Below are 455,997 nucleotides of genomic sequence, written 5' to 3' on the forward strand. Positions count from 1 at the left end.
AAGATCATGCTGCATGTCCATCATCACGGGATCGGCGAGTGCGGTGTGTTCACCTACGAGATTGCCGAGACCAAGGTGACGCAGGTGATGGATTTCGCCCGCAAGCACCAGCATCCGCTGCAATGCGTGATGGAAAAGAAGTAACCGCGCGTTCGAATCCAGAGTTCTTTAGATTTATTCTGTTCGTGCGGTGTGTGACGTCAGCGCATGCTGCGGCATGATCCGGCGGATCTCAGTGCCGGCGTCAATCCTGCCCAAATGGGTAGTTCTGCCCAAATCGGAACGGGTTTTGCATCGAGTATGGCGTGGGCGCGCAATGCCCATTTGAGTCGCGGAACCGGTCTTTTGCCGCGGTCTTGTATAACTATATGTGACAAAGGTTGTTGTTGCCTGACCGGGCGATGGCGATCATGATGGTGGGGGCCATAGAGGACGCGAATGCCGACTTTTTCCCAAAGCCTTGAACAATCCCTGCATCGTGCGCTGGCGATCGCCAATGAGCGTCATCACCAATACGCGACGCTCGAGCATCTCCTGCTTTCATTGATCGATGATTCCGACGCGGCCGCCGTCATGCGTGCCTGCAGCGTTGATCTCGACAAGCTGCGCACGAGTCTCGTTAATTATCTTGAAACCGAATTCGAGAATCTGGTGACGGATGGCGCCGACGACGCCAAGCCGACGGCCGGATTCCAGCGTGTGATCCAGCGCGCGGTGATCCACGTGCAGTCCTCCGGTCGCGAAGAGGTGACCGGCGCGAACGTGTTGATTGCGATCTTCGCCGAGCGCGAGAGCCATGCTGCGTACTTCCTGCAGGAGCAGGACATGACGCGCTATGACGCCGTCAACTACATCAGCCACGGCATCGCCAAGCGGCCGGGCGTCTCGGAGGCGCGGCCTGTGCGCGGCGTCGACGAGGAAACCGAGACCAAGGGCAACGAGGACTCCAAGAAGAAAGGCGAGGCGCTCGAGACCTATTGCGTCAACCTCAACAAGAAGGCACGTGACGGCAAGATAGACCCGGTGATCGGACGCAATTCCGAGATCAACCGTGCGATCCAGGTGTTGTGCCGCCGGCAGAAGAACAATCCGCTGTTCGTGGGCGAGGCCGGCGTCGGCAAGACCGCGATCGCGGAGGGCCTCGCCAAGCGCATCGTCGACAGCGAAGTGCCGGAAGTTCTGGCGGCTGCGACCGTATTCTCGCTCGACATGGGCACGCTGCTCGCGGGCACGCGGTATCGCGGTGACTTCGAGGAGCGCCTGAAGCAGGTGCTGAAGGAGCTCGAGGCGCATCCCAACGCCATTTTGTTCATCGACGAGATCCACACCGTGATCGGTGCGGGTGCGACGTCGGGCGGCGCGATGGATGCTTCGAACCTGCTCAAGCCTGCGCTCGCCTCGGGCACGATCCGCTGCATGGGCTCGACCACCTACAAGGAATACCGTCAGCACTTCGAGAAGGACCGCGCGCTGGTGCGGCGCTTCCAGAAGATCGACATCAACGAGCCGACGGTCGAGGATGCCATCGCGATCCTCAAGGGTCTCAAGCCGTATTTCGAAGACTACCACCGGCTGAAATACACCAATGAGGCGATCGAGGCTGCGGTGCAGCTGTCCTCGCGCTACATCCACGACCGCAAGCTGCCCGACAAGGCGATCGACGTGATCGACGAGTCCGGCGCGGCGCAGATGCTGGTCGCCGAGAACAAGCGCAAGAAGACGATCGGCATCAAGGAGATCGAGACCACGATCGCCTCGATGGCGCGGATCCCGCCGAAGAGCGTGTCGAAGGACGATGCAGAGGTGCTCAAGCATCTCGAGCAGACCTTGAAGCGCACCGTGTTCGGCCAGGACAAGGCGATCGAGTCGCTCGCGGCGTCGATCAAGCTGGCGCGAGCCGGCCTGCGCGAGCCGGAGAAGCCGATCGGCTGCTACCTGTTCTCCGGTCCGACCGGCGTCGGCAAGACCGAAGTTGCAAAACAGCTCGCGGCGTCGCTGGGCGTCGAGCTGCTGCGCTTCGACATGTCGGAATACATGGAGCGGCACACCGTGTCGCGTCTGATCGGTGCGCCTCCCGGCTATGTCGGGTTCGACCAGGGCGGCCTGCTCACCGACGGCGTCGACCAGCACCCGCATTGCGTGGTGCTGCTGGACGAAATCGAGAAGGCTCATCCCGACCTCTACAACGTGCTGCTCCAGATCATGGACCACGGCCGGCTCACCGACCACAACGGCAAGCAGGTCAACTTCCGCAACGTGATCCTGATCATGACCACGAATGCGGGCGCTTCGGATCTCGCCAAGCAGGCGTTCGGCTTCACGCGCTCCAAGCGGGAAGGGGACGACCACGAGGCCATCAACCGGCAGTTCGCGCCGGAATTCCGCAATCGTCTCGATGCCATCGTCTCGTTCGGCCATCTCAGCGTCGAGGTGATCGGCACCGTGGTGGAGAAGTTCGTGCTTCAACTCGAGGCGCAGCTCGGCGATCGCGACGTCACCATCGAGCTGTCCGAGCCCGCCAAGGCCTGGCTGGTCCAGCATGGCTATGACGAGCAGATGGGTGCACGGCCGATGGCCCGTGTCATCCAGGAGCACATCAAGAAGCCGCTGGCCGACGAGGTGCTGTTCGGCAAGCTCAAGGGGGGTGGCCACGTCCGCGTCGTCCTGGTCAAGGACGAGGCCGACGAGACCAAGGAAAAGATCGGTTTCGAGTTTGTCGAGGGTCCGGTCACCCCGAAGCAGGAAAAGCTGCCCGCCCGCAAGCGTCCGCCGGGCAAGCCCAACAAGCCGGGCGGCCCCGGCGGCTCCAAGGGGCCGACCTCGAAGGGCCCGCTGGTCAAGGCTTGATCGGCGCATCATGAATCGAAAAGGCCGGCTGAGAAGCCGGCCTTTTTGTTTGGGTCGCCGTCTGTGATGGGCGGTGTTAATCGCCGCGCAGGCGCTGATCGTCCTGCACACGGACATGTTCGGCGCCGCGTGCGCCGGCCGGCGATAGCCGCAACATGCTCAGCACGGCGCCGCAGAGCGCAAATCCGACGCCGGCGAGGAGGGCGATTCGAGTCCCGTCGACGGGATAGCGGCCGAGGCATAGCGCAACGAGCGCCGCGCCAGTGGTCTGGCCGAGCAGGCGCGCGGTGCCCAGCATGCCGCTGGCCCCGCCAGCGCGCTCGCGCGGCGCGGCTGCGATCATGGTGCGGTTGTTGGGCGTCTGGAACAAGCCAAAGCCGGCGCCCGCCAGCGCCATCCGCCAGACCACATCGAGCGGTGTCGGGCTTTCCGGAAGGAAAGCGAGTGTGCCAAGGCCACAGGCAAACAGCGTCAGCCCGATGCCGCCGAGCAGACCGGCCGGATAAAGCTCGACCAGGCGACCGGCGAGGGGAGCCGCGCACGCCACCGCGATCGGCCATGGGGTTATCAACAGACCCATATGCACGGCCGAATAGCCGAAGCGGCTCTGCAGGTAGAAGGGGATCGCGACGAAGGCCAGCATCTGCCCGCAGAACGAGGCGATCGAGGTCGCAATCGACAGTCCGAATACCGGAATGCGCAACAGGTCGACCGGCAGCAGCGGCGACTTCATATGCGTCTCGCGATAGATGAGCAACGCGCCGGCAATGATCGCGATGGCAAATTGGACGAGGCAGGTGATCGTCGCCTCGCCGTGGCCGACGCTGTCGATCGCGGCGATGCCGACGCCGAAGGTGATCGCCGAGAGTCCCGCGCTCTGCCAGTCGAAGGAATGGCTCGCCGGGGTCGTATGCGGCAGGCTGCGCAGGCCGAGCACCAGCGTGACCACGCCGAGCGGCACATTGATGGCGAACAGCCAGGGCCAGCTGCCGACCGCGAGGATGCCCGCGGCGAGCGTCGGCCCGACCGCCGCGGAGAAGGCGACGACGAGCGCATTAAGCCCGATGCCGCGGCCGAGCAGGCTGCGCGGATAGGTGAAGCGGACCAGCGCCGAGTTGACACTCATGATACCGGCCGCGCCGAACCCCTGGAAGATGCGGGCGATCGTGAGCAGCGGCAGCGTATGCGCCAACGCGCAGAAGGCGGATGCGAGCGTGAACAGTACGAGCCCGACCAGATAGACGCGGCGATAGCCGATGATCTCGCCGAGCGATGCCAGCGGCAACAGCGAGATCGTGATCGCAAGCTGATAGCCGTTGACAATCCAGATCGAGAAAGCCGGGCTCGCGTTCAGGTCGGTCGCGATCGTCGGCAGCGCGACATTGGCGATGGCGCTGTCGACGACGGCCATGATGATGCCGAGCGCAATCGTCAGCACCGCCTGGTTGCGCTGGGGTTGCGGCAGGCCGTCGGCATGTTCGATCGGGACAGACGACATGGGGGATGCGTGCTTGATTCGAGCCGTGAGTGTCCCCTCGATTAGGAAATTGCGCTGTCCATCGCAACCCGGCAGGACACGGACGGTTCCTGTGCCGGGAGCAGGCCTGGCGGCGCTGGGAGCATGGATCGGCACGCCATTCGCGCCCTCACCAGCGCGACGTCGCCTTGCCAAAGATGTAGAGCGCAACGAGCCCAATCGTCACGGCCGTGGAGAAGATCAGGATGCGGCGATCCCAGTCGATCCGCGTCCGCTCAGTGCGGTCGAGATTGAGGGCCGTGAACAAGGCTTTCATGGCAAATCGGCGCATCGGGCTGCCTCGCAAGGCGGCACGATGCCACGATCAACATGGACCGGATTGATGCAGCTCAAATCAAGCCGGCCCTTGCCGCGGAGCCGATTACACCGGCGGCGGATTGCGGTCGGAGAACGTCCCGCGCTGGTGCCAGTATGGATAGGGCAACGTTACCTTGCTCGCGGCATCGAGCTTTGCGATCTGGTCCCTGGTCAGCGACCAGCCGACCGCGCCGAGATTCTCGCGCAGCTGCGTTTCGTTGCGCGCGCCGATGATCAGCGTTGATACGGTCGGGCGCTGCAGCAGCCAGTTCAGCGCGATCTGCGAGACGCTCTTGCCGGTCTCCTTGGCGACCTCGTCGATCGCCTCGACGACGCGATAGACGTGCTCGTCTGGTACGGGTGGCCCGAAATCGGCGGTCTGAGGCAGACGGCTCACTTCAGGTTTCGGCTGGCCGCGGCGGATCTTTCCAGTGAGGCGACCCCATCCGAGTGGTGACCAGACGACGGCACCCAACCCCTGATCGAGGCCGAGCGGCATCAGCTCCCACTCATAGTCGCGCCCGACCAGCGAATAGTAGGTCTGGTTGGCGACGTAGCGCGGGAAGCCGTGCTTGTCGGCAACGGACAGCGACTTCATCAGGTGCCAGCCCGAGAAATTCGAGACGCCGACATAGCGGATCTTGCCGGCGCGCACGAGCACATCGAGGGTTGCAAGCACCTCTTCCGGTGGCGTCATCGCGTCGAAGCCATGGAGCTGAAACAGGTCGATATAATCGGTGCCGAGCCGGTAGAGCGAAGCGTCGATGGCCGCGAGCAGATGCTGCCGCGACGAGCCGATATCGTTGGGTCCGTCACCGAAGCGGAACGTCGCCTTGGTCGAGACCAGCACCTTGTCGCGCCGCCCTTTGATGGCTTCGCCGAGCACGCGCTCGGATTCTCCGAGCGAATAGACGTCGGCGGTGTCGAACATCGACACGCCCGCCTCCAGGCAGATGTCCAGAAGGCGCCGTGCTTCCGTCGCGTCGGTCGTGCCCCAGGCCGCGAGGCGGCCGACGCCGCCGAACGTGCCGGTGCCGAGGCTCAAAGCGGGCACCATGAGGCCGGACCGGCCCAAGCGTCGGTATTCCATCGAACTGCTCCTCACGGCCGCTGTTTGATCGGCGCGGCCTTGGAAGCGAATGGTAGTGCAGGCAGGCGTGTCGGGCCACCACATGCACACATGGCGGCTCTGCTTCAGGGAGCTACGAACTCGTTACGCTGTTGTGATCAGCGGGTCCGCGTCGCGCAAGCAGGGTCTCAGCGTGCCAGATCGTCGAGGAGCCTGAGCACTTCGACAGAGGCTTCTTCAACCATGGAAATCTCCCTGAGAGCGCCGGAGAGATCGCCGTCCGCGAACAGCTTGGCGGCGCGCTTGCCGTGTTCGTGAACCTCCGCATGCGGCCTTTCGAGCAGCCCAAAGGACCGGTGATTGCGCATCGCGAGGGAGCCTTCGCCGTAGTACCATTTGCCGAGCCGGCAGGAATGATGATCGGCGAGCTCGTCAACCTTCAACGTCGCTCGCCCGACTGCCATATCGGCGAGCCGCTTCTTCCAGATGACGTGATCCGCCTTGGCTAATCGCGGAATCTTGTTGTCGAACGACAGGCTGGCAAGATCCTGGAGTTGCCGGCCGGCGATACCCTGGCCGACGTCGAGCTGCGAGGATATGCTCTTGATCTGCTCGACATTGGATTGGGTCATTCGCGCGATCGCGGAAATACCTTCGGCGACCTCGCGAGATGCACCGGTCTGCTGATTGAGGATATTGGCGATCTCATGCATTCCGTGAGTGAGTGTGGTCGTCTGGCTTTCCACGCGCGACATCTCCTCGCCCAGCTGTGCGACGACGTTCTTGCTCTCGACGGCCGCAGACCTGCAGTCCGACATCGCGGCCACGATCAGCTCGACCTCGTTTCTCAATCGCTGGATCCGGTCACGAATGTCTTCGGTTGCCTTGCCGGTCTGCTGCGAAAGTGCCTTGACCTCTGAAGCGACAACGGCAAAGCCGCGCCCGGCTTCGCCGGCGCGCGCTGCTTCGATCGTCGCATTCAGCGCCAGGAGATTGGTCTGCTTTGCGATCGCGTCGATCGACGAGACGATGGCGCCAATTTCCTCGGAGGCGGCGCTGAGTGCCACGATCTTGTCGGAGGCTTCGTTGGCCGTCGCTTCGACACGCTCCATTGCCTTGGACGCCTGCCGGACGGTCGTCATGCCCTGGTCGGCGCTCGATTTCATTCTGTTTGCACTGCCGGCCGCATCTTCTGCGTTGATCCTGATCTGGCCAACCGAGGCGACCATCTCCTCGCTTGCTGCTGCGAGCGCCTGGGTCCTCTGGTCGACGTCTCGACAAGCCGTGAGCATCCGGGCCGCGGAAATCGCGGTTTCATTGCTTTGAACATTGAGGTCCACGATGCCATCGAGCCTCGTTGAAGCATTGTCAGCCAGCTTGGCTGCGAGCTTAGAGACGGCATTGGAGAGACGGTCGCTGCCCCGGTGGCCGGGCGCGAGGAAGTTGCCCTCAATCAAGGCCTCGATCCAAGCGGCCAGTGCCTCATCGCGATCCGCTGTGGTCGACAGTCGTTCTGGCGCCGCGAGATCATCGTCAGCGAATTGTGTCGGACGCTTGCGGCTGATCACAGCGAGAATGGACATGTGTCGATCCGAGACGGCTTTGGTGGACGGGTATTATTTCTACGCCGCCGCTGCTGAAGATCCCGTGAATTTGCCTATCGGAATTCCGCAGCGAGCCTCTCAGTGCCGCAGCTGGCTCTGCCTGAAGTCGCGCGGCGACATCCCGAAATGCTCGCGGAAGACGCGGCCGAAATGCGAGAGATCGTTGAAGCCCCAGGCAAAGGCGATCTCGCTGATGTGGCGATGGGCGAGCAGGGGCGAGGCGAGGTCGCGCCGGCATTGGGCCAGACGTTCGGCAAGCACATGGCGCTGGAACGAGGTGCTATCGTCGGCGAGGAGGTCGTTGACGTAGCGCGGCGAGATGCCAAGCCCAGCGGCTGTCTCGGCCAGCGAGAGATCGGGATCGGCGAGGTGCGCGCGGATATGGGCCTTGAGCCTGTAGAGCAACGCGGAGCGATGCGTCGAGGACGGCAGCGATGTCCCGCCAAGCCGTTCGCTCAGCGCCATCGCCAGCAAGTCGACCGCCTGCTCGGAGAGTGCGGCCGCGCTGCCCGGCGCGAGCCGATCCGCGCTTTGGCAAAGGCGGAAGATGAAATCATAGGCGAGCCGCTCGAGCGGTGCGTCGGCTCCGAACGTGATCGCGGTGAGCGTCTCGGTGCCGCCGAGCCGCCGTTGCAACATCTCGCGTGGCACCTTGAAGATGGTCTGGGAGAATGTGTCCTTGAACTTCAGCTCATAGGGACGCGTGGTGTCGTAGAGCGCGAACTCGCCGGGATGGATTACGGTGTCGCGCCCGTCCTGCACCACACCGCCATCGCCGCGATTGCCCAGTGCAACGAGGACGTAGTCTTGATCCGAACGCGCGATGCGCGAGGGCGTGCGGAAGACGTGTTGGCGCTCGGAGCAGACCTCGGAGCAGACGGCTTTGCCGAGCGGGGCCTGGGTGACCGAGCCGTGAAAAGCGCTGCCGAGGTCGGACTTGCAGTCGAGCCCGACGAACACGTCGCAGACGATGTCCTGCCAGAGGGCGAGCCGCCGGTAGCCGGGGCTGCCGTCCGTCGTGAACTGGATTGTCATCGTCAGGCCTCCCTTTCACGTCCAGCAAACCGCATGGTGGCGCAAATCCAACCTCACTGCAGGCAAGTTCCGTACCGGGGCGCGATCCCTACCAGTATCCTTGCCAGTCGAGTTTTTGTTCCGCCGTGGTCGAGCGCGCGGCCGCCCAGCTTGGCCCAATAGACTGCATCGGACGTGGATTTGGATCAACCTGCAAGGGAGGTGGCAATGGGCATTGAACATCCGAGATACAAGGTCGCGGTGGTGCAAGCGGCCCCCGCCTGGCTCGACCTCGACGCCTCGATCGACAAGTCGGTCGCGCTGATCAGGGAGGCCGCCGAGAAGGGCGCCAAGCTGATCGCGTTTCCGGAGGCGTTCATCCCCGGTTATCCCTGGCATATCTGGATGGACTCGCCGGCCTGGGCGATCGGGCGCGGCTTCGTGCAGCGCTACTTCGACAATTCGCTGTCCTATGACAGCTCGCAGGCGGAGCGACTGCGCGACGCCGTGCACAAGGCGAAGCTGACCGCGGTGATCGGTCTGTCCGAGCGCGACGGCGGCAGCCTTTACCTCGCGCAGTGGCTGATCGGACCCGATGGGGAAACCATCGCAAAACGCCGCAAATTGCGGCCGACCCATGCCGAGCGGACCGTCTATGGCGAAGGCGATGGCAGCGATCTCGCGGTCCATGCGCGCTCCGACATTGGCCGCATCGGCGCGCTGTGCTGCTGGGAGCATCTCCAGCCGCTGTCGAAATACGCCATGTACGCCCAGAACGAGCAGGTGCATGTCGCGGCCTGGCCGAGCTTCTCGCTGTACGATCCCTTCGCGCCGGCGCTCGGTGCCGAGGTCAACAACGCCGCCTCGCGCGTCTATGCTGTGGAGGGCTCGTGCTTCGTGCTCGCGCCTTGCGCAACGGTGTCGCAGGCCATGATCGACGAGCTCTGCGACCGGCCGGACAAGAATGCGCTGCTGCATGTCGGTGGCGGTTTTGCCGCGATCTACGGCCCCGACGGCAGCCAGATCGGCGACAAGCTCGCGCCGGACCAGGAGGGGCTGCTGATCGCCGAGATCGATCTCGGCGCCATCGGCGTCGCCAAGAACGCCGCCGATCCTGCCGGGCATTATTCGCGGCCCGACGTCACGCGGCTGCTGCTCAACAAGAAGCCCTACAAACGCGTCGAACAATTCGCGCTGCCGGTCGACACCGTCGAGCCCGCAGACATTGCCGCGGCGGCGAACTGATCACCGAGATCGAGGGGAGGGTACGATCATGGAATCAGCAATTCCCGCGCATCTCGAAACCCAGCGCACGCGCCACAAGCGCGTGCCCGATGATTATCAGCCGCCATACCCGTCCTTCGTGGCGCGCTACAGGCCTGGTGTGAGCCGCGTGGTCATGGCTTATTTCGGCGTGCAGCATCGTGGCGCGGCAGCGGCGGCTGCGGCAGCGCTCGCCGAAATCGCCAGCCTGTTTGCCGGCGAAGGTGGCCCCACGCATTGGGACCGCGCGCACTATGTCGATCGGGCCGGTCATATCAACATCGTCACGGTAGCCTATTGGGACGACTTCGCACGCTTTGACGCCTGGTTTGCGCCGGCCCGTGACGTGTGGACCGGAAGGCCGCGCGACGGCATCGGCACCTTCATCGAGGTGCTGCGCCCTGCGGTGGCGCGGCACGAGACGTTGTTCTCCTCGCTCGGCAGGCCCGAAGGTATCGCCGCGATTGCCGACGGCATGAGCGGCGAGGTGCAGGAGCACGCTTATTGGGGCGGCATGCGCGATCGCATTCCGCTGTCGCAGAGCGACCCGATGTCGCCGGGAGGCAGTCCCGAGCTGATCCGTGACGGTGCCCGGCTCCGGGTGAAGGCGCAGGACAATCTCTGCCTGATCCGCTCCGGGCAGGACTGGAGCGATACCGAGGCGTCGGAGCGAAAGCTCTATCTCGACGACGTCGAACCGGTGCTGCGCGAGGGCATGGATTTCCTGCGCGACGATGGGCTTGCGATCGGTTGCTATGCCAACCGCTACATGCAAGTGCTCTCGGCTGACGGCAAGGCGAGTGAAAAATCCTATGGCCAGAGCTGGTGGAAAAGTCTTGCTGCACTGGAGCGTTGGGCAGAATCGCACCCGACCCACGTCAAGATTTTCGGTGCGGCGATGAAATATCTCTCGACGCTGGGGCCGTCAGCGAAGCTGCGGCTCTATCACGAGGTCACTGTTGCGGCCGCCGATGAGCAGTTCTTCGAATATCTGAACTGCCATCCGAAGACAGGAATGCTTGCGGCGGTCGAGACTGTGGCCGCTTAGACGACGCAGTGGCCGAGCAGTTCCGGGTGTGCGGCGCAGATGTGATGCGCGCCGGCATCCCGGAGCTCGGCTTCGCTGCCGTAGCCGTAGAGCACGCCGATCGCCGTCATGCCGTTGGTTCGGGCGCCGACCACGTCATGACTGCGGTCGCCGATCATGATGGCGCTGCCCGCATCGACCTTGGTCTCGTCGAGCGCGTAGCGAAGCAGATCGCGCTTGTCGACACGGGTGCCGTCGAGCTCCGAGCCGAACACGCGCTCGAAATACGGCTTCAGGCCGAAGTGCTCGACGATGCGGGTGGCGTAGACGGCAGGCTTGCTGGTCGCGACGAACATGCGCGCGCCGGTCTCAGCGACCGCCGCCAGTGTGTCGTGGATACCCGGATAGGGTGAGTTCTCGAACAGCCCGACCTCGGAAAACCGTTCGCGGTAGAGCAGGAGCGCCTGGTCGGCCAGCGCCTCGGTTCCGGTCAACGCCTTCAGGCTCGCATGCAGAGGCGGCCCGATGCACCAGGTCAATTCATCCTGGCTCGGGACCGCCATACCGATCTTTTTTAGGGCATACTGGATCGAACCGGTGATCCCCGGCTTTGGATCAGTCAGCGTACCGTCGAGATCAAAATAGATTGTCTGCATTCTGGCCGGGCTCAGCGTTGCTAGTACCTGCCGTTGCTAGTTGCCTTGGGGGCCAAGTTCAAGGGCCGATATCGGGAGCGACATGGCGTTCGTCGGGGCTCAGAAGCTGATCTGGTGGGTGCTCGCGGCGGCGTTCGTTTGCACGCCGGTGCTTGCCGAGGACGTCCCGGTCCCTCCCACGCAGCTCGGCCCCGAGGCGCCGGCAAAACCGGCAGCGGGCGAGTCTGTGCGCGAGAGCGACACGCGGGAGTCGATCTGCCTGATCGTAGAGGCGGCCGCGCGTGATGCCAACCTGCCACTGGAATTCTTCGCCCGCGTGATCTGGCAGGAGAGCCGCTTCCAGGCCGATGCCGTGGGACCCGTGACCCGCAGCGGCGAGCAGGCGCAGGGGATCGCGCAGTTCATGCCGGGGACAGCGAGCGAGCGCGGGCTTCTCAATCCCTTCAATCCGGTCCAGGCGCTGCCAAAATCCGCCGAGTTCTTGAACGACCTGCGCAACCAGTTCGGCAATCTCGGCCTTGCCGCGGCTGCCTACAATGCCGGGCCGCGGCGGGTGCAGGAATGGCTCGCCGGCACCGGCGGCATGCCGGAGCAGACACGCAACTATGTCTACGCCATCACCGGCGCGAGCGTTGATGCATGGGCCAAGGCCGGCGGCACCGGCAAGGGACCGCCGAGCTCGCCGCCGACGAGCTGCCGCGACCTGATGGCGCTGCTCAAGCGCGCGCCGAACCCGTTCGTCGCAGAGCTCGAGCAGCATGTCGAGCTCGCCGCTGCGAAGATCTGGGGTGTTCAGCTCGCCGCCGGCTTCGACCGCAACAAGGCGCTGGCGATGTATTCCCGGGCCGTCACGCGGCTCAGCGCCGTCATCGGCGATCGCGATCCGAGCCTGCTCTCGTCCGTGGTTCGCAGCCGCGGCTCGCACGCCTTCTACCAGGTGCGCATCGGCGCCGACACGCGAAGTGAGGCGGACGATCTCTGCAACCGTATCCGCAGGGCGGGCGGGGCGTGCTTCGTGCTGAAGAACCGCGCGTGAGCGGGTAGGCGGTGCGCCTCTCTCCTCTCGTCATTCCGGGGCGCGCCCCTTTGGGCGCGGCCCGGAATCCATTTCCCCGCAGTCTCTGCCGCCTGATGGATTTCGGGCCCGCCGCTTACGCGACGCCCCGAAATGGCGGCCGCGGGTGTCGGCGCCGTGCATGCCAGCCCCGCCGCCGGCTTCCTTGACGCGGCCGCCTGCATTGCCCGTTATGCAGACACGATTCCTCTCCCGCCGGCCGGCTTCCTGTGGCGCTTCCTCCGCTCGATTCCCCGCAATGGCAAAGCCCGTGGCGCGCCTTCGCCTGGGGTGTGCGCTCGATCACGCAGACGATCCTCACGCTCGTCCTGTTTGCGACCTATCTTGGCATCGGCGCGTTGGCCCATGACACCCATTTCAGCCTGCTCTGGGCGCTCTGCTCGACGCTGTTCGTCTGGGCAGGGCCCGCGCAGATCATCCTGATCACCACGCTCGGCTCGGGTGCCACCATCATCCAGTCGGCGATTGCGGTCACCGTCAGTGCGATCAGGCTGTTTCCGATGGTGGTCTCCGTGCTGCCGCTGATGCGTACGCCGACGACCAGGCGGCGCGAGCTGTTCTTTGCAGCCCATCTCACGGCGGTCACGCTGTGGGTCGAATGCCATCGCTTCCTGCCGCTGGTGCCGCGCGAACGACGCATCGCCTTCGTCAACGGACTTGGCTTCGGCCTGGTCTCGGTGTGTCTGACCGCCAACACGGTCGGCTATTTCCTCGCGGCCAATTTGACCCAGACGTTAGGGGCAGCGATCCTGCTGCTGACGCCGCTGTCGTTCCTGTTCTCGACCGCGCGCAACTGCCGCGAGGTTGCCGACGTGGTCGCGTTGACGCTCGGAATTTTGCTCTATCCGCTGGCCGCAAAGATGAATTCCGGTCTCGACATCCTTGTCAGCGGCGTGACAGCCGGCACGATCGCCTATGGCGTGCATTGGTGGCGGGCGGTGCGCGCATGAGTGCCGCGCAGCTCATTGGAGACTGGCAAGCGCTGGTCGTGCTGTTCGTCGCCGGGGTCGTGCCCAACCAGATCTGGCGCATGCTCGGCTTATGGTTCGGCGGCGGCATCGACGAGGGCTCTGAACTGCTGGTCTGGGTGAGGGCAGTCGCGACCGCGATCCTCGCCGGAGTCATCGCCCAGATCGTAGTCCAGCCGCCCGGCGCGCTCGCCAGCGTGCCGGATGCTCTACGCTATGGCGCGGTGGCCGCCGGCCTCGTCGTGTTCCTGCTGACCCGCCGTTCGATCTTCGCGGGCGTTGTCGCCGGCGAAGTCTTCATGCTGGCCGGCAAGTGGTGGTTGGGCTAAAACCGCCTCCGAACAGCCAAGGAACAGGAAATATGGTTCGCGAAAACGAACTCCGCGAGGGCGAGGTCGCCATCGAGCTGCCGTCCACGAAAGATGCTGGCCTCGTCTTCATCGGCCGCATCCGCACACCCTGGACCTCGCGGCTGGAGACGCCGCGGCAGGGCCGCCAGGACGGCCCGATCTGCCGCCTCGAAATCTTCGAGCCGTTCGTGCCGGCGATCAAGGGCGTCGATTTCTACAACAATCTCGAAGTGCTCTACTGGCTCGACCAGTCGCGCCGCGACATCGTGCTGCAAAGCCCGAAGAACAACGACAAGACCCGCGGCACGTTTTCGCTGCGCTCGCCGGTAAGGCCCAACCCGATCGGCACCTCGATCGTCAAGCTCGTCGGCATCGAGGGAAATGCGATTTTGGTTCGCGGGCTCGACTGCATCGACAATACGCCGCTGATCGATATCAAGCCGGATCGCTGCGAGTTCACGCCGCTGGCCGCGCCACAGGCTGGGGATTTCCAGACGGAGTGACGATCAGCTCTTCAACGCCGCGATCAGCTTGGCCGCGTTCTCTTCCAGCACCTTGACGTCTTCCTTGCGGCTCGCGGGCGGCAGCATGGCCACGCCGTCCTGGCGCGGCATCACGTGCATATGGAGATGGAACACCACCTGGCCGCCGGCGGGTTCGTTGAACTGTTGCACGGTGATGCCGTCGGCGTTGAACGCTTTCATCGCGGCCGCGGCGATCTTGTGCGCGCCGCGGGCGACGTGGGCGTAGTCGTCCGCCTTGATGTCGAGGATGTTGCGGGCGGGGGCCTTCGGGATCACGAGCGTGTGGCCCGTGACTCGCGGCATGATGTCGAGAAAGGCGAAGACATGCTCGTCCTCATAGACCTTGTGGCAGGAGAACTCGCCGCGCAGGATCTTTGCGAAGATGTTGTTGGGATCGTAGGCGGTCATGGCGGCGGCTCCCGGGAATTTTGAGCTCAATTTTGCGCTTACTGTCACCAGCCGCGCGGGCGCGTCAAGGCGCCTCGTCGATGCCTTTGCGGAAAGGGCCGAGCTCGGCCAGCTCGCGTCCGGCCTCCGCGACATAGGCGCGCTCGCGCTCGAGGTAATCGTCGATGGCGCGGCGCAGGCCCGGATCAGCGATGAAGTGGGCGGAATGGGTCGTTCGCGGCAGGTAGCCGCGCGCGATTTTGTGCTCGCCCTGCGCGCCGGCCTCGACATGCGTGAGGCCGTGTTTGATCGCGAAATCGATCGCCTGGTAGTAGCAGACCTCGAAATGCAGGAAGGGGTGATGCTCGACCGCGCCCCAATTGCGGCCGAACAGCGTATCCGAGCCGATGAAGTTGATCGCGCCGGCGATCCATCGGTCGTTGCGGCGGGCCATCACCAGCAGCACGTCCTGGCTCATGGTCTCGCCGATCAGCGAGAAGAACTCGCGCGTCAGGTAGGGCCGGCCCCATTTGCGCGAGCCGGTCTCCATGTAGAACGCGAAGAACGCATCCCAGGCGTCCTCGGTGAGGTCCTTGCCGGTGAGCCAATGGATCGTGATGCCTGCGGCAAGCGCATCGCGCCGCTCGCGCTTGATGGATTTGCGGTGGCGTGAGTTCAGTGTCGCCAGGAAATCGTCGAAGGTGGCAAAGCCCTCGTTGCGCCAGTGGAACTGCTGGTCGGTGCGCTGGAGGAAGCCATGCCGGGCGAGCAGCTTCCACTCGGTCTCGCGCGCGAAGGTGACGTGCACCGAGGACGCCTTGCTGACGCCGCACAGCGCCACCAGCCCGCTCGCCAGCGCCTCGGTGATGCGCTCGCGATCGACGCCGTCGCGCACCAGCAGCCGCGGCCCGGTGGCCGGTGTGAAGGGAACGGAGACCTGAAGCTTGGGGTAATAGCGGCCGCCGGCGCGCTCATAGGCGTCCGCCCAGCCGCGGTCGAAGACGTATTCGCCCTGGCTATGTGATTTCAGGTAGCAAGGCACGACCCCGGCGACGCGGCCGTCAATCTTGGCCACGAGGTGCCGTGGTCCCCAGCCGGTGCGGATCGTGGCCGAACCGGATGTCTCGACGGCGGAAAGAAAGGCGTGCGAGACGAACGGGTTGTAGGCGGGCTTTAACAGGCCGAGCGAATCGCCTGGAAGGCCGGATGAGGTTCCCATGCCGTGCCCGTTGCAGGCCTTTTCATTAAGAGCCTTGTCATTAAGAGCCTTGCCAGGATTGGCGCAGGCGTCCCAATCCTCCGGCGAGACTTCGCCAATGGACGGGACGGCCTCCAGGGTGATTTCGAATGATGTCATTGCGCCCAAGATCGTGCATTGCAGCAGCGACTTCAAGGGTCGGGAACATCAAGCCTACGGCACGAACCCCTCAAAGATCATCTGATCGGCATATTGCGCGACCCGTGTCCGCTGCTCGGGTGTGCGGGTGGTCCAGCCGAGCAGGGCACAGCCGAACACGTTGCGGGCGATCCAGGGGGCGGGCGCCGGCAGATGGTCGACCTTGAAAGCGACGAAATGCGGCTGGGTCTGGAAGCCATGGCGCAGGTACAGCATGCTGTCGCGTTGTTCCTGGGTCAGGTAGGCCCAGTATTCGTCCTCATAGCTCCGCTGCGCGACGATGCCGCGCGGGCGGGAGGGCAGCAGCTCGCGCAGCGCCAGCACCTGATCGGGGTCGAAGGACATGCCGACAGCATGGCCTTGATAGGACGCCAGCACCTCGGCCATCCGCTTCACCAGCTTGCGGTCGCCGTCGAAATGGCTCTTCACCTCGATCACCAGCGGCACGCGGCCGGCGACCATGGCGCAGAGATCGCCGAGCGACATCATCCGCTCAGGCGTGTCCTTGAACGTGATGGCCTTCAGCTCGGCCGCGGTCTTCGCGACCACGGGGCCGGTGGCGTCGGTGAGGCGGCCGAGCGCATGGTCGTGATGCACCATGGCCTCGCCGTCCGCCGAGAGCTGAATGTCGACCTCGATCGCAAAATTGCCTGAGATCGCGGCCTGCACCGCGCCCGGCATGTTCTCGACGATGCCACGAGAGATGTCATGCAGGCCGCGATGGGCGACCGGCCGCGCTGTCAGCCAATCCGGAGCACGCACGATGCCGACCTCAGGCGACCTCGAACACGCCTTCGACCTCGACCGCCGCATCCGCGGGCAGCGATGCGACGCCGACGGTGGTGCGGGCGTGGCGCCCCTTGTCGCCGAATGCGGCGACCATCAGATCGGAGGCGCCGTTCAGCACCTTCGGCCCATCCAGGAAGTCCGGCGCCGAGTTGATGAAGCCGCCGAGGCGCACCACGCGCACGACCTTGTCGAGATCGCCGAGTGCGGCCTTGACCTGTGCGAGCAGATTGACGGCACAGCCGCGCGCGGCCGCAGCGCCGTCCTCGATCGAGACGCCGGCGCCCAGCTTGCCTTTGGCGATCAGCTTGCCGGCAGGATCGAAGCAGACCTGACCGGAGACGAACAGCAAATTGCCGGTCCGTACGAACGGAACATAATTGGCTACGGGAGACGGGGCCTCGTGCAGCTTGATGCCCTGTTCCGCCAGTTTCTGCTCGACCGTGCCTGCCATATCTCGACCTCGATGCCTGAAAACTCGTCCGTCCCGGTGCGTTTGGGAACATCCGGGCTTGCCCCTGTTTCGCCCATCGGGCGGCCACATGCAAGCAAGCGGATTTGTCAGCGGCAGGCCGTGGGCGGACTGCATTTTCCCGAGGTAGGTCAGACGGTTCGACGGAGAGGCGCAACTTTACGTGAAACCGCCGCAGTTGCGACGCAATGGATCGGTCATTAAAGTGTCGAATCTGCGCATCCCCCAGGGAACAGACATGGTGCACCTTTTCCGGACTTCACTCGGTGCGATGGCGCTTGCGGCGGCCGCTCTCGGCGCCAGTGGTGGCGCGCATGCCGCGAATGGTCCGTTCCTCCCGCACCAGGCGCTCTATGATCTGAGCCTGGTCAAATCGCGCTCCAATTCGATCAACAGCGCGCGCGGCCGCATCCTCTACAATTTCGCCGGCAGTAGCTGCGAGGGCTACACGTCGGAATTCCGCCAGGTCTCCGAGCTCGACAGCGGCGAGGGCAAGATCACGCTCAGCGACCTCCGCTCCAACTCCTGGGAGGACGCCGCGGGCAAAAGCTACCGCTTCAAGATCGAGACGCGGATGAACGAGGCCGAGGCTGGCCTCGTCGACGGCTCGGCGGAACGCGACGGCGACCACATCAACGTCAAGCTGAAATTGCCGGCGCCGAAGAGCTTCACCCTGGACGGCAAGATCGTGTTCCCGACCGAGCAGATCCAGCGCATCATCGCCGCTGCCAAGGAGGGCAAATCGCTGCTCGAGCTCTCCGTCTACGACGGCTCCGATGACGGCCAGAAGGTGTACAACACGCTGACCGTAATCGGTCAGCCGATCCCCGCCGACCACACCGCATCGCCCGATCCGTCGACCTCTGACGAGCACATGAAATCGCTGACGCGCTGGCCGGTGACCGTCAGCTATTTCGACCGCGACGTGCAGCAGAAGGAAGGCGAGCAGACGCCCGTCTATGCGATGTCGTTCGAGCTCTACGAGAACGGCGTCTCCCGTCAGCTCGTGCTCGACTACAACGATTTTGTGATCTCCGGCGCGATGGGCAAGTTCGACGTCAAGGACAGCAAGCCCTGTAATTGAAGACGCCCTGCGATTGAGCGGCGACACTAGCCCTCAACGCCATCTCCGGTTACGCTCCCGTCCAACCATAAACGTCGGGAGCAAGCCCATGCCCAAGCTCGATCATCTCCGCCCCAGCGGCCTGCATCACAATCCCGCTTATTCCCACGTCGTCACCGCCTCCGGGGCGCGCACGATCTACATCTCCGGCCAGGTGTCGACCGATGAGGAGGGGCGGATCGTCGGCGAGGGCGATATCGCGGCGCAGACCACGCAGGTGATGCAGAATCTCGGCCATGCCTTGAAGGCCGCCGGCGCCACCTACGCCAACATCGTCAAGATCACGACCTTCGTCGTCGGCTACAAGCCGGAGCTGCGCCCGATCATCGGCAAGGCCCGCTCGGCCTTCTTCGAAGGCATGGAGCCGCCGGCCTCGACACTCGTCGGAGTTTCCGCGCTGGCCGCGCCGGAATGGCTGATCGAGATCGAGGCGATCGCGGTCGCGGATTGAAATGTGCAAAACAACCCCATGCACAGTAGACGCGCGTTCGAAAGGGTGGATGTAGTTTCGTATTTTGCGAATTTCGGTTGACCCGTCGGGCAAAACAGTGGTACTATGCCATCATAGCCATCCCTTCGCGGCGGCGTATCTGCATGGGTAGGCCTTTCGCCGTCCGAAGCGTGATCCGCTGGATCGGCCAGACCTCGGCGTCCGCAGACAGGCGCATGTCGAAGTTCCGGATCAGGACGGCGAGGATGATGGTGGCTTCCTGCAGCGCAAAGGAAGAACCGATGCATGTCCGCGGGCCGATACCGAACGGCAGATAGGTGAACCGCGCAATGGTGGACCGCGCATCCGGCAGGAAGCGCGAGGGGCGAAAACATCGGGCCGGTCCCATAAGGCCCTGTGCCGGTGGAGCACGTAGGGTGCGATCACGATCAGCGAGCGCCGGCCGACTTCGACGTCGCCCAGCAGGTCGTCCTCGAGGGCAGAACGGCTCAGCGCCGCGATCGGCGGGTACAGACGAAGCACCTCCTCGTCGACCGCTCTCGCTACGACCAGCCGATCGGCCAGGCCAACTGCTGCTTCGACATTCGGAACGACGACCATCTCTGTCTGATGAAGAGGGACTGCAGCTGGCCTATAGCTGGCTCGGTCCTCAGCGTCAGAATGTCGGCTGTCTGGCTAGAGGCGGACCAAAGGTCGTACTGCATCGTAAGCCCGCTTTTGACCAGTTGCGGACATTGGGGGCTGCTGTCATTCTCCTCGAATGGTAGGAGGCTGGGAAAAGGCTCGACGGATGGATTTGCGGCGTTCCGCAGGCACGCGCGCCGACCCGCGTCCGCCTAAAGCGATGCGCGGACCAGATTACCTCATTGCTCATGCCTGCTTCGAGTGTCGGAAGTCATGGAAGGTGCGGGCGGACACTGGGGCAGCTTGCCCGCAGTGCGGCTCTTGTTTGCATGAGATGGGCCGCTCGTTCAAAGCTCCGAAGCGTTCCGACGTCGAGCAATGGCAAAAGGTGCGAGCCCTCTGGTCAGCGGGTTTTCGCTTCTGGAGCTACCGGAGCCATCCCGACGCTGAACCATTCCCGGAACGATTGCGGGACGTTGATGATTTCATACGCCGCAATCCAAAGCACCCGATGCGCATCGCGCGCTAATGTCCCCTATTGGCCCGTTGCTGACCCTGGCTCTGAGAGCCGTAATGTCTGCTTCCGGTAGGTGAGCCGACCAAGGCGAAGCAATCTGTCAAGGGCAGCTTGTGACCCATATGAGACATCGGACCGTGGCCGCTTGCTTTCTCCAACGGGGAAAATGTAGGTTCGGGGTTGGAAGGGCAGTTCCTTTCCGCTCGTGCCCCACCCAATTCCCGAGATGCTCAACCAAAGACTCAACGCTCACTATTCGGTTCTCGCATTGCTAAGTCGCGCGGGCTTCTGCGGCGGCCTCGCGGTGATGTTTTGGTTCGTTGCCGCGTACATGAGGGGCCAAATCTGGTTCACCGTGGTCAACTACATTTTGGCTACTACGATGGCGGGCGCAGCGTTTACGTTGGCCTACCTCTTGCTGACGGCGAAGGACGAAGTCGTCGTCTCGATTGACGCAACGGGTTTCAAGCACACGCGGCTGACGCCCACGGCCATACCGTGGAATGTGATCCAATCGGTGACATCGTACATTCCCTACAAATCGTGGAACAAAACCGGAGTTTTGCTTGTGATGAATCCGGCGTTCCAGCAAAAGCTCTCTATCCGCCCGGCGGAGAGGCTGCTCGCTTGGACGACTGGTTACAGTATTTCGGGATCAGTTATTCGTCTGGACGCAAGCATTCTGGACACCGACAGTGACGAAATTTCTCGCGTTGCGAACTCTTACATATCGGACCGATCCTAAGCCAAGAGCCCTAACGTGGACACCTCGTCCTCAGCCCCGTTTTGGAATGAGAATCAGGAGAACCCAGCCAAAGATGCAAGTCCCTGCAAGTGAGCCGATTAACACACGAAACTGCATAAACTTGGGTTAGGAGTGTGGGAAGAACGCAAGCGACAATGCACGCAATGCGTATAAGCCGATCAACGTAGCGGCCGTTAATATCAGCATCTCAAACCCGCGCAGACCTGCGAGGTAGGCTCGGGGATTGATGGCCCAGTAGCGGTGGCCGGATTCGCGCACCCGCTTCCAGATGCGGTCATTCGACCAAGCCGCGACGGCCGCGGCTGCAACCATTACAGCAATCAAAAAGCCGTTCCAGATCATCACAGCGCCCTGATGCATTAGTGGCAATTATCTCCACTTGCATCACCAGCCACTTCTGGTTCAAGGCGGCCCGCATTGATCAATATCTGAACCGGCTCTGTTAGGCTATGAGCATTTTGCTATGTCCGGTTTTGGCCCGTCAGCGACCTCGGCAGACGTCCGCTCTGCCGCCGTTGTTAGGGGCCGAGCAGACATCGGTGGCCGGCTGTTAGTGGTACAGCCGCGGCCTAATTCGGCCCGCTCATGTCGTGTAATAAAGCCATCGCTTCGTCGGCCCGGTCCACGGGCACGAAGACATGGTCGTGATGGAAGGCCGACACGGCGTTGACGCTGATGCCGGCTTCGGCGAGACGCGCGGTGATGGCTGCCAGGAATCCGACGGCGTCAAGTGCGGAGTGGACTGTCAAGGTGATCAGGCGCGCGGCGAATGCATGGTTTAGTCCTGCCGCTTTGGCCTCTTCGCGCGGGATGACGAGCGTCGTTCCTTCCTGCTCGCGGAATGTCAGGAGGGGATTGAGGGCTCCGGGAACAGGCGCGCCTGGCGCGATCGTGCAGAAGACGAAGATGCCCGGCTGCAGCTGTGGCTTCGTGTTTTTCAGCAGCGCCGTGAGGTCGCGTTTGGCTGGCATGGTGCTTCCACAATGTCGTCCTGGCGAAAGCCAGGACCCATTACCCCAGGGAGAAGTTGCGGCGTTGAGCTGTCAACCAACTGTCTTCGCCAAACGACGGCCGGTGGTAATGGGTCCTGGCTTTCGCCAGGACGACATCGAGGGTTTGGTCGATGGCTTCGCGCAACAGGCAGACCGCCATCACTCTTGCGCCTTCTCCGGCCCGTCATATGCAATACCGCGGATCACGGCCGCATCGCCGAACTTCTTGCGCAGACTGTCAACCGCGCGTTCGGCGTGGGCGGCGCGGCGGTCGAGCATGTCGGTATCGTCGGCGGGGGAGCCGTCGCGGAGCGCGCTGACGCCGGCGCCCATCAGGCGGAAGGCGGTGCCGTCGATCTCCTTCGCCAGCATCTCGCGGCAGATCGAGAAGATCTTGGCGGCAAGCTGCGTCGGGGCGGCAATCGACTGAGAGCGCGTGCGCTGACGAAAATCGGCGGTCTTGAGCTTCAGTGTGACGGTCGAGCCGGCCAGCTCGCTGCTCTTGAGCCGCGACGACGTCTTCTCGCACAGCCGCCACAGGATCTTCTCCAGCGAGGCGAAATCGCGGATGTCGGTCTCGAACGTCGTCTCGCTGGAAATCGTCTTGGCGCCGCGATCCGCCTCGACGCGGCGATCGTCGATGCCGCGTGCGAGCCGCCATAGCCGGCGCCCCTCGCTCGGAAATTGCCGCATCAACTCGATCTCGTCGGCCTTTTGCAGGTCGGCGATGATGCGGAAGCCGCGCTGCATGAGACGTTCTTGCGTTGCGGGGCCAACGCCGAAGATGAAGCCGACCGGCTTTTCCGCCAGCATTGTACGCGCTTCCTCCTGATCGAGCGCGGCAAAGCCGCGCGGCTTGTCGAGGTCGGATGCGATCTTGGCCAAAAACTTGTTGCAGGAGAGGCCGACCGAGACTGATATGCCGACGTCGCGCTCGACCTCACGGGCAAAGCGCGCCAGCACTTTTGCGGGCATCATGCCGTGCACGCGCTCGGTGCCGGAGAGATCGAGAAAGGCCTCGTCGATCGACAGCGGCTCGACCAGCGGCGTCAGCGCCTGCATGGCCTGGCGCACCTCGCGTCCGACCCGAACATACTTCGCCATGTCAGGCGGAATCACGGTCGCATGGGGACAGGCTTCCAACGCCTTGAACATCGGCATGGCCGAGCGGACGCCATAGGTGCGCGCGATGTAGCAGGCGGCCGAGACCACGCCGCGTTTTCCCCCGCCGATGATGACGGGCTTGTCGGCGATGTCAGGATTGTCGCGCTTCTCGACCGTCGCATAGAAGGCGTCACAATCGACATGGGCGATGGTGAGCCCTGCGAGCGCGCGGTGACGGACCAGGCGAGGGGAGCCGCAGGCGGAACAGCGACGCACGCCAAAATCCAGATCGGCCAGACAATCCCGGCAGAAGCAGCGGGGCCCGGCCGCATCAGGGGCGGTCACGGCACGTCGCGCTCCCAGGTCCGGTCGCCGAGCGCATCGCCCAGCACCTGCCGCGCTGCGGCAACATTGGTCGGATGCAGTTCCGAAGCCTTGGCAAAGGCCTTCACGGTGTCGTCATCGCGCAGCACGAAATCGAGCACGCTGAGCAGGAAATTCGGATCCGAGGCGGCGTTCCGCAGGGTCTCCGGACCGACCCCTGTCTCGGCCAGAAACAGGCCCAGCCTTTCGGGCTCGCCGGCGACGAAGGACAGCGCCTGAATCGCAACGATTTCAGCGACTTCGCGGGGGTTGTGAACAGGCTTTTTCACGGGCCCGGTTTGCCTTTCCGTTAACTTTCGGTGTCTACTTTGGACTATGCCCGAGTCTGCGGACTGAGTCTCGGGCCTGAGTCTCGCTGGCCCAGACAAGCAACTGGAAACCACATCGCAGAAAGTGGCCCCTCAGGTTTAACGAAACTCAAGCGAATCTGAGGCTAGTTTGAATCCAGTTTTCGAAGCGCCGGAAAGCGGCGCCTGAGGCGTCACATGCATCGGTCTTGCGACCAAACAGGAGGGCGGGATGGCTAAGACCGTCCTGATCGTGGAAGACAACGAGCTCAACATGAAGCTCTTCCGCGACCTGTTGGAGGCGCACGGCTACCAGACATCAGGCACCAGCAACGGCTACGAGGCACTCGACCTCGTGCGCAAGATGCGGCCCGACCTCGTGCTGATGGATATCCAATTGCCGCAGGTCTCCGGCCTCGAGGTGACGCGCTGGATCAAGGACGATCCGGAGCTGCGCGCCATTCCCGTCGTCGCGGTCACGGCTTTCGCGATGAAGGGCGACGAAGAGCGCATCCGCGAGGGCGGTTGCGAGGCCTATTTGTCCAAGCCGATCTCGGTCGGCAAATTCATTGAGACGGTCCGGCGTTTTATCGGATAGGAAGTGAGTTCACAGTGTCCGCGCGTATCCTTGTCGTCGATGACGTTCCCGCCAACGTCAAGCTGCTGGAGGCCCGTCTCTCGGCCGAATATTTCGACGTGATGACCGCCTCGAACGGCACCGAGGCGCTGGCGCTGGCGCGGCGCGCCGAATGCGACATCATCCTGCTCGACGTGATGATGCCCGACATGGACGGCTTCGAGGTCTGCCGCCGCCTCAAGACCGATCCGGCCACGCACCACATTCCCGTGGTGATGGTTACCGCGCTCGACAGCCCCGCCGACCGCAATCGCGGCCTTGAAGCGGGCGCCGACGACTTTCTCACAAAGCCGGTCTCCGACGTCGTGCTGATCGCGCGCGTGCGCTCGCTGACGCGGCTGAAGATGATGACCGACGAGCTGCGCATGCGCGCCATCACCTCGCTCGAGATCGGCATGCAGGCGCCCGAGCGCAGCGCCGTGGCCGACACCGGCAAGGGCGGCCGCATCCTCCTGGTCGACGACCGCGAGTCCTCCTATGAACGGCTGGCGACGATCCTTGCCGCCGAGCACACCGTCGACGTCGAGCCCAATCCGACCGAAGCGCTGTTCCATGCGGCCGAGGGCAATTACGACCTGCTGATCGTCTCGCTCGACCTGAACAATTTCGACGGCCTCAGGCTCTGCAGCCAGGCCCGTTCGCTGGAGCGCACCCGCCACGTGCCGATCCTGGCGATCGCGGAAGCTGAGAATTCCACGCGCCTGCTTCGTGGCCTCGAGATCGGCGTCAACGATTATCTGCTGCGCCCGATCGACAAGACCGAGCTCTTGGCGCGCGCCCGCACGCAAATCCGCCGCCGCCGCTACACCGATCATTTGCGCGACAATGTGCAGAATTCGATCGAGATGGCGATCACGGACGCGCTCACCGGCCTGCACAATCGCCGCTACATGGAGAGCCATCTGGCAACGCTCGCCGAGCAGGCCTCCACGCGCGGCAAGCCGCTGGCGCTGATGATTCTTGACATCGACTATTTCAAGTCGATCAACGACAATTTCGGCCATGACGGCGGCGACGACGTGCTGCGCGAATTCGCGGTCCGCGTGCGCAAGTCGATCCGCGGCATTGATCTCGCCTGCCGCTACGGCGGCGAGGAGTTCGTCATCGTGATGCCGGAAACCGATCTGCACGTCGCCGGCATGGTCGCCGAGCGCCTGCGCCGCTCGATTGCCGGCGAGCCCTTCGCGGTCCACAAGGGCACCAAGCGCGTCGAGGTGACGATCTCGATCGGGCTGACCACGCTGGAGCAGAAGGGCGAGGCGGTCGCCGACGTCCTCAAGCGCGCCGACACGGCGCTCTACCGCGCCAAGCACGACGGGCGCAATCGGGTGGTGTCGCAGGCGGCGTGATCGTTGTGTGCGGTCGCTAGCGCCGCAAACTCCGCTGTCATTCCCCGCGAAGGCGGGGAATCCAGTACGCCGCGGCTTCTCGGTTCAATCACAACTGCCTCTGGAATACTGGATCACCCGCTTTCGCGGGTGATGACACCGAGAGGCGCGGCGACAGTTATGATTGTGGCGTGCGCTTGCCTTTCGCAAGCGCAGGCTTCACCGCCTCACCCCCCATATCCACGCCCGCATTCCGCAGCAGCACCTTCGCGGCTTCCTTCGCCGCACGGGCCATCGCGGGGTCATCGCGCACCAGATCCTGCGCGATCGAGCCATCGACCAGCAGCACGAGCTGCGTTGCGAGTGCATCGGCATCCGCAACACCGAGCTCGGTCAGGCGCTCGCGAAACCAGAGGCGGCGGCTTTCCTTGAAGGCGATGGCGATCTTCTTGACGGCGCGGTCGGTGGGGCCGAGCTCGGCGACCGCATTCACGAATGGGCAGCCGCGAAAATCCTTGGCCGCAAAGCGCCGCTCCAGCGAATCGAAGGTGCCGAGAATCTGCTCGGCCGGCGGCTTGTCGGAGGGACGGGCGTGCACGAAGCGGCGTTCCAGATAGGCCGCGATCAGCGCATCCTTGGACGGGAAGTGGTTGTAGAGCGTGCGCTTGGAGATGCCGATCTCGGCTGCGATGGTGTCGACGCCGATGGCGCGAATGCCTTGCAGATAGAACAGCTTGTCGGCGGTCTCGAGGATCCGTTCCTTCATGTCGGATTTTTCGGCGGACGGCATAACACAGACCTGTGTAACAAGCGCCTTGACAGCGCCGGCCTCTTATAGACTAGTTACACAGGTCTGTGTAACCGAAATCAGCTGACATTGCAGATGCCGGCGCGCACCGCGCCCATGAGGGAGAACAAGAATGCCCCTGTTGCAGGTCCTGCGTCCGACATTGCCGATCCTGATCGGCGCCTCGATCATGCTGACGCTGAGCATGGGGCTGCGGCAGTCGCTCGGCATCTTCATGCAGCCGCTGACCCACGACATCCACCTCTCGGTGTCGGATTTCACGCTGGCGCTCGCCGTGCAGAACCTCGCCTGGGGCTTCCTGCAGCCGCTCGCAGGCGCCATGACGGTGCGCTTCGGCTTCCGTCCGATCATGATCGCAGGTGCGCTGATGTACATCGTCGGCCTCATCCTGATGGCAACCGCGAACGGGCTCGTCAGCATCATGATCGGCGCCGGCGTGTTGATCGGCACCTCGCTGGCCTGCACGGCTGCGGCAATCGCGATGTCGGTCGCGGCGCGCGCGGTGCCCGCAACGGTGCGCTCGACCGTGCTCGGCATCGTCTCGGGCGCCGGCTCGCTCGGCGCTCTGCTGTCGGCGCCGCTCGGGCAGATGCTCAACGAGGGCTTCGGCTGGCGCATCGGCCTTGCCGGATTCGTCGTCATGTCGGTGCTGATGATCCCCGCCGCGTGGTATGCAGGGCGCGTCGACGCCATTCCGCTGCCGAAGCCGGCCGCCGACGACATCGGCGATGCCACGGCCGCGTCCGTCGCGAAGTCAGCGTTCGGCAATGCCTCTTTCGTCGTGATGACCTGCGCCTATCTCGTCTGCGGCATGCAGCTGGTGTTTCTCACGACGCATCTGCCGTCTTATCCTGCGATCTGCGGCCTCGATCCGATGCTCAGTGCGAAGACGCTCGGCATGATCGGCGGCTTCAATGTGCTGGGCTCGCTGTTCTTCGGCTGGGCCGGCCAGCGCTGGAACAAGCTCGCGCTGCTGGGCGCGATCTACATCCTGCGTTCGCTCGCGCTCGCCTGGTATTTCATGCTGCCGGCGACGCCGTTCTCGACGCTGCTGTTCGGCGCCATCATGGGCTTCCTGTGGATGGGCGTCGGCCCGCTGGTCGCCGGCGCCGTCGCCGAGATGTTTGGCCTGCGCTGGCAGGCCATGATCCAGGGCCTCGCCTTCATGAGCCACCAGATCGGCAGCTTCCTCGGCGCCTACGGAGGAGGGCTGATCTACGACGCACTTGGCTCGTACACTATGGCCTGGCGCATCGGCGTCGCACTTGGTCTCGCCGGTGGTGTCATCCAGGTTGCGTTCGCGCTGATCAGGCCGTCGCAGCCGCCGGCACCGGTGCTGCGGACGGCGTAGGCGAGGGCTCGACCAGCCTTGACCGCCGTGCCGAGAGCTGTCCCTCGAGCGCGACACGAACTTCGTCCACGACGCTCGCCCAGTCGCCGCGCGTGGTTTGCCGGAACAACCGCATCGATCGGTACCACGGGCTGTCATCGCGCTCGAGCAGCCAGCGCCAATCGGGGTTGAAGGGCACCAGCGTCCAGATCGGCGCTCGAAGCGCGCCGGCGAGGTGGGCGACGCTGGTGTCGACTGAGATCACCAGATCGAGACAGGAGATCAGTGCTGCCGTTTCGCTGAAGTCGGTTAGATGTTGCGTCAGATCGACGATGTCATGGTGATCGGCAAGGAAGGCGCGGTCCTGATCCCGGACGCCTTTTTGCAAGGAGACGAACTGGACGTCGCAATCCAGCAGCGGCGCGAGTGTGCGCAGGGGCATCGACCGGTTGTGGTCGTTCTTGTGATCGGGGTTGCCCGCCCAGACCAGACCGACACGGAAGCGATCGCGGGGACCAAGCCGGTCTTGCCACGTTTTGACGCGCGTTGCCGGCGGCGCGGGAATATAGCCTTGCGCGAGCGGGATCGTATCGAGCCGCGTTGCGAAGGCCAGCGGTAGCGTCCCGAGAGGGCAGTGCAGGTCGAAGGCCGGCGTCGAGGAGCGGCCGATATACTGTTCGACGCCTTCGATGCCGCCTAGAAGCTGTTGGATCGGCGGCTCGACCTCCAGGATGACTCTGGCTCCGAGCGCGGCGACCATCGGCACATAGCGGGCGAACTGGATCGCGTCGCCCAATCCCTCATCGGAGTGCAACAAAATGGTCTTGCCTTCGAGCGGCCGGTCGCCGCGCCACAGCGGTTGTGAAAAGCCGCGATCGACAAGGCCGACTGACGGCAATCGCCACCGCGCTTCGCGTGCGGCCCAGCCGCGCTCGAAATCGCCGGTGAGGAGCTGAAGCGTCGCCAGATAGAACAGCGTCTGCGCATCATCAGGGGCGGCCGCGAGCGATCTGTGCAGGGCCGCGAACGCCTCATCCAGCATTTGCAGATGCAGCAGTACCACCGCCTTGTTGTTGAGCACGGCATGGAAATCCGGGCGAAGGGCCAGCGCCCGGTCGAAGCAGGCAAAGGCCTGCTCCAGCCGGCCAAAGCGCCAATGCAAGAGGCCGAGATTGTTGTGCGTCTCCGCAAGGCTCGGATCGAGCGCGATGGATCTTTCGTAATCGGCCTCTGCTTCGTCGAAGCGGTTGAGCGCGGAGAGACAAACGGCGCGCATCTGGTGCAGGGCCGCGGAGGCTCGGTTCAGCCTCTCGGCGATGTCAAAGCATTCCACCGCTTCCGCATGCCGGCCGAGCTCGAGCAGCAACATGCCGCAATTATGCGCGGCTTCCCAGTAATGCGGATTGAGCTTCAGCGCTTGCTGCAGGTGCCGTGCGGCTTCGTCCATGCGCCCGAGTTGCCAGAGCAGATCGCCGATGTGATTCCAGAGGCCGGCGTCATCAGGCTTGAGACTCAAGGCCCGGCTGTAATGCTGCCATGCGTCCTCGAGCCGGTCCTGCCGCTCGAGCACCGTGGCGAGACTGAGGAGATACTCAGCCTTCGGTGCCTGCTGGACGGCGCGTCCGATCCATTCCACGGCAGCGTCAGGCTGCTGGGCGTGAAAGCACAGCACGCCGAGGAGGTGGAGCGCATCAGAATGTTGCTCGTCGAGCGTCAGAGCCCGCTGGCAGCACAGCTCGGCCTCGGCGATGCGCCCCGATCGAAGATGCGCAAAGCCGGCCTGGCAGAGTGCGGCCGGCGAGGTTCTTCCGGATTGTCTGGCCGCGGTGGCCCGGCGCTCTCTGCGATTCATGGATGGTTGGAGCGGAGGAGTATCCACCCCGCCATGGACGGCAGCGAGGCTTCTCCTTCTAACCACGCCAGGATTTCGTGAGGCTGGCGGCTCGCGGCCATCACGCAGCTCTCGTGCCCCGGACGCAGCGCAGCGTCACTTCCACGGTGCGCTACTGAGCCGGGGCCCATGTATCAACGGGGCGCCGTGTCGCTTGCTGGGCCCCGGCTCTGCGCAGCAGCGCAAGGGCGCTGCAGCGCGTCCGGGACACGCGAGTGCCCCAAACGAAAACGGGGCCCGCAAGGGCCCCGCAAAACTGTTCGCTATCGCCGATCTTACTTGATCTTGGCTTCCTTGAACTCGACGTGCTTGCGCGCGACCGGATCGTACTTCTTCTTGACCAGCTTGTCGGTCATGGTGCGCGAATTCTTCTTGGCGACGTAGTAGAAGCCGGTGTCGGCCGAGGACACGAGCTTGACCTTGATGGTGACCGCTTTGGCCATGTTCTGAACCTCAGAAAATCAGGGGAATCTGGAGCCGGCCAAACGGCCCGCGTTGGCCGGCAACCTAGCCAGAAACCGGGGGAAGTCAAGGATTTAGGGCCGCAAAACCACTCAAATCGGGCCCATTACGCCTCGAAGAAGCGGTTTTTCGGCCGCGGCAGGCCCAGATTCTCCCTCAAAGTGGGCCCTTCATACTCTTTGCGGAAAATCCCGCGCTTCTGCAGCTCCGGGACGACCTTGTCGACGAAATCGTCGAGGCCGGCGGGGAGGAACGGGAACATGATGTTGAATCCGTCCGAGCCGCGGCCGACCAGCCATTCCTCCATCTGGTCGGCGATGGTTTTGGCGGTGCCGACGAAGGACAGCCCGCCATAGCCACCGACGCGCTGGGCGAGCTGGCGCACGGTGAGCTTGTCGCGCCTGGCGAGGTCGACCATGCGCTGGCGGCCGCTCTTGCTGGCGTTGGTCTCGGGGATATCAGGCAACTGTCCGTCCGGATCGAAGCCGGAGGCATCGGTGCCGAGGACGACGGAGAGCGAAGCGATGGCGCTGTCATAGTGCACCCGGCTGTCGAGCAAAGCGCGCTTCTCCCTGGCCTCATCGACGCTGTCGCCGACCACGACGAAGGCGCCGGGGAGGATCTTGAGGTGTTCGGGGTCGCGGCCGATCTTCTCCATGCGGCCCTTGATGTCGGCATAGAGCTTCTGCCCGTCGGCGAGGCTGCCGCCGCCGGTGAAGACGGCTTCCGCGGTCTCGGCCGCGAGCTGCTTGCCGTCCTCGGAGGCGCCGGCCTGCACGATCACAGGCCAGCCCTGCACGGGGCGGGCGATGTTGAGGGGGCCGCGCACCTTCAGGTATTTGCCCTGGTGGTCGAGCACATGCATCTTCGCGGGATCGAAGAACAGGCCACTCTCGACGTCGCGCACGAAGGCATCATCGGCGAAGGAATCCCACAGGCCCGTGACGACGTCGTAGAACTCGCGGGCGCGCTTGTAGCGCTCAGCGTGCTCCATGTGATCGTCGAGGCCGAAATTCAGCGCCGCGTCCGGGTTCGAGGTGGTGACGATGTTCCAGCCCGCGCGTCCCCCGCTGAGATGGTCGAGCGAGGCGAAGCGTCGCGCGACGTGATAGGGCTCGTCGAACGTGGTCGAGCCCGTCGCGATCAGGCCGATGCGCTCGGTGACGGCTGATAACGCCGACAGCAGCGTGAACGGCTCGAACGAGGTCACGGTGTGGCTGCGCTTGAGCGCGTTGACCGGCATGTTCAAGACGGCGAGGTGATCGGCCATGAAGAAGGCGTCGAACTTGCCGGCCTCGAGCTTCTGGATCAGCTGCTTGATATGGCCAAAATTGAAATTGGCGTCGGGCCAGGCCCCGGGATAGCGCCAGGCGCCGGTGTGGATGCTGATCGGGCGCATGAACGCGCCAAGCTTGAGTTGCCGTTGTGCCATCGCGCCCTGGTCCGTTCTTGATGTCGTTGGCAGAGACATAGGCAGCCTGCGGAACTCCGCCATCGGGATGGCTGAGAAGAATTTATTGTTTTTCGGTGTTCGCACAGCACTTTTCTGTCATTCCGGGGCGCGCCCTCTTGGCGCGAGCCCGGAATCCATACTCATGATCGTGGTTATGGATTCCGGGCTCGCCGCTTTGCGGCGCCCCGGAATGACGAGAGGGGACTGCCATCGAACCATCCCGTCGCTCGCGCGACCAAGCCAAGACCCCGAGAGGAGACTTCAATGGCGAGCGCAATGACCATAGACGGTGGCATCGTCCGGATCGACCGGCCGATGCCCTGGTTCGGCCGGCTGTTGTCGCTGCCGCTGCTCGCGGCGAGCTTCTACCTGCTCTGGAACGTCGCGCTTGGCCTGCGCCAGGATTTCTCCGGCTTCGGCCGGATCGCCGACGATCTGGTGCCGGTGCTGGTGTTTTCGGGTCTTGGACTGCTCATCGGCATCCCCGGCCTGATCCTGCTGACCTTCCGCACCTTCGTCGTGCTCAACGAGGCGCTGCGCCAGATCGTGATCACCAGGCAGTTCGGGCCGCTGACCTTTCGCAAGTCCCGCGATCTCGCCGATTATCACTTCATCAGCATCACCGACGACTATGATCCCGCGCTGACGACCTACGCCGTCAATCTGTGCGGCAGCAAGGGCACGGAAGCGATTTCGCTGATGAGCTTCACCAAACGCGGGGACGCCGACCAGCTAGCCCGGGAGCTCGGCCGTGCACTGAATTTGCCGGCGCGCGACTATGTCGGCACCGAGCCCGACGCGGATTAGCTCGGCCCGTCATTCCGGGGCGCGCCCCTTAGCGCGAGCCCGGAATCCATCGGGCCGCGGAGGTGGTCGTTGAATGGATTGCGGGTTCGCGCTGCGCGCGCCCCGGAATGACAGGTCAGCTCAAAATATCTTTCTGCATCTTGCCGCCATAGAAATGGAAGAACGGCACCGGCGCGTCGTGACGCAGGGGACCGGTGGCAAGGCGCGTGTCGAGCTCGTTCAGCACATTCCGCGTCATGGGATGCAGATCCGCGAGCGGCTTTGAACCGAGCTCGACCCAGACCAGCTCGACCAGCTCCGCGTCGGCATGGATCACGCCCTCGATGCGATGGGTGATCGCGGAGGCATCGGCCGTGAAGAAGCGCGTGTCGAACCTTTTGACGCGGCCGGGCGGGGTGATTGCGCGCGCGATCAGGAACAGGCTGGAGGGATCGGGCAGGAGGCCCGCATCCGCGAACGGCTTCCAGGGGCCTTCGAGTTTCGCTTTACCTTCGCTCTTGCGCCCCAAGCAGAGGCCTGTCTCCTCGCAGGCTTCGCGGATCGCGGCGATCGCGAGCGATTTGGCGCGCGAGGCCGGCGTCTTCGGGCTGCCCTTGGCGAGATTGGCTTCAAGCTCGGCGGTGATGGGGGCAGCACACGGCACGCGGTGATCGTCCTTGTCGACGCGGCCGCCGGGGAAGACGAATTTGCCGGGCATGAACACGACCTTGTCGTGACGCTTGCCGACCAGCACTTTTGGAATGCCGACGCTGCGATCTACCAGGATCAGGGTCGCCGCATCCCGTGGGCGGAAATAGGGATGGTGGTCGGCTTCCTTTTCCTCGTGGACTTTGGCCTTCTCGGCCGTCTGCGCCGTGTCGCTCATATCCTCACCCGGACTGTTCTTGCTTATTGTGCTTACACAGGCGGAATACCATCCGGCGGGTTCTCGTCAAACCCGTGCATGCGCAGAGCCCATTGCAAGCCGACCACAGCTCCCTTCACCGGCTGCAGCAGTCCGAGCGAGGCGAAGAAGGTGAAGGGCAGATAGGCCACGAAGGTGAGCCAGACCGGCGTCGTGTAATTGGTCTCGATCCACAAAATGCTCGGCACCGTGACATGGCCGACGATGACGATGACGAGATAGGCGGGCAGATCGTCGGCGCGGTGCGGCGTGAAGTCGAGGCCGCACGACGAGCAGGCGTCCGCGGTCTTCAGGAAGGCGCGGAACAGCTTCCCCTGGCCGCAGCGTGGGCAGCGGCCGCGAAAGCCGCGCTTCATCGCCGCCCAGAGGTCGCGCTTCTCGACGAGGCCGGTCTCGCGCGTCCAGATTTTCGGCGCCGTGCTCATGGTCACCATGCCCCGCCCTTCTTGCCTTTGCTCTTGCCCTTGTTCTTTCCCTTGCCCTTCGCTTTGCCTGATTTTGGCTTCGACGACTTGCGTTTTTTATCCGGGCTGCGGCCGGGATGGGCCTTGAACGAGGGGCGGCGCTGCGGATTGGGGCGCCTGCGATCGCGCGGGCTGGTCTCGCTCGCGGATGACAGCAGCTCGAAGCGCAGCGCGCCTGCGACGGGGGCAGCTTCGATCAGGCGGACGTCGACGATATCTCCGAGCTGGTACATGGTGCCGCTGCGCGTGCCGATCAGCGCGTGACGGCTCTCGTCATAGTTGAAATATTCCGCGCCGAGGGATCGGATCGGGATCAATCCGTCCGCACCGGTGTCGCTCAGCTTGACGAACAGGCCGGCGCGGGTGACGCCGGAGACACGGCCCTGGAAGGTCGCGCCGATGCGGTCGGCGAGGTGATGGGCGATGAGACGATCGACGGTCTCGCGCTCCGCCTTCATCGCACGCCGCTCGGTCAGCGAAATATGCGCGGCGACCTCGCTTAAGGTTTCCGGCGTCTCGCTGTCGGGCAGGGCGCCTTCGCCCAGGCCCAGCGCACGGACCAGCGCGCGGTGCACGACGAGGTCGGCATAGCGGCGGATCGGCGAGGTGAAATGCGCGTAGCGGCGCAAATTCAGGCCGAAGTGCCCATAGTTTTCCGACGAATATTCCGCCTGCGCCTGGGCGCGCAGCACCACCTCGCTCACCAGCGGGTAATAGTCATGGCCTTCGAGCTGGGCCAGCACGCGGTTGAACAGCGTCGGGCGCAACGCGCCTGATTTGGTGAAGGGAACGTCGAGTGTCTCCAGGAATTCCGAGAGCGCATGCACCTTCTCCAGCGTCGGCTCGTCATGCACGCGGTAGATCAGCGGGAGCGATTTCTTCTCCAGCATTTCCGCCGCCGCGACATTGGCGAGGATCATGAACTCCTCGATCAGCTTGTGCGCATCGAGGCGCTCAGGCACGACGACGCGGTCGACCGTGCCGTCGCTCTTCAAGAGGATCTTGCGCTCGGGCAGATCGAGATTGAGCGGATCGCGCTCGTCGCGCGCGCGCTTGACGCAGGCGTAGGCGGCATAGAGCGGCCTGAGGGTCGGATCGAGCAGGGGGCCGGTGGTGTCGTCAGGCCGTCCGTCGATCGCGGCTTGCGCTTGCGCGTAGCTCAGCTTTGCGGCCGAGCGCATCAGGATGCGATGAAAGCTGTGCGACTTCTTGCGGCCATCGGGGGCAATGATCATCCGCACCGCCAGCGCGCCGCGCGGCTCCCCCGGCACCAGCGAGCAGAGATTGTTGGAGATGCGCTCGGGCAGCATCGGCACGACGCGGTCGGGAAAATAGACCGAGTTGCCGCGGTCGAGCGCGTCTCGATCCAGCGCGGTGCCCGGCCGCACGTAGAAGCTCACATCGGCAATGGCGACGTCGACGATGAAGCCGCCCTTGTTGTTCGGATCGGGATCTGCCTGCGCATGCACCGCGTCGTCATGATCCTTGGCGTCGGGCGGATCGATGGTGACGAGCGGGACGTCGCGCCAGTCTTCGCGTCCCTTCAGGTTCGCAGGTTCGGCGGCTTCAGCCTCGCGCTCCGCGGCGGAGGAGAAGTTTAGCGGGATGTCGTGGGCGTAGATCGCGATCAGGCTGATCGCCTTCTCCGACTTGACCGAGCCCAGCTTCTCTTTCACGCGGCCTGAGGCGAGCCCAAAGCTGCGGGTGCGAACGATGTCGACACTGACGAGGTCGCCATCCTGCGCGCCGCGCGTGTCGGCGGCCGCGATGTTCAGCTCGCGATCGGCGGACTTCTTGTCGACAGGGACCAGCCGTCCGCCGCCTTCGGGGAGCGCGCGGAAGACGCCGAGGATGCGGCTCTTGGCCTTGTCGAAGACCTTGATGATGCGGCCGCGATAGGCCGGGCCTTCGTCTTCGCCGGTGGGCTCGATGCGCAGCAGCGCGCGGTCGCCGACGCCTGCGGCGGTGCCGGGCTTGGGCCGGCGCGGCATCTCGATGAGGATTTTTGGCGGTTCGCCGCTCTCGACCTCGTCCCATTCGCTGGGGGAGGCGATCAACTCGCCGTCAGCGTCGCGACCCGTGATGTCGGCGACCAGCGTCGGCGGAAGGGCATCCGGCTCGGACACCGTGTGGCGTTTTTTCTTGATGGTGCCGTCGTCGGCAAGCTCGCGCAAAATGCGCTTGAGCTCGATGCGATCGGCGTTCTTCAGGCCGAACTCGCGCGCGATGTCGCGGGTTCCGACCTTTCCGGGATGTGCCTTGATGAAGGCGACGATGGCTTGCCTGTCGGGAAAGCCATGGTCATTCTTGCGTTTCACTTAACCTCTAATTGGTGCCGGCACTCTTCTTGGCCGGAGCTTTGGCGGCGGATGCCTTTGTCGGCGACGTCTTGACTGCTGAAGTCTTGGCCGTCGACGCCACGCCTGCGCGCGCCTTGCTGGTGGATTCAGTTTTCGGTTTGGCCGCTTTCTTCGCGGCCGGTTTCTTCTTCGGCGCGGCGTCGTCGCCCTCTGCGGCCTTTTTGGCCTTGGCTGGCTTCGCTGCCTTCTTCGCCGTCTTGGTGCCCGACTTGGCCTTGCCACCGCCCTTGGCGGCGCGCTCGTCGATCAGTGCGATCGCCTGTGCCAGCGTCACCGTGTCCTTTTCGAACTCGGCCGGAATGGTCGCGTTGACGCCGCCTGCGGTGACATAGGCACCGTAGCGGCCGCTCTTCACCGTGACGGTGCCGAGCGAGGGGTGATCGCCCAGCGCCTTGCCGGGATCGGCCCCAAAGCGGCGGCTTGGGCCCTTCGCAACCTTCTCGGCGATCAGCGTGACGGCGCGATTGAGACCGATGTCGAAGACCTCGTCGCCGGCTTCCAGGCTGGCATAGGTCTTCTCATGCTTCACGAACGGCCCGAAGCGGCCGAGGCCCGCCGTGATCGGCTGGCCGGTCTCGGGATGCTTGCCGATCTCGCGCGGCAGCGACAACAGCTTGAGCGCGAGCTCGAGCTCGACATCGCCGGGCGAGGTCCCCTTCGGGATGCCTGCGCGCTTCGGCTTCTCGCCTTCCTCGTAATCCTTCTGCTCGCCGAGCTGGATGTAGGGGCCGAAGCGGCCGGCCTTGACCCAGACATCGCGACCGGTCTCCGGATCCTGGCCGAGCGAACGGTCGGCGGTGGTCTCACCGTCGGCGGCGAGCTGACGGGTGTAGCGGCATTCCGGATAGTTAGAGCAGCCGACGAAGGCGCCGAACTTGCCGGCCTTGAGATTGAGCCGGCCGTTGCCGCAACTCGGACACTGCCTGATGTCGCCGCCATCCGCGCGCGGCGGATAGATGTGCTGGCCCAGCATGTCATCGAGCACGTCGAGCACCTGGGCGACGCGCAGATCCTTGATCTCGTCGACGGCGCCGATGAAGCCGGTCCAAAAGTCCTTCAGAACCTGCTGCCAGGAGATCTCGTTGTTGGAGATGCGGTCGAGCTGCTCCTCCAGATTGGCCGTGAAATCGTACTCGACGTAGCGGTTGAAGAAGCTCTCGAGGAACGCGACCACGACGCGGCCCTTGTCCTCGCCATGCAGGCGCTTCTTCTCCAGCTTGACGTAGCCGCGGTCCTTCAGCACCTGGAGGATCGAGGCATAGGTCGAGGGCCGGCCGATGCCGAGCTCTTCCATGCGCTTGACCAGCGAGGCCTCGGAGAAGCGCGGCGGCGGTTCGGTGAAATGCTGGGTGACCGACAGCGACTGCCGCTTCATCGCCTCGCCCTGGCTCATCGCGGGCAGGCGGCGGGAGTCTTCGTCCTCTTCGTCGTCGCGGCCCTCCTGGTAAAGCGCGAGGAAACCGTCGAACTTGACGACCTGGCCGGTGGCGCGCAGCTCCAGCGTTCGTGCACCGGCCTTTGCCGTGATGTCGACGGTAGTGCGCTCGAGCTCGGCCGATTCCATCTGGCTGGCGATGGTGCGCTTCCAGATCAGCTCATAGAGCCGCGCCTGATCGGCATCGAGCCGGCGGCTCATGCTGTCGGGACGGCGGGAGAGGTCGGTCGGGCGGATCGCTTCGTGCGCTTCCTGGGCGTTCTTGGCCTTGGCCTGGTACTGGCGCGGGGCATCAGGCACATAGGCGTTGCCGTAATCCTCGCCGATCACCTTGCGCGCCTGTGTGACCGCGGAGGGATCGATCTGCACGCCGTCGGTCCGCATATAGGTAATGAGTCCGGTGGTCTCGCCGCCGATGTCGATGCCTTCATAAAGACGCTGGGCGATGCGCATGGTGTGCGCCGGCGCAAAGCCGTATTTGCGGCTGGCTTCCTGCTGCAAGGTCGAGGTGGTGAACGGCGCCTGCGGATTGCGGCGCGCCGGCTTGGCGTCGACCGCGGTCACCGCGTAGGTGGCGAGCTCCAGCGCCTTCTTGAAGTCCTCGGCTTCTGCGCCGGTGCCGATGTCGAGGCGCTGGATTTTCTTGCCGTCGGCGCCGACGAGGCGCGCCTCGAAGGCATCGCCGCGCGGCGTCAACAGCGTCGCGATCAGCGACCAATATTCACGCGGCACGAACTTCTCGATCTCCAGCTCGCGGTCGCAGACGAGGCGCAGCGCCACCGACTGCACGCGGCCGGCCGAGCGGGCGCCCGGCAGCTTGCGCCACAGCACGGGGGAGAGCGTGAAGCCGACCAGATAGTCCAGCGCGCGGCGGGCCATATAGGCGTCGACCAGCGCGCCGTCGATCTGGCGCGGGTTCTTCATCGCGTCGGTGACGGCCTGCTTGGTGATGGCGTTGAACACCACGCGCTCGATCTTCTGATCCTTCAGCGCGCGCTTCTCTTTCATCACCTCGAGCACGTGCCAGGAGATGGCTTCGCCCTCGCGATCAGGGTCGGTCGCCAGAATCAGGCGGTCGGCGCCCTTCAGGGACTTGGCGATATCGTTGAGCCGGCCGGCCGCCTTGGGGTCGACCTCCCAGATCATCTTGAAATTGGCGTCGGGATCGACGGAGCCGTTCTTCGCCGGGAGGTCGCGGACATGGCCGAATGAGGCCAGAACCTCATAGGACGAGCCCAAATACTTGTTGATCGTCTTGGCTTTCGCCGGCGACTCCACAATGACGATATTCATGTAGTTCCAGTAACTTACGGGGAAATATTGGGCCGATTTCCTCTAGATTCGGGTCGGCCGTTTCGTCCCGAACATGGGTGGTGAGGCCCCCGCTGTCAAATCGAAGGGTGTTGAAAGCCCTCGAATTGGGAAAAGTTTCATATCGAGAAAGTTGCAAATTACCACCTTGGAGTTGCGGTTGCTATCGGCGTAATGTCCCCGCGGGGCATGGATTCGGGTGGGGCTGGTGGCAAAACCAGGACGGAAGCGGGCACGCGCCGCGTCGGGCGCACAAGCACGTTCGCGCAGCGAGGAACCGGGCGAGGGCGGCGCTGACGAGGCGGCTGCCTTCATCGCCGAGCAGGTGGCCAGCTTGCGCAAGCTCGCCGAGCGCCACAAGCTGGACGTGCTGCATTATCTCCTGGGCATGACCAAGCTCGAGGCCGACGAGCACTTGCGGCTGCGGAGCAAGCGCAAGCTGTCGTAAGGGGGCTGTCGCTCCGCAACGGCCGTCATTCCCCGCGAAGGCGGGGAATCCAGTACGCCGCGGCGCATCGAGGCATCAGGACCGCTTCTGGAATACTGGATCGCCCGCTTTCGCTGGCAATGACATCGAGTGCTTGGTTACCGCTTTGCCATAGAGCGGCTGGCGCAACGTCATCCCATTGCCGACCGCCGCCTCGTTGCCGGCCGCAGCTTTACCATTGTATCGGGCTGACTGAGCAGCCGGCCATCCTCGGCGCGCAGTTCGAGCTTGCGCACCGGGCGGCCTTTGGCGCGATCGACCAGGATTGTCGTGATCTCCTCCGGATGATCATCGAATTCCTCGCTCCATTGCCGGAGTGCGACCAGGATCGGGAAGAGGCCGCGTCCCTTCGGCGTCAGCAGATATTCCTGGTAAGCGCTGCCGTCGGAGGCGGGGGCTGTTTCCAGGATGCCGTGGTCGATCATCGAGCGCAGCCGCGCCGACAAGATGTTCTTGGCCATGCCGAGCTTGCTCTGAAACTCGCCGAAGCGGCGCACGCCGAACAGCGCCTCGCGGATGATCAGCAGCGACCACCAGTCGCCAATCGCCTCCAGCGATCGTGCGATCGGGCAGGCATCACCCTCAAAACTCGTTCGTTTCACCATCGTGCTGGTCCTATCGCATTCGCCCGATTTCGGCGTCGATCACGCGGATGTGTGGTTGCATCATAAAACCATGTGCCCTAGATGGCAACATGGTTTTATGATGCAACCATTGGAGACGAACATGAGGCTTCGAGGCAAGACGGCACTGATCACCGGCGGCAATAGCGGCATTGGACTGGCAACGGCGAAGCTGTTCGTGGCCGAGGGCGCGAAGGTGATCGTCACCGGGCGCAACAAGGAGACGCTGGAAGCTGCAGCAAGGGAGCTCGGTCGGAACGCGATCGCGCTCGCTGCCGATACGACCGACATCGCCGCGACCGAAGCTGCGATCAGGAAGGGCAGCGAGACATTCGGCAAGCTCGACATTTTGTTTGCCAATGCCGGCATCCCCGGCGGCACGCCGCTGGGATCTGCGACGCTCGAGGTCTTCGAGAAGGTGATCAGCACCAATCTCACCGGCGTGTTCTTCACGGTGCAATCGGCGCTGCCTTATATCAACGACAATGCCTCGATCATTCTCAACGGCTCGGTGATTTCAGTGCTCGGCAATCCCGGCTATTCGGCTTACGGCGCGGCGAAGGCCGGCGTACGGGCGATGGCGCGGATCATGGCCTCGGAACTGTCGCCGCGCGGCATTCGCGTGAATGTCGTTGCGCCCGGCGCGATTCGCACGCCGATCTGGGGCGCCGCGGTTGCAACGCCTGAAGCGGAGAAGGCGTTCGAGAAGCGTATCGGACTAGCGACGCCATTGGGGCGCATTGGTGAACCCGATCACATTTCCAAGACGGTGCTGTTCCTCGCCTCCGACGATGCCGCTCATATTCAGGGCCAGGAGATCTTCGTCGATGGCGGTGCAGTTGCGTCGCCCGCCGGCGCGCCGGTCTATCGGGGCTGATCAAATCAGTTTCAATTTGAATCGGCCGGCGCCGCAAGACTGGTTGCGCCGGCCGGTTCCCGCGTCTTGCGAGATGTATTTTCTAAAGCTTGCGTGACGCGTTGAACCTTCGTATGCGCTGCCGAGACTTTTCTACGGGCAGGGGGTCACAAGACTCATTTGAGGGAGCCCGTTATGCCGAAAGCAGCACATATTTATTCTCCGATTTCAGCACCGCGTATTTACACCGAACGGTCCGCAGTTCCCGTCAAGGAGCGCTCCGACATGTCGGAGTTCATCGGGGTTGCGATTTTCTCCGGCGTCGGCCTGCTCGTGTCGCTCGTTGCCGTGATCCTGGGCGTGCAGGGCGCCTGGTTTTAGCTTTGCCGGTCTTTCAGCCGCCGCCGGGTCCGGCAGCGGCTGTCGTCGGGGCAGCCTTACGCCGCACGCAAGGAGCTGGCCGCCTGGAGCGCGCCGACCAGCGCTTTCTCGCGATGGTCAGGACCAACCTGGATTCCGTCAGCGACGATGAATTCAGGGGCCGTGATGCCCATGAACGCGAACACGCCGCGTAGATAGCTCTCGAGATGTTCGAGCGCGGCGGCTGGGGTGCCCGGGCCGTAATAGCCTCCGCGGGAAATCGCGAAGATCACACGCTTGCCGCCGGCAAGACCCTCCGGACCGCTCGCGCCATATTTGAACGTCTTTCCCGCCACCATCACGCGGTCGATCCAGGCCTTGAGCTGGCTTGGAATCGTAAAATTGTACATGGGCGCGCCAATCACCACGACGTCGGCCGCGAGGAACTCATCCAGCACGGCGGCGCTCGCCGCGAGATCGGCACTGAGCTCCGCCGGTGCGGGGGCGCCCTGGGCGGCCGCGAGATGCGATCCGGAGAGATGCGCGAGCGGGGTCTGGGTCAGGTCGCGATAGACGAGATCGAGCGTGGGTGTTGCCTGCCGGAGCCGGTCGACGATGGCGGCAGACACCTGCCTGGAGACGGAGTGGGGGCCGAGAACGCTGGAGTCGATATGGAGGAGTTTCATTGGGGTCACCCATGGTATAGATTTGTAACCCGCGCTACATGAGTGACTGCCGAAAACCCCGCAAGAACGCACTTTTTTGAGCCATGGGCACATCTTTGGAACCGACACACAGCCGTTTGCCTGCCTTGCCGCGACGGCACGATCCCGATCACGCCGACTGCCGTAACGTCGCCTCGATCCTCGCGCGCGTCGGCGACAAATGGAGTGTGTTCGTCATCATGATGCTCAGCGACGGACCGAAGCGCTTCAATGAGCTCAAGCGCATGATCAACGGCATCTCGCAGCGGATGCTGACCCTGACGCTGCGCGGCCTCGAGCGCGACGGTCTCGTCACGCGCACGATCTTCCCGACCATTCCGCCGCGCGTCGATTACGAGCTGACCGATCTCGGCCGCGGGCTGCAGGCGCCGGTGAAGGCGCTGGGTGAGTGGGCGATTACGCATCAGGACCAGATCGCGGCGGCAAGGTCGCGGTTTGACGAGCGGAACGGTGGTTAGCAAATTACTTTGGTGAGATGCGAGCCAGGTGCTCCGAACACCTCTCCCGAAGGGAGAGGTCGGGTCGCATCGTAAGATGCGATCCGGGTGAGGGGTTCCGGTCTCACGGGACGCCGCGGCCCCTCACCCGGATTGCTGCGCAATCCGACCTCTCCCCGCTGGGGAGAGGTGACCGGGCCAGCCGAACGAGCCAACCTAGTTAGAGCAACGACACCAGTCCGCCGCCGTGCCGCTCGAGCCGGCCGGCGAGCTCGAGCTCCAGCAGCACAGTGCGTACGATCGCCGGCGAAGCGCCGGACATCCGCACCAGATCGTCGATCGAGATGGGGGCGGGGCCGAGCAGGCCGGTGATCTGATCGCGGTCGTCGCCTTGCGGGTCGCTCTCGAACGGTTCGCTGTCGGGCTCGCTCGCAGGACGCATCAGCGGCCGCTCCATGATCGGCTGAACCGCGTTGATGATATCGGCGGCTTCCGTGACCAGCGTCGCGCCCTGCTTGATCAGATCGTTGGTGCCGGCAGCGCGCGGATCGAGCGGCGAGCCGGGGACTGCGAACACCTCGCGGCCCTGTTCGGCTGCCATGCGCGCGGTGATCAGCGAGCCCGAGCGGTGCGCGGCTTCCACCACGACCACGCCGAGCGATGCGCCCGAGATCAGCCGGTTGCGGCGGGGAAAGTCGCGGGCACGCGGCTCGTGGCCGAGCGGCATTTCGGAGATCGCCGCGCCCTGTTGATCGAGGACCGCGCCGAGCAGATCGCCATGCTCGGGCGGATAGATGCAATCATGGCCGCCGGCGAGTACCGCGATGGTGCCGCTCGCGACGCTGGCGCGGTGCGCGGCCTGGTCGACGCCGCGGGCAAGGCCGGAGATGATGATGAAGCCGGCTTCGCCAAGCTCGCGCGCGAGCTGGCCGGCGAATTTCAGGCCGGCGCCGGAGGCATTGCGCGAGCCGACGATCGCGATCATCGGACGCATCAGTGCTGCGACGTCGCCGCGCACCGCCAGCAACGGCGGGGCATCGTCGAGCGTCGCGAGCCGCGCCGGATAGCCGTCCTCGCCGGGCGCGCGCCAGGCGATGCCGAACTTGCGGCTCGCGACGAGCTCGGCCCTCGCTTCATCGACGCTGCAGATGCGGCCGGATCGCTGTGCGCCGCCGCGTCGCGCCAGATCCGGCAGCCGCTCCAGCGCGGCACGCGCCGTGCCGAAATGTTCGACCAGTGACCGGAAGGTGCGCGGCCCGACATTGTCGGAGCGGATCAGCCGCAAACGGTCGATCCGCTCTTGCTCGGTCAGCTCGGTGCTCGGATTGATGGCGTCCACGGCGTCTCCTTGTGGGCGCAGCATGGAGCAACCTGAGGGCGTGGGCAACAGCGGCGTGCGCTTGCGCAGCCTCGCCCCGATGCTAAAAGCGATACCAATAAGAAAGGTGTTGCCATGATTTCACTTGCCGATCTCCAGCGCCGCATCGAAGCGGGCGAGCTTTCGCCCGATGCCGCGATCGCGCAGTCGCATGCCGCGATCGAGGCCAAAGACAAGGATGTTCGTGCCTTCGTCCGGCACGACACAGCGGCGAAGGCGCAGGTCTCCGGACCGCTGCGCGGTATCGCGGTCGGCATCAAGGACATCATCGACACTGCCAATATGCCGACGGAGATGGGCTCGGAGATCTATCGCGGCTGGCAGCCGCGCGCCGATGCGCCCGTGGTGATGATGTTGAAGCGGGCCGGCGCCACCATCGTCGGCAAGACCACGACCACGGCGTTCGCCTCGCGCGATCCGACGCCGACGCTCAATCCGCACAATCCCGGCCATACGCCTGGGGGGTCGTCCTCGGGCTCGGCGGCTGCCGTGGGCGCCGGCATGATTCCGCTGGCGCTGGGCACCCAGACCGGCGGCTCGGTGATCCGGCCTGCCGCCTATTGCGGCGCTGCCGCGATCAAGCCGTCGTTTCGCATGCTGCCGACGGTTGGCGTGAAATGCTATTCGTGGGCGCTCGATACGGTCGGCCTGTTCGGATCGCGCGCGGAAGATCTGGCGCGCGGACTTTTGGGGATGACCGGCCGCAGCGAATTCTCAGGCATTGCGCCGGCGAAGTCGCCGCGTATCGGCGTGGTCAGGCAAGAGTTTGCCGAGGCCGTCGAGCCGGCCGCGGAAGAGGGCTTGCGGACCGCGATCAAGGCGGCCGAGAAGGCCGGGGCCAGCGTGCAAATCATCGATCTGCCCGTGGCGGTCAAGGAAGCCTGGCGCATCCATCCCATCATCCAGGACTTTGAGGCGCATCGCGCGCTCGCCTGGGAGTTCGACCAGCATCATGACGAGATCGCGCCGCTGCTGCGCGCCAGCCTCGATGAGACGGTCAGGCTGACGCCGAAAGAATATGACGATGCGCGCCGCGTCGCCCGCCGCGGCCGTCGCGAGCTTGGCGAAGTGTTCGAAGGTTTGGACGTGCTGCTCACATATTCCGCGCCGGGCACCGCACCGGCCAAGGAGCTCGCCTCGACCGGCTCGCCCCGCTATAACAGGCTGTGGACGCTAATGGGCAATCCTTGCGTCAACGTGCCGGTGATGAAGGTCGGCGGCCTGCCTATCGGCGTGCAGGTGATCGCACGGTTCGGCAACGATCCCGGCGCGCTTGCCGCGGCGTGGTTCCTGGAGAATGCGCTGGCGAATTCAGGCTAGCGCGGGTTCGGCTACGGACAATGCGCGTTGGACGTCAGCGCCCGTCGCGCCTTGCCTGAGCCAGCGCTCGGCAGCCTCACGGCCGCTTCGGTGCAGCAGGCGGATGAAGCCGCGGCCGAGATCGGTCGACGAGCGTTGCGCCAAGCCCTCGATCGAATCTTCGGCGGCGATCCTGGAGAGCCGCAGCGCGGGCGCTACGTGCGGCTGCGCCCATTCGATCGCAGCGATCTCGGCCTTGAGTGCGGCATTGGCCGCGATCTGGTCGAGGCGGCGGTCGATCGCGGCGAGCGTGATGGGCACGTAAGCATCGCGCGTCGGCGTGACCTGGATGAGAAGCAAATCGGCTGATGTCGATTGTTGCGCCAGCTTGATCAGCGGCGGATTGCCGCCGAAGCCGCCATCCCAATAGGCCTCGCCGTCGATCTCGACGGCGCAGTGGACGAGGGGCGGGCAGGTCGAGGCGAGCGCGACATCGGCGGTGATGACCTGGTTGCCAAAAATCTGCTGCTGGCCGTCGCGGATCCGCGTCGCCGCGATCAGCAGCTTCGGGCATTTCGGATCGCGCAAGGCGGTAAAATCGATGTCACGCGAGAGCGCCTGGCGCAGCGGGTCGAGATCGAACGGATCGAACTGGCCGGAGCGCAGCGTCGGGCCGAAGGCGACCGAGCTTCCCGCCGGCGAGAAGCCGCCGACCAGCATCAGCGAGCGGAACGAGGCTTCGTGCATCAGCCGGGTCCAGAACCGGTTCAGCCTCCTGCGAGCGCCTTCGCGGCCGCCCTCGACAAGGCCGCAGCCGAGGAGCAGCGCGTTGATGGCGCCGGCGCTGGCGCCGCTGATGGTGTCGAAGTCGATGGATGGCTCTTCCAGGAGCCGCTCCAGCACGCCCCAAGTGAAGGCGGCAAAGCTGCCGCCGCCCTGCAAGGCGAGCGAGAGTGTCGGCGGTGGCCATCGTTCGGCGCGCGCTCGCACGGATGCGACGGGCGGGGGCGCTGGTGCGACCTCGACCATCACCGGGGCTTGCACGCCGGGAGCAGGTCGCTGTGGCGGAACGGAAAGAGGCTCTCGGGCCGCAGGCAGCGAGGGCGCATCCGACCAGATGTTGGTCAGCGAGAGCAGGCGGCTTGCCGCAGTGCCCTGCGCGCTACCGTCATCATGCGTGCCGTCAATCTTCCCGCTCATTCTGAGCAACCGCGTAACGCCATGTCCACTGTCAGGATGACAGGCATGGAACCCGACCGCCACTAGCTCCCACGAGTCGGGTGAAAGTTGCGAACAGGATTTGGCATATAATGCGGAAGAGGCGCGGCGGTATCCGTACTTTTTCCGGTCTCGGAGTCGAAAGCGCGACTTAAGCCTTCTCGCCGATGCGGCCTTCTTTTCCCGATTGCAGCCGCTTGATGTTCTCGCGATGCATGTAGAACAGCAGCAGCGTCAGCACGACGGACAGTGAGGCCAGGGCAAGGTGTCCGAACCACCACAGGAACAGCGGCGTGATGAAGGCTGCCACCAGCGCCGAGAGCGAGGAGTAACGGGTGGTGAAGGCGGTGGCGAGCCAGATTACGCAGAACACCAGCGCTGCCGGCCAGAACAGGCCGAGCAGGATGCCGATATAGACGGCGACGCCCTTGCCGCCTTTGAATTTGAGCCAGACCGGAAAGAGGTGGCCGAGGAAGGCGCCGAGACCCGCCAGCATCGCGGCGTTGGGGCCGGCGAGATAGCCTGAAATCACCACCGCCGCTGTGCCCTTGAGCGCGTCGAGCAGCAGGGTTGCTGCGGCAAGGCCCTTGCGGCCGGTGCGCAGCACATTGGTGGCGCCGATATTGCCGGAGCCGATCGAGCGCAGATCCTGCGTTCCGGCGAGCCGGGTCAGGATCAGCCCGAACGGGACAGAACCGAAGAGGTAGCCGATGATGAAGGCCACCGGCAGCAATGCATCAAGCCCCATGGCTGTCTCTCCATGGCTGACAGCGCCCGTTAGACATGCTCGTAAACCGTTCGACCGCCGACGATGGTCCTGATGGCGCGGCCTGTAAAGCGCGCCTCGTCGAACGGGGTGTTCTTGCAGGGTGATTTGAGGTCGGCGGGATCGACCACCCAGGGGACATCGAGGTCGATCACCACGACATCGGCCGGGCTGCCCACGCGCAGGGTTCCGCCGGGCAAGCCAAGCAGTTCGGCCGGCCGGGTGGACATCGCCCGGATCAGCGTCTTGAGGTCGAGCTCGTCATTGTGAACCAGCCGCAGCCCCGCCGGCAGCATGGTCTCGAGCCCGATGGCGCCGGGAGCGGCTTCCGCGAAGGGCAGGCGCTTGACCTCGACGTCCTGCGGGTTGTGGTCGGACATGATGACGTCGACGAGGCCGGAGGCGACCGCCTCAACCAGCGCGCGGCGATCGTCCTCGGTGCGCAGCGGCGGCGACAGCTTCAGGAACGAGCGGTAGGGGCCGATGTCGTTCTCGTTCAGCGCAAGATGATTGATCGAGACCGAGGCGCTGACGGCAAGGCCCGCCTCGCGCGCACGCTTCATGATCTCGAGCGAGTCGATGCAGGACAGCGAGGCCGCGTGGTAGCGGCCGCCGGTCAGTGCGACGAGGCGCATGTCGCGCTCGAGCATCACGGCCTCGGCGGCCTTCGGGATGCCCATCAGGCCGAGGCGCGAGGCGAACTCGCCCTCGTTCATCACGCCTTCGCCGACGAGGTCAGGGTCCTCGGTGTGATGCACGATCAGCGCGTCGAAATCGCGGGCGTAGGTCAGCGCACGGCGCATCACCTGCGAATTGGTGACGCTGCGATCGCCATCGCTGAAAGCGACGGCGCCGGCGGCCTTGAGCAGGCCGAACTCGGTCATCTCCTCGCCGCGCATGCCCTTGGTGAGCGCCGCCATCGGCTGGATGTTGACGATCGCGGTATCGCGCGCGCGGCGCATCACGAAATCGACGGTCGCCGAATTGTCGATGACGGGAGACGTATCAGGCTGGCAGATGATGGTGGTGATGCCGCCGGTCGCGGCCGCCTGGCTGGCGCTCGCAAAGGTCTCGCGATGGCTGAAGCCGGGCTCGCCGACAAAGGCGCGCATGTCGATCAGGCCGGGCGCCACGATCTTGCCGGAGCAATTGACGACGTCGGTGCCCTCGGGGACGCCGGCAGCGCCGATGCCGCGGCGGATCTCGCGGATGATGCCGTCGGCAATCAGGACGTCGCCGGGGCCATCGAAATCCCTCGAGGGATCGACGACGCGGGCGTTGGCGAGCAGGATCGGGCGGCGGTCGGTCAGCATGGCGGCCATCACGCGTTCGGCAGGTTACGGGCGAGCGCTTCCAGCACCGCCATGCGCACGGCAACCCCCATCTCCACCTGTTCGCGGATCAGGGACTGCGCGCCGTCGGCCACGGCCGTGTCGATCTCGACGCCGCGGTTCATGGGGCCGGGATGCATCACGAGCGCATCGGGCTTGGCGTAGCCGAGCTTCTTCTGGTCGAGCCCGAAATAGTGGAAGTACTCCGAGGTCGACGGCACGAAGGAGCCGTTCATGCGCTCGCGCTGCAGCCGCAGCATCATCACAATATCCGCGCCGTTGAGTCCCTCGCGCATGTCGCGCGCAACCTCGACGCCCATCCGCTCGATGCCTGTGGGCAGCAGCGTGGAGGGACCGACGACGCGGACGCGGGCGCCCATGGTGTTGAGCAGGATGATGTTGGAGCGGGCGACACGCGAATGCAGCACGTCGCCGCAGATCGCGACCACGAGGCCCTCGATCCGGCCCTTGTTGCGGCGGATGGTGAGCGCGTCGAGCAGCGCCTGGGTCGGATGCTCATGCGCGCCGTCGCCGGCATTGATCACGGAACCGTCGACCTTGCGCGCCAGCAGTTCCACCGCGCCGGAGGCGTGATGGCGCACCACCAGGATGTCAGGGTGCATGGCGTTGAGTGTCATCGCGGTGTCGACCAGCGTCTCGCCCTTCTTGATGGACGAGGAGGACACCGACATGTTCATGACGTCGGCACCGAGGCGCTTGCCCGCGAGTTCGAACGAGGATTGCGTTCGGGTGGACGCCTCGAAGAAGAGGTTCACCTGCGTCCGTCCACGCAGGACGGTGCGCTTCTTGTCAACCTGGCGGTTGAGCTCGACATATTCTTCGGACAGGTCGAGGAGGCCGGTAATGTCGGCCGCGGAAAGGCCCTCGATGCCCAGCAAATGCCGGTGGCCGAGGACGAAGGTCGATTTCGATGTCATTAAAGCGAGAGCTATAGGCGCGGATGGCTGATGGAGCAAGGGCCAATGCCGGGGCGGGGAGTTATCCCCTGATCTGTCGGCTTTCTCGCCGTAAAAAGGGCGTGGGCGGCCGAGACAAGCCTGGGTGTGACGATGCAGGGGCATTCTGTGAAATCAATTCGAATTGCAATTGTACTGATAGGGACCTTTTCCGCCGCCCACGCCCAGTCACTCCCCGGCGGCTTCGTTTATCTGCGCGATATCGATCCCAGCATCATCCAGGACATCCGCTACGCCACGTCGAACAATTTCCTCGGCCGTCCGCTCGCCGGCTACGGCGCCGGCGAATGCGTGGTGAAGCGGGAAGTGGGCTTGCGGCTGAAAGCGGTCCAGCAGGAGCTGGCGGCGCAGAACCTGTCGCTGAAAATGTTCGACTGCTACCGGCCGGCGCGCGCCTCGCTCGACATGGTGAGATGGTCGCAGAACGGCCATGAGAGCGCGGCAGATCGACGCTATAATCCGAGGATCGCCAAGACCGAGCTGTTTCGCCTCGGCTATATCGCCAGCCGCTCGCAGCATTCCACGGGCGCGGCGCTCGACCTCACGCTGGTCGATCTCAAGGCCGACAATTCCGCCAGGATCGATCCCGCAAAATCCTACGCTGATTGCACGGCGCCGGTCGCGGCGCGGCTGCCGGAGGGCAGCGTGGACATGGGCACCGGCTACGATTGCACCGATGAGAAAGGGCATACCGCAGCACCGTCGATCACGGCAGAGCAGCGCGCCTGGCGCAAGCGGCTGGTGGCGGCGATGGCGAGGCAAGGCTTTGTGAACTATTCGAAGGAGTGGTGGCATTTTTCCCTGCCGGGGGCGGGCGGGGCGGCCTATGATTTCCCGATCCAGCCGCGGCGGAACTGATTCCGGCCCGAGATGACGTCATGACCCAGCCGAGTTTTGCGACCCACGAGGTCTTCAACCAGTCGCCGCCGTTCGAGGACGTGAATCTGTTCACGGTCGACCAGCCGCTGGTCGAGGCCGTGAAGGCCAATGGCGGCGCGGCGGCGGAGCGGGAACTGTCGGAGTTCGGCAGGCATTGGGGCTCTGCGGCGATGGCCGATCGCGGCCGCGTCGCGAACGAGAACACGCCAAAACTCCGCTCCTTCGATGCCAAGGGCAATCGCCGCGACCAGGTCGAGTTTCATCCTGGATATCACGAGCTGATGGCGCACAGCGTGCATGCCGGCGTGCACAATTCGACGTGGACTGCGGATGGGAAGCCAGCGGGCGATGCGGCTGAAGTCATTCGCGCCGCAAAATTTTACATGGCCTCGCAGGTCGAGACCGGCCATCTCTGCCCGATCACGATGACGCGCGCCTCGGTCGCCGCGCTGGCGATGCAGCCGGATCTGCTCGGCAAGGTGATGCCGGTGCTGTCGACCAGGAGCTACGATCCCAGCTTCGCGCCGTGGTGGGACAAGCGCGGCATGACGCTCGGCATGGGCATGACCGAGAAGCAGGGCGGCACCGACGTGCGCGCCAACATGACGCGCGCGGTGCGCGACGGGAATGCCTATCGAATCACCGGCCATAAATGGTTCATGTCGGCGCCGATGTGCGATGCGTTCCTGGTGCTGGCGCAGGCGGATGGAGGGCTGACCTGTTTCTTCATGCCGCGCTTCGCGCCGGATGGATCGGTCAACGCGATGCAGTTCCAGCGGCTGAAGGACAAGCTCGGCAATCGTTCGAACGCGTCCTCCGAGGTCGAGTTCGTCGGCGCCTATGCCGAACGCGTCGGCGAGGAGGGCAAAGGCATCCGCACCATCATCCAGATGGTGCAGCTGACGCGGCAGGATTGCGCGATCGCCTCCAGCGGCCTGATGCGCTCGGGCCTCGCGCATGCGCTACATCACGCCCGTCACCGCAGCGTGTTCCAGAAGCATCTCGCCGATCAGCCCTTGATGCAGGCCGTGCTCTCCGACATGGCGCTGCATGTGGAGGCGAGCACCGCGCTGGTGACGCGGCTCTGCCGCGCCTTCGATCGCACGCCTGATGATGCGGCGGAGGCCGCCTATATGCGGCTGCTGACGCCCGCGATCAAATATTGGACCTGCAAGAGCGCGCCGCCATTCCTTTACGAGGCGATGGAGTGCCTCGGCGGCAACGGCTATGTCGAGGACGGCATTCTGGCACGCCACTACCGGGAGGCGCCGGTCAACGCGATCTGGGAAGGCTCCGGCAATGTGATGTGCCTCGACGTGCTCCGCGCACTCTCGCGCGAGGGAGAGGCGGCGACGGCGGTGCTGCAAGCTCTCGCGGCCGAGACGAAAGGCCTTCCCGGGGCAAGCGAGGCCGTCGCTTTCATCGGCAAGGCCTTCCACCGCGCCGACGGCGAGCGCGTTGCGCGGCTCGCAGTCGAGAAGCTGGCGCTGCTGGCCGCGGCCGCAGCGCTCAACTGCGTGTCGCCTCACAACGCTGAACTGTTCGCCGCCACCCGCCTCGCCACCAATCACGCCAGCATGTATGGCGCTGTCGAGCTCGATAGCGGCGACGCACGCGCGCTGCTCGCGCGGGCGCTGCCGTGAGTCGTCCAACCGAAAGTTTCCTGATGGACTCCCTCAATCCCGACCATCCGCCGCTGACCGAGACGCCGGCGCTGCCGCGCGTCTGGAAGTTCTGGGGCACAGCGTTGTGGGGCTTTTTGCTCCTTGTCGCGATGTTCGTCGGACAGATCGGCGCGGTCGTGTTGCTCGTGGTGGGTCGCGGTCTGTCTCTCAACCTCGCATCGATGCAGCTCGTCGGCGCTGAGCCTCAGGCGCTCGCCCTGTCGGTCATCATGGGGCTGCCCGCGACGCTTCTCGTGGCGTGGATCGCCATTCGCATCAGGAAGGCCTCCTTCGTCGATTATCTCGCGCTGCATTGGCCGTCATGGCGGCAAATCCTGCTTGGCGCGATTGGTCTCATCCTGATCGTGCTCGCCTGGGAAGTTGTCTCGCGCTCGCTGGGCCGTGAGGCGACGCCGGGGTTCATGACCGATCTCCTCAAATCGGGCCGCGACAAGGGCGGCGCGTTGCTGCTCCTGCTGGCGTTCAGCCTGGCGGCGCCGATGTCGGAAGAGGTGCTCGCGCGCGGCTTCCTCTACCGCGGCTGGTCGGAGACGTTTCTGCGCGTGCCCGGCGCCATCGTGCTGTCGTCGCTGGTATGGACGGCGGTGCACATCCAGTACGATCTCTACTTCCTCGCCGAGGTTTTCTCGATCGGTCTGTGGTTCGGCTACATGCGCTATCGCGCGGGCTCGCTGTGGCTCACCATCGTGCTGCATGGGCTGAACAACATGACCGCGGTGGTGCTGACCACGTGGCTGGGGGGCTGAGGCGGGGCGCAGAACCTTCGAGGACGTCGCGATTGCCCACTCGATCTTGCTCCAGTATGTTGGGTAGCACCGGAGCCTTCCTTCTCTGCGAAGTTGTCGCGAAAGCCCTGCATGTCCGACCTCGAAAATGCCGATCCTTCCGCGGCAGGTTCAACCCGGCCGCCCCGGACATGGGATTTCATGGAGACATTGTTCGTCGCGCTGCTTGCTGACGGCGCGTTCGTGCTAACCGGCGGGATCGCACTGAGCTTGTTGCTCATTGCGTATGGTGGAACGAAGAGCCTGACGTCGGCCGAGTTTCAAGCAACGTGGTGGCAGGGCCGCTGGCAGGCTTCCGGAATCATGATGGGAACGCCGGCTGCGATCGCGGTACTGTGGCTGGCGGTGCGGATGGCGGGGAGAGACTTCGCCGATTATCTGGCGCTCAACTGGCCACGTCGCGATGAGGTGGTCGTTGGCTTCGGCGTCATGATTATCCTCATGACAATCGAATCCTTTGTCACGATTAAGCTTGGCATAACGACGCCTCAAACCAATTCCGACGTTGTCGTTGGAGGGGCCGCGGGGTTGCTCAGCCTGGCGATCGGGTATTCTGTTGCAGCGCCGGTGATGGAGGAGTTCGTTTTCCGAGGCTTTATGTTTCGAGGCTGGTCTCTGTCGTTTCTCGGGCCCTACGGCGCCATCGCCTTGACAGCAGCGCTATGGGCGTTCAACCACACGCAATATGGCTGGTACGACCGCTCCTGGCTTTTTGTCACAGGGCTCGTGCTTGGCTATTTTCGCTTGCGGACCAATTCGACTTGGCTGCCCGTCATGCTCCATTCGGGCATGAATATGGCGATCATCTTCCTCGGTGGTCCTTACATTTAGGGTCCGGTCGCCACCAGCGCGATCGCGACCGGCATCGTGATCGCTGCCAGGATCGTCTGCAGCGTGATGATCTGCGCCAAGAGCGGCGCATCGCCTCCCATCTGGCGGGCCAGTACATAGGCGCTCGGCGAGGTCGGCACTGCCGCGCAGATCGCGACGATCGCGAGGTTGGTGCCTGACAGTCCGAACCAGATTGCGAGCGCCAGCGCGAGCACCGGCATCAGGGCCAGCTTGAACGCCACGCCGATCGACGCGCCCAGGCTCGGGCGGAGCAGGCCCTTGAGCTGAAGGCCGGCGCCGGTGACGAGCAGGCCAATGGCGAGCGAGGAGCGGCCGAGCGCGTCAGCGACCTCGTGCCAGATTTTTGGCAGCGGCAGATGGACGACATTGATGACCATGCCGATGACGCAGGCCCAGATCAGGGGATTGCGGATCACGGTCAGGGCGATCGCGCGCGCGGATTGCTTCTCGGGCGATGCATAATGCGCGAGTACGGCAACGCTGAACACGTTCACAAGCGGGATGATCGCGACCATCGCGACGGAGGCCAGCGCCAGGCCGACGTCGCCGTAAAGATTGGCGGAGACGGACAGCGCCACGTAGGTCTGCCAGCGCGTCGCGCCCTGGAAGATCGAGGTGAAGGCGGGGCCGTCGATGTCGAGCCGCGCCAGGGCCGGGCGCAGCGCGAGGCACAGCAGCGACATCGCGAGCGCGGCCAGCAGCAGCGCGCCGCCAACGCCGGCGACTGGCACTCTTGAAAGATCCGCCTTCACCAGCGTCTGGATCAGGAGCATCGGGAACAGCACGTAATAGGTCAGCCGTTCCAGCCCGTGCCATTGCGTGTCGAGCCGCATCAGGCTGTGCCGGAGCACGACGCCGAGCACGATGAGAATGAAGACCGGCAGCAGCGCCGCGATCACGACGGCCATGGATCAACCATTCCCCGACGCCGTACGAAGATTGGCGAGCCGGTCGAGCGCGCCCTGCAGGATGAAAATCGCGGCATGCTCGTCGATCACTTCGGCGCGCTTGGCGCGGCTGACGTCCATGCCGATCAGCTCGCGCTCGACGGCTGCCGTCGACAGGCGCTCGTCCCAGAGGCCGATCGGGAGCGTGGTCAAATTGGCGAGATTGCGGGCGAAGGCACGGGTTGACTGGGCGCGCGGGCCTTCGCTGCCGTCCATGTTGATGGGCAGTCCAAGCACGAAGCCGACGACCTTGCGCTCGGTGGCGATGGCGAGCAGCCGTGCGGCGTCCTGCTTGAACTGCTTGCGCTGGATGGTCTCGACGCCGGTCGCCAACCGGCGGTCCGGATTGGACACGGCAACGCCAATGGTCTTGGTGCCGAGGTCAAGGCCGATCAACCCGCCGCGTTCGGGCCAGTGGGTTGCAGCATCGACGAGGGGCAGGATAAGAGCCGGCATGGGACTAGCGCATATCATGCGTCGCGCCGCGGAGTGAACCCAGAACGTGGATGCCCTGACACTATTCGGCTTGTTTGCCGTGACAGCAATGCTGGTCACTTACGCCCTCGAAGACCGCAGCCATTGGTTCGTGCTGCTGTTCGCCGCCGCGTGCGCGCTCGGCTCGGCCTACGGCTTCCTGCAAGGGGCCTGGCCGTTCGGCCTCGTCGAGGCGATCTGGGCCATGGTGGCGCTGCGGCGGTGGTCGATCAGGCCGCGATGATGTCGTCAGCTCCAGTCAGGCATGACAGGAAGCCCCGAAGCGCGCTCGATTGATGGCCAGCGCGGCGCCGGATGAACAGCGTCGCGACGCGCCCGTGTGCCGGGCTCAGCGGGTGCATGGTCACGTTGCCGGTCATCGCGCTGCGCTCGACCACGGCGCGCGGCAGCAGCGTGACGCCCATGTCGGCGGCGACGCAGCCGATCATTCCGTCAAGCGTGCCGAGCTCGAAGCGCGCCGCCGAGGGCCAGCCGAACTCGACAAAGATCTGCTCGAGGCGCTGGCGGTAGGTGCACCCGGTGCGGAACACCAGCGCGGTCGGACCCGACTCGGGCGTGCCGGCGCGAAGCTCGGCAAGCGAGCCCCAGCGCCGCGCGCTGACCAGAACCAGCTCTTCGCGGAATGCGCTTGTCACGGTGAGGTCGTCGTGGGCGATCGGCCCGGCGACGAACGCGCCATCAAGCGCACCTTCGAGGATACCGGCGACGAGATCGGCGGTTGTTGACGTGCGCAAAGAGAGGCGCACCGCCGGGAAGCGGCGGTGGAAGTCGGCGAGCAACGGCGGAAGCCGCACCGCAGCCGTCGTTTCCATCGAGCCGATCGACAGAGGTCCCTTCGCCTCGCCGTCGTCGCGTGCCGCGAGCAGGGCTTCGCGCGACAGCGCGGCCATCCGCTGCGCGTAGGGGAGCAGGCGCTTGCCGGCACCGGTCAATGCCATGCCGCGGCTGTGGCGCTCGAACAATGGCGTCCCGATCTCGGCCTCCAAGGCCTTGATGCGCTGGGTGACATTGGATTGCACCGTGTTGAGCTCTTCGGCGGCACGGGTGATGCCGCCGGTGCGGGCGACCGCGGCAAAGGTCTGGATGTCGCTCAGTTCCATGGCGTCGTTTCGCTTTTGTGATGGCAGCGTTCGCAACAATTCATTTTTCGAGAATGCTAGATGGGCCTAATCTGTCTGTCCAGAGCGGGAGAGCCCATGCCGATCGCCACACCGCTGACGGAGCTTCTCGGGATCAGGCATCCGATCCTGTCGGCGCCGATGGATACGATCGCGGGCAGCAGGCTGACGCGCGCCGTCAGCGCGGCCGGAGGCTTCGGCATTCTGGGTGGCGGCTATGGTGACCGCGCCCGACTTCAGGTCGAGGCCGCGGAGCTGAAGGGATTTGCGCCGTTCGGGATCGGCTTCATCACCTGGAGCCTGGCAAAGCAGCCCGAACTTCTCGACATCGCGCTCGAAGCGCAGCCGCAGGCGGTCATGCTGTCGTTTGGCGATCCCGCGCCGTTCGCGCCGCGCATCAAGGCAAGCGCCGCGCGATTGATCTGCCAGGTGCAGAGTGAGGACATGGCGAAACAGGCGCTCGATGCCGGCGCGGAGATTTTGATCGCGCAGGGGACGGAGGCGGGCGGCCACGGCGCTTCGCGCACCACGGTCGATATCGTGCCCGCGATCGTCGATCTCGCGGCCGGGCGCGTGCCTGTCGTCGCGGCCGGCGGGATCGCCGATGGCCGCGGCCTCGCCGCGATGATGATGCTCGGTGCATCCGGCGTGCTGATCGGTACACGCTTCTATGCGAGTGTCGAGGCCAACGGCGCGGACGCGGCCAAGGAGCGCATTCGCACGGCCGATCCAAACGACACCGTGCGCGGCGTCATCGTCGACTGGTCGCGGAACCTGTTCTGGCCGGCGCCGTTCACCGCGCGAACCCTGGTCAACGACCACATCAGGCGCTGGACCGGTCGCGAAATCGAGCTGATGCAGCGCGCCAGTGAAATTGCCAGGGACTATGCCGCGGCAAAAATGGCGGGCGATTTCGAAATTGCGGCTGTCTTCGCGGGAGAGGCGGTCGGCCTCATCCATGATATTCCACCTGCGGCCGAGATCGTCGAGCGGATTGCGTCCGAGGCCGAGCAGTTGTTGGCCGGCCGGCGCAACTCGCTTTCTTCTTTCCCTTCTCCCCTTGCGGGAGAAGGTGGCGCGTAGCGCCGGATGAGGGGTTCTGTCCGCGGAGAATGAATCTAAATTCGAGAGGTCTGCATCCGCGGAAGCAACCCCTCACTGTCTCGCCGCTATCGCGGCGATCCACCCTCTCCCACAAGGGGAGAGGGTAAGAGCGAGAGAGACCAACCATGTGGCCTGACCGTCGACTGATCGATCTGTTCAAGACCGAATTCCCGATCGTGCTGGCGCCGATGGCCGGCGTGATGGATGCGGAGCTGGTGATCGCCGTGGCCGAGGGCGGTGGACTTGGATCATTGCCGAGTGCCATGCTTTCGCCGGAGAAGGCGCGCGAGCAGGTCAACATCATTCGCCAGCGCGTGAAGGCGCCGGTGAACATGAACTTCTTCTGCCACACGCCGATCGAGCTCACCGCGGAGGCAGATGCGCGCTGGAAGCAGCGGCTCGCCGGCTATTACACCGAGCATGGTCTCGATCCGGCGGCGCCCATCAATGCGGCCAATCGGGCGCCCTTCGATGCGGCCTTCTGCGAGGTCGTCGAGGAGCTGAAGCCCGAGGTCGTCAGCTTTCATTTCGGCTTGCCGGAGCCAGAGCTGCTCAAGCGCGTCAAGGCGGCGGGCTGTCTCGTCATCTCGTCCGCGACGACGGTGAAGGAAGCGGTCTGGCTCGAACAGCGCGGTGTCGATGCCGTCATCGCGCAGGGTGCCGAAGCGGGCGGCCACCGCGCCATGTTCCTGACCGAGAAGATCGCCGAGCAGCCCGGCACCTTTGCGCTGGTGCCGCAGGTCGTCGATGCCGTGAAGGTGCCGGTCATCGCGGCCGGCGGCATCGCGGACGGGCGCGGCATCGCCGCCGCCTTCGCACTCGGTGCCTCCGGCGTGCAGATCGGCAGCGCCTATCTGCGCTGCCCGGAGTCCAAGGTCAGCGCGGGCGGCCGCAAGGCACTCGCTGAGGCGCGGGACGATTCCACCGTGATCACCAATGTGATGACCGGGCGCCCGGCGCGCGGTGTCCAGAACCGCCTGATGCGCGAGGCCGGGCCGATCTCGCCGGACGCGCCGCCGTTTCCCCATGCGGCGACCGCGCTCGGGCCGCTCAAGACGGCTGCCGAGAAGCAGGGCAGGGTGGATTTCACCAACCTGTGGGCCGGACAGGCCGTGGCCCTGGGGCGCGAGGTCCCCGCGGCCCAATTGACCCGTGATCTTGCCAAATCGGCGTTGGCCCGCATGAAAGCGCTGGCCGGCTAGCTTAGGCTATTGTTTGCACATGGTCTTTTCGGAAAACCGCGTCACACTTTTCCGGACCATGCGCTAGCGCCGGTTGCGGCGCAAAACCGGCCTCTGCTATACGGCACATGGGTTTTGCCGTGAGAGGCCTTATATAATGTCCGTCGACGCCGCTACCGTCCGCCGTATCGCGCATCTGGCGCGCATTGCGGTTGCTGAGGATGAGGTTCCGCCTCTGCAAGGCGAGCTCAACGCCATGCTCGCCTTTGTCGAGCAGCTCTCGGAGGTCAATGTCGAGGGCGTGGAGCCCATGACCTCGGTGACGCCGATGCAGATGAAGAAGCGGCAGGACGTGGTCAATGACGGCGGGATCGCCGACGATATCGTTGCCAACGCGCCTGCGACCGAAGGTCACTTCTTCCTGGTGCCGAAGGTCGTCGAGTAATCGGCATAGCGTTTTCGAGCGAAGTGGCTGCCGGTTCGCATCAAGAAAACGCGTCAAACTAAAGAGTCTTGGGACCAAGTCCGATGTGCATGCTTTGCGACGATGAGAAGGCCTATCAGGCCTACATGAACTACCTCGACAAGATGGAGCGGCAGGGCAAGGCTGCCGATCCCAATGTCGCGGTCAATGCCGTGCTCGACGAGCTCCAGGCCGCCGCGAATGCGGCCGAAAAAAAAGACGACCCGGCCAACGACAAGACCCTGTCTCCGTTCTTCTGCAGCCCGATCAATAAATGACCGATTTGACATCGCTGACGCTCGCCGAGGCCCGCAAGGGTCTCGCCGACAAGACTTTCACGTCGCTGGAGCTGACCGAGGCGCATCTTTCCGCGATCGAGAGAGCGCGCCTGCTCAACGCCTATGTTCTGGAGACGCCGGATCAGGCGCGCGCGATGGCACGCGAGGCGGATGCCAAGCTCGCCAAGGGTGAGGCCGGCCCGCTCGCCGGCATCCCGCTCGGCATCAAGGATCTGTTCGCGACCAAGGGCGTGCGCACCACGGCCTGTTCGAAGATCCTCGGCAATTTCGTGCCGACCTATGAGTCCACCGTGACCTCGCAGCTCTGGCGCGACGGCGCGGTGATGCTCGGCAAGCTCAACAATGACGAGTTCGCGATGGGCTCGGCCAACGAGACCTCGTGCTTCGGTCCCGTCGGCAATCCCTGGCGGCGTGAGGGCAGCAACACCACGCTGGTGCCGGGCGGCTCGTCCGGCGGCTCGGCCTCCGCTGTTGCCGCGCTGCTGTGCATGGGCGCGACCGCGACCGACACCGGCGGCTCGATCCGTCAGCCAGCGGCGTTCACCGCCACAGTCGGCATCAAGCCGACCTATGGCCGCTGCTCGCGTTGGGGCATCGTCGCCTTCGCCTCCTCGCTCGACCAGGCAGGACCCATCGCCCGCACGACGCGCGATGCCGCGATGCTGCTGCGCTCGATGGCCGGTCACGACCCGAAGGACACCACCTCGGTCGACATTGCCGTGCCCGATTACGAGGCGGCGATCGGCAAGTCCGTGAAGGGCATGAAGATCGGCATTCCCAAGGAATACCGCCTCGACGGCATGCCGGCCGAGATCGAGAAACTGTGGAGCGAGGGCGCGGCGTGGCTGAAAGCCGCCGGTGCCGAGCTGGTCGAGGTGTCGCTGCCGCACACGAAGTATGCGCTGCCGGCTTATTACATCGTGGCGCCGGCGGAGGCGTCCTCGAACCTCGCTCGCTATGACGGCGTCCGCTACGGTCTGCGCGAGCAGGCCAAGACCATCACCGAGCTCTACGAGAACACCCGCGCCAGCGGCTTCGGCGCCGAGGTGCGTCGCCGCGTCATGATCGGCACCTATGTGCTCTCGGCCGGCTATTACGACGCCTACTACCTGCGCGCCCAGAAGGTGCGCACGCTGATCAAGAAGGATTTCGAGGATTGCTTCGAGAGGGGCGTCAACGCGATCCTGACCCCGGCGACGCCGTCGGCCGCGTTCGGCATCGGCGAGAAGGGCGGGGCTGACCCGGTCGAGATGTATCTCAACGACATCTTCACGGTGACGGTGAACATGGCGGGCCTGCCTGGTATCGCCGTGCCATCAGGCAAGGACAGCCAAGGCCTGCCGCTCGGCCTGCAATTGATCGGCCGTCCGTTCGAGGAAGAAGCGCTGTTCTCGCTCGGCGAGGTGATCGAGCAGGCGGCCGGCCGCTTCACGCCCGCGAGGTGGTGGTGAATGTCTCAGGCTTCATCGCGAGCCTCGACGGCGCGGCACCCGCGCCGGAGCTGAACGCGCCGCTCAGAGGTCTCTGGTGGGCTGCGAAGGGCGACTGGGACCAGGCGCACAAGATCGTCCAGGACGACGAGGGGCGCGACGCCGCCTGGGTGCACGCTTATCTGCACCGCGTCGAAGGCGACCTCGGCAATGCCGGCTACTGGTATCGCAGGGCCGGCCAGGTGGCGGCAAAGGATTCATTGGAAGCGGAGTGGCAGCGGATCTCTGCCGCGCTGCTCGGGAGCACAACATGAGCACGGCCACGCACAAGCTTCTCAAGGGCGCCACCGGTGACTGGGAGGTGGTCATCGGCATGGAGATCCATGCCCAGGTGACGTCGAACTCGAAACTGTTCTCGGGCGCCTCGACCGCGTTCGGTGGTGAGCCGAACACGCAAGTGTCGCTTGTCGACGCGGCGATGCCGGGCATGCTGCCTGTCATCAACGAGGAATGCGTCAGGCAGGCTGTCCGGACCGGGCTTGGGCTCAACGCGAAGATCAATCTGCGCTCGGTGTTCGACCGCAAGAACTATTTCTATCCCGATCTGCCGCAGGGCTATCAGATCAGCCAGTACAAATCGCCGATCGTGGGCGAGGGCGAGGTGCTGCTCGAACTCGAGGGCGGCAGGACCGCCACCGTCGGCATCGAACGGCTGCATCTGGAGCAGGACCCGGCAAAGATGCTGCACGACAAGTTGCCGTCGCAGTCCTTGATCGATCTCAATCGCTGCGGCGTCGCGCTGATGGAAATTGTCTCCAAGCCCGATATCCGCGATGCCGAGCAGGCCAAGGCTTATGTGACCAAGCTGCGCTCGATCCTGCGCTATCTCGGCACCTGCGATGGCGACATGGAGAAGGGGTCTCTGCGCGCCGACGTCAACGTCTCCGTGCGCAAGCCGGGCGGGCCGCTCGGCACCCGCTGCGAAATCAAGAACCTGAACTCGATCAACTTCATCGGCCAGGCAATCGAGTACGAGGCGCGGCGCCAGATCGAGATCATCGAGGATGGCGGCAAGATCGGCCAGGAGACGCGCCTGTTCGACGCCAACAAGGGCGAGACGCGCTCGCTGCGCTCCAAGGAGGAGGCACACGACTATCGCTACTTCCCCGATCCGGATCTGCTGCCGCTGGAGTTCAGTCAGGCTTTCGTCGACGAGTTGAAGGCAAAGTTGCCGGAACTGCCGGACCAGAAAAAAGCGCGCTTTGTCGCGGACTTCGGCCTGTCGGCCTATGACGCGAGCGTGCTGGTCGCCGAGCGCGAGAGCGCAGTGTTCTACGAGACGGTGCTCGACAAGCTCGCCAACCGCGCCCGCGACGGCAAGATGGCAGCGAACTGGGTGATCAACGAGCTGTTCGGCCGTCTCAACAAGGAAGGCCGGGATATTACGGGCTCTCCGGTCTCTGCCGAGCAGCTCGCCGCCATCATCGACCTGATCGGCGAGGGCACGATCTCAGGCAAGATCGCCAAGGATCTGTTCGAGATCGTCTGGCAGGAAGGTGGCGACCCCCGCGCGCTGGTCGAAAGCCGCGGCATGAAGCAGGTGACGGATCTTTCGGCGATCGAAAAGGTTGTCGACGACATCATCGCGGCCAATCCTGACAAGGCCGCGCAGGTGAAGGACAAGCCGCAGTCGCTCGGCTGGTTCGTCGGCCAGGTGATGAAGTCGTCAGGCGGCAAGGCCAACCCGCAGGCGGTCAACGAGCTGCTGAAGTCCAAGCTCGGCGTCTAGCCTCACGCGTTCGGACGAGGTGACGACACGCTTCGTCACCTCGCATCCGGTTCGCGATGCGACGCACACACACCTCGTCGACAGCAAACATCATCCCATCGCGCGCGATGCGGCGAGGCGAATCGCAGTCCTCGCGATTCGCTCAAAACGGCGACTTGCACACGCTCTGACGAGCGCTTCCGCCGTTAAGCATGAAAATAATTTCGTTGCCAAAGTTCGCGACTCAGAGTCCGCGACTCCGCCTTGCGAAGCGATCGCGCGCATTGCCGCGTGCTTCGCCGCGTCGATCGCGCGCGATGTGTGCGCGCGGAATCATACTTGCTTCATAGTGTTTTCGTGCAATCGCAGCGCTTGCGGACGTCGCTGTTGCGCGACGCATTTGCAATCGCGAGCGTGTGTCTCTGCTGACAGGCAAATCAAGCGCGGCTGGCGCACGCGCGCTGCGTCGTCAACACTTCCTTAAGTGAGAAGATGTTTTTTTCGTCGTGTTGGTGTATTCGGAATGAGTGTGCACTCGATCCCCGAATGCATGCAGCGATTAAAGCCATCTCACACATCGGAGGGCAACATGGCCAAGAAAGCGAAGAAGGCGAAGAAGGCGAAGAGCGCAGTGAAGAAGACTGCGAAGAAGACCCGCAAGGTCGCGAAGAAGAAGAAGTAACTTCGACTTCTGAAGTTGCCGGCTCCTGAGAGCCGGCACGTCATCAGCGCCTCCTAGAGGTTCTGGTCGACGATAGAGGGTGTCGGCGAGACATCAGGTCAACGGTCGGATCGTTCGACTTTACGGTCCGGCAGAAGAAACGAGCTTTCTTCGTTCGGTGCGGGTCTCCTTCAAAAGGGCTCCGCAATTCCACAAGCGGCCTTCGGGCTCATTTGGAATCTGGTCCTGACGTGTTCGCCGACGCCCTCGTTCCCTGAGGCCGGGGTATTGCCGGCAATCCCTTTCCCGACATCGTTGATCTGACCGCCGCGCCGTCGCCTTGCGCGGCATGCCGAGGTTTGGCCCGCCGGCATGATGGCCCGTGCGCGCGCCGGCCGCAGCGTGAGGCAAGCTGGCGGCCTTTTCCCGCGCGCCGTCTCCCACAAGATGTAACCACAGCGCTGATGTCACCGTGCGCGATGGTTATCGATGTCCTGAAATCGCAGGGTAAACCTTTCCTGACGAATCCCAGAAGTGCCTGCAAATCAGGGACTTCTTGCAGTTCCCGCGCGCCAGCAGCGGGCCCGCGTTTACGTCTGCTTCATCGCGATGCTTAAACTGCCATTCAAATTTGCCCGCCATCATCGCCTCCAACAAGCCGGCAAACGGCTTTGGCAAGAAGACTTGGGGATGAGTTGAGCAGCGCACGATCCCAGAAGGGATTTTGCAGATCAGAGTTGGACGGGGGCCGCGCTCGGGGGATTCGAGGCGGCACAAGAAAAAAAGGGGATGCGTTATGTTTCAGGGTACTTTCGATCTCGATACGGCGACGCCGATCGATGCAAGCGCGCTGTCGGACGTTCTGTTCGAGCGCGGGATCTACTGGGCGAGCGGTCGCTCGGGCCTGGTCGACCTCGTTGCCGCGCACAAATGGTTCAACCTCGCCGCCCTGAAGGGCCGCAAGGACGCCGTGGCGCTGCGCCAGGAAGTGGCCGGCCAGATGTCGGACGCCGAGATCTCGGCTGCGCAGCGCGACGCAAGGGCCTGGGTGTCCGCCCACTGAGCCATCTCCGTCCTAGGGAACGGGGACGGCGCCGTCGACCTTGTGTCTGACGGCGAAGCGGAGCGAGACAGCCTGTTCGCGCTCTATCAGCGGACCGCTGGCCCGAGAGGCGCAAGACGCCCGCCGCTGGCTTTCAGCGGTACTATCGGGTCGCGGGTCATTTGAATTGGGTGGCGGAGAGAGAGGGATTCGAACCCTCGATACAGCTTGAGACCGTATGACGCTTTAGCAAAGCGTTGCCTTCAGCCACTCGGCCACCTCTCCGGTGCGAGCCTTATGCATCTAATTGCTTGGGCTGGTCAATTTCGAACCGCGTGTTTGTGGGCGAATTTTCCCAGCGATTTTTGCAGCCGACCCATCCGGCGCGCTGCCGCGGCCGTTCCTGCTCCCAGGGGCGCTTCGCCGAGGGCTGACGCCGGTTCAGAAAGCCAAATCAAAACAATACGATAAGAAGGTCTCGCCGGCTGCCTGTGCCATTTGTGCAACACCGAGCGAAATCGGCGCCGGTGCGGCGCAAATTTCTCCCACAAACGGGATCTGAAGAGGGCGCTACTCCACGCTGCCGGCGCCGCGGCGCAGATCGGCCTCGATCTGCAGGCGCGAGCCGCCGCCGAAGCGGGCACGGTAGACCTGAAGATTCTCCATGATCCGCTGCACGTAGTTGCGTGTCTCGGAGAACGGGATCAGCTCGACCCAGTCGACCGCGTCGACCTTGGGGTCACGCGGGTCGCCATAGCGGTCGATCCACTTCTTCACGCTGCCGCGACCGGCATTGTAGGCCGCAAAGGTCATGATGTAGGAGCCGCGGTAATCCTCCAGCAGGCCGCCGAGCTCGGCTGCGCCGAGCGTGGCGTTGTAGGAGGAATCATTCTTCAGCCGCGACAGATCATAGGTCGCGCCGTGCCGCTTGCAGACGTAGCGCGCGGCATCTGGGGTGACCTGCATCAGGCCATAGGCCTGCGCCGGTGACACGACGGCCGGGTTGAACGCGCTTTCCTGCCGCGCAATGGCGTAAACGATGCTGCGCTCGACCTCGGGACCGATCTGGCTGAACTGCGGAATGCCGTTGACGGGGTAGGCGTAGAAGTCGAACGGCAGCCCGCGATTGAGCGCAGCCTTGCCGACCAGCAACATGCCCCGCGCATCGCCATAGCGCTGGGTCAGCTCGCCGAGGCCCGTCAATGCTTCGGGATCGCCGTTCTCGCCCATGTCGGCGAGCATCGGCACCGCCAGATCGCGCTCGTCGAGCTCGTAGAGCAATTGCGCGGCGCGCACGATCTCGAGCCGCTCGGCGCCGCGGCCGCGCGGCTGGCTGTTCAGCGCGATCTGCGGCAGACCGAGCTTTGCGCGCGCGAGCTGGCCGTAATAGCTGGTGGACTGCTCGGCGGCGCGAGCGTAGGCGTTGCGTGCCTCCTGCTGGCGGCCGGCGGCTTCCGCCGCGCGGCCCTGCCAGTAGCCGGCACGTGCCAGCGTGGTCGGATTGACGCTGCCGACGCCGATGCGGGCAAAATGCTGGGCGGCCGCGGCGGGATCGTTGAGGAAGCGGAGCGCGATCCAGCCGGCGGTGAACTCCTGCTCGGTCTTGTAGATGTCGCGCGAGGGCAGCGCCGCGTCGCGTGCGATCAGATAGGCCGTGCGGAAGTCCTCGGTGTCGATCATCTTGCGGGCCAGCAGGCGCCGCTCGATCCACCATTCGTCGACATTGTACAGCCGGTTCGGATCCTTCGGCGCCGACAGCATCAACTGGGCCGCTTCGGGAAACTTTTCCTCGCGGCGCAGCAGCTGGATCTTGCTGAAAATGAAGCCGGGATCGCCGTGCAGCTCGCGCGGCACTTCTTCGAGCAGCGCCCGCGTGTTCGGCGCCTTCTTGAACGAGGCGATGCGGGCCTTGGCGAGCGCCACATAGCCGGCGCCGAGGCGCTTCGCCGCGCGCAGCGCCGCCTCGTGCTCGCTGCCATAGAGCAGCGCGTCCATGCGGGCCTTCTGGTCCCCCGGTGTGAGCAACGCGCCGAACTGGTCGAGAGCGTTGTTCTCGGTCTCCTCCGACATCGGATCGCTGCGCCAGGCCTCGCGGACCAGCCGCTCGGCATTGGCACGGTCGCCGCGCGCCAGCATCGCCTTGGCGAGCGCGAAGCGGCCCTTGGCCGAAACAGGGGATTCGTTCTCGAACCACGACCACGCAACCGAGTCGTCGCGTCGGTCGTCCCACATCGCAGCTTCAAGGCGGCGGCGCAGGAAGGTCTGCGACGGCCAGCTCGGATTGGCGGAGAGGAAGGCGCGGTAGCGCTCTACGCTCGCGCCATTGTCTTCGCTGCGCAGGATGATCCATTCCGCGAGTTTTCGCGCCACCGGATCGGAAATCGAATCTGCGTAGCTGGTGGCATCGCCCGGCTTGCGCTTGCGCACGAGCTCGATCACGTTCTCCAGCGTGTCCTTGTCGGCTTGCGACGTCGACGAGGTCGCGGCGACGGCGGCCGGCGTGACCGGCTTGCGCGGCGCGGCGTGCTGGCGGGTCGCCGGCGCGAGCACCGGCGTTGCGACAGGTCTGGCGGGGGCGGGAGCATGAGCGGTGGGTCTCACGGTGGCCGTCACCGCTGGCGCGGCCTGGGGCGCCGGCGCGCTAGCGGCCGGTCGTGATCTTGGCGTCGCTGTTGCGGCTGCGGGTTTCGACTTCCCTTTCGCAGCGTCCTTGCCCGCAGGTTTCTTCGCCGCGTCCTTGCTCGTGGCCGGAGCTGCCCCCTTGCTTGCACCCTTCGCGGTGTCTTTGGCGGCGTTCTTGCCAGCGCCCTTGCCAGCACCCTTGCCAGCAACCTTGGGGGTCTCCTTGGCCGCCCCCTTCGCCAAATCCTTCGCGGGCTGCTTGGCCGCTGGCTTTGCGGTTCCCTTTGCCGCCTGCTTGGCGGGCTCCTTCGCGCCGTCCTCGGTCGTTTCGTTGGACTTATCATTAGACTTGGCGAAGGCAGCGCAGCCGATCGACAGGCCGGCCACCAGGCACAGCGCCAGGCCGGCAGTTCGCCATGCGGTACGGGATAAGGAGATCACGGCGGTTCGTCGCCCCGAATCAGTCAAATGGCTCAAGACCCATCTCTACAAGGTTTGGCTGTATTTGATTGAATATGCGGACAAAATACCAACAGCCGCTTACCGCCGCCGGGTTTGCACCATCACAGCGGCAAAATCGCGGCTTAAACGGTGCGTCACCGGGAGGCAGCCCTTTTACCGGCGGATGAGACCCGATATGAAAGGGGCTTGCTCGAAAAACTTGCCGCGTACGGAGGAAGTCCATGGCAGCCAAGACGAAATTCCGGGGGTCGTTTACCGCCTTGGTCACGCCGTTCAAACACGGCTCGCTGGACGAGGCGGCGTTCCGCTCGCTGGTGAACTGGCAGATTTCGGAAGGCACCAACGGCCTGGTTCCGGTCGGCACCACAGGCGAGAGCCCGACGCTCAGCCATGACGAGCACAAGAAAGTCGTCGAATGGTGCATCGAGGAGGCCAAGGGCCGCGTGCCCGTGATCGCCGGCGCCGGCTCGAACTCGACCAAGGAAGCCATCGAGCTCGCCCAGCACGCCGAGAAGGCGGGCGCCAATGCCGTGCTGGTGGTGACGCCGTACTACAACAAGCCGACCCAGGAAGGCATGTACCAGCACTTCAAGGCAATCAACGACGCGATCGGAATTCCGATCATCATCTACAACATCCCGCCGCGCTCGGTGATCGACATGTCGGTCGACACCATGACCCGGCTGTGGGAGCTGAAGAACATCGCCGGCGTCAAGGACGCCACCGCCAGCATGGTGCGCGTGTCGCAGCAGCGCGCCGCGATGGGCGAGGACTTCAATCAGCTCTCCGGCGAGGACGCCACCATCATCGGCTACATGGCGCATGGCGGTCATGGCTGCATTTCGGTGACCTCGAACGTTGCGCCGCGCTTGTGCGCCGAGTTCCACGCGGCCTGGCAGAAGGGCGACACCAAGGCGGCGCTTGCGATCCACGACAAGCTGATGCCGCTGCACAACAACCTGTTCATCGAGAGCAATCCGGCGCCCATCAAGTATGCGATGTCGCTGCTCGGCAAGTTCGATGAGACACTGCGCCTGCCGATGGTGCCGGTCTCCGAGCCGACCCGCGTTGCCGTGCGCAGCGCGATGGTGCACGCTGGGCTGATCAATTGATTTAGCCAGCAGGGGAGCCGTCTATGAGCGTCGACGAGAAGGGCAGGAAGATGCTCACGGAGTTCCGTGAGTTCGCCATGAAGGGCAACGTCGTCGACCTCGCCGTCGGCGTCATCATCGGCGCGGCCTTCGGCGCCATCGTCACCTCGCTGGTCGGCGACATCATCATGCCGATCATCGGCGCCGCGACCGGCGGCCTCGACTTTTCGAACTACTACGTCCCCTTGTCGAAAGCGGTGACCGCCACCAACTTAGCGGATGCGAAAAAGCAAGGCGCCGTGCTTGCTTACGGCAACTTCCTGACGCTGACGATCAACTTCATCATCATCGCCTTCGTGCTGTTCCTGGTGATCCGCGCCATGAACACGCTGAAGCGCAAGGAAGAGACCAAACCGGCGGAGCCGCCGAAGCCGTCGGCGGAGGTCGTTCTGCTCACCGAGATCCGCGATCTCCTCAAGAAGTGACGCGCGCGCTTCATCCAATCTGTTAGCGTCGCTGCCTATCTCGACCAGGTTTGTCTGTTATGGCCGATAAGAACGAACGTCCAATCAAGGTCATGGCGGAAAATCGCAAGGCCCGCTTCAACTATGCGATCGAGGATACGATCGAGGCGGGCATTGCGCTGACCGGCACCGAGGTGAAGTCGATCCGCAACGGCAAGAGCACGATCGCGGAGTCCTACGCCGATTCCAAGGACGGCGAGATCTGGCTGATCAACGCCACCATTCCCGAATACCTCCAGGGCAACCGCTTCAACCATGAGCCCAAGCGGCCGCGAAAGCTGTTGCTGCATCGCCGGCAGATCAACAAGCTGATGGGCGCGGTCGATCGCGAGGGCATGACGCTGATCCCGCTCAAGCTCTATTTCAACGAACGCGGTCGGGCCAAGCTGCAGCTCGCGGTTGCGAAGGGCAAGAAGTTGCACGACAAGCGCGAGAGCGAGAAGAAGCGCGACTGGAGCCGCGAGAAGGGCCGCCTGCTGCGGGCGAGGGGATAGCGCGATGAATCAGAAAAACCTGCTCGAGGTCGATTGGAGCCAGATTCCCGCACCCGCCGATGACGGCGGCGCCGCGCACCTGAAGGGCATAACGCTGCCTGCGATCAGCCTGCTTGCGACCGACGATACGTCAGTGAAGCTGTCGGCGCTGTCCGGGCGCACCGTGGTCTTTGCCTATCCGCGCACCGGCGAACCCGGCAAGATCGCGCTGGTCGACGACTGGGACATGATCCCGGGGGCTCGCGGGTGCACGCCGCAGACATGTGCGTTTCGCGACCTGTTCGCCGAGCTGAAGGCCGCCGGCGCCGCGCATGTGTTTGGTCTCTCGACCCAGAGCAATGCCTACCAGACCGAGATGGCGTCGCGGCTGCATTTGCCGTTCCCGGTGCTCTCGGACGAGAAGCTGGAGCTCACGCGCGCCCTCAATCTGCCCATCATGGAGGTCGCGGGACTCACGCTGATCAAGCGCCTTGCGCTGGTCATTGACGATGCGAAGATCTCGCACGTGTTCTACCCGGTGTTCCCGCCGGATAGGAACGCTGGCGACGTGCTGGACTGGCTGAAGGCCAACCCCGTCAAAGCCTAATCGAGATCGGCCTTCACCTTCGCAAACACGCTACGAAACATGTCCGGCGTCAGCACACCGGTGTTCGTGTTGTAGCGGGAGCAGTGATAACTGTCGTAGAGCTTGAACGGCCCGGCTTGGTGCACGGCGCCGTGGCCGAAGGGTGCTTGCGAGGCCTTCAGCTTCAGCGGCTTGAGCACGCTGTCGTGCGCAATCCGTCCAAGCGCGATGATCGCGCGCAGCTTCGGCATCGTTTCGAGATTCGCGATGAGGAACTGTCGGCAGGTGTTGATCTCCGCCGGCAGCGGCTTGTTCTGGGGCGGAACGCAATGCACCGCATTCGCGATCCGGCAGTCGACCAGCTTCAGGCCGTCATCGGGGCGCGCCTGGTAGCTGCCCTTGGCGAAACCATATTCCAGCAGCGTGGCATAGAGCAGGTCGCCGGCATAGTCGCCGGTGAAGGGCCGGCCAGTGCGGTTGGCGCCTTGCATCCCCGGCGCGAGACCGACGATCAGGAGACGGGACGTTATGTCTCCGAAAGGCGGGACCGGTGCATTGTGCCACAATGGCTCGCGCGCGCGGTTCGCCTCGCGAAAGGCGACCAGGCGCAGGCAGAGCGGACAGTCACGGTCAGGGACGAGGGTGGGGGCCTTAGGGCTTGACCGGGCCGCCTCACTCCTCGAAGTCGTCATCGCCCCTCGGCGCCATCGTGGTTGCGCGCTGGAGGAATTGCGGGGCGTGATGGCGTCCCTCACCACGCTCGCCGCGATCACGCGGGGCGGGGCGCTCGGACGGGTCGCGGCCAAGCTTGGACTGCAACTCGACGAGGTCGGTGAAGACGTCGGCCTGGCGGCGGAGCTCATCGGCGATCATCGGCGGCTGGCTGGCGATGGTGGAGACCACCGTGACCCTGACGCCGCGGCGCTGCACGGCCTCGACCAGCGACCGGAAGTCGCCGTCACCGGAGAACAGCACCATCTGGTCGATGTGCTCGGCGAGCTCCATGGCGTCAACCGCGAGCTCGATGTCCATGTTGCCCTTGACCTTGCGGCGGCCCGAGGCGTCGATGAACTCCTTGGTCGCCTTGGTGACGACCGTGTAGCCGTTGTAATCGAGCCAGTCGATCAGCGGACGGATCGACGAATACTCCTGATCTTCGATGATCGCTGTGTAGTAGAACGCCCGCAGCAGCGTCCCGCGGCTCTGAAATTCCTTCAGAAGGCGCTTATAGTCGATATCGAAGCCGAGAGTTTTCGCTGTCGCGTAAAGATTGGCCCCGTCGATGAAGAGCGCGATCTTGTTGGTAGGGGAAGGTGACATTCAGTTTGCTCGCGTAGTGTGTTCGTGATTGATCGTTTTATTGTTGGCGCGGCGGCAGCATGCCGCGCAGTTCAAACTGCTGCCGAAACCCGTCGAAACCGCAAATCCGGAGAAGTCGGGGCAATCAAGGTATAGTTATGGCGGCCCTGCTTACCCCCGGTGCCGCCCTCAATGGCAACCCGGGAAACCACCCATCCCAGCCCCAATGTGGGGGTAGCAGAGCCGTTTGGCGAGGCCAAATCACAAATTGGCCTTGCGAAAACGGCCCGGTCCCTATAACTAGCCCCGATCATCCACATATTTCGTCCCACCCACAACGGAGCGACAGTCTATGGCTCGCGTCACCGTAGAAGATTGTATCGACAAGGTCGACAACCGGTTTGACCTCGTCCTGCTGGCCGCCCACCGTGCCCGCATGATTTCGTCCGGTTCACAACTAACGGTTGACCGCGATAACGACAAGAACCCTGTTGTATCTTTGCGCGAAATTGCCGACCAGACCATTTCGCCGGAGGATCTCCGCGAGGAGCTGGTCCACTCCCTCCAGAAGTTCGTCGAGGTCGACGAGCCCGAGCCGGACACGGTTCCGCTGATCGGCTCCGCCGGCGCCAGCGTCGATGCGGACGATACCGAAGTTGCGGTGGAGCGCATGACCGAAGAGGAGCTCCTGAAGGGTCTCGAAGGCCTCGCTCCGCCGGAAGAGCAGCCCGAGGAGGACGAGTAATCGTCTTGCTCGCGAACGTCGACTTCTTGTGATCTTATCAAAGGCCCGAACCCGCGTTCGGGCCTTTGCTTTTGTTGGCGTTTTCGTGGTTACCATAGCGTTGCCGGTTTGCACCGCGCCTGTCAGTGAATTGATCGGCCGCGTCAGCGATCGGAGCTTAAGATGTATACAACGGGCCGTTTCCTGGTCCGTTTGAAGGCAGGACGGAATGGTGTATCGACGCCGCAGACCCACGCAGATGCAGGCCGCAACCGAATCGGTTGCCGTGGCCCCGACTGCACCGGTGGCACGGCCGGCGAAGCCGCGCGCGCGGATGATGCGCCAGTACGACCTCGTCGAGCGAGTCCGGTCCTACAATCCGAACACCAACGAAGACCTGCTGAACCGTGCCTATGTCTACGCCATGAAGGCGCATGGGTCGCAGACCCGCGCCTCCGGCGATCCGTATTTCTCACACCCGCTCGAAGTGGCGGCGATTCTCACCGATTTGAAGCTCGACGACGCCACCATCGTCGCCGCGCTACTGCACGACACGATCGAGGACACGGAGGCGACGCGGGCCGAGATCGACCAGATCTTCGGTCCCGAGATCGGCGCGCTGGTCGAGGGTCTGACCAAGCTGAAGCGGCTCGAGCTGGTCTCGCGCGAGGCCAAACAGGCCGAGAACCTGCGCAAGCTGCTGCTGGCGATCGCCGACGACGTCCGTGTGCTGCTGGTCAAGCTCGCCGATCGCCTGCACAACATGCGCACGCTCGACTTCGTGCCGACGGAATCGCGCCGGCGCATTGCCGAGGAGACGCTCGACATCTACGCGCCGCTGGCCGGGCGCATGGGCATGCAGGAGATGCGTGAGGAGCTGGAGGATCTGTCCTTCCGCACCCTCGATCCCGAAGCCTATTCGGTGGTGATGCAGCGGCTCGATGCGCTGGCCGAGCGCAACCGCAACCTGATCGGCGAGATCGAGGATCAGCTCTCCAACAATCTGCGTCACCGCGGCCTGGGGGCGCGGGTCTACGGCCGCCGCAAGAAGCCGTTTTCGATCTGGACCAAGATGGAGCGCAAGTCGGTGGGCTTCGAGCAGCTGTCCGACATCTTCGGCTTCCGCGTCGTCGTCAACGACATCGAGGCCTGCTATCGTGCGCTCGGCATCGTCCACACCACCTGGCCGGTCGTGCCGGGGCGGTTCAAGGACTACATCTCGACGCCGAAGCAGAACGATTATCGTTCGATTCACACGACGGTCATCGGCCCCGGCAACCAGCGCGTCGAGCTGCAAATCCGCACCGAGGCGATGGACCAGATCGCCGAGCGCGGCATCGCCGCGCATGTCTTCTACAAAGAGGGCGTGGGCTCGCCGACCGAATTCCTCAAGCGCGAGTCCAACGCATTCGCCTGGCTGCGCCATACCATCGGCATTCTCTCGGAGAGCGCCAATCCTGAAGAATTCCTCGAGCACACCAAGCTCGAGCTGTTCCACGACCAGGTGTTCTGCTTCACTCCGAAAGGCAAACTGATTGCGCTGCCGCGCCATGCCAATGTGATCGACTTCGCCTATGCCGTGCATACCGACGTCGGCAACAGCGCTGTGGGGTGCAAGATCAACGGTAAGTTCGCGCCGCTGTCCTCGGAGCTGCAGAACGGCGACGAGGTCGAGGTGCTGACCTCGGAAGCGCAGTCGGCGCCGCCCTCGGCCTGGGAAACGCTCGCGGTGACCGGCAAGGCGCGTGCCGCGATCCGCCGCGCCACGCGCACCGCTGTCCGCGATCAATATGTCGGCCTCGGCCGGCGCATCGTCGAGCGCCTGTTCGAGCGCGCCAAGATCGAATACGCCGACGACAAGCTCAAGGGCGCGCTGCCGCGGCTGGCGCGCACCTCGATCGAGGACGTCATGGCGGCGGTGGGGCGCGGCGAAATCAAGGCCTCCCACGTCGCCCGCGCGATGTATCCCGATTACAAGGAGGAGCGCGTCGCGCGCTACGGGGTCAAGAAGGGGCAGGGGCTCGCGACCAAGCTCAAGGAGAAGTCGCCCGAGCCGTCGCGCAGCCCGGTTGCGATTCCCATCGGCGGCAACAATTCAGCCCTGCCGGTGAAGTTCGCACCGAACGGCGGTGCCGTGCCCGGCGACCGCATCGTCGGCATCGTCACGCCGGGCGAGGGGATCACGATCTATCCGATCCAGTCGCCGGCGCTGAAGGATTTCGAGGAGGAGCCGGAGCGCTGGCTCGACGTCCGCTGGGACATCGAGGACTCCGCGCCGCAGCGCTTCCCCGCGCGCATCAAGGTCGAGAACGTCAACGAGCCCGGCGCGCTGGCGCAGATCGCCACCGTGATCGCCGAGCACGACGGCAACATCGACAATATCAGCATGCAACGCCGCTCGCCCGACTTCACGGAGACGACGATCGATCTCGAAGTCTACGATCTCAAGCATTTGAGCGCGATCCTGGCCCAGCTGCGCGCCAAGGCGGTCGTCGCCAAAGTCGAACGTGTTAATGGATAGGCGTGTTTCGACATCGCCTGTCGCTCTGATCTTGCGAGTCCCGAAATGCCTGCATCTCCGCTCCGCCTCGGCGTCAATATCGACCATGTCGCGACCGTCCGTAACGCCCGTGGCGGCCGCCATCCCGATCCGGTCCGCGCCGCGCTGCTGGCGATCGAGGCCGGCGCCGACGGCATCACGGCGCATTTGCGCGAAGACCGTCGGCACATCCGCGACGAGGACATGGCGCGGCTGAAAGCCGAAATCTCCAGGCCGCTGAACTTCGAGATGGCGGCGACCGACGACATGATGCGAATCTCGCTCGCCACCAAGCCGCATGCGGTGTGTCTGGTGCCGGAGCGGCGCCAGGAGGTGACGACCGAGGGCGGCCTCGACGTGGTCGGCCAGCACAATGCGCTCGCGCCCTATATCGCGCGGCTGAACGACGCCGGCATTCGCGTCTCGCTGTTCATCGCCGCCGATCCCGCGCAGATCGCGATGGCGGCACGTCTGCGCGCACCCGTGATCGAGATCCACACCGGTGCCTGGTGCGATGCCGTCACCGATGGCCACACCGACAAGGCCGAGGCGGAATGGCAGCGGATCGTGGCGGGCGTGAAGCTGGCGAAGGACGCTGGACTCGAGGTCCATGCCGGGCACGGGCTCGACTACGCGACGGCGGAGAAGATTGCCGCGCTGCCCGAGATCATGGAGCTCAACATCGGCTACTACATGATCGGCGAGGCGCTGTTCGTCGGACTTGCCGAGACGGTGCGCAAGATGCGCGCGGCGATGGATCGTGGCCGGAGCCGGGCATGATCATCGGCATCGGCTCCGACCTGATCGACATCACCCGCGTCGCCAAGGTGATCGAACGCCACGGCGAGCGTTTCCTCGACCGCATCTTCACGGCGGCCGAGCGGGCCAAGGCGGAGCGGCGCGCCAAGAACGAGAAGATGGTGGTGGCGACCTATGCCAAACGCTTTGCCGCCAAGGAGGCCTGCTCCAAGGCGCTCGGCACCGGCATCCGGCAGGGCGTCTGGTGGCGCGACATGGGGGTGGTCAATCTGCCCGGGGGCCGGCCGTCCATGCGGCTGACCGGGGGAGCGCTGGCCCGGCTCCAGGTCCTGACGCCCGATGGCTTCGAGGCCCAGATCGATCTTTCGATCACCGATGACTGGCCGCTGGCGCAGGCCTTCGTGATCATTTCAGCCACGCCGCTGGCCAAGCCCTGAACGCAGGGCGGTCGATTTTATAATTCTGGTTAAAGATCAATGGTTTGTGAGTTTTTGATGCGATCCTTGATTGCGTGGCCTGCGACAACCGTCTAAAAGTTCGCGGGCGCAAATCAGGCTGGGCGAATTCGGCTTTACGCCGGAATTGGCCCTCACTATCAGAATCAGGACAATCTCCTTGGGCTGCGAACCGGTGGGCTGTTCGCGGGAGGAGGGCGTTCTGTGACCGCCGGCCGGAATTGAGAGAGCAATGAGCGTGACTTCTGGAACGAAAACTGAGAACGGCGTCGGCGAAACGATCCGGGTCGTGATCCATGCTCTCCTGATCGCGCTTGTGATCCGCACCTTCCTGTTTCAGCCGTTCAACATCCCGTCCGGCTCGATGAAGGCGACGCTGCTGGTCGGCGACTATCTGTTCGTCTCGAAATATTCCTACGGCTACAGCCACTATTCGATCCCGTTCTCGCCGCCGCTGTTCTCGGGACGGATCTGGGGCTCGGAGCCGAACCGCGGTGACGTCGTCGTGTTCCGCCTGCCGAAGGACGACACCACCGACTACATCAAGCGCGTGATCGGCTTGCCCGGTGACCACATCCAGATGAAGGACGGTCTGCTCTACATCAACGACACCCCGGTCGAGCGCCAGCGCATGAGCGAATTCGTCGGAGAGGATCCGTGCGGCTCCGAAGGAGGCGGCATCTCGCGGGTGAAGCGCTGGAAGGAAACGCTGCCGAACGGCGTTTCCTACGAGACGCTCGACTGCGCCGACAACGGCTACATGGACAACACCAACGTCTACACGGTGCCTCCAGGCCATTTCTTCATGATGGGCGACAACCGCGACAATTCCACCGACAGCCGCTTCCTCGGCCAGGTCGGTTATGTGCCGGAGGAAAATCTGATCGGCCGCGCCCAGATGATCTTCTTTTCCATCGGCGAAGGCGAGCATGCCTGGATGTTCTGGCGCTGGCCGTGGTCGGTACGCTGGAATCGTTTCTTCAAAATCGTCCGATGAAAGACGAAGCCAAGGACATCGCGACCCAATCGATCGAGGCGCAAGCCGCTCCTGAGGGCGAAGCTGCAACCAAGGCGCTTGCGACCAAGACTTCCGAGGGCAAGGCGCCTGACGGCAAGACTGCTGAAACCAAGCCGTCCGCTAAGAAGAAGCGGACGCGGAGCAGCAAAGCCAAGGACAAGGCCAAGGCGGCGGCCGACGCGAACGCGGCGCTCGAGGCTCGCATTGGCCACCATTTCACGGATCCGAACCTGCTGATGCAGGCGATCACGCATGTGTCGGCGCTGAAGTCCGGGCGCAAGCGCGGCGACAGCTATCAGCGGCTCGAGTTCCTCGGCGACCACGTGCTCGGGCTCGTCGTCTCCGACATGCTCTATCATGCCTTTCCGAATGCCGATGAGGGCGAGCTGTCCAAGCGGCTTGCCGAGCTCGTGCGCAAGGAAAGCTGCGCCGACGTCGCCAAGTCGCTCGGTCTGCTCGACGACATCAAGCTCGGCTCGGTCGGCTCCAGCGCCGATGCCCGCCTGCGCAAATCCATCCTCGGTGACATCTGCGAGGCCGTGATCGGTGCCATCTTCCTCGACGGCGGCCACGCGGCGGCCGACGAGTTCGTCAAGCGCAACTGGACCGAGCGCATGCACAAGCCGCGGCGCCCCTTGCGCGATCCCAAGACCGTGCTGCAGGAATGGGCGCAGGGTAAGGGATTGCCGACGCCTGTATATCGCGAGGTCGAGCGCACCGGTCCGCATCACGATCCGCAATTCCGCGTCGCCGTCGACCTGCCGGGGCTGGCGCCGGCTGAAGGCATCGGCGGCAGCAAGCGCGCGGCGGAGAAAGTAGCAGCTTCAGTGATGATCGAACGTGAAGGCGTTGGCGGCGGCAATGACGGCTGAAACGAGCGGCGAGGTGCCCACCGCGACGCGCTGCGGCTTCGTCGCGCTGATTGGTGCGCCGAATGTCGGCAAGTCCACGCTGGTCAATGCGCTGGTCGGAGCCAAGGTCACGATCGTTTCGCGCAAGGTGCAGACCACGCGCGCGCTGATCCGCGGCATCGTGATCGAGAACAACGCACAAATCATTCTGGTCGACACGCCCGGCATCTTCCTGCCCAAGCGCCGGCTCGACCGCGCCATGGTCTCGACCGCCTGGAGCGGGGCGCATGACGCCGACCTCGTCTGCGTGCTGCTCGATGCCAAGACCGGCATCGACGAGGAGGCCGAGGCGATTCTTGCCAAGGCCGCGAGTGTCAATCACGACAAGATTCTGGTCATCAACAAGGTCGATCTGGTCCAGCGCGAGAAGCTGCTGGCGCTGGCGCAGGCCGCCAACGAGCGCATGAAGTTCGTCAGAACCTTCATGATCGCGGCGATCTCGGGCGACGGTGTCGACGACATCCGCACCACGCTTGCCGAGATGGTGCCGCCGGGCCCGTATCTTTACCCCGAAGACCAGATGTCGGACGCGCCGATGCGACAGCTCGCGGCCGAGATCACGCGCGAAAAGATCTATCAAAAGCTGCACCAGGAACTGCCCTACCAATCCACGGTCGAGACCGACAAATGGGAGGAGCGCAAGGACAAATCGGTGCGCATCGAGCAGACGATCTTCGTGGAGCGCGAGAGCCAGCGCAAGATCGTGCTCGGCAAGGGCGGCGCCACCATCAAGTCGATCGGTGCGGACTCGCGCAAGGAGCTGATGCAGATCCTGGACGTGCCGGTACATCTGTTCCTGTTCGTCAAGGTGCGCGAGAACTGGGGTGACGACCCCGATCGCTACCGCGAGATGGGCCTGGAATTCCCCAAAGAATAAGCAAGAACAGATCGGCTGACGATGAGCGTGCCCCGTAACGTCCAGCGCTTCGAAGCGCTGCTCTATGCCTCGCTGATGCTGGATGCCCTGTCGGTGGCGGTGCAGGATCGCACGCCCACCATCGAGATGACCGAGCAGATGATCATGACGGCGACGCTGCTCGCCGGCGGGATGATTTTGTTGCTGGTCTATTTCGTCTGGCTGGCTGCGCGCTGGCGCAAGAACTGGCCGCGCTGGGTGCTGGCGGCGGCGCTGGTGCTGTCGGTGATCTCGCTCGCCCAGATTCTCGGCGAGCGGGGCCTCGAGCTCGACAGCGCCATCGAGATCGTCTCCTGCGTGCTGACGGCGTTCGGGCTGTATTTCTCATTTACCGGCGACGCGCAGGGCTGGTTCAATGCCTAGATCTTGGCGGGTTCCGTAGGGCGGATTAGCGAAGCGTAATCCGCCGTGAGACTTTGTACGGGCAATTGGCGGATTACGCTTCGCTAATCCGCCCTACGAATGAAGAGCGGAATCCGCTACACTTACTGCCATGGAATGGACCGATGAAGGCATCGTGCTGGGCGTGCGGCGGCATGGCGAAAGCAGCGCCATTGTCGAGCTCTTGACGCGCCAGCACGGCCGGCATCTCGGCCTGGTGCGGGGCGGCGCCAGCTCGCGGCTGCGGCCGCTCTTGCAGCCCGGCAACAGTGTCAGTGCGGTGTGGCGCGCCCGGCTCGACGAGCATCTCGGCACCTATGCGATCGAGGGATTGAAGCTGCGTGCAGCAACGCTGCTGGGATCGTCCCATGGGGTCTATGGCGTCACGCATCTGGCCGCGATTGCGCGGCTACTGCCCGAGCGCGATCCGCACGAGGACATCTTTGGGCTGCTCGAACATTCGCTCGATGATTTCGACGACATCGGCAGCGCGGCCGTGCATCTCATCCATTTCGAGCTGGCCATGCTCTCCGAGCTCGGCTTCGGTCTTGCGCTCGAAAACTGCGCGGTGACCGGGGAGAGCACGGATCTGATCTATGTCTCGCCGAAATCCGGCGGTGCGGTCTCGCGCGGCGCGGGCGAGGCGTGGCGCGACCGGCTGCTGCGGCTGCCGCCGTTCCTGCGCCATGGCGAAGCCGCGCAAGACCTCACCGACGAGGATCTCCAGGACGGCTTTCGGCTCACCGGCCTGTTCCTGCTGCGACATGTGCTGGAGCCACGTGGGCTGGGCCATTCCGATGCGCGAGCCGGCTTCATCAATGCCCTGACGCGGCAGCAGGCCAAGGCGGCGCTGCCGGCGCCATGAGCGGAACGCGTTCCTGCATTGCCTGATGACATCGGGGCCCCGGGAACGAACTTCGCCCATCCGCGTTGGCCGGGCAGGTTCCACAACGGGGGACAGCCCAAATGTTGATCAGGGGTTTTGCGCTGACTGCAGCGCTGCTCGCTTTCGTACCCGATGCAATGGCCGGCGAGCCGCAACCCGGCGTATTTCGGCGGGCCTCCTGCACCGTTGTCCGGTACTATGTGGCGAAATATTCCGCTGCGATGGCAGAGACATGGGCGCGGGCCCATGGCGCAACAGAGGCCGAGATCGAGACCGCCCGCCGCTGCGTCGCCAACATGCCGACCACGCCTCCGCCGAAGGTCCAGCCGACCGTAACGGCGGGCTGGGCGGGGCAGTAGCAGCCCACAGGGAACCACTCCATCCTTGCCCGATTCGCTTCCACGGTTTAACCGGGCGGCATGGGAAAACGAATCGTTCCACCGGAAGAACCGGCCGAAATTCACGATGTACCGCTGCGTGAGGCGCTGGAAGAGCGCTACCTTGCGTACGCTCTCTCCACCATCATGCATCGCGCGCTGCCCGATGCGCGCGACGGCCTGAAGCCTGTCCACCGGCGCATCCTCTACGGCATGCGTCTGCTCAGGCTCGACCCGGGCACGCCCTTCAAGAAATCCGCCAAGATCGTCGGCGACGTGATGGGCTCGTTCCATCCGCACGGCGATCAGGCCATCTACGATGCCATGGTGCGCCTGGCTCAGGACTTCTCCTCGCGCTACCCGCTGGTCGACGGCCAGGGCAATTTCGGCAATATCGACGGCGATAACCCCGCTGCCTACCGCTACACCGAAGCGCGCATGACCGATGTCGCGCGGCTTCTGCTCGAGGGTATCGACGAGGACGGCGTCGAATTCCGCGCCAATTACGATGGCCAGTCGAAGGAGCCGGTCGTGCTGCCCGGCGGCTTCCCGAACCTGCTTGCCAATGGCGCGCAAGGCATTGCGGTCGGCATGGCGACCTCGATCCCGCCGCACAATGCCGCCGAGCTCTGCGACGCTGCGCTGCATCTGATCGAGAAGCCCGACGCGAAGTCGAAGGCGCTCCTGAAGTGGGTCAAGGGCCCGGACTTCCCGACCGGCGGCATCTGCGTCGATTCCAAGCAAGCCATTGCTGAGGCCTACACCACCGGCCGCGGCTCGTTCCGTGTCCGCGCCAGATGGCAGCAGGAAGAGGGCGCCCGCGGCACTTGGGTCGTTGTGGTTACCGAGATTCCGTTCCTGGTTCAGAAGTCGCGCCTGATCGAGAAGGTCGCCGAACTGCTGGACCAGAAGAAACTGCCGCTGGTCGGCGATATCAGGGACGAGTCGGCCGAGGACGTCCGGATCGTCATCGAGCCCAAATCGAAGAACGTCGATCCGGCCGTGATGATGGAATCGCTGTTCCGGCTGACCGAGCTCGAGAACAAGATTCCGCTGAACCTCAACGTGCTGATCAAGGGCCGCATCCCGAAGGTGGTGGGGCTCGCGGAGTGCCTGCGCGAATGGCTCGACCATCTGCGCGACGTGCTGATCCGCCGCAGCAATTATCGTAAGGCGCAGATCGAGAACCGGCTCGAGATCCTCGGTGGTTATCTGATCGCCTATCTCAACATCGATGAGGTGATCAGGATCATCCGTACCGAGGATGAACCGAAGCCGGTTCTCATGAAGACGTTCAAGCTGACCGAGGTGCAGGCCGAGGCCATCCTCGACATGCGCCTGCGTCGCCTGCGCAAGCTCGAAGAAATGGAGATCCGCACCGAGGACAAGAACCTCCGTGCCGAGCTCAAGGGGATCAACGCGGTGCTCGCCTCCGAAGCCGAGCAGTGGAAGAAGGTCGGCGAGCAGGTCGGCAAGGTCCGCGACATGTTCGGACCGAAGACGCCGCTCGGCAAGCGCCGCACCACTTTTGCCGACGCGCCCGAGCACGATCTTGCCGCGATCGAGGAAGCCCTCGTCGAGCGCGAGCCGGTGACCGTCGTCGTCTCCGACAAGGGCTGGATCCGCACCATGAAGGGGCATGTCGAGGATCTCTCGGGCCTGGCCTTCAAGCAGGACGACAAGCTCGGCATCGCGTTCTTCGCGGAGACGACTTCGAAGCTGCTGCTGTTCGCGACCAACGGAAAGTTCTTCTCGATCGACGTCGCGAAGCTTCCGGGCGGCCGCGGCCATGGCGAGCCGATCCGCCAGTTCATCGATCTCGAGCCGGAGGCCGCGCCGGTCACGCTGTTCGTCAACAAGGGTGGCCGCAAATTCCTGGTCGCGAGCCACGAGGGCCAGGGCTTCGTCGTCAACGAGGACGATTGCGTCGGCACGACGAAGAAGGGCAAGCAGGTCCTCAACGTCGACATGCCGAATGAGGCGCGGGCGGTCACAGAGGTGCTTGGCGACACGGTCGCGGTGATCGGCGAGAACCGCAAGATGCTGATCTTCCCGCTCGAGCAGGTCTCCGAGATGGCGCGCGGCCGCGGCACGCGGCTGCAGAAGTACAAGGACGGCGGCCTCTCCGACATCGCCGTCTTCGAGGCCAAGGCCGGCCTCACCTGGAAAGACTCCGCAGGCCGCGAATTCTCCGCGACCATGAAGGAGCTCGCCGAATGGCGTGGCAATCGCGGCGACGCCGGCCGCCTGCCCCCGAAGGGTTTCCCGAAATCGAACAAGTTCGGCAAGGTGATCGGGTAGTCGCGTTGTTGTCCCGGACGCGCAGCAACGCTCTTGCGTTGCTGCGCGTCCGGGACACGCGAGCGCGGGGCGCACGCTGCATTCGTAATGACGAGCTGCGACAGCGCCCTGTTCAAATCGCATTCCGCAATCTCGATCGGTCTGATACCGTCCGCTGTGCCGGTCTTTGGGACCATTGAGAACGAGCGCGATGTACGATGTCATTGTTGTCGGCGGCGGCTCGGCCGGTGCCGCGGTTGCGGCACGGCTCTCCGAGGATCCGTCACGACGAGTTCTGCTGCTTGAAGCAGGGCTCGACTGGCGCGCTGACGAGGCGCCCTGGGAAGTCAGGACGCCGAACCCGATCCCGATCATCCACAAGCGCGAGTATCAGGAGAAATGGCAGTGGCCCGATCTCTTGACGCGCCGCATCGCCGGGCAGGAGGCGCGCTTCTACTGGCGCGGCAAGGGACTCGGCGGCTCCTCGATGATGAACGGCCAGATCGCCATCCGCGGCGTTGCCGATGCCTTCGACGAATGGGCGGCCAAGGGCTGCACCGGGTGGTCGGCCAGGGAGGTGATGCCGCTCTTTTCCGCGATCGAGGATGATTTTGAATTTGGCGATGTCGAGGGCCACGGCCGCGGCGGGCCGCTGCCGGTCTATCGCGCGCCGCCCGAGAAATGGGGCCCGATCGATCGCGGCTTGCGCGATGCGGCGCTTGCGAGCGGCTATCCCTGGTGCGCCGATCTCAACGGCCCTGACGGCGAGGGAGTCGCCTGCTATCCCATCAACAGCCGCGACAGCCGCCGCATCAGCACCAACGAAGGCTATCTCGAGCCCGCGCGCGGTCGCGCCAATCTGGAGATCCGCGGCAGAACGCTGGTCGACCGTGTACTGATCAGCGATGGAAGGGCGACCGGTGTCCGCGTTCACACCGAGGGGCAAGGCACCAGCGAGATCAGCGCACGCCAGATCGTGCTCTGCGCTGGTGCGATCCATAGCCCTGCGATCCTGCTGCGGTCGGGTGTTGGGCCGGCGGAAGAACTGAAGGCGATGGGGATCGCGGTCGCGAGCGATCTGCCGGTCGGCAAGCACTTCTTCGATCACCCGTTGTTTCGCGCCACGATCCAGCTCCACCAAGACCTGCGCCCCACTGATCCCAATACCCGCCACACCAATTGCTGTGTGACCTATTCTTCAGGCTTGGCCCATGGCGGCAAGCGCGACATGATTTTGATTGCGTTCAACCACCGTGGCATCGGCATGCCCGGCGCTATTGGCGCGGGGCTGTTCAATGCCTATTCACGCGGCACGCTCAAGCTGGCCTCGACCGATCCGTCCATTGATCCCATCGTCGAGGAGAACATGCTCGCCGATCCCCGCGACATGCTGCGGATGATGGATGCGGTGAAGCGCCTCGCCGTGATCACCTCGCAGCCGGCACTCTCGAGCATCGCCGACTGGATCAGGCTCGCCGACACCGATCTGACATTGCCGCAGGCAGCGGCACTGCCGGATCACGAGCTCGATGCATTGCTGCGGCGGGAAACCGGCGATATCCAGCATGCTGCCGGCAGCTGCCGCATGAGCGGCGTCAATGATGCCGACGGCGTCGTCAATCCTGACGGCACGGTGAAAGGCATCTCGGGCCTGCGCGTCGCGGACGCCTCGATCATGCCGTCAGACTGCCGCGCCAACACCCACTTCACGACGGTGGTGATCGGCGAGGCAATCGCACGGATGATGCGGTAGTTCGACTGGGCCCCACGCGCGCTTCGCTGTGCTCGCCGATCATCCGTCACATGTATTGGCGCGTACTCTGGAGAAATCGTTCCTTCTCGCCCGGCGCGTAACCTTGGGAAGCTCCATAATAGGGTTCATTGTGCTGGTTGTGCGGCGCAGCTCGGTAACGGGTCAGAGGCTTGGGTGGCGCGTAGGTGTGGCGGGAATGACGCCGTTTGCTCTCTGTGGCCGGTGCACCAGCGTAGTACGGGTTGAGGACGCACATTTGACCGTTCGCCGTCGCCCTGCATTGATCCATCGTCACGTGGCTGCATCTGTAGTACGGGGTTGTTCCGAACGAGACGACATACAAGCAAACCGGAAAAGCGGGATCATATGTTTGAGCCTGGGCGTGCCCCGTGATCAGGGCGATACTGACTGTCAAGATCGTCAAGACCGATTTGCACATGAGAGCTTCCTCCAGTTGGCCCGAGGAGTAGAGATCGCACCGTGGTCGCGCCGGCGGTCGGCTACTCGATCGTTGCATTCACTGTCATGACCGATCGCCCTGAGCCGTACGGACCTTGCCCTTCGCCGTAGATCGAAAACATGTCGGCGCCCCTGTATCCGGGTGCGGCGGTGTATCTGAATGTCGTGACGTTGAGCTGCCTGAGCGTCCCGTGCGAGGGCGGCAACGAAACGCCCGACTTATGCATTGCTCCGGGAATTCGCATTGCAAAATTGCAGGTGTGGCCAGACCTGATCGCAAAGTAGGCCGTCATGTCGACGCCGAACACCGATGGCTGACCGGTCACCCGGCAGTCGGACATAGCAGACGCCGAAACCGGCATCAGGCTCAGGACGGCTGCAAACACCAACGACCGCATGCTCGTCTCCTGTGACCATGAGAGGCATCACAGCAGTTGATCCCGAGTGTTTGGGTCACCATTGATTTGAATCAACGCGCCCCATCGGAGCTGATGCCGTCACCGGCATCAGCTCCTGCTTGCACGTTGCTTGTGTCCTTTACGCTTTCACCTTGTTGGTCGGCCAGTTGTGGGTCTCGGCCATGGCGTCGCGGCACCAGCGATAGAAGGCGTCGTAGAGCAGCATGCCGGCCTCGAGCTGTTCGAGGTCGTCGTCGTACATGCGCGACAGCCCGAGCGAGGCTGCGAGCAGGCCCGGCGCCTCCGGTGCGAGGTCCGGCCGTGCCGTGTCGGCGCCGCGCACCAACGTGGCGAGCCGCTGCAGCGCAGGCGTCGCAATGCCGAACTCCTCGATCATCACGTCGAAGGTGCAGAGCTCGCCGCGGTGGCTCCAGAACACGTTCTCGATGTCGAAGGGCGCGGCTTTGAAGCGCTCGCCGACGGCGATCACCTCTGATGGCGCGACAAACAAGAATACTGCGGTGGGATCGACGAAGCGGCGGATCAGCCAGGGGCAGGCGATGCGGTCGACCTTCGGCCGCGCCCGCGTCACCCAGATGGAGCGTCCCTTGGCGTCACGCGGGGGCAGCTTGCGGGTGTCGAGCAGCGGCAGTTTGGCGGCTTTCCAGCCTTCGAAACCGTCTTCCAGGGTTTCCGCGTCAACGCCGAGCTGTCTCAGCCAGGCTGCCGTGCCCTGTGCGAGCTTGCCGCCGCGCAGGCAGGCGACGATGGCGGAGCGGCCGGCAAATTGGCCGCCCCATTCCGCAACGGTCTCGTGGCTGAACCTGATAGAGCCGGGGATCAGCCGGCGGTCGGCGGCAAAATCGTCCTCGGTGCGGACATCGATCAAGACGGGAGCACTGGCCGTGCCGATCAGGCGCGCCAGTTTGTCGGATGATATGGTCGTGAACGTAGGCATGGTGTTGCGTCCTCGCAAAAACCTGGGGACGCGATACTTGGGCATGTCGCCTCGTGGGGAGATCGCTCAAATCCCCATGGCACTAATTACAGCGAAACCGCGCCGGCCTGTCAATCGCCTGATACCATGACATTGTGCGTTAGAATGACATGTGGCTCAGGCCTAGAATGCGAGCAAGCGGAATTCCGCGGCCGGCGCGGGGTTGATCCTCGGTCGTAGTAACAAGGCGCTGCAAGGAGGGACCAAGGATGACACGCAAGGTCATGTCAAAGATCACGCTCGTTCTCGCCGTCGCGGCATTCGCGCTGTCCACCCAGGCCGCGTTCGCGCAGAAGCCTGGTGTCGAGAAGCTTTACATCATGAATTGCGGCGAGGGCGTCGCCGGCGACATCGGGCGCTGGTCGCCCGGGGTAAATGAAGGCAAGTCGATGGATTTCGTCGACACCTGCTATCTCATCAAGCACGCGAAGGGCTGGTTCCTGTGGGACACCGGCATTCCCGACGCCATCGCAGCGATGCCGAACGGCCTCGTGCCGGCCGATCCCAAGGCCGTCACCTGGCGGCGTCCGAAAACGCTCGCTTCCCAGCTCGAGCAGATCGGTGTCGAGCCCTCCGACGTCAAGGCGATGGGCGTCTCGCACACGCATCCTGACCACATCGGCAATGTCGAGATGTTCCCGCAGGCGACGCTCTACGTGCAGAAGGCCGAATATGACTGGCCCGGCGCCAATAATGAGCCGCGCTTCAAGCCCTCGCATCCGGTCGAGCTGCTGAACGGGGACAAGGATGTGTTTGGCGACGGCAGCATCACCGTCCTCTCGACGCCCGGCCACACGCCGGGGCATCAATCGTTGATGGTGAGGCTGCCGAAGACCGGCGTGGTGGTGCTCTCGGGCGATGCCGCCCACTTCAGGGACAATTACGACAATCGCCGTGTTCCCGCGATCAATTTCAGCAAGGAGCAGTCGCTCGCTTCGATGCAGAAAATCGCCGACACCATCTCGAAGGAAGAGGCGCAGCTGTGGATCAACCACGACAAGGCTCAGCGCGACACCCAGAAGATGTCGCCGGAGTTCTACGACTAGCTCTTGATCAGCTCTTCGGCGCGGTGACCGGAGGCGGACCGGCTTCGGGCGTTTTCTTCGGCTTCAGGGTGCCGGCATAGAACGAGACCAGCCACACCAGCAGCACGGCGAGGAGATAGACGCCCCAGGCCTGAGGCGGCGTCATGGCCCAGCGGATGAGGCCTTTGAAGGTGCGGGGCGGGGGGCTGTTGTCAGTCATGCTGCGCTTGTGCGCGAAAGCGGCGGCATGGTCAATCCGGCCGCTTCTCCGCGCGGATCAGGAGCAGCGCGGCGAGTGCCGACAGGCTGAGCGCCGACGAGACCATCAGCACCTTGGCGCCCATCACGTCGATCAGCAGGCCGAAGGCCAGCGGCGCGACCGCCTGCGCCATCCGTGCCGGCGCGCCGATGATGCCGAGACGGAAGCCGAAATCCTTCGGGCCGAAGATCGCCAGCGGCAGCGTCCCGCGCGCAATCGTCAAAATGCCGTTGCCGGAGCCGTGCAGCAGCGCGAAGGCGGTCGCCGCCGGCGCACCGAAGATGGCGACGACGGCAGCTCCGATCGGGTGGGTGACGCAGGCAAGCCGGGTCGACCATAGCGGATGGAAGCGGGAGAGGACGCTCGCTTCGAGAATCCGCGCGATCACCTGGGCCGGGCCGATCAACGCACCGGCCGCGATCGCCTCGACATGGCTTGCGCCGGTCGCCTCCAGGATGCGCGGGAAATGCACGGCCATGGCGCCGGTGACGGTCCAGACCGCGGCGAACACGAAGGCGAGCAGGATCATGGTGCGGTCAAGCGGGACGTGCGGCTTCTCGGCCGTCGCCGCAGCCTGTCTGGCGCCCTTGATCGAAGGCAGCATGAAGAAATTGAGCGGCAGGCCGATCAGGATGTTGGCGGCGGCCCAGGCGAAACAGGTATCGCGCCAGCCGACATGGGCGAGGCCCCAGGCGGTGAGCGGCCAGCCGACGGTCGAGGCGAATCCGGCCATCAAGGTGATGCCGGTGATGGGCCTGCGCGCCTCCGTGCCGTAGATGCGGCCGAGTGCGGCGAAGGCGGCGTCATAGAGTCCGATCGCCATGCCGATGCCGAGCACGAACCAGGCAAATGTCATCACCGCGACAGACTGGGAGAGGCCGAGCAGCGCGAGGCCGGCAGCGATGGTCACGTTCGATGCGGACAGCACCTGTCGTCCGCCGACGAGGTCGATTTGTCGCCCGATGCGTGGACCCAGCAAGGCAGAGATGACCAGCGAGGCCGAGAACGCGCCAAAGATCCAATTCGTGGAGATGCCGAGATCGTTGGCCATGGGATCGGCCAGCAGGGCCGGCAGATAATAGCTGGAGGCCCAGGCCAGGGTCTGCGTCGTGCCGAGCGCGAGGATAATCGGAAGCTGGCGCTGGCTCATGTCACTGAATTTCTGGCCCTTGGTGTCATCATTTGCATTTGCGGCCCGAGGCGAGAGCGCGTCAACAGCGTTCGCGGCATATTCGACCTGCTGTCGGCGGGAGCCTTGGTTGCGGCCTTTCGCTCGTCACGAATGCACGCCATAATGGCGCATGCAACTCACTTCCCGCCTTGCGCTGATGAACTGGCTGGCCGGCCAGGGGCTCACCGGTCTTCCCGAACCCGAACTCTTGCGCGGCTTTTGCGAGCGCTGCCGCGCCGAGGGGCTGGAACTCTCGCGCGGACTCGTGGTCATCGATACGCTGCATCCGATCTACGAGGGACGCGCGTTCCGTTGGAGCGACACGCCGACCAACGAAAGTGACGTCCACGAATACGGCTCGACGGCCGAGGGCGATGCGGCCAAGAACTGGCGCCGCTCGGTGTTCTATCATCTGCTCGAGCATGGCCACGACGAGATGGTGATCGACCTTGCCGATGCGCCCTCGCTCGATTTCTCGCAGATCGGCGAGCTCGCCGAAAACGGTCACCGCCACTTCCTGGCCTTCGTGCATCGCTTCGGCGAGACCGGAGCGCTCGGGCAGATGGACTGCCTCTATTCGTACTGGACGACCCGGCGGGACGATGGCTTTACCGAAGCCGAGCTCGCCGCGCTGCGCGATCTCGTGCCGGTGCTGGGACTTGCGATCAAATCGGCGCAGCAGGTCGATATCGTGCGGACGCTGGGGCGGGTCTATCTCGGACGCGATGCCTCCGAGCAGGTCCTGCGCGGACGCATCTCGCGCGGCGTCACCGAGCGCATCAAGGCCGTGCTCTGGTATTCGGACCTGCGCGGCTCGACCGGCATCAGCGAGAGCATCGGACCGGACGAGATCATCCCGTTCCTCAACGACTATGCGCAGGCCGTGATCGACGCCATCCACGAGGCCGGTGGCGACGTGCTGAAGCTGATCGGCGATGGCGTGCTTGCGATGTTCTGGGGTGAAGACATGGCCCATGCCCGCCGCGCCGCGCTGCGGGCCGAGCACCTGTTCCGCCAGAACGTCGCGGCGCTGAATGCACGCCGGGCGGCGGAGGGCCGTCCGATCACGTCGGCCTATATCGGCTTGCATGTCGGTGAGGTTTTCTACGGCAATATCGGCAGCGAGGACCGGCTCGATTTCACCGTGGTGGGGCCGACCGTGAACGAGGTCAGCCGCATCGCCTCGATGAGCCGCTCGGTCGATCGCGAGTTGCTGGCGTCGGCCGAGTTCTACAAGGGCCTGGATGCCGCCGGCCGCCGCTATCTCGTCTCGACCGGCCGCTACGCGCTCCGCGGCATCGGCCGTGCGCAGGATCTCTACACGCTGGATCCCGAAGTCGATGCGAGCGAACCGGTGACGGGCAGCTACGAGCGTTACCTGGCGAACTAGCCCGGCTGTCTCCGCATACTCCGTCATTGCGAGCGCAGCGAAGCAATCGAGAATCCCTCAACGGAAAGATACTGGATTGCTTCGTCGCTACGCTCCTCGCAATGACGGCTTGGCTAGCACCGCGCCGCAGCTTCGTCCCCCACCATCGCCGGTTGCCGGTCCAGCGCCACCGCCGGCGAGAGCCAGATCACCAGCGCCTGCACGCCGAACACGGCAGCGGCGAGATAGAGGCACGCTTCCGCGCTCCAGAGGCCGCCGACGATCGCGCCGAGCGCCGAGCCGAGCGGGCGGGCGCCGTAGCTCATGATGTTGATGGCGGAGACGCGGCCGAGCAGACGCGGCGGCGTCACCGCCTGACGCAATGTCGTGGTCGAGATCACCCACAGGATCGGCCCGACGCCGAGCAGGAAGAAGCTCAGTGCCGCAAGCCAAGGCGAGGGCACCAGCACCGTCAGCACCATCACGATAGCTGCGACGAAACCGGTGACCGGGCCGAGGCCGACCACAGTCCCGAAAGCGATGCGCTTCATCACGCGCGTGGCGAACAGCGCGCCGATCACCATGCCGACGCCGTACATCGTCAGCACCGTGCCGACGCCAGCCGCGGTCAGGCCAAGATGGCGCACGGCGTAGGGGACGAACACTGCAATTTGCAGGAACCAGCCGGTATTGAAGATGAATTGCGTGATGAACACCGGTCGCAGCAGCGGATGGTGGAAGACGAAGCCCGCGCCCTCGCGGATGTCCTGGAACGGATGACGGCGCGGCATGGGCGCGCGCGCGGGCTCGTAGAGGCCGGACAGCAGCACCACGGCGACGGCCGAGAGCGCCGCAGCGAAGCCGAAGGCCGGGCTCGCGCCCCACCATCCCACCAGCGCGCCGCCGAGCGCGGGACCGCTTGCAAAGGCGATCGTGCGCGCAAGCTCGATGCGGGCATTCGCGGCCGGCAACAGCTCTGCGCTCACGAGCGAAGGCACCAACGCCGGCGCGGCCACGCTATAGACGACGGTGCCGCAGACGGCTGCGAAACCGAGCAGCGCCAGCAGCGGCAGGGTGAGCGCGCCAAGAGCGAGCAGGAGCACGATTGTTCCCAACGCCACCGCCCGCAGCGCCTCGGCCCCGGCCATCAGAGCGCGGCGCGAGATGCGGTCGGCGAGCAGCCCGGCGGGAATAGCGAACAGGACGAAGGGCAGGGTCAGCGCGGTCTGGAGCACGCCGGTCTGGCCCTCGGCGTCGCCCAACGTCAGCACGGCGACGATGGGGGCGGCAGCCAGCGCGATCTGCTCGGCCGATTGCGCCGTGAGGTTGGACCAGGCGAGGCGGTTGAAGGTGTCGGGGAGGCGAGGGACATTTGACATGGCGCATTTCCTGCAAACTCGTGATGCCGCCATTATCCGCGTCCGGGAGCGGTCAAACCCACCCGCTTCCCGACAGGGCGGGCAAAATGCACCCTGGCAGCGGGAACCGCGGCGGCTAGATGCAGTTGCAAATGAGTTGCAATAAGGGCTGACTCCGGTATTGTGCCAACATGGATGCCCGATCGCCTGATCTGATCTCCGACACGGCCTGGCGCAAAGATGCGCCGGCGACCAAGAGCTTGGCCGAGGTGAATGCCTCGGTAGCGATCCCCGCGGCGGGGGCGTGGTGGCGGCGGCTGCTCGCCTTTGTCGGCCCGGGCTACATGGTCTCGGTCGGCTACATGGACCCCGGCAATTGGGCGACCGACCTCGCCGGTGGGTCGAGGTTCGGCTACACGCTGCTCTCGGTCATCCTGCTCTCGAACCTGATGGCGATCCTGCTGCAGTCGCTGGCGGCACGGCTCGGCATCGTCACCGACCGCGATCTGGCGCAGGCCTGCCGCGCCACCTATTCGCCCGCGATGAACCTTTTGCTCTGGCTCGCCTGCGAAGCCGCGATCATCGCCTGCGATCTCGCCGAGGTGATCGGCACCGCGATCGCGCTGAAACTTTTGTTCGGGATTCCCCTGGTCGGCGGCGCGCTGATCGCCGCGCTCGACGCGTTCCTGCTGCTTGTCCTGATGAACCGGGGCTTCCGCTTCCTCGAAGCCTTCGTGATGGCCCTGCTGGCAGTGATCGCGGTCTGCTTCGCGGTCCAGATCGTGGCCGCGTCGCCGCCGGTCGCCGAGGTGTTGCGCGGCTTTGCGCCGAAGAGCGAGATCTTCACCAATTCCGAGATGCTCTACATCGCGATCGGCATCATCGGTGCGACCGTGATGCCGCATAATCTCTATCTGCACTCCTCGATCGTGCAGACGCGCGCCTATGCGCGCAATGACGAGGGGCGCCGCGAGGCGATCAAATGGGCGACGACGGATTCCACCATCGCGCTGATGCTGGCGCTGTTCGTCAACGCTGCGATCCTCGTGGTGGCGGCCGCGACGTTCCACACCAGCGGCCATTCCGACGTCGCCGAGATCGGCCAGGCCTTCGAGTTGCTGTCGCCGCTGCTCGGCCTCGGCATCGCCTCGACATTGTTCGCGGTGGCGCTGCTCGCCTCGGGCCTCAATTCAACCGTCACCGCGACGCTCGCCGGCCAGATCGTGATGGAAGGCTTTCTGGACCTGCGCCTGCCGAGCTGGGCGCGCCGCCTCGTCACGCGAGGCATCGCCATCATTCCCGTGATCGTGGTCACCGCGATCTATGGCGAAAGGGGGACTGCGGATTTGCTGGTGTTCAGCCAGGTCGTGCTGTCGATGCAGCTTCCTTTCGCCGTGATCCCGCTGGTGCGTTTCGTCTCCGACCGCCGCAAGATGGGGCAGTTCGCGATCACACCCTATGTTGCTGCGATCGCGTGGATCGTCGCGGGCGTGATCGTGATTTTGAACGTGAAGCTGCTGGTGGATACGCTGTTCGGGTAAGCGCGCTAATCCTGCGGCTCGGACGCCCCATCGCCTTGCGCATCGATGCGCAGCCAGCCTGACGGGGCGAGGCGCTGCTGCGGCAGGAAGCGGGCCTTGTAGTCCATCTTCTTGGAGCCCTCGATCCAGTAGCCGAGATAGACGTAAGGCAGGCCTTGCCGGCGCGCGCGGGCGATGTGGTCGAGGATCATGAAGGTGCCCATCGAGCGGGAGACCTGGCTCGGCTCGAAGAAGGAGTAGACCATCGACAGGCCGTCGCTGAGCACGTCGGTGAGTGCGACCGCGATCAGCTCCTCGCCGCGACCAGTGACGCCGCTGTCAGGGCCGCGTCTGCGGTATTCGATGATGCGGGTCTCGACATGGCTATCCTCGACCATCATGGCGTAGTCGAGCACGGTCATGTCGGCCATGCCGCCGTGGCGGTGGCGGGCGTCGAGATAGGCGCGGAACACCGAATATTGCTCTGACGTCGGCACCGCGCTGCGCTGCTCGCCGATGATGTCGGCATTGCGCGCCATCACCTTGCGGAAGTTGCGGGACGGGCGGAACTCGTTGGCGACGACGCGGACCGAAACGCAGGCCCGGCACTGGTCGCAGGCCGGCCGGTAGGCGATCGACTGGCTGCGGCGGAACCCGCCATGGGTCAGGAGATCGTTGAGGTCGCCGGCGCGTTCCCCCACGAGGTGCGTAAACACCTTGCGCTCATGCCGGCCCGGCAGATACGGGCAGGGGGACGGCGCCGTGAGGTAAAATTGTGGGGTGTCGCGCGAGTGCTGGGTCAAGGGACGTCGTGGGCCTCCGAACTGAGTATCAGCATCGCGCTACGAAAGCTCCCGGTCAATCGGTCCGCTCGGCTGGTCAGATCAGCCAGTCTAGCGGATCCGGGTTAGTGGGTCCTTGATCGCCGTGGCCTCACCAGGTCCTCGCGGTCTGGGGCGCGGGTGCGCGAACGGAATTGTTGATCACGACCGTCCCCAGCACGAAATCGTGCAGCAAGCGCCGGCGGCCGTTGAAGAGGCCGACGAGAACCACGAAGGGCGAGAGGAACGAGACCGAGACCCAGAACAGCACGGCATGGGTGGCGCCGAGGACAAAATAGCCGGGCGCGCCGTACCAGGTGCGCAACTCCAGGTCCATGATCCGCATCCCGACGGTCGCCGACGAGGGACCACCGATGCAGGCGCCGTAATAGACGATTGCCCAGATCACGGAGGCCGGCCAGGCCAGCCAGAACAGTGCCCAGCCGATGCCCAGCGTCACCACGCCGAACACGGCGATGAAGATGTAGCCGAGGATGACGGGAACGGAGATCACGACCATGTCGATCAGGAACGCAAATGCCCGCCGCGTCGCAACGCCGCGGAACAGCTCCGGATGCAGGTAAGGATCGTAGGCGTGCGGCTGCGCGCCGCCGTCATTGCGCCAGGGGCGCGAATTGCCCGAGTCCGAATACGACATGTCCGTCCTCCCAAGGGAAACTTCCGAGGCAGGACATGGGAACAGGCCCTTCCCCTGCCAAGGGCGCAGCGCGATTAACAAGCCGAAATATTCCGGCGATTCGGGGGCGGGCGATTATGACGTGAGAGCCGGCACTCAGGTGCCGTAGGGTGGATTAGCGTAGCGTATTCCACCACTGTTCGTATCCACGGAGGCGGAAGTGGTGGATTACGCCTTCGGCTAACTAATCCACCCTACGACACCTAGGCGTGCGCGCGCAGCTTCTCTGCCGCCTTCGGCGCGAAATAGCTGAGCACGCCATCGGCGCCGGCGCGCTTGAAGGCGAGCAGGCTCTCCATCATGGCGCGGTCGCCATCGAGCCAGCCATTGTTCGCGGCGGCGGCAATCATCGCGTATTCGCCCGAGACCTGATAGGCGAAGGTCGGCATCGCGAACGTGTCCTTCACGCGGCGGACCACGTCGAGATAGGGCATACCGGGCTTCACCATCACCATGTCGGCGCCTTCGGCAATGTCGAGATCGACCTCGCGCAGTGCTTCGTCGGTGTTGGCGCTGTCCATCTGGTAGGTGCGCTTGTCGCCGGTCAGCGTCTTGGCGGAGCCGATGGCATCGCGGAACGGGCCGTAGAAGGCGGAGGCGTATTTCGCGGCATAGGCCATGATCTGCACGTCGAGCAGGCCGGTGTGATCCAGCGCCTCGCGGATCGCCGCAACACGGCCGTCCATCATGTCCGACGGCGCGATGATGTCGCAGCCGGCTTCGGCCTGCACCAGCGCCTGGCGCACCAGCACCGCGACCGTCTCGTCGTTCAAAATCTTGCCGTCGGAGATCAGGCCGTCATGGCCATGGCTGGTGAAGGGATCGAGCGCGACGTCGCAGAGGATGCCGATCTCCGGAAACTCCTTCTTGATCGCGCGCACCGCCTGGCAGACCAGATTGTTCGGATTGGTCGCTTCGGAGCCTTGCTCGTCGCGCAGGGACGGGTCGGTATAGGGAAACAGCGCGATGCAGGGAATGGTGAGCTTCATGGCGCGCTCGGCTTCGCGCACGGCCTGATCGACGCTGAGACGATCGACGCCGGGCATCGAGGCGATGGCCTCGCGCTTGTTGTTGCCGTCAATCAGGAACAGCGGCCAGATCAGATCGTCGGTGGTGAGCACATTCTCGCGCACCATGCGCCGGGCCCATTCGGCCTTGCGGTTGCGGCGGGGGCGGACGGTCAGATCGAGGGCATGGGGCACCGTCGCACCCGTCCCGCGCGCGACCTCGCGCAGTTCGATCGGACGTCCGTATTTGATCGCCATTACTGTTCTCCCGGCTGGAATTATTCTTATACCAGCTCGCATGTTTCCCGTCACCGCGGCTTGACCTCCCGCAAGGCAGAATTGAACCGGCTTGCGCTGCCGATTGATTTTGTGGGGCGAACCAGCCAGAAGGGGGCTATGCCGGAACTCTCCACCCGCGATGCGGCCCGCGACAATGCCAGGGACGCCGTCAGAGACAGCGCCCGAGACAGCGCGATGTCGGTCGCCGCGATCTCGTCGGAGAGACCTGAGTCCGACGACAATGTCTGGACGCGGCGGCTCGTGCTGTTCCTGCGGGTGATGGCGCTGCTATCGATCCTCAAGGGCCTCTATCACTGGGCGCAGGTGACGGGCTTCGTCGGCGGCGAGGACGAGGCGTTCGAGAACCAATCGATGGCCTGGCAGGCCTCGACCATCTACTTCGCCGTGATCGAACTCGTCGCCGCGGTCGGCCTCTGGCTCGCCACGCCCTGGGGCGCGGTGGTGTGGCTCACGACCGTGGTCTCGATGGCGGTGATCGAGCTGATGTTCCCGGGGATCTACGGCGGCAGCCTGATCGTCGTCGGCGTCGAGGCCTTCATGCTCGCCGCCTATCTCGCGCTCGCCTGGATGGCCGCGCGCGAACGGCCGCCGTAGGGCTGCAAACTCTCGTGCCCGGGACGCTGCGCGGCACGCAGTGATGCGCTGCTGAGCCGGGGCCCATCTCTCCACGATCTCGGTTTTGGCTTTCTGGATCCCGGATCTTCGCTGCGCTTGTCCGGGACACGAGAGCAGAGGGTGCGGAGTCGTGGTGACTTGGTTGACCGCTGGTTGCTTCAAATTCGAGGTAAGTTTTCGTTGACCTAGCGATATCCGCCACAGCTCTTACGCGTGCGTTTCGAAACGGGGCGGGGCTGTTCTGGAATGCGACAGAAGGGGCGGACGGAGGGTGAACAGGACCTTGCCACGGTCAACAGACGGTTGCGAAAAGTGCTTGTGGCACAGGCTTAATCCGCAATTCACTGTCTTAAATTCATGATCTCTTTATTCTCTTATTTAAGCCGATCTTCAAACGGCCCCCTTAAGTTGGACCTATCAGACGGAACACAAGTTGCGTCGAATAAGTGTCGATAAAAACGACAACAGGGGAAGTGTCATGATGAAAGCCGTCGCAACTGCGGCAGATACCGCAGAGCGCGTTTCCGGCCCGCAGGGTTCGGTTCAGTCGCTCTATCTGGAAGCTCTGACTCTGGTGGAGCGGCTGCATCGCCGGCTCCTCGACGTGATCAAGGACGAGTTCGATCGTCGTGGCCGCGCCGACATCAATTCCGTGCAGGCGCTCCTGCTCTATAACATCGGCGACAAGGAGCTGACCGCGGGCGAACTGCGCACGCGCGGTTACTATCTCGGCTCCAACGTCTCCTACAATCTGAAGAAGCTCGTCGAGCTCGGCTTCCTCGATCATCAGCGCTCGCGCGTTGATCGCCGCTCGGTGCGAATCCGCCTGACGCCGCAGGGCCAGGAAGTCCGCCGCATCGTCGACAGCCTCTACCAGAAGCACGTCAAGACGGTGGAGCAGGTCGGTGGCATCTCCGGCGAGGAGTTCTCGACCCTCAACAAGTCGCTGCACCGCCTCGAGCGGTTCTGGACCGACCAGATCCTGTATCGCCTCTGAGTTCTAGAAGGGATCAAGGCCAAGCCGGCCCCCAACAAGACCGGCAGGTCTCCCAACGTGCCTGACTTCCCCAAGCGCGTCGGCCCGGCTTGTCCCGGACCGGCGCGTTTTGACGCCTTTTCGCGCTTGCGAAAAAATGGCCAGTAGGGTGGAACCAGAATCTCGCGTCGCAGTTGTCTCTGCGGATCGGAGGATGCGATGCTGGTCGAGCGCGGGATACAGGCAATGAACGTCGAGCTCGTGAGCGATGCCTACGCCATCGCCGCGAACTACCTCCGCCGCTCCGGCGCGATCCCCGACACGCTTGTCACCAATGAACGCCTGCTCGAGGTCATCATCAAGCTGCTTCAGCACGGCGAATTCAACAAGATCAGGCTCGCCAACAAGGCCATTGTCAGGTTCGAGGCGCTATCCGCTGCCCGAGCCGCCTGATCACGACTCCGAAAATCGCAGAGAAAACCAGAGGGTGCCATGGAAGCCGCCATCGACCGCATCATGCAGACCTATGACCTGCTCGCCAACCGCACGTCCGCGGCGAGCGCAGAGGCGCGGGAAAAGGTGACAAACTATCTCAACACCCTGATGGAAGCCGGCGAGAAGGACACCCACAGGTTGACGGTCTGCGGCCTGACCTATCTGCGTCAGCTCGACGGCAGCGTCGACCCGGTGAAGGCGGGGTATACCGGGCTGTAGACGGACTGCAGGCCGAGCCTGGCCAGTCTGACCTTTGAGGGGCCACCAGGTGCCATGGGCTGGAATTAGGGCTGCTCCGCCTCTCAATGCCACGGACGTCCGTAAGCTTGCGGGGCCTCCAACCGGGTCATCTCCACCATATCTGGCATAAATCCCGCGTCCGACCCGCAAATGCTTGGCCTGTTGCGGGCGATGTGGTAGATCGCGCTCGCCGCTTCCGATCGCCACACCAGACCCGCCCGTAGCCCGCCAAAAGGCTGCGGCGGTGGAGATATTCGCAAGATGACCTTCGCCAAGACCGCCAATGCGCCCGATTCGTTTTTCACCGCCTCGCTGGAGCAGGCCGACCCGGAAATCGCCGCCGCCATCAAGGGCGAGCTCGGCCGGCAGCGCCATGAAGTCGAGCTGATCGCCTCCGAGAACATCGTCAGCCGGGCTGTGCTGGAAGCGCAGGGCTCGGTCATGACGAACAAGTACGCAGAGGGTTATCCGGGCGCGCGCTATTACGGCGGTTGTGAGTGGGTCGACGTCGCCGAGAACCTCGCGATCGATCGCGCCAAGAAACTGTTCGGCGCTGGCTTTGCCAACGTGCAGCCGAACTCGGGCAGCCAGATGAATCAGGCCGTGTTCCTGGCGCTGCTGCAGCCCGGCGACACCTTCATGGGCCTTGATCTGGCGGCCGGCGGCCATCTCACCCACGGCTCGCCCGTCAACATGAGCGGCAAGTGGTTCAAGGCCTCGCACTACACCGTGCGTCGCGAGGACCAGATCATCGACATGGACGCGGTCGCGAGGCAGGCCGAAGAGGTCAAGCCGAAGCTGATCGTGGCCGGCGGCTCGGCCTATTCGCGTGCCTGGGACTTCAAGCGCTTCCGCGAGATCGCGGACAGCGTCGGTGCATACCTGCTGGTCGACATGGCGCATTTCGCGGGCCTCGTCGCCGGCGGCGTGCATGCCTCGCCGGTGCCTTATGCCCATGTCACCACGACCACGACGCACAAATCGCTGCGCGGCCCGCGCGGTGGCCTCATGCTGTGGAACGATGAGGCGCTGACCAAGAAATTCAACTCGGCGATTTTCCCAGGCCTGCAGGGCGGCCCGTTGATGCATGTGATCGCGGCGAAGGCGGTGGCCTTCGGCGAGGCGCTGCGTCCGGACTTCAAGGTCTATGCGAAGAACGTCGTCGAGAACGCCAAGGCGCTGGCCGAGGCGATGAAGAGCCACGGCTTCGACATTGTTTCCGGCGGCACCGATAACCATCTGATGCTGGTTGACCTCAGGCCGAAGGGCCTGAAGGGCAACGTCTCGGAGAAGGCGCTGGTCCGCGCCGCGATCACCTGCAACAAGAACGGCATTCCGTTCGACCCTCAATCGCCGTTCGTCACCTCCGGTATTCGTCTCGGCACCCCGGCGGCCACGACCCGCGGCTTCGGCGTCGCCGAATTCCAGCAGGTCGGCGGCATGATCGCCGAGGTCCTCAACGCGATCGCGCAGTCCGACGACGGCAAGGCGCCGCTGGTCGAGGCCGCGATCAAGGAACGGGTCAAGGCGCTCACCGACCGGTTCCCGATCTATCAGTAAGGCTGGGATCAACGGATGCGCTGCCCGAACTGCAACAGTCTCGATACGCAGGTAAAGGACTCGCGTCCGACCGAGGATTCTTCCGTCATCCGCAGGCGGCGCGTATGCGTCGCCTGCAATTTCCGCTTCACCACCTTCGAGCGCGTGCAGCTGCGCGAGCTCACGGTGATCAAGCGCAACGGCCGCCGCGTGCCGTTCGATCGCGACAAGCTGATGCGTTCGGTCTCGATCTCCTTGCGCAAGCGGCCGGTCGAGCCCGAAAGGGTCGAGAAGATGGTCTCCACCATCGTGCGCGAGCTCGAGACCGGGGGTGAGGCCGAGATCTCGTCGGAGGTGATCGGCGAGACCGTGATGGAGCATCTGCGCACGCTCGACGACGTCGCCTATGTGCGCTTCGCCTCCGTCTATCGTAATTTCCGCGAGGCGAAGGATTTCGCCGACGTGCTCGGCGAGCTCTCCGGTGAGGAGGAAGCGCGGCTCGCCGCGATCCGCAAATGATCTTCCGCATCCTGGAGGATCAATTCGCGCAGAAGGCCCGCGAGTCCAGGGACGCCGATCGCCGCTTCATGCAGCTGGCGCTGGCGCTCGGCCGGCGCGGGCAGGGCCGCGTCTGGCCCAATCCCGCCGTCGGTGCCGTTATCGTCAAGGACGGCGTCATCGTCGGTCGCGGCTGGACACAGCCTGGTGGACGGCCGCATGCGGAGCCAGAGGCGCTGCGGCGTGCGGGCGAGGCGGCGCGTGGCGCCACGCTTTACGTCACGCTCGAGCCCTGCTCGCATTTCGGCAAATCGCCGCCGTGTGCCGATGCGGTGATCGCGGCCGGCGTCAAGCGCGTGGTGGCGGCGATCGAGGATCCCAATCCTGAAGTGGAGGGGCAGGGCCACGCGCGCCTGCGCGCCGCTGGCATCACCGTGGATATCGGCCTGTGCGCAGCGGAGGCCGCGTTCGACCATGCCGGCCATTTCCGCCGCATCAGGGACAAGCGTCCACATGTGATCCTGAAGCTCGCGGTCTCGCCCGACGGCAAGATTGGCGCAGCCGGTGGCAAGCCGCTCGCGATCACGGGCGAAGCCGTCCGCAATCGCGTGCATCTGTTGCGCGCGCAGTGCGATGCGATCCTGGTCGGCATCGGCACGGTGCTGGCGGATGATCCGCAGCTCAATTGCCGCCTGCCGGGCATGGAAGCGCGTTCTCCGTTGCGCGTTGTCCTCGACCAGAGTTTGCGGATTCCCGCGTCCAGCAAGCTTGTTCGTTCTGCGCGCGAGACGCCGCTCTGGGTGATCGGATCGGAGCTCGCAGAAGCGGCAGCCGCGACACGTCTGGGCGCGGCCGGTGCGCAAATCCTGCGCATGCCACCGAATGGTGCATCCGGGCTCGACCTTCCGGCCGTGCTGCATGCGCTCGCCGAGAGGGGCATCACGCGGCTGATGGTCGAGGGCGGCAGCCGCGTTGCGGCCTCCTTCGTGTCCGCCGACCTGGTCGACCAAATCTGGCTGTTCCGCGGAGCGGAAGAGGTGGGCGCCGAAGGGGTCGATGCGCTCGATGCATTGCCCCTGTCGAAAATCACGCAGTCGCAGGCCTACAAGGTTCATGCTAGCGAGACATTCGGCCCCGATACTCTCACTGTCTACGAGCGCGCCTAACATGTTCACCGGCATTGTCACCGACATCGGCGAGATCGTCAGCTTCACGCCTGTGGCGCAGGGGCAATTGCACCGGTTGCGCATCGCCTGCAGCTACGACCAGGCCACCATCGCCGACGGCGCCTCGATCGCGAGCAACGGCGTCTGCCTCACTGTGGTCGCCTCCGGCGTCGCCGATGGCAAGGATTCTAATCAAAAGACCTGGTACGATGTCGATGCCGCCGCCGAGACGCTGGCGCTGACGACGGCAAAGCACTGGAGGCTGGGCACCAGGCTCAATCTCGAGCGTGCGCTCAAGATCGGTGACGAGCTCGGCGGCCACATCGTCGCCGGCCATGCCGACGGCATCGCCACCATCGTCAGCCGCGAGGACCTGCCTGACATGGCGCGGTTCGAGCTCTCGACGACGCGCGAGCTGGCGCGTTTCATCGCAACCAAAGGTTCGATCACGCTCGATGGCGTCTCGCTCACGGTTAACACGGTGACGGACACCAGCTTTTCGGTGCTGATCATCCCGCATACGTTGACGGTGACCACGATCGGCGGCTGGAAGGCAGGCGCTGAAGTGAATATCGAGGTCGATTTGATGGCCCGCTACGCGGCGCGGCTGGCGGAAATGAAGTGACCGGCGAAGCCGGATTTGCGCTTTAAAACTTGGCTTACACGCCTGCGGCGACTACATAACGCGCCGACCCAGTAGAACGGATTTAGACGATGGCAGACGCGCGGCGCGCACCCCTGAAGGACCAGACCGACATTTCCGGCGCACGGGCGCTGATCGTCGAGGCGCGGTTCTATGATGATCTCCAGGACGCGCTTCTGGACGGCGCGGTCATCGAACTCAAGGCGGCCGGCCTGATCCATGACGTCATCACGGTTCCTGGCGCACTGGAGATCCCGGCCGCGGTTGCCATCGCAGTCGATGCGGCTGCGGCAAACGGCAAGCCCTACGACGCCGTGATTGCGCTCGGCTGCGTGATCCGCGGCGACACCATTCATTTCGAGATCGTCTCGCAGGAATCCTCGCGCGCGCTGATGGACCTTGCGGTTGCGCGAAAACTGCCGCTCGGCAATGGCATTCTCACCGTCAACACTGAGGACCAGGCTTGGGCACGGGCGCGTGCCAGCGAGCTCAACAAGGGCGGCGATGCCGCGCGCGCGGCGCTTGCAATGCTGCGCATCAAGCGCCGCCTGGCGCGGGCCTGAGCCATGGCTGAGATCAGGAAACCGGCCGCGCCCGCGGAGAAGAAAGCCAACCGGCGCGGTGCGGCGCGGCTCGCAGCCGTTCAGGCGCTGTACCAGATGGACATCGCCGGTGCCGGCATCAATGACATCTTTGCCGAGTTCGAAAGCCACTGGCTCGGCAACGAGGTCGAGGGTGACACCTATTTGCCGGCGGAAGCGGCATTCTTCCGCGACGTCGTCTCCGGCGTCGTGCGCGACCAGAAGAAGCTCGATCCGCTGATCGACGAGGCGCTATCGAAGGGCTGGCCCTTGAAGCGGATCGAGGCGATCCTGCGCGCGGTGCTGCGGGCAGGGGCCTATGAGCTGCAGCATCGCAAGGACGTGCCCGGCCGCGTCGTCGTGTCCGAATATGTCGATGTCGCCAATGCCTTCGTCGACCGCGAGGAGACCGGCATGGTCAATGCCGTGCTCGACCAGATCGGCCGCCAGTTTCGCGGCGACGAGTTCGGGCGGGTGTAGGTGCACATTCCGCTGTCATCACCCGCGAAGGCGGGTGATCTAGTACGCCGCGGCAGCGGTTATTGACATCGGGTGTCTCGGCGTACTGGATCGCCCGGTCAAGCCGGGCGATGACCGTGGAGTTTGGGGTTAGCGCCGATGACGAACGCACCGGAAACCTCGGCCGAAGACTCCCTCATCGCGCGCTATTTCAAGCCGTTGGCGACCGATCCCGGTGCACTTGCCCTGGTCGATGATGCCGCGATCCTGTCCTCGTCCGGCGAAGACATCGTCGTCACCACCGACGCGGTGGTCGAGGGCGTGCATTATCTTGCCACCGATCCCCCCGATACCGTCGCGCGCAAGGCGCTGCGGGTGAACCTGTCTGATCTTGCCGCCAAGGGCGCTTCACCTGCCGGATTCGTGCTGACCTTGGCGCTGCGCAGCAAGGAGGATGCCTGGCTGAGACCGTTCGCCGATGCACTCGGCGAGGACGCCAAGACCTTTGCGTGCCCGCTGCTCGGCGGCGATACGGTGTCGACGCCGGGACCGCAGATGATCTCGATCACGGCCTTCGGGCGCGTGCCGAAAGGGCGGATGGTTGGCCGCACCGGCGCAAGGCCGGGCGACCTCGTCTTTGTGACGGGCACGATCGGCGATGCCGCGCTGGGCCTCGATGTGCTGACGGGCGGTGCGGCCGCTGCCGCGGTGACCGACCCCGCTGCTCGGGGCTACCTGATCGATCGCTATCGCGTTCCACGGCCGCGCAATGCGCTGGCGAGCATCGTGCGCGACCATGCAAGCGCCGGCATGGACGTGTCGGATGGCCTGGCAGGCGATCTCGCCAAGCTCTGCGCTGCCTCGGGTGTCAGTGCGGTGATCAACGCGCACCATGTTCCCGCGTCACCGGCCGCCGCCATCGCAGTCCCCGTCGTCGGGCTCGAGAAGCTTGTGTCGGGTGGTGACGACTATGAGATCCTGTGCACGGTTCCGGAAGGACGCAGCGCTGCCTTCTCGCGACAGGCCGCGCTGGCCGGGGTCGAGGTCGCGGTGATCGGCACCATTATTTCCGGCCAGGGGGCGCCGCAATGGATCGACGCGCAGGGCCGCGAGGTTACGCTGTGGCGATTGTCCTATAGCCATTTCTAGGCCCTGACAGACCCGTGGTTCGCCGGGATGCGCGGGCTGGCTCTCCGATTTCCGGCGACGTCAGGGTAATATCGGCAATCGCAACGGACGGGCTTGATTCGGATGACAGCAGCTTCAACGGCCGGCACGCTGCAGATTGTTCCCGGCAGGGAATGCGGAAGCTGCTCGCTGTGCTGCAAGGTCTACGACATTGCCGAGATTGGGAAGGCCGCGGGCAAATGGTGCGGGCAATGCAAGCCCGGCCGCGGCTGCAAGATCCACGACAATCTGCCGACCCAGTGCGCCGAGTTTAACTGCCTCTGGCGCACCGACGCGGCGATGCCGGCGCAGTGGAAGCCCGACCAGGCGAAGATGGTGGCCTCCATTCAGCCGATCACCCGGAACATCCAGATCCAGGTCGATCCCGGCTTGCCGTCGGCGTGGAGCCGACAGCCCTATCACGATCACCTGCGGCAGTGGGCCAAGAAGAACATGCCGAAGGGCATTTACGTCGTGGTCTTCGTTAATGACCAGGCGACGCTGGTGCTGCCGGACCAGGACGTGCCACTCGGCCCTCTGACGCCCGAGCAGACCATAGCGGTTCGCCTGGAGCCCGGTCCGAACGGCGGCGTCTATGAGATCAAGGTCTCGACGACGCGGACCATGCCGGACGGCCAAACGATCGAGGTCGGATCCACGTCCCGCTATCCCGTGAGGTCGGCGGCTTAAGGCCAGCCTTTCGCAATCCCCGCGAAAGCCTGCGGATTTATCAGCGCCGGCAGGTGGGCAGCTGGTGGGTGTTCGGATGACGACGGTCGGTTCGGCGGCGGGCGAGGCTTCGATTGCCCAGGAGCGCGCGTGCGGAAGCTGTACGCTCTGTTGCAAGGTCTACAACGTGGTCGCGTTCGGCAAGCCCGCCGGCGCGTGGTGCTCACATTGCGAGCCCACCTTGGGCTGCGCGATCCACGACAGCAGGCCAGGCGAGTGCGCGGTGTTCGATTGTCTCTGGAAAACCATGCCGGCGCTGCCCATGCACTGGAAGCCCGATCAGGCGAAAATGGTGTTGACGGTGCATCCAACGACCAACAACATCCAGGTCGTGGTCGATCCCGACCTGCCATCGGCCTGGACGCGGCAGCCTTATCACAGCCAGTTGCGCGTGCTGGCGAAGAGCAACATGGCCAAAGGCCATCTCGTGATCGTGTTCGTTGGCGAGCAGGCGACGTTGATCCTGCCTGATCAGGACGTGCCGCTCGGTATCCTCACGCTCGACCGGGTCGTTTCGGTGGCGCTGGAGCCGGGCCCCGGTGGTGCCGCCTACGAGGTCAAGATCTACGCCAGGCGCGCAACGACCGGCGGCCAGACCTTGGAATTAGCATCAGCCTCCCGTCATCCCGTGAGATCGGCGGCCTGAGGAACCGCAGGCGCTCGGGATTAGGTCTAAATACCTGCCGAGATCGGCTTTTTCGCACCTATCTGGCGTTGCACCCTCAATTTGATTTTGGCAAGCTTGTGGCCGACTAAAGCCGCCTGCGGGCGGCTTTGTTCAAAATCAAGGCGCCGCACCGCACGACGGACAACAAAAGGCGCCGGGGGTACGTAGATCAAGGATCTGAGGCAAAAATCACATGACAGCATTATGGTTGATAGTGCTCTGCGGAGTGCTTTCCGTCGCCTACGCGATTTGGGCGACGTCTTCGGTGTTGAGTGCGGATGCGGGGTCGCCGCGCATGCAGGAGATCGCGGGAGCTGTGCGTGAAGGCGCACAGGCTTATCTCCGGCGCCAGTACACCACGATCGGCATCGTCGGCATCGTCATCTTCGTGCTGCTTGCCTATTTCCTCGGCCTTTATGTCGCGATCGGTTTCGCCATCGGCGCCATCCTGTCGGGAGCCGCCGGCTTCATCGGCATGAACGTGTCGGTCCGCGCCAATGTGCGCACCGCCCAGGCCGCGACGACGTCGCTCGCCGGTGGCCTCGAGCTCGCGTTCAAGGCGGGTGCGATCACCGGCATGCTGGTAGCGGGTCTCGCGCTGTTAGGGGTGACGCTCTACTTCGCGTTCCTGGTTCACTCGCTGAACCTCGCGCCCGATAGCCGCACCGTGGTCGACGCCATGGTGGCGCTCGGCTTCGGCGCCTCGCTGATCTCGATCTTCGCCCGTCTCGGCGGCGGCATCTTCACCAAGGGTGCGGATGTCGGCGGCGATCTCGTCGGCAAGGTCGAGGCGGGCATTCCCGAGGATGATCCGCGCAACCCCGCCACCATCGCCGACAACGTCGGTGACAATGTCGGCGACTGCGCCGGCATGGCGGCCGACCTGTTCGAGACCTATGCGGTGACCGCGGTCGCCACCATGGTGCTGGCGGCGATCTTCTTCGCCAAGACGCCAATCCTCGCCAACATGATGACGCTGCCGCTCGCCATTGGCGGCATCTGCATCATCACCTCGATCATCGGCACGTTCTTCGTCAAGCTCGGGCCGAGCCAGTCGATCATGGGCGCGCTCTACAAGGGCCTGATCGCAACCGGCGTGCTGTCGCTGATCGGCATTGCCGTGGTGATCTATTATCTGATCGGCTTCGGCAAGCTCGAGGGCGTCGATTATACCGGCATGGCGCTGTTCGAGTGCGGCGTGGTCGGCCTCGTCGTCACCGCGCTGATCATCTGGATCACCGAGTACTACACCGGCACGGACTATCGCCCGGTGAAGTCGATCGCCCAGGCCTCGGTTACCGGTCACGGCACCAACGTGATCCAGGGCCTCGCCGTTTCGATGGAGGCGACCGCCCTGCCTGCGATCGTCATCATCGCCGGTATCCTGGTCACCTACAGCCTGGCCGGCCTGTTCGGCATCGCGATCGCGACCGCCACCATGCTGGCGCTGGCCGGCATGGTCGTCGCGCTCGACGCCTTCGGACCGGTGACTGACAACGCCGGTGGCATCGCCGAGATGGCGGGCCTGCCCAAGGAGGTGCGCAAATCGACCGACGCGCTCGACGCGGTCGGCAACACCACCAAGGCGGTGACCAAGGGCTACGCGATCGGCTCCGCCGGTCTCGGCGCCCTGGTGCTGTTCGCGGCCTACAACCAGGACCTCAAGTTCTTCGTTGGGGACAGCGCGAACCACGCTTATTTCGCCGGCGTCAATCCGGACTTCTCGCTGAACAACCCTTATGTGGTGGTGGGCCTCCTGTTTGGCGGCTTGCTGCCGTATCTGTTCGGCGCGATGGGCATGACCGCGGTCGGCCGTGCAGCCGGCGCGATCGTCGAGGAGGTGCGGCGCCAGTTCCGCGAGAAGCCGGGCATCATGCAGGGCACCGACAAGCCTGACTACGGCAAGGCGGTCGACCTGCTGACGCGCGCGGCGATCAAGGAGATGATCATCCCCTCGCTGCTTCCGGTGCTGTCGCCGATCGTTGTCTACTTCGTGATCTACGCGATCGCGGGCGGCGGCGTCGCCGGCAAGTCGGCGGCGTTCTCGGCCGTCGGCGCCATGCTGCTCGGCGTGATCGTGACGGGCCTGTTCGTCGCGATCTCGATGACCTCGGGCGGCGGCGCCTGGGACAATGCCAAGAAGTACATCGAGGACGGCCACTTCGGCGGCAAGGGCTCCGATGCCCACAAATCCGCGGTGACAGGCGACACCGTCGGCGATCCCTACAAGGACACCGCGGGCCCCGCGGTGAACCCGATGATCAAGATCACCAACATCGTGGCCTTGCTGCTGCTGGCGATCCTGGCGCACTGAGCGTCACAGACGATGCAGGACAAACCCCGCGGCGTGAGCCGCGGGGTTTTTGTTTGACGGACGCTCGCAATGACGCGATCTGCATACGTAGGGTGGATTAGCGAAGCGTGATCCACCATGGTTCGTTTCCGCAGAGGCAGAAGAGGTGGGTTACGCCTTGCTAACAGCGCTTCGCGCAGTCGCAGGGCTAACCGACCCTACGAAGCTGGCGCTCAGCAACCACGACAGCGCCATCACTGCACGTCCATCTGCAACCCTTCCTTCTGGATGATGCCGGCGAACTTCTTGGTCTCGGCATCCACGAAATCCGCGAATTGCTGCGGCGTGCCGTAGTCGGCGCGGGCGCCCATGGCGGTGATCTGCTTCTTGATGTCGTCGCGCGCCAGCATCGCCTTGACCTGGAGATTGAGCGCCTCGAGCACGGGCGCGGGGACGCCCTTTGGCAGGAACACCGAGAACCAGGACGACACGTCGAAATTGGCAAGCTCGGGTGCGCTCTCGCGCATGGTCGGCAGATCAGGTGCGAGCTCGCTGCGCTCGGTGGTGGTGACGCAGAGGCCGTTGAGCGTGCCGTTCTGCACCTGCGGCAGGCTCGGATAGAGATTGTCGAACAGGACCTGGATGTCGCCGGCGAGCGCGGCCTGGAGCGCAGGGCCGGCGCCGCGGAACGGGATGTGCGTCATCTTCAGGCCGGTGAGCTGGAGGAACCAGGCGCCGGTGAGGTGAGGGCTCTGGCCGACGCCCGACGAGGCGTAGCTGAGCTTGTCGGGATTGGCCTTCAGATAGGCGATCAGCTCGGCGACCGACTTGATGCCTGTCTTTGGATGCGCCGACACGATGTTCGGGATCCGGATCATGTTGGAGACAGGCTGGAGCTGGTCAGGCTTGTAGGTGAGGTTCTTGAAGATGCTGTAGGCGATCGCGTTCGGACCGGGATTGCCGATCAGGATGGTGTGGCCGTCGGCCTTGGAGCGAACCACCTCGGCCGTTCCGATCGTGCCGCCGCCGCCCGAGCGGTTTTCGACGACTGCGGTCTGGCCCCAGGCGGATTGGAGATGAGCGGCGAGCAATCGGCCCATCACATCGGTCGAGCCGCCGGCTGCGGCGGGCACGATGATGCGGACGTTCTCCGTCGGCTTCCAATCGGCAAGGCTCGATCGCGGCAGGATCGCTGCGGCCGTCAGGCCAGCGGCACCGGTGAGCACGCCGCGGCGGGACAACAATCTCGTCGGAAGCTTGTTGGGCACGAATCCACTCCCTGCTTTTTATTTTGCAGGGAGCGTAGGGAACCCGATGCACAACGGCAAGTCGCCGGCGAGGATGCGCGTCGTGCGAAGAGCGTCACGACGCCGCAGGCAGAGAGTGTGAGCTCACGATCTCAGTTGAAGCTGAGCAGCTTGAACAGCGGCGCGAGGTAGCTCATCTCCTGACCCGACGTCGGCGTGGTGCGGCTGATGGAGTCGAAGATCTTGCCGTCCTGAAGGCCGTAATTCGCAAGCCGGCGCACGCGCCGGTTCTTGTCGAAATAGATCGCGATCACGCGCTGATCGACCACCTTCTGGTTCATGAAGGCGACCGGGCGCTCCGAGCGCTGCGAGATGTAATAGAACACCTCGCCGTCCAGCGTCGCGACGGTGGAGGGCGTGCCCATCACGATCAGCACCTGATCCTGGCTCGCGCCGATCGGAATCTGCTCGAGCGCGCCCGGCGGCAGGATATAGCCCTTCTGGAATTGCTCGCCGGTGCAGCCTGCAAGCGCGGCGCCAACCAGCGTCACGGCCGCGAGCATGCGCAGGCCACGCCAGCGTGCATAGAGGCTGCGCCGCGGAGTTGCGCGCAGGCTGGTCTGGTTCGTTGTCGTCATAGCGGAACTGATTCCGTCCCCTTGCGTCGCGCGAGGCGCTGAAGTACCGGGCTGGGCGTCTTTATGCAACTCGCGCGCGCCCGCTTGCGGAAACCACAATGCTTTGGCCGTTCAATCACTTCAGGAAACCCCGGCTAGCCCTGGCCGGCACCATTGAAGCCATCTATGGCATGATCGTGACGCAGGCGCGAGAACCCAAATTTTACCGGGACTTGGGCGTGCCTGACACGGTTAATGGCCGTTTCGACCTGTTGCTGCTGCACCTGTGGCTGTTGCTGCGGCGGCTGCGGACTGTCGCCCAGGGCGGTGCGGAGCTGTCGCAGGGCCTGTTCGACCGCTTCTGCGAGGACATGGACGACAATCTGCGCGAGATGGGCGTGGGCGACCAGACCGTCCCGAAGCGGATGCGGGCCTTCGGCGAGGCATTTTACGGCCGCGTCCAGGCCTACGACCAGGCGATCGCGGCGGGCACCGAGGCGCTGGCGCAGGCGATCTGCAAGAATATCTTGAATGGCGCAGGGCTGGATCAGGCGCGGCGGCTCGCCGCCTACGCGATAGCGGCTGACGCCGACCTCGGCCAGGCCGGCGATGCCGCCCTGTTGCAGGGCTCCTTCAGGTTTCCCGCGCCGCTTCGGGAGGATGAGACATCATGAACAGATCGATCACCGGGGCCGGGCCGGATCCCTGGCGTTCACCCGTCATGGTGGCGCAAATTCCCGATACCGGGCTTCATCGTGAACTCGAAGCCTCGGAGGCCGAGCGTCGGGCCATGGCCGATCTTGCGGGCGTGCGCGACATTCCCTCGGCTCATGCCGATTTCGACGTCGAGCCGAAGAGCGGCGGCCGGGTCCAGGTCACGGGCCGGGTCCGGGCCCGGGTCGGCCAGACCTGCGTGGTCACGCTCGATCCGATCGAGAGCGAGATCGACGAGGAGGTCGATCTGACTTTTGCGCCGGAGGCCGAGGCGCGGCGGCTGGAGGACCTGATCGAGGAAGGGCAGGACGACGAGGAGCCGCCGCAGGTCGCCGATCCGCCCGAGGCGATCGTCAACGGAATCATCGACCTCGGTCGCATCGCGACCGATGCGCTGTTCCTGGCGATCGATCCTTATCCCCGCAAGCCAGGTGCCGTGTTCGAGGCGGAGGTCACCGCACCCGATCCCGAGGACCATCCGTTCGCGGCGCTCAAGGCGCTTCAGGACAACCAGCAGGGCAAGAAGAAAGGCAAATAGCTGGGCATTCCCCCGTAAGAGCGCTGTCCTGTGTGGTGTGAGCTGCTTGCCGGACCGGTTTGAAAGGCTGGCTTATCCATCTGATTATTATGATATTTCTGTGGATTTGAGGGGCGGGCGGCAGATCGTCCTTAGTCCAAAAGGCTGGGGGCAAGAGGTTGTTTCAGGATAGCAAAACGCTATTGTCGCGCCCCGGTCAGGGTGCGGCGTGGCGCTTGGCCGGTCGCCATGTCCATGGCGTACCCATTTTGCGGCCGGCTCGTTCAAGACCGCACCAGACCAGGTTTCCGGGACTTCTATGCCAAGCAAGGTTCGCATCGCGCTGGACGCCATGGGGGGCGATGACGGCGCTGCCGTGGTTATTCCAGGCGCAGCCATTTCGCTCGCGAGGCATCGGGACACCGAATTCCTGCTGGTCGGGGACCGCGCCCGGATCGAGCCCGAGCTCGACCGGCACCCCGAGTTGAAGTCCGTTTCGAGGATCGTCCATACGGACGTCGCCGTCAGCGGCTCGGACAAGCCGAGCCAGGCCCTGCGGCGCGGCCGCAAGACCTCGTCGATGTGGCTCGCGATCGATGCGGTCAAGAAGGGGGAGGCCGATGTCGCGGTCTCCGCCGGTAATACCGGCGCGCTGATGGCGATGGCCCGGTTCCACCTGCGCACGCTGCGCGGCATCGACCGCCCGGCCATTTCAGCGATTTGGCCGACCCAGCGCGGCCAGTCCGTCGTGCTCGATCTCGGCGCCACGATCGGCGGCGATGCGCGCCATCTGGTTGCGCTCGCGGTGATGGGCGCAGCCATGGTGAGCGTGGTGTTCGACAAGAAGCGCCCCACGGTCGGCCTGCTCAATATCGGCACCGAGGAGATCAAGGGGCACGAGGAGATCCGCGAGGCCGGCGAGATCCTGCGCGCGATGAACCTGCCGGAACTCGAATATATCGGCTTCGTCGAGGGTGACGGCATCGGCAAGGGCGTGGCCGACGTGATCGTGACCGAGGGCTACAGCGGCAACATCGCGCTCAAGGCCGCCGAAGGAACCGCCCGCCAGATGGCGGAATTACTCCGCAACGAGATTCAGCGGAGCTGGCTGTCCAAGCTTGGCTATCTCTTTGCCCGCAATGCCTTCCAGGCCCTGCGCGACAAGATGGACCCGAACAAGTCGAATGGCGGCGTGCTGCTGGGTCTCAACGGACTGGTGGTCAAGAGCCACGGCGGAATCAACGCCGAAGGCTTTGCCTATGCGATCGATGTTGGCTATGAGATGGCTCACTACGATCTCCTGAACAAGATCAATCAGATGCTCAACCGCGAGGGTGGTGCACTCAATTCCGTGCAGACCGCGCAGGAGGCTGTTTCGTGACTCAAATTCGTTCGGTCGTGCTGGGCTGCGGCTCTTATTTGCCGGAGCAGGTGGTGACCAACGCCCAGTTGGCAGCGCGTATCGACACGTCCGACGAGTGGATCGTGCAGCGCACCGGCATTCGCGAACGGCACATTGCCGCCGAGGGAGAATTCACCTCGCATCTGGCGATCAAGGCGGCGCAGGCCGCGCTCGCGGATGCCGGCATGGACGCGCAGTCGATCGAACTGATCGTGCTCGCGACCTCGACGCCCGATAACACCTTCCCAGCAACCGCGGTCGCCGTGCAGCACGCGCTCGGCATCAATCATGGCGCGGCGTTCGATCTTCAGGCGGTGTGCTCGGGCTTCGTGTTCGCGCTCGCGACGGCCGACAATTTCCTGCGTACCGGCGCCTACAAGCGTGCGCTGGTGATTGGCGCCGAGACCTTCTCGCGCATCCTCGACTGGAATGATCGTGGTACCTGCGTGCTGTTCGGCGACGGCGCCGGCGCGGTCGTGCTCGAGGCGCAGGAACAGCCGGGCAAGGCTGCCACCGACCGTGGCGTGGTGACGACGCATCTGCGCTCGGACGGCCGGCACAAAGCAAAGCTGTTCGTCGACGGCGGGCCGTCCTCGACCCAGACGGTCGGTCACCTGCGCATGGAGGGTCGAGAGGTTTTCAAGCATGCGGTCGGCATGATCACCGACGTGATCGTCGACGCCTTCCAGGCGACAGGGCTCAATGCCGACAGCATCGACTGGTTCGTGCCGCACCAGGCCAACAAGCGAATCATCGACGCCTCCGCCCACAAGCTCCATATCGCTCCGGAGAAGGTGGTGCTGACCGTGGACCGCCACGGCAACACCTCGGCGGCCTCGATACCGCTGGCGCTATCGGTGGCGCGCAAGGACGGGCGCATCAAGCGCGGCGACATGGTTCTCCTGGAAGCCATGGGCGGCGGCTTCACCTGGGGCTCCGCGCTGGTGCGCTGGTAAAGCCACATCAGCTAAAAATTTGCCGGAATTTGCGCCTGATATCGATGCTTCTGCATTGATGAACGGTGTTGACCGCCGTATCGTAAGTTCATAATTTCAGACAACAATTGTTCGCCGTGATGTGGGGCAGGGCGATGACCGATCAAAGTAAAACCGTAACGCGTGTGGATCTCTGCGAGGCCGTCTACCAGAAGGTGGGACTGTCGCGGACGGAATCGTCTGCGTTCGTGGAACTCGTGCTGAAGGAGATCACCGATTGCCTCGAGAAGGGCGAGACGGTGAAGCTGTCCTCGTTCGGCTCCTTCATGGTCCGCAAGAAGGGCCAGCGCATCGGTCGCAATCCGAAGACCGGCACCGAGGTGCCGATTTCGCCGCGACGGGTGATGGTATTCAAGCCATCGGCGATCCTGAAGCAGCGGATCAACGGCCAGCACCGTGCCAATGGCGATGCCAGCAAGGCGCAACCCGAGGCGTAATCCGCCTGTCGGAAAAGGATTGGGCATTTGGACAAGGCGCCGGATGCGTTCCGAACCATCAGCGAAGTAGCGCAGGAACTCGACATTCCGCAGCACGTGCTGCGGTTCTGGGAGACCCGCTTCTCCCAGATCAAGCCGATGAAGCGCAGCGGCGGCCGTCGCTATTACCGCCCCGACGATGTCGACCTGCTCAAGGGCATCCGCCGGCTGCTCTACGGCGAGGGCTACACCATCCGCGGGGTGCAGCGGATCCTGAAGGAGCATGGCGTCAAATCGGTGCAGGGCCTGGCCGATGGCGCAGCCGCAGTCTCGTTCGGGGCGATCGAGGATGCCATCGGCGCGAGCCTGATGGAGCCGGACGACGAGCCGCCCATCAAGGGCATCACGGATGCCGACGATGACGACTATCAGGGCGACGAGGAGGAAGGCATCGACTTCCGCTTCACCGAGGTCGACGACGAGGACATCCTCACCACCTTCCGCAAAGGTGGCGCGCCCGCCGCGCCGGCCGGTCCCAGCGCGCTGGACCGGGAACGGCTGGGACGGGCGCTTGCCGATCTGGTCGCCTGCCGGGACATGCTGGACCAGGCGCTGAAGGACGGCTGACGGCGCTTTTCCTTTGGCTATGCGGGCAGTTCCGGACGGCTTTGGGCGAACACACCAAAATGGTGCGGCTCGCCTTGCGTAAAGCGTCGATCCTAGCTAATGGAACGACGTTCGGAGCGTGGCGCAGCCCGGTTAGCGCACTAGTCTGGGAGACTAGGGGTCGGAGGTTCAAATCCTCTCGCTCCGACCATTTTCTTCAGAGAAGGTCTGATGCTTGCGCGATCGCCGATCGGCAAGTGATCCGCGGTATTTGTCAGTGGCTGGCGCTCAGCAACCGGTCGGGCGGTCACTGCTGCTCCGCGCCGGCTTTACTGCGAGTCCAAATCGGGACGGCAAAGGCAAGTTGATACTGTCCCATCGTGTCCACGAACGAGGCTTGCGCGCTCTGCAGGCGTTTGGTCAGCCCGGCGACATTCAGGTCCAGGGTTGCATCGGCGGCTAAAAGCGACATCGAGACGCACGCAATTGTCCCCGCGATGCCGATAGCCTTCCATTCTCGTGATTGAGTCATCTTACTTGCTCATGTATTTACTGTCCTTTCGGAATTCAACCCCTCCACTGCACGGCGCGCGCACGCGTTGTTGAACTGCGACGGTTCGGTCACGCCGTGGCGCGTGTCGTCCTGGCCGCTCGCGAATCGATTGCGGCTTCTGCCGGCCGCCAACTATTTCAAAAAGCCCACCACCATCCGCGTCGTCTCATCGACCAGCGTTTGCACCATCTTGTCCGGCGGCATCTCGGCCTGGTTCAGCACGATGTTATGCGCGACGGCTTCGATGGCGCTGACGCAGATGAAGGTCGCGACATCGAGGTCGATCCTGCGCATCTCCTTGCGGCGGCTGTCGAGATAGGCGCGCACGAGGGTGTGGACCTCGCGGTTGAAGGCTTCGACGTCGAGCTTGCCCGCGCGCGGAATCTGCTCGGCAAGCACGCGGTGCAGTTCGGGGTTGATGCGGTGCGCTGCGACCGCGACGGTGACGAGGCGGCGCACGGCTTTCTCGATTGGCAAATCGGCGACCTCGATGAGCGTCGCGCGGACCAGCCCCATGATCTCCTCGTTGTGACGATCGATCACGGCGGCGACGAGCGCCTCCTTGCTCGGGAAATATTGATACAGCGAGCCGACGCTGACGCCGGCGACCTCGGCGATCCGGTTGGTGCTCGTCTTCTCAAAACCGTCCTTGACCAGAATGCGAGCGGTTGCCTCCACCAACGCGTCGACGGTGGCGCGCGATCGCTCCTGCGAGGCTTTTTTCCGGGGTGTTGTAGGTGGTTTGCGGGCCACGACCTTGTGATCTGAACGCGAGTAGGAAAAGCGAGTGAATGCTCGCATTATATCGGCAAGCGGCGGCTGGTCAGCAAGTCTCTTTGTCGCCGCCGTCGGATGAGCCAGATGGGGATGTGGCCATGAGCGTTGCCAGGATCGTATCCGCCCTGCAGTTTTGCCCGGTCGGTTGCGTGTTCAGTCCGCCGGCCCGGCGCGATCCCGCGCCGAGCCTGCAAAGTCGCTTGTTCAATTTGCTGCTCCGGCAACTTCCGTACAAGCAGCAGCTCGCCTCCGCCGAAGCCGTGCAGGCACATGTGCAGAAGCTCGCGCTGGAGCCTGCAACGTTCGAGCCGACGGGTTTGGGGCGGGGCGTCGAGGCGACGCTGACCAAGATGGGCGGATGGCCGGTTTATTACACCGCGCCGTCGTCGGGCCATGAGGGCTGCAACTTCGTCATGTTCCTGCATGGCGGCGGCTACATCAACGAGATCGTGCCGGCGCATTGGCGCTTTGTCGGCGAGATGACGCGCAAGGCAGGCGTCGTCTGCGTCGTGCCGATCTACCCGCTGGCGCCGCGCGCCACCGCGAAGGATGTCGTGCCTGCGACGGCCGAGCTGTTGCGGATGCTGCTGGAGGACGCCGGGCCGGCAAAGGTCACGGTGGTCGGCAATTCGGCGGGCGCGGGTCTTGCGCTTGCGGCGTGCCAATGGCTGCGCGACCGCGGCCACCGCCAGCCGAACCGGCTGATGCTGATCTCGCCTGGAGCCGACGCGTCTGTCAGCCGCCCCGAGCAAGCGGAGATCGCCGCGCACGATCCGATCCAGGACATTCCTGGCATCATCGAGGCCGGGCGGCTCTATGCCGGTGAGCTCGATGTCGGCCATCCCTTCGTCAGCCCGCTCAACGGCGCATTCCGATCGCTCGCGCCGATGACGATTTTTTCGGGCACGCGCGATCTGCTCTACCCTGATAGCGTCGATATCGCCGCGCGAGCACGCGCCGCCGGCGTGCCGGTCGAGTTGCATCTGTGGCGCGACCAGCCGCACAATTACGCGCTGATGCCGACGCCGGAGGGCCGGCGGGCGCGTGCGATGATTTTGGGGGCGGTGGCTTAAAGAAAGAGCGTGACTGGTGTCACGCTGCGCGCAGCCTCGCGAGCGCTTGCGCCGGTGGTGCCCGCACGAAGGCTGATGCGGCCCCCGGGGCGTCTCCTCGATGTCAATAGTTTTGCGGGGCCTTAGGCGTGTCCCTTGATCTCGTAATGGCCCGGCACGCATTTGTAGCGCTCGAGGCGCCAATTGGCGTGATAGAGCGGATGCTCGTCCATCCATTTTGCGAGCGGAGCCTGCGCACCGACTGCACATGCCATCATCGACATGTCGGGCGTCATGTTGCTGTCGGTCACGATTTCCTCGACACAGCTGCCCGAAGCAGCAGCGCCGAGCCGGCAGAGCACGGCAACGACGGTTATGAACATTCCAGTCACCTCATCGGTAGTTTCGACCACGAGGAGGATGCAAGCCGAGTGCCACAGCCTGTGTCGAAAACGACACGCTGGCTGGGCCTGCTCGCCCCAGTGCCCCATTTGACGATTCGGATTGTAAAAAAATTGCCCCTAAACCGAAGCCGGACAAATACGGGAACCGCAAGAGAATCGCCCCGTAGGAATGCTGGATTTCAGGGGCAGCGCCGCGCCGCCAGCGCTTCTCACGACCCGCGCAGCCGATAGGCTCACGTATCGTGGACACCCGCCGAAAGAGCAGGGCGCCACGAGGTTTTTGGAAACGCGAGGGCAGACCATGAAGGCACGACCGACCGGCGTGATTCCGCCGATGACGACACCGTTCCGGAAAGATGGCGAGATCGACACCAAGCAAGTGGCGCCCCAGGTCGACTGGATGATCGGCGCCGGCGCGCATGGCGTCGCGGCCGGGGGCTCGACCGGCGAGGGGCACACGCTCGACCATGAGGAGTATCGCGACCTGATGGACGCGACGGTTGAGGCGGTGAAAGGCCGCATTCCCGTCATCGCCGGCATCATCGTCGATTCCACCCGCGATGCGATCCGCCGCGGCAAGCTTGTGCGGGACATGAATGTCGCAGCGCTCCAGGTCACGCCGGTGCACTATCTGTTCAAGCCGGATGACGAGGCGATGGTGGCGCATTTTCGCGCCATGGCGGATGAAACCGGCATGCCCATCATCATCTACAATGTGGTGCCGTGGTCCTACCTGTCGCCGGCGCTGCTGACGCGGATCATGACCGAGGTGCCGCTGGTGGTCGGCGTCAAGCAGAGCGCGGGCGATCTCAAGCTGTTTGCGGATCTCATGATGATGGCGCCGGACAAGCTGATCTACAGCGCGGTCGATGCGCTGATGTATCCGTCCTACACGCTCGGAGCCCACGGCTCGATCGCCGCGATCCTGACCGCTGCGCCGCATGCCTCCGTGGCGTTGTGGAATGCGGTGAGGGCGGGGGACCATCCGCGTGCGCTCGAGCTGCACAAGAAGCTGCTGACATTGTGGAACGCGATCATTGCGGACAATCTGCCGGCCTGCACGCGCTACGCGCAGACGCTGCAGGGCCTGCCCAGGACCTATCCGCGTGCGCCGATGCCGGAGGCCTCACCCGCGCAGCAAGCGGTGATCCGCAAGGCGCTGGAAGCGCTCGGCGCGCTGGACGGGCGGCAGATCGAGGCGGCTGAATAGTCCGCGCGCCGAAATAACCAATGTCGAGACACAGCGCCGATCCGCTTTTACCTGCGGATGCGGCGCTGCTACATTTTGCGCGCGCCGCAGGCGCGGCGCGCCAACGACGAAGAAACAGTCCGACGAGGGGAGGGGCCGAAAGTCCCATGAAGGAATTTGCTGGAAAGATCGCTGTCATCACCGGTGGCGGCACGGGCATGGGACGGGAGCTCGCGCGGCAGCTCGTGGCCGAGGGCTGCAACGTCGCGATGTGCGACGTCTCGGAAGCCGCGATGGCCGAGACCAAGCGGCTGTGCGAGGCCGAGAAGCTGCCGCAGGGCCTGCGCGTGACGACCCATGTCGCCGACGTCTCGATCGAGGATCATCTCAAGCGTTTTCGCGATGAGCTCGCCGAGCAGCAGGAGACGGACAAGATCCATCTGCTGTTCAACAATGCCGGCATCGGCGGTGGCGGCAGCCTGTTCACCAACACGCGCGAGCAGTGGGAGCGCACCTTCAACATCTGCTGGGGCGGCGTCTATCTCGGCGTCCGCACCTTCCTGCCGATGCTGGTTGCGGCGGACGAGGCCCACATCATCAACACCGCCAGCGTCAACGGCTTCTGGGCTTCGATCGGCATGGGCCAGGCGCACACCGCCTACAGCTCGGCGAAATTCGCGGTGAAGGGATTCACCGAAGCGCTGATCAACGATCTTCGCCTGCACGCCCCGCATGTCAAATGCTCGGTTGTGATGCCCGGCCATGTCGGCACCTCGATCGTCTCCAATTCGCGCAAGGTACAGAGCGGCGACGGGTCGGAGCGGCTCAGCGCCGAGGAGGTCGCGCTGACCCGCAAACGCATGATCGCGGCCGGGGTGCCAGATGCTGACAAAATGTCGGACGAGGACATCCAGTCGGTGTTCGTCGAGCGCGCCCGCAGCTTCCTCGAGGATGCACCGACGACCGCGGCACAAGCGGCCAAGATCATCCTGGATGGCGTCAAGTCAGAGCGGTGGCGCATTCTTGTGGGGGATGACGCAAAGCGTCTCGACGAACGCGTACGCGCGACGCCCGAGCAGGCCTATGACCGCGCGTTCTACGAAAGCTTTACCCAGGAGGTCGGCTGGCGGCTTGGCTGACTCTCGGTCGCGGAGATCATCAGTAAAGCAGCGTAAGTAGGTATGATCATCGTCATCGCAAGGGGCGCGCAAACATTTTACTCAGGTATTTGCGGCCGTCCCTTGCCTATCTTTACAGGCCCATGACGAAACGGAATGTTACGCATGCAACGATATTCCCGCGTTCAAGCGATGGTGATCTCGAGCGGGTCTCATTCGGCGCAGCGCTGCTTGGTCGGTGAACTAAAATAGTTTAGTGAATCAGGAGTAATGCCACGATAGAGCGTCGCTCCGATGATACCCGCATGCCTCTCCGACGACTTCATCCTCTGCCCGGAGAGAGAGGATATCTCCGCTGAGTTCACCCGGCTGCTGACCGCGGCACAAGAGGGTGGCGCTACCATCGCCGAATGCCTGATGATCGCGCGGCAGCTCAAGCGCGGCGACGAACAGTCCTGGCATCGCGAGTGGAAGAAGCTGGCCCAGGCCAACAGGCATCGGGCCGAGGCGGCATTCGCCGAGGGCCACATGGTCACCGCGCAGCGCAATTGGCTGCGTGCGATGAACTATTACGGTGCGGCCGCGATGCCGCTCGATCCTGCAGACGAGCGCCGCTGGGTCGCGGTGCTCGCGATGCAGGAATGCGCCCGCCGTTTCCTTAACGCACGCCGGCCTGCCGGCGAGGTCGTGACAATCCCCTGGGTCGAAGGGCATTCGCTGCAGGGCTATTTCCTGCCTGCGCCCGCGACGAACGGTCGCGCTCCGACCGTGATCTGCATCGGCGAGCCCGGACAACGCAAGGAGGAGTTCCTGGTCAAGCTTGCGCCGCATGCGCGCGAGCGCGGATTCTCGATGCTGGCGCTCGATCTGCTCGGGGACGAGCGCGACGATTACGTGGACGTGTTGCTGCAGCGTCGGGATATCGAGAGTTCGATTGCCAGCGCCATGGATTACCTGGAGCTGCGCGGCGATGTCGATTTCGATCGCGTGGCGATCGTGGCCGACGGGTGGGGCTCTTCGTTCGTTGCGCGCGCCGTATTGCAGGAGCCGCGGTTTGCCGCGGCGGTCTGCGATGGTGGTCTGTGGGATCTGCACGAGCGGTCGTTCTTCGCCAGCCGCTTTGCCATGACGGATCTCAGCATCGTCCCGGTGCCGCATGCGCCGCTGATGGCTTCGAGTGCCGAATGCCCGGTGCTGATCACGCTCGGCGAGGACGGTTGGCTCGAGGCCGACCGGGCGCAACAGATCGTGCAGAAATCCCGGCTCGGCAGTTCCGACATCGTGTTGAAAGTGTTCACCGCAGCGGAGACTGGCGCGGCTCAGGCGCATGCCGACAATCCGAGCCTTGCCAACGAATACATCTTCGACTGGCTCGAATCCCATCTCGGCGCCGCCGGCAAGCGAATCTGAACGCGGCCTTCGAGCCGACAGGAGCCTCAGAAGTCCAGTGAGATCCTGATGCAGGCTTTCTCGAGCCGGCTCTTCAGCGTTGCGAGCTTGGCAGTGAACTCGGTCAGCTCGTTCTCGTCGAACTCCTGGAAGACGAATTCACGAATCGTCTTGTACTGCTCGTTGAGGCTCGCGATGTGCTTCTGCGTCTTCTCGACCAGCGACAGCCGTACCACGCGGGCATCGGTCGGCGAGGGGCGGCGGCGCAAGAGGCCCTTCTTCTCCAGCAGCTTGGACTGGGTGGTGACGAAGGATGGGTCGACGTGAAGCAGCTTGGAGACCACGTTGATGGGCACGCCATCGTCCTTGTCGAGGTCGGAAATCGCCATCAGGATCAGCCATTGCGGTCCGCTGATGCCGAGCGTCCTGGCCCAGAACTGACGCAGCTCCTCCAGGTACATGTTGATCGAGGATATCTCCCAGGTAAATCGCCTGATGATATCGAGATTGCCGGCGGAGCGGAGGCGCGCCCCTTCTTTCCTCGTCGCTGACACAGCGTCACTCCCGCAAGCTGATTCATTCTCGTCAGTTTTCGCGGCGGGCATAGTCCACGCAACTCAGCCCTGACGCAAGTGCAGAGCAGGGTAATTGTGTCACGGAAATTACAAATATGAGCCGGTCAGCATTTTCGCCCAGATCCGGTGTTGCGCCGCGGACACAGGGATAGTGAAACCACAAAGCTGATCTAATAAACTATTTTGATTAACGGAATGGCGCAGGCATATTGATCCATGACGGTGGGGGGTTCTCGATCGTCCCGTTGCAGGTGGTTCGCTCACGTCCCTCGCGTCTCAAGCGGGTGCGTCCGAAAGCGCGAAGCGGCCGAGCGGATTTGATGAAGAGACGGGGATCTGGGGGGCCTCACGGTCCGATCTCCGTAAAATGAGCAACTTGGAGGTTTTAAATGAAAATGGTGAAGAGCCTTTTGCTCGGCACTGCGGCGGGTCTGATCGCCGTCGGTGGAGCTCAGGCGGCTGATCTTCCGCTCAAGGCCAAGGCAGTCGAATACGTGAAGATCTGCTCGCTGTACGGTGCGGGTTTCTACTACATGCCTGGCACCGACACCTGCATCAAGCTGGGTGGCTACCTGCGCGCTGACATGATTCTCGGCGGCGCCGGCGACTACGGTTTCAACAACAGCACGACCAGCGCGAACGGCGGGTCAAACAACCGTCTGACCAACTACTATTACAGCCGCGCCCGTTTCGATTTCAACGTCGACACCCGCACGGCGACCGAATACGGCGTTGTTCGCACCTACGCCGACTTGGTCTTCACCTACGACTCGACCAATGCTACCGGCAGCAACCCGTCGGCCATCTCGACCAGTGCCGGATCGCTTGGTATCTACCACGCGTTCATCCAGTTTGCCGGCTTTACCTTCGGCCGCACGGTCTCGATCTTCGATGCCCCGTGGCAGAGCTATCCGGCTGGCGGTCCCGATACCATCCCGGGCGGATCCAACCACGTCAACGGCGTCAACCAGGTTTCCTACACGGCTGACTTTGGCCAGGGCATCACCGCTTCGGTGGCATTGCAGGACGAGACGTCCGCGAACAATGGCCAGTCGAACCTCTGGAACGTGTCGTCGGGTACGGCTGCTCAGTTCGTCACGGGCGTCTACGGCGCCAACGATTGGGGTGGCACACGTTCTCCCGACATCGTCGGTGCGGTTCGTGTCGACCAGGCCTGGGGCCTGGCCCAGTTGTCGGTTGTCGGGCATGACCTCCATGCCGGCTACTACGGCGCAACCGAACTCAGCGGCCATCCCGCCGACAAGTGGGGCTGGGCTGTGCAGGGCGCGTTGTCGATCAAGAATATCCCGACCGGTGCGGGCGACGCGATCAACCTGCAGGCCGTCTATACGGACGGTGCAACGCGCTATAATTTCCAGAGCCTGTTCCCGCAGAGCTTCTTCATGTTCAGCGGCAGCGGCAACGGCGCGTATCAGAGCACCGGCTTTGCCGGTCTTGCTGACGGCGTCTTTGGAACCGCTACCGGCATCGATACCGTCAAGACCTGGGGCGTCCGTGGCGGCTATACCCACAACTGGAGCCCGAACTGGGCGAGCGCCGTCTATGGTGGTTATGGTTCGCTGAGCTACGGCTCGACGGGCAAGACCCTGATCTGCGCCAACTTCGCGACGATCGCCGTGGCGGGTTCGACCTGTAACCCGGACTTCAACTTCTCGGTCCTCGGTGTCAACACGGTGTGGACTCCGGTCAAGAACCTGGCGTTCACTGCTGACGTGAGCTGGTCCCGTCTGGACCAGAAGTACTCCGGCAGCATCACGAGCCCGGGCATTGCCAGCGCTGCGAAGCCGGCAGCCGTGTATGAGCTGAAGGACCAGGACTCGGTGACCATGATGCTGCGCGCTCAGCGCAACTTCTGATCAGCGATCGTATCAACCGCTGCTTCGAGAACCCGGCGGGCAACCGCCGGGTTTTTCTTGATAGGAGACTGATTATGAAAATCGGAAAATCTTCTCCGCGGCCGACGAAGACGAGCTATGCGATTCGACCGCAATCAATCTTATTTACTTACCTGAGTTGATCAGCTATATAGCTGCCAGCCGGTTTCGAAAGTCACGGCTCTTAGCTTCACGCTAAGCCTCCAGAAACCTCCGGTAGTGCCCTGCCGGAGGTTTTTCGTTGCGGAGAAAGGCACGAGGCGCGCGTCAGCCGCGCATGAGGCGCGCGCGGGAGTTCGGCCGGTAGGCGAGGCGGCTGTGGCCGGTGCAATAAGGCTGGCCCTCGTGCGCGGCATTGCCGCAGAAGAAGAAGTCCTCGGCGCCGGGGGTCGAGATCGGCCAGCGACAGCTGTTCTCGTCGAGCTCCATCAGTGAGCAGCGATTTGCATCGTCGATCGGCCCGGTCACCACCGTCGTGTCGGCTTCGCCGTAGATCGTGGCGAACATCTCAAATTGCAGGCGAGGCACTGCCTTTGGCGGGCGCGGGGCGGAAGCCCTGTCCTGCAGCCTGCGCTCGTCGACGGTGCGGCCGCGCGTGAGATTGAGACGGGACAGCTTGCCGATCACGGCGTTGCGGCTGACGCCGATGTCGGCGGCGATCTCGCGGCAGGACAGGCCGGCTTCGAAGTGTTGCTTCAGCAGTTCAATTCGTTCGTTGGTCCAGGTCGGAGAGAGAACAGGCATTTGTAACGGTCCCAGGTTGCGACATCTGGCCATCAGCAGCTCGAGGACCCGTCCGCTTCACGCCGGTCGCGCGCTCACGTCCTGCCATTGTCGCGAATCGACAAAAGCCCGTCCTTGATGGCGAGACGGATGCCTTCCTCGATCAAGGTACGTGCGACGCCGGGAACGCTGGTGCCGTGGGTGCCCTGTCTCACCAGTTTTTCCAGATAGGTGATGGTCGAGAGCGCCAAGGTTACGGGAATACGGTCAGTCTCGGCTTTTTCGGTGGCCATGGCCCGAACGCTAGCCTCTTACTCAGGTACATAAAAGTAACGATTAAGACTCTATTTAGGTTCGGGGGTGGAAGTCAAATCCGAGCTTTATCGGTGACGCAGCGCATTGGAATCGCTCAGAAAAATTGACGCGTACCGGCGCACCGCGCGGATCGCCTGATGGCGCGTGGTGTCAGCGGTCCGGAGGTCGTCGCCGGGGCTCAGCCGTGCACGATGGCCTTTTCGATCATGCAATGGATGCCCTTGGAGCCGTTGACGGTCTGGGTCACCCGCAGATCGGCCGCGAGGCTGCACAGCGTATAGGCATCTTCGCGCGAGAGGTTTCGCGTTTCACCGAGCAGCGCGATCATGTCGCGCAGCGCGCGTACCGCGCACTGGTCGAGATCGGGATCCATCGCCATGGTGATGTAGTGCGTTGAAGTCTCCGCGCGGGGATAGGTGAATCGCAAATCCTTGCGCAGCGTCAGCCGGAAGCGGCCCGTGAGCGCGGTCTCGATCGCGGTGACGCAGACCTCGCCGTCGCCCTGCACACCATGGCCGTCGCCGCAGGAGAACATCGCGCCCGGAACGAACACAGGCAGATAGAGCGTTGCGCCGGCGCCGAGCTCCTTGTTGTCGAGATTGCCGCCCATGGCGCGCGGGACGAGCGAGGAGATGCGGCCCCAACTCGCGGGCGGTGAGACGCCCATCACGCCGAAAAACGGCTTCAGGGGCAGGTCGAGCCCCCAGGGCATGCGGCCGACCATCCGCGCCCGGTCCAGTGGGATGTTGAGCAGCCGCGTCTCGTGGAAATCGTCGGGCAGGGTGCCGGCCAGCGGCTTGATCAGATTCCAGCCCCAATCCTGCCGAAGCTGGACGTCAAGGATGTCGACCTGGAGGATGTCGCCGGGTTCGGCGCCGTCGACGGCGATCGGCCCGGTGAGGATGTGACCTGGCACCATCCGATCGGATTTCGCATGCACCTCGGACATCTCAGGCGGAACGTGAAACCGGCTGCGGTCAGGGATCACTTCGGGGCCGCCGCTGATGGTGTCGATTGTGACCTCGTCTCCGCTTGCGACGGTGAGGACAGGCTTGAGCCTGGCTTCGAAGAAGCCCCAATGGCAGGTTTCGGCGCTCGCATGCAGGTGGTGATGGGTCATTCGCGGTGTCCAGTCGTTTTCATCCGAAAGCGCTCGAGAACTTGCAATGGCCGGGCTTGACCCGGCAATCGATCCTCTTTCAAGAAGATTTCTGAAGACAGGCGGGCGGGTCAAGCCCGCGTGTCACCGTTACGATCATTTCGGCGAGGTTTCTCCTGTTCTTCGTTCTTTCCAAGACGCTTGGTGCCGCGGTGCTGCCGCTCAATCTCCTGGTCGAGCTCGGGATCATCTCGGTCGTGCTGATGGCAACGCGCTTTGCCAGGTTCGGCCGGAAGCTGGCCGTGACCACGCTGGTTCTGCTCGCGCTTGCCGCATTTTCGCCGCTCGGCAATCTCTTGCTCTATCCGCTGGAATCGCGTTTTCCGCCGTGGGATCCGTCGCGCGGCGCGCCCGACGGCATCATCGTGCTTGGCGGCTCCGTCGATACCGATCTGTCGGCGGCGCACCACACGCCGGTGGTCTTGCATGCGGCCGATCGCCTGTTGGCGTCGGCCGAGCTTGCGCGCCGCTATCCGAATGCGCGTATCGTCTTCACGGGAGGGTCGGCCAACCTGGTCTCCACCGACGCCAGAGAGGCCGACTATTCGGTGCCGATCCTGGAAAGCATCGGCATCCCGAAAGAGCGCCTGGTCGTGGAGCGGGACTCGCGCAACACTTACGAGAACGCGATCTTCACCAAGCGTCTGGTTTCACCGAAGCCCGGCGAGCGCTGGTTGCTCATCACTTCGGCCTATCACATGCCGCGTTCGATGGGCATTTTCCGCAGGGCCGGATTCGACGTCGAGGCTTATCCCGTCGACTGGCGGATGGGCGGGCGCGACGATCTGTTTTCCTTCACCAATGTGAGCGCGGACGGCCTCGGCCGCACCGACGTGGCGGTGCGCGAGTGGATCGGGCTGCTTGCTTACCGGCTCAGGGGTAGGACCAGCGAGTTGCTTCCGGGACCTGCCAAGGACTAGAACAGATCTTCGAAGCGCAACGATCCGCGTCGGGAGGATGCCATGCCGCAGCAAGCCGCTGATACGATCGACCTTGCCGGCCTCGTGGCCGACCTCAACAGCCTGTTGCGGCTGAAGACGACCGTCATCGGCATGAAGCTGTTCGCGCGCGCCGAAGACATGGAGGCGATCCCGAAGATACGGCGGCCGAATGCGGTCCACACCACCGACCAGATCGTCAGCATGGCCTCGCGGCTCGGCTGGACCGTTGGCATCACCGGCGACGATCTCGTCGGCAACCAATGCCGCGCCGTCATCGGTCTCGCACCCCAGGACGAGAAATGGCTCGCCGGCGAAAACTATGTCGGCGTGTGGCACGGCACCGCGGAGGATGCGCGCAAGCGCCAGGAGGCGCTGGACGTGGTTCCGTTCGGGCAGTATCAGGCGCTCGCGGTCAGTCCGCTCGCCAGCGGCCGGCTCGATCCGCCCGACATCTGCCTCGTCTACGCGACGCCCGGGCAGATGATCATCCTGATCAACGGGCTGCAATATACCGGTTACAAGAAGTTCGAATGGGGCGTGGTCGGGGAGACCGCGTGCGCGGATTCCTGGGGGCGGGCGCTGAAATCAGGCGAGCCCAGCCTGTCCTTGCCATGCTATGCCGAACGGCGCTATGGCGGCGTGCCTGACGAGGAGATGCTGATGGCGCTGAAGCCACATCATCTCGCCAAGGCAATCGAAGGCATGAAGGCTCTGGCCAAAAACGGCCTGCGCTATCCGATCCCGCCCTATGGAATTCAAAGCGACGTCCGCGCCGGCATGGGCGTGAGTTACGCGAAGAAGTAAAGGCCAGTCATGAGCTCTGCGAAATTCGACATCGTCGTCTACGGCGCGACCGGTTTCACCGGTCAGCTCGTCGCCGAATATCTGGCGGCGCATTACAAGAACGACAAGCAGCTCAAATGGGCGATGGCCGGACGCAGCCTCGACAAGCTGAAATCCGTGCGCGATGCGATCGGCGCGCCCGCGGACACGCCGCTGATCGTGGCGGATGCGTCCGATGCGGCCTCGCTGAAGGCGATGGCGGAGCAGACGAAATCTGTCATCACGACGGTCGGCCCGTATCAGCTCTACGGCGAGGAGCTGCTCGCAGCCTGCGTCGCCACCGGCACGGACTATTTCGATCTCTGCGGCGAGCCGATCTGGATGCGGCAGATGATCGACAAATACGAGGCTGCCGCGAAGGACAGCGGTGCGCGCATCGTGTTCTCTTGCGGCTTTGACTCCGTGCCGTTCGAGCTCGGTACGTTGTTCGTCCAGGAAGAGGCCAAGCGCGTGTTTGGCGCTCCGGCCCCGCGGGTGAAGGGGCGCGTGCGCGACATGCGCGGCACGCTTTCGGGCGGCACCGCGGCGAGCGCCAAGGCGACGTTCGACGCTGTTGCCAAGGATATGAGCCTCGTTGCGATCCTGAACGATCCATTCGCCTTGACGCCGGGCTTCGCTGGACCGAAGCAGCCGAGGGGTAACAAGCCGCTGATCGAGGAGGATCTCAATTCCTGGGCCGCGCCCTTCATGATGGCGCTGATCAACACCCGCAACGTTCATCGCTCCAACATGCTGATGGGCTTTCCCTACGGCCAGGACTTCGTCTACGACGAGATGGTTTTGACCGGCCCCGGCGACAAGGGCGAGGCCAACGCCAAGCGCGTGATGGCGGCGAACGCCGAGAAGACCGGCCCGAGCGCGCCGAAGCCGGGCGAGGGGCCATCGAAGGAGGAGCGCGAGAACGGGCTCTTCAATTTGCTCTATGTCGCGATCGCGCCCGACGGCCGCATGGTTCGCGCCGGTGTGACCGGTGATCGCGATCCCGGCTACGGCTCGACCTCGAAGATGATCTCCGAATGCGCGATTTGCATGTTGCGCGATGCGAGCGATGTCGCGGCCGGGTTCTGGACGCCTGGCGCGGCGATGCAGGACAAGCTGATCAAGCGGCTGAGGGACAATGCCGGGCTGACGTTCGAGGTGGAAGCGTAGGCCGTGTCTGCCAAGTTCGACATCGTCGTCTACGGCGCGACCGGATACACCGGTCAGCTCGTGGCCGAGTACCTCGCGGCGCACTACGTTGGCGATGGCGCGCCGACTTGGGCGATGGCCGGACGCAGCAGAGACAAGCTCGCCTCCGTTCGCGATGCGATCGGCGCACCCGCGGACACCCCGCTGATCGCAGCGGACGCCGCCGATCCGGCATCGTTGCGGGCCCTGGTCGATCAGGCGAAGCTGGTCGTCACCACGGTCGGTCCCTATCAGCTTTACGGGTCCGATCTGCTTGCGGCCTGCGTCGCTGACGGCACCGACTACATGGATCTCTGCGGCGAGCCGATCTGGCTGAAACAGATGATCGACAAGCACGAGGCGGCCGCCAAGGCGAGCGGGGCGCGCATCATGTTCTCCTGCGGCTTCGATTCCATGCCGTTCGAGCTCGGTGCGTTCTTCGTCCAGGAGGAAGCAAGGCGGGTGTTCGGCGCGCCGGCCTCGCGGGTCAAAGGACGCGTTCGTGACCTCAGCTGGAAGTTCTCCGGCGGCACCTCCGCGAGCGCAAGGGTCACCTTTGAAGCGGTTGCGCAGGATCTCAGCCTGGTGTCGATCCTCAAGGATCCCTTCGCGTTCACGCCCGGCTTCGAGGGGCCCAAGCAGCCGCGCGGCAACAAGCCTGTTTTCGAGGAGGACCTGCAATCCTGGTCCGCCCCGTTCGCGATGGCGACGTTGAACACACGCAATGTCCATCGTTCCAACATGCTGATGGGATTTCGGTACGGCAGAGACTTCGTCTACGACGAGATGGTGCTGACCGGACCGGGGGATGAAGGTCAGACCAACGCGAAGCTCGTCATGGCCGCCAACAACGAGAAGACCGGACCCAAAGCGCTGAGGCCCGGCGAGGGACCGTCGAAGGAGGAGCGCGAGGCCGGTCGCTGCGACCTGCTCTATATCGCGATTGCGCCCGATGGTCGCCAGGTTCGCGCGGCGGTCAAAGGCGATCTCGATCCCGGCTACGCGTCAACGGCCAGGATGATCTCGGAATGTGCGATCTGCCTGCTGCGTGACGCGCCCGACGTCCCGGCCGGTCTCTGGACGCCGGGCGCAGCGATGCAGCACAAGCTGATCAAGCGGCTCGTCGATCATGCCGGGCTGAGGTTTGAGGTGGAGAATTAAGCGCGCGCGCCTAGCTGACGGTGAGATTGCGGCTACGCCGCCCGCGCATCATACGCGTACATGAAGTCCATGCTCTTCGCGCCCAGCGGCAACAGCCATTTCATCATCTGATTGCGGATGAAGGCGCCGGTGGCGCTGAACTCGCGTTTGCTGTTGCCGTTGCGACGGGCGATGGCGACGATCTTCTCGGCGCGGGGGCGCCGCTCGGCCTCGAAGGCCTGGAAGGTCGCCGTCAGCCCCTGACCCTCCTGCATCAGCCGAGCGAGCCGCATCGCATCTTCCAGCGCGAGCGACGCTCCCTGGCCGGCATGCGGGCTGGTGGCATGCGCGGCGTCACCGATCAGCAGCGAGCGCTTGCGTGACCAGGTCGGCAAGGTCGCGACGTCGAGCGTGTCGGTGACCACGATGTTCTCGGCTGCCTCGATGATCGCAGGGATCGGATCGTGCCAGCCGTGATGGAAGCCGCGCAGATGCTGCTTCAGCGTTTGTTCGTCGAGCGCGCGAAACATCGCGGCATCCATGCCGTGCGCGGGCTGCGTGCTCCACCACATCGCGCCGTCCTTCGGATCCGGGCTGCAATAACCGTAGCCGAAGAAGCCGCTCTGTCCGAACGTGGTCTCGACATGCCGGCCGATGGCTCTTCCGTCGAGGACGGCGTGCGGAACGAAGCCGCCGAAACCGATCAGGCCGGTGTTGAACGGTTTGGGGCCATCAGGCACCACCTGGCGCCGCGTGATCGAATGCACGCCGTCGGCGCCGATCAGGAAGTCACCTTCCGCGGTGGTGCCGTCGGCGAAATAGGCGATGACAGGCTGGTCGCCACGATCCTCGATCTTGATCAGGCGCTTGTCGAAATAGAGCGAGACGCAGGCGCACCAGGCCTTGTCGATCAGCATCTCGTTCAACGTCGCGCGGCAGACATTGACCGCGGGCTGGCCGAACCGCCGCGCCATGTCGCGGTTAAGCGAGCCGAGCCTTTGGCCTTCCTGCGAATAGAAGTCGAAGGACTCCGCGATCGAGCCGCGGCTGATCAGTTCGTCGGCAAGCCCGATCTCGTCCATGACATGCATGCCGTTCGGCGCGATCTGGAGGCCGCCGCCGATGCCCTTGGAGTAGGGCCAGGCTTCGTAGATCGCCGATTCGATGCCGGCGCGGCGCAGCAGGATTGCGGCGACGGGGCCGGCGATGCCGGCGCCGATGATGAGGGCCTTGCGTGGACGGTGAGGCATTGGCTTGCTCCCGACGTTTCCGTTGTGCTAGGAGGAATTAAGGTCACTAAATCTCTTAGTGACTAAGATATATATCGACTAAGATATGAGGTGAGCCTTGTCAAGGGCAAAGGCGCGCGCGGCGTTGCTGGCGGAATTGGAAGAGGCGATGCGGCGATCGTCCGCGCAGGGCGTGCTCTATGGGCAAGCCGTTGCCAACGTGGCCGGAATTGCCAATTCCGACCTCGAATGCATGGACATTCTCTATCTCGAAGGGCGCGTGACCGCGGGGAGGCTTGCCGAGGTGACGGGGCTCACGACGGGCGCCATCACCGGCGTGGTCGACCGGCTCGAGAAGGCGGGTCTGGTACGCCGCGAGCGGGACGAGGCCGACCGGCGCAAGGTGTTTATTGCCGTCGTGCCCGAGACGGCGATGAAGATCGGTCAGCTCTACGTGCCGATGCAGCAGGCGATGGAAAAGGTCTTCAGTGCCTATAGCGACGAAGAGCTGCGCCTGCTGCTGCGTTTCGCCAACGAGGGCTACAAGGGCGTGCTCGCGGCGACCGCGGCGCTGAAAAGCCTGCTCGACACGCCCCCGGAGAAGCGGCCTGACCTCAAGCTGAAGAAGCGTCGTCCGAAGCCTTGATCTTGTAAGCCTGCGCGGCCGCGATCATGCCCCACATCGCGCCCAGCATCATCCAGAAGTGGCGCCAGTGGTCGGTGTCGATCACGAAACTTTCGCCGACGGTGCCGACGAAGGCCGAGAACACCGCGAGATAAGCGCGCTGCCAGGGCACGCGCACGAAAATATGGCGGAAGCCCATGATCACGGTGGTGAAGACCAGCGCCGGATAGCAAACGCCGGAGAGCCAGCCGCCGGACATGAAGGCGTTCAGGTAGGAGTTGTGGGTGTCTTCGGGGAAGAAGCGGTGGAATTGCAGCGGTCCGATGCCGAACGGCAGGTCGAGCGCCATCTCCGCACCCAGGATGTGCCGGCCGAACCGGCCGAAGCGGCCCTCGTCATAGCTCTGGTCGAAGCTCGCGCGCTGCTTGAACATCTCGGCGACGGAATCGAACGACAGCAGCACCGCGATGAGTGCCAGACCCAGCACCACCGCGACGATCGCCATGATGATGATGCGCGAGCGCTGCGCATTGGTGCGGCTGGTCAGCACCATCAATGCCAGCATGAACGCCGAGGTCAGGATCAGCCCGCCCCAGGCCGCGCGGGAGAAGGCGAGCAGGATGGCCAGCGACATGATGCCGAAGGCGATGGTATTGCGGAACGCCTTGGCCAGCTTGTCGGAAACCACGCTCTGCAGCGCAAACAGCGCCGGCAGGATCAGGAACGCGCCAAGCACGTTCGGGTCCTTGAAAGTGCCGCGTGCGCGCTCGTAGAGCGTCAGCAGATCGTGGCCGCCGGGAACGAGATTGAAATAGCCTGATATGGCCGAGAGCGAGGCGATCATCGCGCCGACCACCAGGCCACGGCGCAGCATGTCGAGCCGCGCGGCCGTATCCTCGGAGATGACCATGGCGAAGAACACCACGGTCACAGCCATGTACCAGGAGGTCGCGATCCAGCTTGCGACCTCAGACTGGTCGAGCAGCGGGATCGCACTGATGGTGTAGCCGACATTGAGCAGAACCAGGGCCAGCAGCAGCGGCATCAGCACGAGACGCAGGCGCAGGCCGGTGGCGAAGAAGGCGACGGTGGCGAGCAGCGTCACGATCTCGTAAGGGCTGGGCTCGATGAAGACAATTGCGCCCGATGCACCGACCAGCCAGACCAGCGCGCGCTGGAGAGCGAGCACGCCGGGCGCGGCCGGTACGGCTACGTTCACTTCACCGGCTGTTGCCGCATACGCCATCACACGCTCATACGCTTACACAACGCTCACGCCACAAATACCGCTGTCATCGCCCGGCTTGACCGGGCGATCCAGTACTCCGCGGCGCCTGTTGCGGAAGACGGCCGGCGCTGCGGCGTACTGGATGCCCCGGTCAAGCCGGGGCATGACGGAAACTCAATACGCGTTCTCGTTCTTGGTCAGCAGCGAGAGCGGGGTCTTCAGGAGAATGACGAGATCGAACAGCACCGACCAGTTCTCGATGTAGTAGAGGTCGAACTCGACGCGCTTCTGGATCTTTTCTTCATTGTCGATCTCGCCGCGCCAGCCGTTGATCTGGGCCCAGCCGGTGATGCCGGGCTTGACGCGGTGGCGGGCGAAATAGCCGTCGACGGCCTCATCGAACAGCCGGCTCTGGAGCTTGCCCTGCACCGCATGCGGACGTGGGCCGACCAGGGAGAGATTGCCGGCGAAGACCACATTGAAGAGCTGGGGGAGTTCGTCCAGGCTGGTCTTGCGGATGAAGCGGCCGACGCGGGTGACGCGCGGATCGTTCTTGGTCACGACCTTCGATGCCGTCGGGTCGGCCTGATGATGATACATCGAGCGGAATTTATAGACGTCGATGCGTTCATTGTTGAAGCCGAACCGCTTCTGGCGGAACAGCGCGGGGCCGGGGCTGTCGAGCTTCACCGCCAGCGCCACCAATGCCATCACGGGAAGAGCCGCGAGCAGCGCGAGGCTGCCGACGACGCGGTCGAACAGCCATTTCATCACTAGATCCCAATCGGTGATCGGCGCCTCGAACACGTCGAGGGTCGGTACCTCGCCGAGATAGGAATAAGAGCGGGGGCGGAAACGCAGCTTGTTGGTGTGTGCGGAGAGACGGATGTCGACCGGCAGCACCCAGAGCTTCCTGAGCATCTCCAGGATGCGCGTCTCCGCCGAGATCGGGAGCGCGAACAGCACGAGATCGACGCGGGTGCGCCGGGCGAATTCAACGATGTCGTCGACCTTGCCCAGCTTGCGCGCGCCGGCGCAGGTGTCGAGCGCGCGGCTGTCGTTGCGGTCGTCGAACACGCCGAGCACGTGGATGTCGGAATCCTCCTGCGCCCTCAGCGCTTCGACCAGCTGCTCGCCGTTGCTGTCGGAGCCGACGATGATGGTGCGGCGATCAAGCCGGCCCTGGCGTGCCCAGTTGCGCACCAGCGAACGGAGGATGAGGCGCTCGGTGACCAGCGCGGCGAGGCCAAGGAAATAGAAGGCGGCAAGCCACAGCCGCGAGATCTCGCTGCCGAACTTGGCGAAGAAGGAGACACCGATGAACAGCAGGAATACGAACGACCAGGACGAGATCATCCGCGTCATCTGCCGGAGCTGGCCTCGGAACAACTGCACCTGATAGATGTCCGCGGCCTGGAAGCAGACCACGGCGGCGACGGCGACAGCGACGATCTCCGTCGGATAGACCCAGCTAAAGCCGTTGTGCGGCATGACATAGCCGACATATACGGCGATGCCGACCACGCTGAGCAGCACGAAGTCGATGGAGCGCACGATGCCGGCAATCACGATCGGCGAATAGGCGCGGGCGACTTTCTGGTTGACGACTTCAAGCGCGGCCGGCGTGAGCCGGCGCCGGCGTTCGACGAAATTGGTCTCGGCAGGCTTGGCCGCGGCGCTGGTCGCGGCATCGAGCATCGAGCGTGCGTTGAGCGGTTCCACGGGCGTCTACGTCCATTCCAAAGACCCGTGGGCAGCGGCTTTTGCGCCCCGGGCATGCATCCCCTGGACCTTCGATTATCGGACAAATCGGAAGATTCTCTAAAGCGGGCTTAAGGATGGTTAATGATTGGCAAATGCATCGCGATAACCCGCGAGCACGCCGTCGACCATCGCCTGCTGGGAGAAATGGGCCGAAATGCGCTCGCGCAGGGCCGATGCGCGCTGCGTGGTCGCCTGCGCGTCGTCCAGCGCAGCTGCGATCGCCTCGGCCATGGCTTCGGCATTGCTCGCCGCGAACAGCGCCGGGCTGTCCGCACCGAATATCTCCGGGATGCCGCCGACACGCGCTGCGATCATGGGAATGCCCGCTGCGCCGGCCTCGATGACGACATAGGGCATGGAATCGCCGCGCGAGGGAACGACCAGCAATCGCCCCTTGGAAAAACCGTAACGCGCCTTGACGTGGCCGATGAAGCGGATCGCGTCCGTCAGGCCGAGCCGCTCGACCTGCGCCTTCAGCGCCGCCGTCTCCTCACCGTCGCCGCCGAGCGTCAGCGTGATTTTCTTGCCGCCCTCGTGCAACCGCGCCACCGCGTCGACCAGGAGGTCCGCGCCCTTGATGTGCCTGAACTCGCCGACATAGCAGAGGTCGGTGGCGTCATCCGCGATTGCGACGGGTTCGAACTCTTCCGGCGTCACGCCGTTGAAGACGCAATGCACCACGCCCTTGGGCGTACCGACGATGCGCTGGTAGGTGTCCCGGGCGAAGGCGCTCTCGAACAGGAACAAGTCCGTCGCGTCCATCAAAGAGCGTTCGAGGCGCGCGTAAAACTCCCCCTTCAGGGTGTTGAGCGGATAGTGCAGCGAGCCGCCATGGGGCGTGTAGATGCGGATGGTATCGTCGGCGCGGCGCCGCATGCGAACGAAGGCGCCGGCTTTGGCGCCGTGACCATGCAAGACGTCGGGCTTGAGCGCCGCAATCAGGCGGCGCATGCGCCACCAGACCAGAAAATCCTCCGGCGAGGGTTCGCGGCGGATCGCCATCCGATGCACGCCGAGCTTCAATCGCGGCGCAAGTTCGGCAAGCGCCTTGTCTGCACGCTCGCCGCCAGTGAGGCTGTCGGCGAGAATTCCGACGTGATGGCCGCGATCAACCTGGCCGTTGGCGACGTCGAGAATGTGACGGAATATGCCTCCGACGGGGGCGCGGACGGCGTGTAGAATGCGAAGCGGCTGGTCGGGAGAGGGAGGCATGATCAAAACCAGCGCACGAAACCGGACAATGTTCTCGAAATATCGATGGGATTAAGGACCCTCGTGGTTAACAAACGGTGACGAGCGCGCCCGTGTTGCCTGTTCGAGGTCGCGATTAACCCAGCGGCAACCTTAATGGAGTGTAATCGGCCTCATTGAGGTACACGAGTGGCGTTGCCCTGCGGGAGTGTTCGATGCGTTTAGCGTTCTGGCGTGCCGGCAAGGACAAGGCTGTCATCGAGCGGGCCGTTTCGAAGGCCAAGCTTGAGGCCAAGCTCGAGACAAAGCCCGGAGTTGAAGCCAAGCCTGCGCCTGACGCCGCGAAGCAGGCGCCAGCCGAATCCGGTGACATCGATCTGCACGCGCTGGGCGGTGCACTCGCGCGCAAGCGCGGTTGGATCATCGTGCCGACGGTGTTGGCCCTCGTTGCTTCCGTCGTCATCGTCAATCTCATCACGCCGCGCTACAAGTCCGAATCACGCATCCTGATCGACGGACGCGAGAACGTCTTCCTGCGGCCGAGCAGCGATCGCAGCACCGAGGAGCGGCAGGCGCTCGACCCCGAGGCCGTGACCAGCCAGGTGCAGCTCGTGCTGTCGCGTGATCTCGCGCGCGAGATCATCAAGAAGAACAAGCTGGCCGAACGGCCGGAATTCGATCCGGTGCTGCAGGGCATTTCGCCCCTGAAATCGCTCGCGGCGCTGGTCGGCATCGTCCGCGACCCGTTCTCGATGACGCCGGAAGAGCGTGTGCTCGATGCGTATTATGATCGCCTTCAGGCCTACGCCGTCGACAAGTCGCGCGTGATCGTAGTCGAATTCCAGTCGCAGGATCCGGAGCTCGCCGCGCGCGTCGCCAATTCGATTGCCGAGGGCTATCTGGTGCTCCAGCAGAATGCGCGCCAGGACCAGGCGCGCAACGCCAGCCAGTGGCTTGCAGGCGAGATCGATAACCTGCGCAAGAAGGTCTCCGACGCCGAAGCCAAGGTCGAGGATTTCCGTTCCAAATCGTCGCTGTTCGTCGGCACCAACAACACCACGCTGTCGAATCAGCAGATGGGTGAGGTCAACACCCAGCTCAACAATGCGCGCGCGCTGAAGGCGGACGCCGAATCCAAGGCACGCCTGATCCGCGAGATGCTCCAGAGCGGCAAGCCGATTGAGGCGTCCGAGGTGGTGAACTCCGAGCTGATGCGGCGGTTGTCGGAGCAGCGGGTGACGCTGCGCGCCCAGCTCGCCGAACAGTCATCTACGCTGCTCGGCAATCATCCTCGTATCAAGGAGCTGAAGGCGCAGCTGAACGACCTCGATGGCCAGATCCGCGACGAGGCCGCCAAGATCTCGCGTTCGCTTGAAAACGATGCCCGGATCGCCGGCGGCCGGGTCGACGGGCTGACCACGAGCCTCGAGCAGCTCAAGAAGCAGGCGACATCGACCAACGGCCAGGACGTTCAGCTGCGGGCGCTCGAGCGCGAGGCCAAGGCGCAGCGCGACCTGCTCGAGACCTATCTTGCCAAATATCGCGAGGCCAATACCCGCGAGACCATCGACACCGCGCCGACCGAGGGCCGTATCATCTCGCGCGGTATCGTCTCGAACACGCCGGCCTATCCGAAGAAGCTGCCGATCGTGCTGATCGCGACTCTGGCGACGCTGCTGCTGTCCTCCGGCCTCGTCGTCACCGGCGAGCTGCTGCGCCAGACCGCGCCGCGCGCCGCCGCGCCGGCCGCGCCCGCGGCGGCTCGTCGCGAGCCTGTTATCGATCAAGTGGAGACGGACCCGGCGCCGCTTCAGCCAGCGATGCCTGATGATACCGGCGTCAGCGAATTGGCCGAGATCGGGCAACTGGCCGAGAGCCTGAAGGCTGCCGGGGCGAGCGCCAAGAAGGTCACCGTGCTCGGCACCGCCGCAGGAGAGGCGATCACGCTGTCAGCGCTGACGCTCGCGCGGCATCTGGCACGCGAGGCGCGCGTCGTCGTGGTCGATCTTGCCGCGTCTTCGCCGACGATCGCCGCGGTGTCGGTCGATCCGACCGCGCCCGGTCTTGCCGAGCTGATGCAAGGGCAAGCCTCGTTCGCGCAGATCATTACGCGTGACAAATTCTCGCGGCTGCATCTCGTCTTGGCCGGCCGTCCCGGCTTCGACCAAAGCCTGCTCCAGTCGCCGCGGGTGACGCTCGCAATCGATGCCTTGCTGCGCGCCTACGATTACGTGTTGCTCGACGCCGGTGGCGCCTCCGAGCTGCCCGCGGAACTTCTGACGACGAATGCCCGCGCCGTGGTGGTCCCCGAGGCGTCGATGGAGGCTGATGCGCGTACGCTGATGTGCGAACAGCTCAAGGCCGTCGGCTTCAGCGAGGTGACGATGTTGAGCCGGCCCGTGCGGCCGTCGGATGCCGCTGAGACGGCGCGCGTGGTCGCGGCGTAGGGCCCGTTTGCTCTCGCGCTGCCTGCGATGCGAGAAGGAAAGGCCGCTATCCGAAGGCTTGCCTGAGCTGTCGCGCCAGATCGAACAGCATCTGGTTCTGCTTCACCAGGCGCTTGCCGTGGTTGATCGATGACATGGCCATGGCGGCGAGCTTGCCGCGCGGGGTAAGGGGCACGAAGCTGTCGAAGATGTCCTCGTCGTTCTTGCAGAACATGCGCTTGTAGTCATCTGATCCGATGCCGAGGTCGAGGGAGCGGTAGCCGCGCTCGCCGTATCGGTCGATGATGTAGCGCATCAGGATCAGGCCCGGACTGAAGCGGGCATGCTCCGACATCGTATAGGTGTTGAACATCATCGAAAAGCGCTGGCCGTCGGCGACACCGGCGAAGATCGCGATCACCTCGTCGTCGCATTCCAACGCATGAATGTCGATGACGCGTCCTTCGCCGCGCGGCGCCAGGCAGGCACCGCGGATGAATTGCTCGACGCCAGGCTCGGCGAAGACATCAGGCAGCTTCTGCTCCGCCATCCGAGCCGGTTTGATGCGGAAGAACCAGTCGAGTAGGCGGGTGACGTCCGCGTCTGATGTGGCGAGGTGATAGCGGTAGCCGGGAAGCGCCTGAAGCTTCTTCTCTTTGCTTTTGAGCCGGCGGCGGAACGAGTTGCTGATCCGCGATGCCGGCGGGCCGCCCGGCTCCATGATGAGCACGGGACAGCCGTTGATTGCGCTCTGCCGCGGCAGGAACGCGAACGGATTCTGCTGATCGTGCCAGCGCTTCGGTTGCTGCATCAAAGCGAGCACGTCGACCCTGTCGCGCAGCGGTGCGAAAAGCGCGTCGAGGTCGCTAGCGATGGCCTGTGCCGCGAACTCGGCGTTCCAAAGCCCCATGTTGAAGGTGGTATGCTTGCCGCCCATGAAGCAGGCCGTGCGCAGGCCGTGGTGCCGGCGGAGTGCCAGCGGAAGCAGCGCGAGCGGATTCTGCTCGGCATCGCGGGCGATCACGACGAAGGGACGGGCGCCTTCGCGCTCTCCGACCGATCGTTGCCAGGTGCCCAGCAGATCGAACCGCTGATAGGGCGTGAAGAGGTGACCGGGCTCCTCGAGCGTGCGCCAGGTCCTCTCGGCTTCACCGAGATCGGCGACGATATCGACACGCGCAATACGGCTCGCTTTGGACCGCGCTGGCGATTCTGCCGTCCGGCTTTGCATCGCCGCAGCCATGGTCATCCGCGAAACCTGTCGAGAAAGCGAAAAATACGTATTTCGGCCTGTGGCCGACCTTTGCAAATAAATGTCAACAAAGGGTAATGACAATGGGTGAGGAAACAGGCCGCCGGCGAACGCGAGGGTGGGACAATTGGCATCCGACGACAGATGGTTGGAGCGGTTGCAGCTCGAGCTGGCCTGGTTCTCGGGCCAGTCCTTGCTGCGCAGCCGCGGCGCGGGCGCCATCCTGCGTTTCGAGCACGTGCGGCCGCGGCGGAGCGGCGCGTTCCAGCCGCTGCGCCAACACGAGATCACGCCGCAATTCCTCGATCGCGCCATTCGCACGCTGAAGCGCTGGGACTATGACTTCCTCGGTATGGACGAGGTCTGCCGGCGTGCGGTGACGCTGCCGGAGAAGCGGCGCTTCGTGGCACTCACCTTCGACGGCGCCTCGAAGGACTTCATCAGCTTTGCCTATCCGGTGCTGGCGCGCCACGCCGTGCCGTTCACGCTCTATGTTCCGACCGCCTTTCCCGACGGCGTCGGCGAGGCGTGGTGGCTTGGGCTCGAGCGGGTGATCGCGCGCGAGAGCCGCGTCAGCTTGATGATGGGCGACAAGGAGCAGCGTTTCACCGTTACGGACAATGCCGAAAAACACGCGCTGTTTTCGCATCTCGAAGGTTGGCTCCGCTCGCTGCCGCCTGCGGATCTATCGGCCGCGATTGCCGATCTCTGTACACGCTACAGCATCGATCTCCTCGCGCTCTCGCGCGAGGCGTCGATGGATTGGGAGGATCTGGCGCGGCTGGCCGCCGATCCGCTGGTCACGATCGGCAGTGCGACCGTGAACTATCCCAACCTCGCCAACATGAAGGATGCGGCGGCGCTGCGCGAGATGACGATGGGCAAGGCGGTGGCGGAAGCCGCGTTTCGCCGAGAGATCCGCCACCTGGCATATCCGTTCGGCGATCGGTCCTCGTTCCGGCGCAGCCACGTCGTGATGGCGGAGGAGGCCGGCTTTGCCAGCGCGGTATCGACGATCCCGGGCATCGTGGACGCGGAAGGGCGCACCAATCTGCGCGCGTTGCCGCGGATTTCATGGGACGGGCGGGTGCGCTCGCTGCGGATGATGCGGGTGCTGGTGTCGGGCGTTGCCTTCGCACCGGTGAAACCGACGGGCAGCGTTACGAGCTAGATTTCGCCCGGTCCGGCCGCTGCATCCAGCTCACGATCGGCATGGCCGGCAGCACCCAGCCCATGCCGACCACCACGTAGTAGACCGCCTGCCGCCAGCCGGACTCGGCGATCCACGGCATCTGCGCCGCCGCCATGCCGAGCAGGGCCCAGACCGTGGCCAGCACCAGGAGCAGAATGGCGCCGAGGAACTTGCGGGTGCGGATCGTCATGGCGGGGACTTGCGGCTTTCGCGTAACTTGCGCTGCGGGAGCGGGGGACTATAAGGGGCGCGCAGTCCGGTTCAAGTCTCTTAGTCACAAGGCTTGGTTTGTCCCTGAAATGACGACGATTTCTGCCTCGAAAAACCCGCATCGTGCCGTGCGCTGGTGGCTGATCTCCGTGGCCGCCCTGATTGCGCTGATGGTGCTGGTCGGCGGCGCGACGCGACTGACGGAGTCCGGCCTTTCGATCGTCGAGTGGAAGCCGGTCACCGGCAGCCTTCCGCCGCTGTCGGAGGGACAGTGGACCGACGCCTTCGAGGCCTACAAGAAGATCCCGCAATATCGCGAGCTCAACGCCGGCATGAGCCTGTCCGAGTTCAAGCAGATCTTCTGGTGGGAGTGGAGCCACCGGCTGCTCGGCCGGTTCATCGGAATCGCTTATCTGTTGCCGTTCCTGTTCTTCCTGTGGCGCGGCGGCCTGTCGGGAGAGCTGAAGCGGCGGCTGTGGCTGCTGTTCGCGCTCGGCGGCCTCCAGGGCGCCGTCGGCTGGTGGATGGTGGCCTCTGGTCTCTCCGAGCGGGTCGAGGTGTCGCAATATCGGCTCGCGACGCATCTGGTGCTGGCGCTGCTGATCTTCGCCGGCATCGTCTGGACGGTGCGGCGGCTCGCGGATCGGCCGCAGCTCGCGGTTCCAGCGCGGCTGCGGTTCACCAGCGCCGCGCTGGTGATCCTGACCTTCATCCAGATCTATTTCGGTGCACTGGTCGCAGGCCTGCGGGCGGGGCGCGCCTACAACACCTGGCCGCAGATCGACGGTGCATTCATCCCGGCGGCGGAGCGGCTGTGGTTCGAGACGCCGTGGTGGCGCAACATGTTCGACAATGTGCTGACGGTGCAGTTCGAACACCGCATGACGGCGTATCTGTTGTTCACGCTGGTGGCGCTGCATGCGTTCGATGCGGTGCGCTCACGCGCAGGCTCGGCGGCGCGCGGTGCGCTCTGGCTGTTTGCGGCGGTCAGCTTGCAGCTCGTGCTCGGCATCCTCACGCTGCTCAATCAGGTGCCGATTGATCTCGCGCTCTCGCACCAGGCGGTTGCGATCGCCGTGCTGACCTTGGCGGTGATGCAGGCGGAGCGGCTGGCGTCGCGGCAGAGCGCGGACGTGCAGCCGCGCGCGGTCCCGGTCGGGCAGGCCGGTTGATCAGATCAGCAGTAGCCGTAGATGCCGCACGAATAGGGCAGGCGCCAGAAATACTCGACCTGCTTCCCGCCGTAATACGAGCCTTGATAGTCATAGTCCCAGGGGCGGCCGTAATAACCCGGCAGCGTGTGCGAGCCCGGCAGCAGCGGGGTGCCCGGCAGGTTGCTGATGTAGCTGCCGATGCCATCGGCCGGCGAGATCAGCGCGTCTGGATCGGTCTCGACATAGACCTTTGGCGGCGGGGCTGCGGCCCGTCGCTTCGGATGGGCGGGCAAATCGGCGGCAAGGGCTGCTGAGGCCGTCAGCATTGCCGCAAGGGCAGGCACCATCCAGCGCAGCATTATCGGCTCCGAATCACAGGGACGATCCAAAAACGATGTATGCGGCAGACATGGTTAATGACTGTTAACCGCGCTCCGCCGATCAGGCAGGAAACGTCCTGACCGGGGTCACGACCGCGTCGAATTGAATGCTCACCCGGTTCTTCAGAACGTGCTGGATGACCTCGGTTTCCGACCTCTCGAAAAACTCGTCCCAGTGCGCGGCCTGACCGAACTCTCTCGCGAAATCGATCTCGGCGAATTTTCCAAGGAAGAGGGCCGTGACATCAGACTCATGGTTCTTCGCGAGCACGTGCTTGCGTCCCGACTTCCGCATGTACAGGCCGATCATGCGGAGCGCCTTGTAGACCAGCGTGCTGTCGTGAAAGAGGACGATGGCATCGCTCTTCATTAGGGGCAGCGTCCACAGGAAATCCCTAAAGCAGGCGATATCGGTGTGCTCGCCATCGATGAAGGCGATCTCGAAACTATCGTCAGCCCCTTGCACCGCATCGACGGAGCCGTCGAACGTCGTGAGCTTGAACGTCGGAACACCACGCGACACCAGATTGTTGATCATCGTCTGGTGCGTAATTCCGGAATAGTCGAATTTAGCTCCCCTCTCATCCGGTTGTTGCCGGCCGCGTTCGTCGATCGACAGGACCGTTTTGCAGGCAGGGTCCAGCAAAAATGGCGTGAGGCTGCCTCCGAGATAGGAGCCGATCTCAACGTAGGAGAATGATCCCAGGACACGCTTGGCGAGCGCAATGGTCTGCAACAAGAACCGTTTGTCGTGAGCGCTGGTCTGGGAGGGGATTGGAAAAAGCGTTCCGATATCCGGTACGGCGATATTCATGGCCATCCTTATGCAGTCGCGATCGTTGCGCCCGGTTGTGTCGTGGGAGCGTTGGGCGACCGTAACGACGGAAGCTGGCGCGGAGCCTTCGGCAGGGCTCAGGGCCAGGTCCCGTTGCGGATGGACGATGGTGGAACTCTACGCGCTCAGCGCCTGCTCCAGGTCGGCGATCAGGTCTTCCTTGTCCTCGATGCCGATCGAGAGCCTGACGACATCTGGGCCGGCGCCGGATTTGACCTTGGCGGCGTCGTCGAGTTGGCTGTGGGTGGTCGAGGCCGGATGGATGACCAGCGAGCGGGTGTCGCCGACATTGGCGAGGTGCGAGAACAGCTGCAGTTTCGACACCAAATTGACGCCGGCGTCGTAACCGCCCTTGAGGCTGAAGGTGAACACCGCACCTGCGCCCTTCGGCGCATATTTGCGCGCGAGCTGGTTGTACTTGTCGCTGGCCAGGCCCGCATAGCTCACCGAGGCCACCGCCGGATGACTAGCGAGGAATTCGGCAACCGCCTTGGCGTTGTCGCAGTGCTTCTGCATGCGCAGCGGCAGCGTCTCGATGCCGGTCAGGATCATGAAAGCGTTGAACGGCGACAGCGCCGGGCCAAGGTCGCGTAAGCCCAGCACGCGGCAGGCGATCGCGAAGGCGAAATTGCCAAACGTCTCTTGCAGGCGGATGCCGTGATATTCGGGCCGCGGCTCCGACAGCATCGGGTATTTGCCACCGGTGGACCAATCGAAGGTGCCGGCATCGACGATGATGCCGCCGAGCGAATTGCCATGACCGCCCAGAAATTTGGTCAACGAGTGCACGACGATGTCGGCGCCATGATCTATCGGGCGGATCAGATAGGGCGAGGCCAGAGTGTTGTCGACGATCAGCGGCACGCCAGCCTTGCGTGCCACCGATGAGATCGCCTCGATGTCGGTGATGCTGCCAGCGGGATTGGCGATGGACTCGATGAAGATCGCTTTCGTGCGTGGCGTTACCGCGCGCTCGAAGCTCGCGATGTCGTCGGGGTCGGCCCACACCACGTTCCAGCCGAAGCTCTTGAACGCATGCGTGAACTGGTTGATCGAGCCGCCATAGAGTTTTCGCGCGGCGATGAATTCGTCGCCGGGCTGAAGCAATTGCTGCAACACCACGACCTGCGCGGCGTGGCCCGAGGCGACCGCAAGCGCAGCGGTGCCGCCCTCGAGCGCGGCAACGCGCTCCTCGAGCACCGCGTTGGTCGGGTTGCCGATGCGGGTATAGATGTTGCCGAACGCCTGCAGGCCGAACAGTGAGGCGGCGTGGTCGGCGTCGTTAAAGACGAAGGACGTCGTTTGATAGATCGGCGTCGCGCGCGCACCGGTGGTCGGATCGGGCTGTGCACCGGCATGCACGGCGAGGGTCGAAAATCCCGGAAGGCGATCGCTCATTGAGGCGTCCTATTCTCGTGGTCTGAAATCGCGCGGCATGCTGATCGGCGCCGTGCCCGGCGTCAAGCCGCAGCTTCACATCGCAACGATCGTGCTACCCATTGACGCATTCGCGAAACGAATCGTTCGCAATTGCGTCAGCTTTGCTCGCTCTTGTTTTTGGCGGCGCGATCGGAGGCTGCAGTGTCGCCACCGCCGACGCTCATTCGATTGAGGGACAGGCGCATGCCCTGCGTCGGCGCCGGCGGGCGCTTGGAGGAGAGCGTGCGCGAATTGACGCCCATCCAGGAGATCTCCGACGACAGCCGGCCATATTCGATCTTGGGGCAGCGGTTCATCACGACCTTGATACCCGCGGCCTCAGCCCTTTCCGCCGCTGCATCGTCACGCGCGCCGAGCTGCATCCAGATCACCTTCGGCAGAGGATCGAGCGCAAGCGCTTCCTCGACCACGGGCATGATGTGGCTGGAGTTACGGAAAATGTCGATCATGTCGACGGGGCGGCCGATGTCGCGAAGCGATGCGACGAAGGGCTTTCCGAGCAGGTCCTTGCCAACATGCCCGGGATTGACCGGGATCATGTCGTAGCCGCGCTGCGCCAGATATTTGAACGCAAAGTAGCTCGGCCGCACATTGACCGGCGAGGCGCCGACCATCGCGATCGACTTCACGCCGTTGAGGATGCTGCGGATGTAATTGTCGGGATAGGCGTCGTGGTTCATGTGATCCTTCATCTGTCGTTCCGGGGCGGCTCGAAGAGCCGAACCCGGAACCTCGACATTCCAGGTTCGATGCTGCGCATCGCCCCGGAATGACGGTGAAATGTCGCTACTCATCCCGCCATGTCGGCGTGCGCTTCTCGATGAAGGCGCCGATGCCTTCTTCGGCGTCGCGGGCCATCATGTTCTCGGTCATCACCTCTGCCGCATAGCGATAGGCATCCGCAAGGCTCATCTCGGCTTGCCGGTAGAACGCCTCCTTGCCGAGCTTGACGGTGTAGGCGGATTTCAGCGCGACCTGTTGCGCCAGCGCGATCGCGGCCTCGCGCTCGGCGCCGGCGGCGACCACGCGATTGACGAGGCCGATCTCTCTCGCGCGCGCGGCCGGGACCGGTTCACCGGTCAGCAGCATCTCCATCGCCTGCTTGCGCGGCACGTTGCGCGACAGCGCCACCATCGGCGTCGAGCAGAACAGGCCGATGTCGACGCCGGGCGTGGCGAAACTCGCCGCGTCCGATGCGACAGCGAGATCGCAGCTCGCGACGAGCTGGCAGCCGGCCGCGGTCGCGATGCCCTGGACGGCCGCGACCACGGGCTTGGGCAGACTTACGATCGCCTGCATCATCGCGCTGCAGGCATTCATGGTCTCGGCAAAGAAGGCGCGGCCACGATCGGGATCAGTGCGGCGCGCGGTCAGTTCTTTCATGTCGTGACCGGCGGAGAAGGCGGGGCCGTTGGCTGCCAGCACGACGCCGCGGACGGCCTTGTCGCCGCCGATGTCATCAAGCTCTGCGTGCAAACTCGCGATCATCGCTGTCGAGAGGCTGTTGCGCGCGGCCGGCCGGTTCAGGGTCAGCACGGCAATGGGCCCGATCATTTCGCGCAGCAGAATTCGCTGGAGTGGCGAGGGGGCGCGGGCGGCCTGGGGGGACATTGCGGCGTTTCCGATTGGATTATTACGGTTGGATGATGCAGATAACCTAATGTAGCAGGCCACGTGAAGCGAGGGTGGGGAACAGCATGACGGTAGCGAAAATGAGCGTGGCGGAGCTCGAGCAGTTTCTCCGCGACGAATTCCCCCAGGCCTTCAGCGGCGACGACATCACGATCGAGAGCGCGGACGGCCAGACCTGCCTGCTGCGCCAGCGCTACGGCGAGAAGATGCTGCGGCCTGGTGGAACCGTATCAGGCCCGACGCTGATGGCGCTGGCCGATTTCGCCATGTACGTGGTGCTGCTTTCCGCGATCGGACCGATCGGGCTCGCGGTGACCACCAATCTCAACATCAATTTTCTCCGCAAGGGCCAGCCAGGACAGGACGTGCTGGCGGAGGCACGGCTGCTCAAGCTCGGCAAGCGCCTGGCGGTCGGGGAGGTGAAGCTGTTGTCGGGGACGTCGCCCGATCCGATCGCCCATGTCACCTCCACCTATTCCATTCCAAATATTTGAGCTTTTTGCAGGTAATATCGCACCATAATTTTAAGTTATTGATTTTACTTACGTAATATACATCTTTGGGCATTGACCATCGCGCGCCTCTTCTCTAGAAACCCACGCAGTCCGGTGCGGTGTTCGCGCCGCTATTCCCCGTCCACGGAAACTCTGACATGAAAACCTTTTCGGCAAAGCCGGCCGAGGTGACGAAGAAGTGGGTGCTGATCGACGCCAAGGGTCTGGTCGTCGGCCGTCTCGCCACCATCGTCGCCATGCGTCTGCGCGGCAAGCACCTCCCGACCTACACCCCGCACGTTGATTGCGGCGACAACGTCATCATCATCAATGCCCAGCATGCGGTCCTCACCGGCCGCAAGCGCGAGCAGAAGACCTATTACAAGCACACCGGCTATGTCGGCCACGTCAAGGAGCGCACCGCGCGCCAGATCCTTGAAGGCAAGCATCCCGAGCGCGTGCTCGAGAAGGCCGTCGAGCGCATGATCCCGCGTGGTCCGCTCGGTCGCGTCCAGATGGGCAACCTCCGCGTCTATGGCGGTGCCGATCATCCGCACGAGGCCCAGACGCCCGAGAAGCTGGACATCGCCAAGTTGAACCGCAAGAACACGAGGGCCGCATAATCATGGCCGAATCCATTCAGTCGCTCGACCAGCTTTCGCAGCTCAAGACCGCCGCCGTGGCGTCGGATGCGCCCAAGCACGAGAAGAAGGTCGACAAGTTCAACCGCGCCTACGCCACCGGCAAGCGCAAGGACGCGGTCGCCCGCGTCTGGATCAAGCCGGGCGCCGGCAAGGTCACCGTCAACTCGCGCGAGGTCGAGGTCTATTTCGCCCGACCCGTGCTGCGCATGATGATCGAGCAGCCGTTCTCCGTGGCCCAGCGTTCGGGCCAGTACGACGTGATCTGCACGGTCGCCGGCGGCGGTCTGTCCGGCCAGGCGGGCGCTGTGCGTCACGGCATCTCCAAGGCTCTGACCTATTTCGAGCCCGAGCTGCGCAGCGTGCTCAAGAAGGGCGGCTTCCTCACCCGCGACTCGCGCGTGGTCGAGCGTAAGAAGTACGGCAAGGCCAAGGCCCGCCGGTCCTTCCAGTTCTCGAAGCGTTAATCGCTTCGGTTACATTCGCCGCGAAAGCGGCTTCAATGAGAAGCAAAAAGGCGCTGATTTCAGCGCCTTTTTTGTTGTTCGTTTGTACGCAAATTGAGCGCGTGTTTCCCGAAAACTTGGGCCTGCGTGAAAACCTGAATGGAACTCGCGGGACCTAGCGTCGCAGCTGGAAGGGCGCGCAAGTCGGCTGGGCCGATCGCGTAACTGCTATGTTTAGAAGGGGGCCGACATGATGTCGCTCGATAGCATCACGCTCTATTTGGTCGCCACGATGGTCGCCGCATTGCTCGGCGCCATGATGGTGTTTTTCGGCAGACAGGAGAACAGCCCGGCGCTGAAATGGTGGGGCACCGCCTATCTGCTCGGCGCGTCCTCCGTCGCGCTGTGGACCGCGACCGGCGACAAGCTCGGCCCCTACCTCTACCTCGCCCTGAACGCAGTCGGCTTCGTCGCCTGCGGCCTGGTGTGGAATGCGGCGCGCGTCTTCCACGGCCGCAAGCCGAATTGGCCGGGTCTCGTATTCGGCGCGGTCGCCTGGGTTGCGGCCGCGACGTTGCTCGATCCAACGGCTGCCATGCTGCGCATGATCATCGGCGCCGGCATTGTCTCGGTCTATGCAGCGCTGACCGCGAGCGAACTCTGGGTCGAACGGCGCAAGAGCCTGCAACGGCGCTGGCCGGCGTTCGTCGTGCCTGTGATGCACGGCTGCGTGCTGATGCTGCCGATTCTGCTCGGCAGCTTCCTGCGCCCGCACGACGCAGGCTTCTCCACCAGCGTTTGGGTCACCGTGTTCGCGGTCGAGCTGATCCTCTATGCCGTCGGCACCGTATTCGTGATCTTCATGCTGGTGTCCGAGCGCACCGTCACCGCGCACCGCACCGCTGCGTCGACCGATCCGCTCACCGGCATGCTCAACCGCCGCGGCTTCTCGGAAGCCTGCGCGCGGATGATCGAGCGTGAGGCCAAGGGCGGCCGCCCGGTCACGGTGATGATTTTCGACATCGACCATTTCAAGTCGATCAACGATCGCTTCGGCCATCCCGCTGGCGACGAGATGCTGAGACTGTTCTCGACCATCGTCGTCAACAATCTGCGCATCTCGGACCTGTCGGGTCGCATCGGCGGCGAGGAGTTCGCCGCGCTGCTGCCTTGCGCGCTCGAGGAAGGCGTACTGGTCGCCGAACGCGTGCGCGAGGCGTTCGAGACATCAGGCGTCGTGGTCGAGGAGGGCCCGGTCGACACCACCGTCAGCATCGGCGTGGCCGGCGGGCCCGCCGGTACCGAGCTCGAGGTGTTGCTGGCCTCGGCCGATACCGCGCTCTACCAGGCCAAGCGCGGCGGCCGCAATCGCGTCGAGGCGGCGGAGGAGCTGCCGCTGTCGCTGGAGAACTGGCGCCGCCAGAGCGCCGCGCGGATCGGCGTCCCCAAGGGACCGTCCAAGACACAGCCCGCGACCGCCTGAGACGAAGGAGCCTCGCGGTAATCCTCTGTTTACCATTCGGTTCCACCATAACGGTCATGGAATCGATCCGTCGACAGAACCCGCAAGCTGCCCTGATGTCGCTCGAAGCCGCCGCGAGCTCGGCACGCGGCGGTTTCGCCTGTCTGTTCTCGACCGCGGATGAATACGAGACCGCGCTGATCGCCGAGCGCCGCGCCCAGGGGCGCTATATCAAGAGCCGCAGCTATTGGCCGCTTGCGCTGTTTCTGGGGTGCGCGTTCGTCGTTGCCGGCAGCGTGCTGCTGTTCGCCTGACAGCGCCGCGTTTTCGACCGGGCAGGGCGCCGTTTCGGCGCCTTTTTCTTTGCCTCCGTCTGCGCTAGACACGGCCACCAAACAAAGGGGTGGAAACCGATGATCACCGAGATCGCGCAAATCGACGTCAAGCCGGGCAGCGAGAAGGACTTCGAGGCCGCCGTCGCCAAGGCCAAGGCCGCCTTCGGCCGTTCCAAGGGCTTTCACGGTTTCGAGCTGCATAAGTCGATCGAGAAGCCGCAGCGCTACCGGTTGATGGTGAAATGGGCGACGCTGGAGAACCACACCGTCGATTTCCGCGGCTCCGAGAACTTCACCGAATGGCGCGGCCTCGTCGGCCAGTATTTTGCCTCGCCTCCGGAAGTCGAGCACACCGAGACCGTGCTGACGACCTGAGCTGGCTCACGCCGCATTTTCGTTTGAGCATGATCTTTTCGGAAAGCCGCTGCGCACTTTTCCGGATCATGCTGCGAGAGGCGGCGCATCATGCGTCTTGAAATGATCGATCATGACCTTGGCGATGGCGACCAGTGGCAGCGCCAGCGCCAGGCCCCAGATTCCGAAGACGACGCCGAGCAGGATCTGGAACGCGAACAGCGTGGCCGGCGGGATGTCCAGCGCCTGCCGCTGCAGCAGCGGCGTCAGCACGTAGCTCTCCATCGCGTGCACACCGAGGAACAGGATCAGCGCCGATAGCGCGGGGAACCAGCCCGAGGCGAGACTCGCCAGCACCACGACGACGCCGGCGATGATGGCGCCGACTGTCGGGATGAAGGCGAGCAGGCCGGCTTGAATCCCCAGGATGAACGAGCCGGGGATGCCGATGACGGCAAGCCCGATCCAGGTCACGAGGCCGACCGCGAGCATGACGATGATTTGCGCGATCAGCCAGCGCTCAAGCGTCTCGCCGATCCGGTCGATGATCAGCGTCGCGCGGATGCGGTGCTTCGCCGGTGCGAGAAACAGCAGTCCGTCGTGATAGACACTGGGTTGCGCCGCGAAGGCGAGCCCGAGGAACAGCACAATGAAGATGTTGCCGACGGCGCTGATTGCGCCGAACAGCAGCTTGAAGGTCTGGCTCACGATCGCCCCGCCGCTGGAGGCAAGCGCACCTGCACCCGGCAAGGGGCCGTGTGCATTCGGGCTCGGCCCCGACGCCGTATCGCCCGCGGAGGCGGGGGCCGCGGAATTGGTATTGCCGAGATCGAAGAAGCTGGTGTCGATGCCATGGTTCTCCAGGTAGGACCTGACATGCGCGATCTGCGACTTGATGGTATTGCTGAGCACCGACGCCTGATCGGCGATGGTCGCCCCGCCGAGATAGGCGACGCCCGCAAGCAGGGCCGCAAGCACGATGCAAACGATCGCAAGCCGCACCGCATGCGGCAGGTGCACGCGGCGGCCGAGTGCGTTGGTCAAGGCGTTGAGGCCGACGCCGAACAGCATGCCGGCGAAGATCAGGAGCAGGGTGGCGGCAAAGTACCAGGTGAAGACCAACATGGCCGTGAACAGCACGACGCCGATACCGCCAACCGAGATGGCCCAGGCGAGATCATTGCGAGTCTGGGACCGTTCATCTCCGGAGATCGTCACATCAAGTCCTTTTCGGCGGCTGTGGGCGAGACACTCTTTCGGCAAACGCGTGTCCGATCAAGACCGCGTTAACGCGCTGGTTTGACGCTGCCGCTCGAACGGTGCAGACCGGTCAGAAAAGAACAGGTGGGGTGCGCTTGAGTTTCATCAGCAAATGGGCCGGTCTGCTCGGACTCCTGGCCTTGATCGTGATCGCGGACCAGATCCGGATCAACCGTCCCGGCCACAAATATCGCCTCACGGTCGAGGTTACGACGCCTGATGGGATCAGGACCGCCTCCGGCATTCTGGCCGTCGTGCCCGATCGCAACTACAACCGCGGAGGCCGCACCACGATGCGCGGGGAGGCTGTGTTCGTCGATCTCGACCAAGATCGCAGTCAAGACCGCGGCAAAGGCAAGAACCTGGTGGCGTTGCTGGCGCATCAGCAGGGAGCCAAGCTTGACCTCGACGACATCAACTACGTCGCGCTCCGTGCCTACGGCGCCGCGCGCGGCAACCGTGTCTCGTTCAGCGATATCGCCAGGCAAACCGGCATTGTCCCGGTGCAGGGGGAGCTGATCCCCGTGCTCCTGAGCTTTGGGGATCCCGGAGATCCCCAGACCGCGCGGCTCGTCGCGGCCGAGCATGCGGACACCGTTCTCGGCAGCGGCTACGCCATCCGTGGCCTCACCGCCGAGGTGGTGCCCAACGGTTTTTGGCCGATCGATTTCGGTGGCGTGCTCGGGGAGCCTGTGACGCGCGGAATCGAGACGAAATTGCCCTGGCTGGCCACGCCGGGCGACCAGGCGGCAACTGCGCTGAAGGCCGCCGGCCTGCCCGCCACAGGCGCGACCCAGGCCTTGGAGGCATTTGCGCGAAAATAGCATTGCCGTCCCGCGATCCCTTCTGTTGAATTTGTTCCATCCCAAGGGCATCTTTGGAGAATCTTTTCGGCGGGAGGTCGGAACGGGAGATGAGAAAGCCGGTCGTCGGCGTGATCGGGAACGCCCATCGCGTCGAAAATCGATTTCAGGTCCAGATGGTCGGCGAGCGCAATTTGCGCGCCGTGGCCGAGGTTTCAGGCGGCTTGCCGGTGATGTTCGCGGGCGCGCCCGACATCACCGACATCGCAGCGCTGCTCGACACCGTCGACGGTATCGTGCTGACCGGTGCCCGCGCCAACGTGCATCCGACCCGCTTCAACGTGGACCCCTGCGAAAAGCACGAACCCTATGACATCCACCGCGACGAGGTCGCGCTGGCGCTTTCGGTCGCCTGCGTCTCGCGCGGTATTCCGCTGTTCGGCATCTGCCGTGGCCTGCAGGAGATGAACGTCGCTTTTGGCGGCTCGCTGCATCCTGAGATCCGAGAAATCCCCGGCCGCATGAACCACCGCATGCCCCGGCTCGAGAACGGAGAGATCCATCCCGATCCGACCGTCGTGTTCGCCGACCGTCATGATGTCGACCTCACGCCGGGCGGGGCGTTTGCCAAGATTCTCGGCTGCGAGAAAATCCGGGTCAATTCGCTGCACGGGCAGGGTATCCTCGATCCCGGCAAGCGCGTGCTGATCGAAGGCGTCGCCGAAGATGGCACCATCGAGGCGATCCGCATCGCGGAGGCTCCGACCTTCGCGCTCGGTGTGCAATGGCACGCCGAATACGACCCGCAGCGCAATCCAATCAACCGAAAATTGTTCGAGGCGTTCGGCGAAGCGATGGTGGCGAAGCAGAAGGCGGCGGCCTAGGTTCGCATGCGAGAGGCGTGCGGCATGCTTTCGCCCCGCCTGTCATTGCGGGCCCCGCGACGCATTCGAATTTTTTCAGCGCTCGGATTCTGGATTACCTCGCTCGAATAAACCAATCGGCAAGATTTGGTTGGCGCTGATCTTTGCGATTCCGATTCGTTCTTTGCGAACGAAATGGAGTCAGATGCAGAACGAAAATGGCAGCCACGGCTTCGCATTTTCATGACAGATACCGCCTCAGCTTGGTCTCTTTCCGCGCCTGCATCCCGGGAATGACGGGGGACATTGTCTGCGACATGAGTGTTGCCGGTCGACCCCGTCCATTGCATCGCACAATCGCAATTGTGGGTGACCGTATCCCGCATTGAGGTTTGCGTGACGGCCACCATATCTTCGGCAAGGGAGCCCTTGCCGTGCAGATCATGAAGGCGGCCCTCGTTGCGGCGATCGGCATCGTCGCCTGTCTTGCCTGCCTCCGTCCCGGCTCAGCGGAGGATCACCGCCGTCTTGCACTCACCGTCACAATCGACGGCGCCATCGGACCTGCGTCGGCGAGCTATGTGAAGGAGGCGCTGGCCAAGGCCAGCGAACGGCGCGCCGAGATCGTGATCCTTCGCATGAATACGCCCGGCGGCCTCAATTCCAGCATGCGCGAGATCATCGCGGATATACTTGGCTCGACCGTTCCTGTCGCCGGCTACGTTGCGCCGGCCGGCGCCCACGCGGCAAGCGCCGGGACCTATATCCTCTATGCGACCCATATCGCGGCGATGGCGCCGGGCACCAATATCGGTGCGGCCACGCCGGTGCAGATTGGCGGATCGCTTCCGGGCCTGCCGAGCGGTACGCCGGACAAGGACAGCAAGGACAAGAAAGACGAGCCGAAGGACGCGATGACGGCGAAGGTGACGAACGACGCCGTCGCCTTCATCCGCAGCCTTGCCGAACTGCGCGGCCGCAATGCCGATTGGGCGGAGAAGGCGGTCCGCGAAGCGGCCACGTTGTCCGCCAACGGCGCGCTGCAGGCGCACGCCATCGACCTTGTCGCGCGCGATGAGGCCGATTTGCTCAGGCAGATCGACGGTCGCGTGGTCGAGCTCGGCGGCGGCACGACGCAGCGCCTGGCAACACGGGATGCCGTCATCGAAGCCGTCGATCCCGGCGGGATCTCCCGATTCCTCGCCGTCATCACCGATCCCAACGTCGCGTTCATTCTTCTGATGGTCGGCATTTATGGCCTCATCTTCGAGTTCATGTCGCCCGGCACCGTTGCTCCAGGCGTGGTCGGGACGATCTGCCTGCTGCTCGGCCTCTACGCCCTCAATATGCTGCCGATCAATTATGCCGGGCTCGGTCTGATGCTGGTCGGCATCGCGCTCCTCGCCATCGAAGCCTTCAATCCGACCGTGGTGATCGGTCTTGGCGGCGTCGTCGCCTTTGTGCTGGGCGCCATCATGCTGGTCAGGGTCGAAGCGCCCGGCTACCGGCTGTCGTGGTCGCTCATCGCCGTCGTCGCGGCGATCTTCTCGGGTTTCGTTTTGGTCGTGCTCGGCGCGCTCCGGCGCGCCCGCCGCGGCTCGCCACGGGTCGGTGCGCAGGCCATGCGAGGCCTGATCGCCGAGGTGCTCGACTGGAACGAGAACGAGGGGCATGTCTTTACGCATGGCGAACGCTGGCAAGCGCGCGGCGCCGACAGCTTCAAGCCCGGTGAGAGAGTCGAGGTCGCAAATATCGTCGACTTGACCCTGGTAGTTCGGCGGCCGAGCGGTGAGGGAGGTCAGGTCTGATGTTCGAATATTCGCTTTATGCAGCGCTCTTGCTGATCGTCATCCTGTTTCTCACCCAGGCCGTTCGCATCCTCAGGGAATACGAGCGCGGGGTGATCTTCACGCTCGGCCGCTTCACCGCGGTGAAGGGGCCGGGCCTCGTCATCCTGATTCCGGTCGCGCAGCAGTTGGTCAAGGTCGACCTCAGGGTGATGGTGCAGGTGGTGCCGCCCCAGGATGTAATTTCGCGCGACAACGTCTCGGTCAAGGTCAATGCCGTTCTCTACTTCCGCATCGTCGATCCCGAGCGCGCCATCATCAAGGTCGGCGACTACATGGCCGCGACCAGTCAGCTCGCCCAGACCACGCTGCGCTCGGTGCTTGGCAAGCACGAGCTCGACGAGATGCTCGCCGAACGCGACAGGTTGAACGCCGACATCCAGGAAATCCTCGACAAGCAGACCGACGTCTGGGGCATCAAGGTGACCGGCATCGAGATCAAGGATGTCGATATCAACGAAACCATGGTGCGCGCGATCGCCAAGCAGGCCGAAGCGGAACGGTTGCGGCGCGCCAAGGTGATCAACGCGATGGGCGAACAGCAGGCCGCCGAAAAATTGGTCGAGGCCGGCCGGATTCTCGCACAGGAGCCGCAGGCGATGCAGCTGCGCTACTTCGCGGCGCTGCACGACATCGCCGGCGAGCGGTCGTCGACCATCGTGTTTCCGTTGCCGACCGGATTGCTGGATCATCTGACGTCGCGGCGTGAGGCGACGTGAACGTGGATCGACGATAAGAGGGCGACGAACAGCTCGGGCCGAATAAACCAATCAGCAAGGATTGGTGCGTGCCGCTTTTTCGCGATTCCGATTCGTTCTTTGAGAACAGAATGGAGTCAGACGCAGAACGAAAGTTGAGTTTCGATTGCCCAAAATGAAAAGGCGCCCCTCACGGAGCGCCTTTTGTCTGTTGCATTCTGTCCGGGCCGCTTAGCCCGAATAGTACATCTCGAATTCGACCGGATGCGGGGTCATTTCAAAACGGGCGACCTCGGTCATCTTCAGCTCGATGTAGGCATCGATGAAGTCGTCGTCGAACACGCCGCCGTTCTTGAGGAAACCGCGATCCTTGTCGAGGTTCTCGAGCGCTTCGCGGAGCGAACCGCAAACGGTCGGGATCTGCTTCAGCTCTTCCTTCGGCAGATCGTAGAGGTCCTTGTCCATCGCCGGACCCGGATCGATCTTGTTCTTGATGCCGTCGAGGCCCGCCATCAGCATCGCGGCGAAGCCGAGATAGGGGTTGGCCATCGGATCGGGGAAGCGCACCTCGACGCGCTTGGCCTTCGGCGAAGCGGTGTAGGGGATGCGGCAGGAGGCCGAGCGGTTGCGCGCGGAGTAGGCGAGCAGCACGGGGGCCTCATAGCCCGGGACCAGACGCTTGTAGGAGTTGGTCGACGGGTTGGTGAAGGCGTTGATCGCCTTGGCGTGCTTGATGATGCCGCCGATGTAGTGGAGGCAGGTCTCCGAGAGGTCGGCATATTTGTTGCCGGCGAACACCGGCTTGCCGTCCTTCCAGATCGACTGGTGCACGTGCATGCCCGAGCCGTTGTCGCCATAGACCGGCTTCGGCATGAAGGTGGCGGTCTTGCCGTAGATGTGCGCGACCTGGTGGATGCAGTATTTGTAGATCTGCATGTGGTCGGCCATCAGCGTCAGCGTGTCGAACTTCATTCCGAGCTCGTGCTGGGCGGACGCGACCTCGTGGTGATGCTTCTCGACCTTGACGCCCATCTTGGCCATGGCGCCGAGCATTTCCGAGCGCATGTCCTGCACCGAGTCCTGCGGCGGCACGGGGAAGTAGCCGCCCTTGGTGCGGATGCGGTGGCCGAGATTACCGCCTTCATATTCGGTGTCGGCGTTGATCGGCAGCTCCGAGGAGTCGAGCCGGAAACCGGTCTTGTAGGGATCGGACGAATAGCGCACGTCGTCGAACACGAAGAACTCGGCTTCGGGGCCGACGAACACGCTGTCGCCCACGCCCATCGACTTCACCATGGCCTCGGCCTTCTTGGCGATGCCGCGGGGGTCGCGGTTGTAGGGTTCGCCGGTGGTCGGCTCGAGCACGTCGCAGGTGATGACCATGGTGGTTTCGGCGAAGAACGGATCGATCGTCGCGGTCACCGGATCGGGCATCAGGCACATGTCGGACTCGTTGATCGCCTTCCAGCCGGCGATCGAGGAGCCGTCGAACATCGTTCCTTCGGCGAAAATGTCCTCATCGATCATGCTGACGTCGAACGTGACGTGCTGCCACTTGCCGCGCGGATCGGTGAAGCGCAGGTCGACGTACTTGACGTCGTTGTCCTTGATCGATTTCAGGACGTCTTTGGCGGTCTTCATGCATACCCCTTTTGGCTCTGCGGGTCGGTTTCCAGATGAGCAGATTCGTTCTCGCTTTCGGCGAGTTGGCGCAACCGCACAAACGAAATCAGGCCGCCGAAGCAGCCTTTTTTCTTTCAGAGTGTCGCAAAATTCGGGATAGCACCCGGCTCAGATAGCGTCCAGCCCCGATTCGCCGGTTCGGATGCGGATCGCCTCTTCGATATTGGAGACGAAGATTTTGCCGTCGCCGATGCGCCCGGTTTGCGCGGCGCGGCGGATTGCGTCGATGGCGCGCTCGACCAGGTCGTCGCCGATCACGATCTCGATTTTCACCTTGGGCAAGAAGTCGACGATGTATTCTGCGCCGCGGTAGAGCTCGGCATGGCCCTTCTGGCGGCCAAAACCCTTGGCCTCGGTCACGGTGATGCCCTGGAGGCCGACTTCCTGAAGCGCTTCCTTCACCTCGTCGAGCTTGAACGGCTTGATGATGGCTTCGATTTTCTTCACTGCGCGCCTCCCGGCATTTCGATCAAATAGCAACGTCTTCGTCAGGATGCGCTTGTCTCACGCACGATTTTGTCTTCGTCATGCCGGGACCTGACCCGCCCGGCAACAACGGCCGGCCACACCCAGAAGATGCCAGTGAGCACGACGAACCGAAGCGGCTTCCTCGAAAGCAGGGTCTATGCCAAGTTGCAAATGCCCTGATTATCGGAGCGTTATCAGCCTTTTAACGAGCGCATCTGATAGGTGGAGCCGATCGGCTCAAAATACCGCAGACTATGAAATAGGCAAACAGTTCAATATCTGGGCAGAGACTTGTTCCGTCGGGTGTGTCGGCACGGAACGTGCCTGTTGAAAAGGCGTTTGGACCAGGGAAGTGGCATGGAAGTACTGACCAACGCAGAAATGCAGCGCGCGGACCAGCTCAGCATTGCGGCAGGCACGCCCGGCTTCAAGCTGATGCTGAGCGCGGGCCAAGCGGTCGCGGCGGCCGCCAACGCGCTGGTCGAGGAGGGGCCGATCCTGATCGTCGCCGGGCCCGGCAATAATGGCGGCGACGGTTTTGTCGCGGCCGCCGAGCTCGCCGCGCAGGGGCGCGAGGTTTCGGTGATCCTGATGTGCGAGCGCGATCAGCTCCAGGGCGATGCCGCCTCGGCTGCGCGCGGCTGGAAGCATCCGGTGCTGCCGTTCAATCCGCAAGCGATCGGCAGGCCGGCGCTGATCATCGATGCCTTGTTTGGTGCCGGCCTCAGTCGTCCCGTCGACGGTGAGGCGGGCGCGATGATCGAGGCGATCAATGCCAATGGCGCGCCGGTCCTCGCCGTCGATCTGCCGAGCGGCATCAACGGCACCAGTGCGGCGGTGATGGGCATGGCGGTGAACGCCACCGAGACCGTCACCTTCTTCCGCAAGAAGCCTGCGCATTTGCTGCTGCCCGGCCGGATGCATTGCGGCCGCGTGCGCGTTGCCGATATCGGCATCGACGCCCAAGTGCTCGACGAGATCGCACCGCAGACCTTCGAGAACGACCCGGATTTCTGGGGCGCTGCCTTTCCGGTACCGCGCATCGACGGCCACAAATATGCGCGTGGCCATGTGCTGGCGGTGTCCGGCGATGCGGCCGCGACCGGCGCGGCGCGGCTCGCCGCCCGCGGGAGCTTGCGCGCCGGCGCGGGCCTCGTGACGCTCGCAACGCCGCGCGATGCGCTTGCGATCAACGCAAGCGCGCTGACATCAGTGATGGTTCGCCCCGTGGACACCGCGATCGAGTTCGGCGAGCTGCTGGGAGACAGGCGCTACAATACGTGCATGATCGGGCCTGGCGCCGGCATTGGCGAGCGCACCTGCGATATGGTTCACACCGCGATCTCGGCGCAGCGCCATGTCGTGCTCGATGCGGATGCGCTGACGAGCTTCGCTGCAAATCCAGAGCGGCTGTTTGAATCGATCAAGTCCGAGCCCTTGGCCCAGGTCGTGCTGACGCCGCATGAGGGCGAGTTTCCACGCTTGTTCTCCGATCTCAGCAACAAGACACCAGGCCGCTCGAAGCTCGAGCGCGTGCGAGCCGCCGCCGAACGCTCCGGCGCCGTCGTGCTGCTGAAGGGCCCTGACACCACGATCGCGGCGCCCGACGGCCGCGCCACCATCGCCGCCAATGCGCCGCCCTGGCTCGCCACCGCCGGCGCCGGCGACGTGCTCTCGGGCATCATCGCAGGGCTCCTGGCGCAAGGTGTGCCGGCGTTCGAGGCCGCCTGCATCGGCGTCTGGATGCACGGCGAGGCAGCGAGCGAAGCCGGGCCGGGGCTGATCGCGGAAGATCTCACCGAAACGCTGCCGGCGGTGCACCGGCGCATCTATAACGCGCTTGGGATCGAGTATTGATGCTGAGGCAGTTCGCGCTCACCGATATGGGCACGTCGGCGCAAGCGAATCGGGAGAACGAGCCGGACGCGCGTTACGTTTGGACACGGCCGGGCCGATAGCTCACTCCACGCCGTACCAGCGCACCAGCCGCGGTGCGGCCCAATCGGTCACGACGGATTCGATCAGCCATCGCCCCGGCGAGGTCGCAGCGAAGGCGATGCGTTCAGTCTGGCCGGGCGCGATGGCGAGCGTGTCGAGCCAGTAGGGCTTCCAGCCATCGTCGAGCTTGTCGAGAAGGCGGAAATGGTGGCCATGCAGACAGAAGACGGTGGCGACGGAGGCGGGGTTCTTCAAGGCGAGTACGACGGTGCGGCCGGCCTTGATCCGGAAGGCGGGGTCCGAGGCGGTGGAGAGGTTTGCTGTCCGCGCCCATCCGGTGTCGGGCGCGCCGAGCGTGACATCCAGCCGCAGGGCCCCTTTGAGGTCGAGCTTTTCGGGCAGATCGTTCGAGGGCAGCGGCCGCGGCGCCAGGAGAGGCGCACGCCGCTCCAACCAGCCGGTGAGCATGAGAGCCCCAATCCGGCGCGCCTCCTTGCCATCGTGGAGCAGGAATTGGGCCGATCTGGCCGTGTCCACAAATGCGTCGACGCGCGCGCCCGGAGCCAGCACCAGGGCGCCGTTGCGCGCCGGGAACGGTTCGGCAGGCTGGCCGTCGAGGGCCATGACCTGGACGTCGTGGCCCTCCAATTTGATCGCCAGAACAGAACGTTGCGAGCCATTGATAAAGCGCAGCCGCAGTCGCTGGTTGCCCAGGGCTGAGAGTTCGAATGAAGTCAGTCCGTTGATCGTATAGAGCGACATGGCGTCCTTCGGATCCTCGCCCGGTGGGACCGCGGTGCCATCCGGCCTCAGGCGCCATTCCTCGATCAGCAGGACTTCGTCGCGATCGACGGCGATGGGGGTCGTCTCGGCGGCAACGATCGGAAGCGGCCGAGCGTGCTGCTTCAGTCCGCTCTCGAACAGGCGAAAGTCAACCAGCAAGGTTCCGGCTGATAATATTGAAATTGTTGATGTTTCTGTCGCCCCGGGTGCTGTCGGCGCGCGCCTCCAATAAGGGTCTTCCACACCGTTGAGGCCGTACCAGGCTGGCGCCAGCGGCACGGGCAGGTCATTTCGAAACACCACTTCGCAGAGATCGCCACGCCGGAGATGGACGCCCTTGGTATGGCTTGCGGCGGCAAGCTCCCAGATCGGTGTCGCTGTCTGGTCCTGCCTCAGATCCAAGGTTGCGGGCTTGGCCTGGAGAAGGGCCTGGGAGGTCGGCAGCGGGGCCGCGCCGCCCGCGATGAACCCGGCCACCGGGGCTGCGAGGGAAGCTCCCAGCCCGGCCAAAACCTGGCGCCGATCGGGGGCAAAAATCCGCTGTCTCATGCTGCGATCCGGACCACGCGGCGCTGGATAAGTCCAGCCATCGTGCCTACTTGAAGGCTGACTCCATCGGGCCATTTTTTTGCTGCGAACAGTCGGGCGCATGCTATAAGCCCGGCCGCCCGCGGCATCGCGGCCGGTCTTGATGCAAATTCACGCGGGCGTGGCGGAACTGGTAGACGCGCTGGATTTAGGTTCCAGTGACGAAAGTTGTGGGGGTTCGAGTCCCTCCGCCCGCACCAAGCGCTTATCGCGTTTGCACGGATTACTGAGGGGCCTTGGCTCCCGCACGGAAGTTTTTCCGTCTGGGGCCGGGCTCGATGAACCCACCGGCATTGAGGCGTTTTGCCTCGCGCCGGATCGATTAATGACAGCGTCCCGACGCGGATAGCGTGCCGGGACCGAACGAGAAGAAGATTGGACGCCATGCAGGTCACAGAAACCCTCTCCGAAGGTTTGAAGCACGAGTTCAAGATCAGCGTTCCCGCGTCTGATCTCGACGCCAAGGCTGGCGCCAAGCTCGTCGACCTCAAGGACAAGGTACGCCTCAACGGCTTCCGTCCCGGCAAGGTGCCGGTCACTCACCTCAAGAAGGTCTATGGCCGCTCGGTGATGGCCGAGACCATCGACCAGACCATCCGCGACACCAACACCCAGCTGTTTTCCGAGCGCGGCTTCAAGCTCGCAACCGAGCCGAAGATCACGATGCCGACCGAACAGGCTGAGGTCGAGGAGCTGCTGAGCGGGAAGACCGATCTGACCTACACGGTCGCGATCGAAGTGGTGCCCGCCATCGCGCTCGCCGACTTCAAGACCTTCCAGGTCGAGAAGCCCGTCGCCGACGTGTCCGATTCGGACGTCGACGAGGCGATCAAGCGCATCGCCGACACCAACCGCGGCTATGCCGCCAAGGCCGAGGGCGAGAAGGCCGCTTCCGGCGACCGCGTCACCATCAACTTTAAGGGCACCATCAACGGCGAAGCCTTCGAGGGTGGCACCGGTGAGGGCATCCAGGTCGCGATCGGCTCCAACACCTTCATTCCGGGCTTCGAGGAGCAGCTCATCGGCATTGGCGCGAACGAGACGCGCACGCTGAAAGTCTCGTTCCCCAAGAACTACATGAGCGAGAAGCTCGCCGGCCAGCCGGCCGAGTTCGAGACCACCGCGACGCTGATCGAAGCGCCGCAGGACATCGCGATCGACGACGAGTTTGCCAAGACGCTCGGCCTGGAGTCGCTGGACAAGCTGAAGGAAGCTGCCCGCGAGCGCCTGGCTGCCGAGTTCGCCGGCGCGACTCGCCAGCGCGTCAAGCGTGCGCTGCTCGATCGTCTCGATGAGGCGCATCGCTTCGAGGCGCCGCCCTCGCTGGTCGACGAGGAGTTCAACCTGATGTGGAACTCGGTCAAGGCCGAGATGGACTCCGCCGGCAAGACTTTTGCCGACGAGGACACCACCGAGGACAAGGCCAAGGAAGAGTACCGCAAGATCGCCGACCGCCGCGTGCGTCTCGGCCTCGTGCTCTCGGAGATCGGCGAGAAGAACAAGATCACCGTCACGGACGACGAAGTCGGCCGCGCGGTGATCGAGCGTGCGCGGCAGATGCCGGGCCGCGAGAAGGAAGTCTGGGACTTCTATCGCAACAATGCCCAGGCATTGGCCCAGCTTCGTGCACCGATCTATGAGGACAAGGTCGTCGACTTCATCCTCGAGCTCGCCAACGTGACCGAGAAGAAGGTCTCGCGCGAGGACCTGTACAAGGACGACGAGGAAAAGACCGCGGCCTGAAGGCTTTGACGCAGTCTTCTATTAAGGATGATCGGCGAACGGCCCAGCTAGCCAGATGGCCGGCTGGGTCTTTTTGCGAGAATCAGCTTCAAGTGCCGCAAAGGGCCCGATGGATTAAGCCTTAATTCGCTCCGCACTTGTCTGGCGCGAATTGGGCTATATCTGTCGGTACCTGTGCGTTGTACCTCTACTAACTTCCTGCATCACGGGACGTCCATCGGCCTTCCGGCACATCCAGTCCGACTGGCAGCCAAGACTGCAGCCAAGACTGGCGATGTCCGCCTCTAAAACCCTAGGTGACTCATGCGCGATCCGGTTGAAACCTACATGAACCTCGTGCCCATGGTGGTCGAGCAGACCAACCGTGGCGAGCGCGCCTACGACATTTTCTCGCGCCTGCTGAAAGAGCGCATCATCTTCGTGACCGGACCGGTCGAGGACGGCATGTCGACGTTGATCGTCGCGCAGCTGCTGTTCCTCGAGGCGGAAAATCCGAAGAAGGAAATCTCGATGTACATCAACTCGCCGGGTGGCGTGGTGACGTCGGGCCTTGCGATCTACGACACCATGCAGTTCATCCGCCCGCCGGTCTCGACGCTGTGCACCGGCCAGGCGGCTTCGATGGGTTCCCTGCTGCTCGCTGCCGGTGAGAAGGACATGCGCTTCTCGCTGCCGAACGCGCGCATCATGGTTCACCAGCCCTCCGGCGGCTTCCAGGGCCAGGCCACGGACATCATGCTGCACGCGCAGGAAATCCTGAACCTGAAGAAGCGGCTCAATGAGATCTACGTGAAGCACACCGGCCAGACCTACAAGACGATCGAGGACGCGCTGGAACGAGACAAGTTCCTGACCGCGAACGACGCCAAGGAGTTCGGTCTGGTCGACAAGGTCATCGACAAGCGTGCCGAAGAGGCCGCATCTGCGAAGACCCCGTAGCACTACCGGGACTGCGACAGCGATCCCTGCGATGAGCGGGGATCGTCAGCGCGGCGCTCACGTCAGGAACGCCGTTTCCGAGGGCGCAAAAACCATATTTGCGCCCTGCGACAAGCAGAAAGTTCCGCTTTCGTGCTCGTTTTTTCGTGCTAATGCAGCAACGTCGGGGTGATTTCGGTCACTTCGCCCGTGCCAAGACGTGAAATCACGGTATTGTAACGGGTAGCCGGCGACCCCCCGATTAGCGAATTCTTGATAGTCGGGTGACAGCATGGTTGGCTACGATTGATCGGCTATGATCGCGGAGAATCGAGTGACCGTGATTCGCACGGGATGTAACGCGTAGGGTCTTTTTTGGTACGGAATTTGCTCTATTTGAATCCCTTACCCGCCAACGTTTCGGGATGGGACGATCGAGCGGACGGGATCGAACCGCGGACGGAGACATGAATGAGTAAGGTCGGCACGAGCGACTCCAAGAACACGCTATATTGCTCGTTCTGCGGCAAGAGCCAGCACGAAGTCCGCAAACTGATCGCGGGTCCCACGGTCTTCATCTGCGATGAGTGCGTCGAGCTCTGCATGGACATCATCCGCGAGGAGAACAAGTCCTCGCTGGTCAAGTCGCGCGACGGCATTCCGACGCCGAAGGAAATCTGCAAGGTCCTGGACGATTACGTCATCGGCCAGAGCCATGCGAAGAAGGTCCTGTCGGTCGCGGTGCACAATCACTACAAGCGCCTCAACCACCAGACCAAGCACAACGACGTCGAGCTTGCGAAGTCGAACATCCTGCTGATCGGTCCGACCGGCTCGGGCAAGACGCTGCTCGCGCAGACGCTCGCCCGCATCCTGGACGTGCCGTTCACCATGGCGGATGCGACCACGCTGACCGAAGCCGGCTATGTCGGCGAGGACGTCGAGAACATCATCCTGAAGCTGCTCCAGGCCGCCGACTACAATGTCGAGCGCGCCCAGCGCGGCATCGTCTACATCGACGAAATCGACAAGATCAGCCGCAAGTCCGACAATCCCTCGATCACGCGCGACGTGTCGGGTGAGGGCGTCCAGCAGGCGCTGCTGAAGATCATGGAAGGCACGGTGGCTTCGGTCCCGCCGCAGGGCGGCCGCAAGCATCCCCAGCAGGAATTCCTGCAGGTGGATACCACCAACATCCTGTTCATCTGCGGCGGTGCGTTCGCCGGCCTCGAGAAGATCATCTCGGCGCGCGGGCGGTCCACCTCGATCGGTTTCGCCGCCCAGGTGATGGCGCCGGAAGACCGCCGTACCGGCGAGATCTTCCGTCACGTCGAGCCTGAGGATCTCTTGAAGTACGGCCTCATCCCCGAATTCGTCGGCCGTCTGCCCGTGGTGGCAACGCTCGAGGATCTGGACGAGACTTCGCTGAAGAAGATCCTCACCGAGCCGAAGAACGCGCTGGTGAAACAGTACCAGCGGCTGTTCGAGATGGAGAACATCGAGCTGACCTTCGCCGACGAGGCGCTTGGCGCGGTTGCCCGTAAGGCGATCGAGCGCAAGACCGGCGCGCGTGGTCTGCGTTCGATCCTCGAAGCGATCCTGCTCGAGACCATGTTCGACCTGCCGGGCCTGGAAGGTGTGGAAGAAGTCGTGATTTCCCGCGAAGTTGTGGAAGGCACGGCGCGCCCGCTCTACATCTACGCCGATCGGACCGATCGCGCGGTCGAGAACGCCAGCGCCTGATTTGCCGGCGCTGGGACGCTCCAACGTCTTTGCTAGTAGCGGCTGCGGACATCTCCTCCGCAGCCGGAATTGCGTCGCTTACCCACGTGCGTAAGCGCCTGATGGCGCGTGTTTTTCAATGACTTGACACCCCCCCGGTCGATAGCCACCTAATGTCGGCGGCGAGCGAGAATTCTGTTCAAGATTCGCCTCAGTTTCGATCCGGCAAGCCCGGTCCAACCTACGAAGGGTAGACCGGTTTTGCGGATCAATTCGGCACCTTGTGGCGGTTGCGCACCAGAATGCGGGCTGCGTGCGAGGGGGCAAAGCAAAAGGAAAAGGCCATGACTAATCCAAAACCCCGGCCAACCATCGTCCATGGCGAGACGCACGCTTATCCCGTGTTGCCGCTGCGCGATATCGTCGTCTTCCCGCACATGATCGTTCCGCTCTTCGTCGGTCGCGAGAAGTCGATCCGCGCGCTCGAAGAGGTGATGAAGAACGACGCGCTGATCATGCTCGCGACGCAGAAAAACGCGTCCGACGATGATCCGGCGCCCGATGCCATTTACGAGACCGGTACGCTTGCCAGTGTGCTGCAGCTCTTGAAGCTCCCCGACGGCACCGTGAAGGTGCTGGTCGAAGGGCTCGAGCGCGCACGCGTGTCAAAATACACCGATCGCGCCGACTATTACGAAGCCACTGCCGTTGCGCTCGCCGACACCGATGCGAAGTCGGTCGAGGCGGAAGCGTTGGCGCGCTCCGTCGTGTCCGACTTCGAGAGCTATGTGAAGCTCAACAAGAAGATCTCGGCCGAGGTCGTCGGCGTCGTGCAGGCGATCACCGATTTCGCCAAGCTCGCCGACACCGTTGCTTCGCATCTTGCGGTCAAGATCGCGGACCGCCAGGGCATCCTCGAGACGCTGTCCGTCACCACGCGCCTGGAGAAGGTGCTGGGCCTGATGGAGAGCGAGATCTCCGTGCTGCAGGTCGAGAAGCGCATCCGCTCGCGCGTCAAGCGCCAGATGGAGAAGACCCAGCGCGAGTATTATCTCAACGAGCAGATGAAGGCGATCCAGAAGGAGCTCGGCGACGACGACGGTCGCGACGAGCTTGCCGATCTCGAAGAGAAGATCGCCAAGACCAAGCTCTCCAAGGAAGCGCGCGAGAAGGCGCAGCATGAATTGAAGAAGCTGCGCCAGATGTCGCCGATGTCCGCGGAAGCGACCGTCGTGCGCAACTATCTGGATTGGCTGCTGTCGATTCCGTGGAACAAGAAGTCCAAGGTGAAGAAGGATCTGGAGGCTGCGCAGGCCATCCTCGATTCCGATCACTATGGTCTCGAGAAGGTCAAGGAACGTATCGTCGAGTATCTCGCGGTGCAGTCGCGCGCCAACAAGCTGACGGGCCCGATCCTGTGCCTCGTCGGCCCTCCCGGCGTCGGCAAGACCTCGCTCGGCAAGTCGATCGCGAAGGCGACGGGGCGTGAGTTCGTGCGCGTCTCGCTCGGCGGCGTGCGCGACGAGGCCGAGATCCGCGGTCACCGCCGCACCTATATCGGCTCGATGCCCGGCAAGATCATCCAGTCGATGCGGAAGGCCAAATCGTCCAATCCGCTGTTCCTGCTGGACGAGATCGACAAGATGGGCGCCGATTTCCGCGGCGATCCGTCCTCGGCCTTGCTCGAGGTCCTCGACCCCGAGCAGAACGGGACATTTGCCGACCACTATCTGGAGGTCGACTACGATCTGTCGAACGTCATGTTCATCACGACCGCGAATACGCTCAATATTCCCGGCCCCCTGATGGACCGCATGGAGATCATCCGGATCGCCGGCTACACCGAGAACGAGAAGGTCGAGATCGCGCGCAAGCACCTGATCCCGAACGCGGTGTCCAAGCACGGCCTGGATTCCAAGGAGTTCTCGATCGACGACGACGCGTTGCTGCTTCTGATCCGCCGTTACACCCGCGAAGCCGGCGTGCGTAACCTGGAGCGTGAGCTCTCTACACTCGCCCGCAAGGCGGTGAAGGAGCTGATGATCTCCAAGAAGAAGTCGGTCAAGGTCACCGAGAAGACTCTGGAAGAGTTGCTCGGCGTGCCGAAGTACCGCTTTGGCGAGATCGAGAGCGAGCCGCAGGTCGGTATCGTCACCGGACTTGCCTGGACCGATGTCGGCGGCGAGCTGCTGACCATCGAGGGCGTCATGATGCCCGGCAAGGGCAAGATGACGGTCACCGGCAATCTGCGTGACGTCATGAAGGAGTCGATCTCGGCGGCGGCGTCCTACGTCCGTTCGCGGGCGATCAACTACGGCGTCGAGCCGCCGCTGTTCGACCGGCGCGACATCCACGTGCACGTGCCCGAGGGCGCGACGCCGAAGGACGGTCCGTCTGCGGGCGTGGCCATGGCCACCGCGATCATCTCGGTCATGACCGGCATTCCGGTCCGCCACGATGTCGCGATGACCGGCGAGATCACGCTGCGCGGCCGCGTGCTGCCGATCGGCGGCCTCAAGGAGAAGCTCTTGGCTGCGGCCCGCGGCGGCATCAAGACGGTGCTGATCCCCGAGGACAACGCCAAGGATCTCACGGAGATTTCCGATGCGATCAAGGGCGGCATGGAGATCATCCCGGTCTCCCGTCTCGACGACGTCATTGCCAAGGCGCTGGTGAAGAAGCCCGTGCCGATCGTCTGGGAAGAGGACACCAAGGTGACGGTGAAGCCGGATGGCGACGAAGCCGCCGGCGGCCTGACCGCTCACTGAGATCGCAGATCGAAAAGATGATAAAACGGCGCCTTCGGGCGCCGTTTTTGTTTTGGGGGAAGGGACGATCGCGATGCAGATCGACGGGCAATGCCATTGCGGCAAGGTCACCTTTGAGGCCGAAATCGACCCCGAGGCGGTGTCGGTCTGCCATTGCCGCGATTGCCAGGCCCTCACGGGTTCGCCGTTCCGGGTCACCGCGATCTGCACGGCCGGCGACATCAAGCTCACCGGCGGCGCGCCAAAGATTTATGGCAAGCGCGGCGACAATGGCCGGATGCGCTTCCAGCACTTCTGTGCCGACTGCGGTTCCCCGCTGTTCACCAGCGGCGAGGGCGACCAGGCCGAGGACTGGGGTATCCGCTGGGGCTCGATCCGCCAGCGCGACAAATTGCGCCCGGTCAGGCAGATCTGGTGCCAGTCGGCCGCGGTGTGGATCGACGCCGTCCCGCTGCTGCCGGGCCGGCCGGGGGATTGAGGGTCACCCGATCGACGTTCCGTACTTGCCCGCACCGGCCGGGTAGGGATAAAGAAGCGCCGAGGGGCGGTTAGCTCAGCTGGTTAGAGCATCTCGTTTACACCGAGAGGGTCCGCGGTTCGAATCCGTGACCGCCCACCAGTTTCGCTCGCGGCGCGAGCTTCGGTGCCGCTGCCGCCAATAGATATGATGGCAGCAGCTGGATCGGTCCAAATTCCGACTACGGGATCGCTGAGTTCTGGCGCGCAACGTCTGCCTCGCGCTCGGCCTCCGGATTCCAAAGTCCTGCTAGACGTGGCTGGCGGAGCCATGCGCGCGGGTTGGTGAGGAAGGCCGTGAGCGGCTTGATCGTTGGTCTCTCGATTGCAAGGTAGACGATCCAGGCGATCAGGCCGAGGAAGGCTGGCAGCACGATCGCGCGAACCAGCAGGTTCCCGGCGCCCTCGCGGCCGATCTGCGCCCATCGCAGGATCATCATTCCAACGTCCTGGTGGATCAGGTACAGCGGGTAACTGATCACGCCGATGAAAGCCAGGGCGCGAAACGGCCGCGGCAGTAGATGGTCATAGCGTGCGGCAAGATAGACGGCGGCCGTACCGACCCATAGCAGCAGCGAGCGGTACATCTCGATCGGCACCGACGGCTGCCTGAAATGGAACTTCAGGTGATAGAGGTCGATCGCAACTGCAACAAGGATCCCGGTCAGAGCCTCCCTGGTCCGTCCCCTCATCAGGGCGGCGATGCTCATGCCGGCGATGAAGAACGGGAAGAAATCGTTCGAGGTGTAGTAGTCGGTGCTGGTGGTCAGGGTTCGGAAGATCGTGACCGCGCAGATCAGCGCCAACAGACGTTCCCTTAATCCCAGCGTCATCATCAGGAAGCAGAAGATATAGAATTGAAACTCGATCTGCAGCGACCAATAGGCACCATCAGGCAGATTGTAGTTGACCTGAAGGACATTGAGGGTCGGAAGCGCGATGATCGTATAGGCGTAGTGGATCCATTTCAGATCGCGGCCGGCCTCGACGAGCTCGGGTGCGAGCGTCTTGAACAACGTCGTCAGGAAGCCGCAGACGATCAGCGCGGGCAGCAGGCGGCCGAGTCGCTTGGCGTAGAAGTGCCAGGCCGAGCGCGAGGACTCGGCGCTGAATGCGATGCAATAGCCGCTGATGATGAAGAACAGCAGGACGCCGAAGGTGCCGCGGTTGAATATCGGCAGCGGCACAAAATGATAAAGCAGCACCCAGATGACTGCGATGGCTCGCAGGCAATCGATGCCGGTTGATCTTTCGGATTTCACGAGGATTTCTGCCACGCGGCAACTTTAAGCGGCTCATTCTGGTCGTGTCAATTCGGTCGCCCCCAAGTTGGAAGCCGCGCGAAGACCATGCGTCGCTCGCTGGATTTGAATGGGCCCGAACCTTCCGTCGTGATATGGCCTGCCCGTCACGAAATACCGCGCGCGCGATGGAGGTCCCGATGCAACAGCCCGGCGGACACGAGCAAAACGCCGACCAGATCGCCTATTGGAACGGGCCGAGCGGGCAGCGCTGGGCCGATCGCCATGCGGCACAGGAGACCATCCTCGGACCGATCGCGGAGGTCCTGATCGACCGCGCCCGGCCGAAGCCTGGCGAGCGTGTTCTCGACGTCGGCTGCGGCTCGGGTGCGACGACCTTTGCTTTCGCAAGGGCTGTTGCACCTGACGGATTTGCGCTCGGCCTCGATGTGTCCGAGCCGATGCTGTCGCAGGCGAGGGCGTTTGCGCCAAAGGGGCTGCCGCTCGATTTCGTGCTGGCGGATGCGACGGTGTATCCGTTTGAGCCGGCGAGCTATGATCTGCTCGCCTCGCGCTTCGGCGTGATGTTCTTTGCCGATCCCATTGCGTCCTTCACCAATCTCCGCCGCGCGCTGAAGCCGACGGGACGACTTGCGTTCGTCTGCTGGCGCGAGCCGAAGGAAAATCCGTGGATGATGGCGCCGCTGATGGCGGTCTACAAGCACGTGCCGAAGATGCCGCCGGTCGGGCCGGAGGAGCCGGGCCCGTTCGCGTTTGCTTTCGAGGAGCGCGTGATGCGCATCCTCAAGGGTGCAGGCTTCGCGGACGTGGCGATGGAGCCGCACAATCTGCCGATGGACATTGCCATCGGCGGCGGGCTCGATGCTGCCGTCGACGGCTCCTTGCAGATCGGCCCCGCCAGCCGTGCGCTGCAGGGCCATCCGCCGGAGACGGTCGCGGCCGCCAAGGCGTCGATCCGCGAGGTGCTCGCGCCGTTCGTGAAGGGGCAGAACGTGGCGCTGCAGGGCGCGATCTGGATCGTGACGGCGAGGGCGGGATAGGGAGTCGGCTCAAACGCCGTTGCTGCGCGTGGCGTGCGCTACATACTCAGTGTCGTCCCGGCCTTCGCCGGGACGACCGCGGAGGTCTGAGCTGCAGACACCCTCACACCACATCATCCGGCGCCAGCGCGCAGCCATTGTCCGGATGCGTCTCGACTTGAAGGGTGGTGTGGCCGATGCGGTAAGTCGTCTTCAGCAGCTGCGCGGTCTCCATCAGAAACGCATCGGCTGTGCCTGATGGCATCACGAGATGGCACGTCAACGCCGTCTCGGTGGTGGAGATCGGCCAGACGTGGAGATCGTGAATCGCCGATACGCCCGGCCGCGCGAGCAGGAAGGTCTTGATCGCGGTAAGGTCGGTGCCCCTGGGGGCGGCCGCCATCGACATGTCGAGGGAGCCGCGCAGCAGGCTGGTCGTGCCCCACAAGATGCTGGCGCAGATGGCGAGGCTGGTGACGGGATCGAGCCAGAGCCAGCCGGTCCAGATGATCAGCGCCGCCGAGATCACGACGCCGAGCGAGACCGCGGCGTCGGCGGCCATGTGCAGATAGGCGCCCTCGATGTTGATGTCGTCCTTGCGGCCGCTCGCAAACAGCAGGGCGGTAAAGCCGTTGACGAGAATACCGATGCCGGCCACCACCATCACGGTGACGCCCGCAACCGGCTCGGGCTCGCGCAGCCGCAGGATCGCCTCCCAGCCGATCGCACCGGTCGCGACAAGGAGGAACACGGCATTGGCGAGCGCCGCCAGAATCGTGGAGGCACGAAAGCCATAGGTGAAGCGGCCGCTCGGCGCGCGCTTCGCCGCGACCGAGGCGCCCCAGGCCACGACCAGTCCCAGCACGTCGGACAGATTGTGCCCGGCGTCGGCAAGCAGGGCGGTGGAATTGCCGAGATAGCCATAGACCGCCTCAGCCACCACAAGCGCGGTGTTGAGCGCGATGCCGATCGCGAATGCCTTGCCGAAATTGGCGGGCGCATGGACATGCGCATGACCGTGAGAATGGTCGTGGTCATGGCCATGATCATGCGCATGGCCGTGGTCATGGTTGTGATGACCGTGATGGTCGTGGCTACTCAAACCTAGCGCTCCCGGCTTCGGCCAAATCAGGCGCCATTGTAGGCTTTTCGCCCGTGCCGTCACGCCGGAACAGCACGTAGAGCGCCGGCAGCACCAGCAATGTCAGGACGGTGGAGGAGATGATGCCGCCGATCACGACGGTCGCCAGCGGCCGCTGCACCTCGGCGCCGGCGCCGGTCGCAAGCGCCATCGGCACGAAGCCGAGGGAAGCGACCAGCGCGGTCATCAGCACCGGACGCAACCGCGTCAGCGCGCCCTCGCGCACCGCCTCCGCGACGGGACGTCCCTCGCTGCGAAGACGCTCGATGAAGGCGATGATGACGAGGCCGTTGAGCACGGCGACGCCCGATAGCGCAATGAAGCCGACCCCAGCGCTGATCGACAGCGGGATGCCACGCAGCACCAGCGCCGCGACGCCTCCGGTCAGCGCCAGCGGTACGCCGGAGAACACAAGTGCGGCGTCTGCCACCGAGCCCATGCTCATGAACAGCAGCAGGAACACCAGCGCGAGCGCGACCGGCACGACGATCGTCAGCCGCTTGCTGGCGGAGACCAACTGCTCGAACTGGCCGCCCCAGCCGATCCAGTAGCCCGGCGGAAGTTTCACGTTCTCGGCGACGGCGGCTTGTGCCGCCGTGACGAAGGAACGCAGGTCGCGGCCGCGAACGTTGGCCATGACAACGACGCGCCGCTTGCCGTTCTCGCGGCTGATCTGGTTGGGGCCGGGCGCGATCTCGATCGCGGCCACGGAGGACAGGGGAACGTAGCGGAGCGCTGCGCCCGATGTGCCGGACAAGGCGGTCTTGGTGAGGGGCGTTGCATCCTCGGCCGGCGGCAACGGGATCGGCAGCGATCTGATCGCGTCAGGATCGGCGCGCAGGCTCTCCGGCAGTCGCACCACGATATCGAAGCGGCGATCGCCCTCGAACAGCTTTCCGGCCGGCTTGCCACCGATCGCGATCTCGACGAGATTTTGCACCTCGCCGAGGCTGAGGCCGTAGCGCGACAGCGCCTGGCGGTCGAGCTTGACGGTGAGGATCGGCAGGCCCGCGATCTGCTCGGTCTTGACGTCGGCCGCGCCATCGATGCCGCGGATGACGCCGTTGACCTGCTGCGCAACGCCCGCCAGCACGTCGAGATCGTCGCCAAAGATCTTGACGCCGACGTCGCTGCGGATGCCGGCGATGAGCTCGTTGAAGCGCATCTGGATCGGCTGGGTCATGCCATAGGCGGTGCCGGGCAGGGTGTTGGCGGCGCGTTCGATATCCTCGATCACCTCGTTCTTCGGCCTGGCGGGATCGGGCCATTCCTCGCGCGGCCTCAGCGTGACATAGGTGTCGGCGGCGTTCGGCGGCATCGGATCGTTGGCAATCTCCGCGGTGCCGATCTTGGAGAAGATGGTCGCGACTTCCGGGACCTGCTTCACCGCCTTTTCCAGCCGCAGCTGCATGTCGACGCTCTGGGTCAGGCTGGTGCCGGGAATCCGGATCGTCTCGATGGTGATGTCGCCTTCATCGAGGCTCGGGATGAACTCGCCGCCCATGCGCGTTGCGGCGAACAGGCTGCCGGCGACGATCAGGACAGCACCGAGCGCAACGCTGCGCCGGTAGCGGATGGCACGGTCGAGCAGCGGCACATAGACCCGCTTCGCCGCGCGCATGAAGATGTTCTCCGTCTCCGCGACCTTGCCGGTGACGAAGATCGCGACCGCGGCCGGGACGAAGGTGACGGAAAGCAGCGCCGCGCCGGCCAGCGCCATCAGCACGGTCAGCGCCATCGGCGTGAACATCTTGCCCTCGGTGCCCGTCAGCGTCAGGACCGGGAGGTAAACCACGGCGATGATCAGCGTGCCGAACAGGCTCGGCTTGATCACCTCGCGACTGCCGTCTCGGATGGTCTGGAGTCGTTCATCCAGCGTCAGCAGCCGGCCGCGCCTGTGCTGCTCGGCGGCCAGCAGCCGCAGGCAGTTCTCGACGATGATGACGGCGCCGTCGACGATGATGCCGAAGTCGATGGCACCCAAGCTCATCAGATTGGCGCTCACCCTGTTCTCGACCATGCCCGTGATCGTGAACAGCATGGACAGCGGAATGACGCAGGCCGTGATCAACGCGGCGCGGATGTTGCCGAGGATCAGGAACAGCACCGCGATCACCAGCGCAGCGCCCTCGATCAGGTTCTTCTCGACGGTCCTGATGGTCGCTTCCACCAAATGGGTGCGGTCGTAGACTGCGCGCGCGACAACGCCGTCAGGCAGCGATTTCGCGATCTCGCTAAGCCTTGCGGCGACGCGCTGGGCCACTGTGCGGCTGTTCTCGCCGATCAGCAGCATGGCAGTGCCGAGCACCGTCTCGCTCCCGTTCGCCGTTGCGGCGCCGGTGCGCAGGTCCTGGCCTTCACTGACGTCGGCGACGTCGCGGATGCGGACCGGTACGCCGCCGCGGGAGCCGATCACGATGTCGCGGATGTCGGAAAGGTTGGCGACCTGGCCGGGGGCGCGGACCAGATATTGCTCGCCGTTGCGTTCGATATAGCCGGCGCCGACATTGGCATTGTTGGCGGCAAGCGCCGTCATGATGTCGCGGAAGCCGAGCTTGTAGGCCATCAGCCGGCCGGGGATCGGCAGCACGTGGAATTGCCGCTCATAGCCGCCGATCGAGTTGACCTCGATCACGCCGGGAATGGTGCGCAGCTGCGGCTTGATGATCCAGTCCTGGATGGTGCGGAGCTCCATCGGCGTAAAATCAGCACCGTCAGGCGACTTCGCGCCAGCCTTGGCCTCGACCGAATAGACATAGATCTCGCCGAGCCCGGTCGAGATCGGTCCCATCGCAACCTCGGTGCCCACAGGAAGCTGATCCTTGGCCTGCTGGATGCGCTCGTTGACGAGCTGGCGCGCGAAATAGATGTCGGTGCCGTCCTGGAACACGACGGTGACCTGGCTCAGGCCATAGCGCGAGATCGAGCGGGTGTACTCGAGCCTGGGCAGGCCGCCCATCGCGGTTTCGATCGGGAAGGTGATGCGCTGCTCGGCCTCGAGCGGCGACAGGCCCGGTGCACGCGTGTTGATCTGCACCTGCACGTTGGTGACATCAGGGACGGCGTCGATCGGCAGCTGCGTGAAGTTCCAGACGCCGAAGGCGCCGGCCGCGAGCGCGAGCAGCACCACCAGCCAGCGCTGGCGGACGGAGAAGGAGAGCAGCGCGTCAATCATGATCGGCGTCTCCCTTGCCCATCTCCGCCTTCACGATGAAGCTGTTGTCGGCGACGTAATGTTCGCCGGCGGAGAGGCCGGCGCGGATTTCGACGAATTGCGGATCGGAATCGCCAAGCTCGACGGGACGTGCCTCGATCTTGTCGCTGTCCTCGCGCACGAAGACGATGGTCTTGTTCTCCAGTGTCTGGATCGCGCTCCGCCGAACCGCGACCGCGACGTTGCGCGCGGCGAGGACCAGCCGCGCCGTGACAAACAGGCCGGGACGCAAGCGTCCGTCGGGGTTGGGCAGCAGCACGCGGGCGAGCGCAGTCTGGGTCTCGCTCGAGCCGATCGGTGCGATGTAGGAGATTGTGCCCTTGATATCACCGCTGAAGTCGTCGGGATCGATCAGCACTTGATCGTCGAGGCGCACGCGTTTGAGGTCCTGCCGGTAGATCGAGAGGTCGACCCAGATGGTCGAGAGGTCGGCAACGACGAAGGCCGGCTTTTGCTCGGAGGCGTATTCGCCGAGCGAGATCTGCCGGTCGATGATGGTGCCGGCGATGGGCGCCTTCAGCTCGTAGACGGTGAGGCTCTGGTTGCTCTCGATGGTGGCGAGCAGATCGTCCTTGCCGACCTTGTCGCCGATGCGCTTCTGGATCGATTTAGCGACGCCGGGGAAGCGTGGCGTCACCTGCACCACGGCCTCCTGGTTGGCGCGCAAGATGCCGTTGAAGGACAGCGTGTCGGTGAGTGTGGCGCTTGCGGCTTCGGCGAGCGTGACGCCCGCCGCGGCCAGCTTGACGTCGGAGATGCGGATGCGGTCGGCGCCGTGTTCGTCCTGCTCGACATGGTCGTTCGGCTTCTTCTGTTCGGATGGCTCGGTATGTTCCGTCGAGGCGACCTTGACTGGCGCCAGCATGGAATAGCCGTAGGCGCCGAGGGCGGCGGCCGCGACGGCCACAAGAAGGGTCGAGGACGTCTTCATCGCGCGCTCTCCCGGGCCAGCGCAAAGGGATTGCCGACGAGGCCCTCGATGGTGGCGACGCCGACGTGGAAATTCTGCAGCGCTTCCTGCTCGCGCAGCCGCGCCTGCGTGACGCTCGCATGGGCATCCAGCACTTCGAGCAGGGTGAAGCGGCCCTGGCCGTAGCCTTGCGAGATCGCGTCTGCCGCTTCGCTCGCCTTGGGGATGGCGGTCTCGCGCAGCACCGCGAGCTCGCGCAGCGAGCCCTGGAGCGAGTCGTAGGCGCGGCCGGCGATCACGATCAGCGCGTTGCGATTGGCCTCGCGCTCGGCCCTGGTCTTGGCGAGGCTCTCTTGCGCCGAGAGGATGTTGCCCTGGTTCTGGTCGAACACCGGGATCGGCACCGAGACGGTGAGACGCAGCGCGTCGTCATTGGTCTCATTGAAATGACGCCAGCCGGCGGCGATCCGGACGTCGGGATAGGGTTTGAGCCGCGCCATCAGCAGCTCGGCATTGCGCTGCGCATAGACCGCAGTCCAGCGCACCAGTTGCGGATTGGCATCGATCGCCGCGACCACCGACTGGAAGGTCGGCGGCCGTCCCGTGGTGTCGAGCCGGCCGGAGACCTCGCCGAATTTCGCCTGGGGATCACCCATCAGCACGGCGAGCTCGCGCCGGGCGCTCGCCAGCGTCGCCTTGAGGCGCTCGCGGTCGGCCTTCACCAGCGCGGAAGCGACCTCGGCGCGGCCGGTCTCGGCCGGCGAGGAGGCGCCGGCTTCGACGCGGCGGTGCAGGAGCGGCGTCAGCCTGTCGATCGCCGCAATCTGCTCGTCGAGAATCTGGATGCGCCGCTGCGCGCCGAGCACGCTGAGGAACGCGATCGCGGTCTCCGACAGCACTTCCAGCCTGATCGCCTTGCGCTGGATCGCGGCGACCTCGATGCCGGCCGCGCCGGCCGCGATCCGTGCCTCGCGCTTGCCGAACAGCTCGAAAGCCTGGCTGATCTGAAGGGTGGTCTCGGCCGATTTGATGCCGCGATAGGCGCCCGAGCCGAATGAATTGTCCTGCTCATAGGACAGTTCCGGGTTGAGCAGGGCGCCGGCCTGGATGCGCTGGCCCGTGGCGATGCCGACATCGCGCTCCGCTGCCGTCAGGCGCGGGCTCGCGGCCAGCGCGCGCGATAGCGCGGCGCGCATGGTCAGGGTCTGGGCGTGAGCGTGCTGCGTCAGCCAGGGGCTGAAGATAACAGCCATTGCGCCCAAAAGGCGCACGGCAGTCCGTCTGCAAGACATGAAGGTGACCTGTGAACAAGAGCATCGTGGGCGCACGCGGCGCCGGGCTGATCAGTTCAGGTCAGGTGTTTGGGAGGCGGGGAGTCGGTATCGGACGCAATGCCCACCAGTGCAGGCGCACGCTGTGCGACCGGCGCGGCGACGATGTCGGTTGCGGCGCCGGATTGCAGCGGCTGCACGACAGCGACGGCGAAGCAGCCGTGGCAGTGATGCCCCGCCAGCCCCTTGTGATCGCCGTGGCCGTCAATACCGTTGTCGAGGAGCGATGCGATCTCCGAGCCGCCCGAAGGGCTGGTGACATCGATGTCGTGCGCGCCATGGAGAACGCCCGCGAGCAAATAGATAGTCGCCACCACGATAGCCACCAACCCACGCCAGTTGCGCAGAGAGCAAAAGCTATGGGGGCGGCGGGTCGGGGTCACTGTAGCGCTCGGTTCCTGATCCGCCTCCGGTAGCACGGCGGCCGGAACAGTGTCGACCCGCAACATTATTACGTGTGGGGAACTTGATGTCGTAAGCCCTCCAACGAAAAGGCCCCAGCCGGCGCTGACCGGCTGAGGCCTTTTGTGCTCACAATCTTCATCCGTTGGGACTTGCTGGGACAATTCGGCGCGCGCTGGTTCGTTCCTGCGACGCGCAAAATTTAGGAACGTTCTCCGGTCCCCCTCATTAGCGCCGGAGCGTTTGAGGAGAGCTTTTGAGGAGGAAGGGACTATGGACGGACTGATTTATCTGATCGGCCTGATCGTCGTGATCATGGCGATCTTGTCGTTCTTCGGCCTGCGTTGAGAGAACCGCTATGGCGATCGAAACTCTTGTGCAGGATAATCTGATGGAAGGCGGCATCATTGCTGCCGAGGAGCGGCGGAGCATCCAGTGGAGCTCCGTCATATCAGGCGCTCTCGCGTCAGGCGCAATGTCGTTCATCCTGGTCAGCTTTGGCGTGGCCATCGGCCTCGGTGTCAGCTCGGCCTCGCCGACCTGGCGCGATGCCTCGGCCGCGCTGGCGCTGTTGTCAGGACTGTATCTGATCATCCAGGCGATCGTCAGTTTTGGCTTCGGTGGCTACATCGCCGGCCGCACGGCTCGGCCAGCGCCTGCCTTGGCGACGATCGAGGACGACGGCGAGCGGCGCGACGGGCTGCACGGGCTGACGTCATGGGCCTTGGCCGTGCTGATCGGTGCGGCGCTGCTGGCCATCATCGGCGCCGCGGCGATCGAGCGTTCGCCGATCCGGAGCGGAGCCGGCAACGCGACCTCCGCCGAACCGTTGCTCAGCTACGAGCTCGACAAGCTGTTCCGCGCCCCACGCCGACCGCCTAATACCGACATGCGGGAAGCCCGGGCCGAAGCCGGCCGCATCCTTCTGACCACATCGAGCCACAGCGGCATCAGCGTCGATGATCGTGCCTATCTCGTGCAACAAGTCGCTGCGCTGACCGGGTTGGGTGCGCCCGACGCCGAGAAGCGCGTCGACGCATCGATCGTCGAGGCACATGCCGCGATCAATCGCGCCAGGCGCAATTCGGTGATCGTCGCCTTCTCGATTGCAGCGGCCGCCCTGATCGGCGCCGCCGTGGCTTGGGCTGCGGCCGTGGCCGGCGGGCGTCACCGCGATGGTGAGCCGCTGCCGAACTGGATGGCCAGCTCCAACCGCTTCCATCGCGGCCGGCGCGCCATGCCGGTGCCGTAGCCGGCCTTCAGTCGCGGCTGGCGCGTTCGAAGCTGGTGCAAAGCTGCTCGGTTTCGTGAAGGGCGAGTTGGGCTCGATGAAGCCGGCACCGAAACTGGGTGTCGGTGCGCGCCTTATTCAGGCGCGCGTCGGCGCTTCTTCGAAGAAAAATACAGTCGCTGCAACGACCGGCGCTGGTTTCGAAGCGTGGTGCGTCGATACGGTTCAGAATTTCGTTCAACGCGTTCCTGAGCTTCAGGCGATCTTCCGCAACCAGGGTCGCGATCGCGTTCGCCATGCCGCTGATTGGATCGTGCTGGGCAAGCAGTTTGTTCCCTTCCGGGGTCACGCAGAGCATCACCGACCGCTTGTCGCTGGGCGCAGGTTCGCGGACCACATATAATTTGTCCTCCAGGGTCTTGATGATCTGTGACGCGGTCGCCCGGGTTGTGCCGATATAGTCGGCGACGGCCGTCGGGGACTTCGAGAATCTGTTGGCACGCGCGAGGAATCGCAGCGCCTTCCATTCCCGGTCGCGCAATCCGCGCAGATCGTCCGGCACCTGGCAGGCGCCCGCCGCCTGAACCAGCAACTCGACTGTTTCGCGTATGAGGGGCATGATCAGCTCGGATAAGGGCGGATGGAGGTTGGCATGCAGACGGCAGCGCCCGGCCGGCGGCGGCTTTCGTTGACCCAGATCAAGGGTGGACAAGGTTGCTGCCTGTGAATTCGCAGGCCAAGGGGCGACAAACGCTCGCAGAATCGATCGTGCCGCTCGTCTGTGATCTAGGAGAGTGCTGCGGTTCCGTCTTGTGATTACGAGCCGACGATTTGGTGATTGGGGTCAATCGCGATCGTTACTGCCATGCACCATGCAAACCGCTTTAGTTCCATCCCCAGCGCATCAGGCGGGATTGCGCGATTGGCATGCGCACGCGTTCGCGACGCCGGACGAGATCTTGCACAGATGGCGTCGCGGGCAGGGCTCGCGCTCGCGCTGATCGACGAGCCGGCCCGCCGGCTCGACGTGGCCACACAGATCAAGCTGCTTGATCTGGCAGCTCATGAGCTCGGCGACGAGCATCTCGGTTTCCATCTGTCGCAGGACTTCGATCTCCGCGAGATCGGTCTCCTGTACTACGTCATGGCGTCGTCGGAGACCGTTGCGGACGCGCTTCGCAATGCCGCGCGCTATAGCACGCTGAACAACGAAGGGATTCAGCTATCCATCGATCTCGATCGCGGCACTGCGATTGCGCTGCACTATCTGGACGTCGAGCGTCAGTCCGACCGCCACCAGGTGGAGTTTTGGATCGGCGCCCTGGTACGCGTGTGCCGGCGGCTCACCAACAACCGATTGGCGCCGCAGCAGATCAGGGTGAGGCATCATCGTCCCGAACTTTCAGCCGGGCTCAAAAACTTCCTCGGCTGCGATGTCCACTTTGGATCTTATGCCGACGAGATCGTGTTTGCCGCGGGCACCGCGTCGCTTCGATCCGTCGCCGCGGACTCCTATCTCAACCGCTTGCTGTTGAATTACGCCAACGAGGCCCTTGGCAAGAGGCCACAGCCACGATCGAGCCTGCGATCTCGCGTCGAGGAGGCGATCGCTCAAGCCCTGCCACATGGGCAGGCCAATGTCGCCATGATTGCGGGACGTCTCGGCATGAGCCGCCGGACGCTCGCTCGCGCGCTGGCGGAGGAGGGCGTGAGTTTCTCGGACTTGCTCGCCGGACTACGGTTGCTGCTAGCCAAACGCTATCTGAGGGAGCGCGAACTTCCGATCTCGCAGATCGCATGGCTGCTCGGTTATCGCGAGACAAGCTCCTTCACCAACGCCTTCGCCCGCTGGACCGGCTCGACCCCGCGGCAATTTCGCATCACTCACGGCACCCGATCAAAGCCGTTTAATGGCCGGCGCGCGGTGAGTGAGCAGGGCAATCGCAGCAGGTGAGCTTAAGCCTTCTCTTCCCAGATCATCGCCAGATGCACGATGGTCTGGACCGCCTTTTCCATGTCCTGGCGGCTCACCCATTCCAGCCGCGAATGAAACGCGTGCTCGCCCGCAAAGATGTTGGGGCAGGGCAGGCCCATGAAGGAGAGACGCGAGCCGTCGGTGCCGCCGCGGATCGCGGTGCGCATCGGGCGCAGGCCGGCTCGGCGGATCGCCTCGATGGCATATTCGAGGATATGCGGGTAACGATCGATCACCTGCTTCATGTTGCGGTACTGCTCGCGCACCTCGAGCTTGTAGGTTGAGCGCGGGTACTCCTTCATCACGTCCTTGACGATGCTCTCGAGCAGGGCCTCCTTTTCCTTCAGCCCTTCCTCGGTGAAGTCGCGGACGATGAAGGCGAGCGTCGCCTGTTCCAGCGCGCCTTCGATGCCGACCGGATGCAGAAATCCCTGCTTGCCTGAGGTCGTCTCGGGCGAGCAGCCTTCCTTCGGCAGGCGCTCGACGATGGCCGCCGCGATCTTGATCGCGTGCTCCATCTTGCCCTTGGCATAGCCTGGATGGGCGCTGACGCCGGTGATGGTGATGGTGGCGCCGTCGGCGGAGAACGTTTCGTCCTCGACGCTGCCGGCGCTTTCGCCGTCCATGGTGTAGCCGAAGTCGGCGCCAAGCTTCTTGATGTCGACATTGTCGACGCCGCGGCCGATCTCTTCATCCGGCGTGAACAGGATCCTGACGGCGCCGTGCTTCACGTCAGGGTTGTTGATGAAGAAATACGCGGCATCCATGATCTCGGCGACACCGGCCTTGTTGTCGGCACCCAAGAGCGTCGTGCCGTCGGTGGTGATGATGTCGTTGCCGATCTGGTGCTTCAGCGCGGGATGCTCCGTGAAGCGGATCACCTGGCTGGTGTCGCCCGGCAGCGTGATATCGCCGCCGCGATAGTTCTTCACGATCTGCGGCCTGACGTTCTTGCCGGTGACGTCGGGCGAAGTGTCCATGTGCGAGCAGAAGCAGATCACCGGCACTTTCTTGTCGGTGTTGGCCGGGATCGTCGCGTAGACATAGCCATAATCATCGAGATGGGCGTCCGCGACGCCCATGGCCTTCAACTCTGTCACGAGAACGCGGCCGAGATCCTTTTGCTTCTCGGTCGATGGCGAGGCCGGGGAATTCGGATCGGACTGGGTGTCGATGGTGACGTAGCGCAGGAAGCGCTCGGTCACGGTATGCGTGAAGGTCAGGGACATTTCTGGTCAAACCGCCGGGGCTTTGGGGAGCAGGTGTTGGGAAGCAGCCGGTATACCAGAAAGCGGGCGGCGTTGCGGCACCGGGGACGCCGGATCAGGCTTAACGAAGCGTAAGCGCTCAGATCGCCTCTTTCAGCTCCTTGACCGGACGGAACGCGACCTTCTTGCTGGCCTTGATGTGGATCGCTTCGCCGGTGGCCGGATTACGGCCGGTCCGGGCGGCGCGCTTGCGGACCTGGAGGATGCCGAGCCCGACGATACGGACACGGTCGCCCTTCTTGAGGTGCTTGGTGATCAGGTCGACCATATCGGTCAGGACCGCTTCGGCGTGCTTCTTGGAAAGGTCCTGGCTTTCCGCGATATCGGCGGCCAGGTGCTTGAGCGTGATGGTGGCGGGAGCGGTTGCCTTCTTCGCCGAATCCTTCTTAGCCGAGTCCTTCTTCGCCATGTCTGGCCTCCTCGATTCTTGCGGGGTCCCGGGGGAAGGCCGCGGAACCTTGCAAGTAACGGAAGGCGTAGACGATTCGGGACCGGACTGACTACATCGCGGGACGGGGAAGGCGCGGTCCCCGCACGTTGGCGGCGCGATACGGGACTATTCCGGCTGCCGATGCCAACGTCCTTGACTTCACAATGTCACGCCTTTAAGTCCCCCCTCGTTCCGCGCGGACATCGCGTCACGCGGGAGTAGCTCAGTTGGTTAGAGCGCCGGCCTGTCACGCCGGAGGTCGCGGGTTCGAGCCCCGTCTCTCGCGCCATTTTTGGCAACAATCTTCCCCATTCGCTCTCACCTCAGCATGCAGACCACGCTAGCCGCGGGATCTCGGTCGGCAAGTGAAGAATTCTCTTGTTTTGTCAAGATCTTACGTGCCGACCCTCAGTCGACATGGGAAAGCAAAAGGCCGCCTCACGGCGGCCATTGCATGTCAAACCGGACCTTTTTCAGCGATTAGCGAATCTCGGAGGTGTCCGAGCTCGTGATGGCTACCGGCTTGCCGGCCTTGATCACATGGATGGACTGGGCGGTTTGGCTGAATTCGGCATTGGTGCGGGCTGCGATCCCGAAGGCGGCCACTGCGATGCCGGCCACCAGCGCCACCACCACGATCTTCAGGTGGGTACCCCGATCTGCAGAGTGAATTGAGTGGTTCATCGAAAGCCTCCCGACGGGCTTTGGCGCCGTCTGTAGGCTGATGTCTTAAGGAGCATCTGTTTCCGGATCGTTTCGCGGGTTCCGCAAAATGGTTTCATCTGGCCATTTCGTCGTGAGCCGTCTTACCTGCCGCGTAATCGCGCAGGCCCAATCCCACCGTCATGATCGCTTCCATCGGCCGCGAACTATCCGGCAAGGGAGAAGCACTCATGAACCGTCCAACCGTCCAAGCCACGTTGCTTGAAACCGCACAGCCGGCTGCGCAATCGCCATACGTGACCGCCAGAGACGGCACCAGGCTGTTCGTGCAGGACTGGGGCAGCGGGAAGCCGCTGTTGCTGCTGTCGGCCTGGACCTTCGACGGCAGCATTTGGGGCAGCCACGTCGATGCTCTCACTTCGAAGGGCTTTCGTTGCGTTGCGCCTGACCGGCGCGGGCATGGCCGCTCCGAGATGCCGTCCACGGGCTACGACCTGGAGACTCTGACCGACGACGTCGCCGCGGTGATCGAGGCTCGCGATCTACGCGACGTCACGCTGGTCGGCTTCTCGATGGGGACGGTCGAGGCGGTGAACTATCTCGGACGATATGGCTCGGACCGCATCGCGCGGCTGGTGCTGGTCGCGCCGACGACGCCGTTCCTGGTCCAGACCGAGGACAATCCGGATGCGGTGCCGAAGGCGATGATCGAAGCTGACCACGCAGCCATCGCCCGCGACTTCGCCAAATGGATCGCAGCGAACGAAGCGCCGTTCTTCCTGCCCGAGACACCGGAAATCACGCGCACCTGGATCCGCGAGATGATGCTGCGCGTGCCGCTGCCGGTGGCGCTGGCGTGCCGCAAGACGATCTCCTTCTCCGATCTGCGCGCGAGCGCCGCCGGGATCGATCGCCCGACACTGATCCTCCATGGCGACAAGGATGCCAGCGCGCCGCTGCCCTTGACCGGGGCCAAGACCGCCAAACTGATCAAGGGCAGCAAGCTGAAAGTCTACGAAGGCGGGCCGCATCCGCTGCCGCTGACACATGGCGAGCGGATGATTGCGGACATGCTCGCCTTCATGGTGGCTTGAGGGAGGCTCAGCTCGCCCTGACGATGTCGGCGCGGATGGTCCGCGCCGCCCAGATGAACAGAAGCGCGCCGAGCGTGGTCGTGACCGCCGCGGAGAGCAGGGAGTAGCGCACGGCGTCTGCGCCGTAGCTGCCCTTCAGTGCGTCGTTGACCACGCCGACGGCGAGGGGACCGACACCCTGGCCGAAGCAGGTCGCGGTGAGAGCGATCAGGGCGGAGGCCAGCGCCCGCATGCTGGGCTTTGCCACCGTCTGCGCGATCGCGAAGATCGGGCCCAGATGGAAGCCGACCAGGAACGAGGTCAGCGCCAGCATGGCGACCATCATCGCAAAATCCTGCGTCAGCATGCACAGCGCGAAGACGGGTCCGGCGAGGCCCGAGGTGATCGCCGGTGCCCACAGGTTCCAGCGGTCGTCGCGGCGGCTCACTCGCGCCACCACGAAGCCGCCGAGCAGCGTGCCGGCCATGCCGGCGAGCCCCTTGAAGGTGCCGGCATAGGTGCCGATCTCGGCGCTCGACAGATGGTGCACGCGCGCCAGGAACGGCGGGATCCAGGCTGCGGTTGCGTAGTTCGTGTAGGTCGTGAGGCAGAAGCCAACCAGCACGATCACAAAACTTTGCTGCGAGGCGAGGAAGCGCAGCGTCGGTCCGAGCGGCTCGGGCACGAAGCTCTCCTGCATCGCGCCCCGCTTTGGCTCGGAGATTGTCAGCCACAGGATCAGCGCCAGCAGGATGCCCGGCACGCCTGCGACATAGAAGGCCATGCGCCAGCCATAGTGCTGGTTGACATAGCCGCCGACGAAATAGCCGAGGAAGACGCCGAGATAGGTGCCGATGGCATAGATGCCGAGCGCGCGCGGGCGCTCGTTCTTGGCAAAGAGGTCGGCGACGATCGATTGCGAGGCCGGTGAGCCCGCGGATTCACCGATGCCGACGCCGATCCTCGCAAATGCGAGCGCCGTCACGCTCGACGCAGCGCCGCACAGCGCCGTCATCGCGCTCCAGAATGCAAATGCGAGTGCCACGATGTTGCGGCGGTTGAGCCTGTCGGCGACACGCGCGATTGGAATGCCGAGCAGCGAATAGAACAGCGCGAAGCCGAAGCCCGCGAGCAGGCCCATCATGGTGTCGCTGAGCTGAAATTCCTTTTTGATCGGCTCGATCAGGACGTTGAAGATCGTACGGTCGAGAAAGTTCAGCGCGTAGATGAGGGTGAGCAGGCCCAGCACGTAATAGCGCCGTGCCGTGGGTTTCTCCGCGGAGGTCGCCTGCACCGACATTTGTGACGTCATATCGACCATCGCTCCCCCCCAATCTGTCTTTGTTGTTATCGTTGGTCCAGCCCTTGTCCGGGCCGTCTAGCCTTCGCGGATGTAATTCCCCGCTTCGAACGCAACTTGCGGCGCGCTGGCGTCGAACGAAACGCCGATCGGGTCACGACCTGCTTCGATCGCTTCGAGCTGCTCGCCCAACATGCGCCGGATCATCAGGATGCCGCGGTCGCTCTGGCCGAAATGCTCCTCGGAATGAACGGTCACGGGCCCCTGGCCGACCTGGGCTTCGTAGTCGCCCGGGAATCTCTGGTGCTCTTCTTCCGTCATGTCCCACCAGAGTTTGCCGTTGAACTTCGAGCGCATGCGGCCGATGTCGCCTGCTGCCTTGACGCGGCCGGCAACATAGATGCGGAACGAGGTGTCGTCGATCGGCAGCGTCCAGCCGATCGACTCGACGCGGGCAAACTGTGCGACGCGCGGATTTGGCACGACGCGCAAGGTTGGAAGAGCGGCTTCGGTGACACGGTAAAACACACGGCCGTCGTCCTGCTTGCGGATCGAGCGCACGGCGATGCCGCGCGGCGTCTTGTCGAACGTCACCTCCGGCATCGAGGCCATCATGTTGGTGAATTGCGGCCCCGAGAACGAGCCGTGCAGCACCGGCACGTGATAGGGATCGACCACGTTCTCGAAATGCTGCAGCCAGTTGCAGGGAATGACCGCTGGTCCGCCTCCGCCGATCGAGGAATCGTCGGCCTCGACGAACTCGCCGTCGTCCATGTTTTCGAGGCACTCATAGCGCGGCAGCACCGGGCGTTTTTCCGCCGGGCCCATATAGGCGAAGATCAGGCCGTAACGCTCCTCGAGGGGGTACCAGGGCTGGCGCACCTTGTCCTTGAACTGGCCGCCATCGGGCTCGCAGGGCTGCTCCATGCAATGGCCCTCGGTGTCGAACTTCCAGCCGTGATAGCAGCAGCGGATGCCGTCCTCCTCGACCTTTCCGTAGTAGAGCGTGGTGCCGCGATGGCAGCAGCGGGCGTGAAGCAGCCCGACGCGGCCGTGCTTGTCGCGGAACAGGACCAAGTCTTCGCCGAGCGCGCGCACTTTCTTCGGCGTGTCGGTGGCGTCGCCGGTGAGCCCGACCGGATGCCAGTAGCGGCGGAGCAATTCGCCCATCGGCGTGCCGCGCACGACCGAGGTGAGCTCGGTGCGCGTATGCGCCGGCTTCATCGCATACGCCGTGCCGAGATCGCGATCCCGCTGGGTCATCGTCATGCTGGTTCCTCCCGCCACGGGCCATGAATAGGCCGGGTCGTTTCGAAGCGTTGACGCAGTGAAAAATAATTCGATGACAATGTCAACGATCTTCATGGCGCTTCTTGGTCGCGTTCGGGACAGGTTGGGGAGGTTGCGCTACCAACGTTGTACGACCACTTGGCACGTCCTGGCTTTCTTGGCAGAGGTGGGCCATGAGCCAGACATCGAGCAGGGACGGGCGTGCATCGTCCGATACGGACGACAATCATTCGCCGGCCCCGATCACCGTGATGCTGTCATCGCGGCTGATGGTGCTGGCCAATCTGCTCAAGCGCGGCGCCATCCTGCGCTACAAGCGTCTCGCCGGGTTGTCGTCGGTCGAGTTCGGACTGGTCGCCTCGCTCGGCCGGCGGCCGCCGATGAGCGTGGCGCGGCTCGCCGAAGCCGTCGGCCAGGACAAGGGCCAGATCAGCCGTGCACTGGCCGAGCTCGTCGCACGCAAGCTGATCGAGAAGTCGGCAAATCCCAGGGATAGCCGCGAGGTGCTGGTGTCGCTGACACCAGCAGGCCTCGCCGCGCATGATGTAATCGTCGAAGGCGCGCAGGAGCGCAACCGGATGCTGCTCGAGCAATTGAGCACGGACGAGCTCGAGGCGCTGCTCGCGCAGATCGATCGTCTCACCGCGACGGCGGAAGCGATGCTCGAGGCCGAAAAGATTTCGCGCTGATCTCTGCGCAATCTCCAGACATGTTGGATCGCTTCTAAGAGAAGCTCTAAGAGGCTTTCAATTAGGGGAACTGCGCGCGCTCCCCTAAGCGTCACCGCAACGCATGCTGTCCTCGGACAGGCGGCATGACGAGCAGTTGTAGATCGGGGTGGCGCGTTGAACAGTCTTGGAATGCTGCGGTCAGCCGTGTTGGCGACCGCATCCGCTTGGGTTTTGATGCCGCAGGCATCGCTTGCACAATCATCGGCATCATCTGGTGCGCAGAGCCTGCCGCCGGTGAACGTGGCCGCGCCTGAGCAGCGCCGCCGCGCTGCGGTTCGCGCGCCGCGCCGCACGCAGAGCCAGGTGGAAACGGCCAACAGCCGGAAGCCTCAGCCGCAACGCAATGTCGGAGTCGTCGAGAGCCCGCGCGGTCCGGTGCAGGGCTATGTCGCGCGCCGAAGTTCATCCGGCACCAAGACCAACACGCCGATCATGCAGACGCCGCAGGCGGTGTCGGTGATCGGTGCCGATCAGATCCGTGACCAGAAGCCGAACAAGCTCGACGAAGTGCTGCGCTATACCGCGGGTGTGCGCGCCGGCACGTTCGGCGCCGACACCCGCAACGACTGGTGGCTGATCCGCGGCTTCAAGTCAGACGACATCGGGCTGTTCCTCGACGGCCTACAGCTGTTCTACACGTCCTATGCGAGCTGGAAGCTGCAACCCTCCAACATGGAGCGCGTCGAGGTGCTGCGCGGTCCGTCGGCCGTGCTCTATGGTGGATCGAGCCCGAGCGGCATTGTCAACGTCATCAGCAAGATGCCGCCGACCGAGCCGGTCCGCTATATCGAGACCGGCGTGAACAATTTCGGCAATGCCTATGTCGGCTTCGATGTCGGCGGTCCCGTCGCAACGCAGCCTGGCAACGGCCAGTTGCTCTACCGCGTGGTCGGCCAGGTCCAGAACGGCGACACGCAGGTCAACTTCACGCCCGACAACAACTACTTCATCGCGCCATCAGTCACCTGGAAGCCGGATGCCGACACGACTCTCACTGTGCTGGCCTCGGCCTCGAAGCAGGACACCCGCGGCATCAACTTCCTGCCGTACCAAGGCACGGTGACGAGCGCGCCGTTCGGCAAGATCCCCACCAGCTTCTTCGCCGGCGATCCCAGCGTCGACAAGTTCACGCGCGAGCAGGAGATGCTCGGCTATCAGTTCGAGCACAACCTCACCGAGGATTTGACCTTCCGCCAGAATGCGCGCTTTGCGCATGTCGACCTGACCTATCGCGGCTTCGTCGGCAATGGTTGGGACAACATCAACACGGCCACGATGGGCCGCTACAATTGGTATGCGAAGAACACTGCCAACCAGGCCAATCTCGACAACCAGCTGGAGTACCGCTTCGGCACCGGTCCGGTGCGGCACACCATGCTGTTCGGGGTCGATCTGAAGGGTTATCAGATCGACGACTATCAGGCGTTCAATTTCGGCACCGTGCCGTCCATCAACGTCTTCAATCCCGCCTATGGCCTCGACATTCCGCTGACGGGCGCACCATTCCGCAACTTCCTGATCACGCAGAAGCAGGCCGGCACCTACGTCCAGGACCAGATGAAGCTTGGCAACTTCACGCTGGTGTTGAGCGGCCGCAACGACTGGGTGGAGACGTCGCAGGACGCGCGCGACAGCGGCGCTGATGTCGCCAGCCGTAGTGACAGCAGGTTCAGCGGGCGCGCCGGATTGATCTACACCTTCGACAACGGCATCGCGCCCTATGTCTCCTATGCGACGAGCTACAATCCAATCATCGGCCTCAACGCGCAGAACCTGCTGTTCCTGCCGGAGACCGGCAAGCAGGCCGAGATCGGTGTGAAGGTCGCGCCGAGGGGATTTGACGGCTATTTCACGGTCTCGGTGTTCGACCTGAAGCGGCAGAACGTGGCGACGACCGATCCCACCAATGTCCTGCTGCAGAACCAGACCGGCGAGGTGACCTCGCGCGGCATCGAGCTCGAAGCGGTCGCCAATGCCACCAAGGAGCTGAAGCTGATCGGCTCCTTCACGTCCTACCATCTGTTCACCAGCAAGGATCTCGATCCGTCGCTGATCGGCAAGACGCCGACCAACACGCCGGAGATGCTGATCTCGGGCTGGGCGGACTACACCTTCAAGGACGGACCGCTGGAGGGGTTTGGTTTCGGCGGTGGCGTTCGTTACGTGGGCTCGTCCTGGGCCGATGCCGCCAACACGCTCGAAGTTCCCGCCGTCGTGCTCGCCGATCTCGCCGTTCACTACGAATGGCAGAACTGGCGCATGGCGCTCAACGTGATCAACCTGACCGACAAGATCTACGTCGCGAGCTGCGCGTCGGCCTCTTCGTGCTTCTACGGTGACCGCCGCCGCGCCACCGCCAGCGTCTCCTACAAATGGTGATGCGGAGCGAGGGGAGGGGGTCGTGAGAGCGCGCACGGTCAGGCTCTGGTCCGTGGTCCACACCTGGACCAGCCTGGTCTCGACGCTATTCCTGCTGTTGCTCTGCCTGACCGGCCTGCCGCTGATCTTCCATCACGAGATCGACGAGCTTCTGGGCTACGCCCCCCAGCCCGCAGCTCATGCGAGCGCGGCGCGCGCGATGCCCCAGATCGTCGCCGAGGCCGCGCTCGCCGCCGATCCCGGCCGCGTCCTGCAATATGTCTCGTGGGACAAGGACGAACCCGGGATCGTGATGGCTTTCACCAACAGCACACCTGACGGTGCGCCTGACAATGCGACGGTGCGTGCCTTCGATGCCGTCTCGGCAAAACCGCTCGGGCCGGTCGGCGTCGGGCCGATGCTGATCGTGCTCAAGCTGCACACCGATATGTTCGCGGGACAAGCCGGAAAGCTGTTCCTCGGCGCGATGGGCCTGCTGTTTGCGGTCGCGATCGTCTCCGGCGTGGTGCTGTACTGGCCGTTCACCCGCCGCCTGCGCTTTGCCACCATTCGCGATCATGCCTCGCGTCGCGTCCGCTGGCTCGACTGGCACAATCTGATCGGCGTGGCGACGGTGGCCTGGGCGCTGGTGGTGGGCCTGACCGGCGTCGTCAACACCTGGGCCGAGCTGATGCTGAACCAATGGAAGGCAACCGAGCTCGCCAGCATGGTCGCGCCCTATGCCGGCAAGCCGCCGCCCGTGCGTCTCGCCTCGCTCGACGATGTCGTGGCGCGCGCGAAGCAGGCCGCGCCGGGCATGGAGATCGCCTTCATCGCGTTCCCGGGAACGCCGTTCACGTCCTCGCACCATTTCGCCGCCTTCATGCGCGGGGACACGGTCCTGACGGCTCGGCTGCTCAAGCCGGTGCTGCTCGATGGCGAAACCGGGGAGGTCGCCGCCAGCAGGGCGCTGCCGCTCTATCTCCAGGCGCTGTTGATCTCGCAGCCGCTACATTTCGGCGATTATGGCGGCATGCCGCTGAAGCTGATCTGGGCCGCGCTCGACGGGCTCAGCATCGTTGTGATCGGCAGCGGCCTGTATCTCTGGCTGGGCCGGCGGCGGAAGCGAGCGCCGGGCAATGCCGACGCATTCGCCAGGCGAGCCCCGGTCCCGTCATGATGCATGGCTCGATGGGCCGCGCGCGCCTGTGGATACGTGTCTTTGCTGCACCGGCATTGCTCGCCGCCGCGACCACCACGGGTCTGTTGGCCGCGCTGCTCTGGGGAACGGCGGGCCAGTATGTCGCCTGGGTGACAGTCGGGGCGCCGGTGGCGGTCGTCGCCGGGGTTTGGGTGCGCTGCCGTAGCCAGAAAACCCGGCCATTTTCACGGACGATCCCGGGCAAATAGCGGGGCGCGCCCAGTCGGCCGCAATCTCAGAACTGCTGCCCTGCAAAACTGTGCCCACCCTTGTCGCGTCAGGCGATCTGCTCCATACCAGCCGCGGGGTGATTCCGGGATTTCCACCGGTCTGGGAGCAGCAAAGGGCCTGAAAAGAGCGTGTCTTGCGCCCATTGGTGCACTGCGCTAAGGCTCAGAATAATTCCAAATCGGACGAATCCGTGGCTGTCCCGAGGCTGCGGGAAAAAGGGCTCGTCAATGAGCGGCATTCTACAGAACTATCTTCCACTCGTCGTCTTTATAGGGGTAGCGGCCATCATCGGCCTGGTGCTCCTGATCGCGCCCTTCATCGTGGCGTTCCAGCAGCCGGATCCGGAAAAGCTGTCGGCGTATGAGTGCGGTTTCAACGCCTTCGACGATGCCCGCATGAAGTTCGACGTCCGCTTCTATCTGGTCGCGATCCTCTTCATCATTTTCGACCTCGAGGTGGCGTTCCTGTTTCCCTGGGCGGTGGCGTTCGGCAAGCTTGGCGCGACCGGCTTCTGGTCCATGCTGGTGTTCCTCGCCGTGCTGACGGTGGGCTTCGCCTACGAATGGAAGAAAGGCGCACTCGAATGGGATTGAACCCTGCAACGTCCTCCGGTCCGGCGATCGCGCCGGCCCCCAAGGGCATCCTGGATCCGTCGACCGGCAAGCCGGTCGGGGCCAATGACCCGTTCTTCCTCGAGGTCAATTCCGAGCTGTCCGACAAGGGCTTCTTCACGGCTGCGACAGACGACCTCATCACCTGGGCGCGTACCGGCTCGCTGATGTGGATGACCTTCGGTCTCGCCTGCTGCGCGGTCGAGATGATGCAGGTGTCGATGCCGCGTTATGACGTCGAGCGCTTCGGCTTCGCTCCGCGTGCCTCGCCGCGCCAGTCCGACGTGATGATCGTCGCGGGCACGCTGACCAACAAGATGGCGCCGGCGCTGCGCAAGGTCTACGACCAGATGCCCGAGCCGCGCTACGTCATCTCGATGGGCTCCTGCGCCAATGGCGGTGGCTACTATCACTATTCCTACTCGGTCGTGCGCGGCTGCGACCGCATCGTGCCGATCGACATCTACGTGCCGGGCTGCCCGCCCACGGCGGAAGCGCTGCTCTACGGCGTGCTGCTGCTGCAGAAGAAGATCCGCCGCATCGGCACCATCGAACGCTAAGGTTTTACGTCATGGACGACGCCAAGCTCGACGCCCTGGGGCAGACGATCGTGAGCGCGCTTCCGGGCGCCGCCACCGGTCATCATGTGGCCTTCAACCAGCTCACGGTCGATGTCGAGGCCAGCAAGATCGTCGAGGTGGTCAAGTACCTCCGCGATGATCCGAACTGCCGTTTCGTCAACTTCACCGACATCACGGCCGCCGACTATCCGTCGCGCGAAAAGCGCTTCGACGTGATCTATCACTTCCTGTCACCGACCCTGAACACCCGCATCCGCCTCAAGGCCCAGGCCGACGAGACCACGCAGGTGCCGTCGTTGATCGAGGTGTTCCCCGGCGCCGACTGGTTCGAGCGCGAGGCTTACGACCTCTACGGCGTGTTCTTCGTCGGTCATCCCGACATGCGCCGCATCCTCACCGATTACGGTTTCGAGGGGCATCCGCTGCGCAAGGATTTCCCGCTGACCGGCTTCCTCGAGGTCCGCTACGACGACCAGGAGAAGCGCGTGGTGTACGAGCCGGTCCGGCTCAACCAGGAATTCCGCAAGTTCGACTTTTTGTCGCCGTGGGAGGGAGCCGACTATCCGGTTCTGCCCGGCGATGAAAAAGCAGGGCCGAAGGCTTGATCATGAACGAGCAACCCGAACAGCTTCGCAATTTCACCATCAATTTCGGCCCGCAGCATCCGGCTGCGCACGGTGTGCTGCGTCTGGTGCTGGAGCTTGATGGTGAGGTCGTCGCCCGCGTCGATCCGCATATCGGCCTGCTTCACCGCGGCACCGAAAAGCTGATCGAGCAGAAGACCTATCTGCAGGCGATCCCCTATTTCGACCGGCTCGACTACGTCGCGCCGATGAACCAGGAACACGCCTTCTGCCTCGCGGCCGAGAAGCTGCTCGGCATCGAGGTGCCGCGCCGCGGCCAGTTGATCCGCGTGCTGTATTGCGAGATCGGCCGCATCCTGTCGCACCTGCTCAACGTCACCACGCAGGCGATGGACGTCGGCGCGCTGACCCCGCCGCTGTGGGGCTTTGAAGAGCGCGAGAAGCTGATGGTGTTCTACGAGCGGGCCTCGGGCAGCCGTATGCACGCAGCCTTCTTCCGCGTCGGCGGCGTGCACCAGGACTTGCCGAAGAAGCTGGTCGACGACATCGAGGCCTGGTGCGATCCGTTCCTCAAGGTGGTCGACGACCTCGACCGCCTGCTCACCGCCAACCGCATCTTCAAGCAGCGCAACGTCGACATCGGCGTGGTGCCGCTGAAGGAAGCCTGGGAATGGGGGTTCTCCGGCGTGATGGTGCGTGGCTCGGGCGCGGCCTGGGATTTGCGCAAGTCGCAGCCCTATGAATGCTACGCCGAAATGGATTTCGACATTCCGATCGGCAAGAACGGCGACTGCTACGACCGCTACCTGATCCGCATGGAAGAGATGCGCCAGTCCGTGCGCATCATGAAGCAGTGCATCCAGAAGCTGAACGCGCCAGACGGGAAGGGCCCCGTCGTCGTCGAGGACAACAAGGTCGCGCCGCCCCGTCGTGGCGAGATGAAGCGCTCGATGGAAGCGCTCATCCATCACTTCAAGCTCTACACCGAAGGCGTTCACGTGCCGGAAGGCGAGGTCTACGCCGCGGTCGAGGCGCCCAAGGGCGAGTTCGGCGTGTATCTGATCTCCGACGGCACCAACAAGCCGTACAAGTGCAAGATCCGCGCGCCGGGCTTTGCCCATCTGCAGGCGATGGACCACATCTGCCGCGGCCATCTGCTCGCCGACGTCTCGGCCATTCTCGGCTCGCTCGACATCGTGTTCGGAGAGGTCGATCGGTGATGGCGCAGGCGCCAATCCAGTTTGACCGTGCCTCGGGGGCCCTTGAAGGGGCCAACCTGTGGGAGCGGACGGCTGCCTTGGCGCTGGTGACGGGATCGAAGATTTCGTCGCACTTCTCGCATATGGGCTACATCGCCTGCGCGAATTTGCTGCGGAAAACGCTGCCCGAGCGCAACATCGCGATCAAGCTCAACCCGGACGCCGTATTCGAATTTCCTTACGGCGACGGCTATTGGAGCAAGCTGCTCAACCGTTCCTATTGCTATGAGGATGAGCTGGAACTCTTGTTCCGCGATTCCATCGACGTCGACTACACGCTGCTCGATTGCGGCGCCAATTACGGCTACTGGTCGGTGCTGGTGTCGAGCAAGCCGTTCGGCGCGCACAAGTCGATCGCGATCGAGCCGTCGGGGCAGAACTATCCGAAGCTTGCCAACAATGCGCGCATCAACGGTGGCCGCTTCGAGACCTTGAAGTGCGCGATCGGTGCTGCCCGCGGCACCGCGCGTCTGTCCGGCACCAAGCACGAAGCCTTCAGCATCGCCGGCAGCGCGTCGGCTGGCGGTGAAGAAGTGCCTGTCCTCGCGCTCGACGACCTCATCGACGACGGCAAGGTCGCGGCATCAGGGAAGTACCTGATCAAGCTCGACGTCGAGGGCGTCGAGATCGAGGCGATCAAGGGCGGCGCCCGTCTGCTTCAGACCGACAGCGTCATCATGTGCGAGGAGCACGGCAGCGACCGCTCGCATGCGGTGTCGCGCTACATCCTCGAACAGACCCCGATGAAGCTGATCGTGCTCGATCCACGCACCAATCGGCTGGAAACCGTGACCGAGCTGTCGATCCTCGACCGCATCAAGGTCTCGACCCACGTCGGCTACAACGTTTTCGGCACCGCAAGCGCGTTCTGGCAGGACAGGATCGATGCCCTGAACGCCAAAACCGCGCGCCGCATGCAGTGAGAGATCAGATATGTCCGTTCGCCGATTAGCACCGAAAGAAGTCCAGCCCGCGAGCTTCGCGTTCACGGAGGAGAACCTCGCGTTCGCCAAGCAGCAGATCGCGAAATATCCGGCCGGACGCCAGGCCTCGGCCGTCATCGCCATCCTCTGGCGCGTCCAGGAGCAGCATGATGGCTGGGTGTCGGAGGCTGCGATCCGCGCCGTCGCCGACCTGCTCGACATGCCCTATATCCGCGTGCTCGAAGTCGCGACCTTCTACACGATGTTCCAGCTCGCACCCGTCGGCAAGAAGGCCCACGTCCAGGTTTGCGGCACCACGCCGTGCCGTCTGCGCGGCGCCGAAGATCTCATCCACGTCTGCGAGAGCCGGATCCATCACGATCCGTTCCATCTTTCCAAGGACGGCAATTTCAGCTGGGAAGAGGTGGAGTGCCTGGGCGCCTGCGTGAACGCGCCGATGGTGCTGATCGGCAAGGACACCTATGAGGACCTGACCGCGGAAAGCTTCGGCAAGGTGCTCGACGGCTTTGCGTCGGGCAATCCGCCCAAGCCCGGTCCGCAGAACGGCCGCCAGTTCTCCGCACCGATGGGCGGTCCGACCACGCTGAAGGAGAGCACCTGATGCGTGTTCTCCCTGCAATTGGAGGGAACGGGGCCGTGAAGAAATGGGGCTTCGTCGCCATGCATGCCGCCATCGCGGCCGGCTTTATGTTCCTGCTCCAGCGCTTCGCGCTACATGAATCGCAGGAAACCAGTCTGCTCTGGGCGCTGACCTTTGCCGTCTGCGCCGCCGGGCTTGCCTACAAGCAAGCCAACCGTTGATCGGAAAGCACTGACATGCTCGAGGACAAGGACCGTATCTTCAAGAACCTCTACGGCCTCCATGATTGGGGGCTCGAGGGCGCGCGGCGCCGCGGCGCCTGGGATGGTACCAAGAACATCATCGACAAGGGTCGCGACTGGATCATCAACGAGATGAAGGCCTCTGGCCTGCGCGGCCGTGGCGGCGCCGGCTTCCCGACCGGTTTGAAATGGTCCTTCATGCCGAAGGAATCGACTGACGGCCGTCCGAGTTACCTCGTCGTCAACGCCGACGAGTCGGAGCCCGGCACCTGCAAGGATCGCGAGATCATGCGGCACGATCCGCATCTCCTGATCGAGGGCTGCCTGATCGCCAGCTGCGCGATGAACGCGCACACCTGCTATATCTATGTCCGCGGCGAGTTCATCCGCGAGCGCGAGCACCTTCAGGCCGCGATCGACCAGGCCTATGACGCCAAGCTGGTCGGCAAGGACAACGTCAACGGCTGGCCGTTCGACATCTACGTCGCGCACGGCGCCGGCGCCTATATCTGCGGCGAGGAGACAGCGCTGCTCGAAAGCCTCGAAGGCAAGAAGGGCCAGCCCCGCCTGAAGCCGCCGTTCCCGGCCAATGTCGGCCTGTTCGGCTGCCCGACCACCGTGAATAATGTCGAGTCCATCGCGGTGGCTCCGGACATCCTGCGCCGTGGCGCCGCCTGGTTCGCCGGCATCGGCCGTCCGAACAATGTCGGCACAAAGCTGTTCTGCATCTCCGGCCATGTCGAGCGGCCCTGCAACGTCGAAGAGGCCATGGGCATTCCGTTCCGTGAGTTGATCGACAAGCATTGCGGCGGCATCCGCGGCGGCTGGGACAACCTCAAGGCCGTGATTCCCGGCGGCTCGTCGGTGCGCATGGTGCCGGCCGAGCAGATCATCGACACGCCGATGGATTTCGACAGTCTGAGCAAGCTGCGCTCGGGCCTCGGCACCGCGGCCGTGATCGTGATGGACAAGTCGACCGATCTGATCCGTTCGATCGCCCGCATTTCCTATTTCTACAAGCATGAGAGCTGCGGCCAGTGCACGCCGTGCCGCGAAGGCACGGGGTGGATGTGGCGCGTGCTCACCCGCATGGCCGAAGGCCGCGCCCACAAGCGCGAGATCGACATGCTGCTGGAAGTCACCAAGCAGGTCGAAGGCCACACCATCTGCGCGCTCGGCGACGCAGCGGCGTGGCCGATCCAGGGCCTGATCGCGCATTTCCGTCATGAGATCGAAGCGCGTATCGACGAATATTCGCATAAGGCCGACATCGACGATATCGGCGTCCGCGATCCCGTGAACATGGTCGCGGCGGAGTAGGGCGATGGCCAACGAACCCGACAACATTGTGCTTCAATATCTGCGTCGCTTCGACGAGAAGCTTGATCGCGTGGTCGATGAAATGCTCGACGTTAAGGTTCGGTTGACCGCGGTTGAGGAAGGGCTGGCGGGTGTAAATCGTCGGCTTGATCGTCTCGAAGGACGTGTTGAGCGGATCGAGCGAAGGCTCGACCTCGTCGAACTGCCGCACTGAGAAAGACTGACGTATGACCAAGCTCATCATCGACGGCAAAGAGATCGATGTTCCCGCCGACTATACGCTGCTTCAGGCGTGCGAGGCGGCCGGCGCCGAGATTCCGCGCTTCTGCTACCACGAGCGCCTGTCGATCGCCGGCAATTGCCGGATGTGCCTGGTCGAGGTGAAGGGCGGCCCGAAGCCGGTCGCATCCTGCGCCTGGGGCGTGCGCGACTGCCGTCCGGGCCCGAAGGGCGAGCCGCCGGAAATCTCGACGCGTTCGCCGATGGTGAAGAAGGCACGCGAAGGCGTGATGGAATTCCTTCTCATCAACCATCCGCTGGACTGCCCGATCTGCGACCAGGGCGGCGAGTGCGACCTGCAGGATCAGGCGATGGGCTACGGTGTCGACACCAGCCGCTTCGCCGAGAACAAGCGCGCGGTCGAGGACAAATATCTCGGCGCGCTCGTCAAGACCTCGATGAACCGCTGCATCCAGTGCACGCGCTGCGTCCGCTTCTCGGCGGAAGTCGCCGGCGCGCCTGAAATGGGCGCGACGGGGCGCGGCGAGGACATGGAGATCACGACCTATCTCCAGCATGCGCTGACCTCGGAGCTTCAGGGTAACCTCGTCGATATCTGTCCCGTGGGCGCGCTGACCTCAAAGCCCTATGCTTTCGCGGCGCGTCCGTGGGAGCTCGGCAAGACCCAGTCGATCGACGTGATGGACGGCGTTGGCTCTGCGATCCGCGTCGACACCCGCGGCCGCGAGGTGATGCGCGTGCTGCCGCGCATCAACGAGGCCGTGAACGAGGAGTGGATCTCCGACAAGACTCGCCACATCGTCGACGGCCTGCGCACCCAGCGCCTCGACCGGCCCTATATCCGCGAGGCCGGCAAGCTGCGCGCGGCGAGCTGGCCGGAAGCTTTTGCCGCGATCGCTGCGAAAGCGGCGCGCACCGACGGCAAGCGCATCGGTGCGATCGCCGGCGACCTCGCCGGCGTCGAAGAGATGTTCGCGGCGAAGGATCTGCTCGCCAAGTTCGGCTCGGCCAATCTGGCGGTGCAGGGCGGCGACGCCTTTGATCCCGCGCTCGGCCGCGGCTCCTATATTTTCAATCCGACGCTCGCGGGCGTGGAGCAGGCGGATGCGCTGCTCATCATTGGCGCCAATCCGCGGAAGGAAGCGGCCGTGTTCAACGCCCGCATTCGCAAGCGTTGGCGCGCCGGCGGCTTCAAGGTCGGCGTGATCGGCGCCAAGGCCGATCTCACCTACGACTATGATCATCTCGGCGCGGGCACCGAGACGCTCGGTGAGCTCGCCTCCGGCAAGCACTCCTTCATGGATGTGCTGAAGAACGCCAAGAATCCCATCGTCCTGGTCGGCGCAGGCGCGACCTCGCGTCACGACGGCGCTGCCATTCTCGCGGCCGCCGCCAAGCTCGCGCTCGATGTCGGCGCGGTGAAGGACGGCTGGAACGGCTTCGGCGTGCTGCACGAGACCGCTTCGCGGGTCGGCGCGCTCGACATCGGCTTTGTTGCCGGTCAGGGCGGCCTGAACGCCGCGCAGATGACGACCTTCGGCACGCTGGACCTGCTGTTCCTGCTCGGCGCGGACGAGATCAAGGCACCTGACGGCACCTTCGTGGTCTACATCGGCACCCATGGCGACCGCGGCGCGCACCGCGCCGACGTGATCCTGCCGGCGGCTGCCTACACCGAGAAGTCCGCGATCTACGTCAACACCGAAGGCCGCGTGCAGATGACCGGCCGTGCCGCATTCCCGCCGGGCGAAGCCCGCGAGGACTGGGCGATCATCCGCGCGCTCTCCGAAGCGCTCGGCAAGAAGCTCGGCTATGACTCCCTTAGCGCGCTGCGCCAGGTGATCTTCAAGGCCGTGCCGCATCTGATCCGTCTCGACCAGATCGAGGCCGGCTCCGCCGACCAGATCAAGAAGCTGGCGGGGAAGGGCGGCTCGTCCGAGAAGGCGCCGTTCAAGGCCGTCATCGAGGACTTCTACTTGACCAACCCAATCGCGCGTGCGTCCGCCGTGATGGCGGAATGCTCGCGGCTTGCCTCCGGGCAGATGCTGACCGCAGCGGAGTGAGCTAGAATGGAATTCTTCGAAAGCGCATTCTGGACCGGCTTTCTCTGGCCGCTGATCATCATGATCGCGGAGAGCGTGCTGGTGCTCGTCGTTCTCCTGGTCGCGATCGCCTACATCCTGCTCGCCGACCGCAAGATCTGGGCGGCCGTGCAGATCCGCCGCGGCCCGAACGTGGTCGGGCCCTGGGGCCTGTTCCAGTCCTTCGCCGACCTGCTCAAGTTCGTTCTGAAGGAGCCGATCATTCCGGCCGGCGCCAACAAGGGCGTCTTCCTGCTGGCGCCTCTGGTCTCCTGCGTGCTCGCGCTGGCGGCCTGGGCAGTGATCCCGACCAACCTCGGCTGGGTGATCTCCGACATCAATGTCGGCGTCCTCTTCATCTTCGCGATCTCGTCGCTGTCGATCTACGGCATCATCATGGCCGGCTGGTCGTCGAACTCGAAATACCCGTTCCTGGCCGCGCTGCGCTCGGCTGCGCAGATGGTGTCGTATGAAGTCTCGATCGGCTTCGTCATCATCACCGTGCTGCTCTGCGCCGGCACGCTGAACCTGTCGGCCGTGGTCGAGGCCCAGCACGTCCGCGGCCTCGCCAGCCTGATCGGCTTGCCGCAGCTGACGATCCTGAACTGGTATGTCTGGCCGCTGTTCCCGATGTTCGTGGTGTTCTATGTCTCGGCGCTGGCGGAAACCAACCGTCCGCCCTTCGACCTCGTCGAAGCGGAATCCGAGCTCGTCGCCGGCTTCATGGTCGAGTACGGCTCCACGCCTTACCTGCTGTTCATGCTCGGCGAATACGTCGCGATCGTCACGATGTGCGCGATGGCCACGATCCTGTTCCTCGGAGGCTGGTTGCCGCCGGTGGACCTGCCGCCCTTCAACTGGGTGCCGGGGATCATCTGGTTCTCGCTGAAGCTGTTCTTCATGTTCTTCCTGTTCGCGATGGCAAAGGCGATCGTGCCGCGCTACCGCTACGACCAACTGATGCGCCTCGGCTGGAAGGTGTTCCTGCCGTTGTCGCTGGCGATGGTGGTCGTGGTGGCCGGCGTGCTGCAATTCGCCGGCATCGCGCCGAAGTGAGGGCCGTCATGGGTATCAACGTCAACGCCACCGCACGCTCGCTCCTGCTGTCGGAATTCGTCTCGGCGTTCTTCCTCGCTATGCGCTATTTCTTCCAGCCGAAGCCGACGCTGAACTATCCGTTCGAGAAGGGCCCGATCTCACCGCGCTTCCGCGGCGAGCATGCGCTGCGCCGCTATCCGAACGGCGAGGAGCGCTGCATCGCCTGCAAGCTGTGCGAAGCGGTCTGCCCGGCGCAGGCCATCACCATCGAGGCCGGCCCGCGTCGCAACGACGGCACCCGCCGCACCGTGCGCTACGACATCGACATGGTGAAGTGCATCTATTGCGGCCTCTGCCAGGAGGCCTGTCCGGTCGACGCCATCGTCGAAGGTCCGAACTTCGAGTTCGCGACCGAGACCCGCGAGGAACTGTTCTATGACAAGGCCAAGCTGCTCGCCAACGGCGATCGCTGGGAACGCGAGATCGCGAAAGCGATCGAGCTCGACGCGCCGTACCGGTGAGGTGAGGGCATGATCCTTCCCGCGCTCTTCTTCTATCTCTTCGCCGCCGTCTGCGTCGCCTCGGCCGTGATGGTGATTGTCTCGCGCAATCCCGTCCACTCCGTGCTGTACCTGATCCTGGCCTTCGTCAACGCCTCGGGCCTGTTCGTGCTGATGGGCGCCGAATTCCTCGGCATGATGCTGATCGTCGTCTATGTCGGCGCGGTCGCGGTGCTGTTCCTGTTCGTGATCATGATGCTCGATGTCGATTTCCTCGAGCTGCGCGAAGGCTTCATCCAGTACCTGCCGGTCGGCGTCGTGATCGGCGGCATCTTCCTGTTCGAGCTGCTCTTGACCGTCGGCGCCTGGGTCATCAACCCGACCGTGAGCAAGACCATCACCGCCCCGATCCCGGCCAACGTCTCGAACACCGAGGCGCTGGGTCTGGTGCTCTATACCAAGTACATCCACTACTTCCAGCTCGCGGGCATGGTGCTGCTGGTCGCCATGATCGGCGCCATCGTGCTGACGCTGCGCCACAAGGCGAGCGTGAAGCGGCAGGACATCAACGTTCAGAACGCGCGCACGCCCGACATGGCGATGGCGATGCGGAAGGTGGCGCCGGGGCAGGGGCTTTCGGATGCCGATGCGGCGGAGTGGGTGAAATGACCATCGGGCTTGGACATTACCTGGCGGTCGGCGCGATCCTGTTCACGCTCGGGATCCTCGGCATCTTCCTCAACCGCAAGAACATCATCGTCATCCTGATGTCGATCGAGCTGATCCTGCTCTCGGTCAACATCAACCTGGTGGCATTCTCGACCTTCCTCGGCGACATCGTCGGTCAGGTCTTCGCGCTGCTGGTCTTGACCGTTGCGGCTGCCGAAGCCGCGATCGGTCTCGCCATCCTGGTGGTCTATTTCCGCAACCGCGGCTCGATCGCGGTTGAGGACGTCAATCTGATGAAGGGCTGAGCTCTCAAATGGTCCAGGCAATTGTCTTTCTGCCGCTGCTGGGCGCCATTCTGGCCGGCCTGATCGCGCTCGTCGGTGCGCATGGCCGCAACCCCTCGGGCGACGAGGTCGAGCATCACGGCGATCACGGCCATGGTGCCCACGCCCATGCCTCTGACACGATCAACGAGGACGCGTCCGTCATCCACGAGAGCCATCACGAGCCTGGCGACGGACATGACGACCACGGTCATGGCCCGGTCGAGCCGGCGGCCGCCGGCTCGCGCGGCGCCGAGCTGATCACCACAGCGCTGCTGTTCGTCTCGGCGGCATTGTCCTGGATGACGCTGGTCGATGTCGGCTTCAATGGCCACGACGTCCGCTACCAGCTGTTGCCCTGGATCTTCTCCGGCGAGCTCGAGGTCTGGTGGACGCTGCGCGTCGACACGCTCACCGCCGTGATGCTGGTGGTGGTGACGACCGTCTCCTCGCTCGTGCACCTCTATTCCATCGGCTACATGGACGAGGATCCGAACCGGCCGCGCTTCTTCGGCTATCTCAGCCTGTTCACCTTCGCCATGCTGATGCTGGTGACGGCCGACAATCTGGTGCAGCTGTTCTTCGGCTGGGAAGGCGTGGGCCTGGCGAGCTATCTGCTGATCGGGTTCTGGTACCAGAAGCCGTCGGCGAACGCCGCCGCCATCAAGGCCTTCGTGGTCAATCGCGTCGGCGATTTCGGCTTCGCGCTCGGCATCTTTGCGATCTTCATGCTGACCAACTCGACCGATTTCGAGACCATCTTCCATGCCGCGCCCGGGCTGTCAGGCAAGACCATCGACTTCCTCGGCTGGCACGCTGACGCGCTGACCCTGACGTGCCTCCTGCTGTTCATGGGCGCGATGGGCAAGTCCGCGCAGTTCCTGCTGCACACCTGGTTGCCGGACGCGATGGAAGGTCCGACCCCGGTGTCGGCGCTGATCCATGCCGCGACCATGGTCACTGCCGGCGTCTTCATGGTGGCGCGTCTGTCGCCGCTGTTCGAGCTCGCTCCGGATGCCCAGGCCGTCGTGATGTTCTTCGGCGCCACCACCGCGTTCTTCGCGGCGACCATCGGTCTCGTGCAGAACGACATCAAGCGCATCGTGGCCTATTCGACCTGTTCGCAGCTCGGCTACATGTTCGTGGCGATGGGAGCGGGGGCCTATTCGGTCGGCATGTTCCATCTGTTCACGCACGCCTTCTTCAAGGCGCTGCTGTTCCTGGGCTCCGGCTCGGTGATCTACGCGATGCACCACGAGCAGGACATCCGCAACATGGGCGGCCTCTGGCGCAAGATCCCGTATACGTTCGCGGTGATGACCGTCGGCACGCTGGCGTTGACCGGCTTTCCGCTGTTCGCCGGCTACTTCTCCAAGGACGCGATCATCGAGGCGGCCTATGCCTCGCATAACCCGTTCTCGACCTACGCCTACCTGCTGACGATCGTGGCCGCCGGCCTGACCTCGTTCTACTCCTGGCGTCTGGTGTTCAAGACCTTCTTCGGCGAGCCGCACGACCAGGAGCATTACGAAGCCGCACACGAAAGCCCGATCTGGATGCTGATCCCGATCGGCGTGCTGGCCGTCGGCTCGGTCCTTGCCGGCTTCCCGTTCAAGGAGCTGTTCACCGGACCGCACGGCGTAGAGGAGTTCTTCCGCGAGTCCGTGAAGATGAACCCGCACATCCTCGAGGACATGGAGCATATGCCGCATCTGCTCGGCTGGCTGCCCTTCGTGATGATGGTCGGCGGTTTCCTGGTGTCCTACACCTTCTATATCCGCAAGCCCTACCTGCCGGTCGAGCTCGCGAACACGCAGCCGATGCTCTACAAGTTCCTGCTCAACAAATGGTACTTCGACGAGCTCTACGACCTCATCTTCGTCCGTCCGGCGAAGTGGATCGGATACCAGCTCTGGAAGAAGGGCGACGGTTTCATCATCGACGGCTTCGGCCCTGACGGCATTTCGGCCCGCGTGCTGGATGTCACCCGCAACGTCGTGAAGATCCAGACCGGCTATCTCTATCACTATGCATTCGCCATGCTGATCGGCGCCGCCGGCCTGATCACCTGGTTCATGTTCGGCTTTGGAGGCCAGTAAATGACAACCTGGCCCATCCTTTCGGTCACGACGTTCCTGCCGCTGGTCGGCGCGCTGATCGTCTACCTGAGCCGCGGTGACGACGAGGCGGCCAAGCGCAATTCGCGCTGGATCGCGCTGTGGACCACGATCATCACCTTCGCGGTGTCGGTGATCCTGGTGATGCGATTCGATCCTGCCAATGCCGACTTCCAGTTCGTCGAGAAGTCGGCCTGGCTCGCCACCGGCATCACCTACCACATGGGCGTCGACGGCATTTCGCTGCCGCTGGTGATCCTGACCACCGCGATCATGCCGTTCTGCATCATCGCGAGCTGGAAGGCGATCTCGAACCGCGTGCGCGAATACATGATGGCGTTCCTGATCCTGGAAACGCTGATGATCGGCACCTTTTCGGCGCTCGATCTCGTGCTGTTCTACCTGTTCTTCGAGGGCGGTCTGATCCCGATGTTCCTGATCATCGGCGTCTGGGGCGGCCCGCGCCGGGTGTACGCGTCGTTCAAGTTCTTCCTCTACACGCTGCTCGGCTCGGTCTTGATGCTGCTCGCCATCATGGCGCTGTACTGGAACGGCGGCACCACCGACATCCCGACCCTGATGCACACCGCCGTGCCGCGGTCCCTGCAGACCTGGGCCTGGCTCGCCTTCTTCGCCTCCTTCGCGGTGAAGATGCCGATGTGGCCGGTGCACACCTGGCTTCCTGATGCGCATGTCGAGGCGCCGACCGCGGGCTCCGTGGTGCTCGCCGCGATCCTGCTGAAGATGGGCGGCTACGGCTTCCTGCGCTTCTCGCTGCCGATGTTCCCGCTGGCCTCGCACGACTTCGCGCCGCTGATCTTCACCATGTCCGCGATCGCCATCATCTACACCTCGCTGGTGGCGTTGATGCAGGAGGACATGAAGAAGCTGATCGCGTACTCCTCGGTCGCGCACATGGGCTTCGTCACCATGGGCATCTTCGCCGGCACCATGCAGGGCGTCGCCGGCGGCGTGTTCCAGATGATCTCGCACGGCATCGTCTCGGGCGCGCTGTTCCTCTGCGTCGGCGTCGTCTACGACCGTCTGCACACCCGCGAGATCGCGGCCTATGGTGGCCTCGTCAACCGGATGCCGCTCTACGCGCTGACCTTCATGGTCTTCACCATGGCCAATGTCGGTCTGCCCGGCACGTCAGGCTTCGTCGGCGAGTTCATGACGCTGCTCGGCACCTTCAAGGTCTCGGTCCCGACCGCGTTCTTCGCCACGACAGGCGTGATCCTCTCGGCTGCCTACGCGCTGTGGCTCTACCGCAAGGTCGTTTTCGGGGCGCTGGTCAAGCCGACGCTGATGAGCATGAAGGATCTCACGTTCCGCGAATGCGTGACCTTGTTCCCGCTGATCGCGCTGACGATCCTGTTCGGCGTCTATCCGAAGCCGGTGCTCGACATGTCGGCCGCCTCGGTCCAGCAACTCGTCAATAATTACAACACCGCTGTGACGGCCGTGAAGGCCGCCGCACTGCTCCAGTGATCGGGCAGGTCAGGATATCGCCATGAGCATTACGACTGCAGGTTATCAACTGGCGCCGGTGCTGCCCGAGATCGTGCTCGCGCTCGGCGCCATGGCGCTTCTGATGCTCGGCGCCTATCGCGGGCAGGGGACCACGGGCACGGTCACGACGCTCGCGGTGCTGCTGCTGATCGTGGTCGGCGTGCTCGAATATATGCTGCCCGCTGGCAAGCAGGTGACGTTCGGCGGCAGCTTCATCGTCGACGACTTCGCCCGCTTCATGAAGATCCTGGCGCTGGTCGGCTCGGCGGTGACGCTGATCCTGTCGACCGAGTTCCTGGCCGATCCGTCGCGCCGCATCTTCGAATACGCCATCCTGGTGCTGCTCTCGACGCTCGGCATGATGGTGTTGATCTCGGCCGGCGATCTGATCTCGCTCTATCTCGGCCTCGAATTGATGTCGCTCGCGCTCTATGTCGTGGCGGCCTCGAACCGCGACAACGCCAAGTCCACCGAGGCCGGCCTGAAGTATTTCGTGCTGGGCGCGCTGTCCTCGGGCATGCTGCTCTACGGCTCCTCCCTGGTCTACGGTTTCACCGGGACCGTCAGCTTCGCCGGCATCGCAACGGCCGCGACCGCCGCGAATGTCGGCCTGGTGTTCGGCCTGGTGTTCCTGCTCGCCGGCCTCTGCTTCAAGGTCTCGGCCGTGCCGTTCCACATGTGGACGCCTGACGTCTATGAGGGCGCGCCGACCCCGGTCACCGCCTTCTTCGCCTCCGCGCCGAAGGTCGCCGCGCTCGCCGTCTTCACCCGCGTCACGCTGACCGCATTCCCCGGCATCGTCTCGCAGTGGCAGCAGATCCTGGTGTTCGTGGCGATCGCCTCGATGGCGCTGGGCTCGTTCGCCGCGATCGGCCAGAGCAACATCAAGCGCCTGATGGCGTACTCCTCGATCGGCCATATGGGCTTTGCCCTGGTCGGCCTCGCCTCCGGCACCGTCGAGGGCGCGCAGGGCGTGCTGATGTACATCGTGATCTACGTCGCGATGACGCTCGGCTCGTTCTCCATCATCCTCGCCATGAAGCGCAACGGCCAAGCCGTCGAGCAGATCAGCGATTTCGCCGGTCTCTCCCGCACCAATCCGCTGCTGGCCTTCATGTTCGCGATGCTGCTGTTCTCGCTCGCGGGCATACCGCCGCTCGCCGGCTTCTTCGCCAAATGGTACGTCTTCGTCGCCGCCATCAAGGCGAATTTGTTCACGCTCGCCGTGATCGGCGTGCTCTCCAGCGTCGTGGGCGCCTACTATTATCTGACCATCGTCAAGACGATGTATTTCGACGAGCCGGCCGGTCAGGTCGATCCGGTCAGGTTCGAAGTGAAGACAGTGCTCGCGGTCGCGGGCCTGTTCAACATCCTGTTCGCGTTGTTCGCGGGCCCGGTGGTGAGTGTCGCCTCCGCCGCCGCCAAGTCGCTGTTCTAGGATGGGCTTCGCGCTCGGTCCTCGCGCCTCTGCTGCGGGCTACAAGCTCGCCGCCCTCGAACGGACCGGCTCGACCAATGCTGACGCCATCGAAGCGGCCCGCGCCGGCGAGCGCGGTCCGATCTGGTTCGTCACGTCACAGCAGACGGCCGGTCGCGGCCGCCGCCAGCGCCCCTGGATTGCGCCCAAAGGCAATCTCGCCGCCAGCCTCCTCGAAGTCCTCGATATCGCGCCTGCAGTGGCCGCCACCATCGGCTTCGCGGCCGGGCTCGCCGAGGAGGCCGCCCTCGAGAGGGTCAGCGTCGAGGCTGCGCTGCGGCTCGGCGAGGGCAGGCCCCGCTACACCTTGAAATGGCCGAACGACGTTCTGGCCAATGGCAAGAAGCTGGTCGGCATCGGTCTGGAGGCCGAAGCTGTCGGCGATCGCCTCGCCATCGTGGTGGGCATCGGAACCAATATCGTGGCGGCGCCCGAGGGCACGCCGACGCCGGCCGTGTCGCTCGCGGCCCTCGGCGTCCAGATCAGCGCCGAAGAGCTGTTCTCGGCGCTCTCGGACGCCTGGGTCGAGTTCCGTGGCCTCTGGGACAATGGCCGCGGCTTTGCCGAGATCCGTAAGCTGTGGCTCGAGCGCGCCGCCCGCCTGGGCGAGCCGATTGCGATCCATACGGGAACCACGGTCTTGGAAGGCATCTTTGACACGATCGACGACACCGGCTGCCTGATCGTCCGCACGGCCGACGGCCGCCGCGTTCCGGTGGCGGCGGGAGAGGTGTTCTTCGGCCCGGTCCGTTCGGTGGGAGCTGCGTGATGGCGAAGCCCGACGAACTCGTGTTTGCGCCGCTCGGCGGTGTCGGCGAGATCGGCATGAACCTGTCGGTCTATGGCCTCGGCAACCGCCACCAGCGTTCCTGGTTGGCGGTCGATCTCGGCGTCTCCTTCGGCGACGAGGAGCATCTGCCCGGCATCGACCTGATCATGCCCGACATCTCCTTCCTGGAGAAGGAACGCAAGAACCTGATGGGCCTGGTGCTGACCCACGCCCATGAGGACCATTTCGGCGCCATCATCGACCTCTGGCCGAAGCTGAAATGTCCGATCTATGCGACGCAGTTCAGCGCGGCGCTGTTCGAGGCCAAATGCGCCGCCGAGCGCAATGCGCCCGTCATCCCGGTCACCGTGGTTCCGTCTGGCGGCCGTATCGATGTCGGCCCGTTCAACGTCGAGTTCATCCCCGTTGCGCATTCGATTCCGGAAGCGCATGCGCTGGCGATCCACACCGAGGCCGGAGTGGTGCTGCACACCGGCGACTGGAAGATCGACCCGACCCCGACGCTCGGACGTCCGACCGACGAGAAGCGGCTGCGCGAGCTCGGCGAGGAGGGCGTGCTCGCCCTGATCGGGGATTCCACCAATGCCGTGCGCGACGGCCGCTCGCCCTCGGAGGCCGAGGTCGCCCGCACCATCATCGATCTCGTGAAATCAGCCAAGGGCCGCGTCGCGGTCACGACTTTCGCCTCCAACGTCGCGCGCATCAAGGCCGTGGCCGACGCGGCAAAAGCCGCCGACCGCGAGGTCGTCGTGGTCGGCCGCGCCATGGAGCGCGTGGTGCAGGTCGCGCGCGAGACCGGCTTTCTCGACGGCGTGCAGAACTTCCGCTCGCCCGAGGTCTACGGCCACTTGCCGCAGGACAAGGTGCTGGCGCTGTGCACCGGCAGCCAGGGCGAACCCCGTGCGGCGCTGGCCCGCATCGCCAATGACGACCATCCTGAAATCACGCTCAACCGCGGCGACAGCGTGATCTTCTCCTCGCGCACCATCCCCGGCAACGAGAAGGCGGTCGGCTCGATCATCAACAATCTGGTGCTGCAGGGCGTCGAGGTCCTCACCGATCGCGACCATCTGGTCCACGTCTCCGGCCATCCCCGCCGCGACGAGCTGCGCGACATGATCTCCTGGGTGAAGCCGCAACTGCTGATCCCGGTCCATGGCGAGGCCCTGCATCTGAACGAGCACGCAAAACTCGCGCGCGCCGCCGGCGTGCCGCGCGTGCTGGTCATTCGCAACGGCGACCTCGTCAAGCTCGGCCCCGGCGATCCCGGCGTGGTCGGCGAGGTGCCGTCGGGCCGGCTCTACAAGGACGGCGCCATCCTGGAGGATTCCAAGTCCCGCGCGGTGGTCGAGCGCCGCCGCATGGCGTTCTCCGGCTGTGCCTTCGTCGCCATCGCCATGACCGCGCAGGGCGAGCTTGCCGATGAGCCCGAGGTCGATCTGGTTGGAATCCCCGACAAGAACCGGGCCGGAGAGCCGTTCGACGACATCGTCTTCGATGCCGTGATGTCCACGGTCGAGGGCCTGCCGAAGGCGCGCCGGCGGGATCCGGACGCGCTGGCGGAATCGGTGCGACGCGCCGTCCGGGCCGTCATCAATGAACATTGGGGCAAAAAGCCCCCCTGTCTGGTCCACGTCCTGACAGTGTAGGCTGGGCGTGGTCTTTCGGATCATGCCCTGAGGGAGAAGAAGCATGCTGGGTCGCCTCAACCATGTCGCGATCGCGACCAAGGACGCCGTCAAGGCCGCGAGGATCTACGGTGCTGCATTCGGGGCGCAGATCTCCGATGCCGTGCCGCTGCCCGAGCATGGCGTCGTCACCGTGTTCGCGACGCTGCCCAACACCAAGATCGAGTTCATCGAGCCGCTCGGTGAGGCGTCCCCGATCGCAAAATTCGTCGAGCGCAACCCCGACGGCGGCATCCACCATGTCTGTTACGAGGTCGTCGACATCATCGCCTCGCGCGACACGCTGGTGAAGGAGGGCGCGCGCGTGCTCGGCGACGGGGTGCCGAAGATCGGCGCCCACGGCAAGCCGGTGCTGTTTCTGCACCCGAAGGACTTTTCCGGCGCGCTGGTCGAAATCGAGCAGGCATAAGACCCCGATCATGGCCGCCCAGATTTCAACCGCGCTCGCAATCTACTTCGTCATCTGGTGGATCGCGCTGTTTTTGACGCTGCCATTCGGCGTGCGCAGCCAGCACGAGGATGGCGTCGGCGCGCCCGGCACCGACCCGGGTGCGCCCGTTCTGACCGGCATGAAGCGCAAGCTGGTCTGGACCACGATCATCTCCGCGATCATCTATGGTCTCGGCGTTGCCGCCTATCACGCCGGCTATCTTTCGCTCGAGCGTCTGTCGCGATTGATGGGAATGCCGTTTTAGGCGAGTAAGAAACGAGGATGTCAACCAGGCTCGTCATTGCGAGCGCAGCGAAGCAATCCAGAATCCCTCCGCGGCAAGACTCTGTATTGCTTCGCTGCGCACGCAATGACGGCGGAGATAGTTCGTATAATTGGGGGAGCAAATGACTTTTCAGAGGATCGTCGTCGCGCTTCTGGTGCTTGTGGTCGCCGGCCTTGGCGCGATCGGCTTTATCGAGTGGAGGATGGCTGTGCAGGTGCGAACGCTGAAAGCGTTCGTCGAAGGCTATGTCTTCAACGAGGCCGTGATCGCGTGCGAGCAGGCCAAGAGCTCGACGCCGTTCAAATGGAACGGCGGCAAAAGCACCTCGGTCATCGGCCTGAACTCGGTCAAGCTTGATAAATACACCGTTAGCGCCAGCTACACCCTGGTGGCGGACAACGTTTATTGTGATTACGATCCGATCAAGAGAAAGGCCGAGATCGGCTCGAGCTTCCTGGAGCGGGAGTAGCGATCCGGCCGTGCCGAGCACGGGATTGGATCGTCATGGCGCACGAGCAGGCGGGGGACTATCGGATTCTTCAGGAAGCGGCCTTGCGGGACTATCTCGCAAGCCTGCGTGATATCAAGGCGCGGCTCGGCGGCGAACCGGCGTCTTGGTCCATCACCGAGGTCGGCGACGGCAATCTCAATCTCGTCTTCATCGTCAAGGGCGCAAGCGGCGGCATCGCCGTGAAGCAAGCGCTGCCTTACGTCCGCCTCGTCGGCGAGAGCTGGCCGCTGCCGCTGTCGCGGGCGCATTACGAATATCTCGCCTTGTCCCGGCAGGCCCAGCTTGCTCCGGGTCTGGTGCCGGCCTTGCTGCACCACAACGAAACGCTGGCGCTCACCGCGATGGAGCTGCTCGAACCCCACATCATCATGCGCAAGGGGCTGGTCGCCGCCACGCGCTATCCGCGCTTCGTGGACGACATCACCACCTTCATGGCGCGGACGCTGTTCTTCACCTCCGACCTCGCGCTCGTTGCTGCCGAGAAGAAGGAAGCCATCGCCGCCTTTGCCGGCAACCATGCGTTGTGCAAGATCACCGAGGATCTGATCTTTACGGATCCCTATCGGATTGCCGAGCAGAACCGCTGGACGACACCGCATCTCGACGGCCTTGCCGCATCCTTGCGCGAGGACATGGAGCTGCATGTCGCGATTAGCAGGTTGAAGCTGAAATTCATGGCGAGCCCGGAGGCGCTGCTGCATGGGGATCTCCACACCGGCTCGATCATGGTGACTGCATCGGAGACGCGGGTGATCGATCCTGAGTTCGCCTTCTACGGTCCGATGGGGTTTGACGTCGGCGCCGTGCTGGCCAATCTGCTGATGGCCTATTTCGCCTCCGCCGGTCATGAGCGCGCGCCGGGCGAGCGGCGCGAATTCGAGACCTGGGTGCTGGAGACGGTCGACCAGGTCTGGAACGAGTTTTCGCGAAAATTTCTCGATCTGTGGCGTTCCGAGGCCGGCGGCGACGCCTATCCGGTTTCCCTCTTCGCCGGCGAAAAGGGCGCAATGCGCCTCGAGGCCGAGCGGCAGGCCTACATGCAGCGCCTCTTCACCGACACGGTCGGTTTCGCCGCGGCCAAAACGATCCGCCGCATTTTCGGCCTCGCCCACAATATCGATTTCGAGCTGATCGAGGATCCGAGGAAGCGGGCGATGAGCGAAGCGCGCGCGGTGCGGCTCGCGCGCGGGATGATGGTGGAAGCGGCGGCGTTCCGGACGATCGCTGACATCACCGGCTCGGCGCGGAAGTTGCGGGATTGGCAGCCGGAACTGACGGGTTGACGGAATTTTAGCGAGCAGCGGCGCTCTGCGCCCGCAAGGACAGGACGGGGCAACATACTTGCCACGAAAGCCCAAGGGGCCGGGCGCGCCTCACTACCGGCTCCCGGCCGCGCTGCCCTTGACGGCGATCGTGTGATTTCCCCCGGCAGATCGATCTTTTCGATATCGGACACTTCGCTCGCCGCGCGATGACGCACCGCGTCATCAGGCGGCTCGCATTGTCGGGGCGTGCGAGCTGCGTCCAACCGGCATGGGTCGGCGCGAAAACGAAGCTTGCATTCGACGGGCGACGGATGATCAAATCCCTGATCGGAATACCTGCGTTGTAGGGGGACCACATGATGCTCAGGATGACTGCGATCGTCGCGGGTTTGGCGCTGGTGCTTGCCGGATCAGCGGAGGCCCAGACCCCACGCAGGGGCGGGACCATTCGCATGACCGCCCCTTACGGTTCGAGTTTCACCAGCCTCGACATTCACACCACCCAGCGCGCCCAGGACGAGATCTACGCCAAGGCGCTGCATCGCTCGCTCTACATCTGGGATTCCGCGGAAGGAAAGCCGGTTCCGGAACTCGCGAAGGAGGTGATCGTCTCCGGTGGTGGTCTCGTGCAGACCTTCAAGCTCCGCGACGACGCCTATTTCCACAATGGCCGCAAGATGACGGCTGACGACGTCATCTGGACTTTCAACCGCATCATGGACGGCACCAAGGCTTATCCTGGCGCGCGTTATGTCCGCATCATCGAAGGTGCGGCTGCGGTCGAGAAGGGGCAGGCCAAGGAGATCTCCGGCCTGAAGAAGATCGACGATTTCACCCTCGAGATGAAGCTGACCGAAAAGGTCGATCCAGGCTTTTATTTCTTCACCGCGCTGACCTCGATCTATCCTGCCGACGAGGCTGCCAAGGACAGCTTCATCCAGCATCCGATCGGTCTCGGGCCGTTCAAGTTCGTCGAGCACGTGCCCGGCTCGCGCATCGTCCTGGAGCGCTGGGACAAGTTCTACAAGCCCGGTAAGCCCTATGCCGACAAGATCGTCATCTCGATCATGGGCGAGGCAGCGGCGCGTGATGTCGCCTTCCGCAACAAGGAGATCGACACCTCGGTGCTCGGACCGGCGCAATATGTGGCCTACCAGACTGATCCCAACCTCAAGGGTACCCTCGTCGAGGTCGCCGAGGTCTTCACGCGCTACATGGGGATGAATCCCGCGTTCAAGCCGTTCGCCGACAAGCGCGTGCGGCAGGCGATCAACTATGCGATCGACAGCGACCTCATCATCAACAAGCTGGTGAAGGGCAAGGCCTATCGTGCCACCAGCTGGCTGCCGCTGACCTCGCCCGCCTACGACAAGACGATGAAGCCGTACCCTTACGATCCCGCCAAGGCCAAGCAGTTGCTCACGGAGGCCGGCTATCCCCAGGGCTTCGAATTCGAGTGGACTACCAGCCAGAACGAAAGCTGGGGCTTGCCGATCGTCTCCGCCGTCATCCCGATGCTGGACAAGGTCGGCATCAAGGTGAAGGTCAAGCAGGTCGAGACCGCCGTGCTGGCGGAGGTGGTGCGCACCGGCGACTACCAGGCCTTCATCTATTCCCAGCAGAGCGGACCGGATCCGCTGGCTGCACTCAAATGCTTCCACTCCTCGACGCCGCAGCCGGCCTGCAACTACATGAATTTCAGGAATCCCGAGTTTGACAAGATCCTTGACGAGGCCGGACAGACTGATGACGCCGCCAAGCGCACCCAATTGCTGCAAAAGGCCAATGCGTTCCTCTACGAGGAGGCGCCGGTCTGGTTCTTCAACTACAACAAGGCTGTCATGGCCGTGCAGCCCTGGCTCCACGGCATTCAGCAGAACCCGACCGAAATGACCCACCAGAACGTCGAGGACCTCTGGGTCGACGAGACCTCGCCTGCGAAGTGACACGCGTTCTCGTGCTCCTTCCATCGCGATTGAGCGATGGAAGGAGGGAAGAAAGTGCCGATGCTCTCCTTCCTGATCCGTCGTCTGCTGCAAACCATCCCGACCGTGCTGGCCGTCGTGCTGCTGGTCTTCGTGCTGTTCAGCGTGGTTCCCGGCAGCATCGCCTCGACCTTGAGCGACGACGTCGATCCCCAGGTCGAACTGCGCCTGAAGCAGCAACTCGGCCTCAACGATCCCGTCTATGTTCGCTTCGGCAACTATATCGGCAAGCTCGCGACCGGTGACTTCGGAACCTCGTTCCGGACCCGCGAGCCTGTCACCAGCATGATCGCCAAGCGGGCCTTGCCGACGCTGCAGCTCATCTTCACCGCCATGGCGTTTTCCGTCCTGCTCGGTGTGCCGCTCGGCTTCATTGCCGCATTGCGGCCGGGCGGTCTCGTCGACAGTGCGGCGATGATCGTCGCGGTGACGGGCCTGTCCATTGCCAAGTTCTGGCTGGGATTGGTGATCATGTATGTCTTTGCGCTGAAACTCGGCTGGCTGCCGAGTTTCGGCTATGGCGATGGTGGCCTGAAGTATCTGCTGTTGCCGGCCTTGACCCTCGGCGTCTCGCCGATGGCGCTGTTTGCCCGCACGACGCGTGCCGCGGTGCTCGAGATCATGACGGCCGATTTCGTTCGCACTGCACGCTCCAAGGGCATGAGCGAGACCAGAGTGGTGAAGTGGCATGTGATGCGCAACGCGCTCGTCATCATTCTCACCACCGTGGGTCTCCAGTTCGGCGGGCTGATGGGACAGGCGGTCGTCGTCGAAAAGCTGTTTTCCTGGCCGGGCATCGGCTCGTTGCTGGTCGACAGCGTCCTGCAGCGCGACGTTCCGGCGGTGCAGGGTTCCATTCTCGTGGTCGTGCTGGCCTTTCTCGCCATCAACTTGGTGGTCGATCTGCTCTACGGCGTGATCGATCCGAGGATCAGATACGCATGAAGCTGCGCGCCAATCTGATCATCGGTGGCACGTTGTTCGCGCTCGCGATCGTGGTCGGCGTGCTCGCCCCATGGCTGGCGCACACCGATCCCGTGATGGATGCCAACCTCATGAACGCGGAGGAGCCGCCGAGCTGGACCTGGTGGTTCGGCACCGACGACCAGGGCCGCGACATCTATTCCCGCGTCGTCTACGGCGCGCGCGTCTCGCTCACGGTCGGCATCGTCTCGCAGCTCATCAACAGCGTCATCGGCGTGGCGCTGGGCCTCAGCGCCGGCTATTGGGGCGGTTGGTGGGACGATGTCGTCAACGCCTTGACCAACGTCATGCTCGCGATCCCCTCGCTGATCTTTGCGCTCGCCATCATGGCGGTGCTTGGACCGGGCCTGACCAGTCTCCTGATCGCACTCGGCCTCACCAACTGGTCCTTCACCTGCCGGATCGCGCGCGCCTCGGCGCTGTCGCTGCGGAACCAGGGCTATGTGCAGGCCGCCACCGTGCTGGGCTATGGCGACCTGCGCATCATGATCACGCAGCTGCTGCCGAATATGCTGGGGCCGATCGTCGTCATCGGCACGCTGGGCATGGGCAGCGCGGTCCTGTCCGAGGCCGCCTTGTCGTTCCTCGGCCTCGGCGTCCGGCCGCCGTTTCCGAGCTGGGGCAGCATGCTGTCGGATGCCCGCGACCAGATCACCACGGCGCCGTGGCTCTCTCTGTTTCCAGGCCTCGCGATCTTCCTGACGGTGCTCGGCCTCAATCTGCTCGGCGACGGCCTGCGTGACGTCCTCGATCCCCAGTCGAGGAGCCGGCGGACATGACCGGCGCGCCGCTGATCGAGGTCGAGGATCTCCGCATCGATCTCCACGATGGATCGCGGCCTGTTGCCGCGGCTGAGGGCATCTCGTTCCGCATCGATCGCGGCGAGACTTTTGGTCTCGTCGGCGAATCCGGCTGCGGCAAGAGCATCACGGCGCTCGCCCTGATCGGCCTTTTGCGGCCGCCGCTGTCGATCGGCAGCGGCGTCATCCGGTTTGACGGGCGGGAAATCCAGCATCTGTCCGCCGCCGCGCAGCGCGATCTGCGCGGCAACCGGATCGCCATGATCTTCCAGGAGCCGATGACGGCGCTCAATCCGGTCTCGCCCGTCGGACGGCAGATCGCCGAGATGTTCGTGCTGCACAAGGGCAAGAGCTGGCGGGAGGCCAATAAGCTCGCGGTCGGGGCGCTGGCTGATGTTCGCGTGCCCGCGCCGGAGCGGCGCGTGAATGATTACCCGCATCAGCTCTCCGGCGGCATGCGCCAGCGTGTCATGATCGCCATCGCACTGGCCTGCGGCCCGGATCTGCTGATTGCGGACGAGCCCACAACCGCGCTCGACGTCACCGTGCAGGCCGAGATCATCGAGCTGATGCGCAATCTCTGCGCCGAGCGCGGGACGGCGATCCTGATGATCAGTCACGATCTCGGCCTCGTCGCCAACGTCTGCCGCCGTGTCGCCGTCATGTATGCCGGCCGCATCGTCGAGGAGCGCGGCTCCGCCGACATTTTTCGCAAGCCCTCGCATCCCTATACCCAGGGCCTGGTCGACTCGCTGCCGCGGCTCGGCAGTCGCGCGGCACTTGGCCGGAGCAGGCTCAAGGAGATCGCCGGCGTCGTTCCGGCGATCGCGAATTTCCCTGATGGCTGCCGGTTCAACCCGCGCTGCGCCCATGCGACCGATATTTGCAGGACCGTCGTGCCGACGGCGGATATCCTCGAGGCTGGCGGCTTGGTGAGGTGTCACCACCATGCATGAGCCGCAAGGGAAGTTGGACAGCAATCTCATTCTCAGTGTCGAGGATCTGGCGGTTCATTTTCCGCTCGGCGGAGGCCTGCTCAGCCGCAACCGGCGCCTGCTCCGGGCCGTCGACGGCGTCACCCTCAAGCTGAAGCGCGGCGAATGCCTTGGCCTCGTCGGCGAATCCGGCTCGGGCAAGTCGACGGTCGCCTTGTCGATCCTTGGCCTGCTGACGCCGACACGCGGCCGCATCGTGCTGGACGGGCAGGTCGTCACGGGCAGGCCATCAGGCGATCGCAAGGCGCTCGCCCGCATCGTGCAGATGGTCTTTCAGGATCCCTACGCCTCGCTCAATCCGCGCCAGACCGTGCGCCGGACGCTGGAAGATCCCCTGCGCGTGCACGGTGTGACCGCCAGAAGCGAGATCGAGGACCGCGTTGCGACCATGCTGCGGCATGTCGGCCTGCGGCCCGAACAGGCCGATCGCTACCCGCATGAATTCTCCGGCGGCCAGCGCCAGCGCATCGGCATCGCCCGCGCGCTGATCCTCAATCCCAGGATCGTCATCTGCGACGAGCCGGTCTCGGCGCTCGACGTCTCGATCCGGGCCCAGATCATCAATCTGCTGCTGGAATTGAAGGACACGCTCGGCCTGTCCTACATCATGATCAGCCACGACCTCGGCGTCGTCGAGCACATGAGCGACCGTGTCGCGGTGATGTATCTCGGCCGCATCGTCGAGAACGGCGGCTGGCGCGAGATCTTCGAGCGGCCGGCGCATCCCTATACGCGGGCGCTGATATCGGCGATCCCCGATCCCTTGCATCATGCGCCATTGGCGACGACCGGCGGCGATCTGCCCAACCCGCTCAACCCGCCGAACGGATGCGCCTTCAGCCCGCGTTGCCGCTACGCGGTTGACGTGTGCCGCCACGAGCCGGGGCCGGCGCTGGAGACGCGGCCCGATGGGCATGCGGTGAGGTGCTGGCGAGCTGAGGAGATTGCGGGGCGAATGGCGCTCGCCTCCACTGAGAGCGGATAGTCCTGGACACGTTGTCGTGATGCAATCATGCGAGTGCTGCCTGCGAAGGCGGCGTTTGCGACGCCTCGGCTTACATGGACCTTACGGATTGTTGCCGGAGCGCAACGATTGAAATGTGTTGTCGCGCGGTTCGCTCGACCAATCTGGACCGTCGGGTGCCGGCAACTTAGCTTCACCTCGTTCGTCTGGCTGACCGCAGAGGTTGAACGCGACGGACCACGTTCATGTCACCGTTGAGAACAGCGTCTAGCTTGTCTCGCGTGACGGACGGGTGGGCGAGGGGTGTGTGGTGCGTAAGCGTGGAGGCGTCAGGTCCACGGCGACGAGGCTGCGAGCCTGCGTGCTTGCGGCCCTGGCGTTTGCCCTCTCGCCTTCGCCCGCCGCCGCCCAATGGCTCGAGGCCGGCCCCTTCACCTCGACCAACACCGCGCAGACCCCCGGCGGCATCCTGAACAGCAATACGCTTGTCTACGGCATGCCGTCGCAAGGCGATCCCGTGTTCGGCGCCAGCAATGTCGTGCTCCAGAGCCCGACCGATCCCAGCACCTATTGGGTCGCGACCGTCTCTGGCGGCATCTGGAAGACCACCACCGGCGGCGCCAGCTGGACGGCCACGACCGACCATCAATCGACGCTCTCCATCGGCGCGATCACGATCGATGCCAGCGATCCCACCGGCAAGACGATGTATGCCGGCTCCGGCTATTACAGCGCCGGCGGCGTCAACTTTGCGCCGACCACCACACTGCTGAAATCGACCGACGGCGGCGCGACCTGGCAGACCTGGTCAACACCGAGCATTCAGGGCAAGTCTCTGGACAGCAGCGGCAATGCGACGGTCGATGCCGTTCCGCCGGCGATCAAGAACATCATCGCGATGGGCCAGATCATCCTGTTGGGGGTCGGCGGCCAGGAGTCGCGCGACGAGTTTGGAAACTTCGCCTCGGGCGGGCTGTTCCGCTCGACCGATGGCGGCCGCAACTTTTCGCAAGTAACGGGCTTCAATAGCGAGGTCACCAGCCTCATCAGCACGACCATTGGAAACCAGATCGTGCTGATCGCGGCCCAGGACGGCCAGGCCTATAAGCCTGCCGATCAGGTCATGTACAGCACCGACCAGGGCGCGACCTGGGGCGTGCTGTTGGCCCAGGGCACGCCGATCCTGTCGACCAACTCGCCCAATCCGGATCACCTCACATTCACAGGCACCAACCAGAACCTCAACATGAAGGTCGCTGTCGGAGCAGGTGGCTCCGTCTTCGTTGCGGTGGTCCAGACCGTCGGCAGCAAGGAGCAGGTCGGCCTGTTCTACACGCCGAGCTTCACGCCGGGCAGCGTGCCGACCTGGTATAATCTCGGCGAGCCCAAGTACAAGACGCCGAGCGGCGGCTGCAGGACCGGATGCTCGCTCGAGGACATGCAGCAAGGCGACCTGCATTTCGCGCTGGTCGCCGATCCCGTGCATCCCGGCGTCGCCTATGTCGCGGGCAGCGGCGTGGTCGATCCAAACATCTCCGGGTTGTCGACCGTCATCAACGAACTCGCGACGATGGTTCGGGTCAACTACGATCCGACCTCCCAGGTCGCCTCGTACACCCCGATCGTGTTCCCGACGGTAGGCGGCTCGCCGCATTCCGACACGCGTTCGCTCGTGATCAATTCACAGGGCAATTTGCTCACCACCGACGATGGCGGCGTTTACGTGCTGACCAATCCGTCGAGCGCCGCAGCCAGCTGGAGCGCGTTCGGCGGGTCGGCGGCCGGCGGCAACCCCATCCGCGCGATCGAAGCCTATCGTGCAGTCATGGATCCGCTGACTGGGCGCATCGGATATGCGGCGCAGGACAACGGCGCGGGGTTCTCGGCACCGAATGCGACGCTCTCGGCGCCCAACGTCAACGCGCCCGGGCAGAATGTGATTGGCGGCGACGGCTTCAGCGTCGCGGTCAACTACAAGACGGCGAACGGCATCTCGATCATGTACGCGACCGCCGACGACAGCCGGCTCGCGCGCGTCTTCGCCAACCAGAACCTGTCCGGGTCCAATCAGCCCACAATGCTCGACATCAATGTGGCCGGTACCCCGGGTAAAAACTATACCAATTACGAGGGCGGCTCCTTCGCCATCGTGACTGCGGTCAACAAGGAGGACCCCTCCAAGCTGCTGTTCCGGGGACGGCGGCTCTATACGTGGACCGATCCTGGCACCGCGCTGTCGGGTAGCATCGACGTCACTGACATCACCGGCAACGGCACCATCGGCAACGCCGCTTCGGGGGCCGATTTGTTCGACGCCAACCCCTGGACCGAGAAGATTGCCTACGGCACGCATAACGCGACGGATGCGATCCTGGCCGGTGGAACGCACAACGGATTTGGGGTGCTGTATCTGCGCACGCAGCAACAGGTCAATGCGGGCACCGTCAACGTCAGCTACGCCAACAACGCGCTGCTGTCATATGGCGGCTACAACCCGATCAACGTGCTGTTCGATCCGGCCAGCGAACACAGGTTTTTCGCAACCGACGCAAGCAGTGTCTGGGCGACCAACGATACCGGCGCGAGCTTCACCACGCTGACGATGCCGGCCAATTTCAGGAATCCGGCGGGCCTTGCCTATGTTGCCAATGACGACGGCACCCGCATCAACAACATCCGGGCGCTCGTGGTCGGCGGCGTCACCACCGATGGCGCGGTGGGCTCGGTCGTCGCGTCGGAGACGCCGTTCGCGGTCAATGCCAACTGGATGAATCTCGGGCCGAGCCTGCCGAATGCGGTGGTGTACGACCTCAATTATTACGCCGGCATCGACACCATGGTGGCCGCGACCTACGGCCGTGGCGTCTTCATCCTTTATGACGTCACGAGCTATTTTTCTGACGCCACCGAGCTCTGGTTCGGCAAGGCCAACAATGATTCCGCGCCCGAAGCCTCGCGCTTGACCGGAAGCCGCGCGCTGGAAAAGTTCGGCACGGGCACGCTGACATTGTCGGGCGCGCCGAGCTATTCGGGCGGCACGATCATCGACGCCGGCGTCGTCGCCATCACCACTGACGCCAATCTCGGCGCAGCACAGGGCGGCGTGACCTTCAACGGCGGCATGCTCCAGTTCAACGCGCCGCTCACCTCGGCGCGGTCGGTCGCGCTGAATGCCGACGGCACGTTCGATGCCGAGGCCGATACGACCTGGTCGGGCGCGATCTCCGGCGCGGGGGCGTTGAACAAGATCGGTCCGGGAACGCTGGCGCTGACCGGCAGCAACAGCTATCTCGGCGGCACCTTCATCCTTGGCGGTACGCTCGCCGTCGGCTTCGACCGTGCGCTCGGCGACCCCGCGGGCCAGATCGGCATCGACGCCGGCACGCTCAAGGCGACAGCTTCATTCTCGACGGCGCGCGTCGTGACATTCGGCACCGACGGCGGCACGGTCGATGTCGGAGCCAACACGCTGACGGCGTCGGGGCTCTGGGCCGCGCAAGGGCCGGTGACCAAGTTCGGGTCCGGCACGCTCGCGCTGGAAGACATGGGCGTTTTTCAGGGCGTCGCGGTCAATGCCGGCACGCTCCAGGTCGACGGCGCCATCAGCGGCGCATCGCTCCAGATCGCCGCCGGAGCCACGCTGATTGGGACCGGTCAGATCGCGGCCCCGACGACCGTCGCCGGTACATTGTCGCCGGGGGAAACGGGACCGGGGGTGCTCACCTTCACCGCGCCGCTGACGTTGACCTCGACAGCCGCGCTGCGCATTGCGATCGACGGCACCGGGACCGGTGGCGGACCCGGCACCTATTCGCAGATTGCGGTCAGCGGTGCAGCATTGACCCTCGGCGGCACGCTCTCACCCTTCTTCCGCGGCATCGGTGGCGGTGCCACCAACAGTTTTACGCCCGCGCTCGGCCAGCAATTCCTGATCGCGACGGCGGGGAGCGTGGCTGGCACATTTGCCGCCGTCGATCTGAGCGCAGCCGGGCTGCCGTCCTCGCTGCGGATGGACACGATCTACGGATCGACCTATGTCGACCTCGTCACGACCCCGTCGTCCTTCAGCACCCCTCCTGCCGGATCGGTGTGGAATGTCAACCAGCAGAGCGTGGCTGCAGCGCTCGACGCGCTGCGGCCGCAGGCGGGCACCGTCTCCTCGGACAGCGCCCTCCAGAACGCGATCAACGCACTGTACCTGCTGCCGCCTTCGCAGCTCGGATCTCTGCTCACGGGCCTCTCCGCGCAAAGCGAAGCCCGTGGCGTTGCAAACGCGTTCGACACGCTCGATGTATTTGCCACCGCGCTGCAGGATCATCTGATCGGCGGCCCGATAGGCGCGGGATTCAACAATCTCTCGCTCTCGGTGAGCGGTGAGGGGCGAAACTTCTATTCGGCCTATAACAGCATCGCGAGTCCGGGCAGCGGCCCGACCAGCTCGGTCCTCCAGGACGCGCGCGGTGAGGACGCGCGCAGCGCCATCGAGCCCAACCATTGGTGGAGCTCGGTCTATTATCAGAACAGCATCACCGACAGTTCCGCCGGGATCACCGGCGGCTCCGCGAATATCACGGGCTTCATCGCCGGCCTCGAGGGCGAGGTGAAGCCAGGACAATTGTTCGGCATCGCCGCCTCGTTTGCCCACACCGACGCCAGCGGCACCGATTCCGGCTCGGGCGATCATTACATCGTGGCAGCCTATGGCAGGCGCACCGCCGGACCGCTCCAGGCGGCGGCCTATGGCGGCCTTGCGGTCTCGACGATCGCGCTGCATCACGATTTCCAGACGGGATCGGGCATCGTCAACCAGACTGGCGGTGCCACCAGCCTGCTGGCCGGCGGCTCGATCGCCTACACCTTCCATGTGCGCGATTTCGACGTGTCGCCGATTGCCGCGCTGTCGTTCACGCACCTGCTGTTCGACGGCGCCGTCATGACCTCGCCACAGGGCTTTGCCCTCGACGTACCAAGGCAATGGACCGATCGCCTGCGCTTCACGCTGGGTCCGACGGTAACCCGCACGATCACCACCGATCGCGGCGTCAAGCTCACGGCCAGCGTCGCCGCCGGCTTCCTCTATCAGACCGCGCCGGTGACGGCATTGGACGCACTGGTGTTCACCGCGCCCACCCTGGGGCAGACCGCGCCGGCAGGCGGGGCGGGCGGCTTCGCCGACGTCGGCGTCTACGCCTCGCTCACCAACCGGCTGACCGGCTTCGTCCGCTGGCACGGCGAGGCGCGTGAGCACGCGCGCAGCAACCAGCTGTCTGGCGGTCTGAGCGTCACGTTCTGAACGATCAACCGTCCTTAGCAGCCGGATCTCCGGCGACATCGGCTTCGCCGGGCTGCCGCGATGACGGATACGAAGACGGAGCGCGCGTCCGCAGAGGCGAAACCGCAGCCAGGCTTTCGGCTGCCGCCAACTCGAATGATCTCGCTTTCTGCTGCTTCGCAACCGCAAGTGATCGCTCGAAATGAGCGCGCGCCTGCTGGACATCGAGTGGATCGAGCGCCAGCGCCACGTCCCCTGCAATGCAATATGCTTCGGCTTCCTGCCACCGCTCGCCGGTCTCGCGGATCCGTAGCAATGCCTCTTCGCTACACCGCTGCGCCTCCTCAAGCCGTCCAATCCGGGCGTAAGTCGCCCCCAAACTGCTGAGATACCACGGCGCATAGGCGGTCGCGCCGGTGGATCGCATGGCCGAAATCCCGGCCCCGATCATGTCGGCGGCTGCGTCATCCCGTCCCTCCAGCGCGAGCACGCGGCCGCTCAACAGCTTCCCATAAGCGTTCCAGAAGCGTGATCCCTTGTCGTCGGCGAGCTGCATGAGCTCGCGAGCGAGCTCGGCTGCGGAGTCGAGCTTGCCCATGTAAATCAACGTCAGCGACACATGCGCGAGCGCATACATCAGCGTGGCAGCGTGACCGAATTCGCGTGCCTCGCCAATCGCACGTTCCACATCGACCGTCGCAGCGTCGGCATGACCCAGCGACCACCGTGAAAAGGCGCGCCAAGCCAATGCGGAGACAAGAACGTCATGGCCAAACCGCATGGCCAGAGAGCGGTGCTCGGCGTGACGATACAGCCTCACTGCGCCGTCGAGTTCGGCGGAGCCGGCAGCCAGGTCGCCCGCGAGCACAAGAGAAATCCCCATCAGGAGGTGCCCGATCATGACAGGTGCGCCCGCCTGCCGCTGCGCGGCGAGGGCCTGGAATTGGGCGGCGAGCTCCCGCGTCACGTCGGCCTGGAACGACATGCGGCTTGCCACCCAGAAGCCGTAGAGCACCGAAAAGAGCAGAAGAGGATCGTCCGTCGTATCCCCGAGTTTCTCCGCATCATCGATGAACGCGCGCGCCTGGTCGAATGCCGCCCTTGTCTCGGGCGCAGCATGGCCTTTTGTGTGGATGAGGGCGTTGGCGAGCTCAATCTGCAGCGTGATTCGCTCACGCCGGAGCAACGGCGTCTCGGGAGAGCCGGCGATCAGGTTGAGTGCGCGCGCAAGCTGTTCGGCCGCTTCGACCAGCGCCGATCGCGATAGCGAGCGCCGCCCGGCCTTGCTCCAAAGCTTGGCCGCCTTTGCAAGCAGGCCGGCTTCGCTGTAATGCCGGGCCAGCACTTCCGGCTGGCCTTCGGCTATGTCGACGAAATCGATTTCAATGGTTTCGGCGAGCGCCGCGTGAAGGGCGCGACGCTTCTCACGCAGCAGCGTGCCGTAGGCCGCCTCCTGGACCAGCGCGTGATTGAAGACATAGTGCGCATTCTCTGGCTCGCCTTGACGAAACAGCAATCCCGCACCGACGAGACGGTCGAGTGCGAGGTTCAGTTCGGGCTCCCGCACCGGCACGATGGCAGCGAGCAGCGCATGGCTGAATTCGCGACCAATCGCGGCCGCGATTTGGGCAACCTCCTTGGCAGAACCGAGCCGGTCCAACCGCGCCATCAGGGATGCGTGAAGGGTGGCCGGCACCGAGCTTGTCGCCGCAGGGATCGTCCCGACGAGCCGCGTATCGGTGCTGGCCTCCAGCACGGCCTTGGTCATCTCCTGGACAAACAGAGGTATTCCATCGGCGCGATCGATGATCTCCTTGCGGATGTGAGCCGGAAGGCGGTGCTCTCCGATCACTTCATCGAGGAGAGCTTCGGTCTCGCGCACGTCAAACCGGGCGATCGTCATTGCTCTGATATGAGGGCGAGCGCCCCAGGCTGGTACAAACTCGGTCCGGAACGTCGCAACCAGCAGAACGGGAAGGGCGGCAATCGCCTCGATGAGTTGATCAAGCAGTTCGAGACTGGTCGGGTCGATCCAATGCAGGTCCTCGAAAAGTATGAGAACGGGATTGTCGCGCGCCTGGCTCTGGATATCGAGCAAGATCGCCTCGAGCATTCGTTGGCGGCGTTGCGCCGGCGTCATGCCGCCGGCGGGATAGCGGCCGTCATTGCCGAGTTGGAGCAGGTCGGCAATCGCGGCCCTGTGTGGGACAGGCGTCGATGAGCGACCGAGCGCCGTGTCAAGTTTGTCGAGGCGTGCCTTTTGGTCATCTTCGCGGGTAAAGTTCGCGCGCCGCTCGATCTGCTTGATGATCGGATAAAGCGCCGAATGGGTATGCTGCGGAGAGCAATAGTAGCGGAGCTGCGTAGGAGCATCCGCAGCGACCTGCTCCAGAATGGCAGCCACCAGGCGCGATTTGCCGATGCCCGCCTCGCCGGCAATGAGGACCACTTGTCCATCGCTCGTTCGAGCCGTTGACCAACTCTGCGCCAGCACCGCGCACTCGCGCTCGCGTCCGACGATGGCCCCTAATCCGCGACCATGCAGGGCGTCGAAACGGCCATCGATGGCATTGGAGCCTTGGACTGCCCAAGCCTCAACCGGTCCTGAGAGACCCTTGAGGTGTTGGGCTCCCAGACCCGTCATCAGAAACAGATCGCCCAGCAACCGTCGCGTCGCGTCCGCGATCACGACCATTCCGGGCCTTGCAACCGCCTGAAGGCGGGCCGCCAAGTTCGGCGTTTCGCCGACGACGCCGCGTTCCTGCGCCTCTCCGGAGCCGACGATGTCTCCGACAACGACGAGCCCGGTTGCGATCCCGACGCGCACTTCCAGTGGGGCAGGGGCTGCCGTATCGAGTTTTCTGACTGCGGCAACAAGGGCGAGTGCCGCCTGCACGGCGTGCTCTGCATCGTGCTCGTGCGCTCGCGGATAGCCGAAATACACCAGCACGCCGTCGCCCATATATTTTGCGACGAAGCCGCCGTTTTGTTCGACGACCGCTGCGCAGGCTTTGTGGTATGCGCCGATGATCTTGCGGAGGTCCTCCGGATCGAGCTGCGTCGACAAGGCTGTCGAACCGACGAGATCGCAGAACATCACCGTCAACTGGCGCCGTTCGGCGACGTCGGGCGCCGCCCCGGCCGAAATGGCGAGGGATGCGATGGTCTCGGAACCCTGCATCTCGCGAATGGCACGCAAAATCTTTTTGCGGTCGCCGAGGACGATTCCAAGCTCGCGGAGGTCCTGGTCGTTGAGATCCGGCAGGACGGAGATATCGATATGATTTTCCAGGAACCGCCGGGCATAAGCAGACATGCCCAGTTGCTCGAGCCACTCTTCGATTTGCTGCATTCAATCCTCGAACCCAGCGCAATCTGGCGTGGGGTCGCTGCGGGATCAAGCAGGAATAACGGCGTTGGGCGTGCCCGGCTACAGCAGGGTGCCGGAACGTCCGCTGTCGATATGCGCGCGGGATCTGACCTCAGATCAGGGCCATCGCAGTTCCGGCGGCCGCGCTGAAAGCGACGACGGCCAGCGGAGGGGCGCGCCAGGCGACCAGCAGGACGAACCCGACTAGGGCGATGCCGAAATCGCGCGGCGAATGCACGGTGGTTGTCCAGACCGGATTGTAGAGCGCTGCACCGAGCACGCCGACCACCGCGGCGTTGACCCCGCGCATCATGGCCTGAGCGCCGGCGCGCTTCCGGAACGAATCCCAGAACGGGAGCGCGCTCAGCAGGACCAGGATTCCCGGCAGGAAGATGCCGACGAGGCCGAGCGCGGCGCCAGCCACCCCGTGCGGTTCCGGAGAGACCACCGTGCCAAGGTAAGCCGCGAAGGTGAAGAGCGGACCCGGCACCGCCTGAGCGGCGCCGTAGCCGGCGAGAAAGGCATCGTCGGTCAACCAGCCCGGGGCGACGAAAGCTTCACGCAGGAGCGGGAGCACGACATGGCCGCCGCCGAACACGAGCGCGCCGGAGCGATAGAAGGCGTCGAACAGGGCGACGCCCGTGGAGCCGGTCAGGCCGCGCAGAACGGGAAGACCTGCCAGCAGGACAAAGAACACCCCGGCAGCAGTCAGCCCCACGGACCGTGACACCGGCATGTCCACGTGCCCGGACGACGCGGGCGCTTCGCTGCGGCACAGCCAAAGGCCGGCGAGCCCGCCGAGGACGATCGCGCCGATCTGGGCGAGCGAGGCCGTACTGAAGAGGATGATGAGCGCTGCCACCACTGCGATCGACGCGCGCTCGCGGTCCGGGCAGAGGTTGCGCGCCATGCCCCAGACGGCCTGCGCCACGATGGCGACCGCAGTGAGCTTCAGTCCATGCAGCAGGCCGGCGCCGACCGGTCCGCCCAGCGCGCCGGCGCCATAGGCGAACAGAACCAGGATCGCGGCAGACGGCAAGGTGAAGCCGGTCCAGGCGGCAAGCGCGCCGGGATAGCCCGCGCGCATCAGGCCGATCGAGAAGCCGACCTGGCTGCTGGCGGGACCGGGCAGGAACTGACACAGCCCGACCAGATCGGCATAGGCATGCTCGTCGATCCATTTTCGCCGCACCACGAACTCGTCGCGGAAGTAGCCGATATGGGCGATCGGGCCGCCGAAGCAGGTCAGACCCAGTTTGATGAAGATGCGCAGCACCTCCAGCGGCGAGCCGGCGAGGGATCGCGGATTGACGGAGATGTCGGTTGACGGATTGAGGTTGCTCACGAGCGATCGTTCCGATTCCGGTCCAAGTTTATTGAGCTTCGATGAATGATATCGGCGAGGCTGGGCGTCGTCTTGGTGGAAGGCAAGTTCACCAAGCCGGCGACCCGCGAGCATCCCTTCACGCACCATTGCCACATCCTCTAACATGCAGAGGCCGGCATGATGGGACAGTACATCTGCACGTGAGCGCGGCCCGAATTGATCAGGGTCAAAACCGGCGGTTCCGCGGATAGTCCTTAAGTACCAATAACTTGGTCACGCGGAACCAGATCGCCCTGTTCCACGTTGACAAGGCGACCCGATCAGAACCGACAATTCAGGCAAACACAGGGGGCCAGCGATGGACCAGGTGGTGAGCGACGATGCGCGTGAAAGCGGACAATTGGAGCAGGCCGTTTCTGCCGCGCGCGGTGGAATCATATTCGTTGATGTCGACGGCCAGGTGGTCGGAATGGACAGCACCGCCAAGCAAAGTCTCGACGGTGAAGTGAAGCAGCTCGATTTGCCGCTTCGCAACGAAGATGCGCGCGCCGTGGACTGTTTCGTGTCTGCCGAAACCGTGAACATCAGAGGTGTGCCAACTCCGGTTTGCGTGGTTCAGGAGCGCGAGCCCGCCGAGCGCGACTCTGCGATCGAAGCGGTGCTGGCAGATACGACGTCTTTTGCTCGCAGCATCATCGATCGGATCAAGACGCTGACGATCGCGCCGTCTCATACGACGGAGGAGGATCTGGACGGTATCACGGCGCGCGAGAAGGAGATCCTGGGGCTGATCTGCGAGGGCAGGAGCGATATCGAGATGAGCGACAGGCTCAACTTGTCGCAGAACACCGTACGCAATCATATTTCGTCGCTTTACCGAAAGATCGGTGTGCATCGGCGCGGCGCCGCAATCTTGTGGGCCAGGGAGCGCGGCATTACAGCAGAGATCCTGCGCAGCACGCGGCGAGAACGGCAGCCCAACGATAAGCGGACGCCGGCGCGATGAGGGACGTACTAGTCGCCTAGTAGTTCTAGCTCTCTTGCGCCGGGGAATTGCTTGTTGTTCCTTGTTCCGGCTCGTTGGATTCGCTGGGAGCATTCGTAGTCGAATACTGCAGCGCCGCGGGGCGCATCGCCATTGGGCGGGCGGTCAAAAGATGAGGCAATGTCTCCGTGGCCGCTCGCTTGCTCCGACTCTATGTCGCTGGAAATTCGGCCAGCTCTCGCCGGGCTCAGCAAAATCTTGAACGTCTACGCGTCTCGCTCGGCTCCCGGGGATGGGATGTCGAGACCGTTGACGTGCTCGAGCGCCCGGAGCTCGCCGAAAGCGCCCGAATTATCGCTACACCGACGCTCTCCTACGAAGATGGGGCTCGCACCCGGCGCATCGTCGGAGATCTCAGCGACACTGCGCGGGTTCTTGAATTTCTCGGGATCAACGAAAAGGACGAGGCATGACGGCTGAGGAAGTAGAGATCTCCGGCGTCCTGGAGCGGGTCAAGACCGGAGTCGAAGCCTTCGATGACCTCGTCATGGGTGGTTTGCCGCGGGCGCGTTCGACGGTGGTCGGCGGCACGCCCGGCAGCGGAAAGACGGTGTTCGCTACTCAGTTCTTGGCCCATGGCATTACGCATTTCGACGAGAATGGCGTGCTGGTCACGTTCGAAGAGCCACCCGCCGACATCGAGGCCAACATGAGTGGCTTCGGTTGGGACCTGGCAAAATGGAGGAAGGGCGGTCGCCTTGCGTTCGTCGACGCCAGCCCACCGCCAAACGACGAGCTTGTCATCGGAGACTTCGACCTTGCGGGGTTGCTGTCGCGAATTCAACATGCGGCCAAAAGCGTCAATGCCCAGCGGGTCGTGCTGGATTCGCTGACGCAATTGTTCGATCATTTCATCGGCGATCCGAAGATCCTGCGTCGAGAACTGTTTCATATCAGCACTGCGCTCAAGAAGTCCGGGCTGACCGTATTGATGACGGCAGAGCGGAATAGCGAGTACGGTGAGATCACGCGCCATCGTCTCGAGGAGTTCGTGGCGGACAACGTCGTGATTTTGCGAAACGTCCTCTACCGCGAAAAGCGCCGTCGCACGATCGAGGTTCTGAAGATGCGCGGCAGCCATCACGTCGAAGGCGAGGCGCCGTTCACGCTGCTCGGCGGCCGCGGCATGGTGGCAATCCCGCTATCGTCCCTTCGATTGGAGCAACATTCGAGCAACGTCCGCGTGACGAGCGGCAATTCCGATATCGATGAAATGTGCGGAGGAGGGTTCTTCCGGGACAGTGTCACGCTCGTGAGCGGAGCGACGGGTACGGGCAAGACGCTCCTCACGACCAATTTCGTCTCCGGCGGCGTCGAGGCCGGCGAGAAGGTTCTGATGTTCGGTTACGAGGAGAGCCGCGGCCAGCTCTTCCGCAACGCCAGCGGCTGGGGGGCGGATTTCGCCCGCATGGAGGCCGAAGGCCGGCTGAAGGTCGTCAGCCTTTACCCTGAAGCGCAGGGATTGCCCGATCATCTGCTGACCATCCAGGGAATGGTCGATGAATTCAAGCCCAACCGCATTGCGGTGGACAGCCTCTCGGCGCTGGAGCGTATCGCTCCGGAGACCGGTTTCCGCGAGTTCCTGATCAGCCTGACTTCATTCATCAAGAAAAGAGAGATCGCAGGCCTATGCACCGCCACGAGCAAGTCGCTGCTCGGTGGCGAGAGCGCGAGCGAGCAGCATATCTCCACGATGACCGACTCCATTATCCTGCTGCGCTACATCCAGGAGCAGGAGATCATGCATCGCGGCTTGATGGTGCTGAAGATGCGCGGCAGCGAGCATGCCAAGGAGATCCGGCGATTTTCCATCGATGGTTCGGGTATGCATTTGGGCGAGCCGTTCAAGGAAGCCCCGAACGTATTCCGAGAATGAGATCCGAACGAGCGGCAGCTGGAATTCGCATGACGGACAACGAGAGCGGCTCGAAGGTCGAGCAGTCGGACTTTCAGTTCCTGATCGAAAAGAATGCGGACGGAATCATCGTCGTGGATGAGGCCGGGCTCGTGCTGTTCGCCAATCCGGCGGCGGAACGCCTGTTCGGCCAGCGGTCCAGCGATCTCATCGGCTCTCCGATCGGGCTTCCGATCGTTGTCGACGAGATGAGCGAGATTGCAATCCACCAGCCGGGAGGCGGATTGGTGGATGCGGAGATCCGCACGGTGGAAACCATCTGGGACGGTCGTCCCGCCCGTCTTGCCAGCGTGCGCGATGTTTCCGAGCGTCGGGCCATGGAAGATCGCACGCGGCACGCGGCCAAGATGGAGGCGATCGGGCGCCTGACCGCAGGCATCGCGCACGACTTCAACAATCTGCTGGCCGTGGTCTTGGGCAATCTGGAGAGCGCAACGCGCCGTATCGACCGGGAACGCAGCGAACTGGGCTCCTTGCTCGACAATGCCACGCGCGGCGCGCAACAGGCCGTGCTCCTGACCAGCAAGCTGCTCGCTTTTGCCAGGCGTAAACCCCTCGAATTTCGTCTCGTCGATCTGTCCGACCTGCTCGCCAGCATGTCGGATTTGCTCCAGCGTACGTTCGACGAGAGGATTGCCGTGCGCGCGGATATTCCGAGCGGGCTTTGGGCCGTGGAGGTCGACCCGACGGAACTCGAGGCGGCGATCCTCAATCTGGCGGTCAATGCGCGCGATGCGATGCCTGATGGCGGCGAGCTCGTGATCACGACGGAGAACGTCGATTTTGCATGTGATGACGCTGAAGAGGACGGCGGCAAGGCAGGGCCTCACGTCAGGATCTCGGTCTCGGATAGCGGAGAAGGCATGACGGCTGACGTCCTGAACCGGGTCTTGGAGCCGTTCTTTACGACCAAGGGCGATGGGCGAGGGACCGGTCTCGGGTTGAGCCAGGTTTACGGCTTTGCCAAACAGAGCGGGGGTCATCTCAGGCTTCGCAGTGAACCCAATGCCGGGACCAGGATCGATATCTATCTGCCCAAGGCGACAAGTTCGGATCAGATGTCTGCGCCGGCCGAGCCCAGATCCGAACTCACGATCCCGCGGGCGCGCGGCGGCGAAACGATCCTCGCCGTTGAAGACGACGAGGATGTCCGCGCCATCACCGTGGGTAATCTGCGGGAGCTCGGCTACACCGTCGTCGAGGCCGCTGACGCAGATGCGGCGCTCCGCTTTCTGCAGAGACAGGAGACGTTCGATCTCCTGTTCACGGATCTCGGCCTTCCCGGCAGCATCAACGGCAAGATGCTGGCGGATCGCGCGCGGGCTCTGCATCCGGAATTGAAGGTCTTGATCACAACGGCCTACGCCGGCGACGTCTTGATCCGCGAAGGGCGGCTCGATCCGCAAATCGAGCTGCTCAGCAAGCCGTTTTCTTTCGCTGCACTTGGCAACCGGATTCGCGGATTGCTCGACAGCGGGCGTTCAGGGCCGGGCCGTGTCCTTCTGGTCGAAGACGAGTTTCTCTTGAACTTGCTCGTCACGGACATGCTTGCGGAGGCCGGATTCTCGGTGGATGCGGCGGCGAGCTTCGGGGAAGCCGCGACCAAGGCGCATTCAGGAATCGACGATCTGGTCGGAGCCGTCGTTGATCTCGGGCTTCCGGACAGGCCCGGAGACGAGCTGGTCACGGAATTGCGCGCCTTGTATCCCGACCTTCCCGTCGTGTTGGCGACCGGCTACGCGGACGAGGATGTCAGAAGCCGCTTCTCGGTGGCAAAGGGCGTGCAGCTGCTGACAAAGCCGTTCGACCTCGAGGGGCTGAAGGCTGCCCTCTGCCGGGCAGGCGTCAGGATTGTCCTTCCCATGCAAGACGTTCAGGCTCGACCCGGTCAAGTCGCGGCACCCGTTCGCCAGGGCAGGGCAGCCGGATCTTCGGGCACCACGGCGTGAGCCGAGCAACAGCCTCAAATCCGGGCCGGCCCATTCCAGGAGTTTGACCGACTTGGAGGAGGCTCGATCCCGGCGCGCCATCAGCGGGGATGCCATGATGACATCCTACCCCTGTTTTGCCCGACGCGTCAAACGAAATTGCGGAAATAGCGCATTTTCGCTCGTGCCGGAATTCCCCAATGATTTGTACTGTGCATGGGGTTGTTTTCGCGGTTTTGTTTCGAGGGGCGATCACTCCGCCGTTTTTTCTCTCAGCCGCTGCGCATAGACGTTGATCACCAGCGCCGCCAGCAGGATCAGGCCGCGGATCAGGATCTTCAGAAAGCTGTCGATGTTGACGTGGTCGAGGCCGTTGTTGAGCACGCCGAGCACGAACAGTCCCACGATGGTGTTGCCGATGCCGCCGCGGCCACCGAACAGGCTGGTGCCGCCGACGACGACGGCGGCGATGGAGTCCAGCAGATAGGTGTCGAACTCGTTCTGCTGCGCGCTGCCGAAATGGGCAACGCCGAGCATGCCGCCGATGCCGGAGCAGACCGCGGAGATGATCATCACGGCACCCAGGATGAGCTTGACGTTGAGGCCGGAATATTCGGCCGCCTCGCGGTTGCCGCCGACCATGTAGACGTAGCGGCCGAAGCGCGTGTAGGTCAGCACCAGGTGCCCGGCGAGCAGCATGATGGCGGCGACGATGACGATCCAGGGGACGCCGCCGATCGAGCCGGAGCCGAGCGTGCTGATGAGGTTCGGGACCTTGTAGGCGATCTGCCCGCGTACCAGCAGGGCCGAGATGCCGGCCGCGATCTGCATCATGGCGAGCGTCATGATGAAGGAGGGGATGCCGATCACCGTCAGCCCCAGCGCATTGACGAGGCCGAGAGCCGCGCAGAGCAGAAGCGACAGGATGATCGCGATCGCGCCGGGCAGCGGGATGTTGGCGATGTTGACGTAGGACTCCTGCAGCGTGAAGTAGGCGACGGCGATGCCGGTGACGTTGGCGATGCTGGCGATGGAGAGGTCGATCTCGGCGCAGAGAATCACGAAGGTAAGGCCGACGGCGATGATGCCCGTGACCGACACCTGCGTCAGGATATTGCCGAGGTTGTCGATGGTCGCGAAGGAGGGGCTGGCGAAGGCGAAGAAGGCGGACAGGAAGATCAGCGTCAGGAACGGCGCGATGTTGCGCATCTGCGAGCGCAGGAAGGTCGCAACGCCCCGCGGGCGCGGGCTTGCTGCTGGTGCCGTCTCACTGCTCGCCATGGTGCTTCTCCGTCACGCCGCTTCCAGCAGGCGGTCCTTGCTGACCGGCTCGTTCTTGAATTCCCGCACCAGGGCGCCGCGCTTGAGCACCAGGATGCGGTCCGCCAGCGACAACACCGTTTCCGGCTCGGTCGACAGTACGATGATCGCGAGCCCCCTGGCGCGAAGGTCGCGGACGATGTTGATGACGTCGTTCTTGGCGCCGACATCCATGCCGCGCGTCGGCTCGCACAGCACCAGGAGCTTGGGCGGATAGGTCAGCCATTTTGCCAGCGCGACCTTCTGCTGGTTGCCGCCGGAGAGCATGCCGAGATCGAGCCCGACCACCGGCGGCCTGATCTGCAGTTGCTCGACCTGGCGCTGGGCGATGACGCGCTCCTGTGCCGGCTTGAGCAATAGCGACGAGATGCGATCGAGGATGCTGATCGAGATGTTCTTGTAGACCGGCTCCTGGTGAAACAGCATGGCGCGCCGGCTCTCCGGCACCAGCGCCACGCCCGCGCGCCGTGCCGCCGCCGTGCTGGCGAAGGTCTTCGGCCGGCCCTCGACTACAAGCGTGCCGGCATCGGGCTTCAGCTTGCCGAACAGGATGCGCGACAGCTCCTGCTGGCCGCAGCCCATGAAGCCGTAGATGCCGAGCACCTCGCCGGCGCGGGCCTCGAAGGAGACGTCCTTGAGGCTGCGCGCCAGCGACAGCTGGTCGACCTTCAGCACGACGGAGCTGTCGCTCGGTCTCGGCAGCATCAGATCGTCGGTGTAGCTGTGCTCGAGCGCTTCGCCGCCGCGACCGATCATGGCCTCGATCAGCGCGCCCTTGGTGGTGGCGGTGCTTGCCGTCTCCGCGACCTTCCGCCCGTTGCGGAAGACGGTGACCGTGTCGGAGACGCGAAGAATGTCCTCGATGAAATGCGAGATGAAGACGATGGCGGTGCCTTCCTCACGCAGCCGCCGCAGCGTCGTAAACAGCCGCTCGACCTCGGGCGGCGAGAGAGCGGAGGTCGGCTCGTCCAGGATGACGATGCGGGCGCCCGAAAACAGCACGCGGGCGATCTCGATCAGCTGCTGCAACCCGATCGGCAGGTCGCCGAGCCTCGACATCGGATCGACATCGATGCCGAAGCGGGCGAGCTGCTCGCCGGCCTCGCGCGCCATCCGCCGCCATTGCACGAGGCCAAGGCGGTTGGTCGGCTGGTTGCCGAGGAAGACGTTCTCCGCGACCGTGAGATCGGGCGCGACCGAGAGCTCCTGATGCACCATGGCGATGCCGGCGGCGTGCGCGTCGCGCGCCGAGCGGAAATGGGTCTCCTGGCCGTCGATCAGGAAGCGGCCGGAAAATTCGGTGTGCACGCCGGCGATGATCTTCATCAGCGTGCTTTTTCCTGCGCCGTTCTCGCCGACGAGACCGTGGATCTCGCCGGGGAGAAGCGCGAAGTCGACACCACGAAGCGCTTCGACGCCGCCGAAGCTCTTCGTGATGCCCTGCAGTTCCAGGATGGGACGTCCCTCAGACATGCAAGCTCAGGTCTTGGAGGATTTCAGATCAGGAAGTGATCTTCCATCCACTGCATGCCGGCGGCATTGGCCTTGGTCACAACAGGGCCGTCGGTGACGACGTTCTTGGGGATGCCCTGGCCGCTCTTCTCACCGCCAGCAACCGCCGCAACACCCGCGACGATCGCGCCGCCGTGGATGCGGCAGGACGGATTGCGGACGGTTGCGAACATCCGGCCCTCGCTCACCGCCTGGATCGCCGGCGGCATCGCGTCGACACCTCCGATCAGGATGTTGGTGCGGTTGTGCGCCTTCATGATGTTGGCGGCCGCCAGCGCCATGTCGTCATTGTGGAAGAAGGCCGCGTCGATCTGCGGGTACTTGGTCAGATAGGTTTCCCAGAGCCGCGCGGTCTTGGAGACGTCCCAATCGGCCGGCTGGGTGTCGAGCACCTCGATCCCGGGGAATTGCTTCACGACCGAGTTGAAGCCTTTGGCACGACCCTGTGCGCCGGTGTGGCCGAGCGCTCCTTGCGTCATGATGATCTTGCCCTTGCCGCCCATCGCATTGCACAGCGCCTGCGTCACCGAGGCGCCCATGAACTCGTTGTCGGGGGCGAGGAAGGAGTGAACGTTGATCTGGTCGAGCGGCGCAATCAGTGTATCCATGTCGATGACGGGCGTGCCGGCGTCGATCATCTTCTGCACGGGCTGGGTCAGCGTGCCGATGCCGAACGCCTGGATCGCGACGAAATCCCATTTCTGCGAGGCCATGTTGTCGATCGCGGCGCGTTGCTTCACGGCATCGAGCTGACCGTCGAACCAGGTGACTTCGACATTGAACAGTTTGCCCCAGAATTCCGCGGCCTGCTTGCCCTGCGCGCACCAGGTCGCCTGGAGGCCCGCGTTGGAGAACGCCGCCTTCAGCGGCTTCTCGCTTCGTCCCATTTCGGCTGCCAATGCTGGGTTTATGCCCATGCTGCCGAGGATGGCAGTCGCGGCGCCGGCGGTCGCAGCCGCCTGAAGAAGATCGCGCCTCGTCGTCGAGAAATCTTTCGTCCCGGACATCGCTCGCTCCCATATACTTTGTCGTCGGCGCGTCATTGGTTGCGCTACCGATCCGGAAAGTGTCTCACAAGAAATGATGCCACTCAATGCGCAATCAATGGTGAGATTGTCACGGCTGCGTTGGTGCAGCGCAAAGCGTTACGCTGCGCTGCCTGCGAAGTCCTGGATCTCCACGAGGAAGGTGTCCCACGCTTGAGCAATGTTCGGCGACCATGCATCGTCGAGCAGCTCGCGCAACGTATCCCGGATCACGCCGAAGAAGGCGATGAACAGCTCGCGCGGCGTGCCATAGGCGGCATGCGAGGCGGCTTCGCAGGCGATCAGCCTGAAATGGCCACTGCGCTCGCCTGCGAAATCGAGGATCGCCTCGATCGTCAACGCGAGCATCGATCCCATCACGAACTCGCTCCCCTGTGTGCGGAACATTGTCCGCGTCTCAGGATGCTCATCGAAAAGCCGTCGGTAGACGAGGGGAGCCAGGTCCGTGCGACGCAAGGCTGCGAGCTCAAAGCTCCGTTCGATCGGATTGGGGGAGGCATCCATCGTCACATCAGCCGCGCAGATAAAAAAAGAGCGGGGCCCTAGCCCCGCTCAAAAATTGTGTCGACCCTATTATCCCCGATTCTAAGATTTGATCTTGATTGACGGGGCGACGCTGCGTTTTGCGCGCCAGGGGCTCCTCCCGAGACTTGGACCACCAGACTTCAACCTCACGGCCAGCCTGAGCGAGGGGGATGCTAGATCAACTTTTCTCACTTGTCATCATTTTCAGCAACGATTGTTCAAAATTCGAGCAGTTGACGAAACGATCGGGCTGTTGACGTGGTAAGTATATGACAAATATAAGAATTCTGTGGATATGGCGGGTGATGCAGCTGCCTTAAATGCCAGACACGGCCCGAAAGGAGGGAGCCGTTCGAAGACATTTTTCGAGAAACTTGCGCGGCCCCAACAAGGCTGGCGATGCGATCTCGACTCTGGCCAGATGCGGTGTTTAGTTAGCAGGCGAACGAATGGTTCGGCGGATGCGCGCACGGCTGCAAAAGTTCTTACCGGTTGTCCTGCTCGCCTTGGTGATGCAGGTGCTGGCGCCGATTGCCGCGTGCTGGGCGGCCGGCCAAGCCGTTGCCGACCCGCTTGGTCCCGGCATCATCTGCCATGGCGTCAGCGAGCAGGGCACCCCGAATGACCAGGGTGGTTCGCCGATCGCGCATTCCGGTGCTTGCGCGCTGTGTTGCCTCGCGCAGGCCAACGCCTCCCTCGATTCGCCACCGCACGCGGCTTTCTCCGTTCCCCTTCGTCATGCCGAGCGCGTGGTGTGGCATGAGGCGGATGCATCCGTTCTCACCGCTCACAAGGGCTCAAGCGCCCAGGCTCGGGGACCTCCGCACTTTTCCTGACGACCCCTGGTGTTCGCCGCGGTTGATCCGCCGGCGATTGATGTTGTCGATTGGCCGGAGCGACAGCCGGCGTCAGGAAAGCAATCATGTTATCTCGTCATGCCCGCTGCGGCATGAGCGTCGTTGCCGCTCAGGCAGCGCTGCTCGCTTCGTCCAGCGGAGCCTATGCCCAGAGTAGTCCAAGAGAGCTGCCAAGAGAGCTGCCAGCGGTGACCGTTGACGCGCCCGCAACGGCGAAACCCAGGCCGCGCAAGCCCGCGGTGCAAACCGCTGGTCTCCGGAGAGACTCGGCCAAGCCAACGGTCGGGCGGCCGGCCTCGGTCGCCACAACCAATGAGCAAGGCGCGGGCACATCCCGGGCGTCGCTCGATCAGCCAGCGGCGGTGGCGCGCTATCAGCTGCCGCAACGTTCCTTCAGCATTACGGCCAGGGAGGCCGACGAGACCATCAATCTCAAGGACCCCGAGGACGCGGTCAAATACATGCCGAGCCTGTTCGTGCGAAAGCGCAACGACGGTGACAATCAGGCCGTGCTTGCGACCCGAAGCTGGGGCCTGAACTCAAGTGCTCGAACGCTGATTTATTACGACGACCTGCTGATCTCGGCCCTGATCGGCAACAACAATTCCGGCGCCTCGCCGAAGTGGAATCTGATCTCGCCTGAGGCGATCGGGCGGATCGATTTTCTCAACGGTCCGTTCGCGGCCGCCTATCCCGGTAATTCGATCGGTGGCGTTCTGCTGATCACGTCCAAGATGCCGGACAAGCCGTTCGCGGTGGCCAAAGAAACTGTCTCTGTGATGCCGTGGAGCCAATACGGCACCAGGAACACGTACGTGACCAGCCAGACCAGCACTGCGGCGGGCAATCGCGACGGCAAGCTGTCCTGGCTTGTCAGCGCCAACTATCTTGACAGCTATCAGCAGCCGCTGACCTACACGACCTTTGGGACCGTCTTCGGCGTCGGCCCTGCGAACACCACAGGGGCAATTGCTGCGTTCAACAAGACCGGGGGCGTTGCCAATGTCATCGGTACCGGTGCGCTGGCGCACTCGCAGCAGACCTCTGCCAACCTTCGGTTGGCCTACGACGTCTCGCCGCTTGTCCAAGCGACGTATGCGTTGGGCATCTGGAACAATCATCAGACGTCTGATCCGCAGACCTATCTGATATCTACTCTCAACACACAGCCGACCTTCGGTGCTCAAGGCGCTTTTGCGAGTAACAAATATATCTGGGATCAGACCCATCTAAGTAATGCAGTATCGCTGAAGAGCGACACCAAAGGCGTGTTCGATTTCGATCTGTCCGCATCAACCTACAACTATCTGCAAGACGTTCTCCTTAATCCGTATACCGTCACGACGGCCGGTATTGGCTACTCGCAAAACGGCAAGATCACCCGCAACGATGGCACCAATTGGCAGAATGCCGACGCAAAGGGCGTCTGGCGGCCGCTCGGCGTTGATGGCCCGCACGAGATCAGTTTCGGCATCCATGGCGACCGCTACCGGCTCGAGAATCCTGCTTACCTCTCGTCCGTCTGGAATGCGACCGCGTCGACCGGGACCGGTCAGTTGTTCTCGACCGGCGTCGGGGAAACCCGAACCGGTGGGGTGTGGGTGCAGGACGCCTGGAAGGTCGTTCCAAATCTCAAGCTGACGCTTGGCGGACGACTGGAAACCTGGCGCGCGTCCGATGGCTTCAATGTCAATTCAGTCGCCTTGTCCGGCGGGACCCCGGCAACGCCGATGCCGGTCCTCTCGTCCACGGCGACGATTCAACCCGGGCTCGATTCGACCAATTTCTCACCCAAGGCATCGCTATCGTACGACGCGAACAAGGATTGGAACATTACTGCCAATTTTGGCGAGGCATATCGATACCCGACCGTCACCGAACTCTATCAAAACGCTTCGGTCGGGACCACCATCGTGCTGCCCGATCCTTTCTTGACGCCGGAGCAAGATTTCACCGGTGAACTGAATGTCGAACGCCACTGGAGCGACGGACGTGTTCGGTTGACGCTCTTTAAGGAGAGGACGAACAACGCGATAATCTCGCAGACAAATCAGGTGACGTCGACGGGGCTGACCGCCACGACGATCAGCAATGTGGATGCGATCCGGATGCAGGGCGTCGAGTTGTCGGCCGACAAGGACAATGTCTGGATCGCCGGATTGCAACTATTCGGCAGCGTTACTTACGTCGACTCGCGAATATTGGCCGATGCGGGTTGGGCTGGCAGAGATGCGGCGGGTAATCTCACGACCGTCGTAGGCAAGCGCGTGCCTTTCGTCCCCGACTGGCGGGCCAAGTTCGGCGTTACCTATAGGCCGAACGACAGCTGGGCCTATACCGTCGCGGCGCGCTATAGTGGCAAGCAGTATTCGACATTGGACAACACCGACAGCGTGTCGCACGTCTACGGCGCTTTCGATAATTTTCTCGTTGTGGACTTGAAGATCCATTACAACGCAACGCAGAATTTCGCGTTCGATTTGGGCATCGATAATCTGTTCGACGCGCAGTATTTCCTGTTCCATCCGTTTCCGGGACGAACTTTCGTTCTCGCCGGCAAATATACGTTCTGACGGATGGTACACTCTCAACGGCGACAAGAAAGGCTATCAACATGAACAAGCTCTCAAGTCTCTTCGCGCTCGCGGCTCTCTCGGCCGTCGCGATGTCGACGCCCATCAGCGCCGACGAAGTCAAGGCCGGCGACCTCGTCATCTCGCAGGCCTGGAGCCGGGCGACGCCCGGAGGCGCCAAAGTCGCCGGAGGCTTTCTGACCATCGAAAACAAGGGTACGGCGCCCGACAAACTCATCGCCGTGTCCGCCGAGATCTCAGGCAAGGCCGAAATCCATGAAATGGCCATGGACAATGGCGTGATGAAGATGCGCCCGCTGGACAAGGGTCTCGTCATCGACGCCGGCAAGACCGTGAAGCTTGCGCCAGGCGGCAACCATCTGATGCTCCAGCAGTTGAAGGGGCCGTTCAAGGAGGGTGACAAGGTGCCTGTCACGCTCGAGTTCGAGAAGGCCGGCAAGGTCACTGTGTCGCTCGATGTGCAGGGCGTCGGTGCGCAGGCACCCGGTGGCGGCGGCATGATGATGAAGAAAATGCCCGATCATTCGGGAATGAAGATGTGACGCGGGTGATCTAACCTCCGGGAGATAGAGCATGTCGAAGACACCCTGGCTTATCCTGATGGCTGCGCTCGCCGCATCGCCCGCGGCGGCACACGTGTATCTGGAAGGCAAGCAGGCCACGGTCGGCGGGTCCTACAAGGCTGTCTTCGCCGTGCCGCACGGCTGTTCCGGCTCGCCGACCGTCAAGATCCGCGTGCAGATTCCCGAGGGTGTGATCGCGGTGAAGCCGATGCCGAAAGCCGGCTGGAATGTCGATGTCGTCGAGGGCCAATATGCCAGCGCATACGACTATCACGGCAATAAGCTGACCTCGGGCGTGAAGGAAGTTGTCTGGTCCGGCGGCAACCTGCCGGACCACAATTACGACGAGTTCGTTGTCAGCAGCTTTCTTACCGACAGCCTGAGGCCCAACACCATGCTGTATTTCCCTGTGGTGCAGGAATGCGAGAAGGGCGTCAGCCGCTGGATCGAAATCCCTGCGGAGGGTGCAGCGCATTCGCATGAAGACAAGTCGCCGGCGCCTGGCGTGAAACTGCTGCCCAAGCCGTAATGCGTCTGCTTGCCGCGCTTGTCACGCTGCTCATCCTTGTCGGCACTACGACCGGCGCATCGGCGCATGCGGCGCTGATTTCGGTCGAGCCGGCGAGTGGCAGTATCCTGGCGAGCGCGCCGAAGGCGGTGGAATTTCGCTTCAGTGAGGCGGTAACGCCGGGCGCGATCCGGTTGATCGACGGCGCGGGTAGGGCGCGCGACGATGCGCGCGTCACGACATCAGGCGAGAGCATTTCCGTTGCGATCCCGGCGGACCTGCCGCAGGGCACGGCGGTCGTGAGCTACCGGGTGATCTCCCAGGACGGCCATCCGGTGGCGGGATCGGTGATCTTTTCCGTCGGTGCGCCGACCGCCACCCAGCCTCTGCCCGATGCCGACGGCCGATTGGACGTGCTGATCTGGCTGTCGCGGATCGGTCTTTATCTCGGGCTGTTCGTCGGCGTCGGCGGCGTGTTCTTTGGCCGGTGGATGGCGTGGTCGATGATGGGCATGGGCGTGCCGCGCGCGGCGCTCCTGATCGGCATCCCGAGCGCGATCGTGTCCCTTGGCGTGCTGGGCCTCGATCTCCTTGGCCTGCCGTTGGCAGCGGTTGTGACGACGGCGCCGTGGCGCATCGCATTCGCGACCAGTGCCGGCCCCGCCTCGCTTGTCGCTGCCATGGCGATGCTGCTCGCGCTGATGGCGCTGAGCCGGGCTTGGTACGCGCGCGTGTTTGCCGCGATCGCGCTCGGCGGTGTCGGCCTGTCGCTCGCGATGACCGGACACGCGGCAACGGCGTCGCCCGAGGTGCTGACGCGACCAGCGATATTCATCCATGGCCTCGCTGTCGCTTTCTGGATCGGCGCATTGGCGCCGCTGGCAGCGCTGGTCTCGAAGCCGACGCCGACAATGCTGCCGCTGCTGAATCGCTTCTCGCGCATCGCCATTCCGGTGGTTGTGGCGCTGGCGCTGACTGGGCTTACGCTTGCGATTGTCCAACTCGAAAGGCCGTCGGCTTTGATCGAGACCACTTACGGCCTCATTCTCTCGGTCAAGCTGGCGCTGGTCCTGTCCTTGTTGGTGCTGGCTGCGCTCAATCGCTATCGATGGACGCCGGCGCTGGCGAAGAATCGCGGGGCCGCGTCCGCGCTCAAGCGTTCGATCCTGCTGGAGTGCGGGGCCGCGCTCGGCATCTTCGCCGTTGTCGCCGGCTGGCGCTTCACGCCTCCGCCGCGGACCATCGTGCCGGAGACGCCGCTGGCGATCCACATCCACAGCGACAAGGCGATGTTCCAGGTGCTGGTGTCCCCGGGCAAGGCCGGCATGGACGATTTCGTGCTCCAGCTCATGACCGGCGAGGCGACGCCGCTGAAGGCCAAGGAGGCGACGCTGACGCTGAGTCTGCCCGAGCGCGGGATCGAGCCGATGGAACGCGACGCCGAGCTCGGGCCCGACGGCTATTGGCACGTGCGCAAGGTCGAATTGCCCTTCGTCGGCCGTTGGCATGTTCGGATCGACGCGCTGGTGACCGATTTCGAGAAGATCACCCTCGAGGACGACCTCGATGTCACGCCACCGTAAGGCCCGGCACGGTTCAAGTCGAACCTGAAGTCGACGGAAAAATGACAGGAATTCCGACGCGTTAGCGGCTTTTCCTCATTGCCGGTCTTGTGTTTTCGCTCCCAATCCGGTTTCACTGCAACCCGTCACTGATTCCCAGAGTATTGTCATGCGGTTGTCGCGGTTCTTTCTGCCCATCCTAAAGGAAAATCCGAAAGAGGCGGAGATCGTCTCGCATCGGCTGATGCTGCGCGCTGGCATGATCCGGCAGGAGGCCGCGGGCATCTACGCCTGGCTGCCGCTCGGCTTCCGGGTGCTGAAGAAGATCGAGCAGATCGTGCGCGAGGAGCAGGACCGCTCCGGTGCGCTGGAACTGCTGATGCCGACGCTGCAGCTCGCCGAGCTCTGGCGCGAGAGCGGCCGCTACGACGCTTATGGTCCGGAGATGCTGCGCATCGCCGACCGCCACAAGCGCGAGCTGCTGTACGGGCCGACCAACGAGGAAATGATCACCGAGATCTTCCGCGCGTACGTGAAGTCGTACAAGAACCTGCCGCTGAATCTCTATCATATTCAATGGAAATTCCGCGACGAGCAGCGTCCGCGGTTCGGCGTGATGCGCGGCCGCGAATTCCTGATGAAGGACGCCTATTCCTTCGACCTCAACGAGGCCGCTGCACGCGTCGCCTACAACAAGATGTTCGTGGCCTATTTGCGCACCTTTGCGCGGATGGGGCTGAAGGCGATTCCGATGCGCGCCGAGACCGGCCCGATCGGAGGCGATCTCAGCCACGAGTTCATCGTGCTGGCCGAGACCGGCGAGTCCGGCGTTTTCATCAATCGCGACGTGCTGGACCTGCCTGTGCCCGATGAGAACGTCGACTATGACAGCGATCTGACGCCGATCATCAAGCAATGGACCTCAGTCTATGCCGCGACGGAGGACGTGCACGACGCCACGCGCTTCGAGCAGGAGGTGCCGGCCGACAAGCGTGTCAACACCCGCGGCATCGAGGTCGGCCAGATCTTCTATTTCGGGACCAAGTACTCCGAGCCGATGAAGGCGATGGTGGCGGGCCCCGACGGCGTCGACGTGCCGATCCACGGCGGCTCCTACGGCGTCGGCGTCTCGCGCCTGCTGGGTGCCATCATCGAGGCCTGCCATGACGAGGCCGGCATCAAATGGCCGGAGGCGGTGGCCCCGTTCCGCGTCGCGATCCTCAACCTCAAGCAGGGCGACGCGGCTGTCGATGGGGCCTGCGAGAAGCTTTATGCGGAGCTCATGGCCAAGGGCGTCGACGTGCTCTACGACGACACCGACCAGCGCGCCGGCGCCAAATTCGCCGCCGCCGACCTGATCGGTATTCCCTGGCAGATCATGATCGGGCCGAAGGGGCTGGCCGACGGCAAGGTCGAGATCAAGAAGCGCAGTGACGGCTCCCGCGAGACCATGTCGCCAGCGGACGCGGTTGCAAGACTTGTGGGCTGATAAGTCTGGTCGGCTGAATATTGTTCATCGCCCGAGATCGCGGCCGCCAATCCGGCCACAATTGACCCCGAATCATGGGATTATCGAGCGATGGATGAAACCATGACCGAAACCGTCCAAACTGCGCCGTTCGCACCCTTCGAGTGGATGCTGTCGGCCCGCTATCTGCGGGCGCGGCGCAAGGAGGGATTCATCTCGGTCATTGCCGGGTTCTCCTTCCTCGGCATCATGCTGGGCGTCGCCACGCTGATCATCGTGATGGCGGTGATGAACGGTTTCCGGAAGGAACTGCTCGACAAGATCCTCGGGCTGAACGGCCACATTCTGGTCCAGCCGCTGGAATCGCCGCTGACCGACTGGAAGGACGTCGCCGAGCGCATCAGCCAGGTCCAGGGCATCCGGCTAGCTGCCCCCGTGGTCGACGGCCAGGCGCTGGCGTCCTCGCCCTGGAACGCCTCGGGCGTGCTGGTGCGCGGCATCCGCTCCGACGACCTCAACAACCTCACCTCGATCGCCAAGAACATCAAGCAGGGCTCGCTCGAGGGCTTTGACGACGGGCAGGGCGTCGCGATCGGCCGCCGGCTCGCCGACCAGCTGTCGCTGCATGCCGGCGACAGCGTGACGCTGGTGGCGCCGAAAGGCGCGGTGACGCCGATGGGCACGACGCCGCGCATCAAGCCTTACAAGATCGTCGCCGTGTTCGAGATCGGCATGTCCGAATACGACCTCGGGTTCGTCTTCATGCCGCTCGCCGAGGCGCAGGCCTATTTCAACCGCAGCAACGACGTCACCTCGATCGAGGTTTTCACCAACAACCCCGACAAGATCGACGCCTTCCGCAAATCGGTGACGGAGGCCGCGGGACGGCCGGTGTTCCTGGTCGACTGGCGGCAGCGCAACTCGACCTTCTTCAACGCGCTCCAGGTCGAGCGCAACGTGATGTTCCTGATCCTGACCATGATCGTGCTGGTCGCCGCGCTCAACATCGTCTCCGGCCTGATCATGCTGGTGAAGGACAAGGGCAGCGACATCGCGATCCTGAGAACGATGGGGGCCTCGCAAGGTTCGATCATGCGGATCTTCCTGATCACGGGCGCCTCGATCGGCGTGGTCGGCACGCTGGTCGGCTTCCTGGTTGGCCTCGTGATCTGCCTCAACATCGAATCCATCAGGCAATTCCTGTCCTGGCTGACCAGTACCGAGCTGTTCTCGCCGGAGCTCTACTTCCTGTCGAAACTGCCCGCCGAGATCGACGTCGGCGAGACCACGGCCGTCGTCATCATGGCGCTGACGCTGTCGTTCCTGGCGACGCTGTACCCGTCGTGGCGCGCCGCGCGCCTCGATCCGGTCGAAGCGCTGCGCTACGAGTGAGGGGCTGATGGAGCAGCAGCAGGGGGCTGAGGATGTACCGGTCATTTATCTCCACGAGATAAGGCGGCAGTACCTCCAGGGTGAAGCGGCGCTGACGATCCTCGACAACGCCAAGCTGGCGCTGTGGGCGGGGCAGTCGGTCGCGCTGGTCGCGCCATCAGGGTCGGGCAAGTCGACGCTGCTGCACATTGCGGGGCTGCTCGAGGCGCCCGATTCCGGCGAGGTCTATGTCAACGGCGCGCCGACCTCGCAGCTGCCCGACATCGAGCGCACCCAGCTCCGCCGCAGCGACATCGGCTTCGTCTACCAGTCGCACCGGCTGCTGCCGGAATTCTCGGCGCTGGAGAACGTCATGCTGCCGCAGATGATCCGCGGCCTGAAGAAGTCCGAGAGCGTCAAGCGCGCCAAGGAGATCCTCGGCTATCTCGGCCTCGGCGACCGCATCACGCATCGCCCGGCGGAGCTGTCGGGCGGCGAGCAGCAGCGCGTCGCGATCGCGCGCGCGGTCGCCAATGCGCCGCGCGTGCTGCTGGCGGACGAGCCGACCGGCAATCTCGATCCGCACACCGCCGACCACGTGTTCCAGGCGCTGATGCAGCTGGTCAAGGCGACCAAGGTCTCGATGCTGATCGCGACCCACAACATGGAGCTCGCCGGCCGCATGGACCGGCGCGTGTCGCTGGCGAACGGCCAGGTCATCGAGCTCGAATAAGCAAAAGTCGAAAACAACCCCATGCACAGTAGACGGCCGCGGCCGGCTACATCAGGGGTGAGGCGACGCAGGCCCCTGATCAATCAGGCCGATCCGCCGCGACGGCGCTAGGACCTATGGAGCGAACTTCGTAGGTGAAGTTCATGGTTCTGCAGAAATCGTGCGACACGCGCTCACTGCGCTGGATCAATCTTCCGTGGACGCTAACTCGGTGACGGGGCGGTTCCGAGCGCATTCGCGCGACCTTGGAAAGAACAACCGACGACGCTCGCACAGCAAATGCGCGCAGCCGAATAGCCATGGATTTCATACGTCGATCTTGCAGCTGCAAGACACCTGGTATTATCCTAGCACTCCCAAGCCCTCCGTCCGCAGGACCACTCCATGGCCGACCCCCGCCGCGTCGAATTCGGTGATTTCCTCCGTTCCCGCCGCGAAAAGCTGTCGCCGAAGAACGTGGGCCTTCCCGCGGGCCAGAGGCGGCGCACCGCGGGGCTGCGGCGCGAGGAGGTGGCGCAGCTCGCCGGCATCGGGGTCGACTGGTACATCCGCCTCGAGCAGGGGCGCACCGTCAGCCCGTCGGTCACGACGGTCGATGCGCTGGCGCGCGCGTTGCGGCTGAGCAAGACCGAGCATGCGCATCTCAAGGACCTCGCGCGCGATGGCGATCGGCGTCCCTTTGTCCGGGAAGTGGTGCCGCCGGCCATTCGGCGCCTGGTCGAGAGCCTGCCGCATCCGGCCTACATCACGGGCAGGCGCTGGGACGTGCTGGCCTGGAACGAGGCCGCCGAGGAGATCTTCGCGTTCGGCCGGCTGCCGGAAGAGGATCGCAACACGCTGCTGTTGATGATGACCAACAAGAAGACCCGGAAATCCTACGGGGCAGGCTGGGCTGACGTCGCCAAGCGCATGGTCGCGATGTTTCGCGCCAGCCACGACGTCTGGGCCGGCGATCCCGCCTTTGCCGAATTGCTGACGCGCCTGCGCGCAGGTAGTCCCGAGTTCGTCAAATGGTGGGGCGCGCACGAGGTGCACGGCACCTTGTCGGGCCGCAAGACCATGACCCATCCGACCAAGGGCGTGCTGCATTTCGAGCACGCCAGCTTTCAGGCCAATGACGATCCGGCACTGAAGCTCGTGATCTACACGCCGGTGTGAGTCCGGCAACCAAGGTTTAACTCACTGCGCGAAATCTTGCAGGCCGCCGAGGGCTTCCTTGCAACGTGCCGCGAACGCCATCAGGTAGCCGCCAATCTCCTTGGCAAGATCGTCGCCGGGCTCGAGGTCCTGCAGGCTCATGTTGATGGCATAGACCGGCAGGCTCTCGACGACGATCGGCGTGGCGACGGCGAGCACGCCTGGCTGCCAGGAGGCGGCACAATAGCCTTCGCGTCTGACGGCGCGAATTGACTTCTGCACGTCGGCGACCAGCGCCCTGGTTGCGGCGGCACTGCGTCGCCTGAACTGCGCGATCAGCCTGTCGCGTTCGCTGTCCGGGATGCCTGCGAGATAGGCGCGGCCCAGCGAGGTCAGCTCCATCGGAACCTGCTGGCCGGCGACGATGCTGCGCAACGTCGGGCGCGGATTGTAGCGAATGGATTCCAGGTAGACCATCATTGCGCGGTCGGCGGTCGCGAGACCGACGTTCAACTTGCGCCGCGTCGATTCAGCCCGCATCAGGGGACCGAGGACTTTGAGCGCCGGAGAGCCCATGCGAACGGCGTGGCCAAGGCTGAGAACCGCGGCCGCCAGCCGATAATTCCGCTCCGCTCGGATCTCGTCGAGCATGCCGAAAGCGACCAGCGTCTTGGTTAGGCGGCTGACGGTGGAGCGGGGTAGGCCGGTGCGTTCGGCGATCTCGCCGTTGCCGAGCGTGTCGACGCCGGGCCGGAAGGCGCGCAGGATTTCGATGCCTCTTTCCAGCGACCTGTTGCCGTTCGCGCCGCCGGAATACTGCCGTGGCAAGGCCATGTCGGCTCCTCAAGCTCATTCCATCCAGTGGAAATGACCGATATTCGCTTTTATGGCAGTCCGGTATAGAGGCAAGCAATAAATCAGAACCAAGTCCCGTCGGGAGTACGAAACGCAATGTCTGAAGACCCGCTGAGGTAACCGTCCGGCGCGATCCGCTCCGCGGCTTCGACAAGCCAGACTTCGGTCTGGAACGAAATCTCGCTTATCCCCCAGGCGCTACGCGCCGAGACACCCGGGTCGGTATCTGCCGACACGGCCGAAATGACGCGTCCTTCGTGATGAACATTGGGCGCCCCGGTGCAGAACAAGGCTCGTACATGACTTATCAACTGATCGAATTCTCCGTTGCGTCAGGCGTTGCCACGATCGTGCTGGACAGGCCTGATCGCCGCAACGCCATGAGCGACGAGATGCGCTCCGAATTCGTGGATGCGCTGCAGCGCGTTGCCGCCGATGGTGCGATCCGGGCGCTGGTCCTGACTGGACGCGGCAGCGCGTTTTGCGCTGGCGGTGATATCAGCGGGATGAAGCGGCGCCTGGACGCACCGCAAGGTGAGGTCGCGTTCAACGGTTGGAGCAGGCAACAAGGCGTGCACCGCGCACAAACCCTGTTGCTCAACCTTCCCAAGCCCACCATCGCGGCGGTGAACGGAGCCGCGGCTGGTCTTGGCGCCGATACCGCCCTCGCGTGCGATTTCCTGATCGGCTCGGAGCGCTCGAAACTCACTTGGTCCTACATCAGGCGCGGATTGATCCCGGATGGCGGCGGCCTGTACTTTCTGCCGCGGAGGGTCGGCCTTGCGAAGGCGAAGGAGCTGATCTTCACGGGCCGTATGGTCGAAGCCGAGGAAGCGCTTGCGCTTGGCATTCTCGATCGCAAGGTGGCTGCCAGCGAGCTGCTTCCCGCTGCACAAGCCTGGGCCGCAGAGCTGGCACTGGCGTCACCGACGGCGCTGGCGTTGGGCAAGGGTATTCTCAACCAGACGTTCGAGCGATCGGCCCACGAGATCTTCGGTCTCGGCAGTCAGGCGCAAGCGATCTGCTATACCAGCGCCGAGCACCGTGATGCGGTGGTGGCGTTCCTGTCCAAATCCTCTGGAAAGGAATGATGTCATGAACGCGATCGCCCGCCTCATTCGTCCGCGGAGCGTTGCGGTGATCGGCGCGTCCGCCGACCCCGCAAAGACGTCGGGACGACCGGTGTCGTTCCTGCAAAAGCATGGCTTTGCCGGCGCGATATATCCCGTCAACCCAAAGGTTGAACGTATCGCCGGACTCATGTGCTATCCGGAGGTCGCCGCGCTTCCTGCCGTGCCCGATGTCGGCATCGTTCTCTTGGGGGCGGAACGCGCGCATCTTGCCGTGCGAGAGCTCTCCCAGCGCGGCGCTGCCGCCGCGATCGTTCTTGCCAGCGGCTACACCGAAACCGGCGCAGAGGGGGCGCTGCGCCAGAGGCAGCTCATCGAGGCTGCCGGTGCGATGCGGCTCCTCGGCCCCAATACCATCGGGCTCGTCAACCTGACCGACAACATCGTCCTCTCTGCCTCGGGCGCGTTGGCGATGGATCATTTCACCGCCGGCTCGATCGGAGTGGTGTCGCAAAGCGGAGGAATCCTCGGGGCGCTGCTCTCGCGCGCCGCCGCGCGCGGGATCGGGCTGTCGAAGCTGGTATCAACCAGCAACGAGGCTGATCTGGAGCTTTCGGACTTCATTGAATTTCTTGCGGCGGACGAGGCGACCCGCGTGATCGCGCTCTACATCGAGGCGATCCGTCATCCGCTCCGCTTCCGCGAAGCGGTGCGCAAGGCACGGCAGGCAGGCAAGCCTGTTGTGGCATTCAAGATCGGTCGCTCGGAAGCCGGCGCGAAGGCAGCCGTGTCGCACACTGGCGCTCTCGCCGGATCGGACCGGATGTACGACGCCCTGTTCCGTCAGCTCGGCGTGCTCAGGGCGCAGACGTTTGAGGAACTGCTCGATATTCCGGCGGCCCTTGCCGCCGGCAGGATGCTCACCGGCAAGCGCGTGGCGATCCTCACATCGACCGGGGGTGCCGGGACGATCGTCTCCGACAGCCTCGGCGTCGCCGGGTTCGAGACGCCTGCGCCCGACGGCGAGACCGCGGCCCAGCTCAGATCGCTGCAATCCGGGTCCCACGCCAATCTCGACCGCAACCCGGTCGACCTGACCCTGGCTGGCCTCGAACCGGACGTGCTGCGAGGAGCCATCCGTGCCCTGCTGGCCAGCCCGTCCTATGATGCGCTGACTGTCATTGCGGGGTCGTCGGCAGTCGGCTCACCCGCGCTGCTTGCCGATGCCATCCGTGATTGTCTGCCGATGTCCGGCAAGCCGATCATCGCCTATGTCAGTCCGCACGCGCCGAATGTCGGGTCGGCTCTCACGGCGCAAGGTGTGCCGGCCTACACATCGGCGGAAAGCTGTGCGTCCGCGCTCTCCGGCCTGCTGAGGGCATCGCAGCCGTTGCAGAGCGACGTCGTCGTGGGCGCTGCAAACCATGTCGATGTCAGCGATATCCCCGCGGGCTCGCTCGACGAGGCCGCTGCAAAGGCGCTCTTTGCCAGGTTCGGCATTCCCACGGTCGCAGAGCGGGTCGTCCAGACGCCGGCCGAGGCGGAGGCGGCGGCGCGCGAGCTCGGCGGCAAGGTCGTGCTCAAAATCCTCTCCGGCGAGATCACGCACAAGAGCGACGTGGGTGGCGTCGCCCTCAATCTCACGCCCGAAACCATCGGTCGTCGGCTGGCGCGCATGGCTGAAGATGTGGAAGCCGCGACCGGCCAGCGGCCGCAACGCTTCCTCGTGCAGGAAATGGTCTCTGGTGGCACCGAGTTGATTCTGGGGTTGCACCGCGATCCGCTAGGAACGGCCGTTCTGCTCGGCATGGGCGGTGTCACCGCGGAGCTGTTCCAGGATACGACCATGCGCCTCCTGCCGGCGCAGGGCGGATTGAGCCGCGAGGATGCGCGCTCAATGCTGCGTGAGCTCAAGACCAGGCCGCTGCTGGACGGATTCAGAGGACGACCAAAAGCCGACGTCGAGGCTGTTGTCTCGACCGTCGTGGCCTTCTCGGAGATGGCGGCAGCGCTCGGCGGGCGCCTGATCGAGGCCGAGATCAATCCGGTGTTCGCCTTGGCGGCCGGACAGGGCGTGCGGGCCGCTGATGGCGTTGCGGTGCTTGGACCAGCCGGGCCGGTCTGATCAAGCCCGGCGCTCGCCGATATCGAAAAAACATGGAGGATATGCATGTCGACACTGGTTCATGCCGGGTCCGCGACGACCGAGGTCAGCGCCAGGAAATTGCTGAGCGTTCTGATCGGCCTTGCGATCATGACCGCCATCATCATGGCGCCGTCGCCCGCCGGTCTTTCGCTTGCCGGGCAGCGTGTCATCGCCGTGATGGTCTTCGTGGTGCTGATGTGGATCACCGAGGCCATTCCGTACGGCGTCAGCGCGGTTGCGCTTGTGCTTCTGCTGATACTGGCTCTCGGGTTTTCACCTGCCGCGAACGGGGTTGGGCCAATCCTTGGAACGGCAAAGGCCATCCCGCTTGCGCTGAGTGGGTTCTCGAACGGCGGCTGGCTGTTCGTCGCGGCAGGGCTTGCAATGGCCGCAGCAATTACGAGCACGGGTCTCGAGAAGCGCGTTGCCTATCTGATCCTGAAGCTGGTCGGTGCAAAGACCCATGCGATCATGCTCGGGATCATCCTGACCGCATTTGCACTCACCTTCTTCATTCCATCGGTGATTGCGCGCGCTGCAACGCTGGTTCCGATCGTAATCGGATTGACGGAGGCTTTTGGTCTGCCGCGCAGCAGCCAGATCGGCAAGGCAATGTTGCTGCTGGCGGGCATTCTGCCATCCGTGACCGGGGTCGGTGTCCTCACGGGCGCGGCGCCCAATCCGGTGATGGTCAACTTCCTCACCGGCGCCGGCCAAATCCAGGTCAGTTATGTCGACTGGTTGATCTACCTTTTCCCGTACACTGTGGTGTTTTCCGGTGCGCTCTATGTTCTGGTGACCCGGCTTTTCAAATTTGAATTCACAGAATTGCCGGGAGGGAGCGACTACGTCTCCGCGCGGATCGCGGAATTAGGGCCGATGTCGAGCCTTGAAAAGAGAGCGTCAGCGATCATGGTGGTGACGATCCTGCTCTGGGCGACTGACAAGATACACCACGTCGAGGCGTCCGCCATTTCGGTTTTCTGCGTGCTGCTGCTCGTTTTGCCAGGCGTCGGCGTTACCACCTGCAATGACCTCTACAAGCGGATCGACTGGAATTCGATCCTGTTGTTCGGCGCGGGCATCTCGATGGCCGAGATGCTGTCCAAGACCGGAGGGGCGGCCTGGTTGGCGAAGGTCGCGTTCGTCGAGTCGGGGATGGGGGAGTTGTCGGTTACAGCGCTCGCGATCATGATCTTCGTCGTCGTGTTCTTCGTTCGCTTTTGCTTTACCAGCATCACGTCGTGTCTCACCGCGATCACACCTGCGATCATCGGCTTTCTGGTATCTCTGAATAATCCCGCGCTGCCAATCGTCGGTATCGTGCTCGGTGTCGCCCTGATCGCGCAGTGCCTCTCGATCATTCCCGTGACCTCGGCCCCAGCCATGATCGCTTATGGCGCGGGCGGTTTCACGACGCGGGACATGATGCGCCTGGGCCTGCCGCTCGCGGCCATCATGTATGGCTTGATCGTGCTGTTCATGTTCACCTATTGGCCGCTCGTCGGTCTTTGGACGTGAACACGCCGGTGTAGGACGTCGCCTCGTCCAAATTAGGTGCCACGAACTTGCGTCCTACGCCGGCAGGCGGGTAAATCCGTCCGCGCTCCAGCCTTCGGTGCCGACGCCATGATGCACAAAGAACAGTCCATCCGGATCGTAGCGCCGCTTGATGTCCAGCAGCCGTTGATAGTTCGGGCCCCACAACGCATTCTGCCAGTCTGATTGAAAATAATCGCACTCGTTGACATACACGCCGGCGTTCGGCGCCGCGGTGCGCAGCGCCTGCATCGCGGCGTTCACGCGGTCTCGATGCACCTTGGCGAGATCGGGATCGGGCGTGGCAAGGCCGCCGAAAGTGGTCGGGCCGGCGGCTGCGATGATGGCAAGAGCGAACGCGTCGAACGCGTCCGGATGCGTCGCCGTATTTCTTGCTTTTGCGATCACATCAGGCGATGCACCGAACAAGCCCTTGTTGAAATGCAGGCCGACCGTCCAGTGCCGGCTTGCGCCGAACAACGCGTCGACGAGGAGAGTTCGGCTTTGCTGGCTGAGGAGCGAACTTGGCAACCAGGCCGATGTGTAGGCGTGCCAGAAGGCGCCGACCTGCTCACCATCGCCCTTCCACCAATAATCGGTCCACGGCGCGCCAGAACGTCCATCGAAGTTGGCCGCGGAGCGGGCGAACAGGCGATAAAGCCAACCGTTCCAGAAATAGCGGGCGGGCACGCCCACGACTTCAATCGAGTCCTTGCCGCCGAAATCGTCAGGGTTGGCCGCAACGAAATCGAGCAGGGGCTTGAAAGCTGCACGCGCTTCGTCCGTTGTCAGTCCCTGGAAGACCATGCGAATTTCGAGACGGTTGTCGGGATACAATCGAACCTGTTCGCCCCAATGCGGATTGCACAGGCTCGTCGCGCAAAACGCGACGAAGCGGGCCAAGAGCTTGCGGTAGGCGTCGTCGGAGCGTGCGCGTAAGGTGACGTTGACCGCACCGACAGATGTGGGCAGCGGATGGGTCGCGAGCGTCAGCCGCGTGGTGACGCCGAAAGTGCCGCCGCCTCCGCCCTTCAGCGCCCAGAACAATTCAGGCTCGCGCGCTTCGTTGACCACACGAATTTCGCCGTCGGCCGTCACGATCTCGGCCTCGAGCAGGCTCGCCGCCGCCGTACCAAATCCCTTGGAAAAGTTGCCAAATCCGCCGCCCTGCACCAGACCCGCGACACCAACGGTGGTGCAGCCGCCACCTTGAACGTATCGCCCGGCGCCGGTGGCCGCCTGGTAGGCGTGAAGCCACATGCAACCGGCGCCCGCTGTGATAGCCGGAACCGGCTTGGAGCTTGAGCCTTGGGGAATGAAACCGTCATGAACGGTGATGGCGTCCATCTTGCGGGTCCACAACATCAGCGAATCCGGCGCACAGGAGGCGCCAAAATAGCTGTGACCGCGGCCTTTCACGACGAGGCGCAAATTGTGCACCTTGGCGAAGCGCACAGCCGCGACGACGTCCGCCGAGCTTTCCGCCGCGACCATGTAGGCGCTGGGCTCGGAGCGCCAGGCCTCGAACCAGCCGGAACTTTCCGTCAGACCGGGTTGATCGCCGATGTAGAACGGATTCGCCAGGAGCTGTTTCGCCTCAGCCGGGGCGAGTTTCGGCGGTGTCACGCGCGTGAGGCGTCCCGACGTTGCTCGGTTCAACGCCGACCAGTCCGCATCCGAAGGCCAGCCCACCTGGCCCGGCCGCGGGCGGCTTGTGGCGGCCATGTCCGCTTGCGGCGCGCCAAGGGCCGGGCTCGCGGCCAGGGAGAGAGCAGTAGCTAGAAAGTGGCGACGATTCATTCCCGATCTCCAGGCGGTGCTCGACCGATGTCTCGGCGAAGCTGCGCCGTAAAGCGAGCCGGCAGGGATGAATGGAGCGTGCAACGTGATGAAGATGAGCGACCGGTGACGAATGGCGATGCAGGAGGGACGAATAGCGCGACAGGGTCATCCCATTGGTCCGCCGAACCTCTTTGCGAAACGATGAGGATTCGAAGTAGGTTCCAGTGACATTAGCCACTCGTTGGAGCTTGCCTGTGCCCATCGCCCTCAAAGGCATCATTCCCGTGATGCTGACGCCGTTCACCGAAGCGAACACGATCGATTATTCCGGCCTCGAACGGCTGATCGAATGGTATATCGCAGGCGGTGCCGACGCGCTGTTCGCGGTGGCCCAGTCGAGCGAGATGCAGTTCTTGACGCTGGACGAACGCGTCGCGCTGGCGCGCTTCGTTGCCAAAACCGCGGCCGGCCGTCTTCCGGTCATCGCCTCCGGCCATGTCAGCGATTCCAGGGAAGACCAGCTCACGGAGCTCTCGTCGATCGCGAAGACTGGCGTCGACGGATTGGTGCTGGTGACGAACCGGCTTGCCTCGCGCGATCCGGCGGGGACTGATTTCACCGACAATCTCACCTGGCTGCTCGACCGACTCCCCAAGGACATGACGCTCGGCCTCTATGAGTGCCCGGCGCCGTTCCGCCGGCTGCTCTCCGACGACGAGCTGGCCTTTTGCGCCGACAGCGGCCGCTTTGCGATTCTGAAGGACGTCTCGTGCGATCTGCCGACCGTGCAGCGCCGGGTCAGGCTGACCAGCGGCTCGCCGCTGACCATCGTCAACGCCAACGCGGCGATCGCCTTCGACGCGATGAAGTCGGGTGCTCTCGGCTTCACCGGCGTGTTCACGAACTTCCACCCCGATCTCTACAAATGGCTGCTGACACGGCACCAGAAGCATGCGCAGCTTGCGAACGAGCTTTCGGTGTATCTGGCGCTTGCCGCGATGGCGGAGCCGATGGGCTATCCGAAATTGGCAAAACTCTATCACCAGCGGCTCGGCACCTTTTCCTGCATCGCGAGCCGGGCGGTCGACTTCGACATCAGCGAGCGGTTCTGGGCGCTGGATGCGCTGATCGACAAGATCGTCGAGGGACAGGAGTCGTTCCGCGCGAGGATCGCGGCGGCGAGCTGAGCGCGAAGCACAGGGACGCGCCGGCTTAGCTGCCGCGACCTGGCGGCGGAACCGATGGCCAGGGGCTCTTTGGGGCGGCCGTCGGCGGCGGGCATAATTCCTCGAGCTGCGTCCAGGCCGACGGCAGGCCCGTGGTGTCGATGTCGAACTTTGCCGTGTCTGCGGTGTCATCCGGCTTCTGCGTGGTCTCCCGGACGTGCAGCGCGCGGGACGCCATGATCGCCCTGAACTTGCCGAAATCGAGCGAGCCGCTCCAGACTTCGTATTTGCCTGAAAGCACCGGACGTCCTCCGGCTTCCTCGGTGGGGGCAGCGTCCGCCGCCATCACGATGGTGTGCTGCCCGGTCGCCGCTTCGTCGATCTCGGCCGCGAACATCAGCGGCACGCGGTTCTTGATGTCGCAATACAGACGCCATTCCATGGTTCGGAACGATGGGCCGTTCTCGCCTCTGAGCGCTGCGACCTTTCTGATGTATGGCCGGGTTGCTTTCTCCAGCCGCCACAGGGTCTCGGCGACGGGACGCGTGTCGATGCCGAACCTGTAGAGCTCGGCGCGCGTCAGCAGATGGAGGTCTTCGAACTTCACGGTGCGGATCAGACCGTCAAGTTCGCGGCTGATCCCCATCGCCGCGATATAGGCCGTCCGCTCGCGGTCGGCGCTTGCGGTCCGACGCCGCTTGAATTCTGCGAGCAGTGCCTCGGGCGGATGGCCGTGAATCGCGAAGACGAGCCTGGAATCATGCACCGCCAGCGCGGCATCAGGGGCCACTTCGCGCGACGTCGCACCGAGAAACAGGTAGCCGCAGGCCGAGTTGCACATCGCACGATAGGTGGTGAGCTCGGCCTCGATCTCGCCGCCCGCGTTCTTCGCCTTCAGGCAGGCGGCGTCGATCTGCGTGCCCGCGGCACACGCTGATGCAATCGTCTGGCCGACGCGGGCGACCGCCTTGCGGCTGCGCAGGAGCCGCCCGATGACATAGGATTGCTCGACGTTGCCGCCGGGCGAATGCAGGTAGATCGGACGCTGCGTGTCCTTGACGCCGGCGAGGAAGCGGCGAACGCGCGAGGCCGCATTTCCGTCGATCTCGCCTTCGATGGCGATCCAGCGGTCGCAGCCCGGCCCGCACGCGCCGGGTGCCCCTTTGGCAAGATAGATCGTCAGATTGGAGGCAAATCCGGCTTTCTCGGCCGCCGTCTGCTCTGCGCGCAATGCGCTGGGGATCGTCAGGCAGGCCAATAGGAGCAGAACGCGGGCAAGCATGGAATAAGTGAGCCGATGTGATGACCGATGTGAACCGACGTTACAGGACGATCAGGTCCGCTACAACTTTTAGTGGCACGTCGGAGCGCCGCAAGCTTATTGTGCCGCGTTCTGGACAGGCTCCGATGAGTGAACTTTGCGATGCTCGACGATTACGCCAGCCACAGCACGCTCAGCGATCCCCGTGCTCATGTGAAGTCGATCAGCGCCTTGCCGCCGGACATTCCGGCGCTGTGCCGCATCTTGCAGGGGCTGCTGATCCACGAGGCCTGGATCGAGAGACAGGGATTCGACACCGCCGCGTTCTCCGGTCAGAGCCGTGCCACGTTGCCGGTGTCCGAACGTCTGGATCAGCTTCTGGCGATCGATCCGCGGCCGCTGACACATGCGAGGGCAGGCGAGTGCCGCGCCTTGGCGACGTGCCGGGACTTTGCGCTGATGTTGTGCGCGGTGCTGCGCCAGCATGGCGTGCCCGCCCGCGTCCGCTGCGGTTTCGCAACGTACTTTGCCGGCCACCCCTATCACGATCACTGGGTGTGCGAATATTGGGCGCGGGATCAGCAGCGCTGGGTCCTGGTCGATGCCGAGATCGACGAGCCGCATCGCGAGGGTCTCGGAATCGATTTCGAGCCAATCGACGTGCCGCGCACGGCGTTCGTCACCGGCATCGAGGCCTGGAGGCGGTGCCGATCCGGCGCGATGGATCCTGCGCATCTAGGTCACGGGTCGGGGACCGGTCTGTTCTTGCGCGCGTCAACCTTGCGCGCGATCTGCTCGCGCTCGCCAAGCGCGAGACCTCGCCATGGGATACCTGGCGCACCGCGCGCGATCCGCATCTTCGGTTGGATGAAGCCGCCTTGTCGCTCTGTGATGATCTGACGCAACGCGGTGAGGAGAGGGCGGCTCTGATTGCGCCGTCCTTGAATGTTCCACCTTGGCAATAAGAGAATCGCATCACGCCCCGCGCTTGCGTGAAGCAAACGCAAATGTGGCGATCGCGGGTGAGAATGTGGCGGCAATGCGGAGGGAAAACGCTCGGCTGTTTTTCAATCACAGAATCGTGCGTGTGGCGTCGTTGCACAGGTTCCCGATGCCATGCGCGCGGCCGATGCTGAAATCGCGGAAAACTCTTGTTTCAAAGGGTTTCCGCGCACGCGGTGCTCAACACTCGTGAATGAAGCGGGACCCTTTGGAGCGAACTGTTGCGTCGGAGTTACAGCAATTCCGTTGATCGCTGTTATGACGGCGCCACGGCCCGGGGGCCTAACGACGAAACTGGAACGGGATTCAAATGAACAAGAATTTGTTGCTCGCTGCTGTGAGCCTCGTCGCGATCAGCGCGACTGCGCCGGCGCTGGCTGCTGACCTCGCTGCGCGTCCTTACACCAAGGCGCCGGCGATGATCGCCACGGTCTATGACTGGAGCGGCTTCTACATCGGCATCAACGGCGGCGGCGCTTCCGCTCATTCGAGCTGGGATCAGACCGCTCCGCTGGTTGGCGGCGAAGGTTCCCACAACGCCACGGGCGGCACCGTCGGTGGTCAGGTCGGCTATCGCGTGCAGTCCGGCCAGTGGGTGTTCGGCCTCGAAGGTCAGGGCAACTGGGCCGACTTCACCGGCGACAACACCAGCGCTCTGCTCGCTCAGCGCAACCGCACCAAGATCGACTCGTTCGGTCTGATCACCGGTCAGGTCGGTTACGCCTGGAACAACGTTCTCGTTTACGCCAAGGGCGGTGCGGCCGTCGTCGGCGTCAAGAACGAAGTGTTCAGCACCGCGACCGGAGCTTCGCTCGGTTCGAACAGCGACACCCGCTGGGGCGGCACGGTTGGCGCCGGCCTCGAATTCGGCTTCGCTCCGAACTGGTCGGTTGGCGTCGAGTACAACCACATCTTCCTGTCGGACAAGGACGTCACCTTCGCCGGCCTGAAGACCGATCGCATCCGTCAGGACGTCGACATGGGCCTCGTCCGCCTGAACTACAAGTTCGGCGGCCCTGTGATCGCCAAGTACTGAGCAAGGTACCGAGAAGAGTCGCTTCGGGAAGAGCGACTGACGAGAGCCCCGGCCTTGCGCCGGGGCTTTTTGTTGCGCGAATTCAGCGAGTTAACCATTTCATTTTGAAGCGGCCGAGTTTGCTTGACTCCCGAGAACGAAATGAGAACAATGTTCCTCATACGTTCTGGTGATGGAGCAAGCCATGTTCAGGATTTTCGTCGAAGAAGCCGCTGCACTGACGTCGATCGCGCTGTTCGTCGGGATGATCGCAATCTGGGCCCAGGTCATTCCGCAGCTTTAGTGCCCACCCCCTTGGGGAAAAGCGGGATGAGGCGGCGGATCGGCCCCTCTGGCGTGGACTCTGGCGCGGCGAGCCCCCACCATTGCGAGGCGAGTCGGCAAGGGCACTCCAATGGCGATTGGATGATGATCCGACGCCGGCGACCGCCCCAACCCATCTGCAAGAGGCCGTTACGCGACCATGCCGAGCGCCGGATTTGTCCACCTTCACGTTCACTCGGCCTATTCGCTGCTCAAGGGCTCGATCAAGATCGCCAAGCTCGGCGAGCTCGCGAAGAAAGACCACCAGCCTGCGCTGGCGCTGACCGACACCGACAATCTGTTCGGTGCGCTCGAATTCTCCGACAAGATGGCCGGGTACGGCATCCAGCCGATCGTCGGCCTGGAGCTCGCGGTCGATTTCGGCGACCAGGATCCCAACGCGCGCAACGCGCTGCCGCCTTCGCGCGTGGTGCTGCTGGCAGCCCAGGAGCGCGGCTATCGCAGCCTGATGCGGCTGAACTCGCGCGCGTTCCTCGAGTCGCCCGATAGCCACGCGCCGTTCATCAAGTTCGACTGGTTCGACGGCGAGACCGAAGGCCTGATCGCGCTGACCGGCGGCCCTGACGGACCGATCTCGCTCGCGCTGGCCGCGGGGCAGGCCGAGGTCGCAGCCGCGCGCTGCGAGCGTCTCGCCGGCCTGTTCGGCGATCGCCTCTATGTCGAGATGCAGCGCCACAACATCGACAAGGAACGGCGGATCGAGAGCGGGCTGATCGACATCGCCTATGCCAAAGGCCTGCCGCTGGTCGCGACCAACGAGCCGTATTTCGCCTCGAACGACGATTACGAGGCGCATGATGCGCTGCTGTGCATCGCCGGCGGCCGGCTGATCGCCGAGACCGAGCGCGAGCAGTTGACGCCCGATCACCGCTTCAAGACACGCGCCGAGATGGCGGTGCTGTTCGCCGACATTCCGGAGGCGCTGGCCTCGACGGTGGAGATTGCCGAGCGCTGCTCTTTCCGCCCGATGACGCGCAAGCCGATTCTGCCGTTCTTCACCGTCGGTGCCGCGGCAAGCACGGATGCGGCCGCGGTCGAGGCGGCCGAACTGAAGCGGCAGGCGGAGGAGGGGCTCGCCAACCGCCTGCGCGTGCACGGCCTGTCGCAGGGCACCACCGAAGAAGATTACGACAAGCGCCTGGCGTTCGAGCTCGACGTCATCATGCGCATGAAGTACGCGGGCTACTTCCTGATCGTGTCCGACTTCATCAAATGGGCGAAGAGCCAGGGCATCCCGGTCGGGCCGGGCCGCGGCTCCGGCGCCGGCTCGCTGGTCGCGTGGGCGCTGACCATCACCGACCTCGATCCGATCAAGTTCGGCCTGCTGTTCGAGCGCTTCCTCAATCCCGAGCGCGTCTCGATGCCGGACTTCGACATCGACTTCTGCCAGGATCGCCGCGGCGAGGTGATCAGATACGTGCAGGACCGCTACGGCCGCGACCAGGTCGCGCAGATCATCACCTTCGGTACGCTGCAGGCGCGCGGCGTGCTGCGCGACGTCGGCCGCGTGCTGCAGATGCCCTACGGTCAGGTCGACAAGCTCACCAAGCTGGTGCCGCAGAATCCGGCCGCGCCGGTGACGCTGGCGGCCGCGATCGAGAGCGAGCCGAAGCTCCAGGCCTTCCGCGATGAAGATCCGATCGTGGCGCGCGCCTTCGACATCGCCCAGCGCCTCGAAGGTTTGACCCGGCACGCCTCGACCCACGCGGCCGGCATCGTGATCGGCGATCGTCCCTTGAGCGAACTCGTGCCGCTCTACCGCGATCCCAAATCCGACATGCCGGTGACCCAGTTCAACATGAAATGGGTCGAGCCGGCGGGCCTCGTGAAGTTCGACTTCCTCGGCCTCAAGACGCTGACCGTGCTCGACGTCGCCTGCAAGCTGCTCAAGCCGCGCGACATCCATGTCGATCTCGCCACGCTGCCGATCGACGATACCGAGAGCTACCAGATGCTGGCGCGCGGCGAGGTGGTCGGCGTGTTCCAGGTTGAAAGCCAGGGCATGCGGCGCGCGCTGGTCGACATGCGGCCGGACCGTTTCGAGGACATCATCGCGCTGGTCGCGCTGTATCGTCCGGGTCCGATGGCGAACATCCCGACCTATTGCGCGCGCAAGCACGGCGACGAGGAGCCGGAATATCTGCACCCCGTGCTCGAGCCGATCCTGAAGGAGACTTTCGGGGTCATCATCTATCAGGAACAGGTGATGCAGATCGCGCAGGTGATGTCGGGCTATTCGCTCGGCGATGCCGACCTTCTGCGCCGCGCCATGGGCAAGAAGATCCGCGCCGAGATGGACAAGCAGCGCGACATCTTCGTCGCGGGCGCGGTGAAGAACGGCGTGCCGAAGGGGCAGGCCGAGACCATCTTCGAATTGCTCGCCAAGTTCGCCGACTACGGCTTCAACAAGAGCCACGCGGCGGCTTACGCCCTGGTGTCCTATCACACCGCCTATATGAAGGCGCATTATCCGGTGGAGTTCATCGCAGCGTCGATGACGCTCGATCTCAACAATACCGACAAGCTGTCGGAATTCCGCTCCGAGGCGCAGCGCCTCGGCATCAAGGTCGAGCCGCCGAACATCAACCGCTCCGGCGCGACCTTCGAGGTCGGCGACAAGGTCATCTATTACGCGCTCGCCGCGCTCAAGGGCGTCGGCATCCAGGCGATCGAGCAGATCATCGAGGAGCGGACCAAGCGGGGCCTCTTCACCTCGCTCGCCGACTTTGCCGCGCGCGTCAATCCGCGCGCGATCAACAAGCGCATCATCGAGAGTCTGGCCGCGGCCGGCGCCTTCGACACGCTGGAGCCGAACCGCGCTCGCGTCTTTGCCGGTGCGGATTCGATCCTGGCCGCTTGCCAGCGCGCGCATCAGGCCGAGACCATCGGCCAGAACGACATGTTCGGCATGTCCGCGGACGCGCCGACCATCATGCTGCCGCAGATCGAGCCGTGGCTGCCGGCCGAAAAACTCCGCCGCGAATACGACGCCGTCGGCTTCTTCCTGTCGGGCCATCCGCTCGACGATTACGCCACCGTCTTGAAGCGGCTGCGGGTGCAGAGCTGGGCGGAATTCTCGCGCGCCGTGAAAACCGGCGCCACCGCCGGCAAGGTCGCGGCGACAGTGGTGTCGCGCATGGAGCGGCGCACCAAGACCGGCAACAAGATGGGCATCATGGGGCTGTCCGACCCCACGGGTCATTTCGAGGCGGTGCTGTTCTCCGAAGGCCTTGCGCAATATCGCGACGTGCTGGAGCCGGGCGCGGCCGTGCTGCTCCAGCTCGGTGCCGAATTGCAGGGCGAGGACGTCCGCGCCCGCGTACTGCATGCCGAGCCGCTCGACGACGCCGCCGCCAAGACACAGAAGGGCCTGCGCATCTTCGTGCGCGACACCAAGCCGCTCGACTCCATCGCCAAGCGTCTGGCCGGCCCCGAGGCCGCGGCTGCGAATGGCGCCGCACCGAAGATCGGCAGCCCCGGCATCGCGCCGCGCTCCAATGGCGACGGCGAGGTCTCGCTGGTGATGATGCTCGACCTCGAGACCGAGGTGGAGATGAAGCTGCCCGGCCGCTTCAAGGTCTCGCCGCAGATCGCCGGCGCGATCAAGGCGGTGGCCGGCGTGGTGGACGTGCAGCAGATCTAGCAACACGCACGATGTTGCGGCCGATTGCATGTTTTGCACGGTAGACGTGCCGGGCTTGTTGCAACCTGCCGCTGATGTCAGCTAGTCTGCTCCCGGGGAATATTCGGGGGCGTGATGTTACTGCGTGGGCTGGTGTTGCTCATGGCTGCAGCGTTGCTGTGCGGCTGTGAGACGGCGAGGAGTGGGCTCGATTATTCGGAGACGGTGCGCAGGATCGGGCCGCCCAAGGCCGGGCAGGCGCGCGTCGTCGTGTTTCGCGAGAAGGGATATGGCGGCATTGGCGATCCCGACTGGGCGTTTTCCCTGGACGGCACGCCGGTCAAGGGCTTGAAGACCGGGACATACGTCTATGTCGATCGTCCGGCGGGCCAACACCAGTTCATGGCGGAAGAGGCGGCGCTCGGCGTCACGCGGGTGGATTTCTCCGCTCAATCCGGTCAGACCGTATTCTTCGTGACGCGGATGAGCGAGCGCAAGAGTGCCATGATCGCGAACGCGAGTACCGGCTTGCTCGGTTGGGGCCTCACGCTGGCGATGACGTCCGGTTACAAGAATCAAGGGCCGCTGGATTTCTTGCCGCTGGACGAACAGGCAGCAAGGACGACCATCGCGGAGCTCAAGTTGGCCGAGTAGGCAGGCGCTGACCGCGCGCGATGGCTGGTGCGCTGCGGACGATCCTGTGGTCTCGTCACGACATTGCGGGTATGATCGTTGCGATGCGGCGCGCTTGCGAAGACGCGTTCGTTGCGCCGGGAGGGAACGTGATGTGTGACAGGTGCTCTGAATCCGCGCATGAGAGAAACCCGCCATCGCGACGATCCGCGATGCTGCTTGCCGCCTCCGCCTTGAGCCTCGTCTTCGCCGATCGTGCGATCGCCAAGGAGCACAAGGCGCCGCCCAAGCCGCAGAACGTGCTGTCGCCGGACGCGGCGCTGAAGCGGCTCATGCAGGGCAATGCGCGCTACGTCGACGGCGTCACGCGGCGTCACGATTTCAAGCACGAGCGAGAGGCGCTGGCGGGCGGGCAGAATCCGTTTGCGGCGGTGCTGAGCTGCGCCGACTCGCGCATTGCGCCGGAATACGCCTTCGACACCGGCCGCGGCGATCTCTTCGTCTGTCGTGTCGCCGGCAATTTTGCCGGCACCGAGACCATCGCCAGCTTGGAATACGCGGTCGCGGTGCTCAACACGCCGCTGATCCTCGTGCTCGGCCATGACGCTTGCGGTGCGGTCGATGCGACGCTGAAGGCAATCAAGGACGACAAGCCGCCGCCGGGACATATCCCCTCGCTGGTCGATGCGATTGCGCCATCTGCGAAGGCCGCGATGCAGCAGGGCGGAGAAGTGCTCGACAAGGCGATCCGCCAGAACGTGATCGACAATGTCGCGAAGCTGAAGGCGGCGGCGCCGATCCTCAACGCGGCCGTGGAGCAGGGCAAGCTGAAGATAGCAGGCGGCATCTACCGGCTCTCGACGGGAACAGTAGATTTGATCGCGCAAGGCTAGGGCTGAGGCAAAGGCGGAAGCTTACGCTCAGCTGACGCGATCTGTTGAGATCGGCTGGTGCCATGCCGCTGCCTCAATCCGAGCCTTTCGTTCAAGTGCCGTTCAGCCGGCCGCGCGTCTCATGCGTGGTGGACACTCAACAACAATACAATAATGAGCAAGCAAGCCATGCGCGGGACACACAAGGTCTTCCTCTGCTTCCTTCTGCCGATCCTGCTCGTTGCAGGCGTGGTTGAGCCTGCGCGCGCGCAGCAGCAGGAAAAGCGCATCGCCCTCGTGGTCGGCAACGGCGCCTATTCCAAGTCGCCGCTGGCGACCACCGCCAACGATGCCGGCCTGATCGCGCAGACGCTGCAGGCCGCGGGCTTCGACGTGGTCGGCGCGCGCGATCTCGACGGTGACACGCTGCGCAAGAGCCTGCGCGACTTCATCCAGAAGGCGCAGGCTTCGGGACCCGGCACCGTCGCGATGATCTACCTGTCCGGCTATGGCGTGCAGCTGGCCGGCGAGAACTATTTCATCCCGGTCGATTCCAACATCACCCGGGACACCGACATTCCGACCGAGGCGCTGCGCGTCAGCGACTATGCGCGCCAGCTTGCCGCCATCCCGCTCAAGGCCAACATCATCGTGCTCGACGCCGCGCGCGCGCAGCCCTTCGTCGAGGGCGGACAGCAGCCGATCGCGAGCGGGCTGGCGCTGGTCGAGCCTGATCCCAACATGCTGATCGCCTTCAATGCGGCGCCCGGCACGGTGGCTCCCGAGGAGCCGGGGCCCTACGGCATCTATGCGCAGTCGCTCGCCGAGATGATCCGCACCGGCGGCCTGTCGTTGCCGGAGGTGTTCGATCGCGTCCGCCTGCGCGTCAACGAGTCCTCGAAAGGCGCGCAGGTGCCGTGGGACGACCAGAAGATCTCCGCGCAGTTCAGCTTCTTCGATCGCGCCCCCGATGCCCCGCCGCCGGCGGCTGCGCCCGATCAGGTTGCCGCGATCCGCAACAAGCCGATCCGCGATCTCGGCGTGCAGGATGCCTACGCCGCGGCGCTCGAGCGCGACACGCTGCCGGCCTATGAGGATTTTCTCGCAGCCTATCCCGGCGATCCCCTGGCCAAGCGCGTGATGGCGATCGTCGCGGCGCGCCGCGAGGCGATCACCTGGCGGCGGACCTATCGCGCCGACACGCCTGATGCCTATTGGTCGTATCTGCGCCGCTATCCGCGCGGGCCGCATGCGGGCGATGCACGGCGCAGGCTCGCGATCCTGACCGCACCGCTCGAGCCGCCGCCGACCTTCGCGATGATGGACTATGACGTGCCGCCACCGCCGCCGGAGGAGGTGGTCTATGTCGACCGTCCGGTGCTCTATTTCAGCGACCCCGATTTTGGCTTCGTCCCGCCGCCACCGCCGCCGGTCTATTTCTGCCCGCCGCCGCCGCCTGACTTCGTGGTGCTGCCGCCGCCGCTCCCCGTGGTCGGCCTGTTCGTGCTGCCGCAGCCGGTCTTCGTGCCGATCCCGGCATTCTACAATCCGCCGGTCTATGTCGCGCCGCCGCCGAACAACATCATCGTGAACAACATCCATAACACCACGGTCATCAACACCGTGATCAACCAGCCGCCGGCCGCGCTGCCGGCCGGCAATACAGCCGCAGCGGCAGCTGTTGCCGCGAACGGACCCGGAAAGCCGAGCGGGTTGACGCAGGTGCCGACGGCCGTGAAGCAGCAGGCGCAACAGATCCAGGCCAATCCGACCCAGCCGCTCAAGCCGAGCCAGCAGGCGCTCGTCAGCAACCCCACGGCAAAGCCGGCGGCGATGAAGGTGATGCAGGTTCACGCGACGCCGGCTACGGCCACCCAGCCGGCAGCGCCGACGGCGCCCGGCCATGCGCTGCCGGGCTTCCAGAACGGGCCGGCCGCACCTGCCGGTGCACCCCAGGCCCCCAACGGCAAGCTGGCGCCCACGGCAAATGCGCCCGCCAGTGGCCAGCCGCCGGCCCATCCCGCTACGGCGACCGCGCCCACCACCACGACCGCGCCGGCCAACGCCACAACAACGCCGGCCTCCAAGCCGCCCGTGGCGCAAACACCGCCGACGGGCAGGCCGGATCCGCACGCCAAATCACTGGCGCATGAGCCGCCAGTCACGCCGCCGACCACGACTCCGGCGGGCAAGCCGGCTGCGACCGCGACAAACCCGCCTGTGACCACGACGAACGTGACCAACGGGAAGCCGACGTCGCCTCCTTCGCCGCCAGTCGCGGCGCGGGAGCCGATCAAGCCGCAAGGTCTGCGGCCTGCAACGCCAGCGCCCGCGCAGGTCACGAGGACGCCGCCGGTGCCGCCACGCCCGCAGGCAGTCGCAAGGCCGGCGCCTCCGCCTCCGCCGCGGGTCGCTCCGCCGCCTCCGCCGCGGGCGGCTGCGCCGCCACCCCCACGCCCGCCGGTCGCCGCGGCTCCTCGACCCGCGCCGCCGCCAGTGGCCCGGCCGGCGCCGCCACCGCCGCCCCGGGTGGCCGTCGCCCCGCCGCCGCGTCCGGCCCCGCCGCCACCGCGCCCTGCGGCTCCGGCGCCGAAAAAATGCCCACCCAATCAGCCCAAGTGCTAGCGGGCAGGGCGGAAATCGCGGAAAGGGCCTTTCGGGGGCGGTAAAAGCCCCGAAAGGCCCTTATTTCCTTGCTTCTGGCCGAAATGGCGCTATATAGCGCGCCATCTCACACGGAAGCATGGCTCACAAGGCCGTCCGGTGGCAGCCGGGGCGACATCGCTCTGTTTTGCTCACACGCTTCCGGAGGAACCAACCGGAGAATTGAAACGATGGCACTACCCGATTTCACTATGCGTCAGCTGCTCGAAGCTGGCGTGCACTTTGGTCACCAGTCGCACCGCTGGAATCCGAAAATGGCTCCGTTCATTTTCGGCACCCGTAACAACATCCACATCGTCGACCTCGCCCAGACCGTGCCGTTGCTGCACAGCGCCCTTCAGGCCGTCAGCGACACGGTTGCCAAGGGCGGCCGCATCCTGTTCGTCGGCACCAAGCGCCAGGCGCAGGACGGCGTCGCCGACGCTGCCAAGCGTTGCGCGCAGTATTTCGTCAATTCGCGCTGGCTCGGCGGCACGCTGACCAACTGGAAGACGATCTCGGCCTCGATCAAGCGCCTGCGTCATCTCGACGAAGTGCTGGCCAGCGGCGATGCCAGTTCCTACACCAAGAAGGAGCGCCTGACGCTCCAGCGCGAGCGCGACAAGCTCGATCGCTCGCTTGGTGGCATCAAGGACATGGGCGGTCTGCCCGACATGATCTTCGTGATCGACACCAACAAGGAAGACATCGCGATCCAGGAAGCCCAGCGGCTCAACATCCCGGTCGCCGCGATCGTCGACACCAATTCGGATCCGAAGGGCATCACCTATGTGGTGCCGGGCAATGACGACGCCGGCCGCGCGATCTCGCTCTATTGCGACCTGATCGCGCGTGCCGCAATCGACGGCATCGGACGTGCCCAGGGCGATTCCGGCATCGACGTCGGTGCTTCGGTTCGTCCGGTCACCGAAGAGCTGCCCTCGACGGCTGGCTTCCAGGGCCTTGCCGGTCCGCGCGGCACCGCCGACGACCTCAAGAAGCTCCCGGGCGTGTCGGGTGCGATCGAGAAGAAGTTCAACGACCTCGGCATCTTCCACTACTGGCAGCTGGCCGAGCTCGACCACGACACCGCGCACACGATCGGCGAAGAAGTCGGTCTGCCGAGCCGTGCCGATGCCTGGGTGGCCAAGGCCAAGGCGCTGACCGCGGAAGCGGAATAGTCAAAACGGCTGGGTTGGCCGGACCGGATCCGGCCACCATTTCATTCAGTTGACGCGAATTCCTGAGATGGACCGCGGCGGGGCAATTGGAGCCACGCCGCGGCAAACCGGCAGGCAAGAAGGATTTTCAACGATGGCAACGATCACTGCTGCGATGGTCAAGGATCTGCGCGAGTCCACCGGCGCAGGCATGATGGACTGCAAGGCCGCGCTGACCGAGAACGACGGCAACATGGAAGCGGCGCAGGACTGGCTGCGCAAGAAGGGCCTGTCCAAGGCCGCCAAGAAGTCGGGCCGCGTCGCGGCCGAGGGCCTCATCGGCGCGCTCACCAAGGGCAACAAGGGTGTCGTGGTCGAGGTCAACTCCGAGACCGACTTCGTTGCGCGTAACGGCCAGTTCCAGGGCCTGGTCAAGATGATCGCCCAGGTCGCGTTCGACACCGGCGCCGACGTCGAGAAGATCAAGGCCGCCAAGGTCGGCGACGTCACGGTGGAAGCCGCGATCAACGACGCGATCGCAACCATCGGCGAGAACATGACGCTGCGCCGCGCGGCCTCCCTCGAAGTGAGCCAGGGCGTGGTGTCGAGCTATGTCCATGGCGCGGTCGTCGACGGCGCCGGCAAGATGGGCGTGATCGTCGCGCTGGAATCGCCCGGCAAGGCCGACGAGCTCGCAAGCCTCGGCCGCCAGATCGCGATGCATGTCGCGGCCGCCAACCCGCTTGCGCTCGACCCGTCCGGTCTCGATCCGGCCGTCGTCAAGCGCGAGAAGGACGTGCTCGCCGACAAGTATCGCCAGCAGGGCAAGCCGGAGAACGTGATCGAGAAGATCGTCGAGTCCGGCCTGAAGACCTACTACAAGGAAGTCTGCCTGCTCGAGCAGGCCTTCATCCACGACACCGGCAAGTCGGTGGCGCAGGCGGTGAAGGAAGCCGAAGGCAAGGTCGGCGGCGCCGTGAAGATCGCGGGCTTCGTGCGTTATGCTCTCGGTGAGGGAATCGAGAAGCAGGAATCGGACTTCGCGGCTGAGGTCGCGGCGGCCAGCGGCAAGAAGTAAGCGCCGGAACGTTCCTTCCGGCGTGCCGCCGGAAGCGGCGCCCGGACGAGGAAAGTGCTCATGACTGATCCGGTCTATCGTCGCGTCGTGATCAAGCTGTCCGGCGAATATCTCGCAGGACAGCAAGGCTTTGGCATCGATCAGCCGACCATGGACCGGGTTGCCGACGATCTGATCGCGGCCCGCCAGCTCGGATGCGAGGTGGCGGTCGTGATCGGCGGCGGCAATATCTTTCGCGGCGTCGAGGTCTCCTCGCGCGGCGTGTCGCGCACGACCGGCGACACCATGGGCATGCTTGCCACCATGATGAACTGCCTCGCGCTGGAGGCGACCATCGAGCGCAAGGGCACGCCGGCGCGGACGCTGTCGGCGTTTGTGATGCCCGAGATTTCCGAGCTGTTCACGCGCACCGCGGCGCACAAATACCTCGCGGAGGGTCGAATCATCGTGCTCGGTGGCGGCACCGGCAATCCGTACTTCACCACGGACACGACCGCCGTGCTGCGCGCCGCCGAGATCGGCGCCGAGGCGGTGCTGAAGGCCACCAATGTCGACGGGGTCTACTCGGCCGATCCGAAGCAGGATCCCTCGGCCAAGCGGTTCGACCGGTTGACACATTCGCAGGCGATCGAGGGCGGCTACAAGGTGATGGATGCGACTGCCTTCGCACTTGCCCGCGAGACGTCGCTGCCTATCATCGTATTTTCGATCGCGGAGCCCGGTTCGATCGGCGCGATTCTGCGCGGCATCGGCCACGGGACTGTCGTCGCCGGCTGACGGCCCGTCTGGGCGCTCCGAAGCAGGGGCGCGATGGGGGCGCCGGACTATTGAAGGAGAAACGTGATGGCCACGGGTAATTTCGACCTCAACGAAGTGAAGCGCCGCATGCAGGGCGCGGTCGCATCGCTCAAGCACGAACTTGGCGGCCTTCGGACGGGCCGTGCATCGGCCTCGATGCTCGATCCGGTGCAGGTCGACGCCTATGGCAGCCACATGCCCCTCAATCAGCTCGCCACCGTCAGCGTGCCCGAGCCGCGCCTGATCTCGGTGCAGGTCTGGGACAAGTCGATGGTCAAGGCCGTCGAGAAGGCGATCGTCGATTCCAATCTCGGCCTGTCGCCGGCAACCGAAGGCCAGGTGCTGCGCCTGCGCATCCCCGAACTCAACGAGGAGCGTCGCAAGGAACTCGTCAAGGTCGCGCACAAATACGCCGAGGCCGCCAAGGTCGCCGCGCGCCATGTCCGCCGCGACGGCCTCGATGTCCTCAAGAAGCTCGAGAAGAATCACGAGATGTCGGAGGACGACCAGAAGCGTCACGCCGACGAGGTGCAGAAGGCCACCGACGGCACCATCACCGAGATCGACCAGCTGCTGGCCGCCAAGGAAAAAGAAATCCTCACCGTTTAAGGCCTTTTTCCATGTCCAACGCCGCCGCGCCCGCAACGGACGGACCTGATCGGTCCGATGTGCCCGCGCATGTCGCCATCATCATGGATGGCAACGGGCGTTGGGCCGCCGCGCGCGGCCTGCCGCGGGCCGAGGGCCATCGCCGCGGCGTCGAAGCGCTGCGGCGTGTGGTGCGGGCCTCACACGAGCTCGGCATCCGCTATCTCACCATCTTCTCGTTCTCGTCCGAGAACTGGTCGCGCCCGGCAAGCGAGATCGGCGATCTCTTCGGTCTGCTCAAGCGTTTCATCCGCAACGATCTCGCGAGCCTGCATCGCGACGGCGTCAAGGTGCGCATCATCGGTGAGCGCGCCGGGCTCGAGGGCGACATCTGCGCGCTCCTGAACGAGGCCGAGGAATTGACGCGCGACAACACCCGCCTCACGCTCGTCGTCGCGTTCAATTACGGCTCGCGGCAGGAGATCGCGAAGGCCGCGCAGAAGCTCGCCCGCGAAGTCGCGGACGGCACGCGCGATCCTGCTACGATCGACGCCGATGCTCTCGGCGCCCATCTCGATGCGCCCGACATTCCGGATCCCGATCTCATCATCCGCACCAGCGGCGAGCAGCGCCTCTCCAATTTCCTGATGTGGCAGGCCGCCTATAGCGAGCTCGTCTTCGTGCCGGTCCACTGGCCGGATTTCGACAAGGCGGCGCTCGAAAGCGCGGTCGCCGAATTCGCCAGGCGCGAGCGCCGTTTTGGCGGCCTGGTCGCGAAATCAGCCTCGTGAGCGAACCCGACGCCGCACCGGCGGGCACGACGCCGGCCTCGAACAATCTGGTGATGCGAGTTCTCGCCGCGCTGGTGCTGGCGCCGATCACGCTCGCGCTCGCCTATGCCGGCGGCTGGCTGTGGGCGCTGCTCGTCACCCTGGTGTCGATCGGGTTGTTCACGGAATGGCTGATGGTGGTGGGCGCAGCCTCGACCGCTCTGACCGGGGTAGGGACCATCGTCGTCGCGATGATGGGCTTGTGCGTTGCCGCCGGCGCGCTCAAGACCGCCGTCATCGTCGGCTGTGTCGGCGGCGCGATCGTGACGCTGATCGCACGCGGCAAGTTCGTCTGGGCCGCGACCGGATTTGCCTATTCATCCGCGGCGCTGCTGGCCTCGATCCTGGTGCGGAAGGACCTCGTGCACGGCTTCGCCGCGCTGATGTTCGTGCTGCTCGTGGTGTGGGCGACCGATATCGGCGGCTATTTTGCCGGCCGCGGTATCGGCGGACCGAAGCTCTGGCCGCGCGTCAGCCCGAAGAAAACCTGGGCCGGCGCGGTCGGCGGCTTTGCGGCGAGCCTCGCCGTTGCCGGCGGCTTTGCGGCCTTCGGCATCGGAAAGGCGGTTCCACTGCTCGCAGTCAGTGCCGTCCTGTCGGTGGTCTCGCAAGGGGGCGACCTGTTCGAATCCGCGGTGAAAAGGCGCTTCGGCGTCAAGGATTCCAGTCACTTAATTCCGGGCCATGGCGGGCTGTTGGACCGTCTGGACGGCTTTGTCGCCGCCATCCTGGTGGCATGGATTATCGGCTTCCTCCGCCATGGTGTGCATAGCGCCGGAAGCGGTCTTATGGTTTGGTGAGGATATGAGCGCAGTCCCATTGCGTAACAACAGGCTTGCTGCGACCGACATCCGCAGCGTCACCGTTCTCGGCGCCACCGGCTCGATCGGCGACAGCACGATGGATCTGCTGCGCGCTTCGCCTGAGCGCTATCGCGTCGAGGCGCTGACGGCGAACAGCAATGTCGAAGCGCTTGCCAAGCTCGCGAAGGAATTCTCCGCCCGCTTCGTTGCGATCGCAGACAGCACCAAGCTCGCCGATCTGAAGGCCGCACTCGCCGGCACGAGCACGGAATGCGGGGCCGGCGAAAGCGCGGTCATCGAGGCCGGCGCGCGCCCGGCCGATTGGGTGATGGCCGCGGTGAGCGGCGCAGCGGGACTGAAGCCGGCGCTGGCCGCGGTCGATCGCGGCGCCCATGTTGCGCTCGCCAACAAGGAATGCCTCGTCTGCGCCGGTGATTTCTTCATGCAGCGCGCGGCAAAGGCCGGCGCCTGCATCCTGCCGGCTGATTCCGAGCACAATGCGCTGTTTCAGGCGCTGGCGTCGGGCAATCGCGACGAGCTGGTCCGCGTCATCATCACGGCATCGGGCGGCCCGTTCCGGACCTGGAAGCCCGCCGACATCGAGCAGGCGACGCTCGAGCAGGCCCTGAAGCATCCGAACTGGAGCATGGGCCAGAAGATCACGATCGATTCCGCCTCGATGATGAACAAGGGCCTCGAGGTGATCGAGGCATCCTATCTATTTGCACTCTCGCCTGATGAGATCGACGTCCTGGTGCATCCGCAGTCGATCATCCACGGCATGGTCGAGTTTTCGGACCGCTCGGTGATGGCCCAACTCGGCTCGCCCGACATGCGGACGCCGATCGCCCATTGCCTCGGCTGGCCGGACCGGATCAAGGGACCTGCGGCCAAGCTCGACCTGGCCAAGATCGGCCAGCTCACCTTCGAGGCTCCTGACTTCGAGCGGTTCCCCGGGCTTCGCCTGGCCTTTGATTCGCTCCGGACCGGGAAGGGGGCCACTACCGTCTACAATGCCGCCAACGAGGTCGCGGTCGCGGCCTTCATCGCCGGCAAAATCCGCTTTGGCGCCATTGCCCGCCTGGTCGAGGCGACGCTGGAAGACTGGATCCGGGGCGGGAACCAGGGCCCGATGACGTCAGCGGATGATGCAATAAACGTTGACCATGTTGCGCGAAATAAAGCTGCCGCCCTATTGCCTCAAATTGCCTTAAAGGCATCCTAGACAATTCGGGGCCAGGGCCTTGCGGCGCTGGATGAGGGAATTCGATGATCGACTTTTTTACCCATAGTTTCAATACGTTGAGCCATGGGCTCCTCGGCTACGTCGTTCCCTTCCTCTTCGTCCTGACCATCGTGGTGTTCTTCCATGAGCTCGGCCATTTCCTGGTCGCGCGCTGGGCCGGCGTTCGGGTGTTAACCTTCTCGCTCGGCTTTGGACCCGAGCTCGTCGGTTTCAACGACCGCCATGGCACGCGCTGGAAGATCTCGGCGATCCCGCTCGGCGGCTACGTCAAGTTCTTCGGTGACGAGAGCGAGGCCTCGACGCCGTCGGCCGCGACGCTGGAGGCCATGACGGCGGAGGAGCGCGCCGGCAGCTTCCACCACAAGAAGGTCGGCCCGCGCGCCGCCATCGTCGCCGCCGGACCGATCGCCAATTTCATTCTGGGCGCCCTGATTTTCGCGGGCATGGCGCTCTATTACGGCAAGCCGAGCACGATCGCGCGCGTGGACGGGGTCGTCGCCGACGGTGCGGCGGCTGTCGCGGGCTTCAAGATCGGCGACGTCGTCGTGCAGATCGATGGCAAGCCGATCGAGAGCTTTGCCGACATGCAGCGGATTGTGGCGACGAGCGCGGGTTCAGCCCTGGTTTTCCAGGTGAAGCGGGACGGCGGGCTGGTGTCCCTGACGGCGACGCCGGCGCTGCTCGATCGCAAGGATCCGTTCGGCAACAGTCACAAGGTCGGTGTGCTCGGTGTCGAACACAAGTCGCAGGCGGGTGAGGCCTCGACCTCGCCGGTCGGTGTCGGCGAGGCGCTCAAGATCGGGGTCGAGCAGGTCTGGTTCATCATCAGCAGCACCTTCAAGTTCCTGGGCTCATTGTTCGTCGGGCAGGGCAATCCGAACGAGGTCAGCGGCGTCCTCGGCATTGCCAAGATGTCGGGGCAGGCGGCGAGCGCCGGGTTCCAGTTCGTGATCAATCTGTGCGCGGTGCTGTCGGTCTCGATCGGCTTGCTGAACCTGTTCCCGATTCCGCTGCTCGATGGCGGTCACCTTCTGTTCTACACGGCCGAGATCATCCGTGGCCGTCCGCTGTCCGAGCGGACCCAGGAGATGGGGTTCCGAATCGGGCTCGGTCTGGTGCTGATGCTGATGGTGTTTGCCACCTACAACGACATCCTGCGGATGGCCGCATCCTGATCAGGGCTTTTTTGTGGCGTTGCTGTTAGGCAACGTCTTGGAATGAAATTGAAATTACCCTGTCAGCTGCCGTTTGCGATGTCGGGGAAATTGGCTACAAGCGGCATGAACTTGGGGAATCTCCCAGACCGGCTTTGGGGTTGGGTCTGGTAAGTTGATAAGGGCGCGTTGCGCATGAAGTTTGGACTGCGACTCCGGGGGGGCTTGCTCGCAACCCTGATCATGTTCGGCGCGCCGGTGGTTGCCCCGGTTGGGGCTGTTTTGGTGTCTTCGTCTGCGCTCGCCCAGACCGTGCAGTCGATTTCCGTCGAAGGAAATCGCCGCGTCGAGGTGGAGACGATCCGCTCCTATTTCAAGCCTGGCCCCGGTGGGCACCTGGATCAGGGTGCCATCGATGATGGCCTCAAGGCGTTGATCGAGACCGGCCTGTTCCAGGACGTGAAGATCAACCGCGGCGCCGGTGGCCAGCTGGTCGTCTCCGTTGTGGAAAACCCGGTGATCGGGCGCATCGCGTTCGAGGGCAACAAGAAGATCAAGGACGAGCAGCTCACTGCCGAAGTGCAGTCCAAGGCCCGCGGCACCTTCTCCCGTGCCATGGTGCAGTCGGACACGCTGCGAATCGCCGAGATCTACCGCCGCTCCGGCCGCTATGACGTGAGCGTCGTCCCTGAAATCATCGAGCAGCCGAACAACCGCGTCGATCTCGTCTTCACGATCAACGAAGGCGCCAAGACCGGCGTCAAGTCGATCGAATTCGTCGGCAACAATGCGTTCTCGTCCTACCGCCTGCGCGACGTCATCAAGACGCGCGAAACCAATCTGCTGAGCTTCCTCGGTAGCGGCGACGTCTACGACCCCGATCGCGTCGAGGCCGACCGCGACCTGATTCGCCGCTTCTACCTGAAGAACGGCTTCGCCGACGTTCAGGTCGTCGCCGCGCTCACCGAATACGATCCGCAGAAGAAGGGCTTCAACGTCACCTTCAAGATCGAGGAAGGCCAGCAGTACCGCGTCGGCACCGTCGATTTCCGCACCAGCATTCCGAATTTCGACCCCAGCACGTTGCGCTCCTTTTCGCGCGTCAATGTCGGTTCGCTCTACAATGTCGAAGCGGTCGAGAAGTCGGTCGAGGAGATGCAGATCGAGGCCTCGCGCCGCGGCTATGCCTTCGCGGTGGTGCGTCCGGGCGGCGACCGCAATTTCGATGCGCACACCGTCGCCGTCGTGTTCAACATCGACGAAGGTCCGCGCACCTATATCGAGCGCATCAACATCCGCGGCAACACCCGTACCCGTGACTACGTGATCCGCCGCGAGTTCGATATCTCGGAGGGCGACGCCTACAACCGTGCGCTGGTCGACCGCGCCGAGCGCCGCCTGAAGAACCTCGACTACTTCAAGAGCGTGAAGATCACGACAGAGCCGGGCTCGTCCAGCGACCGCGTGGTCCTGGTCGTCGATCTCGAAGAGAAGTCGACCGGCGACTTCTCGGTCTCGGGCGGTTACTCCACGACCGACGGTGCGCTGGCCGAAGTCTCGGTCTCGGAGCGCAACCTGCTCGGCCGCGGCCTGTTCGCCAAGGCCTCGGTCACCTACGGCCAGTATGCGCGCGGCTATTCGCTGTCGTTCGTCGAACCGTATTTGCTCGACTATCGCGTCGCGCTGGGCCTCGACCTGTATCAGCGCCAGCAGCTGTCCAACAGCTTCATCTCCTACGGCACCAAGACGCTCGGCTTCTCGCCGCGTCTCGGCTTCGCCTTGCGTGAAGATCTGTCGCTGCAGCTGCGCTACTCGATCTATCAGCAGGAAATCACGCTGCCGTCCTATCTGTCGAACTGTAACAACATCATCGGTTCGTCGGCATTCAATCCAAGCCCGGCTTTTGCCGCGACGCAGACGCCTCCGATCGACCTGACCTCGACAGGCGGCCTCGGCTGCTACAGCGACGGCGAAGCCTCTCTGCCTGTCCGCAAGGAGCTTGCGAACGGCAAGACGCTGACCTCGGCGCTCGGCTACACGCTGACCTACAACACGCTCGACAACAACAAGAACCCCAATGACGGTCTGCTCATCGACTTCAAGCAGGACTTTGCCGGCGTCGGCGGCGACGTCTCCTACCTGAAGACCGCAGCGGACGCGAAGTACTACCAGTCGCTGATCTCGGACATTGTAGGCCTCGTCCATCTCCAGGGCGGTATCCTGAACAAGATCGGCAGCAAGGATCTGCGCATGCTGGATCACTTCCAGATGGGTCCGAACCTCGTCCGCGGTTTCGCGCCGAACGGCATCGGTCCGCGCGACATCAACCCGTACGACACGCAGGACGCGCTCGGTGGCACCAAATATTGGGGTGCTTCGCTCGAATTGCAGATGCCGTTCTGGTTCCTGCCGAAGGAAGTCGGTCTGAAGGGCGCGGTCTATGCCGACGCCGGTGGTCTCTACGACTATCAGGGTCCGACGACCTGGTCGCTGACGGGCGAAACCACGACGACCAAGAACTCGAACTGTATCGGGTCGACCATCAATCCGAACAGCACCGGAACCTGTACTGGCCTCGTCTACGACGACAGCAGGGTGATCCGGTCGTCGGTCGGTGTCGGCTTGATCTGGGCCTCGCCGTTCGGTCCGCTGCGCTTCGACTACGCAGTGCCGCTCACCAAGGGCAAGTATGACCGTACACAGGAATTCCGGTTCGGCGGCGGCACCTCGTTCTAATTCGATCAGCAGGGCATGACCCGGCCTCTCGGGAATTCCTTCAGGATTTCCTTCAGGATTTCCCTGGGGCCGGCCGCCAAAAAGACCGTGCTCAATCCGTGAGATAAGGCATGATGCGGCCCGACCGCTTCATGCCGAAGCCGGACCGCGTAGGGGTGGAATGGCGCAGCCGAACTTCTTCAAGAAACCGCCCGCCACAGCGCTGGCCGAAATCGCCACGCTGACCAAGGCGCAACTGGTCGACCCCAGCAGGGGCGGCCAAGTCATCACGGGTCTCGCTTCGCTGGACGAAGCCGGTCCGATGCATCTGGCGTTCTTCGACAACCTCAAATACGCCGACGAGCTCAAGGCGACCAAGGCCGGCGCCTGCCTGGTGAGCACGCGATTCGAGGCACAGGTGCCCGCGCATACGGCCGTGCTGCGCGTGGCGCAGCCGTTCCGGGCCTTCGTCGGGATCGCCCGAGAATGGCACGCGGACGCATTGCGCCCGCAATCCTGGTTCGGCAATGACGGCATTGCGCCGTCGTCCATCATCGATCCGTCGGCTCGGCTGGAAGACGACGTCATCGTCGAGCCGCTCACCGTCATCGGTCCTGATGTGGAGATCGGCAGCGGCACCGTGATCGGGGCGGGCGTGGTCCTCGGTCCGGGCGTCAAGATCGGCCGCGATTGCAATGTCGGCGCACGCACGGCCATCCAGTGTGCACTGATCGGCAACAACGTGCTGATCCATCCCGGCTGCTCGATCGGCCAGGACGGCTACGGCTTCATCTTCTTCGGCCCTGAGGGCCATCTGAAAGTGCCCCAGACCGGTCGCGTGCTGATCCAGAACAATGTGGAAGTCGGTGCCGGCACCACCATCGATCGCGGCTCCCTGCGCGACACCGTGATCGGGGAAGGCACCAAAATCGACAATCAGGTCCAGATCGGCCACAATGTGACGATCGGCCGGAATTGCCTGCTGGCGGCCCAGATCGGGCTCGCAGGCAGCCTGACCATCGGCGACAACGTGGCGCTGGGAGCGAAGGTTGGTATCAACAATCACCTCAAGATCGGCGATGGAGCCCAGGTGACCGCCATGAGCGCGGTCAAGGACGATATCCCGCCGGGGGCGCGTTGGGGCGGCCACTTCGCCAAGCCGACCAAACAATGGTTCAAGGAGATCATCGCGGTGGAGCGTCTGGTGCGCGACAGCAAGACCGATCCGAAGGATGAGGAACGGCAATGACGGAGGAATCACCGATCAAGTTTGCGCTGGTGGATATCAATGCGATCCTCCAGACCCTGCCGCATCGGTTTCCGATGCTGCTGATCGACCGGGTGATCAACATCCGCGCCGATTACAGCGGCATCGGCATCAAGAACGTCACCTTCAACGAGCCGGCCTTCCAGGGGCATTTTCCGGAGCGTCCGGTTTATCCCGGCGTCATGATGATCGAGGCGATGGCGCAGACGGCAGGCGTGATCGGCATCAAGTCGGTCGAGGGCACCGAGAAGCCGCGGGCCGTGTACTTCCTCACCATCGACAAGTGCAAATTCCGCAAGCCCGTGCTTCCAGGCGATACCATCGAGTACCACATGCGCTCGCTCGGCCGCCGCAAGGCCATGTGGTGGTTTCACGGTGACGCCAAGGTCAACGGCACCGTCGTTGCGGAAGCCGATGTGGGGGCGATGCTGACGGATTGAGGCGAATTGAGCTCTCCACCCGTCATTCCCAGGCGCGACAAAGTCGCGAGCCCGGAATCGATTGAGCGGCGATGTCGGTGATGGGATGGATTCCGGGCCTGCGTGCTCTGCACGCATCCGGGAATGACGAGAAACCTGAAACACGCCGAGATCATACGTCACTGGACAGATCGGGCGCAGTCGCGCTAACAGGCGGAAAGCCGAGCAAGTTCAACGCATAGTCAGACCTTCTTCATGAGTAAGATCGACCCCACCGCGCGGGTGGAAGACGGCGCCGTGATCGGCGAGGGCACCGAAATCGGGCCCTTTTGCATGATCGGCCGCAATGCCCGGATCGGGGCCAATTGCAAGCTGATCGGACAGGTCACAATCATCGGCCACACCTCGATCGGCGACGGCTGCGTGATCTCGCCGTTCGCGGTGCTCGGTGGCGCGCCGCAGGATCTCAGCTACAAGGGCGAGCCGACCACGCTGGACATCGGTTCCGGCAACATCATCCGCGAAGGTGCGACGATGAATGTCGGCACCGTCAAGGGCGGCGGCAAGACGCGCGTCGGCAATGACGGCTACTTCATGAACAACAGCCATGTCGGCCACGACTGCGTTGTCGGCAACAACGCGATCTTCGCGACCTCGGCGACGCTCGGCGGGCATTGCGAGATCGGCGACGCCGTCTATATCGGCGGGCTGTCCGCGGTGCATCAGTTCACCCGCATCGGCCCCTATGTGATGGTCGGCGGCCTCTCCGGCGTGCGCGACGACATCATCCCGTATGGGCTCGCCAACGGCCAGTATGCGGTGCTGGAGAGCCTCAATTTGATCGGCATGAAGCGGCGCAAGTTCACCAAGCGGCGGCTTGCGACGGTGCGCGCGTTCTACCAGAAGCTCTTCCACGGCCCCGGCACCTTCGCCGAGCGGCTTGAGTCCGTGCGGCCCCTCGAGAGCGAAGATGCCGCGATCGCCGAGATCCTCGGCTTCATCGGCAAGGGCAAGCGCCCGCTCTGTCTTCCGACGATCGAGAAGTGATTTTGGGATGGCCGCGGGCATGACATCGGCGGCTTCGGAGATTTCATCGCCGGTCGGAATCGTCGCAGGCGGCGGCGCCATGCCGTTCGCGGTCGCCGACTCGCTCGCCGCGCGCGGCATCACGCCGGTGCTGTTTCCATTGCGCGGCGCGTGCGATCCGGTACAGGTCGAAAAATTCCGCCATCGCTGGATCTCGGTCGGCCAGCTTGGCCGTGCCATGCGGCTGTTCCGCGAGGAGGGCTGCCGCGACCTGATTTTCATCGGCACCTTGGTGCGGCCCTCGCTCACGGAGATCCGCTTCGACATCAAGACGCTGCGCTTGCTCGGTAACGTCATCCGTGCCTTCCGCGGCGGCGACGATCATCTCTTGTCCGGAGTCGGGCGGATCCTCGAGCAGGACGGCTTTCGCATGGTCGGGATCAAGGACGTTGCGCCCGACCTCTTGATGCCGGAGGGTTGCATCACCCGTGCCTGGCCGGCCGACAACGCCAAGGGCGATATCGAGCGCGGGCGCGCGGTGCTCACTGCGCTCGGCCCGTTCGATATCGGTCAGGCCGCGGTCGTGATCGACGGCCATGTCGTTGCGGTCGAGGACATCGAGGGCACCGATGCGCTGCTGGCGCGCGTGGCGCGCCTGCGCGAAGAGGGCCGCATCCGCGCGGCCACGGGGCGCGGCGTGCTGGTGAAGGCGCCGAAGAGCGGCCAGGACCTGCGCTTCGACCTGCCGACGATCGGCCCGCGCACGATCGAGGGCGTCGCCAGGGCCGGCCTTGCCGGCGTCGCGGTCATCGCCGGCAACACCATCGCCGCCGAGCCGCAGGCGATGATCGCGCTTGCCGACGCCAAATATCTCTTCATCATCGGTCTGCCAGCGTGATGCAGGTTCGCGATCCCATCAGGAAGATCTTTCTGATCGCGACGGAGGAATCCGGCGACCGGCTTGGCTCGGCGCTGATGAAGGTGCTGCGCCAGCGGCTTGGCGACGGCGTGGAGTTCGAAGGCGTCGGCGGCCTCACCATGGCGCGCGAGGGGCTCGAGACCCTGTTTCCGATCGAGGAGCTCTCGATCGTCGGCCTTGCCGCGGTGGTGCAGCAGCTGCCGAAAATCCTGCGGCTGATCCGCGAGACCGCGGATGCCGTGACCGAGGCCGCGCCCGACGCGCTCGTCATCATCGACAGTCCTGATTTCACCCATCGGGTCGCCCGCCGTGTGCGCGCGAAGAATCCATCAATCCCCGTGATCGACTATGTCTCGCCCTCGGTCTGGGCCTGGCGGCCGGGGCGGGCGCGCGCCATGCTCGGCTATGTCGATCATGTGCTCGGCCTGCTGCCGTTCGAGCCCGAGGAATATCGCAAGCTGGGCGGGCCGCCCTGCAGCTATGTCGGCCATCCCCTGACGGAGCAATTGGGCTCGTTGCGACCGAACGCCGAGGAGCAGAAGCGCCGCGCCGGCGAGCCGCCGGTGCTGCTGGTTCTGCCGGGTAGCCGCCGCAGCGAGATCCGGCATCATCTCGACGTGTTCGGCGCGGCCATCGGCCGGTTGCGGTCCGGCGGCGTTGCATTCGAATTGATGCTGCCGACCATGCCGCATCTCGAAGCCACCATTCGCGCGGGCGTCGCGAACTGGCCGGTCAAGCCGCAGATCGTCGTCGGCGAAACCGACAAGCGCGCCGCGTTCCGGATCGCGCGCGCGGCGTTGGCAAAATCCGGTACGGTGACGCTGGAGCTGGCCCTGTCAGGCATCCCGATGGTGACGGCTTATCGCGTCGGTGCGATGGAGGCCTTCATCCTGCGCCGCGCGATCCAGGTGTCTTCGGTGATCCTCGCCAATCTCGTGATCGGCAAGGATGTGATCCCCGAATTCCTGCAGGAGGATTGCACACCTTCGAGGCTCGCCGGCGCCCTGTCCGAGGTGCTGACCGACACACCGATGCGCCGCCAGCAGGTCGACGCCTTCGCACAGCTCGACACCATCATGTCGACCGGCAACACATCGCCGAGCGTGCTCGCCGCCGATATCGTGCTCGCGACGATGCGGAAGGCGCGGCGATAGGGCGGTCTTGTAGGGTGGGCAAAGCGAAGCGTGCCCACGCATTGGTTGCGAGACTTCCCGTGCCGTCAGGCCAAGCCACCATCGACCCGAAAACACTGGCAGCTGATGCGCTGGCTGGCGTCGGAGGCGAGGAACAGCGCCATGTCAGCGATATCGTCCGGCGTCACCGCATCGGGGATGGCCTGGCGTGTGCGCATCTCGGCGATCTGTCGCTCGTCCGGATACCACAGCTTGCGCTGCCGCTCGGTGATCACCATCCCCGGCGCAATGGCGTTGACGCGGATCCGGTCCGGACCGAACTTGCGGCCGAGCGAATTGGTGAAACCGACGATCGCCGCCTTGGCACCGGCATAGACCGGCAGCCCCGGTGCGCCGCGCATCCAGGCGATCGAGGACATGTTGATGATCGAGCCGCCGCCGCGCGCCTGCATCTGCGGCACAACGGCCTGCGCGGCAAAGAAGACGTGCTTGAAATTGACGCCGATCATCCAGTCGAAATCCCCGGGCGTCACGTCTGCCAGCACCTGGCGCTGGTCGTTGGCTGCGTTGTTGACGAGAACCGCGGCATCGCCAAGCGATGCGTGGACCTTCGCCAGCGCGGCGCGCAAGGCGTCGATATCGAGGAGGTCGCAGGGCACGAACAGCGGTGCTGCACCTGAGGTCTTCGCCACCTCCTGCGCCAGCGCTTCGCCGGCCTGTGTGTCGATGTCGAGGAAAGCGACACGGGACCCCTGAGCGGCGAACGCGTGCACGAAGGCGGCGCCAATGCCGCTGGCACCTCCTGTTATCACCACCACGCGATTGGCGAGGTCGGCATAGGTCGTCTGGGTCATGCGATCAGTCGCTCCGTTTCGGGGTCGAACAGGCAGATGCGCCTGATATCGAGGGCAAAGGAAGTGGTGGCACCCGGCGTCGGGCGGATGTCCGGCGAGATGCGCGCCTGGGCGGGCTCGCCGCCAAGGCGCAGCAGCACGATGGTCTCGGCGCCCGTGGGCTCGACGAGCTCGACCGGCGCGGTGACGATGACGGGCGGGCCGGCCGCACCCGAGAACACGCGGTCGCCCTCAGCGATGCATTCGGGCCTGATCCCGAGCACCACCTCGCGGCCGACATAAGAGGCCGCCGCCTCATAACCCTGCAGGGGGAGACGGACTTCGTCCGGCCGGCCTGCGCCGATCACCACGACAGGGCCGCCAGCGTCGGCCTCGAGCCGGGCCGACATCGTGTTCATCGGCGGCGAGCCCATGAAACGGGCGACGAAGAGATTGGCGGGGTAGCGGTAGACAGTGTCGGGGTCGGCGAATTGCTGCACCACGCCGCGATGCATCACGGCAATGCGGGTCGCCATCGTCATCGCCTCGATCTGGTCGTGGGTGACATAGATGATGGTGGCGCCAATGCGCTGGTGCAGCCGCTTGATCTCCATGCGCATCTCGACGCGCAGCTTGGCGTCGAGATTGGAGAGCGGCTCGTCGAACAGGAAGAGTAGGGGATCGCGCACCAGGGCGCGTCCCATCGCCACGCGCTGGCGCTGGCCGCCCGACAATTGCGACGGCTTGCGGGCGAGCAGCGGCTCGATCTGGAGCAGTTTTGCGACGTTCGCCAGCGCCTTCTCCTGCTCGGCTTTGGCGACGCCGCGGCACTCCATGCCGAAGGTGATGTTCTGGCGCACCGTCATCGAGGGATAGAGCGCATAGGACTGGAACACCATCGCGATGTCGCGGTCCTTGGGCGGGACGTCGTTGACGACGCGGCCGCCGATCTCGATCGTGCCGTCGGTCGCGCGATCGAGCCCGGCGACGATGTTGAGCAGCGTGGACTTGCCGCAGCCGGACGGCCCGACGAGCACGGTGAATTCGCCGCTCTCGATGTCGAGGTCGATGCCCTTGAGCACCTCGAGATTGGCGTAGCGCTTCGACAGGGCGCGAATGCTCAATGCTGCCATGACACATCCATCATTTTACTGCTCCGGCAGTCAGGCCACGAACAAAGTATCTGCCGCCGAAGAGATAGATCAGCAGCGTGGGCAGCGCCGCGATGATCACCGCGGCGCTCTGCACGCCGTAGTGCGGGATATCTGCGACCGCGGCAGACAGCGCGATGAGCGCGGCCGTCACGGGCTGCTGCTGGCCCGTCGTGAAGGTCACGCCATAGAGGAATTCGTTCCAGATATGGGTAAACTGCCAGATCACGGTGACGATCAGGATCGGCGAGGAGAGCGGCAGGATGATACGCCAGAAAATGCGAAAGAACCCGGCGCCGTCGATGCGCGCGGCCCTGATCAGTTCGTGTGGGATGGCGATGTAGTAGTTGCGGCAGAACAAAACGGTGAAGGAGAGACCCTGGATCGTGTGAATCAGCACGAGGCCGGTCAACGTGTTGATCAGCCCGATGTCCCGCAGCACGATGGTCCAGGGCAAGAGGCGCATCTGCTGGGGCAGGAACAGGCCAAGGGTGACGATGCCGTAGATCCAGTTATCACCGCGAAAACGCCAGAGCGACACGGCGTAACCGGCGACGGCGCCGAGCAGGGTCGAGAAAATTGTCGCCGGGATCGTGATGAGCGCCGAGTTCAACATGTATGGCCGGATGCCGGAGCAGGTCTCTGCGACACAGAAGCCGCTCCAGGCCAGGGCGTAATTGCCCCAGGCCATGTGCTGCGGCCAGCCGATCATCGAACTCTGCGCGATCTCTTCATCGGCCCGGAGCGAGTTGAGCACGACGACGACCAGCGGCGCGAGATAGGCGGCCGCGAACAACGTCACGATGAGATAGATCAGAGCCCTGCTTGGGGCGAAGCTTCGGTCACGCATGGGCAGCCCGCCGTCCCCGGACATAACGCCACGCGGCATAGGGCAGCAGCACCGCCAGCAGGATGAGCAACATCAGCACCGCCGCCGCCGCGCCCCGGCCGAGCTGGCTGCGTTGGAACATCAGATCGTAGACGACCAGGGCCGGCAGTTGGGTCGCGATGCCCGGTCCGCCGTTGGTGAGTGCGCGGACGAGGTCGAAGGCCGAAATCGCGAACTGCAACTGGACAACGACGACCGTGACGGTGATCGGCCAAAGCGTCGGCAAAACGACGCGCCAATAAGTTCGGATCGGCCCGGCGCCGTCGATCTGCGCGGCCCTGATGATGTCGGTGTCGACCGACCGAAGGCCGGCCAGGAAGAGGGCCATGGCGAAGCCCGAGGATTGCCAGATCGCTGCAATGACAATCGTCCAGATCGCCATGTCGCGGTCGACCAACCAGTCGAACTTGAAGGTCATCCAGCCGAGGTCATGGACGAGCTTCTCGATCCCGATGCCGGGATTGAGCAGCCAGCTCCAGACCGTGCCCGTCACGACGAACGACACCGCCAGCGGATAGAGAAAGATGGTCCGCAGCACGTTCTCGCCGCGAATGCGCTGATCGAGCAGGATCGCGAGCAGGAGGCCGGTGATCAGGCTGAACAACACGAAAGCGGTGCCGAACAGCAGCAGGTTGTCGAAGGCGATCTGCCAGTTCCGCGACGCGAGGACTGCGGTGTAGTTGCGCAAGCCCACCCATCCCGCAACTGGAATGAGTGTGGAGGGCGTGAATGAAATCCAGATCGTCCAGATCGAAAACGAGATGAGGTGCGCTGCTGATAACAGCAACGGCACCCAGATCATCAGAAATTCGGGCAGCCGGCGCACCATCTCGGAGGTCGCCGGCCGGCCCGGTCGCACTGCTGTCGAGACGACGTCGGTCAACGTGCGCTCTCGACGGCGTCGGCGAGGCGGCTGACCGCCTCCTCCGGCTTGATCTTGTTGTTCTTCACGTATTCGGTGATGACGTCGATCATCGCTGCGGTCAGGCCGTTCTCCTGCGCCATGTTGTGCGCAAGGCTGAGCACAGCCTGGTTGCTGGCGACAGCGTCTTTCAGCGCGGCGGCGGTGCGCCGCTGGCCGTCCGACCAGCCTTCACCGGACAGGTCGACATCGGTACGCACGGGGATCGATCCCGTAATTTGCGAGTACATGGTCTGGATCGCCGGATCCATCACGAGCTGCGCCATCAGCATCTGGCCGGCCTGAAGGTCGGCCTCCTTGCGCTGCCAGAAGATGAAAGCGTCGGCGTTCAACAGGAACACCGGCTTGCGGTTGTCGCTGGGGCCGGGAACGATGACGTAGTCGTCGAACTTGAAACCAGCATTTTTTAGCACGCCCTGCGCCCAGCCACCCATGATCAACATGCCCATGTCGCCGTCGACGAAGCGCTTCAGGTTGGTGGCATAGGGCTGTGCGCCGACATTGGGGTCACACCAGTCGGCGATCTTGCGCGTCTGTGCGAACGCCGCCTTGATCTCGGGGCCTTCCAGCGCCTTCTTGTCGAGATTCATCAGGGCGGCGCGATATGCCGTCGGACTGATGCCGGCGAAGGAGGCTTCGAATTTCTGTCCGTCGTCCGGGCGGGTGCCGCCGTTGGCGATCGGATAGGCCATCCCGGCCGACTTCATCTTCTCGGCAAGTTCGTTGAAGTCAGCCCAGGTGACGGGGGGCTTGTCGGCCTTGGCCTTGTCCATCCCGCGCTTGGAGAGAAACAGCATGTTGGTGCTGTAGATTTGTAGCGGCAGCGCGATCCACTTGCCCGCCGGCTTGTGCAGCTTTGCAAGGTCCGGCGCGACGACCTTCTCGTAGCCGGCAGCCGCGACCACGGCGTCGAGATCGACGGTCGGAGCGATCTTAGACCACGCCGCGATCTCGGGCCCCTTGAGCTGCGAGCAGGCCGGCGGATCGCCGGCGATGATCTGCGCGCGCAGCTTGTTCATCATCTCGGTGGTGAAGCCGGGAACCGGCGAGTGCTGCCAGATGCCGCCCTTCTCCTCGAACTTCTTCCCGAGCGCGGTGATAGCGGCTCCGTCGCTGCCCGCGGACCATTGCGAGATAGCGGTGAGACGCGGTTTGACCGCGCCTTGCGCGCGGGCAAAGGCCGGCAGCGCGAGTGCGGCAGCAGATCCAGCGAGCAGACGACGCCTTGTTGTTGTGATTGGCATGGCAGTTCCTCCCGGGTGTGAAGTGGTTTGCGCCATTTTGGCGCGGTTGTTGGCGTGCGCGAGCCGCACGCGGCTTAAGTCATGTCAGGCGGCCTCCGTCGATGCGGTCGGCATGCCGCCGGATCTCGCCAGGCAGAAGGCGGCGAAGGCGAGAGCGGCCTGCGGGTCGTTGCCGGTCGAGGGTGGCACGAAGGCGAGCGACACCTGCGCCAGCTTGCGGCCGCCGAGCAGACTGGAATCGATGCCGTCGTTCACGGCCTTTCGATCGTCTTCCGCGAGAAGCGATGGCCAGCCGCTGACGACAACGCCGCGGCATGGTTTGACGTTCAACGTATTGCCGATGGCGAGACCGAGCCGGAACAGCCGCTGGCGCAATTCCTGGCGCAGCCGCGCCGTGAGGGGGAGTGTCGTCACCCAGTCAGAGCCAAGCTGGAGCAATTCGGCTTCGGTGATGCGCAGCAGTTCGGCCAGCGCCGGCAGCGACGTGTAGGCTTCGACGCAGCCATGATGTCCACAGCGACAACGGGGGCCGCCGGTTCCAAACACCATGTGGCCGAGCTCGACCGGCTCGAGTGCGTCGTCCTCAATGGGATCATCGATCCAGGCGCCCGCGACACCCTGGCCTACAAAGACGAACAGATGCGCATCGGTGAACGGATAGTTTTCGGTGCGGCAGCGATGAAAGGCGGCGTGCGCCACCACCGAGTTGGTGAAAGTGACCGGCACGCCCGCAAATTGCTCGCCGAGCATGTCGTCGAGCTGTGCGATGTCACAGGGGATGATGGGATTGCCGAATTCACTGAGACGGCCGAGGCCCGGAACGGTCACGCCAATTTGCGCGAGCCTGATGCGGCGGCGGCGCGTCCAGTCGTGCAGCAAATTCAGAGCTTCGCGGAATACCCGGCCAACGGTCTCGACGGTCGGCTTCCGCGGCAGCGGCACGCGCTCGATGTAGCGCAGCTCGCCCGACAAATTGCCGACCCCGACGCTGAGCCATTCGCCAGTGAGCTCGAGGGCGGCAAGCGCCACCGTGCGATCGAGCGACACCAGACCCGTCGGGCCGCCGACATAAGGGGCAGGGCGCCTGACTTCCTCGATCAGGCCTTCAGCCTTGAGGTCGAACAGGATGCGCGACAGGCTGGCTTCGGACAGGCGCACGGCTTTTGCCAGCGGCGGCCGGAACGAGCCGCCGGACTGAAGCAAATGAGTCAAAATGGCAGCACGCGTCTGCCGCCGACTTCTCGGCTGCTCCGGCATTTCCATCCCTGTCGTCATTCTTACTTAGTGTAAGAATTTGCGCGCGGAGTGTTTGAACTGTCAAGCGCTCGTCGGTGTCATGCGTGGACTTGTTGTTGTGCGGGGCAACACGAGTGCTGGTTCGTGGGGTGGATTAGCCCTGCAGATGCGCAAAGCGCATCTGCTCGGCGTAATCCACCACTTCTGTCGCCGCGGAGACTAAGAGGTGGGTTACGCCGCGCGGACAGCGCTTCGCGCTGCCGCGGGACTAACCCACGCTACGGCCCAGCTGCGCAAACAAAAACGGCGCCATCGTGAGATGGCGCCGTTCCGAAAGCCGTATCGTCTAACCCTTACTTGCGATCCTTGATCGCAACGTAATCGCGGCGGGTGACGCCGGTGTAGAGCTGGCGCGGACGGCCGATCTTCTGCTGCGGGTCCTCGATCATCTCGCTCCACTGGCTGATCCAGCCGACGGTGCGGGCGACGGCGAACAGCACGGTGAACATCGAGACCGGGAAGCCCATCGCCTTCAGCGTGATGCCCGAATAGAAGTCGACGTTCGGGTACAGCTTGCGGTCGATGAAGTACTGGTCGCTGAGCGCGATCTTCTCGAGCTCGAGCGCCACCTTCAGCATCGGATCGTCGCCATGACCGGTCTCCTTGAGCACGGCGTGACACATCTTCTGCATGATCTTGGCGCGCGGATCGTAGTTCTTGTAGACGCGGTGACCGAAGCCCATCAGACGGACTTCGGAATTCTTGTCCTTCACCTTGGCGATGAATTCGGGGATCTTGTCCACGGAGCCGATCTCGGCGAGCATCGCAAGCGCAGCTTCATTGGCGCCGCCATGCGCCGGGCCCCAGAGGCAAGCGATGCCGGCGGCGATGCAGGCGAACGGATTTGCGCCCGAAGAGCCGGCGATACGCACCGTCGAGGTCGAGGCATTCTGCTCGTGGTCGGCGTGCAGGATGAAGATCTTGTCCAGCGCGTCGGCGAGCACCGGGTTGATCTTGTACTCCTCGCACGGCACCGCGAAGCACATGTGCAGGAAGTTCTCGGCGAACTTCAGCGAGTTCTTCGGATACATGAAGGGCTGGCCGATGGTGTACTTGTAGGCCATCGCCGCCAGCGTCGGGATCTTCGCGATCATGCGCATGGAAGCGATCATGCGCTGCTTCGGATCGTTGATGTCGGTCGAGTCGTGGTAGAACGCGGCAAGCGCGCCAACCGAGGCCACCATGACCGCCATCGGATGGGCGTCGCGGCGGAAGCCCTGGAAGAAGCGGGCCATCTGCTCGTGCACCATCGTGTGATGGATCACGCGGTCGTCGAAATCCTTCTTCTGCGCGGCGGTCGGCAGGTTCCCGTAGAGCAGGAGGTAGCAGGTCTCGAGGAAATCGCCGTGCTCGGCGAGCTGCTCGATCGGGTAGCCACGGTACTCCAGCACGCCCGCGTCACCGTCGATATAGGTGATCTTGGACTGGCAGCTCGCGGTCGAGGTGAAGCCGGGATCATAGGTGAACAGGCCGGACTGGCCGTACAGCTTGCCGATATCGATGACATCAGGTCCGACGCTGCCGCTGTGAATCGGGAGATCGTAATTCTTGTTTCCGACCGTCAGCGTGGCGGTCTTTGGGCTTTCTTTGGCGTCCATCAGAGGTCCCCGATGTGTGGTGAAACGGGCCGGAGCCGGAGGCCCCCAAAGGAGAGATGGGGCAGGCCGGATGTTCCAGAATGTACGGGGAGATGGGTATATTATTGCTGTGTGCGCTGCAAGATCATGGCAGCCATGGCCCTACTTACGTCTTAGGTCAGTCCTTGGACTGATCCTCAAGCCGGGCCAGGCTTTCCTGGCGTCCCAGCACGTCCAAAACCTCGAATATGCCGGGCGACGTGGTGCGGCCGGTCAGCGCCGCCCGCAACGGTTGGGCGACCGCGCCGAGCTTGAGACTATTTTCCTCGGCGAAGGCGCGCAGCGCAGCTTCGGTGGCGGCGCCGCTCCAGGTCTCGACTTTCTCCAGCGCGGAATGAAGCTGGCCAATCAGCTTGCGGTTCTCGGGCGTCAGCAGGGCCGCCGCCTTCGGGTCGAGCTGCAACGGCCGGTCGGCGAAGATGAAATAGGCGCCATCGATCAGCTCGATCAGCGTCTTGGCGCGCTCCTTCAGCGCCGGCATGGCCTTGAGCAGTTGGGCGCGCGTGGTGTCGTTTAACTTGACCTTAATCTCGTCACGCGCGGGCACGACGTGGTCGAGCACGTCCTCGAACATCTTCACGAGCGATTGATCGTCGGCGTGGCGGATGTAGTGGCCGTTGAGGTTCTCCAGCTTGGCGAAGTCGAAGCGGGCGGCGGCGCGGCCGACATTGGCGAGGTCGAACGCTGCGATCATCTCCTCGGTTGAGAAGATCTCCTGGTCGCCATGGCTCCAGCCGAGACGGACGAGGTAATTGCGCAGCGCCGCCGGGAGGTATCCCATGGCGCGATAGGCGTCGACGCCGAGCGCGCCGTGGCGCTTGGACAGTTTTGAGCCGTCGGGGCCGTGGATCAGCGGGATGTGGGACATGTTAGGGAGCGCCCAGCCCATCGCATCGTAGATCTGCTTCTGGCGGGCGGCGTTGATCAGATGGTCGTCGCCGCGGATGACATGGGTGACGCCCATGTCGTGGTCGTCCACGACCACCGCGAGCATGTAGGTCGGGTTGCCATCGCCGCGCAGCAGGACGAGGTCGTCGAGGTTCTCGTTCTGCCAGACCACGCGGCCCTGGACCTGGTCCTCGATCACGGTCTCGCCGGTCTGCGGCGCGCGCAGGCGGATGGTCGGCTTGACGTCAGCGGGTGCCGTGGCCGGATCGCGGTCGCGCCACATACCGTCATAGAGGCGGGTGCGGCCCTCAGCTCGTGCCTTCTCGCGCAGGGCGGCAAGCTCCTCGGCGGTGGCGTAGCAGCGATAGGCCTTGCCGTCGGCAAGAAGCTGCTCGGCGACCTCGCGGTGACGGGCGGCGCGGCTGAACTGGTAGATGACGTCGCCATCCCAGCCGAGCTCCAGCCATTTCAGCCCGTCCAGGATCGCGCCGATCGCGGCCTCGGTGGAGCGCTCCCGGTCGGTGTCCTCGATCCGGAGCAGCATCTTGCCGCCGTGCTTCTTCGCATAGAGCCAGTTGAACAGCGCCGTGCGGGCGCCTCCGATGTGGAGGAAGCCGGTTGGGGAGGGAGCAAAGCGGGTGACGATGGAATCAGTCATTCGTGGCAGGGCCTATGCATGGGAGGCGGTGGTATATAACAGGACCAGAGCATAACTAAAGCCCATCGGCGGACAGCCTAAGGCCTTGGCTCAGCCAAGCGAATTTGGCAGAAGGACCGCTGATTTCCCTACAGGATTTTCGTAATGACAGAACCGGTGGCGACTGAGGTTGGGCGCGATTTCATTCGTGACATCATCCAGGCCGACCTCGACCAGGCCAAGTACAAGGAGATCGTGACCCGGTTCCCGCCGGAGCCGAACGGTTACCTGCATATCGGCCACGCCAAGTCGATCGCACTCAATTTCGGCATCGCTCAGGAGTTTCCGGGCCGCTGCCATCTGCGCTTCGACGACACCAATCCGGTCAAGGAAGAGCAGGAATATATCGATTCCATTCAGGCCGACGTCCATTGGCTCGGCTACGACTGGGGCAAGAACCTGTTCTACGCCTCGGATTATTTCGACCGCCTGTACGAATGGGCGGAGAAGCTGATCCGCGACGGGCTCGCTTATGTCGACGACCAGTCCCAGGAGGAGATCCGCCTCTCGCGCGGCACGCTGACCGAACCCGGCAAGAACTCGCCGTTCCGCGATCGCAGCGTGGAGGAGAATCTCGACCTGTTCCGCCGCATGAAGGCGGGCGAATTCCCCAACGGCGCGCGCGTGCTGCGGGCCAAGATCGACATGTCCTCGGGCAACATCAATCTGCGCGATCCCGTGCTGTATCGCATCCTGCATGCGCATCACCCGCGCACCGGGACCAAGTGGAGCATCTATCCGAGCTACGACTATGCCCATGGCCAGTCGGATGCGATCGAGGGCATCACGCACTCGATCTGTACGCTGGAGTTCGAGGACCATCGGCCGCTCTACGACTGGTTCATCGAGAAGCTGCCGGTGCCGTCCACGCCGCATCAATACGAAATGGCGCGGCTCAATCTGACCTACACGCTCTTGTCCAAGCGCGTGCTGACCCAGCTCGTCCGCGATGGCCATGTCGCCGGCTGGGACGATCCGCGCATGCCGACCATGGCGGGGATGCGCCGCCGCGGCGTGCCGCCGGCGGCCTTGCGCGAATTCATCAAGCGGATCGGCGTGGCCAAGGCCAACAGCGTGGTCGATGTCGGCATGCTCGAGTTCTGCATCCGCGAGGAACTGAACCGCACGTCGCAGCGCCGGATGGCGGTGTTGAAGCCGCTCAAGGTCGTGATCGAGAATTATCCGGAAGGACAGACCGAGGAGCTGGAGGCGATCAACCATCCGGACGATCCGAGCGCCGGCACCCGAAAAATCACGTTCGGCCGCGAGCTCTATATCGAGCAGGACGACTTCATGGAGACCCCACCGAAGAAGTTCTTCCGCCTGTCGCCGGGCAATGAAGTGCGGCTGCGCTACGCCTATTTCGTCAAGTGCACCGGCGTGATCAAGAACGACAAGGGCGAAGTGGTGGAGCTGCGCTGCACCTACGATCCCGCGACCAAGGGCGGCAACGCGCCCGACGGTCGCAAGGTCAAGGCGACCATGCATTGGCTGCCGGCGGCGAATTCCGTGCCGGCGGAGATCCGCATCTACAACCAGCTGTTCGCCAATCCGAGCCCGGACGCCCAAAACTTCGCGGCCGATCTCAATCCGAATTCGCTGGAGATCCTCGGCGATGCCCGAGTCGAGGCCTCGGTTGCCGCGAGCAATTCGACCGAGCCGGTGCAGTTCGAGCGCCAGGGCTATTTCGTGCGCGACAAGGACTCGACGCCGGGCAAACCGGTGTTTTCACGCACCATCGGCCTGCGCGATACCTTCGCGAAGGAAGTGGCCAAGGGCTGAGAAGGGCTTGGGGATATGAGCAGCGAAGCCGACGCCATCGTTTCCGCCATCATCGCGAGATGGTGCGCCGGCTTTGCCACGCTCGATGCGGCTGCGCTGTCGTCGCTGTATTCGAAGAACGCGTTCTTCTTCGGCTCCAACCCAAAACTCTATCGGGGCAGGGACGGCGTCGCCGATTACTTCAACGGCCTGCCGCGCTGGCGCAGGCCCAGCGCGACGTTCTCCGAGGTGCGGGCGGCGCAAGCAGGGCCTGATATGATCAACATGGGTGCGTCAATCACGTTCGACCTCGCCGGCGAACGGGAGGATCTGATCGTCAAGATGAGCTGGGTCATCATTCGCGAGGATGGCGACTGGAAGATCGTCAATCACCATGCCTCGGCGAAGGCGCCGTTGATCTGACCGGCGCGTCGTCACACGGCATCGTCATTGCGACGAGAGCAACGAACGCGCTCCCTGCGCGTTGTGTGGGTCCAACGAGGATCCCACCATGCAGAACATCGCAGAGCATATGGAAGTCATCGGCGCCGACGGCGTTCATGTCGGTACGGTCGACAAGGTCGAGGGTAACCGTATCAAGCTGACCAGGAAGGACAGCGGTGAGGGCAGTCACAAGGGCCACCACCATTTCATCGACAAGGGCCTCGTCGCCGGTGTCGAGGGCAACAAGGTCCGCCTGTCGGCCAAGGCGGACGTCGCCGTGACGATGGAAGAGGAAAAGTAGGGGCGCGGCCTCTTCGTTCCCGATCCGTACCGCTATTCGGTGGGCTGCACGTTCCGGTAGCCTCCGGCCCCGTCTAATATCGCAGGGGTTGCCTTAGGGAATGGCGGAGCCGGACCGGCCGCAGCGTTTGTCGCAAGGCATTGCCGGGACTTGGCCGACAGGCCGGGCCCGATCGGCCGGCGGGTTCGTGCCGGCTGGGTTTGGCGTCTGGCCCGCGATCGGCGGCACGCTGCGCGAATGGGCCAAGGCCGAGGCTGGCGCGGGCCGGCTGTTTCCCTGGGTGCCCGTTGCCTTCGGCTGCGGCATCGCGCTCTATTTTGCCGCCGATCACGAGCCGGTGCTGTGGGTCACGGTTGCGACAGCGACCGCGCTCATGCTCGGCGCGGTCCTGTTGCGGCGAAGCCCTTGGTTTGCGCCCGCGATCATGATCGCGGCGGTCGCGGCCGGTTTTGCCGCAGCGACGTGGAAGACGGCACGCATCGCGCATACAGTGCTCGCAAAGCCGCTTTATTCGGTGTCGCTGTCGGGCTTCGTCGAGACCCGCGACATCCGCGAGCGCACCGACCGTTTCGTGCTGCGCGTCGCCGCGATGGAGGCGCAGCGTAGCGACGTGAAGCTCGAGCGCGTCCGCCTCTCCGTGCGCAAGGGGACTGCGCCCGATGTCGGCAGCTTCGTGCAGTTGAAGGCGCGGCTGATGCCGCCGCTGTCGCCGCTGCGGCCCGGCAGCTACGATTTCTCGCGCGACATGTTCTTCCAAGGCATCGGTGCCTCGGGTTTTGCGATGGGGGCGATCACGATCGTGACGCCGCCGGTGTCAGGCGGATTGCAGCTACGCTATGCCGCGATCATGCAAGGCCTGCGCGATGCCATCGACGCGCGCATCCGCGCCACGCTCGACGGCGACAACCGCGCCATCGCGACCGCGCTGCTCACCGGGCGCCGCGACGCGATCACCACGCCCGTCAACGACGCGATGTTCATCTCGGGGCTTGGTCACGTCCTCTCGATTTCGGGCTATCACATGGCCGTCGTCGCGGGGGTCGTCTTCTTCGCGGTCCGCGCGCTGCTCGCGCTCGTCCCGGGACTGGCGGTGGGCTTTCCCATCAAGAAATGGTCTGCCGCCGCCGCACTGACCGCTTCGGCGTTCTATCTGTTGCTCTCCGGTGCCGAAGTCGCGACGCAGAGATCGTTCTTCATGACCGCGGTGGTGCTGATCGCTGTCATCGTCGATCGGCGCGCGATCACATTCCGCACCCTGGCCGTGGCGGCACTTATCGTGCTCGCGTTCGCGCCGGAAGCGCTGGTGCATCCGAGCTTCCAAATGTCGTTCGCGGCAACGCTCGGGCTCGTCGCCATGGTGCAGATCGGCATGCCGAGCCTGTTGGCCTCGCCCGATCATTCGGCGACCGCGCGCATCGCGCTGTGGGGCGGCCGCGAGATCGCGATGTTGTTCATGGCCTCGATGATCGCGGGATTTGCGACCACTCCTTACTCCGCCTTCCATTTCCACCGCGTCACACCCTATGGCGTGCTCGCCAATCTCGGCGCGATGCCGGTGGTCTCGGCGCTGGTGATGCCGGCCGGGCTGCTCGGATTGCTCGCGGCTCCCTTCGGGCTGGACGGCGTGTTCTGGTGGTTGATGGGGATCGGCATCGACTGGATGATTTTGGTCACGCGCTGGGTGGCCGCATTGCCCGGTGCGATCGGTCACGTCTGCGCCTTCGGCACAGCGCCGCTGATCGCTGCGAGCCTCGGCCTGATCCTGATGGGCCTGCTGCGCACGCCGCTGCGCTGGTCGGGAGCGGTCGTGCTCGTGGCTGCGACCATCTGGGGTCTTTCTATCAGGCAACCCGACATCCTGATCGCGGGTGACGGCCAGAACGTCGCGGTGCGAGGCAGGGACGGGCAGCTGCATCTGATCAGGACGAAGAAGGACAATTTCCTGCTGAAGGAGTGGCTTGCGGCGGACGCCGATCCGCGCGATGCGGCGAGCACTTCGCTCGGCGACGGCGTGTCGTGCGACGATGCCGGCTGCGTGACGCCGCTTGCCGACGGCCGCATGGTCGCGCTGGCGCAGCGCATCGACGCGCTGGCCGATGATTGCAGTCGCGCGGCCCTGGTGGTGACGGCAAGGCCTGCGCCGCCGGATTGTGGTGCGATGCTGGTCGACCGGCCGCGTCTGGTGAGCCAGGGCGCGCTGGCGCTGACACGCCGCGGCGATGGGTTTGCGGTTCAGTCGGTGAGGGCACGGGGCGCAAACCGCCCCTGGTCGCCGGCGGCGGCCGGCGATGGAGATTTTGAACGGACCCTCGTGCCACGGTCGGCGACTCCGCGCGCGAAGGACGCAACACCGTCCGAGGCCGACCTTCAGGCCGAGGACTAAGGCCTGATCCGCAAAAGTGTGTAGCGGTTTCCCGGCGCGACAAACGCGAAAACGCGCTTACGCGGAGGTCATGCCCAAGGATGACGGCTCAGCCGATCGGAAGGCGCGGGGGCGTCGGACTGATGTCGGCAGTCACTTGCGGCTTGTGCTCGCGCTCACCGAGCGGCTGGGCCACCGGCAGTTGCAGCACGGTCGCGCGCTGGCCTTCGACGAGCTGGGTCACCAGGACGTATTTGCCATCCGGGAATTCGATCGCGTCGTGATGACGATCGGGAATGTGCGGATCGACCTTGCCGAACTTGCCGACGCGCGAATTGATGGTGCGCGTCCAGATCCAGCGGTTGTCGTAGCGGACGTTGTCGGCGAAGGCGAGCTCCGTCCCCGGCAGCAGGCAGACCGCGACCGACATGTCGGCTTCGGAGGCGAAGCCGCGCGTCGAGGTGCCGCGGAACGTTGTCGTGACGATCGTCTCGCCGACTTCTGCGGGACGCGTCGCGACGGCATGCAGGCTATAGTCACACATCGGGTGCTCCTCATCAGCGATAGAGCACCCACGCCTCTTCTGAGGCGCAGGCCTCTATCAGAGTGGAAGCCTGCGATCATATGCGATGTTGGGGGCAAATCTGCGGCTTGAGTCTGCAGGCTGCCATCACAATATCTTTTTCAGGCACGCGAGGAACAAAGCCTGCTCCCGTGCATTCGCGAGCCTCTCCGTTAGCGGCCGGCAGGTGCCGACCAGCCCGAATATGGCCAGGCTGGCTGCGCCGGCTGCTCGACGGCGTTGCGGGCATTGCGGAGTTGCCCGCTCGTCGCCTGGGGCGCCTTGCGAATGTGATGCTGCGGCTGCGCAGCGAAGGCTTGCGACGGTGACGTTGCGATCAGTGCCATCGTGGCGGTGATCAAAAAGAACTTGCGCATGGCGGTCTCCTCGGTCTCGCAAAGGCGCAACGAAGCGATGCGTGCTTCGTTGTGGCGTGCCGGGGATGTAGCGCGGGAGAGGGGGCCGGATAATCTGTGCAGAACCAGAAAGACTATCCAGCCGGAGCGGACAACCGCCCGCTCCAATCATGAAGGCACGCTCGCCAGCGGCGGCGCGCGACGGGTTCAGTATTTCCGGTACAGCCCGATCAGCTTGCCCTGGATCTTGACCCGGTTGGGCGGCAGGATCCGGACCTCGTAGGCGGCGTTTGCCGGCTCGAGCGCAATCGAGGCGCCACGGCGGCGGAAGCGTTTGAGCGTTGCTTCCTCGTCGTCGATCAACGCCACCACGATATCGCCGGTGTCGCAGCTCTCGTTGCGCTGGATCAGCGCCATGTCGCCGTCGAGAATCCCGGCATCGACCATGGAATCGCCGCGCACTTCGAGCGCGTAGTGCTCGCCCGCGCCGAGCATGTCGGGCGGGACGCTGATGGTGTGGCTGCGGGTCTGCAAGGCCTCGATCGGCGTACCGGCCGCGATCCGGCCCATCACGGGAACCGCGACGGGGCGCTCGCCTTCGTCAGCGGGCGGGCTCGACGTCGTCCGCACCTTGCCGAGATTGCCCTCGATGACGCTCGGCGTGAAGCCGCGGCGGCTGCCGGCAGCCGCCTGGAGTTCGGGCAGCTTGATCACTTCGATGGCGCGGGCGCGGTTGGGCAGGCGGCGGATGAAGCCACGTTCCTCGAGCGCGGTGATCAGGCGATGGATGCCCGACTTGGAGCGCAGGTCGAGCGCGTCCTTCATCTCGTCGAAGGAGGGCGGCACGCCGCTTTCCTTCAATCGCTCGCTGATGAACCGCAGGAGCTCGTATTGTTTGCGCGTTAACATCTCGACCAAAATCCCCCTGACGATGTCGTTCGATTCCGAGACGCTGAATTCAGCAATAAGCCGCTACATGCTCGAAACAAATCATGAACGGACACTATATGTTCGATACATGTTCCGCAACTGCTTAATTTACCGTGAACGCGACAAAGTTCGCGGAACGGTTGCGAACGGTGCGCTCACTCGGGCAATCGCAGCACCTCGCATGGCGTGCCGGCTTCGGCTTTCGGCGCGAACGGCGGACGCACGAGAAGTGCCTGTGCCGCAGCGAGATTCGCAAGCAGCGAGGAATCCTGGTGATTGACGGGAAGAGCTAGAAGCGTGCCGTCATCGCGCGTCTGCAGACGCGCACGCAGATAATCCTCGCGCTGGTCGTTGGCGCCGACGTCGCGGCCGAGCACAGCGCGTTCGCGGCGATGATGAATCACCTGACGGCCCGACAGTGCGCGAATCAGCGGCACCAGAAACAGGAAGCCGCAGACGTAGGATGACACGGGATTGCCGGGCAGGCCGATCACGCGCATTGGCCCGAGTTGCCCGTTCATCATCGGCTTGCCCGGTCGCATCGCGATCTTCCAGAACGCCATCGAGATGCCCTCGTCGGTCAGCGCCCGCTGCACCAGGTCGTGGTCACCGACAGAGGCGCCGCCGGTCGTGATCAGGATGTCGGCGCCGGATTCCCGCGCGCGGCGAATGCCTGATGTGGTGGCGGCAAGCGTGTCGGCGGCAACCCCGAGATCGATGGTGTCGGCCCCCTCGCTGCGGGCGAGGGCGTGCAGGGCGTAGCCGTTGGAATAGACGATCTGGCCGTGGCCGGGCGTCGAGCCGGGCATCACCAACTCGTCGCCGGTTGCGAGAATCGCGACCTTCGGGCGGCGGCGGACGGCAAGCTGCGGGTGGTTCATGCCGGCAGCGAGCGCAAGGTCGCGCTCGGTCAGGCGCATCCCCTTGTGCAGGAGCACCTCACCCTCGCGGAAATCGATCCCGGCGGGGCGGATGTGCCGCCCGGTGACGGCGGCTTCCTTGATCGTGATGTGCTTGCCGTCCGCGACGGTGTCTTCCTGGATCACCACCGCATCCGCGCCGGCGGGCACGACCCCGCCGGTGAAGATCCGCACGGCTTGGCCAGCGCCGACTGTTCCCGCAAATGGGCGGCCGGCTGCGACCTCGCCGATGACGGTGAGCTGCGCACCGACCTTCGCCGCATCGGCCGCGCGGACGGCATAGCCATCCATCGCCGACATGTCCTGCGGCGGCTGCGTCCGCCGCGCGGCAACGTCGCGCGCGAGCACGCGATGGAAGGCCTGATCCAGCGCGATCATTTCCTCAGCCAAAGGCTCTACACCGGCGAGCACGGCGGCAAGCGCATCGGAAACCGGCATGAGGGCCACGGTGAACTCCCGCAACAAGATCGAAGGACTCGGTCGGCAAGGTTCTAGCCGAGCGGAGAGGCCGAGGCAAAAGGGGTTATATCGCCGCGAAGCTTACGCTTGGGGCAGGGCTTGAGTCGCGACATGATCCGGAGGGCGAGGCAAACCGGTATGAGGAGCGGCAGCCTGCGCGCGGCACTACGACCGCGTTATGGGATTTCCCCTTGCCGCCTCTCCATCTTCGGCGACGTCAGGCGCCTTGGGCCCTTGATCCTTGTCCGGCAACGGATCGGCCTGGGCCTTCAGGTCGGCCGCCTTGCTCATCAGCTTGGCGGAAAGCTCGGAGTCCGAGGTGGTCTTGGCGAATTTGACGAGCAGCGAGGCCTGCTTGGTGAGGTAGGTTTTGCCCAACACGATGATAAGTCCATGTAGAATTCCCAACGGACTGATGAGTCCGGAAGCGGGCATTCGTTCCCGGAACTCTGTATAAAAATGCACAGAGCGACTTGGTTCCATGCCCGCGCGCGAAATAGTTCCGGGTCGCGGCGTCTCGCGGTCAGATCCCCAGAGCTTTCAGCGCATTCCCGACATCGGTCGGCGAGGTCACATGGACCGCGGTCAGGCCGCGGGCGCGCGCGCCTTCGATGTTCTCTGCGAGGTCGTCGAAGAACACGATCCGGCTGGCCGGCACGCCCATCGCGGCGACGACATGGTCGAACGCTTCAGCATCCGGTTTGCGCAGCCCGATGCTGGAGGACAGGTACAGCTCGCGGAAATGGCCGAGCAGGTCGGCATATTGCTTCGAGAAATAGTCTACATGCGGGCGGTTGGTGTTGGAGAAGGCATAGACCGGCATCTGTTTTGCCGCGCGGGGCAGGAGCTCCGTGATATCAGGCATTTCGCCGGCGAAGATCGCGTTCCACCCCTCCAGGAACTGGTCATCCGAAATGGAGATTCCGAGCGAAGAGCGCAGGGAGGCAAAATAGTCCTCGTCGCTGAGCTTGCCGACCTCGTGCAGCCGGTAGGCCTCGTCGCGCACATAGCGCCCGACGATGGCTTCGGGCTTGCAGCCGGCATGTCCGGCCCAGCAGGCGATCGCCCTGGAGAAATCGATGTCGAGCACGACGCGCCCGAGATCGAACAGGAGCGCATCTGCGCTGCCGGGAGAGAGCGAGGTCATTGCGTCCTTTCGGGTCAGTATCGATAGGGTTCGTGGTCGAACAGCGGGAACGCGCTGAACACGCTCGGCGCATTGGTCGCGGTGGCCGGGTGCAGACAGGATCTGTTGACCTCGGCGAACGAGGTGGCACCCAACAGACCGAGGCAGCGCAGCACCTCGTCTTCCAGCAGTTCCAGCATCCGCGTCACGCCGGTCTCGCCGGCTGCCGCCAGCGCCCAGCATTGCAGCCGGCCGATGCCGACGAGGTCGGCGCCCGCGGCGATCGCCTTGACGATATCGGTGCCGCGGCAGAAGCCGCCATCGACCATGATCTTGGCGCGGCCCTTCACCGCATCGACGATTTCCGGCAGCACATGCATGGCGCCGCGGCCGTGATCAAGCTGGCGGCCGCCATGGTTGGAGACATAGATCCACTCGACGCCGTGATCGACCGCGATCTGCGCGTCCTCGGCGGTTGCGATGCCCTTGATGATCAGGGGAATCTTGAACTTGTCCTTGATCATCTTCACGGTCCGCCACTCCAGACCCTTCTGGTAGTCGCCGCCGGTGGCGCGCAGGCGGCTCTCGCGAACGTAGCGCTTGGCGATGTCACGCTCGCGACGGCTGTAATGAGCGGTGTCGACGGTCAGGCAGAAGGCGGCATAATCGGCCTTCTGCGCACGGCTGACGACGTCGGCGACGAACGCGTCATCGCCGCGGACGTAGAGCTGGTACATGCGCAGCGCATCGGGCGCGGCTTCGGCCGTCTTTTCCAGGCCGGGCTCGGAGACGGAGCTGAGCATGTGCGACGCACCAAAAGCGCCGGCGGCGCGCGCGACGCTGGCTGCGCCATTGGGGTCGAAGATCTCGAGCGCGCCGACGGGGGCGAGCACCACAGGCAGTCGCATCTTGCGGCCGAACTGCTCGACCGAGCCGCTGACCTTGCGCATGTCGCGCAGCACACGCGGGCGGAACGCGATCTCGTCCAGCGCCATGCGGTTGCGGCGCATCGTGGTCTCGGTCTCGGCCGCGCCGACGATGTAGTCCCAGGCGTTCTGGTTGAGGTTGGAACGCGCCTTCCGGATGAATTCGTGCAGGTTCTGGAACGGCTCGTTGCTGGCGCCGAGTTCGACGTTCCGTTCCGGCCGGAGTGCTTCGTTCATTGTTATCCTCCCGAGAATTTGAAGTCTTATGCCATCGCCTATCCCGTCCGGCCCTGCAAAACCATCCTAAAATCGCATAGCTGCGAGGCGTCGTCCGGTCGACTGATTCCCGCCGGGAGCGGGGCCGGTCTACGAACGTTGCCAAATGTTTAGGTTCAGGCGAAGGATTTTTAGCGCGTACCCGCCCGCAAGGCGGGACGGCCTTGAAGAAACCTGAATGATATTGTGAGAACCGGGCTGGATCGCCACTTGCATGGCGGCTGCCAAGCCTCAAAAGAACCGCTAAGCGAAAAGGCCACCCATTCCATGCGGAAAACCCTGCTCTTCCCCCTGGGCGCGCTCACCGGAGCGTGCCTGACCCTCCTCGTATCAGGTCCGCAGGGCGGACTATGGGCGGCACGGGCGGCGGCAAGCGCGGACGACGCGTATTCCCAGCTCAATCTGTTCGGGGAGGTCTTCGAGCGGGTGAAGGCGAGCTACGTCGAGAAACCCGACAACGCCAAGCTGATCGAAGGCGCCATCACCGGCATGGTGACCTCGCTCGATCCGCATTCGCGCTACATGAACGCCAAGGCCTGGACCGAGATGCAGGAGACCACTTCCGGCGAGTTCGGCGGCCTCGGCATCGAGGTCACGATGGAAGAGGGCCTGGTCAAGGTCGTTTCCCCGATCGACGATACCCCGGCGTCCAAAGCCGGCATCATGTCCGGCGACCTCATCAGCAAGATCGACGGCGAAAACGTGCAGGGCATGACGCTCGAGCAGGCCGTCAACAAGATGAAGGGCCCGGTCGACACCAAGACCAAGCTGACCATCGTGCGCAAGGGCGCCGCCGCCCCGCTCGATGTCGCGATCACGCGCGAGATCATCCATGTCCGTCCGGTCCGCTTCCACGTCGAGAACGGCGACATCGGCTATATCCGCGTCACCTCGTTCAACGAGCAGACCACCGATGGCCTGAAGAAGGCGATCGCCTCGATCTCCAAGGACGTCCCGCAAGACAAGCTCGTCGGCTATGTGATGGATCTGCGCAACAATCCGGGCGGCCTGCTCGACCAGGCGGTGTCGGTGTCGAGTGCGTTCCTGCAGCGTGGCGAAGTCGTCTCGACCCGCGGACGCAATCCGGAGGAAACCCAGCGCTTCACCGCGCATGGCGGCGACCTTACCAAGGGCAAGCCGCTCGTCGTCCTGATCAACGGCGGCTCGGCCTCCGCCTCGGAGATCGTCTCCGGCGCCCTGCATGACCACAAGCGCGCGACGCTGATCGGCACCCGCTCGTTCGGCAAGGGCTCGGTGCAAACCATCATCCCGCTCGGTGCCGGCAACGGCGCGCTGGCGCTGACCACCGCGCGCTACTACACCCCGTCGGGCCGCTCGATCCAGGCCCAGGGCATCGCGCCGGACATCGAGATCCTCCAGGACGTGCCGGCGGAGCTGAAAGGCCGCGTCGACACCATCGCGGAGTCGCAGATGCGCGGGCATTTGCAGAATACCGAGGGGAAGGAGCAGACCGGATCGCAGTCCTATGTCCCGCCGGAGGAGAAGGACGACAAGGCGCTGCATGCGGCCTACGACTTCCTCCACGGCGTTACGGTGAATGCGGCGGCCGTCAAGCCGGCGCCGAAGGCCACCGTGCCGAACTAAGCTCGATCGGTTCTTTGGGACCTCGGACGTCGCCCGGGAGTGGATGGCCACTCCCGGGCGAATTCATTTGGTGCTGTCTCAGTGATCCGCAGTTGGGATGGAGCCCACGCTCTGTCCCGGCGATAATCTCGCTCTAGCTGGCCTCGCGGCGGCGGGCTTCGTCGCCGTTGCGCTGGGCGAGGCGGCTGCGGTGGAGGGCGAACAGCTCCACCACTTTGTCGGCTGGCCTTGCCGCGCTGAACAGGTAGCCCTGCATCTCGGTGCAGCCGAGCGTGCGCAGCAGGCGCTGCTGCTCCTCGGTCTCGACGCCTTCGGCCGTGGTTGCCATCCGGCGGGCACTGGCGAGATTGACCACCGCCTGCACGATGCTGGCGGAGCCGTCGGGCCCCGCGATGTCGTTGACGAAGCAGCGATCGATCTTGATCTTGTCGAACGGAAAGCGGTGCAGATAGCTCAGCGAGGAGTAGCCGGTGCCGAAATCGTCGAGCGCGATGCGGACGCCGATGGCGCGGAGCTGGTGCAGGATCGCAAGCGCGGTGTCGTCGTCGCGAATCAGCACGGCCTCGGTGATCTCGAGTTCGAGCCGGCTCGCCGGCAGATTGGACGCGGCCAGCGCCGCCATGATCTTCAGCGCCAGCGTGCCGCTCTTGAACTGCACCGGCGAGACGTTGACCGCGAGGCGGATGTCGTCGGGCCAGGCGGCCGCGTCGCGGCAGGCGGTCGACAGCACCCATTCGCCGATCTCGTTGATCAGTCCGGTATCCTCCGCGATCGGGATGAATTCTGCCGGGGAGACCATGCCGCGCTCGGGGTGGCGCCAGCGCACCAGCGCTTCGCAACCGGTAATGCGGTCGTCCTTCAGGCTGAGGCAGGGTTGATAATAGACCTCGAGGCCGCCTTCGCGCCCGCCTTGGGCGATGGCGTGGCGCAGGTCGATCTCGAGCTGGCGCCGCTCGCGGACCTTGGCGTCCATCTCAGGCTCGAAGAAGCGATAGGTGCGGCGCCCGGCAGATTTGGCGGCATACATCGCCATGTCGGCGTTCTTCAGGATCTGGTCGAGCGCGTTGCCGTGTCCCGGCGCCAGCGCAATGCCGATGCTGGCGTCGGTGGTGAGGTGATGGCCCATGCAATCGAACGGCGTGCGGATCGCGGCGAAGACCCGCGCAACGAGCTCGCTGACCTGGTCCTGCGAGGTCACTGCGCTCTGCACGATCGCGAACTCGTCGCCGCCGAGCCGAGCGACGAAATCGGCCGGGCCGGCGCAGCGGCGCAGGCTCTCCGCCACCGACTTCAGCAGCTCGTCGCCGACGAGATGGCCGAGCGCGTCGTTGACGCCCTTGAACTCGTCGATGTCGATGTAATGGACCGCGAGCTCTTCGCCGTGGCCGATGCTGGCCAGCTCCTCACGCAGATGTTCGTGGAACTTGGCGCGGTTGGGCAGGTCGGTCAGCGCGTCGTAGTGGGCGAGGTGGGTGATGCGCTCCTCGGTGCGCCGCCGATCGGTGATGTCCTCATGGGTCGCGACCCAGCCGCCATCGGCGAGCGGCTCGTTGACGATCTGGATCGATCGGCCATCGCTGGTGTCGACCACCATGGAGTTGCGCACGTGGATGTCGCGCAGCACGCGCGCGGTATACTGGTTGACGTCACCCGTGAACGAGCCCGTCTCCTTGCGGTGAGCGATGATGTCGCGGAAACTGTAGCCGGGTTTGACGACGTCGGGCGACAAACCGTACATCTCGATGTAGCGCTGATTGCAGATCACGAGCTGCTGCTCGGCGTCGAACAGCAGCAGACCCTGCGTCATGTTGTTGACGGCGCGATCGAGCCGCTGCTTCTCCAGTGTCAACCGCTCCCGGGACAGGCGGTGCTGCTCCAGGAGCTTGCGCACGATCGCGGTCAGCACGCCCGCGATCGCAAGCGCGGAGGCGCCGGCGACCGAAATCAGGATTCCGATCTGCTCGCGCCAGTCGGCGAGTGCCGCCGCGCGCGTTGTCGTCGCCATCATCAGGATCGGGAAATGGGGCAAGGCACGCGCCGAGGCCAGCCGGTCCTCGCCGTCGATCGGGCTCACGATCCGTCCGGCGAAGTGGTCGAGTGCGAAGATCCTCTGCTGCTCGAACGACCCGTTCCTGAAATTGCGTCCCATCATGTCGCTGGAGGAGGGATAGCGGGCAAGCAGCGTACCGTCCCGATGCAGCATCGAGATCGTCGCGCCTTCGCCGAGCATGACGGTCTCGAAGAATTTCTCGAAATTGGCCGGTTCGATGCCGCGTCCGACGATGCCCATGAACTCGCCGTGCGGCCCCATGATCCTGCGCACGATCAGGATGGTCCAGGCGCCGGAGATGCGGCTGTGAACCGGTTCGATCAGCACGTCGGGCGCCTGCGGATCGTATCTGAAGGAGCGGTAGTAGGCGCGATCGGCGACATTGACCTTCGGCGCCGGCCATGCCGTCGAGGAATTGATCACGTTGCCGTCGGCATCGATGATGTTGACGCCGCCCATGTAGGGAAGCGCGTCGATCTTGGAGCGCAGCATGCGGTGCACGTCCTCGCCGGAAAGGCGCTTGCGGAAGTCCGCTGCGGTCGTAATTCCGTTCACGCGCACGTGGTCGACGAAATCCTTCTGGATGACCGCGAAATCCTGCAATTGCTGATCGAAATGATGCGCGAGCAGCAGCACGGTGTTTTCCAGCTCGCGGCTGGAGTTGCGCAGCGCGCGCTCGCGGAAATTCTGCGCCATCAGCACCGCGCCGACGGCGATCGCCGCGATCAGCAATGTTCCGCCCACCACGAGCCAGCGGATCGGTCCGCTGCGCACGAAGGCCTGGTCGAAGAGGCGGCTGCCGTATCTTGTCATCATGTCGTTCGTCGCCGTCCACACGTCAGGGTGAGTTCTTGATCCCCGTGACATCCGTCGGTTTACGGGATCGATGTGGAGGCGACGTTAGGAAGCGCGGTTAACGCGGCTTAAACCGAAACGCACAAATGCGATCGATACGTGGAGCGCGCGGTGTGCAGGTTTTGCCGGCAGGATGGCGATGCCGGTCAGTTCTTGCCGAACGCGGCGCAATCAACCGACGCTTAACCATCTAACCTGCTGACGATCCTCGATGCCACACTGGCACGCGAATTGCGAGCCCGGTCCGCAACGACGCAGAGAGGACACGATCATGAAAAAGACTTTGAAGAACTTTTGGATCGACGAATCCGGTGCGACCGCGATCGAATATGGCCTGATCGCCGCCGGTATCGCGCTGGCCATCATCACCGTCGTCAACGGCCTGGGCAGCAAGCTCAACGCCAAGTTCGGATCGATCAGCGCGTCGCTGAAATAGCGACGGGATTCAGGCGCGGTAATGCCCCGACTTGCCGCCCAGCTTCTCGATGAGACGGATGCCCTCGATGCATACGCCGCGTTCGACCGCCTTGATCATGTCGTAGATGGTGAGGCAGGCGACCGTAACCGCCGTCAGGGCTTCCATTTCGACGCCGGTCGGGCCGGTCACCTTGACGCTGGCACGGACGACGCAGCCCGGCAGCTTCGCGTCGGGCTCGATGTCGATCGTGACCTTCGACAGCGCAAGCGGATGACAGAGCGGGATCAGCTCCGAGGTTCGTTTCGCCGCCATGATTCCGGCGATGCGCGCGGTGCCGAGCACATCGCCCTTCTTGGCATTGCCTGACAGGATCAGGTCGAGTGTCGCCTTCTCCATGACGACACGGCCTTCGGCAATTGCGAGCCGCTCGGTCGCGGCCTTGTCCGAGACGTCGACCATTCGCGCCTCGCCGGATGCGCCGATATGGGTGAGGGCAGGGCTCACCTGCTTTGAAGGCTTCGTCTTGGTCGGCTTGCGCGCCAGGATCTTTCGCGCCGGAATCTTGGGCGCCATGTCAGCGCGTGCCCGTGGCGCGGGCCTTGGTCTCGCGCGCCAGCAGTGTGCGCGTAGCCGCCGTGACGTCGGCCTGCCGCATCAGGCTCTCGCCGACCAGGAAGGTCGACATGCCGACACGCTCCAGCCGCGCGAGGTCGCCAGGGGTGAAGATGCCGCTCTCGCCGACCATCAGCCGCCCATCGGGGATCAGGGGCGCCAGCATCTCGCTGGTCGCCAGCGTGGTCTCGAAGGTGCGCAGGTTGCGGTTATTGACCCCGATCATCGGCGAGCGCAGCTTCAGTGCGCGATCGAGCTCGGCGCGGTCGTGGATCTCAATCAGCACGTCCATGCCGTAGGCGATCGCGGCGTCCTCGAGATCCTTGGCCGTCGCGTCGTCGAGCGCGGCCATGATGATGAGGATGCAGTCGGCGCCATGCGCACGTGCCTCGACGACCTGATAGGTGTCGAACAGAAAATCCTTGCGCAGCACCGGCAGCGAGATCGCCGCGCGTGCCGCCACCATGAAGCCGAGATGGCCCTGGAACGAAGGCGCATCGGTCAGCACCGACAGGCAGGCCGCACCGCCCGCCTCATAGGCCTTGGCGAGCAGCGGCGGATCGAAATCGGCGCGGATCAGCCCCTTGGAGGGCGAGGCCTTCTTCACCTCGGCAATCAGCGCGTAATCGCCATCGGCGTGCTTGGCCTTGATGGCGCGCAAGAAGCCGCGCGGCGCGCCTTGCGCCTTGGCCTGCGCCTCGATCGCCGAGAGCGGCTGCGCGCGTTTGGCCGCCGCGATCTCCTCGCGCTTGTAGGCCTCGATCTTGGTCAGGATATCGGACATGACAGGCTCAGCTGTTTGAGACCGCGATCAGATGTTTCAGTCGCGCGCTCGCAGCGCCGCTGTCGAGCGATTTTGCGCCGATCGCGACGCCCTCCCTCAGGTCCTTGGCGCGGCCGGCGACGACCAGCGCCGCAGCGGCGTTGATCAGCGCGACGTCGCGATAAGGGCTCGGCTTGCCCTCGAGCACGCTTTGCAGCGCCATCGCATTGGCGTCGGCATCACCGCCCTTGAGTGCGCCGGGCTCGCAGCGCGGCAGGCCGACGTCCTCGGGCGTCACCTCGAAATTGCGGATCTCGCCGTTGTGGAGCGCCGAGACGAAGGTCGGACCGGTGAGGGTGATCTCGTCGAGGCCATCGGACCCGTGCACCACCCAGGCGGATTCGGACCCGAGATTCTTCAGCACCTGCGCCAGCGGCTGCACCCATTGCCTGGAGAACACGCCGACCATCTGCCGTTTCACCCCGGCCGGGTTGGACAGGGGACCGAGCAGATTGAAGATCGTGCGGGTGGCAAGCTCGACCCGGGTCGGGCCGACGTTCTTCATCGCCGGATGATGGGCCGGTGCGAACATGAAGCCGATGCCGCATTCGCGCACGCAGCGGCCGACCTGCTCGGGCTTGAGGTCGATCTTCACGCCGAGCGAGGCCAGCACGTCGGCGGCGCCCGAGCGCGACGAGAGCGCGCGGTTGCCGTGCTTGGCGACGGGCAGGCCGGTGCCGGCGACGATGAACGAGGCGCAGGTCGAGACATTGACCGAGCCGGAGCCGTCGCCGCCGGTGCCGACGATGTCGACGGCGTCCGCGGGCGCATCGACCGTGAGCATCTTCGAGCGCATCGCGGTGACCGCGCCGGTGATCTCCTCCACGGTCTCGCCGCGCACGCGTAGCGCCATCAAGAGGCCGCCCATCTGCGAGGGGGTGGCCTCGCCGGACATGACGGCGTCGAAGGCGGATGCGGCTTCCTCACGCGACAGGCTGGCGCCCGTCGCCACTTTTCCAATGATCGATTTCAGGTCGTCCATCGCGTGCTTTCAACTCACTGGTTCGCGCCGGTCACTTGCGCGAAGGCGGCCTGATTAATGGTGGTCCCGATGTCGGTTTCAAGCTTGTTGACGTAGGAGGCGACGTGCTCGTCGGTCAGCGACTTGCCGACGCTCTCCTTCAGCTTCTTGAAGGCGTCGGAGGTGGTGTCGACCGCGGGATCGACGATGTCGGTGACGCGGAAGACAATGACTTCCGTGCCGCCGGTCACGGGCGCCTGCCCGACGCCGTCCTTGGCGGTGCGGAAGGCGGCTGCAACGATGTTGGCGGGCACGCCGGCCGGGGAGTCGTCGCGCTTGAAGCTGGTGGCGGTCTCGACCTTGGCGCTGATCGCGGCGGCCTCGTCAGCGAGCTTGCCGCCCTGTTCGAGCTTCTGCACCATGTCGGTCGCCTTCGCCTTCAGCTTGGTGGCGATCTGGTCCTGGCGCCAGCGGGCCTCGACCTGGTCGTGGACCTCGTCGAGATTGCGGTCGCGGGACGGCGTGATGGCGAGCACGTCGTACCAGACATAGCCGCCCTTGAAAGAGATCGGGTCGTTGTCGACACCGACATCGCTGTTGAAGGCCTGCGACACCACATCGAGGCCCTGCGGAATGTTGGCGACGGTCTGCCCGTTCGGCGCGCGGCCGGAACGGTCGACGGCGTCGATGGTCACGGCAGTGATCCCGAGCTTCTGTGCGGCATCGGCGACGCTGGTGCCGGCACCACGTTCGTCCTCCATTTTGTCACGGAGCTCGCCGACCTTGGTGCGCGCGCGCTCGGCCGCGATCTGGCGCTTCACGTCGGCGGCAAACTTGGCGTAGTCGGCCTCGGCGCCGGGCTCGATCTTGTCGACCTTGACGATCGAGACGCCAATCGGGCCCTGGATCGGCTGGCTGATTTCACCAACGGGAAGGGCGAAAGCGGCATTGCCGACCGCGGGTTCGAGCGAGGATTTCGCCACCAGCCCGAGATCGACGTCGGAGGCCGTCAGGCCGCGCTCTTTGCCGAGATCTTCAAAAGACATCCCGCCGACCAGACGTTCGCGCGCGGCCTGCGCCTCTGTGACGTTCGGAAACACGATCTGCTTGATCTGGCGCTTCTCCGGGGTGGAGAGCTGGCTCTTGCGCTGGTCGAACAGCTTCTTCGCATCGTCATCGGAAACGTCGCTCCACTTGGCGATGTCTTCCGGCGAGATCACCGCGAAGACGATCTTGCGGAACTCGGGTGCGCGGAACTGGACCTTGTGATCCTCGAAATAGGCGGCGAGTGCCTCGGGCGAGGGGGGATCGATGGTGCCCGCCTGCGCCGTGTTGAGCCGGACGAACTCGATCGAGCGCTGTTCGTTCTGGAAGCGCGTCGCCGCGTCGAGCATGGTCTTTGGCGGTTCGAGGCCGGCGCCGATCGTGCCGGTGATCTGCCGGCGCAGCGCCACCTTGCGCTGTTCGGCCACGTAACGCTGCTCGGTGTAGCCGAAATTACGGATCAGCCCCTGGAAGCGGTTGGCATCGAACTTGCCGTCAACGCCCTTGAAGTTCGGGTCGTTCATGATGAGCTGGCGGATCTGCTCATCGGACTGGCCGAGCCCGAGCTGGCGCGCGTTCTCGTCGAGGGCCGCTTCCGCAATCGTCTGCTGGAGCACCTGGCGGTCAAGGCCGAACGCGCGCGCCTGGTCGGGCGTCAGAGGCCGGCCGAACTGGCGGCCGATCTGCTGCAGGCGGTCGGTGTAGATCTGGCGGAACTCATTCAGCGAAATCTCGGTGTGGCCGACCTTGGCCAGGGTGGACTGCCCAAAGCCCCGGAAGATGTCGGCGATGCCCCAAATGCCGAAGCTGATGATCAACACGCCCATCACGACGGCCATGATGGTCTTGCCGACCCAGTTTGATGAGGCCTTGCGCATTCCTCGAAGCATTTGGTCCAACTTGTCTTGATAAGGAGGGGAACGGGAGCGCGTCTTAATGCAGATTCCGCAAAAGCGCGTCACCAAATTGATATGCCATCATAAAGTGGCGGCTTTCCCCCCGCAACCTCAGGTCCGGCCACTCCGCGAAGCTGAGCTTAACGGGCTCTGGTCTCTGGAACTGCCGCGATAGCTCTGCTAGCGCATGGGCAAACCTCATTCTGCTGGACATTGATATGACCGAAGCCAACCGCCCTTTGATCGCCGGCAACTGGAAAATGAACGGCCTGAAAGCCCAGGCCGCCGAATTCGACGCCATGCTCAATGGCGCTGCAGAGGTATCAGGCAAGGCCGATCTGCTGGTCTGCCCGCCGGCGACCCTGATCGCGGCCTTTGCCGAGAAGGCGCGCGGCAAGACCGTCGCCGTCGGGGCCCAGGACTGCCATCCCAAGGCCTCGGGCGCCCATACCGGCGATATTGCGGCCGAAATGCTGGCTGACGCGGGCGCGAGCGCCATCATCGTCGGCCACTCCGAGCGTCGCGCCGACCATGGCGAGGGCGATGCCCTTGTCAGGCAGAAGGCGGAAGCCGCCTGGCGAGCGGGTTTGGTCGCGATCGTCTGCATTGGCGAGACGCAAGCCCAGCGCGACGCCGGCCGGACCCTGGATATCGTCCGCGGCCAGCTCGACGGCTCGCTGGCTGATGGCTCCACGGCCGCCAATCTGGTCGTGGCCTACGAGCCGGTCTGGGCGATTGGCACGGGCCTCACCCCCACGGCCAAGGATGTGGAGCAAATTCATGGCTTTATCCGGGAATTCCTGACCTCCAGGTTTAGGGACGAGGGGGCGAAGATGCGGATCCTTTACGGCGGCTCGGTCAAGCCGTCGAACGCAGCCGAGCTGATGGCGGTGAAAAACGTCAATGGCGCGCTGGTCGGCGGCGCCAGCCTGAAAGCGGCCGATTTCCTTGCGATTGCGCAAGGCTGTCCTAATTAGGGGCTACCCCTGGCTGGCCCAAAGCTTTGATCCGGGGGCGATCGGGGGTGGCAATGCCCCTTCCGATCGTGTAACACCGCGCAACTTCAGGAAAACCCGCGAAGCGCGATCGGCCGCCGTCAGGCGCCGCCCGCTTGTGACGGAAGGATAGCATGCAGACCGTTGTCATCGTCATCCACCTCATGATCGTCGCCGTCATGATCGGCGCCGTGCTGCTCCAGAAGTCGGAAGGCGGCGGCCTCGGCATGGGCGGCGGCGCAGGCTTCATGTCGAGCCGCGGCACTGCGAATCTCTTGTCGCGAACCACAGCGGTCCTCGCGGCGGGCTTCTTCCTCACCAGCCTGTTCCTGTCCTGGTATGCCGGTTACAACCGCGCGCCGACCTCGATCATCGGCCAGCCCGCGTCGCAGACCCAGCCGGGCGGCGCCAACCCGATCACCGCGCCGACGTCGGGCGGTATTCTGGACACGCTGAAGAAGGCGGACGAGCAGCAGCAGCAGGCTCCGGCGGCACCGAGCGGCCCGCAGGTGCCTCGCTCGCAATAAAGCAGGGGGGCCATGCAGGACGATGGCTACCGTCCTGCATCAAAGATCCCCATCAAGGCTCTGTTATCACTCTTCGTTTTGGTTCACCCACAGGCCCGCAGATTCTTTGGGGCTGAATACGAATCGCTTTGGCGAATCGGATTCGAGGGATTAGAGGTTAGGTCCCATGGCGCGGTACATATTCATCACCGGCGGCGTGGTTTCTTCGCTCGGCAAGGGTCTGGCTTCAGCGGCACTCGGTGCCCTGCTGCAGGCCCGGGGCTACAAGGTCCGCCTCCGCAAGCTCGATCCCTATCTCAACCTCGATCCCGGAACGATGTCGCCGTATCAGCACGGCGAAGTGTTCGTGACCGATGACGGCGCGGAGACCGATCTCGATCTCGGTCATTACGAGCGCTTCACCGGACGGCCTGCGACCAAGGCCGACAACATCACGACGGGACGCATCTACCAGGACATCATCTCGAAGGAGCGCCGCGGCGATTATCTCGGCGCGACCATTCAGGTGGTGCCGCACGTCACGAACGCCATCAAGGAGTTCGTGCTGTCAGGCAACGACGATTACGACTTCGTGCTGGTCGAGATCGGCGGCACCGTCGGCGACATCGAGGGACTGCCGTTCTTCGAGGCGATCCGCCAGCTCAAGAACGAGCTGCCGCGCGATCACGCCGTCTACATCCATCTGACGCTGCTGCCCTACATCCCGAGCGCCGGCGAACTGAAGACCAAGCCGACGCAGCATTCGGTGAAGGAGCTGCGCTCGATCGGCATTCAGCCGGACATCCTGCTGTGCCGTACCGATCGCGAGATCCCGAAGGAGGAGCGGCGCAAGCTCGGCCTGTTCTGCAACGTGCGCGAAAGCGCCGTGATCGAGGCGCGCGACGTCGACAACATCTACGCGGTGCCCGAGGCCTATCACAATGCCGGCCTCGACGACGAAGTGCTCGCTGCCTTCGGCATCGGCTCGCGGATTCCGCCGGTGCTGCAGAGCTGGCAGAAGATCAACGAGCGCGTCCGCAACCCCGAGGGTAACGTCACCATCGCCATCGTCGGCAAGTACACCGGCATGAAGGATGCGTACAAGTCGCTGATCGAGGCGCTCTCGCATGGCGGCATCGCCAACAAGGTGAAGGTCAATCTCGACTGGATCGAGAGCGAGATCTTCGAGAAGGAAGATCCGGCGCCGTTCCTCGAGCACGTCAACGGCATCCTGGTGCCCGGCGGCTTCGGCCAGCGCGGCGCCGAAGGCAAGATCAAGGCGGCGCAGTTCGCGCGCGAGCGCGACGTGCCGTATTTCGGTATCTGCTTCGGCATGCAGATGGCCGTGATCGAGGCTGCACGAAACCTCGTCGGCATCGAGGATGCCAACTCCACCGAGTTCGGTCCGACCAGGGAGCCGCTGGTCGGCCTGATGACGGAATGGCTGCGCGGCAACGAGCTCGAGAAGCGCTCGAAGGCGGGCGATCTCGGCGGCACGATGCGCCTGGGCGCCTATCCCGCCGCGCTGAGCCGCGGCAGCCGCGTCTCGCAGGTCTATGGCGGCGCGACCGAGATTTCCGAACGCCACCGCCATCGCTACGAGGTCAACACCGCCTACAAGGATCGCCTCGAGCAGCACGGCCTGAAATTCTCCGGCCTCTCGCCCGATGGCGTGCTGCCCGAGATCGTCGAGTATGAGGACCACCCCTGGTTCATCGGCGTCCAGTTCCACCCCGAGCTCAAGTCCCGGCCGTTCGAGCCGCACCCGCTGTTCGCCTCGTTCATCGAGGCGGCGGCGAAGCAGAGCCGGCTGGTTTAACCCGCTCAGACGTTTCCGATGATCCTGGCTTGCGCGGTCGGCTAAGCGGCCGCGATGTCCATCCTGCGACAGAAGCAGGATGCCTTGATCGGCACTTCCGCCCGCGCCTGGGCGAGATCGAGCCGCTGCTTGATCAACGGCGTCTCGGCCTTGTCGCCACGTCGCACCAGGCATTCATGCAATCCGTGAAGTGACCACAGATTGTCAGGATGCTGACAGGCCCGGCTGAGCTTTCCATCGAGGCCGAGATCGGAACGGTACACAGTCTCGGCTTCCTCGATCCGCCCCTGCTCCAGAAGAAGTGCGCCGAGCGCGTGGCGCGGTGGCTGCATCCATCCCCAGGGCTCGTCATAAGGCAATGCGTCGCTGAGTTCGACCGATCTGCGCAGCTCGGCAAACGCGATGTCGTAGTTGCCTTTCCTGTATTCCAATTCGCCGTTCAGCATGGCTTCGGCCACACCGAGTAGGTTCACGACCTTGTTGTTGTGGATGAGCCGGCTCTCCGGCACGCGGGTCTTCGCCGCCGCGAACAGCCACTTTTCAGCCTCGGCTTCGGCGACATTGCCAAGTGCTGAATGAGCGACCGCTTTGGCATAGTGGATCATGGCGGTCACCGAGCAGTAGAGCTCACGATCCTCGGGCAGCTTTTGCGCGATGATCTCGCTCCATTTGCCGAAGCGCACGAGAACGTGCTGCTTCATCGTCAGGTAGCCCTCGATGAAATCCGCCATCGGCGGCGATTCAATCCGCAGCACCGGTTCGGGGACCGTGGCGATCAGTTCCTCGGCGGTTGCTATGGCGGGAGCATATTGGCCCAGGAACATCGCGCCGTAGATGGCGAAGTGGAAATTATGGATGACATAAATCAGGTAGACACCTGGATCGTCTGAGTAAGCGAGGAACTTTCGATCCGTCGCCAGCGCCTTCTGATTGTAGAGCAGGACGTCGTTGTACTGCCCGCACAGCACATCGAGATGTGTCGGCATGTGGATCAGATGTCCGCTGTCGGGCATGATTGCGCGCAGCCGGTCGCCGGCTCGCATTGCTCGTTGCGGGAACGGCGACATCTCCATGAGATGGACGTAGAGATGCAGCAGTCCCGGGTGATCCCATGCCGCCGGCATCCTGTCGAAGGCCTGTTCGAGAACGGCCCTGCATTCCTCGGTGCCGGCTCCCGCTGTCGGTTTTCCAGAGGCGAGGTCCCACATCAGCCACGGCGTCTCGTTCATGATCGCCTCGGCAAGGATGGCTCTAGCATCGAGATCGTCTGAATATGTCGCGAAGACCTTGCGCATCTCATGCGTGAAAGCCTTGTCCCACGGCGCCATGTCCTCGATCGCCTCGCGTTGGGGATAGCGCGCAGACAACGCACGGATCAGCGCGCGCTCGACCGGGCTTGCCTTGTCCGCATGCGCGAGAGCGTCTTGCGTCGCGTCGTAAGATGCCGCGAGCGCCAGCTGACGGCCGTGCGCGTCATAGCGAATCCAAGGCAGGTTGTAGTTCGGGCCCGCGGCGTAGCCGATGCCCCAGTGCGCCATCGCACAGTTTTCGTCATACACGAGCGCTTTGCGGAAACACTTGATCGCTTCACCGTGGTTGAACCCGAACACCCAGTTGAGCCCTCGATCGAACCAGAGTTGGGCATCAGCCGATGAGGTCGTGATTTTGCGGCTGTAAGGACCGAGATCAAAATAGGTCATCGTTCTGCCTCCTTGATCGCTTCGGCCGGCGCCGCCGTTGTCCCCGAACATCAGCAGCGGCTGACGCGCAAGATCAAGGCGCGACCCTATCAAGAACGGCGGCCGAACGCTATTGAGCCAACGCTTACCTTGACCTCTCCATCGCGCGTCTACCGCGCACGTCCTCTCCAGCCATGCGGGAAACGCTGCGGGGGGTGGCCGGGCGGGGCTCAAGACAGCCTCACGGCCGATCGCTATAACCGCTGGACCTGTTCAGGGAGGAGACGAGAATGATCTACGAAATGCGCCAGTATCGCTGCGTGCCGGGTCGCCTGCCGGCGCTGCTGAAGCGCTTTGACACGATCACGCTGAAAATCTGGGAAAAGCATGGCATCCGCCAGGCCGGGTTCTTCACCACGCTGATCGGTGTGTCCAACCAGGAGCTGACTTATTTCCTGGCCTGGGAGTCGCTCGCAGAACGCGAGAAGAAATGGGGTGCGTTTGCGGCCGATCCGGAATGGCTGGAAGCGCGTGCCAAGACGGAGGCCGACGGCCAGATCGTCGACAACATTGTCAGCCAGATTCTGGCTCCGACGGCGTTCTCGTCGGTCAAATAGCGGTCGTTCCGGACAGAGGGCTGTGGCGCAACCCTGATATTCGAAGGCCAGATATTCAAAGGTCATGGCCGAATGGGGTTGATCCCACCCATTCGGCCGCTATGGTCGCGCCGAAACAGGGATTTTGTGTCTTGAGCACCAGTCAATCTGCAGCACCGGTCGTCACCGTCGGGTCGGTCCAATTCGGCAATGATCTGCCGATCTCGATCATTGCCGGGCCGTGCCAGCTCGAAAGCCGTGAGCATGCGCTGGAGGTCGCCTCCGCGCTCAAGGAGATCGCTACGCGGCTCGAGATCGGGCTCGTCTACAAGACCTCCTTCGACAAGGCGAACCGTACCAGCGCCTCGGCCGCGCGCGGCCTTGGCCTCGCGCAATCGCTGCCGATCTTCGCCGAGATCCGGTCCACGCTCGGCCTGCCCGTGCTGACCGATGTGCACGATGCCGCGCAATGCGCCGAGGTGGCGCAAGCCGTCGACGTCTTGCAGATCCCGGCCTTCCTGTGCCGGCAGACCGATCTGCTGCTGGCCGCAGCCGCAACCGGCAAGGTCGTCAACGTCAAGAAGGGCCAGTTCCTCGCGCCCTGGGACATGGCGAACGTCGTCGCCAAGATCACCAGCGCAGGTAATCCCAACGTGCTCGTCACCGAGCGCGGCGCGTCCTTCGGCTACAACACGCTGGTGTCTGACATGCGTTCGCTGCCGATCATGGCGCGCACGACCGGTGCGCCGGTGATCTTCGACGCCACGCATTCGGTGCAGCAGCCGGGCGGGAAGGGCGCTTCCTCGGGCGGTGAGCGCGAGTTCGTGCCGGTGCTGGCGCGCGCGGCCGTCGCGGTCGGTGTCGCCGGGGTGTTCATCGAGACGCATCCCGATCCGGACAGCGCGCCCTCGGACGGGCCCAACATGGTGCCGCTGCGCGAGTTCGAAGGGCTCATCGCCAGGCTGATGGCGTTTGATGCGATCGCCAAGGATCACGCGCACTGATGCACGAGCCCGTGGCAAGGCCGTCGTCCGATCAGAAGTTCCCGCCGGCGATCAACATCATCGCGCTCGCCAGCTTCTCCGCCGCGTTGTCGACCCGCGCGCTCGATCCGGTGCTGCCGCATATCGCGGAAGAATTTTCGATCAGCATCACGACGGCGGCGAGCATTGCGGCCGGCTATGCGCTGATCTACGCGCTGATCCAGCCGATCGTCGGTGCGGCCGCCGATCTGTTCGGCAAGGCACGGCTGATGACGTTGTGCCTGGCGATGCTGGGTGCCGCCTGCATTCTCGGCGCGCTCTCGACCTCATTCTCGGGCCTGTTCGCGAGCCGCATGCTCGCCGGCATCGCCTCGGGCGGCGTTTTCCCGGTTGCGCTCGGCCTCACCGCCGACCTCGTCGCGCCGGCAAAGCGGCAGGTGGCGATCGGCCGCACGCTGGCGGGCTCGATGACGGGCAACCTGCTCGGGGCGACCGCCTCGGGCATCATCGGCGATCTCGTCGGCTGGCGCGGCGTGCTGGTGATCATCGGAGCGCTCGGGCTGATCGCGGCCGTCGCGGTCGCGGCGGGCTTTCGCGGCGCTGCCCTGACGGCGCCGCCGAAGAGCGATCTGAAGACCTTGCGGCAGGGCTATCGCACCATCCTTGCCAATCCGAACGCGCGCTATTGCTATTCCGCGGTGTTCGTCGAAGGCTGCTGCGTGTTCGGGCTGTTTCCCTTCATCGCCGCGCTGCTGTTCGATCTCGGCGAGACCTCGCTCTCGATCGCGGGCATCGTCATTGCGGGCTTTGCGGTCGGCGGGCTGTTCTACACGTTCACGGTCTCGCGCTTCCTGCCCTGGCTCGGCGTCACGGGCATGATGATCGCAGGCGCGAGCCTCGTCGCGCTCCAGCTCGCTGCGCTTTCCGTTGGCCCCGGCTGGAAGGCCCAGTTCGCCATCATGCTGCTGATGGGTTGGGGCTTCTACATGATCCATGGCTGCCTGCAGGTGTTCGCCAGCGAGCTGTCGGTCGAGGCGCGGGCGACAGCGATGTCGCTGCATTCGTTCTTTTTCTTCATGGGCCAGACCGTGGGGCCGCTGGCCTACGCGGTCGGGCTGGCGCATGCCGGCAAGGCGCCGACCCTGGCCGCGAGCGCCGTGCTCATGGTGCTGCTGGGCCTTGCCTGCGCCGCGCTGCTGAGGCCGCGGGCACCGACCGACGCGCGGGCCTGAGGACGGTATGTCGCGACCTATCTCCGTATTTTCCCGGAAGCGGACGGAGGCTCAATCCTTTCAATCTTAAACCAAATCTCACCCTTCGCTCCATAGACTGCCGCCCAAACCGCCACCCGGCGGCAACATCTGTTGGATCAGTCGATGCAAAAGCAGCGTTCGGTCGCCCGCATTCTCGGGGCGGTGGTTGGGTCACTCGGTCTCATCCTCGTCGTCATCTGTGCCTACGCCCTGAAGCTCGCGGTGACACGCTATGCCGACAGCAACCGCATCGTCTCGCTGACGATTGCGAGCCGCGATCTGACCAACACGCTGGTGATCTTCCGCCTCGAGCGCGGCGATACGCTGAGCTATCTGTCATCGGGCGCTCCCGCACCCGACAGCGTCATGAGCAGCCTCGCCGAGCAGCGGGCCACCGTGCAGAAGAATTACGCGCAGGCCCTGCAGAGCCTCGCCGCCGCCGATGCGCCTGGCCTTGCCGAGAAGCTCGACAAGCTCCGCGGCATCTGGACCCAGCTCGAGGAGCTGCGGCCGCGCGCGATCGCCGCACTGAAGCAGGAGAAGGGCGCACGCGACGCCAGCCTGACGCCGGCCTGGGCCCAGACCAGCGACGCCTTCATGGATGCGATCGGCGACGTCACCGCCCATGTCGACAATGCGATGGCGCTGATCGATCCCGTGGTCGATCGCCTCTTGGTCGCCAAGCAGGCCTCCTGGCAGGCCCGCGCCAATGCCGGCCAGACCATCCTCGTCCAGTTCTCCTCGATCCTGGCCAACAAGACCTGGACCGCGGCCGACGGCGTCGCCTTCGCCGATCTGCGCGGCCGCATCCAGCAGTCCTGGCTGGTGGTGCGCGACCTCGGCCCTAGCGTGGCGTCGCCCGAGCTGTTGCAGGCGATACGGGCCGCCGAGCCTGAAATCTCCGGCGCGCTCAGCGACGAGCGCAATGCTGTTGCGACCAGGCTGCTCGCCGGTGAGCCCGCCGGCGTCGTCGGCATCGACTTCCGCGACCGCCAGCTCGTCGGCGCCAACAACGTCGTCATCGTGACGCAGACCGCGCTCGCCAACATGATCGCCCGGGCCGAGGAGGGCGCCTCGCGCGCCCGCTTCAGCCTGATCCTGTTCGGCCTCCTGATGCCGGCTTCGCTGGCGCTGATGATCGGCGGGCTGCTGCTGATGCGCAACCGCGTCACCCGGCCGCTGACGGCGATCACCGGCGTGATGACGCGTTTTGCCGATCATGATTTTGCCAGCGACGTCCCGGGCCTCGATCGCAACGACGAGATCGGCCGCATGGCGTCGGCCTTGCAGGTGTTCAAGGACGCCATGATCAAGGCCGAGCGCCTCTCGGGCGATCAGGCGGCCGAACGCGCCGAGAAGGAGAAGCGTGCAAGCGAGCTTTCGGGGCTCGTTCGGCAGTTCGAAAGCCGGATCGGCCAGATGGTGCAGACGCTGTCGAGCGCCTCGGGCGAATTGGAGACCACGGCGCGCTCGATGTCGAGCACGGCGGCGGAAGCGCAGGCCCAGGCCGGTTCGGCCTCGACGCTCGCCGACCAGGTCGGCGGCGGCGTGCAGACGGTTGCGGCCGCGGCCGAGGAGCTCAATGCCTCGATCCGCGAGATCAACCGCCAGGTCGAGCAGGCGAGCCGTGCCACCGAGCATGCGGTCGTGACCGTCAGGGAGACCGACAGCACGATGCGTGCGCTCGCCGGCGGCGCGGACCGCATCGGCGAGGTCATCGGCCTCATCACCTCGATTGCGGGCCAGACCAATCTCCTGGCCCTCAACGCGACCATCGAAGCCGCGCGTGCCGGCGAATCCGGACGCGGCTTTGCGGTCGTGGCGAGCGAGGTGAAGAACCTGGCATCGCAGACGGCGAAGGCAACCGAAGAGATCAGTGCGCAGATCACGGAGATCCAGGGCGCGACGCAGAAGGCGGTCTCCGCCATCGACGGCATCGTCAAGACCATCGAGGAAGTCTCGAGCATCAACCGCGTCATCGCCGCTGCGATCGAGGAGCAGAACAAGGCCACCGCCGAGATCGCCAACACCGTGCAGCACACGGCGGAAGCGACCTCGACCGTGACCCGCAACATCGCAACGGTGTCGTCGGCCGCCAACGAGACCGGTCGCGCTGCCAGCGGTGTTCTGAAGGCGGCCGCTGATTTGTCCAGCCAGTCGACCTCACTCACGGGCGAGGTGGACAGCTTCATCACCAGGGTGCGTGAAGTGGCGTAGGCCGACATCGAGCTTAAGACAAAAGCGAATAGACGGGGCGCAAAGATCGGATCATAGTCGCGCAGCATCATTTGCGATGGGCATGCGGGGGCACGCAACAAGGAGCCACCGAATGTACGTCAATCTTCTCTTGAGCACCGATGGTTCGGACGTCGCAAGAAGAGGCGTCGAGCATGGAATTGCCCTGGCAAAAGCCTTGAAGGCCAAAGCGACTGTTGTCACCGTGACCGAACCGCTGCCGATCGACTATGGCGGCGGACACGACTCGGGATGGATTCCTTCGCAGGACGAGATTGACGGTTTTGACGCGGCCTGCAGGGAGCGCGCCGGCAAAGTGCTCGATCAAGCGCGAGCCATGGCAGAGCGGAGCGGGATGTCGGTCGAACTTCTGCACGTCCCGAATTCGCACCCGGCCACGGCGATCGTCGAAACGGCGAAGTCCAGAGGCTGCGACTTGATCGTCATGGCCTCTCACGGGCGTCGGGGCCTCAGGAAGCTGTTTTTGGGAAGTCAGACATCCGAGGTACTCGTGAACGGAAGCGTGCCCGTATTGGTCGTGCCGTAGCCGCTCCGACGTGGCTACTGCGCGCCTGAAGGCATCGTTACGGATCTTGTCCGACTAGCCGCGGCCGCGATACGGCGCGACGCCCTGTTCGGGCACCCACAGGCCCTTCGGCACGCGGCCGGTCTGCCAGAACACGTCGATCGGGATGCCGCCGCGCGGATACCAATAGCCGCCGATGCGCAGCCATTTCGGCTTGATCTCGGAGGCGATGCGCTTGCCGATCATCACGGTGCAGTCCTCGTGGAAGGCGCCGTGGTTGCGGAAGCTCGCGATGTAGAGTTTTAGCGATTTCGACTCCAGCAACCAGGGGCCGGGCGCGTAGTCGATCATCAGATGGGCGAAATCGGGTTGTCCCGTGACAGGGCAGAGCGAGGTGAATTCCGGCACGGTGAAACGGACCAGGTAATCGGTCCCTCCTTGCGGATTGGGCACGCGGTCGAGCTGAGCTTTCTCGGGCGTATCAGGCCATTCCACGGCGCGACCGAGTTGCAGATTGGGCGAGGTCTTCGATTTGCTGGGCTTTTTCGACATAAGGCCGCCTCCGGTGGGGCCCTCATAGCCAATCATCGGGCGGCCGTCACCCGGCCTTTTCCGCTTCGATGCATTGCGGTAGAAGCACCCGCGAACTGCCCCCTTTGTTCCCCGAAAAGAGGCCCTCATGACCGCCATCATCGACATCATCGGACGCGAAATCCTCGATAGCCGCGGCAATCCCACTGTCGAGGTCGACGTCGTGCTGGAGGATGGCGCGTTGGGGCGCGCCGCGGTGCCGTCGGGCGCCTCCACCGGCGCCCATGAGGCGGTCGAACTGCGGGACGGCGACAAGGCCCGCTATCTCGGCAAGGGCGTCACCAAGGCGGTCGGCGCCGTCAACGGCGAGATCTTCGAGGCCCTGAGCGGCCTCGATGTCGAGCAGCAGCCTCAGATCGACCAGATCATGATCGACCTCGACGGCACGCCGAACAAGAGCCGGCTGGGCGCCAACGCCATCCTCGGCGTGTCGCTCGCCTGCGCCAAGGCCGCCGCGAACTCGCTCGACATGCCGCTCTATCGCTATGTCGGCGGCACCTCGGCGCGCCTCTTGCCGGTGCCGATGATGAACATCATCAACGGCGGCGTGCATGCCGATAATCCGATCGACTTCCAGGAGTTTATGATCCTTCCCGTGGGCGCGTCTTCCTTCGCCGAAGGCCTGCGCTACGGCGCCGAAGTCTTCCACACCCTGAAGTCGGAACTGAAGAAGGCCGGCCACAACACCAATGTCGGCGATGAGGGCGGCTTCGCCCCGAACCTGCCGTCGGCGGATGCCGCGCTGGAGTTCGTCATGAACGCGATCGGCAAGGCCGGCTTCAAGGCAGGCGCAGACATCGTGCTCGGCCTCGACTGCGCCTCGACCGAGTTCTTCAAGGGCGGCAAGTACGTCTACGAAGGCGAGGGCAAGACCCGTTCGGTCTCCGAGCAGGCGAAGTATCTCGCCGATCTCGTCGGCCGTTATCCGATCGTCACCATCGAGGACGGCATGTCGGAAGACGACATGGACGGCTGGAAGGAGCTTACCGACCTCGTCGGCAAGAAGTGCCAGCTCGTCGGCGACGACCTGTTCGTCACGAACGTCAAGCGACTCGCCGAGGGCATCAAGGCCGGGCGCGCCAACTCGATCCTGATCAAGGTCAATCAGATCGGCACGCTGACCGAGACGCTCGCCGCTGTCGAGATGGCGCACAAGGCCGGCTACACCTCGGTGATGTCGCACCGCTCCGGCGAGACCGAGGATTCCACCATCGCCGACCTCGCGGTCGCCACCAATTGCGGTCAGATCAAGACCGGCTCCCTTGCGCGTTCCGATCGCACCGCCAAATACAACCAGCTCCTGCGCATCGAGCAGCAGCTTGGCAAGCAGGCGCTGTACGGCGGCAAGGCGGCACTGAAGGCGCTGGCATAAGCCAGCGCCTGGACACGGACAGGGGAGGATCGACATGAGCGACGGCAAGACCGGACTGCAACTGCGTTCGCTGATCAAGAAGAGCGGCGAGCTGGAAATCTCGCTTGTCGACGTGCCGACCCCCGAGCCCGCGGACGACGAGGTCGTCGTCCGCATCGAGGCGGCGCCGATCAATCCGTCCGACCTCGGCCTGCTCGTCGGCGCCGCCGACATGAGCACGGCCAAGGCGTCCGGCACGAAAGAAGCGCCCGTCATCACCGCGAAGGTGCCTGACGGTGCGATGCGCGCGATGGGCGCGCGGATCGACCAGTCGCTGCCTGTCGGCAACGAGGGCGCCGGGGTCGTCATCAAGACCGGCTCGTCGGACGCCGCCAAGGCGCTGATGGGCAAGACAGTCGCGATGATCGGCGGCGCCATGTACGCGCAGTACCGCACGCTGAAGGCGCGGGACTGCCAGCCGCTGCCCGAGGGCACGACCGCGGCGGAGGGCGCTTCCTGGTTCGTCAATCCGCTTACCGCGCTCGGCATGACCGAGACGATGCGGCGCGAGGGTCACAAGGCGCTGGTCCACACCGCGGCCGCCTCCAATCTTGGCCAGATGCTGAACAAGATCTGCATCAAGGACGGCATCGGGCTCGTCAACATCGTGCGCAGCAAGGAGCAGGCCGACATCCTGCACAAGATCGGCGCCAAATACGTGGTCGATTCCAGCGTGCCGAGTTTCCTCGACGATCTCACCAATGCACTGGTCGAGACCGGCGCCACCATCGCCTTCGACGCGATCGGCGGCGGCAAGCTTGCGGGCGACATTCTCAATTGCATGGAAATCGCCATCAACAAGAGCGCGAAGGAATACAGCCGCTACGGCTCCAGCGTGCACAAGCAGGTCTATGTCTACGGCGCGCTCGACATCCGCCCGATCGAGCTGCCGCGCGGCTTCGGCATGGCCTGGGGCGTCGGCGGCTGGCTGCTCACGCCGTTCCTGCAGAAGATCGGACCTGCCGATATCGGACGGCTGCGTCAGCGTGTCGTGAACGAATTGAAGACGACCTTCGCCAGCCACTACACCAAGGTGGTGTCGTTGCAGGAGACGCTCGATCCCGCCAACATCGCGGTGTACGCCAAACGCGCCACCGGCGAAAAATTCCTCATCAACCCAAATAAATAATCGTGATCGGCGGCCGCCGGTTCCCCAAAAGACGTCTTGCCTTCTGAGCCAAGCGGGAGATTATTCCCGCCGCGTTGAAAGCGGAAAAACCGCAACGCGCGCTCAGAAGGGGACATCTTCATGACTGATCTCAATCGACGTTCTCTGCTCGCGGGCACCGCCGCCATCGGCGCCGCTGCCGCGACTGGCTTCCGGCCGTCCACCGCCAATGCCGCAGTGCCGCAAGCCGGCGCTCAGGCGCCGGGCTTCTACCGCTACAAGGTCGGCAGCTTCGAGTGCACCTCGATCAATGACGGTGCGCGCAGCTTCCCGATGCCCGACAAGTTCGTCACGAACGTCCCGAAGGACGAGGCGCTCGCCGCTGCCGACGCCGCCTACATGCCGAAGGGCATGGTCACGGTCCCGTTCAATCCGCAGCTGATCAACACCGGCTCCAAGCTCGTGCTGATCGATACCGGCAACGGCGTCGCCAATCTGGAGCCCAGCAAGGGCGCGGTCGGCCGCACTCTGCAAAACCTGCAAGCCGCCGGCGTCGACCCCAAGAGCATCGATATCGTGCTGCTGTCGCATCTGCATCCCGACCACACCAACGGCCTCCGTCTGGCCGATGGCTCGCTCGCCTTCCCGAATGCCGAGATCATGGTGCCGGTGAAGGACTGGGAATTCTGGGAGAGCGATGAGAACGCGGCCAAAGCCCCGAACGAGATGACGAAGAACTACTTCGCCAACGTGAAGAAGACCTTTGCTGGCCTGGAGTCCAAGGTGACGAAGTACGAGTGGGGCAAGGAGGTCGCGCCGGGCATCACCTCGATCGCAACTCCTGGCCATACGCCCGGTCATACCTCCTTCGCTGTGGCTTCGGGCGACAAGAAGGTGCTGATCCAGTCCGACGTCACCAACATTCCGGAGTTCTTCCTGCGTAATCCGGACTGGCATGTGGTGTTCGACAACGATCCCGCGCTGGCGCAGGAGACCCGTCACAAGTTCTACGACATGGCGGCGGCGGAGAAGGCGACTGTGGTCGGCTTCCACTTCACCTTCCCCTCGGTTGGGCATGTCGAGAAGGACGGCGCGAAGTATCGCCTGATCCCGTCGGCGTGGAATCCCACGATCTGATCTCCATTTTGCGGATTTGCACGTAACATCGGGCCGCCGCTTGGCGGCCCGATTGTTTTGGGCGACTGTCTGCTTCCAGGAAACGTAGCGTTTCCAATTCAGGCCGGTCCATGCACTTGCATCCTTTGGTCCGGATCGCTTAAGTGCCGCCGGCACTTCCCCCTCGAGGTTTCAAAGACAAACCAAGGATAATCTGATGGCCTACAACATCGTCGTGATCGCCGGCAGCCTGCGCAAGGACAGCTTCTCGCTGAAGATCGCCAAAGCCCTCGCCAAGCTCGCACCTGGCTCTCTCAAGCTCGAGGTCGTCACGCTCGAGGGCATTTCGTTCTTCAACCAGGACCTCGAGGGCGCGCCGCCCGCCGATTGGCTGGCCTTCCGCGAGAAGCTGCAGAAGTCCGACGGTGTCATCTTCGTGACGCCGGAATACAACCGCGCCATCCCGGGCGTGCTGAAGAACGCCATCGACGTGGCCTCGCGTCCCTACGGCAAGAGCTCGTTCAACGGCAAGCCGGTCGGCATCATCTCCAACTCGCCGGGTCCGCTCGGTGGTGTCAGCGCCGCCAAGACGCTGCAGAACATCCTGCCCGGTATCGCCGGCCCGATCATGCAGCAGCCCGAGACCTATCTGAACGCCGTCGGCGACGCCTTTGATGCGGAAGGCAACCTGACCAAGGATTCGCTCAAGCCCGTGCTCCAGGCCTATGTCGACGCGTTTGCGGCGCACGTCGCCAAGCACCACGGGTAAGCCGCTCACCCCGTCATTCCGGGTTCGCGCTACGCGCGCCCCGGAATGACAACGACCGGGATGGAGCGTCAATACTCCCTTAACCAAGCTGGCCCATCTTGCCAAAATGGTCTCCCGCGCCCGCCTCAAATCGATCCTGACCGGTCTCGCCCTCTATGCGATGGCGGCCGCCATCGTCGGCTATTTCGGGGTCAACGCCTATACCGGCAAATACGGCCTCAATGCCCGCCAGGAGCTCGACCAGGAGATCATTGCGCTGACCAGCGAGCTCGCCCAGCTCAAGCGTGAGCGTACCCGCAACGAGCAGCGCGTGTCGTTGCTGCGCACCGAGAAAATCGACCCCGACATGCTGGACGAGCAGGCCCGGTTCCAGCTCGACTATGTCAATCCGCACGATCTAATTCGGATGATCCCGCAGAACTAGCGCTTTCCGCAGCATTCGAAATAAGCCGCGCGAGCCGCAACTATTACCAAGGTCGTAGATTGCCGCCCGGACCGCCGCCTTGACGTTGGCAGGGCGAGAGGGGCATGCCTTGTCCCGGCACGGTGCCAAAGGTTGACGGAGATCAATCGGGTTGCGCGGAGCGCCGCCTAGACTGCTTGTCGGAGGAAACGGTGATGGATGGGTCAATGCCCCGGCATCACGCGGCTCGTGTCGAAGCCGCCATTGCATCAGGCCAGGCGGCTCGGTCCGCGCTCGTGGCCTCGTGGCGCCGTTCCTCCCGCTTGCATCATCTCGATCCTTCCGGCCACAGCGCGCCGCGGCGGCTGAGCGATGTCGAGCTGCGGCAGGCGCGCGAGCGCATCGCGCCGCTGCTCGCCGCCGCGCAAGGCGCCATGGACCGGCTCTATCAGGCGGTCGGTGCGGCCGGCTGTTGCGTGCTGCTCGCCGATGGCGACGGTGTGCCGGTCGATCGCCGCGGCACACCGGCGGACGATGCGACATTTCAATCCTGGGGTCTGTGGACCGGCGCGCTCTGGAGCGAGGAGCATGAGGGCACCAATGGCATCGGCACCTGCGTCGTCGAGCAGCGGCCGCTGACGATCGATCGCGACCAGCATTTTTTCACCCGCAATACGCTGCTCAGCTGCACCGCCGTTCCGATCTACGATCACGAGGCGGCCTTTGCCGGCGTGCTCGATGTCTCCTCCTGCCGTGCCGACCGCACCGACGCGTTCTCCAGTCTGATCGCGCTGGCTGCGGCCGAGGCGGCGAGGCGCATCGAGGCCGACCTGTTTCGCCGCGCCTTTGCCCATGCCCGCATCGTGCTGACGCAAGGACCGGACGGCCAGTCGATCGGCCTTGTCGCCGTCGATGCGGACGATCTGGTAATCGGCGCGACCCGCACCGCCCGAGCAGGACTCGGGATCGCGCCGGGCAGGGCGCTGCAGCCGGTTCCCGCGGCTGATCTCCTCGGCGGCGAACCTGCAGATGATCACCTTGCCGGCGGTCAGCGCGCGGTGTTGCAACGGGCGCTGCTCCGCGCCGGCGGCAATGTGTCGGCCGCCGCCAAGGCCCTCGGCGTCAGCCGCGCCACGCTGCACCGGAAGCTGAAGCGGTTCGAGCTGAAGCACTGACTGTCGCAGTTCTGCGACAGGTCCATCCGGCCATCGCATCCCACCGGGCTGACAGAAAACACGTCCCGCGAGATCGTTGGCGCAAGTCGTGAACACACGACGATTAGCGCAAACATCAACATCGGGAGTGATCAATGAACAAGGTGGAATTCCTCGGCGTCACCCAAAGCCCGTTCGCCGAACGCTACGACAATTTCATCGGCGGCAAGTTCGTGGCGCCGATCTCGGGCAAATATTTCGACAACGCCTCGCCGGTGACCGGCAAGGTCGTCTGCAAGATCGCGCGTTCCGACGCGCAGGACGTCGAAGCGGCCCTTGACGCGGCCCATGCCGCCAAGGCGGCCTGGGGACGCACCAGCGTCGCCGAGCGCGCGGCGATCCTCAATCGCATCGCCGACCGCATGGAGGAGAACCTCGAGCGGCTCGCCGTCGCCGAGACCTGGGACAACGGCAAGCCGATCCGCGAGACCCGCGCGGCCGACCTGCCGCTGGCCATCGACCACTTCCGCTATTTCGCCGGCGTCGTCCGCGCGCAGGAAGGTTCGATCGGCGAGATCGACCACGACACCATCGCCTATCATTTCCATGAGCCGCTCGGCGTCGTCGGCCAGATCATCCCCTGGAACTTCCCCTTGCTGATGGCATGCTGGAAGCTTGCGCCAGCCCTTGCCGCCGGCAATTGCGTGGTGCTGAAACCCGCCGAGCAGACGCCGGCCTCGATCATGGTCTGGGCCGAGATCATCGGCGATCTCCTGCCGCCGGGTGTGCTCAACATCGTCAACGGCTTTGGCCTGGAGGCTGGCAAGCCGCTCGCCTCCAGCCCGCGCATCGCGAAAATCGCCTTCACCGGTGAGACCACGACGGGCCGGCTGATCATGCAATATGCCAGCCAGAACCTGATCCCCGTAACGCTCGAGCTCGGCGGCAAATCGCCGAACATCTTCTTCAAGGACGTCACCGCCGAGGACGACGATTTCTTCGACAAGGCGATCGAAGGCTTTGTCATGTTCGCGCTGAACCAGGGTGAAGTCTGTACCTGTCCGAGCCGTGCGCTGGTGCATGCCGACATCTACGATCGCTTCATGGAGCGAGCGCTCAAGCGCGTCGCCGCCATCAAGCAGGGCGATCCGCGTGCGGCCGACACCATGATCGGTGCGCAGGCCTCCAGCGAGCAGCTCGCAAAGATCCTGTCCTATATCGACATCGGCAAGCAGGAGGGCGCCAAGGTTTTGGCCGGCGGCGGACGCGCCGAGCTCGGCGGCGATCTCACCGGCGGCTTCTACGTCCAGCCGACGGTGTTCGAAGGCAACAACAAAATGCGGATCTTCCAGGAGGAGATCTTCGGGCCCGTGGTCTCGGTGACGACCTTCAAGACCGATGACGAAGCGCTCGCGATCGCCAACGACACGCTCTACGGCCTTGGGGCAGGCGTCTGGAGTCGCGATGCCAATCGCTGCTACCGCTTCGGTCGGGCGATCCAGGCCGGCCGGGTCTGGACCAATTGCTACCACGCCTATCCCGCTCATGCCGCCTTTGGCGGCTACAAGCAGTCGGGCGTCGGTCGCGAGACCCACAAGATGATGCTCGATCACTATCAGCAGACCAAGAACCTGCTGGTTAGCTACAGCCCGAAGAAGCTCGGTTTCTTCTGATCGCACGTGCACAGGCGGCGTCATGGCGACGCCGCCTGTGCAGATCGGCGATCGCTGCCCCCAACGTCATCCGTCTGTCAGAGAATTGAGACAAGACGACAGCCCGATCGCGACGACGCGATGCCAGGCACGAACGGAGGCGCGGCCATGACGACCAATCCCTTGCGGCGAAAGATACATGTCGGAGCGATGCTGCTCGGCATGGCGGCCATGGCGTCGCTTGCGCCGTCCCTGGCCTTCGCGCAGACCGCCCCGGCGAGCGCAAAGCCCTTCCAGACCGTCGACGGAAAGGCGCCGCTGATCCTCGGACATCGTGGTGTGCCGGGGCTGGTGCCCGAGGAGACCGAGGCCTCCTACGAACTCGCTGCCGCGCTTGGAACCGACGCGCTCGAAGAAGACCTGCACCTCACCAAGGATTGCGTCCTGGTCGCGCGCCACAACCCCTGGCTGGCCGACAACACCAATGTCGCCGAAGTCGCGAAGACCAACCCGGTCGTCGCGGCCCGCAAGCGCACCGTGCCGGGCGTGCGCGTCAAGGCGCCGGCTGCCGCCGGCACGCCGACCGACTACCTCGTCGATCTCACCGATCCCGCCGATCCCAAATCGGTGCTGAAGTCATTGATCGTCGACGGTGAGGATCACACCAACGACTGGTCGATCACCGATTTCACCACGGCCGAGCTGAAGCAGTGGATCGGCGGCACCACCTATGACGCAGCCAACGAGCGGCCGAAGATCTTCAACGGCATATTCCCCGTCATCAGCTTCCAGGACATCCTCGACATCGCCAAGGCCAAGAGCAAGGAAACGGGGCGTCCCATCCTGGTCTATCCGGAAACCAAGAACCCGACCTGGAACAATGCCCAGGCGATCGCCAATGGCTGTGGCGCGCCGGGCAGCCGTCCATTGGAAGATGCCCTGATCAAGATCATCAACGACAACGGCCTCAACACCAAGGACGCGCCCATCTTCGTCCAGAGCTTCGAGCCCGGCAGCCTGAAATACATGCGCAGCCACGGCCTTCAGACCCGGCAGGTCCAGCTCATCGACGGCAATGGCATCGACTTCAAGACCGGCAGGGTGCTGCTCAACAACATCACCAATTCCCGTCCGTTCGACTGGACGGTTGCGGGCGATGCGCGTCTGTACGATGCGATGCTGACGCCCGAGGGCCTGGCCGAGATCAAGACCTACGCCGACGGCATCGGTCCGTGGAAGGCCTATATCGTTCCGGTGAAGGTGGCCTCGTGGAAGGACACCAATGCCGACGGCTCGCCCTACAAGGGATCGACACCGGAGGCTTCGACGCAGGAGGCGACCAGCCTGATTGCCGATGCGCATAAGCTCGGCCTGTTCGTCCACGTCTTCACGTTCCGTAACGAGAAGAAATATCTCGCGGCCGACTATCACGCCGATCCGGCCCAGGAATATCTCAAATTTTTCCGGCTTGGCGTCGATGGCGTTTTCACCGACTTCACGTACACCGGTGTTGCTGCCCGCGCGGCGTATTTGCGCGAGCTGGGCTGGTAAGCTCGGCCTTTCGAATCGGACACGCATCGCCCGAGATATGCGTGTCCGATGTCGTTGCCTCGTCTGCGTGCAGAGCTCTCGCAGGCGAGGAGCGAATGTTGCCTGATCAGCGCCAAAGGTTTTGCAAAATTTCGGCCACGTTGCAGTGCGGCATAATGAAAGTCGTGCCATGCTGCTGCGGTGCTTTCACCCGCTGATGAGTTGGGTTAGAGAGGACCTAGATTTCTCTGACCCGGAATTCCCATGGCCGCACCGAAGAAAGCCGCCGCAAGCGCTGAGCAAGACAAAACCAACGGCGGTTCGCCCCCGGAGTTCACCAGGGAGCAGGAGCTGAAGGCGCTCCGTGACATGCTCCTGATCCGGCGGTTCGAGGAAAAGGCCGGCCAGCTCTATGGCATGGGTGCGATCGGCGGCTTCTGCCATCTCTATATCGGCCAGGAGGCCGTGGTGGTCGGCATGCAGATGGCCCTGAAGGAGGGCGATCAGGTCATCACCGGCTATCGCGATCACGGTCATATGCTTGCGACCGGCATGGATGCCAACGGCGTGATGGCCGAGCTCACGGGCCGCCGCGGCGGCTATTCCAAGGGCAAGGGCGGCTCCATGCACATGTTCAGCAAGGAGAAGCACTTCTACGGCGGCCACGGCATCGTCGGCGCGCAGGTCTCGCTCGGGACCGGTCTTGCCTTCGCCAACAATTATCGCAGCAATGGCAATGTCAGCGTCACCTATTTCGGCGACGGCGCGGCCAACCAGGGCCAGGTCTATGAGAGCTTCAACATGGCGGAGCTCTGGAAGCTGCCGGTGATCTACGTCATCGAGAACAACCGCTACGCCATGGGTACGTCCGTCTCGCGCGCTTCGGCGCAGCAGGATTTCTCCAAGCGCGGCGTCTCCTTCAACATTCCCGGCAAGCAGGTCGACGGCATGGACGTCCGCGCCGTCAAGGCGGCGGGCGAAGAGGCGGCGGCCTGGTGCCGCGCCGGCAAGGGACCCTACATCCTGGAAATGCAGACCTACCGCTATCGCGGCCATTCGATGTCCGACCCGGCAAAATATCGCACGCGCGAGGAGGTCGAGAAGGTCCGCCACGATCAGGATCCGATCGAGCAGGTGCGCAACCGCCTGCTTGCGGCCAAGGTCAGCGAGGCCGACCTCAAGGCGATCGACGCCGAGGTGCGTGACATCGTCAACGCCTCCGCCGACTTCGCCCAGCATGATCCCGAGCCGGATGCCGCCGAGCTCTGGACCGACGTTTACCGCTAAAACGCGCGCAAGCTTTCTTTGGAGTCGATATGCCAATTCAAGTGCTGATGCCCGCGTTGTCGCCCACGATGGAAAAGGGCAACCTCGCCAAATGGCTGAAAAAAGAGGGTGAGACGATCAAGTCCGGCGACGTCATCGCCGAGATCGAGACCGACAAGGCCACCATGGAGGTCGAGGCGACCGATGAGGGCACGCTCGGCAAGATCCTGATCCCCGAAGGCACCGCCGACGTTGCCGTGAACACGCCGATCGCGACCATTTTGGCGGATGGCGAGAGCGCTGCTGATCTTGCCAAGGCGCCTGCGCCGGCCGCGAAGGCTGCCGAGCCCGCTCCGCCCGCTGCTGCCAAGGCTGAATCGCCCGCGGCGAAGGCTGCACCTGCGCCGCAGGCCGTCGCCGCGCCCGATCCGGAAGTGCCCGCCGGCACCGAGATGGTCACGCAGACCATCCGCGAAGCGCTGCGCGACGCCATGGCCGAAGAGATGCGCCGCGATCCTGATGTATTCGTGATGGGCGAGGAGGTCGCCGAATATCAGGGCGCCTACAAGGTGACGCAGGGCCTGCTGCAGGAGTTCGGCGCAAGGCGCGTGATCGACACGCCGATCACCGAGCACGGCTTTGCCGGCGTCGGCGTCGGCGCTGCGATGACGGGCCTGAAGCCGGTCGTCGAGTTCATGACCTTCAACTTCGCCATGCAGGCCATCGACCAGATCATCAACTCCGCCGCCAAGACGCTCTACATGTCCGGCGGCCAGATGGGCTGCTCGATCGTGTTCCGCGGTCCCAACGGTGCAGCCGCGCGCGTCGCCGCCCAGCATAGCCAGGACTATTCGGCCTGGTACTCGAACGTCCCGGGCCTCAAGGTCGTCGCGCCGTTCTCGGCCGCCGACTACAAGGGCCTGCTCAAGGCCGCGATCCGCGATCCCAATCCGGTGATCTTCCTCGAGAACGAGGTGCTGTATGGTCACACCGGCGAAGTGCCGAAGATGGACGACTTCATCGTGCCGATCGGCAAGGCGCGCATCGTGCGCGCCGGCAGCCACGTCAGCATCATCTCCTGGTCGAACGGCATGACCTATGCGCTCAAGGCCGCCGACGAGCTCGCCAAGGAGGGCATCGAGGCCGAGGTGATCGATTTGCGCACGCTGCGGCCGATGGACACCGAGACCATCGTCAACTCGGTCAAGAAAACGGGGCGTGCCGTCACGGTGGAAGAGGGCTGGGCGCAGAGCGGCGTCGGCGCCGAGATTGCCGCGCGCATCATGGAGAACGCCTTCGACTATCTCGATGCGCCGGTTGCGCGCGTTGCCGGCAAGGACGTGCCGATGCCTTATGCCGCGAACCTGGAGAAGCTCGCGCTGCCGTCGGCTGCGGAAGTCGTCGAGGCCGCCAAAGCCGTCTGCTACAGGTAGACCATGGCGGGCCCGAAGGAGCAGCCACTGCCGCCCGACGTCATGACCCGCGACGATGCGGTCGAGATCCTGCGCGTGTTCGTGCTGGATGGCGGGCTGTCGATGGCGTTCCAGCGCGCCTTCGAGGAGCCCGACATGTGGGGCCTGCTGCTGGTCGATCTCGCCCGCCACGCCGCGCGTGCCTATGCGCGCGAGAGCGAATACACCGAGGAGGACGCACTGAACCGGATCCTGGAGATGTTCCAGGCCGAGATCGAGCGTCCGACCGACACCGGCACCACGACGCCGCGCGGGAAGGGACACTGACCGTGGCGATCGAAGCCCATCATTACGATTTCATGCTGGAGGCGATCCGCGAGGCGGAGGCCTCGATCGCGCAAGGCGGTTTGCCGATCGGCGCGGTGCTCACGCGCGACAACAAGATCATCGCCCGCGGTCACAACAACCGCGTGCAGGAGAACAACCCGATCCTGCATGGCGAGATGAGCTGCCTGCGCGAGGCGGGCGCGATCTCGTTCCACGACACCGTCATGTACACCACGCTGTCGCCATGCTCGATGTGTGCCGGCGCGCTTGGCTTGTTCAAGGTCAAGCTCGTGGTGATCGGCGAATCCGTCACCTTCGAGGGCTCCAAGGACATTCTCGACAAGTTCGGGATTCCCTGGATCGACCTTGCCGACGACCGCTCCATCACCATGATGAAGAATTGGCGTTCCATCCCTGCCAATGAGCGCCTCTGGCAAGGCGACATCGGCAACTAAACCTGGTCTGTTCGTCTTCACTGTCGGAGACGACATTTTGAGAAGTTCTTCGTGAGGTCAGCATGCCCATCAACATCCTGATGCCAGCTCTTTCGCCGACGATGGAGAAGGGCAACCTCGCCAAGTGGCTGAAGAAGGAAGGCGACAAGGTCAAGTCGGGCGATGTCATCGCCGAGATCGAGACCGACAAGGCGACCATGGAGGTCGAGGCCATCGACGAGGGCACGATCGCCAAGATCCTGGTGCCCGAGGGTACGCAGGACGTGCCGGTCAACGACGTGATCGCGGTGCTCGCCGGCGAGGGCGAGGACGTGAAGGCTGCTGGAGCTGCCAAGCCCAGCGCCTCCGCCGCGCCGCCCAAGGCGGCTGAGGCTCCCGCTGCTGCACCGGCTCCTGCGCCTGCTGCACCCAAGGCTGCACCGGCACCTGCCGCCGCTCCGGTGCCGCAAGCTGCCGCACCGGCTGCGCAGAGCAACGGCCATGCCGGCCGTGTGTTCTCGTCGCCGCTGGCGCGGCGTCTGGCTAAGGATGCCGGCATCGATGTCGCGATGGTGTCGGGTACCGGCCCGCATGGCCGTGTCGTCGCGCGCGACGTCGAACAGGCCAAGTCGGGCAAGGGCCTCAAGGCGCCCGCCGCGGCTCCGTCCGCTGGCGCGCCCTCGATCGCGCCGACCATGTCGGACAAGCAGATCCTGTCGCTGTTCGAGCCCGGCTCCTACGACATCGTCCCGCATGACGGCATGCGCCGCACCATCGCGCAGCGCCTGACCGCGTCGATCCAGAACGTCCCGCACTTTTACCTGACCATCGACTGCGATATCGGCAAGCTGCTCGCCGCGCGCGAGGAGATCAATGCGGCTGCTCCCAAGGACAAGGAGAAGAAGCCGCTCTACAAGATCTCGGTCAACGACTTCGTCATCAAGGCGATGGCGGTGGCGCTGCAGAAGATCCCGAACTGCAATGTCAGCTGGACCGAGTCGGGCATGGTCAAGCATCACCATTCCGACGTCGGCGTCGCCGTGGCGATGCCGGGCGGCCTGATCACGCCGATCATCCGCAAGGCCGAGACCAAGACACTCTCGACCATCTCCAACGAGATGAAGGATTTTGCCGCGCGCGCCCGCTCGCGCAAATTGAAGCCCGAGGAATACCAGGGCGGAACCACGGCCGTGTCCAACCTCGGCATGTACGGCATCAGCCATTTCACCGCGGTGATCAATCCGCCGCACGCCACCATCCTCGCGGTCGGCACCAGCGAGGAGCGGCCGGTCGTGCGCGGCGGCAAGATCGAGATCGCGAACATGATGAGCGTGACGCTGTCCTGCGATCACCGCGCCATCGACGGCGCGCTCGGCGCCGAGCTGATCGGCGCGTTCAAGCAGCTGATCGAAAACCCCGTCATGATGATGGTGTGAGCCGCGAGGCGTGAATCCGTAGGGTGGGCAAAGGCGCAGCGCGCCGTGCCCACCTTTCATGGTGTTGGAAGGCGGTGGGCACGCTTCGCTTTGCCCACCCTACGAAGTCCAGTTGAATGGGAGCCGCAATGGCCGACACATCCTTCGACGTCATCATCATCGGCTCCGGTCCGGGCGGCTACGTCACTGCGATCCGCGCCGCCCAACTCGGCTTCAAGACCGCGATCGTCGAGAAGTCCTATCTCGGCGGCATCTGCCTGAACTGGGGCTGCATCCCGACGAAAGCGCTGTTACGCTCCGCCGAGATCTATCACTACATGCAGCACGCCAAGGACTACGGCCTGTCGGCAGAGAAGGTCTCGTTCGATCCGAAGGCCGTGGTGCAGCGCTCGCGCGGCGTCTCCAAGCGGCTGAATGACGGCGTCGGCTTCCTGATGAAGAAGAACAAGGTCAGCGTCATCTGGGGCGCGGCCTCGATCGACGCGCCCGGCAAGATCACGGTGAAGAAGTCCGACGTCGAGGGCCCGAAGGGCTCGCTGGGCGAGGGGACCTACCAGGCAAAACACATCATCGTCGCCACCGGCGCGCGGCCGCGCGTGCTGCCGGGCCTCGAGCCCGACAAGAAGCTGATCTGGACCTATTTTGAAGCGATGGTGCCGGAGCGGATGCCGAAGTCGCTGCTGGTGGTCGGCTCCGGCGCGATCGGCATCGAGTTCGCTTCGTTCTTCCACACCATGGGCTCCGACGTCACCGTCGTCGAGGTGCTGCCGCAGATCCTCCCCGTCGAGGACGCCGAGATTGCCGGCCTTGCGCGCAAGCGGCTCGAGAAGCAGGGCATCAAGATCATGTCCTCGACCAAGGTGACCAAGCTCGAGAAGAAGGCCGACAGCGTCGTTGCCACCATCGACGACGGCAAGGGCAAGCCGGTCACATCGGAATTCGAGCGGGTGATCTCGGCCGTCGGCGTGGTCGGCAATATCGAAAATCTCGGCCTCGAAAAGCTCGGCGTCAAAACCGACCGCGGCTGCATCGTGATCGACGGCTACGGCAAGACCAATATCCCCGGCATCTACGCCATCGGCGACGTTGCCGGTCCCCCGATGCTCGCCCACAAGGCCGAGCACGAGGGCGTGATCTGCATCGAGGCGATCAAGGGCCTGCATCCGCATCCCATGGACAAGCTGATGATCCCGGGCTGCACCTATTGCCAACCGCAGGTCGCCTCGGTCGGCCTGACCGAAGCCAAGGCCAAGGAGGGCGGCCGCGAGATTCGCGTCGGCCGCTTCCCCTTCGTCGGTAACGGCAAGGCGATTGCGCTCGGCGAGGACCAGGGCCTGGTCAAGGTGATCTTCGACAAGAAGACCGGCCAGCTGCTCGGCGCCCACATGGTCGGCGCCGAGGTCACCGAGCTGATCCAGGGCTACGTCGTCGCCATGAACCTGGAGACGACGGAAGAAGAGCTGATGCACACCGTGTTCCCGCATCCGACCCTGTCGGAGATGATGAAGGAAGCCGTGCTGGATGCGTATGGGCGCGTCTTGAACATCTGATAGCGGCCGTCATTGCGAGCGAAGCGAAGCAATCCAGGCTGCCTCTGCGGAAAGACTCTGGATTGCTTCGCTGCGCTCCCAATGACGAGCAGAGAGAGCCGTTTGCAAAATAAGAAGGAAATAAGCCCATGCACGACAACGACAACCTGACCATCGAGCGCCCGACCTTCGTCACGCATCTCGAATGCGCCATGGAGGGCGATCATTACGCCGCCGACCAGGTCCACAATCTCTCCAAGGCGGGTAAGCCGCTGCTGGTGCGCTACGATCTCGCCGGGGTGAAGAAGGCGCTGACCAAGGATGCGCTGGCCCAACGTCCCGGCGACATGTGGCGCTATCGCGAACTGCTGCCGGTGCGCAAATGCAAGGACATCGTCTCGCTCGGCGAAGTCACGACGCCGCTGATCCGGCTGCCCAAGCTCGGCAAGAAGCTCGGCGGCGGCGAGATCATCGTCAAGGACGAGGGACGGCTGCCGACCGGCTCGTTCAAGGCGCGCGGTCTCGTCATGGCGGTGTCGATGGGCAAGGCGCTCGGCATCAAGCACATGGCGATGCCGACCAACGGCAATGCCGGCGCGGCGCTGGCGGCCTACGCGACCTCCTGCGGCATCAAGACCACGATTTTCTGCCCGGCCGATACGCCCGAGGTGAATGTCAGCGAGATCGAGCTGCAGGGCGCGACCGTCTACCGCGTCAACGGCTATATCGACGATTGCGGCAAGATCGTCGGAGAGGGCAAGGCCAAGGTCGGCTGGTTCGACACCTCGACGCTGAAGGAGCCGTACCGCATCGAGGGCAAGAAGACGATGGGCCTCGAGCTCGCAGAGCAGCTCGGCTGGGACGTGCCCGACGTGATCTTCTATCCGACCGGCGGCGGCACCGGTCTGATCGGCATGTGGAAGGCGTTCGACGAGCTGGAAAAGATCGGCTTCATCGGTAGCAAGCGCCCGCGCATGGTGGCCGTGCAGGCCTCGGGCTGCGCGCCGATGGTGCGGGCCTATGATGCCGGCACCGAGCACGCCACGCGCTGGGAGGATGCCCACACCATCGCCTCGGGCATTCGCGTGCCGCAGGCGATCGGCGATTTTCTCATTCTGCGCGCGGTGCGCGAGAGCAAGGGCTTTGCCATCGCGGTCGACGACGACAAGATCTCGTCGGCGCTCAACGAGGTCGCGCGTGAGGAGGGGCTCTTGCTGTGTCCCGAGGGCGCCGCGACTTACGCCGCCTACAAGGACAGCCTTGCCGACGGCCGCGTCAGCAAGTCCGACCGCGTCATGCTGTTCAACTGCGCCACCGGCCTGAAATACCCGTTGCCGCCCGTCACCCGCACCCTCGATCGCCACAAGCCGATCGATTACGCGCAGTTCTAGCGCGTCATTTCGTCTCTTCACGAACGACCGCTCTTCCCGTACGCGGGAAGAGACAAGAACAAGAACGATATCGTCGGGAGACAACAATGAAGAAGGCCATTTGGGCTGGGCTGATCGGCATTCTCGCTCTCACCGGCGTCGCGCGCGCCGATGATTATCCGTCGCATCCCATCACCATCATCGTTCCCTTCGCCGCCGGTGGCCCGTCGGACGCAATGGCGCGCGTGCTAGCCGAGCGGATGCGCCAGTCGCTCGGCCAGGCGCTGGTGATCGAGAACGTCACCGGCGCCGGCGGCTCGATCGGGGTGGGGCGCGCCGTCCACTCGCCGCCCGATGGCTACACCATCTCGTTCGGCCATCTCGGCACCCATGTCGCCAACGGCGCCGTCTACAAGCTCAATTACGATCTCGTCACCGATCTCGAGCCGGTGGTGCTGCTGCCGAGCAATCCGATGATCGTGGTCAGCAAGAACGCCGTGCCGGCGACCTCGCTGAAGGAGCTGCTGGAGTGGCTGAAGTCGCGGCCGACGCCGCCGACGGCGGGCACGGCCGGCGCAGGCTCCGGCAGCCACATCGCCGGCGTCTATTTCGAGAGCGTCTCCGGCATCAAGCTGCAATATGTGCCGTATCGCGGCACGGCGCCGGCGCTGAACGATCTGATCGCCGGACAGATCGACATCATCGTCGACCAGACCTCCAATTCCATCAACCAGGTCCGCGCCGGAACCATCCGCGCCTACGCCATCACCGACGACAAGCGCCTCGCCTCGGCGCCTGACATCCCGACCGCGGAAGAAGCGGGCCTGAAGGGCTTCAACATGACGCTGTGGTCGGGCCTGTGGGTGCCGAAGGGCACGCCGAAGGAAATCGTCGCCAAGCTCAATGCCGCCGCCGTGGAAGCGCTGAACGATCCCGCCGTGAGGAAGCAGCTCGAAAGCCAGGGCCTGGAGATGACGCCCAAGGATCAACTCACCCCGGAAGCGCTTGGCGCGCGGCAGAAAGCCGAAATCGCGAAATGGTGGCCCATCATCAAGGCGGCGAAGATCTCGGTGGAGTGAGAGGCATGTTCGTAGGGCGGATTAGCCGCAGGCGTAATCCGCCACTGTCTCCATCCGCGGAGACAGAAGAGGTGGATTACGCTTCGCTAATCCACCCTACGAAGCTGATTGTCACTGCGCTTCCCTAAACCCCACCGGCACCGCCTTGGCGGTCGCATCCTGCGTCACCACGCGCTGGTCGGACTTGCCGGCGACCGCGCCGCTGTCTTCGAAGCGCGCGCGGTAGACCAGCACGTTCTCCATCACGCGCTGGACGTAGTTGCGTGTCTCCGAGAGCGGGATGCGCTCGACCCAGTCGACCGGGTCGATCTTGGGATCTCGGGGATCACCGTGCGCCTGCACCCACTCGCGCACGCGGCCGCGGCCGGCATTATAGCCGGCGAAGGTCATGATTTGGTTGCCGCGATATTCCGACAGCAGCGCGCTGAGCTCGGCGGCGCCCATCTGCGTGTTGTAGACGGGGTCGGAGACCATCTTGTCCCAGTCATAGGTGACGCCGAAGCGCTTGGCGGTGTCCCGGCCCGCTTCCGGCGTCACCTGCATCAGGCCGACGGCATTGGCGGACGACTTGTCGCGCTGGTTGAACGAGCTCTCGGTGCGCGCCACCGAATAGATCACGCTGGTGTCGATCGCGGGCGCGACCTGCTTGTGCTCGGGGATGCCGATGGTCGGGAAGGCGTAGTGGTCGAGCGCGAGGCCGTGGGCCAGCGCCGACTTGCCGACCTCCAGCATCACGCGGGCGTCGTTACGCTGGCCGGCGAGCTCGCCAAGGCCCGCGAGCGCGGCGGCGTCGGTGCTCTCTCGGGCGAAGTCCTCGGCGTAGTAGAACACCGTATCACGTTCGCCGATGGCATAGAGCATGTCGGCGGCGCGCACGCGCTCATCAGCCGCCGGCGTATTGGCTGCGGCCAGCACGGGCGAGGGCGCGCGCAACTCTAGCCCCTCGAGGCCGAGACGCGCACGGGCGAGCTGGCCGTAATAGGCGGTCGGATAGCGCGCGGCCGCCTTGTAGCTCGCTTGCGCATCGGTGGTTGCGCCCAACGCTTCGGCCGCGCGGCCGCGCCAGTAATATCCCCGCGACAGCGCGATCGGATTGGCCGAGCCTTCGTCGATCGCCGCGAAATGCATCATCGCGGTTTTGGGATCGTCGAGATAGCGCAGCGCGATCCAGCCGCACATGAAGTGATAGTCGACGCGGTAGACCTCCATCGCCGGCACCGCGGCCGCGCGCACCACATCATAGGCGGTCTGGAATTTGTCCTGGTCGAGCAGCTTTCGCGCGAGCAGACGGCGCTCGCGCCACCATGCGTCGGTGTCCTGCGCTGCCATCGTGTCGGGCGCAGCAGCCAGGATCACATCGGCTGCATCGTCGATGTGATCCTTCTGGAGGTGCCATTGGGCGCGGCACAGCACATAGCCGAGGTCGCGGCGTGCGTCTTGAGGCACGTCCTCGAGATAATCCTTGGCCTTGTTCTCCTTGCCGTTGACGGCAGCGCAGGCCTTGACGATCGCGAGTGCGTCCTCGCCGAGGCGTTTTGCGGCGCGCCTCGCGCCGGCATAGTCCTTGGCGCCGAGGCGCTTGTCCATCCGGGCACGATGATCCTCGGGCCGCAACATCTCGTGGAACGCGTCGAAGGAATCTTCCTCGCTGCGTTCGGAAAGTTCTTCCGAGCGCCAGGCCTCGCGCACGAGACGCTTCGCCCTGTCGCTGTCGCCCTCGGCGATAAGCACGCGGGCCAGCGCAAAATTGCCCTTGGCGCTGATCGGCCGGTCCATCGTGAAAGCATGGACGGTGGCCGCATCGCTCTTCTCCTGCCACAGTCGTGCCTCGGCGCGTTTGCGCAGCAGCGTGGCACTCGGCCAATCCGGATTGGCGGCGAGGAAGGCGGCGTAGCGCTTGAAAGGCGCGGTGCTCTCGGAATGGCGCAGCATGAACCAGTCGGCGAGCTTTTGCCCGGCGGGATCGGCAATGCGGTCGCGTGCCGCGGTCGCATCGTCGGTCTTGCCCTTGCGCGCGAGGTCGATCGCGTCTTTCAGCGCGGCGAGGTCGCCGGTCAGCGCCGGCGGCGCGGGCTTGTCCGCGGGCTCCTCGTCCTGCTTCTTCGACTTGCGCCTGGCCTCGGCGTGTTTGCCGTGCTTGCCGGATGCAGCGTGCCGCTGCTTGCCGGCGGATTTGCCGCCGGCCTTTGCTTCATGCGTTTTCTTTGACGCGGATGATTTGTGACTGCTCTTCGCTGCCAACTCGGTGGGAAGGAGGGCCAAAGCGGCCACGGCAACGACACACGCGAGCGAGCGTAGGCACTGGTTCATTCGATGGTCCCCCTGCGAAACCACTACAAACCAAGGTCCGCGACGACATGCGGCTTGAGAATCAAGAACGACACCAAAACGATGCCATGACATCGTTTCGCATCCCTCACGCTCGTTCAACAATGCGGCAAAATACGGATTGGAGCTCCCGGAACCGCCGAATTGACCGAAAGGGCTGCTCCTTTAACCTTTATTAACGAACGGGCCTCGCGCGACGGTTGCGGGCGGCTGCGAGCGCCAAAGCGGCCCGATTGCGCGTGTTCCCCGGCGAAAATCCGGTGTATTGAAGTTCCCTAGGTCCCTTCTTCAGCCTTTGCCCGCATCTCATGCCACTTTTCAACCAGTCGATCCGGCGCAAGATCGTCGGCATCGCCCTCGGATTGATCGTCCTAATGCTGATCACCTCGGTCCTGTCGATGGTGATGTCGAGCCAGGTCGGGATTCTCCTGGACGAGCTGACCAACCGCTACATCCCGGCCTATGGCGATCTGGCGCGCGCCAATATCCGCTCGCTGGAGCGGTCGGTGGCACTGCGGCGGATGGTGATGATGAAGATGCAGGACTCCTCGGACGAGGAGGCCTATGCGGCGCGCCTGAAGGAATTCGAGGAGGCCGACCGCAAGATCGAGGAAGAGACGTCGGGCGCGCAAAAGCTCATCAACGCGATCATCGAGGATCCCAGGACGCCGTCGGACAATGCCACGCTGGCGCGGATCGATACGCGCATCGAGACCGCCGTGACCGAGCTGCGCCAGGGCATGAACGAGGACCACGCCAAGCTCCTCAGGCAGATCGACGCCAGGCAAATGCCCGAGGCACGCAGCACGCTGGAGCACATCGATGCGCTGCGCGATCAGTTCAACCAGCGGATCGATGCGATCCGCGCCGACATGCTCAAGCAGGTCTACGCGAGCACGTCGACGGTGGTCGGCCATCAGCGGCAGGCGATCATCATCTCCGGCCTCGTGACGCTGCTTGCTGCGGTCGTCGGATTTGCATTTGCGCTGCTTGTTTCCGGCGGCATCACCCGCCCGGTGCGGCTGCTGCTCGCCGGTGCCCGCGAGGTCGAGGCCGGCCGCTTCGACAAGAGCATCACCGTCTCGACCCAGGACGAGATCGGCGAACTCGCCGCCGCTTTCAACCGTATGATCGAGCAGTTGCGTCAGAACGAGCGGATCCGTGAAACCTTTGGCCGTTACATCGATCCCAAGGTGGTGCAGGGCCTGATCGATCGGCCGGAGGTCGCCATCGACGGCCAACGCCGGGTGATGACCATCATGTTCTCCGACATGAGCGGCTTCACCTCGATGAGCGAGGGCATGACCCCGCGCGGACTCGTCAAGGTCATGAACCACTATTTCACTGTGATGTCCGCCCCGATCCGCAACAACCGCGGCGTGATCGACAAATATATCGGCGACGCCATCATGTGCTATTGGGGCCCGCCCTTCATCGAGGAAGATGAGCAGGCGCTGCTTGCAGGCCTGTCCGCCGTTGAGATGGCCGAGCAGGTGCCTGCGCTCCAGAAACAGCTGCCCGACCTGCTCGGCATCCGGGCCATGCCGGTCGCCTGCGACCTGCGCATCGGCATCGCCACCGGCGAGGTCCTGACCGGCAGCATCGGCTCCGAGCTGATGATGAGCTTCACGGTGATGGGCGACGCGGTGAATCTCGCCTCGCGCCTTGAGGCCGCGAACAAGGTCTACGGTACCCGAATCCTGATCTCGCAGGCGACCGCCGAGGCGATTGGGTCGCGGCTCGAATTGCGCGAGATCGACTGCCTCGCGGTGGTCGGCCAGAGCGTGCCGCAGCCGGTGTACGAGGTGATGGGCCGGGCAGGCGCGCTCACCGCGTCGCAGGAGGGGCTGCGCGCGCACTACGCCGAGGGGCTGGTCACCTATCGCGCATGCCGTTTCACCGAGGCCCGCACCGCATTCAATGCGGCGCTGGAGAGCATCCCCGGCGACGGCCCGTCGCAAGCCATGCTTGCGCGCATCGCGCAGTTCGAGATCGCGCCGCCGGCGGCCGGTTGGGACGGTGCCTGGCGCATGGACAGCAAATAGCCGTCCGCGCCGGGAATAATTGATTCTACCTCATAACGATGTTGGCCGTGACCCATTTTCCGGGCTTAGGTTTGCTGTCCCTGAGGCGTTTAATGGGGACACGCCGATGACAGAGCTTGAGGACAGGCTGGAGCGCTTCGAGACGCTCACCGCCGAATGCGAGCTGATTGCCAAGCTCGCGACCGACAGCAACAAGCGCGAATTCTACCTGAAGCTTTCGGAGCAGTACCGTCAGCTCGCGGTGGACATGCGCCAGGCGATCGCGACCAGGGCCGCTGCCTGACGTCGGCCGGGGCGCCTCCAAGGACAAGGCACGATGGTTCTGCATCCGTGTCTTTACGAGGCGTCGCGCGCTGGCAATCCGTTCTTAACACTTGAGACGCATCCTCGTTGGGGTCTGGGGATTCGCGCGTTGCGGTTCCCGGCGATGGGAATGCCTGGGGGCAAGGTTGTCGTGCAACGTTGCCCGCGAACGTCACTCCTCGATGGTTGACATCCCATGCGTCTGCTTGCGGTCGCCATGTTTGCGCTTTTGACGGCAGCCTGCAACCAGGAGCAGGACGTCACTGGCTCGACCCCGCTCTGCCCGATGCGCAGCTACACCTCCTACAATCCTCGGGACATGAACCAGTGCGTTGCCGCCTGCAAGGCGTGCGATCACGGCAATACCGTCACCTGCTCGACCGCCTGCACGCTTCACGGTGCGCGATGAGGAGGTGGGGCGCTGCCGCCGCTCAGCGCTCGCGCCGCAGCTCCGGAAAAATGGCCTCGTCCTGAAGGATGACGTCGGCCGTTCGCTGATAGTGCGCCGCGAGAAGCTTCACCGCCAAATCGGAATCGCCACTCAGCACGGCCTCCATGATCGCCGCGTGCTCGTCGCCAACATGGCGCGAAGGAAAGGCCTTGCTGATCGACAGTCGCCGGTAGCGATAGAGTTGGTCGGCCAACTGGCCGCAGAATGCGATCAGCGATTGTGAGCCGCATTGGCCGATCAGGGTGCGATGGTAGACGCGGTGTAGCTTCTCCCATTCGGGATTGTCCTCGAACGCAGTGGCGCTCAGCGAACGCGGCACGCGGCTCAGCCGATGCTGTGCGAGGACAAGCTGTTCCTCCCAGGCCGGCGTCGATGCTGCCATGGACTCGCGTAGCGCCAGCGCCTCGACCCAGCAGCGCGTCTTGGTCAGCTCGGCAAGCTCCGCGCGGCTGACGTCCTTGACGTAGAAGCCGCGCTGCTCGCGGACCTCGACCAGCCCGTCGGCTGTCAGCCGGTTCAGCGCCTCGCGCAGCGGCGTTTGGCCGGTCTGGTAGGTCTCCGTCAGAAACCGCATTTGCAGCTTGCGGGACGGGGCGAGGCGTCCGGACAACAGATCCTCGCGCAGCCGGTCATAGACATGGCTCGCCTGCGTCGATGGCGCTGGCAAGACGGGCGCCGAAGTCAATTCCACCGCTTCAGCCTCCATTGTTCACCTAGCCATGGTTCATCAGCATATACATCTGATCACGATTTCATAAAATGTATAAATTTCTGTTGCATCGTTGATTTTGTGTAATAAAAGGGTTTGCCGGTCGTGAAGGGGCGGCCGCGACGAAGACAGCCACGCCCGGTTGGCGCGGACAGTGGCGCCTAATGGAGGAGTGCGTTCATGCCCCGGTTTCCGGTGACAGCGCTGCGCAGCGTCGATCTCGGCACGCCGGATCTGGATCGCTCCGTGAGGTTCTATTGCGACGTCTGGGGCCTTTCGCTCGTCACATGGGCGGCCGGCGTCGTTTATCTCCGCGCGACCGGCAGCGACCATCATGTCCTGGCCCTCTATCAGAGCGAGCTGCCGGAGCTTGGCTCCGTGACGTTTCGCGTGGCGAGCGCCGATGATCTTGCGTCCGTAGCTGCCAATGCGGTTGCCGAAGGCGCCCGGCTGATCCGCGAACCCGCGCCCAACGACGCGCCCGATGGCGGTGTGGTGATGGCCATTCGCGCGCCGGAAGGCGGCATCCTGCGTTTCGTTCGCGGCGACATCAGTCACGCGCCGGAGCGACTGCCAAGCGACCGGCCCGAGCGGCTGGCCCACGTCAATCTCAACAGCACGGATGTCGATCGCTCCGCCGCCTTCTACGAGCGAGCGCTCGGTTTTCAGCTCACGGATCGCTCAAAGGCGATGGCGTTCGTCCGCTGCAACAGCGATCACCATGCGGTCGTGATCGCCGACGCCAAAGTCAACGGACTCAATCACGTTGCCTTCCTGATGCCGAGCCTGGAGGCGGTGATGCGCGGCTCGGGGCGGATGATCGACGCGGGCTTTCCGATTGCCTGGGGCGTCGGCCGCCATGGCCCCGGTGACAACGTCTTCGCCTACTTCATCGATCCCGTGGGGACGGTGATCGAATACACCGCCGAGGTGCTCCAGGTGGACGATAGCTATGTCGTACGTGGTCCGGATCAGTGGGTCTGGCCGCCGGGCCGTACCGATCAATGGGGCATCGCGCCGCCCAAGGCTGACCACGTCAAATCCGCGCAACTGTCCGTCCGCTACGCCGCACCGTGACCGCGACGATCCGTCACCACGCAAACGAGGTATCGAGGTCAGTGTCCGGTTCGATCAGCGCGAACGAGTACCAGGTTGCCGTCGTCGGCTTCGGCCCGTCAGGCGCGGTCGCGGCCAACCTGCTGGGCGCGCAAGGTATCCGGACCCTGGCTGTCGACCGTGACCGTGTAGTCTACGACAAGCCGCGCGCGATCGCGCTCGATCATGAGATCCTGCGCCTGTTCGACAATCTCGGCATTGCCGGGCAACTCGCTCCGCATATCGCACCGTTTCCCGCGTCGGAGCATTTCGGCGCGCGCGGCCAGTTGATCCGGCGCATCGACATGGTGAGCGAGCCATATCCCCTCGGTTACACCCCGACCATGGTGTTCACCCAGCCGCCGGTCGAGGAGATCTTGCGCGCGCATGCGCGATCCTATCCCTCGGTGGTCATCGAACTCGGCACCGAGCTCCGGCGGCTCGAGCAGACGCCTGAGGGCGTCACGCTCGAGCTCTACGGCGACGGCGGCACGCGCAACGTCACCGCGGACTATGTGATAGCTTGCGACGGTGCGTCGAGCACCGTTCGCCGCCAACTCGGTATCGGCTTTGACGATCTCGTCTTCGATGAGCCCTGGCTGGTGGTCGACCTCCGTGTCAACGAGGCGGGGATCGCAAAGCTGCCGCGCACGGCAGCACAGTTCTGCGATCCTGCGCGGCCGACCACCTATATCGTCGGACCCGGCTCGCATCGGCGCTTCGAGATCATGCTGCTGCCGGATGAGGATCCGCGCGCGATGGAGCAGCCCGAGCAGGTCTGGCGGCTGCTGACGCGCTGGCTCACGCCTGACGATGCGACGCTGTGGCGGGCGGCGAGCTATCGCTTTCATGCCCTCGTCGCCAGCAAATGGCGCGAGGGGCGCGTCTTCCTCGCCGGAGACGCCGCCCACCAGCAGCCACCATTCATCGGACAGGGCATGTGCCAGGGCGTTCGCGACGTCGCCAATCTGGTGTGGAAGCTTGCGTGCGTGTTAGGCGGAGAGTCAGGCGCGGCGCTGCTCGATACCTATCAGGAGGAACGTAGCGCTCACGTCCGCGAGCTGACGACGCGCATCAAGGCGATTGGCCACGTCATCTGCGAGCGCGATCCGGAGGCCGCCGCCGCACGCGATCTGCGCATTCTCGCCGAAGGCGGCGGCGTGCCGCGCACCATCACCCGTCAGGAGATCGTGCCGTCGCTCAGCTGCGGCCTGCGCGCCGAGGTGCCGCATGCCGCCAACGGCACGCTGTTTCCCCAGCCTTGGATACTGACCTCAGGCGGCCGGCAGTTGCTCGATGCGGCGTGCGGCGCCGGTTGGCGGCTCGTGCTGAGTGGCGACAGCGCCATGGCACGGTCATGCGCGATCGCGGCACGCGCTGCGGAGATGGGCTTGCGCCTGATCGCCCTCGCGAGGGCGGACCACGATGCGAGGCCGGACCTGCTGCGAGAGGAAAGCGGCGTGGTGACGGACTGGTTCGTGCGCCAGGCCTGTGCGGCCGCGATCATACGCCCCGATCATTACGTCTACGGCGTTGCGGCAGACGAAGCTGGCCTGGCGGCGATGCTGTCCGATCTCGCGGCGCGACTTCAATGAAAACAACAACGACAAAATGCAACAGGGGGAAATCATGCCATCACCGGAGAGCTTGACGACGGGACCCACGGTGCCTGCGCGCGCCTACGCGGTTCTCGTCATGTTGTTTCTGTTCCAGACCATCAATTTCTTCGACAAGCTGGTGTTCGGCCTCTCGGCGGTGCCGATGATGAAGGAGCTCTCTCTCAGCCCGAAGGAATTCGGCCTGATTGGCAGCAGCTTCTTTCTGCTGTTCTCGCTCTCGGGGATGGCGGTCGGACTGTTTGTCGTCGGCCGCTTTCCCGTGAAGTGGATCTTGATGCTGCTCGCGGCTATCTGGTCGGCGACGCAGCTTCCGGTGTTCTTCTCGAGCTCCGTCATGGTGCTGGTCGTCTGCCGAATCCTGCTCGGCGCGGGCGAGGGGCCCGGCCTGCCGACGGCCTTGCACGCCTGCTACAACTGGTTTCCGGCCGACAAGCGTAGCGTCCCGAGCGCGGTGGTCCTGCAGGGCATCAGCATCGGACTCTTGGCCGGCGGCCCCCTGCTGACCTATGTGATCCTCGGTCACGGCTGGCGCACGGGCTTTCTGGTCTGCGGCCTGCTCGGCATCGCCTGGATGATTGCCTGGAGCGTCATTGGCGGCGAGGGACCCTACGCGGCGGCGAGCGCAAGCCAGGATTCGCCTGCGGCCTCGCCGAACGTGCCGGCGCGGGTGCTGTGGTGCGATCCGACGGTGATCGGCGTCATCATCATGTCGACCATGTCGTACTGGATCGTCGGCATCTCCGCGACATGGCTGCCGCCATTCCTCCAGCTTGGACTCGGCTACAAGCCGACCGATGTCGGCTGGATCATTTCGGCCATCTACCTGTTCCAGTCGCCGCTGCTGCTCAGCGGCTCCTGGGTCACGCAAGTCCTTCAGCGTCGGGGCTGGAGCCTGCGCGCGTGTCTCGGCAACGCCTCGGGACTGGCGCTGCTGATCGCGGGCTGTGCGTTGCTGCTCAGCATCGTCACTTCGGGCGCGCTCCAGCTCGCCTGCGTGGCGATCGCCTTCGCCGCGCCAAGCCTGACCACGATCTTCGGCCCGGTGGCGCTCGGCGCCGTCGCGCCGGCGGCCCAGCGCGGCCGGCTGATCGTCGTGATCTATTCGGGCAATGCGGCGTCGGCCCTGTTTTCGAATGCGCTGACCGGATGGATCGTGGGCGCGGCGGGCAGCAACAGCGCGCTCGGCTTTGCTCACGCCATGACATTCACTGCCGGCGTTCTCATCATCGGTGCAGTTGCCGCGTTTGCACTCATCTTCCCGGAGCGGACCATCGCGCGTTTTGCGAAGACCTCATCGCCATCATCTTCAGCTACCATCCTTCCCGCCACGTCGACCTGATCGGCCCATCTCAAGGACACCACATGAAGTTCGCAAGCTTTGAAATCGACAATGCCGCCTCCTGGGGCCTGGTGGAGGGCGACAGCGTGGCAGATCTCGGCGGCCGCTACCCCGACTTGAAATCGGCGATCGCGGCTGGCGGCCTGGCCGAGGCAGCCAAGTCCGCCGCCGGCACAAAACGCCATCCGCTGGCGAAGATCAAATTCCTGCCGGTGATCCCGAACCCTGACAAGATCCTCTGCATCGGCCTGAACTATGAGAACCACCGCAAGGAGACCGGCCGCTCCGAGGTCGAGAATCCCACCGTGTTCGGGCGCTTCGCCAACAGCCAGACCGGCCATCTCACCGACATCATCCGCCCGAAGGTCTCGACCCATCTCGACTTCGAGGGCGAGCTCGCGATCATCATCGGCAAACCCGGCCGCTACATCAAGAAGAGCGAGGCGTGGGGCCACATCGCTGGCTACGCCTGCTACAACGAGGGCAGCGTGCGCGACTATCAGCGCCACACCCACCAGTTCACGCCGGGCAAGAATTTTCCATCGACCGGTGGCTTCGGCCCGTATCTGGTCACGCCCGACGAGGTCGGCAATGTCGGTCCGCTGCGTTTGCAGACCCGACTCAACGGCGAGGTCGTGCAGGACACGACCATCGACCAGATGATCTTCGATATCCCGCGCCAGATCGAATATTGCTCGCAGTTCACCCGGCTCGAACCGGGCGACGTCATCGCCACTGGCACGCCGGGCGGCGTCGGCTCGCGGCGTACCCCGCCGCTGTGGATGAAAGCCGGCGATGTCGTCGAGGTCGAGATCGACAAGGTCGGGCTGCTTCGCAATGGGATTGCCGACGAAGCCTGATCGCTCTGCGTGAGCCTGTTGTCATGGAACGCCGGCGCGGATGTCGCCGCGAGCAGGGAACCGTTGGACGGCGACGGTGCCTCCGCACCGGAACGATTCACATGGGTTAATCATTAGAAGAGGGCGGCAGGACGCGGAGTCCTTAGGAATGGGTATGCTCGATCCCGGTCGGTTTCTGGTGTCATGCTCGCATTGCGAGGCATGGCCGATGGCGGCCAATGTCAAACGTTCGAGCTGGTCGGCGCAGCCGCACGAAGTCAGCTTCGTGTGCCCGCGCTGTCGCCGCGAGGAAACCGCCATCATCTCCGCCTCCGGCGAGCTCACGCCCATCAAGCGGATCGACGCTCCGCCGAGTGGCGTCGCCACGGCCTGGGCTCAGGCCCAGCGCCTCAGAGGGCGAGCCTAGCCAGCTTGCGGAACCGGGCCCGGCGTCGGGCGTTTCTGCCTGACAGCAACCCATTGAGACCGGGCGCATGATCAGCGAACATTTCGACACCCGCACACGGATCAACATGAAGTTGGCGCTGGACCGGGTCTGCCGCCATCGTCCGGCGGGTGAGGACCATCACTTCCGTCGCTCCGTTGCCGAAAACATCATCCGCTGCGCGCTGACGGGCCGCACCGGCATCGGACAGCTTGTCGATGCGGGCGAGCGCGCGATGATCAAGACGCGCTCCGGGCGCGCGCCGGCCTGAGGGCCCGAGGCAATCGATCGCTGGCTGTGCTAGGATCATCGCCATGAGCGTGGTGATCATGGGGTGCGCGACAGCTTGAGCAAAGAGGTTCATTGGCGCGACGATATCGCCTCGCTGGTGTTTGCCGTCGCCGGACATGGCGCGATCTGCGCCGTGCACCGGGGCGCCTTCCGGACATTGCTCGGCGCGGAGCCGACGCCCGAGGCCTGCCTCGGCTATTTCCGCCGGTTCGAGCCCGCCTTTCGCGCGGCCGCGGACGCCAAGATCGCCCGCAGGGACATTTTGCCCGGGACAAGCCTGCATCTTACCAGTCGCGACATCGCCCGGAAGCTGCTAGAAGACGCGCAAATCGCCAATGGAGAATAGACCATGAGCCAGTCCCAGCTCGCCAGCGCCCAGACCTCGGCCCAGATCGCGCTTCCGGTCGCCGCAGGGCAGGTGGGACGGCTGTCGCAGGCTCTGATGGCCATGGTGCTCGGCGTGTTCGTCATCGGCATGGTCGGCTTCTCCCATATCGACGTCGTCCACAACGCCGCCCACGACGTGCGCCATTCGAACGCGTTCCCCTGCCACTAGAAGGCATGAGCACGTTTCGCGCGATCGTCTTCGCGTCGGTCATCTCGGGTTTCGTCGTCGGTCTCCTCGTTACCGTCGTTCAGCAGTTCGGCACCGTCCCCCTGATCCTGAAGGCCGAGGTCTTCGAGAAGGCGGCGGAAGCGCATCAGCACGAGGCGCCGGCCACCCCGCAGCCGGCCGCGGCGGGGCATGACCATGCCGCTCACGATCACGGCGACCATGATCATGGCGCCGGCGACCACGATCATGGCGGCGCCTGGGAGCCGCGCGACGGTTTCGAGCGCAACGCCTACACCGCCGCCGCCAACGTGCTGACCGCGATCGGCTTCGCGCTGCTTCTGGCCGGCTTCTTCGTCGTGCGCGGCGGCGCGACCGGGGCGAGCGTGTCCTGGCACGAGGGCCTGCTCTGGGGCCTGGCGGGCTTTGCCGTCTTCACCCTCGCGCCGGGCCTCGGCCTGCCGCCGGAGCTGCCGGGCGTGCCCTCGGCGCCGCTGCTGTCGCGGCAGATCTGGTGGCTCGCCGCCGTGCTGGCGACGGCGGGAGGGCTCGCTTTGATCGTCTTCCGCCCCTCGGTGCCGGCGGCGATATCAGGCGTGATCCTGCTGACCCTGCCGCATCTGATCGGCGCGCCGGAACTTGCCAATGTCGAGACCAACGTGCCGTCGTCGCTGTCGCACCAGTTCGTCACCGCGGCGACGGTGACGAGCCTGGTGTTCTGGACCCTGCTGGGCGGCCTGACCAGCGCGGTGTTCGCGCATTTCGATCGCGGCACGGCGCAGCGCGCTTAAGCACCCTTGCAACCCGTCGCGGACGTCAGTCCGTCGGTCACGTCATCAATTCGTGCAGGCCTGTCCAGCCGGTATAGAGGCCGACAAAGACGATCAAGGCCGCCGAGACATAGGGCGCGCGGTGGGCGTAGCGGCTGAAGCCGCCCCAATGGCGCTCGACGTGGCGCAGGCTGAGTGCGGCAAGAACGCCTGCCGACACCATGGTGATCGCGAGCCCGATGCCGAAGGACAGCACCAGGATGAAGCCGAGGCTGAACTGCTTCAGTTGAAGGCAGAGCAGTAGCACCGTGATCGCGGCGGGGCAGGGGATCAGCCCGCCGGTGAGGCCGAACAGGACGATCTGCGTCGTGGTGACGGTGCGCCCCGCAAAGCGCTTGCGGATGTCGGCGGCATGGGCGCGTGCGTGCGCGTCGTCCTCGTCGCCAAGATCGATGTGGCCGTGATCGTGCTCGTGCTCGTGTTCCTCAAACAGCAGTTCGGTCGCCGCGCCGGCGAGGGTGATGCGGGCCTTGAACGCGTGCGGCTCGGGAATCTCCTCGACGCTTTCGAGGTATCCGTCCCGCGCAGCGAAGGCGAAGGTCTGCTCCGAGCCGTCCTCGCGGATCGTGGTCACCCTGATGTCGCCGGCAGCGGGAAGCGCGTCCTTTTCGCTCCGGATCCGCCAGCGCGGCGGCACGCCGTCTTCGAACACCTCCAGCAGCAGAGCGAAGCCGGCGAGCGAGACGGATTGCGGCTCGTCGTGGTGGTGATGATGATCATGATTGTGGTTCTGGTCCCGCCAGGTACGCCAGACCATCCAGCCGGCGATGCCGACGATGATCGCGGCGGAGACCAGTTGCAGCCAGGCCTCGCTGCGTTCGCCTGACAATTCCCGGCCGAAATACAGGCCTGTGAGCGCGACCGCCCAGACAATAGCGGTATGAGAGATGGTCGCCGACAGGCCCAGCAGCACCGCCTGGAACACGGTGCCTCGCACGGCGATGATGAACGCGGCCATCATCGTCTTGGAATGCCCGGGCTCGAGACCATGCAGCGCGCCCAGAAGGATGGCGCTGGGCACGAACAGCCACGCGTTTGCGCTGCTCTGTTGGAGCAGGTGAGACAGGTCGGTCATCTCTTCACTTCAAATAGGTTCGGACGACGTCGATGAGGTCGGCGGCGCCCTTGGCTTTCTCGGGATCCTTCTCGTGCGCGGGATCCACGACATGATGGCGGATGTGGTCTTCCAGGAGCTCGGTGGTGAGACCGCTGATCGCGCCTTTCACCGACGCCACCAGCATCAGCACATCGGCGCAGCCGATCTCCGACTCCAGCGCGCGTTCGACGGCCTCGAGCTGACCCTTGATGCGCCGGACGCGGCCGATGAGCTTCGACTTGTGCTTGATGGTGTGCGACATCAGGGTAAGATAGGGGGGTACCCTATATGAGTCAATGTGCGCTCGTTTGGCGAACGCCGACTCGGTTGCGATCCTCGTGCATGCACCGTAACTCTGGTCGCGCGCCTCGTGACATGAAATCAGACATTGCGAGATGTCATCTTCGCGAGGGTATCACTGTAAGCGAACCCGTGTCTTCCCGGTAACGATTGTGCTGTCAGAGCAACACTCGCAGCGGATTTAACCCTCATTACCGGTCGTTCGCAGCGGCGCCGCTTTTTGGCCACACCCGAACATGAATAAAATCACTCGAATGTTTCAGGGGCCGGGCTGGTCCCTTGCACGCGGCAGGAAACTCCAAGGTCGATTCAAATCTTGGTTCTGATCTTCCTGAACTGACAAGGGTTAGCCGGGAAACTGGACAAATTGGACCAAGGAAACTGGTCGCGATGGACGCCAAGGCCAACATCAAGCAGAGGCTGCCGAGCCGTCACGTGACGGAAGGTCCTGCGCGTGCGCCCCATCGCTCCTACTTCTACGCCATGGGTCTGACCACTGAGCAGATCCATCAGCCCTTCGTCGGCGTCGCATCGTGCTGGAATGAAGCCGCGCCCTGCAACATCGCCCTGATGCGTCAGGCGCAGGCGGTGAAGAAGGGCGTCGCCTCTGCCGGCGGCACGCCGCGCGAATTCTGCACCATCACGGTCACCGACGGCATCGCCATGGGTCATGACGGCATGCGCTCCTCGCTGCCGTCGCGCGAATGCATCGCCGATTCCGTCGAGTTGACCGTTCGCGGCCACGCCTATGATGCCCTCGTTGGGCTCGCCGGCTGCGACAAGTCGCTGCCGGGCATGATGATGGCGATGCTGCGCCTCAACGTGCCCTCCATCTTCATCTATGGCGGCTCGATCCTCCCCGGCAATTTCCGCGGGCAGCAGGTCACCGTGCAGGACATGTTCGAGGCCGTCGGCAAGCACTCGGTCGGCGCCATGTCGGACGAGGACCTCGACGAGATCGAGCGCGTGGCGTGCCCCTCGGCGGGCGCTTGTGGTGCGCAGTTCACCGCCAACACCATGGCGACGGTGTCCGAGGCCATTGGCCTTGCGCTGCCTTACTCGGCCGGTGCTCCGGCACCGTATGAGATCCGCGACGCCTTCTGCATGACCGCGGGCGAGAAGGTGATGGACCTGATCGCGTCGAATCTCCGGCCGCGCGACATCGTCACCCGCAAGGCGCTTGAGAATGCCGCGGCCGTTGTCGCGGCCTCGGGCGGCTCGACAAATGCTGCGCTGCACCTGCCGGCGATCGCGCATGAGGCCGGCATCAAGTTTGACTTATTCGACGTCGCCGAAATCTTCAAAAAGACACCTTATGTCGCGGATTTGAAGCCGGGTGGCCGTTATGTCGCCAAAGACATGTTTGAAGTAGGTGGCATACCGCTTCTGATGAAGACGCTGCTCGACAACGGATTTCTCCACGGCGACTGCATTACGGTCACCGGTCGAACGATCGCCGAAAACCTCAAAAGCGTGAAGTGGAATCCGCACCAGGACGTGGTGCACCCGGCAGACAAGCCCATCACCGTGACAGGCGGTGTGGTCGGTCTGAAGGGCAATTTGGCGCCAGAAGGTGCGATCGTGAAAGTCGCGGGAATGTCCAACCTCAGGTTTACCGGTCCGGCCAGGTGCTTCGACCGGGAGGAGGATGCTTTCGAGGCGGTCCAGAAGCGCACCTATCGCGAAGGCGAAGTCATTGTGATCCGCTACGAGGGCCCCAAGGGCGGCCCCGGCATGCGCGAGATGCTCCAGACCACCGCGGCGCTGACCGGCCAGGGCATGGGCGGCAAGATCGCGCTCATCACCGACGGCCGCTTCTCCGGCGCCACGCGCGGCTTCTGCATCGGCCATGTCGGCCCGGAGGCGGCGGTCGGCGGTCCCATCGGGCTGCTCGAGGACGGCGACATCATCGAGATCGATGCGGACGCCGGTACCCTTAACGTAAAATTGAGCGACGCTGAGCTGGCTCAGCGCAAGACCAAATGGAGCGCTCGCGCGACTAATCACACGTCGGGTGCGCTCTGGAAATATGCCCAACAGGTTGGACCAGCGGTCGGGGGGGCAGTGACCCATCCGGGCGGCGCGCACGAGAAACAGTGCTATGCGGACATCTAGGCGTGCCATCGTTGCGTTTGTGTTGGGGGCTACCGCGCTGGCCGCGCCGGCGCTCGCCTTCGACGGTGCGCCGGTCAATCCGAAGGATGCGACCATCCCGGTCGTGACCAGTCTGCCCGGTTCCGCGGGTGCGGTGCGAAAGTCGGCAGTCCCGGTGGCGCCCCAGGAAACTTCGCTCAGCGCCCTGCAATATGCCGCCGAGGGCGGTCATCCGATCGCGCAGTGGAAGCTCGGCCGCATGTACGCCAGCGGCGACGGTGTCGCCCAGGACGACGTGCGCGCCTTCGACTATTTCAACAAGATCGCCAATGCGCATGCCGAAGACAGCCCGTCGGCGCCGCAGGCGCAGGTCGTGGCCAATGCCTTCGTCGCGCTGGGCCGCTATTATCTCAACGGCATCCCGAACTCGAAGATCAAGGCCGATCCTGACCGGGCGCGGGAGATGTTCTCCTATGCCGCCTCTTATTTCGGGAACGCGGACGCGCAGTACGATCTCGCCCGGCTCTATCTGAAGACGCCGGACGCCTCGCGCGAGGATTTCCGCTACGGCGCGCGTTGGCTCGGCCTTGCCGCCCAGAAGGGGCAGCACGAAGCCCAGGCGCTGCTCGGACAGATGCTGTTCAACGGCGATCGCCTGCCGCGGCAGGCCGCGCGCGGCCTGATGTGGCTGACGCTGGCGCGTGACAGTGCCGGCACCGACGAGACCTGGATCAAGGAAAACTACAACCGCGCCTTCGCCAAGGCCTCCGACGACGACCGCGCCATGTGCCTGCAAATGCTGGAACAGTGGGTGCAGGGCCGGCACGAGTAATAACCACACTCAGTCATTCCGGGGCGGCTCGAAGAGCCGAGCCCGGAATCTCGAGATTCCGGGTTCGATGCTTTGCATCGCCCCGGAATGACGGGCACTGACGGTTACGCCGCCTCCAGATCCAGATCCGCCCAAACTGGCACGTGGTCCGACGGCTTCTCCCAGGCCCGCACATAGCTGTCGATGCCGACATTGGCGAGCTTATCGCTCGCCTGCGGTGACAACAGCAGATGGTCGATCCGCAGTCCCTGGTTCTTCTGCCAGGCCCCGGCCTGGTAATCCCAGAACGTGTAGAGACCAGGCTCGTCCGTGACGGCCCGCAGGGCGTCGGTCAGGCCGAGGCCGAGCAGGGATTGGAAACTCTCGCGCGTCTCGGTCTTGAACAGGGCGTCCTCGGTCCAAGCGGCGGGATTATGGACGTCGCGGGCATGCGGGATGACGTTGAAGTCGCCTGCGAGGATCAGCGGCTCCTCGGTCTTAAGACGCTCCTTCGAATACTCAAGAAGCCGCGACATCCATTTGAGCTTGTAGGGATATTTCTCGGTGCCGACGGGATTGCCGTTGGGCAGATAAAGGCAGGCGATGCGCATCACGCCCTGCTTGAGCGTCACCACGCCTTCGAGGAAACGGGCATGCGAGTCCTCGTCGTCGCCGGCGAGCCCCGACTTGGTCTCGTCGAATTTGAGCTTGGAGAGCAGGGCGACGCCGTTGAACGTCTTCTGCCCGTGGGTCACCACGTTGTAGCCGAGCGCTTCGATCTCCAGCCGGGGAAACGCCTCGTCGACGCATTTGATCTCCTGCAGGCAGGCGATGTCCGGCTGGCATTCCCTGAGCCACGTCATCAGGAGATCGATCCGCTGCCGGACCGAATTGACGTTCCAGGTGGCAACTCTGATGGGCATGGGCTGAGGCTCCGGACCAAGGGCCATGGTTAGAACAAACCGCTAACCTCCCCGTCAAGGACGCCGCAAAATCTCCCACAAAATTAACCCGGTTGAAGCCGGCCGTAGGTCATTGATACGGAAAAGGTTCCTTCGGATGGGATGGCGGGACAAATCCACGGCATTGACTGAGCAGCGCGACGGATTCGTCGGCGCGTTCCTGTACTGGCTCGGCGGCTTCGAGATCGAGGATGGTCTGACCGCCGATCTCAGCGAGCGCGAGCTGCGCCGCATTCGCGCCAAGCAGATCGACGCGGTGACGCGGCTGATCCCGGTGACCATGGCCGTCACCATGCTCAACGTCGCCATCGTGCTGATCCTGTTCTGGGGCAGGGGCTGGAACGACTTCCTCGCGATCTGGGGCGCAACGCTGACGGCCGTCGCCTCGCTTGCAGTGCGTTCATGGCAGCGCTCGCACCGGACTCCACCGCAGGAAGCTTCACCGCGCGCCGCGCGGCAGATGATGCGGCAGGCGTTTTTCCTCGCCGCGATCTGGGGCACGCTCCCCCTGGCGCTGTTCAGCCTGGTCGGGCCGACCAGCCAGCTCATCCTCGCCTGCCTGATGGTCGGCATGATGTCAGGTGGCGCCTTCACGCTGTCGACCTTCCCGCGCGCCGGCCTCGTCTATCTCGCCACCATGGCGATCGCCTGCGCCGGTGCGCTGCTGCTGTGCGGCACCGGGCCGTATCTGGTGACGGCGGTGTTCCTGATGCTGTTCGCGTTCTTCATGGCGCGCAACATCGTCTCTCAGGGCAATCTGTTTCTCGGCAATCTCAAGGCCCAGCTCGAGCTCGAGCGGCAGACCGAAATCATCTCGCTGCTGCTGAAGGACTTTCAGGAGAACGCCAGCGACTGGCTGTGGCAGACCGACGCTGAAGGCCATCTCGTCGACGTGCCGCAACGCTTCGCCGACGTTGCGCAATTGCCGCTACCGCTTCTGAAGGGAGCGCATTTCGCCGACGTGCTCGACATGCTCAGCCCGGAGGACAAGGCGGCCGCCTACAACATCGTCGGCCTGATGGAGCATGCCGAGCCACTGCACGAGATGAATCTGAAGGTCGTCGCCGGCGGCGAAGCACGGCTGTGGTCGCTGACCGCAAAGCCCGCTTACGACCGCGACGGCCAGTTCCTGGGCTATCGCGGCTTCGGGCGCGACGTCACCGAGCGCTGGCGCGCGGAGAAGGCAGAAGCCGAGAGCCGCGCCAAGTCGGATTTCCTCGCCGTCATGAGCCACGAGATCCGCACGCCCATGAACGGCGTGCTCGGGCTTGCCAGCATGCTGCTCGAAACCAATCTGGATGCGGAGCAGCGCGAGGCCGTCACCACGATCCGCGAGTCCGGTGACAACCTCCAGCGCATCCTCAACGACATCCTCGATCTGTCCAAGCTCGAGGCCGGCCGCTTCCAGTTCGAGGCGATCGACTTCGCGCCGCAGGTGCTGGTCGAGACGGTCGCGACAGTGGTGCGCGCGAGCGCCAAGAGCAAAGGTCTCGGCGTCAAGGTGGAGCTCGATCCGAACCTGCCGCCGACGCTGCGCGGCGACGTTGCGCGCATCCGCCAGGTGCTGCTCAATCTCGCGTCCAATGCGGTGAAATTCACCGACGCGGGCGAGGTGACGATCAAGGCCGTGTGCCAGGCGCGCCGCGACCTGCTCGCGACCGTCGAATGGACCGTGACCGACAGCGGCATCGGCATTGCGCCCGACAAACTCGGGCGGCTGTTCAGCGACTTTGCGCAGGCCGATGCCTCGATCAGCCGCCGCTTCGGCGGCACCGGCCTCGGCCTTGCGATCTCCAGGCGCATCATCGAGCAGATGGGCGGCACCATCGGCGTCACCTCGACGCCGGGCGAGGGCTCGACCTTCCGCTTCACGCTGGTGCTGCCGTGGAGCCAGGCGCAGATATCCGATCAGGACGCAGGCCGCGAGGATGCCGACGATCTCAAGGCCCGCATTGCCGGCCTCGACCGGCCGCTGAAGGTGCTGGTCGCCGAGGACGACGCCGTCAACCGCATGGTCGTGAGCAAGATGCTCGGCGCCTTCGACGTCGAGCTGCGCGTCGTCACCGACGGTGTCGAGGCCGTCGCGGCGGTGTCCGAAGGCGATTACGACATCGTGCTGATGGACGTGCGCATGCCCGACATGGACGGCCTTGCTGCGACGCGGGCGATCCGCGCCGAAGGCGGGCGGCTCGCGGCCCTTCCTATCATCGCGCTGACCGCCAATGCCTTCCCCGACGATATCAAGGTCTGCCGCGAGGCCGGCATGTCGGACTTTCTCGCGAAGCCACTCCGCAAGCCGTCGCTGGTCGCGGCCCTGCTGCGCGCGCTGGACGGTCACGTGATGATGGAGGAGGCGCCGCTGCAGCCGGAACTGATGCCTGATGACGTGGAGTGGACGGAGGAGGAAAGGCAGATCACGGGCGCTTGAGGCGTTAACCCCGTGCACGAATATGCGTTTCCGCACACGTTGGCCGGACGCTGGCAATTCGGATCGCCGTGTTACCTTGCGCCGCCATGCGTCTCCTTGTCCTGCTTTTCATCTTGTTCACGGCCTCCGCTCGCGCCGGCGACGGTCCGCTGATGAGCGCGCACATGATGTTGCCTGTCGAGATCTCCGGCAGCAAGGTGTCGCTCGAAAGCTTCGTCATTCGTCCTGATCGTCCCGGCAAATTTCCTCTCGTCGTGATCGCTCACGGAATGCCTCACGGCTCCGGCGAAGAATTCTTCACCGCAATCCTCAACCGCTCTCCGCTCGACTACAGCAAGGCGGCCGTCGCCTTCGCGCAGCGGGGATATGCCGTGGTCTCGATCATGCGTCGTGGCTATGGCCGATCCGGAGGAGGGTTCTCCGAGTCCCTGCGGCAGGCCTGCGACTACCTTCCGGCCGTGCGCGCTGCCGGCGACGATATCATTGCGGCGGTCGCCTCACTGCGCGATGAGCCCTGGGTCGACGCCGAGCATGTCGTCTTGCTCGGTCATTCCGTTGGGGGGCTCACGGTGATGGCCGTCGCCGGACAGAATGTACCGGGGGTCGTCGGCGCCGTGAATTTTGATGGCGGTCGGAATAGCTCCTCCGCACCCAATCAACCCTGCTCGCCTGACCATCTGGTCGATACATCAGCCGCATTGGGGCGCACGGCCCATATCCCCATGCTTTGGCTCTATGCCGAGAACGATCAATTCTACGGTCCAGATTTGGCACGGCGCATGTTCGCGGCCTACAGCGCCGGCGGTGCGCCTGCGCAGTTGCATATGCTGCCTCCGTTCGAGCCGAACGGCCACAATACCGTGATGCTCGCGCCGGCAGATCATTGGTTTCCGTCCGTCGAGCCCTTTCTTGAAAAATTGGGTCTACCAACCAGGACTGTCATCGAGGCGCCGTTGTTCGCTGAGCTGCCAATCCCGCCGGGGGCGGTCGCCGCTTGTCAGGCGGCGTTCACGGACTACCTCGCCAATCCCGATGATGCCAAGGCCTTCGCGATGAGCACGGGCGGCCACTGCGGCATTGGATTTGGCCGCACGCCTCTCGAGGCGCGCGAGCCTGCTGTGATGAAATGCAAGATCAATTCGCGCGGCGAAGATTGCAGGCTCTACGCGGTCGGACAGAAGCTTGCGGGAGATTGAGTCACGGTCCAAGCGATTCTTGGCAAGATGGTATGACGCTGCTTCAACTCATCATCGCAATGCAATGAGGTTGCGAGACACGCGACCAGCGGACGGAACTGGGCTTGCGCTCCACCGGACGTGAGGCCAATCATGCTGCCATGACAAAGCGTCTGCCGAAAGGCGGCCAGGCATTCCTCGATATGCGCAAGATCGAGGACTATTGTTTGGACCCCTCGCATCCGCGGGGCCGGCACAAAGCCCGGGTATTCCGTGAGGCCCTAGGCCTTGAGCGGAGCGATGCGGCGTGGCTGCGCGATGCTCTGCTCGAAGCTGCACAATCCGGTGAAGCCTTACTGGATGGAGAGGGGGCTTGGGGGACGCATTGGCGCCTCGATACGACAGTGAGGCGACAGGGGAAAAGTGTTGTGGTAAGAACAATCTGGATCATACGGACCGGTGAGACGGTACCGAGGTTCGTCACCTGCTGGGTGTTGTGATGAGAACGAAAAAGGTCAAGAACGAAGGACCGTCCATTTTGGACGTGGTGGCATTGCTGACGGACCTTCCCGGGCAGCAGCTTGCTCGTGGACAGGTCGGCACCGTCATCGAACGGCTCGATGACAACACGCTGCTCGTGGAGTTTAGCGACGATCAGGGGCGGGCCTACGCGATTACACCCTGCCCGGGGACCGAATTGCTCATCCTTCACTATGTCCCGGAAGCCGCCTGAACGTCGTACGGCGCGGCAGAAATGCTACCGACGGTGGACCACAAGTGCTCTGGCGGAGATGAGCAGATAACGGGCCACGGCTGATATGATGGTGACAGTGCTGGATTGCGCCCCGCCGTAACGCGCCGCCGTCACAGTTTGCCATAGACACGCGCCGCGACCGCCTTCAGGTGCTCGACCGAGCCCGACTCCGGATGCGGCTTGACCGGCGCGAACAGGATCGACGCCTGCCGACCGTTCTTCCAGATAAAGATGTTGACGGCATTACCGTTGCCCTTGGTGCAGGAATGCTCGCCGAACGCTTCACTGCCGAGTTCGGGAATCGCCACGTGCTGGCAGGGACCTGCGCGCCTCATCATGCTGATGACCGTGTCGCGCGACATCGTGATCACGGCGACCGCCATGGTGTTGGCCTCGCGATCGAACATCATGCAACTGCCGGCACCGGTGCGCTGGACCTGCAGCGTGCTCTTGTCGAGAAAGCCGTCGGCATCCGCGGGGGTGAGCCATTCGCAGTCACCGAACCGCTCGCTGGTCTTGGTCACATTGCCGATGGCAACGCGCGCGGCTTGGGTGATCGGTCCGAGCAGTGCGTCGTCGGCGCGCCGGCCGATCGGATAGACGCTCAGCTGCAGAATGTAGTCGCCCGACAAGGCGAGGACCGAAGCCTCCTGGCGCTCCGCACCAGTGGCGGTCACACCAAACTGGCCTTCCTCGCCGATGTCAGCGACTGCGTTCAGCGGCATGCGCTCACCGAGCGTCTTGACGAAGGTCGCGTACAACTCTTTGGCGCGGTCCTTGTCGGGATTGCGGAACACGGACAGCATCATCGTGTCGCCGCGCCCGCCCTGATAGATGCAGCCGCGGCCGTCCTGATTTGAAATCAGCGACCATTTCAGCGCCGGCATCGCACCGGCAAGGTCCTTGGCGCTGATGAAAGGGCAGGTTATGGCCGCGTGCGCGGGAGGCACGGGGAGGGCTGCGATGGCGAGGAAGAGGGCGAGGCAACAGAGCAGACGACTGATCATGCGCATTGGATGAATTGATACCTGTTAGCTCGCTGAAGGAGGCTTTCGAGCTTGAATGATGTGGACTGTCCCTTGCATTTGGGTCGAGTTGGGCACGCAACCGGTTCATGGTTGATCCCGGGCAGCGCGCCGGCGGTAGGGCCACCAGATTTTCCGAGGCCGTTTTCCCTCGAGGCCGCTAAAGACCCGTTGCAGGGAAGCGGTTTCTGCAGGCCCGGCTTGGTAGCGTCGTACTGTCGAAATCACTGGAGCCGAGCTTGCTTTCGCATATCGCTTTCCTGACAGCGGTCGTTGCGCTCATTGCGTGGAGCTTTTTGCCGTTGCTCCGGAGACCGCGGAGCGGCGCGGTTTGGTTCGATCCCGATCGTCCCTATCAGGCCTATAGCCGAGACTTCGACGTGGAGATCAAGGCCGATGATCTGGACGCGTTCCTGGCCGAGCTCCCCGACCGGCGCTGGGCCGAGCGATTTCCCGAGATCGATCCCGCAGAGCTGTACGACCTCGAAAAGAGCTTGGCTGCAGGGCGTGCGCGCATGGAGAATGCCCCGTCTCAAGTCGTCGATACGATCGTGTCATTGCTCATCGATCATTCCGGCTCGATGCGTGGACAACCGATGCTGTGCGCGGCCCGCGCGGCGTTGGTAGCCTCCGACCTGCTCGACAGCGCCGGCGTGAAACACGAAGTGCTTGGTTTCACGACCACGCGCTGGAAAGGCGGTCGAAGCCGGGAAAAATGGCTGAGCGACCACCGGCCGTCCTATCCCGGGCGACTGAACGATTTGCTGCACATCGTCTATTGCAGCGCCGGCGAGCTACGACACTGGCCGATGCTACGGCGAGACCTCGTCAAGGAGAATGTCGATGGCGAAGCCGTCGAATGGGTTGCGTCGCGTTTGCGCCGACGCGAAGAAAGGCAGAAATATCTGATCGTCCTGTCCGACGGTGCACCGGTCGACGATTCCACGTTGCTCGCGAATGGCGATGGGTACCTAAGCCATCATTTGAGCCGTGTCACCAGCGAGATCGAGCAGGCTGGCGACATCAGGCTAGCGGCGATCGGCATCGGCCACCCGGTCGAGCAGTACTACAAGCAAGGCATCACCATCAGCTCTCCGGAAGGCTTGGAGGGCACCCTGGTTCAGCTCATCAACCGACTATTGCGGCCGCCGCCTTGATGCGTTCGTTAGTGCGGGAACGAAAGCGGCAACAAGGCTTGGGAATTGGATTAGGGCAGGGCCGCTTCGGCGTTGGGCTGTATCGAACCCGCCGCGCGCTCGTCCGGTCGAACTCCCGGCCCTAGCGGACCTCGCGATGATCACACCTTGCCCCTGTTTTGCCCGACGGGAAGCTGGTGCCGTGCACTTACTCTGTTTCAACGTCCTCCAGTCGCACACCGCGCCCGGCGCGCAGACTGTTCCGCGCCTGTTCAACGCGCTGCAGGAAGCGGGGGTCATGTTCCATACGGTAATCGAACCAATCGTCCTCCGACTCGAACCCGATCAACACACCGGCCGGTTTGCCATGCCGCGTAATTACGATTTCCTGTGTCTCTGCCTCGCGAAGATAGCGCGACAGGTCGTCCTTGATTTCGGAGAGGGGGACTTCCTTCACTCTGGACTTCCGAATTGTGCGAGCCATGATTCGGCCTCCGATTTGGACACAATCACCAAGACTTCGACGGTCGTACCGGAAACATCGTAGAACACCCTGAGATCGTCGATCCTCAGCCTGTATTGCGGTCGGCTCAGTCCTCGCAACCGCTTGATCCGGCTACGACTCGTTTTCTCGGGCGCGTGCCTGAGATGGGTTTCGAGCGCAGATCGCACGGCGGCCCGAACGTGCGCCTTCAAGCGCTTAAGGTCGTCGACAGCTTCAGGGGCGAGGATGATGTCGAACGGCATTCTGGCCAGATTATAGCCAGATCTTTGGGCTCGTCAAAGATGGAAGACCGTGCCGGGAGTGTCGCGCCGAGGCTCCCGTTTGAGGGACCTCGCGATGATGCTACCTTACCCCTGTTTTGCCCGACGCTGCAAGCGATTTTCGTAAAAAACGAAATGCGCCGCGCCGGCCTCCCGGCTACTGTGCATGGGATTGTTTTGAGGATTTTGAGTTTGACTAGATCGAGAAGCTGGTGCCGCATCCACAAGATGCCGTCGCGTTGGGATTGTTGACGCGGAACGAGGCGCCGATCAGGTCGTCGACGAAATCGACCTGCGAGCCCGCCAGGAAGGGCTGCGAGGCGGAATCGACCAGCACCACCGCGTTCTCCTGCTCGATGACGAGATCGTCGTCGCCGCGCGCGCGGTCGATGTCGAACTTGTACTGGAAGCCGGAGCAGCCGCCGCCTTCGACCGAGATGCGCAGCATCGCGCCAGTGCCTTCGCCCTTGAGGATCTCCCCGATCCGGCGGGCGGCGCGGTCACTGATGGTCACAGGGGTGGTCATGTCTCGTCTCCGGTTGTCGTCCACGTCATACCCAATTCATTTGGTATCCCGCGTCCGGCATAGTTAAGTGCCACCATACGCAGAATCAAATGGATAGGGACTAAATTCGCCGTGTCCGTCGGAATGGCAGCCCCCCGCGCGCCCTATGCCTGCGACCCCGATCGCAGCCGCGGCCGGCTGGTCGCCGAGCCGCCGAGCCAGACCCGGAGCCCGTTCCGCCGGGATTGCGACCGGGTGATCCATTCGACCGCGTTCCGCCGCCTGAAGTACAAGACCCAGGTCTTCGTGTTCCATGAGGGCGACCATTACCGCACCCGGCTGACCCATTCGCTGGAGGTCGCCCAGATCGCCCGTGCGCTGGCCCGGCAGCTCGGGCTGGACGAGGACCTCACCGAAACCCTGGCGCTCGCCCATGATCTCGGCCATCCGCCATTCGGCCATGCCGGCGAGCGGGCGCTGGATGCCTGCCTGAAGGATTTTGGCGGCTTCGACCACAACGCTCAGGCGCTCCGCGTCGTCGGCTCGCTGGAGCATCGCTACCCTGAATTCGACGGGCTGAACCTCACCTGGGAATCGCTCGAGGGCATCGTCAAGCACAACGGCCCGCTGACCGACCGCAGCGGCACGCCTGTCGGCCGCTACCGCGAGCACGGCATTCCCGTCGGCATCGCCGATTACGTCAAGACCTACGACCTCGAGCTCTGGAGTTTTGCCTCGCTCGAAGCCCAGGTCGCGGCCATCGCCGACGACATCGCCTATGACGCCCACGACATCGACGACGGCCTGCGGGCCGGCCTGTTCCACCTCGACGACCTCAAGGTGATGCCGCTGACGGCCGAGATCATTGCGGAGACCTCGGCGCATTACCCTGATCTCGAAGACGTCAGGCGCGGGGCCGAATTGGTGCGCGAACTGATCTCGCATTTGATCGGCGCGGTGTTCGCGGAGGCGCAGAGGAACATCGCCGAGGTCAGGCCGCAATCGGCCCAGGACGTCCGCCAGCAGAGCCGGGCGCTGATCACGTTTCCGCCTGAAGTCGCCGAGGAGGAGGCTGCCATCAAGCGCTTCCTCTATGGGCACATGTACCGCCACACCAGGGTGATGCGGGTGATGGGGGAGGCGGAGCAAATCCTGTTCGACCTGTTCGCGAAGTACCTGAGATCGCCGGCCGACCTGCCGCCGGAATGGCTGGTAGGGGCGCAAGGCGACGACGAGGGCGACCGGGCCCGCCGGATCGGCAATTTCATTGCCGGAATGACCGACCGTTTCGCCCTGACCGAGCATCAGCGGCTCTTTGACTCGACCCCGGATTTGCGTTAGGCGGCGGCCATGCCCGACACATCCTCAAGCCCGCATCTGTTCGCCGACGTGCTCGCACGCGTGCACGCCGCCTGCCGCGCGCTCGCGGCGGAAGCCAACTGGCCCGAGGGCATCGATTTCTCCCGCGTGGTGGTCGAGCCGCCGCGCGATGCCTCCCATGGCGACATGGCGACCAACGCCGCGATGGTGCTTGCGAAAGAGGCAAAGGCAAAGCCGCGCGACCTCGCCGAGCAGATCGCCGAAAAGCTCCGCGCCGATGCGCTGATTGCCAAGGTCGATGTCGCCGGTCCCGGCTTCATCAATCTCACGCTGCAGCCCGCGGCCTGGGCCGAGGCGCTGCGCACGGTGCTGCGCGAGGGGGCCGATTACGGCCGCGTCCGCGGCGGCTCCAAGGTCAATGTCGAATATGTCTCGGCCAACCCGACCGGACCGATGCATGTCGGCCATTGCCGCGGCGCCGTGTTCGGCGACGCGCTGGCAAGCCTGCTCCAGTTCGGCGGCCACGACGTCACCCGCGAATATTACATCAACGACGCCGGCGCCCAGGTCGACGTGCTCGCGCGCTCCGCATTTCTCAGGTACCGCGAGGCGCTCGGCGAGGACATCGGCGCGATTCCTGAAGGCCTGTACCCCGGCGACTATCTGAAGCCGGTCGGCGCGGCGCTCGCGAAGGAGCATGGCGACAAGCTCCTCGCCATGAGCGAGGCCGAATGGCTGCCAACGGTCCGCGCCAAGGCGATCACGATGATGATGGACGAGATCAAGGACGATCTCGCCGCCCTCAACATCCGTCACGATGTCTTCTTCTCGGAGCGCTCGCTGATCGAGACCGGCAACAACAAGGTTGCCGAGACCATCGATTTCCTGAAGGCCAAAGGCGATATCTACGAGGGCCGCCTGCCGCCGCCGAAGGGCGCGCCGGTCGAGGATTGGGAAGACCGCGAGCAACTGCTGTTCAAGGCGACCGCTTACGGCGACGACGTCGATCGCCCACTGATCAAGTCGGACAATTCCTACACCTACTTCGCCTCCGACATCGCCTACCACAAGAACAAGTTCGACCGTGGTTTTGCGGAGATGATCGACGTCTGGGGCGCCGATCACGGCGGCTACATCAAGCGCATGCAGGCGGCGGTGAAGGCGACGACCTCGGGCAAAGGGTCACTCGACGTCAAGATCGTCCAACTCGTGAAGTTGCTGCGCAACGGCGAGCCCGTGAAAATGTCCAAGCGGAGCGGGGACTTCGTCACCTTGCGTGAGGTGGTGGATGAAGTCGGCCAGGACGCCGTCCGCTTCATGATGCTCTATCGCAAGAACGATGCGGTGCTCGACTTCGACCTCGCCAAGGTCATGGAACAATCGCGCGACAACCCGGTGTTCTACGTGCAGTACGGCCACGCCCGCGGCCACTCGATCTTCCGCAACGCCCGGGCGGAAGTGTTCCCGGACCTGCCTGAGGATACCGACAAGCGCATCGCCTGGCTCAGTGAGTCGGCGGTGGAACGGCTCTCGGACCCGGTCGAGCTCGATCTTCTTAAGCGCCTTGCAATTTATCCGCGGATGCTGGAAGCCGCCGCAGCGGCCCATGAGCCGCACCGGATTGCCTTTTATCTCTATGACTTAGCGAGCGAATTTCACGCACTTTGGACGAAAGGGCGGGATTTGCCCTATTTACGCTTCATTATCAATAATGATGCAGATCTTACAAAGGCGCGGCTGGCCATGGTCCAGGGCGTCGTCTCTGTCCTGGCATCGGGCCTCGCCATCCTCGGCGTCCATGCTCCGGACGAGATGCGGTAGTTTGGGGCGAACTACTTAAGGGGAATATTTGGGGGTACCGGCAGAAGCCGGATCGCTTAGACTTGGTTGAAAGCCTTGTGGGTCGAAAGCTGCGCCTTGGTCGAGGGGCGCGCAGTTTTCCCGAAGGGACGCATCATCACGATGGCCGATCGATATCACGACAGACCGTTTCCTTCCGATGACTATGGTCGCGGCGCCGACCAGCATGGGAGGGCGGACAGCGATCCCTTGGCTGAACTCGCGCGCCTGATCGGGCAGACCGATCCGTTCGCAGCGCAGGGCCGCCCGAGCACGCGGCCGGCAGCACCGCCTGCGCCCGCGCAGAATTATCAGGACGACGATTATCCGCAGGACGACTATCAGCAGGACTATGCCGAGCCCGCAGCGCCGGCTCAGCCAGGACCCCCGTCATGGATGCGCCGCGCCAATGTACAGCCGCAGCCGGCGCCCGAGCCTGACTATCCGGTTGCCGTGAATCCGGTTCACCCGTTGCATCGTTATTCGGCCCAGCAGGCCGCGCCCGAGCCGCAGTATCACCAGCCGCAGCAGTCCTATCAGGATCAGGCTTATCAGGATCAGGCCTACCGTCAGGAGTCGGCCCAGCATCAAGGCTATGAAGCGCCCTACGAGCAGCCGGATCCGGCGCGCTACGATGATGCGCTCTACGGGCGACTTGAGTCGGGCGAGCAGGATTTTCAGCGCGAGCCGGCCTATCCGGACGATCCTTACGCATTCCAGAGCGAATATCCCGAGGCCGACCTCGACGAGCCCAGGAAGTCGCGCGGCGGTATGATGACTGTCGCGGCGATCCTCGCGCTCGCCGTGGTCGGAACCGGTGCGGCGTTCGCCTACAAGACCTATATCGGCTCGCCCCGCAGCGGCGAGCCGCCGATCATCAAGGCCGACAACACGCCGACCAAGATCGTGCCGGCGCCATCCGACGCGGCCAAGGTGCCGGACCGTATGGTGAGCGGCGATGGCAGCGAGAAGATCGTGCCGCGCGAGGAAGCGCCCGTCGACGTCAATGCCAAGGCAGCCGGTCCCCGCGTGGTGTTTCCGGCACTGAACCAGAATGCCAACCCGCCGTCGGTCGCGAGCGTGTCGCCATCGACCGTCCCGTCGCCGAATGCCGGCCCGATCCCGAGCAACGGGACGATGCCGAACACCGCGCCGCGCTCGATCAAAACCGTAGCCGTGAAGGGCGACCAGACCGACAGTGCGGTTCCGCAAGGCGCCGCGCCGGCGGCCAAGCCGGTCGCGCCGAAGCCGGTCGCTGCGCCTCGCACGCCTCCGACGTCAGCCAATGCGAGCGTCAATCAGCCGCTCTCGCTGGCCCCGCAGGCCGAGCCGCCGCAGCGCATGGCCGCGACCAGCCCGACACAGATCGCGCCTGCGTCCAGCGGCGGCGGCTATGTCGTGCAGGTGTCTTCGCAACAGAGCGAGGATAGTGCTGCTGCGTCTTACCGGGTGCTCCAGAGCAAATATGGCAGCGTGCTAGGCTCCCGCTCTCCGGTGATCAAACGGGTCGACCTGACGGAGAAGGGCAAGGGCATCGTCTATCGTGCCTTTGCCGGACCATATGGCTCGGCTGATGAAGCGGTGCAGGCCTGCAACAATCTGAAGTCGGCTGGCCTGCCGTCCTGCTTCGTCCAGAGGAATTAGCAGCCGTTTCCTTGACCCCTTCCGGGGGCAGGGTTAATCGGCCCCATGAGCACGCGGGCCTCCATTATCGGCGTATCCGGAACGGAACTGACCGCCGCTTGGCGGGCATTTGTCCGTGCCGAAGGTACGTGGGACTTCATTCCCTTCAGGTTTAGCTTTGAGGTTTTGACCCAAGCCACGGTCCAACTTAGGGAATTGAACGGGCGGCAGCTAATCGCGGCTGACCCAGCCGGTCGCAGCATTCCCGTGGATGGCGCTGCCAACCCGGTCCATCAGGTGCCGACTTCTGCGACAATGATCGCTCAGGTGATTCGCAGCGCAGTCGGGTTCCAGGGTTTGTTAATGAGTAATGACGTGCCGATGAAGACGCTGGCGGGACGCGGTGGCGAGGCAAATCGCGCCATGCTCGCGGCTGGCGCGCCGCGTCACAGCAACGACAACGCGCAACTTGACGCGTTGTCCGCAAACACGGCATCCGCATGACCGCAGAAATTCTATCGTTTGAAACCGGCCGGCCCGCAGAGCTCGCCGAAGGCGAGCCGGCGTTGGTGGTGGACGTCGAGGGCTATGAAGGTCCGCTCGATCTGCTGCTCGCGCTGGCGCGGCAGCAGAAAGTCGATCTCGCCAAGATCTCGATCCTGGCGCTGGCGGACCAGTACCTCCACTTCATCGAAGCCGCGCGAAAGATCCGCCTCGAGCTCGCCGCCGATTATCTCGTGATGGCGGCCTGGCTCGCCTTCCTGAAGTCGCGCCTGCTGCTGCCGGAGCCGCCGAGCGCGGAAGGTCCGAGCGCAGAGCAGATGGCGACCGCGCTTGCGAACCGTCTGCGCCGCCTCGAAGCCATTCGCGAAGCCGCCAACCGGCTGATGAACCGGGCGCAATTGCTGCGCGACGTTTTCCCGCGCGGTGAGCCCGAGCGGATCGCCGAGATCAAGCATCCGAAATATACCGCAACGCTGTATGATCTGCTTACGGCCTACGCCTCGCAGCGGCAGTCGCGCGTGCTGGCCAGCGTGCATCTGGCCAAGCGCACGGTGTGGTCGCTCGCCGAGGCGCGTGCCACGCTGGAGCGTCTGGTCGGCAGCATCACCGAGCAGGACGATTGGGGCGTGCTCGACGATTTCCTAATCCGCCACGTCGCAGATCCGACGCAGCGCGCGACGGTGTTCGCCTCGAGTTTCGCCGCCGCGCTCGAGCTCGTGCGCGAAGGTCAGCTCGAGCTGAACCAGAAAGAGGCGTTTGCGCCCATCTATTTCCGCAAGGGGCGCGGAAAACCGATCGTGGACGCGGCGTCTGCGCCCGATGCCCCCGTCGGTTAAGTGCAAGAAGGAGAAGCTGCCATGGCAAGCCTGGCTGAAGTGCGGGTAGAAGAGGCCGAGCCGATGGAGAACGAACCCCAGGCACGTCCGGAGGAATTGCGGCTGCTGGAAGCGCTGCTGTTTGCCTCCAGCGAACCACTGGATACCGCGACGCTGGCCAAGCGCATGCCCGAGGGCGTGGACGTCAAGGCTGCGCTTGAGCAGCTCCAGGCCGACTATGCTTCGCGCGGCGTGAACCTCGTGCGGGTCGCCAACAAATGGACGTTCCGCACCGCGGGCGATCTTGCCTGGCTGATGACGCGCGAGAGCACCGAGACCAAGCGCCTTTCGCGTGCCGCGATCGAGGTGCTGGCGATCATCGCCTATCACCAGCCGGTGACGCGCGCGGAGATCGAAGAGATCCGCGGCGTCGTCACCTCGAAGGGCACCCTCGACGTGCTGCTGGAGACCGGGTGGATCAAGCCACGCGGCCGCCGCAAGACACCTGGTCGTCCACTTACCTTCGGAACCACGGAGGACTTCCTGTCGCAGTTCACCCTGGAACAGCTCGGCGACCTGCCGGGTCTGGAGGAGCTGAAGGGCACGGGCCTGCTGGATTCGCGGCTGCCGACCGGATTCAGCGTGCCGACGCCGTCGGATGATCCGGCGTTGCGCGAGGACGAGGATCCCCTGGAACCGGGCGAGGAGCTCGATCTGGCGCTGGCGCCTGCGGTCGAGCCGGAGATGCCGCCGGAAGGTGGCAATGAGGGCGGTGAGGGCGGCAGCGAGGAGTAATCCTCCGGCCTTCTACGGGCCCCTGCGGAGGATTAACACTAGCAAGATTACGTAGCGCCAACAGCGAATTGGCACTGCCTTGGTCCTTGTTTTTGGGCCTTGCGAAGCCTACGTTCCGGTCAAGATCGGCCGGGTCCCGGCCATGCGCGTTTGGAGGGTTGCAGGATGGGTTCACTTAGCATTTGGCACTGGATCTTGGTGATCGCAGTGGTCCTGCTGCTGTTTGGCCGTGGCAAGATTTCGGATCTGATGGGCGACGTGGCGCAGGGCATCAAGGCCTTCAAGAAGGGCATGCAGGACGACGACAAGCCCGCCGAGAAGCAGGAGCCCTCGAAGTCCATCGAGCACAACGCCGCGCCGACCGCGGCGCGATCCGACGTCGGCAGCAAGGCCGTCTGAGCCAGGAGCACGCGAGACGCGGGAAACGGACCCGATCCTGCACGTGAGGGATTGGGCCGATCGTGATTTCGCGTGAACGGAAGACGTCATGTTCGACATCGGCTGGAGTGAGCTGGTTCTGATCGGGGTCGTCGCCCTGGTCGCCATTGGCCCGAAAGAGCTGCCGGGCGTGCTGCGCATGGTTGGCCAGTGGATGGGCAAGGCCCGCAAGATGGCCGCCGAATTCCAGGGCCAGTTCCAGGAAGCCATGCGCGAGGCCGAGATGGCCGACCTCAAAAAGAGCTTTGACGAGGTCAAGGAAGCCGCCTCCGGCTTCACCGGCGGCGGTCTGATGACTTCGCTGCAGAAAGACGTCAGCGACGCGCTGCGGATCGATGCGCTCGACAAGCCGGCTGAGACCGCGGCGACTGCCGTCATCGAGCCACCGATGACGCCAACAACGCCGGAAACTCCGACGCCCGAGACCTTCGTGGAAGCGGAAGCACATTCCGCCGTGAATGAGCCGCTTGCCATCACCCGAGAGGTCGAACTGGCTGCGGTCACCCAAGAGACCGTAAACGAGACCGTCGCGCAGGCCACCGCGCCATCCGAGGCGATCAAGGACGCCAAAGCGTCATGAGCGACGCCGATATCGAGGCGAGCAAAGCCCCGCTGATGGACCATCTGATCGAGCTGCGCTCGCGGCTGATCAAGGCGCTGCTCGGCTTCGGCGTGGCCTTCATCTTTTGCTTCTTCTTCGCCAAGCAAATCTACAATGTGCTGGTCTGGCCCTATGTGTGGGTGGCGGGTGCAGCGAACTCGAAATTCATCTACACGGCGCTGCTGGAATATTTTATTACCCAGCTCAAGCTCGCGCTGTTCGGCGCCGGCTTCATCTCGTTCCCGATCGTCGCAACGCAGATCTACAAGTTCGTGGCGCCCGGCCTCTACAAGCACGAGAAGCAGGCCTTCCTGCCGTATCTGATCGCGACGCCCGTATTCTTCGTGCTTGGCGCGGCGCTGGTCTATTTCGTCGTGTTTCCCATGCTGACTCGCTTCTCGCTGGGAATGCAGCAGGCGGGCGGTGCCGACACGGCGCAGATCGAGCTGTTGCCCAAGGTCGGCGAATATCTCTCGCTGATGATGTCGCTTATCTTCGCCTTCGGCATCGCCTTCCAGCTTCCAGTGATCCTGACGCTGCTGGGGCGGATCGGCATCATCACGTCAAAGATGCTGCGCGAGAAGCGTCGCTATTTCATCGTGCTCGCGTTCATCATCGCGGCCGTGCTGACGCCGCCTGACATCCTCAGCCAGTGCTCGCTGGCGGTGCCCTTGCTGGCGCTTTACGAAGGTTCGATCATCGCGGTTTCGATGGTTGAGAAGAAGGCGGCGGCCGCATCGCAGGCCTCGTCGGGCACCAACGCGTCGTCGGACGCGAATCCCGCGGAGTAGGGGATCGCACCCTCGGCGGTCATGCCCCGCGAAGGCGGGGCATTCAGGACGCCGCAGCCTAATGGGGAATCACCGCCGTCTCTGGAATACTGGATCGCCCGCTTTCGCGTGCGATGACAGCTGTGCTAGGGGGAGGGCTATCTGCAAACTTGCAACTCCAAAGATGAAAGTTTGCAACTTCCCAGGATCTCGACCATGCACGACATCAAATCGATCCGCGACAATCCGCAAGCCTTCGACGCCGGTCTCGCCCGGCGTGGCCTGAAGCCGTTGTCGGCGACGCTGCTTGCGATCGATGAGAGGCGGCGGGCCGCGATCCTGGCATCGGAGCAGGCCCAGGCGCGGCGCAACGCTGCGTCCAAGGAAATCGGCGATGCCAAGAAAGCCAAGGACGAGGCGCGGGCGACCAAGCTGATGGTCGAGGTCGCCGGGCTCAAGACCACGATGCCGGAGCTCGAGGCCGCCGCCAAGGCTGCCGACGAGGAGCTGACCAAAGAGCTGTCCGCGATCCCGAACATTCCGTTCGACGAAGTGCCCGATGGCGTCGATGAGCATGGCAACGTCCAGCACCACGTGTTCGGTGCCAGACGCAACTACGGCTTTGCGCCGAAGCTGCACGACGATCTGGGTACGGCGCTCGGCTATATGGATTTCGAAGCGGCGGCAAAACTGTCCGGTGCGCGCTTCGTCGTGCTGAAGAAGGGCCTCGCGCGGCTCGAGCGCGCGATCGGCCAGTTCATGCTCGACCTGCACACCACGGAGCACGGCTACACCGAGATCAATCCGCCGCTGCTCGTGCGCAACGAGGTGATGTTCGGCACCGGGCAGTTGCCGAAATTCGAGGACGATCAGTTCTGGGCGATCAGGGGCGAGCTGCTGGCAGAGCCCGATCAAGAGCGGCTGAAGACCGAGCGCCTCGGCCTGATCCCGACGGCGGAGGTGTCGCTCACCAATCTTGCACGCGAATCCATTCTCGACGAGAAGCAGCTGCCGATGCGCCTCACCGCGCTGACTCCGTGCTTCCGCGCCGAGGCGGGTGCGGCTGGGCGCGACACCCGCGGCATGATCCGCCAGCACCAGTTTACCAAGGTCGAGCTGGTCTCGATCACCACGCCCGAGACCAGCAAGGACGAACTGGAGCGGATGCTGTCCTGCGCCGAGCAGGTGTTGCAGAAGCTCGATTTGCATTATCGCGTGATGACGCTCTGCGCAGGAGATATGGGCTTTTCGTCGCAAAAAACCTACGACATCGAGGTATGGATGCCCGGGCAGGGCGAGGGCGGCATGTTCCGTGAAATCTCGAGCTGTTCGGTGTGCGGCGACTTCCAGGCGCGGCGCATGGATGCGCGTTCGCGTGGGCCGGACAACAAGCCGCGCTTCGTGCATACGCTGAACGGCTCCGGCACCGCCGTTGGCCGCGCGCTGATCGCTGTCATGGAGACCTATCAGCAGGAGGACGGTTCGATCGCGGTCCCCAACGTGCTCCAGCCCTATATGGGTGGGTTGAAGGTGATCGCGCGAGAATAAGTGCGATTGCGCGCCAGCAATGGCGGAAACGTTTGGTTGCGAAGTTCGGGGCGCCGGCTATCCTGCCGGTGATCACCGAGCGCGAAACCGCCGTCCATGGCCTTGCACCGCGACATCTTCTGGATCGGCCGACAATGGGCGGTGACCGGTGCCGGCATCCAGGCCGTCGACCAGCGCTTGCGTGGCGTGCTGGACATCGACATCGCACGGCTATGGGACGACGAGCTCATTCAGGGCCGCAGAGCGAAGGCCGGCGTCAACGTCGAGGATTTTGACAAGGCGGTGACGGTGGCGCGCGATCGTTATCCGCAGATGCCGGTGGCGGAGCCGCTCATCGCGCAACTCGAGGCGCTTGGTGTGATCGAAACTTCGCCCGCCGCGAGTGCGGCCGTCCCGGCGATGCAATTGCGTGCAGAGGGCAGGCTGGCGCGCTTCCTGCCGCAATGGCGGGTCCGCCGCTAGAGCAAGTTGGATCCATTGCTGCGATGCGGCAATGAGCGGAAGTCGCGGGTCAGGACTGCGCCGAAGCCGGTTTGCCTGACGAGTGATAGCCGGATAAGACGGCCTGCCCCCTGCTCAGGACTCGATCACGGCATGCGCATTCTCTGCACCAATGACGACGGCATTCATGCTCCCGGCCTCAAGGTCGTGGAGGAGATCGCACGCGCGCTGTCGGACGATGTCTGGGTGGTGGCGCCCGAGCTCGATCAGTCCGGCGTGTCGCATTCGCTGTCGCTGAACGATCCCTTGCGTCTGCGCGGGGTGGGCGAGCGGCACTTTGCCGTGCGCGGCACCCCGACCGACTGCGTCATCATGGGTGCGCGTCATATCCTCGGCGCCAAGCTGCCCGACGTCGTGCTCTCTGGAGTCAACAAGGGGCGCAACGTTGCCGAGGACGTGGTCTATTCCGGCACCATCGCCGGTGCGCTCGAAGGCACCATCCTGGGCATTCCGTCATTCGCGCTGTCGCAGGAATTCAGCGTCGAGACGCGTGAGCGACCGCAATGGGACACGGCGCTCAAATTCGGTCCCGACATCCTGCGCAAGGTGATCAAGGCGGGCATTCCCAAGGACACCGTCATCAACGTCAACTTCCCGTCATGTGCGCCGGAGGACGTGCTCGGCATCCGCGTGACACGGCAGGGCAAGCGCAATCTCGGCTTCCTCAGGATCGACGAGCGCAGGGACGGCCGCAACAATCCCTATTTCTGGATCGGCTTCGAGCGCGCGGCGATGATGGACACGCCGGCCGAGGGGACCGATCTCGCGGCGCTGCGCGAACGCTACGTCTCGGTCACGCCGCTGCGGCTCGACCGCACCAATGAAGCGTTTTCGGAAGAGCTGAGTGAGACGCTGAAGTAACGGCTAGTCGCCGCGAAGCGCGGCTTCGATCGTCTTGCCGAGCGCGTCGAGCTGAAACGGCTTCTGAAGCGCGGGCCGGTCGCGATATTGCTCCGGCAGGCCCGACGACCCATAGCCGGTCGCGAAGATGAAGGGGCAGCCCTTGGCCTTGATGACGTCGGCGACCGGCGAGATGACTTTGCCGTTGACGTTGACGTCGAGGATGGCGATGTCGAACTCGGTCGCCTGGGCGAGCCGCATCGCCTCGGTGATGTCGCCGGCTTCGGCCGCGATCTTGTAACCGAGCTCTTCCAGCATATCCGCGACCATCATTCGGATCATAACCTCGTCCTCGACGAGGAATACAGAGCGGCCCGAAAGCCCTGTCGCGGTCATTGTCGTTGAGTCCTTGCCCATTCCCGAAAACGTTCGCAGATAACACGAATCGACGCAATGCGCGTTTGGGCCATCAGGCACTTGAAAATTGCCGTGTTGGCTCTTCGGCTGCAAGCCGATTTATGGTCAAACCCTAAGCCCAAAAGGCTAGCATGAGTTCCTAAGCAGGAACAAGATTCTGGCTCCGGACATTGGCCCAGAAACCATCGATCCGGGACCGGACGAGGCGACATAAGCAGTGATGATCTCCAATCAGGCCCCGCCGGAAAAAATGATGTTTCAGCTCACGCTGAGACGTCGCGGCATCAGCGATCAGACAGTGTTACGGACCATGGAGGAGGTGCCTCGCGAGCTCTTTGTCGAGGCATCCGATCGCGACGGCGCCTATCGTGACAGCGCGCTGCCGATTGCCTGCGGGCAGACCATCAGCCAGCCCTTTGTCGTCGCCTACATGACCGAGCAGCTCCAGCTCCAGAGGAGCCATCGGGTGCTCGAGATCGGCACCGGCTCCGGCTATCAAGCCGCCGTGCTGTCAAAGCTGGCGCGCGAGGTGCTGACCGTTGAGCGCTATCGCAAGCTCGCCGATGCCGCACGCGTCAGGCTTGAAAAGCTCGGCTGTCACAATGTCGAGGTGATGCTCGGCGACGGCCTGAACCTGCCGCCGAACATCGGTCCGTTCGACCGTATCATCGTCACCGCCGCGGTGGAGCAGATTCCGGAGAACCTGGTCGAGCGGCTCGAGGTTGGCGGCATTCTGATCGCGCCGGTCGGACCGCATCAGGGCGTGCAGACGTTGACGCGGCTCAGCCGCGGCGAGACCGGGATCGAGCGCAAGGAACTCGTGGAGGTGCGTTTCGTGCCGGCGCTGCCCGGTGTAGCGCGGGAGCTGTAGAACTCCGGATCGGCAGTGCATCCAACATCTTATTGGGAGGGTTAAGCCGTTATTTACTCGGCGCGTGTTTACTTAAAAGACCAGTTTTGTTGCGTACGAGTGAGTAACCATGTCTGTTGTCGCCGAGTTGCTTTACTCGCGCCGCGTACCGCAGGTCGCGGTGCTGGCGCTGATCTCCTTCGGTTTCGCAGGGTGCAGTGCCGACATGTCGTCGCGGCTGTCCCAGTCGAACTTCTCCAATCCCTTTGAATCGACCGGTTCGGTGCAGCAGGCCCCGCCGCCGCAGCGCGATCTGCCGCAATATGCGCGACCGCAGACCCAGCCGGGTTATTATCAGTCCCAGGCGCTGCCGCCGCCGGCAGTTGCCGCACCGCAATCCTATCCGGTTGCCTCGGGCGGAGGCGTCTCGGGGGGCGGGCGCGGCCTCGGCTCCTACGCGCCGCCGGTTCAGCCGCGTCTCGAAACCACCGGCACCGTGCCACAGCGCTCCGTCGTGGCTGCGCATCCGGCTGGCGGGACCAAGATCATCGTCGGCACCAGCGATACGCTCGATGTGCTGGCCAAACGCTATCACGTGACGCCGCAGGCAATCCTTGCCGCCAATGGCTACAAGGGCCCCCGCGCGCTTTCGCCAGGCCAGCAGCTCGTCATCCCGCATCCGGGTGCTGTTGCAGCTGCACCGGTCATGGCTCCGGTTGCCGCGGCTCCTGCGATCGCGCCGAAGCCGGTTGCGGCCGTCGCCGCTCCGCCCAGCTTCCACTTCGTCAATCACGGCGACACGCTCGCCAGCATCGCCCGCAAGAATCATATCTCTGCGGCCGAGCTTGCCCGCGCCAATGGTCTCGAGCCGTCGGCGAAGCTCAAGCTCGGTACCAAGCTGACCGTGCCGGGCGCCAGGACCGCGGCGGTTGCCGCTCCGCTTGCTCCGGCGCCCGTCGCGGCCGCTCCCGTCGCGGCGGCATTGCAGCCGGTTGCTGCCGCTCCGGCGCCTGCCACCAGGATGGCTGCTGTCCAACCGGCGCAGAGCGCGCGTCTGGCTCAGGCCACCACCAATATGGAAGAGAAGCCCGCTGTCGAGGCGCCCGCGAAGGCGGCCGAAACCACCAGCTCGCTGCCGACGTTCCGCTGGCCGGTGCGCGGCAAGGTGATCACGAGCTACGGCGCAAAGACAAACGGCAAGTCCAACGACGGCATCAACGTCGCGGTGCCGGAGGGGACGCCGATCAAGGCGGCTGAAGACGGCGTCGTCGCCTATTCCGGCAATGAGCTGAAAGGTTACGGCAATCTGGTCCTGGTTCGGCACTCCAATGGCTACGTTACCGCATATGCCCATGCGAGTGAGCTGCTGGTGAAGCGCGGCGATACCATCAAGCGCGGTCAGGTCATTGCCAAGTCGGGTCAATCCGGGGAGGTGGCGTCGCCGCAGCTCCACTTCGAGATCCGTAAGGGATCGAGCCCGGTTGACCCGCTTCAATTCCTCAACGGGGCCTGAGGCCTGCCGTCCTGTACAGGCGGCCACGCCGCCACCGCATACAAACTGTCATCGCCCGCGAAAGCGGGCGATCCAGTATTCCAGAGACGGAACTGATAGAGTCGATAAGCCGCGGCGTACTGGATTCCCCGCTTTCGCGGGGAATGACGGTTGTGGGACGGCGAAATCGTCTGCTATTTCGCCGTCAGCTTGACACCGAGCCGGCCCGCTAGTTCCTGCACGAACTGCCAGGCGACACGGCCCGAGCGCGAGCCGCGCGTCGTCGACCATTCCAGCGCTTCGCGCTCCAGCGCCTCGTCGTCGACCTTGATGCCGAAATGGCTGCAATAGCCGCGCACCATGGCGAGATATTCGTCCTGGCTGCAGCGGTGGAAGCCGAGCCAGAGGCCGAAGCGATCCGACAGCGAAACCTTTTCCTCGACCGCTTCGCCCGGATTGATCGCGGTCGAACGTTCGTTCTCGATCATGTCGCGCGCGAGCAGGTGGCGGCGGTTCGAGGTCGCATAGAGGATGACGTTCTCGGGCCGGCCCTCGATGCCGCCTTCGAGCACGGCCTTGAGCGACTTGTAGGAGGCATCATTGCCGTCGAAGGACAGGTCGTCGATGAACACGATGAAGCGGAAGTCGGCGTCGCGGAGTTTCTCCATCAGCGTCGGCAGCGTTTCGATGTCCTCGCGATGGATCTCGATCAGCTTGACCTTGTCGGAGGCTTTGCGGTTCGCATTGATGCTGGCGTGGGCGGCCTTCACCAGTGACGACTTGCCCATGCCGCGCGCGCCCCAGAGCAGCGCATTGTTGGCGGGCAGGCCGTTGGCGAAGCGCTCGGTGTTCTCCATCAGGATGTCGCGCATCCGGTCGACGCCCTTGAGCAGGAACAGCTCGACGCGGCTGACCCGCGGCACCGCCGCCAGGCGGCCATCCGGGTGCCAGACATAGGCGTCCGCCCGGTCGAACGCCTCGCGCTCGACGGCCGGTTTGCCCTGGGCGGCGAGGTGGGCCGCAATGGTCTCCAGCGCGCTGACGATGCGCTCCTGGGTAAGATCCGGGGATGCCTTGGAGGCTGCCTTGGGGACCGCTTTTTGGACCACCTTGGGGCGTTTTGCCGCGACCAAGGCGGGCTTTAAAGCAGGTGTACGGGGGCCTTTGCCGGCCGGGCTTTTGCTAAGGTTTTTGGGCATGTCCGAAGTTCCTGAGAATGCAGCCTTATCGGGCCTGACGGCGCGCCGCAAGGTGGCCAATTCGCCGATCTGGCAGCGTTGCAATTGGGGCGGTGGTCGCTATAGTCCGCGCGAATTTGACCGAACCGGTCGCCGCCAAGGCCTGACCGGCTTCCCCCGTTTCCACGAGGATCGTCCGAATGCTGATTACCCCTGCGTATGCCCAGGCCGCGGGCGCCGGTGACACCAACAGCATGTTGATGTCGCTGCTGCCGTTCGCCCTGATCTTCGTGATTATGTACTTCCTGATTCTGCGTCCGCAGCAGAAGAAGGTGAAGGACCATGCCGAACTCGTGAAGAACATCCGCCGCGGCGACACCGTCGTGACCTCGGGCGGCCTCGTCGGCAAGGTCACCAAGGTAGTCGATGACGACCAGATCGAGTTCGAAATTTCCGACGGTGTGCGCGTGCGCCAGATGCGCTCGATGATCTCGGGCGTGCGCGCCAAGGGCGAGCCGGCCAAGGACAGCGCGAAGGAAAGCGCCAAGGACGACGCCGCGGCGAAGTGAGCGCTTTGCTGCGAGCATCTCAAAACTCCTGATCTGACAGGTTCAGTCGATGTTGTATTTCACGCGGTGGAAGGCGCTCGGGATCATCCTGACGGCGCTGATCGTGTGCCTCTGCGCGGTCCCGAACTTCTTCCCCGAAGCGCAGGTCAAGACCTGGCCCGCCTGGGCGCAGCGCCGGCTCGTGCTCGGTCTCGACTTGCAGGGCGGCTCCTCGCTGCAGCTCGAGGTCGATTCCAACTATGTGAAGAAGGAAAAGCTCGACCAGATTCGCGACGACGTCCGTCGCGTTCTGCGCGAGGCCAGGATCGGTTACACCGGCATCGTAACGAAGGGCGATGCCGTCGAGGTGCGCATCAGGGACGCGGATTCCCAGCCGGCGCTCGCCAAATTGCGCGAGCTTGCGCAGCCGATTGGCGGTCTCATGGGGTCCAGTGGTCAGCGCGACCTTGACGTGACCGATGCCGGTGGCGGATTGATCCGCCTCAGTATCTCCGAGCCTGCGATGATCGAGCGTCTGCGCAAGACCATCGAGCAGTCGATCCAGATCGTCGAGAAGCGCGTCAACGAACTCGGCACTGTCGAGCCTATCATCCAGCGTCAGGGTAACGACCGCATCCTGGTGCAGGTGCCTGGTTTGCAGGATCCGACCCATTTGAAGGAACTGCTGGGCAAGACCGCGAAGATGGAATTCCGCATGGTCGATCCCTCGGTGCCGCTGGACCAGGCGCAGCAGGGCGGGTTACCCCCGGACACGGAGTTTTTGCCGGCCGCCGCCACGCCGCCGCCGGCCGGCTATGTGGTCAAGAAGCAGGTGCTGGTTGCGGGCGGCGACCTGACCGACGCCCAGGCGACCTTCGACCAGCGCACCAATGAGCCTGTCGTCAGCTTCAAGTTCAATACCTCGGGCGCGCGCAAGTTTGCGCAGGCCACGCAGGAGAATGTCGGGGTGCCCTTCGCGATCATCCTCGACAACAAGGTGATCTCGGCGCCTGTCATTCGCGAGCCGATCACCGGCGGCCAGGGCCAGATCTCCGGCAACTTCACGGTGCAGTCGGCCAACGACCTCGCGATCCTGCTGCGTGCCGGCGCACTGCCGGCGCCGCTCACGGTGGTCGAGGAACGCACCGTCGGTCCGGGCCTCGGCCAGGACTCGATCGATCAGGGCGAGCTTGCGGCCTATGTCGGCTCGATCATGGTCGTCGTGTTCATGCTGTTGACGTACCGCTTGTTCGGCGTGTTCGCCAACATCGCGGTGACCATCAACGTCGCGATGATCTTCGGCCTGTTGTCGCTGCTCAGCGCCACGCTGACTCTGCCCGGCATCGCCGGCATCGTGCTCACCGTCGGCATCGCGGTCGACTCCAACGTGCTGATCTATGAGCGCATCCGCGAGGAGTTGCGCGGCGGAAGAACCCCGATCTCGGCGATCGACGCCGGCTTCAAACGGGCGCTCGCGACGATTCTCGATTCGAACATCACCACCTTCATCGCCGCTGCCGTGCTGTTCATGATCGGCACCGGTCCGGTGCGCGGCTTCGCAGTCACGCTCGGTATCGGCATCATCACCACTGTGTTCACCGCCTTCACCATGACCCGCCTGATCGTGGCGTGGTGGGTGCAGTGGAAGCGGCCGAAGACTGTGCCGATTTGATCATTCGAGGCCGGCTGTGACCACAACTCAACTCGTTCTCATCTTTCTCGGCGTCCTGATTGCCATTCTGACCGTGGTCAGTGTGCTCGGCCTCCTGCCGTCGCTGCGTATCGTGCCTGACGATACGCATTTCGACTTCACGCGCTTCCGCCGCATCAGCTTCCCGATCTCTGCGGCGCTCTCGATCGTCGCCATCACGCTGTTTTTCACCCACGGCCTGAATTTCGGTATCGACTTCAAGGGCGGTACCCTGATGGAGGTGCGGGCCAAGTCGGGAACCGCCGATCTTGCGCAGATGCGCACGACCCTTGGCAGTCTCGGCCTTGGCGAAGTCCAGTTGCAGCAATTCGGCAGCGCTGCTGACGTGCTGGTTCGCGTTGCCGAGCAGCCGGGCGGCGACAAGGCGCAGCAGGAAGCCGTGGACAAGGTTCGCGGCGCCCTCGGCGAGTCCGTGGAGTATCGCCGTGTCGAGGTGGTGGGCCCGCGTGTTTCCGGCGAGCTACTGGGGTGGGGCATGGCCGGGTTGATGCTCGCCATCGTTGCGATCCTGGTCTATCTCTGGTTCCGGTTCGAATGGCAGTTTGCGCTCGGCGCCATGATCGCCAACGTGCACGATATCGTGCTGACGATCGGCTTCATGTCGATCAGCCAGGTCGATTTCGACCTGACCAGCATCGCGGCGCTTCTGACCATTCTGGGCTATTCGCTCAACGACACCGTCGTCATCTATGACCGCATCCGTGAAATGCTGCGGCGTTACAAGAAGATGCCGATGCCGCAACTGCTGAACGAATCGATCAATTCGACGCTGTCACGCTCGATCATCACCCACCTCACGGTGACGCTGGCATTGCTGGCGCTGCTGCTGTTCGGCGGGCACGCCATCCACAGCTTCACGGCCGTCATGATGTTCGGCGTGGTGCTGGTCGGCACCTACACCTCGATCTTCATCGCAGCGCCGATCCTGATTTATCTCGGCGTCGGCGAGCATCGCGAAGATGCGAGAGAAACCGCTCCGCCGGCGAAGAAAAACAAGGCATGATCCGAACCGCATGCCCTCGCATGAGTTTGCGAGGGTAGTCAGCTCCTTCGGACGAAGCTCATGGCCGGCGATCCCAACGCTCCCCATTTCCCGCGCTCGGCGCCGATCGAGGCCTATGGCAAGGGCGGCTTCGCCTTTGCCGGCATGTCACACCGCGGCTCCCTGTTGTGCCTGCCCGATGCGATCTGGGCCTGGGACGTGAGCGAACCCAACAAGATCGACCGCTATTCGCTGGATCGGGTGTTTGCGGCCGCCAACAGCATCGACACGCTGCTGGTCGGCACCGGAACCGGGCTCTGGCTGCCGCCGCCGGCGCTGCGCCAGGCGCTCAAAGCGGTGAGGGTGGTGCTGGACACGATGCAGACCGGTCCCGCCGTGCGCACCTACAACATCATGATCGGCGAGCGGCGCCGCGTTGCGGCCGCGCTGATCGCTGTGCCATGAGCAGCGCTGGCACGCCGCCCGACACCGTCACATACTGCGCCGACCTCGTGCGCAGCCACGACTTCCCACGCTATGTCTCGACGCTGTTTGCGCCGGCCACGGAGCGCCGCGCGCTGCTGGCGCTCTATGCCTTCAATGTCGAGATCGTCCGGGTTCGCGACCAGGTGACCCAGCCTTTGCCTGGCGAGATCCGTTTCCAATGGTGGACCGATCTGTTCTCGGGCCTGGTCCACGGCAGCGCCGAGGGCAATCCGGTGGCGGCGGAGCTGTTGCGCGCGATCCGCGATTTTGACCTGCCGGTCGAGCCGCTGTCGCTGTTGGTCGATGAGCATCAGTTCGATCTCTATAACGATCCGATGCCGACGATGACGGCGCTCGAAGGCTATCTGGCTGCAACATCTTCGGCCTTGTTCACGCTCGCGGCGCGGATCATGGGCGAGGCTTCGGATGCGGCCGAGCATCTAGCGAGGCACGGCGGACTGGCTCAGGGCATCGCACAGGTGATCGCGAACCTGCCCCGGGACGCCTCCCATCGGCAATTGTTCCTGCCGCAGCAACTCCTGGCCAGCCATGGCTGCGCCATGGAGGACGTTTTCGCGGGCAAGGAGACGCCCAATCTGCATGCCGCGTTGAACCAGCTCATTGGCGATGCGCGGCAGCATCTGGGGACAGCATCGTCCTTGCTGGTGAAGCTGCCGTCCTCGGCGCGCCCCGCCTTCCTGCCGCTGAGCCTGGCGCGGGCCGATCTCGATCGCCTGGCGCGGCCGGGGCGCAATCCTTTCGCTGCGCAGCCGATCTCGCGGCTACGCACGCTCTGGACGCTGTGGCGGGCTTCACGATCCCGGGAATTTACCAAATAGCGGTTGGCTTATCGCGCGTATGGGGCAAATGCACTATGCTGTCCCATGGCCGAATTGTCCCAAACCGCAATTTCCGATCTGAGCGGCTTTCCGGTTGCGCCGGCCGACATTCATGCCGCTGCCGAGATCATCCGCGGCGCCGTCGTCGAGACGCCCTGCAGCTACAGCCGAACCCTGAGCAACATCTGCGGCTGTGACCTCTGGCTCAAATTCGAGAACCTCCAATTCACCTCCTCGTTCAAGGAGCGTGGCGCACTGAACCGGCTCAATGCGCTGACGCCGGAAGAGCGTGCGCGCGGCGTCGTCGCCATGTCGGCGGGCAACCATGCGCAGGGCGTCGCCTATCACGCCAAGAGGCTCGGCGTTCCCGCCACCATCGTCATGCCCGTGGGCACGCCGATGGTGAAGGTCGAGAATACCAGGCATCACGGTGCCGAGGTGGTTGTCACCGGCGCGACGCTGGAGGAGGCGGCTGCGTTTGCGCGCAGCCATGGCGAAGCCCACGGCATGATCTTCGTCCACCCCTACGACGATCCACTGGTGATTGCCGGGCAGGGCACGGTCGGGCTGGAAATGCTCAAGGCGGTGCCGGAGCTCGACACGCTGGTCGTGCCGATCGGCGGCGGCGGCCTGATCAGCGGCATCGCCATCGCGGCGAAATCGCTCAAACCATCGCTGCGGATCCTCGGCGTCGAGGCCTGGCTCTATCCCTCGATGTACAATGCCATCCATGGCGGCAATCTGCCGGCGCGGGGCGATACGCTCGCCGAAGGCATCGCGGTCAAATCGCCGGGCAAGATTACCACCGAGATCGTCCGCGGCCTCGTCGACGATATCGCTCTCGTCAACGAAGCCGAGCTCGAGCGCGCGGTCGCCACCCTGATCTCGATCGAGAAGACGGTGGTCGAGGGCGCGGGCGCTGCGGGCCTTGCGGCCATCATGTCCGATCCTACGCGCTTTGCCGGTGAAAAGGTTGGTCTGGTTCTGAGCGGCGGCAACATCGACACCAGGCTGATCGCGTCGGTGCTGACGCGCGAGCTTGCACGCGAGGGGCGGCTGACGCAGCTCTCGCTCGATATCCCTGACCGGCCCGGCCAATTGGCCGCGGTCGCGGCGCTGCTGGCCGAGGCCGGTGCCAACATCATCGAGGTCTCGCATCAGCGGACCTTCTCGGACCTGCCGGCCAAGGCGACACTGCTGCAACTCGTCATCGAGACCCGCGACAGCGCCCATCTCGACGAGGTCATGGCCAAGCTCGGCGCATCCGGATTGAGCGCGCGCTGCAGTTAAGCGCAGCTATCGCGGCACCAGACCCGCCACGTGGAGGATCAGCCGATCGATCTCGGCTTCCGTGTTGTAGTAATGCGGTGAGGCGCGAACGACGACGGGCAGCGCTCGCTCTTCCGCATCGATGCGGGTGCTCGACGGATGGGAGGCGCCGATGGTGATGCCGGCCGCGGCGGCGCTGCTGACGATCTCGTCCGCTTCGCAGCCCTTCATCGTAAAACTGACGATGGCGCCCGGGGTGCGGCCAAGATCGCGAACGGTGATAGCGCCGATGGCGGCAAGGCCATTGCGAAGGCGGTCCGCCAGCAGGCGGCAGCGTTGCTCGATCGGGCCGAGGCCGATCGCGAGGGCGTAGTCGACGGCTGCGCCCAGCCCGAGCCGCGCCGCGTAATTGTTCTCCCACGTCTCGAAACGGCGCGCATCGTCGCGGAGCTGGTAGGCGTTCCGAGAAACCCACGGCGCCGCAAAATGGTCGATCATCGGCGGCTCAAGCTGCTGCAGCAACTCGCGGCGGACGTAGAGAAAGCCGGTGCCGCGCGGGCCGCGCAGGAATTTGCGGCCGGTAGCCGACAGCATGTCACAGCCGATCGCCTCGACGTCGACCTGCATCTGGCCGACCGCCTGGCAGGCGTCAAGCAGATAGGGAATGCCATGCGTCCGCGCGATCTTGCCGATTGCTGCGGCTGGATTGACGAGCCCGCCATTGGTCGGAACCCAGGTGATGGCGATGAGCTTCACGCGCGCGTCGATCATGCGTTCAAGTGCGTGGACATCGAGCTCGCCACTGGCATCGCTCGGCACGATGTCAATGACGACCCCCGTGCGTTTGGCGACCTGCAGGAAGGCGACATAGTTGGCGGCGTATTCCGCTTCAGCGGTCAGGATCCGGTCGCCGGCGCGAAACGGCAGCGCATAAAACGCCATCTGCCAGGCGACGGTTGCGTTCTCCATCACCGCGATTTCGTCCGGCGCGGCGTTCAACAAGCGTGCCACCGAGCCGTAGACAGCATCGAGCCGGACAGCCTCGCGGTCGGCGGCGGCATAACCACCTATCTCGCTCTCAAGGTCGATATGCGACTTCATCGCTTCGACCACCGGCGTAGGCATCAGCGCCGCGCCCGCGTTGTGGAGATAGACGCGCCGCGAGGCGGCCGGCGTCTCGGAGCGTATTCGGTCGAAGTCGATCAAGCCGGTTCTCCCTCTCGCGCTCCCATCAACATGGCTTAGACGCGCCTAACAAGGCGAGCAAGCGGGGTGGGCTTCGTCTCAGATGCAGAGGCCGAGCAGCTTAAGGTGGCAGTTGGCGACTTTGGGCTTGCTGGCCGGGGTGACCTCGCGCTTCACGGCCACAAGCGGCTCGCTGTCCTTCTTCCCTTTGCCCGGCTTCGGCTCGTAATCGCCGGCGATCACCATGGCCCAATAGGTGCGTTTGCCGCTGGCGTTCTTCGCGCTCGCGATCCCGACGCGGGTGGCGTTGTGTAGTAGCAGGTTCTTGCGGTGCCCGGACGAGTCGATCCACTGTCCCAGCGTCTTCTCGAAGGTGTCGTAGCCATAGGCGATGTTTTCGGCGGCGCGGCCCGCGCCCGAGGGCGCGACGCGCTTGTTGAACGGGCCGAGGGCGTCATGGCTGAGATCGTCTTTCGCCGCCATCGCGCGCGCCTGGTCCATGGCAATGCGGTCGAGCGTTGCGTCGCGCACGACGCGGCCCTCGCCATGCTTCAGCCGGAAGCCCGAGATCTGTTCGGCAGCGGATTCCGCCGCCGTCGCCGGCGCGGCGATCAGCAGCACCAGACCTGCAAGCAGCACGGCCGCGCGGCGCCCTATGGTCCCCCAGCGAGTCATTTGTCCCCAAAATCAGTGCAGTCCCCGGCTTCTCCACCGGCATTGTGGACGCTTCAAGGCGCCGCGCATCCCATGGTCTAACCGGTGGGCAGGTCCGCCTCGAAGTTGAAGCGATCGCGCAGGTTCTTGCGCTGCTCCAGGATATCCTTGAGGAAGGCGCGGTCCTGCTCGTTCTTCATCATCGGCTCGATCAAATCGAGCTGGTTCATCGCGACCAGTTGCAGGATCTCGGTGCGCGGCCTGCCGCCGGGATCGCGCGGCAGTGCGTGCACGACCTGGATGTGTTCCGGCGGCTTTGGGCCCTTGGCAGCCGTCAATTCGTTACGGAGCTGACCTTCGAGCGCGGCCTGATCGGCTTCCACGAACGCATAGAGCCCGACGCCGGAGCGGCGGTCGGCAAAGGCGACGATGGCGGTGTCTCGCACGGCCGGGTTCTTGCGGATCAGCTCCGCGATGACGGGCGCATCGTTGACGAGCCGGCGGCCGCCGCCCTCGCGGTCGGTGAAGTTGAACAGGCCGCGGGTGATGGCGCGATAGACCTTCTTGCCGGTGGCAAGCCACAGGCTCGCGGCGAATGATTTCTTCGCCAGCACCTTTCGCTCGCGGGGCGTCAGCGCCTCGGGCGCGTAGGAGCGTTTGTGCTTGAGCAGATGGCGGAGGTCTTCGTAGGCGAGGACGCGATAAAGCCGGCCGCGTCGCTTGAAGCACGCCGCGAGCTGGAAGTCGGTCACGTAGGCGCGACCATCGCGGCCGACCAGCCAGTTCTGTTCCTTGGCGAGATCATTGTGGCAGATGCCGGCACGGCGGAGCCGGCGCAGGACGTCCTTCGCCGAGCGGAAATAGGCGAGATCGCCGTGAGGCTTTGCCAGATGCAGCGCGACGCCGTCGACAAAGCCGCGCACCAGCGCACGACGTCCGCCCCAGAGCAGCTCGGGTCCGACCTGAAGGCCCTTTGCAAGCGCCAGCGCGTGCTTCTCGCGGGCGAACAGATGGCGCGCCAGCAGGAACGACCACCACGGCACCTCATCAAGCCGGCGCAGCACGGCGTCGACCTCGCCGGCGTTGCTGCGGAAACGGCCGCGCTCGACGGTCGAGAACACGTCGCGCTTGAGCAGCACGCCCTCGGTCCAGCGCGCCGAGAGTACCGCGGCGTCGTCTTTCGGGAGACTCATCGAGAACTCACGCGGCTGCGGCAATGCGCAAATGATCGGCCATCCAGCGATCGAGATCGGCAAGCGCCAATGCGCTCATGGCCTGCTTCTTGGCCACCGTTTTCTCGTTGCCGCGCAGACGCGTGCCGTCGGGTTTCTTCGTCGGCGGGCTGGCAAGTGGCGGGAACAGGCCGAAATTGATGTTCATCGGCTGGAACGAGCGCGTGCCCGGCTCGATCGTCTCGATATGGCCGCCTGTGATATGGCCAAGCAGCGATCCGAGCGCCGTCGTAGCCGGCGGGCTCGCAAGGGTCTCGCCGCGCGCGTCGGCTGCCGCATAGAGGCCGGCGATGAGGCCGACGCTGGCGGATTCCACATAGCCTTCGCAACCTGTCATCTGGCCCGCAAAGCGCAGTCGCGGCTGCGCGCGCAGCCGCAGCTGGCTGTCGAGCACTTTGGGGGAGTTGAGGAAGGTGTTGCGATGCAGGCCGCCGAGGCGGGCAAACTCGGCCTTCTCCAGGCCGGGAATGGTGCGGAAGATGCGCTGCTGCTCGCCATACTTCAGTTTCGTCTGGAAGCCGACGATGTTGTAGAGCGTGCCGAGCTTGTTGTCCTGGCGTAGCTGCACGATCGCGTAGGACTTCGTCGCGGGATCGTGCGGATTGGTGAGGCCGACCGGCTTCATCGGGCCGTGGCGCAGCGTCTCGGGACCGCGCTCCGCCATCACCTCGATCGGCAGGCAGCCGTCGAAATAGGGCGTGTTGGTCTCCCATTGCTTGAATTCGGTCTTCTCGCCTGAAATCAGCGCAGTGACGAAGCCCTCATACTGCTCCTTGGTCATGGGGCAGTTGATGTAGTCGGCGCCGTTACCCCCAGGGCCGACCTTGTCGTAGCGTGACTGGAACCAGGCCACCGACATGTCGATGGATTCGCGGTGCACGATCGGCGCGATGGCATCGAAGAAGGCGAGCGCGTCCTCGTCGGTCAGCTCGCGGATGGCATCGGCCAGCGGCGCTGAGGTGAGGGGGCCCGTCGCCACGATCACGTTGCTCCAGTCGGCCGGCGGCAGGCCTTTGATCTCGCCGCGTGCGATCTCGATGAGGGGATGGTCGCTCAGCGCCCTGGTCACGGCCGCGGAAAAGCCATCGCGGTCGACGGCCAGCGCGCCGCCGGCGGGCACCTGGTTGGCATCGGCCGCGCTCATGATCAGCGAATCGAGGCGGCGCATCTCGGCATGGAGAAGACCGACAGCGTTGTTGGCAGCGTCGTCCGAGCGGAACGAATTGGAGCAGACAAGCTCGGCGAGCCCATGGGTGCGGTGCGCCTCGGTCATGCGGTCGGGCCGCATCTCGTGCAACACCACGGGCACCCCAGCTCTCGCGATTTGCCAAGCGGCTTCCGAACCGGCAAGGCCGGCGCCAATAACGTGCACGGGTTTGGATAGGGGTCCTGTCATGGGGCGGACAGGTAGCGCTTTTCGGCGGCCAGTGGAATCGCCGAGATGGAGTTTTCTGCCGCTGAAAACGACAGCGCCCGCACGAGGCGGGCGTTATCGGTTCGTCCGGTGAAGGGCTGAACGATATCAGCCCTGATACTGGCCGGCGGCAACGCGCGGGATGTCCGAGCGATCGAGGCCGATGTCGGCCAGTTCGCGATCGCTGAGCTGGGACAGTTCGGCAACATTGCGCTGATAGTCCCGGAAGGCCTGGATCATGCGGATGAGTGAGAGCAGCATTGGTAGTCTCCTGTAGTTCGATTCAGCCCTTGCTCAGGCCTCATCGTTGAAATGAATATAGGTGAGAGCAGTGCAGTGCGAAAGTTCCGATGTTGCGATGCAGCTAAGCGAAGAACGCATGGCGTCGGTAAGGGACGATTAACCCGTTGGCACTCCCGCCTAATGGCTAGGCGGGTCGCGCCAAAACATGCGATAAATCTCCGTGAAATCACGGATTTATCAGTTGTTTTGCGATTCCGATTGTTGTGGAAATTGGTTACGTTCCCGTGATCTTCAAGCCGTCAGCCCAGCCCGTAAACCAAACTCCGGCATGCGTGATTCGCATGAATGAGAATTTGTTGTTATGAATGAATATTCATAGTTTTGAGCCAATCTCGCACTTCCGCTGAGTCCTTGCGGTACGACGGTTCGCTAAGGGACGCGCGCGCGGCGCGCCTCGCCGCGCCGCGCGCTCGGATACTACCCTTCTGCTCCATGCCGCCCGCATGTTGCGCCGCACACACGCTAAGCGTGCAAACCCTGATTACAAAGTTGTAATGAAAATCAGAAATTTCGCATGCGGCTCTGCGCAGCGCGCAACATCACGCAATTCTCGCGCGGAATTTATTGCGGCAACTTGCCGCGTCGGCAGCAAAGTCATGTCGCGGATTCCGGCAATGTCGCCGGTTCTGTCCCAAGAAGAAGAGAAGGAAAGTAACATCATGACTAAGTTACTCGGGGTTATCGCAATTGCCGCCGTTGCATTCGCCGTCGCGCCGGCTCAGGCCGCCAAGCACAGCATGGGCGGCTGCAGCGGGGCCAATCTGGAGAAGACCGAGACTGCAATGGAGGCCATGCCCGACGGTGATGGCAAGTTCGCCGCCGCGAAGGAGGTCACGGCGGCTCAGGACGCGCTGCTCAACGGCAAGATGGGTGTGTGCGGCATGCACCTGAACAAGGCGATGCACGCCACCATGGGCAAGTAAACGGGTAGGTCAACGCAATCCAAGAGAGGGCCGGTCGTCGTATCGATCGGCCCTACGCGTTTTGACCTCCATGGGTTCTAAGGAGCGTGCGCGAGTTGGGTGGCAAAATAGGCCACCGTCTTGCAATAGACCTCGCTCTTGTTCCATTGCTGCAGCACCGCGAAGTTCGGGCTGCCCGGCTGCCAGTCCTTGCCCTTCTGCCAACCATAGCCCGCGAGGTAATTCGCGGTGGAGGCAAGCACGTCGGGAGCGTTGTGCAGGAGGTCACGCTTGCCGTTGCCGTCGAAATCGACGGCATATTTCATCCAGGACGACGGCATGAATTGGGTTTGGCCGAGCTCGCCGGCCCAAGCGCCCTTCATCTCTGCAGGCGCGAGATCGCCGCGCTGAACAATGCGCAGCGCATCCATCAACTCGCCGCGAAACTGCTCGGCACGGCGGCAATCATAGGCCAGCGTTGCCAGCGAGCGGATCGTCGAGAACTTGCCGGTGTTGACACCGAAATCCGTCTCCAGACCCCAGATCGCGACCAGGATCTCGCCCGGCACGCCATAGGCCTGCTCGATGCGCGACAGCACCGATCCGTATTGCTTCATCATGTTGGAGCCGCGCATCATCCGCGGCGGCACCATACGGCCGGAAAACTCCTCGAAGGTCTGGGTAAAGACCTTTTGCGACTTGTCGCGGTTGAGCACGCTCTGGTCGAGCGTGACGCCGGCAAGTCCGGCGGTGATGGCCTGTTGCGAGATGCCCTTGGCCGCAGCCTCGGTTTTGAAATCCGCGAGCCAGGCGTCGAAATTGCCCGAGCCGCACGCGACCGCGGCGAGAGCGGGCTCAGCGGAGACGATTGAGGCTGAAAAGGCGAGGGCGGCGAGAGCGAGACGAGAAATCGTCAGGGTCATCAGAGGTAATTGATTCCGTGAGTGGATATGACCGGCGGTGGTAATTTCTGATGCAACCGCGGCCAAAGCAAGGCGTATGACAGCACCGCTCCCGCCGGGTGACCCGGGCGGGAGTGCTCTGACGAAATCGCCTGGCTTCGGTCCTACTCCCTGTTTCGCCACGGGAAGAGATTGGCGGGGAAGTCGGCCGCCGGCTTGCGCGGGCGCTGTGGCGGGGGCGGCACCGGCCGGACACCGGGCTCGGAGACGATCGCCTTGCGATAGAGATGCCAGGTCGCGTGGCCGAGCAGGGGAATGACGATGGCGAGCCCGAGGAACGCGGGGATCGTTCCGAGCGCAAGCAATACCGCCACGATCAGGCCCCAGGCCGCCATCGGCACCGGGTTCTTGGCGACGACGCGTAGCGAGGTGACCATTGCGTCCAGTGCGCCGGCGTGGCGGTCGAGCATCAGCGGAAACGATACCGCGCTGATGCAGAGCGCTGCGAGAGCGAACAGGAAGCCCGTGCCACACCCAACCACGATCAGCCACCAGCCCTGCGATGTCGTCAGCACGCGCGTGGCGAAATCCGAGATTCCGGTGACGCCCTCATAACCGAACGCGGCGACATAGATCGCCTGGGCGGTCGCGACCCAAGTGACGAACAGCGCGAGCAACAACGCGCCGAGGCCGAGCATGGCGCCGAAGGAGGGCGAGCGAAGAACGTCGATGGCATCCCAGGCGCTGGCTTCCTCATAGCGTTCGCGGCGGCTGGAGAGTTCATAAAGGCCGAGTGCTGCGAACGGGCCGATCAGGGCGAAGCCTGCGGCCAGCGGAAACAGCAGCGGGATCACGGAATAGCCCATTGCGACGCGCGCGATCACGAGGCCAAGCACCGGATAGATCACGCAGAGGATGATGGCGTGGCTGGGGACTGCCTTGAAATCTTCCCAGCCGCGCTTGAGCGCGTCGTGCAGGTCGGAGAGTTCTATGGTTCGGATCACCGGTCCAGCCGCGTCTGCGGTCTGGCCCATCGTGGGGACATTGCCCTGATAGAGTGTGGCCATGGTCGGCTTGCTCCCTTGTCATGCAGCCGAATTCGGCGCCGACAACGGCGCAAGCGGCCGCTTTTTGGGTTTCGCGAGTCCAACCAGACGCGAATTCCAGGTGGCATCGCGAGCTGAACCAGAAGCGTACGCCCATTTCCGAGTCCTGTCCCTCACGCTTGGGTGAGATTCGTTGCCGCAGTGCAACCTCGCTGACGTCATCCGGTCGTCATTTCGCCGCAGATAAGCTCATGCTGTTTGTGGCTCGCGGAACTTCGCGGGCATACCGGCGTAACTTCGTCTATAAGGGCCCACTCTGGGCCTTCCAACGGGATCCTTTTCGGGGAGCAGACATGAGCATTTTCGGAAAAATCATGGGCGCGATCTTCGGCAGCCATACGGCTTCCGCTGCGCCCGCCGGCGGCGCACCCGCGGGCAGCGCACCTGCGCCTGCAGGGACCGCCCCGAGCGGATCCGCGCCAGCATCTGCGCCCGCAGCCGCGCCTGCCCAAACGGTGGACGTCGCCGCGATCGTCGACAAGGCGGCCGCCGCGCATAAGGGCGAGAAGCTGGAGTGGCGCACCTCGATCGTCGATCTGATGAAGGCGCTCGACGTCGATTCGAGCCTGGCTGCACGCAAGGATCTCGCCAAGGAGCTCGGCTACACCGGCGACATGAACGACTCAGCCAGCATGAACGTCTGGCTGCACAAGCAGGTGATGTCCAAGCTCGCTGCCAATGGCGGCAAGCTGCCGCCGGAAATCAAGCACTGATCGGCGCGCATCCGTCGACGCCAAGCAATTGAAAGAGGGTCCGCGATCTCGCGGGCCCTTTTGCGTTCAGGCGACGAGATCCGCATCCTCGGGATGCTTGTCGAGATAGTCGACAACGAAGCCGCAGCCTGCGATCACCTTGCGGCCGTCGCGGCGGATGATCTCGAGCGCACCCTTGATCAGCTCGGACGCAATGCCGCGGCCGCGCAGCGCACGCGGCGTCTCGGTGTGGGTGATAATCACAGCCGACGGCGTCAGCCGGTAATTGGCGAAGGCGAGCTCGCTGCCGGCATCGAGCTCGAAGCGGCTCCTGTCCTTGTTGTCGCGTACCGATGCCGCCATGCCTGATCCTTCCGTAACGATGCTTGTCCCTGATCTAGGCGCCTGAACCCGCCCTTGCCAAGGCGCGACCAAGGGAGGTTGCCGCAGGGGAGATATCTGCAAAATGCGTGTCCAGCTCAGTGTGATGGCTTTGCTCGCCGGGCTGGCCTCGGCCGTGCCGGTGCCCGCCGCGGCCGAGGGCGGTCCGGCCTGGGAAGCCTGTATCGGGCTGACCAGCACGCCGGATGAGCGGGTGAAGGCCTGTACGAGCGTGATCGACAGCAAGAGCGAGACCGGCCGCAGGCTCGCCGGCGCCTATTGCAATCGCGGTCATGGTCTGACCGAAAAGCGCGAGATCGACGCGGCGCTGTCCGATCTCGATGAGGCGGTGCGCCTCGATCCGACCTACGCCTGCGCCTACAACAATCGAGGCCGCGTCTACAGCTTCAAGCGCGACTATGACCGCGCCATCGCCGAGTACGATCAGGCCATCAAGCTCGATCCGTCGATGGCGATCGCCTACAGCAATCGTGGCGAGTCTCGTTACAACAAGGGCGACATCGAGGGCGCACTCGCCGATTTCGACGCGGCGATCAAGTTCGATCCCGGCTATGCCATGGCCTATGCCAATCGCGGCTACATCTACGCCCGCAAGCACGACACAGCGCATGCGCTCGCCGACTACACGATGCGGATCAAGCTCGCCCCCGATCTGCTGGCCTATATCGACCGCGGCAACGTCTATCGCGACAGCGAGCAGCTCGACCGCGCCGCCGCAGACTATGGCGAGGCAATTCGCGTTGCGCCGACCGATGCGCGCGGTTGGCGCAATCGCGGCATGATCCGGCTTTATCTCGGCGACAACAAAGGCGGCCTCGCCGATTACGACAAGGCGCTGCAATACGATCCTGCCGACGTGTTCTCCTGGAATAATCGCGGCCAGGCCCGGATGCGGCTCGGCGACATCAAGGGTGCGATCGCCGACTTCCGCAAGGCGCTGGAATTGAAGCCCGGCTTGCAGACGGCGCAGGACTCACTGAGGAAGCTCGGGGCACTGTGACGCCCCCGGTTCGGCTAGACCTTCACCAGGTCCTGATAGTCCGGATGCTTTTCTATCCACGCCTTCACAAACGGGCATTGCGGAATCAGCTTCAGGCCGCTCGCACGGACCTGATCGAGCGCGCCCTGCACCAGCCTTGAGCCGACGCCCTTGCCGCCGAGCTCCTTCGGCACCTCGGTATGTTCGAACGTGATCAAATTGCCGTCGAGCTTGTAATGCTCGGTCGCCAGATAGCCCTCTACCTCGAGCTCGTAGCGGTGGTGGGCCCTGTTGTTGAGCACATCGCTCATGATGTCTCCGGTCAGCTCTTCAGCGAGTCCGCAGCATCTTGCGGATCGACCAGGCCTCACCGTCCGAGGAGCCCTTGATGTCGTCGATCTTCCAGCTGCCGGCCTCTCGCACGAAGTCGTAACGCACGATCTGGTCAGCGGGTTTGCGGTCGTTGCGGTGGCCGGTGATGGTCACCGCCAGCGTTGCCTTGTCGGCCTCGATCTTCTCCGCGTCAACCCTGAATGACTTCACGTCCGGTTCCTGCGAGTTGGTGACGGGATCGAAATCGATCGGCCCGACATCGCCCTTGGGCGTATGGGCATCCGCCTTGGCCCACAGCGCGACCAACGCCTTGGAGAGATATTTTGCTTTCGCCGCCTTGTTTTCGGTGACGAAGGCCGCGCCGCCATCGCCCTTGCCCTTGGCGGCCCGGGTGTAGATCGCGGTCAGGATGGACGTGGGATCGTTGGGGGCGGCGGTCTCGGCGAGGGCGGGCGTGACGGCGGCGAACAGAGGGGCGGCAAGGAGGTTGCGGCGGGTGAGCATGGATCGTCCCTGGGATGATGGCGCGCGACGAAAGGCCGGATTGGCCGGCGTCAGCGAATATCGCAGTAGACAGACGAAGACGCAGTTCGGTTCAATCGGCCGCCCTGGCGAGCCGCGAATCTTCCGGCTCAGGTTTGGCGCGGAGACAGCCCTGGCAGATGACCAGCGCGCGGTTGACCTTGGCATCTTGGTCGGCTTCGATTCCGTCGTGCTCGGGCCGGGCAGCGACGTGCGTTGCCCGCGACGGTTCGGCGGTACGAGGCTGATTGGGGTCTTCGCCGGCACCATCCCAGGCATAGCGCGCGGGCCTAAATGCGGTGTCCGAGGCGAGGTGGGCTTGCGGGGCTACGGCACATCCAGCGAGCGCCAGCGTGAGCAGGAGAACAACGGGCGCTTTGACCATGATGCGGCACTCTGTACGCGGATACAAACCGAGGTTGCCTCGATCATGTTTAAGATTCCTTGAACGAGCGCATGGATCGCGCCCGGCTGGTGGCCTTGCGAGGTCGCGCTCGATCGCGATAAATGGGCTGCAATGAGCGGGCGGCTTCCGTGCCGTTCGCCGTCGAAGAGGAAGCCCGATGCAGCCGCTCCGCATGTCTCGCCGCGTCATGAATCTCGCTTACATGCTGACCCAGAACGCGCGGCGGCATGGGTCGCGGCCCGGGTTCGTCTGGGGAGACAGATCGTGGACCTGGCGCGAGATCGATGCGCAGGTCTCGGCGCTGGCCGCGGCGCTCGCCGCGCGCGGCATCGCAAAGGGCGACCGCATCCTCGTCCATTCCAAGAATGGCGCCGAGATGTTTGTCTCCATGTTCGCCGCGTTCCGGCTCGGCGCGGTCTGGGTGCCCACCAATTTCCGCCTGATGCCGGACGAGGTTGCCTATCTCGCGCAGGCCTCCGGCGCGAAGGCGTTCCTGTGCCATGTCGATTTTCCCGAGCACGCCGCGGCGGTGAAGGGCGGCGCGCTGGAGTTCACCTGGAGCGTGGATGGCAAGGCCGCGTTTGGCGAGAGGTCCGTGGCTGACGCCATTGCATCGCAGGCCGGAACCGTCGTCCCGAACGTCGCGGTCGAGCACGATGATCCCTGCTGGTTCTTCTTCACGTCGGGCACCACCGGCCGCTCCAAGGCTGCGGTGCTGACCCACGGCCAGATGGGCTTTGTCGTCACCAATCATCTTGCCGACCTCACCCCCGGCGTGACGGAAGCCGATGCCTCGCTGGTGGTGGCGCCGCTGTCGCACGGCGCCGGCGTGCACCAGTTGGTGCAAACCGCGCGTGGCGTCTGCACCGTGCTGTTGCCGACCGAAAAATTCGACATCGACGAGGCGTTCCGCCTGATCGAAAAGCATCGGGTCGGCAATCTGTTTACGGTGCCGACGATCCTCAAGATGATGGTCGAGCATCCCGCCGCCGACAAATACGATCATTCCTCGCTGCGCCACGTCATCTATGCCGGTGCGCCGATGTATCGCGAGGATCAGAAGGCTGCGCTCAAGAAGCTCGGCAAGGTCATCGTGCAATATTTCGGCCTCGGCGAGGTCACCGGCAACATCACGGTTCTGCCGGCGGCGCTCCATGATCTTGAGGACGGGCCGCATGCGAAGATCGGCACCTGCGGCTTCGAGCGCACCGGCATGCAGGTCTCGATTCAGGACGACGAGGGCCGTGAGCTCGGGGCGAACCAGAGTGGCGAGATCTGCGTGATCGGGCCGGCGGTGCTCGCGGGTTACTACGACAATCCCGAAGCCAATGCGAAGGCGTTCCGCAACGGCTGGTTCCGTACCGGCGATCTCGGCCACATGGACGAGGAGGGCTTCGTCTACATCACCGGGCGGGCGTCGGACATGTACATCTCCGGCGGCTCCAACATCTATCCGCGCGAGATCGAGGAAAAGATCCTGACACATCCCGCGGTCGGCGAGGTCGCCGTGCTCGGCGTGCCCGATGCGACCTGGGGCGAGGTCGGTGTCGCCGTCTGCGTTGCGCGCGAGGGCGCAAAGCCGGTCAGCGAAGCCGAGATGGCCGCGTTCCTGTCGCCGAAGGTGCCGCGCTACAAGATGCCGAAGCGGTTCTTCTTTTGGGAGGCGTTGCCGAAATCCGGCTACGGCAAGGTGCCGAAACGCATGGTGCGCGACGAGCTCGAGGCGCGTGGGCTGCTCGACCTCGACAAGATCAAGACGGGCTGAATTTACCCGATGCGGAGCATCAAGCAGCCGGGCGCGTCGATCCCCGAGCGTATCCAATGGGTGGAGGCGAGGGGCCGCGCCTTTTCGTTCAGGCTCGAGGCGGGACTGCCGTTGCTCGAAGCCGCGCGCCGCGGTTTCGCGGCAGAAGGATTTGCGGGCGGCGTGCTGAATTTTGGTCACGGCGCGTTCGCCCCATTCGGCTATGTGATGCCGGCGCTGTCGAAGACGGGCGACAACGCGGCATTCTACAGCGACACCTATCGGCCCGCCGGTGTGACGCGCACCAGACTCGGCAGCATGACGCTGGGATCGCGCGACGGTGCACCGTTCTTTCACTGTCACGGGCTGTGGACCGAGGCGGACGGCAAGGAGAGCGGCGGCCACATGCTGCCGGACGAGACCGTCATTGCCGAACCGTTCGAGGTGCAGGCTTTTGGGATCGACGGCGCGATGTTCATCGCCGAGCCGGACCCCGAGACCAACTTCAAGCTGTTCGGGCCTGTTACCGCCGCAAGCACCGGCGCGCGCACCACCCGCCGTGCCTTCGCGCTGCGGCTGCGCCCCAATCAGGATTTTGCCAGCTCTCTCGAAGCCTTCTGCCTCGCGCATGGCATCGCGCGCGCCAAAATCCACGGCGGCGTCGGCTCGACCATCGGCGCCCGTTTCACCCATGGCGGCGTGACAGAGCCGTTTGCCACGGAGCTCGCGATCACAAACGGGATGATCGCGCCTGCTGCGTCCGGCGTGCTGGAGGCGGCGCTCAACGTCGCCCTGATCGACTACACCGGCGGCATCGCCGAGGGCCGTCTGATCCGCGGCGACAATCCCGTGCTGATGACCATGGAGCTGGTGCTGGAGGTCTTGGTTTAGCTTCGGCCGCTTCATGCCGGCGGAAGCGAGCAGCCCAATCGACATTCGCTTTCTCTGTCGTCATTGCGAGCGCAGCGAAGCAATCCAGAATCCCGCCGCGGAGACAGTCTGGATTGCTTCGCTGCGTTCGCAATGACCGGCTTGTCGTTGCCCGCTCAGTCCCCCAAGCGGCGTCTCAAATCCCAGATGTATCCGTAGCCGTGCGGTTGCGCGAAGCGCCGTCCGCTCGGCGTAGCCCACCAACTTCGATCCGCATTCGCTGAAGCATGGTGGATCACGCTTCGCTAATCCACCCGACGCCTCCACATAAGGTACCCGCAATGTCGCGGATATTTTCGAACATGTAATCGGGCGCAAGGGCCCGCAACGCCGCCGGCGCGGCGTAGCCCCAGCTGACCGCACCGCAGGAAATTCCCACCGTACGCGCGGCCTCGATGTCGCGGACCTCGTCGCCGATCGAAATGACCTCGGCTGGGAGTACACCGGCGTGCCGGATCACGCGGCGGAATTTGGCGGGCTTGCCGAACACGGAGGCGGCGCAGTCGAAATGCGAGAACAGCGCGGCCGACGCACCGAGCTTCGACTTCGCATTGGCCTCGCTGTCCGATGTCACCAGCGCAAGCTGCACGCCGTTTTCCGCAAGGGTCTGCAGCATCACATCAATGCCTGCAAATAGCGAAATCTCGCTCGCGGCTTCTCCCTTCAGCCGCCGCGCAAACCGCGCGATCGCCGGCAGCTTCCACACGGGTACCTCGAGCCGGCTGAGGATCTCCCGCGTCGAGGCATGCCGCAGCCCCTCGACGTCCTCATCGGCGACACGACGGAAGCCGAAGCGGTCGGCGACGTCGTTGATGGTGCGCAGGAACCAGGGGAAGCTGTCGACGAGGGTGCCGTCGAGGTCGAAGATGGCGAGGGAGAAGGGCATGGGCTTAAAGTAAGACTGGCAGCGGCCGGAGCCCAACTGCTCGGTACTACTGAGCAGTTTCACTCGGAAAGTTTGAACCCTTCCTGTAACCTGTTTTCGCTTGAGGTCGATCGGGAATTCGTTCGATGATCTTGCTCTTCATCATCTTGTTGAATATTCGCTTCACGGAGTTTTCCGACCCAATGAAAGTAATTTCGCGTGCCTTCGCGTTGTTAATTTCCGAGTTAACTCTCAAATACTCGCAAATCAGTTCTTCTGGCGACGCTAACTTCTCATGACGAAGTGTAACTTTCACGCTACCGTCTAGCTGCTCAATAACCGGATCCCGAAATTTCAATTTTCGCATCGCTTCAAAAGCGGTGTTGAGTCCCTCGCCAACGTCCTTATTCGGTGGGTCTTCATATTTGTTAATCAGGCGCACGATCCTCTGGTTTCGAGCAAAGCGCTCTTCGAGAATATTTTCAACGGTGACGTGAGCGGGCAACACACCAGGACTCTGAACTTCGATGCGGTTATCATAGATGCGAATGTGAATGTCGTCATTTAGGCTGTAGTCCCGATGGAGTACGGCATTCGTGATGATCTCGTGAATGGACTCCCGTGGATAGGAGACTTTTTCAAGTCCTGTCGTTCCAATTACTGAGACCTTTTCGACAATATCAACGGTCGCCTGCACGGCTTTTGCGATTAACGCGTACGCATGTCCTTCGATGCTGCTAGGGTTTCCAACCAAGGTATCACGTGTTCCTGACCCCGATGTTTGGTATCGGTAGATCTTGATGCCGGCCTTGGGGAGGGCCGCTTGGGGCTCCTCCGCATATAAGAGGACGGCGGCTACTGTTGGCCTTTCCTCATCGATGAGCTGTTGCTTTTTGAGCCACGGCAGAGGTTCTGCCGTGGGGATGTTCGCGAGCATAAACTCGAGCACCGGCTTAGAGTTCGTAACCTCAGCGACATCAATCTTGACGATGTGGTCCTCGTAAGAGGTGATGCCCTTGTTGAACTTCAGCCTCGAAATTTGATCTTCTTGCGTTTGAGGAAGGTTTTGCGCCCCACGCCTCAAATAGAAGACCTTATCGCTGGCGGACCGGATATCCGGAGTCTTCAAAATCTCGCAATGCAGCAACAAACCTGGATATCGATCTGATTTCAAAAACTGGTACTTAAAATAGCTGCCGAGCGGGAAGAACTCTTCGAATGCTTGGATGTGGCCATTTGCGGCCTCCGGATCTACAAAACCCGACCAGCGCTTAGTCGGAGATCCACTATTCAGGACCCCAATAAAGAGTTCTCCACCATCAGCGTTGGCGAATGCCGAAAGTGATTTAGTAAGCTTCGCCGGCGAAACTTCTTTGGCCTTAAAGTCTAAGAAGTGACCTTCGCCGCGAGCCAGGAGATCGGCAAACTGAGCGTCGGATAGGGCTGTTACGTCGATTGCCAAGCTACTTCACTCCCCAGCCCATGTTTTTTGGTTAAGTTCGAACAGTAACGGCCAGCGCTGCAACTTCAAGAAGAAAGGGAACTTGCCAGGAGTAGAACATGGACGGGAAGTTACACCGCTAAGGCCCCCAAACGGTCTCCTCGGTCCATCCGAGTTCGGCAAACTCGCCGGCGCGAAGCGGCGCTTCTCCTGCCGCGAAGAACTCATCGAGCTGCGGCGGCGCCACTGATGTGTCCGACAGCATGGCGTGCGCCTGGCCGCGATGATGAATCTGATGCTGGAAGAGATGCATGAGCAGCCGGTCACGGCGTTCGATTTGGACGCGCGTGTCGCGGTTGATACGGACATTGCCGTCGAGCAGCTCAGGCGTCAACGCATCGCAGATCGCGAGCAGGCGCTTGTCCATTGCGGCTTGAGCGGGATTCAACCCGGACAGCGAGGGATAGGGCACTTCGTTCTCCCAGGCCCGCGGTCCGATCCAGCCACCTTCGAGCGCATCGATGTAGAAGAGATCGATGACGTAGATGTGGTTCAGCGTGCGCTGAAGGCTCGGGAAGAACCCGGTTCGCGGAGCCTCGAATTCGGTCTGGCTGAGACCGGCGCAGGCGGTGAGCAGGCGATGGTTCGCCCAGGCATTGTTATGGGCGAAAGCGCGATAGGTTTGCACGAGGCCGGCGGACATATCGGCATTTTCCTTCAGTCGGCGCCTGGCTAGAGGGCGGTGGCGGATTACGCTTCGCTAATCCGCCCTACGGCTCCCAAAGTCATTCCGCCGCCTCGCTCGTGCTCCTTCGCTTCGGCTTGCGCGCCTTCTTCAGCACCGGCTCCAGGAATTTGCCCGTGTAGCTGCGCTGCGCCTTCACGATGTCCTCGGGCGGGCCCCAGGCGACGATCTCGCCGCCGCCATCGCCGCCTTCGGGGCCGAGGTCGATGACCCAGTCGGCGGTCTTGATAACTTCGAGATTGTGCTCGATGACGACGACCGTGTTTCCTTGCGCGACCAGCTCGTGCAGCACCTCCAGGAGCTTCTTGACGTCGTGGAAGTGCAGGCCGGTGGTCGGCTCGTCCAGGATGTAGAGCGTGCGGCCGGTGGCGCGTTTTGACAGTTCTTTCGCGAGCTTGACGCGCTGGGCTTCGCCGCCCGACAGGGTCGTCGCCTGCTGGCCGACATGGATGTAGTCGAGCCCGACGCGGTGCAGGGTCTGGAAGGTTTCGCGCACGCGCGGCACCGCCTTGAAGAATTCGGCGGCTTCCTCGACCGTCATGTCGAGCACGTCGGCGATGGACTTGCCCTTGAACAGGACCTCCAGCGTCTCGCGGTTGTAGCGCTTGCCCTTGCAGACGTCACAGGTGACGTAGACGTCTGGCAGAAAGTGCATCTCGATCTTGATGACGCCATCGCCCTGGCACGCTTCGCAGCGACCGCCCTTGACGTTGAAGGAGAAGCGACCGGGCTCGTAGCCGCGGGCCTTAGCTTCGGGGAGGCCGGCAAACCATTCACGGATCGGCGTGAAGGCGCCGGTATAGGTCGCCGGATTCGAGCGCGGCGTGCGTCCGATCGGCGACTGGTCGATGTCGATGATCTTGTCGATATGCTCGAGGCCCTCGATGCGATCATGAGGAGCTGCGCCTTCGCTGGCGCCGTTGAGCTTGCGCGCGATCGCCTTGTAGAGCGTGTCGATCAGCAGCGTCGACTTGCCGCCGCCGGACACGCCGGTCACCGCCGTGAACAGGCCGAGCGGAATCTCCGCAGTGACGTTCTTGAGGTTATTGCCGCGCGCGTTCACCACCTTGATGGTGCGGCGATGGTTCGGCGGACGCCGCTCCGGCACCTCGACCTCGAGCTCGCCGGTCAGGTATTTGCCGGTGAGCGATTTCGGGTTGCGCATGATCTCGTCGGGCGTGCCTTCGGCAACGATGTTGCCGCCATGCATGCCGGCACCGGGGCCAATGTCGAGGACGTAGTCGGCAAGCCGGATCGCATCCTCGTCGTGCTCGACCACGACCACGGTGTTGCCGAGGTCGCGAAGCCTTTTGAGGGTGTCGAGCAAGCGCGCGTTGTCGCGCTGGTGCAGGCCGATCGAGGGCTCGTCCAGCACGTAGAGCACGCCTGTCAGGCCCGAGCCGATCTGCGAGGCGAGGCGGATGCGCTGGCTCTCGCCGCCGGACAGCGTGCCGGAGGAGCGGGACAGGGTGAGATAGTTGAGGCCGACGTCGAGCAGGAAGGTGAGGCGCTCGCGGATCTCTTTCAGGATGCGCCCGGCGATCTCGTTCTGCTGCGCGTTCAGTGCCTCAGGCACGGTCTCGAACCAGGCGCCGGCGGCCTTGACGGACAGCTCGGAGATCTCGCCGATATGCTTGGCACCGACCTTGACGCAAAGCGCCTCGGGCTTGAGCCGGAAACCGTTGCAGGCGCCGCAGGGTACGTCGTGGAAATACTTGGCCAGCTCCTCGCGCGCCCACTCGCTCTCGGTCTCGCGATAGCGGCGGTTGATGTTGGTGATCACGCCTTCGAACGGCTTCTTGGTGTCGTAGGAGCGGACGCCGTCCTCATAGGAGAACTTGATCTCGTCCTCGCCGGAGCCATGCAAGATCGCGTCTCTCGTCTTCTTCGGCAGATCCTTCCACTTGGTGGTCAGGGTGAACTTGTAGTGCTTGCCGAGCGCCGTCAGCGTCTGCACATAATAAGGTGACGACGATTTGGCCCAGGGCGCGATCGCGCCCTTGCCGATGGCGAGCTCCTTGTCGGGGATGACGAGGTCTTCGTCGACATGCTGCTCGACGCCGAGGCCGCCGCAGGCCGGGCACGCGCCATAGGGGTTGTTGAACGAGAACAGGCGCGGCTCGATCTCGGGGATGGTGAAGCCGGAGACGGGACACGCGAATTTTTCCGAAAACAGGATGCGCTCGGGCCCGCTCTTGTCGTGGATCTTTGCGGTCTTCTTTTTCTCCTCGACCGGGGCGGCTGCCGGCGCATCCGCGAACTCGACCACGGCGAGGCCCTCGGCGAGCTTCAGCGCGGTCTCAAAGCTTTCGGCGAGGCGCTGGCCGATATCGGCGCGCACCACGATGCGGTCGACCACGACGTCGATGTCATGCGGGAATTTCTTGTCGAGCGTCGGCGCTTCTGCGAGCTCGTAGAACGTGCCGTCGATCTTGACGCGCTGAAAGCCCTTCTTCAGCCATTCGGCGAGCTCCTTGCGGTACTCGCCCTTGCGGCCGCGCACGACGGGCGCGAGCAGATAGAGCCGGGTGCCTTCGGGCAGCGCCAGGACGCGGTCGACCATCTGCGAGACGGTCTGGCTTTCGATCGGCAGGCCCGTGGCCGGCGAATAGGGCACGCCGACGCGCGCCCAGAGCAGGCGCATGTAGTCGTAGATCTCGGTGACGGTGCCGACGGTGGAGCGCGGATTCTTCGAGGTCGTCTTCTGCTCGATCGAGATCGCCGGCGACAGGCCATCGATCTGGTCGACGTCGGGCTTCTGCATCATCTCCAGGAACTGGCGGGCATAGGCCGAGAGCGACTCGACGTAGCGGCGCTGGCCCTCGGCATAGATGGTGTCGAAGGCGAGCGAGGATTTGCCGGAGCCTGATAGCCCGGTGAACACCACGAGCTTGTCGCGGGGAATCTCGACGTCGATGTTCTTGAGGTTGTGCTCGCGCGCGCCACGGATCGTAATTGCGCGCAGGCTGGAGCCCGCGTTCTGCTGTTGGCGCTTCGCCTTGATCACTTCATCCATCCGGTTTGCCCTCAAGGAATCCCAAAAGCTACGCGATCGCGCCAACGTGCAGGCGCGCTTCGCCCGGAACCGGGATCGGCGCCAATGGGGTTGTGAGCGAACGTAGGAAGAACGAAGGCGGATTTCCAGTGGGACTTGCGAATCGTCAACGGATTGTTGGCGCGCTGGCGGGATTTGGCAGCAGCGCCCGGCCATGGGCCCCAACGGAACAACAAAAAGGCCGGCGCGAGGCCGGCCTTTCGTGACGATGGCTTTGGAGACGAAGCTCGGTACTGAACTCAGTACTTGGCGACGACCGGGCCGTTGAAGTGATAGTTCACGCCGAACTGCACGGTGTGCAGGTTGAGCGTGCCGGAGGGCAGGTTGCCCCCGAAGTAGTTCTCGCTGCCGAGGCTGCGATACAGGTACTCACCCTTGATCGACCACTGCGGAGCGATGAAGGCTTCGACGCCCGCGCCGACAGTCCAGCCCGAGTGGAACTTGCTGTCGGAGATGCTCACGCCCAGCGCGGAGAGGCTGATCTTGTTGTCGATCCAGGCGTAGCCGCCGGTGCCGTAGAACAGCACGTTGTTGACGGCGTAGCCGATGCGGCCGCGCACGGTGCCGAGCGCGTCGGTCTTCGAGTTCGCGGTCACGACACCGAAACCGGGAACAGTGGCCGCAGCGGAGGCGCTGACGTCAGCCCAGGCGCCATCAGCCTCAACGCCGAACACGACATTGCCGGTCTGCCAATTGTAGCCGGCGGTGCCGCCGACGAAGCCGCCCTGCATCCGCGGGCTGTTCGCGTCTTCCCAGGCGCCGCCGCCCATGAGACCGAGGTAGAAGCCGGTCCAGTTGTAGACCGAGGCCATCGCGACAGGCGCCTTGGTGTAGGGGCGAGCCGCCAGATCGGCAGCCGAAGCGGCGCCGGTGAGGGCAATCAGAGCGGCCGAAGCCAACAAAACCTTCTTCATTTTCAACTTATCCCAGTCCCAGTTTCTGTTGTTGCCTTCCGTAAGATCGGAAGGGCATCGGACGCTGTGGTCCAACTAACGACGTGCTTACACCACTGAAGCCGCAAGTTGTGTCTCTCAAAAGCCACAACAAATACAAAATGTAATAGTAGCTGACCCATAGTTCCCGCAGGGAACACGACAGCAAAAGGCCGGCGCGCGGCCGGCCTTTTATTCTCGAATGATTTCAGGTGGATCAGTACTTCGCGATGACGGGGCCGCCCCAGCGATAATTGACGCGGACGAGACCCATGTCGACATTCTGGCCGATGCGATCGGTCTGGAATGCACCGCCGCCGGGCGCATTCAGCGTCAGAGTCCTGCTGCCCAGGAAGATGTGGTCGTACTCAACGCCAACCGACCAGTTCGGCGCAAAGCCGAACTCGAGGCCGGCGCCGACCGTGCCGCCCCAGCGGTTATCGCTGGTCGAGGCGAGCAGGGTGCCGGCTCCAGCGAATCCGGGCGCGGTGTAGATATTGAACTTGTCGGCGACCACGGCACCGCCGCCCTTCACGTAGAACAGCACGTTGTTCCAGGCATAACCGACCTGGCCCGTGATCAGGCCGAAGGCGTCGATTTTCGAGCGGTTGCGCTGGCTCAGGATGAGCGCGCTGACATTGTCGCCGGAGAAGTCGGCCCAGTTGCCTTGGCCTTCGAGGCCGAACACCCAGTTGGCGGACTGCCAGCGATAGCCGACCTGGCCGCCGACGGTGCCGCCGGTCGCATTGTGGCAACCCTCGCCGAGCAGCGCGCCGGTGGTCGCCGCGAGGAAGTCCCAGCACTTGTGGCTCGATCCGCCACCGCCGTTGATGCCGATGTAGAAGCCGCTCCAGTCGTAGATGGTGGCGATCATCGGCGGCGGCGCCTTGGTGTAGGGACGCGCCGCAAGATCGGCTGCGTCAGCCGGTGCTGACAAGCCCAAGGCAACCATACCGATTGTACCGAACAGAATTTTCTTCATTGCAGTCTCCCCAGTGTCGTCCGCTTCAGTCGTCCCCTGAAGCGGTCAATCAGGCGCGACGCCCATATGAACCAATTCCGAGTCGGACCGTAGTCCAATCCGGAGGCGGAGTCCGTCTCCGGAATGCAACACTCGTCGGCCAACTGAGGGGGCATAACCTAATGAAGATTAAGCATTTTCTTGCCTGTGCCGGTTCCAATTCATGATGTCGTGCATAGAGGCGGCGACTACCGATTGCACGCTTGGGTCGCATCAATTTCGGTAGGAACAAATCTGGAACAAATGTTTGGTCGGTGCTATATGTGGGGATAACCAAGGGTGTGCCGGGCCGATCGGCCCTCGTAAGCGTATAGGGTCGACCCAACAGGCGGCAGCGCGGGCGCGCCTTTTCGAAATTCAGTGCATTTGGAGTGGAGAGCGGCGATGGCGGGAAGCGTCAACAAGGTCATTCTGGTCGGAAATCTCGGCAAGGATCCGGAAATCCGCCGCACCCAGGACGGGCGGCCGATCGCGAATCTGAGCATCGCGACCTCCGAGACCTGGCGCGACAAGAATAGCGGCGAGCGCAAGGAAAAGACCGAGTGGCATCGCGTCGTGATCTTCAACGAAGGGCTTTGCAAGGTCGCCGAGCAGTATCTGAAGAAGGGCGCCAAGGTGTACATCGAGGGGGCGCTTCAGACCCGCAAATGGACCGATCAGAGCGGTGTGGAGAAGTACTCGACCGAGGTCGTGCTGCAGGGTTTCAACTCGACGCTGACGATGCTCGACGGCCGCGGCGGTGGCGGAGGCGGCGGCAGCTTCGGCGACGAGCCGGGCGGCGATTTCGGCTCGTCCGGTCCGGTCAGCAGCGCACCGCGCCGCCCCGTGGCCGCGGGCGGCGGTGGCCGCAACAACGACATGGACGACGATATCCCGTTCTGAGGCGAGGCGGAGCTTCGCATTTCGCCTTGCTCGCGGGAAGCGGCAGGTGTTCCCACTGATTGGCCGGTTGGATCGGGGTACCGATCACCGGCGCATCATGGTCCCAATGTTTGTGGGCGCGCCGGTGGTGGCGGGGCTGTTCACGCTGCCGCCCGGGCGCATGATGCATGACGTGGTTTTCGGGACCTGAGCGGCGGTTCCCGGAGGCTTGCCCAGAGCTTGCCCAAGGCGGTACCAGGAAGGGCGTAAGTCTCTGGAAGAACAGTCGGAAAAAGCGCTTCCCGGAAGCCTCCAAGGGTGGTTATCAGGGCCTCGATGCGCTATATGATTCCCAGATAAAACTTCACCGGATTCCCCCTTGGCTGACGACGACAACAAGCCCGGCGACCAGCCGGCGCAACCCTCGGACATTCGCCCCGTCTCGATCTACGAGGAGATGAAGAAGTCCTACCTCGATTACGCCATGAGCGTGATCGTGTCGCGCGCGCTGCCCGATGCGCGCGACGGGTTGAAGCCCGTGCACCGCCGCATCCTGTTCTCGATGAACGAGGAAGGCTACACACCCGACAAGAAGCACAAGAAGTCGGCCGGTATCGTCGGCGACGTCATGGGCCAATACCATCCGCATGGCGACCAGGCGATCTATGACGCGCTGGTCCGTATGGCGCAGCCCTTCTCGATGCGCGAACTGCTGGTGGACGGGCAGGGCAATTTCGGCTCCGTCGACGGCGATCCGCCGGCGGCGATGCGGTATACCGAATCCCGCCTGACCAAGATCGCGCTCAAGCTGCTCGACGACATCGACAACGAGACGGTCGATTTCCAGGACAACTATGACGGCTCGACCAAGGAGCCCGTGGTTCTGCCGGCGCGGTTCCCCAACCTGCTGGTCAACGGAGCCGGCGGCATCGCGGTCGGCATGGCCACCAACATCCCGCCGCACAATCTCGGCGAGGTCATCGACGCCTGTCTTGCGCTGGTCGACAACCCGTCGCTGACCATCGACGAGCTCAACAACATCATCCCGGGCCCGGACTTCCCGACCGGTGGCATCATCCTCGGACGCCAGGGCATCCGCAGCGCCTATCATCTCGGCCGCGGCTCCATCGTGATGCGCGGCAAGGTCGAGTTCGAGACGATCCGGAAGGAGCGCGAGGCGATCGTCATCACCGAGATCCCGTATCAGGTGAACAAGGCGACGATGGTCGAGCGCATCGCCGAGCTCTACAAGGAAAAGAAGATCGAGGGCATCTCCGATCTGCGCGACGAATCCGACCGCGATGGCTACCGCGTCGTCGTCGAGCTCAAGCGCGATGCCGTGCCCGACGTGGTGCTGAACCAGCTCTACAAATTCACGCCGCTGCAGACCTCTTTCGGCGTCAACGCCGTCGCGCTCGACAGTGGTCGTCCGCAGACGATGAACCTGAAGGACATGCTGACGATCTTCGTCGGCTTCCGCGAGCAGGTCATCACACGCCGCACCAAATACAAGCTGCGCAAGGCGCGCGAACGCGCGCATGAGCAGGTCGGTCTTGCGATCGCGGTCGCCAATATCGACGAGATCATCAAGGTCATCCGGACCTCGCCGACGCCGGCTGCCGCGCGCGACACCCTGATGACGCGTGACTGGCCGGCCCGTGATGTCGAGGACATCATCACGCTGATCGATGATCCCCGCCATCGCATCAACGAGGACGGCACCATCCGCCTGTCGCTGGATCAGGCCAAGGCGATCCTGGAACTGCGCCTGGCGCGGCTCACGGCGCTCGGCCGCGACGAGATCGGCGAGGAGCTGGCAAAACTCGCCGGCGAGATCGGCGAGTATCTCGAGATCCTGCACTCGCGCGCCCGCATCCTCGACATCATCAAGACCGAGCTCGCCGAGGTGAAGGCCGAGTTCGCCACCCCGCGCCGCACCGTGATCATGGAGCAGGAAGGCGAGGTCGAGGACGAGGACCTGATCCAGCGCGAGGACATGGTCGTCACCGTCTCGCATGCCGGCTATGTCAAGCGCGTGCCGCTGTCGGCTTATCGCGCCCAGCGCCGCGGCGGCAAGGGCCGCTCCGGCATGCAGACCCGCGACGAGGATTTCGTCAGCCGGCTCTTTGTCGCCTCAACTCATACTCCGGTGCTGTTCTTCTCGTCCCGTGGCCAAGTCTATAAGGAAAAGGTCTGGCGCCTGCCAATGGCGGCACCCAACGCGCGCGGCAAGGCGCTGATCAATATCCTGCCGCTGGAGCAGGGCGAACGCATCACCACCATCATGCCGCTGCCCGAGGATGAATCGACCTGGGCGCAACTGGATGTAATGTTCGCCACGACCGGCGGCAACGTTCGCCGCAACAAGCTGTCCGACTTCGTCGACGTCCGCCGTTCCGGCATCATCGCCATGAAGCTCGACGACGGCGAAGCGATCGTCGACGTGCAGATCTGCACCGAGCGTGACGACGTGCTGCTGACCGCGGCCGGCGGCCAGTGCATCCGCTTCCCGGTCCCCGATGTCCGCGTCTTCACCGGTCGCACCTCGATGGGCGTGCGCGGCATTGCGCTCGGCGAGGGCGACAAGGTGATCTCGCTGGCGATCCTGCGCCATGTCGAGACCACGTCCGATGAGCGTTCGGCCTATCTGAAGATGCGCCGCGCGGTCGCCGGCGAAGCTGCGGCTGAAGAGCCGGCAGCCGATGCCGAGGCGGAGGAGACCTCCGGCAGCTTCCAGCTTCCGCAGGAGCGCTATGCCGAGATGTCGGCGGCCGAGCAGGTCGTGCTGACCGTCTCCGTCAACGGCTATGGCAAGCGGACCTCGTCCTACGAGTACCGAACCACGGGCCGCGGCGGCAAAGGCATCGTCGCCATGAGCGTCAACAACCGCAACGGCAACCTGGTGGCGTCCTTCCCGGTCGAGGATGCGGATCAGATCATGCTGGTCACCGACAAGGGCCAACTGATCCGCTGCCCGGTCGAAGGCATCCGCATCGCCGGCCGCTCGACGCAAGGCGTCATCGTGTTCGATACCGCCGAGGACGAGCACGTCGTCTCGGTCGAGCACATCACGGAAGAGGCCGAGAGCGGAAATGGCGCGAATGGGGAGACGAACGGGGATTGATGCGTCATTCCCGTAGCCCGGATTTCGCTGCGTGCTCCATCCGGGCTACGCACGTGTCCTAAATCTCCAGCTCCGTCCCGAACTCCACGACCTGCTTGGTCGGAACCCCGAAGAACGCGGCCGATCGTTCGGCGTTGCGCTGGAGGAAGGCGAACAGGCCTTCGCGCCACACCCACATGCCCGGAACGTCCTCGCGCGGGATGATGGTCTCGCGCCCGACATAATAGGTGATGTCGGAGAGGTCGATGCCGGGCAGCTTGCCCTGGCGGCAGGCGAGCGTCAGTCCTTCATAGATCGTCGGGTTCTGCATGAAGCCGTAATGCAGGATCACGCGGGTGATGCCGGGGATGATCTCGATGATTTCGGCGCGGTCCGCCTCGGCGATGTGAGGCAGTTCCTCGATCAGCACGGTGACGAGGATGATGCGCTCGTGCAGCACGTGGTTGTGCTTGACGAATTGCGTCAGTGCGAGCGGCACGCCTTTCGGCGCCGAGGCCAGGTACACGGCGGTCCCGGGCAGCCTTGCCTTGCACTTGTTGACGGCGGTTTCGATCAGGTCTTCCTCTGGCTGGCGCAGCCGGGCGCGGGCCGCCTCGACCAGCTTCACGCCTGCGCGCCATGTCAGCATCAGGAAGGCGACGAGGCCGGCGAGCAATAACGGAAACCAGCCGCCCTCGAACAGCTTGATCGAGTTGGCGGAGAAGAAGATCACGTCGATCACGAAGAAGAAGCCGTTCACGGCGACGACGAGCCACGGCGAATAGCCCCACTGGATCGCGACCAGGGCCGCAAGCAGCGTGGTGATCGCCATCAAGAGCGACACCGCGATGCCATAGGCGCCGGCGAGCGCATCCGAGGTGCCGAAGCTGAGCACCGCGCCGAGCGTTGCTGCGGCGAGCAGCCAGTTCACCAGCGGCACGTAGATCTGTCCGATCGCATCGCTCGTGGTGTGGCGGATCTGCATGCGCGGCAGGAAGCCGAGCTGGATCGACTGCTGGGTCAGCGAGAACACGCCGGAGATGATGGCCTGCGAGGCAATCACGGTCGCCAGGGCCGAGAACGCGACCAGACCGTAATGCAGGAAGTCGGGGCAGAGCTGGAAGAACGGATTCTCGATCATCGTGGGATCGGTGATCAGCAGCCCGGCCTGGCCGAAATAATTCAGCACCAGCGCCGGCAGGCAGATCCCGAACCAGGCGAGCCGGATCGGCAGACGGCCGAAATGCCCCATGTCGGCATACATCGCCTCACCGCCTGTCACCGCGAGGAAGGCGGCACCCAGGATGGCGAAGGAGACCTGGAAGTCCTGATGGATCAGGAAGTCCACGGCGTAGAACGGGCTGAGCGCCGCCAGCACGGCCGGCGCCTTGAGGATGCCGTGGATGCCGAGCGCGGCCAGCACGAGGAACCAGGCCAGCATGACCGGTCCGAAGATGCGGCCGATGAAACCGGTGCCTTGTTTCTGCATCACGAACAGGCCGACCAGGATGGCGATGGTCAGCGGCACCACGACCGGCGAAAGCGAGGGGGCGTCGACCTTGAGACCTTCGATGGCTGACAGCACCGAGATGGCCGGCGTGATCGCGCCGTCGCCATAGAGCAGGGCAGCGCCAACGAGGCCGACCACCAGCAGATGGGCGCGCCAGCTGCCGGGCTGGGCGTGACGGGCATGCAGCAGCGCCAATAGCGCAACGATGCCGCCTTCACCGCGGTTGTCTGCGCGCAGGATCAGCAGCGCATATTTCAGCGAGATGATCAGCAGCAGCGCCCACAGGATCAGCGAGGCAACGCCGAGGACCGCGTCTTGTGTCACCGTGCCGCCATGCGCAGCCGCCTTGGCGGCTTCCTTCAGCGCATAGAGGGGGCTGGTGCCGATATCGCCATAGACCACCCCGAGGGCGCCCATGGTCATGGCAAGCGGAAGCGGATTGGGTTGATGGCCGGAAGCGACTGCGGGCGTACTGGACAATTGCAAACCCCTCAATGGGACCGCGCCCATCGGGCCGTTCCGAGGGGCGCGCGCGTCAGACACTCTGCGACGAGACGTCGCAAATTGCCATGGGGTTTCTACCGGGGTTTGTGTCTGCGTTTATGACGCCGGCCTGACAAATCGTCTACGGCGTGCGGTCGGCCGTCACGAGGCGAGCAACACGCACGTCAGCCTTGGTGCCGGCGCGGCGCAGGCAGGAAGCCTCGAAGTTCGGCCACGCCTGCTGCGAGCAGTCCCTGCCGATGGCCTTGATGTCGAGCCGGTCGCCCTTGGCCAGCGGTTGCGGCACGCTCGCTTCGACGGTCGGAGCAAAACCGGGCAGGAGGGTGAGGGCTGCAGCAACACACGCAGCAACGGCGATCGCTGAAAGAGCTTTGATCATTGACGTCCCCTGTGATGCGGCCGCTACGCCCAGTATGCGGCCCGTCATTCGTTGGCTGGATTAGTAACCATGGCCAGTTTCCGGACGTCTTCGCCGATGCCGGAAATGGTTTCGTCCGCGTCCCGTTGTGTGTCGTGGGCGCCCCGAGGACGAAACAAACCAGGGCTTTCCGACGCGGGATGCCGGGAAAATCGTCAGGAAACTGCCGCGGAACCCGTCCGGCTTGCCGGGCGGGGCCGGGCGCGGTAGGACGAAGCCATGCCGCGCATTGCCTTTTACCCGGGTTCCTTCGACCCCATCACCAACGGCCATCTGGATGTGGTCCGGAGCAGCGTGCCGCTGTGCGACCGCCTGGTGGTCGCGGTCGGGATCCATCCCGGCAAGAAGCCGCTGTTTTCGACCGAAGAGCGGCTCAAGATGCTTCATGACGTCTGCGGGCCGGTGGCGGCGCAGGCCGGTTGCACGCTCGAGGCCGTGACCTACGACGATCTCGCTGTGGCCGCGGCGCGCAAATACGGCGCCACCATCATGATTCGGGGTCTGCGCGATGGCACCGATCTCGACTACGAGATGCAGCTCGCCGGCATGAACGGCACCATGGCGCCCGAGGTGCAAACCGTCTTCCTGCCGGCCTCACCCCTGGTCCGCCCGATTACCGGCACATTGGTGCGTCAGATCGCCGGTATGGGCGGAGACGTCTCGGCCTTCGTACCGCCGCTCGTTGCATCTCAGCTCAAGGCAAAATTCGCCTGAAAACGGCGCGCTTTTTCATCTCACCTGATCCGGAGTTTTCATGAACCGTCGTATCGCAATTCTTGCCACGATGTTTGTCGCGCTGGTTGGCGCGGTCCCTGCGATCGCGCAGCAGCTGCCGGCCAATCTCGACAAGGCCAATGCGCTCGTCATCGACACCACCAAGGGCCGCATCGTCATCAAGCTCAGGACCGACCTGGCGCCGCAGCACGCCGAGCGCCTGAAGCAGCTCGCGCGCGAGGGCTTCTACAACAACGTGCCGTTCCACCGCGTGATGGACGGCTTCATGGCCCAGACCGGCGACGGCCAGAACGGCAACGGCACCGGCGGTTCGAAATATCCGAATCTGAAGCAGGAATTCTCCAAGGTTCACTTCGCCCGCGGCATCGTCGGCATGGCCCGGCGCGGCGATAGCGTCGATACCGCCAACTCGCAGTTCTTCATCATGTTTGCCGATGGCGGCAGCCTCGACGGCCAGTACACCGTGGTCGGCGAGGTCGTGCAGGGCATGGACGTCGTCGACAAGCTGAAGAAGGCGCCGGCCGGCTCGCCGAGCGGCACCGTCACCGATCCCGACAAGATGGTGAAGGTGCAGGTCGCCTCCGACATCAAGTAGGAGGGCGCATGGCGCGCCGCGGCGACAGGCTTCTGCTGGCTGCCGCAGCGCTCCTGCTCGGCACGATCGGCGCCGCGGCCGAGGACGCGAAGGTCGACACCATCGCGGACATCTCCAAATACTTGCAAACCTGCTGGAAACCGCCACCAGCCAGCAAGGCTCACCCTATCGACATCACCGTCATCGTGAGCTTTAACCGGAGCGGAAACATTTTGGGCCATCCGCGAATTTCCTATGAATCCGCGGATGCCACCGACGAAGACCGGCTGCAATACCGCATCGCAGTGATGGAGACATTGCAGCGCTGCACGCCGTTGCCATTTACCGATGCAATGGCCGGCGCGGCCGCGGGACGTCCCTTCGCGATCCCGATCCGTCGCCGGAAGACTTCACCTCCAACACAAGAGAGACGAGCATGAGCGTCACCGAAAACACATTGATCCTCGAGACCACGCAGGGCCCCGTCACCATCGAAATGCGCCCGGACCTCGCGCCCGGCCATGTTGCCCGCATCAAGGAGCTGGTCCGCGAGGGCTTCTACGACGGCATCGTGTTCCATCGTGTGATCGAGGGCTTCATGGCGCAGACCGGCTGTCCGCACGGCACCGGCACCGGCGGGTCGGGCAAGAAGCTGAAGGCCGAGTTCAACAAGGAGCCGCATGTCCGCGGCACGACCTCGATGGCGCGTGCGGCGAGCCCCGACTCCGGCGACAGCCAGTTCTTCATCTGCTTCGACGACGCCCGCTTCCTCGACAACCAGTACACGGTATGGGGCAAGGTCACCGAGGGCATGGAGAACGTCGACAAGATCAAGCGCGGCGAACCGGTGCAGAATCCGGACAAGATCGTCAAGGCGCGGATGGCGGCCGACAAGGAGTAACGGCGGCTTCTTGCCGTCGTCATGCCCCGCGCAGGCGGGGCATGTGGTTACGATTATGATCGTGAGTACTGGATCGCCCGCCCCAGTGCGCAAGTGCGCACAAGGCGGGCGATGACAAGTTCTGGGCATGCGCACTGATCTCTTCGATTTCGATCTGCCGCCCGAGCGCATCGCATTGCGCCCGGCCAGCCCGCGCGACTCCGCGAAGATGCTGGTCGTGCAGAACGGCGCGCTGCGCGACCAGACCATTGCCGATCTGCCGCAATGGCTGAAGCCGGGTGACCAACTCGTCGTCAACGACACCAAGGTGATCGCGGCGCAGCTCAAGGGCCGCCGCATCGGCCGCGAGACCGAGCCGAAGATCGAGGCAACGCTGATCAAGCGCCTCGATGGCTCGCGCTGGCAGGCGCTGGTGAAGCCGGCGAAGAAGCTCGTCCCTGGCGACCGCATCCGCTTCGGCAATGAGGGCAAGGTCTGCCTGCTCGGGCATCTCGATGCCGAGGTCGAGGCCAAGGGGATGGAAGGCGAGGTGACGCTGTCGTTCTCGTTCCACGGTCCGGCACTGGACCAAGCGATCGCCGATCTCGGCAGCCCGCCGCTGCCGCCCTACATCGCCTCCAAACGCACGCCTGACGATCAGGATCTCGCCGACTACCAGACCATGTTCGCGGCGAACGAAGGCGCCGTGGCCGCGCCGACCGCGGGGCTGCATTTCACGCCGGCGCTGGAGCAGCGGCTGCGCGCGCGGGGCGTCGGCATCGTCAGGGTCACGCTGCATGTCGGGGCAGGGACGTTCCTGCCGGTGAAGGTCGAGGACACCGACGCTCACAAGATGCATGCCGAATGGGGCACGATCTCCGCCGGGATGGCGGAGCAGCTCAACACCGCGCGAAAAAGCGGCGGCCGCATCGTCGCCGTCGGCACCACGTCATTGCGGCTGCTCGAGAGTGCCGCGAGCGAGGATGGCAGCATCCAGCCGTTCGCGGCCGAGACCTCGATTTTCATCACGCCCGGCTATCGCTTCCGCGCCGTCGATATCTTGATGACGAACTTCCATCTGCCGAAGTCGACATTGTTCATGCTGGTGTCGGCCTTCGCGGGGCTGGGGACGATGAAGCAGGCCTACGCGCATGCGATCGCGAACGAGTATCGATTCTACTCGTATGGGGATGCGTGCCTGCTGTTTAGGGCAGTACCGTAGGGTGGGTTAGCCGTAAGGCGTAACCCACCACTTCTCGGTAAAGAGGTGGATTACGCCTTCGGCTAATCCACCCTACGCACCCTTCCGTTACGCCATCACCCGCTGCGGCAAGAGCTCTGCGATCTGCACGGCGTTCAGCGCTGCGCCCTTGAGCAACTGATCGGCCGCCACGAACATCGAGATCGAATGGCCGGAGGGATCGCTGAGGTCCTTGCGGATGCGGCCGACCAGGACGTCGTCCTGGCCCGAAGCGTCGATCGGCATCGGGAAGTAGTTCTTGACGCGGTCGTCGACGACCTTGACGCCCGGCGCCTGGGCCATGATGGCACGAACCTGGTCCTCGCCGATCGGCTTCTCGCATTCGAAAGTGATGGCCTCGCAATGCGCGCGCAGCACCGGCACGCGGACGCAGGTGACGCCGATCGCAATCTTCTCGTCCTCGAAGATCTTGCGGGTCTCCTTGATGACCTTGGTCTCTTCGTCGTTGTAGCCGGTCTCGGGGTCGACAGCGGTGTTGTGGTTGAAGAGGTTGAACGCGTAGGGGTGCGGCATCACCTTGGGCGTATAGACCTGCCCGTTGAGATTGGCACGGGTGGACTCGACGAGCTCGTCCATCGCGGCCGCACCGGCGCCCGACGCCGCCTGGTAGGTCGAGATGATCACGCGCTTGATCCGGTTCCTCTGGTGGATAGGCCAGAGCGGCACCAGCGCGGTGATCGCGGCGCAGTTCGGGTTGGCGATGATGCCCTTGTGGTCGCGGATGCGATTGCCGTTGACCTCGGGAATCACCAGCGGGACGTTCGGGTCCATGCGGAAGGCGGAGGAGTTGTCGACGACGACGGCGCCGGCCTTGACTGCGATGGGCGCGAACTTCTTGGAGATGCCGCTGCCCGCGGAGAACAGCGCGATGTCGACGCCCTCGAAGGCGCGTTCGGTCAATTCCTCGATGACGACATCCTTGCCGCGGAACGACACCGTCTTGCCGGCGGAGCGGGCGCTGGCGAGCGCCTTGAGCTTACCGACGCGAAAGCCGCGCTTGTCCATGGTGGCGATGAATTCGGCGCCCACCGCACCGGTGACGCCGACAATCGCGACGACGGGATCGTTACTCACTGTGTCCTCCATTGAGATCGATTTAGACAACAAAAAAGCCCCGGACCTGGAAGGGCGGGGCTTCGGTAGAGCTGATGCGTTTTAGTCGACGACTACGCGCGCACGCCTCCCCGGGCCCCGAAGGCCGTGGTGGTTTTGGTCGTGCGTTTGGTGGTCGTGAACATGGTGGCGACTTATGCGGGAGAGTTTCGCGCCCGTCAATGGCTTTTCGGCGGGCTCGGGGGCTGCCGTTATTTGCCCCGCGCGCCCGGCGGCTCGAGCAGCACCTCCTTGAGGTCGTCGCCGCTGATGACGACGATCGCGAAATTGAGCCGGCCGCGCTCGCGCACCAGCCCGCCGCTGATGGCCTTGCCTGATGCCGCCTGCTCGGCGACGCGCACCGCGTCAGCCAGGCGGTGCTTGATGATGCCGAGCGCCGCGAGGTTGCTGCGATCCTCGTTGTCCAGCTCGGTCAAGGGCAGGGCGGCTTCGCCGCCAATGACCTCGCCGGTCGCCGCGTTGATGGTGGATCGCCAGATCCGGTCGTTGTGCAGGGTCTTGACCCGGTACACCGGCACGCCGGAGCCGCCGTCGAAGCTGATATCCGCCGTGGTGGCGCCGGCATGACGGGCTTCCGCGATCGCCATCGCCTGGCTGATCGAGATCGACGAAGAGCGGAAGCGCTCGATTTCGCGGCTGACGGCCTGGCGGTCCGCCGCAGCGTCCCCATCTGTCTCGCCGTGGAGGGCGGCAGGCGTCGAGCCTGCCGAGACGGTCGCGCGAACAGGTGCTGCGATGAGCAGCCCGGACAGGGCGATCGCCAGCAACCCGTATACCCCTGGTCTTGTCGCGCTCATGGTCCAAACCTTTGGCCGGCAGATCTTGAGCCGGCACATCTCGGGCCAGCAAGTCTGCCGGATGTTCGTAAAGAAATCGCGGCCGGCCTTGGGCTTCGGCCGGCCGCGGAACGTCGCTACCGGGCTGTACCCGTCGCGGCGATCCAAGCGGCCCGGTCCTCTTTTGGGGCTGGTGAAAAAAGTGGCCCGCACCGCTCTATAAACAAAACCATACCGTATCGTTTTATTTTGGTCAACGAAGCGGCCGGCGTCCGCGGGGGACAAATTGCCGGTCTCACGGAAATGTCAGCGGGAGGGGCGGCGCCGTTGCGCGGGTTTTGGTGCGCTCGGAATGCGGTCCGCCGGACCGATCGCGCCGGCCAGGAACAGCTTGATTGCCGCCCGCATCCGCTTCTCGGCGGCCTTCAGCTCCATCGGCGTCCCGAACGTCGCCATGCGGTGCGTGTGGCCGACCACGACGTCGAGGAACACCTCGGCTGCGATCGTGGTGTCGTCGACGTCAAGCGCGCCCTGCGCCACCAGATGATCGAAGAAGCGCGCGGTGGTCGCGACGGCCTTCAGCCAGCCCTCTTCCTTGCCGAGCTTGGCGACGTCGGGGAAGTTGATGGCCTGTGACGTCATCATGCGGCTGAAGGCCACGGCGTCGGGACCGCAGGTGAAATTGAGCATCTCGCGCCCGATCTCGACCAGCCGCTGTTCGACCGGGATATCGGAGGCGCTGCTGAGCTGCGTTTCTGCCGCAGCCGACAGCGGCGCCAACCAGCGCGCGATCTCACGGCGGAGAACGGCGGCAAACAGGCCGCGCTTGTCGCCGTAACGGGAATAGACGGTAGGCTTGCTGACCCGCGCGGCCTCGGCCACCGCATCGAGCGAGGTCGCGTCAAAGCCGCGATCGAGGAACAGGCGGGTGGCGACCTCGATCAGCCGCTGGTCGCGCTCGATCGCGGCGCTCTTGGTGGGCCGGCCGCCGCGCGACTTCGAGGCCTCGCGGCGTGGTGCGGCCGTTCTTGTCTTGGTCGCAGTCAATCCCATGCCCCGTGAGCCCTGCGCGTTCCTGGTAGTGATCATTGCTCTATAACGCGCAGCAACCGGGGCGTCATCGCGTTTCTGGCCGAATTGGCCATATCGTCAACGGTCTTCCACCAGCGCCGTTCCGCGATGCTGATATCACGGCATCCGCGAGGTCCAGGCCTGGCCGCCGGCCGCTTTCTCGTATCCGTATTGATAGAGCGCCCGCATATAACCGGTATCAAAGCCCTCGGACGGCGGCGCCGGGTAATCGCGCTCGATATAGGAAAGATGGAATCCGAGGTGGTTGCGCTGGGCAAAATCGTAGGTCGACAGGATGATGGAGCGCGTCTGCGATTGCGTGATGGCGGACAGGCTGCGTGAGGCGACATCGATCGTGCTGTTGGCGACCAGCTCGAAATTGCGTTCGATCTTCTTGTTGACGAGGATGTAGATATCCATCTTCGCGTTGCCGGGCAGGCGTCCCTGCAACAGCAAGGCCTCGGGCAGCGTCAGCACCGGGGCCGTCACGCCGCCATCGACATGCATCTCCTGGAATTTGCGCCCCTGGCCTTCGGCCTCGATCAGGATGGGCGGAAACACCAGGGGAATGCTGGCGGAGGCCGCCATCACGTCACGAAACAGCTTCAGCGCCTCGGGCGTGCCGACCGCGGCGATCTTGCCCATGTCCCAGATCGCGGTGCGCTGGGTGTCGAGATCGGTGGTGACGACGAGGAGCCGCCGGCCCTTGGCGTTCTCGCGCGCGACCTGGGCCATGATCTCCGGCCCGACATAGCGCGCGACGAGCTCGCGCAGCCGCGTATTGCCGAACAGGCCGGAGCCGAACAGCACGCGGATGATGCTGGGATCGCCCAAGAGGCTTTCGGCGATACCGCTGGTGTAGAGCTCGCGCAGCGTGTCGTCATATTGCGATCCGAGGAAGGCAAAGGGTGCGATCAGGCCGCCGGTGCTGACACCCGAGACAACGGAGAAGGTCGGGCGGTTGCGCGCTGCGCTCCAGCCATTGAGCACACCGACGCCGTAGGCTCCATCGGCGCCGCCGCCGGAGAGCGCCAGATAGGTTCGGCTTCCAGTCGCCTTGTCCTGCTCGAAACTGAATTTGGTGACGGGCTCGTCGGCGTAGCGCCTCAGCCCCTCGATATCGAGCACGCGCGAGCGGCTTGCATCGGCCGCCGTGTAGGGGGTGCGGGGGATCGAGGTGCAGGCGGCGAGCGCCAGGCTGCACGCCACGACCAGCGACCTGATCACGCGCTTTGTCCAGCCGTCGGAGCTGGCGGACGTGTCCGTCGAACATGGGGGGAGGGGCATCGGTCGGTGGCTGGCGATCACGCATCTACGGCCGCCGGCCATGTGCCGCGGCGTCTCGTCCAACCCCCACGGCGAAACTACACTGTATCGTTTTGTTTATCAAGCGGCTGCGGTCATCACGTCCGCGTCAACGCCGTCCCGGTCTGGGGCAACGTGCGGGTTGATCAGGCTCGCCCGACACGCAATAAGCACCGCCATGAATCCTCCCGCTACTGGTCTTCCCAATCATTTCGAGCTGCTCGCCACCGATGGCGCCGCGCGCACTGGGCGCCTGACCACGCCTCACGGCGTGGTGCGGACCCCTGCCTTTATGCCTGTCGGCACCGCCGGTGCCATGAAGGGAATGCACTGGCGCGAAGTGCGCGATGCCGGCGCCGATATCGTGCTCGGCAACACCTATCATCTGATGCTGCGTCCCGGCGCGGAGCGCATCGCCGCGCTCGGCGGTCTGCAGCGGTTCACGGGTTGGAACGGGCCGATGCTGACGGATTCCGGCGGTTTCCAGGTGATGTCGCTGGCGGACCTGCGCAAGGTCAGCGAGCACGCCGTGACCTTCCGCTCGCATATCGACGGCGCCAAGGTCGAGCTGTCGCCGGAGCGCTCGATCGAGGTGCAGCGCTTCCTCGGCTCCGACATCGCCATGCAGATGGACGAATGCGTGCGGCTGCCGGCCGAGCGCGACGACATCGAGCGCGCGATGCGGCTGTCGCTGCGCTGGGCCGAACGAAGCAAGCGCGCCTTCGAGAGCGCACCGGACGGCTACATGCTGTTCGGCATCGTGCAGGGCGGCGACGTACCGGAGCTGCGCCACGCGAGCGCGCAAGGCCTGGTCGAGATCGGCTTCCACGGTTATGCGATCGGCGGCCTTGCCGTCGGCGAGCCGCAGGCCGTGATGCTGGCGATGATCGACGAGACCGCGCCACGGCTACCGGCGGACCGGCCGCGCTACCTCATGGGTGTCGGCACGCCCGACGACATTCTCGAGGCGGTGAAGCGCGGCGTCGACATGTTCGATTGCGTGATGCCGACGCGCAATGGCCGCCACGGTGTCGCCTTCACCCGCTTCGGCCAGGTGAACTTGCGCAACGCCCGCCACGCCGACGATCCGCGTCCGCTCGACGAGGAGAGCGTGTGGCCGTCAACGCGCAATTGCGCGCGCGCCTATCTTCACCATCTCGTCAAGGCAGGCGAGACGCTGGGAGCGATGCTGCTGTCCGAAATCAATATCGCCTACTACCAGTTCCTGATGCAGGGCATCAGGGACGCGATCGCACACGGAACATTCGACGAGTTCTACCAGCGTACGCGCGAGGACTGGGCGAGGGGCGACATCGCCCCGCGCTAGGTCAGAGCATGATCCGGAAAAGTGTGAAGCGGTTTTCCGACAAGATCATGCTCCAGCAATAAAGTCAGTTGCACACGATCCGCTGCTTGACGGCATGCTTGGTCACGAAACCGTAGCCGCAATTGTCGCAGGTCCAGAGATACGAGATCATGTGGTCTGAGACGTAGGCGGATGCTTCGGCGGCGACCATGGAATCGGCGCAGACGGGACAGGTGGGCAACTCGCTGCAACGCGGATCACGCCTTGGCGCGACGGTCGACAACACTTCAGCAACTGCTGACATCGTGGTGACCTCCCTGCTTCGAGACCTAAGTCTAACATAAGCAGAATCAGTTGACGAGGTCGCAACACGAACGTGTTGATTTTTCGTAATTGCTTCTGCTTCGGCGCCTTCTTAGCGATTGTTCCGGATCTATCGCAACGCAAACAACAGTGTGCATTGCGATAAGACGCATGACATTAGGTTGATCGCATGTCGTGCAAAGCTGCTTACGGCGCCTGCACCTGCACCGGCTTTCCAATCTCGGTCATTGAACCGGGGGCGATCACGAGATAGCGGCGCGAATCCGGTGTGTCGCTCTGCACAATCTGACGGATCGGACCAAGCGCATTGACGATCGCCGATCCCGCCGGATTGGTCATGAAGCCCGCCAAGGGCTCGAGCTTGCCGCTGCCGTCGGAATGCGAGGCGAGCGCCAACACGTAGTTGTGTTTCGGCTCGAGCCCGGTCGCTGCGGCCTGCAACACCTGGGACAGACCCTGGTCGAACAGGCTGACGCTGGTCAGGGTCTTCGTGCCCTCCGAGGCTGGACCGACCGGAGCCATGGCGACATGGGCGACTTCGCCGGCAATGCCGAGCCGCTGTAAATTCGTGGCCTCAGGACTCGATGCCTCGTCCATGACGCTCATGGCGCCGTTTCCGGACTCGCGTACCGTCGGCACGGCATCGGGCACATAAGCGACGGCCTGCGGCGCCTGGCCGATCGGGATGTTCGCGACGACCCGGTTCGTGAGCGTGTCGATGGCCGTCAGCTGGTCGTCGTTTTCCAATCCGACATAAACCCGCGAGCCGTCGCCGGATGGCCAGATGCCGTGAGGCAACTTGCCGACCGGGATGGTCGCAACCTTGCTGAAGTCATCGGTGCGGTAGACCTGGATCTCGTTCAGGCCACCGACGGTGATGTAGGCGAATTGTCCATTGGCATTGCGGACGATGTTGACGTGATTGGTGATCGGCCCCGTATCCAGCGTCTTGAGCAGCTTGAAGGGCGGACGAGCGTCGAAGACCTGAGTCTTGCCGATATCCTTCAGGGTGAACCAGACTTGCGCGCCGTCAGGCGTGGCTGCGAGATCGGGACAGAACGGGCTCGCCTGCGCGACCTTTCCGACGATGGAATGATCGGCCACCGAGATGACCGCGATCTCCGGGACGAACGACGAGCAGACATAGCCGTATTTGCCGTCGGGCGAGAAGATCTGCATGCCCGGTCCGTTTGCCAGCACGATCCGGGTCTTCTCTTCGAAGCTGACGGGGTCGAGCACGGCCACGTAGTTTTCGCCGCGCACGGTCACCCAGACTTCCTTGCCGTCGGGCGTGAAGAAGACTTCATGCGGCGAGCGGCCGACATAGGTCGTGTGCTTGACCATGTTGGTCGCGGTGTCGATGAAGGTGACGGAGTTGGATCCGATCGAGACCACGGCCAGCGTGCGGTGATCGGGCGAAAACCCCATGCCGTGCACCAGCAGCTGTCCGCGATAGAGTGGGCTGAAATTCGCCGGTGAGGGCGCGCCCAGCCTGATGACGCCGAGCAGCTTGTTGTCGGCGGGATCGGTGACCGAGACAGTGTTGGAAAATTGCTCGGCGGCATAGACCCGATCGTGGTGGCTGATCGGAATGTCGGCCGCGGCCGAGGGGCCCGGCGCCTGCCCGCTCCAGGCCGGCAGGGCCGCTAAGCCGGACAGGCCAAGCGAAATTGTGAGCGCGAGAATTCGCTTCATGGCAGGTTCCCCTCCTGTTGGCGAGCTAAAGCCGCCGTCGTCGTTGCCGGCGGTGGCGGTTGATCGAGCGCAAGGCGCATGACGGCGATTTCCTGCTGCTGATCGACGATGATCTCCTGGGCGATGCGGCGCAGGGACTCATTCCGGCCGTAGCGCAATTCGGCTTGCGCCATCGCGATCGCGCCGCGGTGGTGCGGGATCATCATGGCGGAGAAGTCACGATCGACGTCGCCTGACGGCGCGATATCCATGTCGCTCATCATCCGATGCATCGCGGTCTGGTTTTCAGCCATGAAAGGCGCTTCGTCGCCGCACAGCTGCGACATCATCATGTGCGATTCCACGTGCGCGGGCTGGCCACCGAACCTGGCGCCGCCGGCGAAAGCCACCGCCGCGAGGGGCAGGGCGACTACCAAGGATTTCCACATGGGCGCTCCTGAGATGGTTACTTTGCAATCTGGCCGAGCTGCTGCAGCAGCGCGAGATTGTCTTCGAGATGCCAGTTCTCGGCGATGCGCCCGTTGGCAACCCGATAGATGTCGGTCGCGATGAAATCGATCACCTCGCCCTTGCCTTGCGCTTGCTTGAAGCGGCCGGTGAAATGCCCGTGGAAGTGCAGGTGGGTGACGACACGGTCGCCGGCGACGATCATCTGCTCGATCTCGCAGCTGAGATCGGGGATCGCCGTGCGCACGAATTTCGAGGCGGCCAGCGGACCCTGCACGCCCTGGGCGCGTCCGGGCGGCAAGGTGCGATCCATGAAATCGGGCGTCAGCGCATCGGCCGCGAGCTGCTCTTCGCCAGTATTCCAGAACGTGTCGTAGCGGCGGGCCGCGAGAATTTGCGCCTTGCTCTGCGCTTCCGGCAGGCTGGCGTCGACGATGAGCTGCCTTGGCTGGATGAGCTCGGCCGCGTGGGCGGGGAAAGCCACAGAGACGGCGACGGCAATTGCCATCGAGAGCAGCCGCTTCTTCTCCAGGGTCATTTCAGAGGAGGAATTCATCGCGAATTGTCTCAAGGGGGAAAAAGTCAGCACCTTCCGTGCATACTGCCCGCGAGGTCGCTGAGACACACCTGAAAATGTCTGCAAGCGATTGAGTATCCGTGCGAATGTGAAATCGAGGTGGGTCGATGGAAGTCGATCTGGTGTGTTGCTATTGTGATTGCACGGACGTCGGCGGCCGTGCGATCCAGACCACACGGAAAACGCCACGAATCGTCGTAACAGGGAGTTGATCATGGACGCATCGTCCAAGACGGGACGCCAGCCCGGCCGCGGCCGGATCTATGACTCGATCGTCGAGGCGTTCGGCGACACGCCGATCGTTCGCCTGCGCCGGCTGCCGGGCATGCGCGGCGTCAACGCGACGATTTTGGCAAAGCTTGAATATTTCAATCCGGCCGCAAGCGTGAAGGACCGCATCGGTGCCGCCATGATCATCGCCATGGAGAAGGCGGGCATCGTCAAGCCCGACACGGTGCTGATCGAGCCGACATCGGGCAATACCGGGATCGCGCTCGCCTTCGTCGCGGCTTCACGTGGTTACCGTCTGAAGCTGGTGATGCCGGAATCGATGTCGATCGAGCGACGCAAGATGCTGGCGTTCCTCGGCGCCGAGCTGGTGCTGACGCCGGCGGCGCAAGGCATGAAAGGCGCGATCGCGACCGCCGAAGAGCTGTTGAAGACGACGCCGAACTCGGTGATGCCGCAGCAATTCAAGAACCTCGCCAATCCCGAGGTGCATCGCCGCACGACAGCGGAGGAGATCTGGAACGACACCGCTGGCAATATCGACTACTTCGTCGCCGGCGTCGGCACCGGCGGCACCATCACCGGCGTCGGTCAGGTGCTGAAGCCGCGCAAGGCGTCCTTGCGCGTGGTGGCCGTCGAGCCCGAGGAGAGCCCGGTGCTGTCGGGCGGCACGCACACGCCGCACAAGATCCAGGGCATCGGCGCGGGCTTCGTGCCCGACATTCTCGACCGCTCCGTGATCGACGAGATCGTGAAGATCAATTCGACGACCGCGATCGAAACGTCGAGGGCGCTGGCGCGATATGAGGGCATTCCGGGCGGCATCTCCTCCGGTGCTGCGATCGCCGCAGCGCTCGAGATCGGCAAGCGGCCGGAAGCTGCGGGGAAAACCATTCTGGCTATCGTGCCGTCGTTCTCGGAGCGCTATCTTTCGACGGCATTGTTTGAAGGGATCTGAGCGATGGCGGATCAACCGAGGCGGCCGCGGACATTGGGTGACGCGCGCACAGAAGCCGAAGCGGCATTCAAGAAGGTGACCGCCAAGGTCGCGGCGCCGGTGCCAAAGCAGAATGTGGCGCCGGGTATCAAGGAGCAGGTCACGCTGCGCATCGATCAGGACGTGCTGGAGTTCTTCCAGGAAGGCGGCCCCGGCTGGCAGGACCGCATCAACGAGGCGTTGCGCAAGGCGGCGGGGAAGTAGATCTCCGCGGGCCAAGACCTTCGCATGGGGCGCATCTCCATCCTCGTCATTGCGAGGAGCTCTTGCGACGAAGCAATCCAGACTGCTTCGGCTTAGGGACTCTGGATTGCTTCGCTGCGCTCGCAGTGACGGAGTTTGCGGCGACATTGTTGCACCAAAGAAAGCCCGGCGTGAGCCGGGCTTTTGTATTTGGGATAGGCGTCTGCCTCAGCGGCGGAACATGCCGCCCATCATGCCACCGACCACGCCGCCCATGAAGGCCGCGCCGGCGTCGCCGCCACCGCTGTGTCGGGGGGCAGGTGCGCTCTGCTGGGGCGCGGCGCGCCGGGCCGGCTTCGGGCTGTCGTCGCTCGCGGTCGTGGTCGAGGCCACGATCTCGGACAGTAGGGCCTTGTGCTGCAGTTTGTTGAGGAACCCGGTCGACGGATAACCGCGGGCGGCCTGCCAGCGCTTGAGCACCGCCCGGGTGTCGTCGTTGAACGCACCGGTTACTTTGGTGTCGAAGCCGAGCCCGTTGAGGCGGCGCTGCACGTCGCGGCGCTGACCCTTGTCGAGGCCGATCTGGTCCTCGGTGAGCTGGCTGGCGTCGTCGGTGAATGTCGCGGGATCGACACCGGCATTGAGGTTGCGGGTGGTGGTCGACGGACCATTCTGGATCGCCGCGAGCCGCGCCATTGCCAGCGGCTTGAACTGACCATTGGGATAAGCGGACAGGTAGGCGTTGAGCTCTTCCGGCTTGTTGGATTCCTTTACCGAGCGCCAGAACTCGACTTCAGCCTCGGAGTTGCCGGCCGCCGTGGCTGGCGCGGCAGTTGCCGTCGGGGCTGCATTGGCGACTTGGGTGGTCGGCGCCTGGTTGAGATAGACGGCACCGATCAAATTGGTGTGGCCCCAGGGAAGCTGGCCCTTGTGGGTCTCTTCATTGACCTGCGCACGCACCGAGGTCATCGCCTGCTGGATCTCTACGCCGGGCTTGGTGATGTTGTCGATCAGCGCACGGGTGAACGGGCTGTTGTTGCCCTCCTGACCGTCGAGCGCAGTCTGGCCGGGGCCAGTAGCGAACGCGATCAGCGTGCCTTCGCCCGACTTCATCTCGGCAAGACCGCTGCCGACATTGACGCTGCGGGTGGCCGAGTTCGACTTGATCTTGGCGGCGAAGGGGTTGTCGCGGCAAGCATCGAGGAACACGAGCTTGACCTTGGCATCGCCCATGGTCTGGTCGAGCGTCAGGTCGATGTTGATGGCGGCGCCGAGCTTGACGTCCATCTCCGATTTGATGTCGGCATCGACGGGCAGCAGATAGTTGGTGCCGCCGACGGCAATGCCGTGGCCGGCATAATAGAACACGGCGATGTCGGAGCCTTGGGCCTTGCGGCCGAAGTCGAGCAGCTTCTCGGTCATCTGGTCGCGGGTGAGGTTGGATCCCTCGATCACCTCGAAACCGACATTGCGCAACGTCGATGCCATCGCCTTGGCGTCGATCGGCGGGTTCGGCAATTGCGCGACGTTCTTGTAGGCGCCGTTGCCGACGACAAAGGCGACGCGGCGGTCGGCCTTGGCGGCGCTGACCGACAGCGCCATGCACATCAGCGAAACGATGATGATGAGAGTGCGCATCTGAAATCCCCAATAGAATCGAATGACAAGCAACAACAGATTGGTGTCGAACCTACACGAAAGCGCCTGGCCTCGCGCCAGCAAAACGACCGATCACGCAACTGACCCAACCCGCTGCTCTGTGATCGAATGTGCACGATGGAATGCCCCTCCAACGTGATCCAAATCACGCTCGACCACTTGGATGTGTCGCAGCAGTCCGCGCGCCGGTTCACCGTGCGCGGGCGGGAACCGGCGCTGGCGGCTTCAAATTAAGGAGATTGCCGCACAGGATCAGGGCCGCGCCAAACACGGTCCAGGCATCGAGCCGCTCGGAATAGAGCAGCCAGCCGGCGGTCGCGGTGAGGGGAACCCGCAGGAAGTCCATGGGAACGACGATTGTGGCGTCAGCGTAGCGCAGCGCACTGGCGAGGCAGTAGTGCGAGAAAGTGCCGCAGACCCCGATGACAAACAGCCAGCCCCACAGTGTCGGCGACGGCCAGGTCCAGACGTAGACCGTCGGCAATAAGCCCATCACCATCTGGACCACAATCATCCAGAACAGGATCGACAAGGCGCTCTCGGTCCGGGTCAGCGACTTCGCCAAAGCCATCGAAATGCTGAATCCGATCGCAGCCCCGAGCGCGATCAACTGGCCCGGATTGATCTCGCCGGTAGCGGGTCGGACGATCATGACGACGCCGACGATGCCGAGCACGACGGCGGCGATCTTCCAGAGCGTCATCCGCTCGGACAGGAACGTCGCGGCGAGCAACGCCGTCCAGATCGGCATCGTGAACTCGATCGCGACGACCTGGCCGATTCCGATCAGCATCAGCGCGTAGAACCAGCCGAGCTGCGCAAAATAATGCACGCCGTTACGCGCCAGATGCTGGGGCAGGCGCCTGGTCGCAACCGCCTTGAAGCCGCCTGCGCGGTAAATGATCGGCAGCAGCAGCGTGAAGCCGATCAGCGAGCGGACCTCCATGATTTCAAAGACGTTGAGGAAGCGGGTGGTCTCACGGCCGGCAACCGCCATGACCAGCATCAGGGACAGCCAGCCGGCCATCCACAGTGCAGCCATCGATTTCGACGGTGTTGGGCTCATCGGTGCGGGCAGGACATCGAACCAGGGGGGGAGGCCGGTATCGGCGACATCGGCGGTGTTTGCAACGGCCAAATCTGCCGGTGCAGCGATGCGCGGCGGCGGCGCCAAGGTCGAGATCGAGACCACGGCATCCGTGCCGAATTCATCAGATCCTGCGCAAAAAAATCGACCCGGCGAGGTCGCCGGGTCGATGATCGTATCGCCGTGCAGCCGTCCTATCTCGAGAGCGAGATATTGGCGCCGCGGAACTGGCTGTCCGCGCGCATCGTGACGCTCTGCTTGTTGCCGCTGGTTCTCAACGCGATGTTGGCGTTGAAGCCGGCGGCAGAGGCGACCACCTCGAAGTTCCCGCCGCCGCCGCGGCCCTGAAGCGAGCCGGAGATGTTGCGGCTGGCTTCGGACCAGCTGCCGGTGATCGCGCTCCCCTCGGCCTTCACGCTGGCGGACAGGTTGAACTTGTAGGCGTCGCTGGCACAGGTCAGCGACATCTCCATGGTCGGTCCGATCGGGGCGTACTTGGCCCGGCAACGGATGCGTTCCGTCGATCCGTCCTCAAGGCTGACGGTGCCGCCGCCGCTCCAGCTGCCTGCCAGAGGTGCGAAGGGGCCGGCCTGGGCCTTGCTCTCCGAGCTGGTGGCAACAGCTGTCACCAACAAAACGGCGGCCGCCATGAGCAGCCGCCGGTTGAGGACGTTGATTCCGAATTGCTTATTGGCGCGATGCTTCCCACCGCCCGCTGCATGGTATGCCTGCAGATGCTCCATTCCACTTCCCCGATCCGGCGTTGCCGCTGAGTTGACCGTTGGCATATGCACCATTGATCGAAACTTTCACAAGACCCCCACTGCCGATGGTGCCGGAAACGTTAGCGCCAGGCGCGGTGATCTTGCCGTCGGCAACCGTCAGCATGGAGCTTGCGGTCGCCTCGCAGGAACCGGTCTTGGTCACAATGGTGACTTGCCAGTTGCCGTCGTAGGGAGTCTGGGCGAAAGCGGGGGCGGCGAGGGTGGCGGTAATAACTGAAGCGGCACAGAACGCCGCGATGCGACCAAAACGCATGAATTCCGTCCTTGAATGTGTCTGATATGCTGACCGTTATTCGGGCCAAATGTGACGGAAATTTGGTGCAATGCAAAGTCGAAAATTGTTCCTTTGAGAACAATGGTTTATTTGCGTTTTTGGCTCCATTTTTTGAAGCAGAATCAATGCGGCCTCACGTTAATCGTTAACGTGAGAGCGACTCAGGAAAGGCTTCCTAGGAAAGACTCGGCGCCGAGGTCGCGAATTGCTCGTCCTGACTTTTGGCCGGCAGCGCCTTGTGGACCTTGGCGTAGTCGATTACGTCGGCAAGCAGCTTGAGCCCGAGCGGGGCCAGCGCACGTTCCCAGAGCTCGCGGGCGGTCTCGCCCTTCTTCACGAAGCACCAATCCTGCGCGGCGATGGCGCCGGCGTCCATGCGGTCGGCAAGGTGATAGATCGTGCCGCCGGCGATCGGGTCGCCTTCCTTGATGGTCCATTCCACCGCGGCCTTGCCGCGATGGCGCGGCAGCAACGAGGGGTGATAGCCGATCCCGCCGAGCTTGCTGGCTGCAAGCGCGTCCTTGCCGATCCGGGCATGGCTATGGGCCGTAATGATCAGATCGGTCTCAGGGGCGATCTCGGAGGCCACCACCAGCTTCGGATTGGCCTGCACCACCACCTCGATGCCGGCAGCCTTGGCAGTCGCGGCCAGGCGGTCGTCTGCGTCGGCCACCACGACCCGCACAATCGAGACGCCGTGCTCGCGGAGCATGTTCAGGGTGGTCACGCCGAAATGGCGGGAGCCGACGAGGGTGATGCGCATGGGGGTCTGTTCCGTCTCGCAGCTGCGTCATCTCCCGATAACACGTCCGGACGCCCTGTCACCACCCGCGCGGCATTTGCGCCGGTTATCAACAATGCGGGCGTGCACAAGGCCGATGAACTCGGCGATTGCGCCGTGCGCCATTCCGGTGCTTCCATATGGGCACCGCGACCTGAGCCGGAGCCAGCATATGCGTTGCGCGTTGTCTGTCATTTTCGCGACACTGATGGTGGCGGCTTCGGCCCACGCCGGTGGACTATACCCGGCCATCCCGCCCGAAATCGGCGTGGCGCCGTTTATTGGCCCGACCTGGGACGGCTATCGCTGCGCTGAAGGCACGATCTACAATTTCTACCACGACGCCTATTACGGCGAGGAGCCGCCGGCGCTCCATCGCGGCTACGCCTACAGACCGTATTACCGCTACAGCGCTTATCGGAAATGGCCGCGCAAATACTTCTGCGTCACGGACTGAGCGTTGCCGCAGCGCCACGGTCGGCGGCAAATGATCGATGCGACGGTTCCTGTGTCTGGTTTTTAACAGAGCAATCCATCGTGTGCGGTTAGACTCCGCGCCAACCGGGGCTGGTCAGATTTCATTCCGGATCCGTTTTTGAACCCGGCTTGGGCCGCTGGCACGTTCGCCAGCGGCCTTTTCGTTGTCCGCCGCACCGGATCATCAAACGGTAACACGTTCTCAACCTCGTTGTCGTATCGACGAATCCGTCGCGGATTTGTATTGCGTACCGCGACACCAAAAATGTTCCGCCGGCGTGGGTGCGCCGCGCGGGCATTTTTGCCGGGACCGATGTCATGTCGAACGCAATTGCGCAGATCGTGGACGCCTATGTGCGGCTGAAGAACCGCCGTGGCCTCGACGAGCTGATGATGCACAGGCAGCGGCTCGCCGTCGATCTGAAGAGCAGGTCGGGTGCCTACGATTTCAGCCTGCCGATCAGCAAGATCGACGAGGAGATCGCAATCATCGAGGAAGGCCTCAGCCGCCTGAAGGCTGAAGCCACCGACACCGGCACAACGCGTCCGATCTGACGCTTAGTCGCGCCGTCCGCCGTCGATCACGGTGAACAACGGCCGCGCCGGGGTCGGCTCGACCAGCAATTCCTCCACCAGCGCGGTGGCCGCGTCGACATATTTGCGCGTGGGCTTGTCGAGCTCGCGTTTGGCCTCGTCATCAAGCGCGACCTTTGCGGCTTCGACCAGCTTGCGCATCCGCGCCGCGTGGTCGTCGCCTGCCGTCAGCGTCGCACGTGCCAGCGAGCGCAGCACGAACAGCTCGCCTTCGAGGCGAAGCAGGCGGTCGTTGAGCCGGGTGAGGACAGCGTTGAGGTCGGCCATAACGTTCAGTTAATTGGCGTGCGGTTCGTTGCAGGGATCCTGACCGGTCTAGCTGTCATCGGTGAACGGAGTGCAAATACCGAAGGCGCAATTGGGCCGATCTTGCCCGGGATCAAGCCGCATTTCGCGCCAGATAGTCGCGCGCGAAGGCCAGATACCAGTCGAGGCAGGCCGGATTGGCCATCGCCTCCTTGTTGATGACCTTCTCGACGGGGTGGCCGAGCAGCAGCTTCTTGATCGGCAGCTCCTGCTTCTTGCCCGACAGCGTGCGCGGGATCTCGGCGACCGCAAAGATCTCGTTCGGCAGGAATCGGCGTGAGAGGCCCGCCTCGATCGCCTTGTTGATCTTCGCCTGCATCGCGCCATCGAAGGCGACGCCCTCGCGCAGCACCACGAATAACGGCATGTAACTCTCGCGCCCGAGATATTCGAGGTCGACGACGAGGCTGTCGAGCACCTCCGGCAGTGCCTCGATCGCGGAATAGAGCTCGCTCGTGCCCATGCGCAGGCCATGCCGGTTGATCGTCGCATCGCTGCGGCCGTAGATCACGCAAGAGCCATCCGGGTTGACCTTGAGCCAGTCACCGTGCCGCCACACCGGGCCGCGGCCGCTGCCGTCGAAATTATCAGGATAGGTCTCGAAATAACTCGCGAGATAGCGCGCGTTGCCCTTGTCGTTCCAGAAATAGAGCGGCATCGACGGCATCGGTTCGGTGCAGACGAGCTCCCCGACCTCGTCGATCACGGCGCGCCCCTGTTCGCTGAAGGCTTCCACGGCGGCGCCGAGCAGGCGGCACTGCATTGCGCCTGGCGTCTGCGGCAATTCCCTGTTGCCGCCGATGAAGGCGCCGGCGAAATCGGTGCCGCCGGAGATGTTCGCCCACCAGATGTCGGCTTGCGCCTCGCTGCCATTGGTTTTCGACAATGCCGCGAAACGCGCGTTGAACCAGGCTTGCGTGTCGGCACTGAGCGGCGAGCCGGTCGAGCCTAGGCAGCGCAGACGTGAGAGATCGCCGGCGTCCGCGAGACCGATCTCGGCCTTGGCGCAATTGGCGAAGAACGCCGCGCCCGCGCCGAAGAAGGTCGCTTTCGACTGCGCCACGAAGCGCCACAGCGTGGTCCAATCGGGCTTGTCCTTGGTGCCGCCGGGGCTGCCGTCGAAAATGCAGCAGGTCGTGCCGCTCAGCAGGCCACCGACCTGGCTGTTCCACATGATCCAGCCCGTCGACGAGTACCAATGATAGCGCTCGCCGAAGGAATTTGCGTGATAGGAGCAGCCGATGTCGTTGTGCAGCCCCAAGAGCGCCAGCACGACGATGACGATGCCGCCATGGCCGTGCACGATTGGCTTTGGCAGGCCGGTGGTACCGCTGGAATAGACGATCCAGAGCGGATGATCGAACGGCAGCCACGTCGGCTCGAACGCATCGACTGCGGCGTCCGTCCTTGCGGTGATATCGGAGAGCACGGCGTCAGGCGCTGCAGCCGCTTCGCTGTGCAGGATGACATGCTCGACCGTCGGCAGCGACCGCCGCAACTCGGCGACGACGTCCTTACGATCGTGCCTGCGTCCGGCATAGGTGACGGCGTCGCAGGCGATCAGCGCCTTTGGCTCGATCTGCTTGAAGCGGTCGATGACGGCAGGCGCGGCCATGTCGGGCGCGCAGACGCTCCAGACCGCGCCAATGCTGGCGCTCGCAAGAAATGCGATGATGGTCTCGGGAATGTTGGGAAGGTAGGCCGCGATGCGATCGCCGGGCTTGATCCCCTTGTCCTTCAAATGCAGCGCGAGCGCCGCCGCTTTGCGCCTCAGCTCCGGCCAGCTGGTTTCCGTGAGCTTGCCGTCCTCGCCGCTGGAGACGATCGCGGGCAGGCCGGCGGCTTCAGCCGCGTCGACATGCCGGAACACCTGCCGCGCATAGTTCACCTGAGCGCCGGGAAACCACACCGCGCCGGGCATCTTGCGCTCGGTGATGACAGCCGCAAACGGCGTCGGCGATTGCAGATCGTAATAGTCCCAGATGCTGCGCCAGAACGCATCGAGATCGCGCACCGACCATTGCCGCATCTCCTCGTAAGTCGAAAAGGTCAGGCCGCGTTGCGCGGCGAGCCAATTGCGGTAGAGGGCGATCTGCGGGACGAAAGGTGCGGTCATCTTTTATCGGCTTTTGTTGCGGGGAGCTGAACTTAGCCGGTGTCGCTCCTCAGCAAAAGCCGCACGTTGCCCGCCGAATGGCAGGCATGACATCGCGATCGCGGCGCCCCTTCGGCCGGCCGCCGATGCCGCACCCACCGTTGATCTACGTCAACGTTGCCCATGGACCGCGACGCACGTTGCGTCCAGCCAGGCTGGGGCGGCAGCCATCCCCCATCCACGCGTGCAACGAGGGAGGATCACGATGCGCCGGAGCGAACGTCTTTCGATGAAGTCAGTGGTTGTCGCAGCGATTGCGGCTGCCGGTCTCTTGGGGACCGTCGGTGTCGCGCTCGGCCCGACACCCGCGAGGGCCGTGGTCTATTGCCAGTACATCGATTATCCGCCGTCCTGCGTCGCACGCGCCGGCGTGGTGCTGCGGCCGCGGCCTGTTGCACGTGCTGCGGTTCGGGCCGGCACGGCGAGCCGGACCAATCTGAACGGCGGTGTCAATCGCGTCGGCGTGCGTCGCTAGGCCGGCGTCGGGCCGCGGTTGCTACCACTGCACGCCGGACCAGCGGCGGCCGAACACGGCTGGCTTCGTCTTTACGGCCTGCCAGCCGAAGAAATGGTGCTTGCCGGACCAGCTGTGCACGACGCTGCTGCAGATGGCGCATTTGAAGCTGCCGGCATGCGACTCGGCGTGCTCCTCCCGGGTCGCGGTGTAGTTCATGCTGCAACCCGTGCAGGTGAATTCTTCGATCGTCCAGATGCTGTTGGCCATTGCACCGCAAGTGTTTTTGGGACCTTGTGACGAAGCCTAAATGCGAGCCTTTGCATCGGCGTAAATTGGCCCGCTGAAATCCGGTTAATCGCCGTTAGGCAAGTCGGCTGGCATCGGCGGGTCTTGCTGCATTTTCTCGGTCCGCGGGGCTTCGGCCGGCTCAGGCCGCATGTCGCGGTCGATGCGCATCCGCACGCGGCGGATGGCCAGGAGCGGCAGTCGACCCTGAACCCGTCCGGATCGGACCTTGTCAGCGATCGTGTAGCCATAGCGCCAGAAACCCGGTGCGGCGTTCGGCTTGAGCACATAGTGAATGCCGCGGTGAATACCCGCGTGCACTTCGGGCTCTGTGGGGCGACGCGCCATGGTCGGGGAATGCTCGGCGGGACGGGGCGTTCCTAATCACCCGGCCGGGCACCGTGTCCGCTCGTCTTGACGCCCGGCCCGGGGCTGGCAATAACGCTGGGCCGCGCAAGCGCCGGAACCCCGCGTGATGCCGCAAGGAAAGCCGTACCTGTGAAAAGTCTGCGTCAGCTCCTGACGGGCGAGGACGTTATTCAGCTCGTGATCCGGCTTGGCCTTTTGGCGCTGCTGATCATCTGGACATTCCTGATCATCCGGCCGTTCGTGCCGATCCTGACCTGGAGCGGCGTGCTCGCGGTCGCGTTCTACCCGGCGTTCAGCTGGCTCGCCAAGCTGCTTGGCGGCCGGCCCAGGACCGCAGCCGCCATCCTCACCTTGGTCACGCTCGGCATCGTCCTCGGCCCGGCGACATGGCTCGGCGTGAGCGCGGTCGACGGGGGCAGGGAGCTGGCGCATCAACTTGCCACCGGTGACCTCGCGCTGCAGTCCGCTCCAGAGTCGATCAAGTCATGGCCGCTGATCGGCCCGACTTTGTTCGAGGTGTGGGACCAGGCCTACACCAACATCCGCGCCGTGCTGCGTGAGGTCGCGCCTTATCTCCAACCGCTGGCGGGACCGCTGCTGTCCCTGGCCGGCGATGCCAGTCTCGGCACGCTCCAGTTCCTGGTCTCGGTGTTCGTGGCCGGCTTCCTGTTTCCGCACGGACCGCGGCTGGTCGCCGCCGGGCGCGGCTTCCTGTCGCGCATCGTGCCCGAGCAGAGCGAGCATTTCCTCACGCTTGGCGGCGCCACCATCCGTGCGGTCGCGCAAGGCGTGATCGGCGTTGCCATCGTGCAAGCGCTGCTGGCCGGCATCGGCTTCAAGCTCGCGGCCGTGCCGAGCGCGGGCCTGCTCGCCTTCATCGTGCTGCTGCTGTCGATCGTGCAGATCGGCGCCTTCCTCGTGCTGCTACCTGTCATCATCTGGCTGTGGACCGCCAAGGACGTCACCACCGCGCTGGTGTTCACCGTGTTCTTCGTGGTCGTCGGCTTTCTCGACACCATGCTGAAGCCGCTGGTCATGGGCCGCGGCCTCAACACGCCGACCATCGTCATCTTCGTCGGCGTCATTGGCGGCACGCTCGCCCACGGCATTGTCGGCCTGTTCATCGGACCGATCATCCTGTCGGTGGCGTGGGAGATGGCGGCGGCATGGATCGGGAGCGAGGCGGGGAAACGGACCGTTGCGTCACCCGCTTCCGACGAGGTCCGATAGCGCGTTACGCGCCGACTCACGCCCATTTGGCAGAATGTGGACGGTAGCGACCAGAGCGGCCATGGAACTTGTCTAATGAAATAGACAAGTTACGATGGCGCCAGATTCTTTTTCGGTTTGCGACAGGAATGGCGAAGTCTTCCAAGCTCGTTGCCGCCAAGCGCGGCAAGGTTTTGTTGGTCAGGAGACGGTCGGACGGCCTCTGGATGTTCCCGGGCGGCCGCAAGCGTGCGCGCGAAACCGAGAAAGCCTGCCTGCGGCGCGAGATCAAGGAAGAGCTGCCGAAGCTGAAACTGGGCCGGATCAGCCTCTGGAAAGAGGTGAAGGCCAAGAACAAGCGTTCGGGCCGCAAGATGAGCGACGCGATCTTCATCGCCAAGAGCGCCAAGGGGCGCCTTGCGATCGGCGACAAGAAGGAGATCGACCGCGCCGCCTGGCAGAAGCCCCGCGGCATTCGCCTGACCGCGACCTCGCGCTACATCAGGGATCGCCTGTTTCCGCGGAAGTCGCGGCGGAGCTAGCCGGCAGGCGGGTGGCGGCTGCGGTGACAAAGAACGGCTGTGACAAAGAGTCCGACCGCCTGCGCGTTACGTGTGAAGCAGTTCACAAGCTGCCGCGCAGAGGGCTGTTATAGAGGCGTCATTGCCTTACCAATTCATAGTCTTTGAAACACCCCAGTGTCGCCACGCACTGGGGTTTTTCACATCCAGCTCCCAGTTGCTCAGCCCTGCCGCCGCAGGAAGCCGGTGATCGTGACCGTCTCCCAGATGTCGGCCGCCGCGAACGGATCGGCGCGATTGAAGGCCTCGACCTCAGTGCGGCTGGAAGCCTCGATCAGGAACAGGCTGCCGATCATGGCGGCGCCGTCGTCGGCCACCAGCGGGCCCGACATCACGATCTTCACGCCGAAGCGCGAGGTGTCGCTGAGGAAGGCCTTGTGGGCCTCGTAATTGGCAAGCCGCGTCGGCAGTGCACCGGTGCGGTCGATGGCGTGGATGGCAAACAGCATGATGTCTCCGGGAATCCTGAGGGGCGGCTGTCACGTGAATCATCCCGATGCGTCATCGCGGCCGACCAGCTCGGCGCAAGCATGGATCGGGGCGACGTTGGTGCCGCGCAGGCGCTATTCCGACCTTCCATGCACCCGAGCGCGCCCGGTCGATGACGACCTCGAGCGCGGAGCCGCGCGCGGTTCCGGCGGGGCGGCGATCCTGATCGCCTCGGCCTCGCGCTGCTCCTTCCGCGCCTGCCGTGCGCTTCGCATCGCGCGCTTGATGAACGGGTGCTGCGCGTCGTCGGCGAAGAACAGCACGACCTCGCAACAGGGACATTGCCTCGAATAGCCGTCCTGCAGCCGCCCCGCGCGATCGCGAAACATCGTCTTGCAACGCGTGCACTGGATCTGGACGAAACTCATGCGCCGACAACAATGGTGATTTGAAATCGGCGGTCACGGTGAGCCGAATATCTGAACAAACCCTCAATGCCGGCCGGTGCTGTCTCGTCGCCTGCGTGCGGTCCAGTGGGAAGCGCTACTGCTTCGCCGCCATCCCGTCTAGGCAGTGAATGAGAAAGTCGGTCCGGTCTCGCGGCAACACCTTCACCAGATCCGCCTTCTGCGCGCATTCGCGCTGGCGGATCTGCTCGGCGCGGCGCTTCTCGGCCGCCTCGCGGTATTCCGGCGCGACCTTGCTGGGATCGACGAGGGCTTGGGAGCGGGCAGACGAGGTGGAGAGCAGCGCGACGGCTGCGACAGCAATAATGACCTGTTTCAAATGAGCCTCCGGAAAAAGGCTCATCCTAGCGCCCGCTGTCGGGTGGCTCAACGGTGGATGCGTTGGGGGAGGGCGAGGCGGCTAGGCGGCCTGCTCCTCGAACGAGGTGTAGACGCGGCCATTGGGATCGACGATCTGAACGTCGCGGCACCCGTCCTGGATCAGCTCCCTGGCCTTCTTCAGGGCGGCGGCGAGGGACTCGCGCTTCAGGTTGACGACGCCTGCCGTGTCGAAACCGGTGATCTCAAACATGCCGTTCCCTCCGTTTTGTCGAATCCTACACCTTTCCAGCGGGTTGTCTCCTGGCTTTTTTGGACCTGGCGGACGGAACAGAATTGACGGCATGCCACCGCAATTCCTCGCATGGCCCCGTAATCAGCCGGGGGCGCGGGCCACGCCTGGCGACCACCTCGCTAACGTGGAATTAATCCGAAAAGCCCACAATTTTAGGCAGTTGTGTAAGTGAGTGCTGCGTAAAGGAGGCGTCGAGAGGACGTTCCGGCGACGGCCTCCTTTTGCTCGCTCATGAGGTCAATGCGCATGACCACGACATCCGAAACGCTGGGCTTCGCCGAGCACCTCGACGCCGCGGCACTTGCTGCCGCAGCATCTGAACCCCAGCCTGAGCTCGAGGCCCTGGAATCTCCAATCCCGCTCAAGCGCTCCAGCCGTAAATCGGTCCTTGCGCTGGCGGTATGTGCCCTGGCGATCAATGGCGCAGCGGCCATCTATACATCGCCGTTTGACCTTTCCCTGCCTGATGTCGGCAACCTGGCCGCGTTGTTTCCGCGCCAGGAAGAGACCGCGCCAAAGCCGGATCCTGTCGTCGCTGCCCTGAAGGAGATCCAGTCGGCCCAGCAGCAGCAGGCGGCCGCGCTGCAGGAGATCAATTCCTCCTTGCAGCAGAATACGGCGCTGCGTCAGCAGGATTCGACGACCCTGTTGTCGCTCCGCCAGAGCATCACGGACGAGCGGGGCGATGTGAAGCGGATATCGCCGCAGCTCTCGACGCTGATCGCAAAGATCGACACGCTGCAAAGCACGATGATGTCCGACGTCACCGCTTCCATCCCGCGCTTGCGCCCGCGCGATCGGCTGTTGCTGCGCAAGCGGCTGGCGCGGCAGCCGAAGTCGGCTGGGCCGGTGTCGATCGGGCCAGTCTCGGTCGGCGGCGCTCCGCTGAGTGCGCCGGCGACGGTGGCGGTGCCGGAAAGCTGAGAGTCAATCGTCGATTGCTTGCGGCTCAGTACGTTCGCGAGCTGAAGCGGGTCGTGGGTACGGGAGAGAGCGGCGGACTCCTACATGGAGGCACTACTGAGAGAGCCGCAAGGCTGACGAGTCAGCACATGCTCGTGCAAGTCTTCGAGCACGTGCCCATTCCAGCATTGATGGTGCTTTTGGGAGTAGGCAAGCAGGACCATAAAGCCTACAGCGACCACAACGCATCCGGTTACGAAGTTCTGCATCATGCACTCCAGGGCAAACTGTGAGTGGCTACCCGGGGGCATCTTACCGCAATCGGCAGAAACACCAAATCCTCCGCGCGAAGGCTTTATTGGTAAGATCCGTATCCTCGGAGGAGGGGGGCATCTGTCGGCCGTGCCCGGTGTCGAGGGCCTCGCATTCTTGCCTGGGAGCGCACCTGGCGACATCAATGGTGCACCGTCACCATATTCCCGGGCCTACCGAACGCCCAGCGGTGCATTGCCGGCGCTCGTCGCTGGTGACAGGGTCGCAGCGAGCCCCGCAAGGGCACGCCGACGCCATCGAGCCGGGATCTACTGCCGTTCCTCAAACATGTTGCAGCGAGGATCGCCTCGCTTCACCCGGCGAAGCTCCTGGAACGACGGCCCGTCACACTGGAGCAGCGTGTATTCCTTGTAAGAGGGCGGCGGTACGCGCCAGCAAAGCGCCTCACCAGCGGGAACTGTGTGGGTATCCCCCATGCCGATCACATAGTTGCAGTCAGACACAGGCTTTTTGGCCTTCTCCTGATCTTGTGCATGAACTGAGGCTAGCGAAACCACTGCGAAGAACGCCACGGACAAGACGCGCATTGTTCTCTCCTCTCGCGACAGCAAACACTGTTCACTTAGGACGAGACCCGTGGGGGACGTAAGAAATTCCCGGATTTTTGATGACCGCCTGGGGCGGCATCAGCACGACATTGACGAACTCGCGATCACGTCCGCCGCACCAAATCGTATCGCCAGGTGCGAGCATTCATCTCGCCGAAGGTGATTTCGGTCACACAGTCACGCGCGACGGCGTCATCTCGCTGAATTGAACGATCGGGAAACCACCGGCACTTGGGGATGATCGACGGCCGAACCACATCCGTAGCTGGCAACACCCGATTGGATACGGCGATGATGCGGTCCGTTTTGGCCCTGGGGCTATTGCTTGCTGTGAGTGCTGCGGGGAATGCTGCCACGGTGCATCGCTCCACACCACCGTTGCGCTCGGGGCAGCATAGGTTCGCTCCCCCCGCTCAACTCACTGCTCCCGGTCGGGGCGTGGCAACCCCGGGTTTCGCCGTCCCGGGTTGGACCGACGAGGCCACCCAGCGATGGTTGGACAGCACCACCTCCTGCTTGGGCTGTGGCGGATAGCGTGCGAACGAGATGGGGTGGAACGAGGCGGAGGGCTGGCGCCGGGTCCACCCAATACGCGGCATCCCGAAGGTCGCGAGATTTTAGAATCATGCACCGCCGACGGCTTGGGCGGTAAGGCTTGGGAGGCCGCCAACTGTGGCAGCCTCCTTTCCACGTCGACGCTTCGTCGTCAGAACCCAAAGAAGAAGCCGCCAGCAACAGTCGCCATAATGAGATCGCCGGCGAGCTGACCGAGGCCCATTCCGGGGCCGCCGTACGGCACATAAGCACCGGGGGCCTTGGGGTCCATCTGGCCACGGCCATCATTCATCATGCCGCCGGCGACCGCATCGAGATCCTCGACGGAAAGCGACCCAACTTCCTGCGTCCTCATGTCTATTCTCCTGACTTGAAAGGGACCATTCCCTCGCATGCAGGAGTACGCGGTGCGGCTCATCTGCGCGGTGATTGCTGTCACACAGGGACCACGCGTACGATCGAGGAACTGACAGCCAATGGCAATGTTCAGCCGCCACTCTGAATGTGATGCATGGCGCGATGGCAAGCTCGACAGACATGTCGGCGAGGCGTGGCTTTATCTGCGTTCGGTGCAAAAGCTTTGGTGAGCGCGCTGGGGCTCGAACCCAGGACCCCGTGATTAAAAGTCACGTGCTCTACCGGCTGAGCTACGCGCTCCCATGACCGCTGATGGCTGTAGAGAAAATCGCCATCGTCTTCGGACATTCGAGAAGCATGTCTTGCCGCTGCGCTTCAACTTGCGCCGCGGGGAAAACCGGCTGTTTCCGGATCATGCTTTCGGCCCGCGCTGTGTAGGGGGATGGGGCGCCGAGGTCAATAGCGGGGCTGGTTGCCAAAACACGCGGCAGCAGCGGGGATTATGTTGCTGCTTCCAGCGCTTAGGTCGGAGTTTTGAACCTGTTTGGCGGGGCGCCATCCACGCCCAAAGACATCCTGGCTCCTCATCACGAGGACCCGGCGCCGCTTCATCCCGTCAGTTCGCCTCGCGTCGCACCTCGCTCGGCACCGGCTGCGGGTTGCCGGGCCCCGGCAGGGCGACCGGGCGCAGGCCGATCAGCTCGGCGGTGCGGATCGCGCTGTCGCGCCAGAACTGGAACGAGTTGATGCGGCTGAGCTCGAGGATCGCGATCGCAACGGCGGCCAGGAACGGTAGGCTCTGCAGAACCAGCACGCCGGCGAAGATGTAGATCTCGGTGATCTGGCGGAAAGAGTTGGAGGCGATCAGCACGCCGGCGCCGACCAGCAGCAGCACGCCGATCACGGCCTCCCAGAACGCCTGGAATTCGATCGACATCCTGCTGAGGCCACCCTTGGATGTGCGCGCGAACGCAATGTGTTCGGTGATCAGGCCCTGCGCGACCGCGCGCGACACCGTCCATTGCACGCTCATCGCCGCGATCATGGCGCCCAGCATCTGGCCCGGCTTGATCGCGACGCGGGCGCGATACATCGACAGGAAGTGCGCAAGCGAGACGATGAAGGCGCCGATGATGGGCAGCGTCAGGATCTTGTCGGGAATGGCGATGTCGGCGAAGGCGACGATCGGCACCCAGACGAGGTTGAGCAGCGCCACGACCACGCCGAGGCTCTCGGCCCCGAGCCAGTTCAGCCAGCCAAGGCCGTATTCGCGCTTCTGGTCGGGCGTCAGCCGGCTCCGTCCGGGCAGGAACTGCCGCCAGTGCTTCTTCACGATCTGCAGGCCGCCATAGGCCCAGCGGTGGCGCTGCTTCTTGAAGGCCTCGTAGGTGTCGGGCAGCAGCCCCTTGCCGTAGCGCGTGTTGGTATAGTGGGTGATCCAGCCGAGTTCCTGGATCGCTAGCCCGAGGTCCGAGTCCTCGCAGATCGTGTCGGATGACCAGCCGCCCGCCATGTCCATCGCGGCGCGGCGGATCAGGCACATCGTGCCGTGCACGATGACGGCGTTGAGCTCGTTGCGCTGGACCATGCCGATGTCGAAGAAGCCGGCATATTCGCCGTTCATGATGTAGTGCATGATCGACAAATCGCCGTCGCGATGCTCCTGCGGCGCCTGCACCAGGCCAACGCGCGGATCGGCGAAGGCAGGCACGAGGTCCTTGAGCCAGTCGGGCTCGACGACATAGTCGGCATCGAGGATGCCGATGATCTCGGCGTCCACGGCCGTGCGGTCCATGGCGATGCGCAGCGCGCCGGCCTTGAAGCCCTGCACCTTCTCGGCGTTGATGAACTTGAAGCGTTCGCCGAGCGCGCGGCAATGATCCTGGATCGGTTGCCAGAACGCGGGATCCGGCGTGTTGTTGATGATGACCACGCATTCGTAGTTCGGATAGTCGAGCCGCGACAGCGCATCGAGCGTCTGTTTCAGCATCTCGACCGGCTCGTAATATGCGGGGATATGGATCGAGACCTTCGGATAGTAGTTCTCAGGCGCGTTCTCGATCGGCTTGCTCTTGGTGATCAGCCGCTGCGGTGGCCGGCCGAAGGCGACGGCCGCGATCTCGTCGATACGTGCCATCGCGATGAGGACGAGAGGAACGAGGAGAATCATGCCGAGGGTCAGCGCGAAGGCCGAGCCGAAGATGAAATAGTGGCCGTTCCAGAACGCGAACACGGTCGCGGCCCACGCGCCGACGCCGTTCGCCGTGGCCGACAGCAGGAAGGCCTGTTTCGCGGTCGGCTGCGGCAGCCGCAGGATCGGCAGCGACAGCAGCACGCCGACCAGGAGCGCGATCGTCATCAGCTTCCAATAGTCGGGGTTTTCGACAGGGCCGGTCCAGGCGAATTTCGGCTCGCGGCTGGCGTTGAGGATGCCCCAGTACGGACCGACGCCGCCTTCAAAATACTTCCAGGGCTGATCGATCGCCTCGACGATGTTGTAGTCCATGCCGAGCGCTTCGGCACGACTGACGAAATTACGCAGCGTCAGCGCCTGCTGGAACGGACCGGGGTCGGCATTGCGCAAATTGTAGCCTGCGCTCGGCCAGCCGAACTCGGCGATGACGATGCGCTTGCCGGGGAACTGGTTGCGCAACAGGTTGTAGCGGTCCACGGCCTGGTCGACCGCCTGATCCGAGCGGAAGTTTTCCCAATAGGGCAGGACGTGGGCGGCGATAAAGTCGACGTTGGAGGCAAGGTCGGGGTTGTCGCGCCAGATGTTCCAGATCTCGCCGGTGGTGACGGGCACGCGCACCGCGCTCTTCACCTTCTTGATCATCTCGATGAGGTCTTCCACCTTTTGCTCACCGCGATAGATCACTTCGTTGCCGACCACGACGCCGTTCACGTTGCTGTTCTTGCGCGCGAGCTCGATGGCAGCCTTGATCTCGCGCTCGTTGCGCTCCTCGTCCTTGCCGATCCACGCGCCGACGGTGACCTTGAGCCCGAATTCGGCGGCGATCGGGGGCACCAGCTCGTTGCCCTCCGTGGACGAGTACGACCGGATCGCCCGCGTCATGGTCGCGAGTTTTTTCATGTCGGCGCGAATCCGTTCGGGGTCGACGGTGTTGTCGACGACATGCCCGGGTTCGAACGGCGTATAGGACAGGCTCGGCAACAGGCCTTTGAAATCAGGCGCGGGTTCCCGGTCGCGCAGGACTCCCCAGATGCCCGCATGGAGCACGGACACGAGCAACAAAACGGCGGCGACAACGCGCATCGCGGCTAAACCAAAAGGGGCTGAGGGGGCAGGGAAGCGGATCCGACCCCGAGATCCGACCAAGTCCGCGGCAAAGGGAGCATACCTCTGCCGCGCGGTTTCTCAACTGTCATGGCCTCATGTCCTTATGAGGGCATGACCTTTTGGGAAAGCGCGGCAGTGCCAACCCCAGCTATCGCCGATCGTTCCTGAACGACAGGTGAAACGGTCGCGGCTATTTCTGGGGTGCGGGCGAGGGGCTTGCAGCAGGCGTCGGGCTCGCGGCCGGCTGGGCAGCCGGCGCCGCGCCGTTGGTCTGCGCCGGGGGCTGGGAGGCTGCCGTTGCGGCCTGTTGCGGCTGGGCAGCCGGATTGATCCAGCAGGCGTGGACGCGGCTGTCCAGGGTCTCGGCGACCTTGGGGTCGATCTGGGCGCCGAACCGGGTCAGGCAGCGGAACGCGGCCTGGATGTGACCGCCGGGACAGCCGAAGCGGTCATAGAGGTCGAGATGGCGGAACGCGGTATCGAGGTCGTCCCGCCACATCAGCCGCACCACGCGCCGGCCGAGCCAGACGCATTCGGGATTGCCGGCCGGTCCGTTGATGGCCTGGGCGGCCTCGGCGAATTCGTCGGTGCGGCGCTGGTTCTGGGCGGTGGCGTCCTTGGCGGCGTCGGCAGGCTGGGCGGCGGCCTTGCCCTGGTCGGGGGCGGGTGTCCCGCTCTGGGCAGATGCGCCGACGAGGCCAGTCAGCAAGACAACGCCGGAAACGGCCAACGAGGCGGCGAACCGCCGCAGGACCGCATTTCGTAACTCCAACACCCGTCGCCGCATGAATTCCCCAATGTCTCAGCCGTCCGCCCGCGCGGGAGGACCTCGCGGACGCCGGCCGTGATGGCGTCCAATTGGGTCTCCAATGCGGCGGAAAAGTCCCGCGAAATCCATTGGCCTGTATTTGGATTTTTGTCCAGCAAAGTCACGATCCTAGGGGATGGCCGATCAGCCGCAGCCCAATTCGTCGGGGAGAGGGTGCGTCCGGCCTCGGTCACCCCCTTGGCAGACGGCGTGCGAGCAGGTAATCGACGGACCCTTCGCGGAGGACGGAACAAATTTCACTTCGTACGCCACTGGCGCTCCTGCTCGTCTCACTGGGTGCGATTGCTGCCGTGTGGTGGTGGCTTGCCACGCCGATCACGCTCGCGCGCGCCCCCATCGACCCCAATGACAAGGTCCAATGCGTCTCCTATGCGCCGTTCCGCGGCGAACAGACGCCATTGAACCCATGGACCCAGATCGAGGCCGACCAGATCGAGCAGGATCTGCGCCAGCTCAAACAGATCACCGACTGCGTCCGCACGTACTCCATTGAAAATGGGCTCGACCAGGTGCCGGCGGTTGCGACCAAGGTCGGCGGGCTGAAGGTGATCCAGGGCATCTGGCTCGGAAGCAACCGCGCCAAGAACTTTGCGCAAGTGGCGACCGCGGTCCGTCTCACCAAGGAATTCCCCGACACCATCTCCGCGCTCGTCGTCGGCAATGAAGTGCTTCTGCGTGGCGAGATGACGACGCAGGACCTCATCGCGATCATCCGTTCGGTCAAGGCGCAGGTCACCGTGCCCGTGACTTATGCCGACGTTTGGGAGTACTGGCTGAAGAACCGCGAGGTCTATGACGCCGTCGACTTCGTCACCATTCACATCCTGCCTTATTGGGAGGACGTGCCGGTAAAGGCGAAATTCGCCTCGTCCCATGTCGAGGCGATCCGCGAACGGATGGCGGCGGCGTTCCCTGACAAGGAGATCCTGATCGGCGAAACCGGCTGGCCGAGCGAAGGCCGCATGCGCGATGGCGCGCTGCCGTCGCGCACCAACCAGGCGCGCGTCGTCTCGGAGATCCTGGCGCTCGCGAAGTCGCAGAAGTTTCGCGTCAATCTCATCGAGGCCTATGACCAGCCGTGGAAGCGGCGGCTCGAAGGCACCGTCGGCGGCTATTGGGGCCTGCTCGATTCCGTGCGGCGCCAGCTGAAATATCCGCCGGGCGAGCCGATCAGCAATTTCCCCCTGTGGAAATGGTACATGGGATCAGGCATGGGCCTCAGCGTGCTGGTGTTCGCGGTCGCCGGCATCACGCTGCGGCGCCGGCCCTGGACGCCGCGCTTCTCGGCCTGGCTTGCCGTCGGCATCTCCGCGACATCGGCGGGCATCCTGCTCGGGATCGCGGCCGACAAGATGTACTACGAGAGCTACGGCTGGGGCGGCTGGCTGCAATGGGGTGCGCTGCTGCTGGCCGGCATCTTCTCGCCGATTTTCTGCGCGCAGGCGCTCGTCATCGGCCGCAACCTGCCAAGCTTCCTCGACCTGCTCGGTCCGCGCGAGGGCCGCAAATGGTCGAAGCTTTCGGCCGTGCTCGGCCTGACCCTGGCGGTGACGGCTGTGATCGCGGCCGAGACCGCGCTCGGCTTCGTGTTCGATCCGCGCTACCGCGACTTCCCCTATGCCTCGCTGACGATGGCGGTGGTGCCGTTCGCACTGCTGATGCTGAACCGGCCGCAGATCGGCGTGCGCCCGATCGCGGAATCGGTGTTCGCCGGGCTATTGGCGGTGTCGGCGGTCTACGTGTTTCTGAACGAAGGTCGCGAAAATTGGCAGGCGATGTGGACCTGCGCGATCTATCTCCTGTTCGCGCTCACGCTGTGGCGGGCGCGGGCCGAGCAAAGCCAAGGATGAGCAGGCCGATCGCAAGGCCTGCCAGCACGATGTTGTAGAGCACGATGCCAAGGCCGGCTGCGACCACGCCGAGCGTGAGCAGCACGATCGAGGGCCGCATCAGATTAAGCGTCGCGATCACGAGTGCGACGATGCCGAAGACCGAGTTCTTGAACAGCGACGTCGACACCGAGCGCGCCTTGCAGATCATGGTCTGCAAGCCGGCGTCGCAGGCGAGCGCCACCGTCGAGAACTCGATCGCGAGATAGCGCACATAGAGCGCCCAGCCGACGGTGACGAAACCGACGACGATGAGAAACTGGACCTGATAGGGCGTGAGGCGAAACGGCTTCTTTGTCATGGGCGCAATATGGTCGGGATGGCGGGTGGGAGCAACAGGGGCGGGGCATTTTTACGCCGGCCGCACGGCTCGGCCCGCTGGCTTTGCTGCTGCATTCCGCGCGCATCGGAACCGTAGCGATACGGATTTGCGAAAGTTCTGACCTGCCCTAGCTTTCGATCGGAACGCGCGGGGCGTGATTGCTGATTCGATATCAGGAACCGATCACCTCGTTCAAGAGCGCGCTGGTGAGGACGCGAACGGGGTTGGCAATGACTGAAGCGTTGCAGATCAATTTTGCACTATGGGGCATGATCATCTGCGCGGCGATCAAGATCAGCCATCTGATGGCCTTTTAGTCGATCGCATCGGTCACCAGATCGTGGCGCGCAAGCATGGATAGGATGTAGCCCCGGCGTCGTTCGCGCGCCTCTGGGCTCCGGCTCGTCAATCGAGTGCCTTGATCACCCTACCGCCTGAAGAACGACGATATCGTCGAAGCCGCCGACGCTGTCTCCGGTGGCTTGGCTGCGGCGGCCGCCGGCTGCGGCGCCGGCTCCTCGCGCTTTGACGAGCGTTTGGAGGAGTAGCTGCGGCGATGTTTTTCGGGCTTGGCGGTCGGTGCGGGCGCGGCCGTGGGCGTCGCCTCGGCCTGCGGCACCGACTCCTGGGTCTTCTCGGAATTCTTCTCCGATCCCTTGCCCTGTCGCTTATCCCCGGATTTGTCCGCGCTACCGCGCATCGACAGGCGTTGGCCGTCGAAGACCGTCGTCTCGCAATGACGGTCGCTTTCGGCAAGGCCCGCGCAGAGCTTTGCGGCGGCGGCGGCGTTGATCAGTGGACCGGCACCGAGCCGGAGCTGCATGCCGAGGCCGTTCGAGCCTTCCTTGATCATGATGATCGGGCGGAGTGCTGATATCTCGGGGTTGGACTTGCTCAGCCCGCGCCAGAGCGCGCGCAAGCCGTCGACCGAATTGGCACCGCCGAGCTCGATGGCAAAACGGGTCTGCTGAACTGTGATGGCGGGCGCGTCGGTTTCTGCTGCCTCAGCCGGCTTGGCTGATGCCGCTGCGACTTCGGTCGGAGCTGGCGCCGGTTCGGGCTTCTTGTCGGCGGCTTTCTCGGCCGACTCCGGCTGAATCAGTTTCGACGCCGCGGGATCGGGCGGTGCCATGATCGACTTCTGCGGCACCAATGGAAGAATGGGGACATTCGATGCCGTGGCCGGCGACTGCGGAACCAGCGAGGCAGCGGCCGCGGTCTGTGGCGGCGGGCTCGACTGATCCTTCATAGCCTCTTTCGAGCTGTCCTTGCTCGAGCTGTCCCTGCTCGCGACGTCCTTGGGCTCCTTGCCGGAAGCGGCGCGCGGCTTGTCGACCAGCGAGGCGGCCGTCGATGCGACCGGTGCGACCTCCGGTGCCGGCGTCGCCGGCTGTGCGGTGGCGACGGGGGCGTCCTGCGGCTTCTCGGCTGGCGCTGGCTGGGATGTCGCGTTCTGCTTGGCGATGGCGCCGGTGACGGAATCGAGTCCCTGCTCGAGCACCGTGACGCGCGAATAGAGCCGGTCGCGATCGGTGTTCAGGGTGTCGATTGCGGAGGCGAGGCGGCGGGCTTCTAGCTCGCTTTGCTTGGTCAGCACCTGAATCTGATCGGACTGGCGGGCGAGATCGGCGGAGGCAACCTGGTCGCGCCGCCAGCCAAGTTGCGCCTGGTTGGCCATCACGGCGACCACGACGGCGCCCACGGCGGTGACGCCCCACGAGCCAAGCCGCCACAGCATGCGACGATCGAACGCGCCTTCCTCGGCCAAAAATCCGGAGAACAGCCCGCCGGTCTCCTTGTCGCCGAAGGCATCCGCCAGTGGGTCGGAATCCTTTGCCATGAACGTTAAGTGCCCAGCCCTGTCTGGCTTCCCCGAATCAATCAAGGAACATTAACAGGAAAACCCACCCGCACTTGAATTCCGGTCGTTTGCGGGGGTAGCAAGGCGGCAAGCTCAGGCGGCATCGGCGTGTCGCCCGTCGAGTTGATGATCGATTCGGCCATATTTGACAGGATTGCGATGACCATCCGCTCAAGCCTCACGATCGTGCTCGCCGCCGGCGAGGGCACACGCATGCGATCCAACCTGCCGAAAGTGCTGCATTGCGTCGCCCACCAGTCGTTGCTGGCCCATGTGCTTGGCGCCGCTCCACAGGGAACCGGCACCGCGCTCGCGGTCGTGATCGGTCCTGATCATCAGGCCGTCGCGGACGAGGCAAAGCGTATCCGCCCCGACGCGCTCATCTTCGTGCAAGCCGAGCGGCTCGGTACCGCGCATGCGGTGCTGGCGGCGCGTGAGGCCATTGCGCGCGGCGTCGACGATATCCTGATCGCCTTCGGCGATACGCCACTGATCTCGGCCGAGACCTTTGCGCGGCTGCGCGCACCGCTCGCTGGCGGGGCCGCGATCGCCGCGCTCGGCTTCCGCGCCCAGGACCCGTCAGGCTACGGACGCTTCATCGTCGAGGGTAACAGGCTGGTGGCGATCCGCGAGCATGCCGATGCCAGCGCGCAGGAGCGCAAGATCGATCTGTGCAATGCCGGCGTGATGGCGATCGACGGCCGTCGCGCGCTCGCGATCCTCGACAGGATCGGCAATGCCAATTCCAAGGGCGAGTATTATCTGACCGATGCGGTCGGCGTTACCAACGACAATGGATGGGAGTCCGTCGTGATCGAAACCAGCGAGGACGAAGTGCGCGGCATCAACACCAAGGCCCAGCTTGCGGAAGCGGAAGGCGTGATGCAGGCGCGGCTGCGCAAGGCTGCGATGGAGGCGGGCGTCACGCTGATCGCCCCCGAGACCGTCTTTCTCGCCGCCGACACCGTGTTCGGCAAGGACGTCATCATCGAGCCGTTCGTGGTGATCGGCCCCGGCGTGTCGATCGCCGACGGCACCGTGATCCATTCCTTCTCGCATATCGTCGAGACCACGCTCGGCAAGAAGGTGTCGGTCGGGCCCTATGCCCGGCTGAGGCCGGGCACGTCGCTTGGCGACGGCGCCCGGATCGGCAATTTCGTGGAGACCAAGGCGGCAACGCTGGAGGCCGGCGTCAAGGTCAACCATCTCTCCTACATTGGAGATGCCACCGTCGGTGCCGCCTCCAACATCGGGGCCGGCACCATCACCTGCAACTACGACGGCTTCAAGAAGCACAAGACGGTGATCGGGCAGGGCGCGTTCGTGGGCACCAATTCCTCGCTGGTCGCGCCGGTGAAGATCGGCAACGGCGCCTATATCGGCTCGGGCTCCGTGATCACGCGCGACGTGCCAGATGACGCGATGGCGCTGGAGCGCAACCAGCAGACCATCCGCGAAGGCGGCGCGGCGCGCTATCGCGAGATGAAGACGGGCGGGAAGAAAACTGAAAAGTAGCTGGAGAAGTCGGCGGCGCTATTCGTCGTCGGCGAATTCGGAGAAGATCGCGCGCGTCAGGCGCCAGCCCCGCGGCTTGGCGCGCTTGATCGGCTCGCCTTCGGGATGCTTGATGAAGACAGGCTTGCTTTCCTTGCCGCGCTGGGGTGGCGGCCAATGCGCAAGGTGCGTGCCGGAGGTCTCGCTGGCACGGATATACATCGATGACAGACCTTTGCGGTCGGACGTAGTGGCTTTCATGGCCTTGGTCTCCCGGTCGGGAATCGTTGGCCAAACTTGTTGACATCCGGTTAATGCGCGCGGTTAAAGGCCAGCCACATCGACGCAGGCGAAGCTCAGGTTGCGGTCCACGCTGTCTCAATCCGCAATAATTATTGAGTATCTGGTTCCCTCTGAATTTCGCTAAAAACCGAACGCGTCGTTTAGGCGATTTTTCGACGATTTGGGGGATATTGATCCGCATGTGCGGGATTGTCGGCATTCTCGGGCGTGAGCCGGTTGCAGAGCAATTGGTGGATTCGCTCAAACGTCTCGAATATCGCGGCTATGACTCCGCGGGCGTCGCCACGCTCGAAGGCAAGCATCTGGCGCGCCGCCGCGCCGAGGGCAAGCTGAAGAACCTGGAGAAGCGGCTGGAAGCCGAGCCGCTGAAGGGCACCACCGGCATCGGTCACACCCGCTGGGCCACCCACGGCAAGCCGACCGTCAACAATGCCCATCCGCATGCGACCGATCGCGTCGCGGTCGTGCATAACGGCATCATCGAG

The 455,997-nt window shown here is 64.1% G+C and carries 437 protein-coding genes, 6 tRNA genes and 2 pseudogenes (2 of these 445 running past the window's edge); 273 read left to right on the forward strand and 172 right to left on the reverse strand.

Annotated features, from left to right (window positions below; genetic code table 11):
* Both clpS and clpA read left to right on the forward strand, forming a co-directional pair.
* Positions 1-144, forward strand: partial view of an ATP-dependent Clp protease adapter ClpS gene (clpS, locus tag XH91_RS15305; RefSeq protein WP_027530069.1) — the final stretch only. It extends 189 nt beyond the left edge of the window; only the last 144 of its 333 coding nucleotides appear in the window; the start codon falls outside the window, past its left edge; the stop codon is at positions 142-144.
* Positions 145-438: 294 nt separating this feature from the next.
* The gene (gene clpA, locus XH91_RS15310; protein ID WP_128951344.1) at positions 439-2,847 is read left to right on the forward strand and encodes an ATP-dependent Clp protease ATP-binding subunit ClpA; all 2,409 of its coding nucleotides are present in this window, start codon (positions 439-441) and stop codon (positions 2,845-2,847) included.
* A gap of 76 nt (positions 2,848-2,923) precedes the next feature.
* Here the strand turns inward: clpA and XH91_RS15315 are convergent, their stop codons facing one another.
* The 5 genes from XH91_RS15315 to XH91_RS15330 form a co-directional block, all read right to left on the reverse strand.
* A complete protein-coding gene (locus XH91_RS15315; RefSeq protein ID WP_128951345.1) occupies positions 2,924-4,345 on the reverse strand; it encodes an MFS transporter in 1,422 nt (473 codons plus the stop codon).
* A gap of 148 nt (positions 4,346-4,493) precedes the next feature.
* Positions 4,494-4,640, reverse strand: a complete 147-nt coding sequence (locus XH91_RS38835) for a hypothetical protein (protein ID WP_164934005.1) — start codon at positions 4,638-4,640, stop codon at positions 4,494-4,496.
* Between the two features lie 105 nt (positions 4,641-4,745).
* Positions 4,746-5,771: an aldo/keto reductase gene (locus XH91_RS15320; protein WP_128951346.1), complete on the reverse strand. Its 1,026-nt coding sequence runs from the start codon at positions 5,769-5,771 to the stop codon at positions 4,746-4,748.
* A 167-nt stretch (positions 5,772-5,938) separates the two neighbouring features.
* On the reverse strand, positions 5,939-7,333 hold the full coding sequence (locus XH91_RS15325) for a methyl-accepting chemotaxis protein (protein WP_128951347.1): 1,395 nt from the start codon (positions 7,331-7,333) through the stop codon (positions 5,939-5,941).
* A gap of 99 nt (positions 7,334-7,432) precedes the next feature.
* A complete protein-coding gene (locus tag XH91_RS15330) occupies positions 7,433-8,389 on the reverse strand; it encodes an AraC-like ligand-binding domain-containing protein (protein ID WP_128951348.1) in 957 nt (318 codons plus the stop codon).
* 207 nt (positions 8,390-8,596) lie between these two features.
* Between XH91_RS15330 and XH91_RS15335 the strand changes: the two genes are divergently transcribed.
* Positions 8,597-9,613 (forward strand): carbon-nitrogen hydrolase family protein, encoded by a 1,017-nt coding sequence (locus tag XH91_RS15335; RefSeq protein WP_128951349.1) that lies wholly within the window; start codon positions 8,597-8,599, stop codon positions 9,611-9,613.
* A 28-nt stretch (positions 9,614-9,641) separates the two neighbouring features.
* Positions 9,642-10,679 (forward strand): phenylacetaldoxime dehydratase family protein, encoded by a 1,038-nt coding sequence (locus XH91_RS15340; protein WP_128951350.1) that lies wholly within the window; start codon positions 9,642-9,644, stop codon positions 10,677-10,679.
* Here the strand turns inward: XH91_RS15340 and XH91_RS15345 are convergent.
* Entirely contained in the window at positions 10,676-11,314 is a 639-nt protein-coding gene (locus tag XH91_RS15345; RefSeq protein WP_128951351.1) for an HAD family hydrolase, read from the reverse strand. The genes XH91_RS15340 and XH91_RS15345 overlap by 4 nt on opposite strands.
* 82 nt (positions 11,315-11,396) lie before the next feature.
* Between XH91_RS15345 and XH91_RS15350 the strand changes: the two genes are divergently transcribed.
* From XH91_RS15350 to tsaA, 4 genes are all read left to right on the forward strand, one after another.
* Positions 11,397-12,350, forward strand: a complete 954-nt coding sequence (locus tag XH91_RS15350) for a lytic transglycosylase domain-containing protein (protein ID WP_128951352.1) — start codon at positions 11,397-11,399, stop codon at positions 12,348-12,350.
* A gap of 248 nt (positions 12,351-12,598) precedes the next feature.
* Positions 12,599-13,339, forward strand: coding sequence for an AzlC family ABC transporter permease (locus tag XH91_RS15355; RefSeq protein WP_128951353.1), 741 nt, complete (start codon positions 12,599-12,601; stop codon positions 13,337-13,339).
* On the forward strand, positions 13,336-13,686 hold the full coding sequence (locus XH91_RS15360; RefSeq protein WP_128951354.1) for an AzlD domain-containing protein: 351 nt from the start codon (positions 13,336-13,338) through the stop codon (positions 13,684-13,686). Before XH91_RS15355 ends, XH91_RS15360 begins: the two co-directional genes overlap by 4 nt.
* A gap of 32 nt (positions 13,687-13,718) precedes the next feature.
* Entirely contained in the window at positions 13,719-14,210 is a 492-nt protein-coding gene (gene tsaA / locus XH91_RS15365; protein ID WP_128951355.1) for a tRNA (N6-threonylcarbamoyladenosine(37)-N6)-methyltransferase TrmO, read from the forward strand.
* 3 nt (positions 14,211-14,213) lie between these two features.
* On the opposite strand, the gene XH91_RS15370 is transcribed toward tsaA, so the two are convergent.
* The 4 genes from XH91_RS15370 to XH91_RS15385 form a co-directional block, all read right to left on the reverse strand.
* Positions 14,214-14,639: an HIT domain-containing protein gene (locus tag XH91_RS15370; RefSeq protein WP_128951356.1), complete on the reverse strand. Its 426-nt coding sequence runs from the start codon at positions 14,637-14,639 to the stop codon at positions 14,214-14,216.
* Between the two features lie 64 nt (positions 14,640-14,703).
* The gene (locus XH91_RS15375) at positions 14,704-15,975 is read right to left on the reverse strand and encodes a GNAT family N-acetyltransferase (RefSeq protein ID WP_128951357.1); all 1,272 of its coding nucleotides are present in this window, start codon (positions 15,973-15,975) and stop codon (positions 14,704-14,706) included.
* Positions 15,976-16,029: 54 nt separating this feature from the next.
* Positions 16,030-16,776, reverse strand: coding sequence for a glycerophosphodiester phosphodiesterase (locus tag XH91_RS15380; protein WP_128951358.1), 747 nt, complete (start codon positions 16,774-16,776; stop codon positions 16,030-16,032).
* A gap of 10 nt (positions 16,777-16,786) precedes the next feature.
* Positions 16,787-17,254 carry a RidA family protein gene (locus tag XH91_RS15385; RefSeq protein WP_036015166.1) on the reverse strand — a complete coding sequence of 156 codons (468 nt, stop codon included), beginning with the start codon at positions 17,252-17,254 and terminating at the stop codon, positions 16,787-16,789.
* A 256-nt stretch (positions 17,255-17,510) separates the two neighbouring features.
* On the opposite strand from XH91_RS15385, the gene XH91_RS15390 reads away from it, so the two are divergent.
* Both XH91_RS15390 and XH91_RS15395 read left to right on the forward strand, forming a co-directional pair.
* Positions 17,511-18,356, forward strand: a complete 846-nt coding sequence (locus XH91_RS15390; RefSeq protein ID WP_164934006.1) for a cell envelope integrity EipB family protein — start codon at positions 17,511-17,513, stop codon at positions 18,354-18,356.
* Positions 18,357-18,444: 88 nt separating this feature from the next.
* Complete coding sequence (locus tag XH91_RS15395) at positions 18,445-18,846, forward strand: RidA family protein (protein WP_128951360.1); 402 nt, start codon at positions 18,445-18,447, stop codon at positions 18,844-18,846.
* A gap of 103 nt (positions 18,847-18,949) precedes the next feature.
* On the opposite strand, the pseudogene XH91_RS40100 reads toward XH91_RS15395, so the two are convergent.
* Positions 18,950-19,446 (reverse strand): annotated as a pseudogene (locus tag XH91_RS40100) (cytochrome P450).
* A 767-nt stretch (positions 19,447-20,213) separates the two neighbouring features.
* Between XH91_RS40100 and XH91_RS15405 the strand changes: the two are divergent.
* A complete protein-coding gene (locus tag XH91_RS15405) occupies positions 20,214-20,732 on the forward strand; it encodes a hypothetical protein (RefSeq protein ID WP_128951361.1) in 519 nt (172 codons plus the stop codon).
* A gap of 126 nt (positions 20,733-20,858) precedes the next feature.
* Here the strand turns inward: XH91_RS15405 and XH91_RS15410 are convergent, their stop codons facing one another.
* The 4 genes from XH91_RS15410 to XH91_RS15430 all read right to left on the reverse strand — a co-directional run bounded on the left by XH91_RS15410 (position 20,859) and on the right by XH91_RS15430 (position 23,502).
* Positions 20,859-21,095, reverse strand: a complete 237-nt coding sequence (locus XH91_RS15410) for a hypothetical protein (protein ID WP_128951362.1) — start codon at positions 21,093-21,095, stop codon at positions 20,859-20,861.
* A gap of 227 nt (positions 21,096-21,322) precedes the next feature.
* Complete coding sequence (locus tag XH91_RS15415) at positions 21,323-21,724, reverse strand: ACT domain-containing protein (protein WP_128951363.1); 402 nt, start codon at positions 21,722-21,724, stop codon at positions 21,323-21,325.
* Positions 21,725-21,904: 180 nt separating this feature from the next.
* Positions 21,905-23,194 (reverse strand): DNA polymerase IV, encoded by a 1,290-nt coding sequence (locus XH91_RS15425; RefSeq protein ID WP_128951364.1) that lies wholly within the window; start codon positions 23,192-23,194, stop codon positions 21,905-21,907.
* Positions 23,191-23,502: a DUF3572 domain-containing protein gene (locus XH91_RS15430; RefSeq protein WP_128951365.1), complete on the reverse strand. Its 312-nt coding sequence runs from the start codon at positions 23,500-23,502 to the stop codon at positions 23,191-23,193. Before XH91_RS15430 ends, XH91_RS15425 begins: the two co-directional genes overlap by 4 nt.
* Positions 23,503-23,752: 250 nt before the next feature.
* Between XH91_RS15430 and XH91_RS15435 the strand changes: the two genes are divergently transcribed.
* Together XH91_RS15435 and XH91_RS15440 are read left to right on the forward strand one after the other, a co-directional pair.
* Entirely contained in the window at positions 23,753-24,118 is a 366-nt protein-coding gene (locus XH91_RS15435; protein ID WP_008566616.1) for a response regulator, read from the forward strand.
* Positions 24,119-24,132: 14 nt separating this feature from the next.
* Positions 24,133-25,506, forward strand: coding sequence for a PleD family two-component system response regulator (locus tag XH91_RS15440; RefSeq protein WP_128951366.1), 1,374 nt, complete (start codon positions 24,133-24,135; stop codon positions 25,504-25,506).
* Between the two features lie 157 nt (positions 25,507-25,663).
* Here XH91_RS15440 and XH91_RS15445 read toward each other — a convergent pair whose 3' ends face one another.
* Entirely contained in the window at positions 25,664-26,251 is a 588-nt protein-coding gene (locus XH91_RS15445) for a TetR/AcrR family transcriptional regulator (RefSeq protein ID WP_128951367.1), read from the reverse strand.
* A gap of 154 nt (positions 26,252-26,405) precedes the next feature.
* Between XH91_RS15445 and XH91_RS15450 the strand changes: the two genes are divergently transcribed.
* Positions 26,406-27,644 carry an MFS transporter gene (locus tag XH91_RS15450; RefSeq protein ID WP_128951368.1) on the forward strand — a complete coding sequence of 413 codons (1,239 nt, stop codon included), beginning with the start codon at positions 26,406-26,408 and terminating at the stop codon, positions 27,642-27,644.
* Here XH91_RS15450 and XH91_RS15455 read toward each other — a convergent pair.
* The 3 genes from XH91_RS15455 to XH91_RS15470 all read right to left on the reverse strand — a co-directional run bounded on the left by XH91_RS15455 (position 27,601) and on the right by XH91_RS15470 (position 31,408).
* Positions 27,601-29,475 carry a tetratricopeptide repeat protein gene (locus XH91_RS15455; RefSeq protein WP_128951369.1) on the reverse strand — a complete coding sequence of 625 codons (1,875 nt, stop codon included), beginning with the start codon at positions 29,473-29,475 and terminating at the stop codon, positions 27,601-27,603. The two genes, XH91_RS15450 and XH91_RS15455, sit on opposite strands and share 44 nt — an antisense overlap.
* A 314-nt stretch (positions 29,476-29,789) precedes the next feature.
* Positions 29,790-29,957, reverse strand: coding sequence for a 50S ribosomal protein L33 (rpmG, locus tag XH91_RS15465; protein WP_057756569.1), 168 nt, complete (start codon positions 29,955-29,957; stop codon positions 29,790-29,792).
* A 125-nt stretch (positions 29,958-30,082) separates the two neighbouring features.
* Positions 30,083-31,408 (reverse strand): LLM class flavin-dependent oxidoreductase, encoded by a 1,326-nt coding sequence (locus tag XH91_RS15470; RefSeq protein WP_128951370.1) that lies wholly within the window; start codon positions 31,406-31,408, stop codon positions 30,083-30,085.
* A 285-nt stretch (positions 31,409-31,693) separates the two neighbouring features.
* On the opposite strand from XH91_RS15470, the gene XH91_RS15475 reads away from it, so the two are divergent.
* Complete coding sequence (locus tag XH91_RS15475; protein ID WP_128951371.1) at positions 31,694-32,236, forward strand: hypothetical protein; 543 nt, start codon at positions 31,694-31,696, stop codon at positions 32,234-32,236.
* A 115-nt stretch (positions 32,237-32,351) separates the two neighbouring features.
* Here the strand turns inward: XH91_RS15475 and XH91_RS15480 are convergent, their stop codons facing one another.
* From XH91_RS15480 to topA, 4 genes are read right to left on the reverse strand one after another with little or no spacing between them, the layout of a single operon-like run.
* On the reverse strand, positions 32,352-33,101 hold the full coding sequence (locus XH91_RS15480; RefSeq protein WP_128951372.1) for an NUDIX hydrolase: 750 nt from the start codon (positions 33,099-33,101) through the stop codon (positions 32,352-32,354).
* 32 nt (positions 33,102-33,133) lie between these two features.
* Positions 33,134-33,574: a DUF983 domain-containing protein gene (locus XH91_RS15485; protein ID WP_128951373.1), complete on the reverse strand. Its 441-nt coding sequence runs from the start codon at positions 33,572-33,574 to the stop codon at positions 33,134-33,136.
* Positions 33,568-35,922, reverse strand: coding sequence for a ribonuclease R (gene rnr / locus XH91_RS15490; RefSeq protein ID WP_128951374.1), 2,355 nt, complete (start codon positions 35,920-35,922; stop codon positions 33,568-33,570). The genes XH91_RS15485 and rnr overlap by 7 nt, the downstream gene beginning before the upstream one ends.
* A gap of 7 nt (positions 35,923-35,929) precedes the next feature.
* Positions 35,930-38,692, reverse strand: a complete 2,763-nt coding sequence (topA, locus tag XH91_RS15495; RefSeq protein ID WP_128951375.1) for a type I DNA topoisomerase — start codon at positions 38,690-38,692, stop codon at positions 35,930-35,932.
* A 226-nt stretch (positions 38,693-38,918) separates the two neighbouring features.
* On the opposite strand from topA, the gene XH91_RS15500 reads away from it, so the two are divergent.
* Positions 38,919-39,158: a hypothetical protein gene (locus XH91_RS15500; RefSeq protein WP_128951376.1), complete on the forward strand. Its 240-nt coding sequence runs from the start codon at positions 38,919-38,921 to the stop codon at positions 39,156-39,158.
* Positions 39,159-39,328: 170 nt separating this feature from the next.
* Here the strand turns inward: XH91_RS15500 and XH91_RS15505 are convergent, their stop codons facing one another.
* Positions 39,329-39,802 (reverse strand): winged helix-turn-helix transcriptional regulator, encoded by a 474-nt coding sequence (locus XH91_RS15505; RefSeq protein ID WP_128951377.1) that lies wholly within the window; start codon positions 39,800-39,802, stop codon positions 39,329-39,331.
* A 121-nt stretch (positions 39,803-39,923) separates the two neighbouring features.
* Here XH91_RS15505 and XH91_RS15510 point away from each other — a divergent pair, with 121 nt between their 5' ends.
* Together XH91_RS15510 and XH91_RS15515 are read left to right on the forward strand one after the other, a co-directional pair.
* Positions 39,924-40,697: an SDR family NAD(P)-dependent oxidoreductase gene (locus XH91_RS15510; RefSeq protein WP_164934007.1), complete on the forward strand. Its 774-nt coding sequence runs from the start codon at positions 39,924-39,926 to the stop codon at positions 40,695-40,697.
* Positions 40,698-40,871: 174 nt separating this feature from the next.
* Positions 40,872-41,057 carry a hypothetical protein gene (locus XH91_RS15515; RefSeq protein WP_128951378.1) on the forward strand — a complete coding sequence of 62 codons (186 nt, stop codon included), beginning with the start codon at positions 40,872-40,874 and terminating at the stop codon, positions 41,055-41,057.
* 56 nt (positions 41,058-41,113) lie between these two features.
* Here XH91_RS15515 and XH91_RS15520 read toward each other — a convergent pair whose 3' ends face one another.
* Positions 41,114-41,722, reverse strand: coding sequence for an FMN-dependent NADH-azoreductase (locus tag XH91_RS15520; RefSeq protein WP_128951379.1), 609 nt, complete (start codon positions 41,720-41,722; stop codon positions 41,114-41,116).
* A gap of 83 nt (positions 41,723-41,805) precedes the next feature.
* On the opposite strand from XH91_RS15520, the gene XH91_RS15525 reads away from it, so the two are divergent.
* Positions 41,806-42,219, forward strand: a complete 414-nt coding sequence (locus tag XH91_RS15525; RefSeq protein ID WP_128951380.1) for a winged helix-turn-helix transcriptional regulator — start codon at positions 41,806-41,808, stop codon at positions 42,217-42,219.
* Positions 42,220-42,418: 199 nt separating this feature from the next.
* Here the strand turns inward: XH91_RS15525 and dprA are convergent, their stop codons facing one another.
* The gene (gene dprA, locus XH91_RS15530; RefSeq protein ID WP_128951381.1) at positions 42,419-43,561 is read right to left on the reverse strand and encodes a DNA-processing protein DprA; all 1,143 of its coding nucleotides are present in this window, start codon (positions 43,559-43,561) and stop codon (positions 42,419-42,421) included.
* A 90-nt stretch (positions 43,562-43,651) separates the two neighbouring features.
* Between dprA and XH91_RS15535 the strand changes: the two genes are divergently transcribed.
* The gene (locus XH91_RS15535) at positions 43,652-44,896 is read left to right on the forward strand and encodes an amidase (protein ID WP_128951382.1); all 1,245 of its coding nucleotides are present in this window, start codon (positions 43,652-43,654) and stop codon (positions 44,894-44,896) included.
* Here the strand turns inward: XH91_RS15535 and XH91_RS15540 are convergent.
* The 4 genes from XH91_RS15540 to XH91_RS15555 form a co-directional block, all read right to left on the reverse strand.
* Positions 44,888-46,075 carry a patatin-like phospholipase family protein gene (locus XH91_RS15540; protein ID WP_164934008.1) on the reverse strand — a complete coding sequence of 396 codons (1,188 nt, stop codon included), beginning with the start codon at positions 46,073-46,075 and terminating at the stop codon, positions 44,888-44,890. The two genes, XH91_RS15535 and XH91_RS15540, sit on opposite strands and share 9 nt — an antisense overlap.
* A gap of 169 nt (positions 46,076-46,244) precedes the next feature.
* Entirely contained in the window at positions 46,245-46,841 is a 597-nt protein-coding gene (gene plsY, locus XH91_RS15545; RefSeq protein WP_128951384.1) for a glycerol-3-phosphate 1-O-acyltransferase PlsY, read from the reverse strand.
* A gap of 29 nt (positions 46,842-46,870) precedes the next feature.
* A complete protein-coding gene (locus tag XH91_RS15550; protein WP_164934018.1) occupies positions 46,871-48,172 on the reverse strand; it encodes a dihydroorotase in 1,302 nt (433 codons plus the stop codon).
* A gap of 8 nt (positions 48,173-48,180) precedes the next feature.
* Complete coding sequence (locus tag XH91_RS15555; RefSeq protein WP_092235927.1) at positions 48,181-49,128, reverse strand: aspartate carbamoyltransferase catalytic subunit; 948 nt, start codon at positions 49,126-49,128, stop codon at positions 48,181-48,183.
* A 132-nt stretch (positions 49,129-49,260) separates the two neighbouring features.
* Here XH91_RS15555 and XH91_RS15560 point away from each other — a divergent pair, with 132 nt between their 5' ends.
* From XH91_RS15560 to XH91_RS15575, 4 genes are all read left to right on the forward strand, one after another.
* Positions 49,261-50,025 (forward strand): M15 family metallopeptidase, encoded by a 765-nt coding sequence (locus XH91_RS15560; RefSeq protein WP_128951386.1) that lies wholly within the window; start codon positions 49,261-49,263, stop codon positions 50,023-50,025.
* Between the two features lie 20 nt (positions 50,026-50,045).
* Complete coding sequence (locus XH91_RS15565; RefSeq protein WP_128951387.1) at positions 50,046-51,689, forward strand: acyl-CoA dehydrogenase family protein; 1,644 nt, start codon at positions 50,046-50,048, stop codon at positions 51,687-51,689.
* Between the two features lie 23 nt (positions 51,690-51,712).
* Positions 51,713-52,477: a CPBP family intramembrane glutamic endopeptidase gene (locus XH91_RS15570; RefSeq protein ID WP_128954860.1), complete on the forward strand. Its 765-nt coding sequence runs from the start codon at positions 51,713-51,715 to the stop codon at positions 52,475-52,477.
* A gap of 111 nt (positions 52,478-52,588) precedes the next feature.
* A complete protein-coding gene (locus tag XH91_RS15575; RefSeq protein WP_128951388.1) occupies positions 52,589-53,347 on the forward strand; it encodes a CPBP family intramembrane glutamic endopeptidase in 759 nt (252 codons plus the stop codon).
* On the opposite strand, the gene XH91_RS15580 is transcribed toward XH91_RS15575, so the two are convergent.
* Positions 53,344-54,276, reverse strand: a complete 933-nt coding sequence (locus tag XH91_RS15580; protein WP_128951389.1) for an AEC family transporter — start codon at positions 54,274-54,276, stop codon at positions 53,344-53,346. The two genes, XH91_RS15575 and XH91_RS15580, sit on opposite strands and share 4 nt — an antisense overlap.
* A 3-nt stretch (positions 54,277-54,279) precedes the next feature.
* Positions 54,280-54,771 carry a Holliday junction resolvase RuvX gene (gene ruvX, locus XH91_RS15585; RefSeq protein ID WP_164934009.1) on the reverse strand — a complete coding sequence of 164 codons (492 nt, stop codon included), beginning with the start codon at positions 54,769-54,771 and terminating at the stop codon, positions 54,280-54,282.
* Between the two features lie 46 nt (positions 54,772-54,817).
* On the opposite strand from ruvX, the gene XH91_RS15590 reads away from it, so the two are divergent.
* On the forward strand, positions 54,818-55,033 hold the full coding sequence (locus tag XH91_RS15590; RefSeq protein WP_128951391.1) for a hypothetical protein: 216 nt from the start codon (positions 54,818-54,820) through the stop codon (positions 55,031-55,033).
* On the opposite strand, the gene XH91_RS15595 is transcribed toward XH91_RS15590, so the two are convergent.
* Positions 55,020-55,910 carry a LysR family transcriptional regulator gene (locus XH91_RS15595; protein WP_128951392.1) on the reverse strand — a complete coding sequence of 297 codons (891 nt, stop codon included), beginning with the start codon at positions 55,908-55,910 and terminating at the stop codon, positions 55,020-55,022. The two genes, XH91_RS15590 and XH91_RS15595, sit on opposite strands and share 14 nt — an antisense overlap.
* Before the next feature lie 96 nt (positions 55,911-56,006).
* Between XH91_RS15595 and XH91_RS15600 the strand changes: the two genes are divergently transcribed.
* The 8 genes from XH91_RS15600 to XH91_RS15645 all read left to right on the forward strand — a co-directional run bounded on the left by XH91_RS15600 (position 56,007) and on the right by XH91_RS15645 (position 63,897).
* Positions 56,007-57,011 (forward strand): NAD(P)H-dependent flavin oxidoreductase, encoded by a 1,005-nt coding sequence (locus XH91_RS15600; RefSeq protein ID WP_128951393.1) that lies wholly within the window; start codon positions 56,007-56,009, stop codon positions 57,009-57,011.
* Positions 57,012-57,157: 146 nt separating this feature from the next.
* A complete protein-coding gene (locus tag XH91_RS15605) occupies positions 57,158-58,234 on the forward strand; it encodes an NAD(P)H-dependent flavin oxidoreductase (protein WP_128951394.1) in 1,077 nt (358 codons plus the stop codon).
* Between the two features lie 136 nt (positions 58,235-58,370).
* Positions 58,371-58,658: an Asp-tRNA(Asn)/Glu-tRNA(Gln) amidotransferase subunit GatC gene (gene gatC, locus XH91_RS15610; protein WP_128951395.1), complete on the forward strand. Its 288-nt coding sequence runs from the start codon at positions 58,371-58,373 to the stop codon at positions 58,656-58,658.
* Between the two features lie 83 nt (positions 58,659-58,741).
* Positions 58,742-58,954: a hypothetical protein gene (locus tag XH91_RS15615; RefSeq protein ID WP_128951396.1), complete on the forward strand. Its 213-nt coding sequence runs from the start codon at positions 58,742-58,744 to the stop codon at positions 58,952-58,954.
* Positions 58,951-60,426 carry an Asp-tRNA(Asn)/Glu-tRNA(Gln) amidotransferase subunit GatA gene (gene gatA, locus XH91_RS15620; protein WP_128951397.1) on the forward strand — a complete coding sequence of 492 codons (1,476 nt, stop codon included), beginning with the start codon at positions 58,951-58,953 and terminating at the stop codon, positions 60,424-60,426. The genes XH91_RS15615 and gatA overlap by 4 nt, the downstream gene beginning before the upstream one ends.
* Complete coding sequence (locus tag XH91_RS15625; RefSeq protein ID WP_128951398.1) at positions 60,417-60,719, forward strand: hypothetical protein; 303 nt, start codon at positions 60,417-60,419, stop codon at positions 60,717-60,719. The genes gatA and XH91_RS15625 overlap by 10 nt, the downstream gene beginning before the upstream one ends.
* On the forward strand, positions 60,716-62,194 hold the full coding sequence (gene gatB / locus XH91_RS15630; protein WP_128951399.1) for an Asp-tRNA(Asn)/Glu-tRNA(Gln) amidotransferase subunit GatB: 1,479 nt from the start codon (positions 60,716-60,718) through the stop codon (positions 62,192-62,194). The genes XH91_RS15625 and gatB overlap by 4 nt, the downstream gene beginning before the upstream one ends.
* 1,436 nt (positions 62,195-63,630) lie before the next feature.
* Positions 63,631-63,897 carry a hypothetical protein gene (locus tag XH91_RS15645; RefSeq protein ID WP_128951400.1) on the forward strand — a complete coding sequence of 89 codons (267 nt, stop codon included), beginning with the start codon at positions 63,631-63,633 and terminating at the stop codon, positions 63,895-63,897.
* Between the two features lie 171 nt (positions 63,898-64,068).
* Here XH91_RS15645 and XH91_RS15650 read toward each other — a convergent pair.
* Together XH91_RS15650 and XH91_RS15655 are read right to left on the reverse strand one after the other, a co-directional pair.
* Positions 64,069-64,161, reverse strand: a tRNA-Ser gene (locus XH91_RS15650).
* Between the two features lie 285 nt (positions 64,162-64,446).
* The gene (locus XH91_RS15655) at positions 64,447-66,939 is read right to left on the reverse strand and encodes a transglycosylase SLT domain-containing protein (RefSeq protein WP_128951401.1); all 2,493 of its coding nucleotides are present in this window, start codon (positions 66,937-66,939) and stop codon (positions 64,447-64,449) included.
* Between the two features lie 242 nt (positions 66,940-67,181).
* Here XH91_RS15655 and dapA point away from each other — a divergent pair, with 242 nt between their 5' ends.
* The 4 genes from dapA to XH91_RS15675 are packed head-to-tail and all read left to right on the forward strand — an operon-like array spanning position 67,182 to position 69,655.
* Positions 67,182-68,072 (forward strand): 4-hydroxy-tetrahydrodipicolinate synthase, encoded by an 891-nt coding sequence (gene dapA / locus XH91_RS15660; protein WP_128951402.1) that lies wholly within the window; start codon positions 67,182-67,184, stop codon positions 68,070-68,072.
* 50 nt (positions 68,073-68,122) lie between these two features.
* Positions 68,123-68,536, forward strand: coding sequence for a large conductance mechanosensitive channel protein MscL (gene mscL, locus XH91_RS15665; protein WP_164934020.1), 414 nt, complete (start codon positions 68,123-68,125; stop codon positions 68,534-68,536).
* Positions 68,537-68,595: 59 nt separating this feature from the next.
* Entirely contained in the window at positions 68,596-69,069 is a 474-nt protein-coding gene (gene smpB / locus XH91_RS15670) for an SsrA-binding protein SmpB (protein WP_018644570.1), read from the forward strand.
* 4 nt (positions 69,070-69,073) lie between these two features.
* Positions 69,074-69,655 carry a peroxiredoxin gene (locus XH91_RS15675; protein ID WP_128951404.1) on the forward strand — a complete coding sequence of 194 codons (582 nt, stop codon included), beginning with the start codon at positions 69,074-69,076 and terminating at the stop codon, positions 69,653-69,655.
* Here XH91_RS15675 and XH91_RS15680 read toward each other — a convergent pair.
* Complete coding sequence (locus XH91_RS15680) at positions 69,652-70,326, reverse strand: uracil-DNA glycosylase (RefSeq protein WP_128951405.1); 675 nt, start codon at positions 70,324-70,326, stop codon at positions 69,652-69,654. The genes XH91_RS15675 and XH91_RS15680 overlap by 4 nt on opposite strands.
* Positions 70,307-70,954, reverse strand: a complete 648-nt coding sequence (locus XH91_RS15685; RefSeq protein ID WP_018644573.1) for a LabA-like NYN domain-containing protein — start codon at positions 70,952-70,954, stop codon at positions 70,307-70,309. Before XH91_RS15685 ends, XH91_RS15680 begins: the two co-directional genes overlap by 20 nt.
* 331 nt (positions 70,955-71,285) lie before the next feature.
* Between XH91_RS15685 and rpoZ the strand changes: the two genes are divergently transcribed.
* The 12 genes from rpoZ to XH91_RS15745 all read left to right on the forward strand — a co-directional run bounded on the left by rpoZ (position 71,286) and on the right by XH91_RS15745 (position 83,932).
* On the forward strand, positions 71,286-71,678 hold the full coding sequence (gene rpoZ, locus XH91_RS15690; protein ID WP_027522935.1) for a DNA-directed RNA polymerase subunit omega: 393 nt from the start codon (positions 71,286-71,288) through the stop codon (positions 71,676-71,678).
* Positions 71,679-71,886: 208 nt separating this feature from the next.
* The gene (locus tag XH91_RS15695) at positions 71,887-74,178 is read left to right on the forward strand and encodes a RelA/SpoT family protein (RefSeq protein ID WP_128951406.1); all 2,292 of its coding nucleotides are present in this window, start codon (positions 71,887-71,889) and stop codon (positions 74,176-74,178) included.
* 45 nt (positions 74,179-74,223) lie between these two features.
* On the forward strand, positions 74,224-74,976 hold the full coding sequence (locus tag XH91_RS15700) for a pyridoxine 5'-phosphate synthase (RefSeq protein WP_128951407.1): 753 nt from the start codon (positions 74,224-74,226) through the stop codon (positions 74,974-74,976).
* On the forward strand, positions 74,973-75,392 hold the full coding sequence (gene acpS / locus XH91_RS15705; protein WP_128951408.1) for a holo-ACP synthase: 420 nt from the start codon (positions 74,973-74,975) through the stop codon (positions 75,390-75,392). The genes XH91_RS15700 and acpS overlap by 4 nt, the downstream gene beginning before the upstream one ends.
* A gap of 250 nt (positions 75,393-75,642) precedes the next feature.
* On the forward strand, positions 75,643-76,407 hold the full coding sequence (lepB, locus tag XH91_RS15710; RefSeq protein ID WP_128951409.1) for a signal peptidase I: 765 nt from the start codon (positions 75,643-75,645) through the stop codon (positions 76,405-76,407).
* Positions 76,404-77,300, forward strand: a complete 897-nt coding sequence (gene rnc, locus XH91_RS15715) for a ribonuclease III (protein ID WP_128951410.1) — start codon at positions 76,404-76,406, stop codon at positions 77,298-77,300. Before lepB ends, rnc begins: the two co-directional genes overlap by 4 nt.
* The gene (gene era, locus XH91_RS15720; RefSeq protein ID WP_128951411.1) at positions 77,290-78,216 is read left to right on the forward strand and encodes a GTPase Era; all 927 of its coding nucleotides are present in this window, start codon (positions 77,290-77,292) and stop codon (positions 78,214-78,216) included. The genes rnc and era overlap by 11 nt, the downstream gene beginning before the upstream one ends.
* 21 nt (positions 78,217-78,237) lie before the next feature.
* Positions 78,238-78,618, forward strand: a complete 381-nt coding sequence (locus tag XH91_RS15725; RefSeq protein ID WP_128951412.1) for a hypothetical protein — start codon at positions 78,238-78,240, stop codon at positions 78,616-78,618.
* Between the two features lie 130 nt (positions 78,619-78,748).
* Entirely contained in the window at positions 78,749-79,501 is a 753-nt protein-coding gene (gene recO / locus XH91_RS15730) for a DNA repair protein RecO (protein WP_128951413.1), read from the forward strand.
* Positions 79,502-79,602: 101 nt separating this feature from the next.
* Entirely contained in the window at positions 79,603-79,881 is a 279-nt protein-coding gene (locus XH91_RS15735; RefSeq protein ID WP_128951414.1) for a hypothetical protein, read from the forward strand.
* A 60-nt stretch (positions 79,882-79,941) separates the two neighbouring features.
* Positions 79,942-82,200, forward strand: a complete 2,259-nt coding sequence (gene parC / locus XH91_RS15740; RefSeq protein WP_128951415.1) for a DNA topoisomerase IV subunit A — start codon at positions 79,942-79,944, stop codon at positions 82,198-82,200.
* Positions 82,201-82,390: 190 nt separating this feature from the next.
* A complete protein-coding gene (locus XH91_RS15745) occupies positions 82,391-83,932 on the forward strand; it encodes a GMC family oxidoreductase (RefSeq protein WP_128951416.1) in 1,542 nt (513 codons plus the stop codon).
* Between the two features lie 46 nt (positions 83,933-83,978).
* Here XH91_RS15745 and XH91_RS15750 read toward each other — a convergent pair whose 3' ends face one another.
* The 3 genes from XH91_RS15750 to XH91_RS15760 all read right to left on the reverse strand — a co-directional run bounded on the left by XH91_RS15750 (position 83,979) and on the right by XH91_RS15760 (position 85,747).
* Positions 83,979-84,449, reverse strand: a complete 471-nt coding sequence (locus XH91_RS15750) for a DUF3551 domain-containing protein (RefSeq protein WP_347338594.1) — start codon at positions 84,447-84,449, stop codon at positions 83,979-83,981.
* Complete coding sequence (locus XH91_RS15755; protein WP_128958498.1) at positions 84,433-84,789, reverse strand: hypothetical protein; 357 nt, start codon at positions 84,787-84,789, stop codon at positions 84,433-84,435. The genes XH91_RS15750 and XH91_RS15755 overlap by 17 nt, the downstream gene beginning before the upstream one ends.
* 139 nt (positions 84,790-84,928) lie before the next feature.
* A complete protein-coding gene (locus tag XH91_RS15760; protein WP_164934011.1) occupies positions 84,929-85,747 on the reverse strand; it encodes a chromate resistance protein ChrB domain-containing protein in 819 nt (272 codons plus the stop codon).
* A gap of 248 nt (positions 85,748-85,995) precedes the next feature.
* Between XH91_RS15760 and XH91_RS15765 the strand changes: the two genes are divergently transcribed.
* Positions 85,996-86,832 (forward strand): N-acyl homoserine lactonase family protein, encoded by an 837-nt coding sequence (locus XH91_RS15765; RefSeq protein ID WP_128951419.1) that lies wholly within the window; start codon positions 85,996-85,998, stop codon positions 86,830-86,832.
* A gap of 7 nt (positions 86,833-86,839) precedes the next feature.
* Here the strand turns inward: XH91_RS15765 and XH91_RS15770 are convergent, their stop codons facing one another.
* Both XH91_RS15770 and XH91_RS15775 read right to left on the reverse strand, forming a co-directional pair.
* The gene (locus XH91_RS15770; protein WP_128951420.1) at positions 86,840-87,031 is read right to left on the reverse strand and encodes a hypothetical protein; all 192 of its coding nucleotides are present in this window, start codon (positions 87,029-87,031) and stop codon (positions 86,840-86,842) included.
* A gap of 31 nt (positions 87,032-87,062) precedes the next feature.
* Positions 87,063-88,220 (reverse strand): MFS transporter, encoded by a 1,158-nt coding sequence (locus XH91_RS15775; protein WP_128951421.1) that lies wholly within the window; start codon positions 88,218-88,220, stop codon positions 87,063-87,065.
* Positions 88,221-88,371: 151 nt separating this feature from the next.
* On the opposite strand from XH91_RS15775, the gene XH91_RS15780 reads away from it, so the two are divergent.
* Positions 88,372-89,631, forward strand: coding sequence for an adenylate/guanylate cyclase domain-containing protein (locus tag XH91_RS15780; protein ID WP_128951422.1), 1,260 nt, complete (start codon positions 88,372-88,374; stop codon positions 89,629-89,631).
* Positions 89,632-89,744: 113 nt separating this feature from the next.
* Here XH91_RS15780 and XH91_RS15785 read toward each other — a convergent pair whose 3' ends face one another.
* Positions 89,745-90,989 (reverse strand): MFS transporter, encoded by a 1,245-nt coding sequence (locus XH91_RS15785; RefSeq protein ID WP_128951423.1) that lies wholly within the window; start codon positions 90,987-90,989, stop codon positions 89,745-89,747.
* Positions 90,990-91,159: 170 nt separating this feature from the next.
* Between XH91_RS15785 and XH91_RS15790 the strand changes: the two genes are divergently transcribed.
* Positions 91,160-92,509 carry an Nramp family divalent metal transporter gene (locus XH91_RS15790; RefSeq protein WP_128951424.1) on the forward strand — a complete coding sequence of 450 codons (1,350 nt, stop codon included), beginning with the start codon at positions 91,160-91,162 and terminating at the stop codon, positions 92,507-92,509.
* Between the two features lie 5 nt (positions 92,510-92,514).
* Here the strand turns inward: XH91_RS15790 and XH91_RS15795 are convergent, their stop codons facing one another.
* From XH91_RS15795 to hemB, 3 genes are all read right to left on the reverse strand, one after another.
* Positions 92,515-93,291: an arginyltransferase gene (locus XH91_RS15795; protein WP_128951425.1), complete on the reverse strand. Its 777-nt coding sequence runs from the start codon at positions 93,289-93,291 to the stop codon at positions 92,515-92,517.
* A 130-nt stretch (positions 93,292-93,421) separates the two neighbouring features.
* A complete protein-coding gene (locus XH91_RS15800; protein ID WP_128951426.1) occupies positions 93,422-93,967 on the reverse strand; it encodes an RDD family protein in 546 nt (181 codons plus the stop codon).
* A gap of 242 nt (positions 93,968-94,209) precedes the next feature.
* Positions 94,210-95,271 (reverse strand): porphobilinogen synthase, encoded by a 1,062-nt coding sequence (hemB, locus tag XH91_RS15805; RefSeq protein WP_128951427.1) that lies wholly within the window; start codon positions 95,269-95,271, stop codon positions 94,210-94,212.
* A 138-nt stretch (positions 95,272-95,409) separates the two neighbouring features.
* Here hemB and XH91_RS15810 point away from each other — a divergent pair, with 138 nt between their 5' ends.
* The 14 genes from XH91_RS15810 (at position 95,410) to XH91_RS15875 (ending at position 107,402) form a co-directional block, all read left to right on the forward strand.
* Entirely contained in the window at positions 95,410-95,907 is a 498-nt protein-coding gene (locus XH91_RS15810; RefSeq protein WP_128951428.1) for a DUF6163 family protein, read from the forward strand.
* 499 nt (positions 95,908-96,406) lie between these two features.
* Positions 96,407-96,925 carry a transcriptional regulator LdtR gene (gene ldtR, locus XH91_RS15815; protein WP_027529973.1) on the forward strand — a complete coding sequence of 173 codons (519 nt, stop codon included), beginning with the start codon at positions 96,407-96,409 and terminating at the stop codon, positions 96,923-96,925.
* A 198-nt stretch (positions 96,926-97,123) separates the two neighbouring features.
* Positions 97,124-97,357 carry a hypothetical protein gene (locus XH91_RS15820; protein WP_128951429.1) on the forward strand — a complete coding sequence of 78 codons (234 nt, stop codon included), beginning with the start codon at positions 97,124-97,126 and terminating at the stop codon, positions 97,355-97,357.
* A 39-nt stretch (positions 97,358-97,396) separates the two neighbouring features.
* A complete protein-coding gene (locus XH91_RS15825; RefSeq protein ID WP_128951430.1) occupies positions 97,397-97,618 on the forward strand; it encodes a hypothetical protein in 222 nt (73 codons plus the stop codon).
* Between the two features lie 282 nt (positions 97,619-97,900).
* Positions 97,901-99,199, forward strand: a complete 1,299-nt coding sequence (gene glyA / locus XH91_RS15830; protein ID WP_128951431.1) for a serine hydroxymethyltransferase — start codon at positions 97,901-97,903, stop codon at positions 99,197-99,199.
* A gap of 15 nt (positions 99,200-99,214) precedes the next feature.
* Positions 99,215-99,697, forward strand: coding sequence for a transcriptional regulator NrdR (gene nrdR, locus XH91_RS15835; RefSeq protein ID WP_128951432.1), 483 nt, complete (start codon positions 99,215-99,217; stop codon positions 99,695-99,697).
* On the forward strand, positions 99,694-100,842 hold the full coding sequence (gene ribD / locus XH91_RS15840; protein ID WP_128951433.1) for a bifunctional diaminohydroxyphosphoribosylaminopyrimidine deaminase/5-amino-6-(5-phosphoribosylamino)uracil reductase RibD: 1,149 nt from the start codon (positions 99,694-99,696) through the stop codon (positions 100,840-100,842). The genes nrdR and ribD overlap by 4 nt, the downstream gene beginning before the upstream one ends.
* Position 100,843: 1 nt before the next feature.
* Positions 100,844-101,467, forward strand: coding sequence for a riboflavin synthase (locus XH91_RS15845; RefSeq protein WP_128951434.1), 624 nt, complete (start codon positions 100,844-100,846; stop codon positions 101,465-101,467).
* Positions 101,468-101,556: 89 nt separating this feature from the next.
* A complete protein-coding gene (ribH, locus tag XH91_RS15850; RefSeq protein WP_128951435.1) occupies positions 101,557-102,048 on the forward strand; it encodes a 6,7-dimethyl-8-ribityllumazine synthase in 492 nt (163 codons plus the stop codon).
* 3 nt (positions 102,049-102,051) lie between these two features.
* A complete protein-coding gene (gene nusB / locus XH91_RS15855; RefSeq protein WP_128951436.1) occupies positions 102,052-102,546 on the forward strand; it encodes a transcription antitermination factor NusB in 495 nt (164 codons plus the stop codon).
* Between the two features lie 138 nt (positions 102,547-102,684).
* The gene (gene thiL, locus XH91_RS15860; RefSeq protein WP_128951437.1) at positions 102,685-103,674 is read left to right on the forward strand and encodes a thiamine-phosphate kinase; all 990 of its coding nucleotides are present in this window, start codon (positions 102,685-102,687) and stop codon (positions 103,672-103,674) included.
* Between the two features lie 102 nt (positions 103,675-103,776).
* Complete coding sequence (locus tag XH91_RS15865) at positions 103,777-104,382, forward strand: hypothetical protein (protein WP_128951438.1); 606 nt, start codon at positions 103,777-103,779, stop codon at positions 104,380-104,382.
* A 76-nt stretch (positions 104,383-104,458) separates the two neighbouring features.
* The gene (locus tag XH91_RS15870) at positions 104,459-105,067 is read left to right on the forward strand and encodes a hypothetical protein (protein WP_128951439.1); all 609 of its coding nucleotides are present in this window, start codon (positions 104,459-104,461) and stop codon (positions 105,065-105,067) included.
* 214 nt (positions 105,068-105,281) lie between these two features.
* Positions 105,282-107,402 carry a sodium-translocating pyrophosphatase gene (locus XH91_RS15875; RefSeq protein ID WP_128951440.1) on the forward strand — a complete coding sequence of 707 codons (2,121 nt, stop codon included), beginning with the start codon at positions 105,282-105,284 and terminating at the stop codon, positions 107,400-107,402.
* Positions 107,403-107,635: 233 nt separating this feature from the next.
* On the opposite strand, the gene XH91_RS15880 is transcribed toward XH91_RS15875, so the two are convergent.
* Complete coding sequence (locus XH91_RS15880; protein WP_128951441.1) at positions 107,636-108,649, reverse strand: Bug family tripartite tricarboxylate transporter substrate binding protein; 1,014 nt, start codon at positions 108,647-108,649, stop codon at positions 107,636-107,638.
* Between the two features lie 131 nt (positions 108,650-108,780).
* A complete protein-coding gene (locus XH91_RS15885; RefSeq protein ID WP_164934012.1) occupies positions 108,781-109,266 on the reverse strand; it encodes an outer membrane protein assembly factor BamE in 486 nt (161 codons plus the stop codon).
* 98 nt (positions 109,267-109,364) lie between these two features.
* Between XH91_RS15885 and XH91_RS15890 the strand changes: the two genes are divergently transcribed.
* From XH91_RS15890 to XH91_RS15920, 7 genes are all read left to right on the forward strand, one after another.
* Positions 109,365-109,919, forward strand: a complete 555-nt coding sequence (locus XH91_RS15890) for a ubiquinol-cytochrome C chaperone family protein (protein WP_128951443.1) — start codon at positions 109,365-109,367, stop codon at positions 109,917-109,919.
* Entirely contained in the window at positions 109,916-110,497 is a 582-nt protein-coding gene (locus XH91_RS15895; protein ID WP_128951444.1) for a YceD family protein, read from the forward strand. Before XH91_RS15890 ends, XH91_RS15895 begins: the two co-directional genes overlap by 4 nt.
* 298 nt (positions 110,498-110,795) lie before the next feature.
* Positions 110,796-111,857, forward strand: coding sequence for a phosphate acyltransferase PlsX (gene plsX, locus XH91_RS15900; protein WP_128951445.1), 1,062 nt, complete (start codon positions 110,796-110,798; stop codon positions 111,855-111,857).
* On the forward strand, positions 111,854-112,834 hold the full coding sequence (locus XH91_RS15905; protein WP_128951446.1) for a beta-ketoacyl-ACP synthase III: 981 nt from the start codon (positions 111,854-111,856) through the stop codon (positions 112,832-112,834). Before plsX ends, XH91_RS15905 begins: the two co-directional genes overlap by 4 nt.
* Positions 112,835-112,968: 134 nt before the next feature.
* Positions 112,969-113,310 carry an integration host factor subunit alpha gene (locus XH91_RS15910; protein ID WP_206733146.1) on the forward strand — a complete coding sequence of 114 codons (342 nt, stop codon included), beginning with the start codon at positions 112,969-112,971 and terminating at the stop codon, positions 113,308-113,310.
* Between the two features lie 27 nt (positions 113,311-113,337).
* Complete coding sequence (locus XH91_RS15915) at positions 113,338-113,916, forward strand: MerR family transcriptional regulator (RefSeq protein ID WP_128951447.1); 579 nt, start codon at positions 113,338-113,340, stop codon at positions 113,914-113,916.
* A 112-nt stretch (positions 113,917-114,028) separates the two neighbouring features.
* Positions 114,029-114,106, forward strand: a tRNA-Pro gene (locus XH91_RS15920).
* A gap of 96 nt (positions 114,107-114,202) precedes the next feature.
* On the opposite strand, the gene XH91_RS15925 is transcribed toward XH91_RS15920, so the two are convergent.
* Entirely contained in the window at positions 114,203-114,427 is a 225-nt protein-coding gene (locus tag XH91_RS15925; RefSeq protein ID WP_128951448.1) for a hypothetical protein, read from the reverse strand.
* A 153-nt stretch (positions 114,428-114,580) separates the two neighbouring features.
* Positions 114,581-115,126 carry a TetR/AcrR family transcriptional regulator gene (locus tag XH91_RS15930; RefSeq protein WP_245477337.1) on the reverse strand — a complete coding sequence of 182 codons (546 nt, stop codon included), beginning with the start codon at positions 115,124-115,126 and terminating at the stop codon, positions 114,581-114,583.
* 197 nt (positions 115,127-115,323) lie between these two features.
* On the opposite strand from XH91_RS15930, the gene XH91_RS15935 reads away from it, so the two are divergent.
* Positions 115,324-116,298 (forward strand): alpha/beta hydrolase fold domain-containing protein, encoded by a 975-nt coding sequence (locus XH91_RS15935; RefSeq protein WP_164934014.1) that lies wholly within the window; start codon positions 115,324-115,326, stop codon positions 116,296-116,298.
* A gap of 122 nt (positions 116,299-116,420) precedes the next feature.
* Here the strand turns inward: XH91_RS15935 and XH91_RS15940 are convergent, their stop codons facing one another.
* Positions 116,421-116,660, reverse strand: a complete 240-nt coding sequence (locus XH91_RS15940) for a hypothetical protein (RefSeq protein ID WP_128951451.1) — start codon at positions 116,658-116,660, stop codon at positions 116,421-116,423.
* 322 nt (positions 116,661-116,982) lie between these two features.
* Between XH91_RS15940 and XH91_RS15945 the strand changes: the two genes are divergently transcribed.
* The 3 genes from XH91_RS15945 (at position 116,983) to XH91_RS15955 (ending at position 120,398) form a co-directional block, all read left to right on the forward strand.
* On the forward strand, positions 116,983-117,891 hold the full coding sequence (locus tag XH91_RS15945) for a dihydrodipicolinate synthase family protein (protein ID WP_128951452.1): 909 nt from the start codon (positions 116,983-116,985) through the stop codon (positions 117,889-117,891).
* A gap of 146 nt (positions 117,892-118,037) precedes the next feature.
* The gene (locus XH91_RS15950) at positions 118,038-119,009 is read left to right on the forward strand and encodes an SDR family oxidoreductase (protein ID WP_128951453.1); all 972 of its coding nucleotides are present in this window, start codon (positions 118,038-118,040) and stop codon (positions 119,007-119,009) included.
* A gap of 273 nt (positions 119,010-119,282) precedes the next feature.
* Positions 119,283-120,398: an alpha/beta hydrolase family protein gene (locus XH91_RS15955; protein ID WP_128951454.1), complete on the forward strand. Its 1,116-nt coding sequence runs from the start codon at positions 119,283-119,285 to the stop codon at positions 120,396-120,398.
* 26 nt (positions 120,399-120,424) lie between these two features.
* On the opposite strand, the gene XH91_RS15960 is transcribed toward XH91_RS15955, so the two are convergent.
* Positions 120,425-120,931, reverse strand: a complete 507-nt coding sequence (locus tag XH91_RS15960) for a MarR family winged helix-turn-helix transcriptional regulator (RefSeq protein ID WP_164934015.1) — start codon at positions 120,929-120,931, stop codon at positions 120,425-120,427.
* A 410-nt stretch (positions 120,932-121,341) separates the two neighbouring features.
* Between XH91_RS15960 and XH91_RS15965 the strand changes: the two genes are divergently transcribed.
* On the forward strand, positions 121,342-122,829 hold the full coding sequence (locus XH91_RS15965) for a porin (protein WP_128951456.1): 1,488 nt from the start codon (positions 121,342-121,344) through the stop codon (positions 122,827-122,829).
* A gap of 285 nt (positions 122,830-123,114) precedes the next feature.
* Here the strand turns inward: XH91_RS15965 and XH91_RS15970 are convergent, their stop codons facing one another.
* The 3 genes from XH91_RS15970 to XH91_RS15980 form a co-directional block, all read right to left on the reverse strand.
* Positions 123,115-123,591 (reverse strand): GcrA family cell cycle regulator, encoded by a 477-nt coding sequence (locus XH91_RS15970; protein WP_164934016.1) that lies wholly within the window; start codon positions 123,589-123,591, stop codon positions 123,115-123,117.
* Positions 123,592-123,665: 74 nt separating this feature from the next.
* Entirely contained in the window at positions 123,666-123,863 is a 198-nt protein-coding gene (locus XH91_RS15975) for a hypothetical protein (RefSeq protein ID WP_007603456.1), read from the reverse strand.
* A gap of 200 nt (positions 123,864-124,063) precedes the next feature.
* Positions 124,064-125,005, reverse strand: coding sequence for an acetamidase/formamidase family protein (locus tag XH91_RS15980; protein WP_128951458.1), 942 nt, complete (start codon positions 125,003-125,005; stop codon positions 124,064-124,066).
* A gap of 191 nt (positions 125,006-125,196) precedes the next feature.
* Here XH91_RS15980 and XH91_RS15985 point away from each other — a divergent pair, with 191 nt between their 5' ends.
* From XH91_RS15985 to XH91_RS16000, 4 genes are read left to right on the forward strand one after another with little or no spacing between them, the layout of a single operon-like run.
* On the forward strand, positions 125,197-125,964 hold the full coding sequence (locus XH91_RS15985) for a YdcF family protein (protein ID WP_128951459.1): 768 nt from the start codon (positions 125,197-125,199) through the stop codon (positions 125,962-125,964).
* Between the two features lie 42 nt (positions 125,965-126,006).
* Complete coding sequence (locus XH91_RS15990) at positions 126,007-126,789, forward strand: DUF169 domain-containing protein (protein WP_128951460.1); 783 nt, start codon at positions 126,007-126,009, stop codon at positions 126,787-126,789.
* A gap of 9 nt (positions 126,790-126,798) precedes the next feature.
* On the forward strand, positions 126,799-127,977 hold the full coding sequence (locus tag XH91_RS15995) for a saccharopine dehydrogenase family protein (RefSeq protein WP_128951461.1): 1,179 nt from the start codon (positions 126,799-126,801) through the stop codon (positions 127,975-127,977).
* A gap of 3 nt (positions 127,978-127,980) precedes the next feature.
* A complete protein-coding gene (locus XH91_RS16000; RefSeq protein WP_128951462.1) occupies positions 127,981-129,156 on the forward strand; it encodes a saccharopine dehydrogenase family protein in 1,176 nt (391 codons plus the stop codon).
* A 32-nt stretch (positions 129,157-129,188) separates the two neighbouring features.
* Here XH91_RS16000 and XH91_RS16005 read toward each other — a convergent pair whose 3' ends face one another.
* Positions 129,189-130,385 carry an FAD-dependent monooxygenase gene (locus tag XH91_RS16005; RefSeq protein WP_128951463.1) on the reverse strand — a complete coding sequence of 399 codons (1,197 nt, stop codon included), beginning with the start codon at positions 130,383-130,385 and terminating at the stop codon, positions 129,189-129,191.
* Positions 130,386-130,533: 148 nt separating this feature from the next.
* Between XH91_RS16005 and XH91_RS16010 the strand changes: the two genes are divergently transcribed.
* Entirely contained in the window at positions 130,534-131,010 is a 477-nt protein-coding gene (locus tag XH91_RS16010) for a MarR family transcriptional regulator (protein ID WP_128954864.1), read from the forward strand.
* On the opposite strand, the gene XH91_RS16015 is transcribed toward XH91_RS16010, so the two are convergent.
* The 3 genes from XH91_RS16015 to XH91_RS16025 all read right to left on the reverse strand — a co-directional run bounded on the left by XH91_RS16015 (position 130,979) and on the right by XH91_RS16025 (position 135,193).
* Positions 130,979-132,235, reverse strand: coding sequence for an O-antigen ligase family protein (locus XH91_RS16015; protein WP_164934017.1), 1,257 nt, complete (start codon positions 132,233-132,235; stop codon positions 130,979-130,981). The genes XH91_RS16010 and XH91_RS16015 overlap by 32 nt on opposite strands.
* Before the next feature lie 156 nt (positions 132,236-132,391).
* Complete coding sequence (locus tag XH91_RS16020) at positions 132,392-133,939, reverse strand: undecaprenyl-phosphate glucose phosphotransferase (protein WP_128951465.1); 1,548 nt, start codon at positions 133,937-133,939, stop codon at positions 132,392-132,394.
* A gap of 120 nt (positions 133,940-134,059) precedes the next feature.
* Positions 134,060-135,193 carry a glycosyltransferase family 4 protein gene (locus tag XH91_RS16025; protein WP_128951466.1) on the reverse strand — a complete coding sequence of 378 codons (1,134 nt, stop codon included), beginning with the start codon at positions 135,191-135,193 and terminating at the stop codon, positions 134,060-134,062.
* Positions 135,194-135,387: 194 nt separating this feature from the next.
* Between XH91_RS16025 and XH91_RS16030 the strand changes: the two genes are divergently transcribed.
* Entirely contained in the window at positions 135,388-137,619 is a 2,232-nt protein-coding gene (locus tag XH91_RS16030) for a GumC family protein (protein ID WP_128951467.1), read from the forward strand.
* Positions 137,620-137,665: 46 nt separating this feature from the next.
* On the opposite strand, the gene XH91_RS16035 is transcribed toward XH91_RS16030, so the two are convergent.
* Complete coding sequence (locus XH91_RS16035) at positions 137,666-138,847, reverse strand: GNAT family N-acetyltransferase (protein WP_128951468.1); 1,182 nt, start codon at positions 138,845-138,847, stop codon at positions 137,666-137,668.
* A gap of 130 nt (positions 138,848-138,977) precedes the next feature.
* Here XH91_RS16035 and XH91_RS16040 point away from each other — a divergent pair, with 130 nt between their 5' ends.
* On the forward strand, positions 138,978-140,021 hold the full coding sequence (locus XH91_RS16040; protein WP_128951469.1) for a polysaccharide deacetylase family protein: 1,044 nt from the start codon (positions 138,978-138,980) through the stop codon (positions 140,019-140,021).
* Here XH91_RS16040 and XH91_RS16045 read toward each other — a convergent pair.
* Complete coding sequence (locus XH91_RS16045; RefSeq protein WP_128951470.1) at positions 140,011-140,232, reverse strand: DUF2842 domain-containing protein; 222 nt, start codon at positions 140,230-140,232, stop codon at positions 140,011-140,013. The genes XH91_RS16040 and XH91_RS16045 overlap by 11 nt on opposite strands.
* A 109-nt stretch (positions 140,233-140,341) precedes the next feature.
* Between XH91_RS16045 and XH91_RS16050 the strand changes: the two genes are divergently transcribed.
* The gene (locus XH91_RS16050) at positions 140,342-141,424 is read left to right on the forward strand and encodes a COX15/CtaA family protein (RefSeq protein WP_128951471.1); all 1,083 of its coding nucleotides are present in this window, start codon (positions 140,342-140,344) and stop codon (positions 141,422-141,424) included.
* A gap of 5 nt (positions 141,425-141,429) precedes the next feature.
* On the opposite strand, the gene XH91_RS16055 is transcribed toward XH91_RS16050, so the two are convergent.
* The 5 genes from XH91_RS16055 to XH91_RS16075 all read right to left on the reverse strand — a co-directional run bounded on the left by XH91_RS16055 (position 141,430) and on the right by XH91_RS16075 (position 145,672).
* Positions 141,430-141,765 carry a hypothetical protein gene (locus tag XH91_RS16055; RefSeq protein ID WP_128951472.1) on the reverse strand — a complete coding sequence of 112 codons (336 nt, stop codon included), beginning with the start codon at positions 141,763-141,765 and terminating at the stop codon, positions 141,430-141,432.
* Between the two features lie 82 nt (positions 141,766-141,847).
* The gene (locus XH91_RS16060; RefSeq protein ID WP_164934302.1) at positions 141,848-142,600 is read right to left on the reverse strand and encodes a class I SAM-dependent methyltransferase; all 753 of its coding nucleotides are present in this window, start codon (positions 142,598-142,600) and stop codon (positions 141,848-141,850) included.
* A gap of 138 nt (positions 142,601-142,738) precedes the next feature.
* Positions 142,739-144,019 carry an O-acetylhomoserine aminocarboxypropyltransferase gene (locus XH91_RS16065; RefSeq protein ID WP_128951474.1) on the reverse strand — a complete coding sequence of 427 codons (1,281 nt, stop codon included), beginning with the start codon at positions 144,017-144,019 and terminating at the stop codon, positions 142,739-142,741.
* A gap of 137 nt (positions 144,020-144,156) precedes the next feature.
* On the reverse strand, positions 144,157-144,741 hold the full coding sequence (locus XH91_RS16070; RefSeq protein ID WP_128954865.1) for a CoA-binding protein: 585 nt from the start codon (positions 144,739-144,741) through the stop codon (positions 144,157-144,159).
* A 106-nt stretch (positions 144,742-144,847) separates the two neighbouring features.
* Positions 144,848-145,672 carry an enoyl-CoA hydratase gene (locus XH91_RS16075; RefSeq protein ID WP_128951475.1) on the reverse strand — a complete coding sequence of 275 codons (825 nt, stop codon included), beginning with the start codon at positions 145,670-145,672 and terminating at the stop codon, positions 144,848-144,850.
* Positions 145,673-145,758: 86 nt separating this feature from the next.
* Between XH91_RS16075 and XH91_RS16080 the strand changes: the two genes are divergently transcribed.
* From XH91_RS16080 to XH91_RS16105, 6 genes are all read left to right on the forward strand, one after another.
* Entirely contained in the window at positions 145,759-146,187 is a 429-nt protein-coding gene (locus XH91_RS16080) for a PaaI family thioesterase (RefSeq protein ID WP_128951476.1), read from the forward strand.
* A 158-nt stretch (positions 146,188-146,345) separates the two neighbouring features.
* Positions 146,346-146,810 carry a 50S ribosomal protein L13 gene (gene rplM, locus XH91_RS16085; protein WP_015685724.1) on the forward strand — a complete coding sequence of 155 codons (465 nt, stop codon included), beginning with the start codon at positions 146,346-146,348 and terminating at the stop codon, positions 146,808-146,810.
* 2 nt (positions 146,811-146,812) lie between these two features.
* Entirely contained in the window at positions 146,813-147,295 is a 483-nt protein-coding gene (gene rpsI, locus XH91_RS16090; protein ID WP_128951477.1) for a 30S ribosomal protein S9, read from the forward strand.
* A gap of 229 nt (positions 147,296-147,524) precedes the next feature.
* Positions 147,525-148,757 carry a GGDEF domain-containing protein gene (locus XH91_RS16095; protein WP_128951478.1) on the forward strand — a complete coding sequence of 411 codons (1,233 nt, stop codon included), beginning with the start codon at positions 147,525-147,527 and terminating at the stop codon, positions 148,755-148,757.
* Positions 148,758-148,813: 56 nt separating this feature from the next.
* Positions 148,814-149,050, forward strand: a complete 237-nt coding sequence (locus XH91_RS16100; RefSeq protein WP_128951479.1) for a hypothetical protein — start codon at positions 148,814-148,816, stop codon at positions 149,048-149,050.
* 99 nt (positions 149,051-149,149) lie between these two features.
* Positions 149,150-149,446, forward strand: coding sequence for an antibiotic biosynthesis monooxygenase family protein (locus XH91_RS16105; RefSeq protein ID WP_035673823.1), 297 nt, complete (start codon positions 149,150-149,152; stop codon positions 149,444-149,446).
* A gap of 66 nt (positions 149,447-149,512) precedes the next feature.
* Here XH91_RS16105 and XH91_RS16110 read toward each other — a convergent pair whose 3' ends face one another.
* A complete protein-coding gene (locus XH91_RS16110; protein ID WP_128951480.1) occupies positions 149,513-150,643 on the reverse strand; it encodes an AI-2E family transporter in 1,131 nt (376 codons plus the stop codon).
* 131 nt (positions 150,644-150,774) lie between these two features.
* On the opposite strand from XH91_RS16110, the gene XH91_RS16115 reads away from it, so the two are divergent.
* The 4 genes from XH91_RS16115 (at position 150,775) to XH91_RS16130 (ending at position 154,917) form a co-directional block, all read left to right on the forward strand.
* Entirely contained in the window at positions 150,775-151,509 is a 735-nt protein-coding gene (locus tag XH91_RS16115) for a hypothetical protein (RefSeq protein WP_245470795.1), read from the forward strand.
* An 89-nt stretch (positions 151,510-151,598) separates the two neighbouring features.
* Positions 151,599-152,372: a gamma-glutamyl-gamma-aminobutyrate hydrolase family protein gene (locus XH91_RS16120; protein WP_128951482.1), complete on the forward strand. Its 774-nt coding sequence runs from the start codon at positions 151,599-151,601 to the stop codon at positions 152,370-152,372.
* A 413-nt stretch (positions 152,373-152,785) separates the two neighbouring features.
* Positions 152,786-154,159, forward strand: a complete 1,374-nt coding sequence (locus XH91_RS16125; RefSeq protein WP_128951483.1) for an NfeD family protein — start codon at positions 152,786-152,788, stop codon at positions 154,157-154,159.
* Complete coding sequence (locus XH91_RS16130; RefSeq protein ID WP_430644562.1) at positions 154,159-154,917, forward strand: slipin family protein; 759 nt, start codon at positions 154,159-154,161, stop codon at positions 154,915-154,917. The genes XH91_RS16125 and XH91_RS16130 overlap by 1 nt, the downstream gene beginning before the upstream one ends.
* Before the next feature lie 210 nt (positions 154,918-155,127).
* On the opposite strand, the gene glnA is transcribed toward XH91_RS16130, so the two are convergent.
* Both glnA and XH91_RS16140 read right to left on the reverse strand, forming a co-directional pair.
* Positions 155,128-156,537, reverse strand: coding sequence for a type I glutamate--ammonia ligase (gene glnA / locus XH91_RS16135; protein ID WP_128951485.1), 1,410 nt, complete (start codon positions 156,535-156,537; stop codon positions 155,128-155,130).
* A 150-nt stretch (positions 156,538-156,687) separates the two neighbouring features.
* Positions 156,688-157,026, reverse strand: a complete 339-nt coding sequence (locus XH91_RS16140) for a P-II family nitrogen regulator (RefSeq protein ID WP_007603495.1) — start codon at positions 157,024-157,026, stop codon at positions 156,688-156,690.
* A 378-nt stretch (positions 157,027-157,404) separates the two neighbouring features.
* On the opposite strand from XH91_RS16140, the gene XH91_RS16145 reads away from it, so the two are divergent.
* Positions 157,405-158,904 carry an NAD(P)H-hydrate dehydratase gene (locus XH91_RS16145; protein WP_128951486.1) on the forward strand — a complete coding sequence of 500 codons (1,500 nt, stop codon included), beginning with the start codon at positions 157,405-157,407 and terminating at the stop codon, positions 158,902-158,904.
* 102 nt (positions 158,905-159,006) lie between these two features.
* On the opposite strand, the gene XH91_RS16150 is transcribed toward XH91_RS16145, so the two are convergent.
* Complete coding sequence (locus tag XH91_RS16150) at positions 159,007-160,317, reverse strand: multicopper oxidase domain-containing protein (RefSeq protein WP_128951487.1); 1,311 nt, start codon at positions 160,315-160,317, stop codon at positions 159,007-159,009.
* A 154-nt stretch (positions 160,318-160,471) separates the two neighbouring features.
* Here XH91_RS16150 and XH91_RS16155 point away from each other — a divergent pair.
* The 7 genes from XH91_RS16155 (at position 160,472) to XH91_RS16185 (ending at position 168,126) form a co-directional block, all read left to right on the forward strand.
* A tRNA-Leu gene (locus XH91_RS16155) sits at positions 160,472-160,556 on the forward strand.
* A gap of 184 nt (positions 160,557-160,740) precedes the next feature.
* Positions 160,741-162,099 carry a trigger factor gene (tig, locus tag XH91_RS16160; RefSeq protein ID WP_128951488.1) on the forward strand — a complete coding sequence of 453 codons (1,359 nt, stop codon included), beginning with the start codon at positions 160,741-160,743 and terminating at the stop codon, positions 162,097-162,099.
* A 303-nt stretch (positions 162,100-162,402) separates the two neighbouring features.
* On the forward strand, positions 162,403-163,038 hold the full coding sequence (locus XH91_RS16165) for an ATP-dependent Clp protease proteolytic subunit (RefSeq protein WP_128951489.1): 636 nt from the start codon (positions 162,403-162,405) through the stop codon (positions 163,036-163,038).
* 450 nt (positions 163,039-163,488) lie between these two features.
* On the forward strand, positions 163,489-164,760 hold the full coding sequence (clpX, locus tag XH91_RS16170; RefSeq protein ID WP_018642420.1) for an ATP-dependent Clp protease ATP-binding subunit ClpX: 1,272 nt from the start codon (positions 163,489-163,491) through the stop codon (positions 164,758-164,760).
* Between the two features lie 323 nt (positions 164,761-165,083).
* Positions 165,084-167,507, forward strand: a complete 2,424-nt coding sequence (gene lon, locus XH91_RS16175) for an endopeptidase La (RefSeq protein WP_128951490.1) — start codon at positions 165,084-165,086, stop codon at positions 167,505-167,507.
* 73 nt (positions 167,508-167,580) lie between these two features.
* A complete protein-coding gene (locus XH91_RS16180; protein WP_128951491.1) occupies positions 167,581-167,985 on the forward strand; it encodes a GFA family protein in 405 nt (134 codons plus the stop codon).
* 64 nt (positions 167,986-168,049) lie between these two features.
* A tRNA-Val gene (locus XH91_RS16185) sits at positions 168,050-168,126 on the forward strand.
* Between the two features lie 79 nt (positions 168,127-168,205).
* Here XH91_RS16185 and XH91_RS16190 read toward each other — a convergent pair.
* On the reverse strand, positions 168,206-169,285 hold the full coding sequence (locus XH91_RS16190) for an acyltransferase family protein (protein ID WP_164934102.1): 1,080 nt from the start codon (positions 169,283-169,285) through the stop codon (positions 168,206-168,208).
* Between the two features lie 179 nt (positions 169,286-169,464).
* On the opposite strand from XH91_RS16190, the gene XH91_RS16195 reads away from it, so the two are divergent.
* Positions 169,465-170,325: a class I SAM-dependent methyltransferase gene (locus XH91_RS16195; RefSeq protein ID WP_128951493.1), complete on the forward strand. Its 861-nt coding sequence runs from the start codon at positions 169,465-169,467 to the stop codon at positions 170,323-170,325.
* Between the two features lie 103 nt (positions 170,326-170,428).
* Here the strand turns inward: XH91_RS16195 and XH91_RS16200 are convergent, their stop codons facing one another.
* The 5 genes from XH91_RS16200 to XH91_RS16220 are packed head-to-tail and all read right to left on the reverse strand — an operon-like array spanning position 170,429 to position 177,226.
* Positions 170,429-171,406 (reverse strand): cation diffusion facilitator family transporter, encoded by a 978-nt coding sequence (locus tag XH91_RS16200; RefSeq protein WP_164934101.1) that lies wholly within the window; start codon positions 171,404-171,406, stop codon positions 170,429-170,431.
* Positions 171,399-174,620, reverse strand: a complete 3,222-nt coding sequence (locus XH91_RS16205) for an efflux RND transporter permease subunit (protein WP_128951494.1) — start codon at positions 174,618-174,620, stop codon at positions 171,399-171,401. The genes XH91_RS16200 and XH91_RS16205 overlap by 8 nt, the downstream gene beginning before the upstream one ends.
* Entirely contained in the window at positions 174,613-175,590 is a 978-nt protein-coding gene (gene ihpB / locus XH91_RS16210; RefSeq protein ID WP_128951495.1) for a divalent metal ion exporter adaptor subunit IhpB, read from the reverse strand. Before ihpB ends, XH91_RS16205 begins: the two co-directional genes overlap by 8 nt.
* Positions 175,587-176,861: a divalent metal ion exporter subunit IhpA gene (gene ihpA, locus XH91_RS16215; protein WP_128951496.1), complete on the reverse strand. Its 1,275-nt coding sequence runs from the start codon at positions 176,859-176,861 to the stop codon at positions 175,587-175,589. Before ihpA ends, ihpB begins: the two co-directional genes overlap by 4 nt.
* Positions 176,862-176,917: 56 nt before the next feature.
* Positions 176,918-177,226 (reverse strand): hypothetical protein, encoded by a 309-nt coding sequence (locus tag XH91_RS16220; RefSeq protein ID WP_206733542.1) that lies wholly within the window; start codon positions 177,224-177,226, stop codon positions 176,918-176,920.
* Between the two features lie 434 nt (positions 177,227-177,660).
* Here XH91_RS16220 and XH91_RS16225 point away from each other — a divergent pair, with 434 nt between their 5' ends.
* Positions 177,661-178,554 (forward strand): hypothetical protein, encoded by an 894-nt coding sequence (locus XH91_RS16225; protein ID WP_128951498.1) that lies wholly within the window; start codon positions 177,661-177,663, stop codon positions 178,552-178,554.
* Between the two features lie 7 nt (positions 178,555-178,561).
* Here XH91_RS16225 and XH91_RS16230 read toward each other — a convergent pair whose 3' ends face one another.
* Positions 178,562-179,245 carry a MarR family winged helix-turn-helix transcriptional regulator gene (locus XH91_RS16230; protein WP_347338601.1) on the reverse strand — a complete coding sequence of 228 codons (684 nt, stop codon included), beginning with the start codon at positions 179,243-179,245 and terminating at the stop codon, positions 178,562-178,564.
* Between the two features lie 255 nt (positions 179,246-179,500).
* Between XH91_RS16230 and XH91_RS16235 the strand changes: the two genes are divergently transcribed.
* Positions 179,501-180,487: an AraC family transcriptional regulator gene (locus XH91_RS16235; RefSeq protein WP_245477338.1), complete on the forward strand. Its 987-nt coding sequence runs from the start codon at positions 179,501-179,503 to the stop codon at positions 180,485-180,487.
* Between the two features lie 2 nt (positions 180,488-180,489).
* Here the strand turns inward: XH91_RS16235 and pepT are convergent, their stop codons facing one another.
* Both pepT and XH91_RS16245 read right to left on the reverse strand, forming a co-directional pair.
* Positions 180,490-181,737, reverse strand: coding sequence for a peptidase T (gene pepT / locus XH91_RS16240; RefSeq protein ID WP_128951500.1), 1,248 nt, complete (start codon positions 181,735-181,737; stop codon positions 180,490-180,492).
* 118 nt (positions 181,738-181,855) lie between these two features.
* Complete coding sequence (locus tag XH91_RS16245) at positions 181,856-182,185, reverse strand: HU family DNA-binding protein (protein WP_128951501.1); 330 nt, start codon at positions 182,183-182,185, stop codon at positions 181,856-181,858.
* A gap of 233 nt (positions 182,186-182,418) precedes the next feature.
* Between XH91_RS16245 and XH91_RS16250 the strand changes: the two genes are divergently transcribed.
* Positions 182,419-182,495: transfer RNA gene (locus XH91_RS16250), tRNA-Asp, on the forward strand.
* 191 nt (positions 182,496-182,686) lie between these two features.
* Here the strand turns inward: XH91_RS16250 and XH91_RS16255 are convergent.
* On the reverse strand, positions 182,687-182,890 hold the full coding sequence (locus XH91_RS16255; protein WP_128951502.1) for a hypothetical protein: 204 nt from the start codon (positions 182,888-182,890) through the stop codon (positions 182,687-182,689).
* 209 nt (positions 182,891-183,099) lie between these two features.
* Here XH91_RS16255 and XH91_RS16260 point away from each other — a divergent pair, with 209 nt between their 5' ends.
* On the forward strand, positions 183,100-183,963 hold the full coding sequence (locus tag XH91_RS16260; protein WP_128951503.1) for an alpha/beta fold hydrolase: 864 nt from the start codon (positions 183,100-183,102) through the stop codon (positions 183,961-183,963).
* Positions 183,964-183,970: 7 nt separating this feature from the next.
* Here XH91_RS16260 and XH91_RS16265 read toward each other — a convergent pair whose 3' ends face one another.
* Together XH91_RS16265 and XH91_RS16270 are read right to left on the reverse strand one after the other, a co-directional pair.
* Positions 183,971-185,263 carry a spinster family MFS transporter gene (locus XH91_RS16265; RefSeq protein WP_128951504.1) on the reverse strand — a complete coding sequence of 431 codons (1,293 nt, stop codon included), beginning with the start codon at positions 185,261-185,263 and terminating at the stop codon, positions 183,971-183,973.
* 57 nt (positions 185,264-185,320) lie between these two features.
* Entirely contained in the window at positions 185,321-186,511 is a 1,191-nt protein-coding gene (locus tag XH91_RS16270; protein ID WP_128951505.1) for an aromatic ring-hydroxylating dioxygenase subunit alpha, read from the reverse strand.
* 194 nt (positions 186,512-186,705) lie between these two features.
* Between XH91_RS16270 and XH91_RS16275 the strand changes: the two genes are divergently transcribed.
* From XH91_RS16275 to XH91_RS16435, 33 genes are all read left to right on the forward strand, one after another.
* Positions 186,706-187,221, forward strand: coding sequence for a MarR family winged helix-turn-helix transcriptional regulator (locus XH91_RS16275; RefSeq protein ID WP_128951506.1), 516 nt, complete (start codon positions 186,706-186,708; stop codon positions 187,219-187,221).
* A 171-nt stretch (positions 187,222-187,392) separates the two neighbouring features.
* Entirely contained in the window at positions 187,393-189,642 is a 2,250-nt protein-coding gene (locus XH91_RS16280; protein WP_128951507.1) for a TonB-dependent siderophore receptor, read from the forward strand.
* A 22-nt stretch (positions 189,643-189,664) separates the two neighbouring features.
* Positions 189,665-190,801 carry a PepSY-associated TM helix domain-containing protein gene (locus XH91_RS16285; protein ID WP_128951508.1) on the forward strand — a complete coding sequence of 379 codons (1,137 nt, stop codon included), beginning with the start codon at positions 189,665-189,667 and terminating at the stop codon, positions 190,799-190,801.
* Positions 190,798-191,031, forward strand: a complete 234-nt coding sequence (locus XH91_RS16290; RefSeq protein ID WP_128951509.1) for a hypothetical protein — start codon at positions 190,798-190,800, stop codon at positions 191,029-191,031. The genes XH91_RS16285 and XH91_RS16290 overlap by 4 nt, the downstream gene beginning before the upstream one ends.
* A gap of 249 nt (positions 191,032-191,280) precedes the next feature.
* Positions 191,281-191,646 (forward strand): NADH-quinone oxidoreductase subunit A, encoded by a 366-nt coding sequence (locus XH91_RS16295; RefSeq protein ID WP_092290902.1) that lies wholly within the window; start codon positions 191,281-191,283, stop codon positions 191,644-191,646.
* Positions 191,637-192,224, forward strand: coding sequence for a NuoB/complex I 20 kDa subunit family protein (locus XH91_RS16300; protein WP_164934100.1), 588 nt, complete (start codon positions 191,637-191,639; stop codon positions 192,222-192,224). The genes XH91_RS16295 and XH91_RS16300 overlap by 10 nt, the downstream gene beginning before the upstream one ends.
* An 11-nt stretch (positions 192,225-192,235) precedes the next feature.
* On the forward strand, positions 192,236-192,850 hold the full coding sequence (locus XH91_RS16305) for an NADH-quinone oxidoreductase subunit C (RefSeq protein WP_128951511.1): 615 nt from the start codon (positions 192,236-192,238) through the stop codon (positions 192,848-192,850).
* A gap of 2 nt (positions 192,851-192,852) precedes the next feature.
* A complete protein-coding gene (locus XH91_RS16310) occupies positions 192,853-194,049 on the forward strand; it encodes an NADH-quinone oxidoreductase subunit D (protein ID WP_128951512.1) in 1,197 nt (398 codons plus the stop codon).
* Positions 194,049-195,011, forward strand: coding sequence for an FkbM family methyltransferase (locus XH91_RS16315; protein ID WP_164934099.1), 963 nt, complete (start codon positions 194,049-194,051; stop codon positions 195,009-195,011). Before XH91_RS16310 ends, XH91_RS16315 begins: the two co-directional genes overlap by 1 nt.
* Positions 195,012-195,021: 10 nt before the next feature.
* A complete protein-coding gene (gene nuoE / locus XH91_RS16320) occupies positions 195,022-195,633 on the forward strand; it encodes an NADH-quinone oxidoreductase subunit NuoE (protein ID WP_128951514.1) in 612 nt (203 codons plus the stop codon).
* Positions 195,633-195,833, forward strand: a complete 201-nt coding sequence (locus XH91_RS16325) for a hypothetical protein (protein ID WP_128951515.1) — start codon at positions 195,633-195,635, stop codon at positions 195,831-195,833. Before nuoE ends, XH91_RS16325 begins: the two co-directional genes overlap by 1 nt.
* A gap of 15 nt (positions 195,834-195,848) precedes the next feature.
* Positions 195,849-197,174 carry an NADH-quinone oxidoreductase subunit NuoF gene (gene nuoF, locus XH91_RS16330; protein WP_128951516.1) on the forward strand — a complete coding sequence of 442 codons (1,326 nt, stop codon included), beginning with the start codon at positions 195,849-195,851 and terminating at the stop codon, positions 197,172-197,174.
* Between the two features lie 4 nt (positions 197,175-197,178).
* Positions 197,179-197,388: a hypothetical protein gene (locus XH91_RS16335; RefSeq protein ID WP_128951517.1), complete on the forward strand. Its 210-nt coding sequence runs from the start codon at positions 197,179-197,181 to the stop codon at positions 197,386-197,388.
* Between the two features lie 13 nt (positions 197,389-197,401).
* The gene (gene nuoG / locus XH91_RS16340) at positions 197,402-199,477 is read left to right on the forward strand and encodes an NADH-quinone oxidoreductase subunit NuoG (protein WP_128951518.1); all 2,076 of its coding nucleotides are present in this window, start codon (positions 197,402-197,404) and stop codon (positions 199,475-199,477) included.
* Between the two features lie 6 nt (positions 199,478-199,483).
* Complete coding sequence (gene nuoH, locus XH91_RS16345; RefSeq protein WP_128951519.1) at positions 199,484-200,551, forward strand: NADH-quinone oxidoreductase subunit NuoH; 1,068 nt, start codon at positions 199,484-199,486, stop codon at positions 200,549-200,551.
* Between the two features lie 8 nt (positions 200,552-200,559).
* Positions 200,560-201,054, forward strand: a complete 495-nt coding sequence (gene nuoI / locus XH91_RS16350; RefSeq protein WP_191093171.1) for an NADH-quinone oxidoreductase subunit NuoI — start codon at positions 200,560-200,562, stop codon at positions 201,052-201,054.
* 9 nt (positions 201,055-201,063) lie between these two features.
* A complete protein-coding gene (locus XH91_RS16355; protein WP_128951520.1) occupies positions 201,064-201,702 on the forward strand; it encodes an NADH-quinone oxidoreductase subunit J in 639 nt (212 codons plus the stop codon).
* Positions 201,699-202,007, forward strand: coding sequence for an NADH-quinone oxidoreductase subunit NuoK (nuoK, locus tag XH91_RS16360; protein ID WP_008547737.1), 309 nt, complete (start codon positions 201,699-201,701; stop codon positions 202,005-202,007). The genes XH91_RS16355 and nuoK overlap by 4 nt, the downstream gene beginning before the upstream one ends.
* An 8-nt stretch (positions 202,008-202,015) precedes the next feature.
* Positions 202,016-204,124, forward strand: a complete 2,109-nt coding sequence (gene nuoL / locus XH91_RS16365; protein ID WP_128951521.1) for an NADH-quinone oxidoreductase subunit L — start codon at positions 202,016-202,018, stop codon at positions 204,122-204,124.
* Positions 204,125-205,633, forward strand: a complete 1,509-nt coding sequence (locus XH91_RS16370) for an NADH-quinone oxidoreductase subunit M (RefSeq protein WP_128951522.1) — start codon at positions 204,125-204,127, stop codon at positions 205,631-205,633.
* Positions 205,634-205,655: 22 nt separating this feature from the next.
* Entirely contained in the window at positions 205,656-207,092 is a 1,437-nt protein-coding gene (gene nuoN, locus XH91_RS16375; RefSeq protein WP_128951523.1) for an NADH-quinone oxidoreductase subunit NuoN, read from the forward strand.
* Between the two features lies 1 nt (position 207,093).
* Complete coding sequence (locus XH91_RS16380; protein WP_128951524.1) at positions 207,094-207,900, forward strand: biotin--[acetyl-CoA-carboxylase] ligase; 807 nt, start codon at positions 207,094-207,096, stop codon at positions 207,898-207,900.
* Positions 207,900-209,570 (forward strand): ribonuclease J, encoded by a 1,671-nt coding sequence (locus tag XH91_RS16385; RefSeq protein WP_128951525.1) that lies wholly within the window; start codon positions 207,900-207,902, stop codon positions 209,568-209,570. The genes XH91_RS16380 and XH91_RS16385 overlap by 1 nt, the downstream gene beginning before the upstream one ends.
* A 43-nt stretch (positions 209,571-209,613) precedes the next feature.
* On the forward strand, positions 209,614-210,018 hold the full coding sequence (mce, locus tag XH91_RS16390) for a methylmalonyl-CoA epimerase (RefSeq protein WP_128951526.1): 405 nt from the start codon (positions 209,614-209,616) through the stop codon (positions 210,016-210,018).
* A 10-nt stretch (positions 210,019-210,028) separates the two neighbouring features.
* Complete coding sequence (locus XH91_RS16395; protein ID WP_128951527.1) at positions 210,029-210,304, forward strand: DUF1467 family protein; 276 nt, start codon at positions 210,029-210,031, stop codon at positions 210,302-210,304.
* 142 nt (positions 210,305-210,446) lie between these two features.
* A complete protein-coding gene (locus XH91_RS16400; RefSeq protein ID WP_128951528.1) occupies positions 210,447-210,794 on the forward strand; it encodes a hypothetical protein in 348 nt (115 codons plus the stop codon).
* Positions 210,795-210,829: 35 nt separating this feature from the next.
* Positions 210,830-212,119, forward strand: coding sequence for an S-methyl-5-thioribose kinase (gene mtnK, locus XH91_RS16405; protein ID WP_128951529.1), 1,290 nt, complete (start codon positions 210,830-210,832; stop codon positions 212,117-212,119).
* 338 nt (positions 212,120-212,457) lie between these two features.
* On the forward strand, positions 212,458-214,047 hold the full coding sequence (locus tag XH91_RS16410; protein ID WP_128951530.1) for an ABC transporter substrate-binding protein: 1,590 nt from the start codon (positions 212,458-212,460) through the stop codon (positions 214,045-214,047).
* Positions 214,048-214,107: 60 nt separating this feature from the next.
* Positions 214,108-215,031, forward strand: a complete 924-nt coding sequence (locus XH91_RS16415; RefSeq protein WP_128954868.1) for an ABC transporter permease — start codon at positions 214,108-214,110, stop codon at positions 215,029-215,031.
* Positions 215,028-215,849: an ABC transporter permease gene (locus XH91_RS16420; RefSeq protein ID WP_128951531.1), complete on the forward strand. Its 822-nt coding sequence runs from the start codon at positions 215,028-215,030 to the stop codon at positions 215,847-215,849. Before XH91_RS16415 ends, XH91_RS16420 begins: the two co-directional genes overlap by 4 nt.
* Entirely contained in the window at positions 215,846-216,826 is a 981-nt protein-coding gene (locus tag XH91_RS16425; RefSeq protein ID WP_128951532.1) for an ABC transporter ATP-binding protein, read from the forward strand. The genes XH91_RS16420 and XH91_RS16425 overlap by 4 nt, the downstream gene beginning before the upstream one ends.
* Entirely contained in the window at positions 216,819-217,850 is a 1,032-nt protein-coding gene (locus XH91_RS16430) for an ABC transporter ATP-binding protein (RefSeq protein ID WP_128951533.1), read from the forward strand. Before XH91_RS16425 ends, XH91_RS16430 begins: the two co-directional genes overlap by 8 nt.
* A 289-nt stretch (positions 217,851-218,139) precedes the next feature.
* Positions 218,140-223,122, forward strand: coding sequence for an autotransporter domain-containing protein (locus tag XH91_RS16435; protein ID WP_128951534.1), 4,983 nt, complete (start codon positions 218,140-218,142; stop codon positions 223,120-223,122).
* 4 nt (positions 223,123-223,126) lie between these two features.
* On the opposite strand, the gene XH91_RS16440 is transcribed toward XH91_RS16435, so the two are convergent.
* Together XH91_RS16440 and chrA are read right to left on the reverse strand one after the other, a co-directional pair.
* The gene (locus tag XH91_RS16440; protein ID WP_128951535.1) at positions 223,127-226,453 is read right to left on the reverse strand and encodes an adenylate/guanylate cyclase domain-containing protein; all 3,327 of its coding nucleotides are present in this window, start codon (positions 226,451-226,453) and stop codon (positions 223,127-223,129) included.
* 130 nt (positions 226,454-226,583) lie between these two features.
* Positions 226,584-227,816: a chromate efflux transporter gene (chrA, locus tag XH91_RS16445; RefSeq protein ID WP_245477339.1), complete on the reverse strand. Its 1,233-nt coding sequence runs from the start codon at positions 227,814-227,816 to the stop codon at positions 226,584-226,586.
* 340 nt (positions 227,817-228,156) lie between these two features.
* On the opposite strand from chrA, the gene XH91_RS16450 reads away from it, so the two are divergent.
* From XH91_RS16450 to XH91_RS16465, 4 genes are all read left to right on the forward strand, one after another.
* Positions 228,157-228,804 carry a helix-turn-helix transcriptional regulator gene (locus tag XH91_RS16450; RefSeq protein WP_128951536.1) on the forward strand — a complete coding sequence of 216 codons (648 nt, stop codon included), beginning with the start codon at positions 228,157-228,159 and terminating at the stop codon, positions 228,802-228,804.
* A 167-nt stretch (positions 228,805-228,971) separates the two neighbouring features.
* The gene (locus XH91_RS16455) at positions 228,972-229,256 is read left to right on the forward strand and encodes a circadian clock KaiB family protein (RefSeq protein ID WP_128951537.1); all 285 of its coding nucleotides are present in this window, start codon (positions 228,972-228,974) and stop codon (positions 229,254-229,256) included.
* The gene (gene kaiC, locus XH91_RS16460) at positions 229,253-230,719 is read left to right on the forward strand and encodes a circadian clock protein KaiC (protein ID WP_128951538.1); all 1,467 of its coding nucleotides are present in this window, start codon (positions 229,253-229,255) and stop codon (positions 230,717-230,719) included. Before XH91_RS16455 ends, kaiC begins: the two co-directional genes overlap by 4 nt.
* A gap of 29 nt (positions 230,720-230,748) precedes the next feature.
* Positions 230,749-232,707 carry a response regulator gene (locus XH91_RS16465; RefSeq protein WP_164938296.1) on the forward strand — a complete coding sequence of 653 codons (1,959 nt, stop codon included), beginning with the start codon at positions 230,749-230,751 and terminating at the stop codon, positions 232,705-232,707.
* A gap of 231 nt (positions 232,708-232,938) precedes the next feature.
* On the opposite strand, the gene XH91_RS16470 is transcribed toward XH91_RS16465, so the two are convergent.
* The 4 genes from XH91_RS16470 to XH91_RS16485 form a co-directional block, all read right to left on the reverse strand.
* Entirely contained in the window at positions 232,939-233,967 is a 1,029-nt protein-coding gene (locus tag XH91_RS16470; protein WP_128951540.1) for an ABC transporter permease, read from the reverse strand.
* Between the two features lie 12 nt (positions 233,968-233,979).
* Positions 233,980-235,479 (reverse strand): sugar ABC transporter ATP-binding protein, encoded by a 1,500-nt coding sequence (locus tag XH91_RS16475; protein ID WP_128951541.1) that lies wholly within the window; start codon positions 235,477-235,479, stop codon positions 233,980-233,982.
* Between the two features lie 23 nt (positions 235,480-235,502).
* Positions 235,503-236,525, reverse strand: coding sequence for a sugar ABC transporter substrate-binding protein (locus XH91_RS16480; RefSeq protein ID WP_164934096.1), 1,023 nt, complete (start codon positions 236,523-236,525; stop codon positions 235,503-235,505).
* 138 nt (positions 236,526-236,663) lie between these two features.
* Positions 236,664-237,068: a globin gene (locus XH91_RS16485; protein ID WP_128951543.1), complete on the reverse strand. Its 405-nt coding sequence runs from the start codon at positions 237,066-237,068 to the stop codon at positions 236,664-236,666.
* 482 nt (positions 237,069-237,550) lie between these two features.
* On the opposite strand from XH91_RS16485, the gene XH91_RS16490 reads away from it, so the two are divergent.
* The 9 genes from XH91_RS16490 (at position 237,551) to XH91_RS16530 (ending at position 247,903) form a co-directional block, all read left to right on the forward strand.
* Complete coding sequence (locus XH91_RS16490) at positions 237,551-237,925, forward strand: DUF2946 family protein (protein WP_206736865.1); 375 nt, start codon at positions 237,551-237,553, stop codon at positions 237,923-237,925.
* 86 nt (positions 237,926-238,011) lie between these two features.
* Positions 238,012-240,519 carry a TonB-dependent receptor gene (locus tag XH91_RS16495; protein WP_128951545.1) on the forward strand — a complete coding sequence of 836 codons (2,508 nt, stop codon included), beginning with the start codon at positions 238,012-238,014 and terminating at the stop codon, positions 240,517-240,519.
* A gap of 41 nt (positions 240,520-240,560) precedes the next feature.
* Positions 240,561-241,082 carry a copper chaperone PCu(A)C gene (locus tag XH91_RS16500; protein WP_128951546.1) on the forward strand — a complete coding sequence of 174 codons (522 nt, stop codon included), beginning with the start codon at positions 240,561-240,563 and terminating at the stop codon, positions 241,080-241,082.
* Positions 241,083-241,113: 31 nt separating this feature from the next.
* The gene (locus tag XH91_RS16505) at positions 241,114-241,632 is read left to right on the forward strand and encodes a YcnI family copper-binding membrane protein (RefSeq protein WP_128951547.1); all 519 of its coding nucleotides are present in this window, start codon (positions 241,114-241,116) and stop codon (positions 241,630-241,632) included.
* On the forward strand, positions 241,632-243,194 hold the full coding sequence (locus XH91_RS16510) for a copper resistance CopC/CopD family protein (RefSeq protein WP_128951548.1): 1,563 nt from the start codon (positions 241,632-241,634) through the stop codon (positions 243,192-243,194). The genes XH91_RS16505 and XH91_RS16510 overlap by 1 nt, the downstream gene beginning before the upstream one ends.
* A gap of 148 nt (positions 243,195-243,342) precedes the next feature.
* Positions 243,343-244,662: a proline--tRNA ligase gene (proS, locus tag XH91_RS16515; RefSeq protein ID WP_128951549.1), complete on the forward strand. Its 1,320-nt coding sequence runs from the start codon at positions 243,343-243,345 to the stop codon at positions 244,660-244,662.
* A 90-nt stretch (positions 244,663-244,752) separates the two neighbouring features.
* A complete protein-coding gene (locus XH91_RS16520; protein WP_128951550.1) occupies positions 244,753-246,033 on the forward strand; it encodes a lipoprotein-releasing ABC transporter permease subunit in 1,281 nt (426 codons plus the stop codon).
* Between the two features lie 7 nt (positions 246,034-246,040).
* Entirely contained in the window at positions 246,041-246,745 is a 705-nt protein-coding gene (locus XH91_RS16525) for an ABC transporter ATP-binding protein (protein ID WP_128951551.1), read from the forward strand.
* 384 nt (positions 246,746-247,129) lie between these two features.
* Complete coding sequence (locus XH91_RS16530; protein WP_128951552.1) at positions 247,130-247,903, forward strand: helix-turn-helix transcriptional regulator; 774 nt, start codon at positions 247,130-247,132, stop codon at positions 247,901-247,903.
* Positions 247,904-247,924: 21 nt separating this feature from the next.
* On the opposite strand, the gene XH91_RS16535 is transcribed toward XH91_RS16530, so the two are convergent.
* Positions 247,925-248,716 carry an IclR family transcriptional regulator gene (locus tag XH91_RS16535; protein ID WP_128951553.1) on the reverse strand — a complete coding sequence of 264 codons (792 nt, stop codon included), beginning with the start codon at positions 248,714-248,716 and terminating at the stop codon, positions 247,925-247,927.
* Between the two features lie 320 nt (positions 248,717-249,036).
* Here XH91_RS16535 and XH91_RS16540 point away from each other — a divergent pair, with 320 nt between their 5' ends.
* The 3 genes from XH91_RS16540 to XH91_RS16550 are packed head-to-tail and all read left to right on the forward strand — an operon-like array spanning position 249,037 to position 253,474.
* Entirely contained in the window at positions 249,037-249,828 is a 792-nt protein-coding gene (locus tag XH91_RS16540; RefSeq protein WP_128951554.1) for an enoyl-CoA hydratase/isomerase family protein, read from the forward strand.
* Between the two features lie 4 nt (positions 249,829-249,832).
* Positions 249,833-251,932 carry an acetate--CoA ligase family protein gene (locus XH91_RS16545; protein ID WP_128951555.1) on the forward strand — a complete coding sequence of 700 codons (2,100 nt, stop codon included), beginning with the start codon at positions 249,833-249,835 and terminating at the stop codon, positions 251,930-251,932.
* Positions 251,933-251,977: 45 nt separating this feature from the next.
* Entirely contained in the window at positions 251,978-253,474 is a 1,497-nt protein-coding gene (locus XH91_RS16550; RefSeq protein WP_128951556.1) for an SLC13 family permease, read from the forward strand.
* A gap of 54 nt (positions 253,475-253,528) precedes the next feature.
* Here the strand turns inward: XH91_RS16550 and XH91_RS16555 are convergent, their stop codons facing one another.
* Positions 253,529-255,118: an FAD-binding oxidoreductase gene (locus XH91_RS16555; RefSeq protein ID WP_206733540.1), complete on the reverse strand. Its 1,590-nt coding sequence runs from the start codon at positions 255,116-255,118 to the stop codon at positions 253,529-253,531.
* Positions 255,119-255,561: 443 nt separating this feature from the next.
* Here XH91_RS16555 and XH91_RS16560 point away from each other — a divergent pair, with 443 nt between their 5' ends.
* Positions 255,562-256,461 (forward strand): dihydrodipicolinate synthase family protein, encoded by a 900-nt coding sequence (locus tag XH91_RS16560; RefSeq protein ID WP_430648556.1) that lies wholly within the window; start codon positions 255,562-255,564, stop codon positions 256,459-256,461.
* A 25-nt stretch (positions 256,462-256,486) separates the two neighbouring features.
* On the opposite strand, the gene XH91_RS16565 is transcribed toward XH91_RS16560, so the two are convergent.
* Positions 256,487-257,722, reverse strand: coding sequence for a COG3904 family protein (locus tag XH91_RS16565; protein ID WP_128951559.1), 1,236 nt, complete (start codon positions 257,720-257,722; stop codon positions 256,487-256,489).
* 129 nt (positions 257,723-257,851) lie between these two features.
* On the opposite strand from XH91_RS16565, the gene XH91_RS16570 reads away from it, so the two are divergent.
* The 20 genes from XH91_RS16570 (at position 257,852) to lpxB (ending at position 282,990) form a co-directional block, all read left to right on the forward strand.
* A complete protein-coding gene (locus tag XH91_RS16570) occupies positions 257,852-258,601 on the forward strand; it encodes a transglutaminase-like domain-containing protein (RefSeq protein ID WP_164934095.1) in 750 nt (249 codons plus the stop codon).
* A gap of 412 nt (positions 258,602-259,013) precedes the next feature.
* Positions 259,014-259,739: an outer membrane protein gene (locus XH91_RS16575; protein ID WP_128951560.1), complete on the forward strand. Its 726-nt coding sequence runs from the start codon at positions 259,014-259,016 to the stop codon at positions 259,737-259,739.
* A gap of 463 nt (positions 259,740-260,202) precedes the next feature.
* Positions 260,203-263,706: a DNA polymerase III subunit alpha gene (gene dnaE, locus XH91_RS16580; protein WP_128951561.1), complete on the forward strand. Its 3,504-nt coding sequence runs from the start codon at positions 260,203-260,205 to the stop codon at positions 263,704-263,706.
* Between the two features lie 141 nt (positions 263,707-263,847).
* A complete protein-coding gene (locus XH91_RS16585) occupies positions 263,848-264,339 on the forward strand; it encodes a DUF2846 domain-containing protein (protein WP_245470798.1) in 492 nt (163 codons plus the stop codon).
* A gap of 131 nt (positions 264,340-264,470) precedes the next feature.
* Positions 264,471-265,211 (forward strand): carbonic anhydrase, encoded by a 741-nt coding sequence (locus XH91_RS16590; protein ID WP_128951562.1) that lies wholly within the window; start codon positions 264,471-264,473, stop codon positions 265,209-265,211.
* 168 nt (positions 265,212-265,379) lie between these two features.
* Complete coding sequence (locus XH91_RS16595) at positions 265,380-267,815, forward strand: caspase family protein (RefSeq protein ID WP_164938331.1); 2,436 nt, start codon at positions 265,380-265,382, stop codon at positions 267,813-267,815.
* 209 nt (positions 267,816-268,024) lie between these two features.
* A complete protein-coding gene (locus XH91_RS16600; RefSeq protein ID WP_128951564.1) occupies positions 268,025-269,014 on the forward strand; it encodes a 30S ribosomal protein S2 in 990 nt (329 codons plus the stop codon).
* Positions 269,015-269,147: 133 nt separating this feature from the next.
* Positions 269,148-270,071: a translation elongation factor Ts gene (gene tsf, locus XH91_RS16605; protein ID WP_128951565.1), complete on the forward strand. Its 924-nt coding sequence runs from the start codon at positions 269,148-269,150 to the stop codon at positions 270,069-270,071.
* 60 nt (positions 270,072-270,131) lie between these two features.
* A complete protein-coding gene (gene pyrH / locus XH91_RS16610) occupies positions 270,132-270,848 on the forward strand; it encodes a UMP kinase (protein WP_128951566.1) in 717 nt (238 codons plus the stop codon).
* Between the two features lie 66 nt (positions 270,849-270,914).
* Positions 270,915-271,478, forward strand: coding sequence for a ribosome recycling factor (gene frr, locus XH91_RS16615; protein WP_128951567.1), 564 nt, complete (start codon positions 270,915-270,917; stop codon positions 271,476-271,478).
* Between the two features lie 11 nt (positions 271,479-271,489).
* Complete coding sequence (locus XH91_RS16620) at positions 271,490-272,248, forward strand: isoprenyl transferase (RefSeq protein WP_128951568.1); 759 nt, start codon at positions 271,490-271,492, stop codon at positions 272,246-272,248.
* Positions 272,245-273,087: a phosphatidate cytidylyltransferase gene (locus XH91_RS16625; RefSeq protein ID WP_128951569.1), complete on the forward strand. Its 843-nt coding sequence runs from the start codon at positions 272,245-272,247 to the stop codon at positions 273,085-273,087. Before XH91_RS16620 ends, XH91_RS16625 begins: the two co-directional genes overlap by 4 nt.
* 4 nt (positions 273,088-273,091) lie before the next feature.
* Positions 273,092-274,315 (forward strand): 1-deoxy-D-xylulose-5-phosphate reductoisomerase, encoded by a 1,224-nt coding sequence (gene dxr / locus XH91_RS16630; protein ID WP_128951570.1) that lies wholly within the window; start codon positions 273,092-273,094, stop codon positions 274,313-274,315.
* Positions 274,316-274,359: 44 nt separating this feature from the next.
* Entirely contained in the window at positions 274,360-275,511 is a 1,152-nt protein-coding gene (gene rseP, locus XH91_RS16635) for an RIP metalloprotease RseP (RefSeq protein WP_128951571.1), read from the forward strand.
* 174 nt (positions 275,512-275,685) lie between these two features.
* A complete protein-coding gene (bamA, locus tag XH91_RS16640; RefSeq protein ID WP_128951572.1) occupies positions 275,686-278,226 on the forward strand; it encodes an outer membrane protein assembly factor BamA in 2,541 nt (846 codons plus the stop codon).
* Between the two features lie 160 nt (positions 278,227-278,386).
* Positions 278,387-279,454 carry a UDP-3-O-(3-hydroxymyristoyl)glucosamine N-acyltransferase gene (gene lpxD / locus XH91_RS16645; RefSeq protein WP_128951573.1) on the forward strand — a complete coding sequence of 356 codons (1,068 nt, stop codon included), beginning with the start codon at positions 278,387-278,389 and terminating at the stop codon, positions 279,452-279,454.
* Positions 279,451-279,912: a 3-hydroxyacyl-ACP dehydratase FabZ gene (fabZ, locus tag XH91_RS16650; protein WP_128951574.1), complete on the forward strand. Its 462-nt coding sequence runs from the start codon at positions 279,451-279,453 to the stop codon at positions 279,910-279,912. The genes lpxD and fabZ overlap by 4 nt, the downstream gene beginning before the upstream one ends.
* Before the next feature lie 234 nt (positions 279,913-280,146).
* Entirely contained in the window at positions 280,147-280,938 is a 792-nt protein-coding gene (gene lpxA, locus XH91_RS16655) for an acyl-ACP--UDP-N-acetylglucosamine O-acyltransferase (RefSeq protein ID WP_128951575.1), read from the forward strand.
* Between the two features lie 19 nt (positions 280,939-280,957).
* Positions 280,958-281,815, forward strand: coding sequence for an LpxI family protein (locus XH91_RS16660; RefSeq protein WP_164933868.1), 858 nt, complete (start codon positions 280,958-280,960; stop codon positions 281,813-281,815).
* Positions 281,812-282,990 (forward strand): lipid-A-disaccharide synthase, encoded by a 1,179-nt coding sequence (gene lpxB, locus XH91_RS16665; RefSeq protein ID WP_128951577.1) that lies wholly within the window; start codon positions 281,812-281,814, stop codon positions 282,988-282,990. The genes XH91_RS16660 and lpxB overlap by 4 nt, the downstream gene beginning before the upstream one ends.
* 65 nt (positions 282,991-283,055) lie before the next feature.
* Here lpxB and XH91_RS16670 read toward each other — a convergent pair whose 3' ends face one another.
* The 8 genes from XH91_RS16670 to gltX form a co-directional block, all read right to left on the reverse strand.
* Entirely contained in the window at positions 283,056-283,823 is a 768-nt protein-coding gene (locus tag XH91_RS16670; protein WP_128951578.1) for an SDR family NAD(P)-dependent oxidoreductase, read from the reverse strand.
* Positions 283,820-284,935, reverse strand: coding sequence for an ABC transporter ATP-binding protein (locus XH91_RS16675; RefSeq protein ID WP_128951579.1), 1,116 nt, complete (start codon positions 284,933-284,935; stop codon positions 283,820-283,822). The genes XH91_RS16670 and XH91_RS16675 overlap by 4 nt, the downstream gene beginning before the upstream one ends.
* 10 nt (positions 284,936-284,945) lie before the next feature.
* On the reverse strand, positions 284,946-285,803 hold the full coding sequence (locus tag XH91_RS16680; protein ID WP_164933867.1) for a carbohydrate ABC transporter permease: 858 nt from the start codon (positions 285,801-285,803) through the stop codon (positions 284,946-284,948).
* Positions 285,796-286,725 (reverse strand): carbohydrate ABC transporter permease, encoded by a 930-nt coding sequence (locus XH91_RS16685; RefSeq protein ID WP_164933866.1) that lies wholly within the window; start codon positions 286,723-286,725, stop codon positions 285,796-285,798. The genes XH91_RS16680 and XH91_RS16685 overlap by 8 nt, the downstream gene beginning before the upstream one ends.
* A complete protein-coding gene (locus XH91_RS16690; protein ID WP_128951581.1) occupies positions 286,722-288,008 on the reverse strand; it encodes an ABC transporter substrate-binding protein in 1,287 nt (428 codons plus the stop codon). Before XH91_RS16690 ends, XH91_RS16685 begins: the two co-directional genes overlap by 4 nt.
* Positions 288,009-288,092: 84 nt before the next feature.
* Complete coding sequence (locus XH91_RS16695; protein WP_206733510.1) at positions 288,093-289,271, reverse strand: ROK family transcriptional regulator; 1,179 nt, start codon at positions 289,269-289,271, stop codon at positions 288,093-288,095.
* Positions 289,272-289,597: 326 nt separating this feature from the next.
* Positions 289,598-290,902: a citrate synthase gene (gene gltA, locus XH91_RS16700; protein ID WP_128951583.1), complete on the reverse strand. Its 1,305-nt coding sequence runs from the start codon at positions 290,900-290,902 to the stop codon at positions 289,598-289,600.
* Positions 290,903-291,059: 157 nt separating this feature from the next.
* Complete coding sequence (gene gltX, locus XH91_RS16705) at positions 291,060-292,487, reverse strand: glutamate--tRNA ligase (protein ID WP_128951584.1); 1,428 nt, start codon at positions 292,485-292,487, stop codon at positions 291,060-291,062.
* A 144-nt stretch (positions 292,488-292,631) separates the two neighbouring features.
* Here gltX and XH91_RS16710 point away from each other — a divergent pair, with 144 nt between their 5' ends.
* From XH91_RS16710 to XH91_RS16725, 4 genes are all read left to right on the forward strand, one after another.
* Positions 292,632-294,308, forward strand: a complete 1,677-nt coding sequence (locus XH91_RS16710) for a glutamine--tRNA ligase/YqeY domain fusion protein (protein WP_128951585.1) — start codon at positions 292,632-292,634, stop codon at positions 294,306-294,308.
* 15 nt (positions 294,309-294,323) lie between these two features.
* The gene (locus XH91_RS16715; RefSeq protein ID WP_128951586.1) at positions 294,324-294,710 is read left to right on the forward strand and encodes a nuclear transport factor 2 family protein; all 387 of its coding nucleotides are present in this window, start codon (positions 294,324-294,326) and stop codon (positions 294,708-294,710) included.
* 88 nt (positions 294,711-294,798) lie between these two features.
* Positions 294,799-295,032, forward strand: a complete 234-nt coding sequence (locus XH91_RS16720) for a DUF2171 domain-containing protein (RefSeq protein ID WP_128951587.1) — start codon at positions 294,799-294,801, stop codon at positions 295,030-295,032.
* 100 nt (positions 295,033-295,132) lie between these two features.
* Positions 295,133-297,415 carry a ComEC/Rec2 family competence protein gene (locus tag XH91_RS16725; protein WP_128951588.1) on the forward strand — a complete coding sequence of 761 codons (2,283 nt, stop codon included), beginning with the start codon at positions 295,133-295,135 and terminating at the stop codon, positions 297,413-297,415.
* 88 nt (positions 297,416-297,503) lie between these two features.
* On the opposite strand, the gene XH91_RS38840 is transcribed toward XH91_RS16725, so the two are convergent.
* The 7 genes from XH91_RS38840 to XH91_RS16760 all read right to left on the reverse strand — a co-directional run bounded on the left by XH91_RS38840 (position 297,504) and on the right by XH91_RS16760 (position 302,910).
* Positions 297,504-297,938, reverse strand: coding sequence for a hypothetical protein (locus tag XH91_RS38840; RefSeq protein ID WP_164933864.1), 435 nt, complete (start codon positions 297,936-297,938; stop codon positions 297,504-297,506).
* A 191-nt stretch (positions 297,939-298,129) separates the two neighbouring features.
* Positions 298,130-298,333, reverse strand: a complete 204-nt coding sequence (locus tag XH91_RS16735) for a hypothetical protein (RefSeq protein ID WP_128951589.1) — start codon at positions 298,331-298,333, stop codon at positions 298,130-298,132.
* 186 nt (positions 298,334-298,519) lie between these two features.
* On the reverse strand, positions 298,520-299,221 hold the full coding sequence (lexA, locus tag XH91_RS16740) for a transcriptional repressor LexA (RefSeq protein ID WP_128951590.1): 702 nt from the start codon (positions 299,219-299,221) through the stop codon (positions 298,520-298,522).
* Positions 299,222-299,397: 176 nt separating this feature from the next.
* Positions 299,398-300,609, reverse strand: coding sequence for a molybdopterin molybdotransferase MoeA (locus XH91_RS16745; RefSeq protein WP_128951591.1), 1,212 nt, complete (start codon positions 300,607-300,609; stop codon positions 299,398-299,400).
* Positions 300,610-300,786: 177 nt separating this feature from the next.
* Positions 300,787-301,002, reverse strand: coding sequence for a hypothetical protein (locus XH91_RS16750; RefSeq protein ID WP_128951592.1), 216 nt, complete (start codon positions 301,000-301,002; stop codon positions 300,787-300,789).
* A gap of 142 nt (positions 301,003-301,144) precedes the next feature.
* Entirely contained in the window at positions 301,145-301,768 is a 624-nt protein-coding gene (locus XH91_RS16755; protein WP_128951593.1) for an HAD-IA family hydrolase, read from the reverse strand.
* A gap of 14 nt (positions 301,769-301,782) precedes the next feature.
* A complete protein-coding gene (locus XH91_RS16760) occupies positions 301,783-302,910 on the reverse strand; it encodes an alpha-hydroxy acid oxidase (protein ID WP_128951594.1) in 1,128 nt (375 codons plus the stop codon).
* A 306-nt stretch (positions 302,911-303,216) separates the two neighbouring features.
* Between XH91_RS16760 and XH91_RS16765 the strand changes: the two genes are divergently transcribed.
* A complete protein-coding gene (locus tag XH91_RS16765) occupies positions 303,217-304,554 on the forward strand; it encodes a S41 family peptidase (protein ID WP_128951595.1) in 1,338 nt (445 codons plus the stop codon).
* 133 nt (positions 304,555-304,687) lie between these two features.
* Here XH91_RS16765 and XH91_RS16770 read toward each other — a convergent pair whose 3' ends face one another.
* Positions 304,688-307,420, reverse strand: coding sequence for a bifunctional diguanylate cyclase/phosphodiesterase (locus tag XH91_RS16770; RefSeq protein ID WP_128951596.1), 2,733 nt, complete (start codon positions 307,418-307,420; stop codon positions 304,688-304,690).
* A gap of 310 nt (positions 307,421-307,730) precedes the next feature.
* Between XH91_RS16770 and XH91_RS16775 the strand changes: the two genes are divergently transcribed.
* Complete coding sequence (locus XH91_RS16775; RefSeq protein ID WP_128951597.1) at positions 307,731-307,895, forward strand: Flp family type IVb pilin; 165 nt, start codon at positions 307,731-307,733, stop codon at positions 307,893-307,895.
* 9 nt (positions 307,896-307,904) lie between these two features.
* Here XH91_RS16775 and moaC read toward each other — a convergent pair whose 3' ends face one another.
* The 4 genes from moaC to XH91_RS16795 are packed head-to-tail and all read right to left on the reverse strand — an operon-like array spanning position 307,905 to position 312,207.
* The gene (moaC, locus tag XH91_RS16780; protein WP_128954872.1) at positions 307,905-308,420 is read right to left on the reverse strand and encodes a cyclic pyranopterin monophosphate synthase MoaC; all 516 of its coding nucleotides are present in this window, start codon (positions 308,418-308,420) and stop codon (positions 307,905-307,907) included.
* A 31-nt stretch (positions 308,421-308,451) separates the two neighbouring features.
* Positions 308,452-309,273: an indole-3-glycerol phosphate synthase TrpC gene (trpC, locus tag XH91_RS16785; protein WP_128951598.1), complete on the reverse strand. Its 822-nt coding sequence runs from the start codon at positions 309,271-309,273 to the stop codon at positions 308,452-308,454.
* A gap of 7 nt (positions 309,274-309,280) precedes the next feature.
* Entirely contained in the window at positions 309,281-310,294 is a 1,014-nt protein-coding gene (gene trpD / locus XH91_RS16790) for an anthranilate phosphoribosyltransferase (protein WP_128951599.1), read from the reverse strand.
* Between the two features lie 14 nt (positions 310,295-310,308).
* On the reverse strand, positions 310,309-312,207 hold the full coding sequence (locus XH91_RS16795) for a SurA N-terminal domain-containing protein (protein WP_128951600.1): 1,899 nt from the start codon (positions 312,205-312,207) through the stop codon (positions 310,309-310,311).
* Positions 312,208-312,431: 224 nt separating this feature from the next.
* On the opposite strand from XH91_RS16795, the gene tpiA reads away from it, so the two are divergent.
* From tpiA to pyrG, 3 genes are all read left to right on the forward strand, one after another.
* A complete protein-coding gene (gene tpiA / locus XH91_RS16800; RefSeq protein WP_128951601.1) occupies positions 312,432-313,190 on the forward strand; it encodes a triose-phosphate isomerase in 759 nt (252 codons plus the stop codon).
* A gap of 152 nt (positions 313,191-313,342) precedes the next feature.
* Positions 313,343-313,735: a preprotein translocase subunit SecG gene (secG, locus tag XH91_RS16805; RefSeq protein WP_128951602.1), complete on the forward strand. Its 393-nt coding sequence runs from the start codon at positions 313,343-313,345 to the stop codon at positions 313,733-313,735.
* A 166-nt stretch (positions 313,736-313,901) separates the two neighbouring features.
* Entirely contained in the window at positions 313,902-315,533 is a 1,632-nt protein-coding gene (gene pyrG, locus XH91_RS16810; RefSeq protein ID WP_128951603.1) for a CTP synthase, read from the forward strand.
* 41 nt (positions 315,534-315,574) lie between these two features.
* On the opposite strand, the gene XH91_RS16815 is transcribed toward pyrG, so the two are convergent.
* Positions 315,575-317,233, reverse strand: a complete 1,659-nt coding sequence (locus XH91_RS16815; protein ID WP_128951604.1) for a tetratricopeptide repeat protein — start codon at positions 317,231-317,233, stop codon at positions 315,575-315,577.
* Positions 317,234-317,502: 269 nt separating this feature from the next.
* On the opposite strand from XH91_RS16815, the gene XH91_RS16820 reads away from it, so the two are divergent.
* The 5 genes from XH91_RS16820 (at position 317,503) to XH91_RS16840 (ending at position 322,826) form a co-directional block, all read left to right on the forward strand.
* Positions 317,503-317,829: an NIPSNAP family protein gene (locus XH91_RS16820; RefSeq protein ID WP_128951605.1), complete on the forward strand. Its 327-nt coding sequence runs from the start codon at positions 317,503-317,505 to the stop codon at positions 317,827-317,829.
* Between the two features lie 131 nt (positions 317,830-317,960).
* On the forward strand, positions 317,961-318,812 hold the full coding sequence (gene kdsA / locus XH91_RS16825) for a 3-deoxy-8-phosphooctulonate synthase (RefSeq protein WP_128951606.1): 852 nt from the start codon (positions 317,961-317,963) through the stop codon (positions 318,810-318,812).
* Positions 318,812-320,023, forward strand: coding sequence for an MFS transporter (locus XH91_RS16830; RefSeq protein WP_128951607.1), 1,212 nt, complete (start codon positions 318,812-318,814; stop codon positions 320,021-320,023). The genes kdsA and XH91_RS16830 overlap by 1 nt, the downstream gene beginning before the upstream one ends.
* 144 nt (positions 320,024-320,167) lie before the next feature.
* Complete coding sequence (locus XH91_RS16835; protein ID WP_128951608.1) at positions 320,168-322,261, forward strand: methyl-accepting chemotaxis protein; 2,094 nt, start codon at positions 320,168-320,170, stop codon at positions 322,259-322,261.
* 112 nt (positions 322,262-322,373) lie between these two features.
* Complete coding sequence (locus XH91_RS16840; protein WP_128951609.1) at positions 322,374-322,826, forward strand: universal stress protein; 453 nt, start codon at positions 322,374-322,376, stop codon at positions 322,824-322,826.
* Between the two features lie 54 nt (positions 322,827-322,880).
* Here the strand turns inward: XH91_RS16840 and queF are convergent, their stop codons facing one another.
* Positions 322,881-323,357 carry a preQ(1) synthase gene (gene queF / locus XH91_RS16845; RefSeq protein ID WP_128951610.1) on the reverse strand — a complete coding sequence of 159 codons (477 nt, stop codon included), beginning with the start codon at positions 323,355-323,357 and terminating at the stop codon, positions 322,881-322,883.
* A gap of 127 nt (positions 323,358-323,484) precedes the next feature.
* On the opposite strand from queF, the gene eno reads away from it, so the two are divergent.
* From eno to XH91_RS16925, 16 genes are all read left to right on the forward strand, one after another.
* Positions 323,485-324,768 carry a phosphopyruvate hydratase gene (gene eno / locus XH91_RS16850; protein ID WP_128951611.1) on the forward strand — a complete coding sequence of 428 codons (1,284 nt, stop codon included), beginning with the start codon at positions 323,485-323,487 and terminating at the stop codon, positions 324,766-324,768.
* 34 nt (positions 324,769-324,802) lie between these two features.
* Entirely contained in the window at positions 324,803-325,936 is a 1,134-nt protein-coding gene (locus XH91_RS16855; RefSeq protein ID WP_128951612.1) for a zinc-binding dehydrogenase, read from the forward strand.
* 120 nt (positions 325,937-326,056) lie between these two features.
* Complete coding sequence (locus XH91_RS16860) at positions 326,057-327,052, forward strand: MBL fold metallo-hydrolase (RefSeq protein WP_128951613.1); 996 nt, start codon at positions 326,057-326,059, stop codon at positions 327,050-327,052.
* Between the two features lie 196 nt (positions 327,053-327,248).
* Positions 327,249-327,800, forward strand: a complete 552-nt coding sequence (locus XH91_RS16865; RefSeq protein WP_128951614.1) for an NADPH-dependent FMN reductase — start codon at positions 327,249-327,251, stop codon at positions 327,798-327,800.
* A 106-nt stretch (positions 327,801-327,906) separates the two neighbouring features.
* Positions 327,907-328,224, forward strand: a complete 318-nt coding sequence (locus tag XH91_RS16870) for an FtsB family cell division protein (protein ID WP_128951615.1) — start codon at positions 327,907-327,909, stop codon at positions 328,222-328,224.
* 194 nt (positions 328,225-328,418) lie between these two features.
* The gene (locus XH91_RS16875; RefSeq protein ID WP_164933863.1) at positions 328,419-329,378 is read left to right on the forward strand and encodes a helix-turn-helix domain-containing protein; all 960 of its coding nucleotides are present in this window, start codon (positions 328,419-328,421) and stop codon (positions 329,376-329,378) included.
* 134 nt (positions 329,379-329,512) lie between these two features.
* Complete coding sequence (gene adh, locus XH91_RS16880; RefSeq protein WP_128951617.1) at positions 329,513-331,030, forward strand: aldehyde dehydrogenase; 1,518 nt, start codon at positions 329,513-329,515, stop codon at positions 331,028-331,030.
* 147 nt (positions 331,031-331,177) lie between these two features.
* The gene (locus XH91_RS16885; protein ID WP_245477340.1) at positions 331,178-332,560 is read left to right on the forward strand and encodes a glycerophosphodiester phosphodiesterase family protein; all 1,383 of its coding nucleotides are present in this window, start codon (positions 331,178-331,180) and stop codon (positions 332,558-332,560) included.
* Between the two features lie 243 nt (positions 332,561-332,803).
* Positions 332,804-333,826: a pyruvate dehydrogenase (acetyl-transferring) E1 component subunit alpha gene (pdhA, locus tag XH91_RS16890; RefSeq protein ID WP_128951618.1), complete on the forward strand. Its 1,023-nt coding sequence runs from the start codon at positions 332,804-332,806 to the stop codon at positions 333,824-333,826.
* Between the two features lie 29 nt (positions 333,827-333,855).
* Positions 333,856-335,238 (forward strand): pyruvate dehydrogenase complex E1 component subunit beta, encoded by a 1,383-nt coding sequence (locus XH91_RS16895; RefSeq protein WP_128951619.1) that lies wholly within the window; start codon positions 333,856-333,858, stop codon positions 335,236-335,238.
* A 3-nt stretch (positions 335,239-335,241) separates the two neighbouring features.
* A complete protein-coding gene (locus XH91_RS16900) occupies positions 335,242-335,544 on the forward strand; it encodes a DUF5076 domain-containing protein (protein ID WP_018320291.1) in 303 nt (100 codons plus the stop codon).
* Between the two features lie 2 nt (positions 335,545-335,546).
* Positions 335,547-335,999, forward strand: coding sequence for a nucleoside deaminase (locus tag XH91_RS16905; protein ID WP_128951620.1), 453 nt, complete (start codon positions 335,547-335,549; stop codon positions 335,997-335,999).
* A 62-nt stretch (positions 336,000-336,061) separates the two neighbouring features.
* Positions 336,062-337,414, forward strand: coding sequence for a pyruvate dehydrogenase complex dihydrolipoamide acetyltransferase (locus XH91_RS16910; RefSeq protein WP_128951621.1), 1,353 nt, complete (start codon positions 336,062-336,064; stop codon positions 337,412-337,414).
* Positions 337,415-337,542: 128 nt separating this feature from the next.
* Entirely contained in the window at positions 337,543-338,964 is a 1,422-nt protein-coding gene (lpdA, locus tag XH91_RS16915) for a dihydrolipoyl dehydrogenase (RefSeq protein ID WP_128951622.1), read from the forward strand.
* A 128-nt stretch (positions 338,965-339,092) separates the two neighbouring features.
* Positions 339,093-340,334, forward strand: coding sequence for a threonine synthase (locus tag XH91_RS16920; protein ID WP_128951623.1), 1,242 nt, complete (start codon positions 339,093-339,095; stop codon positions 340,332-340,334).
* A gap of 86 nt (positions 340,335-340,420) precedes the next feature.
* Positions 340,421-341,392: a tripartite tricarboxylate transporter substrate binding protein BugD gene (locus XH91_RS16925; RefSeq protein ID WP_128951624.1), complete on the forward strand. Its 972-nt coding sequence runs from the start codon at positions 340,421-340,423 to the stop codon at positions 341,390-341,392.
* Between the two features lie 111 nt (positions 341,393-341,503).
* Here the strand turns inward: XH91_RS16925 and XH91_RS16930 are convergent, their stop codons facing one another.
* Positions 341,504-343,702 carry a lytic transglycosylase domain-containing protein gene (locus XH91_RS16930; protein WP_128951625.1) on the reverse strand — a complete coding sequence of 733 codons (2,199 nt, stop codon included), beginning with the start codon at positions 343,700-343,702 and terminating at the stop codon, positions 341,504-341,506.
* Between the two features lie 326 nt (positions 343,703-344,028).
* Here XH91_RS16930 and XH91_RS16935 point away from each other — a divergent pair, with 326 nt between their 5' ends.
* From XH91_RS16935 to XH91_RS16940, 3 genes are all read left to right on the forward strand, one after another.
* The gene (locus tag XH91_RS16935) at positions 344,029-345,765 is read left to right on the forward strand and encodes an adenylate/guanylate cyclase domain-containing protein (RefSeq protein ID WP_128951626.1); all 1,737 of its coding nucleotides are present in this window, start codon (positions 344,029-344,031) and stop codon (positions 345,763-345,765) included.
* A gap of 106 nt (positions 345,766-345,871) precedes the next feature.
* Complete coding sequence (locus tag XH91_RS38845; RefSeq protein WP_164933862.1) at positions 345,872-346,048, forward strand: hypothetical protein; 177 nt, start codon at positions 345,872-345,874, stop codon at positions 346,046-346,048.
* 216 nt (positions 346,049-346,264) lie between these two features.
* Positions 346,265-346,477: a hypothetical protein gene (locus tag XH91_RS16940; protein WP_128951627.1), complete on the forward strand. Its 213-nt coding sequence runs from the start codon at positions 346,265-346,267 to the stop codon at positions 346,475-346,477.
* Positions 346,478-346,499: 22 nt separating this feature from the next.
* Here XH91_RS16940 and XH91_RS16945 read toward each other — a convergent pair whose 3' ends face one another.
* Positions 346,500-347,225 carry a GntR family transcriptional regulator gene (locus XH91_RS16945; protein ID WP_128951628.1) on the reverse strand — a complete coding sequence of 242 codons (726 nt, stop codon included), beginning with the start codon at positions 347,223-347,225 and terminating at the stop codon, positions 346,500-346,502.
* 183 nt (positions 347,226-347,408) lie between these two features.
* Between XH91_RS16945 and XH91_RS16950 the strand changes: the two genes are divergently transcribed.
* The 9 genes from XH91_RS16950 to XH91_RS16990 all read left to right on the forward strand — a co-directional run bounded on the left by XH91_RS16950 (position 347,409) and on the right by XH91_RS16990 (position 354,200).
* Positions 347,409-348,305, forward strand: coding sequence for a VOC family protein (locus XH91_RS16950; RefSeq protein WP_128951629.1), 897 nt, complete (start codon positions 347,409-347,411; stop codon positions 348,303-348,305).
* Positions 348,306-348,346: 41 nt separating this feature from the next.
* Entirely contained in the window at positions 348,347-349,918 is a 1,572-nt protein-coding gene (locus XH91_RS16955) for a bifunctional 3-(3-hydroxy-phenyl)propionate/3-hydroxycinnamic acid hydroxylase (RefSeq protein WP_245470825.1), read from the forward strand.
* Between the two features lie 34 nt (positions 349,919-349,952).
* The gene (locus XH91_RS16960) at positions 349,953-351,281 is read left to right on the forward strand and encodes an MFS transporter (RefSeq protein ID WP_128951630.1); all 1,329 of its coding nucleotides are present in this window, start codon (positions 349,953-349,955) and stop codon (positions 351,279-351,281) included.
* Between the two features lie 23 nt (positions 351,282-351,304).
* Positions 351,305-352,141, forward strand: coding sequence for a fumarylacetoacetate hydrolase family protein (locus XH91_RS16965; RefSeq protein WP_128951631.1), 837 nt, complete (start codon positions 351,305-351,307; stop codon positions 352,139-352,141).
* A 148-nt stretch (positions 352,142-352,289) separates the two neighbouring features.
* On the forward strand, positions 352,290-352,547 hold the full coding sequence (locus tag XH91_RS38850; RefSeq protein ID WP_128961616.1) for a hypothetical protein: 258 nt from the start codon (positions 352,290-352,292) through the stop codon (positions 352,545-352,547).
* A 67-nt stretch (positions 352,548-352,614) separates the two neighbouring features.
* A complete protein-coding gene (locus XH91_RS16975; RefSeq protein ID WP_128951632.1) occupies positions 352,615-352,836 on the forward strand; it encodes a hypothetical protein in 222 nt (73 codons plus the stop codon).
* Positions 352,837-352,911: 75 nt separating this feature from the next.
* Positions 352,912-353,202, forward strand: coding sequence for a hypothetical protein (locus tag XH91_RS16980; RefSeq protein ID WP_128951633.1), 291 nt, complete (start codon positions 352,912-352,914; stop codon positions 353,200-353,202).
* Positions 353,203-353,205: 3 nt separating this feature from the next.
* Complete coding sequence (locus XH91_RS16985) at positions 353,206-353,412, forward strand: CbtB domain-containing protein (protein ID WP_128951634.1); 207 nt, start codon at positions 353,206-353,208, stop codon at positions 353,410-353,412.
* A 5-nt stretch (positions 353,413-353,417) separates the two neighbouring features.
* A complete protein-coding gene (locus tag XH91_RS16990) occupies positions 353,418-354,200 on the forward strand; it encodes a CbtA family protein (protein WP_128951635.1) in 783 nt (260 codons plus the stop codon).
* 37 nt (positions 354,201-354,237) lie between these two features.
* Here the strand turns inward: XH91_RS16990 and XH91_RS16995 are convergent, their stop codons facing one another.
* Complete coding sequence (locus XH91_RS16995; protein WP_128951636.1) at positions 354,238-355,314, reverse strand: nickel/cobalt efflux transporter; 1,077 nt, start codon at positions 355,312-355,314, stop codon at positions 354,238-354,240.
* A gap of 4 nt (positions 355,315-355,318) precedes the next feature.
* The gene (locus XH91_RS17000; protein WP_063706516.1) at positions 355,319-355,597 is read right to left on the reverse strand and encodes a metal/formaldehyde-sensitive transcriptional repressor; all 279 of its coding nucleotides are present in this window, start codon (positions 355,595-355,597) and stop codon (positions 355,319-355,321) included.
* 428 nt (positions 355,598-356,025) lie between these two features.
* On the opposite strand from XH91_RS17000, the gene ilvD reads away from it, so the two are divergent.
* Together ilvD and XH91_RS17010 are read left to right on the forward strand one after the other, a co-directional pair.
* Positions 356,026-357,750 carry a dihydroxy-acid dehydratase gene (gene ilvD / locus XH91_RS17005; RefSeq protein ID WP_128951637.1) on the forward strand — a complete coding sequence of 575 codons (1,725 nt, stop codon included), beginning with the start codon at positions 356,026-356,028 and terminating at the stop codon, positions 357,748-357,750.
* On the forward strand, positions 357,737-358,561 hold the full coding sequence (locus XH91_RS17010) for a tetratricopeptide repeat protein (RefSeq protein WP_128951638.1): 825 nt from the start codon (positions 357,737-357,739) through the stop codon (positions 358,559-358,561). The genes ilvD and XH91_RS17010 overlap by 14 nt, the downstream gene beginning before the upstream one ends.
* A gap of 104 nt (positions 358,562-358,665) precedes the next feature.
* Here XH91_RS17010 and xth read toward each other — a convergent pair whose 3' ends face one another.
* Complete coding sequence (gene xth, locus XH91_RS17015) at positions 358,666-359,463, reverse strand: exodeoxyribonuclease III (protein WP_128951639.1); 798 nt, start codon at positions 359,461-359,463, stop codon at positions 358,666-358,668.
* A 136-nt stretch (positions 359,464-359,599) separates the two neighbouring features.
* Between xth and XH91_RS17020 the strand changes: the two genes are divergently transcribed.
* The 4 genes from XH91_RS17020 to XH91_RS17030 all read left to right on the forward strand — a co-directional run bounded on the left by XH91_RS17020 (position 359,600) and on the right by XH91_RS17030 (position 363,838).
* The gene (locus XH91_RS17020; protein WP_128951640.1) at positions 359,600-361,930 is read left to right on the forward strand and encodes an ATP-binding protein; all 2,331 of its coding nucleotides are present in this window, start codon (positions 359,600-359,602) and stop codon (positions 361,928-361,930) included.
* Between the two features lie 86 nt (positions 361,931-362,016).
* Positions 362,017-363,126 (forward strand): dienelactone hydrolase family protein, encoded by a 1,110-nt coding sequence (locus tag XH91_RS17025; protein WP_128951641.1) that lies wholly within the window; start codon positions 362,017-362,019, stop codon positions 363,124-363,126.
* Positions 363,127-363,308: 182 nt separating this feature from the next.
* Complete coding sequence (locus XH91_RS40105) at positions 363,309-363,605, forward strand: DUF6883 domain-containing protein (protein WP_430648557.1); 297 nt, start codon at positions 363,309-363,311, stop codon at positions 363,603-363,605.
* Positions 363,605-363,838, forward strand: a complete 234-nt coding sequence (locus XH91_RS17030; protein ID WP_128951642.1) for a DUF4926 domain-containing protein — start codon at positions 363,605-363,607, stop codon at positions 363,836-363,838. The genes XH91_RS40105 and XH91_RS17030 overlap by 1 nt, the downstream gene beginning before the upstream one ends.
* A 131-nt stretch (positions 363,839-363,969) precedes the next feature.
* Here XH91_RS17030 and XH91_RS17035 read toward each other — a convergent pair whose 3' ends face one another.
* The gene (locus tag XH91_RS17035; RefSeq protein WP_128951643.1) at positions 363,970-364,872 is read right to left on the reverse strand and encodes a hypothetical protein; all 903 of its coding nucleotides are present in this window, start codon (positions 364,870-364,872) and stop codon (positions 363,970-363,972) included.
* 392 nt (positions 364,873-365,264) lie between these two features.
* Between XH91_RS17035 and XH91_RS17040 the strand changes: the two genes are divergently transcribed.
* Positions 365,265-366,041 carry a cobaltochelatase CobT-related protein gene (locus XH91_RS17040; protein ID WP_245477341.1) on the forward strand — a complete coding sequence of 259 codons (777 nt, stop codon included), beginning with the start codon at positions 365,265-365,267 and terminating at the stop codon, positions 366,039-366,041.
* A gap of 187 nt (positions 366,042-366,228) precedes the next feature.
* Here the strand turns inward: XH91_RS17040 and XH91_RS17045 are convergent, their stop codons facing one another.
* From XH91_RS17045 to erpA, 3 genes are all read right to left on the reverse strand, one after another.
* Positions 366,229-366,477 (reverse strand): type II toxin-antitoxin system Phd/YefM family antitoxin, encoded by a 249-nt coding sequence (locus XH91_RS17045; RefSeq protein ID WP_245470822.1) that lies wholly within the window; start codon positions 366,475-366,477, stop codon positions 366,229-366,231.
* Positions 366,474-366,767, reverse strand: coding sequence for a type II toxin-antitoxin system RelE family toxin (locus XH91_RS17050; protein ID WP_128951646.1), 294 nt, complete (start codon positions 366,765-366,767; stop codon positions 366,474-366,476). Before XH91_RS17050 ends, XH91_RS17045 begins: the two co-directional genes overlap by 4 nt.
* Positions 366,768-366,981: 214 nt before the next feature.
* On the reverse strand, positions 366,982-367,311 hold the full coding sequence (gene erpA, locus XH91_RS17055) for an iron-sulfur cluster insertion protein ErpA (protein WP_128951647.1): 330 nt from the start codon (positions 367,309-367,311) through the stop codon (positions 366,982-366,984).
* A gap of 123 nt (positions 367,312-367,434) precedes the next feature.
* On the opposite strand from erpA, the gene XH91_RS17060 reads away from it, so the two are divergent.
* From XH91_RS17060 to surE, 12 genes are all read left to right on the forward strand, one after another.
* Positions 367,435-368,631, forward strand: coding sequence for a deoxyguanosinetriphosphate triphosphohydrolase (locus tag XH91_RS17060; protein ID WP_164933861.1), 1,197 nt, complete (start codon positions 367,435-367,437; stop codon positions 368,629-368,631).
* 9 nt (positions 368,632-368,640) lie between these two features.
* Positions 368,641-370,431, forward strand: a complete 1,791-nt coding sequence (gene argS / locus XH91_RS17065) for an arginine--tRNA ligase (RefSeq protein WP_164933860.1) — start codon at positions 368,641-368,643, stop codon at positions 370,429-370,431.
* A 141-nt stretch (positions 370,432-370,572) separates the two neighbouring features.
* Positions 370,573-372,093, forward strand: coding sequence for an SPOR domain-containing protein (locus tag XH91_RS17075; protein WP_128951650.1), 1,521 nt, complete (start codon positions 370,573-370,575; stop codon positions 372,091-372,093).
* A 45-nt stretch (positions 372,094-372,138) separates the two neighbouring features.
* Positions 372,139-372,576, forward strand: a complete 438-nt coding sequence (locus XH91_RS17080) for a hypothetical protein (protein WP_128951651.1) — start codon at positions 372,139-372,141, stop codon at positions 372,574-372,576.
* Positions 372,573-373,412 carry a segregation and condensation protein A gene (locus XH91_RS17085; RefSeq protein WP_128951652.1) on the forward strand — a complete coding sequence of 280 codons (840 nt, stop codon included), beginning with the start codon at positions 372,573-372,575 and terminating at the stop codon, positions 373,410-373,412. The genes XH91_RS17080 and XH91_RS17085 overlap by 4 nt, the downstream gene beginning before the upstream one ends.
* Before the next feature lie 21 nt (positions 373,413-373,433).
* Positions 373,434-374,186: an SMC-Scp complex subunit ScpB gene (gene scpB / locus XH91_RS17090; protein WP_164933859.1), complete on the forward strand. Its 753-nt coding sequence runs from the start codon at positions 373,434-373,436 to the stop codon at positions 374,184-374,186.
* 165 nt (positions 374,187-374,351) lie between these two features.
* The gene (locus XH91_RS17095) at positions 374,352-374,585 is read left to right on the forward strand and encodes a twin-arginine translocase TatA/TatE family subunit (protein WP_027529733.1); all 234 of its coding nucleotides are present in this window, start codon (positions 374,352-374,354) and stop codon (positions 374,583-374,585) included.
* Between the two features lie 88 nt (positions 374,586-374,673).
* Positions 374,674-375,204 carry a Sec-independent protein translocase protein TatB gene (gene tatB / locus XH91_RS17100; RefSeq protein ID WP_128951654.1) on the forward strand — a complete coding sequence of 177 codons (531 nt, stop codon included), beginning with the start codon at positions 374,674-374,676 and terminating at the stop codon, positions 375,202-375,204.
* Complete coding sequence (gene tatC, locus XH91_RS17105; protein ID WP_128951655.1) at positions 375,201-376,016, forward strand: twin-arginine translocase subunit TatC; 816 nt, start codon at positions 375,201-375,203, stop codon at positions 376,014-376,016. Before tatB ends, tatC begins: the two co-directional genes overlap by 4 nt.
* Before the next feature lie 195 nt (positions 376,017-376,211).
* Positions 376,212-377,543: a serine--tRNA ligase gene (gene serS, locus XH91_RS17110; RefSeq protein ID WP_128951656.1), complete on the forward strand. Its 1,332-nt coding sequence runs from the start codon at positions 376,212-376,214 to the stop codon at positions 377,541-377,543.
* Positions 377,544-377,639: 96 nt separating this feature from the next.
* Positions 377,640-378,005 carry a hypothetical protein gene (locus XH91_RS17115; RefSeq protein ID WP_128951657.1) on the forward strand — a complete coding sequence of 122 codons (366 nt, stop codon included), beginning with the start codon at positions 377,640-377,642 and terminating at the stop codon, positions 378,003-378,005.
* 132 nt (positions 378,006-378,137) lie between these two features.
* Positions 378,138-378,905, forward strand: a complete 768-nt coding sequence (surE, locus tag XH91_RS17120; RefSeq protein ID WP_164933858.1) for a 5'/3'-nucleotidase SurE — start codon at positions 378,138-378,140, stop codon at positions 378,903-378,905.
* Between the two features lie 3 nt (positions 378,906-378,908).
* On the opposite strand, the gene XH91_RS17125 is transcribed toward surE, so the two are convergent.
* Positions 378,909-379,280: a response regulator gene (locus tag XH91_RS17125; RefSeq protein WP_128951658.1), complete on the reverse strand. Its 372-nt coding sequence runs from the start codon at positions 379,278-379,280 to the stop codon at positions 378,909-378,911.
* Positions 379,281-379,521: 241 nt separating this feature from the next.
* Between XH91_RS17125 and XH91_RS17130 the strand changes: the two genes are divergently transcribed.
* Both XH91_RS17130 and XH91_RS17135 read left to right on the forward strand, forming a co-directional pair.
* Positions 379,522-380,172, forward strand: coding sequence for a protein-L-isoaspartate(D-aspartate) O-methyltransferase (locus XH91_RS17130; RefSeq protein WP_128954876.1), 651 nt, complete (start codon positions 379,522-379,524; stop codon positions 380,170-380,172).
* Between the two features lie 109 nt (positions 380,173-380,281).
* Positions 380,282-381,664, forward strand: coding sequence for a LysM peptidoglycan-binding domain-containing M23 family metallopeptidase (locus XH91_RS17135; protein ID WP_128951659.1), 1,383 nt, complete (start codon positions 380,282-380,284; stop codon positions 381,662-381,664).
* 173 nt (positions 381,665-381,837) lie between these two features.
* On the opposite strand, the gene XH91_RS17140 is transcribed toward XH91_RS17135, so the two are convergent.
* Entirely contained in the window at positions 381,838-382,842 is a 1,005-nt protein-coding gene (locus XH91_RS17140; RefSeq protein ID WP_128951660.1) for an ATP-binding protein, read from the reverse strand.
* A 179-nt stretch (positions 382,843-383,021) separates the two neighbouring features.
* Between XH91_RS17140 and yajC the strand changes: the two genes are divergently transcribed.
* Genes yajC through XH91_RS17170 form a run of 6 tightly spaced genes read left to right on the forward strand, consistent with a single transcriptional unit; the run spans position 383,022 to position 388,677 of the window.
* Entirely contained in the window at positions 383,022-383,390 is a 369-nt protein-coding gene (gene yajC / locus XH91_RS17145) for a preprotein translocase subunit YajC (protein WP_092229337.1), read from the forward strand.
* A gap of 49 nt (positions 383,391-383,439) precedes the next feature.
* A complete protein-coding gene (secD, locus tag XH91_RS17150) occupies positions 383,440-385,041 on the forward strand; it encodes a protein translocase subunit SecD (RefSeq protein WP_128951661.1) in 1,602 nt (533 codons plus the stop codon).
* A 16-nt stretch (positions 385,042-385,057) separates the two neighbouring features.
* Positions 385,058-386,083: a protein translocase subunit SecF gene (gene secF, locus XH91_RS17155; RefSeq protein ID WP_128951662.1), complete on the forward strand. Its 1,026-nt coding sequence runs from the start codon at positions 385,058-385,060 to the stop codon at positions 386,081-386,083.
* Positions 386,084-386,143: 60 nt separating this feature from the next.
* Positions 386,144-386,527 carry an Mth938-like domain-containing protein gene (locus tag XH91_RS17160; protein WP_128951663.1) on the forward strand — a complete coding sequence of 128 codons (384 nt, stop codon included), beginning with the start codon at positions 386,144-386,146 and terminating at the stop codon, positions 386,525-386,527.
* The gene (locus tag XH91_RS17165; RefSeq protein ID WP_128951664.1) at positions 386,524-387,387 is read left to right on the forward strand and encodes a phytoene/squalene synthase family protein; all 864 of its coding nucleotides are present in this window, start codon (positions 386,524-386,526) and stop codon (positions 387,385-387,387) included. The genes XH91_RS17160 and XH91_RS17165 overlap by 4 nt, the downstream gene beginning before the upstream one ends.
* Positions 387,388-387,432: 45 nt before the next feature.
* Entirely contained in the window at positions 387,433-388,677 is a 1,245-nt protein-coding gene (locus tag XH91_RS17170; RefSeq protein WP_128951665.1) for a threonine ammonia-lyase, read from the forward strand.
* A gap of 6 nt (positions 388,678-388,683) precedes the next feature.
* Here the strand turns inward: XH91_RS17170 and XH91_RS17175 are convergent, their stop codons facing one another.
* From XH91_RS17175 to XH91_RS17195, 5 genes are all read right to left on the reverse strand, one after another.
* Entirely contained in the window at positions 388,684-389,862 is a 1,179-nt protein-coding gene (locus XH91_RS17175; RefSeq protein WP_128951666.1) for an aminotransferase class V-fold PLP-dependent enzyme, read from the reverse strand.
* A 78-nt stretch (positions 389,863-389,940) separates the two neighbouring features.
* Positions 389,941-390,516 carry a CAP domain-containing protein gene (locus XH91_RS17180; protein WP_128951667.1) on the reverse strand — a complete coding sequence of 192 codons (576 nt, stop codon included), beginning with the start codon at positions 390,514-390,516 and terminating at the stop codon, positions 389,941-389,943.
* Positions 390,517-390,593: 77 nt separating this feature from the next.
* Positions 390,594-391,688 carry a serine/threonine protein kinase gene (locus XH91_RS17185; protein WP_164933856.1) on the reverse strand — a complete coding sequence of 365 codons (1,095 nt, stop codon included), beginning with the start codon at positions 391,686-391,688 and terminating at the stop codon, positions 390,594-390,596.
* A 7-nt stretch (positions 391,689-391,695) separates the two neighbouring features.
* Positions 391,696-393,123 (reverse strand): methylenetetrahydrofolate--tRNA-(uracil(54)-C(5))-methyltransferase (FADH(2)-oxidizing) TrmFO, encoded by a 1,428-nt coding sequence (gene trmFO / locus XH91_RS17190; RefSeq protein WP_128951669.1) that lies wholly within the window; start codon positions 393,121-393,123, stop codon positions 391,696-391,698.
* A 126-nt stretch (positions 393,124-393,249) separates the two neighbouring features.
* The gene (locus XH91_RS17195; protein ID WP_007590701.1) at positions 393,250-393,402 is read right to left on the reverse strand and encodes a DUF1127 domain-containing protein; all 153 of its coding nucleotides are present in this window, start codon (positions 393,400-393,402) and stop codon (positions 393,250-393,252) included.
* Positions 393,403-394,040: 638 nt separating this feature from the next.
* Between XH91_RS17195 and XH91_RS17200 the strand changes: the two genes are divergently transcribed.
* A complete protein-coding gene (locus XH91_RS17200; protein WP_164933870.1) occupies positions 394,041-394,367 on the forward strand; it encodes a hypothetical protein in 327 nt (108 codons plus the stop codon).
* Positions 394,368-394,444: 77 nt separating this feature from the next.
* Here the strand turns inward: XH91_RS17200 and XH91_RS17205 are convergent, their stop codons facing one another.
* A complete protein-coding gene (locus XH91_RS17205) occupies positions 394,445-395,269 on the reverse strand; it encodes a lytic murein transglycosylase (RefSeq protein ID WP_128951671.1) in 825 nt (274 codons plus the stop codon).
* A gap of 143 nt (positions 395,270-395,412) precedes the next feature.
* A complete protein-coding gene (locus XH91_RS17210; RefSeq protein WP_128951672.1) occupies positions 395,413-396,315 on the reverse strand; it encodes a DUF2189 domain-containing protein in 903 nt (300 codons plus the stop codon).
* Positions 396,316-396,647: 332 nt separating this feature from the next.
* On the opposite strand from XH91_RS17210, the gene XH91_RS17215 reads away from it, so the two are divergent.
* Positions 396,648-397,067: a DUF3597 domain-containing protein gene (locus XH91_RS17215; protein WP_128951673.1), complete on the forward strand. Its 420-nt coding sequence runs from the start codon at positions 396,648-396,650 to the stop codon at positions 397,065-397,067.
* A gap of 66 nt (positions 397,068-397,133) precedes the next feature.
* On the opposite strand, the gene XH91_RS17220 is transcribed toward XH91_RS17215, so the two are convergent.
* A complete protein-coding gene (locus tag XH91_RS17220) occupies positions 397,134-397,409 on the reverse strand; it encodes a GNAT family N-acetyltransferase (RefSeq protein ID WP_128951674.1) in 276 nt (91 codons plus the stop codon).
* 103 nt (positions 397,410-397,512) lie between these two features.
* On the opposite strand from XH91_RS17220, the gene XH91_RS17225 reads away from it, so the two are divergent.
* Complete coding sequence (locus tag XH91_RS17225; RefSeq protein WP_164933855.1) at positions 397,513-398,448, forward strand: tetratricopeptide repeat protein; 936 nt, start codon at positions 397,513-397,515, stop codon at positions 398,446-398,448.
* A gap of 14 nt (positions 398,449-398,462) precedes the next feature.
* Here the strand turns inward: XH91_RS17225 and XH91_RS17230 are convergent, their stop codons facing one another.
* The 3 genes and pseudogenes from XH91_RS17230 to XH91_RS39420 all read right to left on the reverse strand — a co-directional run bounded on the left by XH91_RS17230 (position 398,463) and on the right by XH91_RS39420 (position 399,667).
* Positions 398,463-398,738, reverse strand: a complete 276-nt coding sequence (locus tag XH91_RS17230) for a GNAT family N-acetyltransferase (protein WP_128951675.1) — start codon at positions 398,736-398,738, stop codon at positions 398,463-398,465.
* 11 nt (positions 398,739-398,749) lie between these two features.
* A pseudogene (locus XH91_RS17235) lies at positions 398,750-399,264 on the reverse strand (DUF3828 domain-containing protein).
* Positions 399,265-399,355: 91 nt separating this feature from the next.
* On the reverse strand, positions 399,356-399,667 hold the full coding sequence (locus tag XH91_RS39420) for a hypothetical protein (protein ID WP_128951677.1): 312 nt from the start codon (positions 399,665-399,667) through the stop codon (positions 399,356-399,358).
* 178 nt (positions 399,668-399,845) lie between these two features.
* On the opposite strand from XH91_RS39420, the gene XH91_RS17245 reads away from it, so the two are divergent.
* Together XH91_RS17245 and XH91_RS17250 are read left to right on the forward strand one after the other, a co-directional pair.
* Positions 399,846-401,453, forward strand: a complete 1,608-nt coding sequence (locus XH91_RS17245; protein WP_128951678.1) for an acyl-CoA synthetase — start codon at positions 399,846-399,848, stop codon at positions 401,451-401,453.
* Positions 401,454-401,462: 9 nt separating this feature from the next.
* Positions 401,463-402,323 carry a PCC domain-containing protein gene (locus XH91_RS17250; RefSeq protein WP_128951679.1) on the forward strand — a complete coding sequence of 287 codons (861 nt, stop codon included), beginning with the start codon at positions 401,463-401,465 and terminating at the stop codon, positions 402,321-402,323.
* A gap of 274 nt (positions 402,324-402,597) precedes the next feature.
* Here XH91_RS17250 and XH91_RS17255 read toward each other — a convergent pair whose 3' ends face one another.
* The 6 genes from XH91_RS17255 to XH91_RS17280 form a co-directional block, all read right to left on the reverse strand.
* Positions 402,598-403,248: an HAD-IA family hydrolase gene (locus tag XH91_RS17255; RefSeq protein WP_128951680.1), complete on the reverse strand. Its 651-nt coding sequence runs from the start codon at positions 403,246-403,248 to the stop codon at positions 402,598-402,600.
* Between the two features lie 46 nt (positions 403,249-403,294).
* The gene (locus tag XH91_RS17260) at positions 403,295-404,689 is read right to left on the reverse strand and encodes an RNA/DNA-binding domain-containing protein (protein ID WP_128951681.1); all 1,395 of its coding nucleotides are present in this window, start codon (positions 404,687-404,689) and stop codon (positions 403,295-403,297) included.
* A gap of 118 nt (positions 404,690-404,807) precedes the next feature.
* The gene (locus XH91_RS17265; RefSeq protein WP_128951682.1) at positions 404,808-405,371 is read right to left on the reverse strand and encodes a DinB family protein; all 564 of its coding nucleotides are present in this window, start codon (positions 405,369-405,371) and stop codon (positions 404,808-404,810) included.
* Between the two features lie 82 nt (positions 405,372-405,453).
* Positions 405,454-408,429 (reverse strand): excinuclease ABC subunit UvrA, encoded by a 2,976-nt coding sequence (gene uvrA / locus XH91_RS17270; RefSeq protein WP_128951683.1) that lies wholly within the window; start codon positions 408,427-408,429, stop codon positions 405,454-405,456.
* 278 nt (positions 408,430-408,707) lie between these two features.
* A complete protein-coding gene (locus XH91_RS17275) occupies positions 408,708-409,382 on the reverse strand; it encodes an outer membrane protein (protein ID WP_128951684.1) in 675 nt (224 codons plus the stop codon).
* A 235-nt stretch (positions 409,383-409,617) separates the two neighbouring features.
* On the reverse strand, positions 409,618-410,382 hold the full coding sequence (locus XH91_RS17280) for an outer membrane protein (RefSeq protein WP_128951685.1): 765 nt from the start codon (positions 410,380-410,382) through the stop codon (positions 409,618-409,620).
* A gap of 423 nt (positions 410,383-410,805) precedes the next feature.
* On the opposite strand from XH91_RS17280, the gene XH91_RS17285 reads away from it, so the two are divergent.
* Together XH91_RS17285 and gyrA are read left to right on the forward strand one after the other, a co-directional pair.
* Entirely contained in the window at positions 410,806-411,303 is a 498-nt protein-coding gene (locus tag XH91_RS17285) for a single-stranded DNA-binding protein (RefSeq protein ID WP_092234768.1), read from the forward strand.
* Between the two features lie 358 nt (positions 411,304-411,661).
* Positions 411,662-414,406, forward strand: a complete 2,745-nt coding sequence (gyrA, locus tag XH91_RS17290; protein ID WP_128951686.1) for a DNA gyrase subunit A — start codon at positions 411,662-411,664, stop codon at positions 414,404-414,406.
* 58 nt (positions 414,407-414,464) lie between these two features.
* On the opposite strand, the gene XH91_RS17295 is transcribed toward gyrA, so the two are convergent.
* Together XH91_RS17295 and XH91_RS17300 are read right to left on the reverse strand one after the other, a co-directional pair.
* A complete protein-coding gene (locus tag XH91_RS17295) occupies positions 414,465-416,318 on the reverse strand; it encodes a potassium transporter Kup (protein WP_128954878.1) in 1,854 nt (617 codons plus the stop codon).
* 202 nt (positions 416,319-416,520) lie between these two features.
* Positions 416,521-416,778 carry a hypothetical protein gene (locus XH91_RS17300; protein WP_128951687.1) on the reverse strand — a complete coding sequence of 86 codons (258 nt, stop codon included), beginning with the start codon at positions 416,776-416,778 and terminating at the stop codon, positions 416,521-416,523.
* A gap of 258 nt (positions 416,779-417,036) precedes the next feature.
* Here XH91_RS17300 and coaD point away from each other — a divergent pair, with 258 nt between their 5' ends.
* The 5 genes from coaD (at position 417,037) to queA (ending at position 420,228) form a co-directional block, all read left to right on the forward strand.
* Positions 417,037-417,531: a pantetheine-phosphate adenylyltransferase gene (gene coaD / locus XH91_RS17305; RefSeq protein WP_128951688.1), complete on the forward strand. Its 495-nt coding sequence runs from the start codon at positions 417,037-417,039 to the stop codon at positions 417,529-417,531.
* 40 nt (positions 417,532-417,571) lie between these two features.
* Complete coding sequence (locus tag XH91_RS17310) at positions 417,572-418,147, forward strand: peptidylprolyl isomerase (protein WP_128951689.1); 576 nt, start codon at positions 417,572-417,574, stop codon at positions 418,145-418,147.
* 8 nt (positions 418,148-418,155) lie between these two features.
* A complete protein-coding gene (locus tag XH91_RS17315; RefSeq protein ID WP_128951690.1) occupies positions 418,156-418,566 on the forward strand; it encodes a hypothetical protein in 411 nt (136 codons plus the stop codon).
* A complete protein-coding gene (locus XH91_RS17320; protein WP_128951691.1) occupies positions 418,563-419,027 on the forward strand; it encodes a peptidylprolyl isomerase in 465 nt (154 codons plus the stop codon). Before XH91_RS17315 ends, XH91_RS17320 begins: the two co-directional genes overlap by 4 nt.
* Before the next feature lie 127 nt (positions 419,028-419,154).
* A complete protein-coding gene (gene queA / locus XH91_RS17325; protein ID WP_128951692.1) occupies positions 419,155-420,228 on the forward strand; it encodes a tRNA preQ1(34) S-adenosylmethionine ribosyltransferase-isomerase QueA in 1,074 nt (357 codons plus the stop codon).
* Between the two features lie 87 nt (positions 420,229-420,315).
* Here the strand turns inward: queA and XH91_RS17330 are convergent, their stop codons facing one another.
* The 4 genes from XH91_RS17330 to XH91_RS17345 form a co-directional block, all read right to left on the reverse strand.
* Positions 420,316-421,353, reverse strand: a complete 1,038-nt coding sequence (locus XH91_RS17330; protein WP_128951693.1) for an aspartate-semialdehyde dehydrogenase — start codon at positions 421,351-421,353, stop codon at positions 420,316-420,318.
* A 218-nt stretch (positions 421,354-421,571) separates the two neighbouring features.
* Positions 421,572-422,177, reverse strand: a complete 606-nt coding sequence (locus tag XH91_RS17335; RefSeq protein WP_164933869.1) for a PepSY domain-containing protein — start codon at positions 422,175-422,177, stop codon at positions 421,572-421,574.
* A gap of 285 nt (positions 422,178-422,462) precedes the next feature.
* Positions 422,463-423,209, reverse strand: coding sequence for a TetR/AcrR family transcriptional regulator (locus XH91_RS17340; RefSeq protein ID WP_128951694.1), 747 nt, complete (start codon positions 423,207-423,209; stop codon positions 422,463-422,465).
* Positions 423,210-423,344: 135 nt separating this feature from the next.
* Positions 423,345-424,514 (reverse strand): patatin-like phospholipase family protein, encoded by a 1,170-nt coding sequence (locus XH91_RS17345; protein ID WP_128951695.1) that lies wholly within the window; start codon positions 424,512-424,514, stop codon positions 423,345-423,347.
* Positions 424,515-424,710: 196 nt separating this feature from the next.
* On the opposite strand from XH91_RS17345, the gene tgt reads away from it, so the two are divergent.
* The gene (gene tgt / locus XH91_RS17350) at positions 424,711-425,859 is read left to right on the forward strand and encodes a tRNA guanosine(34) transglycosylase Tgt (RefSeq protein ID WP_128951696.1); all 1,149 of its coding nucleotides are present in this window, start codon (positions 424,711-424,713) and stop codon (positions 425,857-425,859) included.
* 64 nt (positions 425,860-425,923) lie between these two features.
* Here tgt and XH91_RS17355 read toward each other — a convergent pair whose 3' ends face one another.
* From XH91_RS17355 to XH91_RS17370, 4 genes are all read right to left on the reverse strand, one after another.
* Entirely contained in the window at positions 425,924-426,142 is a 219-nt protein-coding gene (locus XH91_RS17355) for a hypothetical protein (RefSeq protein WP_128951697.1), read from the reverse strand.
* Positions 426,143-426,348: 206 nt separating this feature from the next.
* Positions 426,349-427,857 carry a YncE family protein gene (locus tag XH91_RS17360; protein ID WP_128951698.1) on the reverse strand — a complete coding sequence of 503 codons (1,509 nt, stop codon included), beginning with the start codon at positions 427,855-427,857 and terminating at the stop codon, positions 426,349-426,351.
* The gene (locus XH91_RS17365) at positions 427,854-428,285 is read right to left on the reverse strand and encodes a DUF305 domain-containing protein (RefSeq protein WP_128951699.1); all 432 of its coding nucleotides are present in this window, start codon (positions 428,283-428,285) and stop codon (positions 427,854-427,856) included. Before XH91_RS17365 ends, XH91_RS17360 begins: the two co-directional genes overlap by 4 nt.
* Positions 428,286-428,302: 17 nt before the next feature.
* Positions 428,303-429,097, reverse strand: a complete 795-nt coding sequence (locus tag XH91_RS17370; protein WP_245477134.1) for an ester cyclase — start codon at positions 429,095-429,097, stop codon at positions 428,303-428,305.
* Between XH91_RS17370 and cysK the strand changes: the two genes are divergently transcribed.
* Complete coding sequence (cysK, locus tag XH91_RS17375; protein ID WP_128951700.1) at positions 429,096-430,067, forward strand: cysteine synthase A; 972 nt, start codon at positions 429,096-429,098, stop codon at positions 430,065-430,067. The genes XH91_RS17370 and cysK overlap by 2 nt on opposite strands.
* A 3-nt stretch (positions 430,068-430,070) precedes the next feature.
* Positions 430,071-430,310: a BrnA antitoxin family protein gene (locus XH91_RS17380; protein WP_128951701.1), complete on the forward strand. Its 240-nt coding sequence runs from the start codon at positions 430,071-430,073 to the stop codon at positions 430,308-430,310.
* A gap of 207 nt (positions 430,311-430,517) precedes the next feature.
* On the opposite strand, the gene XH91_RS17385 is transcribed toward XH91_RS17380, so the two are convergent.
* The 5 genes from XH91_RS17385 to XH91_RS17405 form a co-directional block, all read right to left on the reverse strand.
* Positions 430,518-431,927, reverse strand: a complete 1,410-nt coding sequence (locus XH91_RS17385) for a caspase family protein (RefSeq protein ID WP_128951702.1) — start codon at positions 431,925-431,927, stop codon at positions 430,518-430,520.
* 211 nt (positions 431,928-432,138) lie between these two features.
* Positions 432,139-433,014: a DMT family transporter gene (locus XH91_RS17390; protein ID WP_128954881.1), complete on the reverse strand. Its 876-nt coding sequence runs from the start codon at positions 433,012-433,014 to the stop codon at positions 432,139-432,141.
* A gap of 215 nt (positions 433,015-433,229) precedes the next feature.
* Positions 433,230-433,778: a hypothetical protein gene (locus tag XH91_RS17395; protein ID WP_164933854.1), complete on the reverse strand. Its 549-nt coding sequence runs from the start codon at positions 433,776-433,778 to the stop codon at positions 433,230-433,232.
* A complete protein-coding gene (locus tag XH91_RS17400) occupies positions 433,723-434,073 on the reverse strand; it encodes a hypothetical protein (RefSeq protein WP_128951704.1) in 351 nt (116 codons plus the stop codon). Before XH91_RS17400 ends, XH91_RS17395 begins: the two co-directional genes overlap by 56 nt.
* Before the next feature lie 196 nt (positions 434,074-434,269).
* Positions 434,270-434,857, reverse strand: coding sequence for a formyltransferase family protein (locus XH91_RS17405; RefSeq protein WP_128951705.1), 588 nt, complete (start codon positions 434,855-434,857; stop codon positions 434,270-434,272).
* 202 nt (positions 434,858-435,059) lie between these two features.
* Between XH91_RS17405 and XH91_RS17410 the strand changes: the two genes are divergently transcribed.
* Both XH91_RS17410 and XH91_RS17415 read left to right on the forward strand, forming a co-directional pair.
* Positions 435,060-435,332, forward strand: coding sequence for a hypothetical protein (locus XH91_RS17410; RefSeq protein WP_245470819.1), 273 nt, complete (start codon positions 435,060-435,062; stop codon positions 435,330-435,332).
* 338 nt (positions 435,333-435,670) lie between these two features.
* Positions 435,671-435,907, forward strand: a complete 237-nt coding sequence (locus tag XH91_RS17415; RefSeq protein WP_128951707.1) for a hypothetical protein — start codon at positions 435,671-435,673, stop codon at positions 435,905-435,907.
* A gap of 3 nt (positions 435,908-435,910) precedes the next feature.
* Here the strand turns inward: XH91_RS17415 and XH91_RS17420 are convergent, their stop codons facing one another.
* Both XH91_RS17420 and XH91_RS17425 read right to left on the reverse strand, forming a co-directional pair.
* Positions 435,911-436,213 (reverse strand): hypothetical protein, encoded by a 303-nt coding sequence (locus XH91_RS17420; protein ID WP_011087444.1) that lies wholly within the window; start codon positions 436,211-436,213, stop codon positions 435,911-435,913.
* A 112-nt stretch (positions 436,214-436,325) separates the two neighbouring features.
* A complete protein-coding gene (locus XH91_RS17425; protein WP_128951708.1) occupies positions 436,326-438,368 on the reverse strand; it encodes an acetoacetate--CoA ligase in 2,043 nt (680 codons plus the stop codon).
* A 244-nt stretch (positions 438,369-438,612) separates the two neighbouring features.
* Between XH91_RS17425 and XH91_RS17430 the strand changes: the two genes are divergently transcribed.
* A complete protein-coding gene (locus XH91_RS17430) occupies positions 438,613-438,882 on the forward strand; it encodes a hypothetical protein (RefSeq protein WP_128951709.1) in 270 nt (89 codons plus the stop codon).
* A gap of 21 nt (positions 438,883-438,903) precedes the next feature.
* Here XH91_RS17430 and XH91_RS17435 read toward each other — a convergent pair whose 3' ends face one another.
* Positions 438,904-439,131, reverse strand: coding sequence for a hypothetical protein (locus XH91_RS17435; RefSeq protein WP_128951710.1), 228 nt, complete (start codon positions 439,129-439,131; stop codon positions 438,904-438,906).
* An 84-nt stretch (positions 439,132-439,215) separates the two neighbouring features.
* Complete coding sequence (locus XH91_RS17440) at positions 439,216-439,497, reverse strand: hypothetical protein (RefSeq protein ID WP_245470817.1); 282 nt, start codon at positions 439,495-439,497, stop codon at positions 439,216-439,218.
* 150 nt (positions 439,498-439,647) lie between these two features.
* Between XH91_RS17440 and XH91_RS17445 the strand changes: the two genes are divergently transcribed.
* Entirely contained in the window at positions 439,648-440,748 is a 1,101-nt protein-coding gene (locus tag XH91_RS17445; RefSeq protein WP_164933853.1) for an AI-2E family transporter, read from the forward strand.
* Between the two features lie 128 nt (positions 440,749-440,876).
* Positions 440,877-441,269 carry an NUDIX hydrolase gene (locus XH91_RS17450; protein ID WP_057755621.1) on the forward strand — a complete coding sequence of 131 codons (393 nt, stop codon included), beginning with the start codon at positions 440,877-440,879 and terminating at the stop codon, positions 441,267-441,269.
* A 200-nt stretch (positions 441,270-441,469) separates the two neighbouring features.
* Here XH91_RS17450 and XH91_RS17455 read toward each other — a convergent pair whose 3' ends face one another.
* The 3 genes from XH91_RS17455 to XH91_RS38855 all read right to left on the reverse strand — a co-directional run bounded on the left by XH91_RS17455 (position 441,470) and on the right by XH91_RS38855 (position 442,775).
* The gene (locus XH91_RS17455) at positions 441,470-441,757 is read right to left on the reverse strand and encodes a YciI family protein (protein ID WP_128951711.1); all 288 of its coding nucleotides are present in this window, start codon (positions 441,755-441,757) and stop codon (positions 441,470-441,472) included.
* A gap of 523 nt (positions 441,758-442,280) precedes the next feature.
* Positions 442,281-442,547, reverse strand: coding sequence for a hypothetical protein (locus XH91_RS17465; RefSeq protein WP_206733171.1), 267 nt, complete (start codon positions 442,545-442,547; stop codon positions 442,281-442,283).
* A gap of 57 nt (positions 442,548-442,604) precedes the next feature.
* Complete coding sequence (locus XH91_RS38855; protein ID WP_164933852.1) at positions 442,605-442,775, reverse strand: hypothetical protein; 171 nt, start codon at positions 442,773-442,775, stop codon at positions 442,605-442,607.
* A gap of 288 nt (positions 442,776-443,063) precedes the next feature.
* On the opposite strand from XH91_RS38855, the gene XH91_RS17470 reads away from it, so the two are divergent.
* A complete protein-coding gene (locus tag XH91_RS17470) occupies positions 443,064-443,741 on the forward strand; it encodes a hypothetical protein (RefSeq protein WP_347338588.1) in 678 nt (225 codons plus the stop codon).
* Positions 443,742-443,869: 128 nt separating this feature from the next.
* Entirely contained in the window at positions 443,870-444,013 is a 144-nt protein-coding gene (locus XH91_RS38860; protein ID WP_164933850.1) for a hypothetical protein, read from the forward strand.
* A 288-nt stretch (positions 444,014-444,301) separates the two neighbouring features.
* Here XH91_RS38860 and XH91_RS17475 read toward each other — a convergent pair whose 3' ends face one another.
* The 5 genes from XH91_RS17475 to XH91_RS17500 form a co-directional block, all read right to left on the reverse strand.
* Entirely contained in the window at positions 444,302-444,580 is a 279-nt protein-coding gene (locus tag XH91_RS17475) for a hypothetical protein (RefSeq protein ID WP_128951714.1), read from the reverse strand.
* Positions 444,581-445,307: 727 nt separating this feature from the next.
* Positions 445,308-445,511, reverse strand: coding sequence for a hypothetical protein (locus XH91_RS17485; RefSeq protein WP_128951715.1), 204 nt, complete (start codon positions 445,509-445,511; stop codon positions 445,308-445,310).
* 226 nt (positions 445,512-445,737) lie between these two features.
* Positions 445,738-445,813, reverse strand: a tRNA-Lys gene (locus tag XH91_RS17490).
* Positions 445,814-446,129: 316 nt separating this feature from the next.
* The gene (locus XH91_RS17495; RefSeq protein ID WP_128951716.1) at positions 446,130-448,790 is read right to left on the reverse strand and encodes a glycosyltransferase; all 2,661 of its coding nucleotides are present in this window, start codon (positions 448,788-448,790) and stop codon (positions 446,130-446,132) included.
* Positions 448,791-449,004: 214 nt separating this feature from the next.
* Entirely contained in the window at positions 449,005-449,601 is a 597-nt protein-coding gene (locus XH91_RS17500) for a beta-1-3, beta-1-6-glucan biosynthesis protein (RefSeq protein ID WP_128951717.1), read from the reverse strand.
* A 332-nt stretch (positions 449,602-449,933) separates the two neighbouring features.
* On the opposite strand from XH91_RS17500, the gene XH91_RS17505 reads away from it, so the two are divergent.
* Positions 449,934-451,493: a glycoside hydrolase family 17 protein gene (locus tag XH91_RS17505; RefSeq protein WP_164933849.1), complete on the forward strand. Its 1,560-nt coding sequence runs from the start codon at positions 449,934-449,936 to the stop codon at positions 451,491-451,493.
* On the opposite strand, the gene XH91_RS17510 is transcribed toward XH91_RS17505, so the two are convergent.
* The 3 genes from XH91_RS17510 to XH91_RS38865 all read right to left on the reverse strand — a co-directional run bounded on the left by XH91_RS17510 (position 451,453) and on the right by XH91_RS38865 (position 453,882).
* Entirely contained in the window at positions 451,453-451,833 is a 381-nt protein-coding gene (locus XH91_RS17510; RefSeq protein ID WP_128951719.1) for a hypothetical protein, read from the reverse strand. The two genes, XH91_RS17505 and XH91_RS17510, sit on opposite strands and share 41 nt — an antisense overlap.
* A gap of 448 nt (positions 451,834-452,281) precedes the next feature.
* Positions 452,282-453,694, reverse strand: a complete 1,413-nt coding sequence (locus XH91_RS17515) for a hypothetical protein (RefSeq protein WP_128951720.1) — start codon at positions 453,692-453,694, stop codon at positions 452,282-452,284.
* A 41-nt stretch (positions 453,695-453,735) separates the two neighbouring features.
* Positions 453,736-453,882 carry a hypothetical protein gene (locus XH91_RS38865; RefSeq protein WP_164933848.1) on the reverse strand — a complete coding sequence of 49 codons (147 nt, stop codon included), beginning with the start codon at positions 453,880-453,882 and terminating at the stop codon, positions 453,736-453,738.
* Here XH91_RS38865 and glmU point away from each other — a divergent pair.
* Positions 453,875-455,230 carry a bifunctional UDP-N-acetylglucosamine diphosphorylase/glucosamine-1-phosphate N-acetyltransferase GlmU gene (glmU, locus tag XH91_RS17520; RefSeq protein ID WP_128951721.1) on the forward strand — a complete coding sequence of 452 codons (1,356 nt, stop codon included), beginning with the start codon at positions 453,875-453,877 and terminating at the stop codon, positions 455,228-455,230. The two genes, XH91_RS38865 and glmU, sit on opposite strands and share 8 nt — an antisense overlap.
* 18 nt (positions 455,231-455,248) lie before the next feature.
* On the opposite strand, the gene XH91_RS17525 is transcribed toward glmU, so the two are convergent.
* Positions 455,249-455,470 (reverse strand): hypothetical protein, encoded by a 222-nt coding sequence (locus tag XH91_RS17525; RefSeq protein WP_128951722.1) that lies wholly within the window; start codon positions 455,468-455,470, stop codon positions 455,249-455,251.
* A gap of 221 nt (positions 455,471-455,691) precedes the next feature.
* Between XH91_RS17525 and glmS the strand changes: the two genes are divergently transcribed.
* A protein-coding gene (gene glmS, locus XH91_RS17530) for a glutamine--fructose-6-phosphate transaminase (isomerizing) (RefSeq protein WP_128951723.1) crosses the window boundary here: on the forward strand, positions 455,692-455,997 show its start. It continues 1,521 nt past the right edge of the window; the window shows 306 of its 1,827 coding nt (coding positions 1-306); its start codon is at positions 455,692-455,694; the stop codon falls past the right edge of the window.

Origin of the sequence: Bradyrhizobium guangzhouense (assembly GCF_004114955.1) — a bacterium.
Classification (GTDB): domain Bacteria; phylum Pseudomonadota; class Alphaproteobacteria; order Rhizobiales; family Xanthobacteraceae; genus Bradyrhizobium; species Bradyrhizobium guangzhouense.

Coding starts and splice junctions, on each gene's coding strand:
- XH91_RS16775 (WP_128951597.1), top strand. CDS start 307,731: ATGAAAAAGACTTTGAAGAACTTTTGGATCGACGAATCCGGTGCGACC.
- queA (WP_128951692.1), top strand. CDS start 419,155: ATGCGCACTGATCTCTTCGATTTCGATCTGCCGCCCGAGCGCATCGCA.
- rpmG (WP_057756569.1), bottom strand. CDS start 29,957: ATGGCCAAAGCGGTCACCATCAAGGTCAAGCTCGTGTCCTCGGCCGAC.
- XH91_RS16245 (WP_128951501.1), bottom strand. CDS start 182,185: ATGGCGAAGAAGGACTCGGCTAAGAAGGATTCGGCGAAGAAGGCAACC.
- proS (WP_128951549.1), top strand. CDS start 243,343: ATGCGGTTGTCGCGGTTCTTTCTGCCCATCCTAAAGGAAAATCCGAAA.
- lpdA (WP_128951622.1), top strand. CDS start 337,543: ATGGCCGACACATCCTTCGACGTCATCATCATCGGCTCCGGTCCGGGC.
- XH91_RS17450 (WP_057755621.1), top strand. CDS start 440,877: ATGGCGAAGTCTTCCAAGCTCGTTGCCGCCAAGCGCGGCAAGGTTTTG.
- XH91_RS16725 (WP_128951588.1), top strand. CDS start 295,133: ATGGCGGAGCCGGACCGGCCGCAGCGTTTGTCGCAAGGCATTGCCGGG.
- XH91_RS16620 (WP_128951568.1), top strand. CDS start 271,490: ATGTCCAACGCCGCCGCGCCCGCAACGGACGGACCTGATCGGTCCGAT.
- tsaA (WP_128951355.1), top strand. CDS start 13,719: ATGGTTCGCGAAAACGAACTCCGCGAGGGCGAGGTCGCCATCGAGCTG.
- XH91_RS16710 (WP_128951585.1), top strand. CDS start 292,632: ATGACAGAACCGGTGGCGACTGAGGTTGGGCGCGATTTCATTCGTGAC.
- XH91_RS16500 (WP_128951546.1), top strand. CDS start 240,561: ATGAACAAGCTCTCAAGTCTCTTCGCGCTCGCGGCTCTCTCGGCCGTC.
- XH91_RS38865 (WP_164933848.1), bottom strand. CDS start 453,882: ATGGTCATCGCAATCCTGTCAAATATGGCCGAATCGATCATCAACTCG.
- XH91_RS17335 (WP_164933869.1), bottom strand. CDS start 422,177: ATGAGCGCGACAAGACCAGGGGTATACGGGTTGCTGGCGATCGCCCTG.
- XH91_RS16430 (WP_128951533.1), top strand. CDS start 216,819: ATGCATGAGCCGCAAGGGAAGTTGGACAGCAATCTCATTCTCAGTGTC.
- XH91_RS39420 (WP_128951677.1), bottom strand. CDS start 399,667: ATGGTCAAAGCGCCCGTTGTTCTCCTGCTCACGCTGGCGCTCGCTGGA.
- mscL (WP_164934020.1), top strand. CDS start 68,123: ATGCTCACGGAGTTCCGTGAGTTCGCCATGAAGGGCAACGTCGTCGAC.
- ruvX (WP_164934009.1), bottom strand. CDS start 54,771: ATGCCGGCTCTTATCCTGCCCCTCGTCGATGCTGCAACCCACTGGCCC.
- XH91_RS16265 (WP_128951504.1), bottom strand. CDS start 185,263: ATGGTCGATATGACGTCACAAATGTCGGTGCAGGCGACCTCCGCGGAG.
- XH91_RS16070 (WP_128954865.1), bottom strand. CDS start 144,741: ATGAACCACGACGCCTATCCCGACAATTACATCCGCAGCATCCTCAAC.
- XH91_RS17080 (WP_128951651.1), top strand. CDS start 372,139: ATGAGCACGCGGGCCTCCATTATCGGCGTATCCGGAACGGAACTGACC.
- XH91_RS15600 (WP_128951393.1), top strand. CDS start 56,007: ATGCCGATCGCCACACCGCTGACGGAGCTTCTCGGGATCAGGCATCCG.
- XH91_RS17170 (WP_128951665.1), top strand. CDS start 387,433: ATGGCCGAATTGTCCCAAACCGCAATTTCCGATCTGAGCGGCTTTCCG.
- plsX (WP_128951445.1), top strand. CDS start 110,796: ATGCCAAGCAAGGTTCGCATCGCGCTGGACGCCATGGGGGGCGATGAC.
- XH91_RS17310 (WP_128951689.1), top strand. CDS start 417,572: ATGAACCGTCGTATCGCAATTCTTGCCACGATGTTTGTCGCGCTGGTT.
- XH91_RS17330 (WP_128951693.1), bottom strand. CDS start 421,353: ATGGAGGACACAGTGAGTAACGATCCCGTCGTCGCGATTGTCGGCGTC.
- XH91_RS15735 (WP_128951414.1), top strand. CDS start 79,603: ATGTTGATCAGGGGTTTTGCGCTGACTGCAGCGCTGCTCGCTTTCGTA.
- XH91_RS15350 (WP_128951352.1), top strand. CDS start 11,397: ATGGCGTTCGTCGGGGCTCAGAAGCTGATCTGGTGGGTGCTCGCGGCG.
- fabZ (WP_128951574.1), top strand. CDS start 279,451: ATGACGGAGGAATCACCGATCAAGTTTGCGCTGGTGGATATCAATGCG.
- dprA (WP_128951381.1), bottom strand. CDS start 43,561: ATGCTGCGCCCACAAGGAGACGCCGTGGACGCCATCAATCCGAGCACC.
- XH91_RS17000 (WP_063706516.1), bottom strand. CDS start 355,597: ATGTCGCACACCATCAAGCACAAGTCGAAGCTCATCGGCCGCGTCCGG.
- trpC (WP_128951598.1), bottom strand. CDS start 309,273: ATGTCCGATATCCTGACCAAGATCGAGGCCTACAAGCGCGAGGAGATC.
- XH91_RS16930 (WP_128951625.1), bottom strand. CDS start 343,702: ATGAACCAGTGCCTACGCTCGCTCGCGTGTGTCGTTGCCGTGGCCGCT.
- XH91_RS15890 (WP_128951443.1), top strand. CDS start 109,365: ATGCTTTGGCCGTTCAATCACTTCAGGAAACCCCGGCTAGCCCTGGCC.
- gltA (WP_128951583.1), bottom strand. CDS start 290,902: ATGGACGCCAAAGAAAGCCCAAAGACCGCCACGCTGACGGTCGGAAAC.
- rpsI (WP_128951477.1), top strand. CDS start 146,813: ATGGCCGAATCCATTCAGTCGCTCGACCAGCTTTCGCAGCTCAAGACC.
- XH91_RS15320 (WP_128951346.1), bottom strand. CDS start 5,771: ATGGAATACCGACGCTTGGGCCGGTCCGGCCTCATGGTGCCCGCTTTG.
- XH91_RS17380 (WP_128951701.1), top strand. CDS start 430,071: ATGGCGGATCAACCGAGGCGGCCGCGGACATTGGGTGACGCGCGCACA.
- XH91_RS16910 (WP_128951621.1), top strand. CDS start 336,062: ATGCCCATCAACATCCTGATGCCAGCTCTTTCGCCGACGATGGAGAAG.
- XH91_RS15685 (WP_018644573.1), bottom strand. CDS start 70,954: ATGTCACCTTCCCCTACCAACAAGATCGCGCTCTTCATCGACGGGGCC.
- nusB (WP_128951436.1), top strand. CDS start 102,052: ATGGCTGAGATCAGGAAACCGGCCGCGCCCGCGGAGAAGAAAGCCAAC.
- XH91_RS16130 (WP_430644562.1), top strand. CDS start 154,159: ATGTTCGAATATTCGCTTTATGCAGCGCTCTTGCTGATCGTCATCCTG.
- XH91_RS17370 (WP_245477134.1), bottom strand. CDS start 429,097: ATGATCAACTCCCTGTTACGACGATTCGTGGCGTTTTCCGTGTGGTCT.
- lon (WP_128951490.1), top strand. CDS start 165,084: ATGACTAATCCAAAACCCCGGCCAACCATCGTCCATGGCGAGACGCAC.
- XH91_RS38860 (WP_164933850.1), top strand. CDS start 443,870: ATGCTCGTGCAAGTCTTCGAGCACGTGCCCATTCCAGCATTGATGGTG.
- XH91_RS15410 (WP_128951362.1), bottom strand. CDS start 21,095: ATGATCTGGAACGGCTTTTTGATTGCTGTAATGGTTGCAGCCGCGGCC.
- XH91_RS15525 (WP_128951380.1), top strand. CDS start 41,806: ATGGGCACATCTTTGGAACCGACACACAGCCGTTTGCCTGCCTTGCCG.
- XH91_RS15345 (WP_128951351.1), bottom strand. CDS start 11,314: ATGCAGACAATCTATTTTGATCTCGACGGTACGCTGACTGATCCAAAG.
- XH91_RS16495 (WP_128951545.1), top strand. CDS start 238,012: ATGTTATCTCGTCATGCCCGCTGCGGCATGAGCGTCGTTGCCGCTCAG.
- XH91_RS15935 (WP_164934014.1), top strand. CDS start 115,324: ATGAGCGTTGCCAGGATCGTATCCGCCCTGCAGTTTTGCCCGGTCGGT.
- XH91_RS16945 (WP_128951628.1), bottom strand. CDS start 347,225: ATGGAGGCTGAAGCGGTGGAATTGACTTCGGCGCCCGTCTTGCCAGCG.
- trpD (WP_128951599.1), bottom strand. CDS start 310,294: ATGGACGACCTGAAATCGATCATTGGAAAAGTGGCGACGGGCGCCAGC.
- XH91_RS16045 (WP_128951470.1), bottom strand. CDS start 140,232: ATGACGATCCGCACCCGCAAGTTCCTCGGCGCCATTCTGCTCCTGGTG.
- XH91_RS16545 (WP_128951555.1), top strand. CDS start 249,833: ATGAACGCGATCGCCCGCCTCATTCGTCCGCGGAGCGTTGCGGTGATC.
- XH91_RS15330 (WP_128951348.1), bottom strand. CDS start 8,389: ATGACAATCCAGTTCACGACGGACGGCAGCCCCGGCTACCGGCGGCTC.
- XH91_RS16550 (WP_128951556.1), top strand. CDS start 251,978: ATGTCGACACTGGTTCATGCCGGGTCCGCGACGACCGAGGTCAGCGCC.
- XH91_RS17035 (WP_128951643.1), bottom strand. CDS start 364,872: ATGCGCATGATCAGTCGTCTGCTCTGTTGCCTCGCCCTCTTCCTCGCC.
- XH91_RS17205 (WP_128951671.1), bottom strand. CDS start 395,269: ATGACCCTGACGATTTCTCGTCTCGCTCTCGCCGCCCTCGCCTTTTCA.
- XH91_RS17420 (WP_011087444.1), bottom strand. CDS start 436,213: ATGGCCGACCTCAACGCTGTCCTCACCCGGCTCAACGACCGCCTGCTT.
- XH91_RS17430 (WP_128951709.1), top strand. CDS start 438,613: ATGCGCCGGAGCGAACGTCTTTCGATGAAGTCAGTGGTTGTCGCAGCG.
- pyrG (WP_128951603.1), top strand. CDS start 313,902: ATGGCGCGGTACATATTCATCACCGGCGGCGTGGTTTCTTCGCTCGGC.
- XH91_RS15995 (WP_128951461.1), top strand. CDS start 126,799: ATGAGCTCTGCGAAATTCGACATCGTCGTCTACGGCGCGACCGGTTTC.
- XH91_RS16765 (WP_128951595.1), top strand. CDS start 303,217: ATGCGGAAAACCCTGCTCTTCCCCCTGGGCGCGCTCACCGGAGCGTGC.
- XH91_RS16080 (WP_128951476.1), top strand. CDS start 145,759: ATGACGGTAGCGAAAATGAGCGTGGCGGAGCTCGAGCAGTTTCTCCGC.
- glnA (WP_128951485.1), bottom strand. CDS start 156,537: ATGAAGACCGCCAAAGACGTCCTGAAATCGATCAAGGACAACGACGTC.
- XH91_RS16420 (WP_128951531.1), top strand. CDS start 215,028: ATGAAGCTGCGCGCCAATCTGATCATCGGTGGCACGTTGTTCGCGCTC.
- XH91_RS16900 (WP_018320291.1), top strand. CDS start 335,242: ATGGCGGGCCCGAAGGAGCAGCCACTGCCGCCCGACGTCATGACCCGC.
- XH91_RS16255 (WP_128951502.1), bottom strand. CDS start 182,890: ATGAACCACTCAATTCACTCTGCAGATCGGGGTACCCACCTGAAGATC.
- XH91_RS17075 (WP_128951650.1), top strand. CDS start 370,573: ATGGCCGATCGATATCACGACAGACCGTTTCCTTCCGATGACTATGGT.
- XH91_RS17160 (WP_128951663.1), top strand. CDS start 386,144: ATGGCCGGCGATCCCAACGCTCCCCATTTCCCGCGCTCGGCGCCGATC.
- XH91_RS17050 (WP_128951646.1), bottom strand. CDS start 366,767: ATGCCGTTCGACATCATCCTCGCCCCTGAAGCTGTCGACGACCTTAAG.
- XH91_RS15520 (WP_128951379.1), bottom strand. CDS start 41,722: ATGAAACTCCTCCATATCGACTCCAGCGTTCTCGGCCCCCACTCCGTC.
- XH91_RS15540 (WP_164934008.1), bottom strand. CDS start 46,075: ATGAGCGGGAAGATTGACGGCACGCATGATGACGGTAGCGCGCAGGGC.
- XH91_RS16540 (WP_128951554.1), top strand. CDS start 249,037: ATGACTTATCAACTGATCGAATTCTCCGTTGCGTCAGGCGTTGCCACG.
- XH91_RS38835 (WP_164934005.1), bottom strand. CDS start 4,640: ATGAAAGCCTTGTTCACGGCCCTCAATCTCGACCGCACTGAGCGGACG.
- XH91_RS16870 (WP_128951615.1), top strand. CDS start 327,907: ATGGTCTCCCGCGCCCGCCTCAAATCGATCCTGACCGGTCTCGCCCTC.
- XH91_RS16590 (WP_128951562.1), top strand. CDS start 264,471: ATGTGTGACAGGTGCTCTGAATCCGCGCATGAGAGAAACCCGCCATCG.
- XH91_RS16715 (WP_128951586.1), top strand. CDS start 294,324: ATGAGCAGCGAAGCCGACGCCATCGTTTCCGCCATCATCGCGAGATGG.
- parC (WP_128951415.1), top strand. CDS start 79,942: ATGGGAAAACGAATCGTTCCACCGGAAGAACCGGCCGAAATTCACGAT.
- XH91_RS16225 (WP_128951498.1), top strand. CDS start 177,661: ATGGCGATCGAAACTCTTGTGCAGGATAATCTGATGGAAGGCGGCATC.
- XH91_RS16770 (WP_128951596.1), bottom strand. CDS start 307,420: ATGATGACAAGATACGGCAGCCGCCTCTTCGACCAGGCCTTCGTGCGC.
- XH91_RS15680 (WP_128951405.1), bottom strand. CDS start 70,326: ATGACGACTTCGAGGAGTGAGGCGGCCCGGTCAAGCCCTAAGGCCCCC.
- XH91_RS15970 (WP_164934016.1), bottom strand. CDS start 123,591: ATGCCTGTTCTCTCTCCGACCTGGACCAACGAACGAATTGAACTGCTG.
- lepB (WP_128951409.1), top strand. CDS start 75,643: ATGAGCGTGACTTCTGGAACGAAAACTGAGAACGGCGTCGGCGAAACG.
- XH91_RS15485 (WP_128951373.1), bottom strand. CDS start 33,574: ATGGTGACCATGAGCACGGCGCCGAAAATCTGGACGCGCGAGACCGGC.
- XH91_RS16510 (WP_128951548.1), top strand. CDS start 241,632: ATGCGTCTGCTTGCCGCGCTTGTCACGCTGCTCATCCTTGTCGGCACT.
- XH91_RS38845 (WP_164933862.1), top strand. CDS start 345,872: ATGACAGAGCTTGAGGACAGGCTGGAGCGCTTCGAGACGCTCACCGCC.
- era (WP_128951411.1), top strand. CDS start 77,290: ATGACGGCTGAAACGAGCGGCGAGGTGCCCACCGCGACGCGCTGCGGC.
- XH91_RS17340 (WP_128951694.1), bottom strand. CDS start 423,209: ATGGGATTGACTGCGACCAAGACAAGAACGGCCGCACCACGCCGCGAG.
- gatC (WP_128951395.1), top strand. CDS start 58,371: ATGTCCGTCGACGCCGCTACCGTCCGCCGTATCGCGCATCTGGCGCGC.
- rpoZ (WP_027522935.1), top strand. CDS start 71,286: ATGGCTCGCGTCACCGTAGAAGATTGTATCGACAAGGTCGACAACCGG.
- XH91_RS16410 (WP_128951530.1), top strand. CDS start 212,458: ATGATGCTCAGGATGACTGCGATCGTCGCGGGTTTGGCGCTGGTGCTT.
- XH91_RS16680 (WP_164933867.1), bottom strand. CDS start 285,803: ATGCGTGACCGAAGCTTCGCCCCAAGCAGGGCTCTGATCTATCTCATC.
- XH91_RS16060 (WP_164934302.1), bottom strand. CDS start 142,600: ATGAATATCGCCGTACCGGATATCGGAACGCTTTTTCCAATCCCCTCC.
- XH91_RS16950 (WP_128951629.1), top strand. CDS start 347,409: ATGCCCCGGTTTCCGGTGACAGCGCTGCGCAGCGTCGATCTCGGCACG.
- XH91_RS15390 (WP_164934006.1), top strand. CDS start 17,511: ATGGTGCACCTTTTCCGGACTTCACTCGGTGCGATGGCGCTTGCGGCG.
- XH91_RS15865 (WP_128951438.1), top strand. CDS start 103,777: ATGACAGCAGCTTCAACGGCCGGCACGCTGCAGATTGTTCCCGGCAGG.
- xth (WP_128951639.1), bottom strand. CDS start 359,463: ATGCCCATCAGAGTTGCCACCTGGAACGTCAATTCGGTCCGGCAGCGG.
- XH91_RS16025 (WP_128951466.1), bottom strand. CDS start 135,193: ATGCCTCCCTCTCCCGACCAGCCGCTTCGCATTCTACACGCCGTCCGC.
- XH91_RS16195 (WP_128951493.1), top strand. CDS start 169,465: ATGCAACAGCCCGGCGGACACGAGCAAAACGCCGACCAGATCGCCTAT.
- ribH (WP_128951435.1), top strand. CDS start 101,557: ATGGCAGACGCGCGGCGCGCACCCCTGAAGGACCAGACCGACATTTCC.
- dnaE (WP_128951561.1), top strand. CDS start 260,203: ATGCCGAGCGCCGGATTTGTCCACCTTCACGTTCACTCGGCCTATTCG.
- XH91_RS16485 (WP_128951543.1), bottom strand. CDS start 237,068: ATGGATGCCTCCCCCAATCCGATCGAACGGAGCTTTGAGCTCGCAGCC.
- nuoH (WP_128951519.1), top strand. CDS start 199,484: ATGGAATTCTTCGAAAGCGCATTCTGGACCGGCTTTCTCTGGCCGCTG.
- XH91_RS17180 (WP_128951667.1), bottom strand. CDS start 390,516: ATGACTCGCTGGGGGACCATAGGGCGCCGCGCGGCCGTGCTGCTTGCA.
- XH91_RS17020 (WP_128951640.1), top strand. CDS start 359,600: ATGGGATGGCGGGACAAATCCACGGCATTGACTGAGCAGCGCGACGGA.
- XH91_RS16440 (WP_128951535.1), bottom strand. CDS start 226,453: ATGCAGCAAATCGAAGAGTGGCTCGAGCAACTGGGCATGTCTGCTTAT.
- XH91_RS16400 (WP_128951528.1), top strand. CDS start 210,447: ATGACTTTTCAGAGGATCGTCGTCGCGCTTCTGGTGCTTGTGGTCGCC.
- XH91_RS38850 (WP_128961616.1), top strand. CDS start 352,290: ATGGGTATGCTCGATCCCGGTCGGTTTCTGGTGTCATGCTCGCATTGC.
- XH91_RS16415 (WP_128954868.1), top strand. CDS start 214,108: ATGCTCTCCTTCCTGATCCGTCGTCTGCTGCAAACCATCCCGACCGTG.
- XH91_RS15570 (WP_128954860.1), top strand. CDS start 51,713: ATGGACTCCCTCAATCCCGACCATCCGCCGCTGACCGAGACGCCGGCG.
- XH91_RS15845 (WP_128951434.1), top strand. CDS start 100,844: ATGTTCACCGGCATTGTCACCGACATCGGCGAGATCGTCAGCTTCACG.
- gatB (WP_128951399.1), top strand. CDS start 60,716: ATGAGCACGGCCACGCACAAGCTTCTCAAGGGCGCCACCGGTGACTGG.
- glmU (WP_128951721.1), top strand. CDS start 453,875: ATGACCATCCGCTCAAGCCTCACGATCGTGCTCGCCGCCGGCGAGGGC.
- XH91_RS16325 (WP_128951515.1), top strand. CDS start 195,633: ATGCGTGTTCTCCCTGCAATTGGAGGGAACGGGGCCGTGAAGAAATGG.
- XH91_RS15925 (WP_128951448.1), bottom strand. CDS start 114,427: ATGACTCAATCACGAGAATGGAAGGCTATCGGCATCGCGGGGACAATT.
- rnc (WP_128951410.1), top strand. CDS start 76,404: ATGAAAGACGAAGCCAAGGACATCGCGACCCAATCGATCGAGGCGCAA.
- XH91_RS16895 (WP_128951619.1), top strand. CDS start 333,856: ATGCCAATTCAAGTGCTGATGCCCGCGTTGTCGCCCACGATGGAAAAG.
- XH91_RS16815 (WP_128951604.1), bottom strand. CDS start 317,233: ATGACCTATTTTGATCTCGGTCCTTACAGCCGCAAAATCACGACCTCA.
- XH91_RS16760 (WP_128951594.1), bottom strand. CDS start 302,910: ATGAACGAAGCACTCCGGCCGGAACGGAACGTCGAACTCGGCGCCAGC.
- scpB (WP_164933859.1), top strand. CDS start 373,434: ATGGCAAGCCTGGCTGAAGTGCGGGTAGAAGAGGCCGAGCCGATGGAG.
- clpA (WP_128951344.1), top strand. CDS start 439: ATGCCGACTTTTTCCCAAAGCCTTGAACAATCCCTGCATCGTGCGCTG.
- XH91_RS16565 (WP_128951559.1), bottom strand. CDS start 257,722: ATGCTTGCCCGCGTTCTGCTCCTATTGGCCTGCCTGACGATCCCCAGC.
- XH91_RS15415 (WP_128951363.1), bottom strand. CDS start 21,724: ATGCCAGCCAAACGCGACCTCACGGCGCTGCTGAAAAACACGAAGCCA.
- XH91_RS15535 (WP_128951382.1), top strand. CDS start 43,652: ATGATTTCACTTGCCGATCTCCAGCGCCGCATCGAAGCGGGCGAGCTT.
- XH91_RS17345 (WP_128951695.1), bottom strand. CDS start 424,514: ATGCCCCTCCCCCCATGTTCGACGGACACGTCCGCCAGCTCCGACGGC.
- XH91_RS17255 (WP_128951680.1), bottom strand. CDS start 403,248: ATGCCCTTCTCCCTCGCCATCTTCGACCTCGACGGCACCCTCGTCGAC.
- XH91_RS17315 (WP_128951690.1), top strand. CDS start 418,156: ATGGCGCGCCGCGGCGACAGGCTTCTGCTGGCTGCCGCAGCGCTCCTG.
- thiL (WP_128951437.1), top strand. CDS start 102,685: ATGACGAACGCACCGGAAACCTCGGCCGAAGACTCCCTCATCGCGCGC.
- XH91_RS16035 (WP_128951468.1), bottom strand. CDS start 138,847: ATGACCATGGCTGCGGCGATGCAAAGCCGGACGGCAGAATCGCCAGCG.
- XH91_RS17400 (WP_128951704.1), bottom strand. CDS start 434,073: ATGCGTTTTGGTCGCATCGCGGCGTTCTGTGCCGCTTCAGTTATTACC.
- XH91_RS16030 (WP_128951467.1), top strand. CDS start 135,388: ATGCGTTTAGCGTTCTGGCGTGCCGGCAAGGACAAGGCTGTCATCGAG.
- XH91_RS16525 (WP_128951551.1), top strand. CDS start 246,041: ATGGAGCAGCAGCAGGGGGCTGAGGATGTACCGGTCATTTATCTCCAC.
- XH91_RS17390 (WP_128954881.1), bottom strand. CDS start 433,014: ATGAGCCCAACACCGTCGAAATCGATGGCTGCACTGTGGATGGCCGGC.
- tsf (WP_128951565.1), top strand. CDS start 269,148: ATGGCAACGATCACTGCTGCGATGGTCAAGGATCTGCGCGAGTCCACC.
- XH91_RS15980 (WP_128951458.1), bottom strand. CDS start 125,005: ATGACCCATCACCACCTGCATGCGAGCGCCGAAACCTGCCATTGGGGC.
- XH91_RS16595 (WP_164938331.1), top strand. CDS start 265,380: ATGCGCGGGACACACAAGGTCTTCCTCTGCTTCCTTCTGCCGATCCTG.
- XH91_RS16150 (WP_128951487.1), bottom strand. CDS start 160,317: ATGAGACAGCGGATTTTTGCCCCCGATCGGCGCCAGGTTTTGGCCGGG.
- XH91_RS15560 (WP_128951386.1), top strand. CDS start 49,261: ATGCAGGGGCATTCTGTGAAATCAATTCGAATTGCAATTGTACTGATA.
- XH91_RS17275 (WP_128951684.1), bottom strand. CDS start 409,382: ATGAAGAAGGTTTTGTTGGCTTCGGCCGCTCTGATTGCCCTCACCGGC.
- XH91_RS16505 (WP_128951547.1), top strand. CDS start 241,114: ATGTCGAAGACACCCTGGCTTATCCTGATGGCTGCGCTCGCCGCATCG.
- XH91_RS16535 (WP_128951553.1), bottom strand. CDS start 248,716: ATGGCCTTGCCACGGCAGTATTCCGGCGGCGCGAACGGCAACAGGTCG.
- XH91_RS16450 (WP_128951536.1), top strand. CDS start 228,157: ATGGACCAGGTGGTGAGCGACGATGCGCGTGAAAGCGGACAATTGGAG.
- XH91_RS16295 (WP_092290902.1), top strand. CDS start 191,281: ATGAGCGGCATTCTACAGAACTATCTTCCACTCGTCGTCTTTATAGGG.
- argS (WP_164933860.1), top strand. CDS start 368,641: ATGCCCGACACATCCTCAAGCCCGCATCTGTTCGCCGACGTGCTCGCA.
- XH91_RS15965 (WP_128951456.1), top strand. CDS start 121,342: ATGAAAATGGTGAAGAGCCTTTTGCTCGGCACTGCGGCGGGTCTGATC.
- XH91_RS16585 (WP_245470798.1), top strand. CDS start 263,848: ATGGCTGCAGCGTTGCTGTGCGGCTGTGAGACGGCGAGGAGTGGGCTC.
- XH91_RS16520 (WP_128951550.1), top strand. CDS start 244,753: ATGGATGAAACCATGACCGAAACCGTCCAAACTGCGCCGTTCGCACCC.
- XH91_RS15375 (WP_128951357.1), bottom strand. CDS start 15,975: ATGACATCATTCGAAATCACCCTGGAGGCCGTCCCGTCCATTGGCGAA.
- XH91_RS16855 (WP_128951612.1), top strand. CDS start 324,803: ATGAGCGACGGCAAGACCGGACTGCAACTGCGTTCGCTGATCAAGAAG.
- XH91_RS16065 (WP_128951474.1), bottom strand. CDS start 144,019: ATGAGCGATCGCCTTCCGGGATTTTCGACCCTCGCCGTGCATGCCGGT.
- XH91_RS16940 (WP_128951627.1), top strand. CDS start 346,265: ATGCGTCTGCTTGCGGTCGCCATGTTTGCGCTTTTGACGGCAGCCTGC.
- XH91_RS15395 (WP_128951360.1), top strand. CDS start 18,445: ATGCCCAAGCTCGATCATCTCCGCCCCAGCGGCCTGCATCACAATCCC.
- clpX (WP_018642420.1), top strand. CDS start 163,489: ATGAGTAAGGTCGGCACGAGCGACTCCAAGAACACGCTATATTGCTCG.
- nrdR (WP_128951432.1), top strand. CDS start 99,215: ATGCGCTGCCCGAACTGCAACAGTCTCGATACGCAGGTAAAGGACTCG.
- XH91_RS17405 (WP_128951705.1), bottom strand. CDS start 434,857: ATGCGCATCACCCTCGTCGGCTCCCGCCATTTCGGCGTGACCACCCTG.
- XH91_RS16275 (WP_128951506.1), top strand. CDS start 186,706: ATGAGCCAGACATCGAGCAGGGACGGGCGTGCATCGTCCGATACGGAC.
- pepT (WP_128951500.1), bottom strand. CDS start 181,737: ATGTCCCTGACCTTCACGCATACCGTGACCGAGCGCTTCCTGCGCTAC.
- pyrH (WP_128951566.1), top strand. CDS start 270,132: ATGACTGATCCGGTCTATCGTCGCGTCGTGATCAAGCTGTCCGGCGAA.
- frr (WP_128951567.1), top strand. CDS start 270,915: ATGGCCACGGGTAATTTCGACCTCAACGAAGTGAAGCGCCGCATGCAG.
- XH91_RS17510 (WP_128951719.1), bottom strand. CDS start 451,833: ATGACAAAGAAGCCGTTTCGCCTCACGCCCTATCAGGTCCAGTTTCTC.
- XH91_RS17060 (WP_164933861.1), top strand. CDS start 367,435: ATGGCAGCCCCCCGCGCGCCCTATGCCTGCGACCCCGATCGCAGCCGC.
- XH91_RS38840 (WP_164933864.1), bottom strand. CDS start 297,938: ATGTGTGACTATAGCCTGCATGCCGTCGCGACGCGTCCCGCAGAAGTC.
- acpS (WP_128951408.1), top strand. CDS start 74,973: ATGATCATCGGCATCGGCTCCGACCTGATCGACATCACCCGCGTCGCC.
- XH91_RS16575 (WP_128951560.1), top strand. CDS start 259,014: ATGAACAAGAATTTGTTGCTCGCTGCTGTGAGCCTCGTCGCGATCAGC.
- XH91_RS17285 (WP_092234768.1), top strand. CDS start 410,806: ATGGCGGGAAGCGTCAACAAGGTCATTCTGGTCGGAAATCTCGGCAAG.
- XH91_RS16720 (WP_128951587.1), top strand. CDS start 294,799: ATGCAGAACATCGCAGAGCATATGGAAGTCATCGGCGCCGACGGCGTT.
- tatB (WP_128951654.1), top strand. CDS start 374,674: ATGTTCGACATCGGCTGGAGTGAGCTGGTTCTGATCGGGGTCGTCGCC.
- pdhA (WP_128951618.1), top strand. CDS start 332,804: ATGGCCGCACCGAAGAAAGCCGCCGCAAGCGCTGAGCAAGACAAAACC.
- glyA (WP_128951431.1), top strand. CDS start 97,901: ATGACCTTCGCCAAGACCGCCAATGCGCCCGATTCGTTTTTCACCGCC.
- XH91_RS15360 (WP_128951354.1), top strand. CDS start 13,336: ATGAGTGCCGCGCAGCTCATTGGAGACTGGCAAGCGCTGGTCGTGCTG.
- XH91_RS16480 (WP_164934096.1), bottom strand. CDS start 236,525: ATGTCCGGGACGAAAGATTTCTCGACGACGAGGCGCGATCTTCTTCAG.
- XH91_RS15760 (WP_164934011.1), bottom strand. CDS start 85,747: ATGCCTACGTTCACGACCATATCATCCGACAAACTGGCGCGCCTGATC.
- tpiA (WP_128951601.1), top strand. CDS start 312,432: ATGACCGAAGCCAACCGCCCTTTGATCGCCGGCAACTGGAAAATGAAC.
- XH91_RS15385 (WP_036015166.1), bottom strand. CDS start 17,254: ATGGCAGGCACGGTCGAGCAGAAACTGGCGGAACAGGGCATCAAGCTG.
- XH91_RS15885 (WP_164934012.1), bottom strand. CDS start 109,266: ATGACGACAACGAACCAGACCAGCCTGCGCGCAACTCCGCGGCGCAGC.
- XH91_RS15450 (WP_128951368.1), top strand. CDS start 26,406: ATGCCCCTGTTGCAGGTCCTGCGTCCGACATTGCCGATCCTGATCGGC.
- XH91_RS16300 (WP_164934100.1), top strand. CDS start 191,637: ATGGGATTGAACCCTGCAACGTCCTCCGGTCCGGCGATCGCGCCGGCC.
- XH91_RS16795 (WP_128951600.1), bottom strand. CDS start 312,207: ATGCTTCGAGGAATGCGCAAGGCCTCATCAAACTGGGTCGGCAAGACC.
- topA (WP_128951375.1), bottom strand. CDS start 38,692: ATGAATATCGTCATTGTGGAGTCGCCGGCGAAAGCCAAGACGATCAAC.
- XH91_RS17135 (WP_128951659.1), top strand. CDS start 380,282: ATGTCTGTTGTCGCCGAGTTGCTTTACTCGCGCCGCGTACCGCAGGTC.
- XH91_RS15605 (WP_128951394.1), top strand. CDS start 57,158: ATGTGGCCTGACCGTCGACTGATCGATCTGTTCAAGACCGAATTCCCG.
- XH91_RS17475 (WP_128951714.1), bottom strand. CDS start 444,580: ATGCGCGTCTTGTCCGTGGCGTTCTTCGCAGTGGTTTCGCTAGCCTCA.
- ribD (WP_128951433.1), top strand. CDS start 99,694: ATGATCTTCCGCATCCTGGAGGATCAATTCGCGCAGAAGGCCCGCGAG.
- XH91_RS15340 (WP_128951350.1), top strand. CDS start 9,642: ATGGAATCAGCAATTCCCGCGCATCTCGAAACCCAGCGCACGCGCCAC.
- XH91_RS15910 (WP_206733146.1), top strand. CDS start 112,969: ATGACCGATCAAAGTAAAACCGTAACGCGTGTGGATCTCTGCGAGGCC.
- lpxA (WP_128951575.1), top strand. CDS start 280,147: ATGAGTAAGATCGACCCCACCGCGCGGGTGGAAGACGGCGCCGTGATC.
- serS (WP_128951656.1), top strand. CDS start 376,212: ATGCACGACATCAAATCGATCCGCGACAATCCGCAAGCCTTCGACGCC.
- XH91_RS15975 (WP_007603456.1), bottom strand. CDS start 123,863: ATGGCCACCGAAAAAGCCGAGACTGACCGTATTCCCGTAACCTTGGCG.
- mtnK (WP_128951529.1), top strand. CDS start 210,830: ATGGCGCACGAGCAGGCGGGGGACTATCGGATTCTTCAGGAAGCGGCC.
- XH91_RS16305 (WP_128951511.1), top strand. CDS start 192,236: ATGGACGACGCCAAGCTCGACGCCCTGGGGCAGACGATCGTGAGCGCG.
- XH91_RS16995 (WP_128951636.1), bottom strand. CDS start 355,314: ATGACCGACCTGTCTCACCTGCTCCAACAGAGCAGCGCAAACGCGTGG.
- XH91_RS16530 (WP_128951552.1), top strand. CDS start 247,130: ATGGCCGACCCCCGCCGCGTCGAATTCGGTGATTTCCTCCGTTCCCGC.
- XH91_RS16600 (WP_128951564.1), top strand. CDS start 268,025: ATGGCACTACCCGATTTCACTATGCGTCAGCTGCTCGAAGCTGGCGTG.
- XH91_RS15950 (WP_128951453.1), top strand. CDS start 118,038: ATGAAGGAATTTGCTGGAAAGATCGCTGTCATCACCGGTGGCGGCACG.
- secG (WP_128951602.1), top strand. CDS start 313,343: ATGCAGACCGTTGTCATCGTCATCCACCTCATGATCGTCGCCGTCATG.
- nuoI (WP_191093171.1), top strand. CDS start 200,560: ATGGGTATCAACGTCAACGCCACCGCACGCTCGCTCCTGCTGTCGGAA.
- XH91_RS17440 (WP_245470817.1), bottom strand. CDS start 439,497: ATGGCGCGTCGCCCCACAGAGCCCGAAGTGCACGCGGGTATTCACCGC.
- XH91_RS38855 (WP_164933852.1), bottom strand. CDS start 442,775: ATGTTTGAGATCACCGGTTTCGACACGGCAGGCGTCGTCAACCTGAAG.
- ilvD (WP_128951637.1), top strand. CDS start 356,026: ATGGACGCCAAGGCCAACATCAAGCAGAGGCTGCCGAGCCGTCACGTG.
- XH91_RS16290 (WP_128951509.1), top strand. CDS start 190,798: ATGATGCATGGCTCGATGGGCCGCGCGCGCCTGTGGATACGTGTCTTT.
- smpB (WP_018644570.1), top strand. CDS start 68,596: ATGGCCGATAAGAACGAACGTCCAATCAAGGTCATGGCGGAAAATCGC.
- uvrA (WP_128951683.1), bottom strand. CDS start 408,429: ATGGATGAAGTGATCAAGGCGAAGCGCCAACAGCAGAACGCGGGCTCC.
- XH91_RS16165 (WP_128951489.1), top strand. CDS start 162,403: ATGCGCGATCCGGTTGAAACCTACATGAACCTCGTGCCCATGGTGGTC.
- nuoN (WP_128951523.1), top strand. CDS start 205,656: ATGAGCATTACGACTGCAGGTTATCAACTGGCGCCGGTGCTGCCCGAG.
- rplM (WP_015685724.1), top strand. CDS start 146,346: ATGAAAACCTTTTCGGCAAAGCCGGCCGAGGTGACGAAGAAGTGGGTG.
- XH91_RS16820 (WP_128951605.1), top strand. CDS start 317,503: ATGATCTACGAAATGCGCCAGTATCGCTGCGTGCCGGGTCGCCTGCCG.
- XH91_RS16335 (WP_128951517.1), top strand. CDS start 197,179: ATGGCCAACGAACCCGACAACATTGTGCTTCAATATCTGCGTCGCTTC.
- XH91_RS17250 (WP_128951679.1), top strand. CDS start 401,463: ATGCGGAGCATCAAGCAGCCGGGCGCGTCGATCCCCGAGCGTATCCAA.
- XH91_RS15475 (WP_128951371.1), top strand. CDS start 31,694: ATGGCGAGCGCAATGACCATAGACGGTGGCATCGTCCGGATCGACCGG.
- XH91_RS15645 (WP_128951400.1), top strand. CDS start 63,631: ATGTTTCAGGGTACTTTCGATCTCGATACGGCGACGCCGATCGATGCA.
- nuoK (WP_008547737.1), top strand. CDS start 201,699: ATGACCATCGGGCTTGGACATTACCTGGCGGTCGGCGCGATCCTGTTC.
- XH91_RS15820 (WP_128951429.1), top strand. CDS start 97,124: ATGCTGGTCGAGCGCGGGATACAGGCAATGAACGTCGAGCTCGTGAGC.
- XH91_RS16865 (WP_128951614.1), top strand. CDS start 327,249: ATGGCCTACAACATCGTCGTGATCGCCGGCAGCCTGCGCAAGGACAGC.
- XH91_RS16660 (WP_164933868.1), top strand. CDS start 280,958: ATGACATCGGCGGCTTCGGAGATTTCATCGCCGGTCGGAATCGTCGCA.
- XH91_RS15990 (WP_128951460.1), top strand. CDS start 126,007: ATGCCGCAGCAAGCCGCTGATACGATCGACCTTGCCGGCCTCGTGGCC.
- XH91_RS15800 (WP_128951426.1), bottom strand. CDS start 93,967: ATGTCGTATTCGGACTCGGGCAATTCGCGCCCCTGGCGCAATGACGGC.
- plsY (WP_128951384.1), bottom strand. CDS start 46,841: ATGGGGCTTGATGCATTGCTGCCGGTGGCCTTCATCATCGGCTACCTC.
- XH91_RS16270 (WP_128951505.1), bottom strand. CDS start 186,511: ATGACGATGACCCAGCGGGATCGCGATCTCGGCACGGCGTATGCGATG.
- XH91_RS16105 (WP_035673823.1), top strand. CDS start 149,150: ATGATCACCGAGATCGCGCAAATCGACGTCAAGCCGGGCAGCGAGAAG.
- XH91_RS17165 (WP_128951664.1), top strand. CDS start 386,524: ATGAGCAGCGCTGGCACGCCGCCCGACACCGTCACATACTGCGCCGAC.
- XH91_RS17355 (WP_128951697.1), bottom strand. CDS start 426,142: ATGTCAGCAGTTGCTGAAGTGTTGTCGACCGTCGCGCCAAGGCGTGAT.
- queF (WP_128951610.1), bottom strand. CDS start 323,357: ATGTCGAAAAAGCCCAGCAAATCGAAGACCTCGCCCAATCTGCAACTC.
- XH91_RS15595 (WP_128951392.1), bottom strand. CDS start 55,910: ATGGAACTGAGCGACATCCAGACCTTTGCCGCGGTCGCCCGCACCGGC.
- XH91_RS15785 (WP_128951423.1), bottom strand. CDS start 90,989: ATGTCAAATGTCCCTCGCCTCCCCGACACCTTCAACCGCCTCGCCTGG.
- XH91_RS16120 (WP_128951482.1), top strand. CDS start 151,599: ATGAGAAAGCCGGTCGTCGGCGTGATCGGGAACGCCCATCGCGTCGAA.
- XH91_RS16875 (WP_164933863.1), top strand. CDS start 328,419: ATGGATGGGTCAATGCCCCGGCATCACGCGGCTCGTGTCGAAGCCGCC.
- XH91_RS17360 (WP_128951698.1), bottom strand. CDS start 427,857: ATGAAGCGAATTCTCGCGCTCACAATTTCGCTTGGCCTGTCCGGCTTA.
- XH91_RS17365 (WP_128951699.1), bottom strand. CDS start 428,285: ATGTGGAAATCCTTGGTAGTCGCCCTGCCCCTCGCGGCGGTGGCTTTC.
- XH91_RS15695 (WP_128951406.1), top strand. CDS start 71,887: ATGGTGTATCGACGCCGCAGACCCACGCAGATGCAGGCCGCAACCGAA.
- XH91_RS16935 (WP_128951626.1), top strand. CDS start 344,029: ATGCCACTTTTCAACCAGTCGATCCGGCGCAAGATCGTCGGCATCGCC.
- XH91_RS15325 (WP_128951347.1), bottom strand. CDS start 7,333: ATGTCCATTCTCGCTGTGATCAGCCGCAAGCGTCCGACACAATTCGCT.
- XH91_RS16920 (WP_128951623.1), top strand. CDS start 339,093: ATGCACGACAACGACAACCTGACCATCGAGCGCCCGACCTTCGTCACG.
- XH91_RS16990 (WP_128951635.1), top strand. CDS start 353,418: ATGAGCACGTTTCGCGCGATCGTCTTCGCGTCGGTCATCTCGGGTTTC.
- XH91_RS16975 (WP_128951632.1), top strand. CDS start 352,615: ATGATCAGCGAACATTTCGACACCCGCACACGGATCAACATGAAGTTG.
- XH91_RS15335 (WP_128951349.1), top strand. CDS start 8,597: ATGGGCATTGAACATCCGAGATACAAGGTCGCGGTGGTGCAAGCGGCC.
- XH91_RS17415 (WP_128951707.1), top strand. CDS start 435,671: ATGTCGAACGCAATTGCGCAGATCGTGGACGCCTATGTGCGGCTGAAG.
- hemB (WP_128951427.1), bottom strand. CDS start 95,271: ATGGCGATCAAATACGGACGTCCGATCGAACTGCGCGAGGTCGCGCGC.
- XH91_RS15565 (WP_128951387.1), top strand. CDS start 50,046: ATGACCCAGCCGAGTTTTGCGACCCACGAGGTCTTCAACCAGTCGCCG.
- XH91_RS15765 (WP_128951419.1), top strand. CDS start 85,996: ATGACACGCAAGGTCATGTCAAAGATCACGCTCGTTCTCGCCGTCGCG.
- XH91_RS17130 (WP_128954876.1), top strand. CDS start 379,522: ATGATCTCCAATCAGGCCCCGCCGGAAAAAATGATGTTTCAGCTCACG.
- XH91_RS16840 (WP_128951609.1), top strand. CDS start 322,374: ATGTACGTCAATCTTCTCTTGAGCACCGATGGTTCGGACGTCGCAAGA.
- XH91_RS16960 (WP_128951630.1), top strand. CDS start 349,953: ATGCCATCACCGGAGAGCTTGACGACGGGACCCACGGTGCCTGCGCGC.
- XH91_RS17515 (WP_128951720.1), bottom strand. CDS start 453,694: ATGGCAAAGGATTCCGACCCACTGGCGGATGCCTTCGGCGACAAGGAG.
- XH91_RS15370 (WP_128951356.1), bottom strand. CDS start 14,639: ATGACCGCCTACGATCCCAACAACATCTTCGCAAAGATCCTGCGCGGC.
- XH91_RS15775 (WP_128951421.1), bottom strand. CDS start 88,220: ATGAGCCAGCGCCAGCTTCCGATTATCCTCGCGCTCGGCACGACGCAG.
- XH91_RS17245 (WP_128951678.1), top strand. CDS start 399,846: ATGCAGCCGCTCCGCATGTCTCGCCGCGTCATGAATCTCGCTTACATG.
- XH91_RS16675 (WP_128951579.1), bottom strand. CDS start 284,935: ATGGCAGCATTGAGCATTCGCGCCCTGTCGAAGCGCTACGCCAATCTC.
- XH91_RS16235 (WP_245477338.1), top strand. CDS start 179,501: ATGGCGTCGCGGGCAGGGCTCGCGCTCGCGCTGATCGACGAGCCGGCC.
- XH91_RS15955 (WP_128951454.1), top strand. CDS start 119,283: ATGATACCCGCATGCCTCTCCGACGACTTCATCCTCTGCCCGGAGAGA.
- XH91_RS17465 (WP_206733171.1), bottom strand. CDS start 442,547: ATGAGCCTTTTTCCGGAGGCTCATTTGAAACAGGTCATTATTGCTGTC.
- dxr (WP_128951570.1), top strand. CDS start 273,092: ATGAGCGCAGTCCCATTGCGTAACAACAGGCTTGCTGCGACCGACATC.
- XH91_RS16830 (WP_128951607.1), top strand. CDS start 318,812: ATGCACGAGCCCGTGGCAAGGCCGTCGTCCGATCAGAAGTTCCCGCCG.
- XH91_RS16260 (WP_128951503.1), top strand. CDS start 183,100: ATGAACCGTCCAACCGTCCAAGCCACGTTGCTTGAAACCGCACAGCCG.
- XH91_RS16050 (WP_128951471.1), top strand. CDS start 140,342: ATGACGACGATTTCTGCCTCGAAAAACCCGCATCGTGCCGTGCGCTGG.
- lpxD (WP_128951573.1), top strand. CDS start 278,387: ATGGCGCAGCCGAACTTCTTCAAGAAACCGCCCGCCACAGCGCTGGCC.
- XH91_RS17140 (WP_128951660.1), bottom strand. CDS start 382,842: ATGCCCAAAAACCTTAGCAAAAGCCCGGCCGGCAAAGGCCCCCGTACA.
- XH91_RS16465 (WP_164938296.1), top strand. CDS start 230,749: ATGACGGACAACGAGAGCGGCTCGAAGGTCGAGCAGTCGGACTTTCAG.
- XH91_RS17300 (WP_128951687.1), bottom strand. CDS start 416,778: ATGATCAAAGCTCTTTCAGCGATCGCCGTTGCTGCGTGTGTTGCTGCA.
- XH91_RS16310 (WP_128951512.1), top strand. CDS start 192,853: ATGAACGAGCAACCCGAACAGCTTCGCAATTTCACCATCAATTTCGGC.
- XH91_RS17230 (WP_128951675.1), bottom strand. CDS start 398,738: ATGAGCGATGTGCTCAACAACAGGGCCCACCACCGCTACGAGCTCGAG.
- XH91_RS15700 (WP_128951407.1), top strand. CDS start 74,224: ATGCCTGCATCTCCGCTCCGCCTCGGCGTCAATATCGACCATGTCGCG.
- XH91_RS16965 (WP_128951631.1), top strand. CDS start 351,305: ATGAAGTTCGCAAGCTTTGAAATCGACAATGCCGCCTCCTGGGGCCTG.
- XH91_RS15875 (WP_128951440.1), top strand. CDS start 105,282: ATGACAGCATTATGGTTGATAGTGCTCTGCGGAGTGCTTTCCGTCGCC.
- bamA (WP_128951572.1), top strand. CDS start 275,686: ATGAAGTTTGGACTGCGACTCCGGGGGGGCTTGCTCGCAACCCTGATC.
- XH91_RS16985 (WP_128951634.1), top strand. CDS start 353,206: ATGAGCCAGTCCCAGCTCGCCAGCGCCCAGACCTCGGCCCAGATCGCG.
- XH91_RS17280 (WP_128951685.1), bottom strand. CDS start 410,382: ATGAAGAAAATTCTGTTCGGTACAATCGGTATGGTTGCCTTGGGCTTG.
- XH91_RS15940 (WP_128951451.1), bottom strand. CDS start 116,660: ATGTTCATAACCGTCGTTGCCGTGCTCTGCCGGCTCGGCGCTGCTGCT.
- XH91_RS16885 (WP_245477340.1), top strand. CDS start 331,178: ATGACGACCAATCCCTTGCGGCGAAAGATACATGTCGGAGCGATGCTG.
- XH91_RS16010 (WP_128954864.1), top strand. CDS start 130,534: ATGCGGCGATCGTCCGCGCAGGGCGTGCTCTATGGGCAAGCCGTTGCC.
- XH91_RS15870 (WP_128951439.1), top strand. CDS start 104,459: ATGACGACGGTCGGTTCGGCGGCGGGCGAGGCTTCGATTGCCCAGGAG.
- XH91_RS17485 (WP_128951715.1), bottom strand. CDS start 445,511: ATGAGGACGCAGGAAGTTGGGTCGCTTTCCGTCGAGGATCTCGATGCG.
- XH91_RS17470 (WP_347338588.1), top strand. CDS start 443,064: ATGACCACGACATCCGAAACGCTGGGCTTCGCCGAGCACCTCGACGCC.
- XH91_RS17425 (WP_128951708.1), bottom strand. CDS start 438,368: ATGACCGCACCTTTCGTCCCGCAGATCGCCCTCTACCGCAATTGGCTC.
- nuoG (WP_128951518.1), top strand. CDS start 197,402: ATGACCAAGCTCATCATCGACGGCAAAGAGATCGATGTTCCCGCCGAC.
- gltX (WP_128951584.1), bottom strand. CDS start 292,487: ATGACTGATTCCATCGTCACCCGCTTTGCTCCCTCCCCAACCGGCTTC.
- XH91_RS16100 (WP_128951479.1), top strand. CDS start 148,814: ATGGAATCGATCCGTCGACAGAACCCGCAAGCTGCCCTGATGTCGCTC.
- adh (WP_128951617.1), top strand. CDS start 329,513: ATGAACAAGGTGGAATTCCTCGGCGTCACCCAAAGCCCGTTCGCCGAA.
- XH91_RS15575 (WP_128951388.1), top strand. CDS start 52,589: ATGTCCGACCTCGAAAATGCCGATCCTTCCGCGGCAGGTTCAACCCGG.
- XH91_RS16205 (WP_128951494.1), bottom strand. CDS start 174,620: ATGATTGACGCGCTGCTCTCCTTCTCCGTCCGCCAGCGCTGGCTGGTG.
- XH91_RS15455 (WP_128951369.1), bottom strand. CDS start 29,475: ATGAATCGCAGAGAGCGCCGGGCCACCGCGGCCAGACAATCCGGAAGA.
- XH91_RS16015 (WP_164934017.1), bottom strand. CDS start 132,235: ATGGCGTATGCGGCAACAGCCGGTGAAGTGAACGTAGCCGTACCGGCC.
- XH91_RS16075 (WP_128951475.1), bottom strand. CDS start 145,672: ATGTCCCCCCAGGCCGCCCGCGCCCCCTCGCCACTCCAGCGAATTCTG.
- XH91_RS17095 (WP_027529733.1), top strand. CDS start 374,352: ATGGGTTCACTTAGCATTTGGCACTGGATCTTGGTGATCGCAGTGGTC.
- XH91_RS16755 (WP_128951593.1), bottom strand. CDS start 301,768: ATGACCTCGCTCTCTCCCGGCAGCGCAGATGCGCTCCTGTTCGATCTC.
- XH91_RS15825 (WP_128951430.1), top strand. CDS start 97,397: ATGGAAGCCGCCATCGACCGCATCATGCAGACCTATGACCTGCTCGCC.
- XH91_RS16380 (WP_128951524.1), top strand. CDS start 207,094: ATGGGCTTCGCGCTCGGTCCTCGCGCCTCTGCTGCGGGCTACAAGCTC.
- XH91_RS17200 (WP_164933870.1), top strand. CDS start 394,041: ATGTCGCGGATTCCGGCAATGTCGCCGGTTCTGTCCCAAGAAGAAGAG.
- XH91_RS15445 (WP_128951367.1), bottom strand. CDS start 26,251: ATGAAGGAACGGATCCTCGAGACCGCCGACAAGCTGTTCTATCTGCAA.
- XH91_RS16145 (WP_128951486.1), top strand. CDS start 157,405: ATGGAAGTACTGACCAACGCAGAAATGCAGCGCGCGGACCAGCTCAGC.
- XH91_RS16280 (WP_128951507.1), top strand. CDS start 187,393: ATGCTGCGGTCAGCCGTGTTGGCGACCGCATCCGCTTGGGTTTTGATG.
- surE (WP_164933858.1), top strand. CDS start 378,138: ATGCGCATTCTCTGCACCAATGACGACGGCATTCATGCTCCCGGCCTC.
- XH91_RS17125 (WP_128951658.1), bottom strand. CDS start 379,280: ATGACCGCGACAGGGCTTTCGGGCCGCTCTGTATTCCTCGTCGAGGAC.
- tgt (WP_128951696.1), top strand. CDS start 424,711: ATGAATCCTCCCGCTACTGGTCTTCCCAATCATTTCGAGCTGCTCGCC.
- XH91_RS16925 (WP_128951624.1), top strand. CDS start 340,421: ATGAAGAAGGCCATTTGGGCTGGGCTGATCGGCATTCTCGCTCTCACC.
- XH91_RS16560 (WP_430648556.1), top strand. CDS start 255,562: ATGCTGACGCCGTTCACCGAAGCGAACACGATCGATTATTCCGGCCTC.
- XH91_RS15470 (WP_128951370.1), bottom strand. CDS start 31,408: ATGGCACAACGGCAACTCAAGCTTGGCGCGTTCATGCGCCCGATCAGC.
- XH91_RS15615 (WP_128951396.1), top strand. CDS start 58,742: ATGTGCATGCTTTGCGACGATGAGAAGGCCTATCAGGCCTACATGAAC.
- XH91_RS17265 (WP_128951682.1), bottom strand. CDS start 405,371: ATGTCCGCCGGCCTCGTGCAAACCTATCGCGCTTTCGCCCATAACAAT.
- XH91_RS15580 (WP_128951389.1), bottom strand. CDS start 54,276: ATGGCCGTCGTGATCGCGGCGCTGCTGCCGGTCTTCATTCTCATCGTG.
- XH91_RS15755 (WP_128958498.1), bottom strand. CDS start 84,789: ATGCGGTCGTTGGTGTTTGCAGCCGTCCTGAGCCTGATGCCGGTTTCG.
- XH91_RS15505 (WP_128951377.1), bottom strand. CDS start 39,802: ATGGTGAAACGAACGAGTTTTGAGGGTGATGCCTGCCCGATCGCACGA.
- XH91_RS15895 (WP_128951444.1), top strand. CDS start 109,916: ATGAACAGATCGATCACCGGGGCCGGGCCGGATCCCTGGCGTTCACCC.
- XH91_RS15745 (WP_128951416.1), top strand. CDS start 82,391: ATGTACGATGTCATTGTTGTCGGCGGCGGCTCGGCCGGTGCCGCGGTT.
- XH91_RS15780 (WP_128951422.1), top strand. CDS start 88,372: ATGCAACTCACTTCCCGCCTTGCGCTGATGAACTGGCTGGCCGGCCAG.
- XH91_RS17025 (WP_128951641.1), top strand. CDS start 362,017: ATGCGTCTCCTTGTCCTGCTTTTCATCTTGTTCACGGCCTCCGCTCGC.
- cysK (WP_128951700.1), top strand. CDS start 429,096: ATGGACGCATCGTCCAAGACGGGACGCCAGCCCGGCCGCGGCCGGATC.
- XH91_RS16695 (WP_206733510.1), bottom strand. CDS start 289,271: ATGGAAATGCCGGAGCAGCCGAGAAGTCGGCGGCAGACGCGTGCTGCC.
- XH91_RS17030 (WP_128951642.1), top strand. CDS start 363,605: ATGAGAACGAAAAAGGTCAAGAACGAAGGACCGTCCATTTTGGACGTG.
- XH91_RS17220 (WP_128951674.1), bottom strand. CDS start 397,409: ATGGCGGCATCGGTACGCGACAACAAGGACAGGAGCCGCTTCGAGCTC.
- XH91_RS16470 (WP_128951540.1), bottom strand. CDS start 233,967: ATGGCGAGCAGTGAGACGGCACCAGCAGCAAGCCCGCGCCCGCGGGGC.
- XH91_RS15515 (WP_128951378.1), top strand. CDS start 40,872: ATGCCGAAAGCAGCACATATTTATTCTCCGATTTCAGCACCGCGTATT.
- XH91_RS15770 (WP_128951420.1), bottom strand. CDS start 87,031: ATGACTGACAACAGCCCCCCGCCCCGCACCTTCAAAGGCCTCATCCGC.
- secD (WP_128951661.1), top strand. CDS start 383,440: ATGTTGTATTTCACGCGGTGGAAGGCGCTCGGGATCATCCTGACGGCG.
- XH91_RS17010 (WP_128951638.1), top strand. CDS start 357,737: ATGCGGACATCTAGGCGTGCCATCGTTGCGTTTGTGTTGGGGGCTACC.
- XH91_RS17495 (WP_128951716.1), bottom strand. CDS start 448,790: ATGCGCGTTGTCGCCGCCGTTTTGTTGCTCGTGTCCGTGCTCCATGCG.
- XH91_RS16690 (WP_128951581.1), bottom strand. CDS start 288,008: ATGCCAATCACAACAACAAGGCGTCGTCTGCTCGCTGGATCTGCTGCC.
- XH91_RS16370 (WP_128951522.1), top strand. CDS start 204,125: ATGACAACCTGGCCCATCCTTTCGGTCACGACGTTCCTGCCGCTGGTC.
- lexA (WP_128951590.1), bottom strand. CDS start 299,221: ATGTTAACGCGCAAACAATACGAGCTCCTGCGGTTCATCAGCGAGCGA.
- XH91_RS16860 (WP_128951613.1), top strand. CDS start 326,057: ATGACTGATCTCAATCGACGTTCTCTGCTCGCGGGCACCGCCGCCATC.
- yajC (WP_092229337.1), top strand. CDS start 383,022: ATGCTGATTACCCCTGCGTATGCCCAGGCCGCGGGCGCCGGTGACACC.
- XH91_RS15510 (WP_164934007.1), top strand. CDS start 39,924: ATGAGGCTTCGAGGCAAGACGGCACTGATCACCGGCGGCAATAGCGGC.
- XH91_RS17385 (WP_128951702.1), bottom strand. CDS start 431,927: ATGCGCACTCTCATCATCATCGTTTCGCTGATGTGCATGGCGCTGTCG.
- XH91_RS17525 (WP_128951722.1), bottom strand. CDS start 455,470: ATGAAAGCCACTACGTCCGACCGCAAAGGTCTGTCATCGATGTATATC.
- XH91_RS16490 (WP_206736865.1), top strand. CDS start 237,551: ATGCGCGCACGGCTGCAAAAGTTCTTACCGGTTGTCCTGCTCGCCTTG.
- XH91_RS15675 (WP_128951404.1), top strand. CDS start 69,074: ATGAATCAGAAAAACCTGCTCGAGGTCGATTGGAGCCAGATTCCCGCA.
- XH91_RS15315 (WP_128951345.1), bottom strand. CDS start 4,345: ATGTCGTCTGTCCCGATCGAACATGCCGACGGCCTGCCGCAACCCCAG.
- XH91_RS15405 (WP_128951361.1), top strand. CDS start 20,214: ATGCTCAACCAAAGACTCAACGCTCACTATTCGGTTCTCGCATTGCTA.
- tig (WP_128951488.1), top strand. CDS start 160,741: ATGCAGGTCACAGAAACCCTCTCCGAAGGTTTGAAGCACGAGTTCAAG.
- XH91_RS16385 (WP_128951525.1), top strand. CDS start 207,900: ATGGCGAAGCCCGACGAACTCGTGTTTGCGCCGCTCGGCGGTGTCGGC.
- kaiC (WP_128951538.1), top strand. CDS start 229,253: ATGACGGCTGAGGAAGTAGAGATCTCCGGCGTCCTGGAGCGGGTCAAG.
- XH91_RS16355 (WP_128951520.1), top strand. CDS start 201,064: ATGATCCTTCCCGCGCTCTTCTTCTATCTCTTCGCCGCCGTCTGCGTC.
- XH91_RS17195 (WP_007590701.1), bottom strand. CDS start 393,402: ATGCTGCTCTCACTCATCCGCATGATCCAGGCCTTCCGGGACTATCAG.
- XH91_RS17295 (WP_128954878.1), bottom strand. CDS start 416,318: ATGACCATGGGCGCCCTCGGGGTGGTCTATGGCGATATCGGCACCAGC.
- rseP (WP_128951571.1), top strand. CDS start 274,360: ATGATCGACTTTTTTACCCATAGTTTCAATACGTTGAGCCATGGGCTC.
- XH91_RS15725 (WP_128951412.1), top strand. CDS start 78,238: ATGAGCGTGCCCCGTAACGTCCAGCGCTTCGAAGCGCTGCTCTATGCC.
- XH91_RS16670 (WP_128951578.1), bottom strand. CDS start 283,823: ATGACCCAGACGACCTATGCCGACCTCGCCAATCGCGTGGTGGTGATA.
- trmFO (WP_128951669.1), bottom strand. CDS start 393,123: ATGACAGGACCCCTATCCAAACCCGTGCACGTTATTGGCGCCGGCCTT.
- eno (WP_128951611.1), top strand. CDS start 323,485: ATGACCGCCATCATCGACATCATCGGACGCGAAATCCTCGATAGCCGC.
- XH91_RS16735 (WP_128951589.1), bottom strand. CDS start 298,333: ATGCGCAAGTTCTTTTTGATCACCGCCACGATGGCACTGATCGCAACG.
- XH91_RS16180 (WP_128951491.1), top strand. CDS start 167,581: ATGCAGATCGACGGGCAATGCCATTGCGGCAAGGTCACCTTTGAGGCC.
- coaD (WP_128951688.1), top strand. CDS start 417,037: ATGCCGCGCATTGCCTTTTACCCGGGTTCCTTCGACCCCATCACCAAC.
- XH91_RS15435 (WP_008566616.1), top strand. CDS start 23,753: ATGGCTAAGACCGTCCTGATCGTGGAAGACAACGAGCTCAACATGAAG.
- XH91_RS17455 (WP_128951711.1), bottom strand. CDS start 441,757: ATGCTGTTTGCCATCCACGCCATCGACCGCACCGGTGCACTGCCGACG.
- tatC (WP_128951655.1), top strand. CDS start 375,201: ATGAGCGACGCCGATATCGAGGCGAGCAAAGCCCCGCTGATGGACCAT.
- XH91_RS15945 (WP_128951452.1), top strand. CDS start 116,983: ATGAAGGCACGACCGACCGGCGTGATTCCGCCGATGACGACACCGTTC.
- XH91_RS17210 (WP_128951672.1), bottom strand. CDS start 396,315: ATGGCCACACTCTATCAGGGCAATGTCCCCACGATGGGCCAGACCGCA.
- XH91_RS17500 (WP_128951717.1), bottom strand. CDS start 449,601: ATGCGGCGACGGGTGTTGGAGTTACGAAATGCGGTCCTGCGGCGGTTC.
- mce (WP_128951526.1), top strand. CDS start 209,614: ATGCTGGGTCGCCTCAACCATGTCGCGATCGCGACCAAGGACGCCGTC.
- XH91_RS17115 (WP_128951657.1), top strand. CDS start 377,640: ATGGCCTTGCACCGCGACATCTTCTGGATCGGCCGACAATGGGCGGTG.
- XH91_RS17395 (WP_164933854.1), bottom strand. CDS start 433,778: ATGGAGCATCTGCAGGCATACCATGCAGCGGGCGGTGGGAAGCATCGC.
- nuoE (WP_128951514.1), top strand. CDS start 195,022: ATGTCCGTTCGCCGATTAGCACCGAAAGAAGTCCAGCCCGCGAGCTTC.
- erpA (WP_128951647.1), bottom strand. CDS start 367,311: ATGACCACCCCTGTGACCATCAGTGACCGCGCCGCCCGCCGGATCGGG.
- ldtR (WP_027529973.1), top strand. CDS start 96,407: ATGATGAAAGCCGTCGCAACTGCGGCAGATACCGCAGAGCGCGTTTCC.
- XH91_RS16395 (WP_128951527.1), top strand. CDS start 210,029: ATGGCCGCCCAGATTTCAACCGCGCTCGCAATCTACTTCGTCATCTGG.
- ihpA (WP_128951496.1), bottom strand. CDS start 176,861: ATGTCTTGCAGACGGACTGCCGTGCGCCTTTTGGGCGCAATGGCTGTT.
- dapA (WP_128951402.1), top strand. CDS start 67,182: ATGGCAGCCAAGACGAAATTCCGGGGGTCGTTTACCGCCTTGGTCACG.
- recO (WP_128951413.1), top strand. CDS start 78,749: ATGGAATGGACCGATGAAGGCATCGTGCTGGGCGTGCGGCGGCATGGC.
- XH91_RS17185 (WP_164933856.1), bottom strand. CDS start 391,688: ATGAGTCTCCCGAAAGACGACGCCGCGGTACTCTCGGCGCGCTGGACC.
- XH91_RS40105 (WP_430648557.1), top strand. CDS start 363,309: ATGCGCAAGATCGAGGACTATTGTTTGGACCCCTCGCATCCGCGGGGC.
- XH91_RS16005 (WP_128951463.1), bottom strand. CDS start 130,385: ATGCCTCACCGTCCACGCAAGGCCCTCATCATCGGCGCCGGCATCGCC.
- ihpB (WP_128951495.1), bottom strand. CDS start 175,590: ATGAAGACGTCCTCGACCCTTCTTGTGGCCGTCGCGGCCGCCGCCCTC.
- XH91_RS16425 (WP_128951532.1), top strand. CDS start 215,846: ATGACCGGCGCGCCGCTGATCGAGGTCGAGGATCTCCGCATCGATCTC.
- XH91_RS16835 (WP_128951608.1), top strand. CDS start 320,168: ATGCAAAAGCAGCGTTCGGTCGCCCGCATTCTCGGGGCGGTGGTTGGG.
- XH91_RS17225 (WP_164933855.1), top strand. CDS start 397,513: ATGCGTGTCCAGCTCAGTGTGATGGCTTTGCTCGCCGGGCTGGCCTCG.
- XH91_RS15810 (WP_128951428.1), top strand. CDS start 95,410: ATGCCGGAACTCTCCACCCGCGATGCGGCCCGCGACAATGCCAGGGAC.
- XH91_RS17215 (WP_128951673.1), top strand. CDS start 396,648: ATGAGCATTTTCGGAAAAATCATGGGCGCGATCTTCGGCAGCCATACG.
- XH91_RS16095 (WP_128951478.1), top strand. CDS start 147,525: ATGATGTCGCTCGATAGCATCACGCTCTATTTGGTCGCCACGATGGTC.
- gatA (WP_128951397.1), top strand. CDS start 58,951: ATGACCGATTTGACATCGCTGACGCTCGCCGAGGCCCGCAAGGGTCTC.
- XH91_RS16315 (WP_164934099.1), top strand. CDS start 194,049: ATGGCGCAGGCGCCAATCCAGTTTGACCGTGCCTCGGGGGCCCTTGAA.
- XH91_RS15480 (WP_128951372.1), bottom strand. CDS start 33,101: ATGAGCGACACGGCGCAGACGGCCGAGAAGGCCAAAGTCCACGAGGAA.
- XH91_RS15750 (WP_347338594.1), bottom strand. CDS start 84,449: ATGCAACGATCGAGTAGCCGACCGCCGGCGCGACCACGGTGCGATCTC.
- nuoL (WP_128951521.1), top strand. CDS start 202,016: ATGGTCCAGGCAATTGTCTTTCTGCCGCTGCTGGGCGCCATTCTGGCC.
- XH91_RS17085 (WP_128951652.1), top strand. CDS start 372,573: ATGACCGCAGAAATTCTATCGTTTGAAACCGGCCGGCCCGCAGAGCTC.
- XH91_RS15550 (WP_164934018.1), bottom strand. CDS start 48,172: ATGCTGACCGACCGCCGCCCGATCCTGCTCGCCAACGCCCGCGTCGTC.
- XH91_RS15555 (WP_092235927.1), bottom strand. CDS start 49,128: ATGACATCGAAATCGACCTTCGTCCTCGGCCACCGGCATTTGCTGGGC.
- XH91_RS16475 (WP_128951541.1), bottom strand. CDS start 235,479: ATGTCTGAGGGACGTCCCATCCTGGAACTGCAGGGCATCACGAAGAGC.
- XH91_RS17435 (WP_128951710.1), bottom strand. CDS start 439,131: ATGGCCAACAGCATCTGGACGATCGAAGAATTCACCTGCACGGGTTGC.
- nuoF (WP_128951516.1), top strand. CDS start 195,849: ATGCTCGAGGACAAGGACCGTATCTTCAAGAACCTCTACGGCCTCCAT.
- XH91_RS16055 (WP_128951472.1), bottom strand. CDS start 141,765: ATGCTGCGCTGGATGGTGCCTGCCCTTGCGGCAATGCTGACGGCCTCA.
- XH91_RS17320 (WP_128951691.1), top strand. CDS start 418,563: ATGAGCGTCACCGAAAACACATTGATCCTCGAGACCACGCAGGGCCCC.
- XH91_RS15790 (WP_128951424.1), top strand. CDS start 91,160: ATGGATGCCCGATCGCCTGATCTGATCTCCGACACGGCCTGGCGCAAA.